The sequence below is a fragment of the Paraneptunicella aestuarii genome (assembly GCF_019900845.1).
In the GTDB taxonomy this organism is placed as follows: domain Bacteria; phylum Pseudomonadota; class Gammaproteobacteria; order Enterobacterales; family Alteromonadaceae; genus Paraneptunicella; species Paraneptunicella aestuarii.
The window spans coordinates 1,095,758-1,557,130 of sequence record NZ_CP074570.1; the positions used below are offsets into that span (position 1 = coordinate 1,095,758).

At 44.1% G+C, this 461,373-nt stretch carries 371 protein-coding genes, 4 tRNA genes, 3 rRNA genes, 2 other RNA genes, 1 CRISPR repeat array and 1 riboswitch (2 of these 382 only partly in view); of the genes, 244 read left to right on the forward strand and 136 right to left on the reverse strand.

All coding sequences use genetic code 11. The features are described from left to right. From KIH87_RS04560 to KIH87_RS04570, 3 genes are all read left to right on the forward strand, one after another. Positions 1–72: the end of a glycosyltransferase family protein gene (locus KIH87_RS04560; RefSeq protein ID WP_232360356.1), read on the forward strand. 1,125 nt of this gene lie to the left of the window's left edge; the window shows 72 of its 1,197 coding nt (coding positions 1,126–1,197); its start codon lies beyond the left edge, outside the window; its stop codon occupies positions 70–72. Between the two features lie 9 nt (positions 73–81). Then, a complete protein-coding gene (locus tag KIH87_RS04565; protein WP_232360357.1) occupies positions 82–1,218 on the forward strand; it encodes a glycosyltransferase in 1,137 nt (378 codons plus the stop codon). Between the two features lie 66 nt (positions 1,219–1,284). Further along, complete coding sequence (locus KIH87_RS04570) at positions 1,285–1,890, forward strand: sugar transferase (RefSeq protein ID WP_232360358.1); 606 nt, start codon at positions 1,285–1,287, stop codon at positions 1,888–1,890. Here the strand turns inward: KIH87_RS04570 and KIH87_RS04575 are convergent. After that, a complete protein-coding gene (locus KIH87_RS04575; protein WP_232360359.1) occupies positions 1,887–3,119 on the reverse strand; it encodes a lipopolysaccharide biosynthesis protein in 1,233 nt (410 codons plus the stop codon). The genes KIH87_RS04570 and KIH87_RS04575 overlap by 4 nt on opposite strands. A 274-nt stretch (positions 3,120–3,393) precedes the next feature. Between KIH87_RS04575 and KIH87_RS04580 the strand changes: the two genes are divergently transcribed. The 3 genes from KIH87_RS04580 to KIH87_RS04590 all read left to right on the forward strand — a co-directional run bounded on the left by KIH87_RS04580 (position 3,394) and on the right by KIH87_RS04590 (position 6,969). Next, on the forward strand, positions 3,394–4,668 hold the full coding sequence (locus tag KIH87_RS04580; RefSeq protein WP_232360360.1) for a hypothetical protein: 1,275 nt from the start codon (positions 3,394–3,396) through the stop codon (positions 4,666–4,668). A 90-nt stretch (positions 4,669–4,758) separates the two neighbouring features. Continuing rightward, on the forward strand, positions 4,759–5,682 hold the full coding sequence (locus KIH87_RS04585) for a Wzz/FepE/Etk N-terminal domain-containing protein (protein WP_232360361.1): 924 nt from the start codon (positions 4,759–4,761) through the stop codon (positions 5,680–5,682). A 30-nt stretch (positions 5,683–5,712) separates the two neighbouring features. Next, positions 5,713–6,969, forward strand: a complete 1,257-nt coding sequence (locus KIH87_RS04590; RefSeq protein ID WP_232360362.1) for an O-antigen ligase family protein — start codon at positions 5,713–5,715, stop codon at positions 6,967–6,969. 33 nt (positions 6,970–7,002) lie between these two features. Here KIH87_RS04590 and KIH87_RS04595 read toward each other — a convergent pair whose 3' ends face one another. The 3 genes from KIH87_RS04595 to KIH87_RS04605 are packed head-to-tail and all read right to left on the reverse strand — an operon-like array spanning position 7,003 to position 10,779. After that, on the reverse strand, positions 7,003–8,352 hold the full coding sequence (locus KIH87_RS04595) for a sialate O-acetylesterase (RefSeq protein ID WP_232360363.1): 1,350 nt from the start codon (positions 8,350–8,352) through the stop codon (positions 7,003–7,005). Continuing rightward, positions 8,349–9,323, reverse strand: a complete 975-nt coding sequence (locus tag KIH87_RS04600; protein ID WP_232360364.1) for a hypothetical protein — start codon at positions 9,321–9,323, stop codon at positions 8,349–8,351. Before KIH87_RS04600 ends, KIH87_RS04595 begins: the two co-directional genes overlap by 4 nt. Next, on the reverse strand, positions 9,298–10,779 hold the full coding sequence (locus tag KIH87_RS04605; RefSeq protein ID WP_232360365.1) for an MBOAT family O-acyltransferase: 1,482 nt from the start codon (positions 10,777–10,779) through the stop codon (positions 9,298–9,300). The genes KIH87_RS04600 and KIH87_RS04605 overlap by 26 nt, the downstream gene beginning before the upstream one ends. Before the next feature lie 309 nt (positions 10,780–11,088). On the opposite strand from KIH87_RS04605, the gene KIH87_RS04610 reads away from it, so the two are divergent. From KIH87_RS04610 to KIH87_RS04785, 36 genes are all read left to right on the forward strand, one after another. Beyond that, positions 11,089–11,667, forward strand: coding sequence for an acyltransferase (locus KIH87_RS04610; protein ID WP_232361428.1), 579 nt, complete (start codon positions 11,089–11,091; stop codon positions 11,665–11,667). Further along, positions 11,667–12,776, forward strand: a complete 1,110-nt coding sequence (locus KIH87_RS04615; RefSeq protein ID WP_232360366.1) for a DegT/DnrJ/EryC1/StrS family aminotransferase — start codon at positions 11,667–11,669, stop codon at positions 12,774–12,776. Before KIH87_RS04610 ends, KIH87_RS04615 begins: the two co-directional genes overlap by 1 nt. A 9-nt stretch (positions 12,777–12,785) precedes the next feature. Continuing rightward, the gene (gene gspG, locus KIH87_RS04620) at positions 12,786–13,181 is read left to right on the forward strand and encodes a type II secretion system major pseudopilin GspG (protein ID WP_232360367.1); all 396 of its coding nucleotides are present in this window, start codon (positions 12,786–12,788) and stop codon (positions 13,179–13,181) included. A gap of 5 nt (positions 13,182–13,186) precedes the next feature. After that, positions 13,187–14,851, forward strand: coding sequence for a GspE/PulE family protein (locus tag KIH87_RS04625; RefSeq protein WP_232360368.1), 1,665 nt, complete (start codon positions 13,187–13,189; stop codon positions 14,849–14,851). Next, entirely contained in the window at positions 14,848–16,047 is a 1,200-nt protein-coding gene (locus KIH87_RS04630; RefSeq protein ID WP_232360369.1) for a type II secretion system F family protein, read from the forward strand. Before KIH87_RS04625 ends, KIH87_RS04630 begins: the two co-directional genes overlap by 4 nt. 2 nt (positions 16,048–16,049) lie before the next feature. Continuing rightward, a complete protein-coding gene (locus KIH87_RS04635) occupies positions 16,050–16,550 on the forward strand; it encodes a type II secretion system protein (RefSeq protein ID WP_232360370.1) in 501 nt (166 codons plus the stop codon). Continuing rightward, positions 16,538–16,954 (forward strand): type IV pilus modification PilV family protein, encoded by a 417-nt coding sequence (locus KIH87_RS04640; RefSeq protein ID WP_232360371.1) that lies wholly within the window; start codon positions 16,538–16,540, stop codon positions 16,952–16,954. The genes KIH87_RS04635 and KIH87_RS04640 overlap by 13 nt, the downstream gene beginning before the upstream one ends. Further along, complete coding sequence (locus KIH87_RS04645; RefSeq protein ID WP_232360372.1) at positions 16,926–17,648, forward strand: prepilin-type N-terminal cleavage/methylation domain-containing protein; 723 nt, start codon at positions 16,926–16,928, stop codon at positions 17,646–17,648. Before KIH87_RS04640 ends, KIH87_RS04645 begins: the two co-directional genes overlap by 29 nt. Then, positions 17,645–18,544, forward strand: coding sequence for a type II secretion system protein GspK (locus tag KIH87_RS04650; RefSeq protein WP_232360373.1), 900 nt, complete (start codon positions 17,645–17,647; stop codon positions 18,542–18,544). Before KIH87_RS04645 ends, KIH87_RS04650 begins: the two co-directional genes overlap by 4 nt. After that, on the forward strand, positions 18,541–19,677 hold the full coding sequence (locus KIH87_RS04655; RefSeq protein ID WP_232360374.1) for a hypothetical protein: 1,137 nt from the start codon (positions 18,541–18,543) through the stop codon (positions 19,675–19,677). The genes KIH87_RS04650 and KIH87_RS04655 overlap by 4 nt, the downstream gene beginning before the upstream one ends. Next, the gene (locus KIH87_RS04660) at positions 19,670–20,218 is read left to right on the forward strand and encodes a hypothetical protein (protein WP_232360375.1); all 549 of its coding nucleotides are present in this window, start codon (positions 19,670–19,672) and stop codon (positions 20,216–20,218) included. Before KIH87_RS04655 ends, KIH87_RS04660 begins: the two co-directional genes overlap by 8 nt. Beyond that, a complete protein-coding gene (locus KIH87_RS04665) occupies positions 20,205–20,759 on the forward strand; it encodes a hypothetical protein (protein ID WP_232360376.1) in 555 nt (184 codons plus the stop codon). The genes KIH87_RS04660 and KIH87_RS04665 overlap by 14 nt, the downstream gene beginning before the upstream one ends. Positions 20,760–20,802: 43 nt before the next feature. Next, positions 20,803–22,833 carry a type II secretion system protein D gene (locus KIH87_RS04670; protein ID WP_232360377.1) on the forward strand — a complete coding sequence of 677 codons (2,031 nt, stop codon included), beginning with the start codon at positions 20,803–20,805 and terminating at the stop codon, positions 22,831–22,833. A gap of 173 nt (positions 22,834–23,006) precedes the next feature. Then, entirely contained in the window at positions 23,007–24,362 is a 1,356-nt protein-coding gene (locus KIH87_RS04675) for a hypothetical protein (RefSeq protein ID WP_232360378.1), read from the forward strand. Positions 24,363–24,616: 254 nt separating this feature from the next. Continuing rightward, positions 24,617–25,645, forward strand: a complete 1,029-nt coding sequence (locus KIH87_RS04680) for an IS630 family transposase (protein WP_232357943.1) — start codon at positions 24,617–24,619, stop codon at positions 25,643–25,645. A gap of 77 nt (positions 25,646–25,722) precedes the next feature. Next, positions 25,723–26,885, forward strand: a protein-coding gene (locus KIH87_RS04685; protein WP_232360379.1) for an IS3 family transposase whose coding sequence is annotated in 2 segments (ribosomal slippage) — positions 25,723–25,978 and positions 25,978–26,885 — 1,164 coding nt in all. Because the reading frame shifts where the segments join, the coding sequence is not laid out codon by codon here. 348 nt (positions 26,886–27,233) lie between these two features. Next, positions 27,234–28,601 carry a hypothetical protein gene (locus KIH87_RS04690; protein WP_232360380.1) on the forward strand — a complete coding sequence of 456 codons (1,368 nt, stop codon included), beginning with the start codon at positions 27,234–27,236 and terminating at the stop codon, positions 28,599–28,601. A 93-nt stretch (positions 28,602–28,694) separates the two neighbouring features. Further along, complete coding sequence (locus KIH87_RS04695) at positions 28,695–29,927, forward strand: glycosyltransferase family 4 protein (RefSeq protein ID WP_232361429.1); 1,233 nt, start codon at positions 28,695–28,697, stop codon at positions 29,925–29,927. Beyond that, entirely contained in the window at positions 29,914–31,731 is a 1,818-nt protein-coding gene (locus KIH87_RS04700) for a PglL family O-oligosaccharyltransferase (RefSeq protein ID WP_232360381.1), read from the forward strand. Before KIH87_RS04695 ends, KIH87_RS04700 begins: the two co-directional genes overlap by 14 nt. A gap of 14 nt (positions 31,732–31,745) precedes the next feature. After that, complete coding sequence (locus KIH87_RS04705) at positions 31,746–32,363, forward strand: acetyltransferase (protein ID WP_232360382.1); 618 nt, start codon at positions 31,746–31,748, stop codon at positions 32,361–32,363. Between the two features lie 66 nt (positions 32,364–32,429). After that, a complete protein-coding gene (locus KIH87_RS04710) occupies positions 32,430–33,605 on the forward strand; it encodes a DegT/DnrJ/EryC1/StrS family aminotransferase (RefSeq protein ID WP_232360383.1) in 1,176 nt (391 codons plus the stop codon). Between the two features lie 15 nt (positions 33,606–33,620). Beyond that, the gene (locus KIH87_RS04715) at positions 33,621–35,540 is read left to right on the forward strand and encodes a polysaccharide biosynthesis protein (RefSeq protein ID WP_232360384.1); all 1,920 of its coding nucleotides are present in this window, start codon (positions 33,621–33,623) and stop codon (positions 35,538–35,540) included. Continuing rightward, a complete protein-coding gene (locus KIH87_RS04720) occupies positions 35,541–36,491 on the forward strand; it encodes an NAD-dependent epimerase/dehydratase family protein (protein ID WP_232360385.1) in 951 nt (316 codons plus the stop codon). An 87-nt stretch (positions 36,492–36,578) separates the two neighbouring features. Further along, positions 36,579–37,526, forward strand: coding sequence for an MraY family glycosyltransferase (locus tag KIH87_RS04725; protein WP_232360386.1), 948 nt, complete (start codon positions 36,579–36,581; stop codon positions 37,524–37,526). 441 nt (positions 37,527–37,967) lie between these two features. After that, a complete protein-coding gene (locus KIH87_RS04730; RefSeq protein ID WP_232360387.1) occupies positions 37,968–39,245 on the forward strand; it encodes a nucleotide sugar dehydrogenase in 1,278 nt (425 codons plus the stop codon). Positions 39,246–39,250: 5 nt separating this feature from the next. Then, complete coding sequence (locus tag KIH87_RS04735; RefSeq protein ID WP_232360388.1) at positions 39,251–40,258, forward strand: NAD-dependent epimerase; 1,008 nt, start codon at positions 39,251–39,253, stop codon at positions 40,256–40,258. Positions 40,259–40,265: 7 nt separating this feature from the next. Continuing rightward, positions 40,266–41,207 carry a Gfo/Idh/MocA family protein gene (locus KIH87_RS04740; protein WP_232360389.1) on the forward strand — a complete coding sequence of 314 codons (942 nt, stop codon included), beginning with the start codon at positions 40,266–40,268 and terminating at the stop codon, positions 41,205–41,207. A gap of 58 nt (positions 41,208–41,265) precedes the next feature. After that, positions 41,266–42,237 carry an NAD-dependent epimerase/dehydratase family protein gene (locus tag KIH87_RS04745; RefSeq protein ID WP_232360390.1) on the forward strand — a complete coding sequence of 324 codons (972 nt, stop codon included), beginning with the start codon at positions 41,266–41,268 and terminating at the stop codon, positions 42,235–42,237. 7 nt (positions 42,238–42,244) lie between these two features. After that, the gene (locus KIH87_RS04750) at positions 42,245–43,390 is read left to right on the forward strand and encodes a DegT/DnrJ/EryC1/StrS family aminotransferase (protein ID WP_232360391.1); all 1,146 of its coding nucleotides are present in this window, start codon (positions 42,245–42,247) and stop codon (positions 43,388–43,390) included. 4 nt (positions 43,391–43,394) lie between these two features. Then, positions 43,395–45,281: an asparagine synthase (glutamine-hydrolyzing) gene (gene asnB, locus KIH87_RS04755; RefSeq protein ID WP_232360392.1), complete on the forward strand. Its 1,887-nt coding sequence runs from the start codon at positions 43,395–43,397 to the stop codon at positions 45,279–45,281. Between the two features lie 49 nt (positions 45,282–45,330). Continuing rightward, positions 45,331–46,452: a methyltransferase domain-containing protein gene (locus tag KIH87_RS04760; protein ID WP_232360393.1), complete on the forward strand. Its 1,122-nt coding sequence runs from the start codon at positions 45,331–45,333 to the stop codon at positions 46,450–46,452. A gap of 68 nt (positions 46,453–46,520) precedes the next feature. Then, positions 46,521–47,168, forward strand: a complete 648-nt coding sequence (locus KIH87_RS04765) for a class I SAM-dependent methyltransferase (protein WP_232360394.1) — start codon at positions 46,521–46,523, stop codon at positions 47,166–47,168. Then, positions 47,158–48,180: a GNAT family N-acetyltransferase gene (locus KIH87_RS04770; RefSeq protein WP_232360395.1), complete on the forward strand. Its 1,023-nt coding sequence runs from the start codon at positions 47,158–47,160 to the stop codon at positions 48,178–48,180. The genes KIH87_RS04765 and KIH87_RS04770 overlap by 11 nt, the downstream gene beginning before the upstream one ends. Then, the gene (locus KIH87_RS04775) at positions 48,180–49,562 is read left to right on the forward strand and encodes an NAD(P)-binding protein (protein WP_232360396.1); all 1,383 of its coding nucleotides are present in this window, start codon (positions 48,180–48,182) and stop codon (positions 49,560–49,562) included. Before KIH87_RS04770 ends, KIH87_RS04775 begins: the two co-directional genes overlap by 1 nt. 78 nt (positions 49,563–49,640) lie before the next feature. Then, complete coding sequence (locus tag KIH87_RS04780) at positions 49,641–51,155, forward strand: hypothetical protein (protein ID WP_232360397.1); 1,515 nt, start codon at positions 49,641–49,643, stop codon at positions 51,153–51,155. After that, entirely contained in the window at positions 51,139–52,482 is a 1,344-nt protein-coding gene (locus KIH87_RS04785; protein WP_232360398.1) for a lipopolysaccharide biosynthesis protein, read from the forward strand. Before KIH87_RS04780 ends, KIH87_RS04785 begins: the two co-directional genes overlap by 17 nt. Here the strand turns inward: KIH87_RS04785 and KIH87_RS04790 are convergent. Then, the gene (locus KIH87_RS04790) at positions 52,433–54,346 is read right to left on the reverse strand and encodes an acyltransferase family protein (protein WP_232360399.1); all 1,914 of its coding nucleotides are present in this window, start codon (positions 54,344–54,346) and stop codon (positions 52,433–52,435) included. The genes KIH87_RS04785 and KIH87_RS04790 overlap by 50 nt on opposite strands. A 273-nt stretch (positions 54,347–54,619) precedes the next feature. Between KIH87_RS04790 and KIH87_RS04795 the strand changes: the two genes are divergently transcribed. The 5 genes from KIH87_RS04795 (at position 54,620) to galU (ending at position 60,024) form a co-directional block, all read left to right on the forward strand. Further along, positions 54,620–55,387, forward strand: coding sequence for a class I SAM-dependent methyltransferase (locus KIH87_RS04795; protein ID WP_232360400.1), 768 nt, complete (start codon positions 54,620–54,622; stop codon positions 55,385–55,387). A 36-nt stretch (positions 55,388–55,423) separates the two neighbouring features. Then, positions 55,424–56,593: a glycosyltransferase gene (locus KIH87_RS04800; RefSeq protein WP_232360401.1), complete on the forward strand. Its 1,170-nt coding sequence runs from the start codon at positions 55,424–55,426 to the stop codon at positions 56,591–56,593. Then, positions 56,590–57,708 carry a glycosyltransferase family 4 protein gene (locus KIH87_RS04805; protein WP_232360402.1) on the forward strand — a complete coding sequence of 373 codons (1,119 nt, stop codon included), beginning with the start codon at positions 56,590–56,592 and terminating at the stop codon, positions 57,706–57,708. Before KIH87_RS04800 ends, KIH87_RS04805 begins: the two co-directional genes overlap by 4 nt. Before the next feature lie 82 nt (positions 57,709–57,790). Continuing rightward, on the forward strand, positions 57,791–59,137 hold the full coding sequence (locus tag KIH87_RS04810) for a UDP-glucose dehydrogenase family protein (RefSeq protein ID WP_232360403.1): 1,347 nt from the start codon (positions 57,791–57,793) through the stop codon (positions 59,135–59,137). Beyond that, positions 59,134–60,024: a UTP--glucose-1-phosphate uridylyltransferase GalU gene (galU, locus tag KIH87_RS04815; protein ID WP_232360404.1), complete on the forward strand. Its 891-nt coding sequence runs from the start codon at positions 59,134–59,136 to the stop codon at positions 60,022–60,024. The genes KIH87_RS04810 and galU overlap by 4 nt, the downstream gene beginning before the upstream one ends. A 127-nt stretch (positions 60,025–60,151) precedes the next feature. Here galU and KIH87_RS04820 read toward each other — a convergent pair whose 3' ends face one another. The 7 genes from KIH87_RS04820 to queF all read right to left on the reverse strand — a co-directional run bounded on the left by KIH87_RS04820 (position 60,152) and on the right by queF (position 68,193). Next, positions 60,152–60,454, reverse strand: coding sequence for a ComEA family DNA-binding protein (locus KIH87_RS04820; RefSeq protein WP_232360405.1), 303 nt, complete (start codon positions 60,452–60,454; stop codon positions 60,152–60,154). Between the two features lie 252 nt (positions 60,455–60,706). Further along, complete coding sequence (locus KIH87_RS04825) at positions 60,707–61,711, reverse strand: isocitrate dehydrogenase (protein WP_232360406.1); 1,005 nt, start codon at positions 61,709–61,711, stop codon at positions 60,707–60,709. Between the two features lie 162 nt (positions 61,712–61,873). Then, a protein-coding gene (locus KIH87_RS04830; protein ID WP_232360407.1) for an IS3 family transposase occupies positions 61,874–63,036 on the reverse strand; the annotation gives its coding sequence in 2 pieces (ribosomal slippage) (positions 61,874–62,781 and positions 62,781–63,036; 1,164 coding nt in all). Between the two features lie 168 nt (positions 63,037–63,204). Continuing rightward, positions 63,205–64,980, reverse strand: a complete 1,776-nt coding sequence (locus tag KIH87_RS04835; RefSeq protein WP_232360408.1) for an HDOD domain-containing protein — start codon at positions 64,978–64,980, stop codon at positions 63,205–63,207. Between the two features lie 62 nt (positions 64,981–65,042). Then, on the reverse strand, positions 65,043–65,414 hold the full coding sequence (locus KIH87_RS04840) for a DUF3192 domain-containing protein (RefSeq protein WP_232360409.1): 372 nt from the start codon (positions 65,412–65,414) through the stop codon (positions 65,043–65,045). Positions 65,415–65,541: 127 nt separating this feature from the next. After that, positions 65,542–66,900: a nucleotide 5'-monophosphate nucleosidase PpnN gene (ppnN, locus tag KIH87_RS04845; protein WP_232360410.1), complete on the reverse strand. Its 1,359-nt coding sequence runs from the start codon at positions 66,898–66,900 to the stop codon at positions 65,542–65,544. A gap of 435 nt (positions 66,901–67,335) precedes the next feature. After that, positions 67,336–68,193 carry an NADPH-dependent 7-cyano-7-deazaguanine reductase QueF gene (queF, locus tag KIH87_RS04850; protein ID WP_232360411.1) on the reverse strand — a complete coding sequence of 286 codons (858 nt, stop codon included), beginning with the start codon at positions 68,191–68,193 and terminating at the stop codon, positions 67,336–67,338. A gap of 83 nt (positions 68,194–68,276) precedes the next feature. On the opposite strand from queF, the gene syd reads away from it, so the two are divergent. Beyond that, a complete protein-coding gene (gene syd / locus KIH87_RS04855; RefSeq protein WP_232360412.1) occupies positions 68,277–68,828 on the forward strand; it encodes a SecY-interacting protein in 552 nt (183 codons plus the stop codon). A gap of 53 nt (positions 68,829–68,881) precedes the next feature. On the opposite strand, the gene KIH87_RS04860 is transcribed toward syd, so the two are convergent. Beyond that, entirely contained in the window at positions 68,882–69,190 is a 309-nt protein-coding gene (locus tag KIH87_RS04860) for a hypothetical protein (RefSeq protein WP_232360413.1), read from the reverse strand. 199 nt (positions 69,191–69,389) lie between these two features. Between KIH87_RS04860 and KIH87_RS04865 the strand changes: the two genes are divergently transcribed. Beyond that, positions 69,390–69,758: a DUF3192 domain-containing protein gene (locus KIH87_RS04865; RefSeq protein ID WP_232360414.1), complete on the forward strand. Its 369-nt coding sequence runs from the start codon at positions 69,390–69,392 to the stop codon at positions 69,756–69,758. Between the two features lie 308 nt (positions 69,759–70,066). Next, entirely contained in the window at positions 70,067–70,765 is a 699-nt protein-coding gene (locus tag KIH87_RS04870) for a GNAT family N-acetyltransferase (protein WP_232360415.1), read from the forward strand. A gap of 40 nt (positions 70,766–70,805) precedes the next feature. Here the strand turns inward: KIH87_RS04870 and KIH87_RS04875 are convergent, their stop codons facing one another. After that, positions 70,806–71,111, reverse strand: a complete 306-nt coding sequence (locus tag KIH87_RS04875; protein ID WP_332460729.1) for a DUF3301 domain-containing protein — start codon at positions 71,109–71,111, stop codon at positions 70,806–70,808. A gap of 196 nt (positions 71,112–71,307) precedes the next feature. Between KIH87_RS04875 and KIH87_RS04880 the strand changes: the two genes are divergently transcribed. From KIH87_RS04880 to KIH87_RS04890, 3 genes are read left to right on the forward strand one after another with little or no spacing between them, the layout of a single operon-like run. Then, on the forward strand, positions 71,308–71,643 hold the full coding sequence (locus tag KIH87_RS04880; RefSeq protein ID WP_232360416.1) for a YqcC family protein: 336 nt from the start codon (positions 71,308–71,310) through the stop codon (positions 71,641–71,643). Between the two features lie 23 nt (positions 71,644–71,666). After that, positions 71,667–72,413 carry a tRNA pseudouridine(65) synthase TruC gene (gene truC / locus KIH87_RS04885; RefSeq protein WP_232360417.1) on the forward strand — a complete coding sequence of 249 codons (747 nt, stop codon included), beginning with the start codon at positions 71,667–71,669 and terminating at the stop codon, positions 72,411–72,413. Positions 72,414–72,416: 3 nt separating this feature from the next. Next, positions 72,417–72,860 (forward strand): flavodoxin domain-containing protein, encoded by a 444-nt coding sequence (locus KIH87_RS04890; RefSeq protein WP_232360418.1) that lies wholly within the window; start codon positions 72,417–72,419, stop codon positions 72,858–72,860. 120 nt (positions 72,861–72,980) lie between these two features. Here KIH87_RS04890 and dapD read toward each other — a convergent pair whose 3' ends face one another. The 3 genes from dapD to map form a co-directional block, all read right to left on the reverse strand. Continuing rightward, complete coding sequence (gene dapD / locus KIH87_RS04895; RefSeq protein WP_232360419.1) at positions 72,981–73,805, reverse strand: 2,3,4,5-tetrahydropyridine-2,6-dicarboxylate N-succinyltransferase; 825 nt, start codon at positions 73,803–73,805, stop codon at positions 72,981–72,983. Between the two features lie 51 nt (positions 73,806–73,856). Further along, a complete protein-coding gene (gene glnD / locus KIH87_RS04900; protein ID WP_232360420.1) occupies positions 73,857–76,505 on the reverse strand; it encodes a [protein-PII] uridylyltransferase in 2,649 nt (882 codons plus the stop codon). Between the two features lie 62 nt (positions 76,506–76,567). Then, on the reverse strand, positions 76,568–77,359 hold the full coding sequence (gene map / locus KIH87_RS04905; RefSeq protein ID WP_232360421.1) for a type I methionyl aminopeptidase: 792 nt from the start codon (positions 77,357–77,359) through the stop codon (positions 76,568–76,570). Between the two features lie 441 nt (positions 77,360–77,800). On the opposite strand from map, the gene rpsB reads away from it, so the two are divergent. From rpsB to tilS, 18 genes are all read left to right on the forward strand, one after another. Further along, on the forward strand, positions 77,801–78,529 hold the full coding sequence (gene rpsB / locus KIH87_RS04910) for a 30S ribosomal protein S2 (protein WP_232360422.1): 729 nt from the start codon (positions 77,801–77,803) through the stop codon (positions 78,527–78,529). Positions 78,530–78,680: 151 nt separating this feature from the next. After that, on the forward strand, positions 78,681–79,553 hold the full coding sequence (gene tsf / locus KIH87_RS04915; protein WP_232360423.1) for a translation elongation factor Ts: 873 nt from the start codon (positions 78,681–78,683) through the stop codon (positions 79,551–79,553). A 203-nt stretch (positions 79,554–79,756) separates the two neighbouring features. Further along, positions 79,757–80,509 (forward strand): UMP kinase, encoded by a 753-nt coding sequence (gene pyrH / locus KIH87_RS04920; protein ID WP_232360424.1) that lies wholly within the window; start codon positions 79,757–79,759, stop codon positions 80,507–80,509. Positions 80,510–80,523: 14 nt separating this feature from the next. Further along, positions 80,524–81,081: a ribosome recycling factor gene (gene frr / locus KIH87_RS04925; RefSeq protein ID WP_232360425.1), complete on the forward strand. Its 558-nt coding sequence runs from the start codon at positions 80,524–80,526 to the stop codon at positions 81,079–81,081. Between the two features lie 32 nt (positions 81,082–81,113). After that, entirely contained in the window at positions 81,114–81,827 is a 714-nt protein-coding gene (uppS, locus tag KIH87_RS04930) for a polyprenyl diphosphate synthase (RefSeq protein WP_232360426.1), read from the forward strand. A gap of 15 nt (positions 81,828–81,842) precedes the next feature. Continuing rightward, positions 81,843–82,706 carry a phosphatidate cytidylyltransferase gene (locus KIH87_RS04935; RefSeq protein WP_232360427.1) on the forward strand — a complete coding sequence of 288 codons (864 nt, stop codon included), beginning with the start codon at positions 81,843–81,845 and terminating at the stop codon, positions 82,704–82,706. Further along, the gene (gene ispC, locus KIH87_RS04940) at positions 82,706–83,887 is read left to right on the forward strand and encodes a 1-deoxy-D-xylulose-5-phosphate reductoisomerase (RefSeq protein WP_232360428.1); all 1,182 of its coding nucleotides are present in this window, start codon (positions 82,706–82,708) and stop codon (positions 83,885–83,887) included. The genes KIH87_RS04935 and ispC overlap by 1 nt, the downstream gene beginning before the upstream one ends. Next, positions 83,888–85,237 carry a sigma E protease regulator RseP gene (rseP, locus tag KIH87_RS04945; protein ID WP_232360429.1) on the forward strand — a complete coding sequence of 450 codons (1,350 nt, stop codon included), beginning with the start codon at positions 83,888–83,890 and terminating at the stop codon, positions 85,235–85,237. Between the two features lie 114 nt (positions 85,238–85,351). Next, positions 85,352–87,826, forward strand: a complete 2,475-nt coding sequence (gene bamA, locus KIH87_RS04950; protein ID WP_232360430.1) for an outer membrane protein assembly factor BamA — start codon at positions 85,352–85,354, stop codon at positions 87,824–87,826. 81 nt (positions 87,827–87,907) lie between these two features. Next, a complete protein-coding gene (locus KIH87_RS04955; protein WP_232360431.1) occupies positions 87,908–88,420 on the forward strand; it encodes an OmpH family outer membrane protein in 513 nt (170 codons plus the stop codon). Between the two features lie 37 nt (positions 88,421–88,457). Beyond that, on the forward strand, positions 88,458–89,489 hold the full coding sequence (lpxD, locus tag KIH87_RS04960; protein WP_232360432.1) for a UDP-3-O-(3-hydroxymyristoyl)glucosamine N-acyltransferase: 1,032 nt from the start codon (positions 88,458–88,460) through the stop codon (positions 89,487–89,489). A 90-nt stretch (positions 89,490–89,579) separates the two neighbouring features. After that, positions 89,580–90,026: a 3-hydroxyacyl-ACP dehydratase FabZ gene (gene fabZ / locus KIH87_RS04965; RefSeq protein ID WP_232360433.1), complete on the forward strand. Its 447-nt coding sequence runs from the start codon at positions 89,580–89,582 to the stop codon at positions 90,024–90,026. A gap of 3 nt (positions 90,027–90,029) precedes the next feature. Beyond that, positions 90,030–90,797, forward strand: a complete 768-nt coding sequence (gene lpxA, locus KIH87_RS04970; protein ID WP_232360434.1) for an acyl-ACP--UDP-N-acetylglucosamine O-acyltransferase — start codon at positions 90,030–90,032, stop codon at positions 90,795–90,797. Positions 90,798–90,820: 23 nt separating this feature from the next. Continuing rightward, positions 90,821–91,969: a lipid-A-disaccharide synthase gene (gene lpxB / locus KIH87_RS04975; protein WP_232360435.1), complete on the forward strand. Its 1,149-nt coding sequence runs from the start codon at positions 90,821–90,823 to the stop codon at positions 91,967–91,969. Between the two features lie 5 nt (positions 91,970–91,974). Then, a complete protein-coding gene (gene rnhB / locus KIH87_RS04980; RefSeq protein ID WP_232360436.1) occupies positions 91,975–92,580 on the forward strand; it encodes a ribonuclease HII in 606 nt (201 codons plus the stop codon). Beyond that, complete coding sequence (gene dnaE, locus KIH87_RS04985; RefSeq protein ID WP_232360437.1) at positions 92,573–96,043, forward strand: DNA polymerase III subunit alpha; 3,471 nt, start codon at positions 92,573–92,575, stop codon at positions 96,041–96,043. The genes rnhB and dnaE overlap by 8 nt, the downstream gene beginning before the upstream one ends. Positions 96,044–96,301: 258 nt before the next feature. After that, positions 96,302–97,258, forward strand: coding sequence for an acetyl-CoA carboxylase carboxyl transferase subunit alpha (gene accA / locus KIH87_RS04990; protein ID WP_232360438.1), 957 nt, complete (start codon positions 96,302–96,304; stop codon positions 97,256–97,258). 118 nt (positions 97,259–97,376) lie between these two features. Continuing rightward, complete coding sequence (gene tilS / locus KIH87_RS04995) at positions 97,377–98,816, forward strand: tRNA lysidine(34) synthetase TilS (protein WP_232360439.1); 1,440 nt, start codon at positions 97,377–97,379, stop codon at positions 98,814–98,816. Positions 98,817–98,884: 68 nt separating this feature from the next. On the opposite strand, the gene KIH87_RS05000 is transcribed toward tilS, so the two are convergent. After that, the gene (locus KIH87_RS05000; protein ID WP_232360440.1) at positions 98,885–99,775 is read right to left on the reverse strand and encodes a GGDEF domain-containing protein; all 891 of its coding nucleotides are present in this window, start codon (positions 99,773–99,775) and stop codon (positions 98,885–98,887) included. A gap of 127 nt (positions 99,776–99,902) precedes the next feature. Between KIH87_RS05000 and KIH87_RS05005 the strand changes: the two genes are divergently transcribed. After that, positions 99,903–101,867: a cation:proton antiporter domain-containing protein gene (locus KIH87_RS05005; RefSeq protein WP_232360441.1), complete on the forward strand. Its 1,965-nt coding sequence runs from the start codon at positions 99,903–99,905 to the stop codon at positions 101,865–101,867. Between the two features lie 43 nt (positions 101,868–101,910). After that, a complete protein-coding gene (locus KIH87_RS05010) occupies positions 101,911–102,486 on the forward strand; it encodes an HD domain-containing protein (protein ID WP_232360442.1) in 576 nt (191 codons plus the stop codon). A 309-nt stretch (positions 102,487–102,795) separates the two neighbouring features. On the opposite strand, the gene KIH87_RS05015 is transcribed toward KIH87_RS05010, so the two are convergent. Next, positions 102,796–103,746: a nucleoside hydrolase gene (locus tag KIH87_RS05015; RefSeq protein ID WP_232360443.1), complete on the reverse strand. Its 951-nt coding sequence runs from the start codon at positions 103,744–103,746 to the stop codon at positions 102,796–102,798. 465 nt (positions 103,747–104,211) lie between these two features. Between KIH87_RS05015 and KIH87_RS05020 the strand changes: the two genes are divergently transcribed. Further along, positions 104,212–106,866: a TonB-dependent receptor plug domain-containing protein gene (locus KIH87_RS05020; protein WP_232360444.1), complete on the forward strand. Its 2,655-nt coding sequence runs from the start codon at positions 104,212–104,214 to the stop codon at positions 106,864–106,866. Between the two features lie 614 nt (positions 106,867–107,480). Here KIH87_RS05020 and KIH87_RS05025 read toward each other — a convergent pair. After that, the gene (locus KIH87_RS05025; protein WP_232360445.1) at positions 107,481–109,811 is read right to left on the reverse strand and encodes a carbohydrate binding family 9 domain-containing protein; all 2,331 of its coding nucleotides are present in this window, start codon (positions 109,809–109,811) and stop codon (positions 107,481–107,483) included. Positions 109,812–110,290: 479 nt separating this feature from the next. Between KIH87_RS05025 and KIH87_RS05030 the strand changes: the two genes are divergently transcribed. From KIH87_RS05030 to KIH87_RS05095, 14 genes are all read left to right on the forward strand, one after another. Further along, positions 110,291–111,190 carry a carbohydrate kinase family protein gene (locus KIH87_RS05030; RefSeq protein ID WP_232360446.1) on the forward strand — a complete coding sequence of 300 codons (900 nt, stop codon included), beginning with the start codon at positions 110,291–110,293 and terminating at the stop codon, positions 111,188–111,190. Positions 111,191–111,239: 49 nt separating this feature from the next. Further along, positions 111,240–113,120: an ATP-binding cassette domain-containing protein gene (locus KIH87_RS05035; protein ID WP_232360447.1), complete on the forward strand. Its 1,881-nt coding sequence runs from the start codon at positions 111,240–111,242 to the stop codon at positions 113,118–113,120. Positions 113,121–113,131: 11 nt separating this feature from the next. Beyond that, complete coding sequence (locus tag KIH87_RS05040) at positions 113,132–114,838, forward strand: ATP-binding cassette domain-containing protein (protein ID WP_232360448.1); 1,707 nt, start codon at positions 113,132–113,134, stop codon at positions 114,836–114,838. Beyond that, positions 114,835–115,323, forward strand: coding sequence for a hypothetical protein (locus KIH87_RS05045; protein ID WP_232360449.1), 489 nt, complete (start codon positions 114,835–114,837; stop codon positions 115,321–115,323). Before KIH87_RS05040 ends, KIH87_RS05045 begins: the two co-directional genes overlap by 4 nt. An 8-nt stretch (positions 115,324–115,331) precedes the next feature. Continuing rightward, complete coding sequence (locus tag KIH87_RS05050; RefSeq protein ID WP_232360450.1) at positions 115,332–115,697, forward strand: cupin domain-containing protein; 366 nt, start codon at positions 115,332–115,334, stop codon at positions 115,695–115,697. After that, positions 115,687–116,970 carry an aspartate aminotransferase family protein gene (locus tag KIH87_RS05055; RefSeq protein ID WP_232360451.1) on the forward strand — a complete coding sequence of 428 codons (1,284 nt, stop codon included), beginning with the start codon at positions 115,687–115,689 and terminating at the stop codon, positions 116,968–116,970. Before KIH87_RS05050 ends, KIH87_RS05055 begins: the two co-directional genes overlap by 11 nt. 30 nt (positions 116,971–117,000) lie before the next feature. Continuing rightward, positions 117,001–118,563 (forward strand): phosphotransferase, encoded by a 1,563-nt coding sequence (locus tag KIH87_RS05060; RefSeq protein ID WP_232360452.1) that lies wholly within the window; start codon positions 117,001–117,003, stop codon positions 118,561–118,563. Beyond that, positions 118,560–120,596: a glycosyltransferase gene (locus KIH87_RS05065; protein WP_232360453.1), complete on the forward strand. Its 2,037-nt coding sequence runs from the start codon at positions 118,560–118,562 to the stop codon at positions 120,594–120,596. Before KIH87_RS05060 ends, KIH87_RS05065 begins: the two co-directional genes overlap by 4 nt. Continuing rightward, entirely contained in the window at positions 120,593–121,732 is a 1,140-nt protein-coding gene (locus KIH87_RS05070) for a sugar phosphate nucleotidyltransferase (RefSeq protein WP_232360454.1), read from the forward strand. The genes KIH87_RS05065 and KIH87_RS05070 overlap by 4 nt, the downstream gene beginning before the upstream one ends. Then, the gene (locus KIH87_RS05075) at positions 121,729–122,787 is read left to right on the forward strand and encodes an ROK family protein (RefSeq protein ID WP_232360455.1); all 1,059 of its coding nucleotides are present in this window, start codon (positions 121,729–121,731) and stop codon (positions 122,785–122,787) included. The genes KIH87_RS05070 and KIH87_RS05075 overlap by 4 nt, the downstream gene beginning before the upstream one ends. Further along, positions 122,780–124,165: a family 4 glycosyl hydrolase gene (locus KIH87_RS05080; protein WP_232360456.1), complete on the forward strand. Its 1,386-nt coding sequence runs from the start codon at positions 122,780–122,782 to the stop codon at positions 124,163–124,165. The genes KIH87_RS05075 and KIH87_RS05080 overlap by 8 nt, the downstream gene beginning before the upstream one ends. Beyond that, on the forward strand, positions 124,162–124,863 hold the full coding sequence (locus KIH87_RS05085; RefSeq protein ID WP_232360457.1) for a phytanoyl-CoA dioxygenase family protein: 702 nt from the start codon (positions 124,162–124,164) through the stop codon (positions 124,861–124,863). The genes KIH87_RS05080 and KIH87_RS05085 overlap by 4 nt, the downstream gene beginning before the upstream one ends. A 41-nt stretch (positions 124,864–124,904) precedes the next feature. Beyond that, positions 124,905–126,101, forward strand: a complete 1,197-nt coding sequence (locus KIH87_RS05090; protein WP_232360458.1) for a sedoheptulose 7-phosphate cyclase — start codon at positions 124,905–124,907, stop codon at positions 126,099–126,101. 204 nt (positions 126,102–126,305) lie between these two features. Then, complete coding sequence (locus KIH87_RS05095) at positions 126,306–126,623, forward strand: hypothetical protein (RefSeq protein ID WP_232360459.1); 318 nt, start codon at positions 126,306–126,308, stop codon at positions 126,621–126,623. 126 nt (positions 126,624–126,749) lie between these two features. On the opposite strand, the gene KIH87_RS05100 is transcribed toward KIH87_RS05095, so the two are convergent. Continuing rightward, entirely contained in the window at positions 126,750–128,465 is a 1,716-nt protein-coding gene (locus KIH87_RS05100) for an alpha-amylase family glycosyl hydrolase (protein ID WP_232360460.1), read from the reverse strand. Positions 128,466–128,740: 275 nt separating this feature from the next. Between KIH87_RS05100 and KIH87_RS05105 the strand changes: the two genes are divergently transcribed. From KIH87_RS05105 to KIH87_RS05120, 4 genes are all read left to right on the forward strand, one after another. Beyond that, on the forward strand, positions 128,741–129,496 hold the full coding sequence (locus tag KIH87_RS05105) for a hypothetical protein (RefSeq protein ID WP_232360461.1): 756 nt from the start codon (positions 128,741–128,743) through the stop codon (positions 129,494–129,496). Positions 129,497–129,949: 453 nt separating this feature from the next. Further along, complete coding sequence (locus tag KIH87_RS05110; protein WP_232360462.1) at positions 129,950–130,216, forward strand: zinc ribbon domain-containing protein; 267 nt, start codon at positions 129,950–129,952, stop codon at positions 130,214–130,216. A gap of 317 nt (positions 130,217–130,533) precedes the next feature. Continuing rightward, positions 130,534–131,190, forward strand: coding sequence for a hypothetical protein (locus KIH87_RS05115; protein WP_232360463.1), 657 nt, complete (start codon positions 130,534–130,536; stop codon positions 131,188–131,190). Positions 131,191–131,800: 610 nt separating this feature from the next. Then, positions 131,801–134,572 (forward strand): methyl-accepting chemotaxis protein, encoded by a 2,772-nt coding sequence (locus KIH87_RS05120; protein ID WP_232361431.1) that lies wholly within the window; start codon positions 131,801–131,803, stop codon positions 134,570–134,572. Between the two features lie 110 nt (positions 134,573–134,682). Here KIH87_RS05120 and KIH87_RS05125 read toward each other — a convergent pair whose 3' ends face one another. Next, positions 134,683–136,647 carry a methyl-accepting chemotaxis protein gene (locus KIH87_RS05125; protein WP_232360464.1) on the reverse strand — a complete coding sequence of 655 codons (1,965 nt, stop codon included), beginning with the start codon at positions 136,645–136,647 and terminating at the stop codon, positions 134,683–134,685. Positions 136,648–137,309: 662 nt separating this feature from the next. Here KIH87_RS05125 and KIH87_RS05130 point away from each other — a divergent pair. Both KIH87_RS05130 and KIH87_RS05135 read left to right on the forward strand, forming a co-directional pair. Next, positions 137,310–138,440 (forward strand): beta-ketoacyl-ACP synthase III, encoded by a 1,131-nt coding sequence (locus tag KIH87_RS05130; RefSeq protein ID WP_232360465.1) that lies wholly within the window; start codon positions 137,310–137,312, stop codon positions 138,438–138,440. 216 nt (positions 138,441–138,656) lie between these two features. Continuing rightward, positions 138,657–139,379 carry a YebC/PmpR family DNA-binding transcriptional regulator gene (locus KIH87_RS05135; protein WP_232360466.1) on the forward strand — a complete coding sequence of 241 codons (723 nt, stop codon included), beginning with the start codon at positions 138,657–138,659 and terminating at the stop codon, positions 139,377–139,379. A 171-nt stretch (positions 139,380–139,550) separates the two neighbouring features. On the opposite strand, the gene KIH87_RS05140 is transcribed toward KIH87_RS05135, so the two are convergent. Then, on the reverse strand, positions 139,551–139,880 hold the full coding sequence (locus KIH87_RS05140; protein WP_232360467.1) for an RNA recognition motif domain-containing protein: 330 nt from the start codon (positions 139,878–139,880) through the stop codon (positions 139,551–139,553). Positions 139,881–140,118: 238 nt separating this feature from the next. Between KIH87_RS05140 and KIH87_RS05145 the strand changes: the two genes are divergently transcribed. Together KIH87_RS05145 and KIH87_RS05150 are read left to right on the forward strand one after the other, a co-directional pair. Next, positions 140,119–140,409 (forward strand): hypothetical protein, encoded by a 291-nt coding sequence (locus KIH87_RS05145; RefSeq protein WP_232360468.1) that lies wholly within the window; start codon positions 140,119–140,121, stop codon positions 140,407–140,409. A 104-nt stretch (positions 140,410–140,513) separates the two neighbouring features. After that, on the forward strand, positions 140,514–141,029 hold the full coding sequence (locus KIH87_RS05150; RefSeq protein WP_232360469.1) for a hypothetical protein: 516 nt from the start codon (positions 140,514–140,516) through the stop codon (positions 141,027–141,029). A gap of 38 nt (positions 141,030–141,067) precedes the next feature. Here KIH87_RS05150 and KIH87_RS05155 read toward each other — a convergent pair whose 3' ends face one another. From KIH87_RS05155 to KIH87_RS05170, 4 genes are all read right to left on the reverse strand, one after another. Beyond that, positions 141,068–141,982: an alpha/beta fold hydrolase gene (locus KIH87_RS05155; protein ID WP_232360470.1), complete on the reverse strand. Its 915-nt coding sequence runs from the start codon at positions 141,980–141,982 to the stop codon at positions 141,068–141,070. Then, a complete protein-coding gene (locus tag KIH87_RS05160) occupies positions 141,969–143,456 on the reverse strand; it encodes a WS/DGAT/MGAT family O-acyltransferase (protein ID WP_232360471.1) in 1,488 nt (495 codons plus the stop codon). Before KIH87_RS05160 ends, KIH87_RS05155 begins: the two co-directional genes overlap by 14 nt. A gap of 120 nt (positions 143,457–143,576) precedes the next feature. Then, positions 143,577–144,356, reverse strand: coding sequence for a hypothetical protein (locus KIH87_RS05165; RefSeq protein WP_232360472.1), 780 nt, complete (start codon positions 144,354–144,356; stop codon positions 143,577–143,579). Positions 144,357–144,550: 194 nt separating this feature from the next. Then, positions 144,551–144,922, reverse strand: coding sequence for a YbaN family protein (locus tag KIH87_RS05170; protein WP_232360473.1), 372 nt, complete (start codon positions 144,920–144,922; stop codon positions 144,551–144,553). Between the two features lie 513 nt (positions 144,923–145,435). Here KIH87_RS05170 and acnB point away from each other — a divergent pair. From acnB to KIH87_RS05185, 3 genes are all read left to right on the forward strand, one after another. Continuing rightward, the gene (gene acnB / locus KIH87_RS05175) at positions 145,436–148,048 is read left to right on the forward strand and encodes a bifunctional aconitate hydratase 2/2-methylisocitrate dehydratase (protein ID WP_232360474.1); all 2,613 of its coding nucleotides are present in this window, start codon (positions 145,436–145,438) and stop codon (positions 148,046–148,048) included. 370 nt (positions 148,049–148,418) lie between these two features. Then, the gene (locus KIH87_RS05180; RefSeq protein WP_232360475.1) at positions 148,419–148,628 is read left to right on the forward strand and encodes a cold-shock protein; all 210 of its coding nucleotides are present in this window, start codon (positions 148,419–148,421) and stop codon (positions 148,626–148,628) included. A gap of 294 nt (positions 148,629–148,922) precedes the next feature. Further along, the gene (locus KIH87_RS05185; protein ID WP_232360476.1) at positions 148,923–150,503 is read left to right on the forward strand and encodes a methyl-accepting chemotaxis protein; all 1,581 of its coding nucleotides are present in this window, start codon (positions 148,923–148,925) and stop codon (positions 150,501–150,503) included. 122 nt (positions 150,504–150,625) lie between these two features. Here KIH87_RS05185 and rsgA read toward each other — a convergent pair whose 3' ends face one another. Next, entirely contained in the window at positions 150,626–151,660 is a 1,035-nt protein-coding gene (gene rsgA / locus KIH87_RS05190; protein WP_232360477.1) for a ribosome small subunit-dependent GTPase A, read from the reverse strand. Between the two features lie 365 nt (positions 151,661–152,025). On the opposite strand from rsgA, the gene KIH87_RS05195 reads away from it, so the two are divergent. The 7 genes from KIH87_RS05195 to KIH87_RS05225 all read left to right on the forward strand — a co-directional run bounded on the left by KIH87_RS05195 (position 152,026) and on the right by KIH87_RS05225 (position 160,529). Further along, positions 152,026–152,265, forward strand: a complete 240-nt coding sequence (locus KIH87_RS05195) for a RebB family R body protein (RefSeq protein WP_232360478.1) — start codon at positions 152,026–152,028, stop codon at positions 152,263–152,265. 17 nt (positions 152,266–152,282) lie between these two features. Then, on the forward strand, positions 152,283–153,293 hold the full coding sequence (locus KIH87_RS05200; protein ID WP_232360479.1) for a 2-dehydropantoate 2-reductase: 1,011 nt from the start codon (positions 152,283–152,285) through the stop codon (positions 153,291–153,293). Between the two features lie 199 nt (positions 153,294–153,492). Continuing rightward, complete coding sequence (locus KIH87_RS05205) at positions 153,493–154,848, forward strand: GGDEF domain-containing protein (RefSeq protein ID WP_232360480.1); 1,356 nt, start codon at positions 153,493–153,495, stop codon at positions 154,846–154,848. Positions 154,849–155,197: 349 nt separating this feature from the next. Continuing rightward, complete coding sequence (locus KIH87_RS05210; RefSeq protein ID WP_232360481.1) at positions 155,198–156,352, forward strand: efflux RND transporter periplasmic adaptor subunit; 1,155 nt, start codon at positions 155,198–155,200, stop codon at positions 156,350–156,352. A gap of 2 nt (positions 156,353–156,354) precedes the next feature. Further along, complete coding sequence (locus KIH87_RS05215; protein WP_232360482.1) at positions 156,355–159,516, forward strand: efflux RND transporter permease subunit; 3,162 nt, start codon at positions 156,355–156,357, stop codon at positions 159,514–159,516. A gap of 24 nt (positions 159,517–159,540) precedes the next feature. After that, entirely contained in the window at positions 159,541–160,002 is a 462-nt protein-coding gene (locus tag KIH87_RS05220; protein ID WP_232360483.1) for a hypothetical protein, read from the forward strand. A gap of 41 nt (positions 160,003–160,043) precedes the next feature. Then, positions 160,044–160,529 carry a DUF192 domain-containing protein gene (locus tag KIH87_RS05225; RefSeq protein WP_232360484.1) on the forward strand — a complete coding sequence of 162 codons (486 nt, stop codon included), beginning with the start codon at positions 160,044–160,046 and terminating at the stop codon, positions 160,527–160,529. A gap of 62 nt (positions 160,530–160,591) precedes the next feature. Here the strand turns inward: KIH87_RS05225 and KIH87_RS05230 are convergent, their stop codons facing one another. Next, entirely contained in the window at positions 160,592–160,843 is a 252-nt protein-coding gene (locus tag KIH87_RS05230; RefSeq protein WP_232360485.1) for a hypothetical protein, read from the reverse strand. A gap of 180 nt (positions 160,844–161,023) precedes the next feature. Here KIH87_RS05230 and ppgK point away from each other — a divergent pair, with 180 nt between their 5' ends. Further along, on the forward strand, positions 161,024–161,779 hold the full coding sequence (ppgK, locus tag KIH87_RS05235) for a polyphosphate--glucose phosphotransferase (protein ID WP_232360486.1): 756 nt from the start codon (positions 161,024–161,026) through the stop codon (positions 161,777–161,779). Positions 161,780–161,819: 40 nt separating this feature from the next. Here the strand turns inward: ppgK and KIH87_RS05240 are convergent, their stop codons facing one another. Further along, the gene (locus KIH87_RS05240) at positions 161,820–162,770 is read right to left on the reverse strand and encodes a 1-aminocyclopropane-1-carboxylate deaminase/D-cysteine desulfhydrase (protein ID WP_232360487.1); all 951 of its coding nucleotides are present in this window, start codon (positions 162,768–162,770) and stop codon (positions 161,820–161,822) included. A 37-nt stretch (positions 162,771–162,807) separates the two neighbouring features. Here KIH87_RS05240 and KIH87_RS05245 point away from each other — a divergent pair, with 37 nt between their 5' ends. Next, positions 162,808–163,212: an MAPEG family protein gene (locus tag KIH87_RS05245; protein ID WP_232360488.1), complete on the forward strand. Its 405-nt coding sequence runs from the start codon at positions 162,808–162,810 to the stop codon at positions 163,210–163,212. A gap of 100 nt (positions 163,213–163,312) precedes the next feature. Here KIH87_RS05245 and aceK read toward each other — a convergent pair whose 3' ends face one another. Further along, positions 163,313–165,031, reverse strand: a complete 1,719-nt coding sequence (gene aceK, locus KIH87_RS05250) for a bifunctional isocitrate dehydrogenase kinase/phosphatase (RefSeq protein ID WP_232360489.1) — start codon at positions 165,029–165,031, stop codon at positions 163,313–163,315. Positions 165,032–165,127: 96 nt separating this feature from the next. On the opposite strand from aceK, the gene KIH87_RS05255 reads away from it, so the two are divergent. The 6 genes from KIH87_RS05255 to ung all read left to right on the forward strand — a co-directional run bounded on the left by KIH87_RS05255 (position 165,128) and on the right by ung (position 171,986). After that, positions 165,128–165,496: a response regulator gene (locus tag KIH87_RS05255; RefSeq protein ID WP_232360490.1), complete on the forward strand. Its 369-nt coding sequence runs from the start codon at positions 165,128–165,130 to the stop codon at positions 165,494–165,496. 27 nt (positions 165,497–165,523) lie between these two features. Continuing rightward, the gene (locus KIH87_RS05260; protein WP_232360491.1) at positions 165,524–166,156 is read left to right on the forward strand and encodes a tRNA-uridine aminocarboxypropyltransferase; all 633 of its coding nucleotides are present in this window, start codon (positions 165,524–165,526) and stop codon (positions 166,154–166,156) included. 312 nt (positions 166,157–166,468) lie between these two features. After that, complete coding sequence (thrA, locus tag KIH87_RS05265; protein WP_232360492.1) at positions 166,469–168,928, forward strand: bifunctional aspartate kinase/homoserine dehydrogenase I; 2,460 nt, start codon at positions 166,469–166,471, stop codon at positions 168,926–168,928. Positions 168,929–169,071: 143 nt separating this feature from the next. Continuing rightward, positions 169,072–170,019, forward strand: coding sequence for a homoserine kinase (gene thrB, locus KIH87_RS05270; protein WP_232360493.1), 948 nt, complete (start codon positions 169,072–169,074; stop codon positions 170,017–170,019). Between the two features lie 3 nt (positions 170,020–170,022). After that, positions 170,023–171,309 (forward strand): threonine synthase, encoded by a 1,287-nt coding sequence (thrC, locus tag KIH87_RS05275; protein ID WP_232360494.1) that lies wholly within the window; start codon positions 170,023–170,025, stop codon positions 171,307–171,309. 17 nt (positions 171,310–171,326) lie between these two features. Continuing rightward, positions 171,327–171,986, forward strand: coding sequence for a uracil-DNA glycosylase (ung, locus tag KIH87_RS05280; RefSeq protein ID WP_232361432.1), 660 nt, complete (start codon positions 171,327–171,329; stop codon positions 171,984–171,986). 223 nt (positions 171,987–172,209) lie between these two features. Here ung and KIH87_RS05285 read toward each other — a convergent pair whose 3' ends face one another. The 3 genes from KIH87_RS05285 to tal all read right to left on the reverse strand — a co-directional run bounded on the left by KIH87_RS05285 (position 172,210) and on the right by tal (position 175,475). After that, positions 172,210–172,386, reverse strand: coding sequence for a DUF3545 family protein (locus KIH87_RS05285; RefSeq protein ID WP_232360495.1), 177 nt, complete (start codon positions 172,384–172,386; stop codon positions 172,210–172,212). A gap of 206 nt (positions 172,387–172,592) precedes the next feature. Then, entirely contained in the window at positions 172,593–174,233 is a 1,641-nt protein-coding gene (gene pgi / locus KIH87_RS05290) for a glucose-6-phosphate isomerase (protein WP_232360496.1), read from the reverse strand. Positions 174,234–174,506: 273 nt separating this feature from the next. Next, a complete protein-coding gene (gene tal / locus KIH87_RS05295; RefSeq protein ID WP_232360497.1) occupies positions 174,507–175,475 on the reverse strand; it encodes a transaldolase in 969 nt (322 codons plus the stop codon). Positions 175,476–175,970: 495 nt separating this feature from the next. Between tal and KIH87_RS05300 the strand changes: the two genes are divergently transcribed. From KIH87_RS05300 to KIH87_RS05315, 4 genes are all read left to right on the forward strand, one after another. Continuing rightward, positions 175,971–176,492: an O-acetyl-ADP-ribose deacetylase gene (locus tag KIH87_RS05300; protein WP_232360498.1), complete on the forward strand. Its 522-nt coding sequence runs from the start codon at positions 175,971–175,973 to the stop codon at positions 176,490–176,492. 100 nt (positions 176,493–176,592) lie between these two features. Further along, positions 176,593–177,366: a peroxide stress protein YaaA gene (yaaA, locus tag KIH87_RS05305; RefSeq protein ID WP_232360499.1), complete on the forward strand. Its 774-nt coding sequence runs from the start codon at positions 176,593–176,595 to the stop codon at positions 177,364–177,366. Between the two features lie 141 nt (positions 177,367–177,507). After that, positions 177,508–177,723 carry a helix-turn-helix domain-containing protein gene (locus KIH87_RS05310; protein WP_232360500.1) on the forward strand — a complete coding sequence of 72 codons (216 nt, stop codon included), beginning with the start codon at positions 177,508–177,510 and terminating at the stop codon, positions 177,721–177,723. Beyond that, complete coding sequence (locus KIH87_RS05315; protein WP_232360501.1) at positions 177,720–178,943, forward strand: type II toxin-antitoxin system HipA family toxin; 1,224 nt, start codon at positions 177,720–177,722, stop codon at positions 178,941–178,943. Before KIH87_RS05310 ends, KIH87_RS05315 begins: the two co-directional genes overlap by 4 nt. A gap of 39 nt (positions 178,944–178,982) precedes the next feature. On the opposite strand, the gene KIH87_RS05320 is transcribed toward KIH87_RS05315, so the two are convergent. The 4 genes from KIH87_RS05320 to KIH87_RS05335 form a co-directional block, all read right to left on the reverse strand. Beyond that, positions 178,983–179,441 carry a DUF4426 domain-containing protein gene (locus KIH87_RS05320; protein ID WP_232360502.1) on the reverse strand — a complete coding sequence of 153 codons (459 nt, stop codon included), beginning with the start codon at positions 179,439–179,441 and terminating at the stop codon, positions 178,983–178,985. Continuing rightward, positions 179,441–179,983 carry a YggT family protein gene (locus KIH87_RS05325; RefSeq protein ID WP_232360503.1) on the reverse strand — a complete coding sequence of 181 codons (543 nt, stop codon included), beginning with the start codon at positions 179,981–179,983 and terminating at the stop codon, positions 179,441–179,443. The genes KIH87_RS05320 and KIH87_RS05325 overlap by 1 nt, the downstream gene beginning before the upstream one ends. 21 nt (positions 179,984–180,004) lie before the next feature. Continuing rightward, a complete protein-coding gene (gene proC, locus KIH87_RS05330) occupies positions 180,005–180,823 on the reverse strand; it encodes a pyrroline-5-carboxylate reductase (protein WP_232360504.1) in 819 nt (272 codons plus the stop codon). Positions 180,824–180,977: 154 nt separating this feature from the next. Beyond that, positions 180,978–181,682 (reverse strand): YggS family pyridoxal phosphate-dependent enzyme, encoded by a 705-nt coding sequence (locus KIH87_RS05335; protein WP_232360505.1) that lies wholly within the window; start codon positions 181,680–181,682, stop codon positions 180,978–180,980. 51 nt (positions 181,683–181,733) lie between these two features. Here KIH87_RS05335 and KIH87_RS05340 point away from each other — a divergent pair, with 51 nt between their 5' ends. From KIH87_RS05340 to KIH87_RS05350, 3 genes are all read left to right on the forward strand, one after another. Further along, positions 181,734–182,780, forward strand: coding sequence for a type IV pilus twitching motility protein PilT (locus tag KIH87_RS05340; protein ID WP_232360506.1), 1,047 nt, complete (start codon positions 181,734–181,736; stop codon positions 182,778–182,780). Between the two features lie 100 nt (positions 182,781–182,880). Continuing rightward, on the forward strand, positions 182,881–183,993 hold the full coding sequence (locus tag KIH87_RS05345) for a PilT/PilU family type 4a pilus ATPase (RefSeq protein WP_232360507.1): 1,113 nt from the start codon (positions 182,881–182,883) through the stop codon (positions 183,991–183,993). A gap of 103 nt (positions 183,994–184,096) precedes the next feature. Beyond that, positions 184,097–184,408 carry a putative signal transducing protein gene (locus tag KIH87_RS05350; RefSeq protein WP_232360508.1) on the forward strand — a complete coding sequence of 104 codons (312 nt, stop codon included), beginning with the start codon at positions 184,097–184,099 and terminating at the stop codon, positions 184,406–184,408. A 5-nt stretch (positions 184,409–184,413) separates the two neighbouring features. On the opposite strand, the gene arsB is transcribed toward KIH87_RS05350, so the two are convergent. The 7 genes from arsB to KIH87_RS05385 all read right to left on the reverse strand — a co-directional run bounded on the left by arsB (position 184,414) and on the right by KIH87_RS05385 (position 189,491). Then, entirely contained in the window at positions 184,414–185,430 is a 1,017-nt protein-coding gene (arsB, locus tag KIH87_RS05355) for an ACR3 family arsenite efflux transporter (RefSeq protein ID WP_232360509.1), read from the reverse strand. Between the two features lie 20 nt (positions 185,431–185,450). After that, positions 185,451–185,924, reverse strand: a complete 474-nt coding sequence (locus KIH87_RS05360; protein ID WP_232360510.1) for an arsenate reductase ArsC — start codon at positions 185,922–185,924, stop codon at positions 185,451–185,453. Positions 185,925–185,975: 51 nt separating this feature from the next. Beyond that, positions 185,976–186,335 (reverse strand): ArsR/SmtB family transcription factor, encoded by a 360-nt coding sequence (locus KIH87_RS05365; RefSeq protein ID WP_232360511.1) that lies wholly within the window; start codon positions 186,333–186,335, stop codon positions 185,976–185,978. A 137-nt stretch (positions 186,336–186,472) separates the two neighbouring features. Further along, complete coding sequence (gene ruvX / locus KIH87_RS05370) at positions 186,473–186,901, reverse strand: Holliday junction resolvase RuvX (protein ID WP_232360512.1); 429 nt, start codon at positions 186,899–186,901, stop codon at positions 186,473–186,475. Positions 186,902–186,930: 29 nt separating this feature from the next. Then, the gene (locus tag KIH87_RS05375; protein WP_232360513.1) at positions 186,931–187,491 is read right to left on the reverse strand and encodes a YqgE/AlgH family protein; all 561 of its coding nucleotides are present in this window, start codon (positions 187,489–187,491) and stop codon (positions 186,931–186,933) included. Between the two features lie 51 nt (positions 187,492–187,542). Then, positions 187,543–188,508 (reverse strand): glutathione synthase, encoded by a 966-nt coding sequence (gene gshB / locus KIH87_RS05380; protein ID WP_232360514.1) that lies wholly within the window; start codon positions 188,506–188,508, stop codon positions 187,543–187,545. A 254-nt stretch (positions 188,509–188,762) separates the two neighbouring features. After that, on the reverse strand, positions 188,763–189,491 hold the full coding sequence (locus KIH87_RS05385) for a 16S rRNA (uracil(1498)-N(3))-methyltransferase (RefSeq protein ID WP_232360515.1): 729 nt from the start codon (positions 189,489–189,491) through the stop codon (positions 188,763–188,765). Positions 189,492–189,682: 191 nt separating this feature from the next. On the opposite strand from KIH87_RS05385, the gene KIH87_RS05390 reads away from it, so the two are divergent. Then, positions 189,683–190,567, forward strand: coding sequence for an ABC transporter ATP-binding protein (locus KIH87_RS05390; RefSeq protein WP_232360516.1), 885 nt, complete (start codon positions 189,683–189,685; stop codon positions 190,565–190,567). Then, a complete protein-coding gene (locus KIH87_RS05395) occupies positions 190,567–191,625 on the forward strand; it encodes an ABC transporter permease (protein ID WP_232360517.1) in 1,059 nt (352 codons plus the stop codon). The genes KIH87_RS05390 and KIH87_RS05395 overlap by 1 nt, the downstream gene beginning before the upstream one ends. A 155-nt stretch (positions 191,626–191,780) precedes the next feature. Here KIH87_RS05395 and KIH87_RS19480 read toward each other — a convergent pair whose 3' ends face one another. Next, a complete protein-coding gene (locus KIH87_RS19480) occupies positions 191,781–191,978 on the reverse strand; it encodes a phage integrase N-terminal SAM-like domain-containing protein (RefSeq protein ID WP_408635792.1) in 198 nt (65 codons plus the stop codon). Between the two features lie 345 nt (positions 191,979–192,323). Here KIH87_RS19480 and KIH87_RS05400 point away from each other — a divergent pair, with 345 nt between their 5' ends. Then, positions 192,324–193,538 carry a DUF4062 domain-containing protein gene (locus tag KIH87_RS05400; protein ID WP_232360518.1) on the forward strand — a complete coding sequence of 405 codons (1,215 nt, stop codon included), beginning with the start codon at positions 192,324–192,326 and terminating at the stop codon, positions 193,536–193,538. Between the two features lie 223 nt (positions 193,539–193,761). On the opposite strand, the gene KIH87_RS05405 is transcribed toward KIH87_RS05400, so the two are convergent. After that, complete coding sequence (locus tag KIH87_RS05405; protein ID WP_232360519.1) at positions 193,762–194,571, reverse strand: M48 family metallopeptidase; 810 nt, start codon at positions 194,569–194,571, stop codon at positions 193,762–193,764. A 147-nt stretch (positions 194,572–194,718) separates the two neighbouring features. Further along, positions 194,719–195,120: an OsmC family protein gene (locus tag KIH87_RS05410; protein WP_232360520.1), complete on the reverse strand. Its 402-nt coding sequence runs from the start codon at positions 195,118–195,120 to the stop codon at positions 194,719–194,721. A 436-nt stretch (positions 195,121–195,556) separates the two neighbouring features. On the opposite strand from KIH87_RS05410, the gene KIH87_RS05415 reads away from it, so the two are divergent. From KIH87_RS05415 to KIH87_RS05445, 7 genes are all read left to right on the forward strand, one after another. Then, entirely contained in the window at positions 195,557–196,336 is a 780-nt protein-coding gene (locus tag KIH87_RS05415) for a hypothetical protein (protein WP_232360521.1), read from the forward strand. Between the two features lie 158 nt (positions 196,337–196,494). Then, positions 196,495–196,571 (forward strand) — tRNA-Arg (locus KIH87_RS05420). 27 nt (positions 196,572–196,598) lie between these two features. Next, positions 196,599–196,675, forward strand: a tRNA-Arg gene (locus KIH87_RS05425). 315 nt (positions 196,676–196,990) lie between these two features. Continuing rightward, a complete protein-coding gene (locus KIH87_RS05430) occupies positions 196,991–197,254 on the forward strand; it encodes a type II toxin-antitoxin system ParD family antitoxin (RefSeq protein ID WP_232360522.1) in 264 nt (87 codons plus the stop codon). Further along, positions 197,255–197,545, forward strand: coding sequence for a type II toxin-antitoxin system RelE/ParE family toxin (locus tag KIH87_RS05435; protein WP_232360523.1), 291 nt, complete (start codon positions 197,255–197,257; stop codon positions 197,543–197,545). Between the two features lie 664 nt (positions 197,546–198,209). After that, complete coding sequence (locus KIH87_RS05440; protein WP_232360524.1) at positions 198,210–198,839, forward strand: hypothetical protein; 630 nt, start codon at positions 198,210–198,212, stop codon at positions 198,837–198,839. A 101-nt stretch (positions 198,840–198,940) separates the two neighbouring features. Then, positions 198,941–199,645 carry a competence protein CoiA gene (locus KIH87_RS05445; protein ID WP_232360525.1) on the forward strand — a complete coding sequence of 235 codons (705 nt, stop codon included), beginning with the start codon at positions 198,941–198,943 and terminating at the stop codon, positions 199,643–199,645. 545 nt (positions 199,646–200,190) lie between these two features. On the opposite strand, the gene KIH87_RS05450 is transcribed toward KIH87_RS05445, so the two are convergent. The 3 genes from KIH87_RS05450 to KIH87_RS05460 all read right to left on the reverse strand — a co-directional run bounded on the left by KIH87_RS05450 (position 200,191) and on the right by KIH87_RS05460 (position 202,312). After that, a complete protein-coding gene (locus KIH87_RS05450; RefSeq protein ID WP_232360526.1) occupies positions 200,191–200,490 on the reverse strand; it encodes a type II toxin-antitoxin system RelE/ParE family toxin in 300 nt (99 codons plus the stop codon). Further along, positions 200,474–200,734 (reverse strand): type II toxin-antitoxin system ParD family antitoxin, encoded by a 261-nt coding sequence (locus tag KIH87_RS05455; RefSeq protein WP_232360527.1) that lies wholly within the window; start codon positions 200,732–200,734, stop codon positions 200,474–200,476. Before KIH87_RS05455 ends, KIH87_RS05450 begins: the two co-directional genes overlap by 17 nt. A gap of 219 nt (positions 200,735–200,953) precedes the next feature. After that, positions 200,954–202,312: a saccharopine dehydrogenase family protein gene (locus KIH87_RS05460; protein ID WP_232360528.1), complete on the reverse strand. Its 1,359-nt coding sequence runs from the start codon at positions 202,310–202,312 to the stop codon at positions 200,954–200,956. A gap of 286 nt (positions 202,313–202,598) precedes the next feature. On the opposite strand from KIH87_RS05460, the gene KIH87_RS05465 reads away from it, so the two are divergent. From KIH87_RS05465 to KIH87_RS05515, 11 genes are all read left to right on the forward strand, one after another. Beyond that, positions 202,599–203,486, forward strand: a complete 888-nt coding sequence (locus KIH87_RS05465; RefSeq protein WP_408635801.1) for a sulfite exporter TauE/SafE family protein — start codon at positions 202,599–202,601, stop codon at positions 203,484–203,486. 10 nt (positions 203,487–203,496) lie between these two features. Next, positions 203,497–205,413, forward strand: coding sequence for an ATP-dependent DNA helicase (locus KIH87_RS05470; RefSeq protein ID WP_232360529.1), 1,917 nt, complete (start codon positions 203,497–203,499; stop codon positions 205,411–205,413). After that, positions 205,413–206,126 (forward strand): tRNA (adenosine(37)-N6)-threonylcarbamoyltransferase complex dimerization subunit type 1 TsaB, encoded by a 714-nt coding sequence (gene tsaB / locus KIH87_RS05475; protein WP_232360530.1) that lies wholly within the window; start codon positions 205,413–205,415, stop codon positions 206,124–206,126. Before KIH87_RS05470 ends, tsaB begins: the two co-directional genes overlap by 1 nt. A 177-nt stretch (positions 206,127–206,303) precedes the next feature. Then, a complete protein-coding gene (locus tag KIH87_RS05480; protein WP_232360531.1) occupies positions 206,304–206,633 on the forward strand; it encodes a hypothetical protein in 330 nt (109 codons plus the stop codon). 226 nt (positions 206,634–206,859) lie between these two features. Continuing rightward, a complete protein-coding gene (locus KIH87_RS05485) occupies positions 206,860–207,561 on the forward strand; it encodes a Slp family lipoprotein (protein WP_232360532.1) in 702 nt (233 codons plus the stop codon). Between the two features lie 133 nt (positions 207,562–207,694). Further along, positions 207,695–208,537: an alpha/beta fold hydrolase gene (locus KIH87_RS05490; RefSeq protein WP_232360533.1), complete on the forward strand. Its 843-nt coding sequence runs from the start codon at positions 207,695–207,697 to the stop codon at positions 208,535–208,537. A 259-nt stretch (positions 208,538–208,796) separates the two neighbouring features. Further along, positions 208,797–210,446, forward strand: a complete 1,650-nt coding sequence (gene fadD / locus KIH87_RS05495) for a long-chain-fatty-acid--CoA ligase FadD (RefSeq protein ID WP_232360534.1) — start codon at positions 208,797–208,799, stop codon at positions 210,444–210,446. 7 nt (positions 210,447–210,453) lie between these two features. Further along, positions 210,454–211,623, forward strand: a complete 1,170-nt coding sequence (rnd, locus tag KIH87_RS05500) for a ribonuclease D (protein WP_232360535.1) — start codon at positions 210,454–210,456, stop codon at positions 211,621–211,623. A 102-nt stretch (positions 211,624–211,725) separates the two neighbouring features. Beyond that, entirely contained in the window at positions 211,726–212,061 is a 336-nt protein-coding gene (locus tag KIH87_RS05505; RefSeq protein ID WP_232360536.1) for a YcgL domain-containing protein, read from the forward strand. Then, the gene (locus KIH87_RS05510; RefSeq protein ID WP_332460731.1) at positions 212,006–212,743 is read left to right on the forward strand and encodes a fumarylacetoacetate hydrolase family protein; all 738 of its coding nucleotides are present in this window, start codon (positions 212,006–212,008) and stop codon (positions 212,741–212,743) included. The genes KIH87_RS05505 and KIH87_RS05510 overlap by 56 nt, the downstream gene beginning before the upstream one ends. 4 nt (positions 212,744–212,747) lie before the next feature. Further along, entirely contained in the window at positions 212,748–213,245 is a 498-nt protein-coding gene (locus KIH87_RS05515; protein ID WP_232360537.1) for a YcgN family cysteine cluster protein, read from the forward strand. A 42-nt stretch (positions 213,246–213,287) separates the two neighbouring features. On the opposite strand, the gene KIH87_RS05520 is transcribed toward KIH87_RS05515, so the two are convergent. The 5 genes from KIH87_RS05520 to metK form a co-directional block, all read right to left on the reverse strand. Continuing rightward, entirely contained in the window at positions 213,288–213,692 is a 405-nt protein-coding gene (locus KIH87_RS05520) for a hypothetical protein (RefSeq protein WP_232360538.1), read from the reverse strand. Between the two features lie 276 nt (positions 213,693–213,968). Next, positions 213,969–214,769: a DUF1338 domain-containing protein gene (locus KIH87_RS05525; RefSeq protein WP_232360539.1), complete on the reverse strand. Its 801-nt coding sequence runs from the start codon at positions 214,767–214,769 to the stop codon at positions 213,969–213,971. Positions 214,770–215,116: 347 nt separating this feature from the next. Beyond that, on the reverse strand, positions 215,117–215,656 hold the full coding sequence (locus KIH87_RS05530) for an NUDIX hydrolase (protein ID WP_232360540.1): 540 nt from the start codon (positions 215,654–215,656) through the stop codon (positions 215,117–215,119). A 93-nt stretch (positions 215,657–215,749) separates the two neighbouring features. After that, on the reverse strand, positions 215,750–216,850 hold the full coding sequence (locus KIH87_RS05535) for a glycosyltransferase family 4 protein (RefSeq protein WP_232360541.1): 1,101 nt from the start codon (positions 216,848–216,850) through the stop codon (positions 215,750–215,752). Positions 216,851–217,125: 275 nt separating this feature from the next. Next, positions 217,126–218,274 carry a methionine adenosyltransferase gene (metK, locus tag KIH87_RS05540; protein ID WP_232360542.1) on the reverse strand — a complete coding sequence of 383 codons (1,149 nt, stop codon included), beginning with the start codon at positions 218,272–218,274 and terminating at the stop codon, positions 217,126–217,128. A 474-nt stretch (positions 218,275–218,748) separates the two neighbouring features. Between metK and tkt the strand changes: the two genes are divergently transcribed. The 4 genes from tkt to KIH87_RS05560 all read left to right on the forward strand — a co-directional run bounded on the left by tkt (position 218,749) and on the right by KIH87_RS05560 (position 224,082). Next, a complete protein-coding gene (gene tkt / locus KIH87_RS05545) occupies positions 218,749–220,746 on the forward strand; it encodes a transketolase (protein ID WP_232360543.1) in 1,998 nt (665 codons plus the stop codon). Between the two features lie 60 nt (positions 220,747–220,806). Next, on the forward strand, positions 220,807–221,811 hold the full coding sequence (gene epd / locus KIH87_RS05550) for an erythrose-4-phosphate dehydrogenase (protein WP_232360544.1): 1,005 nt from the start codon (positions 220,807–220,809) through the stop codon (positions 221,809–221,811). An 84-nt stretch (positions 221,812–221,895) separates the two neighbouring features. Then, complete coding sequence (locus KIH87_RS05555; protein ID WP_232360545.1) at positions 221,896–223,074, forward strand: phosphoglycerate kinase; 1,179 nt, start codon at positions 221,896–221,898, stop codon at positions 223,072–223,074. A gap of 111 nt (positions 223,075–223,185) precedes the next feature. Next, entirely contained in the window at positions 223,186–224,082 is an 897-nt protein-coding gene (locus tag KIH87_RS05560) for a fructose bisphosphate aldolase (RefSeq protein WP_232360546.1), read from the forward strand. 64 nt (positions 224,083–224,146) lie between these two features. Here the strand turns inward: KIH87_RS05560 and KIH87_RS05565 are convergent, their stop codons facing one another. Beyond that, positions 224,147–225,058 (reverse strand): LysR family transcriptional regulator, encoded by a 912-nt coding sequence (locus KIH87_RS05565; RefSeq protein WP_232360547.1) that lies wholly within the window; start codon positions 225,056–225,058, stop codon positions 224,147–224,149. A 137-nt stretch (positions 225,059–225,195) separates the two neighbouring features. Here KIH87_RS05565 and KIH87_RS05570 point away from each other — a divergent pair, with 137 nt between their 5' ends. The 4 genes from KIH87_RS05570 (at position 225,196) to KIH87_RS05585 (ending at position 227,977) form a co-directional block, all read left to right on the forward strand. After that, complete coding sequence (locus tag KIH87_RS05570; protein ID WP_232360548.1) at positions 225,196–225,783, forward strand: NAD(P)H-dependent oxidoreductase; 588 nt, start codon at positions 225,196–225,198, stop codon at positions 225,781–225,783. Positions 225,784–225,905: 122 nt separating this feature from the next. Continuing rightward, positions 225,906–226,652, forward strand: a complete 747-nt coding sequence (locus KIH87_RS05575; RefSeq protein WP_232360549.1) for a DUF481 domain-containing protein — start codon at positions 225,906–225,908, stop codon at positions 226,650–226,652. A gap of 246 nt (positions 226,653–226,898) precedes the next feature. Further along, positions 226,899–227,354 (forward strand): helix-turn-helix domain-containing protein, encoded by a 456-nt coding sequence (locus KIH87_RS05580; protein ID WP_232360550.1) that lies wholly within the window; start codon positions 226,899–226,901, stop codon positions 227,352–227,354. Next, positions 227,351–227,977, forward strand: a complete 627-nt coding sequence (locus tag KIH87_RS05585; RefSeq protein WP_232360551.1) for a helix-turn-helix domain-containing protein — start codon at positions 227,351–227,353, stop codon at positions 227,975–227,977. The genes KIH87_RS05580 and KIH87_RS05585 overlap by 4 nt, the downstream gene beginning before the upstream one ends. A 6-nt stretch (positions 227,978–227,983) precedes the next feature. On the opposite strand, the gene KIH87_RS05590 is transcribed toward KIH87_RS05585, so the two are convergent. The 19 genes from KIH87_RS05590 to KIH87_RS05680 all read right to left on the reverse strand — a co-directional run bounded on the left by KIH87_RS05590 (position 227,984) and on the right by KIH87_RS05680 (position 246,264). Continuing rightward, the gene (locus tag KIH87_RS05590) at positions 227,984–228,178 is read right to left on the reverse strand and encodes a hypothetical protein (protein ID WP_232360552.1); all 195 of its coding nucleotides are present in this window, start codon (positions 228,176–228,178) and stop codon (positions 227,984–227,986) included. Positions 228,179–228,191: 13 nt separating this feature from the next. Beyond that, a complete protein-coding gene (locus tag KIH87_RS05595) occupies positions 228,192–228,707 on the reverse strand; it encodes a hypothetical protein (RefSeq protein ID WP_232360553.1) in 516 nt (171 codons plus the stop codon). A 40-nt stretch (positions 228,708–228,747) separates the two neighbouring features. Next, positions 228,748–229,050 carry a hypothetical protein gene (locus KIH87_RS05600; protein ID WP_232360554.1) on the reverse strand — a complete coding sequence of 101 codons (303 nt, stop codon included), beginning with the start codon at positions 229,048–229,050 and terminating at the stop codon, positions 228,748–228,750. Positions 229,051–229,392: 342 nt separating this feature from the next. Next, positions 229,393–229,872, reverse strand: coding sequence for a putative 4-hydroxy-4-methyl-2-oxoglutarate aldolase (locus tag KIH87_RS05605; protein ID WP_232360555.1), 480 nt, complete (start codon positions 229,870–229,872; stop codon positions 229,393–229,395). A 57-nt stretch (positions 229,873–229,929) separates the two neighbouring features. Then, the gene (locus tag KIH87_RS05610; protein WP_232360556.1) at positions 229,930–230,136 is read right to left on the reverse strand and encodes a hypothetical protein; all 207 of its coding nucleotides are present in this window, start codon (positions 230,134–230,136) and stop codon (positions 229,930–229,932) included. 71 nt (positions 230,137–230,207) lie between these two features. Next, entirely contained in the window at positions 230,208–230,537 is a 330-nt protein-coding gene (locus KIH87_RS05615; RefSeq protein WP_232360557.1) for a type II toxin-antitoxin system HicB family antitoxin, read from the reverse strand. Positions 230,538–230,545: 8 nt separating this feature from the next. Then, positions 230,546–230,800 carry a type II toxin-antitoxin system HicA family toxin gene (locus KIH87_RS05620; RefSeq protein ID WP_232360558.1) on the reverse strand — a complete coding sequence of 85 codons (255 nt, stop codon included), beginning with the start codon at positions 230,798–230,800 and terminating at the stop codon, positions 230,546–230,548. 308 nt (positions 230,801–231,108) lie between these two features. Next, entirely contained in the window at positions 231,109–232,023 is a 915-nt protein-coding gene (locus KIH87_RS05625; RefSeq protein WP_232360559.1) for a hypothetical protein, read from the reverse strand. 81 nt (positions 232,024–232,104) lie between these two features. After that, positions 232,105–234,462: an EAL domain-containing protein gene (locus tag KIH87_RS05630; protein ID WP_232360560.1), complete on the reverse strand. Its 2,358-nt coding sequence runs from the start codon at positions 234,460–234,462 to the stop codon at positions 232,105–232,107. Next, on the reverse strand, positions 234,455–235,099 hold the full coding sequence (locus tag KIH87_RS05635; RefSeq protein ID WP_232360561.1) for a methylamine utilization protein: 645 nt from the start codon (positions 235,097–235,099) through the stop codon (positions 234,455–234,457). Before KIH87_RS05635 ends, KIH87_RS05630 begins: the two co-directional genes overlap by 8 nt. A 473-nt stretch (positions 235,100–235,572) precedes the next feature. Then, complete coding sequence (locus KIH87_RS05640) at positions 235,573–237,210, reverse strand: methyl-accepting chemotaxis protein (protein WP_232360562.1); 1,638 nt, start codon at positions 237,208–237,210, stop codon at positions 235,573–235,575. A gap of 338 nt (positions 237,211–237,548) precedes the next feature. Beyond that, a complete protein-coding gene (gene serA / locus KIH87_RS05645; RefSeq protein ID WP_232360563.1) occupies positions 237,549–238,778 on the reverse strand; it encodes a phosphoglycerate dehydrogenase in 1,230 nt (409 codons plus the stop codon). Between the two features lie 123 nt (positions 238,779–238,901). Continuing rightward, positions 238,902–239,579, reverse strand: coding sequence for a ribose-5-phosphate isomerase RpiA (gene rpiA, locus KIH87_RS05650; RefSeq protein WP_232360564.1), 678 nt, complete (start codon positions 239,577–239,579; stop codon positions 238,902–238,904). Positions 239,580–239,805: 226 nt separating this feature from the next. Continuing rightward, a complete protein-coding gene (locus KIH87_RS05655) occupies positions 239,806–240,426 on the reverse strand; it encodes a 5-formyltetrahydrofolate cyclo-ligase (RefSeq protein ID WP_232360565.1) in 621 nt (206 codons plus the stop codon). Between the two features lie 200 nt (positions 240,427–240,626). Further along, entirely contained in the window at positions 240,627–241,580 is a 954-nt protein-coding gene (locus KIH87_RS05660) for a nucleoside hydrolase (RefSeq protein WP_232360566.1), read from the reverse strand. Between the two features lie 3 nt (positions 241,581–241,583). Next, positions 241,584–242,480 (reverse strand): ribokinase, encoded by an 897-nt coding sequence (locus KIH87_RS05665; RefSeq protein WP_232360567.1) that lies wholly within the window; start codon positions 242,478–242,480, stop codon positions 241,584–241,586. Positions 242,481–242,793: 313 nt separating this feature from the next. After that, the gene (locus KIH87_RS05670; protein ID WP_232360568.1) at positions 242,794–243,894 is read right to left on the reverse strand and encodes a ferritin-like domain-containing protein; all 1,101 of its coding nucleotides are present in this window, start codon (positions 243,892–243,894) and stop codon (positions 242,794–242,796) included. Between the two features lie 13 nt (positions 243,895–243,907). Beyond that, entirely contained in the window at positions 243,908–245,740 is a 1,833-nt protein-coding gene (locus KIH87_RS05675) for a GMC family oxidoreductase (RefSeq protein WP_232360569.1), read from the reverse strand. Between the two features lie 32 nt (positions 245,741–245,772). After that, positions 245,773–246,264 carry a sorbitol dehydrogenase family protein gene (locus KIH87_RS05680; protein WP_232360570.1) on the reverse strand — a complete coding sequence of 164 codons (492 nt, stop codon included), beginning with the start codon at positions 246,262–246,264 and terminating at the stop codon, positions 245,773–245,775. A gap of 480 nt (positions 246,265–246,744) precedes the next feature. Here KIH87_RS05680 and KIH87_RS05685 point away from each other — a divergent pair, with 480 nt between their 5' ends. Next, a complete protein-coding gene (locus tag KIH87_RS05685) occupies positions 246,745–247,434 on the forward strand; it encodes a pirin family protein (RefSeq protein ID WP_232360571.1) in 690 nt (229 codons plus the stop codon). Between the two features lie 31 nt (positions 247,435–247,465). Here KIH87_RS05685 and ssrS read toward each other — a convergent pair. Next, a non-coding RNA gene (ssrS, locus tag KIH87_RS05690) (6S RNA) lies at positions 247,466–247,647 on the reverse strand. Between the two features lie 402 nt (positions 247,648–248,049). Here ssrS and KIH87_RS05695 point away from each other — a divergent pair. The 15 genes from KIH87_RS05695 to KIH87_RS05765 all read left to right on the forward strand — a co-directional run bounded on the left by KIH87_RS05695 (position 248,050) and on the right by KIH87_RS05765 (position 262,519). Then, complete coding sequence (locus KIH87_RS05695) at positions 248,050–248,616, forward strand: UPF0149 family protein (RefSeq protein ID WP_232360572.1); 567 nt, start codon at positions 248,050–248,052, stop codon at positions 248,614–248,616. Between the two features lie 66 nt (positions 248,617–248,682). Beyond that, positions 248,683–250,026, forward strand: coding sequence for a Xaa-Pro aminopeptidase (gene pepP / locus KIH87_RS05700; protein ID WP_232360573.1), 1,344 nt, complete (start codon positions 248,683–248,685; stop codon positions 250,024–250,026). A 10-nt stretch (positions 250,027–250,036) separates the two neighbouring features. Then, entirely contained in the window at positions 250,037–251,308 is a 1,272-nt protein-coding gene (gene ubiH, locus KIH87_RS05705; RefSeq protein WP_232360574.1) for a 2-octaprenyl-6-methoxyphenyl hydroxylase, read from the forward strand. Positions 251,309–251,361: 53 nt separating this feature from the next. Then, the gene (locus KIH87_RS05710) at positions 251,362–252,585 is read left to right on the forward strand and encodes an FAD-dependent oxidoreductase (protein WP_232360575.1); all 1,224 of its coding nucleotides are present in this window, start codon (positions 251,362–251,364) and stop codon (positions 252,583–252,585) included. A gap of 75 nt (positions 252,586–252,660) precedes the next feature. Then, on the forward strand, positions 252,661–252,885 hold the full coding sequence (locus KIH87_RS05715; protein WP_232360576.1) for a hypothetical protein: 225 nt from the start codon (positions 252,661–252,663) through the stop codon (positions 252,883–252,885). Between the two features lie 565 nt (positions 252,886–253,450). Beyond that, positions 253,451–253,780: a helix-turn-helix domain-containing protein gene (locus KIH87_RS05720; protein WP_232360577.1), complete on the forward strand. Its 330-nt coding sequence runs from the start codon at positions 253,451–253,453 to the stop codon at positions 253,778–253,780. 353 nt (positions 253,781–254,133) lie between these two features. Next, on the forward strand, positions 254,134–254,910 hold the full coding sequence (locus KIH87_RS05725) for a fimbrial biogenesis chaperone (protein ID WP_232360578.1): 777 nt from the start codon (positions 254,134–254,136) through the stop codon (positions 254,908–254,910). A gap of 246 nt (positions 254,911–255,156) precedes the next feature. Next, positions 255,157–255,675 carry a hypothetical protein gene (locus KIH87_RS05730; RefSeq protein WP_232360579.1) on the forward strand — a complete coding sequence of 173 codons (519 nt, stop codon included), beginning with the start codon at positions 255,157–255,159 and terminating at the stop codon, positions 255,673–255,675. 106 nt (positions 255,676–255,781) lie between these two features. Continuing rightward, positions 255,782–256,300: a hypothetical protein gene (locus KIH87_RS05735; RefSeq protein WP_232360580.1), complete on the forward strand. Its 519-nt coding sequence runs from the start codon at positions 255,782–255,784 to the stop codon at positions 256,298–256,300. Positions 256,301–256,513: 213 nt separating this feature from the next. After that, positions 256,514–257,050 carry a hypothetical protein gene (locus tag KIH87_RS05740; protein WP_232360581.1) on the forward strand — a complete coding sequence of 179 codons (537 nt, stop codon included), beginning with the start codon at positions 256,514–256,516 and terminating at the stop codon, positions 257,048–257,050. A 68-nt stretch (positions 257,051–257,118) separates the two neighbouring features. Continuing rightward, a complete protein-coding gene (locus KIH87_RS05745; protein ID WP_232360582.1) occupies positions 257,119–257,679 on the forward strand; it encodes a hypothetical protein in 561 nt (186 codons plus the stop codon). Between the two features lie 23 nt (positions 257,680–257,702). Further along, complete coding sequence (locus KIH87_RS05750; protein WP_232360583.1) at positions 257,703–258,218, forward strand: hypothetical protein; 516 nt, start codon at positions 257,703–257,705, stop codon at positions 258,216–258,218. 216 nt (positions 258,219–258,434) lie between these two features. After that, positions 258,435–258,986 (forward strand): hypothetical protein, encoded by a 552-nt coding sequence (locus tag KIH87_RS05755; RefSeq protein WP_232360584.1) that lies wholly within the window; start codon positions 258,435–258,437, stop codon positions 258,984–258,986. A 34-nt stretch (positions 258,987–259,020) separates the two neighbouring features. Beyond that, positions 259,021–261,636 (forward strand): hypothetical protein, encoded by a 2,616-nt coding sequence (locus tag KIH87_RS05760; protein WP_232360585.1) that lies wholly within the window; start codon positions 259,021–259,023, stop codon positions 261,634–261,636. A 484-nt stretch (positions 261,637–262,120) separates the two neighbouring features. Next, a complete protein-coding gene (locus KIH87_RS05765) occupies positions 262,121–262,519 on the forward strand; it encodes a hypothetical protein (RefSeq protein WP_232360586.1) in 399 nt (132 codons plus the stop codon). Between the two features lie 95 nt (positions 262,520–262,614). On the opposite strand, the gene KIH87_RS05770 is transcribed toward KIH87_RS05765, so the two are convergent. Continuing rightward, on the reverse strand, positions 262,615–263,466 hold the full coding sequence (locus KIH87_RS05770; RefSeq protein ID WP_232360587.1) for a LysR family transcriptional regulator: 852 nt from the start codon (positions 263,464–263,466) through the stop codon (positions 262,615–262,617). Between the two features lie 61 nt (positions 263,467–263,527). Between KIH87_RS05770 and KIH87_RS05775 the strand changes: the two genes are divergently transcribed. Further along, a complete protein-coding gene (locus KIH87_RS05775; protein ID WP_232360588.1) occupies positions 263,528–263,722 on the forward strand; it encodes a hypothetical protein in 195 nt (64 codons plus the stop codon). 480 nt (positions 263,723–264,202) lie between these two features. Here the strand turns inward: KIH87_RS05775 and KIH87_RS05780 are convergent, their stop codons facing one another. From KIH87_RS05780 to KIH87_RS05815, 8 genes are all read right to left on the reverse strand, one after another. Beyond that, positions 264,203–265,327, reverse strand: a complete 1,125-nt coding sequence (locus KIH87_RS05780; RefSeq protein WP_232360589.1) for a patatin-like phospholipase family protein — start codon at positions 265,325–265,327, stop codon at positions 264,203–264,205. A gap of 43 nt (positions 265,328–265,370) precedes the next feature. Further along, positions 265,371–266,975 (reverse strand): HD domain-containing phosphohydrolase, encoded by a 1,605-nt coding sequence (locus tag KIH87_RS05785; RefSeq protein ID WP_232360590.1) that lies wholly within the window; start codon positions 266,973–266,975, stop codon positions 265,371–265,373. A gap of 10 nt (positions 266,976–266,985) precedes the next feature. Further along, positions 266,986–269,208: a CHASE2 domain-containing protein gene (locus KIH87_RS05790; protein WP_232360591.1), complete on the reverse strand. Its 2,223-nt coding sequence runs from the start codon at positions 269,206–269,208 to the stop codon at positions 266,986–266,988. Next, positions 269,205–270,053: an MBL fold metallo-hydrolase gene (locus tag KIH87_RS05795; protein ID WP_232360592.1), complete on the reverse strand. Its 849-nt coding sequence runs from the start codon at positions 270,051–270,053 to the stop codon at positions 269,205–269,207. The genes KIH87_RS05790 and KIH87_RS05795 overlap by 4 nt, the downstream gene beginning before the upstream one ends. Positions 270,054–270,340: 287 nt before the next feature. Continuing rightward, positions 270,341–277,381 carry an Ig-like domain-containing protein gene (locus tag KIH87_RS05800; protein ID WP_232360593.1) on the reverse strand — a complete coding sequence of 2,347 codons (7,041 nt, stop codon included), beginning with the start codon at positions 277,379–277,381 and terminating at the stop codon, positions 270,341–270,343. Between the two features lie 103 nt (positions 277,382–277,484). Then, positions 277,485–278,759 carry a FecR family protein gene (locus tag KIH87_RS05805; RefSeq protein WP_232360594.1) on the reverse strand — a complete coding sequence of 425 codons (1,275 nt, stop codon included), beginning with the start codon at positions 278,757–278,759 and terminating at the stop codon, positions 277,485–277,487. Positions 278,760–279,107: 348 nt separating this feature from the next. Then, the gene (locus KIH87_RS05810) at positions 279,108–280,511 is read right to left on the reverse strand and encodes a tetratricopeptide repeat protein (protein ID WP_232360595.1); all 1,404 of its coding nucleotides are present in this window, start codon (positions 280,509–280,511) and stop codon (positions 279,108–279,110) included. Between the two features lie 148 nt (positions 280,512–280,659). After that, positions 280,660–282,372 (reverse strand): proline--tRNA ligase, encoded by a 1,713-nt coding sequence (locus KIH87_RS05815; RefSeq protein WP_232360596.1) that lies wholly within the window; start codon positions 282,370–282,372, stop codon positions 280,660–280,662. A gap of 314 nt (positions 282,373–282,686) precedes the next feature. On the opposite strand from KIH87_RS05815, the gene KIH87_RS05820 reads away from it, so the two are divergent. Next, positions 282,687–282,953 (forward strand): hypothetical protein, encoded by a 267-nt coding sequence (locus tag KIH87_RS05820; protein ID WP_232360597.1) that lies wholly within the window; start codon positions 282,687–282,689, stop codon positions 282,951–282,953. Positions 282,954–283,287: 334 nt separating this feature from the next. Here the strand turns inward: KIH87_RS05820 and KIH87_RS05825 are convergent, their stop codons facing one another. The 3 genes from KIH87_RS05825 to smpB all read right to left on the reverse strand — a co-directional run bounded on the left by KIH87_RS05825 (position 283,288) and on the right by smpB (position 285,350). Continuing rightward, a complete protein-coding gene (locus tag KIH87_RS05825) occupies positions 283,288–284,319 on the reverse strand; it encodes a Fic family protein (RefSeq protein ID WP_232360598.1) in 1,032 nt (343 codons plus the stop codon). A gap of 76 nt (positions 284,320–284,395) precedes the next feature. Further along, positions 284,396–284,753, reverse strand: a transfer-messenger RNA (tmRNA) gene (ssrA, locus tag KIH87_RS05830). A gap of 120 nt (positions 284,754–284,873) precedes the next feature. Next, positions 284,874–285,350: an SsrA-binding protein SmpB gene (smpB, locus tag KIH87_RS05835; protein ID WP_232360599.1), complete on the reverse strand. Its 477-nt coding sequence runs from the start codon at positions 285,348–285,350 to the stop codon at positions 284,874–284,876. Positions 285,351–285,471: 121 nt separating this feature from the next. Between smpB and KIH87_RS05840 the strand changes: the two genes are divergently transcribed. Together KIH87_RS05840 and KIH87_RS05845 are read left to right on the forward strand one after the other, a co-directional pair. Further along, positions 285,472–285,906, forward strand: a complete 435-nt coding sequence (locus KIH87_RS05840; RefSeq protein WP_232360600.1) for a type II toxin-antitoxin system RatA family toxin — start codon at positions 285,472–285,474, stop codon at positions 285,904–285,906. Next, entirely contained in the window at positions 285,899–286,264 is a 366-nt protein-coding gene (locus KIH87_RS05845) for an RnfH family protein (RefSeq protein ID WP_232360601.1), read from the forward strand. Before KIH87_RS05840 ends, KIH87_RS05845 begins: the two co-directional genes overlap by 8 nt. A gap of 149 nt (positions 286,265–286,413) precedes the next feature. On the opposite strand, the gene KIH87_RS05850 is transcribed toward KIH87_RS05845, so the two are convergent. The 3 genes from KIH87_RS05850 to nadK all read right to left on the reverse strand — a co-directional run bounded on the left by KIH87_RS05850 (position 286,414) and on the right by nadK (position 289,589). Beyond that, on the reverse strand, positions 286,414–286,779 hold the full coding sequence (locus KIH87_RS05850) for an outer membrane protein assembly factor BamE (RefSeq protein WP_232360602.1): 366 nt from the start codon (positions 286,777–286,779) through the stop codon (positions 286,414–286,416). Positions 286,780–286,967: 188 nt separating this feature from the next. Next, positions 286,968–288,629, reverse strand: coding sequence for a DNA repair protein RecN (gene recN, locus KIH87_RS05855; RefSeq protein WP_232360603.1), 1,662 nt, complete (start codon positions 288,627–288,629; stop codon positions 286,968–286,970). Between the two features lie 69 nt (positions 288,630–288,698). Beyond that, positions 288,699–289,589 (reverse strand): NAD(+) kinase, encoded by an 891-nt coding sequence (gene nadK, locus KIH87_RS05860; protein WP_232360604.1) that lies wholly within the window; start codon positions 289,587–289,589, stop codon positions 288,699–288,701. A 279-nt stretch (positions 289,590–289,868) separates the two neighbouring features. Here nadK and grpE point away from each other — a divergent pair, with 279 nt between their 5' ends. The 7 genes from grpE (at position 289,869) to greA (ending at position 300,226) form a co-directional block, all read left to right on the forward strand. Further along, positions 289,869–290,489, forward strand: a complete 621-nt coding sequence (gene grpE / locus KIH87_RS05865; RefSeq protein WP_232360605.1) for a nucleotide exchange factor GrpE — start codon at positions 289,869–289,871, stop codon at positions 290,487–290,489. Positions 290,490–290,593: 104 nt separating this feature from the next. Next, on the forward strand, positions 290,594–292,525 hold the full coding sequence (dnaK, locus tag KIH87_RS05870; RefSeq protein WP_232360606.1) for a molecular chaperone DnaK: 1,932 nt from the start codon (positions 290,594–290,596) through the stop codon (positions 292,523–292,525). A gap of 183 nt (positions 292,526–292,708) precedes the next feature. Beyond that, positions 292,709–293,836 (forward strand): molecular chaperone DnaJ, encoded by a 1,128-nt coding sequence (gene dnaJ / locus KIH87_RS05875; RefSeq protein WP_232360607.1) that lies wholly within the window; start codon positions 292,709–292,711, stop codon positions 293,834–293,836. A 260-nt stretch (positions 293,837–294,096) separates the two neighbouring features. Then, positions 294,097–294,903, forward strand: coding sequence for a 4-hydroxy-tetrahydrodipicolinate reductase (gene dapB / locus KIH87_RS05880; protein ID WP_232360608.1), 807 nt, complete (start codon positions 294,097–294,099; stop codon positions 294,901–294,903). Positions 294,904–295,385: 482 nt separating this feature from the next. Further along, the gene (gene carA, locus KIH87_RS05885; protein ID WP_232360609.1) at positions 295,386–296,516 is read left to right on the forward strand and encodes a glutamine-hydrolyzing carbamoyl-phosphate synthase small subunit; all 1,131 of its coding nucleotides are present in this window, start codon (positions 295,386–295,388) and stop codon (positions 296,514–296,516) included. A gap of 15 nt (positions 296,517–296,531) precedes the next feature. Further along, positions 296,532–299,750, forward strand: coding sequence for a carbamoyl-phosphate synthase large subunit (carB, locus tag KIH87_RS05890; RefSeq protein WP_232360610.1), 3,219 nt, complete (start codon positions 296,532–296,534; stop codon positions 299,748–299,750). Then, positions 299,750–300,226, forward strand: coding sequence for a transcription elongation factor GreA (gene greA, locus KIH87_RS05895; protein ID WP_232360611.1), 477 nt, complete (start codon positions 299,750–299,752; stop codon positions 300,224–300,226). The genes carB and greA overlap by 1 nt, the downstream gene beginning before the upstream one ends. Before the next feature lie 56 nt (positions 300,227–300,282). On the opposite strand, the gene yhbY is transcribed toward greA, so the two are convergent. Beyond that, entirely contained in the window at positions 300,283–300,579 is a 297-nt protein-coding gene (gene yhbY, locus KIH87_RS05900; protein WP_232360612.1) for a ribosome assembly RNA-binding protein YhbY, read from the reverse strand. Positions 300,580–300,662: 83 nt separating this feature from the next. Here yhbY and rlmE point away from each other — a divergent pair, with 83 nt between their 5' ends. From rlmE to KIH87_RS05950, 10 genes are all read left to right on the forward strand, one after another. Then, entirely contained in the window at positions 300,663–301,292 is a 630-nt protein-coding gene (gene rlmE, locus KIH87_RS05905) for a 23S rRNA (uridine(2552)-2'-O)-methyltransferase RlmE (protein ID WP_232360613.1), read from the forward strand. Positions 301,293–301,361: 69 nt separating this feature from the next. Further along, complete coding sequence (gene ftsH, locus KIH87_RS05910) at positions 301,362–303,326, forward strand: ATP-dependent zinc metalloprotease FtsH (RefSeq protein WP_232360614.1); 1,965 nt, start codon at positions 301,362–301,364, stop codon at positions 303,324–303,326. 74 nt (positions 303,327–303,400) lie between these two features. Beyond that, on the forward strand, positions 303,401–304,219 hold the full coding sequence (gene folP / locus KIH87_RS05915; RefSeq protein WP_232360615.1) for a dihydropteroate synthase: 819 nt from the start codon (positions 303,401–303,403) through the stop codon (positions 304,217–304,219). A 273-nt stretch (positions 304,220–304,492) separates the two neighbouring features. Further along, positions 304,493–305,830, forward strand: a complete 1,338-nt coding sequence (gene glmM / locus KIH87_RS05920) for a phosphoglucosamine mutase (protein ID WP_232360616.1) — start codon at positions 304,493–304,495, stop codon at positions 305,828–305,830. A gap of 239 nt (positions 305,831–306,069) precedes the next feature. Next, a complete protein-coding gene (tpiA, locus tag KIH87_RS05925) occupies positions 306,070–306,813 on the forward strand; it encodes a triose-phosphate isomerase (protein WP_232360617.1) in 744 nt (247 codons plus the stop codon). Positions 306,814–306,823: 10 nt separating this feature from the next. Beyond that, positions 306,824–307,255, forward strand: a complete 432-nt coding sequence (gene secG / locus KIH87_RS05930) for a preprotein translocase subunit SecG (RefSeq protein ID WP_232361435.1) — start codon at positions 306,824–306,826, stop codon at positions 307,253–307,255. A 72-nt stretch (positions 307,256–307,327) separates the two neighbouring features. Next, positions 307,328–307,412, forward strand: a tRNA-Leu gene (locus KIH87_RS05935). A gap of 323 nt (positions 307,413–307,735) precedes the next feature. Beyond that, positions 307,736–308,164, forward strand: coding sequence for a DUF1353 domain-containing protein (locus KIH87_RS05940; protein WP_232360618.1), 429 nt, complete (start codon positions 307,736–307,738; stop codon positions 308,162–308,164). A 306-nt stretch (positions 308,165–308,470) separates the two neighbouring features. Next, on the forward strand, positions 308,471–308,686 hold the full coding sequence (locus KIH87_RS05945; protein WP_232360619.1) for a hypothetical protein: 216 nt from the start codon (positions 308,471–308,473) through the stop codon (positions 308,684–308,686). Positions 308,687–308,774: 88 nt separating this feature from the next. Next, positions 308,775–309,248: a hypothetical protein gene (locus KIH87_RS05950; RefSeq protein ID WP_232360620.1), complete on the forward strand. Its 474-nt coding sequence runs from the start codon at positions 308,775–308,777 to the stop codon at positions 309,246–309,248. A 3-nt stretch (positions 309,249–309,251) separates the two neighbouring features. On the opposite strand, the gene KIH87_RS05955 is transcribed toward KIH87_RS05950, so the two are convergent. The 3 genes from KIH87_RS05955 to KIH87_RS05965 form a co-directional block, all read right to left on the reverse strand. Further along, positions 309,252–311,912 carry a serine/threonine-protein kinase gene (locus tag KIH87_RS05955; protein ID WP_232360621.1) on the reverse strand — a complete coding sequence of 887 codons (2,661 nt, stop codon included), beginning with the start codon at positions 311,910–311,912 and terminating at the stop codon, positions 309,252–309,254. Next, positions 311,896–312,891, reverse strand: a complete 996-nt coding sequence (locus tag KIH87_RS05960) for an FHA domain-containing protein (protein ID WP_232360622.1) — start codon at positions 312,889–312,891, stop codon at positions 311,896–311,898. Before KIH87_RS05960 ends, KIH87_RS05955 begins: the two co-directional genes overlap by 17 nt. 149 nt (positions 312,892–313,040) lie before the next feature. Further along, entirely contained in the window at positions 313,041–313,223 is a 183-nt protein-coding gene (locus KIH87_RS05965) for a hypothetical protein (RefSeq protein ID WP_232360623.1), read from the reverse strand. A gap of 275 nt (positions 313,224–313,498) precedes the next feature. Between KIH87_RS05965 and KIH87_RS05970 the strand changes: the two genes are divergently transcribed. The 7 genes from KIH87_RS05970 to KIH87_RS06000 all read left to right on the forward strand — a co-directional run bounded on the left by KIH87_RS05970 (position 313,499) and on the right by KIH87_RS06000 (position 319,965). Beyond that, entirely contained in the window at positions 313,499–313,873 is a 375-nt protein-coding gene (locus tag KIH87_RS05970; RefSeq protein ID WP_232360624.1) for an MmcQ/YjbR family DNA-binding protein, read from the forward strand. Between the two features lie 185 nt (positions 313,874–314,058). After that, complete coding sequence (gene pnp, locus KIH87_RS05975; protein WP_232360625.1) at positions 314,059–316,176, forward strand: polyribonucleotide nucleotidyltransferase; 2,118 nt, start codon at positions 314,059–314,061, stop codon at positions 316,174–316,176. An 88-nt stretch (positions 316,177–316,264) separates the two neighbouring features. After that, positions 316,265–316,570, forward strand: a complete 306-nt coding sequence (locus KIH87_RS05980) for a DUF1244 domain-containing protein (protein WP_232360626.1) — start codon at positions 316,265–316,267, stop codon at positions 316,568–316,570. Between the two features lie 158 nt (positions 316,571–316,728). Next, positions 316,729–317,619, forward strand: a complete 891-nt coding sequence (nlpI, locus tag KIH87_RS05985; protein WP_232360627.1) for a lipoprotein NlpI — start codon at positions 316,729–316,731, stop codon at positions 317,617–317,619. Between the two features lie 38 nt (positions 317,620–317,657). Beyond that, positions 317,658–319,223 (forward strand): SEL1-like repeat protein, encoded by a 1,566-nt coding sequence (locus KIH87_RS05990; protein WP_232360628.1) that lies wholly within the window; start codon positions 317,658–317,660, stop codon positions 319,221–319,223. A gap of 206 nt (positions 319,224–319,429) precedes the next feature. Then, a complete protein-coding gene (locus tag KIH87_RS05995) occupies positions 319,430–319,681 on the forward strand; it encodes a CopG family ribbon-helix-helix protein (RefSeq protein ID WP_232360629.1) in 252 nt (83 codons plus the stop codon). Beyond that, positions 319,678–319,965: a type II toxin-antitoxin system RelE/ParE family toxin gene (locus KIH87_RS06000; RefSeq protein ID WP_232360630.1), complete on the forward strand. Its 288-nt coding sequence runs from the start codon at positions 319,678–319,680 to the stop codon at positions 319,963–319,965. The genes KIH87_RS05995 and KIH87_RS06000 overlap by 4 nt, the downstream gene beginning before the upstream one ends. Positions 319,966–320,066: 101 nt before the next feature. On the opposite strand, the gene KIH87_RS06005 is transcribed toward KIH87_RS06000, so the two are convergent. From KIH87_RS06005 to KIH87_RS06020, 4 genes are all read right to left on the reverse strand, one after another. Continuing rightward, positions 320,067–323,171, reverse strand: a complete 3,105-nt coding sequence (locus KIH87_RS06005; RefSeq protein WP_232360631.1) for an efflux RND transporter permease subunit — start codon at positions 323,169–323,171, stop codon at positions 320,067–320,069. After that, entirely contained in the window at positions 323,168–324,361 is a 1,194-nt protein-coding gene (locus KIH87_RS06010) for an efflux RND transporter periplasmic adaptor subunit (protein ID WP_232360632.1), read from the reverse strand. The genes KIH87_RS06005 and KIH87_RS06010 overlap by 4 nt, the downstream gene beginning before the upstream one ends. Positions 324,362–324,476: 115 nt before the next feature. Then, positions 324,477–325,421, reverse strand: a complete 945-nt coding sequence (locus tag KIH87_RS06015; protein WP_232360633.1) for a pseudouridine-5'-phosphate glycosidase — start codon at positions 325,419–325,421, stop codon at positions 324,477–324,479. A gap of 95 nt (positions 325,422–325,516) precedes the next feature. Next, positions 325,517–329,407 carry an amino acid adenylation domain-containing protein gene (locus KIH87_RS06020; protein WP_232360634.1) on the reverse strand — a complete coding sequence of 1,297 codons (3,891 nt, stop codon included), beginning with the start codon at positions 329,405–329,407 and terminating at the stop codon, positions 325,517–325,519. Positions 329,408–329,689: 282 nt separating this feature from the next. Between KIH87_RS06020 and KIH87_RS06025 the strand changes: the two genes are divergently transcribed. After that, positions 329,690–330,178, forward strand: coding sequence for a MarR family winged helix-turn-helix transcriptional regulator (locus tag KIH87_RS06025; protein ID WP_232360635.1), 489 nt, complete (start codon positions 329,690–329,692; stop codon positions 330,176–330,178). Between the two features lie 108 nt (positions 330,179–330,286). Here the strand turns inward: KIH87_RS06025 and KIH87_RS06030 are convergent, their stop codons facing one another. The 4 genes from KIH87_RS06030 to KIH87_RS06045 all read right to left on the reverse strand — a co-directional run bounded on the left by KIH87_RS06030 (position 330,287) and on the right by KIH87_RS06045 (position 333,700). Then, complete coding sequence (locus tag KIH87_RS06030; RefSeq protein ID WP_232360636.1) at positions 330,287–331,363, reverse strand: alkene reductase; 1,077 nt, start codon at positions 331,361–331,363, stop codon at positions 330,287–330,289. After that, entirely contained in the window at positions 331,360–332,268 is a 909-nt protein-coding gene (locus KIH87_RS06035) for an EamA family transporter (RefSeq protein WP_232360637.1), read from the reverse strand. Before KIH87_RS06035 ends, KIH87_RS06030 begins: the two co-directional genes overlap by 4 nt. Next, a complete protein-coding gene (gene upp, locus KIH87_RS06040) occupies positions 332,261–332,929 on the reverse strand; it encodes a uracil phosphoribosyltransferase (RefSeq protein WP_232360638.1) in 669 nt (222 codons plus the stop codon). Before upp ends, KIH87_RS06035 begins: the two co-directional genes overlap by 8 nt. A 93-nt stretch (positions 332,930–333,022) precedes the next feature. Further along, positions 333,023–333,700 carry a phosphoribosylanthranilate isomerase gene (locus tag KIH87_RS06045; RefSeq protein ID WP_232360639.1) on the reverse strand — a complete coding sequence of 226 codons (678 nt, stop codon included), beginning with the start codon at positions 333,698–333,700 and terminating at the stop codon, positions 333,023–333,025. A 561-nt stretch (positions 333,701–334,261) separates the two neighbouring features. Between KIH87_RS06045 and KIH87_RS06050 the strand changes: the two genes are divergently transcribed. Together KIH87_RS06050 and KIH87_RS06055 are read left to right on the forward strand one after the other, a co-directional pair. Further along, the gene (locus tag KIH87_RS06050) at positions 334,262–334,411 is read left to right on the forward strand and encodes a hypothetical protein (protein ID WP_232360640.1); all 150 of its coding nucleotides are present in this window, start codon (positions 334,262–334,264) and stop codon (positions 334,409–334,411) included. A gap of 66 nt (positions 334,412–334,477) precedes the next feature. Then, positions 334,478–334,954, forward strand: a complete 477-nt coding sequence (locus tag KIH87_RS06055; protein WP_232360641.1) for a MarR family winged helix-turn-helix transcriptional regulator — start codon at positions 334,478–334,480, stop codon at positions 334,952–334,954. An 84-nt stretch (positions 334,955–335,038) separates the two neighbouring features. Here KIH87_RS06055 and KIH87_RS06060 read toward each other — a convergent pair whose 3' ends face one another. Continuing rightward, positions 335,039–335,431 (reverse strand): PDDEXK-like family protein, encoded by a 393-nt coding sequence (locus tag KIH87_RS06060; RefSeq protein WP_232360642.1) that lies wholly within the window; start codon positions 335,429–335,431, stop codon positions 335,039–335,041. 382 nt (positions 335,432–335,813) lie between these two features. Here KIH87_RS06060 and KIH87_RS06065 point away from each other — a divergent pair, with 382 nt between their 5' ends. Further along, entirely contained in the window at positions 335,814–337,388 is a 1,575-nt protein-coding gene (locus tag KIH87_RS06065) for an HD domain-containing phosphohydrolase (protein ID WP_232360643.1), read from the forward strand. A 22-nt stretch (positions 337,389–337,410) separates the two neighbouring features. Further along, positions 337,411–339,354 carry an MHYT domain-containing protein gene (locus KIH87_RS06070; RefSeq protein ID WP_232360644.1) on the forward strand — a complete coding sequence of 648 codons (1,944 nt, stop codon included), beginning with the start codon at positions 337,411–337,413 and terminating at the stop codon, positions 339,352–339,354. A gap of 234 nt (positions 339,355–339,588) precedes the next feature. Here the strand turns inward: KIH87_RS06070 and KIH87_RS06075 are convergent, their stop codons facing one another. Further along, positions 339,589–339,984, reverse strand: a complete 396-nt coding sequence (locus tag KIH87_RS06075) for a hypothetical protein (RefSeq protein WP_232360645.1) — start codon at positions 339,982–339,984, stop codon at positions 339,589–339,591. Between the two features lie 359 nt (positions 339,985–340,343). Between KIH87_RS06075 and KIH87_RS06080 the strand changes: the two genes are divergently transcribed. Both KIH87_RS06080 and KIH87_RS06085 read left to right on the forward strand, forming a co-directional pair. Next, on the forward strand, positions 340,344–340,694 hold the full coding sequence (locus KIH87_RS06080; RefSeq protein WP_232360646.1) for a type II toxin-antitoxin system RelE/ParE family toxin: 351 nt from the start codon (positions 340,344–340,346) through the stop codon (positions 340,692–340,694). A gap of 2 nt (positions 340,695–340,696) precedes the next feature. Further along, positions 340,697–341,029, forward strand: a complete 333-nt coding sequence (locus KIH87_RS06085) for a hypothetical protein (protein WP_232360647.1) — start codon at positions 340,697–340,699, stop codon at positions 341,027–341,029. Between the two features lie 19 nt (positions 341,030–341,048). Here KIH87_RS06085 and KIH87_RS06090 read toward each other — a convergent pair whose 3' ends face one another. Continuing rightward, complete coding sequence (locus KIH87_RS06090; RefSeq protein ID WP_232360648.1) at positions 341,049–341,309, reverse strand: GIY-YIG nuclease family protein; 261 nt, start codon at positions 341,307–341,309, stop codon at positions 341,049–341,051. A gap of 326 nt (positions 341,310–341,635) precedes the next feature. Between KIH87_RS06090 and KIH87_RS06095 the strand changes: the two genes are divergently transcribed. Continuing rightward, a complete protein-coding gene (locus KIH87_RS06095; RefSeq protein ID WP_232360649.1) occupies positions 341,636–343,534 on the forward strand; it encodes an MAC/perforin domain-containing protein in 1,899 nt (632 codons plus the stop codon). 186 nt (positions 343,535–343,720) lie between these two features. After that, complete coding sequence (locus KIH87_RS06100; RefSeq protein WP_232360650.1) at positions 343,721–344,227, forward strand: hypothetical protein; 507 nt, start codon at positions 343,721–343,723, stop codon at positions 344,225–344,227. 57 nt (positions 344,228–344,284) lie between these two features. On the opposite strand, the gene KIH87_RS06105 is transcribed toward KIH87_RS06100, so the two are convergent. The 18 genes from KIH87_RS06105 to KIH87_RS06190 all read right to left on the reverse strand — a co-directional run bounded on the left by KIH87_RS06105 (position 344,285) and on the right by KIH87_RS06190 (position 367,062). Continuing rightward, positions 344,285–347,437, reverse strand: a complete 3,153-nt coding sequence (locus KIH87_RS06105) for an nSTAND1 domain-containing NTPase (RefSeq protein ID WP_232360651.1) — start codon at positions 347,435–347,437, stop codon at positions 344,285–344,287. A 269-nt stretch (positions 347,438–347,706) separates the two neighbouring features. Next, positions 347,707–347,961 (reverse strand): GIY-YIG nuclease family protein, encoded by a 255-nt coding sequence (locus tag KIH87_RS06110; RefSeq protein ID WP_232360652.1) that lies wholly within the window; start codon positions 347,959–347,961, stop codon positions 347,707–347,709. 14 nt (positions 347,962–347,975) lie between these two features. Beyond that, positions 347,976–348,218 carry a type II toxin-antitoxin system Phd/YefM family antitoxin gene (locus tag KIH87_RS06115; protein WP_232360653.1) on the reverse strand — a complete coding sequence of 81 codons (243 nt, stop codon included), beginning with the start codon at positions 348,216–348,218 and terminating at the stop codon, positions 347,976–347,978. Between the two features lie 318 nt (positions 348,219–348,536). Next, positions 348,537–349,523, reverse strand: coding sequence for a lipoyl synthase (gene lipA / locus KIH87_RS06120; protein WP_232360654.1), 987 nt, complete (start codon positions 349,521–349,523; stop codon positions 348,537–348,539). Between the two features lie 37 nt (positions 349,524–349,560). Further along, entirely contained in the window at positions 349,561–350,229 is a 669-nt protein-coding gene (gene lipB / locus KIH87_RS06125) for a lipoyl(octanoyl) transferase LipB (protein WP_232360655.1), read from the reverse strand. 29 nt (positions 350,230–350,258) lie between these two features. Beyond that, positions 350,259–350,525, reverse strand: coding sequence for a DUF493 family protein YbeD (gene ybeD / locus KIH87_RS06130; RefSeq protein ID WP_232360656.1), 267 nt, complete (start codon positions 350,523–350,525; stop codon positions 350,259–350,261). A gap of 286 nt (positions 350,526–350,811) precedes the next feature. After that, entirely contained in the window at positions 350,812–351,984 is a 1,173-nt protein-coding gene (locus tag KIH87_RS06135) for a serine hydrolase (RefSeq protein ID WP_232360657.1), read from the reverse strand. A gap of 215 nt (positions 351,985–352,199) precedes the next feature. After that, complete coding sequence (locus KIH87_RS06140) at positions 352,200–353,006, reverse strand: septal ring lytic transglycosylase RlpA family protein (RefSeq protein ID WP_232360658.1); 807 nt, start codon at positions 353,004–353,006, stop codon at positions 352,200–352,202. Continuing rightward, positions 353,003–354,076, reverse strand: coding sequence for a lytic murein transglycosylase B (gene mltB, locus KIH87_RS06145; RefSeq protein ID WP_232360659.1), 1,074 nt, complete (start codon positions 354,074–354,076; stop codon positions 353,003–353,005). The genes KIH87_RS06140 and mltB overlap by 4 nt, the downstream gene beginning before the upstream one ends. 189 nt (positions 354,077–354,265) lie before the next feature. Continuing rightward, positions 354,266–355,384 (reverse strand): rod shape-determining protein RodA, encoded by a 1,119-nt coding sequence (gene rodA / locus KIH87_RS06150; protein ID WP_232360660.1) that lies wholly within the window; start codon positions 355,382–355,384, stop codon positions 354,266–354,268. Beyond that, complete coding sequence (gene mrdA / locus KIH87_RS06155) at positions 355,371–357,314, reverse strand: penicillin-binding protein 2 (RefSeq protein ID WP_232360661.1); 1,944 nt, start codon at positions 357,312–357,314, stop codon at positions 355,371–355,373. Before mrdA ends, rodA begins: the two co-directional genes overlap by 14 nt. A 19-nt stretch (positions 357,315–357,333) precedes the next feature. Then, positions 357,334–357,804 carry a 23S rRNA (pseudouridine(1915)-N(3))-methyltransferase RlmH gene (gene rlmH, locus KIH87_RS06160; protein WP_232360662.1) on the reverse strand — a complete coding sequence of 157 codons (471 nt, stop codon included), beginning with the start codon at positions 357,802–357,804 and terminating at the stop codon, positions 357,334–357,336. A gap of 69 nt (positions 357,805–357,873) precedes the next feature. Then, positions 357,874–358,191 (reverse strand): ribosome silencing factor, encoded by a 318-nt coding sequence (gene rsfS, locus KIH87_RS06165; RefSeq protein WP_232360663.1) that lies wholly within the window; start codon positions 358,189–358,191, stop codon positions 357,874–357,876. A gap of 83 nt (positions 358,192–358,274) precedes the next feature. Then, complete coding sequence (gene nadD / locus KIH87_RS06170; RefSeq protein ID WP_232360664.1) at positions 358,275–358,943, reverse strand: nicotinate-nucleotide adenylyltransferase; 669 nt, start codon at positions 358,941–358,943, stop codon at positions 358,275–358,277. Between the two features lie 4 nt (positions 358,944–358,947). After that, positions 358,948–359,982, reverse strand: coding sequence for a DNA polymerase III subunit delta (holA, locus tag KIH87_RS06175; protein ID WP_232360665.1), 1,035 nt, complete (start codon positions 359,980–359,982; stop codon positions 358,948–358,950). Positions 359,983–359,994: 12 nt separating this feature from the next. Then, on the reverse strand, positions 359,995–360,564 hold the full coding sequence (locus tag KIH87_RS06180) for an LPS-assembly lipoprotein LptE (RefSeq protein ID WP_232360666.1): 570 nt from the start codon (positions 360,562–360,564) through the stop codon (positions 359,995–359,997). A 25-nt stretch (positions 360,565–360,589) separates the two neighbouring features. Then, positions 360,590–363,175, reverse strand: a complete 2,586-nt coding sequence (gene leuS, locus KIH87_RS06185) for a leucine--tRNA ligase (RefSeq protein WP_232360667.1) — start codon at positions 363,173–363,175, stop codon at positions 360,590–360,592. 293 nt (positions 363,176–363,468) lie between these two features. Further along, positions 363,469–367,062: a hypothetical protein gene (locus tag KIH87_RS06190; protein WP_232360668.1), complete on the reverse strand. Its 3,594-nt coding sequence runs from the start codon at positions 367,060–367,062 to the stop codon at positions 363,469–363,471. A 545-nt stretch (positions 367,063–367,607) separates the two neighbouring features. On the opposite strand from KIH87_RS06190, the gene KIH87_RS06195 reads away from it, so the two are divergent. The 3 genes from KIH87_RS06195 to KIH87_RS06205 all read left to right on the forward strand — a co-directional run bounded on the left by KIH87_RS06195 (position 367,608) and on the right by KIH87_RS06205 (position 370,374). After that, positions 367,608–367,796, forward strand: a complete 189-nt coding sequence (locus KIH87_RS06195) for a hypothetical protein (RefSeq protein ID WP_232360669.1) — start codon at positions 367,608–367,610, stop codon at positions 367,794–367,796. A gap of 108 nt (positions 367,797–367,904) precedes the next feature. Next, a complete protein-coding gene (locus tag KIH87_RS06200) occupies positions 367,905–368,426 on the forward strand; it encodes a hypothetical protein (RefSeq protein ID WP_232360670.1) in 522 nt (173 codons plus the stop codon). Between the two features lie 238 nt (positions 368,427–368,664). Continuing rightward, the gene (locus KIH87_RS06205) at positions 368,665–370,374 is read left to right on the forward strand and encodes a SulP family inorganic anion transporter (RefSeq protein WP_232360671.1); all 1,710 of its coding nucleotides are present in this window, start codon (positions 368,665–368,667) and stop codon (positions 370,372–370,374) included. 90 nt (positions 370,375–370,464) lie between these two features. On the opposite strand, the gene KIH87_RS06210 is transcribed toward KIH87_RS06205, so the two are convergent. Beyond that, positions 370,465–370,719, reverse strand: a complete 255-nt coding sequence (locus KIH87_RS06210; protein WP_232360672.1) for a hypothetical protein — start codon at positions 370,717–370,719, stop codon at positions 370,465–370,467. Between the two features lie 177 nt (positions 370,720–370,896). Here KIH87_RS06210 and KIH87_RS06215 point away from each other — a divergent pair, with 177 nt between their 5' ends. Together KIH87_RS06215 and KIH87_RS06220 are read left to right on the forward strand one after the other, a co-directional pair. Beyond that, positions 370,897–371,364: an RNA polymerase sigma factor gene (locus KIH87_RS06215; RefSeq protein ID WP_408635802.1), complete on the forward strand. Its 468-nt coding sequence runs from the start codon at positions 370,897–370,899 to the stop codon at positions 371,362–371,364. Then, on the forward strand, positions 371,357–371,920 hold the full coding sequence (locus KIH87_RS06220) for a hypothetical protein (RefSeq protein WP_232360674.1): 564 nt from the start codon (positions 371,357–371,359) through the stop codon (positions 371,918–371,920). Before KIH87_RS06215 ends, KIH87_RS06220 begins: the two co-directional genes overlap by 8 nt. Positions 371,921–371,935: 15 nt before the next feature. On the opposite strand, the gene KIH87_RS06225 is transcribed toward KIH87_RS06220, so the two are convergent. From KIH87_RS06225 to KIH87_RS06235, 3 genes are all read right to left on the reverse strand, one after another. Beyond that, positions 371,936–372,295 carry a cupin domain-containing protein gene (locus KIH87_RS06225; protein WP_232360675.1) on the reverse strand — a complete coding sequence of 120 codons (360 nt, stop codon included), beginning with the start codon at positions 372,293–372,295 and terminating at the stop codon, positions 371,936–371,938. Between the two features lie 104 nt (positions 372,296–372,399). Continuing rightward, positions 372,400–374,748 (reverse strand): alkaline phosphatase D family protein, encoded by a 2,349-nt coding sequence (locus KIH87_RS06230; protein WP_232360676.1) that lies wholly within the window; start codon positions 374,746–374,748, stop codon positions 372,400–372,402. Between the two features lie 775 nt (positions 374,749–375,523). After that, positions 375,524–376,069 (reverse strand): SRPBCC family protein, encoded by a 546-nt coding sequence (locus KIH87_RS06235; protein ID WP_232360677.1) that lies wholly within the window; start codon positions 376,067–376,069, stop codon positions 375,524–375,526. A 505-nt stretch (positions 376,070–376,574) separates the two neighbouring features. Between KIH87_RS06235 and KIH87_RS06240 the strand changes: the two genes are divergently transcribed. Then, the gene (locus tag KIH87_RS06240) at positions 376,575–378,965 is read left to right on the forward strand and encodes a Lon protease family protein (protein ID WP_232360678.1); all 2,391 of its coding nucleotides are present in this window, start codon (positions 376,575–376,577) and stop codon (positions 378,963–378,965) included. A 153-nt stretch (positions 378,966–379,118) separates the two neighbouring features. Here KIH87_RS06240 and KIH87_RS06245 read toward each other — a convergent pair whose 3' ends face one another. The 3 genes from KIH87_RS06245 to KIH87_RS06255 form a co-directional block, all read right to left on the reverse strand. After that, complete coding sequence (locus tag KIH87_RS06245; protein WP_232360679.1) at positions 379,119–380,363, reverse strand: S8 family peptidase; 1,245 nt, start codon at positions 380,361–380,363, stop codon at positions 379,119–379,121. A gap of 34 nt (positions 380,364–380,397) precedes the next feature. Continuing rightward, positions 380,398–380,910 carry a hypothetical protein gene (locus tag KIH87_RS06250; RefSeq protein WP_232360680.1) on the reverse strand — a complete coding sequence of 171 codons (513 nt, stop codon included), beginning with the start codon at positions 380,908–380,910 and terminating at the stop codon, positions 380,398–380,400. 906 nt (positions 380,911–381,816) lie between these two features. After that, complete coding sequence (locus KIH87_RS06255) at positions 381,817–382,584, reverse strand: outer membrane protein assembly factor BamD (RefSeq protein WP_232360681.1); 768 nt, start codon at positions 382,582–382,584, stop codon at positions 381,817–381,819. A gap of 407 nt (positions 382,585–382,991) precedes the next feature. Between KIH87_RS06255 and rluD the strand changes: the two genes are divergently transcribed. From rluD to KIH87_RS06300, 9 genes are all read left to right on the forward strand, one after another. After that, positions 382,992–383,960, forward strand: a complete 969-nt coding sequence (rluD, locus tag KIH87_RS06260) for a 23S rRNA pseudouridine(1911/1915/1917) synthase RluD (RefSeq protein ID WP_232360682.1) — start codon at positions 382,992–382,994, stop codon at positions 383,958–383,960. Positions 383,961–384,009: 49 nt separating this feature from the next. Beyond that, positions 384,010–384,798 (forward strand): peptidoglycan editing factor PgeF, encoded by a 789-nt coding sequence (gene pgeF, locus KIH87_RS06265; RefSeq protein WP_232360683.1) that lies wholly within the window; start codon positions 384,010–384,012, stop codon positions 384,796–384,798. 266 nt (positions 384,799–385,064) lie between these two features. Continuing rightward, complete coding sequence (gene clpB / locus KIH87_RS06270; RefSeq protein WP_232360684.1) at positions 385,065–387,635, forward strand: ATP-dependent chaperone ClpB; 2,571 nt, start codon at positions 385,065–385,067, stop codon at positions 387,633–387,635. 168 nt (positions 387,636–387,803) lie between these two features. Continuing rightward, positions 387,804–388,625 carry a CDP-diacylglycerol--serine O-phosphatidyltransferase gene (gene pssA, locus KIH87_RS06275; RefSeq protein WP_232360685.1) on the forward strand — a complete coding sequence of 274 codons (822 nt, stop codon included), beginning with the start codon at positions 387,804–387,806 and terminating at the stop codon, positions 388,623–388,625. Positions 388,626–389,074: 449 nt separating this feature from the next. Beyond that, positions 389,075–390,608: ribosomal RNA gene (locus KIH87_RS06280) — 16S ribosomal RNA — on the forward strand. A gap of 278 nt (positions 390,609–390,886) precedes the next feature. Next, positions 390,887–393,761: ribosomal RNA gene (locus KIH87_RS06285) — 23S ribosomal RNA — on the forward strand. Positions 393,762–393,903: 142 nt separating this feature from the next. After that, positions 393,904–394,019: ribosomal RNA gene (gene rrf, locus KIH87_RS06290) — 5S ribosomal RNA — on the forward strand. The 16S, 23S and 5S rRNA genes sit together here, the layout of an rRNA operon. Positions 394,020–394,319: 300 nt before the next feature. After that, a protein-coding gene (locus KIH87_RS06295) for an IS630 family transposase (protein ID WP_232359522.1) occupies positions 394,320–395,349 on the forward strand; the annotation gives its coding sequence in 2 pieces (ribosomal slippage) (positions 394,320–394,772 and positions 394,774–395,349; 1,029 coding nt in all). Between the two features lie 23 nt (positions 395,350–395,372). Then, positions 395,373–396,402, forward strand: a protein-coding gene (locus tag KIH87_RS06300; RefSeq protein WP_232359522.1) for an IS630 family transposase whose coding sequence is annotated in 2 segments (ribosomal slippage) — positions 395,373–395,825 and positions 395,827–396,402 — 1,029 coding nt in all. Because the reading frame shifts where the segments join, the coding sequence is not laid out codon by codon here. Between the two features lie 207 nt (positions 396,403–396,609). Continuing rightward, positions 396,610–397,559: a CRISPR direct-repeat array (repeat unit 32 nt; unit sequence GTCGCACCCTACGCGGGTGCGTGGATTGAAAC). 116 nt (positions 397,560–397,675) lie between these two features. On the opposite strand, the gene KIH87_RS06305 is transcribed toward KIH87_RS06300, so the two are convergent. Further along, positions 397,676–397,879, reverse strand: coding sequence for a hypothetical protein (locus KIH87_RS06305; RefSeq protein ID WP_232360686.1), 204 nt, complete (start codon positions 397,877–397,879; stop codon positions 397,676–397,678). 299 nt (positions 397,880–398,178) lie between these two features. Continuing rightward, complete coding sequence (locus KIH87_RS06310; RefSeq protein WP_232361436.1) at positions 398,179–400,320, reverse strand: tRNA(Met) cytidine acetyltransferase TmcA; 2,142 nt, start codon at positions 400,318–400,320, stop codon at positions 398,179–398,181. A 252-nt stretch (positions 400,321–400,572) separates the two neighbouring features. Between KIH87_RS06310 and KIH87_RS06315 the strand changes: the two genes are divergently transcribed. The 14 genes from KIH87_RS06315 (at position 400,573) to ectB (ending at position 440,435) form a co-directional block, all read left to right on the forward strand. Continuing rightward, complete coding sequence (locus KIH87_RS06315; protein ID WP_232360687.1) at positions 400,573–401,691, forward strand: pyridoxal-phosphate-dependent aminotransferase family protein; 1,119 nt, start codon at positions 400,573–400,575, stop codon at positions 401,689–401,691. A gap of 135 nt (positions 401,692–401,826) precedes the next feature. Then, positions 401,827–401,949, forward strand: a riboswitch (TPP riboswitch). 100 nt (positions 401,950–402,049) lie between these two features. Next, positions 402,050–404,131: a TonB-dependent receptor gene (locus KIH87_RS06320; RefSeq protein WP_232360688.1), complete on the forward strand. Its 2,082-nt coding sequence runs from the start codon at positions 402,050–402,052 to the stop codon at positions 404,129–404,131. Between the two features lie 34 nt (positions 404,132–404,165). Beyond that, positions 404,166–404,789 (forward strand): nicotinamide riboside transporter PnuC, encoded by a 624-nt coding sequence (pnuC, locus tag KIH87_RS06325; protein WP_232360689.1) that lies wholly within the window; start codon positions 404,166–404,168, stop codon positions 404,787–404,789. 70 nt (positions 404,790–404,859) lie between these two features. Beyond that, a complete protein-coding gene (locus KIH87_RS06330; RefSeq protein WP_232360690.1) occupies positions 404,860–405,708 on the forward strand; it encodes a phosphotransferase in 849 nt (282 codons plus the stop codon). 122 nt (positions 405,709–405,830) lie between these two features. Continuing rightward, a tRNA-Trp gene (locus KIH87_RS06335) sits at positions 405,831–405,907 on the forward strand. A 39-nt stretch (positions 405,908–405,946) separates the two neighbouring features. Continuing rightward, positions 405,947–406,483, forward strand: coding sequence for a hypothetical protein (locus KIH87_RS06340; protein ID WP_232360691.1), 537 nt, complete (start codon positions 405,947–405,949; stop codon positions 406,481–406,483). Between the two features lie 13 nt (positions 406,484–406,496). Further along, positions 406,497–406,946 (forward strand): ribosomal protein S18-alanine N-acetyltransferase, encoded by a 450-nt coding sequence (gene rimI / locus KIH87_RS06345; protein WP_232360692.1) that lies wholly within the window; start codon positions 406,497–406,499, stop codon positions 406,944–406,946. A 612-nt stretch (positions 406,947–407,558) separates the two neighbouring features. After that, positions 407,559–410,051, forward strand: coding sequence for a penicillin acylase family protein (locus KIH87_RS06350; protein ID WP_232360693.1), 2,493 nt, complete (start codon positions 407,559–407,561; stop codon positions 410,049–410,051). Beyond that, the gene (locus KIH87_RS06355; protein WP_232360694.1) at positions 410,051–411,952 is read left to right on the forward strand and encodes a cyclic peptide export ABC transporter; all 1,902 of its coding nucleotides are present in this window, start codon (positions 410,051–410,053) and stop codon (positions 411,950–411,952) included. Before KIH87_RS06350 ends, KIH87_RS06355 begins: the two co-directional genes overlap by 1 nt. Continuing rightward, positions 411,949–420,954 carry a non-ribosomal peptide synthetase gene (locus KIH87_RS06360; RefSeq protein ID WP_232360695.1) on the forward strand — a complete coding sequence of 3,002 codons (9,006 nt, stop codon included), beginning with the start codon at positions 411,949–411,951 and terminating at the stop codon, positions 420,952–420,954. Before KIH87_RS06355 ends, KIH87_RS06360 begins: the two co-directional genes overlap by 4 nt. Before the next feature lie 37 nt (positions 420,955–420,991). Further along, positions 420,992–424,660, forward strand: coding sequence for a non-ribosomal peptide synthetase (locus KIH87_RS06365; RefSeq protein WP_232360696.1), 3,669 nt, complete (start codon positions 420,992–420,994; stop codon positions 424,658–424,660). Continuing rightward, positions 424,657–438,060: a non-ribosomal peptide synthetase gene (locus KIH87_RS06370; protein ID WP_232360697.1), complete on the forward strand. Its 13,404-nt coding sequence runs from the start codon at positions 424,657–424,659 to the stop codon at positions 438,058–438,060. The genes KIH87_RS06365 and KIH87_RS06370 overlap by 4 nt, the downstream gene beginning before the upstream one ends. Then, a complete protein-coding gene (locus tag KIH87_RS06375; RefSeq protein ID WP_232360698.1) occupies positions 438,047–438,958 on the forward strand; it encodes a cupin-like domain-containing protein in 912 nt (303 codons plus the stop codon). The genes KIH87_RS06370 and KIH87_RS06375 overlap by 14 nt, the downstream gene beginning before the upstream one ends. Before the next feature lie 97 nt (positions 438,959–439,055). Next, complete coding sequence (gene ectB / locus KIH87_RS06380) at positions 439,056–440,435, forward strand: diaminobutyrate--2-oxoglutarate transaminase (RefSeq protein WP_232360699.1); 1,380 nt, start codon at positions 439,056–439,058, stop codon at positions 440,433–440,435. 103 nt (positions 440,436–440,538) lie between these two features. Here ectB and nhaA read toward each other — a convergent pair whose 3' ends face one another. After that, positions 440,539–441,783: a Na+/H+ antiporter NhaA gene (gene nhaA, locus KIH87_RS06385; RefSeq protein ID WP_232360700.1), complete on the reverse strand. Its 1,245-nt coding sequence runs from the start codon at positions 441,781–441,783 to the stop codon at positions 440,539–440,541. A gap of 227 nt (positions 441,784–442,010) precedes the next feature. Here nhaA and nhaR point away from each other — a divergent pair, with 227 nt between their 5' ends. From nhaR to argS, 8 genes are all read left to right on the forward strand, one after another. Beyond that, positions 442,011–442,904 (forward strand): transcriptional activator NhaR, encoded by an 894-nt coding sequence (gene nhaR, locus KIH87_RS06390; RefSeq protein ID WP_232360701.1) that lies wholly within the window; start codon positions 442,011–442,013, stop codon positions 442,902–442,904. A gap of 123 nt (positions 442,905–443,027) precedes the next feature. Then, positions 443,028–444,428, forward strand: a complete 1,401-nt coding sequence (locus KIH87_RS06395; protein WP_232360702.1) for a sigma-54-dependent transcriptional regulator — start codon at positions 443,028–443,030, stop codon at positions 444,426–444,428. Beyond that, positions 444,406–445,716 carry a sensor histidine kinase gene (locus tag KIH87_RS06400; protein WP_232360703.1) on the forward strand — a complete coding sequence of 437 codons (1,311 nt, stop codon included), beginning with the start codon at positions 444,406–444,408 and terminating at the stop codon, positions 445,714–445,716. Before KIH87_RS06395 ends, KIH87_RS06400 begins: the two co-directional genes overlap by 23 nt. 216 nt (positions 445,717–445,932) lie before the next feature. Next, a complete protein-coding gene (locus KIH87_RS06405; protein ID WP_232360704.1) occupies positions 445,933–447,189 on the forward strand; it encodes an efflux RND transporter periplasmic adaptor subunit in 1,257 nt (418 codons plus the stop codon). Between the two features lie 26 nt (positions 447,190–447,215). After that, positions 447,216–447,968 carry an ABC transporter ATP-binding protein gene (locus tag KIH87_RS06410; protein WP_232360705.1) on the forward strand — a complete coding sequence of 251 codons (753 nt, stop codon included), beginning with the start codon at positions 447,216–447,218 and terminating at the stop codon, positions 447,966–447,968. Next, positions 447,965–450,403 (forward strand): ABC transporter permease, encoded by a 2,439-nt coding sequence (locus KIH87_RS06415; RefSeq protein ID WP_232360706.1) that lies wholly within the window; start codon positions 447,965–447,967, stop codon positions 450,401–450,403. The genes KIH87_RS06410 and KIH87_RS06415 overlap by 4 nt, the downstream gene beginning before the upstream one ends. A 290-nt stretch (positions 450,404–450,693) precedes the next feature. Next, a complete protein-coding gene (gene prfC, locus KIH87_RS06420) occupies positions 450,694–452,280 on the forward strand; it encodes a peptide chain release factor 3 (protein ID WP_232360707.1) in 1,587 nt (528 codons plus the stop codon). A 6-nt stretch (positions 452,281–452,286) separates the two neighbouring features. Continuing rightward, positions 452,287–454,023 carry an arginine--tRNA ligase gene (argS, locus tag KIH87_RS06425; RefSeq protein WP_232360708.1) on the forward strand — a complete coding sequence of 579 codons (1,737 nt, stop codon included), beginning with the start codon at positions 452,287–452,289 and terminating at the stop codon, positions 454,021–454,023. A 154-nt stretch (positions 454,024–454,177) separates the two neighbouring features. Here argS and KIH87_RS06430 read toward each other — a convergent pair whose 3' ends face one another. After that, positions 454,178–454,813, reverse strand: coding sequence for an EF-hand domain-containing protein (locus KIH87_RS06430; RefSeq protein WP_232360709.1), 636 nt, complete (start codon positions 454,811–454,813; stop codon positions 454,178–454,180). A gap of 220 nt (positions 454,814–455,033) precedes the next feature. Between KIH87_RS06430 and murJ the strand changes: the two genes are divergently transcribed. From murJ to ileS, 4 genes are all read left to right on the forward strand, one after another. After that, positions 455,034–456,614 carry a murein biosynthesis integral membrane protein MurJ gene (gene murJ / locus KIH87_RS06435; protein ID WP_232360710.1) on the forward strand — a complete coding sequence of 527 codons (1,581 nt, stop codon included), beginning with the start codon at positions 455,034–455,036 and terminating at the stop codon, positions 456,612–456,614. A gap of 39 nt (positions 456,615–456,653) precedes the next feature. Beyond that, entirely contained in the window at positions 456,654–457,955 is a 1,302-nt protein-coding gene (locus KIH87_RS06440; RefSeq protein WP_232360711.1) for a M24 family metallopeptidase, read from the forward strand. A 175-nt stretch (positions 457,956–458,130) separates the two neighbouring features. Continuing rightward, a complete protein-coding gene (gene ribF, locus KIH87_RS06445; RefSeq protein ID WP_232361437.1) occupies positions 458,131–459,108 on the forward strand; it encodes a bifunctional riboflavin kinase/FAD synthetase in 978 nt (325 codons plus the stop codon). A 94-nt stretch (positions 459,109–459,202) separates the two neighbouring features. After that, a protein-coding gene (ileS, locus tag KIH87_RS06450) for an isoleucine--tRNA ligase (RefSeq protein WP_232360712.1) crosses the window boundary here: on the forward strand, positions 459,203–461,373 show its 5' portion. 658 nt of this gene lie beyond the right edge of the window; 2,171 of the gene's 2,829 nt are visible here — the first part of the coding sequence; its start codon is at positions 459,203–459,205; its stop codon lies beyond the right edge, outside the window.

The following is a 461,373-nucleotide window of genomic DNA, read 5'->3' on the forward strand; positions in this document are numbered from 1 at the left end:
TCAGAAGCGCAAATTGCGAATATTGGTTGGGAATCTCAGGATCCTCATATCGCTGAACTGGTTAGATGCTGAACTATTGCCATGAATGTCTTATTTGTTCCTTTTAACTATCAGAATCCGTTTCAGCCAATTGCTGCTTTGTTTTTTCACGATCAGGTTCAGGCATTGGTGCAGTCTGGCGTTAAAGTGGTTGTGCTAAGTGCTGTGTCAGTTTCGTTGCCCAATGTTGTAAAGTGTAAAGGCAAAGGCTTAGGGTATCGCCATTGGCAAGATAAAGGCGTTGATGTCTATCAGTTTATGTTTCCCGCAGTGCCCAAAGCGCCAAGACTAAATCAATGGATTCGTTTACAGGTGCAAAAATTCCTCTATCAAAAAATTAAGCGTGAGCACAGCGCACCAGATTTGGTTCATGTTCAAATGTTCCCCGGTGGTGACTTTGGGCAATGGATGCAAAAATCATTTTCTATTCCCTATGTTGTTACTGAGCATTTATCTGGCTTTTCTCAAGGTGTTTATAATGGTTGGCAATTGCAAAATGCTCAATCGTGTTATAAACATGCGCAAGTGAGAATTGCTGTAAGTCAGCATTTGGCGACGACTTTAGAGCAATTGACCGAACAACCATTTGAGGTCATACCTAACTGCGTTGATGTTTCTTTATTTGAGCCTGAGTTGGATGTTGGTAAAAAAGCCATTCGGCGTTTTATTCATGTAGGTCGATTAGATCCTATCAAGAATCAGGCAATGTTAATTGAAGCTTTTGCGAAGGCGGACTTGCCTGAAGATTGTAGTCTTACAATCGTTGGGGCTGGAAGTGAAGAAGCTAATTTACGCCGCATAATTGATAGCTTGAATATTGGTGATAAAGTCGAGCTGTACGGTGAGGCGACGAAGGCGGAAGTAATTAAACTATTGTCTTTGCACGATGCTTTTGTTTTGGCTAGTCGCTATGAGACTTTTGGTGTGGTGCTAATTGAAGCAATGAGTATGGGGTTGCCAGTGATCTCAACGGATTGTTTGGGAGCCCGAGAAATTATTACCGATGATAAAGTTGGTGAAATTTGCTCCTGTGATAGAGAGGCGTTATCTCAATTACTCGCGTCTTTTACTTCTCGTTATTATGACTCTCGGTATATTCGGCAGTTTGCAGTTGAACATTTTTCCAATCAATCAGTTGCAAATATGATCAATAAAGTCTATAGCCGAATTGTCCGCTAATCGTTAGAATACCGCGCGTTTTCCTCTAGTTTATTATTCAATTGAACTACCAATTGGGAGCCCTCTTTGTATCAGCACTTCTTTAAAGGCGTCATTGATCGAGTCATTGCTTTAGTCGCTCTTTGTGTTTCCTTACCTGTTTTAGTTCCTGTTACGTTGATATTGGCTGTGGCCTTGAGAGGGAATCCTTTTTTTGTACAGCAACGCCCTGGTTTGAAAGGAGAGCCTTTTTATTTGGTTAAGTTTAAAACCATGACGGATGCGAGGGATGAACATGGTGAGCTACTGCCTGATGATGAGCGATTGGTGCCTATTGGACGCTGGATACGCTCTTTGAGTCTTGATGAGCTACCTCAATTTATTAATGTTCTAAAAGGTGAAATGTCTTTGATTGGGCCGCGTCCTTTGCTTATGGAGTATCTGGATATCTATACGGCGGAAGAGCAGCGTAGGCATAATGTGCTTCCCGGAATAACGGGGTGGGCTCAGGTGAATGGACGTAATTCGATTTCATGGAAAGAGAAATTTGCTCTGGATGTCTGGTACGTTGAGCATTTGAGTTTTGGTCTAGATATTAAGATTGTCTTCTTATCGGTTTTAAAGGTGCTGAAAAAAGAAGGGGTCAATGCTTCAGAAACCGTTACCATGGAGAAATACAACGGTAATAATTAGTTGTTCTCATTTCCTGGATTATTGCGTTGATCATTACGCTTTATCGCAGTTAAGTACCAAATTATTTGCACAAGAACAAAGGCTGTTCCAACGCCTGAAAATAGCTGTATTCCCACAATCGCCTTGTCCATAAGCAACCCGGATAACAGGCTGGTTGCTAACGCCAGGCTATATATAATCTCAAAGTAAAATGCGGGTTTTTGCAGATTCAGGATGAGAGGTACGAAAGCCAACATTCCACCTATCGCACGAGCGTAAATCCATGGTAGTAACAGTGCCCCTATCGTACCAGCGCTTCGCCATTCTTCTCCAAGTAATAAAACGAAAAAAGGCTCTGCGATAAAATAGCCGATAAGGAAAATGGGGATCAAAGCTATGGCATAAAATGAAAAGAATTTCCGAAAGACAGGCAATATAGGTTGTCCAAGTCTTTGTTTTTCCGCTGTTGTTTTATAGAAAATTTTAAATAGTGCATTACCAATGAGTTGCCAAGGCGTGACCAATACTTTGTTGGCTTGTGAATATGCCCCTAATAATGCGGTTTGACTGAATAATGGCAGTAAAAAACTGGGTGTATTGAGGTTAAAGCTGGTTAGTAGAGCGTGAGGGGCGTTAAATAGTGGAAAGTTTTTGTAGTGTTTGGCGATAGCCTTCAGTTTTTTCCAATTACCTTTGTAGGCTTTTCCTGTTTTATACACTTTTTGCAGGTTAATAAGTGCCACAATCCAATAAGACAAGGCAAATGCGAGCATCAGGCCGTTAGGAAGCTGATATGCGATCACACTAATAACGACCCAAAGCGTTGAGCGTAAGGTGAGGTTAGTGGTAATGCGTCCGTAATGTTCTTTGTCGTTAAGCAGATTATTACTCAGGTTAAACAGTGCTACGGCCGGGATACCTGCGACAATGAGATAAGCCCATAATAAATCTATTTTTCCTGACATGAGAGCCGCAATAACAGCAAAGCCGCTGATACATGTTGTGGCAATAATTAGAAGAACTGACAAGCTGGTTAAATATCGCTTGTGGATGAGTTTTGGCGCTGAAATAAGTGCAACATCGTAGCGACCCGCACTTGCTAGCGAGATGATGGAGCAAATTGCCACATACAGAGCAAAGAAGCCGAAATCTTGCGGTGTATATTGCCTCGCCAATATTGGTAGAGCGATAAGCGGAATCGCTTGTGAAAGTATGTTTCCTGATAAAAGTTTGGCAAGTTTGGCTTTCATTGTTATGTGTTTTATTGTGCTTCGCGATGGGTCAACTGATTTATAGCGTCACGAGGTATCATATCAGTTTGCATCAATGCACACCGTATTTTATTGCTGGTATCATGGCGGGATTGTGGAATAATGTCGCCAGCTTTAAAAGCTTAGACAGTTAATGTTAAGTGTTTACCTGATAGGGTGATGTACATCAGGTTTTCCCTCTATGTGTAATATGATGAGTATGAATTCCGTTATATCGAGCATTAAAAGAATTCCTTGGGTAGTATTTGGGATTATGGTTATTTTGGGAGTAGTTGCATGTGGTGGAGGTGATGGTTCTTCGTCTGACCCAATTCCAAATCCACCGCCAACAAAAAATCCAGCTGTTGAAGCAATTGAACAGTTATGGCCGACAACTGTTGGTGACTATTTAGAACAGGATTTATGGTCACCGATTAATATCTATGATGCGGGGGTGGTATTAATGTTACCTCTTGAGTATGCCTTTCACATAGATAACAACGCATCCTTGCAGATTCAATTTCATGATTTCTTTGAACGTTATCTTGCGGAGTTTGATACTGGTTTGGATACCAACGACTTAAGTCGTTTTCAATTTTACTACGTTTTGGCCAGGTATCTAGCATATACACAGGATTCTGGATGGAATTCAGTTCAGCAGGAATTGTACAGCAAATTGCTGGCAGATTTTAATTTTGTCTGGCTTGAGGAAGATACAGCACAAGCCGGTAATGCGGGTACTCGTGTTGAAATTATTCAGCAAAAACTGAATAACATTGGTAATGCTTCTCCTAAATACACAAGAGCCACTATTGATCTGGAGCTTTTTGGATTTGCTATTGCCGGAGAGTTAGCGGCTATGCAGAGAAAAGACGGCCAAACCTTGCATGTTGCTGTACAAGAAATGTTGCAGCTTGCTTATGCCAATTTTCAGCAAGAGGTGGCATATACCAGTAATGGTTGGTTGTATCAGCCTGGACAATGGGATGATTATGTCGATTATCTTTATGCTGGCAATACTGAACTGTCTGAAAATTTAGAGCCTTCGCCTGTTCCGGGTATTGCGACAGATAGCTCTCATAGCCACAGAATGCCACTCTGGTTGTTGAGTTTGGCTAAGGGGTTCCCGGAAGGAAGCGAAGAAAGAGAGTACTTCGAGGGGCTGTCTGAAGGATTTGAAAGCCAATTTATGAGCGTTGTATACGTCCCTTCGTCTGCTGAGTTTAGTGGCCCAAGAATGACTAATTTTATGGATGGTAATAATGGCATATACCGTTATCGTTTTCACAACAATCCAGAGTTGAAGTTAGGATATGAACCCTACAATCTTTCAGGTACCCTGCTAACGGGTTTTTATCCTTTCATGTACAATACCCAGCTTCGTCAAGAGTATGCAGATCTTACCTTTCCTCTGTCTGATACAACACTACAGCTTTATCTTGGGCTTGGGGGAACTCCGGATGTTGAAAGAGCATTTCAGCTACCTGATTATTATGCTGAAGGCTATGCTCAAGTTTACTCGTTAATTGCTTCCTTAATGGTCGATTAGCCTTTCAGACAACAGCTTTGGATACTAATTAAAACTAAATTATTTTCCGGTAAGGAGATATCGTTGAAGAATAGTTCTACGTCAGAATATATGGCACAGATTGGTGAGTCTGTTATTGATTTTAAAGAAATTTGGAGAGCACTTTGGCTTGGTAAATGGATCATTATGGGCGTGGCGTTTGTGTTTGCTGTTGCCTCAATTGTTTTTACTTTGAGTTTGCCCAACCAATATCAATCTCAGGCATTGCTGGAACCGGTATCTTCGACACGATCCCCATTGAGTGGTTTGTCTGGTAATTTGGGTGGATTGGCATCTCTAGCGGGAATTAATTTGGGTGCAGCCGGTGCTGATGACAAATCAGTTCGGGCCATTGAATTAATGAAAACTTGGGATTTCCTGGAAAATTTCATTAAGAAAAACGCATTGGAAGCCAGCGTGTTTGCCGCCATTGGATGGAACAAAGAAAGCAATAAGCTTATTTATGATCCTGATCTGTATGACGAGAATTCTGGTAAATGGGTAAGGGATCCGGCCGAAGCTAAAAGTGGTCAATCTGAGCCTAGTGGTTGGGAGCTGTTTCAAGCAATTAAAGAACGAATTTATGTGAGTAAGGACGACGGCACAGGGTTGATTTCCTTGGCTGTCGAGCACTATTCTCCCTATGTGGCAAAACAATGGGTAGAACTGTTGGTTAAAGAGATAAATTTATATTTTCAGGAAGTCGATCGTACAGAAGCCAAACAGCGAATTGTGTATTTACAAGAGCAGATTAAAGAGACCAATGTTGCTGAGATGAGAAATATCTTTTTTGATATTATTCAAGAGCAAACACAAACGTTAATGCTGACTGAAATTAGTGATGAATATGTGTTGAAAACTTTAAGTCCAGCGAAAATTGCGGAAGAAAAGTCTAAACCGTCTCGCGCTATTATTGTGATATTTGTTACTTTTCTTGGTGGCATTATAGGTATTCTTGTTGTGCTTTTACGTGCTCTTTTTAAAGAAAAGAAATGAGTTTACCGTTAAAAGCATGACTTCATTCTTATGAGTAGCCTGACTTTTTATCGATATAGCTGCTTTACGCTATTATTCTTGGTCTTTTTAACTCCCACAATTTGGATACCGGGTGCTATTGGTGTTCGTCTCGAGGAATTGTTTGTTTTATTGTGGGTAGGGATTTTTGCTTTGCTTTATCGGCAGAAAAAATTGCCTGAAGCCTATCTTCCGTTACGTGGTAGCCTTCTTATCTTTTTTTCCGTTGTGATAATCGTATCAATTACTGCTGGAAGTCTTCTGCAGTTACCTGCATCCATTCTGGATTTACTTAAGTTCATCTGGCTTGTTAAGGCTCTGGTTATTTACTTCATGTTCTTCAACTATATCTATCAAAAAGATGGATATGAAATGGTGAGAAGGGAATATATCTTAAAGTGGTTTGTCCGCTTTGGTACTTTATCTGCAATTCTTTGTTTCCAACAGTATTTTGATTTGTTTGGACTTAATTCCCTATATATTCCGATAATTGCGCCTACTCAATCTTATACTTTGGTTTCAGGGTATTTTGCTCCCCGTGTTGTGGGTATGGTTGGTAATCCTAACTTGCAAGGTTCGGTATTAGCACTTTGTTTAATTTGCCATACATTTCTGTGTTTGAGGGGGCGTGGTGAATTTAAGGTGAGCTTCTTTATTCTATTGTTTATTGCTTTGTTGATGACATTATCCAGAACAGCTTTTATTACGGCAGTATTCGGTATTTTTATGGTTGTGTTTTTGTATCGTAAGAATATCGCTTTTACGATTTTCAAAGTCATTGTGACCGTTTTACTACTAGCGTTGTTGACAATGGCCTACTTGGTTCTCAGGGAATATGAAGCGTTGTATTCTGTCGTGTTTTTCCGGTTTGAGAATTTAAGTCAGGGGATTCAGGAAGGTAGTTTTGCTGCCCGGTTTGATTCTTGGAGGTTGAATATTGAGTACTTTTTAAAAAGCCCTGTTTTTGGTGTTGGACCTCTGCCAAGGGCTGGAATTTTTGAGGCTGCTGATGGTGAGTGGTTTCTCATACTTAGAACTTACGGTATTGTCGGGCTGATTTGGCTTTTGGTTTTCTTCTTTTGGCCGTTCTTACGTGTGGCTTCCAGCACTTTGGAAATGAAAAACCTTAGAGTTTTTTTGTTATCAGTTACAGGTGCTATTTTTGTCTATATGATCCCTGCCGGAATTATAACCAATTCAATAACCATATCTTTCGTACTGATTTTACTGTCTATGTACGATTATCCAATATACAAAGTGGGGCGATAGAGTTGTCTTTTTTGTTTGTTGCATTATTTCAATTTAAGGTTTAATGACTTGGAACATGACTAGATAATTGTCTAGTCGTCTGGTGATACCGTCTTGTCCCAAATATTGGTAAGAATCTCCCTGTGAGTCACGAATATTACCTCTTGGGCCTTCTGTTCGGTTGGCAACAAAAGGATCTTCTGGACGCCCCCGAGCATAAGTTAAACGACTACCTGCAGGTACTTCCTGGCTAAGTTGTATGGTGATATTACTGCCGTTAAGGCTCACTGAGGAGATTACATCAAGTATTTGAGTATTCTCTGCATTCCATATGTCGAAACCATAGTTTGGGGCTTCGGATACTGTTTCCGTATCAATAGTTAACTCGCCTTGAGGTACATGAAGAGCAATTGTAATCGCGTTAGGTGTCCAGCTTATGGTTTCTGGTTGCAGTGGTTCCCATTCGGTTCCGTCTATCAGAACTTTTTTCGCTACTAATCCATAGTATTTTCCTAGCATTAAAGAGCCTTCCGCGGTTAAGTGCAGGTTATCGTCACCATACTCTAAGTGGTACATGGGGGTGGCGAGATAAACCTGTTCTTTTTGAGCTGCTACGTCTTTCTGTGACAAAGCGATCGTAAAATCGTCTTTCTCATATCTACGGTGGGCTGCAATCTGGTAAGTTATGAGAATGGGAGGCTCACTTTGTCCAGTAATGGCTGTGACATCAGAGACAAAATCGTCGCTCATTTGAGAGAATAACTGGGTATAGGTTTCTCTTGGTGTGTTATTGGCGTAGTCCGTTTCGCCTTGTGTCCATGTTATTGCTGCAACGCGGTAGCTGAGTTCCTCCGCTTCGGTTAAGGTTTTGGCTGCTTGAACCTGTTCCATCATAGCAGTCCAGTAAATAGAACCCTTATGTAATAAATCGATCGGGTATCCTCTTCTTCCGGGCGCACTGCCAATATAAGCCGATTCTTGTTGATCCCAAGGAATGTTATCTTCGGTTTCTATCAGTTCTACGAGATAGTTAAGTGTTCCCGAGGTTGGTGTTTCACCTTGATTACCTACTTCTTCTTCAACAAGTGGCATAAATGCATCTAAAGCATATCCTTCTGCACTCGCTCTCGCATGCACGCCTTCGGAAAATGTCATGTTCCCATAGGGTTGGGCATTTGAAATGATGGGAAGAGCTAATGCTCCGCGTGATAAAGATTGCCCGTAAGTAAAAATATGTGAGTATTGAGTTATTTCCTGCACCGGAGGGGGAGGCGGTGGGGGCTGATTTGAAATAGTGTTTCCGCTACCACCACAAGAACTGAGCAATAATGCAATACTGAATGTGAGTAGTGACTTGCTCAATGTTACGTGACAATTTTGCAGCTTAAATAAAGAACTTGTCATGGAGCATTTTCCCCTATTATTAATTTGGCAACCGATTGCCCCACTAAATAATGACCTCTGAAATTCCAATGACCATCGTAGGGAAAGTCGTTGCCACGAAATCCTGATTCAGCAAATAGTGTATCAATCAACGTTGTTGAGTTGACATATTTTAGGGCGTTTTTTCTAAGCAAAGATTCAACATTTTGGGAGTCAGTAATAAAGATGACTCGTTCTTTACTGAAATGGTGTTGTTCTAGCTGTGTGTAAAAGAAATCTAACAGTTTTTGATAGTTGACTACTGTTGTTGAATCCTTATTTGGCGTGGGTGATATGCTGGCTACAAATTGTTTTATTTTTGCCGGTAGTCGCAGGTTTAAAAACAGATAGCGAAGAAGCGCGCTTTGTTTTAGGGCGTTTCTTAATCCACTTTGACTCTTGTTTGAAGGATTAACTTTTAACGATATCTCTTCATTTTCCGTGATGAAATAAGCTCCTTGAGGCAGGTGGTTTTTGTCACTGCTGCTTAAATCACTTTCGAATAGTTTTACTACGAGCCATGTTGGTTTGAACTCGCTCAGCCCATATTGCATATAGTTAATGTAATCAGCAAACTGGCTGTCATTAATGCCAATGGCGTAAGTAGATAACGAGGTTTCCTGTTCAATAACAGCATGTAAAGTCATATTTTGTGGGACTTGTTGAGCTTCGATATAGCTATCTCCCAGTACTAGTACATCTGCGCCACCAGCCGTGTAATCTTTAACGTTAACAAACCCATAATTGTTTACTCGCCCAGACTGCGGGTTTCTAAAATTCCAACCATTAGAATAAACATATGTGGAATCTGGCTTCCAGTGACGAATAGGGAAATCATCATTTTCTCTTTCAAACCCGGTTGCTGTTGGAAGTATCTGTAACAGGCATTCCAGTAAAATGATGCCTATTAGTAATCCGACAAGGGTTTTAAAAATTGAAGTAAATGAAGGCACTGTATTGATTTCCCATAGATACAAGAGTGGTAAAACCGAGAATTGATATCACCAATCCTCTGAGAAGATCACGTTTATCGCTAGCATTAATGATTTCTCCTAATCGATTGCTCCAGATCCCAAAGAAAGCTATTGAACCTGCAATAGCGATCCAGTAAAGACCCAGGATGGATTCAAAAAATGGAGGGGCAGTTAAAATGTTTTGCGCTTGTTGATGAAACTCTATGAAATGGGGATAACTTAGAGAGTCAACATTAATCATGCCACGATAAATGTTTAGAGCAGAGCCTAGTGACTCGGCTCTAAACAGCACCCATGCAAGATTCACAAACATAAAGGTGCTGAACCAAGCCAGCCAACGAGGTAACTGCCATAGTGAGCTTTTTGAATATATGCGATGTATGACCATTGCTAAACCATGAGCGGTTCCCCAAAGCACAAATGTCCAACCGGCACCGTGCCAGATACCACTGACAAATGCAGTTAAAAATACATTTCGCAGGGTAATTATCTCTTTTATTCTGTTACCGCCCAAATTGATATACACATAATCTCTAAACCAGCGAGATAACGTCATGTGCCACCTGCGCCAAAAGTCTTGTATGTTCAATGCCTTGTAAGGAGAGTGAAAGTTTACAGGTAAATGAATATTCAATAATAACGCCGCACCAATCGCCATATCGCAATATCCGGAAAAATCGAAATAGAGCTGAAAGGTATACGCAAAAGATGCCAACCAGGCTGGTATGAAATCAATGTTGTGGGTTAGAGAGGCGGAAAAAACCGGATCGGCGTACTGTGAGAGCGAATCGGCTAGAATTACTTTTTTAAATAGCCCTATTGTAAAAATGATTGTGCCCATAGATATGTTATTGAGATTCAGTTTACTTCTTGTTGGATCACTGAATTGCGGCATCATTTCTTTATGGTGCACTATTGGCCCGGCAATGAGCTGGGGGAAAAAAGATACAAAGAGGCAATAGGAAAGAAAGTCATGTTCTTCACATGTTCCCTTGTAGGTATCAACTAAATATGCGATTTGTTGGAATGTGAAGAAACTAATGGCCAGCGGTAAAACGACATTGAGTTCGGGTATTTGTGTGGAAAGAATCCAGTTTACATTAGCGATAAAAAAATCTGCGTATTTGAAATAGCCTAAAAGACCAAGATTAAAAAATATTCCGAGATACAAGATTTTCTTCTTGTGTTTTGAAGAGCTTCTCAACTGATTCCCAATCGCGAAATTAGCTAAAATTGACACTCCTATAAGCAATAGATAAACAGGATTCCAATAACCGTAGAAAAACAGAGAAGCAAAAACTAACCAAAGTTTTCCTGATGTTGAATATCCCTGTCGATTTAATAGAAAGTAGATAGCGACAGCTATTGGCAGGAAAATCAGAATAAAAACGGGGGAGCTGAATAGCAAACTTAATTTTTCCTTTCGATATTTCAATATGGATATTGGTAAATATGGCCGGGAATTCTACACTGGCAAGCCTTGGTTGTTAATGCTTAATTGTCTGTAATATATGAGCTTGAGGGGCTTCACAGCTGTTCTATACATCAGGTATTAACAACAATTATGGCTATAAAGTTATGTTCTGGTTTGGCAGAATCTGTTAGAGAGGATTGCTGTCGGATAAGGCTATTGCATGAAAGGGACGGATTAGGTTGTTTCGACTTTATCTTTTCTGTAATAGAATTGCGCGGTTTTAGTGCGAAGTTTCCTGCCTTTTTACTATTGGGATTTATTTGGTTTCTTATGTCTATCTATATTCATGAATCGGCCATTGTTGATGATGGGGCTCAGATTGGGGATGGCTCTCGAATCTGGCATTTTAGCCATGTGTGTGCAAATGCAAAAATTGGTCAAGGCTGTTCCTTGGGGCAGAATGTGTTTGTTGGAAATAACGTCAGTATTGGTAACGGTTGCAAGATCCAGAATAACGTGTCGATTTATGACAATGTCTTCTTGGAAGATGATGTTTTCTGTGGCCCCAGTATGGTTTTCACCAATGTCTATAATCCACGTTCAGCGATAGAAAGAAAAACGGAGTATAGAGATACCAAGGTGTCTAAAGGCGCTACTTTGGGGGCTAACTGTACTATCGTTTGCGGTGTGACCATTGGTCAGTTTGCGTTCATTGGCGCAGGGGCTGTGGTTAATAAAGATGTGAAAGACTATGCCTTGGTTGTTGGTGTTCCTGGTAGGCAAATCGGCTGGATGAGCGAATTTGGTGAACAGTTGGATATTGCGCTGCAAGGTGACGGAGACGAAGCGGTTTGCCCTCATAGTGGTGCGGTTTACCGACTGGTGAATAGTAATTTGGAAAAGGTGTAATGCAATTCATCGATCTTAAGGCTCAATATTCTCTGCATAAAGACAGAGTCGATGCCCGTATTCATAAGGTTCTGGAACATGGAAATTTTATCTTGGGGCCAGAAGTAAAAGAACTGGAAGAAAAGCTGGCTCAGTATTGTGGGGTAAAGCATTGTTTGGGCGTGGCTAATGGCACTGACGCATTACAGCTTTCCTTGATGGCTTTGGGGATAAAGCCGGGTGATTATGTATTGACAACGACCTTTAGTTTTTTTGCTACCGCTGAGGTTATCAGCCTTGTCGGTGCTATTCCTGTATTTGTTGATATTTGTCCGCAAACATACAACTTGTCTTCTGAATCTCTAAAAGCGGCCATTTCGCATCTGAATAAAAGTGGCATTCAGGCTAAAGCCATTATTGCCGTCGATCTTTTTGGATTACCTGTTGATTATCGAGAGATTAAGCAAATTGCAGATGAGAATAATCTGTATGTCATTGAAGATGCTGCACAAGGGTTTGGCGGCAGTATTGATGGGCATAGAAGTTGTAGTTTTGGTGATATTTCCACGACCAGTTTTTTTCCTGCAAAGCCATTGGGTTGTTATGGTGATGGTGGTGCTGTTTTTACCAATAACGATGAGCTGGCCAGCTTGATTGGGTCTTTGCGTGTGCATGGTAAGGGCACGGATAAATACGATAACGTTAGAATTGGTTTGAATAGCCGGCTAGACACTATTCAAGCCGCGGTGTTATTAGAGAAATTAGCTATCTTTGATAAGGAATTAGAAGCAAAGCAAAGGTTAGCTCAGCGTTATAGCGATGGGTTGAATAATCGCTTTGTTGTTCCACACATTCCTGAAGGCATGACGAGTAGTTGGGCTCAATATTGCATTATTCCAAAGTCCGGTCATCGTGAGCAGTTCATGGCGCGCTTAAAGGATGCCAGTATACCAACAGCGGTATATTATGAAAAACCCTTGCATTTACAGACTGTTTATAAGGAAATGACGCACGTTGTAAACCTTGAACATTCTGAGCGTGTCGCTCAGCTTATCTTCAGTTTACCTATGCATCCTTATGTCGCTAATGAAGAGTGCGATCAGATTGTATCGATACTGAACGGAGTATAAAAAGTGAAAATGAATAATAAAAGAGCCGGTTTCAGCTTAATAGAGCTCTTGGTCGTAATGGTTATCCTCGGCTTGCTGGCGTCTTTGGTTGGGCCTGCAATGTTTGGTAAGGTCGACTCCTCTCGTGTTAAAACCGCTCAAGCTCAAATTCAAATGTTGGGAACTGCGCTCGACACGTTTCGTCTTGATACAGGTGATTACCCGGATAAGTTAGGTGAATTAAGAACGTCGGATCGCAGAGGTTGGGATGGCCCTTACTTGCCTAAAGATATTCCTCTGGATCCTTGGGGTAATGATTATTCGTATCAAAAACCCGGTGAAAATGGTCAGCCATACACGTTGAAGTCTTTTGGTAAAGACGGTAAACCGGGTGGCGATGAAGATTCTGCAGATATAAGTAACTAATCTGTATGCAATTTACAGACATTCTTGTTAATAAATTTAATGTGCAAGAGTCCGAAATAGAGCGGGCTTTGCAATTTCAGTCTACCTATGGCGGTAAGATTGAAACCATCCTGTCCAATCTGGGCATCGTTAATGGTGAAGCTATATGTGAAGCCTTGGCTGAGTCGCTTCAACTTGAGTACGTTTCTCAAGAGCAAGCTAACGATGTTGTTGAACAGCACTCTGGCGGTAAAGTCACTCAAGATAAATTTCTGAAAGAGCGGAATTGGTATTTGTTGGGTGAAGATGAGCAAGGCAAACAGTTTTTTCTGACCTTTTCTCCTACTAATATCGAAGCGATTGAATATCTGGAGTACATGGACAAACCTTTTGAACTTAAGGTTTGTTCGGAAAGTTCATGGCGAGAAATAACCGGAAGATTGAGCGCAGAAGCTGGACTTGAACTGTCTATTGATGATTTTTCTGATATGGAAGTTGAACGCTTGAAAGAGCTGGCTTCCGAAGCGCCAGTTGTGAACCTGGTTAATGCGTTAATTACTAAGGCATTGCAATTAGGTGCCTCCGACTTACACATTGAACCCAGTGCCAATATTTTCAAAGCCAGAGCGCGGGTTGATGGCGTACTGAGGGATCTTGAATATATCCCCAGTGCCATGTCACTTGCTGTGATTTCTCGTATCAAGATCCTGTCATCAATGGACATCGCGGAAAAACGTCGTCCTCAGGATGGCAAGATTTCCATGAAGATTTCCGGCTTTGATTTGGATATTCGTGTTTCTGCTTTGCCGTTAAATTCCGGCGAAAGTATTGTTATGCGTTTCCTGCTTAAGCAGTCGGTTCGATATGACTTATCGACCTTGGGCATTTCCAGTGACATTCGAAGCTGGATTGATGATGATTTGTCCAAATCATCCGGCGTTATTCTGCTTACCGGGCCGACGGGGAGTGGTAAAACCACCTCTCTGTATTCATTCCTGAATCAGCTAAATAATGACAAAGTTAAGATCATTACCTTGGAAGACCCGGTTGAATACCAGCTTGAAGGTGTTAATCAGATCCAGATTAAGCCTGATATCGGCTTTGATTTTGCCGCAGGCTTGAAGAGTATTCTACGTCAAGATCCTGATATTTTGATGCTGGGTGAGATCCGTGATGCCGTGTCTGCCAAAATCGCGATGCAATCTGCTTTAACCGGCCACTTGGTATTCAGTACCGTGCATACCAATGACGCCGCCAGTGCCTTTACTCGTTTGATAGATTTAGGCGTGGAAGAGTTTTTGCTGAACGCAGCATTGGTTTCGATTGTGGCTCAGCGTTTGGTACGTAAGATTTGTCCTCATTGCAGTCATCCTGCGGACAATATTGATGAATTGAATGCCAAATATGGACTTTCAAAATATGCGCAGAAGTTTGGTTTGGATAAGGTGGATCTGAGAGTTGGTGCTGGCTGTAAATCTTGTGCTCATACTGGTTATCAGGGACGGGTGGCGATCCTTGAGTATTTGCGTATTGACGATACCATCCGAAGCCTTCCAAAAGGGCCTGATTTCTTGCTCAAAGCCAATAAGCATATGGCTGAGAAGGGTGTAAGAAACCTTTATGAAGATGGTATTTATAAAGCTATTCAGGGTGTGACAACCATGAATGAAGTGGTGAGGGTAGCAGGGTGATCCAGTTTGAATGTACCGTGTACGATCAGCATGGTATTCGTCAGGTGGTTACTGTTAACTGCGCTTCGGCTGCCGATGCTAAAAAGAAGCTGCTGGAAGCGGGTTATAGCGTCGCTAAGGTTGTAGAGATTAGCGAGAGTAAAGGATTTGGCCTTTTTTCCAAGAACAAATTATCGTTGGATGATCTGGAGTTTTTCAGTGCTCAAATGTCCTTGTTGCTGGGCAATGGCTTAAAGCTGGATGAAGCCTTGGAGCTTTTGCAAAAAGTGTCTGTGGAGCAAAACATTAAGTTTGTGGTAGGCAAAATGCTTAACTGTGTTCGTGAAGGCCATCCGCTTTCTGATGCATTAGAAGAGCGTTTTGGCTTTGATAAACTTTATGTCAGTTTGGTTCAAATCGGTGAGTCATCGGGCAATATTGCAGAGGTATTTGCAGGTATTGCCGCCGATTTGAAATTCAAAAAAATGTTGGCAAGTAAGGTTAAACAAGCGATTTCTTATCCTATTCTGGTTCTCGTTTTCTGTACCCTCGCGATTCTGTTTGTCTTCAACGTGGTTATTCCTCGTATGTCGGTGTTGTTTGATAATCAGGAGAACCTGCCTTGGTACACTGAGGCTATGTTGTCGGCGGCTGATTTTGTCAGCACTTATCAATGGTTGCTGTTGCCCGTTGTCATTGCGATTCCTGCTTTATTATTGCAGTTAAAACAACGCCCTGAGTTGAAATCTACGCTTGATTCTATCGCGATTAATACACCGATGCTTTCTCAGTTAGTACGTATGTTGGAGCGCATTCGCTATAGCTCGGCCATGTTTTTGACCATCAAAAGCGGTATTTCGGTTGAAAGAGCGATGCAATACAGTGCCAAGGTTATCAAGAACTCCATTTTGCAACGTCAGGCCAGCGCCGCAGAAGTGAAAGTGCGACAAGGTAACACTCTGGCTTCTTCGTTTAAGCAGACTCTTATCTATGATGAAATTCATACTGGCTTGATTGAGGTTGGCGAAAAAAGTGGTGATCTGGAAAGCATCTTCAAGGAGATCACCGAGCGAGAACAATTTAATTTTGATGCTTTGGTAACTCGTTTTACTGCTCTCTTGGAACCCGCGTTAATTCTTTTGATGGCCGGTATTGTCGGTAGTGTGGTTGTTGTCATGCTGATGAGTATTATTGCGGTGCAAGACATCGGGTTCTGATAATGAATGCATCCAGGCTTAATTTAGGGTTTTCGTTGATTGAGCTATTAGTAGTGTTCATGGTGATGTCTTTAGTTCTGTCGATTGTTGGGCCATCAATTAATAAAGTTTACACACAGCATATGGCTCAGCAGGAAATGAGAATGTTGAAGCAATATGTTCGCGATATTTCCGTTTATGCGTATTCCGTGCATGAGGATATTAATATTCGCGTATCAGGGGATCGTATAGAGGCTTTTTTTCTAGCTGATCTAAAACAGGGGGCTGATGAGTTAGTCAAACCCCTTGATGAGACGTTGGAATATTCAGAAGAGGGCGATATAGAACAATCACCTTTGTTTTCACATCGCTTTGAATACCTTCAATTTGATAATACTCGTTTTAGAGCGTTAAAGAGTGGTGTGGTTACATTGGATTTTTTAAGAGCTGCCCCTCATTCTCAAGGGATATTCAAAGATATTGCTATTAAAGGGATTGCCTACAGCGAAACATGGCAAGGATGATGAGTTTTACCAACGGTCAGAAGGGGTTCACTTTACTTGAGGTGCTGGTTGCCAGCTTGCTTCTCTTTATGGCCATTGCGTTGGTTTCTTTAGCCTATCAAACAGGGCTTAAATCTGAACTTAGTGCGGAAAGAAAGGTGTTTAGAAGTATCGTGGTCACATTTATTCAGCAAAGCATTGCTGAAGATTTGAGACTGCGGCCTGATACAAAATCTGGCGAAGGACGATGGGGGCAATTGAGTTTTCAATGGCAGGTAGTAAAAGAATATAGCAAATGGTCAGAAACAGGCTTTGATGTAGAGTCAAATAGCCAAGTGGAGTTGGGAAGAGAGTTGCATTTAAAAAATATTGAGATCAATGTTGAGGGTGATGTTTATGAATACACCTATTTATCCTGGAAGTAAATGTACTAAAGGTTTTACATTGATTGAGTTGTTGTTAGCAATGGTTCTAATGTCCATTGTCATGGGATTGGCAACAATGTCTTTGTCTCAGTTTAATCAATATAGCGTGAAGACTGGGATTGGGTTTGAAGCTCGTTTGAATCGTTATTTTAATATTGAGCGATTAGCTGGGCTACTGAATGCAACATCAGATTATTACGTGGCTGATAATTTGGGGAGAAATGAGCTTTATTTTTGGGGGCGCTCAGATTCTATTCAGTTTGTTTCGGCAAGCTCTTGGGAGGAGGAGAAGCAAGGAAGTCTTAATATTTTAAGTGTGGAACAAGATAAGGATTCACTGCTGGCTTTGGTTTTATATCAAAGGGGAGCGAGAGAACAGATTTTTTTTGAGTCTTCTCATTTTCCTAAAAAGGAAGATCTTAAAGGTATATTGATACTTTCTGGTGCCAGTAAAATTACTTTTGAATATCTTGGGGTTCAGAATATTAGGCAACTTTATCCGTCAGGAGTAACTGAAAATTATCAAGCTAATTTGATGTGGCAAAATAATTACGAAGGGATGAAGACGGGATATTTACCTGAAAAAATAAGAATTAGCATTGAGTGGCCTGATGGTACTGAATGGCCCTGTATTTTCGAGGTTAAAAGTCAAAACTACATGAAGCGAGATTTAATGCTGGATGGTTTGACATGAGCAGTAAGACACCATTAGGGGGGCGAGAGCAGAGAGGGGCAGCCCTCATATTCGCTTTACTTGTGGCTTTGCTATTGGGGGTATTTGCTGCTTTTTTCACTTATAAAGCTCAACAAAATATTCAGTTGGCACAGGATGTGAGTAAACAGTTACATGCCAGGTTAAAAGCAGATAATCAGCTTAAAAAAGCAATATACGCTATTTCCCGACTTGGATTTGTGGGGGTTGAATGGCCTGAAACGGAAATACTTTACCCAAGCATGTTTTGGGGGGAGCCTCTCGAGGTTGGCTCGGGTGTAACTGTTTCATATCAAGATTTGGCATCGAAGTTGAATTTGGTGCCTTTTAAATCTGGAGAATGGTTAAAGGTTTTAATGTTTTATGGTGTGGATGAGAAGAGTGCTAGAGGTATTACTGATCGCATTGAAGATTGGATGGATAGTGATAGCTTTAGGCGTATTCAAGGATTAGAGAAGAAAGGGTATCAGTATAATAACAGTCAGTTTTATCCTCGAGATGCTTTAATGCAGTCATTAGATGAACTGTTTTTTATCCCCGGAATTGATGAGCGTTTAATGGAAATAATAAGTAACGAGGCGAGTTATTGGGGGACATCTGAGCGAGCACCTTTAGCTGGTAGTGAGGCAATGATTAAAGCATATGGTGGTGATGATATTTATGAGCAGGTTTTGGCACAACGAAAAGACCGAGAGAGTTTGAGGCATGTGTATAACAGCCTTCAAGGTGTTGATCCCGGCTCGGTAAGTGATATTCCATCGGGGCTTTTCCGGATTTCGGTTAATATTGAATACGATGGTGCTAAATTTGCACGGTCAGTAGATATTAATCTCCGAGGTACCGATTTAATGCCTTTTTATATATATGGTTGGCAATGAAAGAACTATTATCAGACCCTAAAAATAAATTTATTCCATGGTTGCTTGGGAAAGTCGATTTTCTTGATAAAGATGGTGTTCGCACACTGGATATTGGGCGGAATACATTAGTATCCAAGGGGAGTGATAAAGGTTGGATTGCTGTCTTATCCAGAGATATGTATGTCTCTTTTGAGAAATTATATAAAGTCATTTCTGAAAAAGAGTTAAAGCAAATTATTAAAAATGAACTGGAATATCAATCTCCATTTAAAAATAGCTATGCACTATACAAAATGTCGGAACAGGGAAGTGGAGGCTGGTTAGTCCAATACCATTTTGTAGATCTCGAATTGTACCCAGGCGTTAATCAATATGCGCTAGTGCTGACTTGGGAAGATATCTTGAGATTTATACTTCGAGATTTTACCGGTGGTAGGGTTTGCCTTGATAATGCACTTGGTAAACAGTTCGTTTGGATAGAGAAGAATGTTCTAAAAATTGTTGATGACAAAGGTGATAGTTTAAAGAACCGAATTCTAAAAACGCACGCTAATGTTGATGTTGAAAATGTCTCCATGGGTGCCAGTGAATTGTCGAGGAATATTGCTCACTATTTGTTAACTATTAGCTGGAAGGATTTGCGTGGTGCATTAAACAAATTTTATTTTGTTGAAAAACGCAAACGCTTTGCACTAAACCCAAAGCATGCATTGATGTCAGGAGTTATCTTTGGGGCGGTCATGTTGTTGGAGTCGGTATATCTTTTAGGGATGAATTATTATCTGGAAAATGCAGCTGAAAGTACCGCTGATTTGAGAAATGAGTATTCTGAACTTAAAGGTAATTATCTACAGTTGCTGGATAGTTACAGTAGCTTTGCCAGCGTGTTCGCATCAAAGAGCCATGTCTCTCATATTCCCCAGGTACTTCACCAATTTTCAAACCGCGGTGACTTAAGAATTGATCGTTTGGATTATTTAGAAAATGGTGAAATTCGTATTGGTGGAATCAGTAGTGATATAGAGTCATTTATGACTTTTTTGTCTGGTCGTCCGGATGTAAATGGATTGGAATTTATGTCGCCAATCACACCTGACAACCGTAGTGGTAAAGATAGGTTTCTAATTAGATTTAATTTAACTAATGGCTAATAAGTTTAAAGACGAATTACAGAAGCCCGTGGTGAAATACGGGTTGATTATGATGGCGGCGCTCGTATTTGTTCAATATGTATTTCTGCCTTGGCTTTATTGGCGTAACGATATGTCGAGCGATTTGATTGTAAAGTCTGGCTTTGCGATTAAAAGAAGTGCTCTTGAAATGGCTATTGAAGATATAAAAGCAAAACAAGAAGCACTTAAAGAAGACTTGGCATTGTTAAGACAGTCTTTTTTAAAGACAGAAAACGGTTCTAGCAAGGTTGAATTACCCACCAAGGTTAGACAGATCTGTGAATCTTTTGACGTCAAAGTAAACAGAGTTGCTGTGACTGAATTGGAAGAAGAACACGTAGGCTTGAGTTCTTTTATGATCAGCTTGGAAGCAGAGAGTTCAGTGGATAAATTATTTAAGTTGGTGGAAAAACTCGAGAACGATAAAAGTTTTTTCATTGTTAGCAGAATGACTATATATAGTCGCAGTAACCAAAGTATGAAAGTAAGAATGGAATTGCAGAAATATGTTGAGCGTTAATAAAAAGGAGCAGGGGATATTGCTTTTTTTAGGCATTATTCTGCTGATTGAATTTTGGCACAATGTTTGGGTTGATGATTTTTCCAATAAAAAGAACTTGAATGTTGAAAGTTGGCAAAAGGTTACTCTCTCAATTGGTGCTCAATCGCAATTACACCCCCTAAATGAAATTTTTGGCTTGAAGCCTGAACCTGATCCTGAAGAGCTAAAGAGACTGGCAGAAGCTGAACGGTTGGCTCAAGAAAAAAGAGAGCTTGAAGAGTCTCGAATAGATACATTAACTCTTGGTGAGAAAGATGTTCGATTATTGGGTATATCTCAGTCTCATAACGGTAAAGCTGCAATATTGTCTATTACATCCTCCACTAAGGTGGGTGAAATATTCACCATTTTGCTAAATGACTCGATTGATGTGGTTGAAGGTAAAATGAGTATTTTGTTGAAGGATGTTTATCCTGATTCTGTAAAGTTGATAGTCAGTGATGGCAATGGAACGCAACAATCAGAATTTAATTTGGTGATTTTTAATTATGATATTTAACTTACTTAAATGGTGTGTGTTTTCGGTAAGAAAACCGGTCTACATGACGCTGGTTGTCGGCTTTAGTTTATTGGCGCAAGGGTGTCAGTCGACAGGTAAAGACCCGTTCAACTCAGTATTTCAAAAAAATATTGCCGACTCTAATGCTGCTAGTGGTGAGGATTCTCAAAATAACAGCGGAAAAAGTACATCCGTTCAGCAAAACAACAGAGAGATAGATGCCTTTGAGTACGAAATAAACCGTAGTGTGAAAAGTTCATCTGAAGTGCTGCGTTTAAGTGATGAAGAAAATATTGCGGTAGCATTTGAGCAAATTGGATTGAAAGAGTTTATTAATCACTCTCTGGCTAAGTTATTAAATGTAAGTTTTGTTATCGATCCTCAAGTTAATATTGAAGGTAAAACGGTAACGTTGTCAATTGCTGAAAAAGTAAGTCAAAAACGTTTTCTGGAATTGTTTAAGGATGTATTGGAACAGAATGAAATAGCGTTAAAAATCCAAAATGGTGTAGTTTTTCTTCATGGGGTCCGTCAACGTAGAGGATTACCTGAATATGATTATGGTTTTGGTCGTAGTAAATCTGATGTACCTCAAGGTGCCCAGCCAATTTTCCATGTTGTGCCCATAAATTTTATAGATGCAAAGAGTCTATCAAGCTTCCTTATTCGGTTGTCTAATGCGTCACCAGAAGCACTTCAAGATCCTAATTTGCTGGGAATTCGTGGAAGTCGCCATGATGTTTTGAGGGCGTTGGATATTATTGAAATGCTTGATGTGCCTCATGTAAGAGGTAAACGTATTCAGTTTATTAAGTTGGAATATTTGCCGTCCTACGAGTTTATTGAAAAAGTGAGTGAATTATTGGAGAACGAAGGAGTCAATGTTTCGCAGGCTTTGAGGTTTACCGATTTATCTCGTCAGAATGGTGTAGTTATACATTCCAATAATGAAGATGTTTTAAAAAGAGTCGCGTATTGGCAAAAGCAGTTGGATACACCAGAATCTACGGACGATAAGCAGTACTTTATGTATTATCCAGAAAATATGGAGGCAGCTAAACTGGCTCAGGTACTGCAGAAGTTAATCCAGGTTGGGCAAAGTTCTTTTTCAGGTTCAACCGCTGGGGCTAACCGACAACCTCAAGCCGTCGGTGCTGGTAGCGATACTTCCTCTAACAAATCTACATCTTCAAAGTCTAATGCCACCGTTAATGGGTATAGCGAAGATTTCAGTTTTGTTTCTGATGAGAATAGAAACGTTATAATCATTTATGCTGCTGCAAATAAGTATAAGAGTATATTACCGTTGTTAAAAAAGCTTGATGTTACGCCTCCTCAAGTGTTGATTGAAGCTAAACTGATAGAAGTTACTTTAAAAGATGAACATACTCAGGGGGTTGAATGGAGCTTGTTCGGCGGAAGCGCGAAAAGAGATATCGCTACCTCACAGCTAAGTTCTTTTGCTGGGAGTTTTTCATACACTATCAGTGGTGTTGATTATAATGCGGCTCTTGTACTTTTGGAAAAACAGAATAAACTGAAAGTGTTATCCAGCCCACGAATCGTGGTTGCCAATGGTGAGAGCGCCACATTAAATGTTGGAACTGAAATTCCGGTATTATCAACGCAGGCGGCAGATGTAGATACGGACAGAGTATTACAAAGTATTCAATACCGTTCCACCGGCGTTGACTTGACAGTCTCACCTATTGTTAATTCTAGTAATATTATTGCTATGCAGATATCGCAAAATGTGAGTGAAACATCGGAAAATGGTTCATCGGGCATTGATTCACCCATAATATTGAATCGTTCTTTTCAGACATCGGTAGTTGCTAACTCAGGGCAAACTTTGGTGTTGGGTGGGTTAATCAGAGAAAATAATTCTTTTGAAGACTCGCAGGTTCCTTTGTTGGGGGATATACCGATATTAGGACGCTTGTTTTCAAACGAATCTAAGTCTATATCAAGAACAGAGCTTTTGGTTCTTATAACTCCTCGAATAATTTTTAATTCCAGTGATATTCATGAGATTAATGAATTATTTATTGACGAATTAACGTTATTTGACTAAGGAAGAGTAATAATGATGTAGACTTATACTTATATATTAGTTTTTAACTTTTACGGGTTATTCTTGCCTTGACATATGGTTATTGAGCTTTGATAATCCTCTGCGAGCACATTTTTTATGGAATTGTGCTAATTGCAATTAACACATTCATTTTTGAATTGGAGTTTAAAATAATGAAAAAGCTAAATAAAACTGGTTTGGCTATGGGAGTCGCGCTTGCAGTTGCATCTTCTAGCGCGTTTGCAGGTACATTCTCTATTGCGTCTGAAGCTATTGGTGTAGAAGCTGCAACAACTGGTAAGCTTGTCGTAACTACGACTGCTTCTCCTGAGTTTATCCCTGGCGCAGGCGTTACTGCCGATAACCGTGTTTTTGTAACATTAAACAACGGTGCGACTTTCGCTAACACTACCTATGCTTTGTGGGTTAGTGATGGCACTGACTTGGCAACTGAATTTGTATTGGTTACCCCTCAGCCTAAAGGCGCATCTATCCTTGAGTTTAGAGCTTCAAGTGATGTTGGTCTGGGTGATGACTACGTACTTTCTAGTGATGCTACAGACATTACTGCTGGTATCAAAATCAACGCTCCTGCTCTAGCCGCCGGCTCTAAAATTTCTATCGATGCAAATGCGGATGATAGTTTCGGTACTTTCGATTTCTACACAGCTAAAGAATTGTTCCGTTATGCTAATCAGTTTTCTGCATCTGTTAACTCTGCAAAAGTTGCTAATGCGACTATTGATGTAGATGCTAACCGTTTGACGTTTACTCTCGGCTCTACTTCTGACTCTATTGAGTTGAACTTTGTTGATGCTGGTACTACTAACGGTGTTGATTTGGCTTCTACTGGTAGTGCTGATGCTGTTGATATCGTATTAAGTGGTGATATGTCTGTTATTAAGTCAATTGTGTTGGATGCTGGTGGCAACCAAGGTTCATTCACTATTGACGAGGCAGCTGGTACAGCTACTTTCTCTGCCGAAGCTAGCGATGTTTTCTCCGTTACTTCTACAACATTGGATATTGAAGTATGGGGTTCTGCAGCATTAGCTACTCGTACTTTCACTGTTCAGGCTGATCTAGACTTTGAAAGCGAAACTGACAAAAACCTGATTGCTGAAAACACTGCTGCTGGTGAATGGTCTATTAATGGTTTGCAAGCTAAAGTTTCTCACTTGTCTTTGAATTCAACTGGTTTTGTTAGCTGGTTGAAAGTTGTTAACGAAGGCTCTACTGCTGCTGAAATTTCTGCTGATATTATTTGGACTCTAGCTGATGGAACTGAAGATTCTGTTTCAGGTGTAAGTCTAGGTGCTGTTGATGCTGGTGGCATTGCAACAATCAGTGAAGCTGCTATTTTGGCTGCAATGGGTAGCCCGACTCAGTTGGTTGACGTTTCTATGACAGTAACTGTTGCTGGTCAAACTAACTTGATCCACTTGGTTGCTGAGAAGAAAGCTTCTAACGGACGTGTAGCTGTTCCTGTTTACTATAACTTTGGCGCAGCTCGTGACTGGATCCAATAGTCATTGCTAATTAAGCGTTTGATAAGAGAGCACCTTAGGGTGCTCTTTTTTTTGCGATGTGCTTCGCTTTGAAGCTGTTCTATGCTGTATATTGTATATCGATGTTAGGCGTTCCTTGATGCGCAGTTCAGATTGATGATCTGCATCTATAATTAGAATTTTCCTTCTGATTTTTCTTGGTCTGTAGTGGTCTAATACCAATCCCATTAAAAGTATGATCTAATTAAGTCAGTGAAGACAAAACAGATAATTAGATGCTAAAAAAGATAGATTTCACAGCGCTTTCCAAAAAGGAAACTAACGCAGCTAAAAGGATCAGGTTACTTGCATTGGCTCATTACAGTGAAGGAATGAACAAAGCACAAATAGCTAGAACACTTAAGGTCAGCAGGGCAAGTGTAAATAAATGGGTAGCGGCTTTTCTGGATAAAGGAATTGATGGCCTGGATGCCAAATCTCCTCCCGGTCGTCCTGCATCGCTGTCATCAGAACAGATAAAAAAGCTATCTCGCTATATTGAATATCATAGTCGTTCTGATGTCGGGGGAAGACTGACGGGAGCCGATATCCAAGCCTGGATATCGAGCCATCTGAATGTGGATTATAAAATGTCCAACATTTACCGTCTCTTGCATCAATGGGGTTTTTCATGGATTTCCAGCCGTTCAAAACATCCAAAGCAATCGCAAAATGCTCAGGAAGAGTTTAAAAAACTGGAGATTAATGTGATCAAACTTTGTCCAGGACATCTGCCTCTGAACAATGTTGATATCTGGTTTCAGGATGAAGCTCGCTTTGGTCAGCAAAATACCACCTCTCGTTTATGGGCAAGAACTGGCAGTCGCCCACGCGCAGTCAAACAGCAACAATTTGAATATGCCTATCTTTTCGGTGCTGTCTGTCCCGCAACCGGTGAAACAGAAGCGCTCATAACGCCGTGGGTCAACAAGGATGCAATGACATTGCACTTGAAACAGATTTCTGAACGTACTAAACCGGGGCGAATGGCTGTCGTCATCATGGATGGCGCAGGATGGCATACAGAGGACACGATCCAACAGTTTGATAATATTCGTATGCTAAAGCTTCCTCCCTACTCGCCGGAACTGAATCCGGTTGAACAGGTATGGAGTTGGCTTCGTCAGAACGCACTATCCAATCGCATATTTGAAGGGTATGAAGATATCGTGGATGCATGTAGTGACGCCTGGAATACATTTGTCAAAGATACCCATCGTGTTATCTCTTTATGCACCAGAAAATGGGCACAGTTAAATGGCTAGGTTTTTAATGGGATTGGTATAATAATCCCGGACACCAATTTAGGTGGTATTCTTACCACTCAATAGAAAGGTGTCTAATGTCAAAACAACGTCGAACTTTTACTCAAGAATTTAAATTGGAAGCAGCAAGCCTTGTTCTTGATCAGGGTTATTCAATTCCAGAAGCTTGCCGAGCTCTGGATGTTGGTGAAACGGCGATGCGTCGCTGGGTTGAGCAATTGAAAAAAGAACGAGGTGGGTTTACTCCAGAAAACAAGGCTCTGTCTGCTGAACATAGAAAGATCCAGGAGCTTGAAGCACGAATTAACCGCCTGGAAAGAGAGAAATCCATATTAAAAAAGGCTACGGCTCTCTTAATGTCAGACGAATGGAGCAATACGCGCTGATTGACCAATTAAGAGAGCATGAAAGCATTGAGGTACTTTGCGACGCATTTAGCGTACCGCGCTCAAGTTATTACGATTACCGTGAGCGAGACAAGTCAATTAAACGTGATGAGTTGGTGTTAAGAGCAATGATCCATGAATTTTTCAATCTTAGTCGCCAGTCTGCCGGGAGTCGCACATTAGTCGCCATGCTAAACGGAAATGGCATCGTCATCGGCAGGTTTAAAGTCCGCCGTATTATGCAAGATATGGCGTTGGTCAGTACCCAGCCTGGAAGCCACTCATATAAAGTGGCATTGGTTGAGAGGCCGGATATTCCGAACCTGTTGGCTCGTGAATTTAATGTTGAAGAGCCGGATCAGGTGTGGTGCGGCGATATTACTTACATCTGGTCTGGCAATAAATGGATATATCTTGCCGTCATTCTGGATTTATATGCTCGCAGAGTGGTTGGTTGGGCGTTATCTGAACATCCTGATACCGCATTGGTTATTAAAGCCCTGGACAGAGCTTACGAGCAAAGAGGTAGGCCGAAGAATGTCTTGTTTCATTCAGATCAAGGGAGTCAATATGGTGCACTTAAATTTCGTCAAAGGCTGTGGCGCTATCGTATGAAACAAAGCATGAGCCGTCGAGGGAATTGTTGGGATAACAGCCCAATGGAACGTGTGTTTAGAAGTTTGAAAACGGAATGGATACCATCAACTGGCTATCAGTCATATCTGCAAGCAGAGCGAGACATTAGCTACTACCTGATGGACTACTATAACCATCAGCGACCACATAGTCACAATGGGATGATTGCACCAGCATTAGCTGAAGAAAAACTTAATTTACTGTCCGGGAATAGTTGACCACTACAGTCAGATACTCCCAAGGCGTGAGTTCGCCTATCGAGACATGTCTCCGTTCATTGTTTTATTCGGCTATCGAGTTTTCTGTTAGTTCTTTGACTTCACTCGGTGTTCAAGGCATACATATTAAGAATTTCATCTCGGTAGTTTCTGCTAAATTACTTGATATACGAGTTATCGGGTGGTTTACACGACGACAAAAAATCCGCTTAATCTTATCTTTAAATATTTTTGGAGTTTTAATTGCAGCATCGTAAATTCGCAGCTAATCTAAATCTGAACGCCATTGCAATCACTAATTTGTAGTAAAAATGTAGTGGATGATTGAACATTATTAGGTGTTAGTTGATGAATATAAGAACAAAGCTCGTGTTTTCTATCGGCTGTGGGTTGATCGCTTGTTCACTTCCAAGTGTCGCCGGGTCGTTTCAAGCCGTCACATCCGAATCTGTAGGTGTTGAAGCTGCAACAGGAGGAGGCTTAAAAGCCAATATTGCTGGGGATAGCATAACTATACAGCCAGGTAGTAATTTCTCTCCAGATAATCGTTTGTTTCTTTCTCTGAATAATGGTGCAACATTTGCCGATGCTGCCTATACCTTGGAAACAAGTTTAGGAGGCGCTGGCACAGGTAATTTAACTGAATTTGTTCTTATCACCCAAGCTCCGGCAGGTTCTTCGGTCTTGGAATTCAGAGTTGTAAGTGGTATTACGGCTAGTGATAATTTTCTTCTATCAGGTTCCAGCATTGCTGGTCAGTCCATCAATATCAATATGCCAGCGTTATCCGCTGGGGCTGAAATTGACATTGATGCGAATGCTGATGACTCTTTTGGTACATTTGACTTTTTTAGTTCGTTAGAACTGTTCCAATATTCAAATGAATTTTCTGCAAGGACAGATGTTCTGGCATCAGCAATTATTGATGTTGATGACAGCAGAAACTCATTTGTTGGTGGAATTACTTCGGACACTATCGCTTTGGAATTTGTTGAAGCAAATATTACCAACGGTGTTTCTTTAAATGATGATGATAAAGTGCTTTTGACTCTTAGTGGGGATATGTCAGGTATTCAATCTATCATGATTGAAACAGATGGGGTTAATCGCGGAAATTTTGTTATTGACGAAGATGCTGGAACAGCGACCTTTTCTTTAAGTGCAAGTGATGCTTTTAGAATTCCAACGGTTTCTTCCATTATTACAGCTAACGTTTGGGGGTCATCACCTTTATCTACGAGAAGTTTTACTGTAAAGGCTGATTTAGATTTCCAATCAGAAACAGATAAAAACGTGATAGCTGAAAATACAGATGCAGGTTCTTGGAGCATCAATGGATTACAGGCAAAGGTTTCACATTTGAGTTTGAATGCTAGTGGATTTGTCAGTTGGTTAAAAATTGTAAATGAAGGGACTGTAGAGGCTGCTGTTACAGCAGATATAATTTGGACTCTTGCTGACGGCACAGAAGGCAGTGCAACTAATAAAAGCCTAGGTACAGTGGATGCAGGCGGTATTCTAACTATCAGTGAGGAAACTATACTGAGTGCAATGAACAGTCCTACCCAGCTTGCTGATGCCTCTTTAACTGTAACCGTTGCTGGACAGACCAATTTTGTTCATTTGATTGCTGAGAAAAAAGCGGCTGACGGTCGTCTAACAATTCCTGTATACTACAACACCGGGGGCGCGAACCCTCGAGTGTGGATTAAATAATCTCGAATATTCCTTAAATAAAAAGGAGTGCTCTGCACTCCTTTTTATTTGTCTGCTAGATTCAAAAATATATAAGGACAAGTAAGTTAATTGATGAAAGTTCTATATTTCCATCAGCATTTTTCTACACCATCAGGAGGAACAGGAACTCGTTCTTATGAGTTTTCTAAGGCTCTATTGAGAGATGGGAATGATGTTACCGTCGTCTGCGGGAGTTTTGATGTTGGTAATACTGGTTTGGATACACCATTTGTTAACGGAAGACGAGAAGGTTTCGTTGACGGTATAAAGGTTATCGAGTATCAGTTGCATTATTCAAATAAGCAGTCGTTTTTAATTCGTGCAAAACAGTTTGTATTATTTGCATTACGATGCTGTAGGGAAGTTAATAAAGAAAAAGCGGATTTGGTATTTTGTACCTCTACTCCTCTTACGATAGCTGTTCCTGGTATTTACGCTAAATTGATTCGTAGGCTCCCTTTCGTTTTTGAAGTGAGGGATTTATGGCCAGAGCTACCTGTGGCTATGGGGGTTATAAAGAATCCAGTTATTATCGGGTTGTTAAAGATTCTTGAGGTTTTGAGCTATAAAATAGCGGATCATGTCATTACTCTTTCTGATGGCATGGCTAGTGGCGTTATTCGGTATGTCAGTAGAGAAAAAAATACAACTATTTCAAATGGATGTGACCTGTATTTAACGGGTAGTAATAACTATGAAAACTATCAATTGCCAGTTGAAATTCAGCAAGATGATTTTTTGGCTATATATGCGGGTACACATGGAATTGCCAATGGACTAGATGTATTAGTCGATACTGCTGCTACATTGCAACGTCTGGGTCATAAGAATATAAAGCTGCTCCTTGTTGGTGAAGGAATGCTGAAAAACGAGCTTAAAGAACGAGCTAATGATTTAAAGCTAAAGAATATTGTATTCATAGATAACTTATCAAAGAAACAGTTGTTTGATTTGTACAGTAAATGTGATGTTGGCTTGATGATTCTTAAAAATGTGCCTGCTTTTTACGATGGAACTTCACCGAACAAGTTTTTTGATTACTTAACAGTTGGCTTGCCTGTTATTTGTAATTATGAAGGATGGATTAGTCGTCTTATTGTACAAGAAAATATTGGGGTCAATGTTCCCGCTGAGTCACCTGAGTCACTTGCTGATGCATTAGTCTTTTTACAAAAAGATAAGAACAACTTATCGTCTCTATCTATGAATGCAAGAAAGCTTGCAAAAGAGAGTTTTGATCGTTCAATGCTTGCACAACAATTTGTTAACGTTCTGAAAGAAGTTTCTAGAAATGGAAAAAACTAAAGTAAATAGAATTCTAAAGTTGTACCGATTGAACCATTCGGTATTTAAGGTCTTTATGGCTGCAATATTCCTCGTTGCGATGAATTATATCAATCGTAATATGGGTGGTTCGGGTATTCAGATGCCTTATAACAATGCTACATGGGGCGTTACTGCTTTCTTCGTGGCCTTCTCTATTATCGGGATTGCTTGGTTTTCCCGTATTAAGTTTACTAAACCATTACTGTACCAGTTGTTGAGCGTTTTTCTTCTGCTTTTACCATTAACTTATACATCAAGGCTGTTTCTTGATATCGAAATGCTAATGTTATCTGGGCTGGGTGCTGGAGTTTTATTTCTATTTTGTTTATACCAGTTTTCATCATCGTCTCTTAAGCTTTATTTAATCAATATAATTTTTTATTCCTCTCTAATTCAAACTGTGTGGGGATTCGTCCAGTATTACATTATATTTGAGCCTCACTGGCTGTTTTTTAGGGCTGATTGGGGGCATCCTTACGGTATTTTCCAACAGATTAATGATTTTTCATCTTACCTCTCTATCGGCTCAATGATTGCGATATATAAATTGTTCACATCGGCTACTAGAGAAAAATCAAAGATAGCTTTTACTTTCATTATATTGGTCGCCAATTTTCATTTAACAGTTTTATCTGGTGCCGATTCTGCACAGGTCGTCGCGTTAGTTTCAGTCTTTCTTTATCTTGTTTTCATGTTAATCAGGACTAGAGAGTATCGAGTTGTATCATTGCTATTTTGTGGGGTATTGCTTGCTACAGCTATTCCCAGAGAGGTGTTTGATGTTAGGTCTTCACAGGAGTCATTGGTTGTTGAAGAATCAACACAATCTAAAGAGGAGGACTCTGTAGGCTCTAGTGATGTTAGAAGTGTTGAGAAAGATGTAAAGGTGGCTGATACGCCTGCTCTTAGTTCCAGTTCATTGGGAACAAGGGCGACAATTTATCCTGTTGCAATACAAATGATTTTGGATAAACCCTGGTTTGGACATGGGCTTGGCACTTTTCCAAAGGCCTATTTGCTGTATCAGGGACGTTATTTGCAGGAGCATCCCGGAGCCCCTGCTGAATTTAGAGTGCAACATGCTCATAATGAAGTGTTGCAATGGGTTGTTGAATTGGGATTAGGCTCATTGCTCGGTTTTATTTTGCTGTTGTTCGTTTGGTGGCGAGGATGTTTAAATGGTCAGTTTAATCCCGCTATATTATTCCTAACATTACCATTAATTTTACACTCTTTAGTTGAGCTTCCTTTTTATCATTCTGCTGCTCATTTTCTGGTATTTCTATCATTGCTATTTTGTGCTGACGTGAGTCGAGAGAAGAAATTAAAGTTACCTAAGTTCTCTAAATTTGTAGTCATCCCTGCGGTTTTGTGGGGATTAATACAGGTGCAGGTATTTCTTTTTTCAACAATGTACGCATTAGATATGTTTTTGAAATTTAACCGAAGTAATCGTGAGGAAGTGAAATACTTATTAACGGTTAATAATCCAGCTGCGTTTAAGTTGCGTTTTGAGTATGAGTTGTTTCAATGGAAAATTAGAAAAGGTATGAGAGAAGGCAAAATATCCAGGAAGGACTTGCTGAGTTATATTTATTGGGCGTATTCAGTTACTCAATACTCTCCTATGGCTCCTATTTACCGCAATTTCGTCGATGCGCTTAATCTGTATGGAAATCAGAAAGCTGCTTTGCAGTTTGCTGAGGAAGGAGTGCTTATGTACCCTGATGATGAGAAATTAAGAGAGAAGCGAGATAAGCTTCTTGAATATGTGAATAAATAAGTGCGGAGCTTATTTTGAACAAATTAGCAATTGTTGGTGCTGGCGGACATGGCAAGGTTGTTGCTGATGCCGCTATTACATCATCTTTATATGCACATATTGTGTTTGTCGATGATAGATATCAGGAGATGGTAACTCAATTAGGATATGGTGTTGTTGGTGATGACTCCTGTATTCCTGATTTGATTTCTCAGGGATATGAGTTTGTTGTTGCTATAGGCGACAATCTGATCCGAGCTTCTAAATTTGCATTGTTAAAAAGTGAAGGGGCGAATTTTGCCACTGTTATCCATAAGAGTGCTGTAATTAGTTCATCTGCTGAAATAGGGAAGGGTACAGTTGTCTTTGCCGGTGTTTGTATCAATCCAGACGCTAAAGTTGGGAACAATTCCATTATCAATACTAACGCCACAATAGAACATGATTGTGTTGTTGGTGACCATGTTCATCTTGCCCCGGGCACTATTCTTACTGGTGGATGTCAAATTGGGGACTATAGTTTATTGGGAGCCGGAGCGGTATCTATTCCCTATAAAACAATTGGTAGTCGAACTGTCGTCGGAGCAGGGGCTGTTATAGTCGAAGATATACCTGATTCCGTCATCGCATCAGGGATTCCTGCAAAGTGGTAACTTTTGTATAATCCCGCAAAATGTTCGTTATGCCTGTAATTACTAGAAAGACGGTTAATAAAATTAATGTTAGGTACTAAATTACCGCCTTGGCCAAGTTTTAGCCAAGATGAGATAGAACGAGTTAGTGAGGTTCTTCGAAGCAATAAAGTGAACTACTGGACTGGTGGTGAAGCTCGAGCCTTTGAAAAAGAATTCGCTGAATACTATGGCACCCGTTACGCGATTGCCCTTGCAAACGGATCTGTTGCAATTGAGTTGGCATTATTAAGTCTGGGTATTGGAAGAGGCGATGAGGTTATTGTCACACCTCGAACCTTTATTGCGTCCATATCCAGCATTATTAATGTTGGCGCAAAGCCCGTTTTTGCTGATGTGGAAAAGGATTCGGGAAATATCAGTGCTCGTACTATAGAGGCTGTGTTGTCGCCTGCGACTAAGGCTGTTATTTGTGTTCACCTTGCAGGTTGGCCATGTGATATGGAGGGTATCATGGCACTTGCGGAACAGAATAATTTTTATGTTATTGAAGACTGTGCGCAATCTCATGGTTCAAGCTATAAAGGGCAAAAGCTGGGTAGTATTGGACATATCTCCGCATTTTCTTTTTGTCAGGACAAGATCATGACCACGGGTGGTGAAGGTGGCATGATGTTGTGTAATGACGAGAAGATCTGGAGTAAGGCATGGTCGTATAAAGACCATGGGAAGAGCTGGTCTGCGGTTTATGAGATGAATCATTCTGATGGTTATCGATGGTTGCATGAGTCGTTTGGAACAAACTGGCGACTGACCGAAATGCAGGCGGCTATAGGCAGATATCAACTGAAAAAGCTTGATGAATGGTCATTAAAGCGTAAGCAAAATGCTGAACGATATAATGTGGCAGCGCAAGGTTGCTCAGCCGTTTATATACCAGAGGTGCCGGATTACATCGATTATGTGCCCTACAAGCATTATATTTACGTTCAGCCTGAAGCATTAAAATCTGGCTGGTCTCGTGACCGTATTATTCTGGAATTGAATAACAAGGATGTTCCTTGTTTATCTGGCACTTGCTCTGAGGTGTATTTGGAAAAAGCGTTTGAAGGTACGGGATTGCGACCACAAGAACGTTTACCAATGGCTGCTCAATTGGGCGATACAAGCATGTGCTTATTGGTTCACCCTAATATAACTGATGCTGATATGGATAGAGTTTGCAGTGTATTTCGTTCGGTACTGATTCAAGCTGGCATCTAATTGGAATAACAATTTATGATCCTTAAGCTGCTTAATTTATCCCGTTTAAAAAAGCGAGTAACTGCACAGACCATTGATGCATTTTCCTTGTTGTTTGCTTTTTTATTGGGGTTATCGTTGCGTTTGGGGGAAGTCTATATTCCCAGTTCACCCTACGTTTGGGGATGTTTATTATTCTGTATCGTCTTCACCATTATTTTTGGTGAAAAGATAGGGGTGTATAAAACCGTTGTACGCTTTTTTGGAAACCAAAATGTCGTTTCTATTTGTTCGATGGTCTTTGCCTCGGCTGTAGTGATGTCATTATGTTTGTTTTTTCTTTCCATCCCTTTGCCTCGTTCGACTCCCATTATTTATGCCAGTTTGGGAATAATGTTTATGTTGGGGAGTCGCTTCAGTTTGAGGCTGCTGTTTCAGCATTATGCGAAAGAGCAGTTAGGTGAGCCAGTTATTATTTATGGTGCTGGTTCCGCAGGAAATCAGTTGGCAATATCCCTGAAACAAGACAATAGATATATGCCAATCGCTTTTATTGATGACAATGCAAAGTTACATGGCCGAAGGCTACAAGGGATAGAAGTATCGCCACCTGAGTCGATTGATCGATTGGTGAATGATTACAATGTTAAACGGATATTGCTTGCTATTGCCAATATACCTTCGGAGCGCAGGAAGGAGATTTATGAGCAGTTCGAGCATCTACCAGTAAAGGTTAAAACCATCCCCGCTTATTCACAGATTGTCTCAGGTGAACTAACTATTGAGAATTTGCGAGATGTTAACGTTGAAGATCTTTTAGGCCGAACACCTGTTGCTCCAGTTACAGAATTAATGGATAAGTGTATTAAAAACAAGGTGGTTATGGTGACTGGGGCTGGTGGTTCAATCGGCTCTGAGCTGTGTCGCCAGATCATTAAATTGCAGCCAAAGACTTTGGTGCTATTTGAAAACTCTGAATTCTCTTTGTATTCCATTCATAAAGAACTGGTTTCTCTTGTTGAGTCAGAGATGAAAGCGCCAAACTCTGATTGGATTGTTCCCATCATTGGTAATGTTCTTGATTCTAAATTACTGGATGATGTATTCGCCACCTATAGTGTGAATACCGTATATCATGCTGCTGCTTATAAGCATGTTCCGTTAGTTGAACAAAACATTGTTGAAGGTGTTAAAAATAACGTTTTGGGGACTTATCAGGTTGCACAAAAAGCGTTACAGCATCAGGTAGAAAATATGGTGCTTATTTCTACCGACAAAGCCGTGAGACCAACTAATGTTATGGGGGCATCCAAGCGAGTTGCTGAGTTTGCGTTACAGGCATTGGCAACGCTGAAAAGTAACACTTGTTTTAGTATGGTACGTTTTGGCAATGTCCTGGGTTCTTCAGGGTCGGTTGTTCCGTTGTTCAAAGATCAAATTAGTAATGGTGGGCCGTTAACTGTTACTCATCCGGATATTACTCGCTACTTTATGACAATCCCTGAAGCCGCACAGTTGGTTATTCAAGCAGGAGCCTTGGCAAAGGGGGGGGAAGTGTTTGTATTGGATATGGGCAAGCCCGTGAAGATTTTGGATCTTGCCAAGAAGATGATCCGCTTGACTGGGTACTCTGATGATCCTGCTTCTGAACGTTTTATGGATATCAAATTCACAGGGCTAAGGCCCGGAGAGAAGCTTTATGAAGAACTTCTTGTTGATGACAACGCCTTAGGTACCAAGCATTCACGCATTATGTGTGCCAAGGAAAACTATCTGGAAGTTAAGGAACTTGAGGCTTTGGTGAGCAGTATTGAACTAGCCATTGAAAGGCGTGAAGCATCTGCAGTTCGAGACTTGTTGTTACAAGCGCCTACAGGGTTTAACCCAATGTCAGAGAATGTTGATTTAGTATCAACCGCACCTTCTAAATCATCAAATCAATCACAGCTACATTAAATGAAACCAAAGGTGTTGCTGACAGGTGCCACAGGATTTGTTGGTCGCCAAGTGATGAATGATTTAAAGCAAAGAGATGTTGAGCTGTTTGCTTTGGTTCGCAATACCTCAGATATTAATGAAAATGAGGCTGTTACAGTCATTGGTCATGATTCGATTGAAAATTATGCCGGTGAGGGCTTACCTGAAAAGCTGGACGTTATCATTCATCTCGTTGCAAAAGCTCATGTGACAGAAGATGAGTCAAACCGGGCTGAATATGAGAGGGTAAATGTCGCTGGCACTCAAGCAATGGTTAATTTAGCCAAAGCTAAAGATGTTAAGCATTTCATTTATCTGAGCAGTATTAAGGTTAATGGCGATGAAACTTTTAAGGAGCCTATTACTGAGGCTTCGGAAGTATGCCCGAAGGGCGTTTATGCGGAAACCAAGTATCAGGCTGAAAATCTGGCTAATGAATTAGCGGATAATGGCATTAAAGTTTCAATTGTCCGCCCGCCATTGGTTTATGGGGCTGGTGTAAAGGCTAATATGGCTGCGTTGACCAAGTTGGTTCGGCTACTTCCGGTGCTTCCATTTGGTATGATTAATAATCAACGCAGTTTAATTAGCGTGAGGAATTTGAGTGATTTTTTAATGACTCTGGTTTTCGAATTGCCTGTGCAGTCGTATGAGCGGGAAACCTTTATTGTGTCTGACAGAAACCCTTTGAGTATTAGAGAGTTGTGTTTAGCTATTGCTCAAGGTTTGCATAAGAAAGTGATTATGCTCCCAGTTCCTCAAATGTTGCTTAGCGTTTTGACGAAAGTGTTTGGAATGAGTCGGCAGTGGCAAAAATTAGCTGGCAATATGGTATTGAACGGCTTGAATTCTGAAAAGTATTTTAGTTGGGTAGCTCCCTATCAAACGGCTGACGAAATTAAATTGTTTGCAGTAAAGGAACTGAAATAGATGCGTTTGTGGTTGTTTCTTTTTTCTCTTATTTTTGTTTCAGGGTTCCTTACATGGTTACTAATTCGTGTAACTTGCAAAAGAGCTATGCTGGATGTGCCTAATGAACGTAGTTCTCATCAGGTACCTACTCCAAGAGGGGGCGGCGCAGCTTTGATTGTTACCTATTTTATTGGGCTGGTTGCCATTTATGTAAAAGATGTGATTACCAATCCTATGTTTTTGGCACTCATTCTTGGTGGTGGATTTATTGCATGGATTGGCTGGATTGATGATAAAAGAGGTGTAGCTGCGAAGTGGCGTTTACTGGTTCAGTCTATCGCTGCTGTGTTTGCCTTAATCATGCTGCATGATGTACCTGAATTGCCATTTGTGGATTATTTCCCCTGGTTAGAATACGTTGGCTATGTCGTCGCTGCCGTTGCTATTGTTTGGTCAACCAATTTGTTTAATTTTATGGATGGAATTAATGGACTGGCAGGTTTTGAAGCCCTGTTTGTTTCTTTTGGGGCTGCAATCATTCTATACACGTCAGGGGAAGATTTTCACACGGCTTCATTGTTGGTTCTTAGTTTTTCAACGTTAGGGTTTTTAATTTTCAATTTCCCTAAAGCTCGGATTTTCATGGGGGATGTTGGGAGCAGCTTCCTTGGGTTTACTATGGCGATATACGCTATAGGGGCTTCATCTGAAGATGTAATCAGTCCTTGGAGTTGGGTCATTTTATATGGCTATTTTGTTGTTGATTCAACGATTACATTGATTACTCGTATGCTCACGGGGCAGCGCTGGTTGGCTGCTCATAATTTACATGCTTACCAGAAATGGACTCGAAAGTTGGGATCTCATACCAAGGTCACTCTGTTTATTTTTATAATCAATGTTGTTTGGTTATTTCCAATGGCTTGGTTAGCTACCCGCTTTTACGATTATTCATTTTTTATCGCCATTGCAGCTTTGCTACCGATTGCTATTGGTGTCACAGGTTCAAAAGCGGGTGTGAAAGGAGTTGAATTAGCCGATCTTCGGAGCTAACTATCAAGCTTTTATTCATATTGCATAGGACGTACAGGGCAGATTAGTGTACTATCTGCCCGGTTTAATTTCTATGTAACCTGAGCTGCGCATAAGAAAATGCTCAAAACTGAAAGATAAATATTTATATTTCAATGAATTACAAACTCAATTCTTATCATGAGGCTGTAAAATATTTTGTGATGAACTACTTTTCTGTGAATTCGAGGCAAATTTATGCGCCAATAGCTAGCCTATTGCAAGTAAATTTAACGAAGAAGTCGCTGAAAATAGCCATCTCAAAACGTTTTCTTATGCGCAGCTCAGGTTATGTACTGAATGTTCACAACCTATTCAGTCTATAGCTCCATAATTTGCACCGAATAATCATTTTGTTTTTCAGCAAATTGGGACAGAACAATTGATATAGAGCTAGTTATAAAGCTCGTTATGTGAAAGTAAATGATAAAGAAAAGTGAAATTAAAATTTGTGTCATTGGTATCGGATACGTTGGATTGCCACTGGCAATAGGGTTTTCAAAGCATTACGACGTGATTGGGTTTGATTTATCTTCTAAAAGGATAAAAGACCTGAATAATGGCATTGATGTTACCAATGAAGTTGAGGCAAAAGATTTATCTCAGGCAGACAATTTACTTTTTACTTGCAACGAGCAAGATATCGCTTCCGCCAATATCTACATCGTTACTGTCCCAACGCCAATTGATACATGCAAGGTTCCAGATTTATCCGCGTTAAGAGGCGCGAGTAAAGCTATTTCCAAATATCTTCAAAAAGATAATATTGTCATATATGAATCGACTGTGTACCCAGGTGCTACAGAAGAGGTTTGCGTACCTGTGCTGGAAGAAGGTTCAGGGCTTACGTTTAATCAGGATTTTTATGTGGGCTATAGCCCGGAACGTATTAACCCTGGTGATAAAAAAATGCGTTTGGAGAATATTACCAAGGTTGTTTCCGGTTCAACGGCGGAATCCGCTACCTTTATTAATGATTTATATTCAAGCATCATTTCGGCGGGAACCTACCTTGTTAGTTCTATCAAAGTCGCAGAGGCTGCAAAAGTTATTGAGAACACTCAGCGAGACGTAAACATTGCTCTGATGAACGAACTGGCAATGCTATTCAACAAATTGGGTTTAAATACGCAAGAAGTGCTTGAAGCTGCCGGAACCAAATGGAATTTTTTGAAGTTTAAGCCGGGGTTGGTTGGCGGACACTGCATTGGTGTTGATCCCTATTATCTCACTCATAAAGCCAGAGAAGTTGGTTTTCATTCCGAAATGATTCTTTCGGGACGAAGAGTGAATGATCAAATGGGTGAATATGTTGCGAAAGAATTCATTTATTCCTTGCTACAAAAGGGCATTAACCCTGTAGAAGCGAAAGTCCTAATTTTGGGGATATCCTTCAAAGAAGATTGCCCGGATATTCGAAACACCAGAGTTATTGATATCTATGAGCATCTGAAAAATGTAGGGATAACAGCAGATGTTTATGATCCCGTCGTTGCATCTGATGATGCGGAGCATGAGTTTGGCATCGCTTTGTTAAACGAATTTCCAAAAGAAAAATATGACGGAATGATCCTGGCTGTAGCACATTCAGAGTTTCTTGAGCTAGGTGTCGAATACTTACGAGAGAATTGTAAGTCAGATAGTGTCATATATGACGTGAAAGGCATCTTTCCTAAAGATAAAGTAGATGGTGGATTGTAAGGATTATGAAGGTACTGGTAACCGGAGCCGCCGGATTTATAGGAATGCATGTATCAGCCTTTTTGCTTGCGAGAGGGGATACGGTTGTTGGCATTGATAATATTAATGATTACTACGACCCTAAGCTTAAACAGGATCGCCTAAGCTATTTGCAGAACAATTTTGATAACTTTTCTTTTCATAAAATGGATCTCTGTGAAACGGAAAGTATCAGTGCTTTATTTGCTAAAGAGCAATTCCAGAGAGTGGTCAATTTGGCTGCTCAGGCAGGGGTTCGTTATTCAATTGAAAACCCCAGATCTTATGTGGATTCAAATATCGTTGGTTTTCTTAATATTCTCGAATCCTGTAAAAATCATCAAATAGAGCACCTGGTTTATGCTTCATCAAGCTCTGTTTATGGTGCAAACGAGAGCTCACCATTTTCAGTACAGGAATCTGTAGAACACCCCCTGTCTATGTATGCGGCAACCAAAAAAGCCAACGAATTAATGGCTCACACCTACAGTGCGTTGCATCAATTACCCACCACAGGCTTAAGATTTTTTACTGCTTATGGCCCTTGGGGAAGACCAGATATGGCGTTGTTTAAGTTCACGAAAGCCATTTTATCTGGTGAAACAATGCAAGTTTTCAATTATGGCAAGCACCGCCGTGATTTCACTTATATTGACGATATCGTTAAGGGAATTATTTTAACGTTGGATAATCCTGCGACACCTGATCCTGAATGGAATGGAGAGAGTCCATCTTCAGCCACCAGTAGGTATCCATGGAGAGTTTATAACATCGGGAACTCCAAGCCCGTTGAATTGATGGATTATATCCACGAAATAGAGAAAAAGCTGGGTAAACAAGCCAATATGGAGTTATTGCCCTTGCAGCCGGGAGACGTTCCCAACACTTATTCAGATGTGTCTGAGTTAGCAAAAGATACTGGCTATAAGCCAGAAGTTGATGTGGCTGAAGGGATTTCCAGATTTATCGATTGGTATCTGGAATATTATCAATAGGTTAATAATGAAAAATTTCGCACTGATTGGCGCTGGTGGCTACATAGCCCCCAGACATATGAAAGCAATCCAGGATACAGGGAATAAATTGGTCGCCGCCCTGGATAAACATGATTCCGTTGGGATTATTGATTCGTATTTTCCTGAAGCTGACTTTTTCATCGAATTTGAACGCTTTGACAGGCATCTGGACAAATTACGTCGTTTGAATGGTGGCAAAGCGGTGGATTATGTCTCCATATGCTCTCCGAATTACTTACACGATGCCCATATTCGATACGCATTGCGAGCTGGAGCTCACGCGATTTGTGAGAAGCCTTTAGTTTTAAATCCTCGTAATATCGATGGGCTGCTTGAAATCGAAAAAGAAACAGGCAACAAGATTAATACTATTTTGCAACTGCGATTGCATCCTGAAATAATAAAGCTCAAAGAAAAGGTTCGATTAGCTAATAGCGATAAAAAGCACGATGTAAGGCTGACCTATATCACTGGACGCGGCAATTGGTATATGACGTCCTGGAAAGGCGATGTCCAGCGTTCTGGCGGGATTGCTACCAATATTGGCGTGCATTTTTTCGATATGCTGCATTTCATCTTTGGAGAGCTGCAGGAAAACGTCGTTCATTATGCTTCTGATTCAACATCCGCGGGCTATTTAGAATACGAACATGCAAGAGTCCAATGGTTTTTGTCTATTGATGACAGCTATGTGCCAGAGGAAATGAAAGCCGAAGGTAAACGTACTTACAGAAGCATTACCGTTGATGGTGACGAAATTGAGTTTTCCGGTGGATTCACTGATCTACATACAACGAGTTACCAGGAAATTCTTAAAGGTAATGGTTTTGGCGTTGAAGAGAATCGTGTTGCAATTTCAACTGTAGCAGGGATCCGTGATGCTAACGTGATTGGGCGACAGCCTGATTCACACCCATTCGTTCGCTAGTCTTTTCTATTCGTTATTAATTTATAAAACAAGTCGTTATCTATTTTTGGGGAAAATTATGAAACTGTCGGGCTCAAGAGTATTGGTCATTGGCGGAGCCGGTTTTATTGGTAGCCATGTGGTTGCTGAATTATTAAAAACAGATGTTGCAGAAGTGGTCATTTACGATAACTTTGCCCGTGGAAAGCAGGAATATATTTCCGAGTTTTTGAATGATCCCAGATGTACATTGTATCCGAACGGTGGCGATATCCGCGATATTGATATCCTCAATGCGGCCATGAAAGGTATGGATGGTGTATTCCATTTGGCCGCCATGTGGTTGCTACATTGTAAAGATTTCCCCAGAACAGCGTTTGATGTGAATATTCAAGGAACATTTAATGTACTTGAAGCGTGCGTGAACAATGGTATTAAAAGGCTGGTTTATTCTTCTTCAGCTTCTGTTTACGGTGATGCACTTGAAGTGCCAATGACAGAAGAACACCCGTTTAATAACCGCAATTTTTATGGTGCGACCAAAATATCTGGCGAAGCGATGTGCAGAGCGATGTTCGATAGATATGGTTTGGAATATGTCGGTTTGCGATACATGAATGTGTATGGCCCCCACCAAGATCAAACCGCAGCATATACCGGCGTAATACCTATTATGTTGAACAAGATTGATGCTAACGAAGCGCCAGTGATTAATGGCGATGGCAGTCAGGCGTATGACTTCGTGTCGGTAAAAGATGTGGCTCGTTGCAATGTCTTGGCAATGGAATCTGACGCGAAAGATGAGTTTTATAATGTTGGTACAGGTGTTCAAACCAGTATCAAACAACTCTGTGATCTGATTTTGGAATTAAAAGAGTCATCATTGAAAGTTGAGTATCGCCCTTATTCTGAAGAAGATGCTCGCCGCTTGGTTCAGAACCGTATTGGTTGCCCAGAGAAAGCAAAACGAGAAATCGCTTTTGAATATAAAGACTCTCTGAGAGATGGCCTGTTAGAGTTGATTGCCTGGCGCAGTGAGAACAAAGGTTAATTACGTCATGGAAAAGAGAAATATTGCAATATCGTTACCCTCAACTGGCGAAGACGAATGGTTGGCTGTCAGAGAACCTCTGGAATCTGGATGGTTAACTCAAGGGCCCAAAGTTAATGCGTTTGAAAAGCAATTTGCTGAAATGCATGAAGTGAAGTACGGAATTGCTACAACAAGTTGTACTACTGGTTTGCACTTGATTTTAGCGGCTATGGATATTGGCCCTGGCGATGAAGTGATTGTTCCTGCATTTACTTGGGTTGCTACTGCAAATGTAGTGATGTATTGCGGCGCAACACCTGTGTTTATTGATGTCGATGTTACAACCAACAACATCGATCCTCAGCAGCTAAAACAGAAAGTTTCTGATAAAACCAAAGCCGTTATTGCCGTTCATTTATTTGGTTTATGTGCTGATATTGATGCCATCAGAGCGGCGATTCCTGCTCATGTGAAGATTATTGAGGATGCTGCCTGTGCCGCTGGTGCTAGCCTGAATGGTGTTATGGCTGGCGGTTTGGGTGATGCAGCCGCGTTTTCTTTTCATCCAAGAAAGTCCATTACCACGGGCGAAGGTGGCATGGTAACGACTAATGACGATGCCTTAGCCGATAAAATGATTAAGTTGAGAAATCACGGCGCTGAAATCTCTGAAGAGCAGAGACATCAAGGGCCAAAGCCGTATCTATTACCAGAGTTTAATCTTCTTGGTTTCAACTATCGCATGACCGATTTGCAAGGTGCGGTAGGTTTGGTTCAGCTTAATAAACTAGAACAGTTTCTAACTGAAAGAAGACATTGGGCTGATTATTACAAAGAACAGTTGGCTGACATTGATTGGTTGGAAATGCCGGCGTTACCCGTGAATGGCAAACATGCATGGCAAGCTTTTGTGATGTATGTAAACCCTGAAAAAGCACCAATGAGCAGAAACGACATGATGGAAATTCTGCAAGAGAAAGGCATATCAACCCGACCCGGAACCCATGCTGTCCATATGCTAGGGTATTACGCAGATAAATTCGGCTTGTCAGAAGATGATTTTCCGAACGCCAAGTTGTGCAATAACCATACTATGGCAATTCCTCTACATAATCGTATGACTAAAGAAGATTATGATTATGTTGTCGATGCGATTTTATCTCTGAGATAGTTCAATGTGCGGATTAGCTGGATACATTAATACTGCGGCAGAAGCAGTTTCCCCCGTTATTCTTAAGAAAATGGGGGAGAGCATTTCTCATCGAGGGCCTGATGGGGAAGGTTTGTGGTATGAAGGCGAAATAGGCTTTTGTCATAGACGATTAGCTATTATTGATTTGTCTCCAGCAGGTCATCAACCAATGATCTCCTCAGATCATCGTTACGTCTTGGTATACAACGGGGAAGTTTATAATTTCCTTGAATTAAGAGCTGAATTAGAGTCTCTGGGTTACTGGTTCCGTTCTCAAACCGATTCCGAAGTAGTGCTTAATGCTTTTGCTGAGTGGGGATGTAAAGCATTTTTGAGATTTAACGGAATGTTTGCGTTAAGCATCTGGGATCGCAAAGAACGCCAGTTGACTTTGGCTAGGGATAGGTATGGTATAAAGCCACTATATTACAGCTTTCAAGGAAATAGCCTGGCTTTTGGTTCAGAGCAGAAAGCGATATTGGCTAATCCTGCATTTAAGTCCAAATTAGACAAAAAAGCGCTACTTGAGTATTTTACTTTTCAGAATATTTTCACTGATAAAACACTCGTTGAAGGTATTCATATGCTTCCGCCAGGTTGCTATGCCCAACTGCAAATCAGTAAAGTTAAACCCAGATTAGATATCACCGAATACTGGGACTTTGATTTTAGAGAGCCAGAACATAAAGGTGATATTCAAGCTTACCGAGAAGAATTAAACCGTCTGTTTCAGCAAGCTGTTAACAGGCAGCTAGTATCTGATGTGGAATTGGGCTCCTATTTGAGCGGTGGAATTGATTCAGGCTCAATTACTGCTGTTGCATCACGTTCTTACGATTATTTGAAAACTTTCACCTGTGGCTTTGATCTTCACTCAGCATCTGGGCTTGAGCTTGGATTTGATGAACGTGAACGGGCAGAATTTATGTCTTATGTTTTTAAGACAGAGCATTATGAAATGGTGTTGAAAGCGGGTGATATGGAACGGTGTTTGCCATCGTTGAGCTATCACTTGGAAGAGCCCAGAGTTGGACAAAGTTATCCGAATTATTATGCCTCCAAATTAGCCAGTAAATTTGTCAAAGTCGTGTTGAGTGGCACTGGTGGAGATGAGTTGTTTGCTGGTTACCCGTGGCGTTATTATCGAGCTGTTAACAACGATGATTTTGAGCATTATATCGATAAATACTATCTGTTCTGGCAACGCTTGATACCCAATACAGACATTAAGAAAGTATTTTCTCCGATTTGGGAAGAAGTTAAAGATGTATGGACTAAAGACATTTTTAGGAATGTTTTTAAACATCATTCGGAGTCCCTTCATACACCGGAAGATTACATCAATCATTCTTTATATTTTGAAGCAAAGACTTTTTTGCATGGTCTGCTGGTTGTTGAGGATAAACTCAGCATGGCTCATGGACTGGAGACTCGGGTGCCATTTCTGGATAATGATTTGGTTGATTTTGCAATGAGCTGCCCTGTGTCTTTAAAGCTGAATAATTTATCGAATGTGATTCGTATTAATGAGAATGAGCCTGGCAAGAAGGATTCTATCTACTTCCGCAAGAGCAAAGACGGTAAGCAGATTTTGCGCGATGTTATGGACAGATATATACCAGAAGAGATAGTAAAAGCAGAGAAACAAGGTTTTTCTGCTCCAGATGCGAGTTGGTTTAAGGGGGAGAGCATAGATTTTGTTAAATCTCGTTTAATGGACAAAGATTCCCCTATTTACTCATTTATGGATAAAGCATCTGTGCACAATCTGGTTAAACAACATTTAGATGGCGAGCAGAATCGTAGGTTGCTTATTTGGTCGTTGTTAAATTTTGACGAGTGGTCTCAACAGTATTTAGATCTCCACTAGCCCATTCATGTTATTGATGAAAATTAAAATTTAATTTGGTGAACAAATCATGTCTCATAAAATACATTTTGAGAGCTTAAACTTTTATTGGAGAGAAAAACAAAGTTGCCAAAATAACGACACCGGCATTCCTGAGTTTCTTCCTTTTAGTTTGGAGTGGAATAGTAAAACTAATCTACTGCAACAATCTCATAATGATTATGTAGATGAATGCCTTCATAAAGTGTACCAGCTGAATGAGAACGTAGGTTATTTGCAAGATGGGCATGATCTGGCAGAACTTTATGGTGGAGATTTTATTCGTTTCTTTACAAAGCATGTCCAGAGTAGTGAAGCTGGTGGGAAGTCTTTGTTAGAAATTGGTTGCGGTGGTTGTTACCTGCTTGAGAAATTTCGAAGTGTTGGGCTCCATGTTGAAGGATGTGATCCTAGCCCAATAGCGGAAGATGCGGCTATCAAGAAATCAATACCATTAACAAAAGAGTTTTATTCTTCAGAGAAAATAAATCAAAAGTTTGACTTTATTGTTCACTATGATGTTTTAGAGCATATATACGAACCAGAGCTTTTTTTAAAATCCCATTTGGATAACTTAAATGAGGATGGAGCGATTGTTTTTGCTGTTCCAAATTGTACAAATTCTATCTTGAAGGGTGATATATCCATGTTCTTACACGAGCATGTGAATTACTTTGATGAGGAGTCTTTGAGGTTGGTTGTACAGCTTGCTGGGTTTGATGTTCTTGATATTTCATCTGGTAGCGGTGTTGGCACTCTGTATTGTTATGCAAAGAAAAGCAGTAAAAAAACAGAAGTTGTTCAGGATTTTGATGATACTAAATTTGAGAAATTCAAAGTCAAATTAGAAGAGAATCTAAGCAAGATCAAAGAGTGGATTGGTGAAGGAACCGGAATTTACATACCTTTAAGAGCATTGCCATATTTATGTGTATTGGGAATTAATGAAGGTGTCCGTTTTTTTGATGACAATAGCGACTGGCACGGCAAATATTTTGATGGCTTTGATATTGCTGTTGAATCATTTGATGAGCTGATGAAATTCCCTCCTAAAAAAGTAGTCATTTTTAGCTATGTCTTTGCTGATAAGATTATGAAAAAAATAAATGATTTTGATGCAAGCATCGAGATTGTCTCTTTATTGGATTTATAATTGAATTAATCTTGAACAAGTGATGTCGTTTTAACTGTAATTTGATTTTTTGTGGTGGATAGAGTTCTGTGGAGCACTCAAAAGTTATAGAAATGTATCGTGATGCATTCCAAAAGCACGGGAATAGCGATAGTTCAGTGTTTTTTCCAAAGGGAAGACAGTTTATACGATATAAGCATATGTTGCCGGATTATAACGGTAAAGATTCTATATTGGACTATGGGTGTGGCTTGGCCAAATTGTTCAAATATATTAGTGAGTTTTATCCCGAGTCAAAGCACCTATATCATGGTGTTGATATCACCGATGAATTCATTAAAAGTAATCTGGACACATTTCCTGGAACGGATTTTCGGTTGATTGGTGATACCGGGGATGTTAAGGATGCACAGTACGATATTATTTTGTCATCAGGCACCTTTAATATCATCTCAGGCGGGAGCAGAGATGAATATGCCGAGTATGTTAAATCTTCCATGCAAACTTTGTTTAACCAGTGCATCAAATACCTGTCTATTGACTTTATGCATGACCAGGTGGATTACATGCAGCCAGATGCGTTTCATATCAATATTAGCGAGATGATGTCTTTCATTGAGCAAAACCTTTCTTCCAGGTTCATTATTAATCGTTCATATATGCCTTATGAGATATCTTTCATCATATTTAAGGATTTGGAGTTGTCAGATAAAGGGGTTTATTTAGGTGGTTGTTGAAATTTCTCAGGTCGAAGACAGCCTGATTAAACATTTTATCGATACCCAAGACAATTGCTTGTTATTTCAATCCTATGATTATTATTGTTTTCTAAAAGATTATTTAGGGGCTTTAGATTTTTCTTTGGTCAGCATCGATGAAGGCGGTAACGTTAATGGGTGCATGTTTATCCTGGGCAAAGAAGGACGCTTCGGAACCGTATTAAACTCCCTTCCATTTTATGGCAGTAATGGTGGCATCATTGCTTCAAATGTAAATGCGAAACAAGAGATTGCCGATTACTACAATAAATTGATTCAAGGAAATAATATTGTTTCATCAACGGTTATTACTTCTCCATTAATTGATGATGTTGAGCTTTATCGGAATCATATTAACTACAATTTTGAAGATTATCGTATCGGACAGTTAACTCCTTTAAATTATGATAGCCCATCCGATATTCTTGATTCATTTCATTCCAAAACAAGGAATATGGTTCGAAAAGCGGAAAAAAGTAACGTAGTGATAGATATTGATAATGATGCGATGGATTTCATTGTTGATGTTCATGAAAAAAACATGAACGAAATATCTGGCAAAGCGAAGTCTCCAGAGTTCTTTGATTCTATACAAAAGCATTATTCCAAGGGAGAAGACTACCAAATATATGTAGCATCCCTTGATGGTCAGTATATCGCTGGATTGTTGATCTTAAATTATAAAAACATTGTTGAATATTTTACTCCTGTTGTTTTGTCAGAATATCGCAATACTCAAGCACTGAGTTTAATCATTTATCAGGTTATGAAGGATAAATACGAGACTCATGATTATCTGAACTGGGGCGGAACGTGGGCAACGCAAGAGGGGGTTCACCGTTTCAAAAAACGCTGGAATAGCGTAGATAAGAACTACTTCTATTTTACTCAACTTAATGATTTATCTTTATTACAAGAAGACTTGGGAGCTCTATGTAATGAGTATGAGTACTTCTATTTATTTCCGTTTAGTGCATCGGAGAATGCATAATGGCAAATGATTTTGTGGTTGTCGGAGCTGGTATATCAGGTATTACATCATCTTTGTATTTAAGTAAAAAATACCCGGATTCAAATGTTACATTGGTAGATAGTGCATCCTCAATGGGGGGGTTATTACGTAGTTTTGATTATGGTCCCTGGGGATTGTTTGACTATGGAATGCACAATATTTCGGCAACAGGTAATAAGCTGGTTGATGATATCCTGATATCGTTACTTAAATCTGAAGAATGGGACGTTTTAGAGGGCAACAACAGGGATCTTGCTGGTATATACATTAGCGATAGGTTACAGACTAATACCCCTTACCCCGACGTTCGCGCGTCACCGCAACGTGATAGTTATGTTTCCCAATCAACCTCTCAAATAGGTCTTCATCAAGCTGAAAATATTCATCGTTCTTCCAGAGAATATTTTTTAGAGCGCTTTGGCGTCCAATATTGTCAAGATGTGTTATTTCCCATTCTTAGAAAGACATACAAAAAAGATGAGAGTGATTTGGCTCCATTAGCAGGTAAATTAATACCGTTAGGGAGAATGTGCGCTCATTCAGAAGAAGAGATGGCGCTTATATATAACGATAATGGACTAAGGCAGTTATTTTCATGTCCAGAACAGAGAAATTTACCTGAATATCTGATACCGGATAGAAAGTGCTATTATCCTGCCAAGAGAGGATGTCAGCGAGTTGTTGATTCAGCAGAAGAAATGCTTCGTGATCAGGGTGTGAATATCATCCTTGGTCAGCCAATAGACTCTATTGATATGAATGGCTCCCAAGTTGCAAGTATTTCTGTTGCAGGAAAGACGATTCAATGCAGTCAGTTAATATCAACGTTAGGAGCAGTTGGCACAGTCAGGTTATTAGATAAACAATATATTCCCCAATTTACTGATAAACCGTTCCATGTCTATGTTGTAAATATAGTGTCTAATAGTAAACCTGCTATTGTTGATGATTTGCATTACTTTTTCTGCTATCAACAGGGGTTGAGCACATATCGAGTTACTTTTTACAATAACTTTTGTTCTGATGTAAAAGACAGTGACTTATTTTATTTCAATATGGAGATGCTTCTTAATGATGAAGAGGCGGCAAATTTGGATATCGATTCAAGGGCTCTTAAGGAGTTAATGGAAATGAACGTTATCCAGAATGAAAAAGATGTCACTTTTATTCAACATGAAAAGCTACCATACGGATTCCCAAGACCCACTGTGGGAAATATGGAAGCATTTGATGCCGCAAGAGATACATTGAATTCAATTAAGGCGGATAACATGGTCGTGGGGGGCGTTTTATCAGAGCCTGATTTGTTCTTTCAAGGGGATGTTTTAAGTTCACTTTTCGACAAGTTGGTGAAGCTATGAATGTTGAATTTTCTCTACTAACCATCATGAAGATAGAAAGTCTTTAGTGCTAAAGATATCGAGTGCGCCAGGTCAATAATGCAAGCTGAATACTTACTTTTCTTTTTTTTTGTATTTTCATTTCTTTTTAGAGCGTTCCCCAGAATTTTATTTAAGAAGGTGAATAATACCGATACATATTTCCATTTGTACTTAATTGATTTTCTAAAGGAAAATGGTTCAAGTGAAATGATCGAAAGAGAACGTTTCGCAAGACCATTTGTTATAGGTTATCCCTGGTTATTACACAGAGTTATTTCTTTCTTCCCTCGTGCTTCGTTTAGTTACATTGAGAGGTTTTTCAATCCTCTTTTCGATAGCATTTTTGCTGTTGTTTTTGTTCTTTTTGGCATTCAGTTAGGAGTAGATATACCTACTCTGGTATTGGGTGGGATTATCTATTTATTTACGCCTCTGACATTTAGTAATTTTGGAACAGGCCCGAGAGTAACAACGTTTACCCCCAGGCTGTTTGGCGAAGTTATTGGAGGCTGTTCATTCTTTTGTCTGTACTTATATTATTTTACTGGGCAAGTGTGGTATTTGGTTGCCGCTGTAGCCCTATCGTCAATCCTTTATATGACAAGTAAATTTTCAGTTCAGGCTTTGGTTTTTATAAATGTTTCATTATCTATCGTAACCTTTCGGTTGGAACCTCTGCTGGTTATCTTTTTGTCATTTCTATTATGTATGGCATACACGAAAGGGTTTTATTTGAAACTTCTACATCAGCACCTTGGACACCTAAAGGTATATCTGCAAGAGGTATTGGCCGGTAGAGTGCCAATTTCAGAGAGAAACAATTTCAAGATACTTTGGGATCATATCCGCAGTGGTAACTGGAAAAAGGCTTTCATTCATCTATTAATTTTTAATAGTTACTTTGCTGTTATTTATAAATCTCCAATACTGGTATTAGCCATTTACGCCATGTGGTTTTCATTTGGAAGTATTGGTGACTATATCTTTATAGCCGCAGGCATTGTCTTTTTACTTACTAGTTTGAAGTGGTTCTTATTTATTGGAGAAGCGGAAAGATATTTAAATTACATTTTGTTTTTTCCAATACTGTCTGTTTTGCTCAGCGACCTTTTTAGTTTATGGGTCTATGGTGTGATTATTGCCTATGGTGCGCTGTATTATTTTGTTGATATATATGTTTTATACACAAAATCCAGTAAGTTTGGTGGTGATCAAAACGATAGATTTATTGACTACCTCAAAGGGATTAAAGAGAAAAAAAATATTGCCACAATACCTTATCATTTAGGGTGCTGGCGAGTTGTCTACGAAACACAGCATAATTGGTGGGGACCAAACGTTTTCCCTGGAAATAAGGAAGAGGAAGAGAAAAATAAGCTGTATTGGGTAAAGTACCCTTTTCTTAATATTGAAACTATTGGTCAGTTTATGAGTGATTATAAACTGGATTGTACTTATTTAGATGTATCGCGATATAAAGAAGAGGTAGGAGAGGTAAACTACCCTGAAGGAACCGTAGTAGAGGATATTGGTGACGGTATAGTGATGATCTCAAATGCCCCCAAGAATTAAAAAGCTTTTAAAGGATTCTTTTATCTATGGGTTTAGCGGCGTTCTATCGCGGTTTGCGACGTTAATTACAGTCCCTGTTTATTCTCGAGTTCTAGGTGTTGATGCTTTCGGCATACTGGATCTCTATATTACGATTGGAGCCGTTTTGTTTGTGTTAGCCGAGGTTCAAATCGGCTCAGGCTTCATGCGGGATTACTACGATTGTAAAAAGTCTAACGAGCATCACCAATTGCTTGGGAGCGTATTAGGTTTTTACACCGCCTCTTATCTATTCTATCTTGTTGTTATCGTTTTTCTGTTGTATCTGTTCTCTGAATCTTTTCCTCAACATGCATGGAATCTGGTTCCTATCATCTTGGCTATTTTTCCTCGGCAACTCATTTACATTGCCGGAATATTGCTGCGTTTAGAAGGGCAAGCAACTCAATTTTTATCTTTGAACTTATCGCATTTTTTTCTGGTGGCTGCATTTGGGGTCGTTTACGTATTCCAATTTGATGGTGAAGTGAAAGGTGTTCTTTTTGCGTCGTTATTGGCGCAATGTGTTGTGTCCGTATTTGCCATTAAATTGATTTTGCGCCATGTGTCTATTTCGTTTAACAAGCGTTATTTAAAGCCTCTACTTCATTATAGTGTCCCTATTGTTCCTGCTGTCCTTGGTGGGTGGGCGTTAGATGCGGTTGGACGAATTATCATTGCGAATGAGCTGACCCCATTAGATTTGGGGATTTACGCTCTGCTGGTCAAAGTAGCAATGATTATGATCTTGGCAATCCAGGCCTTTCGTATGACTTGGGAGCCGATCATGGTGAAGAAAATGTCGGAATCGGGGGGGGAAGAAACGTTTGCCAGGATCCTGCCTCATTATTTTGTTGTTTCTTTTGCATTTATCATTTTGATTCTGGCGTTTTCTCCTTTTGTTATGGCGATATTGGGTGGGGAATTAACTCAGTTTGGTTTGTTTACACTGGGATTGCTTCTTTTGGGGTATGCATGGCAAGGAAGTATCAACATCATTGCCGCTGGGAACGCTTATAAAAGAAAAACCTATCTCAATTCAATAGGTAGTTTGTCTGGGGCGTTTATTTGTGTATTGATTACCGTTGCTTTAGTGAATCAATTGGGAATATTGGCTGCTGGTTTAGGCTTCATGATCGGAATGATGTTGAGCTTTTGTATTACCTTCTATTTTGCGCAGTCTATTCATCATATTAATTATAATTACACTGTGATTATTGGGTATGGCGTCCTTACTGTGTTAGCGGCATTACTCGTAGTTACTGCGGTTCTTTCAAATCCAAAAGCCTACTCAGTTGTTGGCTTATAAATTGGGTTGATGATTGGGTCAGGTGTTGTCTATCACCAAAGTAAGACCAAGTATCATCATGGATTTTACAGCGGCTATTACAAAAAATATCTTTAGGGTTAATCACCTGAATGTTTGGATATTTTTGCATTGAGTTAAAAAACTCTTCTGAACTTATCATATCGTTAGTATTTTCGATCTCAAGGTTCTTCAAATTATTAGAGTATTGGCTTTGATCCAGTCTAATTGACGGTTGAATAGATGCGGTTCCTTGTACAAACGGATGCCATCCAATGAGGATTATGTTTTCTGAAATATGAGAAAAATGGCTGATTGTTTGATCAATAAATGGCTGCCATTTTTGTGGGAGTTTTAGTTCTGGATTGAAGTTAAGCACTCTGTCGTCGTAGGAATTCCATGATTGAGAAATGACGACATACTTATAGTGTTTGTTGAGATGATAAAGTTGCTCTCTTAATCCATTACATGAAATATCGCTAAATTTTTCCTTGAAATCCACACCTTGGAGAAGTACGCATCCCCCCTTTGTTACAGTATCAACATTACTCAGGCTAATTCCCAAAGCATTACTCATAGGCACAACATAGTGCTGTAACACGGAGTCACCGATAAATAAGATGTCGCCGTTACCTTCCGTTTTTACGTTAAACCCCCGATTAAAATTAGTGTGAAATGTTGAGGCGTGAGCTTTTGTTATCTCAATTGCAAAAGGATTTAAATATTGGAATCGCTGTTCAAAGCCGTTTGATTTTGCAATAGCGAGTCCGGAAACTGCAAAAACAGGCAGGAAAAAAGCGAGTTTTAAAGCTGTTCTTCCTTGCTTATTAGGCGTAGGTGTCTTTGACTTTTGCCTGATAGGTTTTTCTATGTATTTGTAGGTAACCCAAGACAGAGGCACACATATGCTGATTACCACAAAGAACATTTGTATTGGAGATAAGGCAAGTTCAAAGAAATGAATAAACGACAACACGGGTTGATGATAAAGGTAGAGTGGATAGGAAATGAGCCCCATCATTACCATTGTACGGTTTGATAGTGTTCTGGATATTATTCCATTGTCAGGGAAAGCGATAAGCAAAGCTGTACCCAGACACGGCCAGAGGGCGTTTATACCTGGGAAGTTTGATGATTCATTTAATGTCATCATTGGGATTAGAATCATGGCAATAGCAGTGACACTTATTAAGTGTTGTAACGGTTTCGTCAGCTTTTCTGAAATAGCATTAATTTGGGGTAAACATAATGAAACCAGCACGCCGAAAAGAAGTTCAAATGCTCTAAATTGAGGAAGAAAATAGCTGCTGGGCTTGCCCGATGTAGTCGCTATTTGTGACAAGATTAGAGACAAAATCAGTAAACAAAGTGGGATCAGGGTCGTTAAACGCGTTAGATATTTTACCAAAAATATCAATATGAATGGCCAAACAATATAAAACTGTTCTTCAACACCCAAAGACCAAAGATGAATGAGTGGCTGGTAAGCTTCATTTTTGACGAAATAATCAATTCCTTGTGCAAATAGAATATTTGCAGCACCAATGGCTGAAAAGAATATTTCTTTGCCAAGGATATCCAGAGCTATATTGTCGTAAAAGATAACTCCAAACATTAGAGCGACGAATAATGTGATATTCAAGGCGGGAAGTAGTCTTAAGGCTCTTCGTTTGTAGAAATTGGAAAATGTGAATGTTCCTTGTTTTATCTCATCGTGAATGAGAGATGTAATTAAGTATCCACTAATAACAAAAAAAACGTCGACTCCGATATACCCACCAGAAAAAAGGCTTAATTCTGAGTGAAACAATATAACGGAAAATACTGCTACTGCACGTAAACCATCAATATCGCTTCTGTAATTCAAAATTGTTATTCCTTTTGGGGCTCGCTGATAATGAGCAAATATGTAATTGGAATCAGTATGCTCAAATAGCAACATCCCGTTATAGTAAAAATTCTCGTTTGTTAGTCGAAGGAAAGAACTTATAATACATCGAGCTAAATTGAGAAGAGTGTAATACTGACATAGTAATCACGAGTTTTGAAGGTGAGCAAAACTGGTCTGATTGCTTTTTGCTCTGTCTGTTGCCCCTCTGAAGTCGAAACTACCCATCACTAGTTAATCGTTGAAATGAGCTTGCGTAATATAATTAAACAATTACTGAATGTTAAACGGTTCCCAATACTCTTGGGAAAGATAAAGACAAGATTAGGGGATGCCATTAATCCCAGAGATAATAAGAAAAATTTAAACTGGCTGGCAGAACAGAAGCAAGATTTCGCCGAGTATGCCAAATCTCTGGACGCTGAGCTTTGGGATGAGTCATTGGCCTATGCCAAACAGCTTGAAGAACATGCTAATGACGTATTGAGCAAGCTCGATGTGACTTTAGGTGGGGGCGGTTTTTATCCGCTTATCTATTTTGTAACCCGTTATATGAAGCCAAATACTATTGTTGAAACGGGGGTTGCGGCTGGGTATTCCTCTCACGCATTTTTATCTGCACTGGAAAAAAATCAAAACGGAGAACTGTTTAGCAGTGATTTTCCTTATTTCCGTTTGGAAAACCCGGAGCGCTATATTGGCATTTTAGTGCCTGAGTCTTTGAAGTCTCGTTGGAACTTGTTTATTGATGGTGATGCCAAGAATCTGCCGGAAATAACAAAGCGGATTGAGCAGGTTGATTTGTTCCATTACGACTCCGATAAACGCTATGCTGGGCGTCAACAAGCGATGGATATGCTAAGACCTAAATTGGCTGCCAATGCCGTTGTGATTATGGATGACATTAATGACAACTCGTTTTTTATGGAGCTGTGCCTGTCTTCTCAACAACCATTCCGTATTTTTGAGTTTGGCGGTAAGTACATTGGGATGTTGGGTGATATCCACTCAGCTAACTGATCTCGAATTGTTGAACACTGAGCCAAAATGAAGGTGATGCATATTATAACTGGCCTTGGCACAGGTGGTGCCGAGGCTATGCTCTATAAGTTGCTGACGAAGTCCTGCAAACCTTCAGAGCAAGTGGTTGTTTCTCTTTCTCAAGGTGGAAAGCATCGAGAGTTGCTGCAAAAGCTGGGTGTTCAGGTGCTTGAGTTGAACCTGAAACAAATTTGGATGTTTCCTGTTCGATTCATTCAAGTGTTGCAGCTTATCCGCAAAAAAAACATTCAGGTTATTAACGCCTGGATGTATCACGCCGCTTTGTTTGCCAGCTTGCTGAAACTGCTTTCCTTTGGGATTTCAATTCGATTGCTATGGAATATTCGCCATAGCCTGCACGATTTAAAGCAAGAAAAAACCTCATTGCGCATCGTCATTCGATTACTGAAATACATGGTGCGATTTTCTGATGGCATAATCTTTAACTCCCGAAAAAGTGCTACGGAACATGGCGTGTATTGGGATATGCAGGACAAAGTACATTTTGTTGCCAATGGTTTTGAATTAGAAAAATGGTTGCCGAAGTCTAAGGTGGATAGTAACCACGCCAATTTATTGCGGGATCTGTGTGGCATCAAGTCTTCTGAAACTCGCTTGATTGGTCATGTAGGGCGAGCCCATCCGATGAAAAATCATCAAGGTTTGATAAAGGCTTTTCTAAGTGTGGCTGATAAGCATCCTGATGTTGATTTGGTACTCATTGGTAAAGGTACTCAAGAGTTGGATATTGGATCTGACGCCGCAGCTAATCGTATCCATTTGCTTGGTGAACGAAACGATGTGCAAGCACTGATGCCTTGTCTGGATTATTTCGTGCTTGGTTCAAATTGGGGCGAAGGTTTTCCTAATGTGTTAGGTGAGGCTATGGCGTGTGAGCTGCCTTCAATGACAACAGATGTTGGGGATAGCGCTTATTTGCTGGATAACCATGAGTGGGTGGTTCCTCCTTATGATGAACTGGCTTTAGCAGCGAAACTGGATGAGTTGTTGTCTTTGGATGATGATGCTCAAGGGCGATTAGGGAAGCTGTATCGTGAGCGTATTGAAACTCATTTTTCTATTGCTTCAATCGCTGATATTTACGACGCGTTGTATGTTGGGGCCGATTTAGCTGCTGGCTCACACGTTAACTCAAAATCCGGGGCAGGAGCCGATACTCAGTGAAAAAACTCGTGTATTTTGTTTCTGAGGATTGGTATTTCTGTTCACATCGATTGGAAGTGGCTAAATGTGCGCTTCATAAAGGCTACGATGTGTATCTGGTTTGTAATGTGGATAAGCATCAGAAGCAAATTGAAGATGCCGGCATTAAAGTTATTCCTATCAATATCGATCGTTCCAGCGTTGGCTTACTCGCTAATTTAAAATTGATGCACAATGTCTGGAAAATATTTCGTTCTATTCAACCCGATGTCGTTCACAATGTGGCGCAAAAGCCGGTGTTGTTGGGCACGATTGCTGCTCGATTATGTGGTGTCCCCAGAATAGTGAATGCATTAGGTGGTTTGGGGTTTGTTTTTATTTCCCAACATGCCAAGGCGAGAATATTGAAACGTATTCTTTCTTCGCTCTACCGCCTGTTGTTTAATTTGTCTGGTGTGACGTTGATTCTACAAAATCGTGATGATTACCAGTTTTTTACCGATACACTGAATATTCGGGAATCACATATTAGCTTGATCCGTGGTGCAGGCATTAACATTGATGATTTTAGTTTTCAGGTGTTACCTGATTCGGATATCACAAAGGTGACACTGGTTGCCAGAATGCTTAAAGATAAAGGTGTTGGCGAATTTTTAGCTGCTGCAAAGCTGTTGAACGACAAACAGTTGAATGTGGAATTTGAATTAGTTGGCGATATTGATCCCAAAAATCCTAATTCTTATGCGCAAGATGAGTTAGTTCAGATCGCGAAAGAATCGGGCGTTAGCTGGCATGGGTCTAGAAGTGATATTTTCAATGTATGGAAATCGTCGCATATCTCTGTATTGCCTTCTTATCGTGAAGGATTACCGAAATCGCTTCTTGAATCAGCATCGGTCGGTCGGGCAATTATAACCACTGATGTTCCAGGGTGCAGAGAAGTGGTCAAAGATGGGTATAATGGTTTTCTTGTGCCTTTATATTCAATTCAAGAACTTGCGGATAGAATGGAACGACTTATTAATGATCGCCAGTTGTGTCAACAAATGGGCGAGAATGGTAGAAAAATGGTAGAAGAGCATTTTTCATCATATAAAGTTAACGAAAAAACGTTAGCGTTATATCAGGTAGAATAACTTTTTACGTAGCGGGCATTTGTCGGTGTAGAAATTTGTCTGCGTAAATAAATAAAACGAATTAACACTAAGGACTGACTCAGTGAAAGTGACAGTATTTGGCATCGGTTATGTGGGCTTGGTTCAAGCTGCGGTATTGGCAGATTTGGGCAATAGCGTGACCTGTGTTGATGTAGATTCAAATAAAATTGAATTATTGAAGCAGGGAGTTATCCCTATTCATGAGCCTGGTCTGGATGGATTGGTAAAGTCTAACTATGCGGCTGGACGATTGAATTTCACAACTTCAGCAGTGCAAGGTGTGACGGATGCCGAGATTATATTTATTGCAGTCGGAACGCCGATGGATGAAGACGGCTCTGCAGATTTGAAATATGTTCTGAAAGTGGCAGAAACTATCGGTGAACACCTGCAACGCTATTGTGTGATTGTGACCAAATCTACGGTTCCTGTTGGAACGGGTGATTTGGTTGAGAATGCGATATCTGAAGTGTTGAGCAAGCGTAGCGTAGAGCTGGATTTTGATGTTGTCTCTAATCCTGAATTTTTGAAGGAAGGCGCGGCAGTTGCGGATTGCTCTAAACCTGATCGTATTATTTTGGGCACTGATAGCGAACAAGCGCTGGAGTTGATGAACATTCTCTATGCGCCGTTTAATCGCAATCATCAGCGCACTATCGTTATGGATCGTCGCAGCGCCGAGCTAACCAAGTATGCTGCAAATTGTATGTTGGCGACCAAAATCAGCTTTATGAATGAAATGTCGAATGTGGCTGAGGAAGTTGGTGCTGATATTGAAATGGTGCGTAATGGCATGGGCTCAGATCCCCGCATTGGCTACCACTTTATTTATCCTGGCTGTGGTTACGGTGGTTCCTGTTTTCCGAAAGATGTTAGCGCGTTGATTAATACTGCTTCTCAATATGGCTATGAAGCGAGAATTTTGAAGTCGGTTGAACAAGTGAATCAGGATCAAAAGAACAAATTGTTGGGAATGATCCATAAATGCTACGGTGAACGTTTGGTTGGAAAACGTTTTGCGTTATGGGGCGCTTCTTTTAAACCCAATACCGATGATATCCGTGAAGCCCCCAGTTTAGTGGTTATCCGTGCATTACTTGATGCGGGCGCGACGGTAGTTATGTATGACCCTGTTGCTAATGAGCCTGTATGTCAGTTCTTTGAGAATGACATTAATCTTAAGCCTGTTAATGATGCCTTTGATGCCTTACAAGATGCTGATGGGCTCATTATTTGTACGGAATGGAAGGTCTTTAAAGCGCCTGACTTTGACAAGGTGAAAAAGCGTTTGGCTGCTCCTGTTATTTTTGATGGTCGTAACTTGTATGATCCGGAATATATGGCCTCGCTAGGTATTGAGTATTACGGTATTGGTCGAGGTAAATCGGTTAAAGGGTATCCATCATGACAACTGTTAAAAAGGCTGTTATTCCTGTTGCTGGGCTCGGTACGAGAATGCTTCCGGCAACCAAGGCAATTCCCAAGGAAATGTTGCCTATCGTCGATAAACCACTGATTCAATACGTGGTGAAGGAGTGTGTTCAAGCGGGTATTAAGGATATTGTGTTGGTGACTCATGCCAGTAAAAACAGCATTGAGAACCACTTTGACACCAGCTTTGAATTGGAAGCGACTCTGGAAAAAAGGGTTAAGCGCCAGCTATTGGATGAAGTTCAGGCTATTTGCCCGTCTGATGTAACCATCATGCATGTGCGTCAAGGACATGCTAAAGGGTTGGGGCATGCTGTTCGTTGCGCCCATCCGTTGGTAGGAGATAGTCCTTTTGCAGTGGTTTTGCCCGACGTCATTATTGATGATGCTTCTTGCAATCCAGTTAAAGATAATCTGGCTAAGATGATTGAACGCTATGAGCAAACTAACGCTAACCAGATTATGGTTGAGCAAGTGGATCGCAATGAAGTAAGCAAATTCGGGATTGTTGATGTTGATGGTGCGGAAATCAACGCTGGAGAGTTTGCCAAAATTACTCAAATGATTGAAAAACCGAGTGTTGAAAGTGCTCCTTCTAATCTTGCAATCGTTGGGCGCTATGTTCTGTCTCCTTCTATCTGGGCATTGCTGGAAAAGACGCCTCCGGGCGCTGGCGATGAGATTCAGCTAACAGATGCCATTTCAGCATTGATGAGTTTTCAGGATGTTGATGCTTACGCTATGGTTGGTAAAAGCCATGATTGCGGCAGTAAACTGGGATACATGAAAGCGAATGTGGAATATGCTTTGCGTCATCCCGATATTGGCGCTGAGTTTAAAGAATTTATTAAGTCTTTGATTTAACTTTCTTTAATTTTTTAAGCATACATCAAAAGATGAAAAAAGGTGCTGAACGGGAGAGGGAAAACCGCGAGCACCTTTACTTGTTTCTTCGTTTTATTCCTTCATGTAGCTTTCGCTACCTGCAAAACTAAACCGTTATTTTACCTTTGAGTTTGCCTAGCATACGATCACCGATACCTTTAACATTGGTTAGGGATTGAATGCTGCTAAACTCACCGTTTAATTCACGATATTCAATGATGGCCTTCGCTTTGGATTTGCCGATCCCGGGTAAGGATGAAAGCTGTGATTCACTGGCTGTATTAATGTTGATTAAAGCCGATTGAACAGCAACTGTTTGCTCCGTCCCCGAGGTTTCTGCAAAAGCGAAGTTAGTAAAGGCGCATTGAAGTAATGCAATAGTGAGAAGGCTTGTGAAGAGTTTCTTCATATTCCATTTCCTTTCCGTTAGTTAATAATTTTCCATAACCAGAGCTTGTTCACTCCGGCCTTTATAACAGCAATAAGGTAAAAATTAGTCAAGTATAGGTAAAAATCTAAAGTTATAGATTTTGGTAACTTAAAGATCGGATAGCAAAGTTGAGCCAGAGAAGAGATAGAGAAAAGCCAAGGGAGATAAAAATGGGAATGAGGGATATGGGAAAAGAGAGGTTGGGGGGAACCAACCTCTCTGAAATCTTATTTATAGACGTTCCAGCAATGCTTGAGTGAAGTCTGTGGTTCCATGAGTACCACCCAAATCACGAGTTGTACGGTCACCAGATTCAATTACATCTCTTAATGCAGCAAGAATCTTCTGAGCTTTATCACCCATGTTCAGGTACTCAAGCATTTGAACCGATGCCAGGATCACTGATGATGGGTTAGCCAGGTTTTTACCTGCGATGTCGGGTGCTGAGCCATGAACAGCTTCAAAGATCGCGCAGTCTTTACCGATATTTGCGCCAGGAGCCATACCCAAGCCACCGATTAAGCCTGCACATAAGTCAGACAGAATGTCTCCGAACAGGTTTGTGGTAACGAGCACATCAAATTGATGTGGATTCATTACCAACTGCATGCACGCGTTGTCAACGATCATCTCTGTTGACTCAATATCAGGATATTCCTGACCGATTTCACGAGCGACTTTCAGGAACAAACCAGAAGTGGATTTCAAAATGTTTGCTTTGTGTATTGCTGTAACCTTCTTGCGGCCTTCACGTCTGGCTAGCTCGTAAGCAAAACGGACAATACGTTCGGCGCCATCACGCGTGATTTTGCTCATGGCTTCGGCTTCACGTCCGTCTTCCGATACAACTTGTCCCAAACCTGAGTACATGCCTTCAGTGTTTTCGCGCACAGTGATGATATTGATGTCTTCGTAGCGCGCTTTAGTGCCTTTGAAGGAAATCACTGGACGAACATTTGCGTATAATTGGAATTGCTTACGCAAGCTGACATTGATTGATGTAAAGCCTTCACCAACCGGGGTCGTTAATGGGCCTTTCAGTGTTACACGGTTTTTGGCGATTAAATCCAGTGTAGCCTGAGGTAATAGTTCACCATGATTTTCCAAAGCAACCAAACCCGCATCAGCGAAATCATATTCAAAGCCACATCCAACTTTGTCTAATACTTGCAGAGCCGAATCTACAATATCTGGCCCAATGCCATCGCCTTTAATTACGGTAATACGTTGTGTCATTGATGTTTCCTTTGAATTTAATGGTGGCTACTAGTCAGTTTAGCCTATTTACTGGTGTTTCGGGGTGCGCTTTATATCATTTCCCGAGCGACTTTTCTATATAGATAAATAGGTGTTTTTGGGCATTTCAACGCAATTTGACGATGAAGCTGGTTGTAGTGGTCAACTATTCCCGGACAGTAAATTAAGTTTTTCTTCAGCTAATGCTGGTGCAATCATCCCATTGTGACTATGTGGTCGCTGATGGTTATAGTAGTCCATCAGGTAGTAGCTAATGTCTCGCTCTGCTTGCAGATATGACTGATAGCCAGTTGATGGTATCCATTCCGTTTTCAAACTTCTAAACACACGTTCCATTGGGCTGTTATCCCAACAATTCCCTCGACGGCTCATGCTTTGTTTCATACGATAGCGCCACAGCCTTTGACGAAATTTAAGTGCACCATATTGACTCCCTTGATCTGAATGAAACAAGACATTCTTCGGCCTACCTCTTTGCTCGTAAGCTCTGTCCAGGGCTTTAATAACCAATGCGGTATCAGGATGTTCAGATAACGCCCAACCAACCACTCTGCGAGCATATAAATCCAGAATGACGGCAAGATATATCCATTTATTGCCAGACCAGATGTAAGTAATATCGCCGCACCACACCTGATCCGGCTCTTCAACATTAAATTCACGAGCCAACAGGTTCGGAATATCCGGCCTCTCAACCAATGCTACTTTATATGAGTGGCTTCCAGGCTGGGTACTGACCAACGCCATATCTTGCATAATACGGCGGACTTTAAACCTGCCGACGACGATGCCATTTCCGTTCAACATGGCGACTAATGTGCGACTCCCGGCAGACTGGCGACTAAGATTGAAAAATTCATGGAGCATTGCTCTTAACACCAACTCATCACGTTTAATTGACTTGTCTCGCTCACGGTAATCGTAATAACTTGAGCGCGGTACGCTAAATGCGTCGCAAAGTACCTCAATGCTTTCATGCTCTCTTAATTGGTCAATCAGCGCGTATTGCTCCATTCGTCTGACATTAAGAGAGCCGTAGCCTTTTTTAATATGGATTTCTCTCTTTCCAGGCGGTTAATTCGTGCTTCAAGCTCCTGGATCTTTCTATGTTCAGCAGACAGAGCCTTGTTTTCTGGAGTAAACCCACCTCGTTCTTTTTTCAATTGCTCAACCCAGCGACGCATCGCCGTTTCACCAACATCCAGAGCTCGGCAAGCTTCTGGAATTGAATAACCCTGATCAAGAACAAGGCTTGCTGCTTCCAATTTAAATTCTTGAGTAAAAGTTCGACGTTGTTTTGACATTAGACACCTTTCTATTGAGTGGTAAGAATACCACCTAAATTGGTGTCCGGGATTATTAGACCACTACAGGTAAAAAGAAATTTTTTCCCAACTGATAAGCCCTATTTTTAAGGAGAAAAGGGAGTATTTTTTTTATGTGTTGTGACTATAAAGTTGATGAATGATCTCTTAATACAAAGGCGAATAGGGATGATGCCTTTCCAATGCATGGGTCTTAATTTGTGGTATGTCTTCGAGCTGTATTCCCAGTACATAGACGGCTTTCTGTAAAAACGTTTGTTCTTCGTTACTGAGTGCTCTCTCTGGCGCATAGATCTGTTTGCAAAGTACCATTCCGCAACCTAGCAGAGCTGCGATTTTAAGTTTCTTGTTACTGCGTTTTTCTGTTTCAAAAGCTGCACTTTGTTCCAGATAATCCAGTGCTTGAATCAATTCTCGATCCTGAATCCAGCATTTTGCCAATGTAATGCCATGTTCTGGTAAATGATTAGGAGATTCCACTGGATAAAGATCGCTGGTTTTGTAGCCAGCTGAGGGACTTTTCGTGGTTAATTCTGTTTTTAGTGAGGCGATGGTAAAGAGTCCAGAGCTGGCAAACCCTGCCCAGCACATGGCTTGTTCTGCCGGGAATGATCTCCCTTGTTCAGCAATAATCGCCACAATTTGCTTAAATGTTGCTGTGTATTGCAGCAAGTATTCTTGTAGTGGGAAATAATGCTGATTGAGGCGCACATTGAGTGCATGCTCCATCAATATGGCGTTGGCTCTATCAAGTCCATGCATCAGCAAGGCGTGTTTTACATCGCTAATTTTCAAGTGTTCCCGGGAATATTGGCTTGCAGTGTTTCTTATATGGTTAGCGAACACTGGTTCATCGGAAATTAATTGAGTTAGCTCATTGATTTCAAAGTCATCGTTTTGAAGATGAGCCTGGATCTTCAATAACGTTGGAGGGGGCTTATCCAGGCGGAAGGGGATGTAACTTAATTGACGAACATCTTGATCCGGTTGTCCCTCAACGAACCCTTTCCAGTCCTGGTTCCACCAGTCATCAATTCGTTCCAGATGTTTTAAGTGCTGTGTGCCTAGAGCTTGTTTTATCTGGTTTCCTGTAATGGTTTCGACTTCTGCTGAACAGTTGGATGTTTGGGCGTCGAAGTATTTACCTACAAGTGAGTTTTGTAGCAGCGAAAGAACCAGAAAGTAGCGTTGATCATGAAGTTTTACGATAGAGCCGGGTGGAAAAAGCCCGGGATAAGAAAGTAGAGACTCTATCTTTTGATATTCACTGCTGGGTAATTGCTGAGCAATTCTTTGTAATGCATTGGCAAAACTTGTCGCGGCTTGTTGCTGGTTCCGTGTCATTAAAAAGCCAAAGCAGCTAGTGATGGACAGCAGTTTGTTGAGCGTATGCTGTCCTTTAATATGCTTCAAGGTGGCTAATGGTGATGAATGCCAACGTTGTTCAGCTTTTTGTAATCCTTGATACCAGATTTCCAGAGAGAGCTTTTTCAGTGCTTTTAGCAATGGCAGGTTATGTGTTCTTATTTGAGAGCGAACGCTTTTTGTGTCTGTCTCTTGTGCATCGGTTTCCTGATCTTTCTTCAGGTTAAGATGGCCGGCAAATTGGCTGATAACACAACAAAGCAACTGTTGTAATGCGGTTTCATTCCAGTTTTCTCGCTGAGCAAGCAAGTAGGTGCATACGAGTTGGTTAAAAACCAGATTAATAGAATAGGGCAATGATGGTTTGTTAAAGTGCAGTTGTGCGACTAGTTGCTCTGGATATTGACGCCCTGACAAAATAAATTGATCACTGAAGTCGAAGGTGGCTTGAAGCAGAGAAGTGGATATTTTTTGCTGTTGATAAGCAATAATCAATCGTGCCAAGTCCCTGTACAACTCATGAAGCTGGTGTGCAATCTTGGTATTAGCGTTCGACACGATATCCTGTACTTTAATACTTGTGGTTTAACTTACGGTTGTTTGCCGTGATGCATGCTTGTTTAGCTGTCCTGAAATTGAGTATAGGCATTTTTCCCCAACGCGATTAATACATCGTTTTTAAATAACAGGGGAGTGCATTCATCTTGAGAAGTAAAACCATCAGCGGTTTTGCGTTGAGTTCGGTAGAACATCACTTGTAGCTTGTCTTTGGCGACCATTTTCGCTTCGCTGATATCGGGAGAACCCAGTAATTCAAGAATGGCGCTATGAGTAGCTCCTAATTTTAACGTGGCAATTTTCATGCTGTTATATTCTTCCCTGTCTTCCCATTTCATATTGTCAGGTTTATCTGGGAAATAGAGAATAACTAGTGCCGCAAAGGCCATGTATACGACAATTCCCAGAGAGACACGTTTAACGATTTTATTCATTTTTCCGTACAGTCGTTCGCTTAACTCTTTGGAATTGTAAAACAGTGCCGGAATAAATCTACGGTTTTAATCGTAAATTTTCCGGCATTGGGAGAAGGTTCAGGTCAATAAGGTTGAAACCTAAGGATTAAGAGCGAATTACCTCATAACACGGAATATATTCACTACCGGGTAATTTCATGCGTTTTTGGGCAACAAATGACTTCAATAGTGCGTCCATCATTTCCATGAGTTTAGGATCACCATTAATCTGGAATGGCCCATGTTCACGAATTTGAGCCAAACCTTCCGCTTTGACATTACCCGCAACAATACCCGAAAAGGCTCTGCGCAGAGCGGCAGCCAGCGACGCTTTGGGTTGATCAAAGCTCAGGTTCAGATTGCTCATATTTTCATGACTTGGGAAGAATGGCTTCTGGAACTCCTGTTCAATTTTTAATGACCAATTGAAATGGTAGGAATCGCCGGTTTCTTTACGATACTGTCTTACGTCAGCCTGACGTTGCTTTATCAAACGCGCGGCTTTTACAGGATCATCGACAACGATATCGTAAAGTTTTTGTGCTTCTTCACCTAATGTCGCACCAACGAAAGCATCAATGGAACGGAAGTATTCTTCACATTCTTTAGGGCCTGTGAGCACGATGGGTAATATTTGATCCTTGTTCTTTTCATGCAGCATGATGCCAAGCAAGTACAACAATTCTTCGGCTGTGCCCACACCACCCGGGAAAATGACAATGGCATGAGCGGTACGCACAAAGGCTTCCAAACGTTTCTCGATATCAGGCATGATAACCAGCTTGTCTACGATAGGGTTTGGTGGCTCCGCGGCAATAATACTTGGTTCAGTAATACCTAAATAACGGCCATGTTGATAGCGCTGCTTGGCATGACCAATGGTCGCCCCTTTCATTGGCCCTTTCATGGCGCCAGGCCCACAACCGGTACAAATATTCATTTCACGCAGGCCAAGTTGATAGCCTACTTTTTTGGTGTATTTGTATTCGATATCGTTAATGGAGTGTCCACCCCAGCAAACCACCATATTGGGGTCTTGCTCGGTGCGGATAACCTCTGCGTTACGCAACATATCAAACACTACGTGGGTGATATGTACAGCATCGGTTAAATCAAGTTCATGGGTTTCTAATTTGGCACTCATGTGCAATAGATCGCGCAAAACCGCAAACAAGTGTTCGTGTACACCTTGCATGATCTTGCCATCGACAAAAGAGATTTCCGGAGGATTGACCAACTCGATTTTTACGCCGCGTTCTCTGCGTATGAGGTTAACTTCAAAATCTTCATAAGGAGAGAACATTTCCTCGAAATCGTCTTTTTCGGCGCCACTGTTTAATACGGCCAAACAACAGTTTCGGAAGATTTGATACAGTTCCTTACTGGTTGATTGATCTAATCTGTCAACTTCAAGTTGTGACAGCTGACTCATAACGCCGAGAGCGTTTAGTTGTATTGTGCTCATCGTATAGAGGTTCCTCAGAGGTTGGCGATTTGACTACTGTTGCCAACGGTTAAAGGGAATATAAAGCGAAGTTCAGTTGAATAGACGGTGTTATTTGTATTCAAGGTCGATAAGACTGAGCAACGCTTACCTGCGAATTTATGATTAACTTCAACTCGGGATAAGACTCTGATTTCTGATGGCTATTTTGAGTGCTTCTTTGGTTTTGCTGACTAAAAATGGCTGATCAAAAATAAAATGAGTGATGCCTATTCCTCATAAATGCATCTTCTTATTCCGGGTTGAGGCTAATAACGTAAAATTCAGATCAATTAAGTCTGTCTTTAAGTTTGGTTTTAGTTGACCATTTGGTCAACTAAAAGTCAATTTAAAGAAATAGCTTCATTACCCGATATTTACGTTACTCTATTCTTGAGAGAAAAAAAACTACCAGTTTTACTGGCGTATTAAACGCAGGTTTTCATAAGGTGCTTCGAAATTACTGCGGAATGGGTTGATATCAAGTCCCCCCCTTCGCGTGTACCGGGCAAGTACGGTCAGTGATTCAGGCTCACATGTGTTCAATATATCGTTAAAAATCCGCTCAACACATTGTTCATGAAACTCATTGTGTTGTCTGAACCCTACAAGATATTTCAATAAGCCTTCACGTTGTATTTTCGGGCCTTTGTACTTGATCAATACGCTCGCCCAATCAGGTTGTCCTGTAATCAGGCAGTTTGATTTCAAAAGATGGCTGTGTAATGTCTCTGTGACTATTTCCGAATCTGTTTGTAATAGCTGACTGTCGGGCTGATAACTTGAAATTGTAACGTCCTGATCATCAATACACTCGCCAGGTAACTGTGCTATTTGTTGCTGTGAGCTTAAGCTTGCGACGGGAGCTATCTGAACATTCACGGTTTCCCCTGCACAACCAGACAAATCCTGTTTTAGTTTCTCAACAACCTCTTCAAGTGTGGCAAAACGGGTCTGGTTGAAGCTATTCAGATACATTTTGAATGATTTTGACTCAATCAGATTCGGCGATGTTACCGGAACCCGACACTCCAAAATGGCGACATTGGGCTTACCTTTTTCATTCAACCAGGAAAATTCATAGCCGTTCCACAAATCATCACCCGAAAACGGTAGTAATTTTTGCAAGCCGATAGCATTTCTTCCCAGCTCTCTAGACACCGCCTGTAATAGCTTTGGGTTGTAATTTTCCTCATAGGTGACTTCCTTACCCAGGGTTAGGTGAGCTAATTCACCTGACTGTTCTATTTGTGAGCGAGTAGAAGTCTGTGTCATGATAATTGCATCCTAAACAAAAACGTTTATGTTAACCTAAATCGAACTGATGGAGTTTATCAGAGACTTTAGTAGGATTTTATATGCTGTCGAGGACTAAAGCTGCATTATTGGGTTTTGTGGAAAAATACGTTGAAGTTTATCGCGATGCAGGCAAAGAACTGCGTGTTAACTTCGATTGTAGTTGGGAGTCGCCTTGTGTCACTGAGTGTGATTCAGAAGGCAGTTGTATATGGACTCCCACAGCTCAGAATATTGAGCTGAATTTCAATAAACTTGAAATGGGTATGGATATGCAGATACATCCTGATTATCAGGATTATTTCTGCTGTTTTTGGAGTGATCATCTAAACGCCAGAGCGGCACGAGGTGATTTGCAACTGTTAATGGTATGGAACCAGGATGATTTTGTTCGTTTACAAGAAAACCTGATTGCGCACTTATTGATGAAGCGTCGTCTGGGGCAACGTGACACCTTGTTTTTCGCTCAAACTGAAGACGAAAATTACATTTTGTCTGTGTTGAATGGAACGGGGGAGGTTGTGTTAGAGCCCGTTGGGCAAGAGCCCGGTGAAATATTGGCTTCTGATCTGGCAGAGTTTATCTCTGAATTGAAACCTGTCGTGGTTGATTAGATTTTCTGACAAAATCTTCTGGTTAAATCTTCAGGGCGATTGCATACCAAGCACTATTTAAGCTTGGTATGCAGTACATTCACCAAAGCTTCCAGCCTTTGCAGTTTATCTTCTAATTGCTGTACTTTCTCAATGAGCTCTGCCTTACTCATTTCTGAGTGAGACTTGTTACTACTCTTCGATTCGTTATCTTCTTGCGATTCGGTTAATTCCATATCCGGATTAGCTTTCCAATATTGCACCGCGGCAACCAGATCCGATAAATGATATTGCTTTGGCGCTTTTGCTTTCAATAAGCCGACACTTGGACGTTTTCCTTGCTGAGCAAGTTGTTGGCAAATTTTTATCAGGGTTTGATCCACTGCTGATTCCTGCTACTTCTGTTTAAGGGTGTGAATTTAACTACATAATAGTGAAATTGCTCAATAGATGAGGATGCTAATTAAAGTGGTTTTTTATTAAATTCAATTAAAACAATATGTTATGTTTTGGCATTGATATTGATTAGTCGATACGGAATAACTAACCAAATACACACAGTCATAATAATAGGACAATACAATGCAATTAAGAAAAATAGCCATGATGGCAATGATCCCGTTAGCGTTAACTTTGAGCGGATGTGTTATTAGTGTGGGAGGCGATGATGGATATGGCTCTCATGGCGATTGGGAAAATCGCGAACATCAGAATCGTGATAGTATTTCCAAGCTGCAACTGGATCTTAATCACTCTCAAGTGACCTCAATTCTGGGTGTTCCTGATTTTACCGAATTTCATAAAGCCGATGACAGCAGTTACATGGTGCTGTTTTATCGTACTCACCGTCGTAAAGGTGATGGCATAACCACTAAAGATGAATGTACTCCATTAGTATTTAAAGACGACAAGCTAATCGGCTGGGGCGAAGCGTCTTACAACAAGCTTTAATTCTTCGTTCAGGTTGTTTTCCCAACCTTCTTTTTCTGTCGGGGTATTCCCCGGCAGCTTTTTATTTCCGGCTTTATTTTCTAATTCGTCCATTTAACTGCTTCATTGATCCAGAACACTTCTATACTTAATACGAGTTCTATACTCACAACAAGGCGTTCAGTCATCAAGATTTGAGGTCAAGCAAGAAATTAATTGACCTGTAGGCTTATTTTTGTGACATTTTTATATAAAATTATTAACTCCTTGTTAACAAGTTCGTGTTCCTGGGGTAAGTTTGCAATTAAATTTGTGCAATAAGGATCGCTATGACTAGCTGTGAAGCCATCGAGCAAAACCAAAATGTAAGAGCTGTATACCTTACTGCGGAAGATTTGAAGATAGCCTGCTCCCTTCTGTTTCAGGCATATCGGGATGATCCCGTCTTTTGCGATATTTTTCAGGTTAACCTGGAAGGTTACGAAACCCGTTTACGTTCTGCGATTCGTGAAGAGTTGAATGCGTTCTGGGCTGCCAAGCAACCTATGATTGGTTTGTTTGATGATGAACGCATGGTTGCAGTTGCCTGTTTGAACAGTTCTGAGGCTGCATTTGGCGCTGGTCGTTTTTGGCATTGGCGTTTGAAAATGCTGTTAACCGCGGGCTATTTCTGCACTATGCAAATGCTGGAAAAAGAGCAAAAAGTTCGAGAAAACGTGCCTGCCGAGCATTTTCATATGTTGTCTTTTATTGGCGTGCATCCTGATGCTCAGCATCACGGATTGGGTCATATATTGATGTCTGCGGTTGAGGGCGTCATGCTGGAAGATGACAATAGCTCTGGTATTGCAGTGTATGCGACCCTAGATAAGTACAGACACTTCTTTGAAAATGGCGGATATCGTTTGATCAAAGAGTTGGAAGTAGGAAATATCAAAGGTCATTTGATGTTTCGTGATAGAACCAATTCGGTTGCTAATCCTTCAAATTCATCTGGCTCAAGTTCGCCTGATAGTGCAGCCGCTTGAGTCTTGAACAGTTTGCTTCTTAAAATAAGTGTGAAGTAACTTAACTCACCCGATAAGCAGGTAAATCGGTATTGATAACCTGCTTACCTTTCATTTCCAATGTCCCCGAATAGCTGTCAGTTCCATTTCCTGAAAATTCAAATATAAAAAAGGTATGCCAATCAGGTTTGCCCCTGTGTATGCCTATTCGTGTTTTGAATCTAGCCACTGCGAGCAATTGCAGGTTTCTTTCCTGACAGAAATGGAACAGATGTCGATTTGCCCTTTCCGTGATACCACGGATATGCCAAAACTGGATAGCAATAACGCTGCCTATCATTATGTAGATGATATCCATTAAGGTCATATTCTAACGAGCTCCGAGAGTATGCTTTGTTGCACTGTTTCTAATCAGGAATACCCATGGTAGGGGCAAATTTCATTTTTACAACCAACGAAGTGTTCTAAAGATGAATAAATGGATCTTGTAATTTGATCGATAAACCTTATATACAGCGGTTGTAATAGAAACTGGTCGACAATGTACAATTGAGAGTGTGCCATTGAGCGAGAAAATAATCAGTCACCAACAAGTTGATACGTTGTTGCAGGAATTGGAGTGGGTGCTTAAGTCTGTTTCACTCTGGAGTGAGCAGCCACCAGCTGAACAAGCCTTTGAAAGTAATTTACCTTTTTGCTGTGATACTATGTACTTTCAGGAGTGGTTGCAGTATGTTTTTCTACCCAGAATGAGAGGGATTATTGTCAAGCAATTACCCCTGCCTTCGAAAATGGCATTGTTGCCTATGGCTGAAGAGGCATTCATTAAACATGCTGGTATTGCTCCCTTGTTGGAAGTGATACGACGTATTGATACTTTCTTTAGTGAAAGCGAGTAGTGTTTGATGAAAGTGAGTAGTGCGTGTCTCTAAATATTCTCTATCAGGATGAACATATCGTTGCGGTTGATAAACCCGCAGGATTATTAGTACATCGGAGCATGATTGATCGGAGTGAAACCCGTTTTGCCATGCAGATGGTACGAGATCAAATCGGGCAGCATGTTTATACGGTTCATCGTTTGGATAAACCGACATCCGGTGTGTTGTTGTTTGCATTATCTTCTGATATTGCCAGAGTGCTTGGTGAGCAGTTTGCGAGTAATCAGGTACATAAAGGGTATACCGCAATTGTGAGGGGTTATATCCACGAGCAAGGTGTTATTGACTACCCATTAAAAGAAGAGTTGGACAAAATCGCAGACAAAATGGCGGACCAGGATAAAGAGGCGCAATCGGCTATTAGCCATTATGAGCCTGTTGCTACTTTTGAGCTGCCTTATCCGGTTGGGCGTTATCAAACAGCGCGTTATTCGCTGCTTAAGTTGTACCCTCAAACGGGAAGAAAGCATCAACTTCGTCGTCATATGGCTCATATTCGGCACCCCATTTTGGGTGACACCACGCATGGCGACGGTAAGCACAACGTTTTTGTGCGTGAACAATTTGGTTTTTATGGACTGGCGTTGAATGCGAATAGAATGTCCTTGAGGCATCCGGTCACCAATCAGTTATTGGAGATTGAAACATCTATTGATGATCGCATCTTAACGTTGCTATCCCAGTGGGATTATCCCAAGCAAGAAATTCGAAAAATTTGGAGCAAGTAATTCATGTCTGAAGTTAGTATTTTTGTAGGTACTGTATACGGCAATTCTCAAAGCGTCGCGGAAAGCGTGCAGCAAAAACTCTCGTCATTGGGATATAGCGCAGAAATTTACGATGATCCTAGTGTGGATGATTTCAAAAAAGCGGAAAGTGTTCTGATTATCACTTCTACTACTGGTCAAGGTGAGTATCCGCCCAACGTAGAATTCTTCTTTGCCGATATTAAAGAGCAGATGCCAATGTTGAATGGCAAACCCTTTGCTGTTGTTGGATTAGCCGATAGCAGTTACGGTGATACTTTCGCTGGCGCTGGCAAACAAGCCTATGAATTAATGCTTGAACTTCAGGGTAATCCTCTGGCTGACCTGAAAATTGTTGATGCAATGGAAACCTATGATGCGGAAGAAGATGTTCTGCCGTGGATTGATGAGGTTTATAAGCCGGTTTAAGCTGTTTGTGATAGCTGTTTTTAGCGACTTCTTCGTTAAATAAGTTGAATCACAAGTAAGGCTAAAAAGAAAAGGCTCGCAGATTGCGAGCCTTTCTATTTTAAGTCTATTTCAAACGAATTAGTCAGCGGCGCGAAGTAGTGCGTTAATGCCCACTTTTGAGCGGGTTTGTGCGTCTACTTTCTTTACAATAATGGCAGCGTATAAGCTGTACTTACCGTCGGCTGAAGGCAAATTGCCGGGAACGACAACCGCGCCAGCAGGCACGCGTCCATAGTGAACTTCACCGGTTTCACGATCGTAAATGCGAGTGCTTTGACCAATGTAAACACCCATTGAGATAACCGCGCCTTCTTCTACGATTACGCCTTCAACAATCTCTGAACGAGCGCCAATGAAGCAGTTGTCTTCAATGATGGTTGGGCCGGCTTGAAGTGGCTCAAGTACACCACCGATACCTACACCGCCCGACAAATGCACATTCTTGCCTATTTGAGCGCACGAGCCTACTGTCGCCCAGGTATCGACCATAGTGCCTTCGTCAACATAAGCGCCAATATTGACGTAAGAGGGCATCAGAACCACATTCTTACCGATATAAGAGCCTGTTCTTACTGTAGCTGGGGGTACAACGCGCATACCTTCTGCTCTGAAACGCTCTTCGGTGTAGTCACTGAATTTCAGTGCGACTTTGTCGAAGTAACGGTTTTCTGAAGTTGGGATCATGTGGTTGTCGTTAATACGGAACGACAACAATACGGCTTTCTTAAGCCATTGGTGGACTACCCATTCTCCGGCAATCTTTTCTGCCACTCGGGCGGCACCCGAATTAAGCTGCTCGATGGTGTCATTGACCGCCTTTTTCACTTCTACAGATACCGTTGTTGGGGAAATGTTGTTTCTATCCTCAAAGGCATTTTCAATGATTGATTTTACATCAGACATGGGAATATCCTGTTTCGATTTGTTTGTACTTAAAGGTATCTTTCTGCGTCGTTATTCAGACAATAGCTCAATAATTTTATTCTTCAATTCAACTTGTTCGCTATTGCTTAATGCTTTGCCGTCCTGATTGCTTATAATGAATAAATCTTCTGCGCGTTCACCGATGGTTGTAATTTTAGCCACTTTCAAAGTGAGGTTTTGCTTTACAAACAGGTGTCCGATTTTAGCTAATAAACCGGGCGCGTCCAGTGCTTCCAGCTCTAACATGGTTGCGTCCGGTTGGCTGGAGAAAAAACGTACCTTGGTGGGCACATTCAACTGTTTTAGCTGGCGTGGCATTCTGCGCTGGTTTTTGTGCTCTACACCGGGTTTATTTAGTTGCTCTTGTACCGCCTTGCGCAGGCTTTGCAAACGGCTTTCCGATTGAATTTGACCACCATCATGCTCAAGCACAATAAAGCTATCAAATATGTAGCCGTTGTTAAGGGCGCAAATTTGAGCATCGTGAATAGAGCAATTTTTGCTGTCTAATACGGAAGCTGTTTGAGCAAATAGAGCAGGTCTATCCTTACAGAACAGGATCATTTCCGTTCCGGCTTTCAGGGTACCATTGGCAATATCGACCAATTGTGCGCCTTCCTGTCCGGCAGTCTCTGCCAAATGCTTCAAGATGGATTGAGTATGCCAGGCGATTTGAGCGGGTTTAAAGCGGATGAAATAATCATCGGGAAATTGAGCCCACAGAGACTCGGCATCTTCTAAAGACAGTTGGTTTTCAGTGAGCAACTGTCTGGTTTGTTTGCGGTGTTCATCAATGCGAGATTGCAAATCTACTTTATTTTGCAAACCATTCTCTAATGCTTTACTGGTCAGCAAATAGAGTTCTCTGAGCAAGGATGATTTCCAATCATTCCACAAGGTATCGTTGGTGGCTCGTATGTCTGCCAAGGTTAAGACATACAGATGATCCAGAAAATTCTGATTGCGCATGGCTGTGGCGAATTCCTGAATAACTTCAGGATCATAAATGTCGCGTCGTTGTGCAACCACGGAAAGCACAAGATGGTTTTCAACCAGCCAGGAAATTAGCTTGGTGTCTTCTTCTTCCAAATTGTGCATTTCCGCAAAGGCGGTAACGCATTTGGCTCCAAGCTTGGAGTGATCTCCCCCTCTGCCTTTGGCGATATCATGGAAAATGCCAGCAATAAACAAGAGTTCAGGTTTATCCATGTTGTTGATGATCCTGCCGCAACGCGGGAATGAGTCGTTGCGTGATTCATCGGCAAAATAAGCAAGTTGTTTGATTAAGCGATGGGTATGTTCATCAACTGTATAGGCATGGAATAAGTCGAATTGCATCATGCCAACAATATGATCCCATTGTGGCAAGTACGCCTGCATGATGCCGTGCTTATGCATTAAATCCCAGGGGAGACCAAAGAACCGGATGTCTTTCACCAGCTCTAAAAACAGTTCTCGGCACTCAGGAATTTCACAAAAATACTGAGCTGAGAAAGCACGGCGTCCATTACGTAATAAACGTAGCGTAGCGGAATGAAGTCCTTTGACGTCTGACATATTGGTGAGCAATTTAAAGAACGCCATAATGCGTATAGGACTATCAAACACACGGGAATTCAGCGGATATAACAAGCCATCGCGCAACTCGAAATCGTCGTTAACATGTTCAATAGTGCTCACTTTCAATGGCAAGATGTCTTGCTTGAAATGCTGCAACAACATGCCATTGAGCTCAGCGACACGACGAATAACGCGGAAGAATTCACGCATCATTTTTTCTACCGCAGGTTTGTCGTTACCTTGATCTTGCTCTTCATCGTAGTAACCCAGCTTGCGAGCGATATCGGCCTGATAATCGAACAACAAGCGATTTTCATTACGCTTGGTATGTAAATGCAGCGTGAAACGTATATCCCACAGCTTTTTACGGCAATCGTGTAATTCGGTAAGCTCGTCTTCGGTGAAGTAACCATGCTCAACCAACTCTTTACCGGTAATAACATGGAAGTGCTTCTTGGCAACCCAGCCGATGGTTTGGATGTCGCGTAAACACCCCGGGTTTTCCTTTACATTGGGTTCCAGGTTGTAAGAAGTATCGTTGAACTTGGCATGACGATTTTGTTGTTCTTCGTACTTTGCCAGAAAGAAATCCTGACTACTCCAGAATTTTTTGCTGTGCACTTTATCTTGCAATGCTTCAAAGTTGCTATGGTCGCCAATGAGCAAACGAGACTCGATAAGGTTGGTGGCAATGGTGATATCTTTTCTTGCTAAGTCGAAGGTCTCATTGATAGTACGTACTGACTGACCTATATCCAGCCCGATGTCCCATAACAAGGTGATGAATTCCTGAATCTTCTCTTGCTGATCCTTGCTTAAGGATTTTTTGCTCAGGATTAACAGGTCAATATCGGAGTAGGGTTGTAAATGGCCTCGACCATACCCACCTACAGCAATCAGGCTGATTGGCTGCTGATGCAAATCCATCAAGCGCCAGATGTGACACAGAAGGGCATCGACAAATGCCGCTCTACCTTCAACCAGCGAAACAATGTTTTCTGTGCCATTGTATTCGGAAGTGAGCCAGTCGTAGCAGTTGGCAATACAGGTCTTAAAGGCCTCACGATTTTCAACTGAACTAATCAGTTGAATCTGACTAAGCAAACTATGGCTGCTCATTTACTGCTCCGAAAGGTTAAATAGATAGAGAGTTCCCTGGCGAAGCCTTAAGAAAATAAGTCCTAATGAGAGATAATACGATCGATCGTTTCTTCTTCTCTCAAGGTAAGAATTTCACAACCATTAGCAGTCACTAAAAGCGTATGTTCCCACTGAGCACTTAAGCTACGATCTTTGGTAACCACCGTCCATTCATCACGTAATAGCTTACTGTGACGTTTTCCGGCATTGATCATGGGTTCAATAGTAAAGCACATGCCTTCTTTTAGCACTTCACCAGTGCCAGGTACGCCATAATGCAGGATTTGAGGATCTTCATGGAACGTAGCACCGATACCGTGACCACAGTATTCGCGTACAACTGAGTAATTGTGGCCTTCGGCATGTTTTTGAATAACAGACCCAATATCACCCAAACGGCATCCGGGTTTCACCATTTCAATGCCTTTGTATAAGCATTCTTGAGTCACTGCGATTAAGCGTTCCGCTAGAATCGACGGTTTACCCACAACGAACATTTTAGAGGTATCGCCGTGATAACCATCTTTAATAACAGTGACATCAATATTGAGAATATCGCCGTCTTTCAGCTTTTTATCTGTAGGAATACCATGACAAATCACATGATTCAGTGACGTACAAATGGATTTTGGGAACGGTGGGTGACCATAATTCAACGGTGCAGGAATGGCTTTTTGCTCATTAACAATATAATCATGACAGATGGTGTTAAGTTCGTCTGTCGTGACGCCTTTTTGCACATACTGACCAATCATTTCGAGGACTTCAGCGGCTAAACGACCCGCAACGCGCATTTTTTCGATTTCTTCTGGAGTCTTTATAACAATAGACAAAACGGGATTCTCAGTGTTCGATTTATAGAAATTGCCTGCATTTTAACTAACGGGAGCCCCGCTGTACATGGCTGAGACAGGGGGAAACTAAGGAAAATGACTCATCACTCCCTGTTTTTGCCAATAAAATCAAATTTCTTAATGTTATTGAGAGGGAGTGGAGTAGACACTTCAAGGCATTTTTTGTCAGCAATTCAAGCCTAATCGTAGCCCAACGGTTGTTAAAAATACTAGTTCATGGTATAAAGCGCCGCGCATTTTGGTTGCTGGTTTTTGGCATTAATTTTTGTGCTGACAATCAGGCCATTTATGCGTACATAATTCATTTTTTAACACACACATACATCGACACGACTGTCGGGGTGTTTCGGCGTTGATTTCTATGCCGGGATCGAGAGTTGGGATGTATGGAGGCATAACCCCATATAAGAGGAAAATCTAATGGCTAATGTGTCAATGCGCGACATGCTACAAGCAGGTGTTCACTTCGGTCACCAGACTCGTTACTGGAACCCGAAAATGAAGCCTTTCATCTTTGGTGCTCGTAACCGCGTTCATATCATCAACCTTGAAAAAACCGTTCCAATGTTCAACGACGCAATGAACTTCTTGTCAAGCGTATCTGCCAAGAAAGGTAAAGTATTGTTCGTTGGTACTAAGCGTGCAGCTGGCGAAGCAGTTAAAGAAGCTGCTCAAAAGTGTGACCAATACTACGTTAACAAGCGTTGGTTAGGCGGTATGTTGACTAACTGGAAAACAGTTCGTCAATCAATCAAGCGTTTGAAAGAATTGGAACAGCAATCTCAAGACGGTACTTTCGAGAAAATTACCAAGAAAGAAGCTTTGATGTTGCAAAGAGAGATGGAAAAGCTTGAAAAGAGCTTGGGCGGTATCAAAGACATGGGCGGTCTTCCAGATTGCTTGTTTGTTATCGACGCAAACCATGAGCACATTGCTATTGCAGAAGCGAAAAGCTTGGGCATTCCAGTTGTATCTGTAGTTGATACTAACAGCAACCCGGACAACATCGACTTCCTGATCCCAGGTAACGATGACGCTATCCGTGCTGTACAACTTTACTTGAATGCAGCAGCTGACAGCATCAATGCTGGTCGTAACGATAATATCGAAGTTCAAGCTGAGAGCGACGATTTCGTAGAAGCTGAGTAATAGCTCGCTTGCTCGGATCATCTGCATGGTCTGAAGCAATTAAATAATGAACAGGGGCGTAATGCCCCTGTTTATCAAAGAATTTCTGATGGCAGGTAGTGAGAAGTGCAGCAGCCTGTCGCAATTAAAATTTATCCTGAGGAAAGCAAAAATGGCAGTGACTGCAGCCCTTGTAAAAGAACTTCGTGAGCGTACCGGCGCTGGTATGCTTGACTGTAAAAAGGCACTGGTTGAAACCGATGGTGACATCGAGTTGGCAATTGAAAACATGCGTAAGTCTGGTCAGGCTAAAGCCGCCAAGAAAGCCGGACGTATCGCGGCTGAAGGTGTTATCCTGGCTAAAGTGGCTGACGGTGTTGCCACTATGATGGAATTGAACTGTGAAACTGACTTCGTTGCTCGTGACGAAGGTTTCCTTGCTTTCGGTGACAAGGTATTGAACCTTGCAGCGGCAAACAAAATCAGCGACATCGAAACGTTGAACAGCAGTGAAATCGACGGTACAACTATTTCTGACATGAGAGACACCCTTGTTGCGAAAATTGGTGAAAACATCAATGTTCGTCGTGTTATCTCTGTTGAAGGTGATAACCTGGGTACATACATCCACGGCGGCCGTATCGGTGTTGTTGCTATCCTTAACGGCGGTGATTCTGATTTGGCGAAAGACGTTGCAATGCACGTAGCGGCTAGCAACCCTCAATTCGTTAAGCCTGAAGATGTACCTGCTGAAGTTGTTGAGAAAGAAAAAGAAATCCAGTTGGAAATTGCGATGCAGAGCGGCAAGCCTGCTGAAATCGCAGAGAAGATGGTTCTTGGCCGTATGAAGAAATTCACTGGCGAAATCAGCTTGACTGGTCAACCTTTCGTTAAAGATCCTGGCACAATGGTGGGTGATTTGCTGAAGCAAAACTCTGCTGACGTGATCAACTTCATCCGTTTTGAAGTGGGTGAAGGTATCGAGAAGAAAGAAGAAGACTTCGCCGCAGAAGTTGCAGCTCAAATGGCGGCAGCTAAAAAATAAGTTGTAGTCCGACTTTTGTCTTTAGATGGAGTCGGTTACACTACCAAGAGGCACCTCAGCAGGGGTGCCTTTTCGTAATTGCGGTACTGATTTGGCCTGTTTAGGTTCAATCAGGGTTAAGATGTGGTTATATATAACTAGCGCTTTACTTAACCAAGCTCGTCATTTTAAACGGTAATCTGGTGAAGGGGACATCCGATTCAATGGCCGATTCAGCACAAAACAAAGCAAATGCTAAAGCTAAATACAATCGTATTTTGTTAAAATTGAGCGGTGAAGCGCTTATGGGTCAAGAAGGCTTTGGGATTGATCCTAAAGTTCTAGACCGAATGGCCTCTGAAATTAAGGATATTCTGGCATTAGGGGTTCAAATAGGATTGGTTATCGGGGGCGGTAACTTATTCCGTGGTGAAGGTTTGGCCAAAGCCGGTATGAATCGTGTGGTAGGTGACCACATGGGCATGTTGGCAACCGTAATGAATGGTCTGGCAATGCGAGATGCGTTGCACCGGGCAAATGTTGGAGCCCGGTTGATGTCGGCAATACCTTTGAATGGTGTGTGCGACTCTTATAACTGGGCCGAGGCCATTAGTTTACTACGTGCAGGCAAGGTTGTTATTTTTTCTGCCGGTACAGGTAATCCATTTTTTACTACCGATTCTGCGGCATGTTTGCGCGGTATCGAAATTGAAGCGGACGCAGTATTAAAGGCCACTAAAGTTGATGGCGTTTACGATGATGATCCGGTGAAGAACCCAAATGCAGTGTTACATTCTCGTTTGGGATATCAACAAGTTCTAGAAAAAGAATTAAAGGTAATGGATTTGGCAGCATTTACGCTTGCCAGAGACCACAATTTGCCTATTTGTGTGTTCAATATGAACAAACCTGGCTGTTTGCGTGCAGTAATAGAAGGTGAAGCAGTAGGTACTCTAATTACCAATGAATCAGAATAATTAAGGGGTGAGCAATGATTGATGACATCAAATCTGATGCTGAACAACGCATGGAAAAAACTATCGCGGCATTGAAAAGTAATTTCAGTAAAATTCGTACAGGACGAGCACATCCCAGTCTCCTGGATAGTATTGTCGTGTCTTACTATGGTACTGACACGCCTTTAAGACAGTTGGCTAACGTTATCGCTGAAGATTCCAGAACCCTTGCTTTGACTGTATTCGATAAGAGTGCGACCCAGGCAGTGGAAAAAGCCATCATGATGTCGGATTTGGGCTTGAACCCTATTTCTGCTGGCACCACAATGCGTATCCCTATGCCGCCGCTGACTGAAGAACGCCGTAAAGATCTGATTAAAGTGGTTCGTGGTGAAGCAGAGCAAGGCCGTGTAGGTATTCGTAGTATTCGCCGTGATGCCAACAACGACTTGAAAGAATTGTTGAAGGAAAAAGAGATCTCGGAAGATGAGTCTCGTAAAGGCGAAGAAGTGATTCAGAAGCTAACAGACGCTAATATCAAGCATGTTGATGATCTGTTGGCGATAAAAGAAAAAGAACTAATGGAAATTTAGTCGCTGTATTTTTCTCGATGAGTAATTCTACAATGCCACGTCATGTGGCCATTATCATGGACGGTAATGGACGCTGGGCCAAACAAAAAGGGAAGTTGCGCACTTTCGGGCATAAAGCCGGGGTTGAATCAGTGCGCAGCTCCGTTCGCTATTGTCGTAAGCATAATATTGAATCATTAACTCTATTTGCTTTCAGCAGCGAAAATTGGCTACGTCCTGTTCAGGAAGTGAGTACCTTAATGGAACTATTCAACCTTGTGCTGGGTAGTGAAGTTAAAAAGCTGCATAAAAATGATGTTCGGCTGCGTGTGATAGGTGACATCTCTCGCTTTGACACCAAGTTGGTGAACAAGATCATGGCTGCCGAAGAGCTAACAAAAGATAACACCTCGCTTACCCTGAATATTGCTGCCAATTACGGTGGTAAGTGGGAAATGGTGAATAGTTGCAAGAATCTGATTAAATCCGTGAAGGAAGGATTAATCGACATCGACGCTATTGATGAATCTGTTTTTGAACAACAAACCTCATTAGCTGGGCAACCCGATGTGGATTTGTTGATTAGGACTGGAGGTGATCAGCGTATAAGCAACTTTTTACTTTGGCACATAGCCTATGCAGAATTGTACTTCACGAATACACTGTGGCCTGATTTTGACGAAGATGCATTTCAACTGGCGATTGATGAATTTCAAAGTCGTCAACGTCGCTACGGAATGCTGAACGAGCAGGTCAATAGCAAATAACGTGAGGAATCCAGGTTGCTAAAACAACGTATAATAACAGCGCTGATACTCGCGCCTTTGGCACTAATTGCCATTCTATTTTTACCACTTCAGGGCTTCGAAATGGCGATTGCCCTTGTCGTTGCACTGGGAGCCTGGGAGTGGGCGAATCTAACCGGTTTAACAACCAGCGTATCGAAATTCATTTATGCCGCCATTACCTTCGGAGGCTGCCTTGTTTTAGGTTATGTTGTTCCCATCGAACACATCTGGTCACAAGGACTGCTTAATCCCCTCTTTAACTTAATTTTGCAGATTGCCGCTTGCTGGTGGCTAGTTTCTTTAGGGATGATTATAGCTTACCCCAAGTGCAGTGCTTTTTGGCGTAACAGCGTAATATTGCGTGGTTTGTTTGGCATATTAACCCTCATTCCTACCTGGGTGGCTATCGTTACCTTGCGTACCAGTCTTTATGATGTTGAACCTTTATATGGTGCTTCGTTGATTTTTTATGTGCTGGGTATTGTCTGGGCTGCGGATATTGGCGCTTTCTTTGTGGGCGTGAAATTTGGTCGTCATAAATTAAGGCCGAATGTCTCTCCCGGAAAAACGCTGGAAGGCTTATTTGGCGGCATTATGGCATCTTCTGCCATTATCGGTTTCGCAGCCTTACATTATCAGGTTGATACCAGCCGTATATGGGCGCACTTGCTGGTGGGCGGTTTAACGGTGGCTGTGTCTGCATTGGGTGACTTGAACGAAAGCATGTTTAAACGCTGTGCAGGCTGTAAAGACAGCGGTACTTTATTGCCGGGGCATGGTGGTTTGTTAGACCGAATTGATAGCCTAACCGCAGCCTTTCCTATTTTTGCTCTTTGCTACGTGTCCTGGATGGCTTAATGCAAAATCTTTGTGTTTTAGGTGCAACCGGTTCGATTGGGAAGAGTACGCTGGATGTCGTAAGACGCCATCCTGACAGATTCAATATTGTTGCCTTGACCGCGAATCGTCAAATTGATGAACTGGTCAAACAGGCAGTGGAATTCAAACCTGATTATGTTGTTTGTGCTAATCCCGATGATTATTCACTGTTAGCCTCTGGCTTGGCAGAAGAGGGATTGAGTGCCAAGGTACTCGTGGGGCAAGATGGTTTAATCACGGTTGCCAGTTTACCTGAAGTCGACACTGTTATGGCGGCTATTGTCGGTGCAGCTGGATTGGCTCCAACTTATGCGGCGGCATGTGCAGGTAAGAAGATCCTGCTGGCAAACAAAGAAGCCTTGGTGATGTCTGGTGATTTATTCATGCAGGCAGTGATGAAACATAAGGCATTGCTATTGCCGGTCGATTCAGAACACAACGCTATTTTTCAGTGTCTTCCGGCGAGCTTTTGTGAACATCGAGATTGGTCGCAATTAGGTATCGCCAAAATATTGTTAACCGGTTCCGGTGGGCCTTTTTTAAAAACGCCTATGGCGGAATTGCAACATGTCACGCCAGAGCAAGCTTGTGCCCACCCTAACTGGGATATGGGGCGCAAAATCTCAGTAGACTCAGCCACCATGATGAATAAAGGCTTGGAGTTTATTGAAGCGCATTGGTTGTTTGGCGTACCAAAAGAATTAATTCAGGTTGTGATCCATCCCCAAAGTACAATCCACTCAATGGTTCAGTATCAGGACGGTTCGGTTTTAGCACAAATGGGGCAATCTGATATGAGAATTCCCATTGCGCATGTTATGGCTTTCCCTGAGCGTATTGATTCAGGCGTTGCGCCGTTAGATTTTACCACTTTGGCTTCTCTGGAATTCTTACCGCCAGATTTCGAACGCTTTCCTAATTTGAAGTTGGCAATTGATGCTGTCGAAGCCGGTCAATGGGCAAGTACAGCCTTAAATGCCGCTAACGAAATTTCTGTAGCTGCTTTTTTAGATGGGCGAATTACATTTTTGGATATTGCGCGTATTAACAACGAAGTTCTTGAGAAAAGTGCGTCACATGTACTTTCTAATATTGATGAAGTTGTCGCTTATGATTTGCAAAGCCGTGAGCTGGCGAATCGAGTCTTGGAGGGGCTTTAAATGTTAGCTTTCCTCTGGAATGCCGTCTTTTTCGTTTTGGGGATTGGGATCTTAATTGCCGTCCACGAATGGGGACATTTTTGGGTGGCTCGACGTTGTGGCATCAAGGTTCAGCAATTTAGTATCGGGTTCGGCAAGCCTCTATGGAGTCGTGTCGATCGATTGGGCACTCGCTTTGTGTTAGCCGCCATTCCTCTTGGTGGTTATGTTCGTATGCTCGACGAGCGCGTCGATGATGTCTCCGACTCTGAAAGACATATGACCTTTAATAGCAAAACCGTGGGGCAGAAAATCGCAGTGATGGCGGCTGGCCCTTTGGTGAATCTGATTTTTGCTGTTTTTGCCATGTACCTGGTTTACCTGATTGGCGTTGATACCGTGAAGCCTATTGTGGGCGCTATTAAGCCCGGCTCTATTGCTGCTGCTTCCGGTCTGCCGCGTAATGTTGAAATTGTTGCCATCGATGGTAAGGAAACCAAGGATTGGGAAGCGGTTAACTATGAATTGGTGTCTCATATTGGTGAACCTCAAATTTTAGTCTCAGCTCAGTCACCCGGAACCTTTTCCAGTAGCACTTATTCATTACGAGTATCAGAATGGCAGTTTGATCCCGGTAAAGAATCGGCATTGACCTATTTGGGTATTGAACCTTATCGACCAAAAATTACCACTATGATTGGTCTGGTTGACAAAAATTCGCCTGCAGAACGAGCAGGAATGCAAGTAAATGACAAAATTATCGAAATTGATGGAACTACTATCGAAAATTGGGAACAAATAGTGGAGTATGTTTCCGCTCGCCCGGGGGCGACTATCGGCCTAATGGTGGAGAGAGATAATAAACCTGCTGCATTAATGGTTGCTGTCGGTACTCATCCGCAAGATAATTCCCGCGGTTATCTTGGTGTACTACCTACTGCTGAACCTTGGCCTGAGCAATATCGCTTTACCCATAAATATGGGATTTTTGAAGCATTTGGCGAAGCCTTGGGTAAAACCTGGCGCCTTATTACCTTAAGTTTGGAAATGATTGGTAAGCTACTCAGTGGCGACGTTTCATTGAATAACTTGAGTGGGCCCATTTCTATTGCTCAAGGAGCGGGCGCAAGTGCGGGTTACGGTGTTGTTTATTTTCTGAGCTTTTTGGCATTGATTAGTGTCAATTTGGGCATAATCAACCTGTTACCTTTACCAGTGCTTGATGGTGGACACTTACTCTATTATTTTATAGAGCTTTTGCGGGGCAAGCCTGTGCCGGAACATATTCAGGAAATAGGTTTTCGTATCGGCGGCGTGTTACTATTGGCGCTAATGGCGATTGCCATTGTTAATGATATTATGCGGCTTTAGATGGTCTCTGGTGGGACAGGAGTGATTAGGGGTATTCCAAGCGATTATCCGTCGAGCTCAACGAGTAGATTTACTACGTGATTCAACAACTTTTGATTGGATAAAAATAAATAAATGAAGTTTTTTCGTTTTGCTGCAGCCATGGTGTTGCTGTGTACAGGGATCAGGGCGCAAGCGGCTGGATCCAGCGAGTTTGTGATCCAGGATATCAAGATTGAAGGTTTACAACGTGTTGCACTTGGTGCAGCGTTAACCTATATCCCGGTCAAAGTCGGTGATCCCGTTAACAGTTTCAGGATTTCCCAGTTAATTCGTTCCCTCTATTCGTCCAGTCACTTTGAAAAAATTGAAGTGTTACGCGACGGCGATACCATGATCATCAAGGTAAAAGAGCGTCCAACTATCAGTAATGTCATTTTCGAAGGTAATGATGATATTAAAGATGAACAGTTGCAGGACAGCCTTGACGGCAACAATATTCGTGTTGGTGAACCGTTAGATAAAACCGTATTGACCAATATCGAAAATGGCTTGAAGGATTTCTTCTATAGTGTTGGTAAATATAACGCTGACGTTTCTGCCATTGTTACCCCTCTCCCTCGTAACCGTGTTGACCTTAAATTCCTGTTTGAAGAAGGTGATGCTGCCGAGATCGAGCAAATCAACATTGTGGGTAATGAAACCTTCTCCGATGACGAATTGTTTAAAACCTTTGAGCTGGATTTTGATACGCCGTGGTGGGACTTCTTGTCTGAAACCCGCTATCAGAAGCAAACGCTGGAAGGTGATATCGAAACCCTGCGTAGCTATTACATGGATCGCGGTTATCTTAAATACAACCTGGATTCAACTCAGGTATCCATGACGCCAGACAAAAAAGGCGTTTATATCACCCTGAATATCACCGAAGGTGAACAGTATAATGTGTCCGGTGTGGAGCTGTCTGGTGACTTGCTGGGACACGAGCAAACCATCGCGGCCATTATGCCCATCGTTGAAGGCGAACTGTTTAATCAGGCCAAAATCACTTATACCGAAGAGTTTATCAGCAAGTATTTTGGTCGTTTTGGCTATGCTTATCCAACCGTAACCACTATTCCTGACATTAACGAAGAAGATAAAACGGTAAAACTGACCTTGTCTGTTGATCCTGGAAAACGTATTTATGTGCGCCGTGTTAATTTCTCAGGACACGCCGTTACTTCTGATGAAGTGTTGCGCCGTGAAGTGACTCAGATGGAAGGTGCCTGGTTATCAAATACGGCACTGGAAGGTTCCAAAGCTAACATTACCCGTCGTTTGAACTTTATTGAAGAAGCGGAATTTGAAACGATTCGCCTGCCTAATAGTGACGATCAGGTTGATGTTCAATTCAAGGTTAAAGAACAGCCGTCAGGTTCATTCAACGCAGGTATTGGTTATGGTGACCGTTCTGGTTTGAGTTTGCAGGCCGGTGTTCAGCAAGACAACTTCCTTGGAACCGGTAAGCAGGTTGGATTTAACGTTAACACTAACCGTTATCAAAAGCGCGCAGCAATCACCTATAACGACCCTTATTTCACCATTGATGGTATCAGTTTGGGTGGTAGTTTGTCGTACAGTGAGTTGGATGCAGGTAACGTAAACCTGATTCGATACAACACCAAAACTTACGCGATAGGTGGTAATTTTGGCTTCCCGATTAACGAATTCAACCGTTTAAGTTTTGGTTTGACTTATCGTAATGAAGAATTGTCACAGCGTGACACCTACATTCAAACCAGTCGTTTCTATAATTTGTTTGCTGACCCGAATGACCCGGATGCGCCGATCAAGTATGAAACTTTCCTGGCTTCTGCTGCGTGGAGCCGTTCAACGCTGAACCGTGGTATGTTCCCAACAGCGGGTTCTACACAGCGTGTTAGCTTAAGTGCTTCAACACCTAATTCTGATGCCAATTACTATAAGGCCGAATTGGATACCCGTTTCTACTTCCCGTTATCGGATGATCAACGCTGGTCGTTCCTGACCCGCTTAAGATTAGGTTATGGTAATGGCTATGGTAGCATCAACGGTAAAGATCAGTTCCTGCCATTTACCCAGAACTTCACCGCCGGCGGCAGCGACACTCTGCGTGGATTTGAGAATAACACTGTTGGCCCAAGAGGTATTCAACGTGTTCCACAAACGATTACCGCACCGGATGGGTCTACAGTGGTTTTGAATCCTGAGTCCGATCAACTGTACGTTACTGAGCGTTCAATTGGTGGTAATGCTATGGCTTTGGGGGGATTGGAGTTGATATTCCCAACGCCATTTATCTCAGAAGAGTACGATAATTCTGTGCGTACCAGTTTGTTTGTTGATATTGGTAACGTTTGGGACACAGAATTCAATTACGATGATTTTAAAAACTTAACGACAGATGCCCGTTCGGCTGAGCGTTTAATCGATTTTGGTGACCCTTCCCTGTATCGTTCTTCTTATGGGGTTTCGATTCAATGGATATCACCAATGGGGCCAATGGTATTCAGCTTCTCCAGAGCATTACAAGAACGCTCAGGAGACGAAGTGAAATTCTTCTCGTTCAATATTGGACAAGTATTTTAAGCTGATTTTGATAAACTACGGCGCGGGCTCTTTGAGAGCTCTAGCCAATTATAAAATGATTAAAAATTAAGGAGCGGACTCTTGAACCTTATTAATAAAACTTTTTTTGCTGCTGCATTACTTTTAGTTGGTGCTTCACAGGCTCAAGCTGCTGATCAGAAGATTGGTGTTGTCGATGTGCAAGGGATCTTCCAGGCATTGCCTCAAGCGGTTGCTATTCAGCAAGACATTACGGAAGAATTCAAAGATCAAACTGAAGAATTGAAAACACTGGAAGGTGATTTGAAATTCAACATGGAAAAGCATAAGCGTGATGCGGCTACCATGAGTGAAAAAGAAATGAAAACGTTGGAAGAGAAAATTCTTAAGCAACGTCAGGAATATGCTGAAAAAGGCCAGGCTCTACAACAGAAAATGCAAGGGCGTTTTGGCGAAGAGCGTAATAAGTTGATGGCATTGATTAAGCAAACTATCGATGCGATCGCTGCTGATGAAAAATATGACATCATCTTGAATGCTGGCGCTGTTGTATACATTGACGAAAGTCAGGATTTGTCCAGAAAAGTGGTTGAGCGCGTTAGCAAAATTAAATAATTAAAATGTTAATTTAAAAGCGAACAACGACATTACTATGCCAACATATACCTTGGCTGACCTCGCAGAGCGCGTAGGGGCCAGAGTTGAAGGTGACTCAACGATTGAGGTGAGCACCATTGCAACTCTGGCGAGCGCGACAAGTGGTCAGATTTCATTTTTATCCAATAGCAAATACCGTAGCCAGCTTTCCGAAACGAAGGCTTCCGCTGTTATCATTAAGAGCGGAGATCTGGAGCATTGTCCATGTGCTGCTTTGGTGATGGACAATCCTTATGCTGGATTTGCGCGTATAAGCCAATTGTTGGATACCACGCCTAAAGCTGCCGATTCCATTGCGTCATCAGCATCTATTTCATCGAGTGCTCAATTAGGAAACAATGTTTCCGTAGGACATAACTCAGTGATCGAAGATGGGGCTGTTATCGGTGACAATGTTGAAATTGGCGCTGGGTGTTTTATTGGAAAAAATGCTCGAATTGGCCAAGGGACGAAATTGTGGGCAAACGTGACGGTTTATCATGAATCATTGATTGGTGAACATTGTTTGTTTCAATCAGGCGCAGTAATTGGGTCTGATGGCTTTGGATATGCCAATGACGCGGGTAACTGGTTGAAGATCCCTCAACTGGGGCGAGTTGTCATAGGTAACAATACGGAAATTGGCGCAAATACATGTATTGATCGCGGTGCGCTGGATGATACTGTGGTTGGTAATGGGGTTATTATCGACAACTTATGTCAAATTGCACATAACGTTGTGATAGGTGATCACACAGCTATAGCTGGATGTACTGTTATTGCAGGTAGTTCGAATATCGGAAAATACTGTGTCATTGCTGGCATGGTTGGCATCAATGGACACATAGAAGTCGCTGACAAGGTAACCTTTACTGGATTTGCAATGGTTACCAAAGATATTAAAGAACCGGGAGTTTACTCTTCGGGAATTCCAGTCATGAAGAACAATGAATGGCGTAGAAGCATGGTCGCTTTGCGCAATCTGGATTCCCTTAAGTCCCGGATCAAGGCGCTCGAAGAATCCGGCAACACATCGGCAGGTGAATAAGCCTGCTCTGGTGTCACATCGCCAAATTCCATTCAGCCTATCCATGTTAGCTGTCCTATTATTAGAAGGTATTAAAGAGGAGAGACTCCGTTGTCAGAAGTCATTGAATCAGTGGAGATTGAAGAAATTCTGGAACTATTGCCACATCGCTATCCAATGCTATTGGTCGATAGAGTAACAGAAGTAAAGTTGGGTGAGTCGATAAAGGCGTATAAGAATATTACGTTTAATGAGCCTTGCTTTACTGGCCATTTTCCGGGTAAACCTATTTTCCCTGGCGTGCTTATTTTAGAAGCCTTAGCTCAGGCCGCGGGTATTTTAGGTTTCAAAACCGCTGGAAATAGCGACGATCTATATTTATATGCTGGTATTGATAAGGCTCGTTTCAAACGACCTGTGGTACCTGGTGATAGATTGGACTTCGACGTTCAGTTTATAAAAGAAAAACGTGGCATCTGGAAATTCCAGGGGGTTGCCAGTGTTGACGGTAATGAAGCATGTAGCGCTGAATTTATGTGCGCAATGAGGAAGATGTAAAACGTGATCCATGAAACAGCCATTATTCATCCTGATGCCAAAATAGGCGCTAATGTCAGCATTGGTGCTTACTCTATTGTTGGTGAAGACGTGGTTATCGGTGACGATTGCCAGATCCATTCCCACGTTGTGATTAAAGGGCCAACGACCATTGGCAAAAACAATCGCATTTTCCAGTTTGCCTCCATTGGTGAAGATTGCCAGGACAAAAAGTTCGCTGGCGAAAAAACCAAACTGGAAATTGGAGACAACAATATTTTCCGTGAATCTGTGACGGTTCACCGTGGCACAGTGCAGGATAATGGCATCACTCGTATTGGCAGTGACAACCTGTTTATGGCCTACGCCCATGTCGCTCATGACTGTGTGATTGGCGACGGCTGTATTTTTGCTAATGCTTGTACTCTTGCGGGTCACGTACATGTTGGTGATGGTGCTATTTTGGGCGGATTGTCCGGCGTACATCAATTCTGTCACATTGGTGCTTATAGCTTCGCCGGTGGTGGCAGTATTATCCTCAAAGACCTGCCTCCTTATGTCATGTTGGGTAAAGATGGCAAGCCTCACGGTATTAATTCAGAAGGGTTAAAACGTCGTGGTAAAAGCAGTGATACCATCATGGCAGTGAAACGCGCCTATAAAGCGATTTATCGTAGTGGTAACACCTTGCAGGAAGTGATCCCTGAGTTGCAGAAGGTTGGTGAGGAAGTACCAGAAGTTAAGCTGTTGGCTGACTTCCTGAGCAATACGTCTCGCGGTATTTTACGCTAACCGGCTACAGTCTGCGGAACACCATGTCAGACAAACCTATGCGAATCGGAATAGTAGTCGGTGAAGTGTCGGGAGACATTCTCGGCTCAGGTTTGTTAGCAGAACTCAAAAAACAATATCCCAATGCTGTATTTGAAGGCATTGGTGGTGCCAATATGATCAAACAGGGCTTTAACTCCCTGTTTGATATGGAAGAATTATCGGTAATGGGATTGGTTGAAGTCCTGTCTCGCATTCGTCGTCTGTTTCAAATCCGTGCTCAACTAACCGAGTATTTTACGCAAAACCCGCCAGATGTTTTTATTGGTATTGACGCGCCCGATTTTAATTTGGGCTTGGAAACCAAGCTTAAAAAACGGGGCATTAAAACCGTTCACTATGTTAGCCCGACTATTTGGGCGTGGCGTGAGAATCGGGTACACAAAATCAAAAAAGCGGCTGATTTGGTGTTGTGCTTATTTCCTTTTGAACCTGAGATTTATCACAAGTACCAGATGAAAGCAGAATTCATCGGTCATACCATGGCAGATCAAATTCCATTGCAGGTGGATCGCAATGCTGCCCGCGATGAACTTAATATCGCGCATGATGAGCCTGTACTTGCGCTCTTGCCGGGAAGCCGTGGTGGGGAAGTTGCCAAATTGCTGGATATTTTCATGCAAACGGCAGAAAAGCTCAGCCAATCTGTGCCGGGGTTGCATGTGCTGGTTCCTGTGGTGAATGCACAGCGTAAGCAACAGATCGATGACTATCTTGTAGATAAAGCGTTCTCATTTAAATTAACTCTATTAGACGGGCAAGCCAGAGAAGCGATGATCGCATCTAATGCCGTGTTGCTTGCTTCTGGTACGGCAACGCTGGAAGCTATGTTATGCAAGCGCCCTATGGTGGTGGCTTATAAATTGGCTCCTATGACCCACTGGATGATGGGATATTTATACAAACAGAATTATTTCTCGTTACCGAACATTTTGGCGGGTAGGGAAGTGGTTCCCGAACTTCTGCAAGAAGACGTTAATCCCGATACCTTATGTCAGTATTTACTACCAAAAATGCAATCGGAAAACGTTAATCTAATAGACACTTTTACGCAATTGCACGAGACACTGAAACGAGATGCCGACAAGCAGGCTGCTATTGCCGTGCAATCACTTATTGCAAAAGGAAAATAATCACAATGCTCATTGCTGGAGTTGACGAAGTTGGGCGAGGCCCATTGGTGGGTGACGTTGTCACTGCTGCGGTAATTTTACCCGAAAACCATGGTCTGGAAGGCTTAACCGATTCCAAAAAGCTGTCTGAAAAGAAGCGTGATTTGCTAGAGCCTCAAATTAAAGAAGTGGCTATTGCATGGGCAATTGGAAAAGCAACCCACGAAGAAATCGATCAACTTAATATCCTGCAAGCGACTATGTTGGCAATGACTCGCGCAGTACAAGCATTATCCATTCAACCTGATTTTGTTCGGGTTGATGGTAACCGTTGCCCTAAATGGGATTATAAAAGCGAAGCGATTGTTAAAGGCGACGGTACAGTTGCAGAAATCTCGGCAGCTTCTATTCTTGCCAAGGTTTATCGAGATCGACAAATGGTCGAATTGCATCAGAAATACCCGGATTTTGGGTTCGATAAACACAAAGGCTATCCAACTAAATTTCATATGGAAATGCTGCAATTGCATGGTGTACTGCCTGAACATCGACGCAGCTACAGGCCAGTTCAGAATGCGTTGGATATGATGGCTGCAAACGGTAATCAACCTGAGGACTTGTCCCATGCATAATGTCGAGTTCGTGCATTTACGTGTTCACAGTGATTTTTCCATGTGCGATGGCCTGAATAAGGTCAAGCCGATACTGGCAAAAGCCAAATCATTGAACATGCCCGCCATTGCTATTACTGACCAGATGAATATGTGTGGTCTGGTGAAGTATTACGGTGCCGCACATGGCATGGGATTAAAGCCAATTATTGGCGCGGATTTTTGGGTGCAAGACCCGGCGTTGCCCGATGAAAACCTGACGCGCTTGACGTTATTGGCACAGAATAATGACGGTTACAAAAACATCACCTTGTTGATTTCAAAAGCTTATCAACGCGGCAACATCAATGAACGAGCCGTGATTGATGTTGATTGGCTTATTGAACATAACGACGGTGTTATTGTTCTCTCTGGAGCCAAAGACGGTGATTTGGGCGTCGCCTTACGTAAAGGCAATATGGCGCAATCGGCCACTATTACTCAGTTTTATAAAACTCATTTTCCTGATCGTTATTACGTTGAGTTGCACCGTACTGGTCGTGCGGGTGAAGAAGATTATCTTCATGCCGCAGTAGAGTGGGCTGCTGAAAATGATTTACCTGTGGTTGCGACCAATGAAGTGTGTTTTAACAACCAGGAAGATTTCGAAGCTCATGAAATTCGTGTCTGTATCCACGACGGCTATACCCTGGACGATACTCGACGTCCCAAGTTGTATTCAGAACAGCAATACATGCGCAGCCCGGAAGAAATGGCCGAGCTGTTCTCAGATATTCCTGAAGCCATTGCCAATACGGTTGAAATTGCCAAGCGCTGTAATGTAACGGTATTGCTAGGGGAATACTTCCTGCCTAAATGCCCAACCGGAGATCTGACCGAAGAAGACTTTCTGGTCAAGAAATCTCAGGAAGGTTTGGAAGAGCGATTGGAGTTCTTGTTCCCGAATCCGGAAGTGCGCGCCAAAAAACGACCTGAATATGATGAGCGTTTAGATATTGAGCTTAAAGTAATTAACCAGATGGGATTCCCCGGTTACTTCCTGATCGTTATGGAGTTTATTCAGTGGAGTAAGGATCACGGCATTCCGGTTGGCCCTGGGCGTGGTTCGGGTGCGGGTTCTTTAGTGGCGTATGCATTAAAAATTACTGATTTGGATCCGCTGGAATTCGATCTGCTATTCGAACGATTCTTGAACCCTGAGCGGGTTTCCATGCCCGACTTCGACGTCGATTTTTGTATGGATCGTCGCGATGAAGTTATCGATCACGTTGCCGATTTGTATGGGCGTGATGCGGTATCTCAGATCATTACTTTTGGAACCATGGCTGCCAAGGCGGTAGTGCGAGATGTTGGCCGGGTTTTGGGTCATCCCTATGGTTTCGTTGATAAGATTTCCAAACTGATCCCGGGTGATCCGGGTATGACTCTGGCAAAGGCATTTGAAGTTGAGCCGCGTTTACCCGAAGTGTATGAGCAGGACGAAGAAGTCCGTGACCTGATTGATATGGCACGCACACTCGAAGGTGTGGTACGTAACGCAGGTAAACACGCCGGGGGCGTGGTTATTGCGCCAACCAAGATCACTGACTTCTCGCCTTTGTATTGTGATGATCAGGGTAAAAACCCGGTGACACAATTCGATAAGAACGACGTTGAAACCGCCGGCTTGGTAAAGTTCGACTTCTTGGGATTACGCACATTGACCATTATCCAGTGGGCATTGGACATGATCCTGGAAGGGCGTGGTAAAGAGATCGATATTTCCGCCATTCCATTGGACGACAAAGAAAGCTTTGGCATGTTACAGCGTGCTGAAACAACCGCGGTATTCCAGTTGGAATCTCGCGGTATGAAAGATCTGGTTAAGCGTCTGCGTCCGGATAATTTTGAAGATATTATCGCTTTGGTGGCCTTGTTCCGACCGGGGCCATTGCAGTCGGGCATGGTAGATAACTTCATCGACCGTAAGCATGGTCGTGAGGCGATTTCCTATCCGGATGCCCAGTATCAGCACGAGTGCTTGCAAGAAATTTTGCAGCCCACTTACGGCATCATCCTGTATCAAGAGCAGGTTATGCAGATTGCCCAGGTCATGGCGGGTTACAGCCTCGGCGGCGCCGACTTGCTGCGCCGAGCCATGGGTAAGAAAAAGCCGGAAGAGATGGCAAAACAACGGGCTGTCTTTCAGGAAGGTTCGCAGAATAACAACATCGACCCCGAATTGGCGATGAAGATCTTCGACCTGGTAGAGAAGTTCGCGGGATACGGGTTTAACAAATCTCACTCTGCAGCTTATGCCCTGGTTTCCTATCAAACATTGTGGTTAAAGGCACATTATCCGGCTGAGTTTATGGCTGCGGTAATGTCTGCTGATATGGATAACACTGACAAAATCGTTACTTTGGTTGATGAATGCCAGCGTATGGGACTGGAAGTGTTACCGCCTGATTTGAATACCGGTAAATACAAGTTTTCGGTGAATGATGACGGCCAGATTGTTTATGGAATCGGTGCGATTAAAGGCGTCGGTGAAGGCCCCATTGAAGCCATTATCCATGCGCGTGAAACTCATGGTTTCTTCACTGATTTATTTGATTTCTGTGGCAAGGTCGAATTGAAGCGCGTAAACAAACGCGTGTTGGAAAAATTAGTGTTGGCGGGGGCTATGGATAACCTCGGGCCTCATCGTGCGGCACTGATGGCAACCTTGCCCGATGCGCTGGCTGCAGCAGAACAACACAGAAAAGCCGAATCCTGCGGGCAATCAGACATGTTTGGTTTGATGACCAATGAACCGGAAGATGTGTCTGCTACTTTCGTTGATGTACCTGAATGGCCGGAGAAACAATGGCTGGATGGTGAAAAGGAAACCTTGGGTCTGTATTTGACCGGGCATCCTATCAACCAATATCGCGATGAAATTAAGCATTATTGTTCTGGCCGTTTGGTGGATCTTAAACCCACAGCACGAGACGGTAACATTACTGCGGTAGGCTTGGTGTTGTCGGTTCGTGTGTTAGTGAATAAAAAAGGGCGGCGTTGGGCGATTGTGACATTGGATGATAAGAGTGCCCGGGTTGATGCGCGCTTTTTCCCGGATGATTTTGAAAAATACGAAGAGATTTTACAGACAGATAAAGTGCTGGTGGTCAGCGGCTCTGTCAGTTTTGATGATTTTTCTGGTGGTCATACCATCACAGTGCGCGAAGCAATGGATAATATCAAGGCACGAGAAAAATACTTGAAACGTATTCAACTGACTTTGGACGACGCCTGGATTGAGCCAGGTAATATTCAAAAGCTACAGGCAATTATGCAGAACTATAGAAACGGCGCTTGTCCCGTTTCTATCAAGTACATGCATGAGGATGCCGAGGCGGTTTTGAATGTTGGGGCAATGTGGTATCTGGTTCCTGAAGACCAACTGCTGCATGAGCTTAAGCAACTGTTAAGTCCTGAGCAGGTAAGTTTAAAATTTCATTAGTCGTGGTTGGAATGTTGTAGTCTTCATCGCCGATATGGCAGCCTTATATTGAGTCGATATAAGGGATGAAAAAATGTCAGGGTAAAAAATAATACCTCAAGGATGTACACATTGGACTTTTTGTGAAAAAATTACCCGAATAACCTTATTGGTTCATCAAATCAACAGCGACGTTTTTGATTTGTTTGGATAAACGAGGATGACCTTTACAGGACTGAACATCTAACGACAAACTAACACTAACTAGTAGGAACCGGAATGAGTTTACATTTCCTTGAATTTGAGCAACCTATCGCTGAGTTGGAAGCTAAGATTGACGAACTCCGTTCGGTTAATCAGGGCGGTGAGTTTGATCTGGGGTTAGAAGAGGAAATTACCAAACTGCGTGAAAAAAACGCAGAACTAACCAAGAAAATTTTCGCTAACCTGGGTCCCTGGCAAATCTCGCAATTGGCTCGCCATCCGTTGCGGCCTTATACCCTTGATTACATTCCACGTATCTTTACCGAATTTGATGAGTTGTGCGGTGATCGTGCTTTTGCTGATGATAAAGCTATCGTTGGCGGGTTAGCGAAGATCGATGGAAAACCTGTCATGGTGATTGGTCATCAAAAAGGTCGAGATACCTCAGAAAAGATTAAACGTAATTTCGGCATGCCAAAACCGGAAGGCTATCGTAAAGCTTTGCGTTTAATGGAAATGGCGGAGCGTTTTAACCTTCCTATTATTACTTTCATCGACACTCCTGGAGCTTATCCTGGTGTGGGCGCGGAAGAACGTGGTCAAAGTGAAGCGATTGCCCGTAACCTGAAAGTCATGGCTGAACTGAATGTTCCTGTGATTTGTACTGTTATCGGTGAAGGTGGTTCTGGTGGTGCGTTGGCGATTGGTGTTGGCGACAGAGTTAACATGTTGCAATACAGCACTTACTCGGTAATTTCTCCAGAAGGTTGTGCGTCAATTTTGTGGAAGAGTGCTGAGAAAGCCAACCTGGCTGCGGAAGCCATGGGTGTATCTGCTCCTCAAATTAAAGAGTTGGGCTTGATCAACAACATTATTGATGAACCACTAGGTGGCGCGCATCGAGACCACGACAGCATGGCTGCTAACCTGAAAGCCTGTTTGAAACAGCAACTGTCTCAGTTGTCCAGCTTGTCTAAAGAAGACTTGTTGGCACAACGTTACGAGCGTTTGATGTCTTTCGGGTATTGCTAACAGCAAGTCTTATCCGCTATTGCAAGATTGATTCAAGGCTCTCTTTTATCAGAGAGCCTTGCTAAATCACTTAAACTCCTTTATACCAAGCCAACAGATTTAAAATCCGGGTTTGTTTGTGTCTTTAGTCACCCTGCTAACAAACAAGTTAGCCGAGTATCATCTTCTTACTGGTTCCAAGTGCTTAACTGTCGCCTATAGCGGTGGTGTTGATTCTCATGTTCTGTTGCATCTCTGTAGCGAGCTACGTCACGCTTATCCTCAGCTTGAACTAAAAGCGATTCACGTCAATCACGGTATTAGCGATAACGCCGACGATTGGCAGCAACATTGTGTGTCGGTTTGTGCTGGTTTAAATATTCCGCTGCTAGTGAAAAAAGTTCGTGTCGAAAAAACGTCACGCCAAAGTCTGGAAGCCTTGGCAAGAGAAGAGCGATATCAGGCTTTCCAACAAACACTCACCGAAAAAGAAGTGTTGTTATTGGGGCAGCATCAACAGGATCAGGCGGAAACCCTATTGTTGCAGTTAAAGCGCGGGGCTGGCCCGAAAGGGCTTTCCGCAATGCCTGAGTGGGGCTTATTGCCGTGGAACGCTGCCAGTTCAAACATTCATTGTTTACGTCCTTTATTGCAGGTTGATAAGAGTCAAATTCTGGAATATGCCAAACTGCATGGGTTGCAATGGGTTGAAGACGAATCGAATACTGATACTCAATACGACCGTAACTTCCTGCGACAACAGGTATTGCCATTACTGGAGCAACGTTGGCAAGGCTTTAGTGCGGCGTTAGGGCGCAGCGCTCGACTTTGTGCGGAACAGCAAGCGTTACTGGATGAGCAGGCTGACGAATTTATTGGTGATTTAGGCTCAAAAGCCAATGCATTAAATATCGAAGCCTTGCTGAGCCATTCTTTGGCATGGCAAAAGCAGATTTTGCGAAGGTGGATTTCTGTCTTATCTCAGCAAAACACGGATTTAGCCATGCCATCAGAGAAGCAATTACAGCACATTATAGCGGATGTGTTATCCGCTGCTGATGATGCCAATCCTGTGGTTGTTGCAGGAGAGTGGCAGTATCGACGTTATCAGGGGCATTTGTATTTGCTGCCAGTGTTTCAAGACTTAAAACATATTGAGTTGCATTGGACGTCATCAGAAAACGAGAGTGAGCCATTGCAACTACCAGATGGGCTCGGTCATTACTATTTGTCTACAGCAAGACCCGATATCGAACAGGCTACCTATTTGCCTCTTGTTAACCCGGATGCTCATAAAATTTGTGTACGTTTTTCCGGCTTTGGTATTCGTTTTAAGCTTCGTCATCATTCAATGAGTAAACCATTGAAACAGTGGTTTAAAGAAGAATGGAAGTTGCCACCCTGGGAGCGAGAGCGTTTACCTTTATTGTTTGTGGATGAGCAGTTGGTTGCGGTAGGTAATCGATGGATTGCTCATGACGATGTCTTCGCAAGTTTAAATCACCTTGATGTTTCTGAATCGCAAGTGGCGGATAGAAATAAAGGCGGTATCTGGTTTTACTGGCAGTCCTTTGCCTGAATGAAACCGTTGGAGTGAGGAAGATGGCAATAGCTTGCCAGTTCCCTCTAATCTATTACGTGAATTGCCTATGCGTGAACGATACAGTCTCTGCCTTGGCGTTTGGCGCTATACAACGCTTCATCGGCTCTTAAGAACAATGACTCTGGTGTGTCATTTGCTTCCAATTCCGCTAAACCTACGCTGCAGGTAATGTCATGCTTTTTCAAAATCACATTATTACGAATGGCGTGCAGTAAACGCGGCACAATTTTGTTGTTGGCAACACTTTTGTCACCTTGAATAATGCAGCAGAATTCATCACCACCGAATCTGAAAGCATAGTCAGAGGCGCGCAAGGAGCGTGATAGCTCTTCTGAAAAGGCTACTAATACTTTGTCGCCTTCGTTGTGTCCGTAGAAATCATTAACAGGCTTGAATTTGTCCAAATCTAAGACCAATAAAGTGAGGTCTTCTCCGGTTCTTTGAGACTGGCGACACAACTTGCTTAAGGTGTCGTTATACATGGTTCTGTTGCCCAAAGAGGTTAAAGGATCTTTCATTGCCACCTGTTGAAGCTGGGTAAATGCAATAGCGTTACGCAATGGTATACGCAGAATTTTATGTAATTCCCGTATGATCTGCTGAGCACGAATACTCAGCGTGTTGTTATAAAAATGACGGATTTGAATGGCGGGTTCGTCATCATATTCTGCGATCATGGATTTTTCTGACTGACCAGCATTGGTTTGTCCGGCACGATAATGACCCACAGGCGTGTCGATAGCCAAATGATTGACTGACACTCGCGCTTTCAGTTCTGCATAGTATTTTTGCAATAACTGTTGCAGATCCAGACACGATGAAAAAGACTCCAACAGATGTCGAGACTCTTTGTCTGAAAATGCATTTTCTTGCTGCTTTAAATTGAAAAAGCCTGTTCCTGTTGTACTATCGTAGAATGGTGTCAGATTTTCCAAGGTTTCACTCCTGTCAAAAAAATGACTTTTGGCCATCTTTCGCTTCATTTGTGTGGTATTTGTATAGTGATTGGCAAATACCATGCCATCTAGTCAAATAATCGTAGAATTAAAATAAAGGATCGCTATGCAAGGTGGATTTGTTGATATTTTGCTACTGATGACATTTGCTGTTTTAGCCGTTTGGTGGTTTAAACGCATCAATCTCCCTCCCATCCTTGCTTATCTCTGCTGCGGCATTGTTGCAGGCCCCAATCTGCTAGGTATCTACGCCCATCCTGAAGAAATGCATTTCTTTGCCGAGCTGGGGATTGTCTTTCTGCTGTTTTCACTCGGGCTGGAATTTTCACTGCCAAAAATGGTTGCGATGCGGCATTTAGTGTTTGGTGTCGGTTTGGGGCAGATGGTCAGTACCACTGTGATATTTATGTGGATCGCTTTGGCTTTAGGGGCAGAGCCTATTCCCGCTTTCGTTATTGGCAGTATGCTGGCTTTGTCTTCCACCGCTATCGTTATCAAACAATCCAGTGAAATGGGGATCCTCAATACGAATAGAGCGCAATTGGCTGTCAGTATTTTGTTATTGCAGGACTTGGCCGTTGTGCCATTGCTGATTGTTATCCCATTACTTGCAGAAGGGGATGGTTCCAGCATGGTGTTGGGCATTGCTTTTGCGGTGCTAAAAGGAACGCTGGTTTTCCTGTTATTGCTATCGTTGGGCAAGTGGGCTTTACCCAGAATATTTAACGAAGTCGCTCGTACTCGTACTGATGAACTCTTTGTTCTCACTACTATCCTGGTTGCGCTAATTGCCGCCGGGATTACTTATTCCTTTGGATTGTCGATGGCGTTAGGCGCGTTTCTGGCGGGTATGATGTTGGGTGAAAGCCAGTATCGACACCAGTTAGAGGCGGATATACGTCCATTTCGCGACATATTTATGGGGCTGTTTTTCATTACCATCGGTATGCAGCTGGATCTGACCATATTGTTGACCGAGCTGCATTGGGTAATGCTTGGGCTGGTCGTGTTAATGTCGGTCAAAATTCTATTGATTCTGGCGTCTGCCTGGACATTTAAAGCTTCCGCCAAAGATGCGCTTGCTGCGGGTTTGAAGCTTTGTCAGATGGGGGAGTTTAGTTTCATTCTCGCGTCGTTGGCGGCCAAGCATAATATTATCAATGCCGAACAAGCGTCGTTGTTACTGAGTGTCGGTATTTTAAGTATGGCGGTCACTCCCTGGTTGGTTTCTCATAGTGATGAACTGGCAAAGCGTATTTTCAAGGAAAAATCCCGTTCGGTTGATAACGCCGACATGCAAGAAAAGCAGTATAAAGATCATGTGTTGATTTTTGGTTATGGGCGGGTAGGGCAGTCGGTTAGTCGGTTGTTGAAGTTTGAGCATATTGACTATGTGGCTGTGGATAATGACCCTGTGCGTGTTCATGAAAGCCGAATGGCCGGTGAACGCGTGTATTTTGGTGATGTACGGCAAAAGGATATCTTGCGCGCAGTTGGTATCAATAAGGCAAAACTGGCGATTCTGACCTTTGACCATCATGCTTCGGCCATGAATGTGCTGGAAACTGTTCGCGCGATCAATCCGGATATTCCTATCGTGGTGAGAACACGCAAGGACTATCATCTGGAAGAGCTCTACGGAGCTGGTGCGACTCAGGTTGTGCCTGAAATACTGGAAGGAAGCCTGATGCTGGTATCTCAGGTGATGCATTTGTCGGGAATACCCATGGCAAAAATCCTGAAAAGAGTACGATCTGAGCGTAAAGATCACTATCGTCACATGCATGGTTTTTTCCCGGGCGAAACCACACAAATTAACTATGAAAGTAAAGACAAACTGGCCTTTATGCATGCGGTGATGCTTTCTCCCGGCGCTAACGCCGTAGGAAAGACATTGGATGAAATGAATCTGGATAATATGCGTGTCGGTGTGCAATCGTTACGTCGAGATAATGAAGAAATATCACAACCTGCCGGTGATACACGACTGCAGGCTAATGACGTATTAATTATCACCGGGCGTCCAAGACGGGTTGAACGAGCTGAACGCGTGTTGTTGGAAGGCCGCTAAGATTCTAAAGCTGTAGCCAACGTTACTGTAAAGGTAAAAACGAATGCTAAATGAATTAGACAATATCGTAGAATTTTTACGCCGGGCAGAGCAGTTAAAAAATACCTTACGGCGAGCGTATACATCAGAAGGACGGCACGAAAGCACCGCCGAGCACACTTGGCGTTTATGCTTGATGGTGCTGGTGATGGAGAAGCATTACCCCGATATTGATACGCTTAAATTAATGAAAATGTGTATTGTGCATGATTTGGGCGAAGCGATTAGTGGTGATATTGCCGCAGTTGATCAGGTTCCGGGGCAAAACAAATCAGAGCAAGAACGACAGGATTTATTGCAATTGGTTGAGCCGTTACCTCATGAATTGCAGAATGAGATCATGGCGCTTTGGGATGAGTATGAACAAGCAGAATCCCAGGAAGCAAAGTTAGCAAAAGCATTGGATAAGCTGGAGACTATTTTGCAGCATACCCAAGGCATTAATCCCCCGGATTTTAACTACGCTTTTAACCTTGAATACGGTAAGCGCTACACGCAGTTTGATCCACTGACATCGCAATTAAGAGCAATATTGGACATTGATACCCAGCGTTTGGCAGATGAAAACCCGGTTGATTGAGTGTGTCAATAAAGGCTTCTGGAAAGGCTTTTTTTGAATAAGCCGAGATGCTGATATTCATCAGCATGACGAGGGTAAAGTCCGAAAAGATTTCCCCTAAATAGCCCTCACCCCGAATTGATTTCATGATCGTTGTCATTACCGCGAAGGCGGTAATCCATATGCACCGTTCCTGCAAAGTCCGCATGTTGTTGCAAGCTTTTAAGTTTATGGGTTTCTGCCTTCGTAGAAACGACACATAAGGCAAGGATTTGTTGTTAGTGTGAGACAAATGCTGATACTCATCAGCATCTTTCTCATTTAAAAGAACTAAAACCCACGTCGGAATTTTTTCAGAACATAATCCAGCACTTTTTCCCTGTCGGCAGAGACTGCAACATCAATCCACTGCCCATTGCCCGGTGACTTAATCGTATGTCCCTGATTCGGCTCTTGAATCGACACATCCAATTCCATCTTCTCAAACTGAATGGCGCTGGCGTCAATTTCCAGGCAGCTTGTCGCCATCACATCCCACAAATGATAAGTGTATTCATAAGAAGGAATAGAGGTAATCGTTGCAGCCCAGAATTGCCCGGCGAGTTCTGATAAAGGAAAATCCCGTTGAGCGGCAATGGCTTTTAAAAATGGCATGTCAATCGGCAGGCAGTTGGTGGCATCCAAGGCTACAAGCTTGATGGTTAACCCCATTTTAAACAGGTTGTTGGCGGCGTAAGGATCCCAATAAACATTCCATTCAGCACTGCCGTCATGGTTATGCATGGCGACATTGCCTTTTACGTCAACTGCGCCGCCCATCCAGATTACTTCATCAACCTTATCTTTTAGCTCGGGATGAGTTTCCAGCGCTTTGACTAGATTGCTACAAGGCCCGGTCATTAAGATACTGATTTTGTCTTCGCTTTCCTGTAATTGCTGGATGATAAAGTCGGAGGCGGAGAGTGAAGTTAACGCGCTGGTATCCAGTTCTGTGGCTAGCATTGTTGGCAATGCATTGACCATCTTGGGTTGCGCGCGCCAGTCGTAATGAAAAGGATTTACTCCATATAAATTGCCTTTCGCGACTTTGATATCCTTGCGCTGGAATAAGCTGAGTATTTTTAAGGTGGATTCTGTTGCATCTTCAAGAAAACAGTCCGCAGGAGTAATGGTGACTCCCAATAAATCAATGTCTTCCATGGTAAGGAGTAATACTAGCGATAAAAGGTCATCGATTCCGCCATCGTGATCGAATATGACTTTACGTTTGTTAGTCAGCATATGTACGTCCTGCTGTATATGAGATTGAGAGCATTTTCGCAATTATATGAGTTGAGGTGATCAAATAAACTAGAAATTTTCTGGTAAAAATATTTGCCTCAAAAGTAAAACATGGTATTGTAGCTGCGAGTGTGTTTCGGAAATGATTACATGGATGTATTTTTTTTCATTTCTCTTTTTCGTGTTCCTTTCCCTTCTTAATATTCTCTTCTTATTGCGACTTCTTAGTTATTCCATCTCAAAATTCTCAATTCGTAATAAGAGATTCATCCATATCCCGGTTGTTAAATTTGGCAACACTTTCGGACAGCTTTTTAACCTGTTTCCTTGGTTCGGTTATAGATTTACTCGCTCGAGGTATGTTATAAGGTGCTGCTTTGCCTTTTCCAGGGCAACTAATTGGGCGTAAAGCCCTTCAACACTAAACCCAATTAAGAATAATATTCTAAAAAAGGGAACACTCATATGACACACAAAACTCGCTTTACTGTGGCTGTTGCGGCAGCGGCAGTGAATTTAGCTTTAGCTGCATCTGCAGTTGCTTCTCCAATTAATCCTGCTATTGCCGCGAACATGCAGAAAAAAGAAGAGCAGGTAGAAAAAATTGAAGTTACCGGTTCGCACATTCGCCGTACCGATATGGAAGGCCCTTCTCCGATTGCGAGCCTGGATGAAACCGACATCGCTAACTCTGGTGTAACTGACTTAATCAGCCTGTTTACCAAATTGCCAATTTCTGGTCAGGGAACTTTCTCTACTCAAGGTAACAGCAGTGACGACACCGCTAATGGTGGCTCTTCTGTTTCATTGCGTGGTTTGGGCGCTGACTCTACCTTGATTTTGGTTAATGGTCGCCGTGTATCGGTATCCCCTTTCGCTAAAGGTATTCAAACAGCATTCGTTGATATCAACAATATCCCATTGGCTGCTATCAAACGTGTAGACATCTTGAAAGATGGTGCATCTGCAACTTATGGTTCTGATGCGATTGCCGGGGTAATCAACATTATCCTGAAAGACGACTTTGAAGGTTTCGAAGTTTCTGCCAAATATGGTGATACTGCTGACGGTGGTGGTGAAGAGCAAAACTTCAGCATGATTTGGGGAACCAGCAGCGAAAAAGCCAACCACACTTTCATCATGGATTACTATTCACGTGAAGAAGTGTTGTACGGTGATCGTGATTATTCACGTTCTGCTAACCAGTCTGCATTGCGTCCTAACGACCCTGATGCGGTTGACTTCAGAAGTTCGTCAGGTTTCCCTGGCACGATTGAGCTAGCCAGCTCTCCTGCCACTCGTATCCCTGATACATTTGGTAATGACGTTTGTCCAGCGGATCAAATCGTTGGTAACTTGTGCCGTTATGACTATGCACCAATGATGACCATGTACCCAGATGCAGAGCGTTTTAGCTTTAACTACATGGGTAACTATGAAATTTCTGACAACGTTAAGGCTTTCGCTGAATTAAACGGTCAGAACTCTAAATCAACGGTTCGTGGTGCCGGTAGCCCAAGCTTTGAAGAGTTGTTCATGTCGGGTGACAACGTTAATCATCCATTCGCGAATGACCCAGACCACGAATTCCACGGTCAGGACTTGACTATGCGTCGTCGTACAGTCGACATCGGTAACCGTGAAAAGCGTGTTGATAGTGATTACTACCGTGCCATCGTTGGTTTTGAAGGTGCAATGGGCGACTGGAACTACGAAGTGGCTTACAGCTACATCAAGAGTGAATCCGTAGAGCGCGGTGTTGACGGTTTCGCTAACATTGTTCGTTTACAAGAAGCTATCGACAATGGAACTTTCGACCCATTTGAACCTTCTTCAAACTCTCAGGAAGCATTGGATTACGTTGAAACGACAACGACCCGTGTTGGTAAGTCGACTAACAAGTCATTCGACGCGACCATTAGTGGCCCAATCATGCAAATGGGAACAAACGACGTCATGTTGGCGTTGGGTGCCGAGTATCGTGAAGAAAGCATCAGCGATAACCCGGATGACCAATTCTTGCGCGGCGAAATCTTTGGTACAGAAGCGACTCGTGCTAATGGTCGCCGTGACAGCACGTCTGTTTTCGCAGAAGTGTCATTGCCTGTAATGGATCAATTGGAACTACAATTGGCTGTACGTCACGAAGACTATAGCGATTTCGGTACAACCACTGATCCTAAAATTGCATTCTTGTGGACGCCAATGGACAACTTGTCTGTTCGTGGTTCATGGGGTACAGCATTCCGCGCACCTTCTCTACACCAGTTAGGTTTAGGTCGTACCGACGAGTCTCCAAACCTGGTTGATACAGTACGTTGTGCTGCTGTTGGCCTGGATTGTGTGCCTCGTGAATACACCGCTATCTTTGAAGGTAACCCTGAGTTGGAGCCAGAAGAGTCAACCAGTTACAACTTGGGTGTGATTTATGAAATCACTGAAGACCTGAGCTTCTCATTGGATTACTACAACTACGATATCGAGAACATTATCGACTCTGATACTCAGTTCGTATTTACTCAATTCGGTACAAATTCAGACATCGTAGAACGTTTGCCTGCCACAATCGCTGGCGACCCAGGTGAAGCACGATTCATCCACGATTCTTTCCAAAACATCGGTGATTTGGAAACATCTGGTTTGGATTTGGATGTTAACTATAAGCTGCAAACTTCAATGGGTGACTTCCGTTTTGGTTACGTGTTGAACTACGTATTGGATTTTGCTGAGTACAGACCTCAACTGAACGACGATGGTTCACTGAGCGCTAACAAACGCCTGAAAACCGAAGAAGGTGAATTCGAGCAACCAGAAGTGCGTTGGACTGCTTCAATGGCTTGGTCTCAAGACGACATGGCAGCTTCATTGGCGGCTAACTACATTGGTGAGTTTGACGGCAGCGAAGACGCTGGTTTTGGCGACAAAACCGTTGATTCAATGATGACTGTAGACGCAACATTCAGCTACATGGGCATTGAGAATACAACCTTGACAGTTGGTGCGACTAACTTGTTGAACGAAGAACCTCCGTTCAGCCACCATGACTTCATGGGTTACGTCAACACTGTACATAGTGGTCAAGGTCGCTTCTTGTACGTACAAGGTACTTACAAGTTCTAAAATAGGTTCTAAAAACGGTTAAGAATACAGCATTTTATTCTAAGAAATAGAATGCGGATTTTCTAAACCGCTTTGTCTATTTTAAAGTCAAAGATAATGACAAATTGAAAAAGGCTGGTGCGAACCAGCCTTTTTTGTGCCTGATGGAAATGAATAACAGGCTAGGGAATGTTGAAGTGTGAGTCCTTCACACCTGCAGCGTCATTCTGACGAAGGTCAGAATCTCCTTAAATTGCGCTTTATGTATGATTATGTTCGGATTCTAAAGAGATGCTGATATACATCAGCATGACGGCGGAACATACAGAACTCGTCATTCTGACGAAGGTCAGAATCTCCTTCAATTTCGCGTTATGCATGGTTATGTGTGAATTCTAAAGAGATGCTGATAGTCATCAGCATGACGCCAGTTAAGATTTGCTCTCGATATTTGTCATTACCGCGAAGGCGGTAATCCATAAATAAAACTGCGAAGGCGGTAATCCAGAGATAAAACAACAGAGCTTCACTTGCGCAGAGCTCTGTACTTGCGCAGAGCTCTATATAAATTCATCCGTAGCTAATATGTTGGTACAACGAGGTTAGAACAACCCAGCAGGGCTGCTGCAATCAGCCTAAAACGTCAGGGTTAGCTTGGCGAAGGCGTTGCGTTCGTTTTGGATCAGGCTGCCTAGCTGGTCGTTTTCCACTGCATTAGCTGAGTAACCAACGTACAGGGCTGAGAAGGCGCTGTAGCGGTAGGTGTAAACCAGTTGTCCGCCCAGGTTTTTATAGCGACGGCTGATGGGGAAAACGAAGTTGTCGGCATTGAAGCTGGAGTTTTCGTAAATCAGTGAGAAACGCAATTTGCTGGCGCTGTTAAATTGATAATCGGCGCGTAAATCGGTCAGTCGCACCACATAAAGGTTGTCATCTGCCGAATCCAGGTTCTCATAAGTGTAAGTGGCTTTTAGCTGCAAGCTGCGTGACGCGTCCCAGGAAATAATCGGCTGCCAGTGGAATTGGTCAGCGCGGCGGTTGTTCGCCCAGTCAATGGTGTCCCCTTTACGTAAGAGCGTACTAAAGTAAACATCGCCTGCGGGGCGGAACTCAAAGAACAGGAAGGCGAAGTTCAGGTCGAAGTCTGGCACATTATTGGCGATGTCGGTGGTGGTACCGTCGTAGCGTATTCCCACATGGCTTTGCGTGCCAATGCCGGTGCTGATCTTGGATTGATAGTCACCGAACAGGTTAGCTTGAATTTCCCAGTTATCGCGTAGTTTGTCGTTGTTGATGTTGGTGTCTTGCGACCAGGTGAAGCGCAGTTCTTGCTTGTTCCAGATAAAGCGGGGCTCGTAGGACACTAATGCGCCTTGCAAAATCGAGTATTGCCAATCTACTTTTTCTTCAAAGCCCAAATCGGCACGTACATCTTCGCCATTATGAATATGTTTGGCGTAGAACCACCAGTTACGAGCGTTGTGAGATAAATCTACCTGCCATGCGATGCCTGTTAGCTTTTCATCACCACGAGCTCGAACACTGGCCTCATTGGAGCAGTTGTGGCATAGCTGGTCAGCTAAATAATCAGGATATTGGGTTTCTGAGCCCAGGATATGCCATCTTACGGCGGTGCTGTCGGTAAAACGGTAGTTACCGTCAAAGGCGACCACATAGTTATGATAATTGTCCGATTCTCTCAACGTAGTAGTGACGCCCAAAGAGGAATCATTGCCGTAATCATAGCGATAACGCAAAGCCGCATTCTGGCTACTTTCGTTAAGGCGTGTTACGCGAGAACCCAGGTTGCCCGGGATTAACAGGCTGGTGACATTATCATCGGCGATCAAGGCCGCAATGGTATGTTGATCCTTTCTGCTGGTGAACTTCACGCCGTAATCGGGATCAACAATATTACGAGTGTGCAGCAGGTTGTAAAAGCTGTCGAAATAGTTCTGGTTTTGCAGGAAGAAGCGGCGTTTTTCCGGGAAATACAGAGCAAAATCGTTGTTCACGGATATCTGTGCGTCATCAATCTCAATCTGGGAGAAGTCAGGATTGAAGGTGGCTGACAGCAAATCATCAGAGGTGATATGCCAGTTCACATCAGCACCAAATTCAATATCGGTATCAGACTGCCAATCGCCACCAGAATACACATCTCGCACTTCGGAACGGCTCACTACCAATGAGGGATTGATCTCAATTTTTTGTGATTTTCTGGCTTCTTTAAAGCCGTTTACTGGCTGCAACTGGCATAATGCGCAGCTGTTATTGCGATCCACTTTGATGTGCGATAAACGGTATTTCACTTCGCGTTGATACCAGCGCAACAGCTCAACACCCCAGGTTTTTTCATTGCCGCCATCGTTAAAATGCAAGCTCGTCATAGGAATGGCGAATTCTGCAGTGAATCCGGTTTCTGTTTGGTGAGTTTTAGAATGCCAAATGGTATCCCAATCGTCGGACTCGGTTCCGTTAACCTCGCTTTGTACGGCGTCTATTTGTACGCCAAGGGGATTAACATAAAAATGATAAGCCAGCTTTTGTGTGCCGTAGGTGTCCAGAATAATGCCAACCAAATCATCGTCCCAAACGTTGTCTCTGTCTCGTAAATTGGCACGCATATTTTCGGGAGAGGGTTCTTGCGCTTCAAAGCCTATGTATAGAGTGTCTCCACCGTCAAAAATATAAGCTTTTGTTGCTACTGGTGGGGCGGTGTTTTCATAAGGAAGTGTGACGTAATTCAGCTCAAATGAAAGGGCTTGCTGCCAGACCGTTTCGTCTAATTTTCCATCTATAGAAATTTCACCTTTAAGGCTTGGGATGCTTTGACTATCTAAAATATAGTTTCCGTCTTGTGCCTGAGTTGAAGAAATTGGCACAAATGATAATGCAGATAAAATAACCGATAAAAGTAACGGTTTTGAGTAGTCATTAATCAGTGTTTTAATTTTTAACATCATGCAAATTCTTATTAAAAGTTGGCACGAACAGCATTGTTTAAGCGTTATTTTCTAACGAACAACCTTAACGATAAATTCGTAAAAAGACTATCTCCCTAATCAGAGTGAGAGTGCCCAATTATTTGAATATAAAGGCTAAATTTGAACTTTTTATAGAGAATAATTTCTCAAGTTCACTGCAAATTTACTGCTAAGCAAGAGTAAACGGGTAAATTGGATGTTAAGCGAAAGATATTATTTATGTTCGAAATGAATAATTCTCTTTTAGCTATATTTACTCACAATAGCTGAAAAATATTTGAAGCTTGTGAGATTTACATTACCGTTACTTAAGTGCTTGTTTGCGAAGAAAAACAACCACAATAAAGATTTTATTCAGCCTCTTCATCATGAATACGTATGCAGCTGGTAGTTTTATTTCATGATTTTGTCAATATAATGAGAGTGATGAAAATACTTATCCATATGGGTGGGTTGCAGTGAAGAAAAATCATGTATTAATCGTCGGTGGAACGTCCCTCGACACCATTATTCAGCTCTATTCTCCGTTAAAGCAAGGGCCTCAAACAACATGGGCAAAATCCTGTTATAAGGCTGTGGGCGGAACGGGAGCCGGGAAAGCCTTAAACCTGTCTCGTTTGGGATTTGAGGTTTCGCTGCATACCTGCCTGGGTAATGACGCCGAAGCGCAAGCGGTGATAGACGGCCTGACTCATGGCAACATTCAGTTGTTGATTGAGCGAGGTTCTCAACCTACTGAGCAGCATACCAATTTGATGACACCGGAAGGCGATCGTACTTCTATCTACACCCATCCGCCGGAGAATCCCAAAGAGTTCGATATGTCGGGTGTGGAAGAAGCCATGAAGCGTACCGATATTGCGGCTATCAGCATTCTGGATTACACCCGACCTACATTGGCGCTAGCGAAGCAATACGACAAGCCTTTGTGGATAGACTTACATGATTACGACGGCAAGAATCCCTATCATCAGGAATTTCTGGATGCTGCTGATGTGGTGTTTCTGTCTTCTGATAAGTTGCCGGACTATCGCTCTTTCATGCAGCAACAAATTGATGATGGTAAGTTGCTGGTGGTGTGTACTCATGGCAAACAAGGCGCTACAGCGCTGGACGTGACGGGCAAGTTCTATGAGCAAGCCATTATTGAAGATTACGCACTGCTGGATAGTAATGGCGCGGGTGATGCCTTCTTTAGTGGCTATCTCTATGCCCACATGCAGGAAAAATCCATTTCTGAATGCATGTTAGCCGGTGCGATTGTGGCAGGCATGTGTATTGAGTCGCCACTTCTTTTCAATGAATCTTTGCAAGGCGAGTTTGTTGATAACGCCATGCAAGCTGTGGTTCGTGGCTGATCTGTCATGGAGTTGTTTAATATGATGGTTCGTCCGGGGCACATTGACCATGAATATCGGTCTTGGCAGTAAGCAGACCGTTGCGTACCCGTCGGAATCAACGTCAGCCTCTTTTTCCTCCTCTTTGCTGACGTCGTTACTGACGGATCATGACGACCTGACATCTCAACCCCATACAAACTTACATGCACAACATGTTTGGCGCGTGTGGTTGTTAATTTGGCAACAATGTCGTCAGTTATCTGCCACCAATGCTCGTATGTTGGTGCTCTACAGTGCCTTGGCTGCCGTGCTTTCCATGCCTATTTTGTTGTCGGCGTATTTGGGCGTTGCGGTTGATGCCATGCAATACACGCTGGATTGGTCGGCCTTTATCCCGCTTAGCGTGCTGTGTGCTTTGGCTGTCGTGCTTGGGTTATTTGCTGAATGGCAGGGAAATCGCAGTGCGGCACGTTTGAACAGTCTGGTTTGCCATCATCTGGTGGAGCGGGTTTGGTGGCGATTAATGTCGGTGCGAAGTCTTGCATACGGGCAATTTGCGCAAAGTGAACTGGTCAGCCGCCTCACCGACACCACGGAAACCTTGCAAAAGCATCAGCTTTTTGTCATCCAGCAATTAATTCGTTCCCTGTTTGTGGTGGCTGTGACTATTGTCGTTCTGCTTAGCCATCATCCTGTGTTTATTGTCTTGGTTGCCGCCTTTGTGTTTATCACTTGCTATTGGCCGATTGTCATCGCCAAAACAGCCGACCCAGCCATTGCTGAAGAACCCCGTCAGTTGGCACGAGTCAATGGTTTGATAACGTCAGCGATTGGGCAACAACTGGCGCTGAGATTCACCCGAGGAAACGGCGTTCTGGCACGTTGTTATGAACTGTTGAAATCCTTGGCGCTCAATCAGGCTGACAAATGGTGGCGCTGGAATGTGTCGTTCAACACCAAGGTAACGCTGAATTTACTCAGCCACATCAGTATTCTCGGATGTGGTGGGTTTCTGTATTTGCAGGGGGCGATTGAACTGGCGGATCTGGTGGTGGTGTATGTGCTTAGTTCCATGGTTATTCCGCGTTTGGACAACCTGTACAAAATCTACAATTACTTGCAATCGCTTCGGGTCTGTTACGACAAGTTGGCTCAGTTAGAGGCTGTTAGCGATTCCGTTCCTATTGCGGCTGATGAGAAAGCCGAGTCCAAAGTAGAAAAAACAGAAAAAACAGAAAAAATACAGACTATTGAATCGCTAACCCTACAACATCTTGGGTTTTGTTATCCGGAAAAAACAGAAGCTGTATTTAGCGATTTGAACCTGACATTCCTGCGTGGGCAATCCTATTTTATTCATGGTCGCAGTGGTAGCGGCAAGACGACATTAGGTAATCTGATTGCAGGATTGGTGCAGCGCACATCGGGTGAGATTCTTCTTAATGGGCAAGTGCAACAAGCGTTAAATCACAAGGATTATTGGGCGCGTTTGTCGTTGCATGACCAGTCTAATCTGGTGCTGGAACAACTGTCGGTGATGGACAATATCAAGCTGTTTTTGCGAGATAGCCAAGATCAAAATCTGTCCGCTGAAATTGAATTGAGATTACAACGAGCCATTCGTGTTCTGGATTTTGAGTCGTGCTTGTACAAGCCTGTTCGTGCCTTATCTGGCGGTGAAAAACAGCGTTTATGTTTTATTCGCAGTTATATTAAACCGGCGGATATTTACCTGTTTGACGAAGTGACGGCGGCGATGGATCGCAATACCGAGACTCAGCTAATGCGTTTGATTTTAGGTGATAGCAGTGTGGATTCTGGTGCCAATCCTGAGCAGAGCATCCCGTCGTTATGCGATAACGCCATGGTGATTTTCATTAGCCACAATCTGCATTTGGCTGAGCGCTTTGATCATCAGGTCGACTTGTTGCAGGAGAAAGGGGCATGAGATTCTTTCACATGAAAAAAGCTAGTCTTACATTAGCTCGCCTGATCTTCTTGCAACACAAATGGCACACCGGGCTGTTATTGTCGTTTATCTTTTTGGTGTCGCTATTCTCCTTCATGCTGCCCTTGATGTTTAGCGTGGTTATCGAGCAAGTGTTACCGCAGCAATTACAGACGCATTTCTATTTGCTGCTGCTGATGTCTATTGCCTTGGTTATATTACGTTTCTTCCTCAATGGTGCGCAGGATTATTTGTTTTTAAGCTTGCGAACGACCATCGAGCGCCAGGTTAGTCTGGATTTTCTAACTAAAGCTATCTGGCATTACCCGGCTACAGAATTGCAACGTGTTGGGCATATCAAGCTAGCGAATCGGCTCATGCTTTGGTTGAGCAACTTTCAGTATTTCCTTTCCGAATTTATTTTCTTCTGCGGATACGCGGTTGTTGTGTCGGTGCTGGTTTTCGTTGTGCTGTTTATGGTGCAGCCTGGGTTTGCGCTGTGGGCTTTGGCGTTTCTGGTGTTGCATTGGCTTAATTTCCACTTTCATCATCCCATCGTTAAAGCGCTGTCGGGGCAATATAACCAGGCCAAGGGCGAGCTGGCTCAGCTTTTGGGCAATAGTTTTGCGGCAAAACGCATGATTAATGTGAGCCAGAGTGAAGGGCTGTTATTGCAATCACTGGATCAGGAATTAATGGGTTTGCATAGCCAGCTTAATGGACGGGAGCAAGCGGCAAATGCGCAAGAACTAATTCAAAACCTGCTACGCGCTATTCAATTTATGGGTTTTGTGCTGCTGGGCATGTACGGCATTGAGCAGCAACAGTTGAGCATTGGTGAATTGCTGCTGTGTATCTTGTTGATTGGATTGGCGTATCAGCCTGTGTATCGCTTAAGTGCCGTCACCAAATCCTTGGCAGAAGCACAAAGTCAACTACAACAAATAGCTCAAGTCATTGATTGTAAAAATAATAATTCATCAGAGTCAGCCGAAGCTCTCAAGCATGAGATTGAGCTGGTGTCGGTTGCGAATGTCACGCTTGAAAACGTCACGCTACGCCGAAGCGATAAAACCTTACTAAATGCGCAATCGGCGACCTTTCAGCGCGGCAACATCTACTTGATCGAAGGTGTCAGCGGCGCAGGTAAAAGCACCTTGTTGCAGCTATTGGCGGGTGTCGTCGCACCTGATGGCGGAGCTGTTTTGTGGGATAAGGCTAATCCTCAGCAGTTGTCTATTGCATCACAAAGCGAGCAGGTCACCTGGATGGGGCAATACAGTGGTTTTGTGGAAGGGACGATTATTGAGAACCTGACCGGTTTTGCTTCTGAGGTTGATTGGTCGCGTGTCGAAGAGGTTCTGCAACTGGCTGGGTGTGAGTTCTTGCTTAACGAGAACAGTTCTCTCGACAGAAGCAAATTGGAAACAGCGCTATCGCCAAATGCCGAGCAATTCTCAGGCGGTCAGGCGCAACGCCTAAACCTGGCAAGAGCGTTATATCAACATGCCCAGATTCGATGCTTCGATGAGCCTACTGCCAATCTCGATGTAGCAACCGAAGCCGCCATTTTTGATGCCCTGCAAAAGACCAAACAAGATTGCATCACCTTCATTGTGTCCCACAAGCCAAGCACTCGCCGTATTGCTGATGAGGTTTTGCTACTGAACAGCGGTCAACTTCAGAAAGAGAAAACTCAGGGAGGCGTTGAACAATGAGTCTCATTTTTGCAAAAGTACAGCAATGGTTTGAAGCGGATTATCAACGTTTGCATGAAGGGCAAAACCCCTTGCGAGGCTATGCGGTATTACTTGTTGCGGTGGTTTGCGCCTTAATGGTTAGCTTTTATTGGGTGCAACACCCGGTACAGGAAGTGCTACATCAATCCGGACGTGTTGTGTCCGTTAAACAGAATTCATCTGAAATTACACTCAATATTCCGCCCACTTGGGCATCCCGAATCAACCCCGGTCTGACGGTTCATTTTACCGATAACAAGGGCAATCGGATCACCTCACATATCACAGCCTTAACGCCTGTTCTGGAAGAAAAAACGCAGGAGCCGCAATTACAGGCAACCGTGATATGTGAACCATGCGAACTGACCTTTAGTCAGTCAGTGAGTTTGCATGTGGTGACAGCCAAGCGCTCAATGTTAGACATGCTTGGTCAGACCTTTATCACCAGTAACGCTGGTAAGTGAGACAACGAATGCGTGTGGATTTGTTTAATGACCTGATGACCCGTGAAGACCATTGTCATGACGGTGAGCAATATGTGGAGTCTTATCGTGCCTTTGATCGCATGAAGGATTTGAGAACCCTGGACTTCGTGGATTTTGTGCGTATTCCACCGGGCGCGACTATCGGGCGCCATCAACATGGCGACAACTGTGAGTGGTACGTTATCACTCAGGGCACAGGCACCATGTGGTTTAAAGGTGAAGAGTTACAGGTCAAGCCCGGTGATGTATTGATGAACCCAGCTAATGGTGAACATGGGTTGGTCAACGATTCTCAGGAAGACATTCACCTGGTCGTGATCCAGTTTAGTGGAGAAGGACAAAATGAATACTGAGCAAGTGCTGGATATTGAGCACCGCTTAATGAGCCCCGGCGTTTCGCAGGAAACACAACTTGCCGATGTGGTCTTTGAGCGCGGCGAAGGCAGTTATTTGTTTGATATCGAAGGCCGATCGTATCTGGATTTTGGCGCGGGGATCTTTACCCAGAATGTGGGTCATAACCACCCGCATGTGGTGAATGAAGTTAAACAACAGGTAGACAAGCTTTGGAATGTCCATGATGGTAGTACCGAAGCCCGAGCCAAGGCTTGTGTCGCTTTACATAAACATCTTCCTGACGAGCTTAGTCGAGTGGCGTTTTTTACCACCGGAGCAGAAGCGGTCGAAGCAGCAATTCGTGCTGTGTTTAGCGGTGCTCCGCCACAAAAGCAGAAGCTTGCGGCATTACGTTACGGTTTTCACGGCAAAACCCAGGGCGCACGCAGTCTGGTGCATTGGGATATTGGTTATAGTAACGAGTCTGGCAACAGTGTGCTTGGCTACGCGGCTAACTGTTATCGCTGTCCGTTAGGGCGCACTTATCCTTCTTGCGACATGCAATGTGCGCAACTGGTGAACCGGCATATTAGCTCCAAGCCCAATATCGCTGCATTGTTTTTCGAACCGGTGCAAGGCGCGGCTGGTGTGATTGTTCCACCACAAGAGTATTGGAGCATGATCACTCAGGTATGCAAAGACAATGGCGTTTTGCTGGTGGCGGATGAAGTGGTGTCTGCCGGTGGTCGCACAGGACGGTTTTTAGCCAGCCAGCACTACGGCATCGAACCGGATTTGGTCGTGGGTGCCAAGGGCTTAAGTTCCGGGTTCCCCTTTTCCATGTTAGCCGGTACTGAAGCTTTAATGGGGCAAGGTGAATTTGCTGGTGCGGGTGCGACCTCTTCGACTTTTGGCGGTAACCCCATGAGCTGCACCGCCGCGTATGCCACGCTGGAAGTATTGGATAATGAGCAAGTGCTGGAATCTGTCGAAGCTAAAGGCAAGCGCCTTGGCGGCGGACTGCGGGATTTGATGCATGAACATGAAGTGATTGGCGATGTGCGAGGTATCGGCTTGCTGTGGGCGCTTGAGTTTGTGTCCTGTCGCAAGAATAAAACTCCCGCGCCAGATATCGCCGCTCAGTTTTATCAAGCTTGTATGAAAGCTGGCGTGAGAGTGTGCCTGGGCGGAAACATCGTGCGAATAGGGCCTCCACTGAATGTGAGTGATGCGGATATCGACAAAGCCTTGGCGGTGTTTGATCAGTGTTTACAGACAATTGCATCTTAAGAAAGTAGTAACGGGCAGTATGGAGGTTACGTGAGTCAGACCAAATCAGCGTTGCATGATCAGCTTTTTGACAAGGCAACATTATTGGAAGAGATGAAACGACAGCGTTGGTTCGCCCAGCAGCATATCGACATTGATTCTGTGGAGATTCTGGATTGGGTACAAATACCTCTGGATGGCGAAATACCTATTGATTATAGCTCGGCTATGCCGCCCCGGTCTTTGTACTGGCTAAAAATCAAGGTGGCGGATACCCATGTGTATTCCGTGGTGATTGAGCGTTTGCCTGAACTGAAAGATGCTTCGTTGCACCCGGGATTTTTCCAGCAATTAAAGTTGGCAGGTGATGAAGGCTTTGTGACCCAGCAAGGCGCAGTGATCAAGCTCACCGGTGATGTTCACCAACATATTATTACCGATATGCAGGAGTTTGAGCCGGGCAGCAGTAATACCTTGATGCGTTGTGCAACGCCGCAAGGTGAATATGTGTTGAAACAATATCGCATTGTGAATCCTCGCAGTGATAATGAAGTTCGCGTGATGCAAGCCGTGTCGGAACAAGACATCACGCCCAACGTGTTAGGCGTGATTGAGTATCACAGTCGTTCTCAGTTGGATGAGCAAGGCAAGAGGCAAGGAAAGGCGCAAGTTAAATATTTGGGAATAATGACTGAACTGGTGCATGGTGAACCGATTCATCGCTTGTATAGCCAATCTATTCGACAGCTTATCGCCGACCTGAATCAAGGTGTAAAAACGCCCGATGATATTCTGCCTGAAGCAGCCAAATTACAGCCGCTGTGCTACAAAATCGGTGAGCATACCCGCTTGTTTCATCAGCATTTAAATCAATCCTATTCTCAGCAAATTGCTGCCAGTGAAGGCTTTGATGTGCAAACCTACCTGACTCGCTTTAAAGGCCGTTGGCGTCGTGTCTACCAAGCTGTAAAGCAAGATAACACTTTAACCGAACAGGTTCGAGCTCAGGTGTTATCCCAACTACGAAAATGCGCCAAGCATATGCTGACATTGGCACACCCAGCCTTGGGCAAAACCTTGCCTGTGTCTATCGCGCACAGCGACTTGCATTTGGGGCATGTGTTTGTGGATCTGGAAGACGATTATTACTGCCGCATTATTGACCCTTCACCGATCAGTCTTGACCCCAAAGACGCTATGTTTTCGACTCAGTTGTCCTTGATGGATGTGGTGAGCCTGCATCGTGGATTGGAATATTTCTCATTTGACGAAATTGCCGATGCCATAGGCCATTGGCAAGAGCGTGATACTAGCCTAGTCGCCGATGAATTACTTATGCAACCGGAGACGCTTCGGGCTTCTTGTCCTCATTTGTTTCCTTTGTTGAAAAACTGGAGTGGGGCGGTGGTGCGTTATCTTAACGACGGCTATCGCTTAAACCAAAGTGCCCATTCCTTGTCCATGACAGAACAGGAAGAAATCGTGTTGTATCAGGCCTTTTATTTTCATCGTCTGTTGCAAGAACTGGATTACAACTACGCCTACGGACGGCAGTTTTTCAAAATCTGTGATTTGTATTATTTGCGCACCTTAACCGAGGAATTAAGTCTATGAGAATACTGGAAGTGTATTTGGAATGCGGTGGTTACGACTATCAGCTTATCAAAGGTGGAATTTCCGTATACACATGGAATTTGAGTAATGCTCTTTTACAAGTAGGTAAAGAGCAAGCATCTCCCGAGCCAGTGGAAGAGGTCGCAATTTTAACGGCGATGCATGGTCAGCAAGCCTATTTGCAAGAGAAACATGGCTTGGTAGAACTGGACTATGAACATCAATGGCAAATGCGCATTGATGCCGATCCTGCCATCTGGGGCAGTGAGTATAAAGTGGCGGGGCAACAGATAAAGCTGGATCTCACTACCAAAGCCTATCGTCTGGATAAGGGCGACGTCAGTATTTATATCCTCTCGAATCATATTCTGGATTTGTACCCTGATACTTACTATCCGCCCTATGAAAGCAAAGGCAAAGACATTGGTTTCTTCAAGCCTTTAGTGTTTCAGGCCGAGGTGATCCACTTTATTCGTCACTATTTTGCGGAGCAAAAATGGATTGTTCATGCTCATGAACCTTATTACCAGTATTTGATCCCGCCAGCGTTCCAGCATGACGATAGCAAGCTGGTGATCAGCACAGTACAAAGCAATATGCCAATCAATAAAAAGGTGTATTTGCCAAAAGTGATTTCCTTGTGTGAGCAATTGGATATTGCCATTGAACCTGAGCAGTTTGTCGATGATTTCCCGGCAACGCCGTTTAACCAGTGCTTGCTGGATTACTTGCCATTCACGCACTTGAATTACCCTTATCCGGATGATTACGTGAACCTTTTTGCCTTGTGCGTGGAATACAGCGACAAGGTGGATTTTCTCTCGGAAGGGCATTTGGAATTTTACAGCCAGTTTTACGGTACAGCATTCCGTCCGTTGTTTACTCAGTTACGCATTGGCGAATTAGTGGCGGCGAATCAGCACAAGTTCTTTGTGGGTGGCTGTGCGATTTCCGATAGCTGGCTACAGAAGGACTTTTCGGTTTATTCGCGAGAACAAACCTTGCAGACGTTGGGTTTAAACCCGGCACTTCCTACTTTCTTCCATAACGCTCGTTATGCGCCTAATCATAAAGGGCAAGTGGAGTTGGTGTTGGCAGTAGAGCGCTTTTTGGCAGCGGGTAATCAAGCTAATTTTATTTTGCGCTGTGTCTCGGGCAGCGGCATTCCTGATCAACGTTTCCACGAGTTGGCGACAAACTATAGCGATAAGGTGGTACTGCGCTGGGAAATGCAAGCCGAAGATGAACTGATGGCCATGGCGGCGGCGTCAGATTTTGCCTTGTTTCCCTCCAAGTTTGAGATGGATACCTTTTTGATTGCCATTGGTGAAGCCATGTTGGCGCAATGTGTGCCCATCGCATCAGAACAATTGGGTATGAAGCATTGGTGGCAGTGTGAACAGTTTAGTGAAGGCCATCCAGCAACGGGTTTTAGCGTTATTCGTTCCTTCCGGGAAGAAGATCCTGAATTGATTGAGTCTTTGCTGGTGTCCTTCGAGCAGTCTATGACGCTGTTTTCCGATCCTGTGGCATTACAAAAACAGAAAGCCTATGCCAGAGAGCATGCTCTCACATTCACCTGGCAACAATCGGCTAAACAGCATTTGGCGGTGATGAATGAGCTGGTTGCCGGTAGCACCAATAAACCTGAAAGCCAATTTTCTGAGAGTGCTTCGTTGATTATGAGCCAGGGGGAGCTGGTCAGCACCCGCTTTGGTGTTGGCGAATTGCAAGATGATCAGCTACCTGTTTTGCATGTCTCTGCTAATCCTACCTCTGGAAATCGCATCGAATATCGTTTTGCACAAGCAGTGTCAGTGGTAGTATTTATTCCCATGGAACTTGAGGCAAAGCAACAAAGTGAACGATTCGAACGCTTAGAATTAGAGCAAATCGAGTCGGGAGTATTCGCTGCCGACGTTGCTTTTGAGCAGGTTCAGAACGTGTTTTTACTGGTGACAGTGCAAGGTGGTGATCAATTCTGGGACGGCATGAGTGATGTTTTCCCGGTTAAACACAGGAGTCAGTCATGATGTCTGGAAATGCAAATCCTATCCCGAGGTTAATGGCATTACTGTTGGCTGGTGGTAAGGGCTCTCGCTTAAAAACCCTGACCAAAGACATGCCCAAACCATTGGTTCCTTACGCGGGAACCTGTCGAATGATCGACTTTAGCCTGCGCAATTGTGTGAAATCCGGCGTGCAGGAGTTGTTGCTCATGTCGAAGCACGAAGAGCGACAAATTCACGATTACTTGCTTGAGGAATGGAAAGACAGTCTCAAGCTGCATTTTGGTTGTTACAACGATATTCACGATCAAGTGCCTGAAGAGGTGTATGCTCGTGTCACACGGTTAGAAGAAAAAGGCACAGCCGATGCGCTGATCCGCAATCAGCCTTTTATTGATCGTGACGACATCGACGATGTGTTGATCCTGCATTCCGACCATATTTACAACTTCGATTATCGCCCCATGTTTGAGCAGCACAAACGAACCGGGGCAGCGTTAACCTTGGGATTTCAGCAAATACCCAGACGTTTTGTGTCCTTATTTGGCATGACAGAATTTGATGCTGACAATAACCTCACCGCGTTTGTTGAAAAGCCCGCCAATCCTACATCTGATTACGTTTTTACCGCCGTGTGTATTTTCGATAAAGCCGTTATGTATCGTTATCTCGATCAGATGCATAAAGAACACGGATTGGGGCTGGATATCAGCCATCACCTTATTCCAGCCATGCTTGCCAATGGTGAAGTCATCAAGGGTTTCAAGTTTGATGATTATTGGGAAGACATCGGCACTACCGAGCGTTATTACCTCGGACATATGCGTTTATTGCACGAAACCATTGGCTTAAATCCGCCAGTGACCTTACCGGGCGCAGAGCTGATTACCTTGGCTAATGTCGGTAAATTGCAAAACGTGATTATGTCCAGAGCGCTACCGGCGAATCAATTCACCGCGAAAAACAGCGTGATTTATCCCGGAGCCATTATTGAGCCAAATTGCTATATCAAGGATTCCGTCATTATGCCTGGAGCAACGATTTCGTCCGGGCAAGAAGTGACGGGAGCTTTGGTTGGTATATACGAAACCGAGTATTTCAGCAGTTCAATCACTGATAATCAGAGCCAGGTTGTGAGCTCTGAGGAGGCGTCTGTATGACTTATATCGTAGTTGATGTTGGCGGTACCAATTTGCGAGTTGGTGTCTATGATTCCGAACGTCCGGCTGATTCGGCCTTAACCCAGGTTAAGCGTGTCAAAGTTCAAAGCCTGGAGGTAACTAACGACACAGGTGAAAATCTGTATCGACAGTTTCTGGATCAGTTACAGGAATGTCTCGAGCCTTATTTGCGCCAGTATCCTGATACTCCTGTCGGGATCTCGTTTCCGGGGCCTGTGACACCCGAAGGTATTGTTACCGCAGCGCCCACTTTATGGGGCGATGAACTTCACAATATTCCTTTATTGCAGGATTGCCGCAAGTTACTTGAACGGGATGTGGTGGTACTCAACGATATTACCGCGGCGGTTTGGCGTTATGCCGACATCATGAGTGAAGATTTCTGCCTGTATACCATTTCATCTGGCGTTGGAAATAAAGTCTTCCGACAAGGCGAAGTGCTGTTGAACGAACGAGGTATGGGCGGCGAATTAGGGCATTGCCAAGTGGCTTTTGATGAATATGCGCTACCTTGCGATTGCGGTGGCAGCGGGCACTTGGGGGCTGTGGCTTCGGGTCGCGGCATGGTGCAATTAACCCGCTTTATGGCTTCGTTAGATCCCAAAGGCTTCAAGAAGTGCCGTTTACATGAACTTTGCCTGGGCAAACCCGAATATATCAACACTCACAAATTGGTTGCTGCGCTGTTGCAGGGCGATGAGTTCTGTACCGAAGTGATGAAGAAAAGCCAGCGTTATCTGGTGACCACCATGAGTAATCTTTACCACGCCATTGGTATTAAACGTTTTGTGTTCATTGGTGGTTTTAGTGTGGCTTTGGGGGATGTGTATTTGCGTAGCTTGCAATCCATCGTAGCTGAATTTCAGTGGTTTGGGCTGGATAAAGAAGAACTGCCCAAGCTTTGCCGCATGGGCTATAAGGATGATGACCATAGCCTGATTGGTATGGGACGTTATTTGCAGCAGTATCATAAATCCGAACGTGAATTTATCGATCGTATTGCCTTGGGTGAAGAGGAAAGGGTGCATGAGTAACCCTTCTCAAAACGGCTCAAACGCGCTTCAAAAAAGCAGAACCGGGCTGTTTATCCTCGGAGGCAGTACCTATTACACGCTGTTGCTGATTGATTCACTTCGCAGCAATGGCGTGTTAGAGGGATTGCGTCGTATTACCCTGTTTGGTCGTAATCATCAGCGCTTAAGCCTACTCGCTGAAATGTGCCAGCAGTTGGTGGATGAGTATGTGCGTGATGTCCGTGTAGACATATCCACCGATATTCACGATTGCTTGCACGAGGATTATGGTTTGTTGTTCAACCAGATCCGCTTTGGTGGCATGAGCAGTCGTGATCAGGATGAGAAGATTGCCTTGCAACACGGCTTGGCTGCCGATGAGACCATTGGCATTGTCGGCGTGAGCAATGCCATTCGAGCAATTCATGGCATGACGCCTTATCTGGATGTTATCAAGAACAAGGCTCAGCCTTATACCCTTGTGAATTTCACGAATCCTTGTTCCATTTTGACTCAGTACATGGTCAGTCACTATCAACTGCCAGTGGTGGGGATTTGTGACTACCCACAAATGATGAAAAGCAAAATCGCCACCGCGCTTCAATGTAAGCCTGATGCGCTTGATATGGCGTATTTTGGTTTGAATCATTTTGGTGTGGTGCATTCCGTTAAGGTGGACGGCAAGGAGTATTTGCCTGAGCTATTGCAGAGCGAGTTTGACCAAGCGTTACCTTTCAAACCGCAATGTAATGAATACTTCAACACCTTGTTGAATGTGTCTTGGCGTTATGTGTTTGAACAGCAACAAGTGGTGCAGGAGCAACAATCCAAAATTAATCGCGCTGCGCAATTACTGGAATTTGAATCCACTATGGATGCTTTGTTGCGTGATGGTATTCGCGATCCTAACGCTTATTTCGAGGTATTAGGACAGCGTAATTGTGACTGGTTCAATCTGGTGGTCTCGCCCTTGTTTTCTAATTTGCTGGGCTTGGAACAACATACAGTAATAGCCAATGCGCCTGCGGTAACGGGCGACAATGCTCTTCGCAATCCACTGGGATTAAATGCCGCTAGCTGCATTATGGAAGGCGTGTGTTCGCCTGGTGGTTTGCAGCTTGAAGCCCAAGCTTTGCCTGAAGCGCTGTTGCAGAGCCAGGAATATGCCTTGATCCGACAAATGAAACAGTCGGAATTACAGTTGTTGCAAGCCATTGTGTCGGGTGACGCAAATGGTATCGTCGCTGCGTGCCTGGTTAATCCGATGATCCGTGAATTAGGTAAGGTGCAAGCCTATTTTCAAGAGGTTTGTCTGCAAGACAAGCTGATCCAACGGGTGTTTCAAAATACCCAGTCTTTGTCTCCAACTCAGTTGTTTTTACCGGGAGATACGGTATGAGTGTGACCTTTATTTTTGATAAGAATCAGTTGTTAAACAACGGATTACTGCATATTCCCAGCTTTTTCAAAGGTGAGCATTTATATGCAATTCAAGATGAATTGCTACAAATGCTGGACGATAAAAGCAAGATGATCCCAAGAGAAGGCTCTGAGCATTTTTTCCAGAAATATCAGTCCACAAGCTACTGTTTTGTGAATCAACACGTTCATTATCCAACGCTAAAGGCGTTAGAAAGTAATGTACTGATTGAGTCGATTTTGAACAGCATTTTCCCGGAAGGTTATCAGTTGCAGCAGTCATTGGTGCAGCACAATAAAGCCGGTGAAGGTCAGGCGATTCCGTGGCATCAGGATGTACATTTTGAAAAAGTAGCTCCCAGTAAGATGTTTAATTTCCTGCTTTATCCCTTTGATACCACCATGGAAAGCGGCGCATTGCATTTTGTACTGGGCAGTCATAAGCAAGGCCGTTTGCCGACAGGCAACCCTCATGATCCGTTATCCGGCGAACAGGCCATTGCGCCAAAAGCCGGGGATTTGATCATTGGTGATTGCCGCCTGTTCCACAAAGTAAACCACAACTATTCCAATCAAGATCGAGTGTCGGTCAACATGCGTTTTCATTCTTCCGAAGTGAAACCTGAAGACACCCAAATTGGTGTATATCGTAATGGTCAGGTGAACTACGCTGGCTAGCTCCGTGGTTGAACAGAGAGATAATTGGAAAGAGAAAGACTATGTCACATATTGAAATTGTTGCTGGTGGAACCCGGGCTCGAAAAGACACACTGCACGTTAGTGCCTTGGCTGATTTTGGTTACAACATTATTAACGACGAAGGTATTTTCGAGTTAAGTAATCCCCTTTTGGCTGAGCTACTTGGCGACAAGCGCACCCTGTTTGTGATCAGCCCAACCGTGTATGAAATCTATGGGCAAGCTATTAGTCAGTACATGGAAAAACACCTGCCAGCGCAGCAATATTTGTTGACTGTAACGCCTTCCACCGAAGTGAACAAAACCATGGATAGTGTGTTGGGAATTTGTGCTCAGGCTAAAGCGTTTAATCTGGACAGAGATGGCTGCTTTGTTGCCATTGGTGGCGGCATCATTATGGATATGGTGGGGTTTGCGGCGTCTATGTATCGTCGTGGCACCAAGTTCATCAAGATCGCCACCACTCTGGTGGGGCAGGTTGATGTGTCGGTTGGAGTGAAAACCGGCGTTAACTTCATGCAATCCAAGAATATGCTGGGAACCTATTACCCTGCCTATGCCACTATCAATGATCGCCTGTTTCTACACACACTTCCTGCGCGTGAACTGCGTTGTGGATTAGCCGAAGTCATCAAAATGGGCTTGGTGTGTGATGCCAATATCTTTGAGCAAATTGAAGACTATTACCTTAAGCATCCCAAAGGCAGTATCAAGCACATGGATTACAGCATCTTCGTGGCGGCCATGTTGCGCATGATCGAAGAGTTACAACCGAATTTGCTGGAGCTGGAGTTGGAACGCCTGGTGGATTTTGGTCATACCTTCAGTATGCGCTTTGAAACTCATACTGATCATCGCTTATTACATGGTGAGGCCGTGGCTATTGATATGGCGCTGTCGTGTGCCTTGTCTTACCTGAAAGGCCACATGAGCAAAGAGGATAGCGAGCGCGCCATTCGACTCATACAGCATTCCGACTTACCCATTTATGATGCCGAGTGTTGCCACGTTGACAGTATGCAAGCCTCGGTAGAAGAAGTCAGATTGCATCGCAATGCCGTTAATCTGGTTCTGCCAACGGATATTGGTGAAGGCATTTTCATTAAGGAACCGGAGGAGTTACCTGTTGAATTGCTACAACAGGCTATCGACATTGTGAAGTTGATTGATGCAGAAGGAAAAACTGAGGCAAGGCAAGCTGAGTTGGATATGGCTTAATGGTGTCGAACTGACCCGGAAATAAACCAAGATTCCGATGTGTGAAACATGTTGAAATTGCCATTCAGCACATTAATTTTTAGTAATTGTTAAAATTTTTTTAAAAAGATGACCAAATGGTCAATTCTAAGGGTTTATTTTTTACCGGAAAGTGCATATTATTTGCACTTATAATTGATTACTTTTTATTAATCAGGAGTAAAGATGCGATCATTAACCACCGATTCTTTGAGTAGTGCAATTTACGAATTGATTCAACAAGGTATGAAGATCACTGTCCCCAAGGTCAAAGATAAATTCCGGTCTTGGGCATTAAACGACAGTGCCAGCCACAGTATTCTTAAATTGGTTTCTTCTATTCCGGTGGAGAACAAGCAAAGTGAAGAGGCCATTGAAGCGCACATTAAGTCTTCTGAAGAGTGGAAGCAGTTGTTGGCTGATATTGCGAAAGAAGCGACTAATCGTTCTGCTTCCGCCACATTGAGCATTAGCGTGACAACGGCGGCTGTCACTAAAAGATAGCCTTAAGCGCTAGTTGATATTTTCCTGATTAATACCAATCAATATTGGTTAATATAACAGAGCCCCTTTCGGGGCTCGTTATCTATTCTTTTTTCTACTTCAGCTTTTATAGATCGCTGTTATCGATCAATAGAGCCCCAAAGCGTCTTGTTGCTTTTGTAAGGCTTTTATCAAATCTTTATTGTTGGCCTGATTATTCATTACCCAGACGCTAACGCCATGAGCGGGAACCGTGACTTTGATTTCAGGCGTATTTTGATCCACGATCAAGTGCTTCTTCGAAAACGCATCTAGCCACAAGCCATGACTTAATTTGTCTTTAATCACGAACTCTGCGTCTTTGTCGCCTTTGTTCAGCATGACCAACGCAGTCTGGTTTTGATAACCGTTTTGATAAACGCGATAGAAGCTGGCCTTGTCGCCTGTGAAGTCCAAATTGATTTGCAAGCCACGTTGTAGCGCAATGTTGTTTTTACGTACATGAGCAATACGGGTAAGGTTGTTTTGAACGGGGTGCTTTTTCGCTTGTTCAATACGTTCCTGACCAAAGTAATTACGGTTGCCTTCGTGCTCGTTTTTGCCTGTCATAAAGTTCATTTCTGAACCGTAGTAAATTACCGGAATGCCGCGTGCGGTGAACAACCAGTTGTTGGCATCAATAAAGCCTTCGTCGGTGGCGTTCATGCGCGTCATATCGTGGTTGTCGTAGAAGGTCATCAATTCATAAGGGTTTTGATAGACCTTATCGTCAAGGTGTAGATAGCTCAGAATCTCTGAATAATCGGTGCCTGGATTTTCAAATACCTTGGTAATGGCTTCTTTGCCGGGGAAGTCTAAAACACTAACGCCGCCATTTTCCGGGCGAGTATGTTCTGCAATAAATTCTGCATCGTAGGAAAAGCTTTCGCCGAAGATGAACATGTCAGGGTAATGCTTGCGTAAACGCCCTAACAGGTCTTTCCAGAAAAAGTGTGGAATTTCCTTGATGGTGTCTACACGAATGGCGTGTACGCCTTGCGCCAACCATTTCAAATAGGCTTTTTCAAAGTAGTCTACCACTGCCGGGTTGTTTTCATTTAAATCTGACAATTGCGCCAAACCGGTATGCTTGTTGTAAAAACGATGCAGTGGATTATTGTGATCCAGTTTTTCCGGATGGATATTTTGATGATCCGCAACAAGGTTGCCTTCACCATCATAAAGTTCACCAAACTTGGGTTGATCAACAGGCATGGAGTAAGACGGCGAACCGTGGTTGCCGACGATATCCAGTACAAAATTCAGATCATAATCTTCTTTTAAATGACGTGTGAAATCGGCAAAAGACAAGTCTTTGGAAGGGTAGTGTTCATCGACTTCAAAGAAGTTCACGCCCCAATAGCCGTGATAACCGGTTTTGCCGCCATCTTTGTAATATGCGCCGTAGGTGACTTCTTCACCGCCGCTGAAAGCTTCATCAGGGTTGTCAAAAGGTGGAGTGATCCATACCGAAGTAAAGCCCATATCTTTAATATACTGAGCATTGTTGAGCACGCCTTTAAAATCGCCCCCCATATAACCTACATTAGCTTCCTCACCGTTGGGGCCAATCAGCGGGCGGTTAAAGGTGTGATACTTCTCGCCGCCTTGGTCTTCGTGGTTATTGGATGGGTCGCCGTCGACAAAGCGGTCGGTCAACAAGAAGTAAACTTGCTCTGCGGCATAAGGATTGAGCGTGCCGTAGAATTCATTACTAAAGCTGTTGTTGTGTTTGCTGCTTGATGAGTCGGTGCTGGCACAGCCTGTTAATAGCGCTGTGGTCATACTGATAGAAGCGAGGAGCATGTTTCGGGTAAATGTCATAAATGAGTGCCCTTATTTGAATGATTCCGATGTTTGCGGGTATTAGGTGAATGCTCTTATTTTTATATTGGTGTTTTATCTATATTGAGCCTTTGGGTCGAATTTCCGAATTGTAGCTGCATGGAAATTTTTTCACATGCTATGCGTGCTCGACCTTTCTATTCAATAGACTGCATACGTATTCACATTCACTTTTTTGTTAAGTTTGGTAAACAATTCTATCGACAGAGAAATAATGTTTCCTACTTCAACTTCCCGATATTGTCTGATTGATTATGCAAAAAGTCGAGTTACTACAACAACGTTTACACGCCATTGCGGACTCTGTGCGTCAGCATCCAGATGGGTTAGCGCTTATAGGTTTAGGCTCCGTTGGTAAAGAGCTGGCACGAATGGATGAATATTCCGATCTGGATTTCTACGCCATCGTTAAAGAAGGAGCCAAGCCCGCCTTTGTGGATAATATCCATTGGCTGGAATCCATTGCGCCGGTGGCGTTTAAGTTTCGTAATACCGATGACGGTTACAAACTGCTTTATGAAGACGGTGTATTCTGCGAGTTTGGCGTTTATACCTTAAGCGAACTGAACAGCATTGGTTACAACGAAGGTCGAGTGATCTGGGCGGATGACTCCGTTCCTGTGGATATTGCCATTCCTAAAAATCCCCCCCATGCAACAGAAGAAAGCGTTGAGTTTTTACTGGGGGAATTACTGACGAACCTCTACGTAGGGCTTTGCCGTTATCAACGTGGTGAGAAGTGTTCAGCCATGCGCTTTGTGCAGGTGTATGCTATTGACCGATTGATCGCGCTTTTACCTTATATGCAAGAATCTCAGCCTGCTTTTGTCGATGGCTATTCGCCCGACCGTCGTATAGAACAACGTTTCCCACCATCACAAATCGATTTATCGCCTTTTATGCAAGGCTATGACAAATCCCCTGAATCGGCTAAAGCCTTGCTGGATTTTGTATCTCAGCATTTTGAAGTGAATGCGGCATTGAAGGGAGAGATATTGAGGTTGGTGTAGGAAAATCACTGAAATAAAAGATTTTGTTTTGGTTGATAAACTAACCTTAAGTTTTTGTGTGACATATATATCCTTATATGTGTGTTTAATAAATTTAGAATGTCTTATTTGTATAGGTTTGATAGATAAGTAAGTTAGTTAAAATTGCCTAACTGTGGAACCTGAATATTTATTCGATAGTTAAATATGGTACTCGTTATCGGGGGGCACTTCAGGTTATCGAATGGTAATGGCTGTTTTTAACTGAGTTGAATCAAACTTGGACAATGGTTATCTTGTGAAAAATGTGTCTGTCTAAATTTCGTTCATTTGTTAATGATTTTTTACTCTAATCTTTATGGTTTTATAATTGACCTAATTTTTATTTTGGCTAATATTGATGATGGTCGTTGTCAGGTTAATCTTCTTAATTGATGGTTTGTTAGTTTTTTGCACAATAAGGATAAAATAATAATGATATTTGTGTTTTGGTTGATTTTTGCAATTCTTGTTGGTTTCTATGCTTCTTCAAAGGGACGTTCAGGAATTGGATTTTTTATAATTGCCATTGTTTTATCACCATTGATTGGATTTATAATTGCTTTAATGATATCTCCAGTTAATGCTCAGATGGAAATGAATGCGATTGAATCGGGTGAAATGAAGAAATGCCCTAGTTGTGCTGAACTTGTCAAAGTTGAAGCGAAGTTGTGTAAGCATTGTCGCTCAGAACTCGCATAGCATGGCTAAACTGATCATTTCTCAAGAGTTTCCTCTTTTTCCAATAAAGAATTACCATTGCATTTATTGTTTGCAGGGCGAGATCCCACATATTTAATCAGGTTATTAAGTTTAAATATTGAGCTACTGTAACATCAAAGTAAGGAAAATAATGCTGAATACAGTGTGCGATTGAACAAGTTCTACACGCACTAAGGACTGAAACTTTAGATTATTATCCGTTGGTCAGTTATTGAACAAAGTGGAATCCCGCCCTGTATTGTTTGTCTCTGGATGCAAACCTTGCTCGGTTTGTATTTTTGATATTGGAAACCCTCATGAATCAAACGCATTTTCGCAAGTTGTCCCTTGTATGTGCTTTTCCTCTCTTTTTATCTGCATCTCTTTGGGCTGCTTCACCTGCTAAGCCTGTTGACGAGAAAGACAAGGTGATAAAGCCCGCGCCTTTTGTCAGTATTCCCACTCATGATGCGTTTTTTGATGCCATTAAACAGCATTGTGGTAAGGCTTATGAAGGTAAGGTGACGGTTGATAATCAGCCCAGTAAAACCTTCAGTGAGAACCGTTTGGTGATGCATGTGCGTAAATGCACGGATAAGGAGTTGCAGATCCCGTTTCATGTGGGTCAAGACGCTTCCCGTTCATGGATTATCACTAAAACGGGCTCGGGCTTGAGTTTGAAACATGACCATCGTCAGGCAAATGGTGAGTACGATAAATCAACCATGTATGGCGGTCATACTGTCGATGCCGGATGGGATGAAGTGCAGTCTTTCCCGGCGGATCAGTATTCAAAAGAGCTGTTCGTTGCTTCGGGAATTCCTCAATCTATCGGTAATACCTGGCAGATGTTTATTTATCCAGAAACCTTTAGTTATCGTTTGGTTCGAGAAGGTCGAGAGTTTCGTGTGGATTTTGATTTAACCAAGGCTGTTGCTGTACCCCCTGCGCCTTGGGGATATGCTGATAAGTAATGGTGTCGATGGAGATTGGCAGCGTAACTCGATGCCCCGAATGCAAGCAAAATGGCATTCGAGCTATTGATAAAAGCTTGATGCTGTTTCGCATTCCGGTTCGTTGTAGAGTGTGTGGGGCTCTATTCACTTTAGGTATTGGTGTTGGTTTTACGCTGATGCTAGCTATTAACGTCCTCTTTTGGTCTGCTATCTTCTTTTCGATTCATTTTTTAAGCGTGAAGTTATTATGGCTATTAACGGGAGCTGGATTACTCTTTCTTTGTGTTTTAATCCTGTATTTACCTATGAAGAAAGAATCCGCATTAAGGAAAAAAATGACGAGGAACTAGCACTAAATGAGTGCGAGCCACCCACAAAAATTTATATCAGACTCGCCGCCTCTTTCTGTTGCTGACTGATAGTTTGGAACAGCTATTTATCTTGAGTAAGCCTGTAGTTCTGGCTTTGGCTGATTTATTCCAACAATTTCATTTTTCAACAAAACTCTTTTTTGGCGCACTCGTCACTTTGTCCTACCATTAACTATTAATAAAGCAGAGCATGATCTCGATATTCGAGTTTCGTGAGTAGGAATCTGTCTGAACTACAGCTTGGGTAATAGGTGAATATGAAACTTGGTGCTTTCCGTTTTTTGAATGGTTCGAATAACGTAAAAGATTTAGTTGATTCAAAAGCAAAATTAGAGGCTATGGATAAGTCTTTGGCGATGATCGAGTTTAGTCCAGACGGCACAATTCTGTTAGCAAACGACAATTTTCTCAATGTAATGGGATATAAACTGCGTGAAATACAAGGTCAGCATCATAGTATTTTTGTTCCCGGTGCTCATGCAAGCAGTGAAGAATATAAAGGCTTTTGGGCAAAGCTAAATCGGGGGGAGTTTCATGCGGGGGAATTTCATCGTTTGGCTAAAGGGGGGAAGGATGTGTGGCTCAATGCGTCATACTGCCCAGTTTTTGATCCGGAAGGCAAACTGACAAAGGTGGTGAAGTTTGCCTCTGATGTTACCAAACAGAAGCTTCTAAACGTTGAGTTCGAAGCTCAAATCAAGGCTATTGGTCGCTCTCAATCCGTTATTTCTTTTAATCCTGACGGCACTATCTTGAATGCAAACGATAATTTTTTAAATGCCGTCGGCTATCCGCTCCAAGAAATAATTGGCAAGCATCATCGCTTGTTTGTGGCTGCTGAAGAACAACAGAGTCCAGAGTATAAAAGTTTCTGGCAGCAATTGGCTCAAGGGCAATTTTTGTCAGGTGAATTTAAGCGTATTGCCAAGGATGGACGGGAAATATGGCTTCAGGCTTCATACAATCCTATTTTCGATTTTAATGGCAAAGTCACCAAGGTCGTTAAGTACGCATCGGATATTACGCAACAGAAGGTGGTGGCAGCCGATTACTCTGGTCAAATTGACGCAATTAGTAAATCTCAAGCTGTTATTACATTTGATATGAATGGCAATATTCTTGATGCCAATGAGAACTTTTTGGCAACTATGGGATATTCTCTGGACGAAATTATAGGCAAGCATCACAGCATGTTTGCTATGCCCGGTGTCAAGGAAAGCACAGAATACAAGGATTTCTGGGCTAAATTAAACCGTGGCGAGTATGAATCCAGTGAGTTTAAACGGATGGGTAAAGGTGGCAAGGAAGTGTGGATTCAAGCTTCTTACAATCCTATTTTAGATCTGAGTGGCAAACCTTTTAAAGTGGTGAAATACGCCAGCGATATTACCGAACAAAAACTGAAATCTGCTGATTACGAAGGCCAGATTCACGCGATTGGCAAATCTCAGGCGGTTATCTCTTTTCAGATGGACGGTACAATTATTGATGCCAACCTGAACTTTCTTAACACAATGGGCTATACATTGGGAGAGGTTAAAGGTAAGCATCACAGCATGTTTGCTGAGGAAGCTCTAAAACATTCCCCTGAATATAGCGACTTTTGGCAGAGGCTGAATAACGGGGAATTCTTTTCTGGAGAATTTAAGCGAGTGGGGAAAGGGGGCAAAGAAGTCTGGATTCAGGCTTCCTACAATCCTATTTTAGATGCCAATGGCAAACCATTTAAGGTCGTCAAATATGCAACTGATGTGACTCGACAGAAGCTTCAGAGCGCGGATTATGGAGGCCAAGTTGCAGCAATAAGTAAGTCTCAAGCGGTTATTTCATTCAACCTTGATGGCACTATTTTGGATGCTAACGAAAACTTCTTGCACGCGCTTGGCTACAGGATTGAAGAAATTCGTGGTAAACATCATCGAATGTTTGTTGAACCCGGTTATCGCGAAAGTGCCGAATATAAAAAGTTTTGGGCGAAGTTAAATTGCGGGGAATTTCAGGCAGGAGAGTACAAACGTATTAGCAAGTCGGGGAATTATGTTTGGATACAAGCTTCCTATAACCCCATACTAAACGCTGATGGAAAGCCCTTTAAAGTGGTGAAATATGCAACCGATGTAACGGGGCGTGTTCATGCTGTGAATGCCGCGATGATTTCTCTGGAGAAGTTATCGCAGGGGGATTTGTCAGCGATGATCACAGATGATTTCATTCCTGAATTTCAGGCATTAAAGCAGTCTATTAATGCTACCTTTGAGAAGTTGCAACACATCGTCAGTAGTATTACCAATGCTGCGGCTCAAGTTGCTTCTGGAGCTTCACAAATTAGCCAGGGCAATGCTGATCTTAGCCGTAGAACAGAACAACAGGCGTCTTCGTTGGAAGAAACGGCTGCCAGTATGGAGCAAATGACGGCAAATGTGAAAAACAATGCAGAAAACAGCCGCTTAGCGAGCAAGTATTCAGTAGAAGCGAATCAGAAGGCTGAGGAAGGTGGCAACATTGTTAGAGCTGCCGTGGACAGCATGAATGCCATTAGTGCTTCCAGTAAGAAGATTAACGATATTATTGGCGTTATTGATGAACTGGCATTCCAAACCAACTTGTTGGCGTTAAATGCTGCTGTGGAAGCTGCAAGAGCGGGAGAACATGGACGAGGTTTTGCGGTCGTTGCATCTGAGGTACGAAGTCTGGCACAGCGTTCCGCTACTGCCGCCAAGGAAATTAAAGAGCTTATTAAAGATAGCGTAGGTAAAGTTGAAAGTGGTACCCGGTTGGTTCATCAATCTGGAGAAACGTTGGTTGAGATAGTTGAAGCGATGCGTCAGATAGCTGACATGATTGCCAACATTAATATATCTTCCTCTGAACAAGCGAGTGGCATTGGTGAGATAAATCAGGCTGTTTCGCAAATGGATACGATGACCCAACAAAATGCGGCGTTGGTAGAAGAAGCTACTTCTGCCAGTGAGTCTTTGGCCAATCAGGCTGGGGATATGCACGAACAACTGTCGTTCTTCAAACTATAATTTCAAACATCTTTAGTTGAAGAGCAGCATTAAAAAGAACGTCAATAAAAAACAGAGTGCGCCTGTAAGTATAGGTGCCCTCTGTTTTCCTCTAAAAGCTCAGGTTTGAGTTATCTATCCCGAACTTTAAATTTGCCAACCAATTCATTTAATTCCCTGGACATTGCACTAAGTTCATTAGCGTTAATCTCAAGAGAATCAGACGCTTGCGCGACTTCGCGAACAGATTGAGTGATGCCGTTGATGTTCTTATCAATGTTTTGCGAAGCGGTATGCTGAGCATTGGCTGCTCGGGCGATTTCATCAAGGCTGTGTCGGATCTCAATCACCGACTGGCTGATTTCCTTAAAGGACTGGTTAGCTTGAGCTGATTGTTCGGTCGCTTGCTTGGATTGCTCCATACTGGTGTCCATTTTGCCTGATACAAATCGGGTTTTACTGGTCAGGTTATTGAGCATGGACTCGATTTCTTCCGTTGCATCGTGAGAACGTTGTGCTAACGTTCGTACTTCATCTGCAACCACTGCAAACCCGCGACCTTGTTCACCGGCTCTTGCGGCTTCAATGGCTGCGTTGAGCGCTAGCAGGTTGGTTTGTTCTGCAATGCCACGAATAACGCCAAGAATGTTGGTGATGTTGTTACTTTCGCTTTCCAGTTCTTGCATGGCAAAGGCTGATTCAGTCATGGTGTCAGACAATTTGCTTACTTCCTTCACCATGTTACTGATAACGTTAGAGCCTTCTTGAGCCGAGGTTTCTGTATTCGTGACCATGGCTAAAGTCGCACGGCAGTTCTCTGCGACATCGCTGGCAGTTTGAGCCATTTCTGCGATGCTTTTAACCGAGTCATCAATAACGTCTTCCTGTTGGTGACTGGTGGTTTTGATTTGCTCAACAATACTGCCTATTTGGGCTGACTTGTCGTCCAATAACTGTGAATCGGTTTTGATGTCGAGTACCAGGTCATTAATGGAATTCAGGAATTGATTAAACCAGTTTGCCAGCATGCCGGTTTCGTCTGCACTGTTCACATCCAGACGCTGTGTCAGGTCGCCTTTACCTCGCGCGATATCTTTTAAGCCTGCCGACACCTTGGCGATAGGCGCAACCAAACGCTTACTCATGAAAATGCCTAAACCTACAAACACGCCAACCATGATTAACGCGATGACGGTAATCAAGCCGCTCATTTCATAGGCGGGTTGCATGATCTCGCTTTCGTCGATGACACCAACGAAAAACCATCCTAGCTCCTGTGAACGATAAGTGGTGACTTCAACATCTTTGCTATTATGTGAGGTTGAAAAGCTGGTTGTGCGCTTTGCTGAAATGCTTTGGCTCAACTCTTTAAACAATGGAGAGTTAACTTCGTTTAGTTTTTTGAAGTTATTGGATGGTGTTTTGGGATCCGCAAGAATGGTTCCTGCTTCATCGATAAGAATTAAATAACCAGTTTCGCCAAGCTTAATCGACTGTAACAGGTCGGTGAGTGTGGTTAACGATACGTCCAGACCTTGCACCCCAACAGTAGCACCAGAAAGGTTGGTGATAGGGTACATGACCGATACCATTGGGCCGCCTGTTACACCTTGGTAGGCCTCTGTAATACCGGCTTTCCCTGGGTTTTCCATCGCTTGCTTGTACCAGGGGCGTTTGCGAGGGTCGTAGCCACCAATCTCTTCAATGGGATATTGAATAAAACCGCCAGTTTCTGAACCCAGATAAACATTGAGCAGTTCTTTGTGAGACTGGCTGAATAAACCATAAAATTCAAATATGGCTGCTTCTTTGGGATGGTTATTCACCGGATCCATAATCCGAGCTTCACCCATGTAAGTGCTGGTTTCGGGAGGAACTTGTTTTACTGTGGGGTGCTTTGCCAGATATTCGGCGTTGGCTTTGACCTGATCGAAGAACAGCTTAAACCCGTTATCCACCTGACGAATTTCGTTTTGTGTTTTATAAACAAAGTTTTCCAAAGACTGGGAAGTGCTTTTGGAAATACTCACGCCGGCAATAATGACTGTAGGTATGATTACCGCAACCGCAATAGCGGATATAAGTTTGTGCTGCATTCTCATAGGAGTACTCTTGTTACAACGTTACTCTGGATGGCGATTCTGAACAGTGCAGACTGCATGTTTGACTGTTCCCTGAGAATAAGCCACTACTCATTTCAATGTCTCAAATTGCCATCGCAAGTTCAAAAAGTGAACCGAGATTACAATTTGATACAAATTAATGGATCGCTTTTTCACAGTCAAGTGAGTCAGTATCTGCCTAATTTCTAAAGTATTTTACAGGATATTTTGAGGAAATGAACAAAACGTGGTGAAATCGTTTTACCGCATAGAGAGCCTCTTTTGTCATGCCTTTGTCATACCCGTCAATCTCTTTATATTAAGTGGTACAATGAGTCGTTTGACCTGAGAAGTGTGGCTCAGAAGATTAAATTGGGATAATTCTCGTAGAATCTCCCGGTTTCCCTGTTTAACGAAATTAAGGGGTTGTCTGGTGCGAGGCGAGCCCGGGTAGTTCGTTAGCTCAGATATCTTGCTAACGATAATAAATAGTGAAACCCGGTGAATTGCCGCTTGTTTGTCTCGCTGTTTAAAGGCAGGGCGATGAGCGTAAAGTGATGAACAATTGGCAACCGATTTTATGCTGAAGATTTCCCTTCGGGTTCTCTGCTAGTTAACCCCGTTATCGCTATTTTATTTTTTGTTTGGAATTTAGAATGACCCGAGTTGTGATAAGTGGTTCAGGACTATGGACGCCGGAACACAGCATTAGTAATGAAGAATTAGTTGATTGTTATAATGCCTATGCAGATAAGTTTAACAATGAAAATGCGGCTGCCATTGAAGCGGGAGAGGTAGAAGCCAAACCTCATTCGAGTGCCGAGTTTATTCAGAAAGCATCAGGTATTAAGAGTCGATTTGTGTACACCCGAGAAGGGGTACTGGATATCGATAGAATGTGCCCCATCATCGAAGAACGGGGTGAAGATGAATTGTCTAATCAGGCGGAAATTGCTGTTTACGCAGCGAAGAAAGCCTTGGCTTCCGCTCATTTGGAAGCGTCTGATATTGACGCCATCATTGTGGCTTGTGCCTATACACAGCGCGCTTATCCTGCTATTGCCATTGAAGTGCAACAGGAACTGGGTATTAAAGGCGTTGCTTACGATATGTTGGGGGCGTGCTCTGCGGCAACCTTTGGCTTGCGTAATGCCCATGACATGGTTAAAGCCGGTAGTGCCAAAAGGGTAATGGTTATTAACCCGGAATTGGTCACGCCTCAAATTAATTATCGTAGCCGCGACAGCCATTTTATCTTTGGTGATGTTGCCGTTGCGACCATTGTGGAATCCATTGATACGGTGAAAACCCGTGTGATGTACGAAGTGCTAAGCACGGCTTCTGAAACTTTATTTTCCAGTAATATTCGTAGTAATTTCAGCTACATGAGCCGTGCCAATAGCGTTGATCCTTTTGGTGAAGACAAGCTGTTTCATCAGGAAGGGCGCAAGGTATTTAAAGAGCTATGCCCTATGGTGGTTGATCATATCAGCGACCATATTGGCAAGTTTCAAATGCAACCCACCGATATTAAACGTTGGTGGTTGCATCAGGCCAATAGCAATATGAATTCCTTTGTGGCTAAAAAGCTACTAGGGCGCGATCCTGGCTTGAATGAAGCGCCTGTGATTTTGGATACCTACGCCAATACCGCGTCTGCCGGATCATTGATCGCATTTAATTTGTATCACTATGATTTGGAAGACGGTGACTTGGGGCTGCTTAGCTCATTCGGCGCTGGTTACTCTATTGCCAGTTTGCTATTGAAGAAGATTATTAATGAATAGCTCATTCTATTTTTTGGCAAGGGCTTTTGATAAGAGCTAATGACAAAAACGTTGAAACGGGAACTTAGGTTCTCGTTTTTGTTTATATGACGAAGCCTTGTGTCTAAAAAATGTTCAGTTCTAACACAAAATGTTTGTGTAATTTTGCATCCTCTCAAGCTAGCCGTTAGAATCTCACACAATTTTTTTCAGAACCAATTTTAAAGAGCAAAACCTATGGGTAGAAGTTTTGAAGTGCGCAAGGTTGCGATGGCAAAAACCGCTGCTGTCAAAACCAAAGTGTATTCCAAGTACGGAAAAGAGATTTATGTTTGTGCCAAAAATGGTGGTGCAGACCCTGATACCAACTTGTCCTTACGTCGTTTGATGGATAAAGCCAAGAAAGATCAGGTTCCCAGTCACGTTATCGAAAAAGCCATTGAGAAGGCGGAAGGCGGTGCAGGCGAAGATTTCTCAACAGCTCGTTATGAGGGCTTTGGCCCGGGTAACTGCATGGTGATCGTTGATTGCTTAACTGACAACAACAACCGTACTATTACCGATGTACGTAACTGCTTCACCAAAACCAACTCTAAAATTGGTGCGCCGGGCGCGGTTTCTCACATGTTTGATCATCAAGCCGTATTTGCATTTGCTGGTGATGATGAAGATTCAGTATTGGAAGCATTGATGGAAGCGGATGTTGATGTAACAGACGTGGAAGTGGAAGACGGTCTTGTTACTGTGTTTGCTCCTCATACAGAGTTTTACAAGGTTAAAAACGCATTAACTGATGCGTTTGAAGGCATTAAGTTTGAAGTGGAAGAAATCACTTTCGTACCTCAAACCCACATCGACCTTACCGAAGAAGATATGCCCATGTTCGAGAAGTTCATGACTATGTTGGAAGACTGCGACGACGTACAAAACGTTTATCATAACGCGGTTGTTCCTGAGTAATACCCAAGTCATGCCAGAGTAATATTATTAGGGGCTGTTGCTCACCAAAGAGCAACACGTCCTAATATATTAATGGTGGAATGAGGCTTGATAAATCCGTGAAAATTCTGTGATTAACCAAACACCTCTTGCCTGAGCCAGAATGCTGTTCGTTAAGCATCATGCTTTGGGTTATTCTTCCTCATCCATTTTCTTTATGGTGTTGCCCCACACATTCTGACCGTCAATTGATACTCTGTGCGCCTGTGGCTGATTAAACGACTCTTGGTTAGACCATTTAACCCGGATCTTGTTGCCAGACACAACACTCCCATTTAACGCTTCAATTGCTACATTAACATCATCATTATGTGACATTTCGACAAACCCAAATCCTTTTGACCCTCCTGTTTCCTTATCAAGTACCAATGTGCATGACGCTACGTCACCAAAGGCTTGAAATAGTACCCTCAATTCATTTTCGGTTATCGTTCTGGGTAGATTTCGAATTAATATGCTCATTATTTATCCAATAAATAAAATCTCGCGTCACTATAACACTGGTTTCTTCTAATGCGTAACGTTGAACATATGTGCCTGGCAATTTTTCGATATGTCTAACTGACATTGAATAATCATTCCATGTGTCAAATTGTAACCAAGGCAACTTATTTGGGCTTTAAGTCTAAAATACTATAGGTTAACGCCGAAGTTAGCAGTGAGTGTATGATGAAAAACGTGAAAAACATATGAGGTATTTATGAAAAAGTTAATTACAGTTTTGATATTTACAATCCTTAACCAGACTTCATTTGCTCAAACCTGTCCGTCGATGTGTGGTAATGGTACGGTCGTTGGTGAATTTACACCAAACAGCGCTCTTTCGGGAGGTTCAAATGTTTTTATGGGAGCCTATGCTGGAAGCAGTACCACAACGGGTTCCAGTAATACGTTTGTTGGGCAATTAGCGGGTTATCGTAACCAGGCAGGAAACCGTTATAAGGCTTTGTTTTTTTCGCCCGCTGAACAGGCTTACGACGTTAACTTTTAGCTGACATAACCGTTTGAATATCACCATATGCAATAATTTGTGACGACTTTTCATACCTGTTTTCCCTTGTTTTATGTCCACGGGACAACTAACCTTCATTCCCTTTGGCACTGCAATCATCTCAGGACTTTATGCAAACCTTTACCCGGACATTAATTAATCTAGATATCCTGAATCAGGATTTGCAGGACATTGAGCACCGGGAAGCTAAACAGATTTCTTCCGAATATCAAAAGCTATTAGTTCAATATTTAGAAGAGTGTCAAAGTTTGCTGGCTTTGGCTAATTCAATGAATGAGCATGAGTTTTCAGAAATTGTCGCGGCATCGGGCACCTGTGATCATATCAGTAGCAAGCGTATGTTAGGTGTTCAGATTAAATTGATGCAGTATGTGTTGGACTTTTATTCTGCCAGTGCAAAAATTAAACAGTTGCAGGCTAATGAGTTCGATAGCAAGGCCGACAAGCGCCTGGATTTGCTGCAAACCAAAGCGGTAAAAGCGCGATCTCAATTCAAGACGGTTGCTAAAGCGATGGGTAAAGTGGATTTGCAGGAATTCGCTCGGATTATGGGGTTGCCTAAAGTGGATTGGAGTTGGGAAGCGCTCGCCGTCAGTTAGATAAATAACCCCATATATGGGGTTAAATCGTTAGAGCGTTAGCTGGATTTACGGGCTACTGCGTTAAAACTATCAATCAATTCGTCCCAAATGCTTACGGGAATGGTATGTCCCATGCCTTTAATAATCTTAAGCTCTGAATCCGGGATGGCTTCTGCGGTTTTAATGCCGTTAATCACAGGAACCAGTGGGTCGGCATCACCGTGAACAACAAGGCTGGGAATGTCTAATTGTTGTAATTGAGGTGTTCTGTCGGGAGCTACCATTATCGCGCCAAGTTGACGCATTATTCCCGATGCGCTAACGCCTCGTTGTAGAGCCGTTAAAATCATATTGCGCATGCGCTCTTCTTCGAAGGGAAAGTGCTTGCCATGTAGAACCTTCCACATCGCTAATGCTTGCTTAATGTATTGTTCTTGACTTTTTGACCTAGGCCTCAAAACTGTGAATGCCACTTTTAATTTTGGTTTCATCAGCTTTTTGTCACCGGGAGATGACATGATTGAGGTGAGGGACAACACGCGATCGGGATGCTGAATTGCCATGATTTGCGCAATCATTCCACCCATTGATACTCCAATGATATGAGCCGCCGGAATATTTAGGCTATCTAGCAAAGCAACGGCATCATTTGCCATATCATCCAGTAGATATGGTGCGTTGATTGGTGCTTTAAAGTAATGGTGGGTTGCCATATTCAGTAAACCAGGAGTCGGTTTACTGTGCAGATAATCGCTACGACCAATATCTCTATTGTCGAAGCGGATCACCCAATATCCTTGCGCGGCAAGCTTGCGACAAAAAGCTTCATCCCAATGCACTAATTGAGTCGCCAGCCCCATGATCAGCAATACTGGCGGGTTGCGCTTGTCGCCAAAACTGTCGGCGGCAATGTGCAATCCGTTACATTGAAAACGTTGTTCCGGGTGGTAGATTACATCACTCATCATCATTTATGGGCAGATGTTCTGACAAGTCTTCAGCGATGCTCTTCTGTCGTCCTTTTTCATGTAATTTGCTTAGTGCCGCCGCTTCCAGTTCATTAGCCGATTCCCGAATATAGCGGGTGAATTTATCCATATCGGACATGATATTGGTGGCGGATGTCGGGCTGATAGACAGCGTGCCATTGTAACTCAGTACCGGGATCATCAAGGCCATGCCGTCAATAATGGGCGCTGTACCCATGTTAACGTGTAGCTTATGCCCAGCCATATATAGTGGCACTTGAGGCCCGGGGACATTGGTGATCACCATATTGAAAATTGGCTTATGCTTTTCACTGATATTCGCTCGGCTGTACATGCGTGCTGCCACACCCGCTAAGCCAAAAGGGATGAGCTCGGCATATTCCACCAAGCTTTTGGCATCAATGGCGTCCTGATACAGCTTACCAATAATGCTGTTTAGATGAATTCTGGCGAGGCGTTCCAATGGCGCATCAACATCAGTAGCGAGTTGTACGAACATGGCTGATATTTGATTTCCCATGCTCTGTTTGTCTTCACTGCCGCGAGTTGAAATAGGAACCATCGCAACCAGTGACTCCTTGGGGAGCTCATCTTTTTCTTGCAAGTATTTGCGTACTGCACCAGCAATAATGCTTAAGACCACATCATTAAGCGTTGTGTCGGGCACAGCTTTACGGATGTGTTTGACTCGTTGTAAATCCAGAATGGCGCTGTTCCAGGTGCGTTCAGCACTAACCGCTTGATTAAAACGAGTGCGTGGCGCACTAAATGGTAAGGTTGGCATATCAATGCCATAGACTTTTGATAAATACCCGGTTTTAAGCGTGGCTTTACCCGTATCCCACAATAAGCCTGGCAGTTTGGTACTGCGGCTCATCAGGTTTAGCGCGCTCTTGGTCAGCAGATTCAAGGTGCTGGGCATCTCTTCTTCATATTGCTGTGCTGATGGATTTGGCGCTTTGACTTTTCTTGGTTTTGGCGACAAGTCATACAACATACTCATCATGGCTTCCCCCGATTTGCCATCGAAAGCAGCATGGTGAACACGGCTGATCAGTGCCACTGAACCTTTGGGAACCTGGGTAATATCATCAATGCCTTCAACGAAGGTAAAATGCCATAAAGGACGATCCTGATTCAGGTGCTGGGAAAACATATGTGAGGCTAAATAGCGTAGTTCTTTCCACCCGCCGGGATTAGGCAATGCCGTGCGATGCAGATGAAAGTTAATATCAAAATCCGCATCGTTGACCCAGTAAGGCCGGTCGATATTTAAGGGCGAAAATGCCAGCTTTTGTGTTAGCCGTTCAACCAGATGGATGCGTTCTTCAATAAAGGATTTGAATTCTTCAAACTGCAGGGTGCCTTCGATTATTGCCACACTGCCGATATGCATGGGAACCTTGTTGGTTTCCAGAAATAGAAAAGATGCGTCTAACCCTGATAACGCTTGCATCTACAAATGCCTCTAGTTCAGGTAATAGTGAAGTTCTTTATACTAGGACGCTTGATTCTGATACTCAATAAGGTTGCGCAAATTATTCTGATTTATACGCTCTTGATCTAAGTCCTTGATTTAAAGCCCTGATTTAATACAACCATTGGCCAAATTAAGTATTTGATCTTTAACGAAGTGGTTGATGGGGAGATAACCTTCCAGATAAGTGAGCATCGCGATGGCTGAATCAGGACTGTTTTCATAACCCGCACAGAAGGTTGGGAGCTGTGTCGCCAGATCAGGGTAGCGTGACTCAATATTTTTCAACGACAGCTTTTGTTGGCGAAGTTCTTCTGAACTTGCTTTCTCTTGCTGCCACAACTGAATTAAAGACAGCAAATGTTGCAGCGCATTTTGCTGGATGTTGGTAAAGGCGAGGTACTTCTCACCGCGAGCAAAACGGCGTAAACCAATAATAATATTGGTGAGCAATTCCCCAACTAAAGGCGCTGGCGCTGAGGTTTCGCAGTTCTGGTCGAAAAACGGCATGTTAGTTGAAGAATACTCTTCATTTTGCCAGACCACTGGAAAATGGTTGGGGGCTGGGCCCGGTTGTAGTTGTTCGTCTCCATGCAGATAAAGCTCGCAGAAAATACCATCGGAAAACAATAGCCTATGGCCATTTTGGTTACGGCGGTAAGAATAGGCGATATGTTGAACTTCACTTAACCAGGACAAATTATCAAGCAGCGAATACTTTTTGTCTGCGGCAACGATGCCGTGCAGCACCATAATTTCGTCCTGTTTTGCAGGAGATGAAATCAAGGCTGGGGAATATAGCTTCAAGGCTTGGGGTAATTCGGCAAACCGCTGAACAATTTGAGTAAAACGGTTGTCCTGCAAATTGTGTTGAATCATAGCGTTAACCAACTTCCTGATTGCGAAAAGTAGGGACGAGGGCAGTCAATGCCCCCTGATTGCCTAGCTTTTTATCGCACGGAAGTTGCGCTGACAATGAAACGCATACGTATTCATAATAATTAGTCAAAAGGAAAGAATGGAAAACCCTTGCCAATTAAGGTGTGTATGCATTTAACCGAATGAATTCCTTATTATTCTTGCATACATTCAGAACAGGTTTTTAATCGCGCTACAGAAACCAATCCAATCAGCAGCAATAAAGCGGTTCCGAATTGCGGCCAACCTGCTGGAACGGCAAAGGCCAGAGAGCTACCGCCAAATAACACAATCATGGAGATAGCGGTTATTTTGGTTTTGGGAGAGACACAGCGATTTTGTTCCCAACGCTTTAGCATGGAACCAAAGAGCTGCGTGTTGTGTAACCATTGATGCAAACGTGGTGAAGACTTGGCAAAACAACCCGCAGCTAATAGTACAAATGGTGTAGTAGGCAGTACCGGCAGGAAAATGCCAAGAAATCCAATGGAGAGTAGCAAGAACCCCATAGCACTAAGTAAATACATATAATTTCCTTCTTATAAGCAACTTCATTCACTCTTTTACCCTAAATGACAATCACTTCTGATGATGGGTAAATCGGTTACACGGACAATTTTCAGCAATGTGCTAACTTAATTGTAGCGTAAGTTAAGGAAAGGTGAATCTTCAGGCTGGAATTGATTTTACCCTTGACTCACTGAAGTTTGAAAACCTGCGTTATAAGCAAGTGTAAAAATACAGATACAGTGTTTATTGATGGCTTGCGCAGCGGTCACGATATTGAAATTTGCAGCGAATAGCATCAAACATGTTGAGTTATGTTGATAAAATTTCAGTTATTGACGTTCTTTAGAGCGCGGTATAAAAAAATTGAATGGAATTTCCTATTCCTATAAACACTTTTTATGGTCGCTATAACGAAATGAAAGCCGATGCCAATTTTAATTTGCCTGGGTTTTCCTTATACTTCGCACCCTAAAATTTCTAGATCCGCATAACAGATGGTTATGCACCGATTAACCAAGAGGAACATTGCAGTGTTAGAAGCTTATCGTAAACACGTAGAAGAGCGTGCTGCGGAGGGGATCCCGCCCAAGCCACTCAGCGCAGAACAGGTTGCTGATCTGGTTGAGTTGCTGAAAGCTCCACCAGCAGGCGAAGAAGATTTTCTGTTGGAATTATTGTCTGACCGTGTACCTCCGGGCGTAGACGAAGCCGCTTATGTAAAAGCTGGATTTTTGACTGCAATCACCAAAGGTGAAGCGACGTCTCCAGTTGTTTCTAAAGAAGCTGCGGTTCAGCTTCTGGGTAATATGCACGGTGGCTACAACATCGCCACTTTGATCGAATTGCTTGATGATGCCGATTTGGCTGAATTGGCAGCAGAAGAGTTGAAACACACTCTGTTGATGTTCGATTCTTTCCATGATGTTGAAGATAAAATGAAAGCGGGCAACAGCTACGCGAAAGACGTTATCGAATCATGGGCAGACGGCGAGTGGTTCACTAGCCGTCCTGAAATCCCTGAAAAGATTACTGCCACTGTATTTAAAGTGACAGGCGAAACCAACACTGACGATTTGTCTCCTGCTCCTGATGCATGGTCTCGCCCTGACATCCCGCTACATGCTCGTGCAATGTACAAGATGACTCGTGACGGTTTGACGCCTGAAACTCATGGTGAAGTGGGTCCTCTAGCTCAAATCGAAGAAGTGAAAGCAAAAGGCCATCCTGTTGCATTCGTGGGTGACGTTGTAGGTACGGGTTCTTCTCGTAAATCAGCGACTAACTCTGTGTTGTGGTTCTTCGGCGACGATTTGCCGGGCGTTCCTAACAAGCGTGGTGGCGGTATCTGTATCGGCGGCAAAGTTGCACCTATCTTCTTCAACACAATGGAAGATGCGGGCGCTTTGGTATTTGAAGCCGATGTAGAGCAAATGAACATGGGCGATGTGATTGAGATCTTCCCATTGGAAGGCAAAATCACTAACGCTGACACTGGCGCTGTATTGGCTGAATACAGCTATAAGTCTGACGTTATTCTTGACGAAGTGCGTGCTGGTGGCCGTATTAACCTGATCATCGGTCGTGGTTTGACTGACAAAGCGCGTACCGCTTTGGGTCTTGGAACTTCTGATTTGTTCCGTAAGCCAGTACAACCAGAAGATTCTGGCAAAGGTTTCACCCTTGCTCAGAAAATGGTGGGTAAAGCCTGTGGCGTTGAAGGTATCCGCCCTGGTACTTATTGCGAACCCAAGATGACCACTGTGGGTTCTCAGGATACCACTGGCCCAATGACTCGTGACGAGTTGAAAGATTTGGCGTGTTTGGGCTTCTCTGCGGATTTGACCATGCAGTCATTCTGCCATACAGCCGCTTATCCCAAGCCGGTTGATATTGAGACTCAACACACCTTACCTGATTTTATTATGACTCGTGGTGGAGTGTCGTTGCGTCCTGGTGACGGTATCATTCATAGCTGGTTGAATCGTATGTTGTTGCCAGATACTGTTGGTACAGGTGGTGACTCTCATACACGTTTCCCATTGGGTATTTCATTCCCTGCGGGTTCTGGCTTGGTTGCTTTTGCCGCTGCGACTGGCGTTATGCCATTGGATATGCCTGAATCCATTTTGGTGCGCTTTAAAGGTGAAATGCAGCCTGGTATCACTTTGCGTGATTTGGTACATGCGATTCCTTTGTATGCTATCAAGAAAGGTTTGTTGACGGTTGAGAAGAAAGGCAAGAAGAATGCTTTCTCTGGTCGTATCCTTGAAATTGAAGGTTTGGAAAACCTGACTGTTGAGCAAGCATTTGAATTGTCTGACGCATCTGCGGAGCGTTCTGCTGCTGGCTGTACTATCAAGCTGTCAGAAGAATCTATCTCTGAATATTTGCGTTCTAACATCACCATGTTGCGCTGGATGATCAACGAAGGTTATGGCGACCCACGTACTCTTGAGCGTCGCGCCAAGAAGATGGAAGCATGGTTGGCGAATCCTGAGTTGATGCAAGCTGATGCTGATGCAGAATACGAAGAAGTGATCGAAATCGACCTTAACGAGATTAAAGAGCCAATCGTATGTTGCCCTAATGACCCTGATGATGCGAAAACATTGTCTGACGTTGCTGGTGACAAGGTTGATGAAGTATTCATCGGTTCTTGTATGACTAACATCGGTCACTTCCGTGCTGCGGGTAAGTTGTTGGAAGCAAACAATAAGCCGTTAAACACTCGTTTGTGGATGTCTCCTCCAACCAAAATGGATCAGGCACAGTTGATGGAAGAAGGTTACTTTAACATTTACGGTCGTGCGGGTGTTCGTACTGAAATGCCTGGATGTTCATTGTGTATGGGTAACCAGGCTCGTGTTGCTGCGGGTTCAACGGTACTTTCTACTTCTACTCGTAACTTCCCTAACCGTTTGGGCGATGGTGCCAATGTGTACCTGACTTCTGCGGAACTGGCATCAGTAGGTGCGATTTTGGGTAAATTGCCAACGGCTGCCGAGTACATGGAATATGCCAACAAGATCGATTCCATGAGCGGTGAAGTATTCAAGTACCTGAACTTCGACCAAATGCCTGACTTCAAGAAGGCGGAAGAAGCAGCGAAAGCTAACATTATTCCTACTTTGAACGTAGAGTAATATTTGCTTAATCAGTTGGCTTTGGGCTGGCTGAGCGATTTAAGAAGGGCGTCTTTCTTTATAGAACAGACGCCCTTTTTCTATTTGTTGGTTGGGCTTTTGGGCTGCTTATTTGGGGGGCTTGTTTAGGCGAAATTCATCAGAAAATTATTTTATGGAGAAGAGGAAAATATTTTGAGTGGCCTATGCATAATTCTATGTGTATAATTAGCGTCGCTAGAAAGAAAGTCTTGATTTACACGTAATATTTCACCGTTGTACTACTGTTGTTTTTGTAATACCTCGTCCTGAAGTTTAAGTTTGAGCCTACATTTCCGAGCAAGTCCCGCCTTTATAGGCACATATTTAATGATACATTCAGGAGACATTTATGTCTGAAAGAGTTCAAGGAACCGTTAAGTGGTTCGACGAAACTAAAGGTTTTGGTTTTATTGCACAACAGTCTGGTCCAGACGTATTTGCACATTTCCGTGCAATTTCAAGCGACGGCTTCAAGACTTTAGCTGAAGGCCAAAAAGTTGAGTTTTCTATTACTCAAGGCCAAAAAGGCCCTCAAGCTGACAACATCGTAGTTCTATAATATAACTCGATGCTCACATCTTCGATAAGGCAGGCTTTTTAGCCTGCCTTATTTTTTTCTGAAACCTGACTTTCAGGTATTGAATGTGAAATCCTTCCCCGTCTGATAAGACACGACACTAATCATAATTAACAAAAGTAAAAAATAAACTTCTATACTTACTGTTATTCCTGAGCTGCAATCTTGCCGAATGATGATTTTTTCAATGGCGTTATACAAAAGTTCTATTGATAAGTAGCATGTGAGATGAAAAGCTAATCTTAAACGTTTCTTGAAATAAGTGTTTGATTAATCATGAAGAAAAACTTACCTATTACTAATGTTGAACGCAAATTTTCAGAACGCGCGAACATTCTTTCTACGACTAATTTAAAAGGCCATATCACTTATATTAATAAGGATTTTATTGATGTGAGTGGTTTCACTGAGCAAGAGCTGCTCGGGCAGAATCACCATATAGTACGCCACCCTGAAATGCCTCCACCTGTGTTTAAAATGTTCTGGGAAACATTACGTAGTGATAATTCCTGGATGGGTATCGTTAAAAACAGGTGTAAAAATGGCGATCATTATTGGGTTGACGCTTATGCAACACCAATTAAAACGAAGGGTAAAGTTGAAGAATACCAATCGGTTAGACGTAAAGCGAAAGCTGAGTATGTAGAACGTGCAGAGAAGGTCTACAAGTCAATCAACGAAGGCAAACCGATACGTCAAATCAAAGATTCTGTGTCAGTGAAGACCTTGTTGTTACTTTCGGTGATATTACCTTATTTACTGCCTCTAATTGCGTTCTTTGTTTGGGATAGTGCCTCGACGATTATTGGTGCAGTCATTGTTGCTGCTGTGTCATCTCTGTTTGCCATTAACTATGCGTATCAGCCTTTTGAAAAAGCGATTAGTAAGGCGAAAGAAATTACTAATGATACTGTTGCCCGCTATGTCTACACCGGAAGAGCTGATGATGGCGGTTCTATTTTATTAGCGTTGAAACGGTTGGAATCGGAAAATGCGGCGCTTATTGGACGTATTAATGATATGTCAGTGAAACTGTCTGAAAGTGCTAACAATCTTAGTAAAGCCGTTTCTGAATCAGAATCCGGCATTAATATGCAGTTTAAACAGACTGAAAAAATGTCGCTGGCTGTTGAGGGGATAAATCAAAGTATCTCCAATGTAGCCAACAGCACCCAGGCAACATCTGTGGCAGCAGAAGAGGCCTTGGCGAGAGCTTCTTCAGGTAGGGAAGTTGTTGACGCTAATGCCGTGTCAGTGAGTGAATTGCGTGGGCAAATTAACCGTGCAGCACAGGTTGTCAGTGGGGTTTCAAGAAGTAGTGAAGATATTGCTAAAATACTCGATGTTATTATCGGAATCGCGGATCAAACCAATCTTCTTGCTTTAAATGCGGCTATAGAGGCGGCTAGAGCCGGAGAACTCGGACGTGGTTTTGCTGTTGTTGCTGATGAAGTTCGATCACTTGCCAGCCGTACACAGGAGTCAACGGGCGAAATTCGACAGGTTATTGAAAAGTTACAGATTGGCGTGGCAGAAGCTGTCAATGTTATGGATAAGGGAGAAACCATGGCACAAGAGAGCGTTGAGAAAAGCCAGCAAACGGCCTCTAATCTGGCTGACATTCTGCATTCGATCACAGATATTTCCCATCTGAGTGAGCAGATATCGTCAGAGGTACGTGAGCAATCAACCGTGGCTGGTAACATGAGTCGTTGTGTTGAAGACATCAAGACGCAATCTGAGGTAAACATGCGTGCCGCAAACTTGAGTCGAAAGGTCAGTGAAAACACTGTGACCATTACAGAAAGACTGGATCAGCTAACTTCTCAATTCTGGGATAATCAACAATTGCATTAGAGCTCTTAACCTCAACTGGTTATTTAACCCCATAGATGGGGTTATTTAGAGTTTCCGTTATTTGAGAAACAGGACGTTGTTTGTATTTGATTTAACGAACAACGCCTGCCCCCGAATGGATCTTATTTGTCGTTATTTTTGAATTTCATAACGGTTTTGCATAGTTTTCCAAATTGTCTTTCTTTCTCTCTTTTTTCTGCAATGGAAGCGCTGTTGTATGCCTCTTCCCTTAGCAATTTTTGATAGTTTTCCAACCTTCTTCTATCCAGTTCACCAGCTTCAACGGCACGTAGAACTGCACAGCCCGGTTCATTGCTGTGTCGGCAATCGTTAAATTTGCACTGCTGTGCCAAGGATTCAATATCGGTAAAGGTGTGCTTTATCCCTTCCTCGCAATTTACGATTTGTAGTTCGCGCATTCCAGGGGTATCGATAAGCACTCCGCCATCTTCCAAAGGGATTATATGGCGCTGAGTGGTTGTATGACGGCCTTTGCTGTCAGATTCTCGAATGTTGCCTGTAGCTTGTTCACTCTTGTCAGACAAGCTATTTACCAAGGTGGATTTACCTACGCCTGATGAACCGAGAAAACAAAGTGTATTGCCTTTGCCACAAAAACTTTTCAGTGGCCTTAGCGAACCTGCGTCGAGAGCGTTAACAGCAAACACTGCAAGCTGAGCATCAAGCTGTTGTACTTGCTCTACTTGCGTTTCCCAATCTGCGCATAAGTCCTGTTTGGTGAGCACGACAACAGGAGTAATGTCTGTTTCCTTGCATAGCGCCAGATAACGCTCAATACGATTCAAACTAAAGTCATCATTTAATGAACACACAATAAATGCGGTATCCACGTTCGAGACCATAAGTTGCGTTTCTAACTGGCTTCCAGCGGACTTTCTGGCGATTTGTGAGAATCGTTCCAGACAGCGACTAATATGCTGTTTTTCATCTATCAGGATCCAGTCTCCAGTGGCAAGCCTGGGAGAGGAAGCAAGTAATGGCAGAGTGAAATAGCCCGTTTCGTTCAGGCATTCAATATGCCCTTGATGCACCGAAGACACTCTGGCGATTTGGCAGGACTCAAATTCCTGTAAAGACAGTTGTTGTTGGAAAAAGGGTTTCCAGCCGTAACGAGATAATAATGATGGATTAAACATGATAAGCCCTGACGTTATTACGTCATATGTAAGTCTTACAACATACGGGGCTGTGTGCTTTTATGTTTTTAATAACGTTGTTTCAGTAAAAACAGGCACAATTAGCCCCGGCTAAAAGCCGGGCTGAAAAGCGAAGGTTTCGCTTATTAACGTGTTGTCGCCCGGAAGAAGTTGCTTGCAATCATGTCTATCCTCCGTCAATAAGTAATGTTTAACAGCCAGAAGTGTAAACCCAAATATGGCTATGAGAAAGTCTTTTAAATCAGGTTATAAAACCCATTCAATGATTGGATATAGCTGAAATATCGACAGTCTCTAATAATCCCATTACTCTTACAGATGTTTATATTTGGATGGAGAAGGCGATGACGGGCTCATCTCAACCAACCTCAGTCAATGGTGCGGTTATTGACGCTGTTACTAGCGCTAACGTTAAGGTACTTGGTGACTCGCCAGCTATAGCTATTGGAAGTTTGTATCAGCAAATAGGGAATGCCGTGGCGATGGCGGCAGCGAATACTGTTTATGCTCAGCAACAAGCTAATACATCCTATCAAGCTGCTACCACATTGGGTGTCACCAAGTTGTTTTCGCAGAATAAATAAATGTCGGATATTTTACGTTGAAAGTTGTTATTTATGGCGCCGGTTCAATCGGTTGTTACATTGGGGCAGTGTTATTTAAACAAGGTGTTGATGTGCAGTTGTTGGGGCGTCAACGATTGAGCGATGCGGTTAACCAACAGGGCGGGGTTCACATATCGGATTATGAAGGGCGAGATGAATTTATTTCTTCTGTACCTTATCAAACCAATAGCGCCATTCTTCAGTCGGCGGATATTGTGTTAGTGACACTAAAATGCACAGCAATGAAAGAGGCTGCTGAGGTCTTGGCTGAACATTGCAAGCCAGGATGTATTGTGGTGTGTTTGCAAAACGGCGTTGGTTCAGAACAAGTGGTTATGGAGCAAGCTACTCAGTGCCGAGTGTATTGTGGCATTGTGCCTTTTAATGTTGTACAGGGCGAACATGCCTGTTTTCATCGTGCGACAGAAGGAGCGTTGCATTTTCCTGATATTCCCGAGATGAATCCGATTCAGCAGGCTTATTTGTCGTATGGTTTACCTTGTGAGCTGGAACCGGATATGCCAGCCATTATCTGGGGTAAATTGTTGTTAAACCTTAATAATGCGATTAATGCATTGTCGGATTTACCCTTAAAAACCGAGTTATCACAACGTGGATATCGCTTGGTATTGGCAAGGTGTCAGGAAGAATTACTCGCGGTATGCAAAGCCCGAAATATTAAGCTGGCTCAACTTACGGCGGTGAAGCCTCATATCATCCCTAAAATTTTAAAACTCCCTGATTTTCTATTTCGCATTATTGCGCAAAAAATGTTGGCGATTGACCCCAAAGCGCGTTCTTCCATGTGGGAAGATTTGCAGGCGGGACGCGAGACTGAAATTGATTTCTTAAATGGTGCCGTTGTAACAATGGCGGAATCTGTAGGTATGGATGCGCCAGTCAATCGAAAGATAACAAGCCTCTTAAAGCAAAGCTCATTATGCAGCTCATCACGTAATTCTAGAACAAACTTCAGTGCTCGTGAGTTACAAAAAGCATTAGTTTGATTTCAATCAAGCTCTCATTATTTATGCATATTATTTGATTTATCTGGCTTGCCAAAAGCTTAGTATGGGAGCTACCAATGTGGGGTTTACCAATATGCTTTGCGTTCAAGAGCATAGTGATGAAGTTAGACTATTGAATAATATGCAAAAAGCATTGTGAATCTTATAGTCTATATCAAGACAATTGGACAGATATCCTATGCCAGCCAAATCTATTGAAAAATTGAATGAAGCGTTTGGGGAACATATCGTCAACTACGTTTCTGATATTTTAAAGCCCAAAGCCGAGTCAATCGCTGCTACTTTCTATCGTGAACTAAGTCATGAGGCTGAATCTTCCTTTTTTCTGGATAACGAGAAAGTCGAGAAGCAACTTAAGTTCTCTTTTACCCGATGGGCAGAAACTATCTTTAGCTTAAAGAAGGATTTTGATAAGGAAGGGTTTTATCAACTCCATAATGACATTGGTACTATCCACGCTCGAATCGGTGTGCCAATGGAACTGGTTGATTATGGTATGCAAATTGTGAAGGATTACAGTTTTCAACTATATCTCAATTCTGCGGACAACAAGTACCACGCCGAAGGCGTTGTATACATCAACAAGCTACTTGATGCCTGCCTGTCGGTGATTAATCAAAGCTATGTTAACCGTTCTATGGTTGATGAACGTAATGCCCAAGCACTGCGTTTAAAAATGGCTTCTTCTGATTTGTCTCTTGAGTGTGAGCGTATTCGCTCTGAAATGATTGCCTGGAGTCGTGAGATTATTACCTTTTACGCTTCCGGGAATATCTCTGCTATGAGAGCCATTGCTGATGTTCGACATACCAATTGTGGTTTGTGGTTTGTGCATAAGGCTGGCCTTTACTTCCCCGATTCGCCTGAGCTGGAACAGATAGGCGCGCTATTGGATGATATCAACGGTTATGTGCAAGCCAGATTTGTCATGGAGGAATGTCAGTGTAATGAACAGGCTGGTGTTGTCATCAATGGCCTGAACGTTAAGGTGAACGAGGTATGTTGGTTGTTGGAACAGGTTTCCGACAAAAACAGCAAGGAAACCAATTCGAAAGATCCGCTGACTCAGCTACTTAGTCGTCGATTTGTTGATGGCATATTCAAACGTGAAATTGCGCTATGTGAAAAGCAAAAAGAACGATTTGGCTTGCTGATGATCGACATCGACAATTTTAAACTGGTCAATGATACCTACGGGCATCAGGTAGGTGACAGGGTGTTGCGCGATGTGTCGAGCAATATATTACATAATGTACGACCAACCGATTTTTGCTTCCGTTATGGTGGCGAAGAAATTCTGGTTTTGCTCAGTGCGGTAGACAAGCAAGGTGTGTTGCAAAAAGCAGAACAGATTAGGCAATGTATCGAGTCTCATATTACTTGCATATCGGAACATAAATCGTTGCGAGTGACTGTCAGTATTGGTGTCGCTGTGTATGATGGTCATCCCGATTATCAACATACTATCAACGAAGCTGATATGAATTTGTACCGAGCCAAGAATAACGGTAAAAATATGACGGTTGCGGCCTGAGTCATTCGATAGCTTGAACCCGGTTCGTTTTTCTTTATGACTTTCTATGTTGGTAGAGAGTCATTAATAGGTGGTTATTTGACTTATCCTCTCCTGTATTTATTTTATTTCTCACTTATTTACAATTTTAAAAAGTTCTATACATCCTGCTGATATAATCTTGGATCTTGGTGATTTTGGCCTTATTTTAGTGCCAATTTGACAAGTTCTTGTCACAACTTGGCGCGAATGGGTAGATAAGTCTATAACCAGAAGTGCGATGTGGTTAAGCCAACTTAAATAAACAGATTTCTGGAAAAGGAACGGTTGGCAACGGTAGTAAGTAATTTTTAATGGAATTGAGTCGGGCATGAAAGAAAAATTGATCAAAATTGGGGTGCCATTCGCCATATTGTTCTTGGGTGTGATGGCGGCGGCAGGCATGGTCTCTGCAACTGCTAATAAGGATAGTGAAGAGAAGGCTCCGCCTTCTCCGCCATTGGTGAATGTGGCAACTGTCGTGCCTGAACAATATCAAGTGAATATTGATGCCTGGGGTGAGTTACGTCCCAAGGAAATGACACAACTATCCAGCTTTGTTACCGGAGAAGTGGTAGCCATTCACGAAGCCTTTAAATTGGGTGGGTTAGTCAAACAAGGCGATGTACTGGTCAATATTGACGATGCCGATTATCGCGCCGCATTAAGTGATGCCGAATCCAACCTTGCTGCTGCGCAGTCTAATTTGGAGCAAGAAATTGCCGCAGCAGAAGTGGCCAAAGAAGAATGGTCTACTGTTTCCAAAGATAAAATTACCGCTCTGGCGCTGCGCAAACCGCAAGTGCTAAGCGCTAAAGCGCGTGTCAAATCGGCCGAAGCAGCACTTGCCCGAGCGCAGAGAAATCTTGAACGTTGCAAGGTGAAAGCGCCTTATGATGCTTTGGTTGTGTCTCGTAACATTGGCTTGGGTCAAGTAGTGAATCAGGGCAGTGTGCTTGGTGAAGTCTACAACGTAGAAAGTGCCGAGATTACCTTGCCTATCGCGGGTTTTGATATGCCCTTTTTGCCTCATATTACCGATACCTTCAAGGCCGAGTTGGAAGTTGTTGGTGGAAGCGGGGTGACTCGATCGGTAAATATCGATCGGGATGCAGGATTAATCAATAGCAAAACCCGTATGAGCAGTTTAATCGCTGTGCTGGACGATCCTTATGGCCTGAGAAATCAGGTGACGCCTGTGAAATTTGGTAGCTATGTCAAAGTCACTATCCCTGGTGCGGTATTAGACAATGTGGTGGTTATTGCTCAGGAAGCCGTAACAAATAAACGAGTCTGGCTACTGGACGAGAGCAATCAATTGTTTGAGCGTGATGTCACCATCCTGAGAGAAGAAGGTGAGCGTTTACTAATAGGCGCAGGGTTAAAGGCGGGAGAACGTTTGGTTACTCATGCCCCTGAATTTCCCAGAGAGGGAATGAAAGTGACGCCTTCTGAGGGCAATGACACAGTTGCGCAGGTGAATTAGTCATGTTGGATACAGATCGTGGCTTAATCGCCTATTTTGCACGGAATCCGGTTGCCGCTAATTTATTGATGTTTGTCATTATCGTTATGGGGATGATGACGTACTTCAGTATTCAGCGCCAAATGTTTGCTACCACAGAAATTAACTACATCAATATTCGAGCTATTTATCCGGGCGCAGATCCACAGGAAATGGAAGAAAGCGTCATGATTAAAATGGAAGAATCATTACAGGATGTGACGGGTATCGACAAGATGGTGACTCGTGTGAGTCGTGGTAGCGGCAGCATTAGTTTAGAGATTGATGTCGGTGAAGATCTGAGTGATGTACTGGATCAGGTAAAATTACGAATCGACAGTATAGCGACATTTCCTAATGGCATGGAACCGCCCATTATCTACAAACGAGAATTTACTCAAACCGTGATTGAGCTGGTCTTAACCGGGCCAGATGATCCACTCAAATTGAAAGAGTTTGGTAAGCAGGTTGAAGACGAACTATTGCAGTTAGATAACGTGACGTTAGTGAACTTCGATAGCATGCCAGAGAACGAAATCTCCATTGAGATATTGCCTGAAACCCTGCGTCAATATGGCCTGACGTTGGCACAGGTAACAGAAACTATTCGCAAATATTCTCGCAATCAGTCTGCAGGGACTATCGATACTCAATCCGGGATCATTGCCATTCGTTCCGAGCAGCAAGCTTATACAGGCGCGGAGTTTTACGCCATTCCTATCGTGACCGGAGATAACGGCGAACAGGTGCTATTGGGCGACATCGCCAAGATTAAAGATGGCTTTGAAGAGCGTATTCATTACATGCGTTATAACGGTCGGGAAGCCACTATAGTGAATGTGTTAGCGACCAAAGACCAATCCATGCCGATTGTATCTGACAGTGTGCGCAAGTATATGGAAGCGAAACAGAAAACCTTGCCTGAAGGTTACAACATGGAAATTCTGGTGGATATGACCTACTACCTGAATGGTCGCCTCGACATGATGTTGCGTAATCTTGCTCAAGGGGCTGTACTGGTGTTTGTTATGCTAGCCTTGTTCTTGCGCTTCAAGTTGGCGTTGTGGGTAATGGTTGGTTTACCACTGACCTTTCTGGGGGCGATTTTGATGATGCCTTTGTTGGGCATTAGCATCAACATCACGTCTTTGTTTGCCTTTATCATGGTGCTGGGGATAGTGGTGGATGACGCTATCGTCATAGGGGAAAGTGCCTCTACAGAAATAGAGAAACGAGGGCACAGTGTTGAGAATGTCATTCGTGGTGCTAAGCGTGTTGCCTTGCCGGCGACCTTTGGGGTGCTAACGACTATTGCGGTATTTATGCCTTTCATGTTCTCCAAAGGGGTTGAGTCGGGCGGCTTTATTTCAATTGCTGGCGTGGTTATTTTGTGCCTGTTTTTCAGCTTGGTGGAATCCAAATTGATACTGCCGGCGCATTTGGCCGAGAGCAAATTCCGTAACATCACTGAAAACAGCTGGCGTCATAGCTTTAATCGCGGTTTTCAGCATTTTGTTGAAGATATGTATCAGCCGTTTTTGAAGCGCTGTGTTGAATATCGCTACATTACCTTTGCTTGTTTTGTTGCTTTGCTGATTATCACTGCGACCATGCTAAAAACCGGCATTGTGCGTTTTGTGCCTATGCCCAGTATTCCTCATGATTTCCCATCTATCAGTATCGAGATGAATGAGAATGTGTCTGAGCAGCAGACCATGGATGCCATTCGCACTTTGGAGCAAATGATCCGTGATGTAGATAAAAGTGTTATCGCTGATACTGGTTCGCCCATGGTGGCGCATATCATGGCTTATGCGCGAAGCGCGAATGCAGGGCGAATTGTTGCGCCGCTGGTGGATGAAGAGTCCCGTCCATTCGATACCTTTGAGTTGGCGCGTCGCTGGCGAGAAGCGATTCCCCCTATTCCCGGTTTGAAGAAAATCACTATTCAGGACGAAGTCATTGAAGCGGGTGACGAAGGTGAGTTGAGTTATCGCATTTACGGTAAGGATCTGGATGAGCTAAACGCCGCTGGTCGCATGTTGATGAATCGCTTGAATCAGGTTGAAGGTTTGTCCGATGTCGGTTCAAGTATTGATGCTGCTAATAAGGAAATTCAATTGCAGTTAAAACCAGTGGCTTATCAGTTGGGCTTAACACCCGCCGATGTTGCCAGCCAGGTTGGCTTGAGTTTTTATGGTGGCGAAGTACAGCGTGTATTGCGCGACGGCGATGAAATCAAAGTGATGGTGCGTTACCCGCGTTACACTCGTGAGCAAATCGCATCATTGAAACAAACCCGAGTCGCAACACCTCAAGGTAATGAAGTGATGTTGGGGGATATCGCTGAGCTATACGAGCAGCCGGGTTTAAGCTATATCCGTCGTGATGAAGGCTTCCGCACAGTGCGCGTATACGCTTCTATTGATGAAAAGATCATTACGCCGGGCGAAGCCGTTGAGAAGGTTAAAAATGAGATTTTGCCTGACGTTATTAAGGTCTACCCTACGGTAAAATCCAAGCTGGGTGGGCAAGTACAAGAACAGCAAGAGCAGCAATTGGAAATGGCAAAGTTTGCTGTGGCTGGATTACTTGCGGTGTATTTCTTGCTGGCGATTCCATTGAAAAGCTACGCGCAACCTTTCATTATTATGTCGGTGATCCCCTTTGGACTAACAGGCGCGGTATGGGGGCATTTCTTCCTTGGCTATGATATCAGCATGATGTCTATGTTCGGCATTATTGCCGCCGCCGGGGTGGTGGTTAACGATAGTTTGGTATTAACCGATTACGTGAATCAGCTCAGAGCCGAAGGCCATAGCATTATTGATTCAGTGGTTAATGCAGGAAAAGCCAGATTCCGGGCGATTTTGCTGACTTCGCTAACAACATTCTTCGGCTTGGTTCCCATTATGTTTGAGACCAGTCTACAGGCCAGATTCGTTATTCCTATGGCGATTTCGTTGTCGTTTGCTGTGGCTTTTGCCACCCTGATTACCTTGTTACTCGTTCCTTGTTTATATCTGGTGTTAGAAGATTTAGGTCGCGTTTCTTCGGCAATTTCAGCTCGATTCAAGAAATTAAGAGGAAAGCATGAAGAGCAAGATAAGCCACAGACCACGCCGTTAGAATCTTCTGTGGATTAATATAGGTTTATTGGAGGCAAAGCATTGAACACTGTCGTTTCCATTAAACAGGTCACTGCGGAGTTGATCCCGGGGCATCAGATTGCCTCGGGGCTTGCCTCCAATAGCCCCTATCCTGCGGGGAGTATCGAATTGCAAATCCCTCATTTCAAAGCACTCGGTTTGGATTTAAGCCATTACCGTGCTGCGACACTGAATTTGTCGATTAAACCTTATCGCTTTGAATGGTTAGTACCAGATTATAAATTTGAGCAAGTTCAATGGATTGAAGGTTTTAACCCGGAAACTTTCTGGTTTGCTCAATGTGTTATTCGCTTTCAGGAAAAAGACTATAACGCCTGGATTTACTACCCGCATCCTGAAACTAAAACCCAGCACTTTCATTCTGAGCAGGTGCTGGAAATTATCTGTGAACCTGTTCCTGATATTGCTTACGGCGACAGCCTGATTTTGCAATATGATCCGCAGAAAATACGGTTATACTAACCCCTATATTTCCGCTCTATTTTCGATGTTGAATGAATGCCATGAAAGCTCCAGTTTCTTCCTCCTTTAATACGGTTTTTGTTTATTTATTGGCTACCGTTTTTGCTTTCTTTTTCTCTGTTGCCAATGCCGACATGCTCGGGATGACCAAGCAATTCTCAACGATCACTATTGATTTAAAAAACAAGCAATTACAAGTCGAATACGCCGATACCTGGGAGCTAAGAGCACAAGGCTTGCAAGATCGAAAATCCCTTTGCGAGCAATGTGGCATGTTGTTCAATTTTGGCAATTCAAGACAAGTCTCCATGTGGATGAAAGATACCTACATCCCTCTCGATGTGGCCTTTATCAATCGCGACGGCATTATCGTTAATATCGAATCCATGAAGCCCCTGGACACCACATCCATTCCATCAAAAGGCAAAGTGCTCTACGCACTGGAAATGAACCTTGGATGGTTTAAAGCTAATGGGATCAATGTGGGGGATAAGATGGTATTAAGGGTAAGTAATGCTGCCCAATGATAGAGTTAGCCGCGAATTTATATAGTTTGTTTTTTCGTTGATATTTAGATCTAAATATTGGTTTAGCGCTTGAAACGATAAATCCCGTTAATAGTTTCGACTTCAAGACCACACTTATTCTTAAGAAAACGTATGTGTTCATCTACAGCTCCCCTACATTGCTCAAGTTGTTCTCTTGTCGCTCCGATAAGTAGTAATGCATCAATTTGAGCTGCGCCAGAGTCGGCTTTTCTTCCAAGCCAGTTTTTTCCTGTAATGGAGCCTCCAACTTTTTCCAGTAAATATTGTGTTTCAGCAAGATTATCGTTGCTCATCTGACTCGCTTTTTTTAAGGATCTTTGTATTAACATCAAGTAGTTATACAAGCTTATTACTATAAGCTGCAAACTTTTACTGATCTGCAATTTAATTTAGCTTTATGACACTCCGCAGGTTGCTTTTTCTACCTCCTTGCCATTAGTCTTAGCATCATCAAAAACGGTTATATTAAGACTATGAAAGTATTAGGTGTAGATGTTGGCGGGTCAGGGATAAAAGCCGCTGTAGTGGATACTTTGACTGGGGAAATGGTGACAGAACGTCATCGTATTGATACCCCGCAACCAGCGACTCCACAAGCAGTTGCTGAAACCATTGCTGCACTGGTTAAGCATTTTCAGTGGCAAGGGCCGATTGGATGTGGTTTTCCGGCGGCGATTGTTCACGGTGTTGCCAAGACGGCTGCGAATCTGGACAAGGCATTTATTGGTACGGATATCGAAGCCTTGTTTAAATCAGTGACAGGCTGTGAAGTGTATTGTGTTAACGATGCCGATGCTGCTGGCATGGCGGAATTTACTCAAGGCAGTGGTAAAGGCAAGCAAGGGACGGTGATTTTTATCACTATCGGCACTGGGTTAGGCACGGCGATTTATACCAATGGTACGTTGTTGCCGAATACCGAGTTGGGACATGTCTATCTTCCCAATGGTAAGGAAGGCGAGCATTGGGCGTCGGATGCGACTCGTAAAAGAAAAGAGCTGCCCTGGAAAAAGTGGGCGGGGCGCTTCAATGATTATTTGCAGAACATGGAAGCCTTATTCTGGCCTGATTTGTTTATTTTTGGCGGCGGTGGCAGTAAGAAGCTGGACAAGTTTCAGGAGTTTTTAAACATCAACACGCCTTATGTCGCCGCGAGCCTGTTAAATGAGGCCGGGATTATCGGCGCTGCTATTTATGCTGCCAGTGAACTAGAGCGACGCTCGAATTAGCCGAAGCCATGCTTCGTTCACAATCGTGAATAGCTGGAAATTAAACTCGGGCTCCTTGTAGCCCGCCTGTGTGTAGTATCAGAATACGGCTTTGTGCTGGAAAATAGCCGCTTTCAATAAGCTGTTTTAAAGCATAAAACAGCTTGCCACTGTACACGGGCTCTACGGGAATGCCGTATTGTGCGTTGAATTGTGAGCAGAAGTCTTTCAGATAATCCGGGGCTTTTGCATAACCGCCGCAATGATAGTCATGCAATATTGTCGCTTTCGGAACATTGGGCGATTGCAGCTTTTCGACTAATTCTTCAAGATAGTCTTCTCCTTCTAATACCGCCCCTTTGAGTACCGCAATACCAATAAGCTTGGTACTGAGTTTTGTGTCATAAATTGCCTGATTCAACCCTGCCAGCGTGCCGCCGCTGGCGACGGGGCATAATATGTAGTCGAACTGATAGTTTGGTTCAGAACTCAGTTCAGCAATGATATTCGCAACCCCTTCCAGTGCCTGTTCGTCAGAGCCACCTTCGGGAATGATTAGCGCTTCGGGATATGTTTGTGACAGTTGTTCCAGGTAAACATTGTCATGACGTTGTTGGTATTCCATCTTGGTGACATAGTGAATATTCGCCCCCCAGTTTTCAATATCTTGTAGCATGGGCGTGGGATTGAGTTGATAGTTGCCACGGACAATGGCGTGAAGCTTAATATTCAGTTGCTGACAACAGTACCCTAGTGAATGTAAGTGATTGGAATAACCGCCGCCAAAGCTGACGATTTGCCTGGGAAGTGCTTGTTTGGAAAGCTGGGGTGAGCGTGTCAGGTGTCCTTGCAGCTTGCGCCATTTATTGCCTGAGATTATGGGGTGAATAAGATCATCGCGTTTCACGTAAACCGACAAATTGCCTTCTGGGCACCAATCCACAGGTAACTGTTGAATGGGAGACGGTAATCTTAGAGACAGGCGATTTACAAGGTTATCAATATCTTGCATAGTGTGCGCAATTCATCCATTGGTTTGAGGAAAATGTATGGAAACTTTATTAATTAGCCTGTTTATTGCCACGATTTTACCTATTGTCGCTAAAGCACCACTGGCGTATGCCATGTTCAAAGACAGAGGATACAATAACCGTTATCCCAGATCGCAACAAGCGGGGTTAACCGGCTTTGGAGCCCGAGCTAAAGCCGCTCATGAAAACAGTTTTGAAGCCTTGCTGATGTTTTCGCCGGGCGTGTTGGCGGTGCTGGCGTTGGATGTGGCAACTGAATGGACGCAATACTGTGCTATCGCTTTTATTTTTGCTCGCATCATGTACCTCATCATGTATTGGATTGATGTACATATTGCCCGCAGCTTGTTTTGGGGTGTCGGCTTTTTCGCATCCTTGGCGATACTGTGGGATGCCATGGTTCAAGTTGCGGCGATTTACTAATTCATTTCGTTAACATTCCGTCACCTATAGATGTTGGCTACAGGATAGGGCATTAATTTCTATAGGTGATATTTGAGTCTCATTTTCTATTATTGCTTAATTACCGCTTAAACCTCTGTGATTCCGGGTAAGGCACAACGTGCAGTATTTCCCCTTTTGCCAGTTTGGCTTGCACGTCTTTCCAATATTCAGGGCTGAACAAATCTGAGTGAAGCTCTTTAAATATCTGCTTTAAGTGCTTTTTACCTAAAATGAAATGTTCAAATTGCTCTGGAAATACGTCGTTTGGCGCTACGGATAAAGTGTCCATAGCGTAGGGGTCATCGTTGTGAGGCAGAGCGCGGAAGTTGCGTTCCGACATATAGCAAATTTCGTCATAATCGTAAAAGATCACGCGACCATGTCGGGTAATTCCGAAGTTTTTATGCAACATGTCACCGGGGAAAATGTTGGCTGCGGCAATTTGTTTGATGGCTTTACCTAAATCATAAACTGCACTGCGAATGTCTTCTTCTGTTAGATTTTCCTGTTCCAGATACAGGTTGAGCGGTGTCATCTTACGCTCAATATACATGTGCTTGATGATGATGTGGGTGTCGTTAATTTCGATACTTTTGCTACAGCTCTCCTGTAGCTCTTTCATCAATGCATCTGAAATGCGATCTTTGGGTAAACAGAAGTTGGAAAACTCATGGGTATCCGCCATGCGACCAATACGGTCGTGGTTTTTCACCAGCTTGTAGCGGTCAATCACATCATCTCGAGTGATCTTTTTACTTTCTCCGAACTCGTCTCTGATAATTTTGAAGACCACACCATAAGACGGCAAATGAAACACCTGCATAACCAGGCCTTTGATACCCGGCGCGATTTCAAATTTGTCATCGCTGTTCGCCATGTGTTCCAGATAATTACGGTAAAACACGGTTTTACCATGTTTGTAGAAGCCTAGGGCTGTGTAGAGTTCGAAGTTCTTTTTGTTGGGCAGTAATTCTTGCAGAAATTCTACTACGGCAGCCGGGTGTTGGGTGTCGGCCATAAAGTAGGCGCGGGCGAAACCAAACAAAACACTAAAATCTCTGCGATCAGTGAGTAGCGTATCGACGTAGATTTCCCCTTCGTCACTGAGCTGCAACACGATAACGAAAGGGATGGATTCTTGTGGCATGCAGATTCTGCCAATGAGATAAGCGGCTTTTCCCCGGTAGAAAACCGATTTAAGCAATTCAACCTTTTCAACCATTTTCCGTGTTTTTGCGTCCATTTTGCTTTCAATTTCACTAGAAACATTGTCGAGGTCGCGTTCATAATTTTCAAAAGGAATGCGGAAAGAATATTGTTTGAAAATGTTCTCTATGGTTGAACGTACGCTGTGCTGTGTTTCAAAAGTATTGACTACAATTGGAATATTGTGATGGTTTAAATGGCATCGGCTGGCGTGTACGAACATGATGTCGTCGGTTATCAGTTGGTGTTTGAATACTCTACCGATAACCGAATTGAAAAAGGTTTCTGCCAGCTCAAATTGCGGATGTTGGTCAATGAGTTGAATAAACTCGCGTTTTACATTCTGCCAAAACCGCAGCTTTTGTTTTTGTGGTAAGTAAGCTTCATAAATACCCGTCACGGTTTCATTGAGGCTTTGCTCGTATAGGTCTATGCGTTTTTTGGATGCTTGCTGGCAAGCGTGCCATTGGGCTTTTTCAAAGCGTTGCTTGGCTTCTGCTGTAATGTTGCAGTACAGGCGGAAACTCTTGTCGAAGCCTTTCAAAATGGCATAGGCAACCTGATGGGGAGGGTAATTGTCGCTGTTTGGCACTACTATTTTCTGAATTTTTATCCACGCTTGTCTTGGGTTTTAGCAGAAAATGAATACAATTGGCGAGCGATTATTTCATTTTTTTATTGTTGGGTTATGCAGTATCAAGTTTTAATTTGTGATGATTCCAAGCTGGGAAGACGTACGGTAAACCGTTGTTTACCTGACGGCTTTGCCGGTGAAATACATATGGCTTCTAATGGTCAGGAAGCCTTGGACGTGTTGCGAGCCCATGCAATCGATGTGTTGTTCTTAGACCTTACCATGCCCGTGATGGATGGTGTCGAGGTGTTGGAATATATATTAAAAGAGAAAATTCCGGTGTCGGTGATTGTGGTGAGCGGTGATGTTCAGCCACAAATGCAGCAGCGAGTCATTGAGCTCGGCGCATTGGAGTTTATTCCTAAACCATTACAAGCGCAGCAACTGGTTGACACTCTTCAACGCTGGGAATTGCTCAAGTAAGAGTGAGAGCGAGCCCTGGTAGCTTTAGTGAGTCAGAATGTGCGTAAAGAGTGTCCCAAATGCTTACGTCCTCAAAAAACCTGCCTGTGTTCCTGCATTACTTCAATTGATAATCATATTGAGCTGGGAATTTTGCAGCACCCCAATGAATTGGGTCATAGCAAGGGAACGGCAATCATTGCGCAGTTGTCTTTGAATAAGGTTCGACATTGGATGGCAGAAGATGTGGCGCATTTGGTGGATTTCCATTCATGGATGGCGAGTGGAAGTGTTTACTTGCTTTATCCGCCAACAGAAGATGATACTGGAACATATCAAACGTACACGATTAGGCAATTAGCCGATTTGAGTGATGGCAACTCTCCCGAGAAATCTCATTTTAACCCCATTAAAGTATTAATGCTTGATGCCACATGGCGTAAAAGCTACAAGATGATGCAGGTCAACCCGATATTGCAGCAACTTGATCGTGTTATATTGAACCCTGCTCATCATTCTGGATATCTCATTCGTAAGCAGAAAAACGAGAGGTCGTTATCTTCTATCGAAGCTATCTATGAGTTACTTTCACAATTAGAATCTGATCCCGATAAGTATCAACCTCTGTTGGATGCTTTTGCAAAAATGCAGCAAACCCATTTGTCCTATCGCAGAAAATAAACTGGATAGGATCCAGTTTCGGTAAGTTTTTGGATTTTTTGGTCAAGTTTTTGGAAATTACCGCCTTTTCCTGAAATTGCTCAAATTTAGCCCTTGACATCTAGACGTCTATTAGGCAAATTGCTGTGCATGAAAACGATTCTCCGCACTACCATTATTATGATGATTACCACCTTTTCGGAGGGGGTCGCTGGTTAGTGCAACAAAAGAATTTTTGCAAAAGCCCGTGACCTGACAAGGAAACGGGCTTTTTTTTTGCTTAAATTCTTTAACTGGTTTAATGATTTGGCTTGGTCTTCAACGGAGTAGTGAATGAAAGTTCTAAAATTTGGTGGTTCCTCACTGGCTGATGCAGACAAGTATCTGCGTGTAAAAGAGATAAGCCTTAACGCTCACAACGAAAGTGGTGCAGCGGTTGTGCTGTCAGCCCCTAAAGGTGTTACCAATGCGTTGGCTGCTTTATGCGAGCAGGCTTCGAAAGGTGAAGACTATGGGGAGTTATTGGGGAAATTGAGCAGTACCTTAAATGGTATTGCGAGTGATTTATCAACACAGTTACCCAACTTTGAGTTTGCCAAAATGCAACGCTTTATTGGCGAGCATATGGAGCAACTCGGCAATCACCTGCAAGGTATGAGCTTGTTGCGTTGCAGCCCTGATGCAATCGTGGCACAGATTGTCAGCCTGGGTGAATATGTGAGTGTGAATCTGTTCTCTGAAATTCTCACTGCCACCGGCCAAAAGAATCTAATAGTTGATCCTGTTGACTACGTTGTTTCTGAAGGGGATTATCTCGACAGTATCGCCGATTTGGAAACCAGTAAAGCCAAGTTTTCTGAACTCAATGCCGAAGAAGGTGCAGTGCTTATCATGCCTGGTTTTGTTGCGGCAAACGCTGACGGTGAGAAAGTCACATTAGGTCGCAACGGTTCCGATTATTCTGCTGCTATTCTTGCCGCTTGTATCGACGCCGACTGCTGTGAAATCTGGACTGACGTGGATGGTGTTTATAATGCCGATCCGAATCAGGTTGAAAGTGCGGTATTGCTCGACAAGCTGACGTATCAGGAAGCCATGGAGCTTTCCTATTTTGGTGCCAAAGTGCTGCATCCGAAAACCATCGGGCCTATCGCTCAGTTTTCTATTCCCTGTTTGATCCGTAATACCTTAAATCCGGAAGCGCCGGGCACCTTGATTAGCCATGAAGCCAGCACTCAATGGACTCAGGTGAAAGGTATCTCTCTGCTTGAAAATATGAGCATGTTTAACCTGTCTGGCCCGGGAATGAAAGGCATGGTTGGTATGGCAAGCAGAGTGTTTGAAGTGATTTCCAATGCCAATATCTCGATCAGCTTAATCACTCAGTCTTCCTCTGAATACAGCATCAGTTTTTGTATTCACAGTAAGGATAGCGATCGTGCTTTGAATATGTTGGAAGATTCTTTTGCTCTTGAGCTGAATAACAAATTGTTGGAGCCAATTGAAGTACGTAACCATTTGGCCATTGTGACTTTAGTGGGTGACGGTATGCGCCACACTAAAGGTTTGGCTGCCAAGTTTTTCAGCGCATTGGCGCAAGCTCGCGTGAACAATGTGGCTATTGCTCAGGGCTCGTCTGAACGTTCGATTTCAACCGTAGTTGAACAGCGTAAGGCGAAAAAAGCGGTGAAGGTTATTCATCAGAATTTTTTCTCCAATCTCCACACCATTGACGCTTTTGTGGTGGGGTGTGGCACCGTAGGCGCAGAATTGCTGTCGCAGATGAACAAGCAACAGGCGAGTTTATTGGAGCGAAAGATTAGTTTGCGCGTTTACGGTATCGCCAATAGCAAGCAGGTGTTGCTGGATAGTAATGGAATTGATCTTGCGAGCGATTGGCAGTCCAGTTTGCAGGAATCTTCTGAACAGTTGTCTGTGGCTGGATTGAGAGCATTTGCCCATGACAATAGCTTGGTAAATCCGGTCATGATTGATTGTACAACCAGTGATGATATCGCCAGCTTGTATATTGATTTCATGAAGTCGGGCTTCCATGTGGTAACGCCAAATAAGAAAGCCAATACCAATGATATGGCTTTCTACAAAGAGTTGCGTAAGGTGGCTCAATCCTCTAATCGTCAGTTCTTGTATGAAACGACGGTGGGGGCGGGATTACCTGTTATCGATAACTTGCAAAAGCTGATTTACGCCGGTGACGAACTGATTCAGTTCGAAGGTATTTTGTCGGGTTCATTGTCGTTTATCTTCGGCAAGATGGATGAAGGCATGGCGCTTTCTGAAGCCACTCAACTGGCGTTACAGAAAGGTTATACTGAACCTGATCCTCGTGATGATTTAAGTGGCCTTGATGTTGCTCGCAAGCTGTTGATTATGGCGCGTGAAGGCGGTTTGCAAATGGAATTGAATGAAATTGAAGTGGAGTCTGTATTGCCTGAGGGGTTTGACGCATTGGGCTCCGTTGATGAGTTTATGGCAAAGCTGCCTCAACTGGACGAGCTGTATCAACAACGTATCAATAAGAATCAGCAAGAAGGTAAAGTATTGCGCTATGTCGGCAGTATCAAGGAGGGAAAATGTAAAGTGAGTATCATTGCGGTTGATAGTCAACATCCACTTTATGCTGTTAAAAATGGTGAGAACGCGCTTGCGATTCATAGCCATTATTATCAGCCAATCCCTTATGTTATAAGAGGTTACGGTGCGGGCGCAGCGGTAACAGCCGCAGGTGTTTTTGCCGATGTATTACGTACTATGCCTTGGAAACAGGTATAAAAAGTAAATGATGTGAATTGGGGTATAAACAAGGGGGATAAAAAGGCCGCTTTATTGGGATTTAGCGTGTGCGCTAGCCCAGTGTTCATGGTAGCCTTAAGCCCTTTTCCCGATTCAACACGTGTGACAAATAAGGCTGTAAAATGTATCTGAAAGTATTTGCTCCGGCATCTGTGGGTAATGTGAGCCTGGGTTTTGATATGCTGGGTGCAGCATTACTCCCTATTGACGGTTCTATTTTAGGTGATGAAGTCGAATTGGAATCCAGTTCAGAGTATGTTCTTTCCTATGCCGGAAAGTTTAAAGATCGCCTTCCTCCCGATACTCAGCAAAACATTGTCACTCATTGTTATGAGCATTTTATTCAATGTTTAGATAAGCAAGGTGTTGCTCATTCTCCGGTGCATATGACCTTACACAAGCACTTGCCCATTGGCAGTGGTTTGGGGTCGAGTGCTGCGTCAATTGTGGCAGCTTTGTATGGGTTAAACGAGTTTTACGGTAAACCCTTTGATCAGGAAGCCTTGCTTGCCATGATGGGCGAATTGGAAGGCCAAATCAGCGGCAGCATTCATTACGACAACGTCGCCCCGAGCTATTTGGGCGGCTTGGTATTGATTGCCGAGGTAAATGAGCAAATCGCCATTCAATTGCCTACCATTGAAGAATGGTATTGGGTGGTTTGCTATTCTGGCGTGAATGTTTCCACGTCTGCGGCACGTAAGATATTGCCTAAGGAATTCAGCATGTCGACCACCATTAATTTTGGGCGTCAATTGGCTGTATTTGTGGATGCGTTGCATCGTCAGGATGCTAAGCAGGCATTATCTGTAATGCATGATGTGATTGCAGAACCTTATCGTAAGTCGTTGTTGCCTTATTTTGATGAGTCCAGACAGTTTGCGCTGGAAAATGGTGCTGGCGCTTTTGGTATTTCAGGCTCTGGCCCAACAGTATTTGCGTTGTGTAACGAGCTATCTCAAGCTGAAAAAATAAATGATTGGTTGAACGAAAATTACATTCAGAATGAAGACGGTTTCAGCCATATCTGTAAACTGGATCTGCAAGGATCCCGAGTTGTGAAGGAATAAATTGTGCAATTGTTTAATTTGAAAGTCTCTTCTGATGAAGTCAGTTTTGCCGAAGCGGTGAAAAAAGGACTGGGGAAAGAGCAGGGGCTGTACTTCCCTAAATCCATAACGCCATTTGATGATATCGATGCGCTATTGGCATTGCCGTTTGTTGAGCGTAGCAGCAAGATTTTACAGCAGCTGATTGGTGATGAGATTAAACCAGAGGTGTTGTCTCGCTTGGTTGAACAGGCGTTTACTTTTCCTGCTCCTATCGCCAATGTGGAAGAGGGTGTTTATTGCCTGGAATTGTTTCATGGCCCTACGTTAGCCTTTAAAGATTTTGGCGCTCGTTTCATGGCGCAGTGTTTGTCTGAGTTATCTAAAGGCCAGAAGATCACCATTTTAACTGCGACTTCAGGTGACACAGGAGCGGCTGTGGCTCATGCCTTCCATGGTATTGAGAATATTGAAGTTGTGATTTTGTTCCCGAAAGGCAAAATTTCCCCATTGCAGGAAAAACTGTTTTCAACCTTGGGTGGCAATGTTCACACTGTTGCGATTGAAAGCGATTTTGATGCTTGTCAGCAATTGGTCAAAACGGCCTTTGATGATCCGGATGTGCGTGAAGGCTTGCATTTGAACTCTGCCAATTCAATCAATATTAGTCGTTTGATGGCACAGATTTGCTACTACTTTGAAGCCTTCTCTCAGCTTTCTCCGGAAGAGCGTGCGAATACCGTGGTGTCTGTACCTAGCGGTAACTTTGGTAACTTGACTGCGGGTATGTTTGCCAAGGTGTTAGGTTTGCCAGTGAAGCGCTTTGTCGCTGCGACTAACCTGAATGATACGGTTCCGCGTTATTGGTCTACGGGTGACTGGTTGCCGAATCTGACTCAAGCGACTATGTCTAACGCAATGGATGTAAGCCAACCTAACAACTGGCCTCGCATTGAAGCCTTGTTTGAGCAGGGTTATCTGGATCGCTCCATCTTGTCAGCCGTCTCCATTGATGAAGAGTATACGCAATTGGCAATGAAGTGCCTGGCGAACGTGGGCTATGTGAGTGAACCTCACGCCGCCGTTGCTTATAAGGCATTAAAGCGTGAGTTGCATGAAGGGGAAACCGGTATTTTCCTTGGAACGGCTCACCCTGCGAAATTCCGCGATACGGTAGAAAATGTGCTTGGGCAACCCATTCATTTGCCAGAAGCTTTGGTTGAGGTGGCTGACAAGGAAAGCTTGTCTGTTCCTCTTGCTAATGATTATGAACAACTGAAACAACATTTGTTCTCAATTCTTGAACCGTAGGTGATACTCGGGAAATGATGGAAACCTGGAAAGATGCATTGGCTGAGGAAAAAGCTCAGCCTTATTTTCAACAGATTCTGCAATTTGTTGAACAGGAACGCGCTTCTGGTAAAGCGATATATCCACCGGCAAAGGATGTGTTTAACGCATTCCGTTACACTGAATTTTCAGATGTGAAGGTGGTGATATTAGGGCAGGATCCTTATCATGGTCCGGATCAGGCTCATGGATTATGCTTTTCTGTTTTGCCAGGTATTAAGCCGCCGCCTTCGCTACAGAATATGTACAAGGAACTGGCACGCGATATTCCAGATTTTCAAATTCCCAACCATGGCACCTTGACCCATTGGACAGAACAAGGCGTATTGTTGCTAAATACGGTGTTGACGGTTCAGCAAGGTATGGCACATTCTCACAGTAAGATTGGATGGGAACGTTTTACCGATAAAGTCATTGCGCAATTGAATGAACATCGTCAGGGGATTGTGTTTTTATTGTGGGGCAGTCACGCACAGAAGAAAGGCAGTATCATAGACACAAGTAAGCACTTCGTGTTGAACACCACTCACCCATCTCCCTTATCTGCACATCGAGGCTTTTTGGGTTCGGGTCACTTTTCTCAGACCAACAGAATCTTGCAGCAGCAAGGTTTGTCGCCTATTGATTGGCAGGTTTGACATCTGCCTCTAGTAGCCTGCTCAACTTGACCAGTTTGGGCAGATGATATCTCTGCTAAATCTATGGTAAATAAAATATTTACCTTAAATTCGTGGCGTTTTAATATCGAATAAAATTACACCAATTCGCTTATTTACTCGTGCTAATTTTTAGGCTATTTACATGTTTTTTACAGGCCATAAAACCAAAAAAGCCCCGCATTATGCAGAGCTTTTTATTCAATTAAATGTCCAGTTTTTGTAAGTCGTAATCATTAAGCATGTCGAGATCTTGCAGTTCTCTACGTAATTTATACTTGTCTTTAAGCGCTTCTATTTCTCTCCACAAGCGTTTCTTTCTCTTGGCTTTAACCTGATTGGTATCAGTATCTAGGTGAGATATTAAATCAGACTCTGTCATGACGCTCTCCTTCTGGATTAGGCTAACGGAACTCGAATACGAACTACTGATTTACTGTAAAGCTAATCATTTTTTATCATAGCTTGCGCCAAAGTAAAACCTTTTTGTTAACTTTTTATTAACAAGAATTGAAGCTTTGATGACTTAATCAGTTTTTATTAGCTTATCTCTAAAAGGAGAGATATTTTCACCCGTGTAATGATGATTTATTGAGTGGAATCTCGGAATCGTTGTACCAGGCTATTGGTAGAGGCATCGAAATCCAGATTGCTGTCTGGCATTTCAAGCTTATCCAATATCTGATTTCCCAGAATTTTACCGAGCTCAACACCCCATTGATCAAATGAGTTTACGCCCCAGATCACTCCCTGAACGAATACCTTGTGCTCATATAAAGCGACCAAAGCGCCAAGAGTGTGAGGGTTTAATTCCTCAAATAGTAGCGTGTTGCTCGGTTTGTTGCCGGGCATGACTTTATGCCGAGCCAGGCACTCATGCTCTTGCGCTGACAAGCCTTTACCCTGTAATTCGGCAAAGGCTTCATCAAAGGTTTTACCCTGCATTAAGGCTTGAGACTGGGCAAAGCAATTTGATGCCAACATGGCATGATGCTTCCTGTTTTGATTTGGTACTCGCAACGGCAGCATAAAATCCGCAGGAATAAGTGTATTGCCCTGATGCAATAATTGATGGAATGAGTGTTGACCATTCGTTCCTTCGCTACCCCAAACAATTGGCCCTGTGTCGTAATCGACTTCTTCGTCTCTGGCAATGCGTTTACCGTTACTTTCCATATCGAGTTGTTGAACGTAGGCCGGAAAGCCGCGTAGATAATGGTAGTAGGGTAATAGCACATAGCTTTGTGCCTGAAAGAAATTACGATACCAGAGGCCAATAAGCGCCATGATAACCGGCATGTTGTTTTCCAGTGGTGCTGTCTGGAAATGCTTGTCCATTTCAAATGCGCCTAGCAACATGGCTTTGAAGTTATCGAAACCAATGGTTAGCGCCAGCGGCAAGCCAATAGCCGACCACATGGAATATCGTCCGCCAACCCAATCCCACATTGGGAAAATGTTGTCTTCATCGATTCCAAAGTTGGTTGCAGCGGCAATATTGGATGAAACGGCAACAAAGTGTTTGGCTATATCTTTCTCTGAACCGCCTTGCTGTAAGAACCATGCTCTTGCTGTCAGGGTATTTTGCAGGGTTTCCTGAGTCGAAAAGGATTTCGAGGACATGATGATCAGGGTGCGCTCAATGTCGAGTTCAGCCAATACATCCTGAATATGGCAAGCGTCTACATTGGCAACAAAATGCACTTTTAAACCTTTTTGCCAATAAGGCTTTAAGGCTTCCGACATGATCTTGGGGCCGAGAAATGAACCTCCAATGCCGATAGAAACTACATCGGTAATGCTTTGCCCTGTGAAACCTTTATGCGCACCGGAATAAATAGAGTCGACGAATGATTTGATTTTATCCAGCCCGGCCATGACGTCGGGCATGACATTTTGCCCTGCTACTTCGACAGGTTTACCGGAAAAGTTACGTAGTGCAGTGTGTAGCACGGCTCGTTTTTCTGTGGTGTTGATGGTTTCACCACGAAACATGGCACTGCGTTTTTCTTTTAACTTTGCTTGTGACGCGAGCTCAATAAGGGCTGCTTTAATTTCGTCGTTAAGCAGGTTCTTGGAGTAATCCAGCGTAATACCGCAACCGCTGATTGTGTATCTCTCTGCACGCTGAGGATCGGCTTTAAACCAGTCCCGCATGTGTTGGCCTTGTATATTTTGGGCCAATAAAGTGAGTGATTGCCAAACTGCTGATTGGGTCAGACGACTCATGCATTCTCCTATTCAGGTCAGCGGTAGAGATTACTTTTGATTAACGAATATTGAACTTCATTAGTATCTTAATGCATTAAGATGTTTTGGTTAAACGCTAATTTCTCTAACGCTAAAATAAGTGTGCGTAACTGCAAGTCAGCAACAGAAATTTATCGCAGACTCGCCGTGAATCAATCCATTGAGGCTCCACAGCCGCTTCCCTGCGGCTGAGGGTCTGCTCAAAACTTTCTGTTGCTGACTGATAGTTTGGAACAGCTATTTAGACGATTTTTACATATGGTTTTTCAACATGCTTTCCAACTTGATTTGATCCGCAGTAAAGTTGCGAATACCTTCAGCCAGCTTTTCTGTTGCCATTGCGCTTTCATTCATTTGCCAACGGAACTCTTGCTCAGTCATCTGTTCTGCCATTGGTTTTTCAGATTGCGCTTGTGTTGAATCTACCGGTTGTAACTTAATGGGCAATTCAGCGTTACTGTCCTGTAATTCTTGTAACAGTTGTGGGCTGATTGTCAGGCGGTCACAACCTGCCAATTCAGTAATCTCACCAATATTGCGGAAACTGGCGCCCATGACAACGGTTTTATAACCTTGTTGCTTGTAATAATTGTAAATTCGGGTAACGGATTGTACGCCCGGATCTTCGCTGGGGCTGTATTCTTTCTTATCTGTATTGGCTTTATACCAATCAAGAATACGGCCAACAAAAGGGGATATAAGATAAACACCCGCTTCGGCACAGGCTCGTGCTTGGGCGAAACCGAATAACAGGGTCAGGTTACATTGAATGCCTTCTTTTTCCAGTTGCTCTGCGGCACGAATACCTTCCCAGGTTGATGCAATCTTAATCAGGATGCGATCTTTGCTGATGCCTTGCTCTTCGTATAATGCGATCAGACGATGAGCTTTTGCGATGGTTGCTTCGGTATCAAAAGACAAGCGTGCATCCACTTCTGTGGATACTCGACCCGGTACAATATCCAGGATTTCCTTGCCGATGAGGATGGAAAGTTTGTCATTGGCATCTTGAAGGCGCTGATGCTCGTCGGTTGATTGCTGTTTTGCCCATTCTACAGCTTCACGAATAAGTCCTTCGTATTGAGGAAGTTGGGCGGCTTTTAGCATCAGGGAAGGGTTGGTTGTGGCGTCTACTGGCTGGTATTGGCGAATAGCTTCGATGTCGCCAGTATCGGCAACCACGGTAGTGACTTTACGCAATGCGTCTAATTGACTGGTCATGATTTCCTCTAACTACAAGGGGTAAAAACGGCTAAGACATAGGGACTTTTCAAAGACAATTACCCAAGTTTGCTATTCTGAAATAGCAATGTGACTTATTGATGAATTTGTGAGTCGTATTAGCTGTAAATATATGAACCTGCGCTTTGCAGAGCATGGTTGCTCAAACAGGTTTCTGCATTATAGCGCTACTGCAAGGGAACAACAAAAGTTGCTGCTTATATGAAAGTACTTTTTTGTTATCTGTTTGATTATCTCTAAATAGCTGTGTTTAATTGTCAGTCACCCATAGAGATTTATCGCAAACTCGCCGTGGATACTTCCATGTAGGCTCCACAGCCGCTTCCCTGCGGCTGAGGGTTTGCTCCTAATTCTCTACAGGTGACTGATAGTTTGGAACAGGTATATAGCCTGTTGAGGCTAATAACATTGACCTTTTTCTCTAGTCTTGTATAACCTCCATATTGAATTTAAGGGCTTGTTAACGGTCAATTTATGACGGCAAAAATTACGATTATTCAAGAAGATATAACCACCTTGGGGGTTGATGCCATTGTCAATGCGGCAAACAATAGCTTGCTGGGTGGCGGCGGTGTGGATGGTGCGATCCACCGTGCGGCTGGCGCAGAGCTGCTGGCTGAATGTCGTACCTTGAACGGTTGTCCAACAGGGGAAGCGAAAATAACGGCGGGATATCAACTACCAGCAAAGCACGTTATTCATACTGTGGGTCCTATTTGGCAAGGTGGAACGCATAATGAAGCGGAGTTACTGGCAAACTGTTATCGCAATAGTTTGAAAGTGGCGGCTGAGAATGATGTGCGTAGTATTGCGTTTCCGGCTATTAGTTGTGGTGTGTATGGCTATCCTGTATCTGAAGCTTGTGCCATTGCCATGCATACTGTGGCAGAGGAAAGTGCCGGTTACGATTCGCTCAGAAAAGTCATCTTCTGTGCGTTTAATGACGAGATTTACCAAGCATACCTAACCGCGATGCAGTCCTTGCAACTGCATTAATTATTCTGTTTTGTTAGAATGCTCTTCCTGTTCGCCTGGGGCGTTGGTTTGTCTTGTGCCCCCAATGTTTTGTTCAAATCTCATATAAATAGAGAGCCCTATGCTAATTGTTATTTCCCCAGCTAAAAATCTTGATTACGACACACCAGCTACAACCTCAGTGATGACTCAGCCTGAGTTGCTTGATGAGGCTTCTGTGCTGATTAAACGCTGCCGAGAATTAGCACCACAGGAAATTGGTTCTTTAATGAAAATCAGTGACAAGTTGGCGCAACTTAACGCCGAACGTTATGCAAGCTGGCATCTGCCTTTTACTCCCGAGAACGCTAAACAAGCGGTGCTGGCCTTTAATGGCGATGTTTACACCGGGCTAGAAGCGGGGTCTTTGGATAAAGACGATTTAGTCTTTGCTCAAAGCCATTTACGTATTTTGTCGGGCTTGTATGGATTATTGAAACCTCTTGATTTAATGCAGCCTTATCGTTTGGAAATGGGGACGTCACTTGCTAATGAGCGTGGTAAAAACCTCTATGACTTTTGGGGCGAAACGATCACCAACCATGTTAATGCCGCCATGCAGGCTCAAGGTGACAATGTGTTGATTAACCTGGCGTCGAACGAATATTTCAAGTCAGTAAAGCCTAAATTATTAGATGGCGTTGTGATCACGCCAGTGTTCATGGACAAGAAAAACGGGCAATACAAAGTCATTAGTTTCTTTGCGAAAAAAGCCCGTGGTCTGATGGCGCGCTACATCATTAAAAATCGTTTGCAGGAAGTTGAGCAATTGAAACACTTCGATTACGCCGGTTATCAGTTCTCAGAAGAAATGAGCAAAGGCAATGAATTGGTGTTTACGAGGGAAGAACAGTAAGCCTGATATCTATAGAAAATCCCCAATGAAAATAAACGTTATTTCATCTATAATTCAGTTTTTAAGACAAAATAGATGAAATAACATTTAATTATGCTCAACGAAGATTGGTTTAAAAAACAGGGAAAGTTCATTCAAAAAATGCGGAAGCGCAAGTTCCCTAACGATACACAAACTCGTTTTGCTGCTCGTATAGGTGTCGGTGTCACCACGATACGTAATCTGGAAGCTGGAAAAGGCGGTGTTGCCTGGGAAACTGTTGTTAAAGCGCTTGATATTCTAGGCATGAAAAATCAACTTGATGCTTTGTTTGTGGAACCTCCTGAAATCAAAATCAAAAGCGGTGAAAGCTGGTGAGCGTTTTCAACCTTTATTATCAAACCTCGACTGGCAGTGTTCTTAAGTGTGCCCGAATACAGTTAAATGAAAACGCTCGAGGGCAGTTAGAATCAGTTTATTTTAGCTACCACCCTGACTTTCTTGATTCTGATGAACAACCTATCGATCCAAGATTGTTGCCTAAATCTTCTAATGTTGTTGAGTTAACTTGCGACAGAGAAGCGCCGGGTTTTATTGATGATGTGTTGCCCGATGATTGGGGCAAGAAGGTATTGGCAAGAGTTAATAACCTCACGCATAAGCCCTGTATTTCAGAATTGCTTGAGTTAATGAATCACTCTACGGTGGGAGCACTTTATTTCATTGCTGAAAATGATGAGCAAACTGCTGATTACGGGTTGGGGTGTGAGAAGTCGAACCTTGAGGAATTGCATAGTATTGCCAGTAAGATTGATTCAGGTTTGGTCAAGTCTGAGGAAATTGAGCGTATTAAGTTAAATATGTTTAGCCGAGGCTCCAGTGTTGGCGGGGCTCGCCCTAAGGTGTTGGTGCATGATGAACAGCATGGCTATATTGCAAAATTTTCCAAACAAAGCGATGAATTTAATTATGCGATGGTTGAAAATGCATGTCTGAGTCTAATGCGCCAAGCCGGAATTATGGTCGCTGATACTCATGTGGAAACCATTCAGCATCAGCAAGTTAGTAACGATGTTTTATTTGTTCGGCGCTTTGATGTCTCAGAACAAGGTGGGCGATATCATCAATTAACGGCAAATGCATTGTTAAAGAGTTTAGACAACCAAACAGATCCTCTATTGATGAAATATGATCATATTTCCGATTTAATCTGCCGTTATTCGGCATTTCCTGAAAGAGATAATCAGCAACTATTCGCCCAAATGTTGTTCAACAAGGTGTTGAACAATACTGATGATCATCTAAGAAATTTTAGTTTTACCTGTCGTGAAGATGGGTGGCAACTAAGCTCTGCCTATGATGTTGTTCCCTCGCTTGCTCACGGTCAGTATCATCAACTAAAGGTTGGTTTAAGCGATTATCTTCCTGAGCTTTCAGAGGCCGTTTCTGTTCATAAGAAGTTTAACCTGACCAAGCAAGTTGCGCAGGATGTCATCGAACGAGTGAGTGACGTCAGCCAAAATTGGAAAACTGTTTTTGCTCAATTGGGTGTGAGTGAAGAAGATCTGGCGTTATTACAGAATGTAATTCGTCCTTGATGGGCCTGCTCAGATTGCCCCAGTCCAGATTAGCCCAGCTTAATCCGTCACCAATTCTTGCTTAAACGTCAAGGTTTGCTTTTCGTTGCCATGAACAATATCAATGGAGAATCGGAAGGTTTCCCTGTCTCTAAATGGCAGCTGTGCCAAATAATAGATTGAATCCTGTTCCTGCACTTGCTCGAATGTCAGTTCTTTAATTGTACCTAACAGGTTTGTTGCCGTGCCCGTTATGGCAACGTTTTGTGCTTGCTTGCTGTCATGATCCAATACCGAAATGTTGACGAATGCATTGTATTTACTACGCTGGATTTGGTACTGACGAGCAATTTCCGGCTGCAAAAAAGTGCTGTTCAAAACAATGTAATGTACGTCCCAATTGCCCAGCGTTTTATATTGCTCGGCTTGCGCAGAGCTGGCTATGGTCAGCCAGCTTAGCAGAGAAATAATCAAATACATTGAGCGTTTGGGCGTATCGATCAACTTTCTCAATATCATTAGAAAACACCCAGTAAATCTTGCAGTAATAGTTGAAGAAACTGTAAGGCAATAATGGCAAACAATATGGATAAGTCCAATCCACCAAGTGGCGGGATAACCCGGCGAATAGGCGCCAAAAATGGCTCGGTAAGCTGTTGCATCACCAATTCTATCGGGTTATAGCCTTGGCTTACCCAGCTTAGTATTGCTCTTAGAATAAGCACCCAAAATATCAGTGAGAAAACTTCTTTTAAAACAATCAAGAAGCCCGTGATCACTAACGAAATGGGGTTGATATTGGCTACCCCTTGCATGAGGCCAAGTAAAAACACCTTCAACATGGCAACAGCCAAGGCCAACACCAGGGTAGCAGTATCAAGGCGACTAATGGGCGGAATGATTCTGCGCATTGGGCCAACAATAGGATGCGTCGCCTTCACGACAAATTGGCTGAAAGGATTATAAAAATCCGCTCTGGCCAGTTGTAACCACAACCTGAGTAATACCACCATCAGGTATAAATCTAAGAGAGTTCCAACTAAAAACTGGGTTGCATTCATGGATTGTCCATCATTAATAATTTAAAACTGTTTCGACATTTCTTCTGCACGATCCACCGCCGCCTGCATGGCATCAGCGACTATCTTTTCCAGATTTGACTGCTGGAAATGTGCAATAGCTTGCGCAGTGGTTCCGCCTTTAGACGTAACTTGGGCGCGAAGCTCTGATAATTCAAGTTCTGGATGTTTACAAACCATTTCAGCGGAACCTAACATGGCTTGTTGAACCATTAAACGCGCGGCGTCGTGGTCAAATCCAAGCGCTTCTGCTTTGGCTTGCATTGCTTCCAAAAACAGAAAAAAGTAAGCAGGACTGCTGCCTGCGGCGGCGATGACGCCATTAATTTGCTCTTCCTGCTCAGCCCAAACGGTTTCACCTACCATATTGAACAGGTCTTCTGAATATTGACGTTGTTCATCGCTGGCATTGTCACTAAATAATCCGGTTAAGCCTTTGCCAATCGCACTGGGTGTATTGGGCATGGTGCGAATGAGAGGGCATTCACCTCCCAACATTTCTTTTAAACGCGCGCTGGTTAACCCGGCAGCGATAGAAACAAATAACTTTTGTCGCTTGTTGTGCTCTGGCGAGAATTGAGCACAGACCTCTGCCATTAACTGAGGTTTGACTGACAGCACGACCACTTCTGAGCGCGAGATGGCGTCATTATTGTCTTGAGTGATATTAATGCCGAAGTCTTGTTGTAGCGCCTCTAATTTGGGAAGACTGGGATTACTGGCAGTGATCAAATTAGCTGGGTAGCCGTTGGCAACCATTCCGGTGATGATGGCACGGCTCATATTGCCTGCGCCAATAAACGCGATTGCTAGGTGCTTCATTCGGATTTTACATTCCTCGTTTAGCTCATGAGTGCGCCTATGATAACAATCATGAGCGCACATTATGAGTTATTTGCTGAAATATTTGTTTTAGCCTTATTTTGAAAGTGAATTTCAATCTCGCCGCAATCTCGCACAATATCGCGAAAAAGCCTCAGCCTTGGGATGCCGGATAATCTCTCGCACCAAATATCGCAGTGCCTATTCTTACCATAGTTGAGCCGCAAGCAATTGCCATGTCTACGTCACCCGACATGCCCATTGAAAGGGTATCGACTTGTGGATACTTCTGCTTAAGCTGGTGATACAAATCCTGCATTTGGGTGAAGGCAAAACGTTGTTCCTGCTCTGACTCTGTCGCCGCAGGAATCGCCATCAGGCCGCGTAAATTCAAACGAGGTAATTGGCTAATTGTTTCTGCAAGCGGCATCACTTCTTCCGGCAATAAACCCGATTTGCTGTCTTCATCACTGATATTAACCTGAATACAGACTTGTAATGGTGCAAGGTCTTCGGGGCGCTGTTCGTTTAAACGCTCTGCTATTTTGGCTCTATCGACCGATTGAACCCAGTCAAAATGTTCCGCAACCACCTTGGTTTTATTGGACTGAAGCGGGCCAATCATGTGCCATTGGATGCCTTCGAGGTCTGACAAGTCGGCAATTTTTTGTATGCCTTCCTGTACGTAGTTTTCACCAAACATACGTTGTCCGGCGTTCCACGCTTCCCTAATTGCTTGATTTGGCTTAGTTTTACTAACAGCTAATAATAGTATCTCTTGAGGATTACGGCCTGCTTTTAAGGCGGAATCCTGTATAGTGTCGAGTGCGCTTTTCAGGCGATTTGCTATTGTTAACATGATATATAAAGAGTGTTGTCGCTCATTCAAATTGATACGGGAGTACAGGTTTTGGATATTACCGAACTTTTAGCCTTTAGTGTGAAGAATAATGCCTCGGATTTGCATTTGTCGGCAGGATTGCCCCCCATTATTCGTGTCGATGGTGAAATGCGTAAGCTGAATGTGCCTGAAATGGATCACAAACAGGTACACGCATTGATTTATGAAATCATGAATGATCGACAGCGTAAGGAGTATGAGGAACGATTAGAGACCGACTTTTCCTTCGAAGTAAAAGGGCTTTCTCGCTTCCGTGTTAACGCTTTTGTGCAAAATCGTGGCGCTGCCGCAGTGCTAAGAACCATTCCCAGCAAAGTCTTGTCTCTGGAAGAATTGGGCGCACCGGATATTTTCAAAACTATCATCAATCAGCCTACCGGTATTGTCCTTGTAACGGGGGCAACCGGTTCCGGTAAGAGCACTACCTTGGCGGCGATGATTGATTACGTTAATTCGCAAAAACGTGAACATATTCTAACTATCGAGGATCCGATTGAATTTGTTCATGAGAACAAACTGAGCCTGATTAACCAGCGTGAAGTGCATCGCGACACCCACAGCTTTAACAATGCCTTGCGTTCGGCGTTACGTGAAGACCCGGATGTTATTCTGGTTGGGGAATTACGTGACCTTGAAACCATTCGTTTGGCCATTAGTGCTGCTGAAACCGGGCACTTGGTATTTGGTACGTTGCACACCAACTCAGCGCCGAAAACGATCGACCGTATTATTGACGTGTTCCCGGCTGAAGAAAAAGCCATGGTGCGTTCCATGTTGTCGGAATCTATTCGTGCGGTTGTGTCTCAAACCTTGTTAAAACGTATTGGTGGTGGGCGTGTTGCCGCTCACGAAATCATGATTGGTATTCCAGCGATTCGAAACCTTATTCGTGAAGACAAAGTGGCTCAAATGTATTCGGTGATTCAAACCGGACAACAGCACGGTATGCAGACCATGGATCAATGTTTACAGAAGCTGGTAGCGCAAGGCTTGATCACGCCACAGGATGCCGCTGATAAGAGCATCGACAAGAAGAGCATGTCTCCAGGGTTCTAACCCTGACTAATAAATGGTGGCAAGGAGTGGATATTGCTCGGTCATGAGAATATCCGCTTTTTAAAAGACTCTGTATTAGCAATGTAAAAGAGTGAGCAAGATGGATTTAGAGTTATTTTTGCAAAAGATGGTTGATGAGGGAGCATCCGATTTATTTATTACCTCTGGTTTTCCGGTGAGCGCGAAAATCAGTGGCAAGATGACACCACTGTCGCCGGAAGTGATAAGCGCCGAGCAATCTCTGGAACTGGTGAAAAGCACCATGAGCCCAGAGCAGGTTGAAGAGTTCACCAAGTCTCGTGAATGCAACTTTGCTATTGCTCGGGATGGCGTTGGGCGTTTTCGTTGTAGTGCTTTTTGGCAGCGGGATTGCGCGGGTATGGTGGTGCGCCGTATTGTCACCCAAATCCCCAAAGCGGAAGATTTAGGACTGCCCGAAGTGTTGAAAGACATCATTATGGCAAAGCGCGGTCTTATCCTGTTTGTCGGTGCTACCGGAACGGGTAAATCGACTTCTTTGGCTGCCTTGATTGGACATCGTAATCGCAATTCCTACGGTCACATTCTGACCATTGAAGACCCGATCGAATTTGTGCATGAGCATGAACATTGTGTGGTAACACAGCGCGAAGTCGGGATTGATACCAAGTCTTTCGATGATGCTTTGAAGAGCTCATTGCGTCAGGCGCCTGATGTTATTTTGATTGGTGAGATCCGGTCGATGGAAACCATGGAATATGCCATGTCGTTTGCCGATACCGGACACTTGTGCGTGGCGACATTGCACGCCAACAATGCTAACCAGGCCATTGAGCGTATTATGCACTTGGCTCCGCCAGATCAGCACGCCAAGTTGCGTTATGACTTAAGCTTGAACATGCGCGCTATTATCGCTCAGCAATTGGTGCCTACCGCTGATGGAAAAGGCCGTGTTGCTGCTATTGAGATCCTGCTTAATTCTCCCTTGGTTCAGGATATGATCCAGCGTGGCGAAATTGCCGGCTTGAAAGATGCGATGAAAAAAGGCAAGGAAATGGGCATGCAAAGTTTTGACATGGCGCTTTATGAGCTGTTTAAAGAAGGCAAGATCACCATGGATCAAGCATTGCATCATTCCGATTCGCCAAATGATTTGCGCTTGATGATCAAGTTGGATAGCAATAGTGGCACGAATCTGGGCTCCTTGAGCGACGTCACCATTGATATGGATTAGACTTGTCGGTTGTTAATGTTTCAGGAGGAAGGTCGAGCTTTCCTCCTGAGCTACATGTTTAACATTCTTAAATACGCAATCAAATTCACTAAGGTATCGCCGATTGATTAAAGTCTTCGCCAGTGAAAACCGCCTTCAAGTCCAGCAAATTAAAGACCTGCTGGAATCCCACCATATTCCCTGCTTTATTAAAAACGAATACGCCATCGGTGCGGTTGGCGAATTGTCACCCTTTGATGCCTGGCCAGAAGTCTGGTTGACTGACCCGGAATGGGAACCTAAAGCCAACTCGTTAATTCAGGAATTCAGTTTGCCGCCAGTGACCAATGAAGATTGGTTTTGTCGTCAATGTGGGGAACGCAACGCCTCAACCTTTGAGATATGCTGGAATTGCGGCAAAGCAATGCCAGGCTAACTGGTTTAACTAAACCAATGCTTGGTTCGATTAGCAAAGGCAACCAGAGATAGCATCACAGGCACTTCAACCAGTACACCAACCACTGTTGCCAGTGCTGCACCAGAATGTAAACCAAACAGAGAGATTGCAACGGCGACTGCCAATTCGAAAAAGTTAGACGTGCCTATCATGCACGCCGGGGCGGCGATGTTGTGAGGCAGCTTTAATTGTTTTGCGAGAAAGTATGCAATGGCAAAGATACCGTAGGTTTGAATGAGTAAAGGAATAGCTATCAAAACGATGGTTTGAGGCTTGCTTAAAATGGTTTCAGCCTGAAACCCAAACAGCAGAACCACGGTAGCCAGTAGCCCTATTATCGACCAAGGTTTGAGCTTGCTAACAAACTGATTTAACTGAGAGTGATCATTGTTTTTGTCGAGCAAGGAACGAGTCAATGCACCTGCAATCAGAGGCAATAATACATATAGCACAACAGAAATCAGCAAGGTTTCCCAAGGAACCTGAATATCCGTAACTCCTAATAAAAATGCGGTGATAGGCGCAAAGGCGAAAATCATAATGATGTCGTTAATCGAGACCTGCACCAAGGTGTAGTTAGGGTCGCCTTTGGTTAACTGGCTCCAGACAAACACCATGGCGGTACAGGGCGCAACGCCAAGAAGTATCATGCCTGCGATATATTCTGATGCAGATTGTGGATCGACCCAGTCAGCAAAAATGCCTTTAAAAAACAGCCAGCCTAATAAAGCCATGGTAAAGGGCTTGATGAGCCAGTTAATGACCAGAGTGAGCGCTAAACCTTTGGGTTTTTTGCCTACGTCTTTGATAGCTGAAAAGTCCACTTGAATCATCATGGGGTAGATCATCAGCCAGATAAGAACGGCAACAACCATGTTCACATGGGCATATTCAATGGCTGCAATACTGGCGAATACGCTTGGTATCAAGATGCCAAGCAAAACGCCAATCACAATGGCTACGCCAACCCAAACAGAAAGAAAACGTTCAAATAACCCCATAAAATTCTCCAAAATTTGAGTTAGTTTGCGCTTGCACCCAACGCGGTAAGCGCTTGTTTTAACTGCTCAGGTTGTTGAATATGCGCGATGTTTTTTAGAGCAGAGACTCGCTCACTAATTTCACTCATTACAGCATGGAATGCCTTTTCGATTTCAGCATCTGTCCCTTCTATTTTCGACGGATCGGCTAACCCCCAATGGATTTTTATCGCTTTGCCAAACCAGACGGGGCAGGTTTCATTGGCTGCGCTATCGCATACCGTGATAACAACATCCGGCTCGAAGTTTTCCAGTTCGTCCCATGATTGACTTTGGAGCCCATCAATAGAAATGCCTGCGTCTTGCAGATACTTCAACGTTAGAGGATGTACTTGGCCTGAGGGCTGACTCCCCGCACTTTTTGCTTCAATTTCGCCTTGAGAAAGATGATTGGTAATAGCTTCGGACAAAATACTGCGGCAACGATTATGAGTGCAGATATATAAAATTTTCATGCCTGATTTTCTCTTGATTATCGCCTTCACTTGATTATCGTCTTCACTTGCTTACGCAGGCTGACATCGTGTTTGGCTGGTTTGAGCCTTTTCCATACGCGCGATCACTTGTTCTAAATAGTCCGTTGAATGTTTCGCGGTGTTACGTAACACGTCTTTGCACCAGTTGGGAAGTACAGGATTCAGCTGATAGTAAACCCACTTGCCGCGTCTCTCATCCTGCAACAAGCCGCATTTTCGTAGTTCTGCCAGATGTCTCGATACTTTCGGTTGAGACAGTTCCAGCGCGGATGTCAGGTCACAAACACAAAGCTCTGAATACATGAGTATCAGCAGCAAGCATTTCAGCCGGGTGTCGTCGGCCAGGCATTTGTAAAATGCGACCGGATCCTCAATAGCTGCAATAGGCAAATGGGCATACTCACTTCAAATAACATATGCGGGAAATCATATATATGAAATTTCATATGTAAAGTGATGTTTTTATGACATGGGGATTTGTATCAGGGAATTGCTGCGAACCGGCCTATAAACTGTCTGGTTGATACTCAGGAATATTGGGCTTCCAGCCAACTTTCAATAATCAGGCAAGCGGAGACACTGTCGATTTTTCCCTTTTCCAGCTTTTTATAACCGCCCAGTTCGAACAACCTGGCTTTGGCGTCGGTTGTGGTCAGGCGTTCATCGTAGGTCTCGACAGGGATTTTAAATTTGTTGTGCAGGCGGTTGGCGAACTTCTTTGCGGCAAAGGTCACTTGCTGAGTCGTGCCATCCATATTGAGCGGAAGACCCACTACAACAATATTGGGTTTCCATTCATCATAAATAGCAGCGATGGCATCCCAATCTGGAATACCATCTCTTGCTTTTAATGCGGGAAGAGGCGAGGCGGTTCCTGTTACCTCTTGTCCAATTGCGACACCAATACTTTTGCTACCGAAGTCAAATCCCAAAATACTACGATTGGTTTGTGTCAATTGGACATCCTTTTTGAATGAATCGTTGTTTATGCGTGTCCGGCATAGGGCGACAGTCGCCAAATATCGATACCCAGTTTATCAATTGCCGCTTGCCATTTATTCTCGACGGGCACTTTAAACAGAATATTTTTATCTGCTTCTACCGTTAGCCAGGAATTGTCTTCCAATTCTTTTTCAAGTTGACCGGCAGACCAGCCTGAATAGCCTAGCGCAATGATGGAATCTTCTGGCCCTTGATCATTACCAATCACATCAAGAATATCTTTTGAAGTGGTGATCATAATCTCGGAATCGAGCTTCATGCTTGAACTCCAGCCAATCTGTGTGGAGTGCAAAATAAAACCACGATCTCGGCTAACTGGCCCACCCATCATCACAGGATTATTGGCGTGGAAATGATCCACTGGGCCTGCTGTTTCGGTCATACCCATGAGCTCTTCCAGAGTCATACCAGCCAGTTGATTTACCACAATGCCCATCGCGCCTTCTTCAGTATGTTCAATGATATATGCCACCGATCGAGAGAAGTACGAACCTTCCAAAGATGGGGTAGCAATTAGAAGATGATTCTGTAAGCTTTTGTGCATATTAACGCCTCTAAGTTGAGCCTGCTGATATGAATGCCTTGTTCGACTTAACTATAGTCCTTTCTGGGGGCTTTTGAGACATTTTTCAATGGCGTCAAATAATTTGCCCGTAATGCTGATGTCGTAAGCCGCTTCGATCTCCTGAACACAGGTTGGGCTGGTAACATTGATCTCGGTGATCCTGTCGCCAATCACATCAAGGCCAATAAACAACAAGCCTTGAGCGCGTAAAACCGGGGCAACGGTTTCAGCCAGTTTTCGGTCGCTTTCAGAAATCGGTTGTGGACGCCCAGTACCGCCAGCCGCCAAATTGCCACGAGTTTCTCCAGCCGAAGGCAAGCGCGCCAGGCAATAAGGCATGACTTCGCCATCAACGATCAGAATACGTTTGTCACCGTCTTTAATGGCTGGTAGGTATTCCTGAAACATGGCATAACGAGTGCCATGTTGAGTTAGTGTTTCGATGATAACGCCAAGGTTATTGCCGTCTGCTTTCACGCGAAAAATCGAAGCGCCGCCCATGCCGTCCAAAGGTTTGCAAATCATATCTGTATGCTTGGCATGAAACTCACGAATAAGCTTGGCATTGCGCGTTACCAGCGTATCGGGAATGAGGTCAGGGAAAAACGAGGTGGCGAGCTTTTCATTAATATCACGCAATGCCCGGGTTTTATTCACCACCAATGTGCCAAGGCTTTCCGCCAGTTCCAGCATTTGAGTGGCATACAGGAATTCACCATCAAATGGAGGATCCTTACGCATTAAGATCACATCTAAACTGTCCAGGCCAATATGTTGGGCTTCGCCAAGGGTAAACCAGTTTTCGGGATCGCGTTTAACTGACAGAGAATGAGCGATGGCATTAGGATGACCGTTAATCAGATACAGCCCAGACATTTCAATATAATAGAGTTCATAGCCACGGCTTTGCGCTTGCAATAGCATAGCGAAGCTGGTGTCTTTTTTGATATTGATGGATTGAATAGGATCCATCACGATGCCAAGTTTGATGCTCAAGGTTTAATCCCCGTCAATTGCTTGATTGATAGTTGATGATACAACGAAATGAACTTAAAGATTGGTGCAGGTTGATATTATTCAAGCGCCAAAGTGCCAGAAAAGATGTAACAAGATTCGATCCTGAGACGTCATTTTAGATGTTATTTCCGGTTTGAGATTTTTAACGCTGTGCTTAAATCCAATCGTTAAAATAAGCGTCATGAAGGCTGACGCTTAATCTTAATTTCGGTTTTTTCATTTCATTTCTGATTTTACAAATCGCCAAAATGACTTTGCAGTACGGTGATGGCTGCCAGAGCTGCGGTTTCTGTTCTTAGTACGCGAGGGCCAAGCAACGCTGCATTAAATCCGCTTTCACTACTTTGGTAGATTTCGTTATCCGACAAACCACCTTCTGGGCCTATGAGCAAACGGAAGCCATGCTGATTCGGTTTAAATTCACGTATGGTTTTTTCTGCTTTGGGATCCAGTGTCAGGCGTAATTGCTGGGTCGATTGGCTCAGCCATTCGTGCAGCGTAATCGCTTCGTGCAGTGTAGGAACCACATTCCTGCCACACTGTTCACACGCCGATGTAATCACTTTAAACCAGTGTTGTTGCTTCTTGTCCCAACGCTCTGCATTGAGCTTAATTGGACAACGTTCAGTAATGATGGGCGTGATTTCTGTCACCCCCAATTCCACCGATTTTTGCAATACAAAGTCCATGCGCTCACCTTTGGAAATACCTTGTCCAAGGTGAATCGGTAAGGGAGATTCTACGCTCATAGTGAGCTGAGCTTCTATCAAGGCACTGGCTTGGCGCTTTGATTCCATCTGCAATGTTGCACTGTATTCATTACCGTCCCCATTGAACAAAATAATGGGATGGCCTTCTTTTAGCCTTAATACTGTTAGTAAATGCTTACTTGCTTCTTGTGTTAGGTCAATCGTCTGGTCAACGATAATGCTGTTGGGATGAAAAATTCTGGGAATACGCATAACTGTCTACTTTTCCGTGCTGAACGCTTGCTGTTTAGGGGAACCTCTACTGACCGAAAGTGGTGTAAAAATTGTGTCAAAACGCAACAAGTGTCTATATAACGGCGGGTAAAAATAATAAACTAAAACTCATTTTCGGATTGCTAATACTGTGGCACTCTTGCCCTTCATTGTAAATAGAGACGAGCACAATGGAATACATTATTGAAGTTGACGGTTTGGCCAAGTCCTTTCAAGGAATGACCGCCGTTAACCATATTAGTTTTAAAGTGAAAAAGGGTCAGTGCTTTGGTTTGTTAGGGCCAAATGGTGCTGGCAAGACCACAACCATTGAAATGCTGGAAGGCATTCTCCCCAAAGATGCAGGCACCATTAAATATCATGGTGAAGAGATGACCCGTGAAGCCTTGCATAAAATCGGTATTCAATTTCAGCATACAGCGTTGCAGGATTTTCTGACCACGCGCGATACCTTGAAGCTGTTTGCGGCTTTTTATAATAACCCGGTTCCTGAAGCTGAGCTTATCAAGCTGTGCGACCTTCAAGAGTTTATTGATCGTGACCATCGCAAATTATCGGGTGGTCAGCGTCAGAGATTATTATTGGCTCTAGCCTTGGTGAACGACCCCGATGTACTGTTCCTAGATGAACCAACTACCGGAATGGATCCTCATGCTCGTCGTAAGTTCTGGGACTTGATCAATGGCATTAAGCATCAGGGTAAAACCATTATTTTGACCACTCACTATATGGATGAAGCGGAATATCTGTGTGATGAAATCGTGATTATGGATAAGGGAGCTATTATTGAAAGCGGGCACCCCAATTCTTTATTGGCCAAGCACTTTACAGGTGCATTGATTCGTCTTGATCCTCAAGAATTGCCTGAATCTATTCATACACGTTATCAAGTTACCAGTACCGAAGGTTTCTGCGAATTTGCCACAGACAATGTGCAACGTGCGATTCAAGAACTCACTTCTGAGAATATTTCTTTGGAGGGTATGCATATCAAGTCTGCCAACCTGGATGACTTGTTTTTGAAATTAACTGGCCAGCAGTTGGAGGAAGTCTAATGGGATCATTTCGTAGTGCCTGGAATCGCTTTTATGCCATGTTTAAGGCTCGAAATCTGGAGTTCTTCCGAGACAGAGGCTCACTTGCCTGGTCGATACTGTTTCCTATTGTGATTTTAGCGGGTATCGCTTTCGCTTTTGACGGCGATGGTCAAACCCAGTTTAAGATCGGCGTGATGGACAGTGTTCCTGAACAAGCGAAAGCTGAGGGCGTAAGTAATAACGATGCCAAAACTAACTTCTATGGTTTGAAGTATCTGGAGTTTGTGGTTTATAACGATTTGCAAAACGCACAGGAAAAAGTGCAAAAGCACGCCATAGATATCTTGATTGATCATCAGAGTAAACAATATTGGATTAACCAATCTTCACCGCAGGGTTATTTTGTTGAACAGCTTTTACTTGGGCATGACGACAACTATCAACGTGTGACCTTAGATGGTAAAGAAGTGCGTTATATCGACTGGTTGCTGCCCGGAATATTGGGCATGAACATGATGTTCAGTAGTTTGCTTGGCGTGTCTCATTCCATTGTGCGTTATCGTAAAAACTCGGTCTTAAAACGTTTGAAAGCGACGCCCTTAAGAGCCATTGAGTTTGTGTTTGCTCAGATCATGTCACGCTTGTTCATTGTATTGGTGATGTCGGCTTTTGTTTTCGTAGTCTGCGATTTAATGTTCGATTTCTACATGATTGGAAGCTATTTAGACCTGTTGGTCATTGGTGTTCTGGGTAGCTTATGTATGATTTCTCTTGGACTGCTGGTGGCAAGTCGTAGCCGAAGTGAAGAACTGACAGGCGGTATCATGAACGTGATCACCTGGCCTATGATGATCTTGTCTGGGGTGTGGTTTTCGCTGGAAGGTGCGCCAGAGGCTGTCGTTCAGTTATCACAGGTATTCCCTTTAACTCATGTGTTAAATGGTGCCAGAGCAATCATGACCGACGGCTCTTCGCTATGGGATCTGCAATTTGAAGTGGGATTGCTATTAGTGCTAACCGTTATTTTTATGACGCTATGTTCCTGGCTGTTCCGATGGGAAGGCGACGGGCGGTAGTCTGTAAGTGGTGAAGATGAATTTGCGATAAGGGTAGCGGTTGCTACCCTTTTTTAATTCTGTGCGTAAAGCATAAATTGGCACAAAGTTTAAAGTATAAGATGACCAACGTCGTGCGCAGGGTAAGCGAGCAATTTGTTGATAAAAATGAGAGCTCATAAGGCTTGGTTTTGTGTAGCTGCGCTTATTTTTTTCGACGGTTCAAACTTAGATGTAGCTCGATGGCTAAGGAATTGTTCAAGTTTGGTATTGAAGGTAGCTTTTGGATACTTCAAGTCATAAAGCAGAATAAAGCGCCTGAACCAAGCTAAATATGATTTTTTAGTTTGCAAGCTATAATGCTTTATTAGCAACTATGTACGTACATATTTAATAAAAGGTGATATTTAATATCTTTATTTGTTTTGTGATCTTTATTTTCCTCTTGTGCAAATCTGCTCGCATTCTGAATAAGTGGGGAGTTGTAAGTTTTTGATTTTAATAGAAGTGTAGTTTGAAGTCCAAATTCGCAGAGACCTATATAAATTCCAATTCTCGCTTTCCCCAAACTGTCATATGAATAAGAGGCTAGCAATTCGATTTAACCTACTGCTAATATTGGAAAAAATATCATTTTTTGAATTTTTAGTATGGTGTTAAAAGTGGGCATGCTGGGGATTCGCAGTGATACACTGTTAGCACAATGAGAAGGGAGGGGTATGTCATACTCAGCACAGGTGTTTAGAATTTTGATTGCATCTCCTAGTGATGTAAGTCAAGAACGTGATATCGCAGTAAAAACTATCCAAGAGTGGAATGACTTAAATTCTTCGGAGCGACAAATTGTTTTGTTGCCTCTTAGGTGGGAGACCCACTCCGCACCTGAATATGGAAAAAGGCCCCAAGAAATAATAAATCGTCAGGTGGTGGATCAATGCGATCTTTTAGTTGGGGTATTCTGGACAAGAATAGGAAGTCCAACAGGTGTAGCGGATAGTGGAACGTTAGAGGAAATTGAGCGAGTTGCGAAAGATGGGAAGCCAGTGATGCTCTATTTTTCGAAGGCAAATCAAAACCCTGACGATATTGATTTGGATCAATTGAAAAGGCTAAGAGAATTCAAGTCTAAGACTTTTCCGAAAGCCTTAGTAGAGAATTACTCAAGCCAAGTCGAATTTAGGGATAAATTATCTAAACAACTTGAGATACAAATAAGGGGGCTTCTTGCAGAAAAAGGAATAAAAGAAGAGTCAGACATGACGAGCCCGATAACTGATATACAGTTACATTTCTCAGACCCATCAACTGGGGCAGATCTTGGAGAGGAAATAGATTTAACAGGTACCTACATTGAAGTAACGGATTATGATGATATTCCTGATTATGAGGAGGAGCAGGAAGTTAAGCGATCAAGATCTCGAAGTTCATTGTCACATATGATTATCTCTTCACGCCATAGAGATAAAGACTACTACCGAGATAGGGTTAGGAGATTTGTTGATAATAATTTTAGATCGAGAATAAGATTTTGGCTAAAAAATGTGGGAACGATTGGGGCAAGGGATGTATATATCGACCTTAAGGTGAAATCAAGTGGTTCTGGTCTGACTATATTCTCAGATCGCCAGATTGAGGACGAGAATGGGAACGTTTTTATTTTACCTAGTGGTGATAGTGAGCTAGAAGTGACTAAAGTAGATAGCGGTATATGGTCTAGTGCTATTGAGATGAGAGCTCTTCAGCCAAAAAGAGAAGTTAGCCCAAATAAGAAGATATCCCTAGGGGCTAAGGAAAGTTGCGAAATATCAGTAGAAGCAAACATATATGCAGATACACTACCAGAGCCTATCTCAAAGACACTAAAGATTAACTATGAACTAAAGTTAGTTGAAGCCAGTTATAGAGAGATCTTGGAAGAGTTATCTAAAGAATAACGAAGTAAATTATTGTGCTAACAATTGGCTTTAGAGGGACTTGCTCTCCGCGGTGTTTCGTTTGTGGCGAATGCCACAAGCCTCACACCGCTCCGGCAAGCCCCTCAGCCTGAGCGTTAGCACAATAAAGGAAACATCAGTCGAAGCGGAAAGTGCATCAATAATTAAATGCCCCTTCCTCATCAACGGAATTAACGGACAACTTATTCTTTTATGCACAATCCTATTGGCAGTTAGGTTTCACTGGCGCTGCTTTGTAATAAGAATTTGCTTGCGGCATATGTTGCTGTAATTGCTCCATTCGCGTACCGGGAGATGGGTGAGTAGAAAGCAGCTCAGGAGGGCGATTACCTTCGCTAGCCTTCTCCATATTCTTCCAAAGTTCAACTGACTGCTCGGGTTTAAACCCGGCTTTTGCCATTAGATCCAAACCAATTATGTCAGCTTCTGACTCGTGAGTACGGCTAAAAGGAAGTTGTACGCCCACTTGCACGCCAAGTCCAATGGCCGACATAATCTCCTTGCTGTGACCTACCTGATTCGATTGCAGTATCTGGTTGGTCACTTGCATGCCCACATTAATCAGTGTGCCAGAAGACATGCGCTCATTACCGTGATCAGCAATAACGTGACCGACTTCGTGCCCAATAACCGCAGCTAATTGATGTTGGTTTTTAGCGACTTTTAATAAGCCGGTATAAACGCCTATTTTGCCACCGGGCAGTGCAAAGGCATTCACTTGATCATCTTCAAATACCACCACTTCCCATTCGCCGGAATAAACACTTTTTGGTACTTGAGCGGTAATGTGTTTGGCAACGCAGCTTACATAGGCGTTTTGGGTTTTAACGGCTGACGGTTTGCCTTCGGTTTTCATGGTGTCGAAGGCTTGTTGCCCCATGCCAATCATTTGGCTGCTGGAATAGAGTTTTAACTGGTTTCTGCCGGTTGGTGATTTGGCGCAAGACACAATACCAACAGAACTAACGATAAAAGCGAAACAACAAACTAACTTTAATGTGCGATTGGACATGCTATTCATCCTCTTACTGTGCCCAGGGAAATTCCGTAGATTAATAATAGTCGCTAATGAGTCGAATTCATTTGAAATTGAAAGGTTTATTTAAGGCTTGCTGCATTTCTATCTGGAAAAAAGAGCAAGCCTTGACGGCAGCGCTGTCTATTCTTCGATGATCTCAAAGCTATGAGTTATCTCGACAGATTTACCCAACATGATGGACAAAGAGCAATATTTGTCGGCAGACAAATTGACCGCTCTTTCAACATGTTTTTCAGAAATTCCTTTGCCGCGAACAATAAAGTGCAAGTGCATGGTTTTAAACACCGCCGGAACCGCATCGACACGCTCGGCTTCCAGTTTTACTTCAACGCCGGTGACTTCCTGTTTCGCTTTTTCCAGAATATTAACTACATCGATAGAAGAGCAGCTTCCTGTGGCCATTAACACCATTTCCATGGGGGTAGCAGACACTTTCTTCTGACCGTCCAGAAGCACCTTGTTGCCGTTTTCCGTTGTTCCTTCAAAAAGTAAATCGTGTTGCCATTTCACTGTTGCTTGCATGAGAAAATCCTGCGTTCTAATTTTTTATTGGTTAATGGAAAAATTGGGCTGAATGCATTTACCCAATAGATAAACACCAGAATCATATCCCCAAAAGGCTCATTAAGGGAATGAGTTGAAGCTGTTTTGCTGAGCAATTCCCTGTAAACCTATCAGGTTAAATGTTTACAGCAATGAAAAGTGCAGCTTCACAAATGTGAATATGTTGATTCAGAATATAATTTATGTGCCGATATTTTTGGGTAAGTTAGATGCCAATTGCAGGTAATTTAATGCTGTTTTCCTGATTTTTGCGCATATTTTGTGAGTTAACTTGCCAAGCATATATTCCATGACTATACAGATATAGCAATGGCTTTATGATGGCGCTCAGATGTTGCAGATATGTCAGATGTTGACGTCAGGATCGAATTAATTATGCAAAGGATAAAGGTATATGAAACAGGTTTTCTCATCGCTATTACTTCTAATATTTACTTCCTGGTTTTCGGCTTACGCTGATGAAATAGTCCCCGATTACACGAATCCCGTAGTGGGATTAATCGGCGCTAGTTCAGTCGACCCGGAAACATCTCCTTTTAACACAATCGGCCTTACTGCTTTAAATGGCTCTTCCTTTAGAGGCTTGGCTGACTATATGAAAGCGCGCAGTATTCATCAGGCCAAGGGTATTGTTTATCGCGAAGTAGCGGAAGCTGGGGCGACAACTAACGGCCAGAATGGTTATTTGAGTGTTCTGGAACAAGCTAAACGGTTAGTTGAACACACAACTACATGGAACGATGGTGTTCATCTAAAAGCGGCGGTTATCTTTCACTTTAACGATTGTTTACATTCTATCGCTGGACTGTGTGATGAGCAGGATGTACTGAACATCACGGTTGCGAATGTAAGAGAAGCTATCGAGTATCTACAAGCTGCCAATGTGAAAGTATTCATCACCAGATTGATCGATTATGATCGACTAGACTTGCCTTTGGTCGAAGAAATCTACTCTCAGATCTCACCGGGCTTTAAAGTGGCCTCAGAAGCTAACTACAATTTGTACAAATCCATTTATGAAACTGAAATGGAGCAATTAAACGGCGTTACCGTAATTGATGTTTGGCAGGGAATGGAACATATTGGTGACGGACTGCACGCTGACCACAGTTCCAAGATGCGAGCCTCGAAACGATTGCATCGAGCGTTACGACGCTATCTTCGAGCTCAATAAAAGAGCAAATTGACTATTAATTAATAGTTGAACAAGATTTAGCGAAATTTCACTGAATTAATAGTTGATTTAATTTAATTGAAATGTACAATGCGCACCGCACTTGAGAACTGAATCGTTCACAGATATCATCCAAGTTGCATTAAAGAAAAGACAGCGCGTGTGTAGCTCAGCTGGATAGAGTACCTGGCTACGAACCAGGCGGTCGGAGGTTCGAATCCTTCCACACGCGCCATTTCTTATTCTTTAACTCCTTTTCTGCGCGTGTGTAGCTCAGCTGGATAGAGTACCTGGCTACGAACCAGGCGGTCGGAGGTTCGAATCCTTCCACACGCGCCATTTTCTATTTTCGCTATTATTTCCCTCATATCCCAGCAATGCCTTAGTGGCTCTGCAATTGCCGATTTTGAAAAAGTTCGAAAACCTCTGTTGTTATATTGCTTTTCCTAAACTGCCACATCGCTACGATAGGCTACGGCCGAAATGTTTCTGATAATGATGAAGAGCCGCTTGCAAGAGTACAAAGGCATTGAATCCTTGTCGATTAATCTCATGGCTCGCATCGGATACCGGTGTTCTAAAGCGCATTTACTTTTTGCGCACTTTAACCTATAAGACAATGTAAGAAATATTCATATTTATTGGGGTGAAACCATGTCACAAGCAAAAACACAAACTTTAAGCCTTGGTGAGCACTGGAATGCCTTTATCGCCGCACAAATAGAAGATGGGCGCTATGCCTCAGCCAGTGAAGTAGTAAGGGATGCGCTACGCCTGATGGAAGAAAAACGTTCTGCTTCCAAGCTTGAGCAACTGCGTGCTGCTTTGCGTGAAGGTGAAGAAAGTGGTGATGCCGGTGTGTTTGATCTCGAAGCTATTAAACGTGAGGCGCTCAAGGAAATGGAACTTTCAAAGTAAATGCTGTTAATTCATATTCAGGTCAAGGCCAAGGACGATCTCAAGAAAATCCTGATACATTCGATTGAGCAGTGGGGACTGGAACGAGCAGAGCAGTATTATGATGAGCTTGGTGCAGGAATTACCTCTATTGCCGAAAACCCTCAGTTAGGTTTTGCGCGTGATGATCTGAAAACGGGCTATCGTCAGCTTACGGTTGCAAAACACTGTGTTTTCTATCGTGTCTCAAAATCAAAAATCCATGTAATCCGAATCCTGCATGAAAGAATGCTGAAATCAGGCCATCTCTAATCTGGCGTTATTAATTCCTCTATCCTTTCGCCCTATAATTGTACTGATGAAACGTTGGGCAAGTTGCGTTTCTCTGGGTTGATGACGCGCTCGACGTGCAGCAATCCAGGTGCAACGAATATCGCTCAATCGTGCTCAACGGCGTAACGCTTGAAGCCATTCAAAATTGACTGAGACATCACTCCACTTGCGAATGAACATGCATCGCCTTTGTTCTTATCACAGCGCGGCATAGGCCAAGCCCTCAGCGTTCCTGCGGTTACAAACCTTGCTAATAAATGGAGCAATGGAGCTGGACTACAAGGTAACTATGATTCGCATAGCTTACGCAAAACACGGGGCTTGCATATTTTAACGTGCCAGTTTGTCAACGCATCGCCAACCGCGCCAGCGTCACCTTGCCCATTAAAGCATTCGGTCACGCCACCCAAGTTCAAACCCTCAAATACCTCAGCATCCTGCTACTAGAAGTGCCTGATTTATATTGCGATTTAGAGTTGTGAATAGTTCGCCTTTGAGGTCAAAAAGGATAATAGATAAATCTATTATGCTTTGTGGTTTTCGCCTTTTGGTGGTAACAATCACAATCGTCAGCTTTGTCCCCAGAGGGGACGTTGTTAGTTGAGGTGATTTATAATAAAGGTACATCAAAAAGGAGACTAGGGTGAGCGATGTAGATAACAAATTAGACGATAAGTTTTATGAGTTTTTGCACCTGATAACAGTCCTATGCGAATGCTACGACTCTAAAAATGAGGAGGTTCTTGCTTTACCAATAAGTACGGCAATACGAGTCCTGCTTCATGATACAAAAAATAGCACGTCCCTATTAACTCATCTTAATAAAAGTAAAGAAAATTTCTTTAGCACCAACCTCAAAGATTCAAGAGAATGTGTTCACCTAGGGCTGGTTAGAAGAGTCAATATCGGCGTAAAGGATGGCGTTGGCGGAGAAGCTAAATACCTTCCCTTATGCTATGGGAAATACTTTTCGACAGAAGAGCAAGGTAAATATCTTAGTTTCAATGAATGGTGGGAAAAAGAAGGTATATTTGTCAATGAACAATCGACATTAACTAGAAAAGACCTAGTTCTTAACGTAACAAATAAAGACGGTGGGGCACATTTCGACAAGAAAGTTAAAAAGAATTATGATGCTTTTAGGCATTCATGGTCTGGAGGTTCTTGTTTGTCTGGAATTAATTCAGGTATTAAAAGAGGTTACGATAACATCCCAATCTATCCTGCAATTAGACAAATCGGGTATGAATTACTACGCACGCTAAAAGATTAACGTCCGCTTAGTGCCGAAAATGATTAAGTAGAATTGCTGAAAACAAGACTGATATTCTACCAATATATTGGGGTTTCTTATTTCAATAATATGAGGCTAAAATGACTGGAATAGCAATAAATAATCATGGAGAGTTTTTTGTTGCATCAAACTTCAGTGATCATGAATGGGAGATGCTAAAGGAAGATTATGTGGTTGGTGAGTTTTTAATGCCTTGCTGCCGCTCTCCTGCAATACTGAAGACTAGCCCCAATGGATTGAAGTTTTTTGCACATTATTCTGATGAATGTGCCACAGCACCAGAAACGATATGGCACATTCAAGCAAAAGAATCTCTAGTTAAGGAACTACGTCAAAAATCTATAAATGCGAGGAGCGAGGTGTCAGGCGGAAAAGCCACAGAAAAATGGAAGGCAGATATATATTTCGAGCACTCAAATAGAAAAATTGCTTTTGAAATTCAGCATTCATATCAACACCTGAGGGATTACTTTAAAAGGCAGAAAAGATATGAAAAGTCTAATGTGGAATGCTACTGGATTTTGTATAAGCCTCGTTTCGTAACAGTCTCTAAATCAATTGCAAAATATCGGATTAAAGAAGAGTTTGGCAATATTTTTCCAGAAGAGAAGAAAGTAGCATCTGGGGTTAATCAAATTTCTTCACTCCCAATCGTTTGGTTTGAGTCAGAAGAAAATGAGCAAATTAAAGCCCCTGGTTTCTTTTCAGCTAGCAGTAGTTGGTGGATAGATTGCATTCTTAATGGAAGGTTTTGTTATTCCATTGAAGGTTGGAGAATTCAATAAATCGTAACGTCCGCTTTGTCCCGAAAGCCGATCAATAAATAGGTTACTGTGGCACAAGTGCTCTCCAAATCATCACTCAACAAGTGTAGTGATAACCGGAGAGGCTAAAAAAACAACATTCGCTTCTACAATTCAAGATTGTGCTTGACGGTCTGGCATTCTGTCTTTGGGAATCCGCTCCCAAGAATGAAGCACTTCAAAAATTTCTTTCGAATTTTCTAATTCTTGGTGCGTCATTCTCTTCTTATTTATTCTTAATCCTTTCCTGTTTTTAGCTTTGAGTTTGATGGAACTACTACTTCATTTCTCTACAATACGTCTTATCGCAACAATTATTGTTTCTGAAACTTTTTCTCTTTTAAGATGCTCTTCATAATCGCTGCATACTTGAGGGTTTATCGCAAGAAGCGACTAAGTCAGTGTGTCGAAATATGTTTCCCTTTTAAATGTATTAAAGGTGAGTGAATAACTTGAAGGTTCGTCGAACCCCAAAATTGAAATATGCATTGCCAAATTCAGGGGGAATACGCAGCTGAGGTTAAATATTAATTTTCAAAGTATCGCACGATATCCATTTGCTGGTGCGGTACACCAATAATATCAATGCTTTGTTCACGGATAAGATAGAAAATAAGATGTTCTTGATTAGGGGAGCAATAATAATCATGTGCAATATCTTTGCGATGCTTCCCCAGTAATGGATTTTCGCTCAGAATTTGCAGCTTGTTATAAAGTCTACCAATGTATTTATCGGCTTGGTCTTCACTCCAATGCTGGGCAGTGTAAAGCCAGATATTTTGCATATCAGCTCTAGCTCTTGGTGTGATGTTAATTTTTCTGGGCATTGCGTTCCGCTTTAAATGCCCCAAGCATTTCATCCAATGATTCGTTGACGAATTCGCCTCGTTCCGCTTGGCTTGCTCCTTCTGCTAAGTGTCGACGCAATATTTCAAGCTTTGTGTTGCGCTCTTCTAATGTGCGTAGAGCATCACGTACAAGCTCACTCGCAGAGCCATAACGACCACTGGCAATTTCATTTTTAATAAAGACTTCCCAATGTTCGCCTAAAGATAAACTGGTTGTTGCCATTTCAGTATTCTCTAATTATTCATATTTAATAATATTGAATATAAAACAAGTTGATTAATATTCAATGATAAATATTGCTGAAACGTGGGGACGAATGCCATTACATGGAATTTAGGTATAGAAAAATAAGCTGCGAAGTACGGTTTTACTGATTAAATTGTTTTTGCTATGCCTGAATAGTAGAGAACGATTAATAAAACCGTTCTCTCTCATGACTGCTTAATCCACTTTCTCAAATGTCAGCCCGGCTTTCTCTTGCAAACGTTCTACCAAGGGCATACCGAATAGGCTGGAAGGTGTCCAGAATCCGCCTTGTTTCTCTGCGGTATTATTGTTGCCTTCCATATTGGCAAAGAAAATCGCGGTTTCTGCCAGCATTTTTGCGGTTGAGCCGTAGCCTGGGTCTCTGTCTCCTGTGACTTTGGTGCGCAGGGTTTTGCCACCTGCGGTTTCGCCAAAAAACTGTAAGTTGAAGAAGCCGTTTTCTTGCTCTTCTTTGGAGGGGCCTTCGCCGGGTTTGGGCAAAAAGAACTTTTCTAAAATGGCGCGAGCGGGTTTTATGGCTGCACCTAGCATAAAGGCATTGAGGGCAAAGGATGTCGCCTTGGCTACCCATTTGCTCTTCATTAGCATGGCTTCATCATATTGGAAATTTTTGCCGTATTTGCCATCTAATAATGCGTGGCTGCGATGAACAATGCGAGTGTTGATGGCTGCCATAATAAATGGGGCGATCCAGCGTTTAAAATCGCTATCAAATTTGGCGCTGCCATTACTGGCTTGATGTACGAAAAAGTGATGGCCGTCTGGGCATAATGCATAAGGGTTGGCTAGTTCTCTACGTAAACCAGGGTTTTCCGTTGCTTCCTTAACAACATTAATCAAGCTGGCAACTGTGCCGCCTGAGAATCCGCCATTGGCGGCTTTAACGCGCATTTTTACGCGATAGCAGTATTCGCCATATTGTTCATGAGCTTGTTCTTGTAAAAACAGTAAGCCCAGATCGGAAGGAATGGAGTCAAAACCGCAGCAGTTAACAATGCGAGCCCCGGTTTCTTTCGCTTTTGCTTCATACTTCTTCAGCATGGCGGCTATCCACTGGGTTTCGCCTGTCAGGTCGCAATAGTCGGTGCCAGTTTCTGCACACACTTTCACTAATGGCTCTCCATACAGCGCATAAGGGCCAACGGTGGAGACAACGACTTTGGTACTGTTGCACATGGCCTGCAAGCTGGCTTCGTCAGCAGCGTCGGCAACGATGAGGGGAATGGTACTCGCTTTATCACCCAATTCGCTTTTCAGGGCATCCAGCTTTGCTTGTGAGCGTCCGGCAATGGCCCAATTCACTTCTTGTGAGCTGTACTGGTTGCTCATGTATTCGCACAGGATTTTGCCTACGAAGCTGGTGGCACCGAACAGAACGAAATCATATTGGGATTTTGGCTCTGGTGCTTCTGGTGTATTAACCTCAGTCACTGCGTCTGTAATTTGAGGGTTTACTGTCGTTTCTGCTTCGGTTTCGATGGGTTGGGCTTTTGAAACTTCGTTGCTTTGATTGTCTTTGTTGTTATCCGTCATGATGTATCCCAATATGCTTAGGCGATTTGACCTATTATGAGGTCAGTTTTTAGCTCGTACAAGCATGCTATGTAAGCTATTTAATAACAATCTGTTGCCAATGAATATTATTCATTATTGGTCATGAGCTACACTTTTTCAGAAGATGTGGCACTGTGTTTGTTAAGCGCATATCCTTCGTAGAATCCGTGGTTATCTATGATAGAATCCCGGTCGTAAAATTCGTCCGATAAATAGTAGAGGGTCTTATTTGAAACCTGAACTTCCCCAACACAATGCGTTTAGCCTGTTTTCCAGACTCGCAGTGAACAGACTCACAGTAAATAAATGGCGAGCGTTGTTATTTTTTATTTGGCTGACGGTTTTTCTTTTCTTTGCCGCTGAACCGATTGCTCTATTTTTTGACTATGGAATGTATGCATTCCTTGGTGTTATCGGGGCTATTTTCGCGAACTCTACTGGCGCTGGTGGTGGCGTTGTATTCGTGCCTTTTTTCGCACATTTGGAATTTGCTCCTGAGAATATTTTAGCGACCAGTTTTGCAATTCAATGTTTTGGTATGACAGCCGGTTCAATTACCTGGATGAGCTTTTATCGCACACACAAAGCCACTAACTCGCAGTGGCAGTCTTTGCTCCCCATTTTGCTATTAACCATTCCTTTTTCATTGCTTTCATTAACGACTACCCAGTGGCTGGAATGGGCTGAACCCAAGAGTTTACATCAAACGTTTGCCATGTTTTCTATTGTTCTGGCGTTGGCGATTTTTGCCAGTGTGCCATTACTGAAACGCGATAATAATCGAGAGGTTTTATCCCGTTTGGATATTGTTATGTTGCCCCTGATTTGCTTGATTGGCGGTGTTATCACGGCTTGGTTGTCTGTTGGGGTAGGTGAATTGGTTGCGATTTATCTTATTTTCCGCCGTTTTGATACCTCTTTTTCCATTGCGTGCGCTGTGGTTCTTAGTGGTTTTACCGTTTGGGGCGGAGTGATGTATCACTTGCTTGTAAGCCAGGCTGTTATATGGCCATTGGTAGCTTTTGCCGGCTTGGGGGCTGTTGTGGGGGGCGTGTTGGCAAAACGCGTTGTTTTGTATTTTTCTGCTACCAATTTAAAACTGTTCTTCGCCAGTTGGGTGTTGTTTTCAGGTATCGTTTCTGTGCCGGTTTGATGGATAGTTCATGCAAAAAGTAAAGGACATCTTCGCGGCAGAAGGCGCTTTGGCGCAAGCAATTGAAGGCTTCCAGCCGAGAAAACCGCAAGTTGAAATGGCACAGGCTGTCGAGACGGCTATCAAGAATAATCAGATTTTACTTGCAGAGGCCGGGACTGGTACAGGCAAGACCTTTGCCTATTTAGCGCCATTGTTTTCTTCTCGCAAAAAAGCCATTGTTTCAACTGGAACCAAGACGCTTCAAGAGCAGCTTTACCATCGTGATTTGCCGCTGGTTAAAAAGGCTTTGGGTTCGAACAAACACACCGCTTTATTAAAAGGGCGTTCCAATTATTTGTGCCTGTTTCGTTTGCGTCAGCATAGTCATGGCAATGTTTTCTACGACAAGCAAACGCTATCTGAGTTAACTCAGGTAAAGGAATGGTCAACCAGCACCAAAACCGGTGATGTGGGTGAGTTGCATAGTATTCAGGAAGGCGCGAGTGTATTGCCTTATGTCACCTCAACCGTCGATAACTGCCTTGGACGAGATTGCCCTGATTATGAAGAATGTTATCTGGTTAAGGCTCGTAAGCAGGCGCTGGACGCGGATCTGGTTGTGGTCAACCATCATTTGTTTTTCGCTGATTTAGCCTTGAAAGATACCGGGTTTGGCGAGCTGGTTCCTGAAGCCGACTGTATTGTGTTTGATGAAGCGCATCAGATCCCGGACATTGCCACTGAATATTTTGGTGAAGCGGCTTCCAGCCGTCAGATTCATGAGCTTTGCAAAGATATTGAAATGTTGCAACGTACAGTGCTGAAAGATGCCGACCAGCTTTCTAAAGCGGCGGATAAGCTACTGATGGCAAGTGCTGACCTGCGCATTCTGTTCCCGGATACGCCGGAAAAAGGCAATTGGCGAGTCATGATGAACCGCCCGGAAATTACTTCACAGATTGAGAAAATCGAATCGGCATTTGATATATTGTATGAAGTCATCAAAGTGCATTTGGGGCGTGAAAAAGCACTGGATCAGATGTTTGAACGTGCGGCACAGTTGCGCGCCAGTTTGGGACGCTTAACCGATGTTGAGCGTAATGGCGTGAGTTTTTGGTATGAGACCACACCCAAGCATATTGTGCTGCATTTAACGCCTTTGAGTATTGCTAAAAAATTTAATGAAATGGTGACATCACCACCGCGCACCTGGGTGTTCACGTCTGCCACCATGAGTGTGGACAATGACTTTGAGCATTTAAAGCGTCAGTTGGGCTTGGAAGACTCGGTCGATATGATCTTGCCAAGTCCTTTTGATTACCCCAATCAGGCCGTGCTATGCGTGCCACGCTATTTGCCTGCGCCGAATCATGAGTCAATGGCTCAGGCTTTGTGTGACATCGCCAAGGATGTAGTAAAAGCCAGTGGCGGACGTTGTTTTCTGCTGTTTACCAGCCATTACATGATGCGTAAAGTCTCGGCCTTGTTATCGAAACGAATTAAAAACACTCTTTTAGTACAGGGCGAAACCAGTAAACGCATGTTGTTGGAACGTTATCTAAAAGAAAAAGATGCCGTGTTATGTGCCACGGGTGCTTTCTGGGAAGGTGTTGATGTGCGTGGTGATGATCTTACCTGTGTTCTGATTGATAAACTGCCTTTTGCCACACCGGATGATCCACTTTTACAGGCGCGTATTGAGGATTGCCGCCGCTCGGGGGCGAACCCTTTTGCTCGTTTACAGATCCCACAAGCCGTTATCACGCTTAAGCAAGGGGCTGGCCGATTAATTCGTGACACCAGCGACAAAGGAGTATTGGTGATATGTGATAATCGTTTGGTGTCGAAAGAATATGGCGATATTTTCTTGCGTAGTTTACCCAATATGAAGCGCACGAGAGACCTGAAAGAAACCCTGAAATTTTTAAAGGATATGACCAAGTAATGAATATTCTGGTAATTGATACTGCAACCGAGGCGTGTTCTGCTGCGTTGAGTGCTGATGGCAATGTTACAGCTCAGTTTTCTGTTTCCCCGCAACAACATAGCCAGTTGATTTTGGGGCGAGTGGAAGAGCTATTGTCAGGAGCAAATTTGCAGGTGGCGGATTTGGATTATATCGGGTTTGGACGTGGCCCTGGTTCATTTACGGGTGTGCGTATTGCCACAGGAATGGTGCAAGGTTTAGCCATGTCTGCCGAAGTGCCTGTTGTGGCTATTTCAACGTTGGCTGCCATGGCTCAAGAAGCTTATAACAAGCATAAGGCAAGCACCGTGGTGGCTGCCATTGATGCCCGCATGGGGGAGGTGTATATCGGGGTTTATCAAGCGGATCAAAATGGCATTATGCAATTACAGGGAGACGAGCAGGTTTTATCACCCGGTGAAGCCGTGCAGTTAATACAGGATAATTCATTGAATACCGGTGATTTTTACCCTGTTGGAACTGGGTGGGATGCGTATGAAGAATTACATGGATATGGCGTTCAACATACTGAAATAAATAATAAAACTGATATTCTTTACCCCAATGCAGAGTATATGTTGCCATTGGCTGAGTTATTGATTTCTTCTAAACAAACCTTATCGATAGACGAAATCGAACCTGTTTACTTACGTGATAAAGTGACCTGGAAGAAGCTGCCTGGCAGGGAGTAATTTCGATTGCAATAGGCATAATATGCCGTGTTGGAATGTTTTTTGCTGTGCTTTCCAAATGTTAGTGAGTCCGTTATTGATCGCTTTAAGCAGGTTGTTTTAATTTTTAAATAAACAGGATAGCAGTTGATAAACATAGGCTAGCCTATTAGAAATGCGATTTTTTAAGGTTATTGAGTGGAAATAGAATCCTCATTAGTTGCATCACAAAATGCCATTGTTGTTACTCCCTCGGTCAAAGAGCCGCAAAGGGAGTCGGATGTCCGTCAACAACAAGAGCAGAAACAAAATGCTGAACTTCCCAAGTTTCAGGCAGTGGTGCGTAGTGGTGACACTCAAGTATTTGAACAGGCTGAAAAATTTCGTCAAAAGCAGGGCTTTGATGAACAATATCGAGACCAGCCGGGAGCAAAAGCCCAGCAAGCTATTTCCGCTTATCAGAGCTTATACAAAGAAGCTCGCCGCGAGGAAATTCAGCAACTAATGGGTGTTGATACTTACGTTTAATCTGTGCCTTGTTTTCCTTCTATCATCACAATAAATTCGCACTATTAAGACAGTTTTTTACAAAAAATCGCTAGCATGTCTCCGTTCGGGTAACGCTATAATCTCTCGACGAGAATTCAGGTTACTTTCATTCTAATCGGCAAATACTTAAGAAATTGTACTCTGGTAACGTCGTTTCATTTTCCTGAGTTCAGAATTTTTGCAAGCATCAAAGGAGCTCGCGCTCATGTTTAAAACGCTATTCGCATTATCTTTTTTTCTTCTATTGACCGGGTGTGCTTCATTTCCCGAATCGGTTCAGCTGCCACCTGAAACTCAAACTATTCCTTTTGAACAAGTCATGGCTAACCCTGAGGGTTCCAAAGGTGCTTTGGCGCAATGGGGTGGGGTAGTGGCAGAAGTGCAAAACCTGCAAGATAAAACCTTGCTGGAGATGGTTTACTATCCGCTTCGTGGCTATGGTCGTCCTGTTGTTGGAAATGAAAGTATTGGGCGTTTCCGGGTTTATGTGAAGGGGTTCCTTGATCCTATGGTGTATCAGAAAGGGCGCAGCATGACCTTCTCTGGTGAGGTGATTGGCATGGAAGAGGGCATTGTTGGTGAGCATAAATACATGTACCCAACGTTACAGGCAAAAGGGTATTACCTGTGGGAAGAGATAGACCGCGTTGATGTTACAACTATTTCTGTATGGCCTTACTCTTATTGGGGGGGCTGGTATGGTTGGCGCAGTTGGCCGTACCATCAACGAGTGATTATTAAACACCGTCATCCGAATTATTATCCGGATAATCGTGATAACAATCGTTCAAATGATTCACGCACTTCTCCGCCACCACCTCCTCCGCCATCATCGAAGCCATCAACTATTGATTCGATGAGAAAGGAATTGGAAAAGCCTAAAGGCGGCAAAGTCATTCCGCTGTAAAGCACTTATATAAGAAATCGAACTAATAAAGCGGCAAAAGATTGCCGCTTTTTGCGCTTTGATAGATGTTTCATCACATGTATCGGGGTACACTGCTGCCACTTTTTTGGTTGAGCTAAACATAGATATTTTCATGCAAGAACTTTCTTTTGACCTTGGGCATATCAGACTGACCGGACTGGGATTTGGAGATCCAACTAACCCCATCATTTTTGCAACACATGGTTGGTTAGACAATGCTGCCAGTTTTATCCCTTTGTCGCAGTATCTGGAAGATTATTACATTGTGGCTCTGGACTTCGCCGGGCATGGAAAATCTGAGCATCGAGCGCAAGGTGCGCATTATCATATTTTGGATAATATCTTTGATATGCATTCCTTGATTGAATCCCAAGGCTGGAAGGATATTCTGTTTCTTGGGCATTCTATGGGCGGCATTCTGGCGGGAGCTTATGCGGCATGCTTTCCTGAGTTAGTGAAAGGACTAGTGTTAATGGAAGCTTTTGGTGCCTTGACCAAAGAGCCTGAAAGCAGTCCGCAGCAGTTGAGAGATTCAATTCGCAGCCGTTTGGACGTGAATATTAAACCCACGAGTAAACCCACTTCTATAGAACAAGCCGTACAGGCTCGTTTAATGGCTGGAAGAATGCTGAGAGAATCGGCAGAGCTGTTGATGCGTCGCAATATCAAGCATAGCGATGATGGCTTTGAGTGGCGTACCGATCGCCGCTTGCGCACCCTGTCTTCACTTCGCTTGACTGAACCTCAAGCGGATGCCTTCTTGCGTGGTATCGAATGCCCTACCTTATCCATTTTGGGGAAACAGGGGTTTGATGAGTTAAAACCGATTCAGGCAAACAAGAAATATCTGATTAGAAACTTTCGTAGTACCGAGTGTGTAGGCGGGCATCATTTGCATATGGATAATCCCCAGGAAGTGGCACAAAAAATTAAAGAATTTTTTCAGGAAATTTAACTTGGGGGTTGTTGAATTTTCATGAGCGATCGTCCTGGTTAATGAATTGTTGCATATTTGGTCAATTGAGTTAGCGAAATTTTAGAAAACCGTGACTAAATATGCCCGAATTCCGTATTTTTTGCCGTGTGGGTAGTATTTTCCATTTAACTTTATTAAGCCATTCGCTACTATCCTCTACTTAAAGTTGAAAACCCGATAAAAAATCCTACCAAAGAGCAGGTTGCAGCTATAACAAGAACACTCAGGAGCACAAACTGTGGAAAAAATATGGCTTAAGAATTACGCAGAAGGTATAGCCGAGGAAATCAATGCCGATCGATGTCCTTCCGTTATGCATATCTTTGAAGAAGCGGTGGCGAAGTACGCTGACAAAGTCGCGTTCCTTAATATGGGGAAAAGCCTGACGTTTTCTGAAGTGGATAGACTAAGTAAACAGTTTGCTGCGTATTTGCAAAGTAGTGGTCTGAAAAAAGGCGATGCTGTCGCCATTATGATGCCGAATTTACTGCAATATCCTATTGCCTTATTTGGTGTATTACGAGCTGGTATGGTGGTTGTGAATGTTAACCCCATGTATACCAATCGTGAATTAAAGCATCAATTAAATGACTCCGGTGCCAAAGCCATTGTTATTGTGGAAAACTTCGCTCATACCCTGGCGGAAGTGGTGGCTGATACACCGGTTGAACAAGTCTTGACGACGCAAATTGGTGATATGTTGCCAGTTCCCAAACGCTGGCTCGTGAACTTTGTGATCAAGCGCGTTAAGAAGATGGTGCCTGAGTTTTCGTTGCCGGGAGCGAAAAGCTTCTTGTCTACCTTGTCAGAAGGTGCTCGCGCACAATATCAGCGCCCTGAATTGCACGGCGACGATTTAGCCTTCTTGCAATACACTGGTGGTACAACGGGTGTTTCAAAGGGCGCTATGCTGACTCATCGTAATATGGTGGGTAATCTTGAACAGGTTTCAAGCTTTTTGGAATTACTCATTGATAAAGGTGAGGAGATGATTGTAACGGCGTTGCCGCTTTATCATATCTTTGCCTTGACCGCTAACTGCCTGACTTTTGTTAAATTTGGCTGTGCCAACCTGTTGATCACCAATCCAAGAGATATGCCGGGATTCGTGAAAGAGTTGTCTGAGAACCCATTCACCATGATGACGGGTGTGAACACCTTGTTTAATGGTTTATTGAATACTCCCGGGTTTAAGGAATTGGACTTTTCCAATTTCAAACTGGCATTGGGCGGTGGTGCCGCAGTACAACGACCTGTTGCTGAGCGTTGGCATGAAGTGACGGGCAGAGTGTTATTGGAAGGTTATGGTTTAACTGAATGTAGCCCGGTTGTGACAGTAAACCCGCCGGATCTGGAAAGATATAAAGGTTCTATCGGTGTGCCTCTTCCTTCTACCGACATTCGTTTGATTGATGATGAAGGCAATGAAGTTCCTATGGGTGAAGCGGGCGAAATGTTCGTGAAAGGCCCACAAGTGATGAAGGGCTACTTTAATCGCCCGGAAGCGACGGAAGAAATCCTGAAAGACGGTTGGCTGGCTACGGGTGATATCGCCAAATGTGACGAAGAAGGTTACTTCTACATCGTTGATCGTAAGAAAGATATGATCCTGGTTTCTGGCTTCAACGTGTTCCCTAATGAAATCGAAGAAGTGGCCGCCATGATGGAAGAAGTGGTTGAAGCTGCGGCTGTTGGTGTGCCTCACGAAGTATCGGGGGAAGTGGTTAAGTTATTCGTAGTGAAAAAAGATCCGGGATTAACCGAAGCCATGGTGATTGAGCACTGTCGTAAGCATTTAACCGGCTATAAAGTGCCTAAATTAATTGAATTCAAAGAAGAACTACCCAAGTCTAACGTGGGTAAGATCCTAAGAAGGGAGTTACGTTAAGTTACTCATGGAATATCTGTATATAGACACTCAGAAAGCCTTGGATGAGTGTTGTCAGCAAGCATTAACCTGCGAGTATGTCGCTCTGGATACAGAGTTTGTGCGTACTCGCAGCTACTACCCCAAATTAGGTTTAATTCAGCTATTTGATGGCAAGCAATTGTCTCTCATTGATGCATTGGCTATCTCAAACTGGGATAGCTTTGTTGCATTATTAACGGCTGAAAATGTGGTTAAGGTACTGCATTCCTGTTCCGAAGATTTGGAAGTGTTCTGGCATCACATGAGAGCCATGCCTGCGCCTCTGTTCGATTCTCAGTTTGCGGCAGGCTTAAGTGGCGAAGGTGCGTCGCTGGGCTATGCCAAGCTGGTTTCGGATATGCTTAATGTTGAACTGGATAAAGGTGAGTCTCGCACCGACTGGCTACAGCGTCCATTAAGCCCAAAGCAGTTGGATTATGCTGCCAACGATGTCACGTATCTGTATCAGTTATATCCTATGTTGCGAGAAAAGCTGCAAGCTCAGGATTATACTCAGGAACTTGGGCAGGATCGAGCCTCATGGGTCTTTGCTGAAATGGCTCAGCTTGCTAACAAGAAAAGCCATCCATTACCTGCCGAATATCAATATTTGAATATTAAGAATAATTGGCAACTACAGGGTAAAACGCTGGCTGCATTAAAAGCATTGGCTGCCTGGCGAGTTGAGATGGCTCGTAGCAAAGACCTCGCGTTGAATTTTGTGGTTCGTGAACATGAGTTGCTTGAGGTTGCTCGTCATCTGCCGACGGATAAAAAAGCATTATCGGCATTGCATTGCCTCGGTGGTAAAGAAACACGCTTGTACGGCGATCAGATAATCCAGATTATTCAGGACACACTGAATAGTTCCCCTGAAAGTTATCCGCCTCCGGTTGAACGCTTAAGTGAGCGGGCAAACTACAAAAAAGCCCTTCACGCTGTGCGTCATGTGTGTATTGAGGTTGCGGAAGAAAATGGCATTAAGGCGGAAGTGTTTGCGTCTAAAAATCAGGTAAATCAATTGCTTAAATGGCGCTGGTTTTCTATTAACGAATTTACTGCGAGCGGCATTGTGCCTGATTTAGCTTTGGGCTGGAGAAAAGAGCTGGTTTACGATCAGGTTCTTAAGGTGCTTGCCGAGATACCTCCCAAATAATAGGGCTCTCAAACAGGAAAAATGCCCAAATAAGAGATATCGCCCAATGAGAAACCATCTTGTATAATCCGGCTGTTTTTTATTTGAATCATTGGAATCAAGATGCTCTGTTCAGTTTATAAAAGTCCCAAACGCAGTGAGACCTATTTATATATCGAGAAACGAGATGATTTTTCTCGTGTGCCAGAAGCGTTGATGCAGACTTTTGGTAAACCTGTTCACGTGCTTAGCCTTGCTTTAAAACCTGAGCGTCAGTTGGCGGGAGCCGACGTTGAACTGGTGAAGTCAGACTTACTGGAAAAAGGTTTCTATTTGCAGTTGCCAAAGCAAGAAGAAAATATGCTGGAAATGCATAAGGCGATGCAAAAAGCGGAGCAGGCATTTGAAGAAGCCCAGCAGCAAGCGCAAGAAGCGCAACAGCAAAGCAGAGCAAACTAACATGTACCAGCATTATCATTATGATGGTTCTACTTTGCCTTTTACTCCGGGCAAGGCCGTGTGTGTGGGGCGCAACTATGCCGATCACATTCAGGAACTGAACAACAGTGTGCCAGACGAGCCATTATTGTTTATCAAACCCAGCACAGCCATGTGCAAGATAACCGATGCCTTACGACTCCCTGATAACTCGCTCTGTCATAATGAATTAGAAGTCGCGTTACTCATTGCTGAAACCTTGCCTGTTGGACACTCGAAGAGTGATGACGAGCTTTACAAGGCGATTTGGGGGGTTGGATTAGCGCTTGATTTAACGCTTCGTGACAAGCAATCAGAGCTTAAAGAGAGAGGATATCCTTGGGAAAGAGCCAAGGCGTTTGACAATAGCTGCCCGCTGTCTGCCTTTGTGCCTTTTGCCAATATTCATGATGTGCAAAATCTGGATTTTACTCTCGATGTTAACCAGCAACGCCGTCAGACAGGCAACACAAGCCTGATGTTAACGGATTGCCTGGCGCTGATTCGGGAAATTACAACTGTGTTTACCTTGTGTCCGGGTGATGTCGTGTTAACGGGAACGCCAAAGGGCGTTGGTGCGCTTAATGGCGGCGATAAGCTTCATGCTTGCCTTTATAATTCAAATTCTGATTTATTAATCGACGTTGTCACTCAAGTGGGTTAGTTACATGTCAACGAGTGCTTTTTGGGAAGAGAAAGATTTATACGAGATGACCCGGGAAGAGTGGGAATCTTTGTGTGATGGCTGTGCCAAGTGTTGCCTGCATAAGTTTATTGAAGACGATGATGTCGAAGAGCAGGAAAGTACAGATAAGCTTAAGGATGGTGAACAGCTTATCTTTACCAATATTGTTTGTAGTTTGCTCAACACGAAAACCTGTAGTTGCACCAAATACACAGAGCGTTCACAACTGGTGCCTGATTGTGTCAAGCTGACCAGGGAGAATCTGGACAGTATTTTCTTTATGCCTCCAAGTTGCACTTATCGTCGTCTACATGAAGGGCGAGGATTACCTTCCTGGCATCCTTTATTGCATAAAGGAGCCAAGAGCAAGATGCATAAAGCGGGAATGTCGGTGCGTGGTAAGACCGTATATGAACACGATGTCGATTTACAACAGTTTGAAAATTACATCGTGTCCTGGCCGTTGGCTGATTTGGATTAGTTTATTTTAAGAGCCTCTCAGAAGCCGTTGATGGACTTACTCTTATTGAGTTCTTAACCATTCTTCGGCTTCTTGAACACAGAAAAACAATTTAATGTTAAGTGGCGACTGGGACAGGAACTCTTCACAGAGGACTTTTTGCAGCGAGTTACAGTAAACCAGAGCCATTGCCCGGCAACCGTTCTCAAACCCCCATTGATAATTGCGTCCAATCAGTGAAATGACCTCAGGATCACCGAGAGCATTGTCATCGGTAATATCCAGACGTATCCAGGAATTTAATGCTTGTTTCGCTACTGACTCTCGTATTGATAATCCGGCCAGCTTTATACCTTCAACATTAAATGGCCCTTGGGTGGAGATGATAATTAATTCATCTTGCCATTTTAATTGAACCATTCCATGAGGTTCTGCGGTAAATTCAGGTTGTCTGCGAGGCTGGTACATCTGCTCAACTACATATGAATTAGAAGGTTTGATAAGTATAGCATTTAAATTTCTAAGGCGAGAAATCTTAAAATATTGTTAGTTATCTTATGGTTATAAAGCTTTTATAATTAATGAATGAATCTGTTCAAATGTTTCTTGTTTTTATTCTGGGTAATTAAAAATAATGCATGGGGATTTAATAAAAAAATCCCGACTAAAAGCCGGGATATAAGACACTCAACAATTATATTGAATGTGAAGGGAATCGAGCGTTTTAAATTAAGCTGTTACGTTTTAGGCTGCAACGTTTGTGCTTTCAAAAATTTTATCTGCAGATGCCGCAACAAATCCTGTATATAGCTCGCCGTTTGGTAAAGTATAACGTTGGGCAAACTCATAAAAACAGCTTGGAATTTCTTTCTTGGCGTCTTTAAATTGCACTTCTACTTTGTCTGCCATCGTTGATGATTGAGCCAGAAATACATCTTGTCCGCCTTTAATTTCTCCACCTGAAGTATTTAAAGTGAAACCCGCTACTTTTAATGCTGCATTGACCTGACTTAATTCAGCGTAATGATCTAAATAATTAACGCTTACGGTGAAGTGGTTAGCGCGATAGCCCCATGCAGACATCCAGGCGGCATATTCAGACTCGGCTAATAGCGTTTCGTATTCTTCAGTGGTTACACTCCACAATGCGCCTGAATACAAGAAGTTATCCTGTTCTGTTGCGCCTTCTGGTACTTGAGCGACCATGTTGTGGATAATTTCTTGAACTGATTCGGAAAACGCTTCAACCAACAATTCGCTAATGAACACTTTCGGTTTGGTTGTATCCGGGTGCTCGTAATGTTTCGCTTTTAATTTCTTTTGTTCGAAATCGTATTGGCCTTTTTCTTCATAACCTAATGCCAGGAAATGCGCTGCCAATTTTTCCAGGTTTACTTTTTCAATATTAAAAGTACGAAAAGCTACGTGATCGTTAATTAAGGTATTTCCTTCGCCCAGCAATTTATGCACTTTATTCGCTGAAGGTGTTACTTGAATATAATTATCCCAAAGATGATTAAATAGGGTGTCGAGGTTGTTATGCATACAGCTGCTTATCTATTCCACATAAATTAGACAATGAATAAATGCGATTAATATCGGCCTCTATTCGTGGCGGCGCGCATTATATACAACCTTGATTAAATTAACAGCGAAATTAAATGAAATGATTTTATTCAGGTTAATTAATTATCTTTATGTTTTTAAAATGTTAAATATGTTTTTTGCTTGTAATTAATTGGTGATTTTATCATTAAGTTTTTAATTAAAAGTTAGACGAAAAATGCGAGGAAAAAATGCCAGAAAAAAGGCGCCCGAAAAATGAAAGATTTCGGAGCGAAGAATTAATAATCTTCTGGATGTTGGGATTATTTATCCCGAATTCAGGTTATTCAGATTAGCCCTCTTAATTTAGCCAGCCCAAAAGCATTGCACGTAGTAGCATCAACAATATCGCCTCTTAATATCATTTGTTCAAAATCGGTAATTTTGACTTTCAGTACCGTTAATCCTTCTTCTTCGGCTTCCGGCGCAGCTTCTTCTGCTTTTAGATCTGTCGCTACAAAGATATTGTAATACTGAGTGCAAAAGCCTACGGCCAGGGCTTGTTTGCTGATGTGTTGCATTGATCCTGCAATCAGTCCGGTTTCTTCTTTCAATTCCATTGTGGCGAGGGCTTCAGGAGATATATCGGGGTTGTCTTCGCTGGCTCCTTGTGGGAATTCCAGACTTCTTCTTTGCAAAGGGTAACGATACTGATCGACTAATATCAGGCTGTCTTCAATGATTGGAATGATAATCGCGAAATCCGGCTTGTCTACTATGCCGTATATCCCTTTGGTTCCGCTTTCTCGCTGGATCTGATCTTCGTGAACGGTCATCCATTTGTTCTGATATACAACGCTGCTGCTTAATTGCTTTATTTCAGACATGGAACCCTCCGGTAGTATTCTTGCGGTATATGGGCTTGAACCAGGCATGGATTAAATATGCCTGAACTTGTCTATTGTGAATCAGATTTATGGTTATTCGCGATGTTTTCCTAATGAATCGTATATTGTCTGCAACTGCTTAAACATCACTGATTCACTGAGCTTTTCTGCAAAGTCTCGTTGTGCTGCTTTACAGAGTGCTTGTTTGTTTTTATCGTCAGTTATTAAATTAGACAGGCATTTATGAAGTGAAGCAATATCTCCAGATGTAAATAAAAGACCATTTTTATCAGGGAAAATGATTTCTGGAATATATCCAACTGGAGTTGTAATAATGGCTTTACCTGCCGACATTGCTTTGAGCAGGTTGGTTGAGGAGCTCTCCTTATATACAGGAAGGCAGAAAATATCCGCTTGTGCCAATTCGTAATTTTTTTGTTCTTCAGTGAGTTTCCCAAGTAAAGTGATGCTTTTTTCAACACCTAATTTATTGATTTGTACTTTTAGTTTTTCAGTTTCTTCGTTTTTAGTCATTTCACCAATTTTCAGAGTTGCTTGTGGATGTTCGGGTAGCAATTGAGCGAAAGCGACCAAAAGATCAAAAACAGCTGTGTATTCTGTTTTGTACTCTGTAATAGGGTTAAGGAATAAGATGCTTTGAGGTTTTACCGGTGGAGTCGGCTTTGGGGTGTTGAAATGTGGTACAGAGTTGAACAGAACTTGTATATTGTCTTGCTTGCCTGTAATTACTTCAATCCTGCGAGCTATTTGTCTCGAAGCTGCGATTATCTTGTCCGCCTGATTAAAAAGCCGGCTTATTTTTCTTTGTTTCTTCGGTGATTGTGCATCATAAAAGTCGGCAAATGCATCGTTGTGCAGATGCAATATTATTTGCGCTCCTAATTGCTTCGCAAGAGTGACAATCAGCTTTGTGCGCATAAAACTGAAATTCAAATCCAGATGAAGATGAAGCCAGCCAAGTTGATATCTTATACCTAGCCAGAGTAATTGCGTTAACCCTGAATTAAATCGAAATATTGTTCCAGGTAGGCTGCTGTCGGAGGAATGTGTGGTAATAAACAGAATATTGTTTTTTTCACAAAGTGCAGAGTTTATATAGTGTTGAATCAAGTGTGCGGCATTACCCTGGCTATCTGTTGAAGCGCCAGCAATAATGTTGATGGTTTTATTCAAAAGCTGGATTCCTTCTTGTGGTTATCAGACGGGGTTATGGACACTATAGTTACTAATTTTATCAGCAGATTTTTAAATCAGGATAAAATAGGGAATTGGTCAGCTAGCAAGACAAGTAGAGCTTTATTGCGATAAGAGGAGTAAGGAGCAATGGCTGCTAATATTCATCTGAGTGATTTAGTGTAGCCAGAAAGCCATTCCCTGCAACAGATACAAAAACGCCCGGCATTGCCGGGCGCTTTATCTTCATATTATGCTTTAAGCGGTTGCTAATCTTAGTTAGCCGCTGAAGCCAATGCGTCAGCTTTGTCGGTTCTTTCCCAAGGGAATTCTTCGCGACCGAAGTGACCATAAGCAGCAGTAGGTTGGTAAATGGGGCGTTCCAAATCCAACATTTTGATCAAGCCGTAAGGGCGAAGATCAAAGTGCTCACGAACCAGGTCAGTCAAGGCTTCGTTGCTCAATTTGCTGGTGCCGAAAGTTTCAACGCTGATAGAAGTAGGTTCGGCAACGCCGATAGCGTAAGAAACCTGAATTTCACAGCGGTCTGCCAAGCCAGCAGCTACGATATTTTTCGCTACATAACGGCCAGCGTAAGCGGCTGAGCGGTCAACTTTAGATGGATCTTTACCAGAGAAAGCACCACCACCGTGACGAGCCATACCGCCGTAGGTGTCTACGATGATTTTACGACCAGTCAAACCACAGTCACCCATTGGGCCACCGATTACGAAACGGCCAGTTGGGTTGATGAAGTATTTAGTGCTGGCTGAAAGCATGTCTGCTGGCAATACTGGCTTGATGATTTCTTCCATTACTGCTTCTTGCAGGTCTTTCAGGCTTACTGATTCTTCGTGCTGAGTAGACAATACAACTGCGTCGATACCTACTGGCTTACCGTCTTGATAAACGAAAGTAACCTGGCTTTTTGCGTCTGGACGTAACCAAGGTAAGGTTTTGTCTTTACGCACTTCTGCCTGGCGCTTAACCAAACGGTGAGAATAAGTAATTGGAGCTGGCATAAGTACGTCGGTTTCGTTGCTCGCATATCCGAACATCAAACCTTGGTCGCCTGCGCCTTGCTCTTCTGGACGAGAACGGTCAACACCCTGATTGATGTCAGGAGATTGTTTACCGATAGTGTTTAATACTGCGCAAGAATCAGCGTCGAAACCCATGTCTGAGTGGGTATAGCCAATTTCACGAACAGTTTTACGTGCTAATTCTTCAATGTCTACCCAAGCTGTGGTGGTGACTTCGCCGCCAACCATGACCATGCCGGTTTTGACATAAGTTTCGCACGCAACACGCGCTTTTGGATCTTGTTCAAGAATTGCATCCAATACCGCGTCAGAAATTTGATCCGCAATTTTATCAGGATGACCTTCAGATACTGATTCTGAAGTGAAAAGCTGTTGAGCCATAATCTAGTTCCTATCTGGTTACTGATTGCCAAAAAACTTATGCATCATAACTGAGTTTCAAAGAAATGCCAGTATATGCTTCTAGACGTCTAAAAGTCTATATGCAAATTTTTGTATGGTTTTAAGTACAGTTTGATCGCGTCTATATCGGCAGGAACCTTATGATATATAGCTTTGAGAGGTAAAAAATATGGACGTCAAGGAAAGAATCATCTGACCAGATTCAATATAAGTATTATTAATTCCGTATAAGCATTGCAGATATAACGAGTCTGAGTAAAATTAGGCCGTCAATGAGCCCCGCTTATTTGGTTAACTGAGTTGGTCAATGTATTTGGTCACTCTAACCAGACTGAAAGCTCGTCTGAGAAGTTCACCCTTATTTTTCATTCGTTGTAACCAGTGAGTGCTACGTGAAGGGGTGGTATTTAAATTTAGCTGTTTTAATTGTCCCAATCATATCCAGGAGACCCCATGCCAACACGTAAAGAATTAGCCAATGCCATTCGTGCACTAAGTATGGATGCTGTTCAGAAGGCAAAATCAGGCCATCCAGGTGCCCCTATGGGTATGGCTGATATCGCTCAGGTGCTATGGGGAGACTTTTTAAGACATAGTCCAAGCAACCCTGATTGGGCTAACCGTGACCGCTTCGTGCTTTCCAATGGTCATGGTTCCATGTTGATTTATTCTTTACTGCATTTAACTGGCTACGATTTACCTATTTCTGAGCTGGAAAACTTCCGTCAATTGCATTCTAAAACTCCGGGTCATCCAGAATATGGCTATGCACCGGGTGTTGAGACTACCACCGGGCCATTAGGGCAGGGTATCAGTAACGCTGTGGGTATGGCGATCGCGGAAAAAGCACTGGCTGCACAATTTAACCGTCCGGGACATGAAATCATCGATCACTACACTTATGTGTTCATGGGTGATGGCTGTTTGATGGAAGGGATTTCTCATGAAACCTGTTCCTTGGCGGGTACGTTGGGCTTGGGCAAGCTGATTGCCTTCTGGGACGACAACGGTATTTCTATCGACGGTGAAGTGGAAGGCTGGTTTACCGATGACACACCTGCACGTTTCCGTGCTTATGGCTGGCAGGTTATTACGGGTGTTGATGGTCATAACCCTGATCAAATTAAAGCCGCGATTGAAGAAGCGCGTGCCGACAGCGACCGTCCTACATTAATTTGTTGTAAAACCATCATTGGTTACGGCTCACCGAACAAGCAAGGCAAAGAAGATTGTCACGGCGCGCCTTTAGGTGATGATGAAGTGGCCTTAGCCAGAAAACAATTAGGCTGGAATTATCCTCCATTTGAAATTCCAGAAGATATCTATTCAGTTTGGGATGCCAAAGTGAAAGGTGATGAAGTGGAGTTGGACTGGAACCAACAATTTGCTTCTTACCGTCAGGCGCATCCTGAGTTGGCGAAAGAGTTACAACGTCGCCTAAGTGGCAAGTTGCCAGCCGATTGGAGTGAAAAATCCAACGCCTATATCGCTGATTTGCAAGCTAACCCTGCCAATATTGCCAGCCGTAAAGCCAGCCAGAACAGTTTGGAAGCGTTTGGCCCGATATTGCCTGAATTAATGGGCGGCTCTGCCGATTTGGCCGGTTCTAACCTGACCATCTGGTCGGGCTCTAAAGGCTTAACTAAAGAAGACGCCAACGGTAACTATATTTTCTACGGTGTGCGTGAATTTGGTATGTCGGCGATTATGAATGGTATTGCCTTGCACGGTGGCTTCAAGCCTTACGGCGCGACCTTCCTGATGTTTATGGAATATGCGCGTAATGCTGTTCGCATGGCTGCGCTGATGAAATTGCCAGCCTTGTTTGTTTACACACACGATTCCATTGGATTGGGTGAAGATGGCCCAACTCACCAGCCGGTAGAACAAATTGCGGCATTGCGTATGACACCAAACCTGGATAACTGGCGTCCTTGTGATCAGGTTGAATCTGCGGTGGCGTGGAAATATGCCATTGAGCGTAGCGACGGCCCAAGCACATTAATTTTCAGTCGTCAGAATCTGGCACAGCAAGACCGTAACGCCGAGCAAGTGGCTAATATCGCCAAAGGTGGTTACGTGCTGAAAGATTGTGATGGTCAGCCGGACTTGATTTTGATTGCAACTGGCTCTGAAGTTGAGATTGCGGTTGGCGCATACAACGATTTGACGGCTCAAGGTAAGAAAGTGCGTGTTGTTTCTATGCCAAGCACCGATGTATTTGAGCTGCAAGACAAAGCCTACAAAGATTCCGTATTACCCCCTTCTGTTACCAAGCGTATCGCTATTGAAGCGGGTATTCGCGATTTCTGGTTCAAGTATGTTGGCTTGGATGGCGCTATTGTGGGTATGGACAGCTTTGGTGAGTCTGCTCCTGCGGGCGATTTGTTCAAGCATTTCGGTATTACCAAAGAGACTGTGCTAACGCTGGCAGCAGATTTGTTAGCATAACCTTTCATATATTAAAGGCAGGTACTGAGCCTGCCTTGTTATTTTGCGGATTGCAAAGCAATGATCAAAGTTGCTATTAATGGCTTTGGGCGTATTGGGCGCAGTGTTGTGCGTGCGTTGTATGAGTCAGGCCGACACGAGCAAATCAAAGTAGTAGCCATTAATGAGCTCGCCGCTCCAGAAGGTATTGAACACCTTTTAAAATACGACACCAGCCACGGGCGCTTTATGTTTCCTGTGTCTTTGGATGGGCAAACCCTGAAAGTTGGGAATGACAACATTCGGCTGACCCATCATCGTTCTATCGACGATTTGCCTTGGGCGGAAATGGAAGTGGATGTGGTGTTGGAATGTACCGGTGTTTATTCCAGCCGGGAAGATGGCGAGCGTCATATTCAAAGCGGAGCAAAAAAGGTACTGTTTTCACAGCCTTGTCAGCAAGATATGGATGCCACTGTTATTTATGGCATCAATGATAAAGAGCTGCTGCCTGAACATCGAATCGTGTCTAACGGCTCTTGTACTACTAACTGCATTGTTCCCATTATTCAGGTGTTGGACGATGCGTTTGGTGTGCGTAGCGGTACGATTACTACCATTCATTCATCCATGCACGATCAGCAAGTCATTGACGCTTATCATCCTGATTTGCGTCGAACTCGTGCCGCGAGCCAGTCGATAATTCCGGTTGATACCAAGCTTGCCGTCGGTATTCAGCGCATTTTGCCCAAGTTCGCAGGGCGCTTTGAAGCGATTGCGGTGCGTGTACCGACTATCAACGTGACGGCAATGGATTTAAGTGTGTCGTTGCATCAGGATGTGACCGTGGCTCAGGTGAACAAAGCCTTGCAAGAAGCGCGTGTTGGCGATTTACAGGGGATTTTGGACTACACTGAAGAACCTTTGGTGTCGTGCGATTTTAACCATGATCCTCATTCCTGCATTGTCGATGGTACACAAACTCGTGTAAGCCATGGTCATTTGGTGAAAACCCTTGTGTGGTGTGACAACGAATGGGGCTTTGCCAATCGCATGATCGATACTACGCTTGCGATGGGGCAATAGAGCCGATGAGTCAATAAATAGCCTATGAGAATACATGCGGCGGCAGGTTAACAGAATTTTTCACAATTATTTTTTGGGGTTGATATGCCAATAATCAAAATGACTGATTTGGATTTATCCGGCAAACGAGTGCTGATCCGCGAAGATCTAAACGTGCCGGTGAAAGATGGCAAGGTAACGTCCGATGCACGTATTCGTGCGTCTTTGCCGACCATGAAATTGGCATTGGACGCAGGCGCAAAAGTGATGGTGATGTCACATTTAGGGCGTCCAACCGAAGGCGAATACGCCGATGAATTTTCCATGCAACCCGTCGTTGACCACTTGTCTGGCATGTTAGATTGCCCGGTCAGATTGGTTAAAGACTACCTGGGTGGTGTTGAGGTTCAGCCCGGTGAATTAGTGGTGTTGGAAAATGTTCGTTTTAACAAGGGCGAGAAGAAAGACGACGAAGCCTTGTCGAAACAATATGCAGCCCTTTGTGATGTTTACGTGATGGACGCCTTTGGCACAGCGCATCGTGCTCAAGCTTCTACTCATGGTGCAGGTAAATTTGCACCAGTTGCTTGTGCTGGCCCCTTGTTAGCGGCGGAATTAGAAGCCTTGGGTAAAGCCTTGCAAGAACCTGCCAGACCTCTACTGGCAATTGTTGGTGGTTCCAAGGTTTCCACCAAGTTGACTGTACTGGACAGCCTATCTCAAAAAGTAAACCAACTGATAGTGGGTGGCGGTATTGCGAATACCTTTATTGCCGCAGAAGGACATTCCGTTGGTAAATCTTTGTATGAAGAAGATTTGTTGCCGGAAGCGCGTCGTTTGCTGGATGCCGCAAAATCCAATGGTACTGAAATTCCGGTGCCAGTGGATGTGGTTACAGGCAAAGCGTTTTCAGAATCAGCGACGGCAGAATTGAAAGCGGTTGATGAGGTTGCTGACGACGACATGATTTTTGATATCGGTCCTCAAACCGCTGCGCAATTGGCCGACATGATTAAGTCAGCCGGTACTATTGTGTGGAATGGCCCTGTTGGGGTATTCGAGTTTGACCAGTTTGGTGATGGCACTAAAGCCTTGGCAGAAGCCATTGCTAACAGTAATGCTTTTTCCATCGCCGGTGGTGGCGACACATTAGCCGCCGTAGACAAGTACAATGTAGCCGATAAAATATCCTACATTTCTACCGGTGGTGGCGCTTTCCTGGAATTCCTGGAAGGTAAAGAACTACCTGCGGTTGCCATGCTAAGTGCGCGCGGTGAAGCGTAAGTTTTGCAGCACTTAAAGCACGATTAATAACACGCGACAAAACGATTTTATTTTTAAAACTTTACGTCATAGCAACAAGGTTGTGACGTCATCAAAATAGGAGTGTTGCCAATGGCCGCACCAGCCAATAAAGATATGCTAGCAAAGTTGCAGAATGGGCAAGGTTTCATTGCTGCGTTGGATCAAAGTGGTGGTAGTACCCCAAAAGCACTGAAAATGTACGGTGTTGATGAGAACGAATACAACGGTGAAGAAGAAATGTATGCCACCGTACATAAAATGCGTACTCGTATCGTAACCAGCCCTGCTTTTGGTGGCGACCGCATTTTGGGTGCTATTTTGTTTGAAAATACACTGGATCGTGACATCGCTGGCAAACCCAGTTCCAGATATTTGTGGGAAGAGAAGCAAGTGGTTCCTTTCCTGAAAGTTGACAAAGGCTTGGCTGACGAAGAAAACGGCGTTCAAATGATGAAGCCGATGCCTGAGTTAGATGCGTTGTTAGACAAAGCGGTCGCTCAAGGCGTATTTGGCACTAAAATGCGCTCTGTTATCAAGCAAGCTAATGCAGATGCTATTGCTAAAGTGGTTGAACAACAGTTTGAAATTGGTAAGCAGATTTTGGCGAAGGGCTTAGTGCCTATCATCGAGCCAGAAGTAGACATTAACTCTGTTGATAAAGCGGAATCAGAAGTGATTTTGCGCGACTTGTTGTTGAAGCATTTGTCTGCTTTGGGCGACGAAAAAGTCATGCTTAAGCTGACGTTGCCAGAAGATGCCAACTTCTATGAAGCCTGTGTTAAGCACCCTAATGTATTGAGAGTGGTTGCGTTGTCTGGTGGTTACAGCCGTGAAGAAGCGAACCGTCGCGTGAATGAAAACAATGGCATGATCGCAAGTTTCTCTCGTGCATTAACAGAAGGCTTGTCAGCACAACAGTCTGATGACGAGTTCGACAGCATGTTGGACAGCACTATTGAAAGCATTTATCAGGCTTCTTTGAGCTAATTCTTCGCTATTAGCGCCAAACTTATAACACTGGCTCATAACTGTTTGAGCCAGTGCTGCTTTACTACCAATGCAGCACTTTACGCTGCTCAATAAAATCAATTAACACCCGTACTCGTTTTGCTTTTTGACTATGCTGAGCGAAATATAAAAACAACCCCGGTTGCTCTATCCAGTGTTCCGGCAAAACCGGTAGTAAAGTGCCTTGTTCAAATGCGCTTGCCACGACAGGTTGAACCAACCGTCCAATACCCACACCCTGTTTCGCCGCTTCGACCATAAGATCGGTATCGTTAACGATAAGTGCTGTTGGCATGTTGACTGCCACTGGTTGCCCTTGTTCTTGTAAATTGAGCTGCGCCAGCATGTTCGAGGCAATAAAGCGGTAGTGAATAAGCTTATGGTGCTGCAAGGCTTCGATACTGTTGGGCATACCATGTTGTTCTATGTAGCCCGCAGAGGCAAAGAGCGCATCACTCATATTCGGTGTTAAGCGCTTTGCGACCATTGTCGGCTCAATGCGATCACCAAACCGTATCCCCACATCAATGCCGTCTTTGATGATGTTTACTGTTGCATCTGAAATCGAGATTTCCAGCTCTATTTGGGGATAGAGCTGACAAAACTCAGCAAATATATGGCGGAAAAAAAGCTGATAAACAAAACGAGGCAAGGTGATTTTGACTTTTCCTGACGGGGCATTACCCAAGGAAGTGACCTCATCCAATGCCGATTCCAGGGTTTTAATGGCGGGTAGGGTTTTGTCGTATAGCTGTTGCCCGGCTTGGGTTAATTCCAGATGCCGAGTTGTTCGAGTGAACAGCGACAAGCCAAGATTCTGTTCCAGTAATTTCAATGATTGGCTCACCGAAGGTGCAGCCAAAGACAACTTGCGAGCTGCGCCTCGAATACTGCCTTCCTGAACGATGCAATGAAACAGCATGAGTTGATTGTGGGTTGTGCTTTTGTTCAGCATGTTCGCGTTTGGCTGGTGTTAATTTTTATTGTTAGGTAAAAGCTAACAAATTAAAAGAAACTAGTCATCTTATGCTTTTTATTGGTTGCCGTTATTCTGCTGACATCGAGTAAATGCCAGTGAATGAGAGCGTACCAATGACTAACACCTTAATTATCTCGGGTCATCCCAATTTGCAGAATTCCGTTGCCAACCAGTTGATTTTAAATCGCGTCAAGACGCAGATGGAAGGGGTGACAATACGTTACCTTGACCAACTTTATCCCGATGCCCGTATTGATATTGAGCAAGAGCAAGCGGCACTGTTAGACGCTGATGTGGTGGTATTGCAATATCCATTCTATTGGTACTCTGTTCCTGGCTTATTAAAGACCTGGATTGATCAGGTTTTCTCCTACGGCTTTGCTTACGGTAGCGCGGGCGACAAACTAAAAGGCAAACGCTTTATCCTGTCTTTTACCATTGGTGGGCCTCAGGAAGCTTATGATCCTCTGGGCTATAACCATTTCACTATTGAGCAACTGGTGTTGCCGTTGCAGCAAACTGCGTATCTGGCTGGCATGGTGTTTGAAAAGCCGATTTACACTCATCGAATGATTTACATCCCGAATGTGTACAACACCAGAGAAGAGGTGGAACAAAGAGCCAATGAACATGCCGGGCGCTTAATAGAAGCGATTGCTCATGCAGGCATTCAGATGCAGGCACAAGGTGCGGCGCAGTAACCTTTGATATTTTGTGATGTCTCTTAAAACCTGAGCGATGATTTACAGAAAAACACGCTGTTAAGCTCAACATTTGCGTACGCTTGCTATAGAATTGCCCGCTGAATTTAAGGGGAGGCATCATGCGCAATAAATCAATAATATTATTAGCAGTTTTAACTTCTTTTGGCGTATTGGCAGAAGAGCAAGCAGAACAAAAACCATTTACGCTTGATGGTGAGGTGGGGCTTATATTTACCACGGGTAATACAGAAACCTCCTCATTTAAAGGTCGATTGAGCTCCCAACATGAATTGGAAATGTGGAGCAATGAGTACACGCTGGAAGCTTTGTATAAGCAAGACGAAGTGACTGATGACAGCGACAACACTGAAACCCAAACAACGGCTCAGAAGTTTTTCGTTTCTGGTCAGGGCAACTACAAGTTGAATGATCCTAACAATCGTTTGTTTGCGTTTGCTTCATACGAAGATGACAGGTTTAGCAGCTTTGACTATCAGGCTACTGTCGCAGGCGGTTGGAACAGCAAGGTGTGGGATGATAACGAATCCACTTTCTCTTACAGCTTGGGTCCGGGTTATTCGTTTGCTGAAACCATGGAAGGTGAAGATGCCAGCGGGTTCATCGTCCGTGGAGCGGTTAACTACAAGTGGAAGGTGTCTGACAATGCGACCTTCAAGCAGTTTCTGAGCACGGAAATTGGTAGCGATAACACCAAATCCAAGTCAGAAACCTCCGTTTCTGCCAAAGTAAACGGTTCAATGTCATTGAAGTTCTCTGTCATCCTTAATCACAACACTCAAGTGGATGATGGTATTGAGAATTTGGACACAGAGACCGCTGCGACCTTAGTTTATACTTTCTTCTAAGCCAAAATAATCATCTTGTTAGCTGAGCATCAGATTGCTTCTGATGCTCAGGATTCTTTCTTTCCTTCCTTTTCTTTTCCTTTCATCTCATTCCTTTACGTTTAATCTCAATATGCATTTACCATTTTGGCGTTAATGTTATTACTGGAATTGGTAATTTTTACCAAAATTAATAATTTTTGGTGTACAAAATAACCATAAATCGTTAGTCTTTATCGCCATAATAATTAACCTTGTTGTTGTTCAATGACCAAAGAAGACTTTGATATTCACGCCACATTTGAGCGTATGTATAAAGCTTGTAATGTAAGCAATGATTTTCAATTAGCTCGATATCTGGATGTGACGGCGAGTACCGTGCAAAGCTGGCGCAATGCCAAACAGCCGCCGTTAAAAGCCTGCTATAAAATTTATATGCGTACTGGCAACCCTATCGAGTGGTTAATTCATGGGGAAAAGTCTGGTTTTGGACCTGTGTCAGAAGGCTCGCAACAGGCACAAAAAAACAAGGCGATTTGCGTACCTGAAGTCATGTTTGCAGAAGCATTCTACAACGAACTTATTCTTGGAATGCGCATGGATCTGCTTCGCCCTACCGACCATTCCACCCCCGAAAACCTGCAAATGCTGGCGAAATCCTTATATCGCGAACTTAACGACACACTTGTATTGCCCACTTCCAAAAAGGAAAAAAGTGAATGAAGCAAAGTTTGTTGGGAATATTAAAAAGCACGTTGCAAAAAGTGACACCCGAGCAAATACACAAAGTGCAAGGATATGACATTGACGACATTATTCTTCGCTTGCTGTTTGCTCTCGGCTCCGATTCCGAGCAAGCACTAGCTAAATGGTTGGATATGAGCGTTGACGAAATGCAACAGTGGAAAACCCAGGAAGAATTGCCCTTCGACGCCATTTTCAAGGTGGCAAAACACACCGGGGTGAGTATGGGATGGATGATCACCGGTGAGTGTGCTCGCTTTGAAGCGTCATTAGTCGACGAGAAGAACTACCACGGCGTGTTGCTTCAGTGTAATGGCCATATTCTGGTAAGCCAGTTGGGTGCCATTAGTTATATGCGCAAAGAAATCAGCAACATGGTAAGTGAAGGTAAGTTAGAACTGTTAGAAGTGTTCACGGCTGCGCATTTTGCGTGGCTAGGTAAGAGTTTTTATGAAAGCCTGTTGCATGAACTGAAAAAACACCGGCCTGATATTACAGCGGACAATTCAACAAATAACGCGACAAATAATGAAACCAATAATGCAACGGAATCAGAGTCAGAGCAGCAATCGAAAGTTGTCTCTTTTCCCACAAAGAAATAGCAGCGTTTAACCCTTACTGAGAATGCGCAAGCGTTGTTTTTTGCGGGGCAGGTCGGCGATAAACTTGCTCCAGCGATTCATTTCAATAATGCGTTGTTCCTCCGGCATTTCCTGAATTTCCAGATACCACACCACAGCACGCTCATACACCGACTGCGGCACAAAACCCGGCGAGAACTTTTTACTCACCATTTGGATCATTAAAATAATCACGCTAAAGAGGTAGGCGACGAACACGAGCTTGAATACGAATATCATAAAGATTCCTGATAAGAGCGAAAATAAGATAAATACCCAGGCCAACATTGGATATAGGGATAATGTACTGATAAAAAATAGCGTAATACTCTGATTTAACGGTAATTGCGCTAAGGTATCTAAGAGTAATTAGAATATTTTGAGTGATAAGAAGCCAATTAAATGCATACGCCTCTGTGGATATAGCAATGTTTCTCCACACATGAATTCTATAGACTACCCATACGGTTATAAAATTTATGGACACCCATAATCCTGTCCAAACAATTCTGGCAATATCGGGGTCGAGATAAGGAAGGCTGTCCCATACGGGTGAACGAACCGCATTGTTTGCAAATTCTGCTATACAAATAACCGTGGTTAGCAATGAAAGTGAGGTGGTCATTTGAAAATGCGCCACACTCACCAGGCAAATAATGATATATAAAAAAGGTAAAAAATCATCAATGGCAAAAACCGTTTCTAGAGACACTTCCAAGTTTCCATTTTAAAGATTTTACCTCTCTAATTACTTAATTGTTGCTGGAAAAGCAGTATCCAAGCAAGCAAAGCTTATCTTCGGTTTGGTTAATGGTCGTTTGAGGATCTGGTGGGAAAGCACCGCCACCGCCTCTACTAACCGTATATGCCGTTTTATCAGGCGGGAAAGCACCGTCACCGCTTTTATTAACCGTATATGTCGCTTTTTCAGGTGGGAAAACACCGCCACCGCTTTTAGCGATGGTAAAGCCTTGACTGCCAGAATTAGCCCATACACTCGACGAGGTAAAACCAAAGGTCAAAATAATGGTAAGTATAATAACCGTTCTATTCATATCTTCAACTCCTAAATGGTAATTCTAATTACGTTTTCCTTTGTGTGACGCATTTATCAATAAAGGATAAAAAGATATTACTGGTATTCAGAAGGGGAGGCTATACAAGCGAAAGATATGTCAAAAGCGCGTGGGCGCTGCTTTTGCTGTCATGGCGTACTTGATACGCCATCCAGTCTTTTCTCTTTGATTTGAACCAACTGTTGCTAACAGAACCCGAAGCGCGTTTATGCTGGCATTCCGGGTTTGTATTAAACACTTATATAAACCATATCCGGCTTTTACTTGGGGTTTAATGCGTTGCTTGGGATATCATCGGTTTAAGGAGTGTCCGATAAATTGCTACAACAGCTTCTGGCTTGATACCACAACACCGTTGTTGTCTGCATATACGTATTCGCCCGGGATCAAGTCAATTCCACCGAAATGCAAAGGTACGTTTAGGTCGCCGATGCCGCGTTTTTCGGTTTTTACTGGCACTGTGCCGAGGGCTTGAACGCCTAAATCCAGCGTATTGATGATATCTACATCACGAATACGTCCGTAAATGATGATCCCTTCCCAGCCATTTTCTACAGCCTTTTCGGCAATCATATCGCCCAACAGAGCACGACGAGCAGAGCCTCCGCCATCGACAACCATCACTTTGCCTTTGCCGGGTTGATTGGCTTGATCTTTAACTAATGAATTGTCTTCAAAACACTTGATGGTGACAATTTCACCGCAGAAGGTTTTGCGGCTGCCGTAGTTGTTTAGGTCTATCTCTAGAACTCGAACGGCATCTGGGTGGTCGTCACATAGATCCGGGGTTGAAAATGACATTAGCATTGCTCCTTGGCTGAGTTTATCCAAAGCATAACGGATCTCTGGCATTCCTTCCTATGGCTTCTGGTGAATGTTGAACATTTCAGATGCTTGTGTATTGCTGTTGCTTCGGAGGGATAGGATATACTGACCTTCGTCAGCATGACGGCGTAGGCGGAATTGGCGTTTGAGATGCTGATATTCGTCAGCATGACGACGTAGGCGGAATCGGCGTTTGAGATGCTGATATTCATCAGCATGACGACGTAGGAAAGAATACATTATTGCTTCCTGAAACCTCGTCATTCTGGCGAAGGCCGGAATCTCTTAATGTTTGTTGTGGAATTTATCTTTTACTGTCCATTGGCGATGGTATTTGATATTGAATCAACAACAAGTTGATTAATACTCTTTCCCGAGGCTGCTGCTTTCAAAACCAAACTTTCGTGTAGTTCCGGGCTTATGCGGACGTTAAATTTTCCTGAATATTGTTTTTGAGGAGAAACTCCGTCTTCTAGGCACATCTTGAGAAACATATCCAGAGACAACTTACCTTCTTTATGAAGGCCACTAATATCTGATGCGTAAAAGTCTGCGCCACCATTTAAATTAATGAATTCTCCTCTGAACATATCAATTTCAGGATCATATTGAATGACGGCATCATAACCATCAATTTTCATAACATTTATCATGGCGTTACTCCGTTTGATTCCAACCAGCGCTTAATGCTACTTACCGCACCTTTATCTGTATCCGGCGAGGGATGCGGACGATGAAACACTCGGCGTTCTCCGAATAATCTGACACCAATACGAGATCCTTCCCCTTCCGTTAATTCTGCGCCCAACTCAACGAACAGTTGTTCAATGTCTTTCCATTTCACATTTCCACTCACAGGTCGATTAAAAATGAGCTCGAGGGTTTTTTGATATTTCCTTTTCATTCATGCCATCCATATTAGTACTATAAAATAGTACCGTCAATTTAAGAGTCAATGGGGGGATTCAGATGCATTAGGCAATGGACGTACACGTCATTAGCCTTTTGTTTTGGGGATGTGATGGCGGCACAAATAAAAGTCGCGGTCGATGGGGATTGTGATTTTTGCGTCATATTCATTCCTTGAAAAAGAGAGTCCTAAAAATATAAAAGCCTTTGGCTACGGCTCAGTCGCAATGTATTGACTGGCAGATTGCCAAAAGTGCTATGAGTAAAAGTACAGAAAAAAGAGAACTTATCAAGCTGCCATTTTTAAATGGTTAACTTCAATCCTAACTGAAAACGCGATTGTCCCTGATGAAATTTCAGTTTGGAAAACCAGCTTAGTGACCATTCAGCGATGAGTTCGCTTTCCAGTTCCACGGTGAACGCGTGTCCGAAATCCACGAAGTCTTCGGTGAGTTCTGCTCGTGCGCCAAAGGCTTCATTTACATAGCTGTAGTAGGCAAATAGCTCTATTTCATGGTTATTAATTAATAGATTTCGAGAGTTGCTGAGCACCAGCTTTGAATGCTGCGTATCAAGGTTGTTGAGCAATTCTATCGCGTATTCTGTTTCGCTGTTTTCAGGGTGATAACGTATTTCACCTCGAACGAAATTGTCATCCAGCATGTGGTCTATGCCAAGCTCGTAGCTCCATTGTTCTGAGAAATCTACCGATACTTCCAGTTCAACATAATCCAGATTCTGTGGGCTTCTGATGGTGGGGGAGTCGAGATGAGCAAGTTCCCCTACAACAAATTCGAGTTTGATGTCTTTGGTGGGTGAGTAAACTTGTCTGGCTCCGGTTATCCAGCCATCTTTGGATAATCCCGTCGAGGCGACTTTGCCCTTGTAGGTAGGAATAACGCCAAACTCACTTTTGCCATATTGGCTTTCGTACCGGGCGAAAAAGCGCCTTAAGTAAATATGCTGGGTGTGCTGAGCATTAATGGTGTTGTAGCTGGACGCGAATTCCTCCCCTGTACTGACAAAACCATGCAGGCTCCATGCTGAAGTATCAAATTGATATTGCGGCTGCCAGCGTACTTTATATTGATAACGAGGATCTTTTTCGTGCCTTGCGTCAAAGCGGCTTTCCAACTCTAGTTTGGAATGAAAGCCACTCGCCCAGCCGAGCTGAGCGAATAGGAGTGGGGCTATTAAAAGCAAACGAGTTATTTTCATTTGCTCAGCATAGCCGAGGGTTAAATTAGCTGTCGATGTTTATTTTTATTCTAAATATGACAAACCGATTTAAACGTATCTTTAGGCTTCTGCGTGTGCCTTATGTTTTGTCTGATACTCTTCCAGCCAGGCTCTGAAATCTGGCGCGGGCAGTGGGCGGCTTAAATAAAAACCTTGTGCCTTGGTACAACCCATTTCAGCTAACAAGTTTAAGGATTCTTCATCTTCCACACCTTCGGCAACGGTGTTTAGGCCAAGGTTTTGAGCCAGTGAAATGAGCGTGCGAACCATGATGCGATCATCTTCATTGGAAGCCAGTTCCAATACAAAGGCTTTATCTATCTTTAACTCTTTGACCGGCATCTTCTTCAATTGAGCCATTGATGAATAACCCGTACCGAAGTCATCGATGGATAGAGCAATACCCATGCGTTGTAGCGTGTTTAAGGCTTTTAAGGCGCTTTCGGGCTCAGACATAACGGCGCTTTCAGTGACTTCCAGCGTGAGCGCATCGCTATCTGTATTGTGCTCCGACATCAATTCAGCGACATACGCTGGAAGCGTCATATCGACCAAATCTACCGCCGATATGTTGATGGCGATGCCAATTTGATGCCCGGCTTCTGCCCATTCTTGCTGCTGTTTAAAAGCTTCCTTCAATACCCAATGAGTGACGTCTCGAATCGCGCCAGTTTGTTCTGCTAACGGAATAAATTCGTCAGGTGGTATGAAGCCGTGTGTGGGATGGATCCATCTAACCAGACATTCCACGGTTGATATTCTGCCTTCTGCAATGGCTAGTTTGGGCTGGTAATAAAGCTTTAATTGTCCCTCAGCAACCGCTCCGCGCAGTTCCGACATTAAACTCAGGCGTTGCACGGAGTGTTTGTTCAAGCTGGGTTGATAGATAGCATAAGGGAAATGCTGACCTTTGCATGTGTAGAGCGCAATATCGACACATTGCATTAACTCATGGGCGGTTTTGCCATCTTTCGGGTAGCAGGCAATACCCATACTCACGTCGACATCCAGTGTAAGCTGGCTAACTAAGAAAGGACGTTGAAATAAGGCGGAAAAGTTTTCTGCAATGGTTTTGGGGTTTTGTCCATTGGTGTGATCAATAACGATACCGAATTCATCGCCACCCATGTGGGCGATAAAAACGCCTTGATAAGCTGCGTCACGTAAGCGTTTGGCAATATCTTGCAGGAGTTTGTCACCAATATCATGACCCACCGTGTCGTTGATATCTTTGAAGCGATCCAGATCCATCATCAAGACGGCGAGTTCTGAGTCAGGATTGGCCTCTATCTGCTTGCCTAAATGCTGCAAAAACTGGTTTCGGTTGGGCAACTCTGTGAGTGAGTCAAAATAAGCCAGTTTCTGAATTTCTTCTTCGCGCGATTTAATACCTTCCTGCATCTCGCTGATTGCAGCCGACAGCGTTGAGACTTCATTGGTGCTACATGAAGGAAACTGCGACACGTATTCACCTTGGCGAATTTTGTTGGCAACCGCGACCAGCTTGGTGATAGGGGAAGTGATGCCATTAGATAAAATCATCGCTGCCAGTAATGCCATAACGGCTGCGATTGCCAGAATACCAATGAGCTGCACCAGCAGACTGTTATAGGATAAATAGGCTTTTTCTTCTTTGGTTGCCAGTAAAAGGTAGGTGGGGGTCTCGTTCCATGAACCAAACTCGGAAACCGAATAGATATATTGTGTCATATCGCCTTGAAACTGGTTTAAGCCTGATTCAAGAGCAATCTGTTGTGCGGTGAGTTGTTCTCTTAATTCAGAAGAAAAGGTGCTGCCAATGATCTGGTGATTCGCACCCAGTACCAGTAGCGTGATTTCCATATCTGTTAGCTCGACTAATTCGGGTGTAATGAGTTTACGTGCGTCAATACCCATGATTAACCAGGCGTTGATATTACGTGACGATTCGACAAATTTAACCGGAGCTGCTTTCAATAAGTAAAATTCCCCGGCAATTTTTATAATTTGGGTGGTATTGGGGGAAAGATTGCGAGGCTCAAGCTTCTGAGCAGCAATATCTTTTGTGTTTGATGTGGTCAATACAGAGCCTTGTGCATCAAGTACCCAAGCGATATCGGCATCATTGCGGCGTTGGTAATTCTGCAAGGCCACCAGCAAGCTCATGGGGTCGCTCTCGCCAGTGACAATGAGTTGCTTAAAGCTGAAGTCCTTACTGACGGTATTCAACGCTTCTTGCAGTGCGTTGCCCCGGTTGGTGATCTTGTCTTTGACAACGTTCGTTGAAGTTCGGGCATGATCTTGCAACTGCCCGGTGGAGTGTTTGTAGGTGGCAGATTGAACCGTATACAGGGTAACAATGACGATAACGCCCAACATCAACAGGAAGTTGAGCAGCATCCTGACTTTGAGTGAATTAAGTAGACCTTTCTTATTCATAAGCTGAAAACTCGTCTTGTTCTTCTTCATAGTAAGCCGTGTCTTCGGCTAATGCTTCTGATAACTGTATGTTGGCAGATTGCTTGCCCGCTAACTTGACGGTCATGGCTTTTTCTTTGTCTTGCTCTGCTACACGCGAGTGCCATACTTTAAGCTTGTATTCGCCGTCTGGCGCTTCAATGGTTGCATTACCTTTCTTGTCTGTTTGAGCAAAATAAGGATTATCTGCAACAAAGATATAACCCAACATCCAGTCATGAACATTGCAGCCTAATTCCACAATCCCGCTTTTATCAAATATTACCGATTTCGCGGTTACGCCTTTGTATAGCTGCAATTCAAATACCTTTGCAGGAGAGAAGGAATAGACATGGTGTTTAATGGAATCTGAATTGGGAAAGGCTACCGACTGGCCTTTTTGCACTGGCAGAATGTAAGGGGAAAATTGACGGTTCACCTGATCCATAATGGCGACGTCTTTACCACTGTAAGAGGACGCTGAGCTACTGCTTTCCAGGTAGACTACCGCATTGGCTAAAGGCTTGCCTTCCTTGCTTGAAAGCATGACCGTTAACGAGCCCGCATGGCATAAGAAACTGCTCATTAAAGCGGTTAATACCAGAGATATTTTCAACATTGTCAGTGCTTCCAGAAGAGTTGATTATGCAAAAGGTGTCTGATTTTGCTAAAGAATCAGTATAGTACAGTTATCCATCTCGAAACGCGAAAGTTAGCAGCGGTACAGTCAACAGATCCGATTTCTTCATTAAGTAGTACGAATTGCAGTGAAAAAAGTTTCACTGGGGTGTGAATAAATCTATTTTTACGTGTTTAGTAGGGTCATGAGGGGTCAGTTAACCGTTCGGGCTGATTTCTTTTGGTTACTTTTCTTGTTCAGCAGACTATTTATTAATTTGGGAAAAGTAACTGGCGCGTCCAAAGGACGTGTCATACAAGGAACTAAAAGAAATAACGGCAGTGTAATCGAAATAGGAATTGTCACAGGTGCAACGTTAAAGGATGTTTCTTATCCCGAATTCAGGTTACTTATATATCGAGTGAGGCTGGAGCCCGCTTCCATGTATAAATAGTGATTATATTAACGTTTTGTTAATCCACCTTAAATTGTTTAACCAGCCCGTCCAATTCATCAATCAGCGCATAGACCTTTTCAGCGCTGGCTTCTGCATTTTTGGCGCTATTCATGGATTCATCGGCGATGGACGAAATGCGAGTAATGTTTTTGTTAATCTCTTCCGTGACCACTGCTTGTTCTTCGGCGGCGGTGGCGATTTGGGTGTTCATATCACTGATCACGCTAATGGATTGTGTGATGTCTCCTAACGAGTCGTTGACTTTGGTGGCGTGCGACACGCCTTGTTCTGCTTGGGATTTCCCGCCCGCAATGGCTTTCACTGCGCTTTCCGCTTTGTTTTGCAGGTTAATAATGACGTTCTGAATTTCGCTGGTGGATTCCTTGGTTCGATTTGCCAACGTTCTGACTTCGTCGGCAACTACCGCAAAGCCTCTGCCTTGTTCTCCCGCTCGGGCGGCTTCTATTGCGGCGTTTAGTGCGAGCAGGTTGGTTTGTTCAGTAATGCCTTTAATCACATCCAAAATACCTGCAACGCTTTTACTTTCTTCCTGCAATTGGTCGATAACGACAAAGGCACTGCTGACGCTGTCTGCAAGTGAACCAATGGCGGTCATATTGTCATCGACGACCGACTTGGTCTGCTGTGCCTGTTCATCGGCTTTTAATGCCGATTCTGCGGTATGGCTGGCATTGCGAGAGACTTCATGAACTGTGGACGACATTTCGTTCACGGCAATGGCTACCTGATTGGTTTCAATTTGTTGTTGGCGAAGGCCAGCATTAGCCGTTTCAATTGCCTGGCTCATGGTTTTAACGGAATGAAGCAATTCCTGACTGGTTGAGTTCATCTGCTTGACCATGGTTTGAATGCGGGCGCAGAATTTGTTGAATTCTCTGGCGACGTCCGATATTTCGTCGGCTCCTCGTTCATCCAGTCGTTGAGTCAGGTCGCCTTCGCCTTCTGCGATATTGGCCATGGCTTCTTGCGTCATGATCAAGCGGGCTTGAATGGATTTTGCCAGCATTCCAGACAGCAGGAGCAGAAAGATAACACCGGGGATGAGTCGACCCATTTTAGACAACATCATGGAATAAAAAGCTTCGTCGATATCGTCAATGTAGACACCTGAGCCTACAATCCAGTTCCATTCCGGGAAGCCTTTTACATAGGTGATTTTGGGAACGGGAACATCAGAGCCGCCATGAGGCCAACTGTATTCTACAAATCCTTCCCCGTCTTTTTGGACGTTGTTGACCATTTCCAGCACGAATAGCTTGCCATTCTTGTCTTTTAAATCGGCAACGTCTTTGCCATTCATGGCGGGAACAAAGGGGTGCATGATCATGACGGAGCCCGTTTGTACGAAGAAGTATTCTTTTCCTTCAAAACGGAGATCTTTAACCGTGGCTATGGCGTTCTTCTGGGCACTTTCTGTGTTTAGCTCGGCATTTTTAGCTTGTTGGTAGTAGTGATTAATAACGCTATGAGCGACTTCTACCGCATTGCGCAGTGCGATTTTTCGGTCGGTGAGCATTTGTTGTTTGGAGTCGAACAGTTCAATAGCTGAATTAACGATAAAGCCCGCTACTGCTATTAAAACAATAATCCATATCCGATGATTTATTTTCAGCTGTTGAAAGAAACCTCGCATTACCCCTCCTGCTTAAACGTCGAGCATAACTAATTCTGGTTGACTGCGATGCGAAAAGAAATTGAGTTGTGTACTGACTTTTTATTGCAACTCTTGAGAATCAAACAAGCATTGTTCTTTATCTAGGATAGTCTGATTTCTCTATTTTGCTTTAAATTTATACCAAAAGGTGAATGATTGAACAAATTGATATGATTAGAAATTATTGTGAAATGAGTTAAGAAAACCGGAAACTGTACACTGTAGTGGAGAATTTATTCTGTTGGCTGGAAATAACAAAATGACGCCCTGTTTTTCAGGGCGTCATTTTTTGCAGGATTTGCATTCTTTCGGCTGGTTTAAAACAGCTTGCGAACCTTAATCGTGCCTTCGATATCTTGCAAACTTTCGTGCGCGATATCGACTTGAGCGGTTTCTACATCAATAACCACATAACCGATGTTTTCATTGGTTTGTAGGTACTGAGCAGCAATGTTAATGCTGTTTTTCGCGAACAACTGGTTGATTTCATTAAGGATCCCCGGAGTATTTTTATGAATATGCAATACTCTGGAACAACCTGAATGTTCTGGAAGTGATACTTCCGGGAAGTTAACTGCTGTAACGGTTGACCCATTGTCGCTGTACTTCGCCAGCTTGCTGGCGACTTCTTTACCAATGTTTTCTTGCGCTTCCTGAGTGCTTCCACCCACGTGAGGCGTAAGGATCACGTTGTTGAATTCACGTAGCGGAGAAACAAATTCTTCATTATTGGATTTCGGTTCAACCGGGAATACATCAATCGCCGCGCCGTTCAGTTTTTTGCTGGACAGGGCTTCTGCAAGGGCATCAATATCAACAACTGTGCCTCTGGAGGCATTGATCAAAATTGCACCATGCTTCATTACCGCCAATTCAGCCGCGCCAATCATATTTTTGGTTTGCGGGGTTTCTGGTACATGCAGCGAGATAACGTCTGAGGTTTTGAGCAACTCGGTCAGGCTCTTTACCTGGGTTGCATTACCCAATACCAGTTTGTCTTCGATATCGTAAAATTTTACGTGCATACCCAGATGTTCAGCCAAAATACTGAGCTGAGTACCGATATGACCATAGCCAATAATACCCAAGGTTTTGCCACGGGCTTCGTAGGAACCGGTTGCTGTTTTCATCCAGCCGCCAGCGTGCGAGTCGGCGTTTTTCTCTGGAATACCACGTAATAACAGGATGATTTCACCCAGCACTAACTCGGCTACTGAACGAGTATTTGAAAATGGCGCGTTGAATACGGGAATGCCTCGTAACTGAGCGGCTTTTAAATCAACCTGATTGGTTCCAATACAGAAACACCCGATGCCCACCAGTTTCTTACCCGCTTCTAAAACCTTCTCAGTCAAGTGAGTACGGGATCGAATACCGATAAAATGTACATCCGGGATAATCTTTAATAGTTCTTCTTCACCAAGTGAGGTCTTGAGATACTCAATATTGCTGTAACCATTTGCTTTAAAGGTTTCCAGCGCACTTTGGTGTACACCTTCCAACAACAAGATTTTAATTTTGTCCTTGGGCAATGAAATTTTGCTCATGGGCTTACCTGCGTACTAGATTAACGATAAACGAGTTTGTTTTTAAATTTAGACGTCCAGACATCTAAATTAACATGCACTTTATCAGATACATGAAATAGTGCAATCTATCGACAACTGAATTTATGAATTTAATTCAGCCGCTGGATCTATTATCTGGATCCCTGATTCGGTTCCTATAATCGCCACGTCGGCTGCACGTTTGGCAAAAATGCCATTGGTGACAACGCCGGTGATTTGATTGATGGCGGTTTCCAGTTCGGGTGGATTCAATATTTTCAGGTTATGAACATCCAGAATCACGTTGCCATTGTCTGTGATAACGCCTTGACGGTAGACAGGATCTCCACCCAGTTTCACCAATTCTCGGGCAACATATGAGCGTGCCATTGGGATAACTTCAACAGGCAGTGGAAAGTCACCTAAAATGGGAACTTGTTTGCTGTCGTCGACAATGCAGACGAATTTTCTGGCGACGGCGGCAACGATTTTTTCTCTGGTGAGAGCGGCACCACCACCTTTAATCATGTGCATGTGCTCGGTAATTTCGTCAGCGCCATCCACATAAATATCGAAAGAACCGACACTGTTCAGGTCGAACACTTCAATTCCCAAGGCTTTTAGCCTTTCAGTGCTGGCATCAGAACTGGATACGGCACCTTCAATGTTGTTCTTTAAGTCGCCCAGTGCTTCGATGAAATAGTTAACAGTAGAACCTGTACCAACCCCGATAATACTGCCTGGTTGCACGTACTTAATCGCGGCTTGCGCGGCTGCGCGTTTCTTGTCGTCTTGAGTCATTGTGATGCCGTTGCTAAAACGATTGCGGAAAGAAAACCGGAGTATAACCGAATCGGGGAATTCCGCCTATGCATCAGTATTAAATACCCGGAATAATCTAGCCGAATAGTGCTTATGTTATCGTCATTTTGTTAAGGCCGGAGCTGTTTGACCAGAGAGGCTGATCTTCATCAGCAGGGCGATATTCGGGAGTGATGAATGGCGTAAGAATTTAAAGGCGGAAACACTATCCTTGAATTAATCGAGTTGGGGTCAGAATAGACTTAAGTGGAATGTCCCAATTCGCAATGGGAATCGCTGGGCACTCCTGACAATCATGGGCAACGCCAATAATTTCAGGTCGTTCTGATTCTGGCATTCTTGTCAGGCAGGCCAGTGTGCGATCATAGAATCCGCCACCCATGCCCATGCGGTTGCCTTTTTTATCGAAGGCAACCAGTGGCGTAAATATTGCGTCCAACTCTTCGACCGGGCAGATACGATGGCATTCCAGCACCGGCTCCATAATGTCAAAGCGGTTTGGACGCATTTCACTATCGGAGTGATATTCCACAAAAAGCAATGTGCCTTTGTTGAAAGGGTGCAGTACGGGCAAGTACACCAGGGTTTTCTGTTGCCATGCGTATTGCAAAATCTCAGAGGGACTAATTTCGCCATCATTGGGGAGGTACAGGGCAATTTTGTCGAATTTGTCTAACAAGTCATACGATTGGGCACTTTTTAACAGTTGTATAGCTGCCTGCTGCTGCTGTTCCTGACTTAACGCCTGACGTTTGGCTCTATATGCTTTTCGTAGTTGCTGACGAAGATCCTGACTCACAATGCGCCCAGAGATAATGGTGTTCATTCGACTAATAAGTTGAACAGAAAATTAAACAGGTAATGCACATCAGTATGGCGTGAGTTGATGCAAAAAATCAACACACTCAAGGTCGCCTATATTCAGCTTGGTTTAGGGGGCGAGCAAGAAGAAACCTTTGAAATGAGATAATTGACCATAAAGACAAGCGTTTTTGCTTTATGGTCAATATTAATAAAATGAAATCACTACTTTGCGTAGTAATCCATAAACATTTTTCTGATACGGGACTCATCGACTTTCATGGCAACGGATACCACAGGTTCTTGCCCCCATAGTGGGTTCTTGTTGGGGGAGTTTGCCGCTGCAAAAGATGTTTGCCCGTAACACATTGGGTCGGTTGAAACTTTGATATGCCCGTCGGTATATTCAAACAGGCTTGGATCGACAACTTGCGCAATCGCCATTGCATCGTGGAAATAGCAAATGGGTTTGTCGGCAATCTGGTAAGTTTCCGAGTAAAACTTCACGTAAAACTGTGCTATTGATTCAATTATGCCGCCCAGTTTAGGATTAACCTCTTTTAAACCAGACAGATAGCTTTGGTCGTAATCCACTGCATAGGTGACATCCAGACCAATCATGGTCAAAGGCCATCCGGCATTGAATACAATGGCTGCGGCATAAGGGTCGTTCCAGATATTGGCTTCTGCGACCGGTGACACATTACCCGGCACTAACGCTGCACCGCCCATAATGACAACGCGTTTGAGCAGTTTCGGTAGTTCTGGCTCCAGGCGTAAAGCTAACGCCAGGTTACCCAACGGGCCCACTGCAACCAGCGTGACTTCACCGGGATATTGTTTTGCCGTATCAATAATGAACTGTGCGGCTGGGCGAGGATCGGCTTCGCGACTCGACATGGGAATATCGACATTTCCGAAGCCGTTATCACCATGGACAAAGTGAGCGTATTCTGATTCTTTACCCACCCAAGGCATTGCCATGCCTTTGGCTACAGGGATATTTTTACCTGCGATGTCGCACAATGTCAGGGCATTACGGGTTGCCATGTCGACATGCACGTTACCAAAAATGGTTGTGAGTCCAAGCACCTCAATTTCTGGAGCCTGAAATGCGAAAAATATCGCCATTGCATCGTCGATACCCGGATCGGTATCAATAATAATTTTTTCCGTCATAGGCTATTGCTTCTGTTGTTTTAAAAACGCCTGAACTTCTTCTTGATCGGGGATCGATTGCGCGGCTCCGGGACGTGTTACTGCTATCGCAGAGGCGGCACAGGCGTTAATTAAAGCTTGTTCTGGATCAGTATTCTTAATGTAGGAAGACAAAAAGAAGCCAATAAAAGTGTCGCCAGCCGCTGTGGTATCGACGGCTTCCACTTCGAAAGCGGGAACTGTAATTTTGCCTGATTTAGTCAGCATTACAGCGCCTTGCTTACCGAGCGTAATGATGACTTCTGCATCAGGAAATTTCTCGGAGAAAAAGGCTTCAATATCCGGCATGGATTCTGTTCCTGCAATGCCAGCCGCTTCAATCTCGTTAACGATGAACAGATCCACCAAATGCAGCGGTAACTGCAAAACGCTTGCATTCATGGGGGCGGGGTTGAAGGCGATTTTCAGGCCGTTACGTTTGGCTTCTTCCATGCTTTCCCCAATGCAATTGGTTTCGTTTTGGGTAAGCATCCAGTCGCCTTGTTCTGTATCAGCAAAGGCTTGTCGTGTTAATTGTGGTGTAACGTCGTGGTTGGCACCGGCAAACAGTACGATGGCGTTTTCACCCGATTCGTTGACCTGAATGATGGCATGACCTGTTGGTTCTTCACTCATTTTCAGGTACTTGCAGTCGATGTTTTTGCGGATCAGGTGCTGCTTGATACTGCAATCTTCTTCGTTAACCAGCCCCACATGTTTTACTTGAGCGCCAGCGTGCGCCAAAGCAATAGACTGGTTGGCACCTTTGCCTCCCAATACTTTTATGTAGCTGGTGGAAGCCAGAGTTTCACCGGGATTAACAAAATGCGGTACTTGATATACGTGATCAATATTGATTGAACCTAAATTTATAACCGTCATGGCGTTATCAGTTTGTTAACAATGGCTGCTACTTTAATGCAATTTTTTCAATCCTACTAATCAGAATCATTGAATTTGTGGTTTTTCAGGCGATAAAATTTGCAGAAAAATATTTTAATCATTTGAAAATAAAGAAAATATTGTAATGTGAAAAAAATTAAAAATATTTGACCGATTGGTCAGGTTTTAGGTTTTTAGAGAGAAAATTGGCAACCGGCGGGGGCTTTTTTGAATCTGCTAAATTAAACGGAGAATACATGAAGAGAGAAAGGTCGTCCTTGACCTGTTTCATGTTGGAATATTGGCGAGAGGGTTATTCCGCAATATATTCCCAGGTTGGGCCAGCGTAATAGCCTTCAGGAGAGCCCGGTATCGGGTTTCTAAACATTTCCTGTGCAGCGTATTTCAGCTTGTACATAGTACCAACGGCTTGCAGCAACTTATCGGGTTCGCCATTAAACGCGGTGTTTAATTCGTCAAGCAGACGGCTGAAAATCAGGTTGAATTCCCTGTTGAGCTGCTTCAATTCAGGAATATTTTCGTATAAGGCCGCAGTTGGGTTGGGATGCATGTTGTACACATCTTGCCAGTTAATATTGATAGCCGGGCCTGTTGGGCCACTTTGCGGCGAATCACCACACACATAACGCTTGCCTTGTGCCAACTCATCGAAGCGGAAGTAGTGAGCAATTTCACGATGCTGGTTAAATAGCTCATGATCACCATCCAAAATGCCTGTGGTTTCCTCTAATGGAAACGGCTTGGTGGGATCCCAATCGCCGACGGGTTTACCTTCCCCTTGAGCAATAATGGCGTTAATCGCAAATTGTGCCGATGCCAAATCAGTAACCGGCGTAATTTCACCGCCTCCGCCGTAATAATAATTGGCAGTGACTTGCGGTGCGGTATCGGCTGGGAATAAGGCATCGCCCATTTTTTCATAGAGATGATTTAAACCGTGCTGGATCCTTTCATAGAACTTACCGATGGTTTTAACGGGTTCAGGAACCATATCTCCGGGTATCTCGATATTTTTGAAAATGCCGAGTGCTGCTTGTGAAAACGGGAGTAACTCAACATCAAACCATTTTTCCCCATTGGGTAGTTTGGTTGGGTAAGTGGGAACGAATTGCGAGCAATTCAGCTTTGGCTTGCCGCCAACCGCAATTAACACATTCGCTGCATTCGCCAAATGGAACATCTCTTCCATCACAACACTACGAATAGTGTAGTAAGCACTCGGGTTGGTCGTGTCGCTAATGGTGTATAAAGCACACAGGTATGGCGGTAACGTTGAAAACTCCAACTGTGTCGCAATATGCAAATCGTGGTGCAGTTGTTCTAATGTGTGAATACCGCCGTCGCGATGGCAGGTTTCCAGATATTCATCAAATAGTTTAAATTCTTGTAGCATGAAAAGTCCTCCGTTACCCGTTTAGTGCCTTGTAGACATTTTCCGCTGCCCAAATGGTCAGCGCTGTCATGGTGAGCGTTGGGTTGGATGTGGAGATTGTTGGCATGTTGCCGCAGCCAACCAGATATAAATTCGGGTGATCCCAGCTTCGTTGGTCTTTATTCACAACTGACGTGCGAGGGTCGTCACCCATAATGTGAGTTCCTACCAAGTGGCCCGCGCCATTGTAAGTGTAGCCTTCACCTTCAAAGGTCAGATAGCCCGGCTGAGAATCGTTGTACTCGGTGAACTGCTCAATGCCCATGCGCTGGAATATTTGATCCGAGACGCGCTTGGCTTCAGCCATCCCCGCACGAGTGTAGTCGGTAACGTTGTAATCAATGACAGGACGATAGTTACCAAGCTGATCACGATAGTTAGGGTCAATGGTCACGCGGTTGTTAACGTTGGGAAGCTGTTCAACCAAAAAGCCAAAGCGGAACATGCGTGGGAACATGCTGCCCATATGGTCACGTAGTTGCGTACCGAACATATTGCCTTCGTCAACCAGATTAGGAACCGACGCAATAGGTGCGCCTGTTGGCCAGTTCCAACCCCAGTTACCAATTTCAATACGGAAAGCGGCGTGATCTTTACGGAATTCACCGCCACGTAACGAAGGAATGCCGGAAGTTGAACCTGGGCCTCTAAAAGCACCAATATTTTCTGGCATCAAGCCCCAGGTGAGCATGGTGGGGTGATCCATCAGGTTACGACCAACCATATCGCTGGAGTTACCCACATTCGATGCTAACATCAACTTGGCGTTTTCCACGGCATGGCTTGCCAGTACGACGATATCGCCGCTCACTTCATGCAAGGTGTGATCAGGTGACTCAGTGGTTTCATAGTGTTTGTAATGCACCTTGCTGATTTTGTTGCTGCTTGGGCAAACATCCAGCTTATAGGCAACGCTTTGTGAGCGAATTTCCACCCAGCCGGATTTCTCAGCTTTCACCAGTGTTTTAAGGGCGTTGTATTTGGCTTGAACCGGGCAAATAGGCACGCAGTTTGAGTTACCTTCACAGCGTTGACCGACATCCGGGTTACCTACTGCGCCTTCCGGCTCGAATCCATTGCGTGGCATGCCGTTTCTGCCTTGAGGAGTGCTAACCACATCAATAGGGTAGACCTTGCCCCCCATTTCAACTTTCATACCTTGTAAGCCGTCGGCTAATACGTTGTCGAAATACGACTGAGGGATTTTCTCCATTGGATAGTCATAACCCTTCTCAAAAGGAATATGCACGGCCGGGTTGTCGATGTTGTGGTAGTTCTGTTCATCAGCATTACCGGAAACACCAATTACCATTTCGGCTTTTTGGTAGTAAGGCTCCAGTTCATCGTAGCTGATAGGCCAATCTAAACCGTGGCCAAACTCGGTTTTGATATGAAAATCTTCTGGCAACATGCGTAAGCAGGTGCCTAACCAGTGCAATGTTGTACCGCCCAGGGCTCTTGTATAGGTGCTGCCGAAAGGGAGTGGGCCTCTTTGCACAAAGTAGCCACTGGTAAGTGGTTGGTTGTTTTTAATCGGCGCCAGGTCTGTTACCAGCGGTTGAGGTGCATTGGGGTTTTGCGGAAAAGGAGAGTTGGGAATTTTTGCCAGAGCCGTAAAAAACGTGCTCATGTATTTGTTGTAACCCGCAAAGGTTTTCCCTGTGTCAGTCCCTGCTTCCAGAATTAATATTTTTAATTCTTTGCCATTATTGGCTGCCTGATGCTGTTCGACCAGCTTTTGCGCCATGACTCCGCCAGAAATACCACCACCGACGATGACGACGTCAAAATGTTCACAATTGCTCATGTTTCATCCTCTAAATTTTTTGTCGCGTAGGATTAGCGATGGGTACGGGGGCTGTGCGTGATGTCTTCAGGTTTAAACGACCAGGTGGCAAAACCAGGCTGTTTGGCGCCCATAGGGTGAGAATGCACGGCATCCCAAGCTAAACCCTGGATGTAGGCGTCGTCGGAAATAATAAATTCAACATCCTGATATTGGCCTGGTGTTTGGGTTGGCACAGCATATTTGCTGACCCAGTTGTCGGGCATGGGAAACCAGGTTGAACAGTACCACATCTTGATAATGTTTCTGGCGACTGGCCCTAAGGCCTCATTTGCCATAATTTCCTGTCGGACTAGTGTGTTCAGCGTGTCTGGGCAACTGCCGGGAAGTGAGGTAAAGGTGGTATTGAGGGCGGTGATAATGGATTCTGGAATGATACCGGTGAGCACATCGAAGTAGCTTTGTCCTACACCGGTTCCGATTAGTTTGACTTCGTCGTAACCGGTCAGGACTGCAGAGATTCGATAAAAATCATTAAGCTGCATAAAACAATTCCTTGGTTGTTGGGTAACAAGTTCCGGGCAGTCATCAATCGCACAATTGCTGGCGAACTCCATGATGTTCCCGTTTCGCTTGGCGAAAGTTATTAGCTGTTATTCACTGTCGAGAATGCATACCAACAGAGATAGAACAAAGATGAAAGTGGATGCACACGAATAAAAGAAGCACACGAAAAATATATGAATACTCAATGCTGTGTACATTAGTTATATCTTATGCTCATTTAAGCCAACCCAAGAAGCCTAGCAGAAAAATGCAACCTTACCATTAAGGTAAGTAAAATATTTTGGCTTTATTTTTGGCGTGATGTGTAAGGCGAATTTTCCTTTGATGTTTTTGTGAACAAATAGGGATATCCTATTTTCTATTAAATAGAATGTTATGTGCATAATTTGCTGATTTTCATTCGTTTAGGTGAGTAATAGACTTGAGGCATTCGATTATAGATTTGGCAGGTAAAAACAATGTTGCAATTAAGAGCTGCGAACGAACGAGGAAAAGCTGATTTTGGCTGGTTACAGAGTGCTCATAGTTTCTCATTTGGGCGATATTATGATCCAGAGCATATGGGGCATGGGCAACTGCTTGTTATTAACGACGACACCGTCGCGCCCGGAGCTGGCTTTGGCACACACCCGCATCAGAACATGGAAATTCTGAGCTATGTCACAAAAGGGCAAATCGCACACAAGGATTCTCAAGGCAATGAGTTTATTGTGCCGGAAGGTGAATTTCAGTTGATGTCAGCGGGTAGTGGCATTAGCCACAGTGAGTACAATGCATCGAAGCAGGAGGAATTAAAATTCCTGCAAATATGGGTGAAACCCAATGTCCAAAACACTCAGCCTGGATATCAACAGAAGCATTTCGCTCAAAACCAGGCAGAGCAGCTGATCTTTTCTCCCGATGGTGCAGAAGGCAGTTTGCAAATAAAACAACAAGCATGGCTACATCGAGTGAACCTCAACGCAGGTGAAGATTGGCAGTTCACATTAGAGCGAACACTGAACGCCTATATTCATGTCACAAAAGGCTCATTGGTATTGAATGATAAATTAAACATGCAAGCGGGCGATGGCGTGAAAATTAGCGATGAGAGCGCGCTTTCTGTGCAGCCGGAACAAGCGGTTGAGTTTTTGCTGTTTGAAGTGTGAGTTTACATTGGGTGTTGAATAAATGTGAGGGATGTCTCCCGAAAATGTCGCTGCCGGGCAAAACCCTAGAACCGTGAGTTCAGGGCGGACCTATCATCGCTACCGTAGGCTTCTCGGTACAAGCCGAGCTTGCTCAAAAGCAGTCGAATCAAGTTCCTTAGATGTTAGCATCGGCTCGGGACGTAGCCAGGCTCGCGCGCACCTCAGGAGACAAAAAACGTTAGCAAAGTAACACTACAAACTAATATAAGTTCAATATCACCTATATGGAGTGCCACTTTCTTTAATTCAAGTTTTCTAAAAACAGATAAGCTCGAATTAGGGTAAGTATAACTCAACAATTGAAACTATGCTGTTGAACTAACATTCGATTTAGCTATATTTCAAGCAAACAAACGATAGAAGAAGTCGATTAAGCCAATAAGCTAATGATTTATCTGGTTAATTCTTCGTCTTTATTGCGGTTCTGTATTGTCAGGCTTTGAGTTGGAACAATTTATCAACACATAAGGCTATAACCGGGAAAACGACTTCTATTATTGGTTGGGCAAGGCTTTGACTAAGTGTTAGGATATCCACAGTTAGTTCAAGGTTAAATTGAATTGAGATACTGAATTGAAAAATAGCGAAGTAAATTATGAAGCAGTGTCTGCGCTATTGCACAGACACAATGTACTTAGTGACGCTGCAGAAGTTCATGGCATTTTATGTGGTATGTTGTCGGGGGGAATGGATCCTGACAACACTCAATGGCAAGAAGCACTATGCGACTACATTAATGCTGGCGAACCGCTTCCTGGAGAAATTAACGAAGCTGTAGAAGCTATGTTGAGTCAATTGTTACTGCAGTTACGTAGCGAAGACTTTTCTATGGTGATGTGTTTGCCTGATGAAGAAGCGCCTATTGAAGAGCGCGGGCAAGCGGTAATTGCCTGGGTTCAAGGCTTCCTGCTTGGTTTCGGTGTGCAGAAACAGGAATTGTTGTCTTGTTCTGAAGATGTGAAAGAAGCCTTAAAAGACTTTTCCGACATCATTCAGATGGATGCGGATATGCCCGAAACCGATGAGTCGGAACAAGCTCTGTATGAAGTGATGGAGTACGTTCGAATTTCAGCATTGCTATGTTATAGCGAGTTGGGCAGCAGCGATAAGCCAAAAGGCCCCAGTCGTACATTGCACTAAGTATGAGTGCTGATTTTAGGTTAACCTGACCATTCTGATTATTCGTTTAACCACAAAAGCAAGATAATGATCCCACAATCTGAATATCTACAACGTAGACAGCGTTTAATGGCGCAGTTGCCTCAAGGCAGCGCTGTATTGGTAGCATCTGGAGTGAATCAATCCAGAGGTAATGATACTGAATTTCCCTTTTCTCAAGACAGCGATTTTTATTATCTGACAGGTTTTAATGAGCCGAATGCCTGGCTGTATATGAGTAATTTTGCCTTAAATGCAGATGGCTCAGATCCATCTTCTTCGCAAAACCATCATTCAGTCTTGTTTTGCCAGCCTAAAGATAAAGCGATGGAAATCTGGCATGGCCTTCGCCTTGGTGTCGAGCAAGCTTGCGACGCTTTGCTGGTTGATGAAGCTATGGAAATTGACGATTTGGAAGAAGCCCTTCCTGAATTGTTAAATAATCATGCTCAGGTTTATTTTCTTTTAGGCTCAAATGGTGACGATGAAGCTTTGATATTTAGTGCATTGCAAGTGCTACGCAGTGCGCCAAAACAGAGTAAAAGTGCGCCTTCCTGTATCGTTGATCTCGCCCCTGTTTTACATGAAATGCGCTTGATTAAATCGGCTGCTGAAATTCAGGTAATGCAAAAGGCGGCGGACATTTCCTGCGAAGCTCATAAACGCGCTATGTTGTATGCAAAACCCGGTGTTTATGAATATCAACTGGAAGGCGAAATTCTGCATGAATTTGTCATGTCTGGTGCTCGAACGCCGGCTTACAACACTATTGTGGGCTCTGGTGTTAACGCTTGTATTTTGCATTACACCAACAACCATTCTGCGTTAAAGGATGGTGATTTGGTCTTGATTGACGCGGGCGCTAATTATCAAGGTTACGCTGCTGATATCACACGTACTTTCCCGGCCAATGGTAAATTCACCGAGGAACAGGCGACGCTTTACAATCTGGTATTGCAGTCTCAGCTGCAAGCGATGGAAATATTGGTTCCGGGTGGCACATTCAAGCAAGCGACAGATAAAGCGGTTGAGATCATTTGCACGGGTTTGATTGAGTTAGGTATTTTGTCTGGCTCGCTGGAAGACAATGTGAAAAACATGACCTGGCGAGCGTTCTTTATGCACGGCTTGGGGCATTGGCTTGGGTTGAATGTGCATGATGTGGGTATGTACAAAATCAACGGTGAAGATCGTCCTTTGCAACCGGGAATGGTGCTAACGGTTGAACCTGGTATTTATATTGATCACGACGCCGATGTTGAAGACAAATGGAAAGGTATTGGTATTCGTATTGAAGACAATATCCTGATCACGGAACAGGGGAATGTGGTTCTGACCGCCGCTGTACCTAAAACCATTGCAGATATAGAAGCGCTGATGGCGCAACGTTAGTGTTTTAGTGATGAGCAATACGCTTAGTAGTGAAAATCAAAGCTTTGATTATGATGTCGTGATTGTCGGTGGTGGCACGGTCGGTTGTTGCATGGCGTTGGCGATTGCTCGTCTTATCAATAAAGAACAAACCCCAAAATTACGTGTCGCCATTATCGAAGCCAAAGCTTACGATTCAAATCTGCCTCACCCTGGCTTTGACGGTAGAGCTATTGCTTTGGCACGTCAGTCTTTGGATTTCCTTTCTCAGTTGGGGCTAAGCTCTCAAATTGTGGGCTCGCAAATCAACTATGTCACTGAAGCCATTCGGTATATTCATGTGTCGGATCAGGGCTTCCTTGGGCAATGTGATTTAGATGCCAAGTCATTGAAGGTTCCAGAATTAGGACGGGTTATAGAGCTTCATGAGTTTGGGCGCATTCTGCATCAGGCTTTGTCTGGTAATGCTCACGAGCAAAACTCGCTAGATTGGTATTGCCCCGATTCGGTTGCTGAAATCAAAAACCATAGTGATTACGTTCACATTGTTACAGATTCAGGAAAACAGCTTAAGGCCAAGTTATTATTAGTGACAGACGGTGGAGAATCCGGCACACGTGAATTATTGAGCGTGCCGGCCGAAGTTCATGATTATCAACAAGTTGCGTTGATCACCAACGTACAAACAGACAAGCCTCACCAGCAACAAGCCTTTGAACGTTTTACTGAAAACGGGCCTTTAGCCTTTTTACCCATGACAGATAACCGTTGTTCAGTTGTCTGGACGTTGCCTAAAGATGATTATCAAACCTTGCTCAATGTGGACGATAGCGAGTTTTGTCGCCGTCTGCAAAACGCCTTTGGTTATCGCTTGGGGGCGATTACCAAGGTTGGGGAACGTGTTGTTTATCCTCTAAGATTGGTGAAAGCTGAGAGTCTCTACCTGCATCGAACGGCCTTGTTGGGCAATGCTGCACAAACCTTACACCCTATTGCAGGTCAAGGCTTTAATCTCGGTTTGCGTGATGTTCAAGACATGGTGTTGTGCCTGCTTAAAGCAATTAAGTCTGCTCAATCGCAACAAGAAAAAGTGGATATTGGCAGCTATCAGATTCTGTCTGAATTTAGACGTTTACGACAGCAGGATGCAGATACCACCATTGGTGCCACGCATGGCTTGGTGAACCTGTTTTCCAATCGTGCGTTACCTTTGGTGATGGCGAGAAATCTTGGTTTACTGTCGATGCAGTTGGCTCCTATCGTTAAGAGCGCCTTTGCTCAAAGAGCAATGGGACGACGATAGCTTTAGCCAATTTAGATAAAAAATACGGATAGCATTCAGGAGAAGAAAACAACATGCAGTCATACGATATCGCAATTATTGGTGGCGGAATGATCGGTTTGACCCTGGCTGTGAGCTTGTCGGGTCATGGTTTTTCCATTGCGGTATTAGACACTTCCGAGCCAGCTTCTGAATGGCAACAATGTAATGAAGATTCTCCTGAACCCGCACTGCGAGTGAGCGCCATAAGCCTGGCGACCGAGCAGGTTTTTCGTCATTGTCAGGTATGGGATGAACTTGTGAAGACGCGAGTGTGCTCTTATACCGAGATGGATGTGCGAGAGCAAGACAGCTTTGCGCAGATCCAGTTTTCACATCATCAGGTTCAGCAACCTTATCTAGGCCATATCATTGAAAATGATCGTATTCGTGCTGCGCTGTGGCACAAGGCTCAACAGTGTGAAGATATTGCTTTAATCGCCCCTTGCTCGGTGAAAACTCTGCAAATGGGAGGCAATACTAACGTTATTCAACTTGAAAGTGAGCAGTTACTTACAGCTAGATTGCTAGTGGGAGCTGATGGTGCTCAGTCCCGAGTAAGGCAGCAAGCGGGATTTCCTGCTGCGTTTTGGGACTATGAACAAAAGGCGATTGTTGCCACCATTAAAACGGAATTACCTCATGGGCAAGTTGCCAGGCAGGTATTCACACCAACAGGGCCTTTGGCTTTTCTGCCGCTATGGAACGAGTATTTGTGCTCTATTGTCTGGTCTCAAGACACCGACACAGCCAATGAGTTATTGGTACTCGATGAAGCCGAATTTAATCAGCGATTAGCTGTTGCCTTTGATTTGCAGTTGGGAGTTTGTGAATTACAAAGCGAGAGGCAAGCTTTTCCACTACGTATGCAATATGCGCGTCAGTGGATCAGTGAAGGTGTTGCTGTTATTGGTGATGCGGCGCATACCATCCATCCTTTGGCGGGTCAGGGAGCGAACCTGGGGATTCTTGACGCGGCAGCATTGGCGGAGACGCTGATTTCGTTGAAGCAAGAAAATAAGGACATCGGTGCGGTTAAACATCTACGTGCTTTTGAACGCTGGCGCAAAGCTGAAGCCAGTCAAATGGTTGCGACGATGGAAGCGTTCAAGCAGTTGTTTGCGGGTTCTAATCCGATGCTGAAACTTATTCGTGGAGTCGGTATGAGCCTGACCAATCAGCTGCCTGTAGCCAAGCATTTGATTATTCAACGGGCGATGGGAATTAATGGAGAGCTGCCAGAGATGGCGAAGTTGTAAGCCTGACTTATCCATATAAGGGTTTTTAGCGAGAAGCTGAATCAAGTTCAGCTTGGCGAGTGGTCTGGCATGTAAATGCAAATGATTTATCATGGAATGCTTGTCATCCCGGCCTACGAGCCGGGATCCAGAGAAACATCAGCTGATATCGAATATATCAATCGTACTGTTTTAGATAAACAATTGATTTGCTACCAAGCATTCTGGATGGCGTATCAAGTACGCCATGACTTTCTGAACAGCATAGTTTTAAACGACTTGGTCATCCCGGCCTCCGAGCCGGGATCCATGATGTGGTAGTGGCAAGTGCGCTGGGATGTGAAAGCCCACGTTGTGAGTTGATGCACCTATTAACTCGGCGGATAAATACACAAACCGCAAGACTTTGCTAACAGTCTATAAAGCCTGCTGCTTTATGAGAAAAGCTATACTCATCCGCCGGTTTTTAACGGACTTTAGTAAACCCGGAAGCTTCTTCAACGAATACCGGCGCAATTTAACCTCTGATGTTGAACTCAATATTCATGGAAAAACGCCAACCGTCCAATGGTTAACCTCCCTTCCGAGTGGCAGAAAAAAGCATGTGCTGTTTTTGTATCACCCATTAAATCATTCTGTATAAAGTATGGTCGAGCGATTTAAGAAAGTGCCTAAAATAAGTCTCAAAAAGAAATAAATGATACGATGAAGCTAATTTAATGTTGATTGTGGCAATAATATTTCATCTAACAAAGTTAATACTATTAAGGTAAAATAACATACCGTAAAGCTGTTTGTATTGGCTTGGATTCACTCTCCATTTTCAAAATGTTGGGTAGATCTTAACTAAAAGACGTACTTGTAGCCATGTGGAGTGATGAATGACATGTTGAACAATGAACCTCATTGGGGGGCTCGTTTAAGGCACTTGCTGCAAAACCAGCAGAACTTAAAACAGCTCGTATTAGCCAGCGCGGTTGGCGTAGAAGAAAGTACTATTTCGCGGTGGTTAGCGGGAGGAAACATTAAAATAAGCCACCTGATTGCCTTATGTGAATACCTGGATGTATCTGTTGATTGGCTACTTCTGGGACGAGGCACTCCGGTGTTGCACAAATATGTCGGAGAAAACCACGACGCCTTGAAGAAGCTTCCCCAAGACATAAAAAGCGATTTGTATCAGCTAATCGAAAAACTCTCCATACAGCCTGATTAATTTTATTTAACCTGAGTTCAGATTATTTAAACAGGCTTTTTATTCCCTCCCCCTAAAAAAATAAGGCATTTGGTTGTTATAATTACCTTATTGGTTTGTGTTTTGTTTTTTCTTTTAATCTCTCTTTCAACTTTTTAATTCCCGCCGTCCTTAAATTGAACAAAGATTCGAGCTAAAAGACGATGTATTTAAATTATCTTGCGTGGCATGCAAGTAAATTGCGTGATGCGCAAGGTAAAACGCTTTACCGGATAAAAAGTTTGCCGTTAAATGGCTCTGGTATTTTTAAATATACCTTTTATGTATTTTCATACATCGGGTTTGGCTAAAGCACTAACTTATACGGATTGACTATGCGTTTATTAACACTTTTTTCTTTAAAACAATGGCTGCTATTGCTGGTGGCAACGTCGCTTATTTTGGTCGCAGTACCCAAAGCAAATGCGGCCAATTTTAAACTGGATAAAACACGGGTTGTGTTAGATGAAACCACCAGCAGAGATGAGATTCGTATTTATAACGATTCCGATGTTTTACAAAGTTTTAAAGTATCGCTCATTGAAATGGAAATGAACGAAGAAGGCAGTTTGATTGAGGTCGAATCGTATGCCAAATCCGCGAAGCCTTACTTGCGCATAGGGCCGCGTATTTCCCGCGACGTTAAACCTCACACTTTCCAGAAGGTGCGCATTATTAAAAAGGAAAGCCCCAAAGCCGGGGAATACCGCTCTCATTTAGTGGTGGAAGCGCTCAACCAAGAGCCTGTTAAACAAGTGAGCGGCATTTTTATTCGCCCCAACCTGAAATACGTGATCCCTGTGTTTGTAGTGCAAGGACAAGAAGGCGGTGAGTTGCAATTTGGTGAACCTGTGGTGACGGACGAAGGAAAATTGGATTTGGTCATGACACGCACAGGGGAAGGTTCAGTGAGCGGCAATATTGTTGTCACCGACAAAAACAGCGAAGAAATCTACCGAGCTAACCAAGTCAGCATTTATCCAGAGCTATCGCGCCGCATGCTTAAAACGGAATTAAATATTGCCGACTTCAAGGGGCAGTCCCTGACCTTTATGTTGGAAGATCCCAAACAAGATAACGAGATTGTGGTGCAACGGGTACTGACCTTGTAGCCCACACCCCGTTTAAGTGTTGATGCAGGCGATGGCTCGCTATGCATGGGCACTTAACGCTTCGCGATAAGCATAATAAAAGAACATAACAAAAGACATTTATGTTATCGCAAAGCAAAAAAGAGCAGTGAGAAAGCAGTAAGTAAAAAAGCAGTAAAACGAGAAACCAAACCAGGCATCAATAATAAAAACAACGGCCTGAAAAACATAAACACAGACATAAATAAAATCAATTGGAGAGCAAAAATGAAAAAATCCGTTACTTTACTCGGCGCTTTAACCTTAATGAGCTCCGCAGCGATGGCTGACACCTTTACTGTCGATGTGGATGTGGATGTGACACTGGGGGAAACTCCGCTATCGTTGGTGCAAACCGCCGCTATGAGCTTTCCGCAAGTGAAAGTGGACGAAGCTACAGTAGTGGGCGCTGATTGCCATTCTTCATCTAGCAATGGAACCGGGTTTGATAACAGAACGGCGACTAACGCCAATAGTCTGTGTCCCGGATTAAATGGTTCGGAATCTCAAGTTACTTTTACAGGAGTGCCTAATGCGGTGATTTCAGTTACTCAAGGGTCAACTGCACAAACAACCAATGGTATGCGTTTTACTACTAACTATAACTCTGCTTTTACGCGCACTTTGTCCGGAACAGATGGAACGACAAATGTTTCGATGCAAGGAACCATCACTATGGTAGACAAGGCTGCGGTTTCTGATGGCTTGTTAACCTTTACTTATGACGTGAGCGCCGCGTATCAATAAGAACGCCTTTAATCCTAAAACATAGCTTGATAACTAGGCTATTTTTCCTCCTTGCTCCTTTTAGCAGTTGGGAGCTGAAGAAATACATACTGTAGAGAACAGAACAATGAACAACGTGAACAAAATCTTTTTTACCACCCTAGCCCTGCTTTTTTCTAGTATTAGCCAGGCCGATACCTTTGACGTGGAAGTTGAAATCAACAATGTGTTGAATACACAGCCATTAACTATTGTGCAAACTCAGGCTATGAGCTTCCCTGTGATCACCATTGACGAAGCTTCCACAGAAGGCACCTTTTGCTATGCATCTAATCGTAGCTATGAAAATGGCGGGAAGACGACAGCGACTAGCCTTTGTCCAAATATAGCAGTACCGGAGTCTCAGTTGACAATTTCAGGCACCAAGAATGCGTCAGTTTCAATATCTACAACATCGTCAGCCGAGATAAAAAACGGATTTCGATTTGATGCGCTTAACAGTACAAGTGGCACCACCGTCGTTCTTTCCAATACTGATGGCACTTACGTAGATAATGTATGGGGAAAAGTAACGCTGGTTGATAAATCAGCAGTTGTCAGCGGTCTTATTACTTTCTCTTTTGATGAAACAGTGGCTTACCAATAAAGCGCAATGCTAGCCAAAGGATCGTCATGACCGTTCACCTTTGTTTCGTTTTAAGCAGCCTTCAGCCGCAGGGAGCGGTTGCGGAGCCTCCATGGATGGCGTTTTGGCGAGTCCGCGTAAACGATGCTTAGGTGACATAGCTCTGACTGATAGCCTGGAATAATAGCCAAAAACAGTGATTAAAGCGTCAGCGGAAAGAAAGGGGGGAGTGCGATGATATTGGGTAAATTACGTTCTGTTGTATTGGCTGTTTTGCTGGCAGGCTTGTTTCTAAGCCTTCCCTTTGCGGTCTTTGGCAATAACGGTGGCAATAATAGCAATGAAACGGGAAGTGAAAATGAGAGCGAAAGCGAGGGGCAGACGGAAAATATCCCGCTAGAAATGCACCTATCTCGCCCCATGCGCTTTCCCAAAATCACCATTAATGAGGCATCAAAAGACGGCAGCGTGTGCGTCGCAAACGACGGTAAAAATCCGCAAGACAGTTTGTGCGCTAACGCAAAAGGTAATAGCGCTAAATTAACAATACGCGGCAATGCCAGCGCCCAAGTGTTTGTTCAGTCCGAATGGCAGGATGCACCGCAGCAAGGTTTTGCCTTTCGCTCCGCGGTTTCGCCCCAGCATTTAACCCTGGATAAAAACGGTAAGGCGGATGCTTATGTGCAAGGGCACCTGACCCTGGTCGATAAACACGCCGTCCGGGACGGTAGCTTGCCCTTTACCTATACCCTGCTGCTGAGCTATCAGTAGCGGTTGTGAATAGCGGCTATGAGTAGAAGCAGCTAATAGCAGCAAGCAATAGCTAAACAGGAATCAATATGAAAAGCAAAAAATACACACAAAGTTGGCCTGTGCGATTGGCATTGGCTTTAACCCTGACCTTGGCTTTTATCACCAATAAAGCCTTGGCAGAACAGTACTCTGTGGATGTGACCGTCAGCGCGTCACTAGACGAAGTGCCTGTTGTGGTCACGCAAACCCAGGCCATGACCTTTCCGACTATTAGTGTGTTGTCTGATACGTTGGAAGGGGCGGATTGTCATTCCATTGATATCTCACATCCTAATGGAAATAGTAAAGGGTTTGATGGCACTGCAGCAACGACACGTAACAGTCTATGCCCAAATAGATCAGGAACGCCAGCCTCTTTTGAGATCACTGGCACGCCCAATGCTCTTATTCGAATATCAATCGTGATGCCGGTGCAAACGCAGTCGGGTGTCCGTTTTTCGGGGACTGGGTATGAATATGATACAGTCGTTCCCAGCTCAGGCATGTATAAAACCAATCTTTCTGGCACTGTTGCCTTGGTGGACAAAAGCTTAGCCACGACAGCAGCGTTAAGCTTTACCTACGACTTTTCCGCTATTTATCAATAATGCGCCCGAAATTGGAGTCAACAATGAATATTAAAAACACGTTTCGTGCACTCTTGCACATTCTGCTGATTTGTCCTGTGTATGCCTTTGCGACCCAATACACAGTGGAAGTGAATATGGTGTCATCAATAAATAATGATGTCACACTCACTGAAACTCAAGCCATGTATTTCCCTAATCTCGCCGTTAATCATTTTACCCAAATTGGGGCGACATGCGATACAGGCACAAATCAAAAGGGGGTGGATGGATTAACGGCTAATGAAAAAAACAGTCTATGCCCCAACAGTGCAGGTAAAGCTTCCATTGTTAGAGTGCGCGGTAATGCGGACGCCCTTGTGCGAGTATACAGGGGGGCGGCTATTCAGGAGCAGGGTGGATTTAGGTATGCCGCCACACAGATTGAACAAGATTACAATTTGGGTAGTCAGGGTATTCAAGACCTTAGAACAGAAGGCTTCATATCTCTGATCGATAAGTCTTTAGTTACCAGTGGCGTCTTAACTTTTAACTACGAAGTCAGGATTGTGGCTCAGTAAGGTTTGATTTAGTAGGGCTTGGCTGAGCAGAGTGCAGTAAAGCGAAGCGCCGTAGGCGGAAGTGTGCGCCGTCATTTTCAGTGACGGAACAACACACAATTTTATACCCCTGCGACGCTTCTGGCACTCGCTGAGGCTTTCACCTATCTACTTAAACGCTCTCACACGAACTCATATAAGGGCATTCACACAAAACCACTAAACAAACAGGAATGCATGATGAAACATAGAATCGCCAATTTTATGCTTACTTTGTTGGGATTGGTTACTGTGCAGGCGCAGTCAGAAACCTACAATGTGGATGTCGAAGTGGCTTCATCGGTGGGGCAGAACTTACTGACTCTTGCTGAAACCCGACCTACTAGTTATCCCATTATTGCGGTAAATGATGCAACGCCGAACGATGCCCGTTGTGGAGCCAATAATAAACCCAACGACATTGCTTTTGATGGTAATCCAGTGAACAACGTGAACAGCCTGTGCCCTCAGCTTACGGGTGAAACATCAATTATCCAATTTACAGGGGTGCCAAATGCAACAATTAATATAACGTATAGTGCGCCCATTCAAGACAAAGCCGGGATACGTTTTTCACTCGCTCACACAAATTTAACCACGCTAACGTCATTTACCTACAGCACTGCATTTCCGAGCACGGAGGGCATCTTGTATCGTAATATTTTTTCAAAAGTCGAACTCTACGACAAATCTCTAGTTATTGATGGCGTGCTTGATTTCACCTATGAAGTCACCGCCGCGTACCAATAGCGCATTATCTTAGGGCTGAAAGAGTTGTTAAGGAATGTCTCGTCTCTTTTGGATTAGTTTCTTTCTGATTGGTCACTTTCTGTTTTGGCCTGTTATTACACAGGCCGAGGAAGAGGAGGTTGAAACGGATTTTGTGTTTGCCGACTTTCAGCTCGATAACCGTAAAACGGGTGTCGAGCTGGATTTAGCCACGCGGGACTACGAACAGTTTTATCTGCTGTTGGACACTTTTAACGAGCAGTTTGTCAGCGAATTTGTGTGTGATGTTGCAGAAGGCGCATCAAGTGGCGAGTTAAACGGACTGTTCTGGGATGGCGCAGTATCTGTTCCTTTAGAGGCTGAAAAGTACGACTATTTTATTCAGGAGGGCGACTGCTACATTAATATTCACCTGCTGGACGCCCTTGAAGTACGTTATCGCTTCGATGAACATCGTCAAATCTTTGCCATACTCACCGAAGGTCGCCATCCCAAAACCAAGGCCATCAAGTTAGCCGCCCGCAAAGAAATGCTCGCCAAGCTTAAAGAGAAAAAATCTGCCAGCCTGGAGGTGCCCGATCACTATTATTTGGGTACCCCCCCTGTACTGGATATTTCAGCCAATGACCGTTGGCAAAATAATCAGCATCGTTTAGGCACCTATGTTCAAAGTGTGTTCGACTTGTTGTATCACCAAACCGAAGCCCAGCTCAATTGGAACAAAGGGGATGCGCTGCGAGGCCGGGCGAAAATGTCGCGTAAAATCCCCTGGGGGGGTGATCGCTTGCATTACCAAATGGGGGATATTCAAAGTGGACGGCAAAGCTTGTTCAACTTGCCCAGTCGTGGGTTGGGTTTTAGTTTGGGGGAGCGACAAAATGTCGGACAACGTGACAGTATGGACTTGTCGGGTTACACCCAGCCTTTTAGTGAGGTGGAATTGTATAAAGATGACTTGTTGGTGGATTTTATCGCGTTAGGTGAGGCGGGCTTTTACGAGTTCAAAAATGTGGATTTTAAGGAGCAGAGTACCCAGTACAAGATAAGGATCACCTCGCCAGAAGGGGATGTGACCGAAGAGTGGGTGCAAAGCCCGGGTGAACATGGTTTAACGGCGGGGGAATGGTCGCCGGGGCTAATTTATCTGGACAGCAGCCAAGCACTGTTTGAAGAAGTGGGAGGGAATAGGAGTGGACGATTGATGGCGGCAGATGTGCGTTACGCTTTGTCGGCGGAGCGGCTTGTGACACTCGGTGTAGAGTACAAAGATAATCCTTTTGGTCAATCTTTGGTGTATGGCACGGCGGGTGACCGCGACTTGTGGGGGTGGCACGCTGACGTGAAGCTGGGCTATGCCGATACTTGGTTATACCATGTGAATGTGGGCACACAACTGGATTTTTTGTTCGGTAAGCACAATGTGACCTTTTCCAGTAACAAGCTCCAAAACGACGACAATCTGAGTCAAAGTCATAGCGTTAATTGGGGCTTTCAATGGCAAGATGTGAACCTGAATTGGTCAGCGTCAAAATCCATATTGTCGGACAATCAGTCCTTGTTTCAAACCTTGGAATTGGGTTATAAAACCCAGCAATGGTCTTTGTCACTGCAAGGGCAACAGACCGATAACGAACGTTTTGTCAATCAGGAAGACACTCAAGCGAATGGCGAGGACGGGACTTTGGCGCAAGGTGCGCAGGTTTCGGACAAAACACAGCACCGATCCTTCTCTGTTGTGGGATCGGCAAACGGCGACTTTGGCAATCTGAACGTGAGTTTTCGTCGAGACTTGGGCGCGTTCGGACAGCGCGCATTTGATTTAAGCTACAGCAAACGATTTCACGGCATCAATGCCGGATTATCCTTTCGTTGGGATCTCGCACAGAATACACGCAATACATCATTAAAATTGTCTCATCGCTTCGACGCGTTTCGTTTAAATGGCAGTGTGGGTTATAACGATACATCGGGTTGGTCTGTGGGGTTGGGCATTTCCTTTGGTTTGCTGTCTCACTCGCCCTTTTCCAGCTTGTCGAGCGTGTCGGCGCTGCGTACCTCAGAAGTGGAAATGACGCCTTTTTTGGACTTGAACGGCAATGCTCAATGGGATAGCGACGAGGATTTTCTACCACAAGTGTCACTGAAAGAGCGCAACAAAACCTTCCGTAAGCAAGTAGCAGAAAACAAGATCAAACTCTATGGTGTGGACGCCTACAATCCTAAACTTTTTACGGTGGATGACAGTGAGCTGGAAAACCCTTTTATCATGCCTACCTATAGCGATATTCGTTTGGAGTCGCATCCCGGCGGCAAGGTGAATATCGCGATCCCTTTTCAGGTGCACTACGAACTGGAAGGCGAAATTCAATTGTTCGACGCAGCGGGCGAGCAGAAAGACCGCGTAGGACAGGTGCCTTTGCATTTATACAAATTGAATGAGGCAGACCCACTTTTTATTAAAACTTATTACTCCGAACCCGATGGCTTTTATGTGTTGGATAAAATTAAAGCAGGGCGTTATCGATTGGTGGTGGACAGCGAATTTATGCAAAACAAGTCGGTGGCTTGCACCCTCTGTGAATGGCATTTTGATACTCAGAACGCGGTGGATTATATTCTCTATGCTGACGTGATTGCGCTTACGTCCTTGCCAGAGAGGAAGGGTAGGTAAATTAAACTTGGAACCGGGGCTTACAAATGCCGCCACACCAACGACCACCGCATCATGGATCCCGGATGACTTACGCCTCCGGTGTGACGGTATAGGTGAAGCCGTGAGATTGCTCATATCTTGCCTTTCTCAACATCCCGTTAAGGAACGCGGTTTTCATCGCAATGACACCAGTATTAGAACAGCATCGCCACTCAACTTGCGTGGCACACAAGTCATTTGCATGCCACGCAAGTTAAAGTGCTCCAGAATTCGGTTTTTCATGCCGTTACCTTGTTTACAGCAGATGTCTGCGTGCCTTCAAAAAGAAGGTCTTTAACAAAACATAAAACAAGGTAACACAATGAAAAAACACATTATCAATGCCATTCTTTTAGGAGCACTTATTACTGCACTTCCTCTTTCTGCTACGACATACACATTATCGGTAGAAATTAACTCTCGATTGGGGGAGTAACCTCTGACAGTCACCGAAACTCAAGCAATGTCATACCCTGTATTGGATGTGAATGATGCGACATTGGTGGGATCGTACTGCATGGCTAACGATCAACCTAACACGCTGGCATTTAATGGCGAAGCGGCTAACGAAGCGAACAGCTTGTGCCCTAATTTGACAGGGGATGGTGCCATAATACAGCTTTCTGGCGTAAAAGGAGCCACGGTCACAGTCAACAAAGTCATAACAAAACAGGAAAAAGGCGGAGTGGCATTTGCTCATTACACTGGAAATCCATGGAGTGATGTACGTAATTACCAATTATCGGCGACTAGTGGCACCGTTGGAGTCGGTTTATGGTCGCGCGTGACGTTAGTCGATAAATCCTTGGTAACGGATGGTATCTTGGATTTTACTTACGACATTTCTGCTGCCTACCAGTAACCTCCTTTTCTCTGCCTATACACCCACTGTCATGCCGGGCGGCGCAACCGACCCGGGATCCAGAGGGGCTTCAACGGTAATAACCAGTTCCACAATTACCTGGTCAGCAACGACAGGCGGTTAAACATAAATTCCGCCAGTTTTCCTGCAATGTTATTGCTGCTATCCTGAAACGCCTTCAAGTGAATACTTACTTCGCCTAAGTCTGGTAATTTATCTGATTCTATTTCTTTTAATTCCGAAGGGATCGTACTGCGAGCCAATGCGGTAATGCCCAAGCCTTCTTTAATCGCGGCGGTGATCCCGGTTAGGTCAGAATTGGTAAAACTGATGCGCCAGCCTTTTTGCTGTCGCTCCAATTCCTGCAATATTTTTCTGCGGTATACGCAACCATCGGGAGCGAGTACAAGAGACAATTGCTCTTCGATGGGGCGATTATCGGCGGGCCCGACCCATACCAGCCTGTCGGTAATGGTTTGTTCATCGGGATGGATTTGATGTCCAAGTACCAATAACAAATCGAAAGCTTGTTGACTGTGTTGTTTCAGCAAATCAGCGCTTAAGGCTGACGTGACTTCCAGCGTAACATCGGGGTGAGCATTATTAAATGCGCCAATAATATTGGGTAGCAGCGTGGTAGCGAATTCACTTGGAATACCAAGGCGAATTTGTCCTGAAAGCGGTGCGATTTCAAAGTGCTGAAATATATGATCATTCTGCTTAAGCAGCTCAACCGCCATTCCATACAGCTCTTTGCCATTTTGGTTTGGCACCTGACGCTGGCCTTCGCGCTTGAATAATTTACAGTCGAGCTGTTGCTCAAGACGCTTTATTTGCAGACTGATAGCAGGTTGTGAACGGCTCAGGTATTCCCCGGCCTTGGCAAACCCACCTAATTCCACTACCGCGACAAACGCCCTAAGGTTGTCAATGGATAATTGTTTCATTTACGACTTTAATGAGTGTTGGTAGGATGATTAATTTAATTAATGAGTATGGGAAAGGCAAGTGTTAACTGGAAAAAGGGGACACATACAATTAAACAGTTTGGTCATCCCGGCCTACGAGCCGGGATCCAGAGAAACATCAGCTGATATCGAATATGTAAAGTACACAGTTTCGATAAGCAATGAATCTGCTATCAGGTTTTCTGGATGGCGTATCAAGTACGCCATGACCGCTTTTAAAGAGCTTGGATTGTAAAAGCAATTTGGAGAACCTGAAACAAGTTCAGGTTGACGAGCAATATTCCATTAAAATGCAAGGCCATAATACTAAACCATTTTGTCATCCCGGCCTCCGAGCCGGGATCCAGAGAAACATCAGCTGATATCGAATATGTAAAGTACACAGTTTCGATAAGCAATGAATCTGCTATCAGGCTTTCCGGATGGCGTATCAAGTACGCCATGACCGCTTTTAAAGAACTTGGATTGTAAAAGCAATTTGGAGAACCTGAAACAAGTTCAGGTTGACGAGCAATATTCCATTAAAATGCAAGGCCATAATATTAAACCATTTTGTCATCCCGGCCTACGAGCCGGGATCCAGAGAAACATCAGCTGATATCGAATATGTAAAGTACACAGTTTCGATAAGCAATGAATCTGCTATCAGGTTTTCTGGATGGCGTATCAAGTACGCTATGGCTTCCTTTTTAAGCACCAATAATAGGAAAAGTGCTCAAATCTCCAAAAAGGCTTTTAGCTGTTCTTTGCGTTCCATGCCGTCTTTGTAGCCTAGTTGGATCAGTTCCTGGCAGAATGAGCCTTCGAACATCAGGTAGCTGGGTAAGCTGGATTCTGAGTGTTCCGATACGCCGATTAATTTCAACAAGGTACGAATGCCTGATGGTAGGTTTTTATAGTGCTTACGAGCGATGGCGGTCAGGTCTTGTGAAGGTTTGATCACCATGCAGTCGATAGGTTTGAGCTCGGTACTTTTTAATTGTTCCGGGGTCATAATCGACAGGGTTTTATTAATTCTTTCCAATCGCTCAATGTCTGCGTCGAGCGTATCGGCAAACAAGGTGTCCAGTAAGTGGCCTGCCACTGTGGCACTTCTTGGGAATATATGCGGTTGCATGCGCAGGTTTTTATCACGTTGCCCCACACCGACCACCAAGACTTTTTCTGCCCCTAAATGAATAGGGGTGCTAAGTGGTGACAATTGGTGAATGGAACCGTCACCTACATAATCGTCGCCCAGTTGTACGACAGGGAAGACAATCGGGATTGCCGCTGAGCCGAGTAGGTGATCCACTTCCAGTTTGCAAGGTTCGCCCCGACGTTTTTGACGTTGCCAGCGGCTTTGGTCGGGTTGTCCTTGAAAATAGCTCACGGAATCGTGAGAGCTATAGCTGGACACGGTAACACTGATAGCGCGTAGATATTGAGTATGTATGTTGCGGTCAATGCGTTTAAAGTCGAGCATTGCGCGTAGTAATCTGCGCAGAGGCCGGTTGTCGAGCAGGCTGCCTTTTGAATTGCGCACGTCGTCTGACTGGTATTTGGAAAAGTAATTTCCAGCCATGTGGCGCAAGGTGCCTGACATGCTGGCGACGTATACCTGTTCGGTGCTGAAGTTCTTCCATACCCATTCCAGTTTGCGAACGCCTAAATGGTAGCACGAGGCATAACAGGCTAAGGCTGTTGCATTGATGGCTCCGGCGGACGTGCCGCACAGTACGGGAAATGGAATATGGTGATTGCGAGGAAACAGGCTGGTAATAGCTTTTAAAACACCTACCTGATAGGCCGCTCTTGCGCCGCCTCCAGTAAGCATTAATGCAACATTGCTATTTTGCATAGTTGTTTACCAGCCTCCTTTTTAATGAAAGTCAAAGGAATATTTAGTGAATATCAAGGTAGCCGGGTATTTCGTTTACGTTGATTTCATCCAGTTGTTCTTCGCTCAGGAATTTTTCTGCATATTCCCGATAAACCTCCTGCTCGATAAAGACTTTGAACAGGTCTGCGTCGATATGCATATCCTTACACATAAATCCCATAATGCGAAGACATTCGCTAATTTTTTTACCCGGTTTGTAGGGGCGATCTGATGCTGTGAGAGCTTCAAATATATCGGCAATGGCCATCATTCGAGCGGGAACCGACATTTCTTCTTTAGTGAGCCCTTTCGGATACCCTGTGCCATCCATTCTTTCATGGTGTCCACCTGCAAATTCAGGAACCCGTTTCAGGTGTTTAGGGAAGGGCAGTGACTCCAGCATTTCAATGGTGATTTCCATGTGTCGGTTGATGATGGCTCGTTCTTCATTATTGAGAGTGCCACGCACAATTTGCAGGTTGTAGATTTCTTCTTCGGTTAACAGTGGATGGGCTTCGCCGTTTATCATCACATGATACATTTGGCCTATGTCGGCAATACGTTGTTGGGCTTCCGGGCTCATGAACTCTCCGCCCACATTGGCTTTTTCAACAAAATCCCGTGCTTCCTCCAGCTCTTGCAGCTTTTCTGCGGTGTCGTTGTTGATATGTTCCTGTAAGGCGGGTTCCTGACATTCCAGAAGCTGTTCCAGTTGCTCTACTTTTACTTGCTGAATGGCAAGTTCAAAGCGGGCTTGTATGAGTTCGATGCGGTCAAAAACCGCTTCCAGCTTGGTTGACTTGTCCATGACATATTCTGGTGTGGCGATTTTGCCGCAATCATGCAACCAGCCGGCGATGCTTAACTCGTGTCGATCTGCGTCGTCCATGGTGAAGTCGGCAAATGGCCCAACATTATGACGATGCACTGCATCGGCAATCATCATGGTTAGCTCTGGTACTCGGCGACAATGCCCGCCTGTATAGGGGGATTTTTCGTCGATGGCTTTGGCGATCAGGCGAGTGAATGACTGAAATAGTTCTTCCATGTTATCAATTAGTTGGCGGTTGGTCAGGGCCACGGCTGCCAGCGATGCTAACGCTCGAATAGATTCTTCGATGGTTTCACTGAAAGGAACGACGTTGCCATTTTCCTCTTGCGCGTTAACCAACTGCAAAACCCCATTGAGTTCACCTTCGTGATTGGTCATGGGAATGGTGAGTACCGATTGGGTTTTATAGCCTGTTTGGGCATCCATATTGCGAGGGCCTGATAAATCATATTCGGTGACATTGTAGACGTCCTCAATGTCGATGACTTTGCCAGTAGCAGCTGCATGAGCCACTAAAGCGCCAGTATTGGGTTTACCATCAATGAAGATTGGAATGGGATCAAAGGAAATTGGTTTGCCTGATGAGCCACCTATGTACATATTAAGGGTGTCATTCAGCAGTGTGTCAAAACGGAGTTCCTGATTTTCAGTGATCCCGTAAATGGTGCCGCCATCGGCATTAGAAAGGCGCTTGGCTGCCAGCAGAATTTTTTCCAGCAATAGCGTGGTGTCTTTTTCCGATGACAATTCGATGCTGATATTGACCAGTTCCGCCAGGACTTTATCGACTTCCATAGATGCGCTCCTATTTACTTGTATGGGTATAACTACCATCCCAATCTTGGGGTAATACCATGTTTCTCAGTTCGGTAATGCGTTCCAGATAAATCTGATACAACTTTACCTCGGGTGAATTGTGCAACAGTTGTGTGAACTTTTGCTCTGCTTCATCCCATTTTTGTTTGAGATAACTGTCATAAGCTTGGTGATATTGGGGAATTTGATCGAATTCCCGGGCAGACATTGTAGTTTTGTCTACTGGCTCATAAATACTCACCGCTTTGCTTTTTCCTTTTACTTTTACTTTATCAATGGCACGAAATTCAATATTCGGACATTGATGCTTTGTAAATTCACTGACCAGACATTCAACACCATAGAACTTGGTGAGTCCTTCCAGGCGCGAACCTAAATTGACGGCATCGCCAATAACCGTATAGGCTCTACGGAATGTAGAACCCATGTCACCCACGTTCATATCGCCAGTATTAATACCTACACCTACATGGATTTCAGGTAATCCATCGGCTTTAAAATCGGCGCGTAATTTAGCTGTAATTCGCAGCATTTCCAGTGCGGTTTTAACGGCATTCTCGGCGTGATTGTCATCATCCAGTGGTGCTCCCCAAAATGCCATCACCATATCGCCAACATATTTGTCAATCGTGCCTTGGTGTACAAAAATGCATTCGGTAATCGGGTCAAAATATCGGTTTAATAGCTGCTTTAACTGGTTCGCTGAAAGCTGCTCAGAGATTGTAGTGAAACTACGAATATCGGAGAACAATACGGTGAGCTCTTTCTTTTCGCCTTCCATTGATATGTCTTCGGGGGTTTCCAGCATTTTGTCGATATGAGCGGGGGGGACGTATTGATTGAAGATAGATTTAATCTGTTGTCGTTGCCGAGATTCTTTAAAGAAGCCAATGGCAATGTTATAAGCCACTAAAAATACAATTAGCAAGATGGACGATACCAAAGGGAGGGCGATATTGGCTTGATGCCAAAGCCAAATATTTCCACCTACGGAAATGGTTAATGCCAGCATACCGGCAAAGGCCATTTGAGTCGGCCCAAGTTTGGGTAATATGATCGCCAGGATCATCCCCATTATAGCGAGATAAATGGCGATAGCCGCTTCCCACCAGTCGGGACGATATTTGAGTAGTTCTGGCTGCAATAAGCCTTCCAGCACATTGGCGTGAACTTCAACGCCGGGGTATTGCACCCCCATGGGAGTAGCACGTAAATCTGCCAGACCTATAGCCGAAGTGCCAACAAACACCACTGAACCTTCGAACAGGCTTGGGTCGAACTGGTTGTTAACGATATCAATGGCTGAGATATAAGGAAAGCTTTTGGCTTGACCGCGATATGGGATCAACACTCGGCCTTCTGCATCGGTAGGGATGAGCTCTTTTCCGATCACAACCCCTTCAATATTGTTAAATCGCCCTGCTGGTTGGGTTTTAACCGAAATGTTATCCGCAAGAGCATATAAGCGAGCGGCTTCCAGCGCTAACGAGGGGTAGAGTGTATTTTCGTAGCGATATATCAATGCGCTTTTTCGTAAGAAACCATCTGGGTCGGGAGAGGAATTGATAAACCCTTCGCCTGATGACGCATTATGAAAACGCGGTAGGCTGGTGACATATCCCGAGTATTTTCCCACTACCATTTGATGATCCACGGGACTATCACTGGTGACGACGCGTTCAGGCAATCTGCCTCTACGCATATCGTCGTTTTGCAGTATGTAACCTAATACGACATCGGTGCTGGAAAAGCTTTCAACGAAAGCTAAATCACCATCCATTTCTGTTACTAGCTGGGCAATGAGTTGATTGGTGGAGTCGCTACTTTGGTCGGGGTGAGAGCGTAGCTTTTGTTGTACTTGCTCAGCGGGATTACGCTCGGCTTCGGAAAAGATAACGTCGAAGGCAATAACAACAGTACCCGCATCGCTAAGATTTTTGATTAGGGTTGCCAGTTTGTCTCTTGGCCACGGCCAGCCGATTTCCGACATGGTTTTTTCATCAAGATCGATAATGATGATCTCGGCTAAACCTGAGTCGCGACTTTCCAGTGTGCCTTTTAAACGCAGGTCGTAAACTAATCCTTGAGCACGCTCCATAACCTGTCTAAGCCAGTCAATTTGAGCGAACTGTAACAGGATCACCAAGACACTGATGGCAAAACCGACTGTGATGGATCGGTAGGTTTTACGTAGCGCCTTAAGCAGTTTCATTCCTGATCAAAATCGATGGTCAAGCCTTCGGCGGCTGCAAACATTTCCATATCGACCTCGGCAATTTCGACGACTTCCTGACAATGTTGTTCAACGGCTTCGATTTCATCGTCAGTTCGAATATGGTCATGGCTGTATAAGGCCAGGCGTTTGGCTCGACTAGCCATGGCAAGCTTAACCGCTTCTTCGGCGACAGAATGTCCCCAGCCTGATTTGGCTGGCATGTCCGACATCATGTATTGGGCGTCATGAATAATCAGGTCGGCTTCCTCTGCAAAATACACCCACTGTAAAAAGTCGGTTTCTTTTTGATAGGGAGGATAGAGTTCGTTGTCTGTGATATAGGCTATTTTGACGCCATCAGCCTCTATGAGATAAGAACTTCCACTGCCGGGGTGATTCATCGATCGACGAGTAATGGTGGCGCTATTGAGCGTCCAGGTGTCGGTGTCGGAGGGAATTGGGCAAATCTCGATATTGGATTGCAGAGAATGATAGTTCACCGGGAAATAGGTTCCGGTCATTTGACGCAATATGGCGTCATGATCTTCCTGACTGGTTTTCCCCGGCGTAATAAAGATATTACGTCCAGGTTGGTAAATGGGAATAAAGAAAGGAAAACCCTGAATATGATCCCAATGGTTGTGGCTTAGCAACAAATGAATATCGGTATCTTTGCCTGCCAGTTTTTGGCCTACCGATTTTATTCCTGTTCCTGCATCCAGGATGATATCCGTACCGTCGTTTAATTCGATATGAATACAGGCTGTGTTGCCACCGTATCGAATAAATTGCTCGCCTGGTGAGGGGATTGAGCCCCTGACTCCATGGAAGGTCAGTTTCATATATGCTGTATAGTCGTTTCGTTCTGTTTTACCAAGCTTGAGAGTTAATCTGTGCCTTCGACAGTATTAGCTACGATGGAATGGTAATAATTGTTTATTTTGCCTCTGGTAAACAGTATACCGTTAGCCGTTCATTTATGTGCTTTTCAATTTTATGCGTTTTTCAATTGAGCTTTAAGAATAGCCCTCGATTGCATTTGTGCATGGATTATCATGCTTTTCAAGGGCTAATTTGAGTGCTTTTTCGAATACAGCTTAAAGCACGACTTCGAGCATTAAAAAACGCGCTAGTAGAATCCTACTGCACTTGCGTACTTAAGTACAAAAATATCCCATTCCTGATCAATTTGTGCGCTACCTGTCATGTAAAGATTGCCTATCGAATCAATCGCAATATCTCTGACTTTGTAACTCTCAGCCAGGTCATAACTTGGGAAATGGTTTAGCTGAGTCCAGTCTGATTTAAAGCGATAGAGCTCAAACCCCTTGTCTGATTGTCCTGCAATAAATATCGCTCCGAAGCTATCCACTTGCACCGCTGTAGCAGAACTATAGTTGGTGGATGAGAAGCTGGCTGCATTGATATAAGTGCCATTTATGTCATAGCGTTTCGCAATCATCTGATTATTGCTTTCACCAACGACAATAATGTTGCCTTCGGCATCAAGAGCGACATCATAAAATCCGTTATCGATACTGTCTCCCTGACCGTAGTACAGAATGCCATCGCTATCAAAGCTGGTGTCCAGCACACCTGTTGGGTCGAACTTCACCATGAATGCATCGTACTGAGTTCCACCAAATATTTCACCGACGGCAAGGAGCTTGCCATCAGGCAATCTGGTGATGCTCATCAGTTTGGAGTCGTTCAGGAATGCCAGTTCGTAGTTCACTTCTCCGGGGGAGCTGGCGAATGAGCCTGCCAGGGTACCTGATCGATCTATTACGGCTACGTTGCCCTTGTTATTTTCAGAACCAACCAGCCAGATATTACCCATATCATCTACGAATTGTCCGCTTACATTGTTGGTGTTTGCTGTGGCATTGACAACATAGCTGGAGGAGTTAAACGAGCCGTCCAGAGTTGTGCTATTGGGCTGTAATCGGCCTGCACTGATATCATCGTCGACTATACCTGCAACAATGGTTTTGGATTGAACGTTGATATCCAATGTTGTAAAGCGCGAAACGATAGCGTCATCAATGATGTGAATACCTTCCCCGCCATCATAGCTGGTATCGGCAGAACCATCATGGGTGAAACGGGCGATAGCCTGATCAACATCATTATTAACGGAGTCAAAACTGTTACCCGAGACAAGTATGCGTGAATAGTGATCCAGTTCGATATCGTAGCCGTGATCACCGAAACCAAAATCGAAGCGTAAGTTGGACTCACCATTAATGATGGTGCCGTTGCTATCCATATGTGCCAGGGCGAAGTCGTTATTGCTTTCTCCAAATACAACCAGCTTGCCACCTTCTTCAAAGGTGAAACCTTTCATATTCGTCCAGTTAATCACATCGTTTGATAAGCGCCCCTGGCCTGCATTCAGGTAGTCTTTCTTAAGTATGCCTGTGCTATCCATTTTGATGATGTAAGGAATAGTGCTGGCATCTTGCAAATGTACCCAGATATTGTTGCTGGCATCTGATTTGATTTTCGCTGATGTTGGCACTGTATAAGTGGTGAGATTATAGGTGCCGCCGTTAGCGAAGTTAGTATCCAGAGCACCTGTGCTGGTGAATTTCTGAATCCATCCACCAGAGTTATCCATCAGCACGACAATGCTGTTGTCACTGAGTGCCGTAACGGATTTTAGGGTGATATTGGCCAGAGTCATTACTCCGCTTGTCGCGAAACTTGAATCCAGAGTTCCGGCTGCGGTGAACTTCAAGATAAGTTGGTCAGTCGAGCCATAATCTTGAGCCAATACATAGATAGAACCGTCGGCACTCATTGTCATATCAATGCCCGTAGCACCGACATAATCAGTGATGCCTGAAGTGCCAAAGCCTGTAACCATTGCCCCTGAGTCATCAATTTTAATCAATCTGACAACGGGTGTGGCATCTGCTGTGGTGGTGGCAATCAATAGATTGTTACTGTTGTCGATGGATGTTGCGAAGGCGGTAGCCGTTTGTACCCCGTTGAAATCATCCTGAATACCATCGCTGCTGAAAGGCGAGTGGAGATTACCGGAAATATTAAACTTCAGAACTCGTAAGTCGGAATCGTTATACAGTCCCGTTACTAATAAATCCTGGGCACTGGTGGTATTAACCGCTTTAACAACAAAGGACGCGCCAGCGTTGTGCCTTAAATAACCTGTATCGGCAAATTCACTTATTGAGCCAGTGTTACTGGATAGTTTGAAGATGAGGACATCTTCGTATGACACTCCGTTCGGCACACCATAACCTACGGCATAGAATTCGCTGGGGGCGCCTTCAACCACGTCAACAATGGTGTCGTTTGTTATACTCGCTGTGTTATTTCGAACCACTCGGGCATCGCCACAAGACGTGAAACCGGGATCAGCAATATTTATTTTTTGGAAAATATTTACTTCGGTGTTGCTGGTATCGGTGTCGGCGTACATCAGCTGACCATTGCCATTTAACATCGCGCTTACTTTGGTATCACTTGCGCCATTGACTGTGACAATGAGTTCTCCACTTCCGGCAAAACTGGAATCAAGAGTTCCATTGCTCAAGATTTTGATAATACCGATATCGTTGTCGGCTTTACCAAAGGCGTAAAGGTTGCCTTGCTCGTCGCGAATAATGTCGGTGACTTTTTCATTACTGGTGGAGGTGATGTCATGTACCAGATAGCCCTGAGCGCTGTTAAAGCCAGAGGTGTTTAAGGCTGGTGTCGTGGTGAAGCTGTATGTGCCAAACTGGTTGGCATGATCGCCCGCGACAACCAGATTACCATTGGAATCGAAGTTGATGGCATAAGCGATTTCAGTGCTGCCGCCATCGTAGGTATAAATACCGTCACTATCAAAGCCAGTATCCCATGTGCCGATTTCGCTACCATCATTGTTGGAGTCTAAATCAATACGTCCAAGTAACAGGTCATTGTCTGTTCCATTGTGGTGACTTCCTGCAATGTATAGGCGGTTTTCGTCGTCTTTGACAATGGCATGGGCAAACTGGTCATTTGCTGAGGAATAAATCAATTTTCCACCAGAGCCAAAGTTGCTATCCAATGTGCCATCTGCCAGAGTTTGCAGCAGCACAACGTCGTGGTCTGTACCGTTATGATAGTAGCCAAGCACAGTGATATCTGTGTTGTCGTGAATAACCAGTTCCGAGACATAGTCTGCGGAATTGATACCTGGATTCACATCAATTTCAACCAAGCCGTCACCGCCGCCGAAGCTGGTGTCGAGCGAACCTGAACTTAAGAGTTTTGCAATGCCGATTTCAGTATCACCGTTAACAGAATCAGTTGTTTGTGCGGCGATCAAAATATTATTTTCTTTGTCGATGGCAACGGCATAGCCGTGGTCGGTACTACCGAAATCAATGAAGTTTTTGCCTGAGCCGTTAAATGATGTGTCGAAATCACCGTTTGGCAGTAAGCGAATAACAAACACGTCATTGTTGGATTGTCCAACAGCAACGATTCGTCCGTAGTTGTCCAGAGCCATATCTTCAATACGGTCGTTACCACCAAGATCAAGTTGCAGGGCGTTGGATATGCCAAATTCATCCTGCAGCTGCACGGCGAAATTGATGGAATCACTGTCTTTACCATCGCTAACCGTTACCTGAATATTGCTGGCGCTGCTGTCTGATGTGCCAGGAGTACCGGATATCAGCCCAGAAGAAGAGTTGATCGTTAACCAACTGGGGAGTCCTGTGGCTGAATAGGTGAGCGTGTCTTCATTCCAGTCTGTTGCGTAAACCGGGTAGCTATATTGGACTCCGACAGTTGCATGGGTGACAGGCGGAATACATAATTCTGGAGGCGTGTTAGACATATGAATATTGATGCTAACCGAGCCTGTTGCGGTTTTGGCTCCATCGCTAACTGTGTAGGTAAAGCTATCGGTCAGGTTATTTGTTCCATCATGCAGGTAATCGAATGAACCATCGGTATTTAAGGTAAATGCTGAGGCATGGCTTGGTGATGTGGCGATGGTTGCCGTAAGTGTATTACCTTCCGGATCACTGTCGTTTTCTAACACGCCTTGTTTAGCCGCAATGCTAACCTGAACGCCGTCGGAAAGTAATATATATGAATCGTTGGTGGCCGTTGGGTTTTGATCTCCTGCGGTGACAATAACCTGAGCGGTTGCACTACCACCTTTATTGTCTCTGATACTGTAACTAATCGTCGCTGTGCCGCTAAAACCAGCAGGTGGTGTGTAATTAAGTGATGTACCGGCATTGATCGATACACTACCGGTATTTGTGCTGGCACTAAATACTTCCAGTGTATCGCCGTCTGGATCTGAATCATTGTCTAGAACCAGGATGGTGACTGTCGTTCCCGCCGGTGTGGTTGCGGTATCGTCTTGGGCGATAGGGAAGTCATTAACCGGTGTGACTGTGATGGTGACGATAGCGTCGTCCAAGCCACCGTTGTTATCGGATACCGTATATTTGACCGTTGCATCACCATTAAAATTATTAGCCGGTGTAAAGATAATGGTTTCATTATCACCTTTAATTGCATCACCATTATTAGCCAATATTGAAATGATGGTTAGCGTATCTTCATCAGCGTCGCTGTCGTTTGCCAAAGCATCAATGGTGATTTGAATATCTTCGGGGGTAGTGACCTTATCATCTTCCGCTATAGGTGCGTCATTAACTGCTACTACAGTAACAGTAACAATGGCAGAAGCCGATTGTTGGCGAGAGTCTTCGATGGTGTACTTAATAATTGCTTCGCCAAAGAAGTCCGGGGCTGGTGTGTATTGCAGCACTTGCTCACTGGGAATGATGATGACTGTTCCTGTGTCTGCTGTTGCTTCAATGATCGTCAGCTGATCATTATCCGGATCGGAATCATTTTGCAAAACAGGAATTGTTGCTTTTTTATCTTCATCAATGGTGATGTTGTCATCATTGGCGATAGGTGGATCATTAGGCGATAACACCGTGATAGTGACTTTACCTGTGCTGGTTAATCCTGAATCGGATAAACCATCTTTAATGGCATAGGTAACGGTGTCAGTTCCTTCAAAGTTTTCTTGCGCAGTATAGGTAAGAGTTCTGCCTTCATTTATAGAGACAGTGCCATGCAGGGCAGTAGCACTGACAATAACAAGTGCGCTATTGTCATTATCGAGATTATTGTCATTTTCCAGTACGTTAATTTCAGTCGCTTCTCCAAAAATGGCTTCGGCAACATCATCTTCCACTTCGGGAGCATCTGGAATCGGATTAATGCTTAGAGAAACCTGCCCATTACTGCTATTTCCCTGGTTGTCTTCCACCTGATAGGTAAATTCGTCGCTACCATTTTGGTTGCTTTCAGGGGTGTAAGTGAAAGAACCATCCTGATTAAATTCAACCGTACCGTGTTCCGGTAATGTAATGAGTTTACTGACTTTGAGTGTTGAACCGGGATCCGGGTCGGAGTCGTTGGCAAGCAGGCCATTTTCGGCTGTTACTTGTAGCACTGAATCTTCATCCAATGTGTAACTATCCGGTTCGGCTTTTGGTGCGTCTGCTACGGCATTAATGGTAATACTGACATTGGCGTCTGCGGTTTCTCCTGCTGAGTCGGTAATGCGATAACTGAATGCATCTGAACCGACAAAATCCAGATTTGGGGTGTATGTGAATTCTCCATTACTGGATAAATTTACTTCGCCATTGGATGTTGAAGATAACAACGCTACAGTCAATTCTGCTGCTTTGTCACCATTCACAACGTCGGCATCCGAATCATTATTTAGCACGTTGCTCTGGAGCTGAGTATCTTCGTCAATTTCAAATACATCATTGTTGGCGACAGGCAAGTCGTTGATAGGACTAACCGTTAGAGAAACCGTCGCGGATGGTTGTTGTTGGGAAACTCCGTCAGAAATGGCATACATAAAGGAGTCTGTGCCTGAGAAGTTGGCATTGGGTGTATAGGTGAAGCTGCCATCAGTGCCTAATTGCAGTGTGCCTGATTGCGGGGCGACTTTAGCAACCGGATTGACGCTGAGTGTATTGCCATCGACATCGCTATCGTTGCTTAATAATCCGCTGGCATTGACTGTTAGGGAACTATCTTCATTCAGTGAAAAACTGTCGTTTTGTGCGACAGGAAGGTCATTAACAGGGCGAATAATCAAGGTGACGGTAGCGGAATCAATGCCGTTTAGAGGGTCGGCTATCTCATAGACGAAGCTGTCAGTTCCGTTGAAATTACTATTGGGCACATAGGTAAACTGACCTGTATCCGATAATGTCACTTGCCCATGTTTGGCATTTTCAACCAGAGTTGCGACCAGTTCTTGTGCTGATGGATTATCGCCCTGATTATCTGGATCAAAGTCATTATTCATGACATTACCGGATAATGTTGAATCTTCATTGCCAGTAAATTGATCATTTTCTGCAACAGGTAAGGCATTGCTGAATGCCGGAATGGCAATTTCAGCACTAAATGCACTTTCTCCTGAATAGTCGACGCCAGTGATGCGGGCAAAAACAGCAGTTTCGTCTGCATAACCCGTGACTACTTGAGATGTTCCACTAATGGAACGAAAGGCTTGCCCGTTTGCTATGGAATTCACATTTTCCGGGGAAACGCCACGTTCAGTCGAAGCATAAAGGTTATAACGTTGGATGCCTGTGGTGGGGGACCAGTTTAAGGTGAATTCTCCGAGCGTGTTTCGTATTACCTGAATGCCGGTAATTTGTTTGGGTTGCCAGTTAAAGCTTGCTGAATCAATGACATTATCTGGATTATTCGCCCACAAATGAATGACGTTTGTTCCCGGATTTAAGCCAAAGTTAACCGGGTTTACACCATTTTTTACACCTCGGTAATTTGTGCCGCAATTGCCGTTACAAAAGATTAGGCTGTTACCTGTGTCACCAAAAGAGACGCCAACGGAATTTAACGCGACGGTGTCACTGACCTTGAAGAATAAAAACAGGTTGGAGTTATAAGAACTGTTTTCTATAGGATGAACCAATGTCCCCGTTGGAGCCGCATGGGATGGCAGTGCGTAAAAGACAGTTTGAGCGAGCATGACTGCAAATAATCGCTTTCGCCAATGAGAATGCTTGGCTTTTAAACGAGGCGGTTTACCGCAAGTAATGAGCTCGCGATAACGTCTGATTAATGTTGCAATACGCCTTTCCACACTGATTCTCCATCAAAATCGTTACATTGCTTTCCTTGTTGTGGCAATTTCAATGTAATTTGATGTTGATACTTGATGTTCGCCACAGCTTATTTGTTTTGCTTTAGTTGATAATAAAGCTTCCGGTGGTACTCGTGGTTGGGGTGTTCACCTCAAATAAATTGAAGTTACCGATAATGCGATTACCGTTATCACCAAAGAAACCATTAATTGTACCGTCCGCTATTTCGTTACCATGGTAGGCAGTGCCAATATCAATAATCAGATCACTGCCGTCTACCGCTCCTGCAAACAGGGCTAACCATTCACCTCCATTGTCGGTGAGTGATAAATCACCGGTCATGAAGTTAATATCAAAATCAACGGTCATATTGACTTGCAGATTACTCGCGCCACCTGCTGTACTGCTGAATGACGATTCAACCAGACCGCTGTAGGTGAATTCTCCAACTTTGTTTTCTATGACGACAGGATCGGCCGGGCTGTTGATATCAAGCACGCCTTCAAGTCGTTCTTGATTAGCGCTGTCTTGTTCAGAGTCGTTGCTAGCGAAATCGCCTTCGTCGCCATCATCGCCACCTTCGTTATCATCATCAAAGTCACCAAAATCAACGCCTTCGTCAGAATCATCACCGAAGTCGTCACCACCTTCGTTATCTCCATCGTCATCGCCATCGTTGTTGGCAAAACCACCTTCAGATGAGTCTCCGTCTCTGTCATTACCGTCATCGTCGCCATCATTATCGCTACCGTGACCCTGGTTGAAGTTCTCCGGGGCTTCCAGTAAGGAAGTCACTTCGCCATTTTCACTAATAACGCCGAATGAGAAATCTTCACCTTCTCCAAACGAAACCGTATCAGACCCGCTTCCTGAATTAACCGTAACATCAATCGCGCCGTCCCAAACAGCCAGGAACATATCGCCGTTGATTAGTTCGATTTCAAAGTGAGTACCCCTGATACCAATAGAACCAACAGGTGTTTTTAATTGATAGCTACCATTATTTGATTTGATAGCGCCAGTCACGGAACGTAATCCGCCTTCCACTAATTCAATGACGGCTGAATTTCCTTCATTTCCGGGCTCGTATTGATATTCAGAAATAAGGATCTGGGAGGACTCTTTTAATGCGAGCAGTGTGCCGTCAGTCATTCTGAACTGAGCTTTGCTATTAGCTTTTGTGGTGACAGTGTCGATATCGTAAATGGGGGAACGGCGTTGTAATTGGCGGGAATCAGCTTCGGTTTCAAAGGCTTGTACATCGCCTTTGACTACCATGGTTTTACCTGCGGTGGTAGCCGCTTGGGCTGCATAGCCAGATATTAAGCTGCTTGATACCAATATTGAAAGTGCAAGAGCGTTATATTGCCGCGTCATGTTGATTCTCCCCCGAGCTCTTCTTTACCGAGTATATAACCGAGTACATGCCTGACCAACTACCTGATACTTAGTATGTACTATTCTTCCCATAACCGTTATGACAAGCCCTAAATTTTACGCCGTCTGTTTAGAGTCTGTTGTGTAAAACACAATAAACAGAGCTGTTAGAGCCATGTTTCTATTGAATGCTTAACTAAACGAAAAGCGCTTCAATTCGTCGGGTTAGTGTGACGTCGTCTTAGTGTTAACTTGTCTATCGGTTAAGACTAAATCAAGTTCATAATTTGCTCAATCTGCAATGCTGTGAACTGGTTCACAGGCGCAGAGTTAAGCTGTTCGTTGAGTCTAAAATTTATAAGCCACCGAAATGTTCACTTCACTTCGGACAAAAGCGTAAATCTCTATATTACTGTTCTTATTGGCGTGTCTCAGCTGCGCCGATAAATTCCACTGGTCATCCAATTGATAACTTGCGGCCAACATACCTGTAACCGAACTATCGTCCCGAGTGACCAAGTAGATGGGATGAATGGCATCATATTTGGATTTGTCGGCATACACTTTCAGGGTGAAATTCAAATCTCGTGAATAGGGGTAAAGATAAGTATAAGCTGCTGTGAAGTAGTCTCTGCCAAAGTGTTCACCACCCGAATTGGATGCATCATCGTCGTAGTAGGCCAATTCGAACATTTGGATATGGTTATTGATGTAGGTGATTTTTGTGTTGATGCCTATTTGATCCAGACTTTGAACATCATATTTATTGTTGTCAATTTTGGCTGCATTGGTTCCTACACTCCATAGCCAGGTATCGGTTAGTCTCCATGAGCCATCTAACATTACACCGTAGGCTGTACGATAGTATTGATCATCAAGCATCATGGGTTGGATATAGCCTGTAACCGTGTACTTGGTGCTGTTCCAATAGTTACTGTAATTGGCAACGAGATTCAGGTAACTGCGATCCAGATTGCTTTTGGTGTCGTGAGTAATATTGGTGAAATTGGCTTGCAGGGAATAAGCGCTTTTCTGAGAGAGTTTTTCGTTCAGTTTATAAGAAAGCGCAACATCGGCGACGATATCTTCAACCTGTGCGCCTTCCACTAAGGGGATTTCCCTGTTTAGCGCTGGCAGGAAGACATGGTCGTCATCGGTGCCGCTATTCACGTTAGAGTCGTAGCCAATACCTGCTTTCACCTCCAAAGCGGTATTACGAATTGCCTTGCGTTCTTGCTCTTCGATTCTTTTCAGATAATCGCGAATTTTTTGCTGTTCTTCCGGGGTTAGCGTGTCTGCCTTTTTAAGCAATTGGTTTAGTTCAAGCTTGGCTGCACCATAGTTATCTACCTTGAAGTAACTAAAGGCGAGCAGCAGTCTGGCTTTCTGATGCTGTGGGCGGTTAAACATAACGCGTTCAAAAGCAAATACGGCTTCTTGAAAATGGCCTGTTTGAAACGCGGCTTGTCCAGCCAGAAAATCAAATTCCGCTTCGCCCCCGTATTCTTCAAGTAACGCATTGGACATTGTATAGGCTTCGGAATATTGCTTCTGTTTAATGAGTGTATAAAGGTTTAAAAGTTCTTTTGATGAGGGTGAGGCGGCTTGCACCGAAAAGCTAAGTGAGAAAAAGCTAAATGAAAAAATCAGGGACGAAATAACAGTAGTTGCAAACGTTGCGAGAGTGGTTTTTTGAGTGCGGGTAACACGGTTTAAAATGGGTGTTACTGCCACGGTCTTATTATTATTCACACCTTATTCCTTCAAATATAGACCTTTTATTACATACCAAATGTAAATGTCGATATTCCCACATTTTAGTCGCGAATTTTATTTCAATACTAAGTGTAAGGATATTCTGCTGTAAATTTGTGCAGAACATCCTTACCCTACTGAGGTTTTACAGTCTTTGCAAGAATTCTACCGCTTCATCGATAGATAGCAGCTGTTTCTCGCCAGTTCGACGGTTTTTATACTCGACTTTTGCGTCATCCAGATTACGTTCTCCGATAATGATGGAATGAGGCACGCCTAACAGTTCCATATCCGCAAACATCACGCCCGGGCGCTCTTTACGGTCATCGAAAAGCACTTCCATATTGGCTTCCTGCATTTCAGCGTAGAGTTTTTCGGCTACTTCATTAACCCTGTGAGACTTGTGCATGTTCATAGGGATAAGCGCAATTTTGAACGGCGCAATGGCTTCAGGCCACTTAATGCCGTATTGGTCATGGTTTTGCTCAATCGCTGCTGCCACAACACGAGACACACCTATACCATAACAGCCCATTTGCAGAATTTCGTTCTTGCCGTTTTCATTTAGAACGCCGCACTGCATGGCTTCACTGTATTTCTTACCGAGTTGGAAAATGTGGCCTACTTCGATACCACGTTTAATATCCAGCACGCCTTTGCCATCTGGAGAAGGATCACCCGCGATAACGTTACGAATATCAACCACTTCGTAAGCGGTACAATCTGACCAGTTTACGCCAGTTAAATGATGGTCTTTTTCGTTGGCACCGCAAACAAAGTTTTTCAGTTCCGCAGCGCTGCGATCAACAAACACTGGAATATTTGCATTCACTGGGCCAATTGAGCCTGGAACCAAGCCTTGAGCTTCCAATTGAGCGTCATTTGCCATGGTTAGCGGAGAGAATACACCTGGAATTTTCTCTGCCTTAATATCGTTTAATTCATGATCGCCACGAAGAACCAAGGCAACCAATTTAACGCCATTAGAATCTTCTTCCTGCTCACCCAAAACCACGATGGTTTTGGCAACCACATCAGCTTGAACACCAAAATGCTCGCACACCTCAGCGATAGTCGCGACGTTAGGTGTGGCCACTTTTTCCATGCTGGTAAAAGGAGACGTTGAAACAGGAGCTACTGCTAATGCTTCCGCCATTTCTACGTTGGCGGCGTAATCAGACTCAGAGCTAAATGCGATAGCGTCTTCACCGGAGTCAGCCAATACGTGGAATTCGTGAGATGTGCTACCACCGATAGAGCCCGTGTCGGCGATAACCGGGCGATATTCCAAACCAATGCGCTCAAATACACGGCAGTAAGCGTCGTACATATCCTGATAGGTTTTTTCCAGACACTGCTCGTCCATGTGGAAGGAATAAGCGTCTTTCATGGTGAACTCACGACCACGCATAATGCCGAAACGAGGACGGATTTCGTCACGGAATTTGGTCTGGATCTGGAACAGGTTCATCGGCAACTGTTTGTAGCTGGTGACTTCACGCTTAACCAAATCGGTGATGACTTCTTCATGGGTTGGACCCAAAGCAAAGTCGCGCTGGTGGCGGTCTTTAAAGCGTAGCAGTTCAGGGCCATATTCAACCCAGCGACCCGATTCTTCCCACAAATCCGCAGGTTGAACAACCGGCATTAATACTTCGATAGAGCCCGCTTTGGTCATTTCTTCACGAACGATTTGCGCGACTTTATTCAGTACGCGTAAACCAGAAGGCAACCATGTGTACAAACCAGAGGCTAATTTACGAACCAAACCAGCACGTAACATAAGCTGGTGGCTGATCACTTCTGCATCGGCAGGGGTTTCTTTCAGTGTTGCAAGCAAGTATTGACTAGTGCGCATGTATCCAATTCTTTTATTACAGTCAAAATTGCTGCGTATTCTAGCAGGTTTCTGGTGGGAAACTAGTTTCTAGAGCAACAGACTGGCAGGGAACTAGCGATAAAGATAACAAGAGTCTTAATCATCTTATTTTGGGGTGGAAAGGGGTTATAGAATAGCCCAAGGCTGGTTTTTATCCGGGGGATGTAAGATCTGGGTAGAGCCTATCATTACCTTGTCGCCAATAAGTACGCATGGTAAATTTAAAACTCTAAAGTTAATGCAGCATTGGTTGCTGACTCGATACTAACCTAAATCTAAAAGAGTAATTAAATATGAATCGTACTGTTGTTGAAGCAAATATTATTTTGGGAACCAGCGCAGGAGTTACCATTGCAACATACATGGAGAATATAGACCGCCCTTTACAGATTACTCCTGAAGATGACCTGGTGAACCATGTTGATATTTTCTTTAATGGTAAGCGTGCCACCCTTCAAGGCGATGACCCCGATTTTAAAGTAGTAGAAGCAGGTGCAATCGTCTATAAATACGATTGTGGCCCAGGCGATAAACTCACCGTCATTGTTTATAGAGATTAATGCAAATACAAGTAATCATTGCATTCTGAATAATAGACAGGGGCTATTGAACCTCTGTCTTGGTTTCGACCAAAGATATTTATTTCGCATCCTCTTATTTCGTTGCCATCACAGTCATATGGTTAACAACTCACTCCAATACTGTCCTCCGTTGCATTGGCAATCCAATCTGTTCTGCTCAACTTAATCATCACACTTTTCTTAAGGAACTTGGCTCGGTTATCAATGCTGCAGTTTCCCGCTTAAACTCAGTCGTATAACTTCTGTTGGTTCTTTTTGTCATTTAACACCTCAATAATTGGATTCTATTCCATTATCAAAGTGTCTGGTTTGATTAAAGCAGATCAGTTTCTAAATATGCTTGTTGCTTGCCTAGTTCTGTGAGTCTGTATTGTTGCAACCTGCTGTTAGGTTTGTCTGGGATCGTCATTTCAATTAATCCGCTTTCTAAGGCTGGTTTTAAATAGAGTTCTCTAAATGATTTCCGATCTTTCAGTTGTAATGCCCGTTGTAATTCTTCCCGATTTAAAGGGGCTTTTGTCTTTAGCATCAAAGTAAGTAGTGATTTGACTTGGGGGGTGACTTGGGGGTTGACTTGGGGGGTAAGGTTTGGGTTAGTGCTTTTGATTGTTTCTAAAATCGTATTGAGCATGAACTCAATAAAGGGACTTGAATCCGTTCTTTGAGTGCTTAAGTTAATCGCTTGGTAATACTCGCTTTGGTACTCATGAATCATGCTTTCAACGGGTAATTGAGAGAACAAGGGATTCCATTGACTAAGTATTAAGGTCTGCCATAAGCGCCCCATACGACCGTTACCGTCAGCGAAGGGGTGAATAAACTCAAACTCATAATGAAACACAGAACTGGCAATAAGTGGGTGTTGATCTGTGGAATCTAGCCAGTTAAACAGGTCGCCCATTAGCATTTTGACTCGTTCGGCTTGGGGAACCATATGAACCACCTTATCGCCATTCATGACGCCCACGTTACCGCTACGGTAGTGACCAGCATCGTCTATAAGGCCAGCCATTAATATCCTATGAGCATTTAACAAATCCCTTTCGTTAGCGGGTTGCCAGCGTTCAAATTCTTCATAGGCTTTGATTGCGTTTCGCGCTTCCAGAATGTCTTTAGGCGGCGCTATGACCCTTTTTCCTTCAAGTATGGCGGTTATTTGCTCTTGGCTCAGGGTATTACCTTCAATCGCTAACGAGCCTTGTATGGTACGAATACGATTCAAGCGGCGAAGACGAAGATCCTTTTCTTCCTGCAATACAGATAAACGCCCCAAGCTTTCACTAATGTTTGAAATCAGCGTTATGATTGCTGGTGTTATTGTGAAAGGCGGTGTTTGTTTGCTCATCTTTGCATTTTTACTTGAGATATAAATGTCTATCAAGAAATAAAAAAGCCGCTCAGAAAGAGCGGCCTTTTTGAATTGGTGGAGCAGGCGGGATTTGAACCCGCGTCCGTAATACCTACATCCTCGGTCCTACATGTTTAGTTTGCCTTTTATTTAACTATTACGAACTCCGACAAACAGGATTTCTCATAGCTGGCCTGATACTATTTCGCGGTTCAACCTCAGACAAGTTTCCCTCGCTAGTCTATTAGTATGACCTCCCGAACCTTCACGAACAGACAACGGCTGAAGTGGGAGGGCCTATGCCGGGTATTAAGCGGCTAGTGCGTAGTTTTCGTCGTTTGCGACTATTTTTTTGCGGCTTTTTACGAGGCCAACCGCCCCTCGACATGCACCTTGGGTTTCGTGTATCCCGTCGAATCCTAATCTGCCCCAAGTACTAGTACTAAATGAATCTGTACCTTGATTAGGTATATGGTGCCATTCTAGCACAATGCAAGTGTTGCAAAAGGAAGATTTTCCTAAATCTCACTTGCTTGCTGCTTTTTTGGCTATTAGCCGTGTTTCATTACCCTGGCTTTTTGTCTTTCCCAATCTCTGTCTTTAATAGTATCGCGCTTATCGTGCGATTGTTTACCCTTGGCGAGGTAAATCTCTAATTTTACCCAACATTTTTTCCAATACATGGCGGTGGCGACTATGGTGTAGCCTTGTCGCTCAACACTGCCAATGAGTGTACTTAGCTCACGTCTTTTGAGCAGTAACTTTTTGGTTCTGTTTGGGTCGCAGATGACGTGGCTTGATGCTGATTCCAACGGTTGAATTTTGCAGTTGGTAACGAAGGCTTCGCCATCTTTTATATATACGTGACTGTCAGACAAATTGACTTTGCCTGCCCGAATGCTTTTGATTTCCCAGCCTTGTAATGAGATACCTGCTTCGAACTTTTCTTCAAGAAAAAAGTCGTGGCGCGCCTTTTTGTTTAGCGCGATGGTATTGCTGGTTGATTTGTTTTGCTTTTTCTTACTCATGGCGGCGTATTATAACGAGTATGGCGTATTTGTCTTTAAGATAATTGCACTTTGTTTGTAGCACGCTTTTTTCAATGTTGTGGTAATATGCCGCGTCAATGTAGGGCGGACAGGAGCAAGAATGCCAACTGTAAATCGAAGTGCCCTGGTTCCATTTAGTGCCGAAACCATGTTTGATCTGGTTAATGATGTGCTGAGCTATCCGAAATTCCTTCCTGGGTGTGTTAATGCGGATGTTCATGAAGAATCAGACTCGCACATGAGGGCTTCGCTGTTAATTAAAAAGGCGGGCGTGAATCAGTGGTTTACAACCAGCAATGAGTTATCACGGGGTAAGCATATTCTTATGTCGTTGGTAGATGGGCCTTTTACTTCTTTGCAAGGTGGATGGAAGTTCACCGCATTAGCTGAAGATGCATGCAAAATAGAACTTAGTCTGGAGTTTGAATTTTCCAGTAAGCTGGTGGAATTGGCCTTTGGCAAGGTATTTAGCAGTATCGCTAATAATATGGTGAAGGCTTTTACTGACCGGGCAAAGGATGTGAGTCGTGGCTGAGCAAGAAAAGCAAACCCCGGAAGCACAAGAGCAGATTCATGTTGAGGTTGCTTATGCGCTACCGGAGAAACAAGCGTTACTTGAGGTGACTGTTGCACAAGGCTTGACGGTTCAGCAAGTCATTGAAGCATCTGGAATTCTTGAGCAATTTGACGGTATCGACCTGACTGTGAATAAGGTCGGGATATGGAATCGTACTTGTAAATTGCAGGATATTCCTCGTGATGGTGACAGGATTGAAATTTATCGTCCTTTGATCGCAGACCCCAAAGAAGCTCGCCGTGCCAGAGCTGAAAAAGCCGTTCAAGAGGGACGTGCCAGCAAAGTCACGGGTGGACGCCCTCGTTCGAAGAGCTAACTTGTTGCTATTTTCGGGTTTAAGGCTGGAATGCTAAGAAGCTGATAAAATAAGTTAATCAATTGCAGATAAAAAGCACAGATAAAACAAGAGGGCTGTAATTAGCCCTCTGTTGTAGTATTTAGTCGACTAGTTAGCGCCGCGAGGGATTATTCTAAAGGTGTATTAAAGTCTTCGGATAATTCAAAATCACCAGTGACTTTGGCAACTTTGTCGTTTTCAAATTCAATCACCAAATCTTTACGAAAATCTTCACCACGGCTTTTCATTCCGCGCTTCATTTCATAAATGTAGTAATAAATATCTTTTTCGAAGCTGTCTTTTAATACTGGATTTCCCAATACGAAAACGACTTGTTCTTTGGTCATGCCAATGCGCAGCTTCTCTACGTCTTTGGCTTCAAGATAATTTCCTTGTGGGATATCAATTCGAAATACCCAAGAAGAACAGGCGGATAAAGAAGTGGTGCCTGCAATAACACTCAGGGTAAAAAGAAAAGCTTTAATGTTACTCATATAATTGCTGTCTCCATTGGAAGGCGCATCCTAACCCACTCGGACAGTCGCAATCAATGATTAGTTCCTATTTCCAATAATCGAATTATTCAGCCCGTTGCTACGTTGTTCGAAATTGCCGCGCCCGAAATTGCCTCATTCTTTGTTCAAGTGTTCACGTAATACTCATACGTCATATGTTCCACCCTTTAACTATGCAACAGTCCTTTGGCGTTTTGCAGTGCTGATTCTGTTATTTCATCGCCAGCCAGCAGGCGTGCGAGTTCTTCAACACGTTTATCTTCTGACAGCCGCTGCATATGAGTCTCAGTGATGTCTTTGTCGGTAAACTTGGTGACTAACATTTGTTGATGAGCTTTGGCTGCAACCTGCGGTAGGTGAGTAACACACAGTACCTGATTATTTTCTCCTAATTCTCGAAGTAATTTGCCGACAACTGATGCTGTTGCGCCGCTAATACCCGTGTCGACTTCATCGAAAATCATAGTGGCACTGGTTCTGTTAGCGAGTACCTGGATAGCGAGGCTAATACGTGATAACTCACCACCGGAAGCGACTTTCTCAATGCTGTCGGCTTCCATTCCTTTGTTGCTGGTTAGCATAAAACGAATGTCGTCAGTACCAATTGCTGAGATTTTAGGGTTTTCTATTGCAGTGACCTTAATCTCGAACTGGGCATGAGGCATATTCATTTTATGCAGCTTTTCTGTTACTTGTTGAGCAAGCAGGCCGCCTGATTTTTGGCGCGATGTGTGCAGTTGTTTTGCTAACGTAAAGTAACCTGATTTCAGAGTTTCCAGTTCATGAATAATGCTTTCAAGGTCATTGTCTTGCTGTTGCAGGGTAGCTAATTCGTCATGTAGCCCTTGATGATGCGATGCCAGGAATTCAGGTAACACTGAGTGTTTACGTGCTAACTCCATGGCTTTGGAGTATCGTTCATCGGTCTGCTGCATCTTCATTGGGTCGATTTCCAGATGTTCGACATAATGCCGTAATTCATTTGATGCTTCTTGTACCTGAATTTGCGCTTCTGTGAGCATTTGCACGATGGGCGATAATTGAGGGTCGTGCTCTACTAAAGAACTCAGTTTATCCAAGGCTTCATCTACGATAGAAAGCGCGCTGCCATGATCGGATTCATACAGTTTATGCAAGCATATTTGCGTATCTTCCAATAAGGTTTGACTGTGGCTTAGCTTTTTAAACTCGGCTTCCAATTCAGGAAATTCGTTTTCAGCCAAGGCAAAATCATCAAGCTCTTGCAGTTGATATTGAAGCAGGCTTTTGCGATCGGCTCGCTGCTGTTGTTCGTCTTGCAGTCCTTTTAACTTGCGTGACAAGGCGTGAAACTGGGTACTCTTTTCCTGTACCTGTTCTAAGAGCGAAGAATGTTGAGCGCTGTTATCCAGTGTGATGCGCTGCATATCTGGCTTTAATAGTTCCTGATGAGCATGTTGCCCATGAATATTAACCAGCAATAGCCCCAATTCTTTCATTTGTTGTAGCGTGACCGGGCTACCGTTTACCCAGGCTCTTGAGCGGCCTTCACTGGAAATAACACGACGTAATATGCACTGTTCTTCTCCGTCGTCTAACTCATTGTTGCTTAGCCAGCTTGTTGCGCCTTCATTTTTTTGCAGGGAAAAGGTGGCAGTGACTTCTGCCTTGTCTGCATTTTTTCTGACCATTCCCGCTTCTGCTCGACCACCAAGGCATAAGCTCAAGGCATCAATAGCAATGGATTTCCCAGCTCCAGTTTCCCCGGTAATAGCGGTGGTATTGTTGCTGAACTCGATATCCAGATGACGAACGATGGCGAAATTTTTAATTGATAAATGAGTAAGCATAAAAATTCATGTATATATGAACAGTATGTGTAAATATATACAGTTTTTTATGCTTGTCCAGATCGGACGTTAATAAAGTTTGCTACCCCAATTGAGTTTGGTGCGTAACACATTGAAATAACTGTAATCTTTGGGGTGGATCAAACTGAGTTTGTCTGGATTTTTGCGAATGTGGATTTCGTCACCAGGCATCACTGACAGCACTATGTGACCGTCACAACTGACTTGTTGATTCTCGGTGTTGTCGGCGGATACTTTGAGTTTCACTTCGCTATTGGCATCTACCACTATTGGGCGATTGCTCAATGTGTGCGGGAACATTGGCACTATGGCAAGTGCATCCAGATTCGGTGTCAGAATTGGGCCGCCGCCAGAAAGAGAGTAGGCTGTTGAACCTGTCGGCGTAGCCACAATTAAACCATCAGAACGTTGGGTGAAAACAAAGTCGTCATCGACATAGAGTTCAAACTCCATCATATGAGCCACTTTGGTATGGTGCAGAACCGCTTCGTTAATAGCTGCATTGCTGCTTTTCAGTACGCCGTGGCGATGGACTTCTACTTCCAGTAAAAAGCGCTGTTCAACGGTGTATTCACCATTAAATATGTAGTCCAGTTGCGTTTCGATTTCATCAGGGTGGATGTCGGTAAGAAAACCAAGGTTGCCTCTGTTAACGCCGACAACGCCAACATTGAAACGAGACAGTACCCGGGCTGCGCCCAGCATATTGCCATCACCACCCACAACAATAGCAAGTTCCACCTGTTTGCCAATTGACACCATGTCATGAACTTCCACCGAAGGGCAGTTCAGTTCATTAGCTACTCGTTCTTCAACGAGTACCTTGCATCCCCTTTTTTTCAAATAGTGCATGAGGGCGTTTAAGCTCTCGTTTGCGCCGTGATGATTGGGTTTGCCTATTAGACCGACGGTTTCAAAATTGCGTTTTGGGGTGCCCATACTGACTTTAAAAGTACGACCTGAAAATAAACTGTCCCTAGACTAGAGCAAAATAAGCGGGAAATCCAAGCTTTAAATCTTTCATGTCAGAGATATTCGTTCTAATTAGAGAAGTATTTCTTATTCTTACATTGCTTAAAAAGGACGCTGTAAGCTAACGAATTCAAGCTTAATGGTAAAAAAGTGAATTTGTCTTAAAAAAACGCCTTGAATCAACTCAAAGTAACCCCATTAATAGCCGCAATTCAATTTTTGCTTACAAATTTGGGAAGTGTATACATGAGTAATGAAGCACAAAACGAAGAGATGGTTCAAGAAGTCGACGCTCAGACTCAAGGTGAGCAAGCGTCTGAGACTGATTCAACAGCAGGTATGACCGTTGATGAAGCTCGTATTCAGGAATTAGAGGCTGCTCTGGCGAAGGCCGAGGCAACGATTGCTGAACAGAAAGATTCAGTATTGCGGGCTGCTGCTGAAGCTGAAAATGCTCGTCGTCGTGCAAGCGCTGAAGTGGAAAAGGCGCATAAGTTTGCACTGGAACGCTTCGCGGGTGAGTTGTTACCTGTTGCGGATAATTTGGAGCGAGCTTTACTGTCTGCTGATCCTGCCAATGAAGCATTAAAGGCTGTGATGGAAGGCGTAGAGATTACTCATAAATCCTTTATTAGTACGATTGAAAAATTTGGATTGGAAGTTGTTGACCCACAAGGTCAGGCATTTAATCCAGAACAGCATCAAGCCATGGCTATGCAGGAATCGGCAGATTTCGCACCAAACACGGTAATGGCTGTGATGCAAAAAGGGTATCTCATTAACGGCAGATTGCTACGTCCAGCGATGGTTGTTGTATCTCGTGCAGTAGCCGGAAATGACGAAAATAATGTGGATGTAGAAGTTTAGCATTTGGGATTTTTTGTGGTTTTTTTTCATGTTAAACATTGAAAAAAAATCAAATAACCCCACTAAAAATACAGTTTTAAAGAATTTGTAGTTGGAGAAATCTGATGGGTAGAATCATTGGTATCGACTTGGGAACCACTAACTCCTGTGTTGCTGTATTAGATGGCGATAAGCCTAAAGTAATTGAAAATGCCGAAGGCGATCGTACAACGCCTTCTATTATTGCTTACACTGACGACGGTGAGACCTTGGTAGGTCAGCCTGCGAAGCGTCAAGCGGTCACAAACCCTAAAAATACACTTTACGCAATCAAGCGTTTAATTGGTCGTCGTTGGGAAGATAAAGAAGTTCAACGCGACATCGACATTATGCCTTTCAAACTGGTTAAAGCCGACAATGGTGATGCCTGGGTTGAAGCGAAAGGCGAGAAAATGGCTCCGCCACAGATTTCTGCTGAAGTCTTGAAAAAGATGAAAAAGACAGCAGAAGACTATCTTGGTGAGCCGGTTACTCAAGCCGTTATTACTGTACCTGCGTACTTTAACGACTCTCAACGTCAAGCCACTAAAGACGCGGGTCGTATTGCTGGTCTTGAAGTTAAACGTATCATCAACGAACCGACTGCTGCTGCGTTAGCATACGGTATGGACAAGAAGAAAGGTGACAATGTTGTTGCTGTTTACGACTTGGGTGGTGGTACATTCGATATTTCAATCATTGAAATTGATGAAGTTGAAGGTGAGCACACGTTTGAAGTATTGGCCACTAATGGTGACACTCACTTGGGTGGTGAAGACTTCGATAACCGTGTTATCAACTACCTGGTTGATGAATTCAAGAAAGATCAAGGCGTTGATTTACGCAAAGATCCTTTGGCCATGCAGCGTTTGAAAGAAGCGGCTGAAAAAGCCAAGATCGAATTGTCTTCTGCGCAACAAACAGAAGTGAACTTGCCGTACATCACTGCTGATGCGTCAGGTCCTAAGCATTTAACTATTAAAGTGACTCGTGCCAAGTTGGAATCACTGGTCGAAGATATGGTTAAGGATTCTTTGAATCCGGTTAAACAAGCGCTTTCTGATGCAGGTTTGTCGGTAAACGACATTCACGACATCATTCTGGTTGGCGGTCAAACACGTATGCCTTTGGTTCAGAAGTATGTAACTGAATTCTTTGGTAAAGAGCCTCGTAAAGATGTTAACCCTGACGAAGCCGTTGCTATGGGCGCGTGTATTCAGGGCGGTGTATTGGCGGGTGACGTTAAAGACGTATTGTTGTTGGACGTAACGCCTCTGTCTTTGGGTATCGAAACCATGGGCGGTGTAATGACTGCGTTGATTGAGAAGAACACAACGATTCCTACCAAGAAATCGCAAACCTTCTCAACAGCGGAAGATAACCAGGCTGCGGTAACGGTTCACGTATTGCAAGGTGAGCGTAAGCAAGCTTCAGGTAACAAGTCTCTGGGGCAATTTAACCTGGAAGGTATCCGTCCTGCACAGCGCGGTGCGCCTCAAATCGAAGTGACCTTTGATATTGATGCTGACGGTATCTTGCACGTATCTGCCAAAGATAAAGACACGGGTAAAGAGCAGAAGATCACGATTCAAGCCTCTTCTGGTCTGAGTGAAGAAGAAATCCAGGCAATGGTGCGCGACGCGGAAGCGAATGCTGCGGAAGACAAGAAGTTTGAAGAACTTGTTCAAGCTCGTAACCAGGGTGATGCCATGGTTCATAGCACTCGTAAGCAAGTTGAAGAAGCTGGTGATGCATTGCCTGCATCAGATAAAGAATCCATTGAATCTGCCATTTCTGCTTTGGAAGTTGCTATAAAAGGCGACAGCAAAGAAGAAATTGAAGCCAAGACTCAAGAGTTGATTCAAGCGTCTGCCAAGTTGATGGAAATCGCACAGGCTAAAGCGGCTGAACAAGGTGCTGCTGGTGCAGGTACTAATGCTGGTGCTTCTGGTAAAGCTGGTAAAGATGACGATGTTGTTGATGCCGAGTTTGAAGAAGTAAAAGACGACAACAAATAATTGCTGGAATCGACCATAGGTAGTGACATGGGCTGTTAGCCCATGTTCGATTAAGCATTCGGGCGCTTGGTTGATTCATGCGCCCTTATTTGTATCTGGGAAGCTTTAATAGTGACCCGATAGTTATGAAGAATTATAGTGACTGCTGATAGAGGCAAGTAATAACCGGAACGTATCATCTCTATGTCGAAACGTGATTATTATGAAGTATTAGGTGTAGCCAAAGACGCGAGTGAGCGAGATATCAAGAAAGCTTACAAGCGTTTGGCAATGAAGTATCACCCGGACAGAACTTCTGGTGACAAGGAACTGGAAGAGAAGTTTAAAGAGATCCAGGAAGCCCATGAGATTTTGACGGACGAAAATAAACGTGCCGCTTATGATCGCTATGGTCATGCTGGTGTCGATCCTAACCGCTCTGCTGGTGCTGGTGCTGGTGCAGCTGATTTCGGCGACATATTTGGTGACGTTTTTGGTGATATCTTTGGTGGTGGTCGAGGTGGCAGACAGCGTGCCCGCCAAGGTGCAGATCTGCGCTACAACCTTGAATTAACATTGGAAGAAGCCGTTCGCGGTAAAGCCGTGGAAATTCGAGTGCCTACTTTGGTGGCCTGTGAACCTTGTGATGGTTCTGGCGCCAAAAAAGGTACTTCGCCGACAACGTGCCCTACCTGTCATGGTAGTGGCCAAGTACAAATGCGTCAGGGGTTCTTTGCTGTACAACAAACCTGTCCAACCTGTTCGGGTAAAGGCAAGATCATTGCAGATCCTTGTACTAGCTGTCATGGTCATGGGCGTGTTGAAAAGAGCAAGACCCTTTCAGTTAAAGTGCCTGCTGGCGTTGATACTGGCGATCGTATTCGTTTGGCTGGTGAAGGCGAAGCGGGTGAGAACGGCGCTCCGTCCGGCGATTTATATGTACAGGTGCATGTGCGTGAGCATGACATCTTTGTTCGTGACGGCAATAACCTGTACTGTGAAGTGCCATTAAGCTTTACCAAGGCGGCCTTGGGTGGCGAGTTGGACGTGCCGACTTTGGATGGACAAGTCAAACTCAAGATCCCGGCTGAAACGCAAACGGGCAAAATGTTCCGTTTACGTGGTAAGGGTGTGAAATCTGTGCGCAGTGGTGCTGTAGGTGACTTGATGTGTAAGGTTGCGGTTGAAACGCCGGTTAACCTGAATGCGCGTCAGAAAGAGTTATTGGCAGAGTTGGAAACGTCTATGGGTGGCGAAGAAAGTAAACATCGTCCGAAGGAGAAAGGTTTCTTCGATAACGTTAAGAAGTTCTTTGACGATCTAACTAGCTAATTGTTGGTTTCGTTGTCATATCGTCCGATTTCGTCGTTGGAAGTGCTCAAGTATTAAATATACATTCCGCGCTTCCGCCTGGAACTCGAACGATATGACTTAGAAATAAAACATTATGTGTCGATATCTTTGTTGGAAGCAGTAAAGTAAAACAAAGAATAAAGACTATACTGATAAAGCCCTGTTAATTTGTTTAATTAACAGGGCTTTTTTTGTATGGTTGTGGCTCTTTTTGTGATTTATCTGATTAGTGGTGAGAAATGACAATCAAGCTGGGTATTTTTGGTGCCAATGGTCGTATGGGAAGGGTACTGGTAGAAGCGATTAACCTTGACGAAGCAGTTGAGCTGCAAGTCGCTCTGGTAAGAGATGGTTCAAGCTGGCTTGGTGTTGATGTTGGTGAATTGGCGGGGATTGGTAAATGTGGCATTGTTGCCACTGACATGTCTTCAGTCGCAAGCAATATGCCGGATGTGATGGTTGATTTTACTTTACCAAGCGCACTGCCTGAGCATCTTGATTGGTGCATGGAAAAGCAAATTCCGGTTGTGATTGGTACAACCGGCCTTAATGAGCAGCAAAAACAATTGATTCATGACGCCTCAAAGCAACTACCTGTGGTTTTCGCTGCCAATATGAGTATTGGCGTAAACCTGCTGTTTAATCTGGCTCGACAAGCGGCTCGCGTGATGGGACATAGTGCCGACATCGAAATTTGGGAAGCGCATCACCGTTTTAAAAAAGACGCTCCTTCCGGCACTGCTGTTGCTATTGGTGAAGTGATTGCCGATGAGCTGAACCGGGATTTGAGCAAGTGTGCTGTGTATGGACGTGAAGGCGATACCGGCGAGCGCAAACACGAAACCATAGGGTTTGCTACAATTAGAGCGGGCGATGTAGTCGGTGAGCACACGGTATTGTTTGCTGATATTGGCGAGCGTTTGGAATTGACTCATAAAGCGTCAAGTCGTCTGACCTTTGCTAATGGCGCGGTAAAAGCGGCTAAATGGTTAGCAGGAAAGCCAAATGGGCTGTACGATATGCAGGATGTTTTGGAGCTGAAATAAGCCCTTGGTTTAGACAATTTTATCGTTCAGCATCAAATAATCAGCAAAGAAGTAGACCTTGGTAAGGCATTATCTTTTAGATGATTAGTTAGTAGTAATTGTTTGATTTCGGAAGGGCTTTATAGGGTTTTTGGCGCTTTCGGATAATTTATAGCTCTAATGGCTTAAAATTACAATTTTTCTGATTTTTCTCTGGCATGAAGTGAAGCCTTTCGTTAGAATGCGCGGAATTTGCCAAAAATTTAGGTTGAACCTGAATTGCGAGAAATAAATTGCACAATTTTTTAAGACGGGCTGCCGGTTAAGACTGGCATCCCGTTTTTTATAGAAGCACTGTACATTTTGGTTTTGGGGATTGGGTAAGAGAGCGTTGTTTTTCATATTTATTGTTGTGTCGGGTTAGTTGCCTGGTACAGCAGTCAATATGAAAGATAAACACACTCTACATTGATAGCCAGATGTAGCACTTTTAGGAGGCTAAGTTGACTCACCCAGCGATACTCGTGCTTGCCGATGGAACGACATTTAAGGGCACTGCAATAGGCGCGTTAGGTGAATCGGTTGGCGAAGTGGTTTTTAACACTTCCATGACCGGTTACCAGGAAATTTTAACTGATCCATCATATGCTGAACAAATCGTCACCTTGACGTATCCTCATATTGGAAATACCGGCACTAATGACGAAGACGAAGAGTCTGAGCACATTTGGGCTAAAGGGCTTGTTATTCGTGATCTTCCACTGTTAGCAAGTAGTTTCCGAAATCAACAAAGCCTCTCTGATTATCTCAAAGCCCGTAATATTATCGGTATCGCCGATATTGATACTCGTCGTTTAACTCGTGTGTTGCGTGACAAAGGTGCGCAAAACGGTTGTTTAATGGCGGGTGATAATATTGATGAAGCGGCTGCGCTTGAGAAAGCAAAGCAGTTTCCGGGATTGAAGGGTATGGACTTGGCAAAAGAAGTCACGACCAAGTCAGTATTTGAATGGGATTCAAGCACATGGCAACTTGGCGTTGGTCATACCAAGTTACAGGAAAACCCTCAGTTTCATGTCGTTGCTTACGATTTTGGGGTGAAACGTAATATTTTACGTATGTTGGTAGAGCGTGGTTGTAAAGTCACGGTTGTGCCAGCCAAGACACCTGCCAGTGAAGTGAAAGCAATGAATCCTGATGGCGTGTTTTTATCTAATGGGCCGGGTGACCCAGAACCCTGTGACTACGCAATAGCGGCTATCAAAGAATTATTAGAAACCAATGTGCCTATATTTGGTATCTGTTTGGGACACCAGTTGTTGGGATTAGCCAGTGGTGCCAAGACTGAGAAAATGAAGTTTGGTCATCATGGTGCGAACCATCCGGTTAAAGACCTGCAACGCGGCACAGTGATGATTACCAGCCAAAACCATGGGTTTGCATTGGATGAGTCCAGCTTGCCAGCTAACCTGGAAGCGACTCACGTTTCCCTGTTCGATGGTTCACTGCAAGGTGTACGTCGAACTGACAAACCTGCGTTCAGCTTTCAGGGACACCCCGAAGCTAGCCCGGGGCCACATGATGTTGCTCCGCTCTTTGACCAGTTTATCGAATTAATGCAAGCACGCACTTAAGGTTGGAAGTCTATCATGCCAAAACGTACAGATATTAAAAGCATACTGATTTTGGGTGCAGGCCCAATCGTTATCGGACAAGCCTGTGAATTCGATTATTCCGGTGCGCAAGCATGTAAGGCGTTAAGAGAAGAAGGCTATCGCGTTATTCTGGTGAACTCTAATCCGGCGACCATTATGACAGACCCGGAAATGGCTGATGCAACTTACATTGAGCCAATTCATTGGGAAGTTGTACGTAAGATCATTGAGAAAGAACGTCCGGATGCCATTTTGCCAACCATGGGTGGGCAAACGGCCTTGAACTGCGCACTGGACTTGAATCGCCATGGCGTGTTGAAAGAATTCGGTGTGGAGATGATTGGCGCGACGGCGGATGCCATTGATAAGGCGGAAGATCGTGAACGTTTCGACAAAGCCATGAAAAACATCGGCTTGGAATGTCCGCGAGCCGAAATTGCTCATAATATGGAGCAAGCACTAGACGTTGTAAGCCGCATTGGTTTCCCTTGTATTATTCGTCCTTCTTTCACAATGGGTGGAACCGGTGGTGGTATCGCTTATAACATCGAAGAGTTTGAAGAAATCTGTCGCCGTGGCCTGGATTTATCTCCAACCAATGAATTATTGATCGATGAATCACTGATTGGCTGGAAAGAATATGAAATGGAAGTGGTACGCGATAAAAATGACAACTGCATTATTGTCTGTGCCATTGAAAACTTCGATGCGATGGGAGTTCACACCGGTGACTCCATTACCGTTGCGCCTGCGCAAACCTTAACGGATAAAGAATATCAAATTATGCGTAATGCCTCGCTTGCTGTATTGCGAGAGATTGGCGTGGAAACCGGGGGCTCAAACGTTCAGTTTGGTATTTGCCCGGAGACCGGACGCATGGTTGTTATTGAAATGAACCCGCGTGTATCGCGCTCTTCGGCGCTTGCGTCAAAAGCCACTGGCTTTCCTATTGCGAAAGTGGCTGCAAAGTTGGCTGTGGGTTATACGCTGGATGAGTTGGCAAACGACATCACTGGTGGTTTAACGCCAGCTTCGTTTGAACCGTCTATCGACTATGTTGTGACTAAAATCCCTCGTTTTAACTTCGAGAAATTCCCCGGTTCTAATGATCGCCTGACAACCCAGATGAAGTCTGTGGGTGAAGTCATGGCGATTGGACGTAACTTTCAAGAGTCAATGCAGAAAGCGTTACGTGGTCTTGAAACTGGGGTTTATGGCTTGGAGCCTATCGTTGATACCAGCGATGAAGAGAACCGTTCCAAAATTGTTCGTGAACTGCAGGAGCCTGGCTCAGACCGGATTTTCTATATTGCTGATGCATTCCGCATGGGCATGTCGTTAGACGAGATCTTTACGTTAAGCCATGTAGATCCCTGGTTCCTGGTACAAATTCAGGATTTGGTGCTGCTGGAAGAAAAAGTACAGGAAGTCGGCGCTCCAGGCCTGGCTGGTGATTTTCTTCGAGTCCTTAAGCGTAAAGGCTTCTCAGACAAGCGTTTGGCTGAACTGACAAAAGTTTCTGAAGACGATATTCGCAATATGCGCTGGGAGCGTGGTATTTACCCTGTATACAAGCGAGTCGATACTTGTGCTGCAGAGTTTTCAACCAGCACGGCTTACATGTATTCTTCATATGATGAAGAATGTGAAGCGCAGCCCTCTGATAAAAATAAAATTATGGTATTGGGCGGTGGCCCAAACCGTATTGGTCAGGGTATCGAGTTCGATTATTGCTGTGTTCATGCTGCCTTGGCTTTACGTGAAGATGGTTACGAAACCATTATGGTTAACTGTAACCCGGAAACTGTTTCTACCGATTATGACACCTCAGATCGCTTGTACTTTGAGCCTGTCACATTAGAAGATGTGTTGGAAATTGTACGAGTTGAGAAGCCTAAAGGCGTTATCGTTCAATACGGCGGTCAAACCCCTCTTAAGTTAGCACGAGCATTGGAAGAAAATGGTGTGCCAATTATTGGTACGTCGCCAGATGCTATCGATCGTGCTGAAGACAGAAAACGTTTCCAGCAAATGGTGCATAAGCTGGGCCTAAAACAGCCTGCAAATGCGACTGTTAGTAGTTGGGATGAGGCGTTGCAGGAAGCGGAACAGATTGGTTTCCCTCTGGTTGTTCGCCCGTCCTATGTTTTAGGTGGTCGTGCCATGGAAATTGTGTACGACATGAAAGACCTGAAACGCTACCTGACCGAAGCCGTAAGTGTGTCTAATGAAGCGCCAGTATTGCTGGATCGCTTCCTTGATGATGCTATTGAAGTTGACGTTGATGCAGTTTGTGACGGTGAAAATGTTGTTATTGGCGGCATTATGGAGCATATCGAGCAGGCGGGCGTTCACTCAGGTGACTCAGCGTGTTCTCTACCCACTCATAGCTTACCAGAAGATATCCTCAATACTATGCGTGAGCAGGTGAAGGATATGGCACTGGAATTGGGTGTTATCGGTTTGATGAATACTCAGTTTGCGGTTAAAGATGGTGAAGTGTATTTAATCGAGGTTAATCCTCGCGCCGCCCGTACTGTGCCTTTTGTATCAAAAGCTACTGGTCGTCCGTTAGCTAAAGTCGCTGCTAGAGCGATGGTGGGACAGACGTTACCTGAACAAAATGTTGATAAGGAAATTATCCCACCATATTACTCTGTGAAAGAGGTTGTGATACCCTTTGCCAAATTCCACGGTGTTGATCCATTAGTTGGGCCAGAAATGCGTTCAACGGGTGAGGTTATGGGGGTTGGTGAAACGTTTGTTGAAGCTTATGCAAAAGCCAGCCTGGGCATTGGTGAACCTGTACCTTCAAAAGGTAAGGTACTATTGTCACTCCGTGAAAAAGACAAAGCGCGCGCTGTTGAACTTGGCCGCTCCATGTTGCAAAAAGGCTTTAAACTGGAAGCGACAAAAGGTACAGCAAAAGTATTGAATGATTCAAATGTTGCATGTGGTGTGGTCAACAAGGTGTCGGAAGGTCGTCCGAATATTGTTGATGCCATTAAAAATGGTGAATACTGCTACATCATTAATACTACCGAAGGGCGAAAGGCTATCACGGATTCGGTGTATATCCGTCGCGAAGCATTGCTTGGAAAAGTGTCTTATTCAACCACAATGAATGGTGCTTTTGCGGCTGTAAATGCTCATGCAACAGACGATCGTAAATCAGTCAATTCTGTGCAGGAATTACATAAGAGATTGAATTAATGAATAAAATACCAATGACGGCAGAGGGAGCTGAAAAGCTCCGTGCCGAGTTGAATGAGTTAAAATCGGTAAAAAGGCCCGCGATTATCAAAGCTATCGCGGAAGCTCGTGAACATGGTGATTTAAAAGAGAATGCTGAATACCATGCAGCTCGAGAACAGCAGGGCTTTTGTGAAGGACGCATTCAGGATATCGAAGCGAAGTTGAGTAATGCTCAGATCATCGATGTGACTAAAATGCAAAACACCGGAAAAGTGATTTTTGGTGTGACGGTCACATTGTTGAATGTTGATACCGACGAAGAAACAACCTACAAAATTGTGGGTGATGATGAAGCTGATATCAAAAACAACCGGATTTCAGTGAATTCTCCCATTGCCAGAGGATTAATTGGGAAAGAAGTGGACGACGTAGTGACCATTCAAACCCCTTCTGGTGCAGTAGAGTTTGAAATCACGCAAGTGGAATATATTTAATTTATTGAAGCAATAATGAAAACGGCGTCTTGTGACAAGACGCCGTTTTTTATGAGTTACTTTTTCGGTAACTCGATTTTGGGCTCATCGCTTTGGCGATAGATCACCAGCATATGTCCAATAACCTGTAGCTTTTCAGCGCCAGATTGCTGGACAATTGCATCCATCAAGGCCTTTTTCTCTTCTCTGTCTTCAGAGGGAACTTTCACCTTGATGAGTTCGTGATGTGATAATGCGTTGTCGATTTCGGTCAACACGTTTTCAGTCAGACCATTGCCGCCCACGAGTACTACGGGTTTCAGCGCATGCGCCAGCCCTTTTAAATATTGCTTTTGTTTGTTAGTTAATTTCATTTACAAAGAAATCATGTTTGAATAGCTTGAAAAGCGTTATTCTAGCGCCATCTCTGTGCTATTCCCATTGTAATTGCAGTAATATGACCAAGAAAAAACATTCTGGTAGTAGTAAACGGTGGTTGAAGGAGCACTTTGACGACAAATATGTGCAAATGGCTCAGAAGCAAGGGCTTCGTTCCCGAGCCGTTTTCAAGTTGGATGAGATCCAACAAAAAGATAAGTTGATTAAGCCGGGCATGTGCGTGGTTGACCTTGGCGCAGCGCCGGGTGGATGGTCACAATATGCTGTGGATGTGGTGGGTGACAAGGGGCAAGTGATTGCTTGCGACATATTACCCATGGATTCCATCGCAGGTGTTGACTTTCTTGAAGGTGATTTTAGAGAGGAAGCAGTATTGGATGCTTTGCTGGATAGAATCGGTGGTCGGAATGTTGATGTTGTGATGTCCGATATGGCACCCAATATGAGTGGTAACGATTCCGTTGACCAGTCCCGTGCAATGTATTTGGTTGAGTTGGCTTTGGATATGTGTAACGAAGTATTGAAGCCGAATGGCAGTTTTGTTGCTAAAGTTTTTCAAGGAGCTGGATTCGAGGAGTATTTCAAAGCATTAAAACAAAGGTTTCAGGTGGTGAAAACCCGTAAACCTGACTCATCCAGAGCTCGTTCGCGAGAAGTCTATTTGGTGGCGACTGGCTGGAAACTGTAGTAGGCTTGACCAAAAGCAAGAATAGCTACTACTGATTGCTAAATTTTAGATAGATTGAGGTTTTGTAAATTGAGTGACATGGCAAAAAATTTGATTCTCTGGCTCGTCATTGCTGTTGTTTTGATGTCAGTATTTCAGAGTTTCGCGCCTAATGACGGCTCTAGAAAACAGACTGATTATACCCAGTTTATTCAGGACGTTCGTCAGGATCTTGTGCGCGAAGTACACATTGAAGGCCGAGAAATCAAAGGGCTTAAACGGACTGGTGAAAGCTTCACTACTTATTTGCCGACGTCTTACGATGAGTATTTGTTGAATGACTTGATTCAACATAACGTAAGAGTGTTTGGTGAACCGCCTGAAGAAACATCTCTGATTACTTCTATTTTCATTTCCTGGTTCCCAATGCTGTTATTGATTGGCGTATGGATTTTCTTCATGCGACAAATGCAGGGCGGCGGCGGCCGAGGAGCGATGTCTTTTGGTAAAAGTAAAGCTCGTTTGTTAGGTGAAGACCAAATTAAGACCACGTTTGCTGACGTTGCAGGTTGTGATGAAGCAAAAGAAGAAGTGACTGAACTGGTAGACTTCCTGCGTGATCCAACCAAGTTCCAGAAACTGGGCGGTAAAATTCCAACAGGTGTTTTGATGGTTGGCCCTCCAGGTACAGGTAAAACCTTATTGGCAAAAGCCATTGCTGGTGAAGCCAAAGTACCTTTCTTTACTATTTCTGGTTCTGATTTCGTTGAGATGTTCGTGGGTGTTGGTGCATCTCGTGTCCGTGACATGTTTGAACAAGCCAAGAAATCGGCACCTTGTATTATCTTTATCGACGAGATTGACGCTGTAGGTCGCCAACGCGGTGCTGGCTTAGGTGGTGGACATGACGAGCGTGAGCAAACCTTGAACCAGATGTTGGTTGAGATGGATGGTTTTGAAGGGCATGAAGGTATCATCGTTATTGCCGCCACTAACCGTCCTGATGTACTGGATCCTGCATTGTTGCGTCCGGGTCGTTTTGACCGTCAGGTTGTCGTTGGCTTACCTGATATTCGTGGTCGTGAACAAATCTTAAAAGTACATATGCGTAAAGTGCCTATTGCTGACAATGTTGAAGCATCGGTTATTGCACGTGGTACTCCTGGTTTCTCAGGCGCTGATTTGGCTAACCTGGTGAACGAAGCGGCATTGTTTGCTGCCAGAGCCAATAAGCGTCTGGTTGCAATGGAAGAATTTGATAAAGCCAAAGACAAGATCCTGATGGGTACTGAACGACGTTCCATGGTGATGTCTGAAGAAGAAAAGACCATGACGGCGTATCACGAAGCGGGTCACGCTATTGTGGGACGATTGGTGCCTGAACATGATCCTGTCTATAAGGTTTCGATTATTCCTCGTGGACGCGCTTTAGGTGTGACTATGTATTTGCCTGAACAGGATCGTGTCAGTCACAGTAAACGACATTTAGAGAGTATGATTTCCAGCTTGTTTGGTGGTCGTATCGCTGAACAGATCATTTATGGTGATGACAAGGTTACAACAGGGGCATCTAACGATATTGAGCGCGCTACTGATATCGCTCGTAAAATGGTAACTCAGTGGGGCTTGTCGAGCAAAATGGGGCCTATGCTGTACGCGGAAGAAGAGGGCGAAGTGTTCCTTGGTCGTAGCGTTGCCAAAGCGAAGCATATGTCTGACGATACTGCCCGTGCTATTGATGCCGAGATTAAGTCAGTGATTGATCGCAACTATGAGCGTGCCGTTGGCATTCTGAAAGAGAATATGGATATTTTGCATGCCATGAAAGATGCGTTGATGAAATATGAAACCATTGATGCGAAGCAGATTGATGACTTGATGGAGCGCAGAGACGTCCGTCCTCCTGCTGACTGGCAAGAGTCAAATAGCGATGATAGCAAGCCGACTGGTGGCGCGACCGCATCTGATGTTAAATCAGAAGAAAAAGTCGATGAGGAAGAAAAATCACGAGGCAAGGATCCTGACCTTGGTAAACCAGGCGATCTGCCACACTAGTTCGTTGAAATAATGTTTATGCTAAAAACGCCTCTATTGAGAGGCGTTTTTTTCGTTTTTATCTGTTGTGAGAAATGAAATTTAGAAATAAAACCCTGTCATTAAATTCGCCACAGGTTATGGGGATTTTAAATGTTACCCCTGACTCTTTTTCTGATGGTGGCAAGTTTAATCATATGGATGCTGCATTAGCGCAAGCAGAACAAATGGTAAAGGATGGCGCTACCATTCTTGATATTGGTGGTGAGTCAACTCGTCCCGGCGCAGAGGATGTCCCGGAAGCGCTTGAGTTACAACGAGTCATCCCCATAATTGAAGCCCTTAGCACACGGTTTGATGTTGTTCTTTCAATTGACACCAGTAAAGCTGTTGTTATGCGTGAAGCCGTAGTTGCGGGAGCTGACCTGATTAATGATGTTTGTGCTCTGCAATTAGAAGGAGCATTACAAGTGGCGGCTGAAACTGATGCTGCAATTTGCCTGATGCACATGCAGGGTCAGCCTCGAACAATGCAGTTGTCTCCTGAGTATGAAAATGTGATTCAGGATGTAAAGGCCTTCTTGCAACAGCGAATGCAGGCATGTATTGATTCCGGGATCAGTAAAGATCGTTTAATCATCGATCCAGGGTTTGGTTTTGGCAAAACCTTACAGCATAACTGTGATTTGCTGGCTGGCATCTCCAGGTTTCATGATCTGAGAGCTCCTGTTTTGGTTGGCGTTTCAAGAAAATCCATGTTTGGAGCTTTATTAGGGCGAGACGTTAATGAGCGCCTAGTACCCAGCGTAGTTGCTGCGGTTTTAGCGGCACAACAGGGCGCGGCGATTTTGAGAGTTCATGATGTGAAAGAAACCGTGGACGCGTTAAAACTATTGAGTATTACACAACGCTAAATAGCTGTTCCAAACTATCAGTCAGCAACAGAAAGTTTTGAGCAGACCCTCAGCCCTGCTTTTCACTTAATGAATCGGCGAAGCGGCTGTGGAGCCTCAATGGATTGATTCACGGCGAGTCTGCGATAAATTTCTGTGGCTGACTTGCAGTTAAGCACACTTATTTAGGTCAACACGTCCTAAGTAGCGTTAACTATTTGTTCTGCGATTGGACTTAACATTGATGATGTAAGAAGTCTATCGCAAAAAGACAATTGGGAATGAACAAGAATAATGACTAAAAGACAGTATTTTGGAACAGATGGTATTCGTGGCAAAGTTGGCGAAAACCTGATTAATCCTGAATTTGTGACCAAACTCGGTTGGGCTGCAGGTAAAGTGCTAGCCGGGCGAGGAACGAATAAGGTGCTGGTGGGGAAAGACACTCGTATCTCTGGGTATATGTTGGAATCGGCTCTGGAAGCTGGACTTTCAGCTGCCGGAATTGATATTGGCTTATTGGGGCCAATGCCGACACCTGCTATTGCTTATCTAACCAAAACCTTTCGCTCCGAAGCTGGTATTGTGATTAGTGCTTCACACAATCCTTATTACGATAACGGTATTAAATTCTTCTCTTCTGACGGCTTTAAACTGGACGATGATATTGAGCTGGCGATAGAAGCTCAAATGGCGAAGCCAATGGTGTGCGTTGACTCAAACAAACTGGGTAAAGCTTCTCGTGTGCAGGATGCTGCTGGTCGTTATATTGAATTCTGTAAAGGTAATTTTCCGTCTGAATTATCGCTAACCGGGTTAAAGATTGTGGTTGATTGTGCGCATGGCGCAACTTACCACATTGCTCCTAATGTTTTGCGGGAACTGGGCGCTGATGTCATTGAAATTGGAACAAAACCTGATGGTTTGAATATCAATGACAAAGTGGGTGCTACCGCGATGGAAGCGGTAACGCAACGTGTTCTTGATGAAAAAGCCGACCTTGGTTTTGCGTTGGATGGTGATGGTGATCGCATCATGATGGTCGATCATCTGGGTAATGTTGTCGATGGTGACGAAATTGTTTATATCATTGCCCGCGATGCGCTGAAATCCGGTCGTTTACAAGGCGGGGTTGTTGGCACTCAAATGAGTAATATGGGGCTGGAAAAAGCGCTGAAAAAACTCAGTGTTCCTTTTGCTCGCAGTAAAGTTGGCGACCGTTACGTGATGGAACTACTACAGCAGAAAGGCTGGAGTATTGGTGGAGAAAGCTCTGGTCATATTTTGAATTTGGCTCAGTCCTCTACGGGCGATGGTATTGTTTCAGGGTTGCAGGTGATTGCTGCCATGTTGCATTCAGGCTTGACTCTCGCTGAATTACGCATGGGTATGGAGAAGTTCCCACAACGATTAATCAATGTGCGCTTTGCATCAGGTTTAGACCCATTAGCGAACGATAAGGTAAAAGCCTCTGTCGCTGATGCCGAAAAAGGTTTGGCAAATAATGGACGAGTATTATTGAGAAAGAGTGGAACAGAACCCGTCATTCGAGTCATGGTGGAAGCGCAACATGAAAATGATGCGAATCATTGGGCGGAGCACATTGCACAGGCCGTTGAAGCTGCTGTGTAATGTTGCGTTCAAATAGTGTTTGTTTGAACGCTTTTTATACGTTTTGGATGAGTGTCATACTCAGTTGCAAATAAGTTTCCAGTTTGACATAAATTACGGGCTGATTTATGTCAAAAAACTTGTAACTTTTGTCGGCGTCCGTTAATATCTCGCCCGCTTTTTTGAAGGGTGTTTACGGCTGGCAAAGACGGTTAAATATACAGTTATTGCTAATAGCTTGAATAAACTCAGGTGGATAAATGAATACAATGCGACAAAAAATGGTTGCCGGAAACTGGAAACAGAATGGTGATCAGGCGCTTGTCAAAACCATGCAGGACGGTTTGTCAAAGCTGGCTTTCAATGGTGTTGAAGTAGTTGTATGTCCTCCTTTTCCTTATCTTGGCGCATTTGAAGCAAAGGGTTTCAAACTGGGCGCCCAGAATTTGAGTTTGCACGACTCTGGAGCTCACACAGGTGAAGTGTCGGGTTCTATGCTTAAGGAAGTGGGTTGCCAATATGTTATTGTTGGTCATTCTGAAAGACGTGCAGACAATAGCGAAGACAACGATGTTGTCGCGCAGAAAGTACAACAGGCACTTGCTGCAGGTTTGACCCCTGTACTGTGTTTTGGCGAATCAGAACAGGTTCGCGATTCAGGTCAGTTGTTCGATTTTATTCAATCGCAACTGGAGCCTGTTATTGCTTTGATAGGTGTTGCAAGATTAGCCGAGACAGTTTTAGCTTACGAGCCAATTTGGGCTATAGGTACAGGTAGAACAGCGACACCAGAACAAGCGCAAGAGGTACATCAATTTGTGCGGTCTTATATCGCTGAAAAAGATGCCTCGGTTGCTGCCAACTTAACCATTTTGTATGGTGGCAGTGTTAAGGCTGATAATGCCGAGCTATTATTTGCCCAGCCAGATATTGATGGTGGCTTGATTGGCGGAGCGAGCTTGAAATTGGATGACTTTGTCGCCATATGCCAAGCGGCAGAATAAGTAGAGATAAATAATGTACGAAATTCTTTTAGTGATCGATTTGATTGTTGCTTTGATGTTGATCGGCTTGGTGTTGATCCAGCAAGGTAAAGGTGCTGACATGGGCGCTTCTTTCGGGGCTGGTGGCTCAAATACTGTATTTGGTTCAACCGGTTCAGGAAACTTCCTGACACGCTCCACTGCTATTTTGGCAACGTTATTCTTCATTATTAACCTGGCATTGGGTAGCATGTCTGGTAATGTTGAAAAGAACGTTGACGAGTGGCAAAACCTAAGTGATCCAGCTGTGAAAATGACTCCGGCTGATGCAGATGTTCCATCTGTAACTATTGCTCCAGGTAGCAACGATGTTCCTGTTGAAACAGTTGAACCTAAGGCACCTGAAGCGTCTCAGGAAGTAGCTCAAGAAGAGAAACCTGCCGACGATAACGGTAGCAACTAAGCTCCTCAAAGCTTATTAGTAGAATTTAAACAAGTGTGAGCTACTTGTTATCAACAAGCTCAAATAGTCTACGCGGAAGTGGTGGAATTGGTAGACACGCCATCTTGAGGGGGTGGTGGCTTAGGCCGTGCGGGTTCAAGTCCCGCTTTCCGCACCAAATTATTCTATTCAAATCAGTTCATTTTTTCTTTCTCGGATCAGTCTTGGATCGTTACTTTCTTCTGAAAAATCAATCTTCAACTTTCTTTGATTCAGCGCACTAAATTCATTGTGCTATTCTTTTACCATTTTAACTTCTCAGGCTTGATGGTCTCTCCCGGTTTTGAGCATTAGTACAATTGCCAATGGAACATTATCGTTTCTAACTGTCTTTGTACGCTAATCGATAAACGGTTATGCGCTTCTGAAATGCTTGTAGTGTGACTTTTCTGACGTGCTGTCTATCGCTCTGGGTTTCACGTTAATAAATGGAAAATCATTATGTCAGAAGCATTTATAGAATATATGTCAGGGTATAAGTATCAGTTGGCGAAAGATTATAAGATCGCAACGTCAATTAAGCCCAAAGAGAATATTGATACGCAATTTATTGCGTTGGATAAGCAAGGTAATTTGACCGTAAAAAGTGGCTATGCCTGGGATGGCACTTCTGGCCCTGTAGTTGATACAGAACACAATCTTAGGGCATCTCTGGTTCATGATGCGTTTTATCAGTTAATGCGAAGAAAGCATCTTGAAGCTTCAAAACATAAAGACAAAGCGGATAAGCTATTCCGAAAAATGTGTAAGGAAGATGGTGTGCCGTCAACGGTCGCTCAGGTTTATTATGAGGCTCTTAAGTTACTTGGTAAGCCTGCATCAGCCCCGTCTCATGCCAAGAAAATCAAACGAGCTCCCGAAGCCGAATAAAGGCGGATAGAAAAAACTGTCTCGGCTGTGCGTATTCGAGTCGGTAATGCTATTTGAGTGATTTTCTCACTGATAGCCACTTCAGCATAATCTATCACCATACCTGATGTTTTTAAATTTAAGCTTTCTCGAGAAAAATAACGATTTCAATACGCGCTTTATCTGGGTATTGAGGAAATGACGAGTGATATTCTGGCAATCTGCTTTAGCTTGATTATTTTGCATTGATTCGACTTATTTGCAGTATGAGTAGGTCAAGGCTCTATCTTTGTGTTGCAGTTCTGGAGTTGGTACGTGAGAAAGTTTATGAATCAGTATCCTTTAAATATTGAAGCGTTTGCGCTGGAAGCGATTATTGGGGTTATTAGTGCTATTTTTGCGGTTGGAGGATTCCATGCACAGATACCACAAATCGCTATTCCATGTGCAGTTGTTGCTATTGCATGTTGGGGATTAGTCATTCATTCGATTTATATGGTCTTCCGCTCTCGCAGGGCGAGAAAAAAACAGTACAAAAGCTAGTCTTGAGTCAATATATCTTCCCTGATTGTTTACATAGCGTCATTAATGGGTCATTTTTATGTACTTCAAATAGAATGAGGCTGACACCATGAACACTGAAGAGATGAATAGTAATGTGGATGATGGGAATTCAGGCGATCCTGAGGCTTCCAAGCATTATAACGAAGCAAGAACCTACGTGACCCCAAGTATTGATGATCCCTGGATATTTACACCGTCCAGTGAGGTTACGTTTACCAGTAAGCAAGGTGTGCAGTCCATTTATGTAATGGCGAAGGGATCTGATTTTACGTTTTGTGATGAGCTGATCCCAATCGGTAGCAAGAAAGACCAATTACTATTCAAAGAATTGGTTCACAGTTCGGTCGGTGAACATGGTAAAAAGCTCACCGTTATTATTGATCAGGGGAATGAAGATAAGTTGCGTCGTTTCCAGTTTGTGCAATTAAATTTTGAAATGGTTGCTGAAGCGAAAGACGCAGATGGAAAGACAATAAAAGTGAGATCACAGGATCCTTCGATCATCATTCCAGAACCTGAGCCCCCTAAACATACGCCCTAGCATCTAGCTTTTAAAACAGGTCAGGGGACGAGAGAATAACTGCTGATAGCCCTGGTTTTGGCATAAGTTGTCAAACCAGGGCAGCTCAAACCATATTTCTCCAATGCCGCCAGTGAGCGCTTCTTCGGCTTTGGGGATTGCAAAATCCGGCTCATTCAACAGCACGAAAACCAAAGCTGAAACAAACGCTACTTCGGTGTTTCCCGGGGCAAGTTTGTTTGCTTGGTTGAGGGATTTAATGGCGGCTTGTGGGTCATTCAGGTGGGCATAGGCTTGAGCCTTTTCCAAATAGGATTTCAGGCTTTCTTTCCCTTCGTAACGCTGTATAACTTCCTGATACAAGGATTGTGCTTTGTCATTGAGTTGCAATAGATGCAGCACATCTGCAAGATTTAAATATAGCGAGGTGTTATTCGGACTTTCCTGAATGGCTTTCTCTGCAAGCTCTTTTGCGCGTTGATATTTTCTTTGTAGCATATAGGCGATTGCCAGATTGTTCATGTCGCTGCTATGTCCCCCTTGTTCGAGGATCTTTTCATAGGCAGCAATAGAGCGTTCTAGTTCACCCTGAGTCAGATACAGTGACGCGATTAATTGGTTAGCAGCATAGTCATTGGGAAATAAAGCCAATAACTGTTCAAGACGGTTTTGAGTTTCACCAATGTTGCCAAGATACCAATGACAAAGTGCCAGATTAAACAGGTGGGAACGATCGAATCGCAGAGAGACGAGTTGTTCAAATAATTCCCGGGCTTGTTGGTATTTTCCCTGTTTTAAGTTCAATGTTGCTCGTAAATCTTTGATCTGATAAATGCTGGCTTGTCTGGCCTCTGATAGTGCAATGGCACTTTCTGCTGCGGTAAAATCTTGCTGATAAATGGCAATCCAGAACAAATCCAACGCATAAAACACGCTGTTCTTATACTCTGGCGGTGCGTTGTCCAACAATGTTCGGTAATTTTCCAGATACCGTGCGTCTCTTTTGTCGTCATAGAGTGTTAGCACCAACCAGCGATAGTTCTCATAGGCTTGAAAGAGCGGAGTATCACGCGTGATAAACTGTTCAAGGCGTTTTAAGTTTGCGTCGTTGCTATTGCCTTTTATGTGGATATCGACGATCAACTCTATAAACTCCTGATAGGATTGTTCCGTGATATAAATCGGAGCCAATTGGGTCTCTGCTAATTGTGCATTGGCCTCGGGAAATATGGGAAGAAAGAAGGATTTGGCTTCTTCATACATGGCATGAGCCGAACCAAAATGGGTAAACCATTGCTTTTGTTGCACCACGCTCCAGTGCTCGGAGGTGACTCTGTCAAAGGTAATTTCACATCGGTAATCGGTGCAATTAATGGCGGTGGTAATAATATCGGTTGCAGCAACCTGTTGACCGATTTGTTTTAAGCTTCCCGAAAGCCCATCGGTTTCATGCCTTGATATCAGGTGAATGTTCTTTATACCAAGCAGGGTTTGTCGAATGGCGTCATCAATGGTGGCGATCATAATGTCGCGTTGTTGCGGTGCTATTGTTTCTTGCTCTGTAATTTTTGGTCGTAATACCGCCACATACCTCGGATTTTCATTTGAATGAATGAACGAAGAGGCGCGGCCTTCTTGCCATAATTGATATGAAACAAAGGCAATAAATAACAGGGCTGAGAAAATCGCCAATGCCACAAATACCTGTGTTCGAGATAATCCCTTTGTTGGAGTATGCCCTCTCCCTTTTTTACTGTTTTTGGAACTATCTTCTGGCGATGCAGAAGGCGAATAAAGGTTTCTGTCCAGTAACTCGGTTACCTGCTCTAAAGCCTGAGCATTCATCATGTCTTGCTCTATGGTTCTGAGCTGATTAGCCACCGCCACAAAATTTACAGGGCGCTTGTTCGGCTCCGTTTTTAGACAGCTATTTAATAGGTTAATTAACGCTTTTGGCAATAGAGGAAGTATGTGTGCGGCATCGTCTGGTTTTTCATTCAAAAGATAATGAATGAAGGTTTCTCGGGTGTGTTGAGGGTAGGGGAATCGTCCCGCAAACAGATAAAATGCCAGTAGTCCAAAGGTGAAGATATCGCTTTTTACATTAAGCGGTTCCCCTTTAACCTGCTCAGGAGAAAGAGCCGTAGGGGTAGCAAAACTGGGCGAAGATTTATTTGTGCCGTTTTCTGTATCGTTATTTTTCAGAGACCGGGAAATGCCCAAGTCGAGCACTTTGACTGTACCTTGACCTGTCACCCATATGTTTTCGGCTTTCAGATCTGCGTGCAAAATTCCTGCATCATGTATGGCTTGTACACCATCACAAATTTGAGTCAGAAGTCCCAGTTTCTGTTCAATGGACATCACTTGCTGGCGTTGCAGTTTTGCCAGGGTAGTCCCTTGCAGGTACTCCATTACCAACATGACCAGATCTTTTTGATGAATAATATCGTAGATGTGGATGACGTTCGGATGGTTGATTTGAGCTAATGCTCTGGCTTCCTTAAGTGCTCTGTCTGTGTCCGACTGATTTTTCGGCTTAAGTACCTTGATGGCAACTTTCCGTTGCAATCTTTCGTCCAGAGCAAGGTATACCTTGCTGCTTCCACCTTCACCGATAACCTTCTGAATTTGGTAACCAGCAATTGACGGAGAGGAGTGAAATGGTTCAGCCGTGTTTAACATTCATCTGATTACTCAATGCATCAAGAGCACATTCCAAGGTGCTACCCTTGTATATTTTGAAAGAAGTGCATCCCAAGCGAATTTTTCCAGGACGACGTTGAATAAAATCAGCGGGATCCTGAGAACTACCAAAGGTGTCGTAAAATTGCTTTCTGGCGCGATGGATCTGAATGTTCAGGTGATTCTCATCCAGCCCCAGAATATTGGCTAATTGCTCGGTATACACCCAACCCTGTTCGCTTAAGTCTATACCATTGAGGGCATCTTGTGCTCGAATTCGTGCCAAATTTAAAGTCATATAATGATGACTTAACGAGCGTAAGTTATGTTGTTCACTATGGCAATCAATGAGTAATTTGGTGCTCTCCTCGTCCTGACTAAGGTAAAAGGTGAGTGACAACTCATCCAGTGAACACGGGCTGTAATCCAGTTCAACTGTGGGGGCGTCACCTGTCGCCAGACGTAGTTGCCATTGTTGCCCATTCAGTATGACAAATTCCTTATTCTGCAATTCTCGAGAGGAATGATGTGATGAATGAAGTTCATCGATATACCACAACCCCTGTTTTTTAAAGATGGCAATTTCTGGAGATTGTTCACTGGGCAACAGATGATAGGAATGCAAAAAGATAACATGACTTTCTGCTTTGTGAATAATCGACTCTGGAAATAGGGCATCCATCGGGGGTTGTACATCCTTAACCAGAAATATTTCGTTTTGAGGATGTCCAAACTGCAATTGATCACCTTTTTTCAATGGGTAGGGTTGATCTTTATTGACTCGAATATGGTTTAGCCAGGTGCCATTTAAACTCAGATCTCGCAAATGCCAGCGACCGTCATTCCATTCTATAGCGGCATGGTATCGAGATACTTCGGGGCTCTCTATCAATGTGTCGACAGATCTTGGAATACGACCAATGGTATGAAGGCTGGACAGGTAAATCAGGCTGTCGTTTTTGTCCGATAAAAAAGCCATTCGTTCTCAATTTCTTATATGCAAAAATCTCGACAAAGATATTAGGGGAAGCCTCTTTACTTGTCTATGCCGGCAAGGATTTGCTGGTGGATTGAAGGGATGTAAATTATTTCTCAAAAGTGAAAGTTAATACTCGAATGAGTGCCGCTTTACTTCTGCTCGCTACGAATCGCTTCTAAAGCCTCACGCATGGAAACAACAGACTCTTTTAATTCCTCTTTCGCTTTTACATATTCTTCCGCAAGCTCTTTAGAATGCGGGTTGTCGCGCCACTTTCTGGAAGCTTTATCGGTTTTCTCAACAAGTTTTTGAATAGGTTTCTTGGGAGTCATGGGTAATATAATTGCTCTTTAGACCCCGGTATTATCTTGTAACTTCATAGGTTTTGGCAAATCTAAAATGAGTATTTGTTATGCTTTTTTTGTGAGTAAAACCATTCATTTCCCCGATTTGAAATTGCTCAATTACGATAACGATTTTTATGTTGTCTGTTTTTTAGGCTGATTTTGTGAAACTCTTTTTTATTAAGCGATCCTTTGCAACCGCTAAGAGAGTAACCTAAATTACATAACCTAAGCGTTGAGTTAGAGCAATAAATGGAAGAGCAATGCAGTTTGAACAATTAAAAGAATATTTGTTGGCAAAGCCGGAAACTACGATGGATTTCCCCTTTGGGCCTGACGTTAATGTATTCAAAGTGAAAGGCAAAATGTACGCCTTAGTGGGCTGGACTGAAGGAAAGATGAATATCAATTTGAAATGTGAGCCTGATGAGGGCGCAGCATTGCGTGATATCTTCTTTTCGATCAAGCCTGGCTACCATATGAACAAAAAACACTGGATCACCATCTACTTCGACGAAGACAAGTACGGCCCAGTCCCTCCATTGGGGGAATTGCATCGCTTAATTGATAACTCGTTTCGTTTGGTTGTGTCGAAAATGTCCAAAAGCGAACAACGCTCAATTCGAGTACATGAATAACGGTTAACAAGTCCGGATTTCGTCACAAAAAATTCACACTTGGATTTATTGTGCATAGCGCTAATGATTCCTGTTAGAAAATCTCCGGATTCCACAAATTTAGCTGTCGTTACTACTAAACAGTGGCTATACTATGCGCCGCAAATTGTAAGTAAAAAAGATTGAATTAAAGGATACTGAAAAAAGTGACTCCTATTACTAAGACTTTCCAGTATGGTAAGCATACTGTCACCCTGGAAACAGGCGTAATCGCTCGTCAGGCTACTGCCGCTGTAATGGCAAGCATGGACGATACTGCTGTACTTGTTAGTGTTGTTGGCAAAAAAGAAGCAAAAGCCGATCAGGACTTCTTCCCGTTAACAGTTAACTATCAGGAAAAAGCATACGCAGCAGGTAAAATTCCAGGTGGTTTCTTTAAGAGAGAAGGAAGACCATCAGAGGGTGAAACCCTTATTGCTCGTTTGATTGACCGTCCGATTCGTCCACTTTTCCCGGATGGCTTTAAAAACGAAGTACAAATTATTATTACGGTTGTTTCAGCTAACCCTGAAATCCCGACAGATATCATTTCAATGATCGGCACTTCTGCCGCTCTTGCTATCTCTGGTATTCCATTTAACGGCCCACTCGGTGCGGCGCGTGTTGGTTATATGGACGGCCAGTATGTATTGAATACCTTGAACTCTGAGCAAGAAAAGAGTCAATTGGATTTGGTTGTTGCCGGTACTGAAAATGCAGTATTGATGGTTGAATCAGAAGCCGACGTATTATCTGAAGAGGTAATGTTGGGTGCTGTGATGTTCGGTCATCAGGAAATGCAAACTGTAATCAACGCAGTGACTGAATTTGCTCAGCAAGTCGGTACGCCTACATGGGACTGGCAGCCAGAAGCTGAAAACGTTGATTTAAAAACCAAGATCAAAGACTTGATCGAAGCAGACATGGTTGCTGCATATCAAATCTCTGACAAGATGGCTCGTAAAGACGCGGTTGAAGCGGCGACTGAAAAAGCAGTAGCAGCCATTCTTGAGCAAGACGCAGAACAGGACGAAAAAGAAGTGCGTACATTGGCGCATGACCTGGAAAGTGACGTTGTTCGTTCTCGCATTTTGGCGGGTGAACCTCGTATCGACGGTCGTGACCCTCAAATGATTCGTGCTTTGGATGTTGGCACTGGCATTTTGCCAAGAACTCACGGTTCTGCATTGTTCACTCGTGGTGAAACTCAGGCGTTGGTTGCGGTTACTTTGGGTAACGAGCGTGACGCACAGATGATCGACGAACTGGGCGGTGTAAGTAGCAGCCGTTTCATGTTGCACTACAACTTCCCTCCGTACTGTGTAGGTGAAACTGGCATGGTGGGTTCACCAAAACGTCGTGAAATTGGTCACGGTCGTTTGGCCAAGCGTGGTATTCAAGCGGTAATGCCTGCGCACTCTGATTTCCCATACGTAGTTCGTGTTGTATCTGAAATTACAGAATCAAATGGTTCGTCTTCAATGGCATCTGTTTGTGGTACTTCATTGGCATTGATGGATGCGGGTGTACCGATTAAAGCGTCTGTTGCGGGTATTGCGATGGGCTTGGTGAAAGGCGAAGATAACTTTGTGGTTCTTTCTGACATTCTGGGTGATGAAGATCACTTGGGTGACATGGACTTTAAAGTAGCAGGTACGACTAACGGTATTACTGCACTGCAAATGGACATCAAGATCGAAGGTATCACCAAAGAGATCATGCAGATCGCTCTGAAACAAGCTAAAGAAGCACGTTTGCACATTCTGGGTGTCATGGATCAAGCGATTCAGGGGCACCGTGAAGAGTTGTCTGAATTTGCTCCTCGTATCTATACTTTGAAAATCGATCAAGACAAGATCCGTGAAGTTATCGGTAAAGGCGGTGCAACTATCCGTTCAATTACTGAAGAGTCTGAGTGTAATATCGAGATCGAAGACGACGGTACAGTTAAAGTGTACGCCACTGACTTGTCTCGTGCAGAAAAAGCGATTGGCATGATCGAAGCCATTACTGCGGATCTGGAAGTAGGCAAAACTTACCATGGTAAAGTGACGCGTATCGTTGATTTCGGTGCATTTGTTGAAGTATTGCCGGGCAAAGAAGGCTTGGTTCACATTTCACAAATCGCTCATGAGCGCGTAAACAAGGTTTCTGACTACTTGCAAGAAGGCCAAATGGTTGACGTGAAAGTAATGGAAATCGACCGTCAAAACCGTGTTCGCTTGAGCATGAAAGAATTGCTTGAAAAACCACAGTCTGAAAAACCTGCGGGTGACGCTGAATAAGCGCAATTAAATAAAAATAGAGAAAAGGGGAGCATGATGCTCCCTTTTTTGTCGTATTTGCCCTGCTTTTTAATAAGGAGAATATCCAATGACTCCAGAACAAATCCAACAAATCGAAGCCGGCGCTTTTCGCCGCTTGCTAAAGCATTTAGACAACAATAAAGACGTACAGAACATCGACCTGATGATCGTCGCTGATTTTTGCCGTAACTGCTTATCTAAATGGTATATGGCGGAAGCGAAAGAAATTGGTGTTGATATCGACTATGACGCAGCCCGTGAAGCTGTGTATGGTATGCCTTATAGCGAGTGGAAAGCCAACCACCAAGCTGAAGCAACACCAGAACAAATGGCTGCCTTTGAAGCTCGCCAAGCGGCTGGAAAATCGTCATAATATCGAACAGGATTGCAAGCCAGACATAGCTTGTTACATCCTGTGACAGGGAAATAACGGTTTTCCTGTTTGGCGACAATACAAAGCTTTGTATCATGTTGCGCTGCAAAAGGGGAGTGATTGTAGGCTCCCATCTGTTTTATTTGAAAGGAAATACAATGTCTCGAGTTATTAAGTTATTCGCATTAATCACCGTACTGGCTCTGTCAGGGTGTAGTTCAATGTCGAATTCCAGTAATTACGAGAGACAAATGGGCAACTTGTTACTGCCTGAGCCCAGCCCGATCAGTGCTCGTGAGCAAATGAAACTGATGCGCTTAAATCAGATCCTGAACATGCAGGAAATGAGCGCAGAACAACGTGCTGAGTTACTCTATATTCGTGGTGAGGTATACGATAGTTTTGGGTTGTGGGGGCTGGCAATGAATGATTTCAATACCGCCTTGGAACATAAACCGGATTTGGCGGAAGTCTATAACTATCTGGGTATTCATTACACTCAGGAACAAAATTTCATTCAGGCTTTTGATGCCTTCGATTCAACACTGGATATCGACCCTGAGCATAGCTTTGCTTATTTAAACCGTGGTATTGCTCTTTATTATGCCGGGCGTCAAAAGCTGGCGGTTGAGGATCTGGAAACCTTTTTAAAACACCGCGAAGACGATCCTTACCGTGTTATCTGGTTGTTCCTCGCTGAGCGTGAAGTCGATGAAAAAGCGGCCTTGGTGCATTTGGCTGAAAACCGCAAGCATATTCAAGAATCCGAGTGGGCGAAGCATCTGGTTGATTTATATCTGGGTGAAATTGATGAGATTGGCGTGCTCAACCTGCTGATGGAAAGCGTTACTAATCAGGAAATGTTGACTGAACGTTTGTGTGAGGCTTATTTCTATCTGGGTAAATATCACATGTACAACAATCGCCCCAATGTTGCCTCTAACTATTTCCGTTTGGCGTTAACCACCAATGTATACAATTTCGTCGAACACCGTTATGCGCGTTTAGAACTGGATTTGATGCGCAAGAAAACCTATGAAGGCCATTAGTGATATATTCACTTCAGGCTAACTGAAAAATCGACTTTATGGGTCTACTCCTCCAGCATCTTAAACAATATCGCAAACTACTGCTGTATTTCATTATTATGCTTTTTGCGCTGGGCAAAGTTCCGGCGAGTACAATCCTCTATCTGCCATACCTCAATCATCTTGCCCAAGCTGGCATTGAGGTTGAGCAAAATTGGTTTAAAGCCGCCGCATTAGGCGACACTCAGGCAACAGAATCCCTAATAAAACACGCTACTCAGCATCGCCAATTGTACTGGTTAACCTTGCTTGCTGAACGCGATAATGCGGAAGCTCAATACCAGCTGGCAATGATGACAGATGACAAACACCTGCGTCGTACCATGTTGCATAGCGCTGCGGAAAAAAATCATCTGGAAGCCTTGTTTGAAATTGGCCAAAGTAGTCGAGACTCTGCTTCTAAAATTCAAGCTTTTAGTCGTGCAGCGGGTTTGGAACATAAGCCTTCGCAATATGCCTTGTATCAATGGTACTGGTTACAGGGAGAATACGAGCAGGCTCTGCCCTGGTTGGCTTTATATGCAGAACAGCATGGTGAAAGTGCCCTTATTCTGGCGCGTTATTTATGGAAGATGAAGCGTTACGATGAATCCAAACAGTGGTTTTTGCGCGCTGAGCATTTAGGAGAACAAAATGCCAAACAATATCAACGGTTGATTCGGGATTACTGGCGTAAACCTTTGAAGGTTGTTCAACCTCCCGTTCCTGCCAGCCTGGAATATTGTGCGGTTCGCTTACAGTTTTTGGCGACAGGATTGGAATCCATGCGCCAAGCGGAACATTTTAAACATCGTTTTCATCAAGATAAGCGACTGGCGTCGTTACCGATTTGTATCAATCAGCCTCTCTGGATGAACAATAAACAGCTGCCTTGTCAACATCACGCTATCAATCGTAATCGTATTACCTGCGAAGTGGGGCAACTGGCTAACTACTTTAAACCGCAGGACTTCTCACATATCGTGATCTTTACCGAACAAGGGAAAGCCAATGTCAATAACGGCATTATGTACCTTGATCTGGCTGATCAATACTCGGTGTTTGTTCATGAGCTGGCACATTTTGCCGGATTTGTGGATGAATATCCTTTATCTGAAAAGTTAGCCGAACATATTTGTGTGCCCGATGCCGACCATCCAAATATCCTGGTGCAAGTGCCTGATAATGATAGTGCTCAATCTAAACCTGTGTCTGATGAGATGACGGAGAACGGTGTTCCTCAAGATGTTGAAACTCAGGAGCAAGATTCAGGTTCGAAAACGCCAAATCTGGCTTATTGGCAACAATTTGGTGAAGACCTGTCACTGACACGAGCCCGCACTTGTAATAACCACGTCAATAAAGCCTACAAGTTGTCTGGTCGTTTAACCTTTATGGAATTCCATGATCAGGAATACATCCCTCCCTTGTACCTAAAAGTCTGGCGACAGCGCTTACAATCACCGGGATACCTGGTTCCCGCTTCACTCAATATTGCCCATGCATTGGAAGACCAAGGCGACTTCAGCCGCGCTGAAATTTGGCGTCAGCACTTTATTCAATTCAGGCAGCAAGGGTTGCAGTAAGTCTATCCTGTCTTCCTTTCTATACATGAATAACGACGGAAGAAAATGCAGTGAAATAGCCAACTCCCATGCATACCCCAAGTGCGTAGCGCTATCCGGCATCCAGTTTCTATGTATAAAAAATTCACTATTGGCTGAATAAACTACAATGTAGTACAGTGTATTACATTGTAGTTGCATAGAGAAAACCGATGGGTGTAACAAGTGTGAGAATTTCAAAGGACATTGAAACACCGCTAAATGAATTAGCTGAAAAGCTGGATAGAAGTAAAAGCTATTTAATTAACCAAGCGATTAAAGATTATTTAGCAAGACAGGCTATGGCTGATTCTCGTTGGCAAGATACGTTGGCTGCGTTGAAGTCTGTCGAAGATAATCGTCTGGTTGAAGGGGATAAGGCTTTTCAATGGATGGAAAGCTGGGGAAGTGAAAACGAGGGAAGCCCGCCGAAAGTATGAATATTCGATTTACACAGGATACCGTAGACGATTTGATCAGGTTAAGGGAATTTATCGGAGTCAAGAATCCATTGGCTGCGAACAGAATCGCAAACGAACTAAAAACCGGAATCAATAAGCTGGTTACTTTTCCTGAGCTGGGTTTAAAGGTGGAACAAGCTCTGGAGCCTGAAAAAATTCGTGACTTATTTATTGGTGAGTACACGATTCGCTATCTGATTAGCAAAGCCGAAATCGTGATTTTGCGTTTATGGCATGATAAAGAAAATGCTCGCAATGGGTGAGTCTAAACTGTCGGCATGATCATTCCCGGAGCCGAACGTTAAAACTCCTTCCTACGCAAGCGCAGGAAGGAGCCACACAGGGGATTACAATTCGAGTACGGTTAAGGTACAACAAATTGCGGTGCAGGTTTGGAAGGAGCCTGCACGGGTTCTGCTTCTTCAGCCATAACCTCAGGTTTGGCTTCGCGAGTTTCAGCAAATTTCATATAGAACACAGGCAACACAAACAGAGTAAATAGTGTTCCAATGATGATACCAGCCACAAGGATGATACCAATGCTGTTACGCGCCATTGCGCCTGCTCCCGTTACCATCACCAATGGCAAGTGACCGAACACTGTCGCCGCCGTAGTCATGAGGATAGGGCGCAAACGAGTCGCAGCTGCTTCCTGAACCGCTTCAAGTTTGCTCTTACCTGCTTCTTGCAGATGATTGGCAAACTCCACGATCAGAATTCCGTTTTTGGCGACCAGGCCGACGAGCGTGATCAAACCAATTTGTGAGTAGATGTTCATGGTTGTCAGTTCAATGAAAGACAACAACAGTGCGCCAGACATAGCCAGTGGCACGCTGCCCAGTAACACCACTAATGGGTCTCTAAAGCTATTGAATTGAACTGCTAGCAGCAAGTACATAATCAATAGTGAAATTACCAACACGCCTAACAAGCTATTACCGTCTTTGCGCAAGTCGCGAGACTCACCGGCATAGTCGATGTTGTAGTATTCCGGCAAGATGTCATGCGCCGCTTTTTCCAGTGCTGCCAAAGCGCGTTCTTTGGTTGAACCGGGTAACACACCACCGAAAATACGGAAAGCATTTTGCTGACCAAAGGTGGCAAGTTGGCGAGGAACGGTGATCCAGTCAATCGAAGCCACGGCTGATAATGGCAACAAGGTGCCATTCGGTGCTTTGATGTTGAGCGACAAGATCTTTTCCGGATGATTGCGAATGGAATTGTCGGCAATTGGAATAACGCGATAGGCTTTACCATCTGAGTCAAAGCGATTGACGTAGTTGCTCGACAGGTAGATACCAAGCTGGCTACTCACGTCGGTAATGGTCATGCCAAGGTCGGCGATTTTGCCGCGATCCAGATTAATCTCAATTTGCGGCAAGTCGATTTTCAGGTCGGTATCGGCATACAGGAATTCGCCACTTTGGAAGGCTGCTCCTACCAACTGGTCGGCGTATTTCTTCATGTCGGCGTGAGTATCAGAAGATTTCACAATGAATTCCACGTCGAAGTTACCTGCGGTCGGCAGCGGAGAAGGCAACAAGGGTAACAAGTTCAATTCAGGAGTTTGAACCAATTTGCCATACACCTCCGGCAGCTTGTCCATGACACTATGATCCCGGTTGTAGGGTTTAACAAATTCCAAGCCACCGAATCCACCGTTAACATAAATGTTTTGCCACATCTGGAAAGTGCCGTCGGTTTTTAGCAACTCTTCCACGATGGGATACATGTATTTTTCGTTATACGCCAAAGACGATTCAGGCGGAGATTGAACTAACACGTTAATGAAGTTTTGGTCTTCAACCGGCGCTAATTCCTTGTCTGACTGCAAGTAGAAAGGAACAGTTAACAAACTGAATGCCAGCGCCATAAACATGATCTGCCAGCTCCAGCCAAAGGAACGCTGTAAGCCATTGGTGTAGCGGACTTGAATGGCATAAAACACATTGTTAACCCATTTGGTTAAGCGACCTTCTCGCCCACCTTCAGGAGACACATAGGCACTCATAACCGGAGAGAGAGTAATGGCTACAACACCGGAAATAAATACGGCTAGTGCCAGAGTAAAGGCGAATTCTTTCAGTAGAGCACCGGTCAAACCTGCCAGGAAGCCAATTGGGGTGTATACCATCGACAAGGTCAATGTCATGGAAATAATAGGCACGAGTAACTGGCGACTACTTCTGAGCGCAGCTTCAATCGGTTTTGCGCCTTCACGCATGTGGCGAGACACGTTTTCAACCACGACGATGGCATCATCAACCACCAAACCTACCGACAATACAATAGCGAGAACCGTTAACAGGTTGAGCGAGAAGCCCATTACATAAATACCTGCTACCGCACCCAGAATGGAAATAGGAATAGTGACCAACGGCACTAATGCGGATTTAAATGACCCCATCATAAAGAGTACAACGACACCTACTAACAAGATGGTCTCGAACAGGGTTTTGAAGATCTCTTTTAGTGCGTCACGCATATACTGGGTGCCGTCGTAGGCGAAGTTCAGTTTTATGCCATGCTTAAGGGTTGGATTGATTTTACCGACTACGTCATACAGTGCGTCACCGATAGCAATTTCGTTCGCCCCCGGAAGCGGCCAAACCGAAATATAAACCGTGTTATCCAAGCTGTGGCGAGCGGTCAGTGTAGGCTCTTCAAAGGCACGTTCAACGCGCGCAATATCGCGTAAATAGATGTTGTGATCATCCACGCTTTTTACGATCAGTTCTTTAAAATCGGTCGCGGTAGAAAGTTGAGTGTTGGAGACCAAATCAATACGCTGTTGCCCGGTTTCTGTGTAACCCAAGGTAGAAATCACGTTGTTGGTTTCCAGCGCTTTATACACTTCCTGAGCGCTGACATTAAAGATATTCATACGCTCAGAATCGAGCCAAACGCGCATGGCCGGAACACGACTACCTTCAATCAATGCCTTTTGAACGCCGGGAATATTGTTCAATAGTGGCGTGACCTGACGAGACAGGTAATCCGTGATATTGGGCAGTGGAATGTCCTGAGTAATCACGTTCAGATAGAAAACCGCATGAGGGCGGTCAGCACGGCTAACCGAAATGACCGGATCTTCGGCTTCTTTCGGTAATTCAAAGCCCACTTCACTGAGCCGTGCATTTAGCTCTGCAACGGCGCGCGTGCTGTCTTCATTCAGCTTTAACCATGCTGTAACTGTGCTTAAACCCGCCTGGCTGCTGGAATCAACAAACTCAACACCCGGAACGGTAACAGCAACGCGCTCAATAGGCTCGCTGATATAGCCCTTAATGACTTCTGCCGATGCGCCGGTATAAACCGTCGTGATCACCAAAGACGAGCTTTCAATTTTAGGAAATTGCAGAATGGGGATGCCACGAATAGCTTGTAATCCTGAAAAGCACAGAACAATACAAATAACGATCGACAGAACTGGACGCGTAACAAAGATGTCCATTACATTCTTTTTCATCGTGACGCTCCGTGATTCGTGTCGTTTGACACCATGCTGGCCGTGACTTCTTCCTTGGCTTCAGCTTCGTTGTCTTTAACGTCGATACCGTCAAGTAACGTGCGATTGGCGATTTTCACCGTCTCTTCTTTCGGAGGGGCGACAAAGGTTTTAATGCCCGGCCAAAGCTTGAAAGAACCTTTGTTGGCAATATAGTCGCCCGGTTGCAAACCACTTAAAACAATGACGTTATCGCCAATACGCTCACCCAATTCCACAGGAACACGTTGGGCTCTAAAGTATTCACCTTCTGGCTCCAGTTTGTAGACGAAATTGCCTAAGCGATCCTTGATAATCGCCAAATTAGGAATCGCAATACGCTCTTGTGGCTCAGAAATCGGGAAGGTGACTTTCACCAGAAAGTTAGGTTTTAACGGCAACTTGTTGTTGGCGATTTTAGCGCGATAACGCAAGTGACGAGATTCACCGCGTAGCATAGGCTCCATTGATACAATGGTTGCCATCGCTGAATGACCATCATTGCCCTGGATCTCGACTCGTACTTGTGAACCAATGGGTAATTCGTCGTAAATTTGAGGAATATCGAAGTCAATCCAGATGTAGTCACTTAAACCAATCAACTGGGTTAGCACAGTGTTGGCGGGCAAGAACTGACCTTCCTGTAAGTTATGAATGCCTACCTGAGCGTCAAAGGGCGCGACGAAAGTACGACGTTGAACATAGGATTGGATCAATGCCGCATTCGACTCAGAATTGAGCAAATCCGCTTGTGCCTGATCAACCAATTCCTCGCTGATCTTGTCTTCTTTTAAAAGACGACGATAGCGGTTCAAGGTCTTCTTCTGCAATTCAATATTGGCTTTGGCGGCGATTAAGCGGGCATCTTCTTCGCTGTGATCTTGCTCCAACAGCACTTGACCTTTTTTCACAATGTCGCCTGAGCGCATGTTTAACGTGTCAATTCTGCCCGGCAGTTCATTACTCAGCGTGATGGTTTTGACCGCTTGACTTTCACCATTAACAAATGAGGTTTCCTGGTATTGGATGGTCTCAACGTGAATGGCTTCAATCGTTGCAGCAGGCTCACCTGATTGAGACTGTTCGGCGTTTAACTTATTCTTGTAAGAAAAAAGCCCGGTGATGATAACTGCGATCATGGTGACGGTGATCAACCAACGTAAATATTGCACTTGTAATTCCTGTTATTCGCTGGATGGATGACTAAATTTGATTGGATAGATTAGCCATCCGGTTAACACTTCATTTCCCGACATTCCTTACCGCTGACGTCGGGGACTTCTCCCTCTATTTATTGGCGGCGACAATTTCCATATGTGCTTTGGCTAACTGAGCCCCCACTTCTGCGGTGTTGATCAGTACAGCCATATTGGCTTTTGCTGAGCGACCTGATGTGACTTTGTCGATGGCTCGCATGATGTACTTGGTCACAGCATTACCTGCTACGCCGTCTTTCTCAGCGTTACGAATGGCTTCGTTAATGGCGTCATCCACTTCTTCACTGTTGATGGCGTCTTCTTCTTTGGTTGGGGTTGAGATTAAAAAAGAGCTGTGATTGCCCAGTTTCCAATGGTTCTCAATCGCTTGTGCGATAACGAAAGGATTGTCCTCACGATGCGGCGCTTTAAAGCCACTGGTACGGCAATAAAACGCAGGAAAATCGTCGTATTGATAAGAAACAACCGGAACACAGTGGGTTTCCAGAAACTCCAACGTTAATCCCAAATCAAGAATGTTCTTGGCTCCGGCACAGACCACAGCCACTTTAGAGCGCGTGAATTGCACTAAATCAGAAGAAATATCCATGGTTTGCTGCGCACCACGATGTACGCCGCCAATACCTGCCGATGAGAAAAAAGGAATGCCCGCCAGTTCGGCAGCCACAATAGAAGAGGCAACGCTGGTGGCACCTAAACCGCCACGAGCCAGAATAATAGGTAAGTCGCGGCTGCTGGTTTTCGGTACTTTTGCGGTTGTGGCGAAGCGTTCAATCATGTCATCGTCCATGCCGATGAGGAATTGTCCGTCACAAATGCCAATCGTGGCGGGGATCGCCCCGCCTCGGCGCACGGCTAATTCAACATTACGTGCGGTATTGGCGTTATCCGGGTAATCCAGCCCGTGGGAGATAACGTTCGATTCTAACGCGACGACTGCTTGCCCAGTTGCCAACGCATCGGCGACTTCTTCTGTAAACACCAGTGGAATGCCACTTTCTGTTACGCGTTTCATTTAATTCTCCGTTTTACTCAAGCTCATTTTTTCTGCGAATATGTGCTTGGGTGTGACTCTTTTAATGACTATTTGATTAATGACTATTTGTGACGCTATTCGCTTTCACCAATCAAGTTGTATTCGAGTAGCTTTTGCGTCAGCTCTTCAATGCCTTCGGGCTTAAGTAGCGAGTAGTGATCGCATTCCAGATCCACAATAGTGGGTGGTCTGGCTGAGAACTCCATGCCTGATTCAAGGAAGGAATAATCATCGCCTTGCGCTTTGAAAATGGTAATAGGCGCTTTCAACTGACGTTCCTGTAGCTCCCGGAATGTGTACTCAAACTCGTAAGTCTGGCGCACAATATTGGTGATACGGCTCACCAGATCGGAATCCAGATGCTTGAAGCGCTTGCAAATGAAATTGATAAAATCATCTTCTTTGTAAACTTCTTCCAGGCAGGCTTCCAGAATCGGCCCTTTTATGGTTTGAGCAAACACCGAGAACAAAATGGTGACAAATGCCTTGTTAGTGAACGCGGGTATCTTCGACGACATACCTTCCAGTTCGGCATGTAGCTTGGGCGAACCGGGGGCGATCAGGAACAGGCTTTCGATTTGTTCACCGGCTTGTTCCATCTGATAAGCCGTTTCAAATGCAACACGGGCTCCAAATGAATAGCCCCACAAGGTGTAAGGCCCTGAGCCTTGTTTTTCCTTGATGGCTTTGATGTCTTGCGCGGCCATTTCACTAATGGTGGCGTAAGGTTCTTCGCCGGCATTAATACCAAAAGCCTGAATGCCATAGAACGGGCGGTACATTTCCACTTCTGCTGCCAAAAAGCGCAGGTTCATTGGGTAACCACCCAAGCCAGGCCAGGCAAAAACCGGGTTCTTTTCAACCGGTGATAAGCGCAACAAACGAGAGGCTTTTTCGCTGGTTTTACCTTCCAGACGTTGTGCCAGTTTTTCAATGGTTGGTGCTTCAAACAATATCTGCATCGGCAGAGTGACATTGAACGCTGCGTTGATTTTGTTGATCAGCGACACCGCAATTAACGAGTTACCGCCAGATTCAAAGAAGTCATCGTTAGTGGATACGCTTTCCCATTTCATAGCGGTTTTCCAGATATCAGCGATGCGTTTTTCGACATCATTTCTGGGCGATACGAAAGGGCGATCGTTTTTGGTGCTGGTGACTTCTGGCGATTCTGCCAATGCCTTGTAATCAATCTTGCCGTTTGGCGTAAGCGGTAAACGGTTCATGATCAGCACCTTGTTTGGCACCATGTAATTGGGCAACTGTTCATGCAAATCATCTTTAATGATTTCTGTTGGCCCTTTCATATGAATTGAGTCTTCTTTCATACCCAGGCTGGTGCGCTGATCATTGGTAATTCTGCCACCGATACAGAAATAAAACTGGCGCATGTCCATGTCGTGTTCAGCCAGAATGCTGCGCATACGAACAGCCGAAGGCAGATCGTTGCCTGTTTTAGAGCTGTATCCTGACGACATCGTACCGATATTGATATGGTTAGCCTGGATGTAATGCAGTTGGCGACCCAGAGAAATAAAGTCTTTCCATTCCTCGTCTTCGCGGCTCACTATGGAAATACCGAAGCTGGCTCTTTCGTAAACCTGTTGGTTAATGGCAATGACATGCTTTTTCAAAATAAGCTCGTCGCCAAGAGGGAGCAATTTGCCGTCTTTCCAGTGGTATTGACCACCTGGCAGGTTCTCAATTTTGCCCGGATGGGATTGCACAAACAGGTCAACCTTAACCGGAAGTGCCTTGCGGCTTTGCTCACGTAGAGCAAAGCTGCCAAGGTAATAGTCTTCGTAAGCGACTTTCAGATATTGTTTTACGTTCTCATCAAAACTACCGTCGTCGATTTCGAGACCATATTTCGGCAATAGTTCGTCAAACAAGCCCAGCATGTGGCCTGTTTCCATTTCCAATACTTCAATGATGTTATTTTTATAAACGGGTTCGATGGCACTCTTCTTACCAATAAAGTGAATCTGCAATCGAGTAATGCCCTTGGATTTGCCAGGATGAATTAACATCAACTGGTGCTCTACCGGGTGGTAATAGTAAATACCCGCTTCGAAGCCGAACATATTGTCGAGTTCTACATACATCTGCGTGGCGTATAGGGCACCGGGTGAGGCGTATGCATATTTGGGCAACAAACGCTCGCTACTGGTGAATTGACCGAACATGCGCATCAATTCGCCAAACTCTTCCAGCGTCAGGCTGGCAAGTGGGCGAGAGTGATTGGTATAAGGATTAAAATTCAGGACATCAATAATATCTTGCCTGGTCACATCCCCCCCATCGTAGAAACGATAGGATTTGCGTCCAAAGGATTTCAGAATTTGAGCATCGCTGGGTTGCTTGTTAGGTAAAGAGATCGCTTTTAGCGACTCCAGTTCCGACTCACTTCTCAAACCCGGGTTCGATAGCTGAGCTTTTACCTGAAGCTTGCTGGATTTCGATTGATGGTGAGAGCCATGATTGCCCTGATCCATCAATGCCGCTTCTTTCGGGTTTAGTTCAATACAAGCTATGAGGTTTTGAAAGCCTGTACGTGAGTCTTCCTTGATGAGCATGGCGGCGTGTTTTACCCAATCGTGATCTTCAATGGCCAGACGAATTTCATCCAGCTCAACACGGAAGCCGCGCAATTTCACCTGGTTATCAACGCGTCCGGCAAAGTGATAGTTGCCGTAACCGTCTACGTAGGTTAAATCGCCGGTTTTATAAAGTTTCGGGCTACCATCCTGCTCTTGAAATGGATTATCAATGAAGCGTTCCGCAGTGAGATCGTCCCGGTGCAAGTAACCACGTGCAAGCTGCACACCGCCGATATAGAGCTCACCAATTTTGCCTTCAGTAACCGGGTTTAGGTCTGTATCCAGAATGTAGTATTGGGTGTCTCCAACAGGTTTACCAATTGATATCGCGGTAGGGCCTTTGCCGACAGTGTCAGGGTCAACCACGAATGTGGATGAATTGATGGTACATTCAGTCGGCCCATACAGGTTAATGAGCTGACAACCGGGAAGGGTTTCAAACAATAAGGATGACAAATGCTTGGTGAGTGTTTCGCCGCCGCTGAATACCTGGTTCAAACTGGTGCAATCGTGGATCCCCATGGTATCGAGCATGGCTTGAATTAATGTCGGAACGCCTTGGAAGGTCGTAACATTATTGCGAATAATGGTTTCAACCAGGGCTTCCGGATCTCGATAATCACCGGGCTTGCTGACCGTTGTTGTACCACCGAATACCGGCGACAGGATTTCCCATTGCGCGGCATCAAAACTCATTGGGGTTTTTTGTAGCACGTTGGTTTTTTCATTAAAACCAAACTCTTGTTGCATCCAGCAAAGTTGGCTGACAATGCTGTGATGTTCGATCATAACCCCTTTGGGTTTGCCTGTACTGCCAGAGGTGTAGATGACGTAGGCCAAATGATGCGGTTGAGCAATGCTTTCAACATCAATTTGGGGTTTCTTGGAAACCGCTGCGTTAAAGGAGGCAATGTCGTCCGGAGTGATGATTTTAATGCCTTCAGGAGCCAGCTTTTCAACCACTGGAGCTTGATGGTTTTCACAGAAAATAATGCTAACGCGAGAGTTTTCCAGCATGTAGCGTAAACGCTCTTCTGGGTACTCGGGTGAAAGCGGTAAATAGGCCGCGCCCGCCGTAAGAATACCCCAGGCACCGATCATCAGTGTCATGGATGGGTCGGCAAATAATCCGACACAGTCGTCATTTTGACTTCCCAGATGGCGCAAGTATTGCGCTAACAGGATGCTTTGATCGGCAAGTTGCTGAAACGTGATCGCTTGATGATCAAACACAACAGCTGTTTTATCAGGGGTTTCTTTAACTCGTTGCCACAACAGGGCAGGCAATCCCGCAATTTGAATGACAGGTTCTGCTTGCTGCGCAGGGTCGTTTTCGAAGCCCATAACAGGGGCACTAGTATTCACGTTAATCACCATGTTTCTCAGTACTTATCTGTGTTGATTCTTGAATGCCATCGTGTGCGGCATTCTGCTCCCTGAGAGCGAGCGCGTAGGCTGACTCTCGAACAAGTTCCAAATTCCTCAGTGACTTAGAACAGCGACAGTAATACTTCTAAACATCGTCTTAACATAAAAAATATCCAAACAAACAATCTTTATGTGAAGATAAGTGGCGCATGTTACACTAAGCCAAGTCACTGTCAACGCTCTTTACCGCTACATAAGCCGGTGTTAGTATCCCCGCCCATGAATAAAGATCACGTAGACATCGTATTAGCGCAGTGGCGTAAAGAAAGACCTGACATCAACCCGTCACCAATGGGGATTTCGGGTAGGCTTATTCGTGCGCAAAACTTCTTTTCTGGCGAAATGCAGAAAGTATTCTCCCGTTTTGGTTTAAACCCTGGAGAATTCGATGTTCTCGCTACGTTGCTACGTTCAGGTCAGCCATACACACTGACACCTAATCAACTACTAAAAGCTTTGATGCTCTCTTCGGGTGCGATGACTAACCGTATCGATCGCTTGGAGGTTAAGGATTTGGTTGAACGTTTAGCCGATCCCAATGACCGACGTGGTGTTCGAGTCGCCTTAACCACCAAGGGTTACAAGCTGATTAGCGAAGTCATTACTCATCATGTTGAGAAATGTCGCCAAATGGCTTCCCCCTTGACCGATACAGAGCAAGAAACACTTGCTGAGTTACTTAAAAAGCTACTCAATCAATTCGAGTAAGCTTCTTCACACCCATTCCATTTCATATTTACTGATAAAGTTAACGGTCGAATAGCGCATCAAGCACTATCCGACCGCTTCCTGGGCCGCGTTTACCTTTGCACTACGCTATTTTCTGCTCAGCGTTGGGTAATCGGTATAACCCTGATGATCACCACCATAGAGTGTGGCTTCATCCATTGAGTTATAGGGACCACCTTGCTTAATTCGTTCAATTAAATCCGGGTTTGCCAGGAAGAGTGCGCCCAACGCCACTGCGTCAGCCTCGTTATTTTCCAAAACTGCTTCGGCAATATCCGGTTTAACAAATCCATCATCCGGCGATTTATGTGGATTTAGAATAAAGGTTCCTCGCCATGCATCACGCACCGCTAATGATTGCCCGCGATTACCCGCTTCCATAATGTGGACATAAGCCAGATTTGTCGGCAGTTGATCAATCAAGGTGCGATACAAGGTTTTCGCTTCTGTTTCGACCATGTCGTTGTATGGGTTTTCAGGCGAAATACGGATAGCGGTTTTCTCTGCGCCAATCGCTGCAACAACGGCGTTAACGACTTCCACCACGAAACGAACGCGATTTTCAAATGAACCGCCATATTCGTCGCTACGCTTGTTGGTGTTGTCAGCCATAAACTGATGCAATAAGAAGCCGTTACCTGCGTGTAATTCAACTCCATCAAAGCCTGCGGCAATGGCGTTTTTACAGGCAGAGACAAAGTCCTGCACGGTGTCTTTGATGTCTTCCAGTGTCATTTCGCGTGGTACTGGATAGTCAGCCAGACCATTTGGCGTAAAGGTTTGACCTTTAGCTGCAATCGCAGATGGTGCGATTGACTGGTGAGCGCTAGGGTAAAGGCTTGGATGACCAATACGGCCACTGTGCATGACCTGAGCGAAAATGTGTCCACCTGCGTTATGTACGGCTTCTGTGACCTGTTTCCAGGATTCGGTTTGCTCTGCTGTGTGCAAACCTGGGGTATTCATGAAGCCCTGACCGACAACACTAGGTTGAATGCCTTCAGATATAATCAGACCCGCACTGGCGCGTTGAGCATAATACTCGGCCATTAATGCCGTGGCGCAGCCTTCTGTGGTTGCACGGTTACGAGTCATTGGAGCCATAACCAGCTTGTTTGACAACTGAATGTTGCCAAGTTTTAGTGGCTCGAAAATCTTCTTCATCTTGTGTTTCCTTTTAATGGAGTCAATTGAGGACTTTGAGGTGTTGCTTTAGCGGCTCTGGGCTGAGCCAGAAAAATCGCAGCAAGAATGGCAACCGCGCCAACCAGCTGCATCCCGGTCAGGCTTTGATTCAGGATCAGGTAACCCAAAATCGTGGCTGACAACGGACTGGAAAATGAGATAAGCGACACGCTGACGGCTGGAATACGCTCAACGCCTCTGAACCAGATCACATAGGCAAACAACGAGCCCACCAAACACAGGAAAGTAAAACCGATGATGTTGTTGCTGGTGATGGTTTCCGGTAAGCCTTCTGTCATTAGGGCGATAGGTAATAACACCGCGCCACCCACAGTCAGTTGCCATCCGGTAAAGGTCAGCAGATTAACACCCTGAGGGCGTCCCCAGCGTTTGGTCATAACAATACCGGATGCCATACAGGAAGCGCCTGCAAGCCCAGCGAAAACACCAATGGCATCAAGTTGCGCGCTGGGTTTTAACACCAGTAAGGCAACGCCGATAGCGCCGACAAAACAGGCAATAACTTGGTATTGGGTGACTTTTTCTTTGAGCAGGAATGAACCCAGTAACATAACAATAAGAGGCTGACTCGACATAATGAGCGCAGCGACGCCGCCAGGAAGATGATAGGCGGCAAGGAAAACGAAATAGAAGAATGCTCCGATGTTCAATACACCGAGCACAAAGGCTTTCCACCACCAGGCTCCCTGTGGTAGACGTTGGCCGATAAGCATAAGAATAATCCCGGCTGGCAAAGCGCGCACAACCGACGCGAGCACAGGTGAGTCGGGGGGCAGCAATTCGGTTGTCACCAAATAGGTGCTTCCCCAAATTGCTGGTGCAAGCGCTGCCAGTAAATAATCGAACAAAGACCGATTAGTCATTATTGGCTCCTGCATCGGCCGTACCGAAATAACGGTCTCCGAAGTCGCCAATACCCGGGATCATGAAAGCGTGTTCATTGAGTTTTTTCTCGACGGAAGAGGTGACAATTTGTACGCCGGGGAATTTACCCAGCACTCTTTCAATGCCTTCTGGAGCCGCGAGAAAGTTAATGAATATGATGTTCTTTTCTTTTACGCCTTTATCAAGTAGCACTTGAATGGCTGTTTCAGCAGAGCCGCCGGTTGCCAACATAGGTTCAAATACCAGCACATGGCGTGATGCAATATCTTCCGGTAAATGCGAGTAGTACAACTTGGGCAACTTGGTTTGCTTGTTGCGCTGGATCAGAATTTTGCCTACTGGCGCTTCTGGGTACATAGAGCGGAACTCAGGTTCCATACTCTCGCCTGCACGAATGATAGATACCGGACAAATTTTGGTGGTCAATCGAGCGCCTTCATAATAAGCGCCAACAGGTGTTGTCACCACTTGAGGCTCATAAGGTAGCCGCTCCAATCCAGCGTCAAGTAACATGCGAATGACTTGATCTGAATAGAAAACGAAATCTTCTCGTGATGCATTTTTGTCACGAATGATAGTATGTAAAGCACGTAGCCTATTGGTCTGGGGCAGTACATGAACGGACGCTTCAATGGTCATATGGGCTACCTTATTCTGTTATTGATTTGCAATTAATCGTGTTATTGGACTGATAGGGCAGGAGAGCTGAACTCCCGCCCTGTCTGTGAAGGCTTAGGCTGAAATTTCAGCGAAAGCTTTACGTGCCTCAGACACGAATTTTTGGATTTTCGCTCTGTCTTTACGACCGTCAGGGCCTTCCAGACCGGTATGAGCGTCAACTGCCGCAGGGCGAACATAACGGATTGCGTCACCAACGTTTTCTGGGTTCAAGCCGCCAGCCATCATCAATGGCTTAGGTGAACGACGCACTAATTCAGCGCTAACGTCCCAGTTGTGAGTCAAACCAGTCGCGCCTTTTGCACCGGTTTTTGGATCGAAAGTGTCGGTAATAAACATGTCAACGTAGTCGGCACACTCATCAACCAATTGCAACAATTCATCAGCGTTGTCTTCTTTAACAACCAGGCTTTTCAATACGTACAAGTCAGGACGCATTTCTTTCAATTTGCGTAGTTGCTCTACTTCAACGTCACCGTGAAGTTGCACAGCTTTAACACCTAGCTCGTCGCAGAACTGGCTGACTTCGTCAGCTTGAGTCATATAGCTGATTAATACGCCGGCATGAGGATCTTTCAGATCACGAATGATAGAGATGGCGTTTTCTTCAGTGATATCGTCTTTGCCGGATGGCAAACGGAGAGGGAAGCCTAGCCATTCAACGCCCTCTTCAACAATAAGAGCTGCTTCTAATGCGTCGATGATGCCTGCTACCTGAACGAGATTTTCCATTTGAGTACCTTATATAGTGTTTGAAGCTTAAATATCAAAGTTAAAGCATCAAGATTCTTAATGTGAAGATTCTTGATATGAATTCTTTATCGCTAATTACTCTCATCACATTTTATTCATGCTGCTGATGCCTGATATTGGCATTCAAATCATGAGATTAAATTAAAGAGACTAAAGTAAGTCCGGAATAATGCTGTACTTGTGAATGGCTATAGTGGAGCCGATTTACATTAATGCACAGGCCGGGTAAATATTTAAACCAATCATACCTAGATGTATTTTTTATTCGATTGAAAAAAATAGAGGGGTAATATGAGAAAAATGAAAAGGAGCTAGCGTAAGTCCGATGTTGTGTGAGTTTCGAGCAATTTAAAAATAACGAAAAGAGCATTCTAATGTCTGCGATTCTGGTTATAAATTTGTTAAATGCCCTATATATCGATGAGTTAGGGGCTGTTTTGTTGCATTTTTATGACATTTCAAGTGCCTTTCTCAACTTGAACTAACCAGATAAATGGCTTGCTGAATTCGCCTCGAACTCGACTATAAGCCGCGCTATAAATGCCGGTAATTTTCATCAATCCAGCACTTGGCATTACACCTACAAATACCGCTACAAATGAGGAAGCATTGGACTATGGCAATGAAGATACTTATCATCTCCCTCTGGTGCATTTGAGTGAAAGTGGCTGCTATTCATGGCGTTCTTGATCAATTCCACAAGCTTTGACATTTCTTGCACAGATTAGGTTAGTTGTCCTGTATATGGAGATGAATATGCAGAAAGATGAGGAATTATTGATAGCACTAAGGAAGGTGATTAGAGCCATTGATATGCGATCCAAGCAGTTGAGCCGTGATGTAGGCGTGACTGGCCCGCAATTATTGGTGATGCAGAATATCGGTAAAGAGCCCGGTATTATGGTGCGCCAAATCGCTGATAATATAAATTTAAGCTCGGCAACCGTGACTAATATTCTGGATCGTCTGGAAGCCAAAGAGCTTGTACAACGTATTCGTAGTACCGAAGATAAACGCCGTGTAGGCGTGTTTCTGACTGAAATTGGGCAAGCGACCTTGTCTGAGGCACCTTTGCCTTTTCAGGAGCACTTCGTTAATCGCTTTTCACAATTGCAAGAGTGGGAACAAAGCCAGATGGTTGCCACCATGCAACGTATCGCCAGTATGATGGATGCGGATAATATTGATGCTTCGCCTTTATTGGAGGTTGGCAGCCTGGCAGAGAAGGCATAGTTCTGTTGTTTTTGATTTCGTGAGGTGAATGGCGAAACAGGTTTGGTTCGCCATTTGTGAGAACACAGATCTTTTCCAAAGGGGTCAGAGTGAGTTAAATGCCTGTGCAAAGTGCTCTGGTGTTTGTTGAAATTTAATATGTGCTTTGTGATTCAGCTTTCTTTTTCCTGTGAAAGAATGAGTCATATATCCCCATTTTTCCTTTCTGGAAAAGTAGATAATGTAGTCGATGTTAACCTTGTTCCATTGGCATTCTACCATCGAATGTTCATTACTGGTTTCGACCGATTTTACCTGTATTCGATAGAACTTTACTCCATCAGAAATCACAACGTCGGTTTTCATCCCATGATCAACCAAAGGCAGGAAGACGTTCCAGCCATCGTTGAGTAGCCAGCTGGCAACAAGGTGTTCGTAGGCGATTGACTTATAAAAACATTCTGATTGGGAAGGTAGCGATTGGTGTTTTTTAGGCATAGCTATTCCAAATATCTAAGCCACTAATGATTCATCCAATCGAACAGTGGTAAATGACTGCAGTTGGCAGCCATTCATATTTGGAACCACTATGTTTGCGTTTGCCAAATAACATCGAGTAACGAAGCGGGAGATGAAACCTTACATAAACGCCTTGCGTTGTGTATGTATTAACGTTACTCACCGTTTATCGGTGTGGAACCCTGTTAATTTGAAAAGGTAAATCCAATTTTTCATGCTTTCAACTCGAAAAGTGTTCTTATTTGTAATTGTTCTTAATTCCCCAAAAACGCTTTCGATGACATAAAAACATTCACCCTCTTTTTATCTGTTTTTTGATTTGTTTGCTATCTTTTGAAGAAGACATTGCTTGGGAGGTATTATGTTTTCCAAGTCGAAAGACACTGCTAGAAATTCCGAGACTCTAGTTGATTCAACATCTTCTTCAATTAATACCAATTCGGTTTGGCGGATGATGATTGTTGATGATGAACCTGACATTCATACCGTGACAGAGATGGCGCTGCAAAATGTGGAATTTGAAGGGCGCAAGCTAGAGTTTATCCATGCCTATTCAGGCGAAGAGGCTAAAGCGTTAATCGTTAAAGAGCCGAATATAGCGCTTATTTTGCTCGACGTTGTGATGGAAACGCGTCACGCCGGGCTCGATGTGGCTCGCTTCGTAAGGGAAGACGCTAAAAACTCACTGGTTCGCATAGTGCTACGCACTGGTCAGCCGGGTGATGCGCCTGAAGAGTCTTGTTTTATTAATTACGATATCAATGACTACAAGGAAAAAACTGAGCTGGATCGAAAGCGCCTGTTCACTACTGTGCTTGCTTCCGTGCGAGCCTATCGGGATTTGATGAAGATAGAGCAGGATCGAAAATATCTGGAACAAAACAAGTTGGGTTTGGAGCGGGTGATTTCGGCTTCCAGTTCGCTGTTCGAGACTCGTTCGTTGGAAAAGTTTGCCAGCGGCATCCTGCAACAAATTACCTCTGTTCTTTTTATTGATAGCGAATCGTATTTAATGCAGAGCAACATGGCGACTGCATTAGCTGATGATCCTGAACATTGGAAGATTGTTGCCTCTTCTTCCCCAAGCAATGCTTCAGGCAAAGTCTCTCCTGAAAATATTTCCTATTACATTGAACAGGCCTGTAAAACCAAAAAATCCTCATTTATTGATCAGCATTTTGTTGGCTATTTTGAAGCCAGGAATGGCAAAAGCACCATCATTTTTGTGGAAAACTGTGGCGACCTGGATCCGCTAAGTAAACAGTTGCTGGACTTATTCTCAATGAATGCCTCAATTGCTTTTGAAAATATTAATCTGGAAAAGGAAATCACAGATGGTCAACAAGAGCTGATATTGCGACTCGGGGAAGTGCTGGAAGGGCGATCCAAAGAAACCGGAAATCACGTTCGCCGTTTGGCTCATTTAAGCTATTTATTAGCGAAAACCATAGGGTTGAGTGAGGATGAAGCCACGCATATCAAGCTGGCTTCACCCATGCACGACATGGGAAAAATCGCAATTCCGGATGCCATTTTGATGAAACCTGGCAAGTTAAGCGAAGAAGAATTTGAACAAATGAAGTTTCATGCAGAAGCGGGCGAGCAAATTCTATCCACTTCCAAACGTCCTCTTTTGATGTCGGCAGCGGTTATTGCCGGGCAGCATCATGAGCGTTTCGACGGTACTGGATACCCTAAACAATTGAAAGGCGATGAGATCCACCTTTATGCGCGTATTGTTGCCATTGCTGATGTGTTCGACGCACTAATGCACAAACGATGCTACAAGGAGCCATGGGAACTCGACGACGCACTGGAAGTCATTAAACAGGGAAGGGGAACACATTTTGATCCTGAATTAGTCGATGCATTTTTAGGTGTAATACCGGAAGCAGTAAATATATTACACAGATATGAAGATCGGCCTAATAGATGAGCCACTTTTTGAGTAACGCATAATGCTGGAACACTTACTGCATCATTTCCATTTTACCTGGTCAATTCCAGAGTCATCTCAACTGCTTCCAGTCACCTACAATTTTTGGCTGGTTGTTGTTTCCTACGTAATTGCTTTGTTAGCGGGTTATACCGGATTTAGCGTTTCTCAGCTTGCCAAGGCACAGAGCGATAATCAACAGTCGTCACACAAGTTGATACTGGCAGGAAGTATTGTCATGGGGGTGGGAATATGGGCTATGCATTTTATTGCCATGCTGGCTTATTCCATAGGGGAGCCCATTCACTACAATGCAGCGATAACGCTGGTTTCCGTCTTCCCCGCCTGTATCGCCTCTTATGCAACCTTAAAGGCGATCAGTAAATTAACATTCAATGGTAAACAAAAGGTTTTGTATGGGTTGATCATCGGCCTGGGAATAGGAGTGATGCATTACATCGGCATGGCTGCTATGTATCATGACGCCCGCTCTGTCTATCATGTTGGCTATTTTGTTGCATCGGTGGTGGTGGCATGGGTTTTGGGAGTTGTTACGCTGAACCTGAGAACATCTGCTTATCTTGAGTCTATTCTACCTACTCGATGGTTAATGCTGGTTTCGGCGGCATTATGGGCACTGGCCGTGTGTGCCATGCACTATACCGGCATGTATGCCATTTTCTACATGCCCGGCGCTGGAGTTGAAGTGACTGAAGGGATTTCGTCTCAATCGCTTATCTGGCCCGTTTCTATTGCCAGCTTTTTACTTATTATCGTCACACTGGGTTTCCTTTCTATCCAAAAACGATTACTCATCGCCTCTGCCGAAGCGACATACAACAAAGAGCGTTTACTTGAGGCAATAGAGGAAATGAGTGACGGTTTTTTACTGTCCAGTGAAAGCGGTGACACCATTATGGTTAACCAAAACCTGTCTCGTGTGTTACCGGGAGCGGAAAATTTCACTAATAGAAAAGTTCAGGAATTTATTCACTGGTTATTGGATACCCAAAGCCTTTCATCCCTTAAAGATGATAAGAGGAACGAATTTAAACAAGTCTTGTTATTGCACAGCTCATTGCCATCGCCATTGGAATTTCAATTACAGGACGAACGCTGGATACAGGTAAAGCAAAGCCAGACCCGCTCAGGCGCAACCATGCGCATGTTTTCCGACATTACAGAGCGCAAGAAAACTCAGGATGCCATGTTTGAAGAAGACAAAATGGGCTCACTTAGCCGCATGGTTGCGGGTGTGGCTCACGAAGTGAATACGCCATTAGGGATCTGTTTAACGCTCTCTTCACAATTTGAAGCCGAAACTCAAAATATCACCCATACCTACGAAAACGCCGAAGTCAGCCAGGAACAGTTTGAAGGTTATTTACATAATATGGCGCGAATATCGGATCTGTTACTCACGAATATACGCAGAGCGGCAAACCTGATCAGCAGCTTTAAACAAGTAGCCGTAGACCAATCAATATTAGAAGTTGAAACTATTCAGCTAAAACCCTACACAGAAAAGATTTTTACGGCACTGAAATCAGAGTACAAGCGGTTTAATCCCGTGATTGAAATTAATTGTGACGAGGAGTTTAAGTTTGAAACTCTGCCCGGAGCCTATTCCCAGGTTATTATGAATTTGGTTAAAAATTCAGCTCTTCATGCGTTTGAAGGGATCGATGAGCCTAAAATGACTATTGACGTTAAGCCCGATAAAGAAAACGTACACATTGTTTATCGCGATAATGGCGTGGGAATGACAGAAGAAACCTTACAAAAAGTGTTTGAACCCTTCTACACCACCAAACGGCAAAAAGGCGGAACCGGGCTGGGAATGCATATCGTTTTCAACCTGATCACCCAAAAGCTCAAGGGTAAAATTCGTGTTGAAAGCCACCAGGGGCAGGGCAGCGCGTTTTACTTCACCTTGCCTTTGTCGTTGCAATCGGTTAGCGCTTGAGGTTTTTTATTTATTGAACATGTTATGTAACCAATGTGCCCGGTTTGTACATGTCAGGGAAAGCATGGAATAAATGTTCCTTGCTTGTCATGCCACACGTTGATGTAGCATCCAGAGGATCATCATGAGATTTCCCAAGTCCCCATTTCTTGAAAATAGAAGAAATGGGGCTGAGACGAGCAGCGTAGAGCAGGGCTGAGCAGCGCAGAGCAAAGCAGCCGAGTACGGAAGACGTTACAGAGCGTTATCTACCTCACGCTTTTCCTTATCATCATCAGGCTCATCTGAAGAGCGATTTTGCAGCTCTTGAAACACGACTGTCGCAGAAGCCGATAAAAAAGCGAGCAAGGCTCCCAAAATAATGTTGAACGACTGCGACGCAAGCTCCTGTAAATCGTTGGACGAGTTCGCAGATTCTTCCATCAGAGAATTGATAAGTGAATCGGTATCCGCATCTTTTTCGGGCTCGACAGCGTATTTTTTCTTAATTTCCAGAAATTCACCCACCATACTGTCGGCTTCATTAAAATATTGCTTGGTAAACGCCACCTGACCAATACCGACCAGCACCAGCAAATAAATACTTAAAATAAAGAACCAGACAAAAATGGAACGACTCGTTAGTTTCATGTTGCAAAATCCAATGTGATATTGAAACCGCAAAACTTACTTTGAGAGCGATTTGTAGACTCTGGCGAATGGATTAAAAATGCGGTGGTTCTCCTTCATTCTTGGGTACGGGGGATCTGTGAATGATTATGAGTCAGGGGCAAAACGCACTGATTTTTTAGGGCGAGCTTGAGCTCGGCTTCGATTTTCTTCCGTAATTGGTAGTTTAAGAATGCTACCGATGGGTATAGATGGAGAAAGACGGACTGAGCTGGAAAGGGATGAACGAGATCAAGAGCATTGCTGATTTATTAATAATAATAAGTTGAATATATCAATAATAACGTTTATGTTATTTTCAACAGGGAGGTTGAGTTGAAATGATGCCAGTTGTGAAAAGAGTGGCTAAAGAATATCAAACAGAAAAGGGGAAAGCGCCCTTTAGGGATTGGTTAAAAGGATTACGTGATGTTCGAGCCCAGGCAAAAATTACCAAGGCGATTAAGCAAATGGAAGCCGGGAATTTTGGTGATCACAAGGCATTGTCTAATGCTAATGGTTTGTATGAAAGACGCATTCACTACGGGCCGGGTTACCGGATCTATTTCATCGTCGAAGGGGACTCGGTGATTTTACTTTTTTCCGGAAGTGATAAATCCGATCAAAAAACCATGATTGCACAAGCAAAATCTTATTTGCACGATTACCAATCTCGTAAAGAGAGCGATTAAATATGGCACTGACACGTGAATTTAAACAAACCGTAATGGAACTTTGTAAAGATCCTGACTATCGCAAAGCCTTACTTTTAGAAGCGCTGGAGGCTTATCTGGAAGGGGATATAGTGGTGGGTAACAGCCTGTTAAAAGATTACCTTAATGGCACTCAATCATTCGAGGAAATGGCTGAAAAAATGCAAATGCAAGAAGCGGGTTTACGCAGAATGGTTAGCCCTAAAGGAAACGCCACAGCTAAAAAGCTATTCACCTTGTTCAAACTGTGCCAGCACAGGGAGGGGATAGAATCCGCAGAGCAGCTACTCAAAGTGCAATTAAAAGCAGCTTGATAGAACTAGCCAAACCTCATCAATTTTCCGCTATCAACACCAATTTTTCCTTGCGGGAGAGCGCCTTAATCTGCATTTCCCGTTTGCTTGCTTCTGAACGGCTGGCTGCTTCCTCTCGATAAACGTCCACTACTGGCCTTCTGGTTCGGGTGTATTTCGCACCTGTTCCGGCGTTGTGCTTATCAATACGCGCAGCCACATCTTTTGCTATGCCTGTGTACAGAGTGCTATCGGCACATTGGACTATGTAGACGAACCATTTATCTGTTGCAGAGTTCACTTTTTAGACTTGTTAATTTGTGGATGCTAGCTGCCATTATGCATTTTATGTTTGCAAAAATCATACTCAAGTCATGGGGGCTGTTAGAGCTGGAGCTTAAATTTTAGTCAACTGAAATTGGATAAATGCAGACCAGAGAAAATCATGAAGTGCTCTATAGCCCTTATTGGATAAGGGGGTAAAGATTAAGGGAGGAACTTGGTAAGAATTAGCAGGGAAACGGTAAGGTGTTTTGTGACCGTATCTTTCAAATTAAAAGCGTCTCCAGGATTTACCGGAGATACAAATGACTTGTAATCAGTTATTAATTTGAAAGGAAATTAATCATGAATAAAGTAACTACCAGTGCACCTAAATGGCTTCCAGGTTTTACCAATCCAGTTGCAAATGCGTTTAACATGAAAGACTGTGATTTTATGGGTAAGCCGGTCTTTCAACTTACTGCCAGTGGTAACAAAATCGAATACGGCGAGCCTGGAAAGCTGCAGGAATATGATGTGCCAACGGGTGTCGCTATTGGTACCTCTACTCAGAGTTATTCTCAGAATGAAACTACGATAATGGGAACTAAAACAGAATATGATGATCTGTTTCAGGCTAATATCAGTGGCGAGTATACCGGGGTTAATTTTTCTGGTTCTTTTAATTCAAGTTTAATGCTGCATAGCAACCTTTTTATGGATGCCAACACCCAGTATTCGTTGAACTGGAAGGTATTAAAAACCTATAGCATTGAGCGCCATATCAGCGATATAGCCGTTACTCAAGATTTCTGTTCGGCAGTTCAGGAGCTGGAAGCAAACCTGACGAAAGAAAGTTGCACTATGTTCTTCGAGAACTATGGTACCCATTTTCTGGTTAAAGCCGGATTTGGCGGGTATTTTGTGATGGAAACCTCTATTGCTGATTCATTAATACGTACCCAGGGCAATCAAAAAATTACTGCGGCGCTCGAAGCCGGATATAACGGTATTCTTAATTCAGGTACCTTAACGGCTTCAATGGCATATGAGTCTTCTCAATTCTTGCAAGACAATAAGGAGAGTATCGATATCTCCATTAAATTTTTGGGAGGGCTTAAGAATACTGATGAGAATGCCTATAATTCTTCTATTTTCTCTCTTCCTATTCCACTGATGTCAGATCCCAGATCGAAAATGACATTAAGCTTGATCACCTCTCTTTTTGATTTAGTGCCTGGATTAGCTAACCCAACTGCTTTGGTTGATGCTGTTAACGGGTATATTCGTGATTATGTTGGCAATGCCGAACTCGCTGACGGTACTATTGGATTCCCGCATCCAATAAAAGATGATGTTATGTATGCAAAAACCAATGATGGTTTTGTTATGTCAACCCTTATGATTGCGCAGAATGGTAACCGTGGATATGCTGAAACCTATGCCGGAGATTTACCAAGCCCCACGACAATTCCTGGTTGCTCATCTGTGCATTTTTTTACGGGTAGTGATACCTGGGTTCCCTATGCGAGTGATTTGGTTCCTGTTAAGGCGGAGGATCATTTCCGCACTGATTTGGTGAATACGTGTGGGCAACCCAATGCCATCTTCAATTTTTCAAGCATTGAAGGGTTTAATCTGGGCGAGATGACAGAAATTGACTTATCTCATCCTAATTCATCAGGCGTTACCACATATTCGGCTGCATCATCAGGTTTTGTGCTTTTGACAGTGCAAACTGTCAATAATGGTGACAGAGGTTGGGCAACAGTTGAACAGGGTGATAATAAAGTGGGATCCTCGGTACACTTTTTTACAGGTGGTGATACCTGGGTGCCTAAAAACAGTAGTTGTTTGCCAGTGAACAGCGGAGATGTCAAGATTACTTGTACCAGTACCTCAGGTGCACCTGCTATGCAGGCTTTCTTTATACCCATGAATGGCGCATTGACGTTTGGAAATGGGTTTGCTGTTCCTAACAATGTAGATTACACCACTGATACTCCAGGGTTTGTGATTGGATATCTGGATGCGGCAAATAATGGTGATCGCTCTACGCTTAAGTTATTGAGTGGTCCGACTATTGGGCATGTGGATACTGTCAGAGCGGCTACATCGATGCACCTTTATGGCTCTAACGACACATGGGTACCTAAAAATTCTCTGACAGGGCCTTTTGATCAAGGTGAAGTCTTTAATGCCAATTATCAAGCAACGTCTGGTAATCCAAATTTGACTTTGCGTTTTATTCCTATTGTTGCCTAATCAGCATCTCAGCGCCCTTGATTGGGCGCTTTTCCACATTGGTTGTCAATAAACGCTTGGCCTCAACTGCAATATTCATCGTAAAGAACAGCTCTAGGTTTAAATAATCTATTTTAGGCCGATACCCATTTAAGCGGTACGTTTTTACCGAGTATCTAAGACAAAGAAAAATAAGAAGGAAATAAAATGATTGCTTATCAACTTGAAGTTAAAAAGGTAGCAAATTCATCTGAGCCTAAAGCTGGTGACTACGAGTACAAATATTCCATTTATACGCGAGAAGGGATCCAAGGTTTAGGTGATGATCCCAAGATAGACCTGAAAACGACAGAACTTGTGGGATTTTCGTTAGCCAATATTGAGAGCGATAAACCGGAGATGAATCTGAATTGTGTAATGGTTAAATTACTCTATTTAGAGACAGATAGTGGTTACAAACCTCTACCTGATAGCAAATGGCAGGAAGAATTTCCAATAGTAGGAACTAATGTTGATCCTAAAAAGGATTTTAATGTATTTAAGCCAAACGATTACTCTTTGATTATCGTTTGTAAAACGCCTCCTCCGGGAACCGAGAAATTTTTTATAACAAAATTGGTGATAAAAGATACTTTGCATCAACCGAAGACGGGGGAATTTTATCTGGATTGCGATCCACAAATAAAGAATGACCCATCGCAGACCCAACCCTAATCTCAACGAAGGTTATGAAATGGATGGAGATTATGACAAGAAGAAACTTATAAATTCTTAATGTATATCTTCATCCTTCCAACGCATTGTCAATTCAGGGTAGATATTGGCATAAACCGGGTTTGAAAGTAATGATTCAGCATTAGGTAGTTTGCCAATCAATCTGCCTAATGCCCACTCTAGAATAGTGCCTGAACGTTTATGGGTATTAGAAGTTGACCAGCGTAGCATGTCTTCATAAGCCAATGTGATTAAGTTATCAATATCCACCAGAGCCAGTTTGTTATCGGATGGATATAGCTTTTTAATTAACAGCAGATAAGCAAATTGGCGTTGTCGGTTTATGTCGTCAAGATCATAGGTTTTGGCTAAAGCAATGCCTTGATCCAGAAGCGAATGTCCCGACTGTATTTGCCCCATCGCCAACAATATTTGGCCATGTTCAGTAAGAATATCAATTTCCTTCTCAACGATTAGGGAAGCATGACTATCGGAGGCTTTCAGGATACTTTGCTGATTAATTGCCTGTTGTAATACCAGCAAGGCTTGATCATAGTTCCCTTCAAGCCGATGGATTCGAGTGGTTAGCACTTGTGCATAGATTAGGCGTCGTTTGGTTATTGCATTTTCCGGGTCGTGTTTTACCAGCACATCAAGTCGAAGAATTGCGCTGGTAAGGTGTCTTAAAGCCTGTTCTCTGTTGCCAGAATCAAATAACGCTTGCGATAAACGCAATTCAATAATCACCAGATTTGACATTAGTCCGTAGTTATCAGGAGCTTGCCTTGCTACAACAATCATCATGGCTAGTGACTCTTTATAAATCGTCAGAGCTTCCTCATAGTGCCCTTTGGCTTCTGCCACAGAAGCAAGCCAGCTCAAGGTATCGGTATATTCATCTCGATACACCAGATTGTCTGGGGCTAAATCAATCAGGTCGGTTTTAATCTTTTTCGATTCCGTAAAGTAGGATTCAGCAGCATCCAGTTTGCCTTGCTTTAATGCGATGGAGCCCAGGTTATTCAATGCGTAAGACTTTTCCAGCATCCAATTGGTGTTTGTTCCATTAATGTGAAGTAAACGGTCGGCCATGTCGCGGTAATCACTGAAATAATTGGTGGCGCGATCAAAGTTCTCTTGCTCATAATCCATATAGCCAAGCCAAAAGTTGGCATAGATGGCTTTTTCAAGAGACAAACTGTAGTGCGGGCTCGTTTCGGTAATATAGGAAATGGCGTGTAAGCTTTGCTCGAAGTATTTTCGGGCATCGACGAAGGTGTTTTTCTTAACAGCCACTTCACCCAGAATATTCAATGCGTCGGCTAATTGAACCAGTGATTTACCGGATAAGTTATCGATACCGGCCTCATTAAAATAATCAACAGTTTGGCTGCCCACAATATGCAGTAAATCAAGTTGACCCAGAGGTTCCAATTTGCCTTTGAGGTCAGACAGGATAAATGAGATTAATTGTTGAGCATTGTTGCGTGACTGACTTATTTCCGTGTTTTTCCACTGCAAAGATAGCGTCAAAAATACTAATGCAATAACACTGGCAGACAAGGTCGCCCATAATCCTGTGCGTTGCGCCCGCATTCTGTTGGCTCTATTTTGGCTTTGCTGCAAAAAGACTTTTTCATCTGTAGAGAGGGGGATTTCTTTAAGCGAATCTAATTGCAGAGCCTGTTGCAACGGGCGCTTAGAGGTGAACAGGAAATCGGGATTGCGCTCGTGAGCTAGCCAGCGCTGTGTTGCCACTGAAAGATCTTGTCGAATATAGAGAATAGGAGAATAAACCTCGAACCACTTTACGGCGTTAGGCCAGCACTGTAGTAAATCTGGCGAGGACAAACTGAGCTTTACAGGCTCTGTGGCTGAGCAGCTTAGTAAACCTGATTTGAGCAATTGCCTTGCCAGATTCTGCATGTCTTTTGATAAAGACTGGAATTCAACTTGCTTTAATTTAGGTTTAGGGGATATGTAGGACTCTGTCCCAATGAGATGAAATAGCAGAGGATCTAAATATTGAAGGGCATCCTTCGATAATGATTTTATGGCTTGGTCAGCAATACGACTCCAACAGCCAGCTATTCCACCCATATCCTCAAACGCCTGACAAGTAAGCATAGATTCCGAGCGGTTGGAGTACAGTTGTTCAAGCGTAGATTGGGTAATCAGCAGGGCATTGTTTGACTGTTTACACCCTTCCACAATAAGAGCGCTTAAACTTTTCTGTCGCTTGCCACAATTGTCTATTTGTAGACCCGCTGCGCGACTCGACTTCTCAATGATTTGGTAAAGTTCAGTATTATCGACGCTGGGAATAGCGACATGGCGAATATCAACATGAGCCTTTTCATGTCCCAGAGTGTGGTTTAGAACTGATGTAAGTTGTGTTTGATTCAGTATGTCTGTGCAGCTTAGTACGATACTGCCTTGAAGCTTTATTAGAGTCAGCAATGAATGTATCAGTGATACATGAAGAGTTGAGTCGACGACATTTTCAACGTTGTCGATAAATATTATCGCCGGAGCCTGACGATTGACATTTGCCGACGCTATTGCTGTTAGTTCGGCATCTGCTTTAGCGATATCAGTACAATCAATTTCATGAACAGTGCAGTCTTGTTGGTTTTTCGCAGTAACATGACGCTTAATTGCGGGTAAAAATCTGGCATTCAACAAAGAGCTTTTGCCACTATTAGATGGCCCATATAGGTTAAACCACCCTCCGCCTTGGAGACTAAATAGCCAACCCAATTGCTGTTCTGCAAAATGCTCTCTCCCAAAATAAACCGCTTCGTACATCTCCGTGTAGGCCGATAAGCCAGGATAAGGGCACCCCTCATTCCAACTCACTACCTCAACGGGGGCAGATGTTGATAAACCCTTTACCTCAGCCACCACCATATACCCTTTGCGAGAGACGGTTTTGATATAGCGACAGTCTTTAACTGAATCCTGAAGAGCCTTGCGCAGTTGCGCAATCGTCTTTGATACGGGGGAATCACTGATAAACTGACCAGGCCAGCATTCAGCTACTAATTCATCATTACTGACCAAACGCCCCGCATTTTGTGCGAGATACACAAGTACCGACATTTGCTTGGGTTGCAAAGGGACACTCTCGCCATGAAGAGTGATGGTCGCTTTTTGGGGCTCGACAAGTACGCCACCCAGAAAAAAGGATTTGAGGAACGTATCTGTCATAACTGAGAGTAGCCTTAACTGCGGTTGTTTTCGTTGGCATTATGAATGAACCCTCATAGCGGTTCAATGGCCTGAGAGTGTTATGGCGGCAACACCCTAAACCGACTTTATTTGGCTTTTATTGGTGCCAAATTGCTATTGCCTGGAACTGACTTGATATAAAGGCTAGAAAGATTGGCAACTGTATTGCTAAACCGTATACACGTTCCAGTTTGAGTTTTGCGATTCATAGACGTTTTTATACGCTTAGTATCAATTAGCGCTGTAAGTCACATTATCAGTGTCAATTTTTCCTTGCTGGAAAGCGTCTTAATCTGCATTTCCCGTTTGCTTGTTTCTGAGCGGCTGTCTGCTTCCTCTCGATAAACGTCCACTACAGGCCCTCTGGCTCGTGTGTATTTCGTGCCTGTTCTGGCGTTGTGCTTATCAATACGAGCAGCCACATCTTTTGCAATGCCTGTGTATAAGGTGCTATCGGCGCATTGGACTATGTAGACGAACCAGGGTTCTGAAGTAGAGATCATTGGGTAATATGAAATTAAAGAGCGTTGAGAAAGGTTTCACCATCGACAGCGGCTCCACTATGCAAATCTTTTTTAGCAGATTCACAACAGTGTTTCAGGTATTCAAGCTTCATTGCTTCGAGTTCTTCAAAGTCTTTCATAGACATGACAACAACGGTGTTTTTACTATTTTTGCTAACGTTCACAGGCTCATATTGAGCACTTAAAAGCAGCTCTCCAAAATATCTCTTGGCATCATTTGCGGTGAGTGTTTGCATGATCAAGCTCCGAAATCAGAAATTACGCACGAATATAGTGTATGAAACGATTTGTTCAAAATGATTAAATTGTGCGATTTTTCTGAGTTGTTAATTTACAGGAGCTTCAATCGGCATCATTTGGAGAGGGGCGTCTTTGGTGCTCTTAGTACCAAATAGCGTTAGAAAATGAGTCAGCAGTACCATTTAGCGTTGTGCAGTACCAAATAGCAATGTGCAGTACCAAATAACCTTGTAATTCACATGATATTCTGACATCGTTTTGAAGTCTCTCAGTACCATTTAGCGTTGTGCAGTACCAAATAGCGATGTTCAGTATCATTTAGCGTTGTAATTCACAACCTCTTCTCCTGCGGCTTGCTTATCTGCATGGTAGCTCGATCGCACCATAGGGCCGCAGGCTGCGTGGATAAAGCCCATTTCACGGGCATCAGCGTCTAGCTGGTTAAATTCGTCGGGGTGGACGTAACGCTTGACCGGGTAGTGGTGCTTGCTGGGTTGCAGGTATTGACCCAGTGTTAGCATGTCTACGTCGTGCGCGCGCAGGTCTTTTAATACTTCGCGAATTTCGTCGTTTTCTTCACCCATACCCATCATTAAGCCGGATTTGGTTGGAATGCCGGGGTAGAGGGCTTTGAATTTCTGTAGTAGTTCCAGTGACCACTTGTAGTTAGCGCCTGGGCGGCATTCACGGTATAGGCGTGGAATGGTTTCCAGGTTGTGGTTGAATACGTCGGGCAGGCCGTCTTTGAATATTTCAAGGGCTCTGTCCATGCGTCCACGGAAGTCGGGAACCAATACTTCAATTTTGGTTTGTGGGCTGTGCTCACGGATGGCGTTAATGCAGTCTACAAAGTGCTGTGCGCCGCCGTCACGCAGGTCGTCGCGGTCTACCGAGGTGATAACCACATATTTCAGTTTCATCTGTGCGATGGTTTTACCCAGTTTTTCTGGTTCTTCTGCGCTTGGCGGCAGCGGTTTACCGTGGGCGACATCACAGAATGGACAACGGCGAGTACAGATTTCGCCCAGTATCATGAAGGTGGCTGTGCCGTGGTTAAAGCATTCGGCTAAATTGGGGCAACTGGCTTCTTCACACACGGAAAACAGCTTGTTCTCACGTAAGGTGCGTTTGATTTCGTCAATGCGGTCTGTGGAGCGAGGCAGCTTGATTTTGATCCACTCAGGCTTGCGCAGCATTTCTTCTTTTTCAGTGGGAATAATGGTGACTGGGATGTGGCGCACTTTGTCTGCGTCACGAAGTTTCTCACCTGCTTTTCTGCGATTGCCTGTTGCTTCAGTCATGTATTCGTTCTCTGTTTTTAAATGAGTTCTGATGAGCTCAGATGAATTCTGACAATTCAGACTGTTCAGAATTGACGTTTTCTATGTGTTCGATCTTTAAGTGGGAACAGAAAGCTTTCACTAACTGTTCACCTGCATCTGTAAGCGTGTTTACTCCGCCTAATCGGGCGCTATCTGTCATTTGCATGCCAGCGTAACCGCAAGGGTTAATGCGCTGAAACGGCGACAAATCCATGTTGACGTTAAACGCCAAGCCGTGGAATGAACAGCCTTTTCGAATTCTCAGCCCGACCGAACAGATCTTTTCTTCGTTTACGTATACGCCCGGTGCGTCTGCTTTGGGGTAAGCTTCTATGCCGGATTTTGCCAGCGTTTCCACCACACATTGTTCTAATGCGGTAACGGCTTCTCGCACACCGATTTTCAAGCGACGCAAATCCAGCAGTACGTAAAGCATTTGCTGACCGGGGCCGTGATAAGTCACCTGACCGCCTCTGTCTACCTGAACGACAGGGATATCGCCTGTTGCCAGAATATGCTCTTCTTTACCAGCTTGCCCTTGCGTAAAGACGGGGTCATGCTCAACCAACCAGATTTCATCTGATGTGTTTTCGTCGCGTTGATCGGTAAAGGTCTGCATCGCCTTCCAAATAGGAATGTAGGAGCGGCGACCCAGTTGGCGAACAATGATGTGGTTAGTTGGCATTGTAAAATCTTGCTCGTAATGCTTGGCAATTACAGTACGTAACGTACCAATTCCAGTTTTGCGAGCTCTGTATAAATGAGCTCCATATGTTCTTTACTGGTGACTTTCACTCGGATGGAAACCGAATGGTAGTTACCTTTGCTGCTTGGCCTTATCGTTGGTGCATAGTCGTCGCTGGGAGCGTGTTGCTGCAAACAGCTGACGACTTGATCCGGTAAGGTTTCGTGGGCAATGCCCATGACTTTAAATGTTTGATGGCACGGAAAGTCCAACAATTCATCAAATCTGGTGTCCATGCGATATCTCTACTCTCAAATTACTCAGGTGACTTCAAAAAAATCTTTCGGATTATACAAATATAGTTTCAAGCTGTCACATGCGTAGATGCGACTGGCTCTGTGTTTATGCTGTGTGTATTGACTGTTGCCGAGTGTGTGGAGAAGGCGGATATCTATGAATTCGCAGTGATTTTGGCTTATTTGCCGCATTTCACTGCGAATTATGTGTTTATTGTTGTTTACGCGTTTCTGTTACAGGGACTTCAACGAAGTGGCTATGAGTTATTACTCTTGTTGGATTTCCTTATTCTTCCATGCCAAATTTCAGTTTGAAGTAGTCAGTAACGCGATTAATAAAGCCGCCTTCTGCAACGCCATTTAGAGTAACCAATGGGTATTCAGCAATGTCTTCACCGTCTAGTTGCAGATACAGCTTGCCTACCACCGTGCCTTTTTCAATGGGCGCTTCCAGTTTTTTATCTAACTGAAAATTGGCTTCCAGATTTTTGCGTTGTCCACGAGGAATAGTTATGGGGGTGTCTTCCATAATTCCCAAGTCCACGGTTTCCTGTTCACCCATATAAATGCGGTGAGAAACAAAACTTTCTCCGGCTTTATATGGCGTGATGGTTTCGTAGAAGCGGAAACCATATTTCAGCAGTTTTTTGTTTTCTACTTTACGAGAACGTTCGCTTTCAGTGCCCATTACCACGCTCACCAAACGCATACCAGCTTGGGTTGCTGACGTAATCAGGCTATAACCGGCTGCGTCGGTGTGGCCTGTTTTAATGCCATCAACATTCAGGCTTTTATCCCACAATAAGCTGTTGCGGTTGTACTGTTTAATGCCGTTATAAGTGTATTCTTTCTCGTGATAAATCGCGTAGATTTCTGGTAAATCGCGGATTAAGGCCGCTGACAGAATCGACATATCACGAGGCGTTGTATAGTGCTCTGGGTCGTGCAGGCCGTGGCTATTCATGTAGTTGGTGGAGGTCATACCGAGCGTTTGCGCGTAAGAGTTCATCATGGCAGCAAAGGCTTCTTCACTACCGGCAATGTACTCCGCCATAGCAACACAGGCGTCATTACCGGATTGCACGATAATACCGCGCAATAATTCGGATACTTTTACTTGTTTACCGACTTCGATAAACATTTTGGATGATTCAGGAAAATTCTTCGACCAGGCATTTTCCGAAATGGTTACCATGTCATCCAGTGTGATAGTGCCATTTTTGATTTCCTGGCCAATCACATAGCTGGTCATGATCTTGGTGAGACTGGAAGGGTGAAGTTGAATATCGGCATTTTCACTAGCGATAACATGACCGGTGTCGTAGTCCATTAGCACGTAGCCTTTAGCTGCGACGGGCGGTGCTGGTGGCACGATAACCGCAGCGTTAGCGGTCAGGGTTGAGGTGAATAGGCAAATGCCTGCGAGTGCGGAAAAAAAGCGTTTATTGATGAATCCCATTCTAAGTCCGTTGTTACTTTATTGGTTTTCGTATTCGAATTTCGTTTTATAAGAGTCTTTATTCTTAAAAGCCGCGCTACTATAACATACACAAATCGCGTTTTAACATGATGTCATGCCTGATTCAGATTCGGTTACATTTCAGTGGCTGTTGTTGGGGGTATGAGCCCAATCTCAGAGTACGACCACAATTATCAGCAATAGTTCGCTAAGCCTTATTCTGCCGCCACGTACAACTTGTATGCGCTGTCATAGCCATTGGCTTTAAGTTCGGTTAGCAACTTGTTGGCTTCGTGATCATTTTCCAGTGGCCCCAATCTTAATCGGTAAATACCGTTTTCTGCCGGTACATGGGTGGGCACTTGATAAAGAGTGGTTAAGCCTTTGGCGAGAGCGTCTATTTTTTCCTGATCCTGTAATGCTGCCACTTGAATAAACACGGCTTGTTCTTTTTCTGTGATTGCTGGAGAAAGAATCGGTTGATTGCCTACAGTGATGAGCCCTTCTTCATCCACATGAACGACCTCCAGTTTCACATGTGCTGTTCCGGTTTTTAACATATCCAGTTTTCGGGCGGCGGCATAGGATAAGTCTATGAGTCGATGACCATGAAACGGGCCTCTGTCATTCACTCTTACAATGACTGAATTGTCGTTTTCGGTATTGGTCACTTTTACATAGGATGGAATGGGCAGCGTTTTGTGAGCTGCGCTCATTTCATACATGTCGTAGGTTTCGCCGTTGGCAGTAAGATGACCATGAAACTTTTGCCCGTACCAGGACGCTTCACCTTCTGCAACATAGCCTTTGCCTGTTTCTAAAGGATGATAGCGCCTTCCTAGCACTTCATAACTTCGGCTGTTGGCCTTGTTGTATTCTTCGTAAATTGGGACGGCATCTTCACTGGTGATATGGTGAGGAGTGCGGTCGGGAGCCGAGTCGTTGCGTTGTGAATAACGCCCTGTACTCATACAACCTGACAAAATAACTACACTACAGATCGCAACGACGGCTAGTTTCATGATTCATACTTCCGGCTTTTAATTTCCTGACTCAACTGGTACACCGCCATGGCATAAAGCGGGCTGTGATTATAGCGAGTGATAACGTAGAAATTATGCAATCCGAGCCAATACTCTTTGCCATTTTCCTGTTCAAATTCCAGCAATTTGGCATCGGCATCTGCTGGGACTTTATCCATATGAGGTGTGAACAAACGAACCCCTTTGCTTTGGATGTCTTGCCAGGAATGGTTGAACTTTAAGTCCTTGTTAATCAGGGAGGTGTATTGTTGACCATCAACCTGGGCTGGAAAGGCGACCGATTCACCCGTTTTCCAGCCGTGGCGTTTAAAATAGTTGGCAACGCTGCCTATGGCATCAACCGGGTTGTTGAGCAGGTCTCGAATACCATCACCATCGAAGTCGATAGCGTAATCGCGGTAGCTGGAAGAGATAAACTGCCCCCAACCCATGGCTCCGGCATAAGAGCCTTTTAATTCGGTAATATCCAGCTTTTCATCTCGGGTGAGTACAAAGAATTCTTCCAATTCTTTACGGAAGAACTTGGCGCGAGGAGGATGATAAAAGCCGAGCGTGTATAGGGCATCTAAAACCGAGTATTTGCCTTTGTATGTACCGTAAAAGGTTTCAACACCAATAATGGAAACAATGATTTCTGCCGGAATACCAAGTTCCTGTTCGGCTCTTTGTAATGTTTCCTGATGAGTATTCCAGAATTCCAGCCCTTTACTGATCCGTTTTTCTGTCAGGAAAATAGGATAATACTGATACCAAGGCTTGGCTTCCCAAGGGCGACTAATGGCTTCGAGAATACTGGGGTTAGGCTGGGCATCTTTAATATAGCTTTCGATATATTCAGGAGAAAACTGATGCTCTTGCACCATTTTCTGTACGAATTGATCGATTTTTTCTTTGATGTCGGGAGATGTTGCTGTGGCTGATTGGCTGCTCTTTTTTGCAGCATCAGCAATGTTACCAGCATCATCTGCGTACAGATTGAATGCTGTTACACCAAAACACAGCGCCATTCCCGCAATGGCTTTGCGTTTCAATAAACTTGTTTTGCGCATTTTATTCCACCATTCACTTTCGTATGTTACTAACTGTCGTCGAAGTGAGTGTTTTTATTATGGGTTTTTAATTTTGTAATTATAGCCTTGAGCTAACCTTAATTATTGATTCTTTTGTTGGTTTCTCAAGTTGATCCAGCACATAAAAAGGGATGTTACCTGCGTTTCTGCCTTTCGTTTTTATACCTATTATTCACGAGACATGAAACGTTTTTGCGTTGCGATCGCCATAAGAATGCCAAAACCTGTGAGTATTGTCACCATCGAGGTTCCACCATAACTCACAAGAGGCAGCGGTACGCCCACGACGGGAAGTATTCCAGAAACCATGCCCATGTTGACGAAGACATACACAAAAAAGGTGAGGGTGATGCTGCCAGCCAGCAGTTTACTGTAGGCTTCCTGCGCACGGATGGCGATGATCATGCCGCGTATCACGATGAAACCATATAAGGCCATTAGTGCGCTAACGCCAACAAAACCAAACTCTTCACTGAATACCGAGAAAATAAAATCAGTGTGGCGTTCCGGCAGGAATTCCAATTGTGATTGAGTACCTTGCAGCCAGCCTTTACCTTCCATGCCGCCAGAGCCGATGGCAATTTTGGATTGAATAATATGGTAACCCGAGCCCAGAGGATCGCTTTCCGGATTTAGAAAAGTGAGTACGCGCTGTTTTTGATAATCCTTCATTAAAAACATCCATAATATCGGCGCGAATATCAGCCCGGCAGCCGCGAGAAAGCTCATGAGTTTCCAACGCAAGCCTGCTAAAAAGATGGCAAATATCCCTGAACTGGCAATAAGCAACGACGTACCCAAGTCGGGCTGCTTGGCGATCAGCAAGGTTGGCGTGATTACGATAAGAAATGCAATGGCAACCTGGCTGGTACGTGGCGGCAGGTTAGCTCGGCTGATATACCAAGCCACCATCATGGGAACCGCAAGCTTCATGATTTCAGAGGGCTGAAAGCGGAAGAAGCCTAAATCCAGCCAGCGTTGGGCGCCTTTTCCCGATACGCCAATGGCAAGCACCGCTACCAACATGAGTACGCCGATAACATAGAAATAAATGGATAATCGTCGATAGGCTAACGGTGGGATTTGAGCAACCAGTACCATTGCCGAGAAGGCCACGCCTAAACGTACAACCTGTTTTTTCACTAAAACCAGATCCTGCCCGCCTGCTGAATAAATGGTAAACAGGCCAACCGCCATCAAGGTTAATAGTGCCAGCAATAAGGGCGCATCAAGATGGATCTTGGCAAGAAATGTGGTTTTGTTCGGATCGAGTTTATTCCGCACCATGTGAGTCTCTATCTTGCTGAGTATGATTGGCTAATGTGTCACTGTTTTCTGAATTAGGTTCTTCAGAGATAAGCGGAGGTAGATCTCTAAACTGATAATCCATAATTTTACGGGCAATAGGCGCAGCTTGTGAGCCACCGTGTCCGGCATTTTCCAGCGCGACAACTACCACGATTTCAGGGTTTTCATAAGGCGCATAGCCTACGTACATGGCGTTATCGCGCAAATGCTCTGCCAGCTTTTCGGCATCGTATTCTTCATCTTGCCCGATACTGATAACCTGAGCTGTACCAGTCTTGCCGGCTGATATGTAGTTGGCATCTTTAAATGCTTTCTTGGCAGTGCCGTGTTCGCGATTCACTACGCCGTACATGGCATCAAGAACAACATCCCAGTTTTCCGAGTTTTTGACTTCAAGCGGCTGCAATGATTTTGGCTCGGCCAATTGCACTTGTCCTTCGTAGTAAAAGCCTCGCAATAGCTGTGGAACGTAGCGCTCGCCACGATTTACCAGAGTCGCCACTGACACCGCTAGCTGAATTGGCGTGGCTGTCCAGTAGCCTTGCCCGATACCGACCGAGATAGTGTCGCCCATATACCAGGGCTGATTATATCGGGCACGCTTCCAGCCTCGTGATGGCATGTTGGCGTCGGATTCTTCGTACAGGTCGATACCGGAATATTCGCCAAAGCCAAAGGCATGCATTTCGTCACTGATGCTGTCGATACCCAGTTTGTACGATAAGTCATAAAAGAAGGTGTCGCAGGATTGTTCTATAGCACTGGTGACATCCATCCAGCCGTGTCCCCAGGGTTTCCAGTCGCGCCATTCATGTTCAACGTTTTTCAGCTTGTACTTGCCTCGGTCAAACATCTTGGTGTCTGGGCGAATCACATTTTCTTCCAACCCTAATAATGCCAAATGGGGTTTAATCGTTGAAGCGGGCGGGTATTGTCCCTGAGTCGCACGGTTAATGAGCGGGCGATCTTTGGAATTGAGAAGCTTGCTGTAACTTTTGCTGCTAATACCATGCACAAACAGGTTGGGGTCGTAGCTGGGGTTGCTATACAAAGCGAGAATGCCGCCATCTCTAGGGTCAAGAGCGATAATCGCCCCTCGTTTGTCTTCCAGAGCTCCTTGCGCCACTTTCTGTAACTTGATGTCAATATTCAGCGCGATGTCCTGACCGGGAGTGGGGGGCTCGAACTTCAAGGTACGAATAACGCGCCCTTTGTTGTTAACCTCTACTTCCTGATATCCCACTTTGCCGTGCAGCAATTGTTCGTGGAATTTTTCGATACCTTGCTTGCCGATATCATAGGTGGCGGCGTAGTTGGCTTCTTGCCCTGCTTCTTTCAGTTTGTTCAGGTCTTTTTTGTTGATTTTCGCCACATAACCCAGCATGTGGGTGAGTGTGTTGGCATAGGGGTAATAGCGCGTTAAGCGAGCATCTACCACGACGCCTGGGTAACGATGCTGGTTGGCTGAGACGAGCGCTACTTCTTCCTGTGTTAACTGGTTACGCAAGGTCACGGGTTTAAAGCGACGCTGGCGTCTAAATTCTTTATAGAAGTCGTCGATCTCGGATTGTTCGAGATTGAGCAGGGTTTTCAAATATTCCAGTGTTTCTTTGAGGTCATCGACCTGTTCTGGAATGATGCGAAGACTGAAAATAGGGCGGTTTTCTGCGAGTAAAACGCCATTTCTATCGTAGATTAAGCCTCTGTTTGGCGTGACCGGCAGTACCTTGATGCGGTTACCGTTAGAGCGAGTCTGGTAATCCTCGTAACTGGTGATTTGCAGGTAATAGAGGTTGCTCAATACCGCAAACATCATGAGTGCAACCACCATTAATGCAATGATAGAGCGACGGGCAAAGAGATTTGCTTCGGCGGTATGGTCTCGTATCGTTATGCGTTTTGGCGGCAAAAGATGAATTCCGGTTTACTTATTCCCTATGATAGGGGTGATTATTATTTAAAGACCATGCTCTATACAAGCTTTCAGCCAAGACAATTCTTACCAAGGGATGCGGCAGGGTCAAGGACGACAGTGACCATTTTTGTTCGGCAGCAGCAACGCATTCAGGTGAAAGCCCTTCTGGTCCGCCAACCATCAGGCTAACATTACGTCCATCGTGTTGCCAGCGTGTTAGCTGTTCAGCAAGCTGGTGAGTGTCCCAAGGCTTGCCGTTTACTTCCAGGGCGACGATGCGATTTCCTTGCGGAATCGCTTCTAAAATTTGCTGCCCTTCTTTTTGTAAGATTCTTTTAATGTCGGCGTTTTTTCCCCGTTTACCCGGCGTTATCTCCTTGAGTACCAGGCTGGTATCAGGGGGGAATCGGTTCGCGTATTCTAAAAAGCCTTGCGTTACCCAAGATGGCATTTTGTTGCCTACCGCAACAAGCTGTATTTGCATAGGTTATGTATCCTTGTTTAAAACCTGGCTGCGAGTAGGGCGGCTATGGATTGGTTTCAAAACCGTGCATTAGCCCCAAAGCTTTTCTAACTGGTAAAAGTCGCGGGTTTCATCTTGCATTACATGCACGACGATATCACCAAAATCAACCAGCACCCATTCACCTATGTCTTCGCCTTCAATGCTAAGAGGTGGGTTACCTGCCTGTTTGCTTTCTTGTACGACATTTTGTGCGATAGAGACGACATGGCGTTTTGAGTTGCCAGAACAAACCAACATGGTGTCGGTGACGGTGGATTTGCCTTTAACGTCAAGGTCTACGATGTCTCTGCCTTTTAGATCTTCAATTTTGTCGATGACAAATTGCTTTAATTCTTCGTGTTCCAATGGTTCTCCCCATAACTGGATAGGTATTGTCTGTATTTAGAGCTGGCTCTATGTTTAATGTTCAAGTTTGCAAAAATTTGCGATTAACCTGCTAAGTATAAATGATGCTGGCGAATGTAGGAAAGTATGTATGGAGGTAAAAGTTCATCTACAGGTAAGCCAACACGTAAATTTTCCCGGATCATGGTGGATGAAATGTCGATTTCATCAGTTTGAGCGTAAAACACATGACCATTTAACTTGTCATGTAAATCCTGGGGTTTAGCCGTTTCACGCTGTTGCAGAAAATCTGCAATATCAGTTTGCTGTTCTTGATGATAGCCGGGACGACAACACACTACTAAATGACAATAGTCGAGAATATCTTGCCAGCGATGCCATTGATGAAAGCTGGTTAAGGAATCCATGCCAATAAAAAAGCAGATTGGGCTATTGGGATTTTCGCTGCGCATTTCTTCCAGAGTATCAATAGTATAGCTAGCTTTATGGCGGCGTAGCTCTCGGTCATCTGCGCTGAAAATAGTCACATGTTCACTGACCAGTTTCACCATTGCCAGACGATCGCTGGGCTTGGTGTTGGGCTGATTCTTATGTGGTGGAATATGACAAGGCATAAGTTTGACTTGTTCAATACCAACTTGTTGCGCCGCCTGTTGCACCGGGAATATATGGGCATAATGAATAGGATCGAATGTACCGCCATAAATACCAATAACGGGCTGCATTGTCGCTAACTCCGGGTGAGCAGACATAGTGCTAACTGAAATCCATGGGCAGATTAGAGAGTTGCATCGGCATGAACATCAGGCATAAATGGCACAATTCAACGTAAGGGCGCGTAATTTGTGACTGCTTTAGTCCCATATCCAGTTGTTGTAGTTTGTGCTGTAGTTCATCCAGCTGAGGCTTGCCGAGTCGATTCAGGGCATTCATGTAGAGGCTTTTACGATTCTGCCAAATGCGCAGTTGTGCCCAGAGTTTATCCAGGGGCTGACGTTGCGATTGTGCAAACTGTAAGGTGGATAGCGTTTGCCATTCCCGCACCAAAGCCCACAGGACGATATTGGGTTCAATACCTTCTGATTCCAAGCGGTTAAGCAATTTCACGGCTTTTGACGCGTCACCAGCCAGCAGTACATCGGCTAGCTGAAATACGTTAAATCGGGATTGCTCAACCAGAATTTTCTCTATCTGTTTAATGTCAATATTGCCGTCGGGGTAGAGCAGAGCCAGCTTTTGCAGTTCTTGTTTGGCGGCGAGCAGATTACCTTCAAAGTAATCAATAAAGAAGTTCACTACGGCGGGATTGGTTTGTAACGACAGTTGCCGCATTTCATCCATTATCCAGCTTCTTAAGCGGTCGCCTTCCAAGGGATAACAAGGGATGTAAATGCCTTGCTGATCTAGCTGTTTGAACCATTTACTGTTCGTGACTTCTTTACCTATTTTGGCTCCATGAATGAGAACCATGACGTCAGGGTTGTCTTGTGCTGCCAAGTCCAGCAGGGTTTTGCTGCCTTCTGTTCCGGGCTTTCCGGTGGGTATTTCCAGTTCAATATATTGACGAGAAGAGAACAGTGACATGTTTTGACTGGCTTCAATCAGCGAATACCATTCAAACTGAGTGTCGGCAACCAGCGATTGGCGCTCGTCAAAACCTTGTTGCTTTGCTTGAGCTCGAACTTGTTCGATGGCATCCAGCTTTTGCTGTGGCTCATCGCCAAACACCATAATAAAACGCGGTAGCGCATTTTGTAGTGTTTGGGCAAGACGATTGGGGTAAACCTGCATGTTCTTTAGTGATTACCGTTTAGTGATTGCTGTTTGGTGAGTATCAGACTGCAAACTGAGCGTGCGGATAATACGGTTAGCCGCTTGTTGTCTCAGTTCGTCCAGAATCAAATCCAACTCGCGTGACTTAGCGAGTACCTGATCCGGGTCGTCCTGATATTCACGAGACAATACAAATTCATACTCGATAGATTCTGGTTTTGCATTTTCTTGCTTAGAACCTTTGATGTATTGGTATTTCACCTGATACAACAATTCGTATTCTGCCACCTGACCACTGGGAAACAACGACAATAATTTGCGCTCCAGCTTTTCGCGTTGCAGATAGAGCGTGGCGTTTTTCTCGTTGAACTGTTCACGTGCTTCGATCACTTCCACATCCAGAAACTTCAGGCGTTGAGCGAGAGTTTTCTGCAATTGCGAATGGCGCTCTGTACTGGTGAGCTGGATATGGCTGACACTTTTGGCAAGCTGATAATCGTTGCGCAATTTAAAGCCGCAGCCATGCAGCAAGCTGGTAATAAGCAAGGTGCTTACTACCAGTTTTAAGGTTGAAAAACGGCGCATGGCTGTCGTTTTCATTATGAGTCCTGATCCTGCGTTGGAATTAGTTCGCAACGATATTTAGCAGCTTGCCCGGTACGTAAATAACTTTGCGAACGGTGTTACCCTCAACAAATGCCTTCACGTTTTCTTCCTGCATAGCTAATGTTTGAACATCGTCTTGCTTGGCGTCGGCAGCTACTGTCATTTTAGCGCGTACTTTGCCGTTCACCTGAACGACAATCAGTTTTTCGTCTTCAACCAATGCGCTTTCATCCAGTTCAGGCCAGCCAGCTTCAACGTTCTCTTCCTGCTGTAATATTTCCCACAAGGCATGGCTTGCATGAGGCGTAATCGGGTTAAGCATACGCACCATTGCGACCAAGGCTTCACGTACCAATGCGCGTTGTTGAGCCGTTTCCTGAGGCGCTTTTTGTACCTTGTTCAATAACTCCATAATCGCAGCAATGGCGGTATTGAAGGTTTGACGGCGACCCATGTCATCAGTGACTTTAGCAATGGTTTTGTGAATGTCACGACGCAAGGCTTTGTCATCAGCAGATAAATTTGCAACGTTTAATGCTTCAATGTCACCTGCTTCCATATGCTCTTGTACGGTTCTCCACAAGCGGCGAAGGAAGCGATTTGAGCCTTCTACGCCCGAATCAATCCATTCCAGCGTTTGCTCTGGTGGCGCGGTGAACATGGTGAATAAGCGAATAGTATCGGCGCCGTATTGCTCAATAACTTCTTGTGGGTCGATACCATTGTTCTTGGACTTTGACATCTTGGTCATGCCGCCATGAATAACCGGTTGGCCATCACTGCGTAAGACTGCGTTGATGATACGGCCTTTGTCATCGCGATGGATGTCAACTTCCGTTGGGTTAAACCAGGTTTTCGCCCCTTTCTCGTCTTCACGGTAATAGCTGTCGGCTAACACCATACCTTGGCACAACAAGCGTTTGAACGGTTCATCAGAGCTAACCAGGCCCTCGTCACGTAATAGTTTGTGGAAGAAGCGAGCGTACAATAAGTGCAAGATAGCGTGTTCGATACCACCGATATATTGATCAACTGGCAACCAGTAATTAGCTTGCGTTGGATCCAGCATGGCATCGGGGTTTCCAGCAGAACAGTAACGGGCATAGTACCAGGACGACTCCATAAAGGTGTCGAAGGTGTCGGTTTCGCGCTCAGCAGGTTGACCGTTATAGGTGGTTTTGCGCCACTCTGGATCGGCTTTAATCGGCGATATCACCCCGTCCATTTCCACATCTTCTGGCAATACCACTGGCAGTTGATCGGCTGGAACCGGCACAGACTCACCATTTTCCAGATTCAACATCGGAATAGGCGCGCCCCAATAACGTTGACGGGAGACACCCCAATCGCGCAGGCGATAATTGACGGTACGTTTACCTTTGCCTTCGGCTGACAATTTGTCGGAAATGGCGTTAAATGCGTCTTGCGAAGTCAGGCCGTCAAACTCACCAGAGTTAACCAGAATGCCTTTTTCAGTGTAGGCCGCTTTGCTCAGGTCGCACTCGTCTTCATCGTTAACGGGTTTGATAACCTGCTTGATGTCCAAACCGTATTTAGTGGCGAATTCCCAGTCACGTTCGTCGTGCCCTGGAACGGCCATAACGGCACCGGAACCGTAATCCATCAATACGAAGTTAGCTGTCCATACAGGCACTTCTTCGCCGGTGATAGGGTGGATGGCGAATAAGCCTGTCGCGCAGCCTTTTTTCTCCATGGTTGCCATATCGGCTTCGGCAACCTTGGTGTTTTTGCATTCGTCGATGAAGGCGGCAAGTTCCGGGTTGGTTTCTGCTGCTTTCAATGCCAAAGGATGTTGTGCTGCAAGTGCTACGTAAGTCACGCCCATCAAGGTGTCTGGACGAGTGGTGTAAACGTCGAACGCTTCGTTCTGGCCTTTAACCTGAAACGTTAACTCTACACCTTCTGAACGACCAATCCAGTTGCGCTGCATGGTTTTAACCTGATCAGGCCAATCTGGAAGTTGCTCTAAATCATCCAGCAACTCTTGCGCGTAGTCAGTGATCTTGATAAACCACTGTGGAATTTCTTTTTGCTCAACCAAGGCACCAGAACGCCAGCCGCGACCATCAATAACCTGCTCATTGGCCAATACGGTTTGGTCAATAGGATCCCAGTTCACGGTTGCATTCTTTTTGTATACCAGTTTCTTTTCGTATAGACGGGTGAAGAACCATTGTTCCCAGCGATAGTAGTCTTGCTGGCAGGTCGCTGCCTCACGATCCCAGTCGTAGCCAAAACCCAAAGATTTTAGCTGGGTTTTCATGTATTCGATGTTGGAGTAAGTCCATTTGGCGGGAGCTGTTTTATTTTGAATGGCGGCGTTTTCTGCTGGCAATCCGAACGCATCCCAACCCATAGGTTGCATGACGTTTTTGCCTTGCATGCGTTGAAAACGACTAACGACATCACCAATGGTGTAGTTACGAACGTGCCCCATGTGCAGCTTGCCACTGGGGTAAGGAAACATGGAGAGACAGTAAAATTTTTCTTTATTTGGATCTTCCGTTACGTTGTGGGCTTTATCTTGCTCCCACTTCTGCTGGTACTTTTTTTCTATTTCTCGTGGTGAATATTCTACTGCCATTAAAGGTTCCGTTCTTGAATACTGGTTTGCACTTGCGTTTGACGCCATGCTTTGGGTTACACGGGACGGTCTTTTTATGCCGCATTATGACCGTTTCGCAAGTGGCAAAAATCGGGTTAATTTCAAAGCGCCATAGAATACCGCAGGCGGCAGGTTTATCACAATAGCCAAGGGAAATTTGTGGGGACGTTCCTAATTGAAATTGAACCCCCTGCACTTACAGAATCTTCAATGCTGAAGTTGTAAAATGTGAGTGAATTTGAGCAGAGTACTATTGGTCTTAGAGATCAAGCTTAGAGCAACATCCAAAGGGCAGGATCCCCTACCGTATAGGCTCTATTTTCGATGTTTTCTAGATTACATGCCTCTCTTAACCATTGTAGTTCAAAAAGCCTGTTCATATATCTGTGCTTGGAAATGATATCTTCAATTACTTGTAGAGTATCTTGAAGTTCATTTCTTACTTCCTTCGATGGTGTGTGGATTAATAATTGTCTCAAATACTCAGCATGTAAAATTTGTAGTTGGCAGTAAAATAAAGGGTAGTGATCCTTGATATTGAATAATAGATTGGTCAGCTTCTTGCCTAGGTTTTTTGAAGGAGGGGTATTTTCAACCAACGATTTATACAGATTGAAGCGTAAGAATCCTATATCGTAGGTCATTTTATAAAATGGAGAAATTGAAAATAAAGTTGCATCTATAATGTCATTCAGAATGTTCTCAATTTTTTTGAGTATTGTTTTTCTTTTTGAAATTCTACTGCTTTTTTCTTTGGTCGCCTCTGTTTCATAAAGCATTCCAGAGCAAAGTAGAACATTTAAATGGATATATTCTGGGATCAATAGTGTCTTGACTAAATATGAATTGGAACTTTGACCCTTCAATGTTTCATTGTACGTGTTTATATGTTCCTTTAGCTTATTAGATATAGTACTTAGTCGGGATTCTAATTCTCTCCATTTATCCTCAAATTTTTTGTCAACTAAAATTAACGGGTGTTGAAGAATTTTAATCCTTAACATAGAGGAATATCTTTCAATCATAGCAGACATCGGAAAATCCCTGTTAATAAATTTCTCTAAGCTGTTCTCTGAATAGATGAAGTCGTTTTTGTTATCGTTTATTATCTCCAAACTCTCCTTATGGTTTCCAAGAGCCGTATAGGTTCTTAGTAAAAATGCATCTAACTTCATACTGATGTTCTGTTCTTTTTGAGATGGAAAATCTTGAGATTTAAGATGTAATGCGAAGTCTCTTGCTATATCAAGTTGTCCCATTAATATTCTTACTGCTAGTGTTAGCAGCGAAATATTAATAGAAATATTTGGGCCACCAATAAAGCTCTCGAAGGACGACAAGCCACTATTTTCACTTGGCGATTTGGCGGAAATTTTAATTAGATTTTCTACAGACTGAAGTTGGAATAATAGAGAAAAGAAAATTTCCACATGTCCCACCTGAACGGCTGAAAAAAGTAAATTTTGCAGAAATTTTGTCGTAATTTCTTTGTTTGATTTTTGAAAAGCCTTGAGAACGCTTGGAGGTAATACTGAATATGTGTTTGATTCCCTGGAATGTGTAATTTGAATGTTTCCACCAGACTTTAATTGAAAAAAACGCTTTAGCAATGAGTACCTTATTTTATTTCCATTGAACAGGACTCTTGTGGATGCATAAGTTTCTCTTAGGTCGAGACACCAATGAATAATAATGTAACTGTAGGTAATAATTTTGTGGTTCCAATCATCAAGTGTCTGTGAATCATTATCCATTTTTCCAGCACAGAGATCGGCAACCATATTGTTGAATATTTCTCCTTCATCATGCTCGTGATTGGTTTCGCTGTATACATTTCCACTTACGTCATCTTTTGTAAATGGTTCGGCGGCGTGAAGAAGGCAATCCACTATTTGGCTAATTCTAAGAATTTGATCAGATCTTGGTGTGAAGTCACAAGTGCGCATTTTATCGGTTGCGGCAAGTAATATATCCAGTCCTTTTTTTTGTTCTTTGCTTGTTTTTTCGTCTTCTCTCGGTGTGTTTTTTAAGTGATCTGAAAGTAGAGAATACAAACCTAAATTTTTGTCATCATATATGGATATTAAGGATGCATTTTCTTCGTCATCTATATAAGAGTTTAACAAGGTTCTGAACGAGAGTTTCGCCAATGAAAACCTAATTCTTGGTATAAAGTTATTAGATAAATGAAAAGTTTCTATTCCTTCTTGGGAGTTCATTTCCTGAATAAATGTTTGGGAGTATATTTCCTTAATAGACGGATCTTTGAATTGATAACAAGGCTCATTTGTTCCTGCACGATCTTCTTGTTCGACAAGTACTGTTAGCAGCAAGTTGTTTAATGTGTTTGCGCTAAGAGGTTTATTTCCTGAGTTGTTTAATTCACTTAACTCTGACATTACATGTTTAGCTGATTCTTTTTTTATTCCGTCCATTGTAACGCAGCATAGGAAAAGAAATAACATAGCGGACAGATTTGGCCTTGGTTTGGCTTCATTGTTCTCGTAATACTCATCCCAGTTGACAGTTGACAGAAATATCCATTCATAAATGACGGTTTCAAATTTACCATTAATTATTAAGTCGATATATCTTTTGCTATTATCCTCAATATACTTTCTATAACCGAGGGCTATGACCATTTCCTCAATTTGGCTTAATAGCCTGAGCTGTCGGATATTAATCATATATGATGGGATTTTTGATAAGATTTGGGGAGTTAAGTGATAACTCTGGTTTCGCTTGGCTTCTTCAAAAAGCGTAATGGATGGTGCGTGGACATTTATTATTTCTGATTTTATGGGGAGTGTATGTATGAATTTTTCTGGAGATTCTTTTGAGGTAAGTAACATTTGAATCTTATCTTTATTTCTTATTGATAACTCATGTATTAACTCTATTAAATAAGTCCATTCTTTTCCGCTAACTGAGTGTGAGATTGATAGATCCGTTCTTGATAAGTCCAGTTTCGTTTCAAATCCGTAAAGTATTAAGATGTATCTTTTATGCACAAATAAATCCATTAAATCAGAAAATAAATTTGATGGATGCAGTTTGTTAATTTTTCGTTTCTCTTCTGTGGTGTACACCTTTTGAGTGTTCTCAGTTCCATCTCTTCTTGATTGCAATTCTTCTCTTATGCAAAAAAGAACCTCTGAAATTTGAGCATAAAACGTAAGATCTAGTGAAATAAAACTTACGTCATTGTTTTTTCGTTCAAATACTTCCCTCTGCCATTGTTTTATTATTTCTCTTTTTTGAGTGCTTGGGCTTCCATAGATAGTGCATATAGGAGAGTTGTTTTCAATTATGTGAAGTGTCAATTCTTGTCTAATTCTTCTGGATGCATTTTCTCTATTTGTAAAAGCTATGATTGAATTTTGAGAAAACATGTCCTCATGTATATTGAGCTGCATGAAAGGGATAGGGTGACTGTCTCGTTCGTTCTTTTCTTGATCCGACATGGATCCTATCAGTTCTTCTATTTCAGTCTGCTTTTGATCGAAATATGTATCTATTGGCGGAGAAAGGTCTTTTTCCTTCGCGTGCTCTGATACAAACTCAATTATCAGTTGTTTGATTTCTGTCGGTATCACTTGTCCTTGACCCTTAGATATCTGGCTTGCGGGTATTTCTGAGTTCTCCCCTTTTCCTCTTAGCCAGGAATTTAGAGTTGATAACTTAAGGTTGTAGTACTCAAGTAATACTCTGAGTTTAAAGCCGAAAGTAAATGACATGTCTGCATCTGCTTCGTATAAACCATTTTCCGAAGGTTTACTGTGACGGAACTTATACTGGTTTTTAGGTAAAAGCCCACGATCATACTTTTTTATTTGGGAAATACTTTTATTCAGATTATGAGACATGTTTTATAAGATCTAGATTTTGAGTTGAATTTTAAATTAATTGGTGTGTAGAATAGCCCGCAATTTTTGCGATGGAAATAAAAACATCCAAAAATAGGGGTTAAAAGTTATTTGTTGATAGGGTATGGGGGCGTTTTCGCTCGAGTGTGAAGGAAATTTCTGTGTAACTTAACAAGCGGTCAATATCTGTTGATTTAATTTATTGAAAAATAACAAGAAAAAATGCTTTCCCGCTTGGTTTGTAGTGTGGCTTGATCTTTGCATGGTAATTATCGGTAACATAACAAAAAAATATTATTAGGATAACTTATTTAGGTTATTCTATATTTCAGTTACGGTAAGAGGTATCCCAATTTTGTGGTTGAAGCAGATTCAGCTCATTTGGCTCGAACAAACTACGTGGTTTACGTGTCACAACGTAGATTACTCTGAGTATAGGGCGTTTAGAGGGGATATCTTGGTAACTGAACTTAAATTTGAACTACTTTTACTTGTTACTGGATCGTACGTATCTGATCCCGGTCGAGAAGTAGTGGGAGATTGGTATGCCAAATAGAAAGCGTAATCCTAAAAAAGCATTGGAAATAGGAGTTCAATATTTTTCAACGGAAAGGAGTGAGTTTAGTTTGCGTAATGAGACATGGCAGGAACCGTCAGATGCAGATATCGAGTTGTGTATAAGTAATTACTCCAAGCTTGTTTCGCAGCGTTTAAAAAAAACGGAACATAGCTAAAAGGAAATAAAAAATTCCATAAATTGATTTACGCTTTGAGTTTGTTGTCAGATATGTGTGCGCTTATGGAGAATTAATTATGTGAATAATAGGGTTTGAAGGTTATTGATGAATATTTCGTCCGTAGATTTTGAAGAGCTTAGTAGCATCGAAGAATTTGTTAAGTTTTGGATGAAAAAGGTCTGTAAGCACATCCACTTGCGAGGTTTGATTGAATCTGGAGTGTTTCCTTTTTATGGTGAAATTACTGGGCTTGTATGGTCTGATGACAGATTATGTGATTTAGAAGAGTGGTTCGGATATGGAAATATTGACGTTTATGGATTAGAAGTGAAAAGATGCTTGCTTATGTTGGTGACTGAAGTTCTTCTAAAAAAATTTAAGCATAGGTCGACTTCTGGTTTTAGTGTGGGCAGCGATGGGAAATACTTAGGTGATGTGGAAGAGATTATTGGCCCTCCGAACTATCTGGTCGAGACTGTTCCTTGCGGTGGTCAAGGGTGGTTTAGTTTAAACATTCGTTTTGTTAGTACTGGGAAGATGAAACCAAGATATGCATGTGTCGGGCTACAGCTTTTGGCTTATTGTGACGATGGGGAAAAGAAGACAGGAATAGAGTTTTCACTTTAGTCAGTTTATCTTGTTCTTTTTCACTTGAATGTATTCTGTCTGTTTATTTTTCTTTTTTTATCTCAGTAATTTAAAATATATCTTTATACTCTCTTTGTGTATTTTCTATATGTTACAAGGAGGCAGTTTTACATTTATTAATAAGCTTCCTACATTCCCTTTGCAAGCGTGATTTCAGCTCTTACACTAAAGAGGTGTGAGCTTTATGCATCACCTTCCAAAAATAAGTAGTGAATCAATGAATAAACACCCGTCTTTCCTTCCGGTTGCTTCAGCCTTACGAGGTTCAATGAAGCAATACAATGCTTCTATGTTCCGCCACGATTTGTTAGCTGCCTTTGTGGTTTCTCTGGTTGCTTTGCCGCTTTCAATGGCGCTTTCCATTGCCGTTGGGCTGCCGCCGCAACATGGTTTGTACACTGCGATTGTGGCAGGGATTATTGTTCCTTTGTTGGGCGGTTCTATTTGGCAGGTAAGTGGCCCAACGGCAGCGTTTGTGGTGATTTTGGCGCCAATTGTGAGCCAGCACGGGCTAAGAGGCATTGTCTGGTCGGGGCTTATTGCCGGTGTCATATTGATAGGTATGGGAATCTCTCGATTGGGGAGATTAATCAATTATGTGCCTTATCCTGTTACAACGGGCTTTACCGCCGGAATTGCTGTGGTGCTGGCGGTGTTGTCGTTGAATGATTTTATGGGCTTGGGCATTGCCAGTTTCGATGGTTCTTTTATACAGAAACTGTCGCTGATTGGGGCTCACTTTTCTTCATTACAACCCGCTACATTGGTCGTGGGGGTTGTTACCCTGGCGCTACTGTTTTGGGGTGAGCGCATTGTTCCTTTTATGCCCGCTGCGATGACGGCCATTCTGGTCGGTACTGGGTTGGCTCTGGCGTTTACGTCGATGGGTTATGAGGTTGCCACCATCGGTAGCAAGTTTAGCTATACCGGCGCAGAAGGAGAGGTGGTATCGGGAATTCCGCCTTATCCTCCAGTATTCAGTTGGCCTACCTTTTCTCCCGGTGAATTGTTTACAATTCCTACTTTTACCGAGTTTCATGATCTGCTATTCCCCGCCGTTGCTATTGCAATATTGGCGGCTATCGAGTCTTTGTTGTCGGCGACGGTGGCAGACAGCATGGCGGGAACCAAACATGACCCCAATGCGGAACTGACAGGCATTGGCGTTGGCAATGTTTTCTCAGCGTTGGCGGCAGGTATTCCGGCAACCGGAGCCATTGCTCGTACCGCGACCGTGATCAACAACGGCGCTCGGTCTCCACTCGCGTCCAGTATTCATGCTGTCTTGATCATGTTGTACGTGCTTATTCTGGCTCCCTATATCAGTTATGTGCCTATGGCTGCGTTGGCGGCTTTATTGATCCATACGGCTTATCGCATGTCTCACTACAAGCAATTCATTCGTACCATGCAGATTGCGCCCGGCAGTGATGTGGTGGTGTTGCTGGTGTGTTTTGTTTTAACCGTGTTTATCGACATGGTGGCGGGCGTGGGTATCGGGATGATTTGCGCGTCATTGTTGTTGATAAAACGTGTGATGGAAATGACGCAGGTGGAAGTTGAAGGTGATACCAACGAGCTTGTTGTTGGTGTGCCGACTAATGCGCCGCAATTTCCTAAAGGTACGGTTGTGTACCGGGTTCGAGGCCCCTTGTTTTTCGGCACCATTGAAAAAGCTTTCGAGCGCTATCAATTCACGCATGACTACGTAAAACGCTTTATTCTGGATATTCGAGGCGTGCCTTTTATTGATATGACAGGGTTGGTTGCTGTGAAAACCATGTTGTCATCCATCGCCAGAGAAGAGCGTCCGGTGCATATCATCTGCAATTCCCCGGAGATTCAGAAAAAGATCCAGCAAAAGATTTCTGATCACCATGTTAAGCAGTTTGTGCATTTTCATCAGAGTTTGGATGAGTTGCAGTGAAAGTCAGGGGGCGTGTAGTGCCCCCATTCGCTTTGCTTTCGTGCTCGACAATATTGCCCCAATTATTTGGGGAGCATAGGGCTAATGTTCTTATAATGATTTTTTCATATCAAAAGCCTGATCGGTGATCAGTTTTTCCAGCACCTGAATGCGTTCTTTTAATGCTGTGATTTCGTGATGTTCAATATTTTCAGGGGCTGTGTCTCTATGTGTATGCATCATTCCTTCCGGATCATTGAGCAATCTGTTAGCGAACTGCCAACCTTTGGTCTTACCCAGTGTTTCAAGGACAAATTGCAAAACAAATGCAATTGCGAAGAGGCTAATAAATATTACTGTTTCCATAGTGTTCTCCAGTTTAAATAAGGTGTTCAATGTCTATAGTCTGATTGTTTGTAAAAAAATTACATTGGCTTGTAATTTTTTCTGACGGATAGCGACTATTGGACAACAGTAGATAGGAGAGATGTGTGCAGTTTAATTCCCGGGTGAATAATATTGGAACTGAAATTTGAAACAATAATGGCTGAGTATGGTGCTATTTTGGGGCGTGTAGCAGCTAGCTATGAAGCTAATTTCTCTCTACAACAAGAGTTGTTTCAGGAGATGTGCTTGTCAGTATGGCAGGCTTTGCAGCGTTATCAGGGTAATAGCAGTTTAAAAACTTATGTGCTTCGGGTCGCTCACAACAGAGGCGTTGATCATGTGGCTTACCAGACACGTCAGATCAAACCTGATCCTTTTAATGACGAACAAGGAAACGAGAATGTGTCTCCTCACAGAAAACTTCAGCAGGAAGATCAAGTGGCGAGACTATTACGAGCCGTCCGCGAGCTTCCAGTGACCCAAAGACAAGTGGTGACTCTATCTATGGAAGGGTTGGATTATCATGATATAGCGGAAGTCTGTGGATTAACAAAAAGTAATGTTGGCGTGATATTGAATCGTGCTAAAACCGTGCTGATGCAGAGAGTAAAAAGTGATGAATGAGCGTGAATCTTTGTCTGGATTGTGGCAACAACAGGAAGTTAAATTGCCTGATACTGAAGAGTTAAAGAAGTTATGGAATAAAGAGAGGAATAAACAAAAGGCTTATTTATCACTGGATTTAGTTGGAATAACTGTTGCTCCGTTATTGCTTTTGTTTTTGTACGAGCAACTACATTGGTTTGAGGTTCTATGGCTGGTCGTGGTTGGAGTCATAGCGATACTGTTTACCGGATATTTGATTTGGTTGAGAAGGGGGGCAGTAATGCAACGTTATGCCAGTACAGGAAGTTATCTAGAGCTCATGAAACAGCAATATATGCGTAATATTTTACTGGCCAAATGTACTCAATGGTTAGTGTATGGTATGGCAACTATGTTTATTTTGATGTTTTGTGGGCTTTCATACTTTGAGGTGTTGGGAGCTTCAATTTTATACAGTCGTATCGTTATATCCAGTCTGATACTCGCGGCAGTATTGATTCCTGTCTGGATATGGGCACGTCGGCGAGCCGACGTGTTTGCAACAAGGTTAGTTCACTTGCAACAACTAAGGTGATGGCAAGCAAGTGAGTTATACAAGGATTTTATCACCATGACTGGGCGGCGTGGATGTTACGGTAAATATCAAGTCTTGTTCTTGATCATTACGCAATAAATGGGCTTTTCCTGCCGGAACATGCAAGCCCTGGAGAGGCGAGAGTTCATACAATTGGTTTTCCAGCTCTATTGTTGCTATCCCTTCCAGCACGAAGAAAAACTGCTCAGCATGTTGGTGATAATGCTTAACTTCGGCGCAGCCTTGAGGTACTCGCTCCTGAATAATATTCAAGGTTGGCGTTTTCACCAGATGCCAGCCATCACATCTTTGTCCTTTGGCGTTGGGTTCTCCCCATTGGTAATGTTCGGTGTTGTGGATTGAGACTGTGCTCATATATCTTCCTGCATGTACGGATTTTGGTCTTAACGAAAAAAGCTCCCATGCCTAAGCACAGGAGCTTTGATATTGTATGAATTATGAGACAGCTTGAAAGGCTGTTAATCGAGTTTTTCCAGCTGATTACCCGCTACACGGAATTTGTGTACGTCTACCATCGCCAGGAATTCATCGGCTGCATCGTAGTAGCTGTTGGTGATGGTCGATTCACCATTAATTTCGCTGTTAACGTTATGGAATTCCACTTGTACGTTGTCAGCCGACACGGTGACGATACCAACGCCGTGTTGCCACATTTCCGCAAAGGCTAAGTCGTCAGCGATATCAGAGCGCTTGGTAGCGGTTTCCATCAAAATGTTGAAGAAGAACGGTAACTGGCTTACCGCATCGGGTACATCGCCCAATTGGGATAATACCGAGTTCATACCGCGTTGCAGGAAGCTCCCAAATGTGCCGGATGAAACCGATGACGTCGTAAAGTTAAACGACTTATTACCCGTTGCTGGATGTGCCGCATGTTCCGTGACATAGGTTGAATGGATGTCGCCGCCTAGTGTGATTACACCGTTGCTGGCAAGTACATCTTTGATAAAGCCTGATTTGAATTGCGGTGCGCCATCCCAGTGATCAACGTTAATATAGAAGCGTTGTTGCAATGCTGCTGGCAATAAGCCTGAGCCCAGAGCGGATTCCAGCGCAACCGAGCCAGAATATGGACGGCTTGCTGACAAGTCGAACATCAATGGGGAGAAGGAGACTGAACTACCTAGCATCTTCCATGTGGCATCGGATGTTGCGAAGGTTTGCGCCATCCAGTTGGTTTGTTCGGTTGCCCAGGCATTCTGAGCCGTGCCACCTTGCAGGTTAGCCACATATTCTTTGTATGCAGCGTACAGATCGTAAGTGTCTTTAATAACCAGATAACGGCTGCCCAGATTGTCGAATAATGCGGTTTTCGCCAAGGTGTAGAAAGCGATACCTTGTTCAACGCCGGCTTCTGGTAACGCTGGAAGCTGTTGAAGTGGGTGCTCTGCGGGTAATTGCGCTTTGGCGCCAGACAATACAAGGTTCAGATAACTGGTCGCTAATTTGCCTTGTACATTGGCGACGGCATAGCCTTGTGCTTTTGCCAGTAATTCTTCCTGACTCAGCGGCAGTTTTGCTGCCAGAGCTTGCATATATAAGCCGGTGAATACTTCTAAAAATGCTGCTTTATATGGCGCGAAAGGCGCGTCATCAATATTCACGTACGGAGACAATTGCGCCACGGTTGCATCAACCTGTGCTTGCGGCATGCCGGTAGCCAGCAAGAATCCACTGGTTGTTGCCTGATCCATCGCCACCGTTCCGGGGAACGCATCTTCTGGAATAATATGGTCAGGGCGATAAGTACGATAATCACTCATGACCAGATGCAAGTGCTTACCAAAGCGGAAGTCACGGTAAATACGCGTGTTTGGATACAAGTGTTCTTCGGAAACGGTCAAGCTGTCGCTTGAAGAACCATCTTCGCCACGAATGGCAACATGATCCATTGGGATATATTCAAAGAAAGCCTGCTCGGAATTGCGTTTACGTTCCAGGTTTTGCTCACCCATTGCGCCATCGGTATAGGTGGCGTTGTCTTGCCATGAATCGTCAGAGAATTCATGGTCGTCCCAAATTACGATCATCGGGAAACGCTCGTGAACTTGCTGTAGCAACGCATCAGAGCGGTATTCTTTATAAAGCTGACGATAGTTGCTTAAGCTGGCGGCTGCATAAAATGCCGAGTCGCCTACACCAATGGTTAAAGCGCCTTCCTGATCATCAAACACGATATTACGAACTTCATTACCACTCTGGAATGAGTCGTCACCCGTGGTTTCATAAATGTAGTCACCCAAATGCACAACAAAGTCCAGGTCGTCTTGCTGCAATACTGAAAGATAGGTGTTGTAGTAGCGACCGATATAGTCCTGACAAGAAACAAAGGCAAATTTAACATTGCGTTCATTGTCTTCTGCCGGTGCGGTCTTGGTGCGACCGATACGGCTGCTGATGATTTCATCTGCGCCGTTGATCAGGAAGCGGTAGTAGTAATGTGTATCAGGGCTTAAACCTGCGACACGGATCTTGATGCAGTTATCGGCACTGGCTTGTGCTGTGGCTTCAAATTCAACAACGACTGTGCCGAAGCTGTCGTCGGTGGAAACTTGCAATACAAGAGGAACGTCTGCGGAGTCTTTAATGGCACGAGTCCAAATGATAACAGAGTCGGATTTTGGATCGCCGGAAGCGACCGATTGCGGGAAGTATTGGCCGTTATTATCAATGTTCACCGGAGTGGGTGTGAATACGGTAACTGTGCCAGATTTGCTGTCTCCACAGCCCACCAATGTTGATGTGAATGCGGCGCTGGAGGCTGTGACAGCCAAGGTTTGCAGGAATTTTCTTCTTGTAAATTGCATGATAGTTTCCTTGGTTCTTGTATTTTTTAGTGCCTACTTGTTTTTGGGATCCTATAGGAACAAATTTTTGTAACTGAAATATGACAAAGATGTAAATACTGTCATATAAACACCAAAATGGGTAATAAATAATGTTCGCTGGTCTGATTAGTTTAATAACTCATTGTTATCCATGTATGCAGGGTCGTAGCCCTGCATGAGAAGGGAAATAAAGAGAGGAGATGCTGATAGACATCAGCATGACGGCTTGTTTGGGGGGCGTGACTGTTTTATTTTTTCTTGTGATTGAGGCATAGCGGCCTTGAGCCTGTCTCTTGGTTACATCTTTTTATGTCGGATAGATTCTATTCATCAATGATAATTAGCTTTTGTTATTTCTTTGGGTTTCTTGTATGACACGTCCTTCGGACGCGCCAGTTACTTTTCCCAAATTAATAAATAGTCAGCTGAACAAGAAAAGTAACCAAAAGAAATCAGCCCCAACGGTTAACCTATTCCTGTGCTTCTCGAATATTGAAAGCCGGTCTCACGGTGCATCCATGCACCGAGCAGCCCTAATTCATCATCCCTGATGAATTGCTTTTAATATTCTTCCGTTTTGCTAATTTAGTCAGGGGGTTAACCGAGGGGAACAGGCCATTCTTCAAACGTCATACCACATCAAGGATAATAAGGTGACATATAACCACTTGTATAAAACGCAAACGATTAAAAGAGCATTCATTGGGCTTGTGACTAAGATACTGGCTTTGAACCGCCATCCCTGCTATTTGGTTTATTGTTGCATCACTTGCTTATTCGCATATTCAACCAACGCGCCAAGTTGCATCGCTTGAACTTTATCAACAATAGGTATGAGTTCTTTAAAGCTTTCTGGATTATAGCCATTAGCCTGATAACGCAGAGTGACTTTGGTATCGCCTTGTTCTGTCTGTTCAAAGCGCCAGTCAAGCGCGCCATAAATTCCCATCCCTTGTAGAGGGCCTAGCCCACCTGTCATACGCAATAACTTGTGTTTATCGACAAAGTTGACTCTCATATGTTCAGCAGAGTTACCTGTTTTGGCATCAGTTTTTTCACAAAAGCAGCCGCCAGCGTAGTCATCCAGAGTGAATGTGCCTTTTTCACCCCACCAGCTATGACTTTTTGGCCACCACTGGTCGATATCTGAAATAAACCACTGCCATGCTTTTTCTGGAGAATGTTTGATGATGCTTTCATTTTCGATAGTAAATCCATACTCGGTATTACTGATCACTTTGGCTTGAGCGAAATGAGAGACAAGAAGTGAAAAGCAGGCAAACAATAATTTATTTTTCATGGTGTTATTGGTTTTGGTTAAGCATTTTGGTGAGTATAACCGGATTTGAAAGTGGGTGAAAACTAAGCGCTTGCCAACTTGTGTGAATTTCGCATTTGACTCTCAACGGGATAAAGGTTTCACTGGTGTTTAATCAGGTCAACATGGCTGAATGTTAATGCTGGTGTTTCGAACCTTAACAATTAGCAGCGGTAAAGCATCATTAAGTCATGCATAATGATAAACCTAAATACCTGTTCCAAACTATCAGTCACCTGTAGAGAATTAGGAGCAAACCCTCAGCCCTGCTTTTCACTTGATGAATCGACGAAGCGGCTGTGGAGCCTGGATGGAAGTATCCACGGCGAGTTTGCGATAAATCTCTATGGGTGACTGACAATTAAACACAGCTATTTAGAATAAACATAGAATTGATCGTCGGTATATATGATAAATACCTGACTTATTCGGCACCGTTTTCCGGCATGTGCCAACATTCAATTATCTGAGGAATGGAATAATACAAATGACAAAAGCCCAACCTCTTGAGTACCAACAATTATACGCCAAGCCAAATAATCGCCTGATTGACGCGGCATTGAAAGATGACTCTGTTATGCAGACAACATTTATTGGTCAGGAGCGCGCCAGAGAAGCATTGAGTTTTGGTTTGGGGATTAATGCCTCTGGCTACAATTTATATGTTATGGGTGAGCCTGCCACCGGGCGATACACACTTGTGCATGAGTATGTTGAAAAGCAAGCTGCCGGCAGAGTAGATTCTCCCGATGACTGGTGTTACATCAATAATTTTGACGATGAGCGAGAGCCTTACGCTTTGCGCCTTGCCCCGGGTGAAGGCAAGCGTTTCCAAAAAGAAATGAGCTTGCTGATTGATGAACTGCTGGATACTTTCCCGGCGGTGTTTGATAACCCTGGCTATCAGCGTAAAAAAGCGGCGATTAATCGCGAATATGACCAGTTATATAACGGCGTTATTGATGAATTGGAGCTCTATGCTCAGAAGAAAGAATTAGCGCTGTATGAAGACAATGGTTCTATCAGCTTTTCCCCTATTATTGATGGCAAACCCATTGATGATGAAGAATTTGCCAAGCTATCAGATGAAAAGCGCCAATACTATTACAACTTGATTGACGAGCTGGAGGGGGTTTTAAGTGAGCGCCTGATCGAAATGCCGCAATGGAAGCGAGCGGTATCGGAAAAATTGCGTAACTTGAAGCGCGAAACCGCAGAAGAAGGCATTCGTCCTCTATTAAAAGAACTGGAACACAAGTATTCCTCTGAGTTGGGAATTTTAAAGTTTTTGCGTCAATTGAAGGGGCATCTGGCACAAACTGTGGTTGAAGTGCTGTCTTCCGACACCAAAGATGAAAAACACGATGAGTTTGATAAGCGTAGTATTCTGGAAGAGCAGTACCTGCCTAATATCTTAACAACGCATGACCTGGATAGCGGTGCGCCTGTTGTTTACGAGCCAAACCCGACCTACCAGAATATTTTTGGACGCATTGAATACAGTAATATTCATGGTTCTTTGTATACCAACTATCGCATGATCCGTCCAGGAGCGTTACACCGTGCGAATGGCGGTTACTTGCTGCTGGATGCCGATAAGATGATCCAGCAGCCCTTCGTTTGGGAATCGCTGAAACTGGCGTTGAAATTCGGCACGATCAAGATCGATATTTCCCAGCATGACTATGGCATGGTGAACTCTATCACCTTGAATCCTCAGCCTATTCCTATTGATGTTAAGGTGATATTGATGGGAACCCGTGATTTGTATTACGGCATGCAGGAGTATGATGATGAGTTCGACGAACTGTTCAGAGTGCTGGTGGATTTTGATCATGAAATCAACCTGGATAGAACCACGCTGTTTGACTTTGTTGGACGAGTTCGTAATCACATTAACCGTTTGCAACTAAATGGTATTTCCAAGTCGGCCATGAGTCGGTTGGTGGAGTACAGCTTACGTTTGGCTGAGCATCAGCAGCGTTTGTCGGCTCGTTTTGCTAACGTTATCGAATTGCTGGAAGAAGCGACCTATTTTTGCCGTCAGGATGAATCCACAGAAATGGATGTGACGCATATTGAGAAAGCGCTGGATGCCAAGCAGCGTCGTAGTGGGCGCATCAGCCAATCTTTGCTGGATGATATCAAGGAAGGGCAGATCCTGATTGCCACTGAAGGCACTGCCGTTGGTAAAGTGAACGGCTTAACGGTACTTGAAATTGGGGATAGCGTATTTGGTACGCCAACGAGGATCACTTCTACGGTATACCCGGGTTCGAATGGCGTTGTGGATATTGAACGGGAAGTTGAACTTGGGCGTTCAATTCACTCAAAAGGTGTCATGTTGTTAACGGGATATTTAGGGCATAAGTACGCGCTCGATTTTCCGCTTACTTTATGTGCCAATATCGCGATTGAACAATCCTATGGTCACATTGATGGTGACAGCGCTTCTTTGGCGGAGCTTATAGTGTTGATCTCAGCGTTAACAGGCGTACCGATTAATCAGGAAATTGCGGTTACGGGCTCTATTAACCAGTACGGGCAAGTGCAACCGGTTGGTGGGGTTAATGAGAAGATTGAAGGCTTCTTCCATGTTTGTCAGGAACGTGGTTTAACAGGGACTCAAGGAGTGATTATTCCCAAGCCGAATCAGGTTAATTTGATGCTGAACAATAATGTCATCAATGCCGTGAAGAAAGGCCAGTTCCATATTTATACTGCGGAAACTGTGGATGATGCCTTGTCGTTGTTAACCGGGAAAAAAGCCGGGGAGTTATCCAGCAAAAACCGTTATCCCAAAGGTTCAATGAATCACCTGGCAGTGGAACGACTGAAAAAGCTGTCGGATATCGTTAACGGACATGATGGGGATTAGCTTTTAAAGAAAGTTCTTAAAGCTTGGAACGAAAGAAGGAAAGAAATAAATAAAAAGGGCGAATTTTCATTCGCCCTTTTGCTTGTCTAAATTGTTCTTTCAATGACTCTGGCTTAACTTTAGAAGAGCAGGCTCTAAACAAGTAAAACCAGATTATTTACATGCATTGTCAGCCAGATAATTATAGGCACCTTGTACCTGAACCAAACCATAACCTGTTTGGTAGTCATAACCTGGAGCGCCCAAGTCTTTTGCAGATGCTTTTAATGCTTGCAAAACTTCTTGTGAAGAACAGTTAGGGAAGTGAGACCATACCAATGCAGCTACCGCAGATACGTGCGGCGTCGCCATTGAAGTACCGCTATATAGCGCATATCCGCCAGGTACTGTTGAAGCAACAGAAACACCTGGTCCAGAAAGCTGTACTTGAGCAGTATATTGGCTGAAGTAAGCTTGCTCGTTGTTTACGTCAACCGCAGCGATAGACACTACATCATCGTATGATGCCGGGTAGCTGTGGGTCGCGTCACCATCGTTACCCGCCGCAGCAATCATCAATACGCCTTTGTCAGCCAGTTTGCGAATAGATTTCTCTTCTGCTTTAGTATTGATGATGCCGCCAAGGCTCATACTGACTACTGTCGCACCTGCATCAGCACAATCTTCGATTGCACCAGCAAGATCTGAAGAGTAAACAAAGCTGCCAGAGCTGTTGAATACACGAGTGATGTAAAGGTTTGCAGATTCAGAGATAACACCGACAACACCTTGGTCATTACCGCCAAGAGCTGCGATAGTTCCTGCTACGTGAGTACCGTGACCGTGACCATCAGAATTCCATGCACCAGCACCTTCACTTGTACCATCAACGTTAGTAGAAGGTAGATCAGGATGGCCCAGGTTGTAACCAGTATCAACGATACAGACTTTAGGCATGTTCGCGCCTGGAGCGAAGCCATAAGCTTGTACTGCATCAATACCGTAAGGAACCGCTTCATTACCTACCCAGCGATAAAGGTCGCCGTCAGCTAGAGCTGCGAATTGCTCAGGAGTCAGGTTCTGAACATCCATTGGAATAGATGATCTTTTCTGATCGATTTCAACAAAATCAACAGAAGCAATGCTTTCTAACTCGGTGTAGTTTTGTGCGTTAACGTTAAGGCTTACAGAAACCCAGTCGTCTTTTTGGGCATGGAAAGTCGCGCCATGAGCAACCAAAGCGCTTTTCATCGCTTCCAATTGCCCTGCTTTGGCGTGAGCTATAACACGGACATCCATAGAACTTCCGTCAGCCCCTACTTGACCCAAGCGAGGAGCGGCAGATTGGAATTCAACAGCTACTGTACTGAAAGCTAAACCAGCAGCGGCAATGGCAGTAAATATTTTTTGGAATTTCATTGTATATTTTTCCTTCTCTATATTGCTGACTGGATTAATCACAGGCTTTTTGGGTAACGCGCGCTGCGCCTACGTTGTGATAACCATCATATGGGCCTGACAAGATCAGGATTTCCACGATACCGTTGTAACCTTGGTCTTCACCTGTGCCAATGTCGGCCAAGCAAGCAACGCCTGTACCGTCGCCCGGGGCTGCGTTGTTTTTAGACGAGTAGGAAAAACTCACTTCCTGATACCCTTCACCACAGTTACAAGGGATCCCGGTAGAACCATCCAGTGAACAATAGAAGGTTTCATCAACAGAGCCTTGTAAATCGACACCATTGACAGTTTGCCATTCGATGGCATCAAGGTCGGTCAGTTTTACGTGACCCGTGCTGTTCTCAATGCCGTTGCACGAGTCAGCTTTGAAATTAATCGTTGCGGCTTTTAATCCACCCAGTGAATGCATGTGGCCTTCACTTTTTACGTAACCTGGGCCGGCACAAGCGGACAGCAAGAATGCTGCACTGATACCTGCTGCTAATGTTTTTATATTTCTTAACATTTTCTTTCCTTCTCGTTGTTGATAGCAATTTAATTGCTTGAGGATTGAGTTAACGTTCAAGTCAACTACGAAGACAGGCTCGAATCTGAAACACTGTGTATTCTTTACATCCTGTCTGCGGAAATGGGAGTTGAATTCTCTTAATTATTTCTAGCGGATACTAGCTACTCCCGGAAATCAATGTAGCAAACGGAAAGAAAATTTAAATATTTGAATGTATAATTAATTTACCGTGATAATAATTTTAAATTATAACGAAGATAAAAAATTCACTTAAGCGAATGTTGGGTGTTTTTTTATTTCTCATGTGTAAATTTGCTATATAACTTATTGATAAATATTGATTATTTTATATTTGTTTTCTATTTGTGTAGCTTTTTGGTAATGATTTTATTTCTTTATGTAAATTTTTTATTTCTCAATTGCGCCAATTTAATTTTTAGTTTTAATATTTGTGATTGTTGTTTTTGATGAGTTAAATTTCATCTTTAGAGAAGCATTTACGCGTAATTGTATTGATTTTAATCATTGTGAGTGAAATTAATGGAGATATTTTTATCTTTATGGCGTAAGAGAACGTTTTTTTACAAGCAATGCTTTATAGCTGGCGGCTTGCTAAACAGAAGTGAGAAAGCGTGAGCTATGAAAAGTGAAAAGCTAAATAGCCTCAGCTGCGGTTAAATAGGTGTATATAACGGCAGATCACCTACAGAAATTGATCGCAGACGCGCCGTAAATCAATCCCTTGAGGCTGAGGGGCTGCTTCCCACTTTCTGTAGGTGACTGATTACTTGGAACAGTTATGTAGGATATTGGAGAACGTTCTTGTATAGAGCATTCGAACGATTGGCTCACACCCGTCATGTGTAGATGGATCGGGTGTGGGCTAATAGGTACTAAGAGTGATTAGTTAACGTAGCTGCTCTCAGGGAAGTTTAAGCGTAATGTCTGCAAAGCATTATTCTTTAAATCTTGCAGCCCCATTTGCTCATAACATTCAACCATGATCTCCAAGGCTTCTTGTACATGGCCTGTGTCGGAGAATTGCTCAACGACATATTGGCCGCGATTCGCTGCTGCTACATAAGCATCGCGCTTCATATAGTAACGAGCCACTGCTAACTCATATTTCGCTAAACGATTTTTGATATGCCCCATACGCTTGCGTGAATCTGCTGCGTAACGACTGTTCGGGTACTTTTCAATAAGCCCTTTGAAGTCGTTGAAGGCTTGGCGAGCCTGAGTGGCATCGCGGTCTGAACGGTCAATGCCAACAATATCCTGAAAGAAATTGGAGTCAGAGCCCATATTGACCAACCCGCGCATATAAATGGCGTAATCCACATCGGAATGGTTCGGGTTTAAGCGAATAAAGCGGTCGATAGTCGCCAAACATTCATCGGTTTTGTTGGATTTATAATAGGCGTAGATCAAATCTAACTGGACTTGATGCGACAAAGGCCCAAACGGGTAACGAGAATCCAGAGCACTTAAGGTTGCTGCTGCCTGACTGAAATTACCCACTTCCATGCTGCGTTTGGCATCTTCATATAATGCTTCAGCACCTTTATTGGCTATGACAATGTCTTCGTCATCAGGAGAAGATGAACACGCCGTCAAAATTGGCAGGATGATTAAAATGGGTAAAAGACGTAATAAACTTATTGTATTCATTATGAAATTGTTCTTTCCAAAAAACGGTTTCCGTGTCGCGAACTTTGTCATCATCGAATCAGCTTGATTAGATTGATGAGGTAAATCCACAGGATGACGGATTCTACCCCGCAGTGTGGCGATATGCCAATGCCTGGATAATGATATTTCTTATTTGTGGGCAGTGAGACCTGTTTTCCTCATATAAGTTCATAAAAGTCTTTCTTCTGTTTCCTAAATAAATGTAGGCAACGGCAATAGTAAAAATGTCAGTTTAAGTGCTATTCACAGGAAATCAGATATAATCGCTCGCATTATATGTAGCGTAACGACATTGAGTTGATGGTTGAGCTTATATTGCGGATAAAAAAGCGAATGAAAGCCCCATTTATAGCAACGTCGTATTATCTGGATTGATATTTGAGTTTATGAGTTCATCACGAGAAACGGTTGAGTTGTCGGCACAACTAGAAGATCAACATATTGGACAACGAATGGATCAGGTCTTGGCGGAGTTATTCCCGGACTATTCCCGTTCCCGTATAAAAGACTGGATATTGGCTGGTGGAGTGAAAATCGACGGGCAGGTTGTAGATAAGCCTCGCACCAAGATGCTGGGTAATGAAAGCATTGAAGTGACTGGTTTTATTGAAGTTCACTCTGCACATCAGGCACAGGACATCGAGCTACCTATCATTTATGAAGACGACGATATTCTGATTTTAAATAAGCCTGTTGGCATGGTGGTGCATCCTGGTGCGGGTAATCATGACAACACTTTATTGAATGCCATGTTAAATCATTGCCCTGGTATTGATATTGTGCCAAGAGCTGGCATTGTGCATCGCCTGGACAAAGACACCACGGGGTTGATGGTGGTAGCTAAAACCATTCCAGCTCACACGCATTTAGTTGCAGAATTGCAAGCTCGTGAGATTACCCGTGAATATGAAGCGATTGTAAATGGTGTCATGGTGGCTGGCGGTACTGTTGATGCGGCCATTGGTCGACATCAAACCAAGCGCACCAGTATGGCGGTACGGCACGACGGTAAGCCATCGGTAACCCACTATCGTATTATCGAAAAGTTCGCTGATTTTACTCATTTAAGATTGAAGCTGGAGTCGGGGCGTACCCATCAGATCCGTGTGCATATGTCGCATATTCGTCATCCGTTGGTAGGTGATCCGATGTATGGTGGTCGTATGCGATTGCCTAAAGGCGCGTCTCCTGAATTAGTTGAAACATTGCGAGGCTTTAACCGCCAGGCATTGCATGCCGTGAAACTGGGATTATTTCATCCCACATCTGGCGAATGGATGACTTGGGAAGCGCCGTTGCCAGAGGATTTTGTTAAGCTGCGAAATACACTGCGAAAACAATCGCCTCTTATTTAGTCTGTTTAACCCGAACAGTGGAGCCATGATGTCAGAAGAGAAAATGCCTATGGCAGATTCGTCACTTGAACTGTCTTTTGATCTGGCCTCGGACTTGGCTCCCGAATGGATTCTGCCTGATTGGGATGCGCCTGCAAATATTCAGGCGTTTTGCTCAACTCGTCATAGTGCGGGCGAGAGTCTGCCTCCGTATGACTCTTTCAATATTGCCATGCATGTAGGCGATGAACCTGAGCATGTTGAGTCCAATCGTCAACGTTTACCTATGCCAGACATTCAATGGTTAGAACAGGTTCACAGTACCAGAGCGTTGCAACTTCCCTACACCGGCGATGATTTAAAAGCAGACGCCTGTTTTACCTTCCAACCTGAAATCGCCTGTGCGGTTATGACTGCTGACTGCTTGCCGATTCTTTTGTGCGGCGGTGATTCTCAAGGGCAAGCTAAATGGATCGCTGCTATTCATGCTGGCTGGAGAGGGTTAGCTAACGGCATTATTGAGCAGACTATTAGTGATATTCGGTCTGCATCAGCAGAGCCTATACAGCTAACTAATGTTCAGGCATGGCTTGGGCCAGCGATTAGCGTTAACGCGTTTGAAGTTGGAGAAGATGTTAAAGCCGCCTTTCTTGAATTTGATGATGATTTCTATTGGGCTTCTTCGACTGGTAAGTTCTTCGCTGACTTATATTCTATTGCCAGAAAAAAGCTTAATGCTTTGGGTATTGTGAGTGTGAGTGGCGGCGATTTATGCACTTACTCTGATCCTGAGCGCTTTTATTCCTACCGCCGAGATGGCAAAACCGGGCGTATGGTTTCGCTCATCTGGATTAAATAACCTGAATTCGGGATAAGAAACACCTTCCAGCGCAGCTAAATCCAGTGAAACTTCAAGAGTAACGATATTTCTTATCCCGAGTTCAGGTTAAATAACCTAATCATTAACCGCCATTAAATAAAAAACAGAACAATCTAAAAAGCATGATTAAGCTGCTATCAGGATTGATCTGGCACAATTAATAGAATTTCTTACACTTGAAGTTATTGAATGCACACCCATTAATTGGGTAATGAAGCCGAAACTTTTCTAAATTGGGTGTATTTATGCGGTTAGACAGATTAACAAGCAAATTTCAAATCGCCATTTCTGATGCTCAATCATTAGCATTAGGGCGAGATCATCAATATATCGAGCCTGTCCATATCATGATGTCATTGTTGAATCAGGAAGGGGGCTCAGTCAGACCATTAATGGATGCCGCCGGAGTTAATACTAACAGCTTGCGTTCAGCTCTTTCTCAGGCTATAGAGCGTTTGCCCCGTGTCGATGGCATTGGTGGTGATGTTCAGCTGTCAAAAGATACTGTGGTCTTAATTAATCTGTGCGACAAAATCGCACAAAAGCGTAAAGACGATTACATCACCTCAGAAGTCTTCGTATTGTCTGCAATGGATGACAAAGGGCGTTTGGGAGAAATTCTGACGCAACTAGGCGCAACCAAAGAGAAAATCGAAAATGCCATTGAGAAAATGCGTGGTGGTCAGAAAGTGACTGATCCGAATGCCGAAGATGTGCGTCAGGCATTGGAAAAATATACCACTGACCTGACCGAGCGCGCTGAGCAAGGCAAGCTTGATCCCGTGATTGGACGTGATGATGAAATCCGTCGCACGCTACAGGTGTTACAACGTCGTACTAAAAACAACCCTGTTTTGATTGGTGAACCCGGGGTGGGTAAAACCGCAATCGTGGAAGGGTTGGCGCAGCGGATCGTTAACGGTGAAGTACCAGACAGTTTGAAGAACAAGAAGGTCTTGTCTTTAGACATGGGCGCTTTGGTCGCGGGTGCCAAGTATCGCGGTGAGTTTGAAGAACGTTTAAAAGCGGTACTGAATGAACTGGCGAAAGAAGAAGGTAGCGTCATTCTGTTTATTGACGAATTGCACACTATGGTTGGTGCTGGCAAAGGCGACGGTGCAATGGATGCGGGGAACATGCTTAAACCTGCGTTGGCGCGCGGTGAATTACACTGCGTTGGCGCGACTACGTTGGATGAATATCGTCAATATATCGAGAAAGATGCGGCTTTAGAGCGTCGCTTCCAGAAGGTGTTGGTTGATGAACCAACGGTTGAAGATACCATCGCTATTTTACGTGGGTTAAAAGAGCGTTATGAGCTTCACCATTCGGTTGATATTACTGACCCGGCTATTGTTGCTGCTGCAACCTTGTCACATCGTTATATCAGTGACCGTCAATTACCTGATAAAGCCATCGATTTAATTGATGAAGCCGCAGCAAGCCTGCGTTTGCAAATCGATTCCAAGCCGGAAGAAATGGATCGCATGGAGCGTAAGATCATCCAGTTCAAATTGGAAGAGCAGGCGTTGTCTAAAGAAACCGATGAAGCCAGTTATAAGCGTTTAGCAGCCATTGAGTTAGAACGTGAAAAGCTGGAGCAGAAGTTCAAGGACATGGAAAAGGTGTGGGAAACCGAGAAGATGGCCGTGCAAGGCACGCAACATATCAAGGCTGAACTGGAACAGGCTAAGCTGGATTTGGAGATCGCTCGTCGTGCTCAAGATTTAAACCGTATGTCGGAACTGCAATATGGCCGTATTCCTGAATTGGAACAAAAGTTGGAATATGCCGCAGTAGGTGAGTCTAAAGAAATGACCTTGTTGAAGAACAAAGTCACTGACAATGAAATAGCGGATGTACTGTCTCGCTGGACGGGAATTCCTGTTTCCAAAATGTTAGAAGGTGAAAAGTCGAAGCTGTTGCGTATGGAAGAGGAACTTCACCAACGTGTTATCGGACAAAGTGAAGCTGTTGACGCCGTATCAAATGCGATTCGTCGTTCTCGTGCTGGCTTGTCGGATCCTAACCGTCCAATTGGTTCGTTCTTGTTTCTTGGCCCAACCGGTGTGGGTAAAACAGAACTTTGTAAAGCATTAGCCGCGTTCTTGTTTGATACCTCAGAGTCGATGGTCAGGATCGATATGTCTGAGTTCATGGAAAAACATTCGGTTGCTCGCTTGGTGGGTGCGCCTCCTGGCTATGTTGGTTACGAAGAAGGTGGCTACTTGACCGAAGCAGTGCGCCGAAAGCCTTATTCAGTAATTTTGCTGGATGAAGTTGAGAAAGCTCACCCGGATGTCTTCAATATATTGCTGCAAGTATTGGATGATGGTCGTCTAACCGATGGTCAAGGCCGTACGGTCGACTTCAAAAATACGGTTGTGATTATGACTTCGAACCTGGGTTCTGACTTGATTCAGGAACTGCATACCGAAGCTGATTACGAGCAAATGAAGTCTGCGGTTATGGGGGTTGTTTCCGAGAACTTTAGACCTGAGTTTATCAACCGTATTGATGATACGGTGGTATTCCATCCGTTGGCGAAAACTCAGATCAAGGAAATCGCTCGTATTCAATTGGCACTTTTGACTGACAGATTAAAAGATAAGGGTATTGAGTTGCATTTGTCGGACGCAGCATTGGATAAGTTGGCTGATGCTGGCTATGATCCGGTGTTCGGTGCAAGACCTCTAAAACGTACTGTTCAGCGTCAAATTGAGAATCCATTGGCGCAGAAATTATTGGCCGGAACCTTAGAGAATCAAAATGAAGTGACTATTGATGTTGTTGATGGTGATTTCATCATTAAATAAATAGTAGGAACGGAATGTGATAGCAAACCACCGCATAATGCCTATGTGGTGGTTTGTTTGCATCTGGAGCGGTGACATTTAGGCAAGCTTGATGGCGGAGGAAAAGTAAATTCGCTTCACCTGCAATCCCCTAATATGTTATTTTTCCGCACCCAATTGGAGCATTACATGACAGAATCAAAACGTAAGGGCATTTATTTATTGCCCAATCTACTTACTACCGCTGGTATTTTTTCAGGCTTTTATGCCGTTGTTGCCTCGATGAAAGGGCAATTTGAAGCGGCTGCTATCGCTGTTTTCGTAGCGATGATTTTCGATGGCTTAGATGGCCGCGTTGCAAGAATGACACAAACTCAAAGTGCATTCGGCGCGGAATATGACTCAATGGCCGATATGGTGTCCTTTGGCATGGCTCCGGCTTTGGTGGCTTATAACTGGGCACTGTCGGGCTTAAGCAAATTGGGCTGGTTGGCTGCATTTGTTTATGTCGCCGGCGCAGCTTTGCGATTAGCACGCTTTAATACTCAAATTGAAACCGCGGATAAGCGTTTCTTTCAGGGATTGCCAAGCCCAAGTGCTGCGGCATTGGTTGCTGGACTGATATGGGTTGGTGAGGAATATCAGATCAAAGAAGTGTTTAATATCTATTTTATTGAAGGCTTTGTCGCCCTTATTACCGCGCTGGCGGGTATCTTGATGGTAAGCAACTTTAAATATAATTCATTTAAGGAAGTAAATTGGCAGGGCAAAGTGCCATTTGTTGCTATCCTTATTGTAATGTTGGTTTTCATCGTTGTTGCAACAGAACCTTCATTAGTATTGTTTTTGGTATTTGCCTTATATACCTTCGCGGGTCCAATCAATACATTCCGCAGTGTTGAGACCATTACACTGGAACATGTTGTGGGAGATACAGAAGAAGGTGACGCGGATTTTGAAAATAAAAAAGCAGAACCTTTAGATTCTGAAACGGATACCAATAATAAATAACCAGGATCTTATTTAACGACTTTATGTTCTAAATTTAGTCGTTTTAATAAGATTTAACGATAAATAGCTTGTTTTCTAATCTTTTTATCGAGTGAAAAACTATAAGGCTATGTTTTTTAAGGTTTATTTTGTGTTTTTGTGTTTTTTTAAAAGACATAAAAAATAAATCGAAAAAAGCCTTGCTTAATTAATTCGGCTCTATATAATGCGCCTCACTTTCCGAGAGGGAAGCCAAACAGGGAAAAACAAACAAACGGATTTAAGCTTTTATAAAATTTTTAAAAATAAAAGCTTGACAATGTGAGTCGATTATATAGAATTCACATCCCGCTTTTGAAGTGCGCCTCTAGGGTTCCTTCGAATGCAACTGTTCTTTAACAATTCAATAAGACAATCTGTGTGGGCACTCGTTAGAAGAGTGCTAACCAAAAATTTATTATTTCGATATTTAATTGAAGAGTTTGATCATGGCTCAGATTGAACGCTGGCGGCAGGCCTAACACATGCAAGTCGAACGGTAGCAGGAAGAGCTTGCTCTTTGCTGACGAGTGGCGGACGGGTGAGTAATGCTTAGGAATTTGCCTTTTGGAGGGGGACAACAGTTGGAAACGACTGCTAATACCGCATAATACCTGAGGGTCAAAGGGGGCTTTTAGCTCTCGCCAAAAGAGAAGCCTAAGTGAGATTAGCTAGTTGGTAGGGTAAAGGCCTACCAAGGCGACGATCTCTAGCTGTTCTGAGAGGAAGATCAGCCACACTGGGACTGAGACACGGCCCAGACTCCTACGGGAGGCAGCAGTGGGGAATATTGCACAATGGGGGAAACCCTGATGCAGCCATGCCGCGTGTGTGAAGAAGGCCTTCGGGTTGTAAAGCACTTTCAGTGGTGAGGAAAGGTTGGTAGTTAATACCTGCCAGCTGTGACGTTAACCACAGAAGAAGCACCGGCTAACTCCGTGCCAGCAGCCGCGGTAATACGGAGGGTGCGAGCGTTAATCGGAATTACTGGGCGTAAAGCGCACGCAGGCGGTTTGTTAAGCTAGATGTGAAAGCCCCGGGCTCAACCTGGGAGAGTCATTTAGAACTGGCAAACTAGAGTCGTTTAGAGGGGGGTGGAATTCCAGGTGTAGCGGTGAAATGCGTAGAGATCTGGAGGAACATCAGTGGCGAAGGCGGCCCCCTGGAGATAGACTGACGCTCATGTGCGAAAGCGTGGGTAGCGAACAGGATTAGATACCCTGGTAGTCCACGCCGTAAACGCTGTCTACTAGCTGTGTGTTGTTTTATAACGATGCGTGGCGAAGCTAACGCGCTAAGTAGACCGCCTGGGGAGTACGGCCGCAAGGTTAAAACTCAAATGAATTGACGGGGCCCGCACAAGCGGTGGAGCATGTGGTTTAATTCGATGCAACGCGAAGAACCTTACCATCCCTTGACATCCAGAGAATTTGGCAGAGATGCCTCAGTGCCTTCGGGAGCTCTGAGACAGGTGCTGCATGGCTGTCGTCAGCTCGTGTCGTGAGATGTTGGGTTAAGTCCCGCAACGAGCGCAACCCTTGTCCTTAGTTGCCAGCATTAAGTTGGGCACTCTAAGGAGACTGCCGGTGACAAACCGGAGGAAGGTGGGGACGACGTCAAGTCATCATGGCCCTTACGGGATGGGCTACACACGTGCTACAATGGTAGGTACAGAGGGAAGCCAAGCAGTGATGTGGAGCGGAACCCTTAAAGCCTATCGTAGTCCGGATTGGAGTCTGCAACTCGACTCCATGAAGTCGGAATCGCTAGTAATCGCAGGTCAGAATACTGCGGTGAATACGTTCCCGGGCCTTGTACACACCGCCCGTCACACCATGGGAGTGGGATGCAAAAGAAGTAGTTAGTCTAACCTTCGGGAGGGCGATTACCACTTTGTGTTTCATGACTGGGGTGAAGTCGTAACAAGGTAACCCTAGGGGAACCTGGGGTTGGATCACCTCCTTACGAAAAGTTAGTCTTTTTTGACTGAGTGTCCATACAGATTGTTTTATTGTGATTGTGAGACAAGGGTTAAGAGTCTTAACCTGATGAGTGCTTGTGCGCAAGTGCTGATTGGTTAAGGTTTTGCCTTAAATGTTCTTTAACAATGTGGAAAAGCTGAAAAATCATCAAGTAAGTATTAAAGAATTAGGGTTCTAGCAAATTAGATATCCTATCTGACAAGAAAGCGGCGAAGTCACAGCTTTATGACTCTGAATTACTTAGGTAATTTGGGGTTGTATGGTTAAGTGACAAAGCGTATACGGTGGATGCCTTGGCAGTTAGAGGCGATGAAGGACGTGTTAGTCTGCGATAAGCGTTGGTAAGTTGACAAAAAACGTTATAGCCAACGATCTCCGAATGGGGCAACCCAATCCTTAGGGATTATCTGCACCTGAATACATAGGGTGTAGAAGCAAACGAGGGGAACTGAAACATCTAAGTACCCTTAGGAAAAGAAATCAACCGAGATCCCCTTAGTAGCGGCGAGCGAACGGGGGTTAGCCGATGATTATGATGTTAGTGGAAGGAGTTGGAAAGCTCAGCGATACAGGGTGATAGCCCCGTACACGAAGACATCATATTCACATATTAAGTAGGTCGGGACACGTGTTATCTTGACTGAAGATGGGGGGACCATCCTCCAAGGCTAAATACTCCTAACTGACCGATAGTGAACAAGTACCGTGAGGGAAAGGCGAAAAGAACCCCGGCGAGGGGAGTGAAATAGAACCTGAAACCGTATACGTACAAGCAGTGGGAGCAGACTTGTTCTGTGACTGCGTACCTTTTGTATAATGGGTCAGCGACTTATATTCTGTAGCAAGGTTAACCGATAGGGGAGCCGTAGCGAAAGCGAGTCTTAACTGGGCGCTTAGTTGCAGGGTATAGACCCGAAACCCGGTGATCTAGCCATGGGCAGGTTGAAGGTTGAGTAACATCAACTGGAGGACCGAACCCACTAATGTTGAAAAATTAGGGGATGACTTGTGGCTGGGGGTGAAAGGCCAATCAAACCGGGAGATAGCTGGTTCTCCCCGAAAGCTATTTAGGTAGCGCCTCGGACGAATACCACAGGGGGTAGAGCACTGTTTGGGCTAGGGGGTCATCCCGACTTACCAACCCCATGCAAACTCCGAATACCTGTGAGTACTATCCGGGAGACACACGGCGGGTGCTAACGTCCGTCGTGAAGAGGGAAACAACCCAGACCGCCAGCTAAGGTCCCAAAGTTATAGCTAAGTGGGAAACGATGTGGGAAGGCTAAGACAGCTAGGAGGTTGGCTTAGAAGCAGCCACCCTTTAAAGAAAGCGTAATAGCTCACTAGTCGAGTCGGCCTGCGCGGAAGATGTAACGGGGCTAAGCTATACACCGAAGCTGCGGCAGCATACTTGTATGCTGGGTAGGGGAGCGTTGTGTAAGCCGTTGAAGGTGAACTGAAAGGTTTGCTGGAGGTATCACAAGTGCGAATGCTGACATGAGTAACGACAATGGGGGTGAAAAACCCCCACGCCGGAAGACCAAGGTTTCCTGTCCCATGCTAATCAGGGCAGGGTGAGTCGGCCCCTAAGGCGAGGCAGAAATGCGTAGTCGATGGGAAACGGGTTAATATTCCCGTACTTGTATGTACAGTGAAGGGGGGACGGAGAAGGCTATGCAGGCATGGCGTTGGTTGTCCATGTGAAAGTGTGTAGGAAGAGAGTTTAGGCAAATCCGGACTCTTAATTCTGAGGCACGAGACGAGCTGCTACGGCAGTGAAGTTGCAGATGCCCTGCTTCCAGGAAAAGCCTCTAAACTTATGTGCATACAAACCGTACCCCAAACCGACACAGGTGGTCAGGTAGAGAATACTAAGGCGCTTGAGAGAACTCGGGTGAAGGAACTCGGCAAAATAGTACCGTAACTTCGGGAGAAGGTACGCCTTTGATTGTGATGAGACTTGCTCTCTAAGCGATTGGAGGTCGCAGTGACCAGGTGGCTGGGACTGTTTATTAAAAACACAGCACTGTGCTAACTCGAAAGAGGACGTATACGGTGTGACACCTGCCCGGTGCCGGAAGGTTAATTGATGGGGTTAGCGTAAGCGAAGCTCTTGATCGAAGCCCCGGTAAACGGCGGCCGTAACTATAACGGTCCTAAGGTAGCGAAATTCCTTGTCGGGTAAGTTCCGACCTGCACGAATGGTGTAACCATGGCCACGCTGTCTCCACCCGAGACTCAGTGAAATTGAAATCGCAGTGAAGATGCTGTGTACCCGCACCTAGACGGAAAGACCCCGTGAACCTTTACTACAGCTTGGCACTGGACATTGACCCTACATGTGTAGGATAGGTGGGAGGCTTTGAAGCACGTACGCCAGTATGTGTGGAGCCATCCTTGAAATACCACCCTTGTATGTTTGATGTCCTAACTTTGCCCCATTATCTGGGGTGAGGACAGTGCCTGGTGGGTAGTTTGACTGGGGCGGTCTCCTCCCAAAGCGTAACGGAGGAGCACGAAGGTTGGCTAATCACGGTTGGACATCGTGAGGTTAGTGCAATGGCATAAGCCAGCTTAACTGCGAGACAGACACGTCGAGCAGGTACGAAAGTAGGTCATAGTGATCCGGTGGCTCTGTATGGAAGGGCCATCGCTCAACGGATAAAAGGTACTCCGGGGATAACAGGCTGATACCGCCCAAGAGTTCATATCGACGGCGGTGTTTGGCACCTCGATGTCGGCTCATCACATCCTGGGGCTGAAGTCGGTCCCAAGGGTATGGCTGTTCGCCATTTAAAGTGGTACGCGAGCTGGGTTTAGAACGTCGTGAGACAGTTCGGTCCCTATCTGGTGTGGGCGTTGGATGATTGAGGGGGGCTGCTCCTAGTACGAGAGGACCGGAGTGGACGAACCGCTGGTGTTCGGGTTGTCATGCCAATGGCATTGCCCGGTAGCTATGTTCGGAATCGATAACCGCTGAAAGCATCTAAGCGGGAAGCGAGCCTCGAGATGAATCATCCCTGACGGTTTAACCGTCCTGAAGGGTTGTTGTAGACGACGACGTTGATAGGCAGGGTGTGGAAGCGTTGTAAGGCGTTAAGCTAACCTGTACTAATTGCCCGAGAGGCTTAACCATACAACCCCAAGTTGACTTAAGTAACGAATGTGAACGAGTAGCGCTTGGCGTTGAATGATGACTTCGCAAGTCTGATAGGATACTGATACTAGCGTCCTGATTCGAATTTGATGACAGCTTTTTTACATTGTGACAGTTTATGCCTGGCGGCAATAGCGGTACGGTACCACCTGAATCCATCTCGAACTCAGAAGTGAAACGTACTAGCGGCGATGGTAGTGTGGGGTTTCCCCATGTGAGAGTAGCACACTGCCAGGCTCTTAATTAAAAGACAAAGCCCACTCAACGAGTGGGCTTTGTTGTATCTGGAACCACCTCATTTTTATCTCTTCTTCATTCCAACCCTTTGTTTGCATGCACACGGTTTGTCATGTCCAAACGCGTAGCGTTATCCGGTATCCAGAATACACAATGGTTGAATTTCACTGGATGGCGTATCAAGTACGCCATGACATTGGTGTTATACCAATCCCATTAAAAATATGATCTAATTAAGTCATACCAATCCCATTAAAAGTATGATCTAATTAAGTCAGTGAAGACAAAACAGATAATTAGATGCTAAAAAAGATAGATTTCACAGCGCTTTCCAAAAAGGAAACTAACGCAGCTAAAAGGATCAGGTTACTTGCATTGGCTCATTACAGTGAAGGAATGAACAAAGCACAAATAGCTAGAACACTTAAGGTCAGCAGGGCAAGTGTAAATAAATGGGTAGCGGCTTTTCTGGATAAAGGAATTGATGGCCTGGATGCCAAATCTCCTCCCGGTCGTCCTGCATCGCTGTCATCAGAACAGATAAAAAAGCTATCTCGCTATATTGAATATCATAGTCGTTCTGATGTCGGGGGAAGACTGACGGGAGCCGATATCCAAGCCTGGATATCGAGCCATCTGAATGTGGATTATAAAATGTCCAACATTTACCGTCTCTTGCATCAATGGGGTTTTTCATGGATTTCCAGCCGTTCAAAACACCCTAAGCAATCGCAAAACGCTCAGGAAGAGTTTAAAAAAACTGGAGATTAATGTGATCAAACTTTGTCCAGGACATCTGTCTCTGAACAATGTTGATATCTGGTTTCAGGATGAAGCTCGCTTTGGTCAGCAAAATACCACCTCTCGTTTATGGGCGAGAACTGGCAGTCGCCCACGCGCAGTCAAACAGCAACAATTTGAATATGCCTATCTTTTCGGTGCTGTCTGTCCCGCAACCGGCGAAACAGAGGCGCTCATAACGCCTTGGGTCAACAAGGATGCAATGACATTGCACTTGAAACAGATTTCTGAACGTACGAAACCGGGGCGAATGGCTGTCGTCATCATGGATGGCGCAGGATGGCATACAGAGGACACGATCCAACAGTTTGATAATATTCGTATGCTAAAGCTTCCTCCCTACTCGCCGGAACTGAATCCGGTTGAACAGGTATGGAGTTGGCTTCGTCAGAACGCACTATCCAATCGCATATTTGAAGGGTATGAAGATATCGTGGATGCATGTAGTGACGCCTGGAATACATTTGTCAAAGATACCCATCGCGTTATCTCTTTATGCACCAGAAAATGGGCACAGTTAAATGGCTAGGTTTTTAATGGGATTGGTATTAGATGCTAAAAAAGATAGATTTCACAGCGCTTTCCAAAAAGGAAACTAACGCAGCTAAAAGGATCAGGTTACTTGCATTGGCTCATTACAGTGAAGGAATGAACAAAGCACAAATAGCTAGAACACTTAAGGTCAGCAGGGCAAGTGTAAATAAATGGGTAGCGGCTTTTCTGGATAAAGGAATTGATGGCCTGGATGCCAAATCTCCTCCCGGTCGTCCTGCATCGCTGTCATCAGAACAGATAAAAAAGCTATCTCGCTATATTGAATATCATAGTCGTTCTGATGTCGGGGGAAGACTGACGGGAGCCGATATCCAAGCCTGGATATCGAGCCATCTGAATGTGGATTATAAAATGTCCAACATTTACCGTCTCTTGCATCAATGGGGTTTTTCATGGATTTCCAGCCGTTCAAAACATCCAAAGCAATCGCAAAATGCTCAGGAAGAGTTTAAAAAAACTGGAGATTAATGTGATCAAACTTTGTCCAGGACATCTGTCTCTGAACAATGTTGATATCTGGTTTCAGGATGAAGCTCGCTTTGGTCAGCAAAATACCACCTCTCGTTTATGGGCGAGAACTGGCAGTCGCCCACGCGCAGTCAAACAGCAACAATTTGAATATGCCTATCTTTTCGGTGCTGTCTGTCCCGCAACCGGTGAAACAGAAGCGCTCATAACGCCGTGGGTCAACAAGGATGCAATGACATTGCACTTGAAACAGATTTCTGAACGTACTAAACCGGGGCGAATGGCTGTCGTCATCATGGATGGCGCAGGATGGCATACAGAGGACACGATCCAACAGTTTGATAATATTCGTATGCTAAAGCTTCCTCCCTACTCGCCGGAACTGAATCCGGTTGAACAGGTATGGAGTTGGCTTCGTCAGAACGCACTATCCAATCGCATATTTGAAGGGTATGAAGATATCGTGGATGCATGTAGTGACGCCTGGAATACATTTGTCAAAGATACCCATCGTGTTATCTCTTTATGCACCAGAAAATGGGCACAGTTAAATGGCTAGGTTTTTAATGGGATTGGTATTAGTCAATTACCGCTAACCTGCGGTGCTCATTAAAAACCCGGTAGATTAGCGGAAGGCTGCAAGCCTTTAACCACAAGACATTGAAGAAATCTCAGGACTGTTTTATTGTTTGCGTGTGGTGTTTTTGCAGAGGTTAGCGGAAATGCCACATTCAGCCCTTCTGTAATCAGTATCACAGAGGACGCTGTCGCACCCTACGCGGGTGCGTGGATTGAAACCAAATCCACGAAGAACTCCATCCATCGTTGTCTGTCGCACCCTACGCGGGTGCGTGGATTGAAACCTGCGCGGGATGCCAATATAAAAAGGTGATTAAAGTCGCACCCTACGCGGGTGCGTGGATTGAAACAAATAATCCATCAATGAACCGCTACAACGTGGCTGTCGCACCCTACGCGGGTGCGTGGATTGAAACATTGGTTTTACCATCTTTTAACCCTTTGCCAAAAGTCGCACCCTACGCGGGTGCGTGGATTGAAACTGAAAGTGTTGATTTTAAAGGGATTTTTAAGGCTGTCGCACCCTACGCGGGTGCGTGGATTGAAACTGCGCTAATTTGGTATAGCGCGAACGCCCCCAAGTCGCACCCTACGCGGGTGCGTGGATTGAAACAACTTGTGGTTAAAAATCCTATTTAGCTAATTACGTCGCACCCTACGCGGGTGCGTGGATTGAAACCATTATTGACATTGCATAAAGCAATGGCGCGTAGTCGCACCCTACGCGGGTGCGTGGATTGAAACTAACACTGAGCCTCCTATACATGCATTCCAATGTGTCGCACCCTACGCGGGTGCGTGGATTGAAACAAGGCTTTGACAAGCTGACAGTGCTAAAGCCAGGGTCGCACCCTACGCGGGTGCGTGGATTGAAACTGGTATGTGCTCGCTGATGGGATATGGAATAAAGTCGCACCCTACGCGGGTGCGTGGATTGAAACAAGATGCTTGCAACAGAGGCTCTATTGGATTTATGTCGCACCCTACGCGGGTGCGTGGATTGAAACTCGTTCAATTTATTGAGAGTGGTAGGTTAGTAAGTCGCACCCTACGCGGGTGCGTGGATTGAAACATTTTGAGCAATAGCGGTTACAACGTTGATAAAGTCGCACCCTACGCGGGTGCGTGGATTGAAACTGGTCGTTGGAATATTACTGTAAAATTGGAAGAGTGGAATCTTCCACGAGGCTTGGATTTATATGACATGAATACCGGCAAAGGCTGTTGCCTTACCGGTATTATGGCAATGATGATTAGCTAATGCTGAAAAGATTTGTCCAGGTTGAGTTCATCACCGGCGGATCGACTGGAGGTTTGGTTCGAGTTCCGCGCGCAATGAGCATCTTAGATGTTTTTGCTTGCGAGTCTTTGGATAATTCAAGGGTATCAGAAGATTGGGTGTTTACTGAAGATAAGAGAACAGTTGAAGCGACAACTGCAATTTTTACTATTTCCATAATTATTACCTATTAATCAACTATTAAGTTTAAGGCGAGTAATCATTTACTCGGTGATTATTATGCATTGCTTTAGGTAAAAAGCTAATTTTTAATGTATTAACTATATAGTTAACCTGATGTGACGATCTTCTCTCGTCTTGATTGTTCTACAAACTCAATCATGGCACTTTGATGCCGCAAGCGGGTGGGAACCATCACATCAGCTTAGTTAGATATATGCTTTCGACATAAGCGAGGAATAATTTAGTCGTGTTGTGCATGTGAGTTAAGGTGAAATGTTTCACTTGAATGAGGGGTTAGTATTTCAGTATTTTTCTCACAATTTCCTGTATTTTCGTTGTTAGCTCTTTCTTCCCTTTTATAAGGCTTGCGCTTGCTAGCTTGTTGATGGCTTGCTGTTGTAATGCATATTTAACTAACAATTCTTTTTCACTTTCATTGAGGTTTGCATAGCTGTTTTTTTGTAACGCTAATACAAAAAGAGCTTCTCTGCTCAAAGATAATGGTCGTTTCCCTGACGCGAAATATTCCAGTTCTGCTTTACGAGTTTCATCCAGATCATCAATTTGAAGTAGCGACTGTAAAATGCTTAACACCATTGGGTAGCTTAAATGACGGTAGGTATTGGATAAGTGGAATTTGATATTGCGTTGAAGTGCGTTTTCCAAGCTTGCGATAATAGATTCGTTTTCAGAATGCAGCGAACGCAATACCAAGGCATTGTATTCGCCTGTTGCGGTTTCTTTTTTTAATCCCAAAAATACCAATTGAAAATGATTTTTTTGCCAAAATTGTAATAACTCCGGTTCTGCCCCGAAAGATGCACCAACGAAATCCAGTTCTTTTTTCTCAGCCCACTGAACAATCTCTGTGAGCAATTCAGTTCCTAGTCCTTGATGTTGTTGAGCTGGTTGAACGGCAATTCTGACTATGCGAGCAAATCTCTTGGTTGCAACTTCCGACATATTTAGGGTGCTTGAAAGTTTCTGTGCCAGCAAGTGTCCATTAGGGCGACGTTCTCCGAATGCGATATGTTCAGCAATATCACTCAGACGACTACCGCCTTCCAATGCCACAATCGCTGTTGCTAATACATTCCCTTGTTTAACAGAAATAAACACATGTTGATCAGGGGAGTCCAGTAACGATGCTATTGTGTCGGGACTTGTTTGATAGTGAGCATTTACTAATAGAGAAAAGCTTTGATATAGCAATGGTGGATTATTGATAAGCTCCTGAGCCGTCACCATGCCAATATAGTCATTTAAATCGGACGATGAATTATCTGGTTGTGTGTAAGCCAAAACCTGAAACCAGAATTGCTCCAAGGGATCGTTTTCAGACCAGCGTATCGGCGCTTGTAATGCGATTTCGCGATACTCAGGGAATTGCTGTTTTAGGTGCTGCTTAAAGCGAATTTCAAACCCTCGGCCACTGCCTTCATAACCGTGTATTGTGCTGCTGAAAACCACTCTTTTATAGAGCGCACAAATTTGTTTAAGCTGTTCTACGGGAATTGCCGCTGCTTCATCAATGATTACTAAATCGGCAGAAGGTTGCTGTTCTATAAGCGCGTCAACCGCCCAGAAGTTTAACGCATTTGTATTTGCTCCGAGCGTTTCAAACCAGTGAAAGCTTTGCTCACAACAAGATTTTGTTGGTGCGGTCAGAATAATGTTTTTATTGTTTTCGCTTGCCAGTTTGGCGCTAGCGATACCGATAGCGCTGGATTTTCCTCGTCCCCGGTCGGCTTGCATAATTAACGGACGATTACGATGTCCGGTTGCGACCTTGATAATGGCGTCGACAGCTTGTTGCTGATCGTTGGTAATACAAGGAGGTTGAGGAGCATTTTTCTGCGTTGATAATATATTTTGTAGTGGCGCTGGTTGCCCTTGCCCGCCGCTTATACCTATGGGCGTTATAACCAGGCAGTGTGGATCCTGTTCGATATGTTGTACTAACCATTGCACAAAATAACTGTGTTGGAAATTGTCTTCAAAACCGTAGGATATGCGTTGTTTTAATTCGGGATCTTTATAATTGCCCCAGCTTTGAAAATCCGGGCACAGGAGTATCATCAAACCCGATTGTTTTATTGTTCCAGACAGTGCTGACAGAGCATTGGCACGGGTTCCCGCCCAGGCATTGTAGATAACGCATTGCGTTTCCTGCCCCAGATATTGGCGATATTGCTTGTTGCTAATGTGTACTGCGTTGCTTCTATCTTCGTCTGAATCTGGATGAGAAATACCCACACTCACTATTGAGCCTGTGTTTTCCTTGTTCCAACCTAACTGTTCAATTAAGAGGTAAGCCGTTTCAATAGCCCATGATTGTTCACCCGATATAACCACAAGTTGTCGATGGCAGGGATGAGCCAGGCGTCGATTCACCCAGTTTTGAATCTGCTGTGTCAGCATGGTTGTTACAGGCATGGTTTTCAAGTTATCGCAATTTGGCGTTAGTTTAAGAAATTTGTCAGCAAATTACGATGCTGAGGCATGAAATCACGACAATATATTAATTTCTTGAATGATGGGAATATTCCTTGTTGGACTATCCGCACATAGCTTGCGCATGATACTCTGCCAAATCTTCATTTCTTAAAGGTCGAGAAGCCTTTTTCACAAGGCTTGCCAACGACTTTTTACTAACGAATTTACTTACTAACAGGAGCAAGCAGGAATATGTCTTTTTCGCATTTTTTTCCACCGCAACGCACCCTTATGGGGCCGGGTCCATCAGATGTAAGTCCTCAAGTGCTGGCTGCTCTTTCCAAGCCTACTATAGGCCATCTTGATCCGCTGTTTGTTGGCTTAATGGATGAAATCAAAGCACTATTACAATATGCATTTCAAACTGAAAACAAATTAACAATGGCGGTGTCTGCTCCCGGTTCTGCGGGCATGGAAACCTGTTTTGTGAATCTGGTTGAACCGGGCGACAAAGTGATCGTTTGTATCAACGGCGTATTTGGTCAGCGTATGCTGGAAAATGTCAAACGCTGTGGCGGTGAAGCGGTTGTGGTTGAGCAAGCGTGGGGGCGTGCGGTTGATCCCCAACACGTGGAAGAAGCACTAAAAGCGAATGCTGATGCCAAGTTTCTGGCTTTTGTTCATGCTGAGACTTCTACCGGTGCTCGCTCTGATGCCAAAACCTTGTGCGCGCTGGCGAAGCAACATGGTTGTTTGACCATTGTTGACGCCGTTACTTCTCTTGGTGGCGTAGAACTACGTGTCGATGAATGGGGTATCGATGCCATTTATTCGGGTAGTCAGAAGTGTTTGTCCTGCGTTCCTGGTTTGTCTCCGGTTAGTTTCAGTGATGCTGCGGTAGAAAAGATTAAAGCGCGTAAAACACCGGTTCAAAGCTGGTTCCTGGATCAGTCTTTGGTGATGGCTTATTGGTCGGGTGATGGCAAGCGTAGCTACCATCACACTGCACCTGTCAATTCGTTGTATGCACTACATGAATCCCTCTTGTTGTTAAAGAATGAAACGCTGGAAAAAGCCTGGGCGCGTCATCAGAAACAGCATGAGAAATTGGCTGAAGGGCTTAAAGAACTTGGCTTGGACTTTGTTGTTCCAGAAGATGAGCGTTTGCCGCAATTGAATAACGTTTACATTCCAGAAGGCGTTGACGATGCGGCTGTGCGTAAACAACTTCTGGAAGAATATAATCTGGAAATTGGAGCTGGCCTTGGCGCGTTCGCGGGTAAAACATGGCGTATCGGATTGATGGGCTATGCTGCTCGTAGCGAAAACGTTGCGCTTTGCTTGGCAGCTTTGAAATCAGTCTTGAAATAAATGATGTAGAGATAAGGATATTGGCTCAAGCTTAAAAGTAAGGTCAATATCCTGTCCGATTGGGATTGGGTGCTTGCAAGTCATCAATAGCCTGCTACAATCCCTCCGCGTTGTCGTAGCGATCGTCTACGGCGACATATAACCAAGGGGTGTCCAGTCAGTAATATGTTACTGGCAAATGGGCTGAGATTGACGCAAGTCGGAACCCTGTAACCTGATCCGGATAATGCCGGCGTAGGGATGGTGATTCCAGCATAACCTGCTTCAATTCCAGAAAATGGTTCTTGCTGGATACTACATCGAACATCCAGCCGTAAAAACCGGATCTTTTCATGTAAAAATACAAGAAGAGATCCAAATGAAAAAACGCTTTTTAACTCTCTCTATCCTGACAACCTTTTCCGTTGTTACTGCGACTCATTCAGTTGCAGAAGACGCTGAATCTATTGAAACCATTACCGTTACATCCGATTTTCGCGATAAGCCTATCGACGAGATCTCAAGCAGTGTATCGGTTTTATCTGAAAATGTGTTGAATCAGCGTCAGGCCAAGCACTTGGAAGAGCTACTGAATGTCGCGCCCAATCTGAATTTTAACAGTGGTGCAGGGCGCGGACGATTTATCCAAATTCGTGGTATTGGTGAACGTAGCCAATATGCTGAACCCATTAATCCATCGGTTGGCTTTATCATCGACGACATGGATTTTTCCGGTATGGCGGGTATTGGTACTTTGTTCGATGTTGAACAGGTCGAAGTCTTGCGTGGGCCACATGGTACTGAATTTGGTGCGTCAGCGATGGCTGGCGTAGTGAAGCTGAAAACCGTTGACCCCAGTGCTCTTGCCAGCGGTCATTTTCGTTTAAGCGTAGCACAGCAGGATACCTGGGAACTTGCCGCAGCTTACGGCGATAGCCTGAGTGACAAATGGCAATATCGAGTGGCTGTGCAACAGTACGCCAGCGATGGTTTTATTAAAAACATCTATCTCGATCGTGAAGATACCGACAATATCGACGAGCTGACGTCACGTATCAAACTGCGCTATTTAGCCACTGAAAATCTAACGCTGGATTTTTCTTATCAGTATTTCGATATCGACAATGGCTACGATGCGTTTTCATTGGATAACGATGGTAAAACACGTTCAGATGAACCCGGTTTTGATCGTCAAGAAACCCATGCTTTTGGCTTGAATGCGCAGTGGCGTCAGCCTTGGGGAACCGTCAAAGCCATCTATACCAACAATCAGTCCGACTTAGAGTATGGCTACGATGAAGACTGGACCTATGTGGGGTTTCATCCTTGGGAATACAGCTCAACGGATCACTACTTCCGTAATCGTGACAATAACAGTCTGGATGTGCGCGTTGTTTCCAATGACAGCAGTAAGCTGCTCGCTGGCTCAACGTCGTGGGTTATTGGTGCTTATCTAAAGAATGTTGATGAAGACGTTGTTCGGGAGTACACCTATGCGGAAGGGCGTCCTGCTAACGATTATCAGGTGGATACACTTGCGCTTTATGGCCAGTTGGATAGCCAATTGAGTGAGCAGTTAACCTTGATCACTGGCCTGCGTGTTGAGTCCACGGAAACGGACTACCAAGACAGTGCTGGTTTTGCGGAAACGTCTGACGATACCATCGTGGGTGGTAAGTTAGTGCTTGAGTATCAATCTGAGCAATCAGGTTTGCTTTATGGTGGTGTGTATCGAGGTTACAAGCTGGGGGGCTTTAATACCGATTTACGCATTGCACCTGAATATCGTTTGTTTGAACCCGAGTACAATTGGAACTACGAAATCGGCATGAAGAATCGATTCCTGAACGACAAGTTGTACATGGGCATTTCTGCTTTTTATATGGAACGTAAGAACAATCAAATTGACGATTATTTCATTTTGGAAATCCCCGGAACGGGCGCGTTAAGTTTTGTGGATGTGAAGCTGAATGCCGATGTGGGAACTAATAAGGGCGTTGAAATTGAGTCTCGCTATGAACTGAATAACAGTGCCACTTTCTTTGCCAACATTGGTTTACTGGATGCGACGTTTGGGGATTTATACAACGCCAAAGGTGAATACGTGCCAGAACGGGAACAGGCACAAGCGCCAAGTTATACCTTCAATGTGGGCATGGTAATCGACGTTACAGAGCATTTGCGTATGAGTTTGGAAGCTGACGGCAAGGACGAACATTATTTTTCTGATGGTCATAACGAACGCTCTAGCGCTTATGTGCTGTGGCATACCCGCTTTGTTTACCAAATGAATGACTGGGAATGGTCAATTTGGGGTAAAAACATCTTTGATAAAAGGTATTATGTGCGAGGCTTTGGCGGATTTAATAATGATCCGAGAGAGTATTATGAAGGCGAAAAGCCTTATTATCAGCTAGGCGATGGTCGTCAGTTTGGATTGTCTGTGGACTATCACTTCTAATTCAGACTTTACCAAGCTAAACAAGAGAAAGCACATGGACAACATTTTAAATGAGCTAAGCGCAATGACCAGTTTGGAATTCATTGCTGCTATTTTAGCTCTACTTTATGTTTGGTTTGCAGCCAGACAAAACATTTGGTGTTGGCTGTGTGCTTTTATTAGCTCATCCATATATACCTGGATTTTCTGGCAAGTCGCCTTGCCCTTTCAATCTGCGCTGAATCTTTACTACGTCATCATGGCGGTATTTGGGTGGTGGAGTTGGCGCGGGATCCAGAACCAGAAACAACAATCGGTGATCCGACATTTCCCTATAACCTGGCATTTGGCAGCAATCGCTGGGCTTATTTTGTTGTCTATTGGCTTGTCACATTATGTGAATGATACTCACGATATTGGTTATTTTGGCTATCTGGATGCCGGGGTTGCGTTATTTAGTGTGTTTACTACATTTCTGGTCACCCAGAAGGTATTGGAGAACTGGATATACTGGATTTTTATTAACTCTGCCGCTTGTTATTTGTATGCCAGCCAAGGATTATTGTTCACAACCGGGTTGTTCATCATTTATGTGGTAATGTCGTTGTATGGTTTGTATGCTTGGCGTTGTAGTCAGAATGCCGCCGATGATATTAGCAGTACGCATTTTGCGCCGTGAGCTGATATGACATTCAGTAGTAAATAGCCTTAGCAGTCCATAGTGGCTCTTAGTAGTAATAGGTGAAGTAATGGAAGTCGTGGAAGTAAAAAGAGAAAACGCAACTGAGGATGTGACAGACACAGTTAAGGAATATGTCTCGTCGTTATCTATTACTGATTCCAGATATCAGCTGACTCCCTTGCAGCATCAAACCAGTAATCTTCATTTTCGCTTGGAAACTGAAAAGGCCAATCCTGGTACTGAGTATTTTGTGAAGCATTTTCAGCGAACGCATTTTATTCCGGTAAACCGACAAGCGAATTTTACCTTACAACGACAGGTGGCTGACGCTGGTTATGCGCCTATGCCTGTGAGCTTGTCTGAGGATCACCAAATTCAGGTGGAACACTGGGTTGAGCAAGAGCCCATGAACCAGTGTAGCCGCCAGCAAAAAGTGTGTAAGGCGGCAGAAGTGCTGGCGCATATTCATCAGTTGCCTATTTGTGTCACTGAAATGAACCTGTTAGCAAATTGGCAGCGCTATCTGGATTTTATTCCTGCGCATTATCATGACGATTTATGTCAGCGTATGGATGCTTGTACATCCATATGGGAAACCTCGAATGCCTTATGCTTATGCCACCATGATATGTCTTTCGGGCATATTGCTGGCTTGGGCTCAAATGTTATCTTTGATTGGGAATATGCGGCACTTGGCGATCCTCATTTCGATTTGGCCTGCTGCATTTTAATTAATCAGCTAACACAACCTGAAATTCAATGCTTGCTGGAAGTTTACTGTGCCTATTTTCCTTCGGCTGTGGAGTCTTTCGTGACAGAGAATGTCACGAAAATGCTACCCGTTGCATTGCTGACAAATGACCTTTGGCAACTGGCATATGACAATAATCAAGCAGTTGATTCTAATCGAGGCTAAAACCTCTTTACCTTTTAATGTGTATGGGTATAATGCCGCAGCTTGTCCAGTGAAAGGGCAAGCGGATAGCAACAATTCAAGTAATAAAGATCATCTTAAGGACTTTATTGTTGCAGCAGGATAGGGGTGTAGTTCCAATTGGTAGAACAGCGGTCTCCAAAACCGATGGTTGGGGGTTCGAGTCCCTCCACCCCTGCCATGTTCCTTTCTTAACATCTTCCACAGCGAGTGTTGATTGATGATAAACCAGGAGCAATACCGTAAAGCAATACTCAGTGAGTTAGGTATTACTCAATGGCGTTTGTCCGAGGCCAATCTACTCGATAAATCCTATGCAGACTCTAATCCAGAGATGCGAGATATGTTAGAAACGAGTGTTTCTAGCGAAGATACTTCTAATCAGAGTCAGCCCTTAGAGAGCAAATCTCAAGAATCAGTGCTGGCAGAACCCACTAAAGAAGTCATTGACGTTACCGGGAAACTGGTGATTGAAGCCGGTCTTAAATCCAACTATCCCATATGGTTTTGGCAGGATTTGTCTCTTGCGTTGAATCATCCACTGGAAGAAATTATCTGGTTGTCTGATTCACAAGAGCCTCAAGGCGAGGCATTGTGTTTCATTCGGGTTCAGAATGATGGTAATTACTCAGGCCAATATACATCCGATATCCAATTACCGCTTCCTGCCGATTCAAATGTGAATTCGCTTCTCAATGCTGGCAGCAAGAAAACCTTATGGGATAAACTGCAAGCTGTACTTAAATCTAGTGAATAAATAGAGGTAGAGCTTGGAACCGCAATTTCAATTCATTTCTCCGGATGATTATGAAGCTGCTTTTAAGTTACAAACCGGATGCCATTCATATCCTTGGTCACGCAGCCAATTTGCCGATTGTTTAACTGAACCTTACTTTGCTGTTCAAATGCTACTGGATGATGAAGTTGTCGGTTATTACGTGGGCTTAAAGGTTTCGGTTGAATGCACTCTCATGGATATTGGTATTGCCAAGGACGCACGAGGCAAGAGCCTGGGTAAGGAATTGCTGAAGCACTTTTTGCGTGAATGCAACAAACGCCAAGCGGAAGAAGCCTGGCTGGAAGTGCGCATATCGAATACTCCAGCGATTAATCTTTATACTCAAATGCAGTTTGAAGAAATTGAAGTTCGCAAGGATTATTATCCTACCGCCGATGGGCGTGAAGACGCGATTATTATGAAGCTGACGCTTGGGCAGTAGGTCTTGGTTTTGCAGTGCTAATTGTGTTGGATATTGCATCAAGCCAAGTAAAAATAACCGCAGATGAGCTAATAAAATAAGAAGAGCTAATAGAACCACATCGTCAAGCTGAACTCGTTTCAGCTTCTCCTTCCTTTTCCACAAAATCGTAATAGTATTAAACCTTCTTTTTTATTATTTCTTAGATTTAATTAATTGAGTTTCTCTAATTTGATATAGCTAAATATTATTAATTTTTGATAAGAAAATTACTATCCAAAACATCCGTTTTTTTCATCAATTATTTTCAAATAATCCATCCTGAATCATTTAAGAAATGCAAATATTTAACCCATTTGGTGTGTTTGTTTTTTATCCTGAAATCAGTTTACAACAAGTGAGTGGCTGGTTATTATTTTTGGCGAAATGTGGTGTAAGTAATTGTAAAATAACAAAAAAGTAAAAAATATTCATCGTTTTGGTATTAAATTTTTACTACCTCAAGTCTGATTCAATTTCACATTTCAATATTTTTACTTCTAAAACAGCTTTTTAAATAACGAGCTTTTTAAAAGAAGTAACCGAATTAACTGCCATTAATAGTGGCTGAAATTTTATAACGGGCTGCTTGTGATGTTGAATAATTCATTTCCAATATTAAGTCGTTTTATGGCATGGATTATTGCCCCTGTTTTAGTCGGGTTAATTTGGGGCTATCAACATTTTAATCAAAGTTTGCCGCAAATATCGGGTGAGGTGAAATTAAATGGGTTGTCGGCACAAGTTGAAATTGTGCGTGATAGCAATGCTGTGCCTCACATTTATGCGAAGCAGGATCCGGACGCCTTTTTCGCTTTGGGCTATGTGCATGCACAGGATCGCTTATGGCAAATGATGTATCAGCGTCGTTTTGGGCAAGGGCGGCTAAGTGAAGTCTTAGGGTTTGATGCGCTGAATATTGATAAGTTGATGCGCACACTGGGGTTGCATCATTTGTCCAGCCAAACCATTGCTCATCTGGATAAGCAAACACAAGTTAGCCTGCAAGCCTACGCTGACGGCATCAATGCCTGGTTAAGTGAAGGCCATGTATTGCCGCCGGAGTTTAGCATTCTGGATCTCACGCCTGAGAAATGGCAGCCATCAGACTCTGTACTGTTGTTAAAGTTAATGGCATTGGATTTGGGTCAGAACTTCGGCGACGAATTAACCTTTGATTCTTTGGTCAAGGAACTTGGGCTGCAAAAAGCGGCGCAACTAACGCCAAATTATCCAGAAGAAGGAGTCACTGTCACGGAAGCGAATGACCTCACTTCTCCTCAATTGAATCGTGAATTACTGTCTTTAAGCGACACCATCCAACGGCCTTCCGGTGTTAGCAATGCTGCGATTGGGAGCAATGCCTGGGTTGTTTCTGGCCGTCATACCGTGTCGGGTTTACCGCTGTTATCAGCCGACCCGCATTTGGCGAATCAAATCCCGGCTTTGTGGTATCTGGCTGAGATTCAGGGTGACAAGCTGCACGCCATTGGTGCTACCTACCCGGGAGTACCTTTTGTTATTTATGGTCACAATGGCTTGATTAGCTGGGCAAGCACCAATTTAACTGCCGATGTTCAAGACCTCTATGTCGAACGCGTTCATCCCGTGCATGAGGATATGTATGAGGTTGATGGTCAGTGGCAGGCTATGACGGTTCGCGAGGAATGGATCAAGGTGAAGTCTGATTTGCCGGAAATGCTGGATGATCCGGTTCCTCCGCTAAAATGGCTGGCTCGCAGCACTCGCCATGGGCCGTTAATCAGTGATGCCATGGGAAAAGTGGAAAACCCATTGGCCATGCGTTGGACTGCATTAATCGCTAGCGATACCTCAATGGATAGCTTGCGTGATATCAATTATGCCCGGGATTGGCATGAGTTTACTGAAGCGATCCAGGATTACGTCGCCCCTGCCTTAAATTACCTGTATGCCGATATTCACGGCAATATCGCTTACACAGCGGCTGGTCATATTCCGGTCAGGCAACAAGGTGACGGACGTTTACCTGTTCCCGGCTGGCGTTCAGATTATGAATGGCTTGGCATGATCCCCTTTAATGAGTTGCCCAATGGCATTAATCCTGCTCAGGGATTCTTTGTCAGTGCCAACAATAAGATTCATAGCGACGATTACCCTTACCTGATATCCAGCAGTTGGTCGCCACCTTATCGCGCAGAAAGAATTACAGAACTTCTTCAAGCTCAAATTACCGCAGGTATTAAGTTTCAGGTTGAGGATTTCTCACAGATGCAAGGGGATGTGGTGAGTTTGCAGGCGAAAAAGCTGGTCAACTTTTTGGCGAGCTTAACACCTGAAACTCAAGTGCAGAGCCAGGTATTGGCGCGTTTGTCGGATTGGCAGGGGAATTTAACCGCAGACAGTGAAAGCGCTGCTATTTTTCAGTCCTGGCTACGTAATTTTAATGCGCTCTTGGTGAAGGACGATCTGCGCGGCGACTTATTACATGTCGCTCGCGGTGATGAATTACAAGGTCTGGTCAATCGCATCCAGCCCGTATTTATTGAACATCTTCTTAATGCGCCTGATTCTGATGAGTCTCGCATGTGGTGCGACCAAGCCCATACGCCAGAAATGGAAACCTGTCAGCAATTAGCACTACTGGCCTTGGATGATGCCATTGCCGAACTGAATAAACATGCTGGCACAGACGGAACCTGGGGCGATGTGCATCACAGCGTTTATCCGCACCCGGTATTTACTCATGTACAACTGCTTGATTATCTCTTTGATCGTGAAGTCCCCGGTTCTGGTGATGCTTTCACCATTAATGTTGCCGACTGGCAGTATTCTGAAGATAAAGGCTATCAACAGCGAATTGGCCCGAACTATCGTCAGGTTGTTGATATGAGCAACGTGCAAGCGAGCGGCTTTATTACCAGTACAGGGCAAAGTGGCAATATCCTCAGCCCGCATTACGACGACTACATTCTGGCTCATAAACATAATCAGTTATTTCCCATGTACTTTGGGAAAGCGCACTTGCCTCAAGGTGCTTCGGTGTTGCGCCTTGTGCCCGCAACATCCTCTAAAGAATCAAATCGAGCATTGGGAGAGGCAGAATAATGACAACATTAAGAAGCGTTTTTGGGGCATTACTGAAGAAAACTCGATCCTTTACGGCTCATTTTTCCAATAAATCATCTTTTTCCAATGAATCATCGTTTGCCAACCAGAGCAAGGATCAGAGCCCGCCACCGGGACAAGAGGATGTTTTAAATGCTATCAAATTATCAAAACTGTTTGGGCAAGCTGCGCCAAATCGCGTGTTTCTCGCTATTGTGCTCGGTAGTTTGGCGGGGTTTGCCTATTCCATCATGATCCCCTTGGTGTTGATGTCACTTCGTCCGCCGCCAAGTCGTTTGTTGCAAGTGGAGGGCTACGAACCTTTTATGCTGTTTGGGACGTTTGAGGTTTCCACGCCTAAATTAGCCTTGGCCTTTTTCCTGTTATGCATGTTTATTTTGCTATGTCAGGCCTCGTCGCAAACCTTGTTGTCCCGGGTTGCGATTGAAATGACCAAACGCTTGCGCATGGATATGTACCGACGTATTTCTCGCTTACCCATTCAGGATTTGGAACGTATTGGCCCCTCACGATTAATGGCAGGGATCACCGCCGATATTCCCGGTGTTATCAGTGGCGCGGCTGTATTTCCCGAGCTGGTGGTGAACATCGCTACTTTGCTTGGCTTGTTGGGATTTCTGATTTACCTCAACTTGCCGGTGTTTGTGTTCATCATTCTCACCATTTTGGCGGGGGCGATGACCTATCAACTGCCGATTTATATTGGCAGCAAATACATAGAACGAGCGCGGCATCGTTTCGATCTGATCCACGAGTCTATTCGCGGCCTGATATACGGCGCTAAAGAGCTGAAGATCAACCAACAGCGCCAGCAATCCTATTTAAATCAGGATTTATTCAAGCTGGAGCAGGATCAAGCACAAGACGACAAGCGAGGGCAGACCTTTATTGTCTTCGGTACAACCTATGGCAACCTGATTAGCTTCTTCGCCATTGGCTGTGTGACTTATGTGATGGCGAATTACTACGCGCTGTCTCAGGAGCATTTGACCGGGGTCGTGATGGTCATGCTGTACATTACCGGGCCAATTGCAGCGTTGATTAATGCGGTTGGGCCCATTGCACGCGCCTCGGTTTCTGCCCGAAAATTGCAGGGCTTAAAACAGGACATGCCGGTTGAAGCCGGGTGGGGCAAAGACGGCGTGATCGATTGTGAACGCTTGGCTCTCAAAGGGCTAACCTTCGCCTATCAAAACAAAAATCTGGATGAGTCCTTTCATGTTGGGCCAATCGATCTCACGTTGAATCGGGGCGAAATTACCTTTTTAGTTGGCGGCAATGGCTCGGGTAAGACTACGCTGGCGAAAATGCTGTCGCTGCATTACCTGCCAGAAAGCGGCAGCCTGCTGTTTGATGACATCGAAGTAACGCCCGAGAACCGGGAAGCCTGCCGTCAGAGCGTGTCTGCTATCTACACCGACTTCTATCTGTTTACCCGTTTGTTTGGCATCGACAACCCTCAAATTCAGGCGCTGGCGAATCGTTATATTCAGGATTTGCACTTGTCTGGCAAGGTGGAAGTGCGCGACGGTCAGTTTTCAGGAACCGCGCTTTCAGATGGGCAAAAAAAGCGTTTGGCCTTGCTGGTGACCTATCTGGAAAATCGCTCTATTTACGTGTTTGACGAATGGGCAGCGGATCAGGATCCGGTATTTAGAGAAATCTTCTATCGACAAATACTGCCCAGTTTAAAAGCCATGAACAAGCTGGTGATTGTCATAAGCCATGATGATCGCTATTTCGATGTGGCGGACAAAGTGGTGCGTATGGAAAACGGCAAAGTGCATAGTGTTCAGCTTAATCATCCTGATCAGAATCAGTCAGATCTGACTCGCTCCAGCGATTCCAGTAAAGATATTACTATGGAGGAGAACTCATGATGTCACAGGGGTATCAGCAAACGCTGGTGGGGCGATTGGCGCAATACGCACAGCCGGAAGGCGAGTTGGCAAGACCTGACGCAACCGCTTTTGAATTTCTTCATGGGGATGATGTAAACGAACCTCTGGCTCGGGTGGATACTCTGACTTTTCAGCAACTGGATGCACAGGCGAAGATCTTGGCTGTTCGTCTGTTACGCCAAATTGCTGCTGGGGCTGCTGTGGAAAGAACGGCGGGACAAAAAACGGCGGGACAAACAGCCGTGGGACAAAGAGCCGCAGGACAAAGAGTCATCCTGTGCTATCCGCCCGGGCTGGACTACATCAAGGCTTTTTACGCTTGCCTGTACGCCGGCATTGTTGCGGTTCCTTTGTACCCGCCCCAAGGCAAGGCCAATACTCGCCGTTTTCGCCATGTTATCAATACCTGTGGTGTGAACTACATCCTCACTACGCAAGAGATGCAAAGCAAGTTTGTTGCGAGACTCTTGCAAACCTCTGATCACGAACACTCAGCTCAAGCCTTGCCTGATCTGAACGCCGAACAATTTATCTATACCGATGCGTTGTTAGCTGAGCCGCATAGCGACCTGGATTCATTCGTTTGGCCAGACATCAGCCCTGACTCACTGGCATTTTTGCAGTATACCTCGGGCTCAACGGGCGACCCCAAGGGCGTGATGATAACTCACGGCAACATCATGGCGAATCTGCGCTTGTTAGAGCAAACCACAGGTTGTCATCAGGGTGATACCTTTGTGAATTGGTTGCCCTTGTTCCACGATCTCGGGTTAGTGAATGCCATGCTGTTACCCGTTTATTTGGGCACGCGTTCGGTATTAATGGCACCGCTGACCTTTGTCGCCAATCCTGTGTATTGGTTACAGGCCATTAGTCATTATCGCGGTAGCATTTGTGGTGCGCCGAACTTTGCTTATGAACTCTGTTTGAAAAAGGTGCCAGAAGAGGCGATAGCGGGACTGAATCTGGATTCCTGGCGCATTGCTTTTAACGCCGCCGAGCCGATTTTTCCTGAAACCTTATCTGAATTTGCTCGCAAATATGAGTCTGCGGGCTTCAAGCAAGGCAGTTTCTTTCCCAGTTATGGCATGGCGGAAGCCACGGTGTTTCTGTGTGGTTGTATGCATGAGCCGGAGCATATTGTTCGTCTCGCGCTTGATGGCAAATCCATTGCTATTGAGTCAAATCCACCCACAGAAGGCAAGTCTGCCGTTGCCTGTGGTGATATTTCCCGAATGCAGCAATGCGGGCACGATATTCGTATTGTTGATCCTGAAACCTTCTGCGAATTGCCTGATGGGCAAGTGGGTGAGATCTGGGCAAGAGGAAATAGCATTGGCGTTGGCTATTGGCAACGCCCAGAACAAACTCATGACACTTTTTATGCGCTCTTACAACAAGAAGAGCAAAATGCCAGAGCTGATGATGCTGGCTGGCTGCGCACGGGTGACTTGGGCCTGGTTCACAACCATCGCTTGTATGTCACCGGGCGCATTAAAGAACTCATTATCATTGCGGGGCAGAACTATTATCCCACGGATATTGAACGCACGGTTCAAGAAGCTCATTCGGCGTTAACGGTTGGCGCTGGCGCAGCGTTTGCGGTGGAGCAAGACGGCGAAGAGCGTTTGGTCGTGGTTCAGGAAGTGGCGCGCACCGCCTTAAAAGAATTGAATTCTCAAGCGGTATTTCAATCGGTATTAACCGCAATTGCTCAAGAGTATCAGCTCGATCCTTACGCCATTTTGCTGGTGAAACCCGCCAGAGTGGAAAAGACCACCAGTGGTAAAATTCAGCGAAAACTGGCACAGCACAAGTACCTGACGGGCGAGATTGATAGCATTGCTGCTTACGTTAAGGGGCAGTCTGCTGTTGAACCCGAGTCTCAAGAACAAGCTCTGAACGAAGTTGAACAGCATACAACTCAAACAAGAGCACCGAATGAGCTTGAAGCTTTTTTGATACAGGCATTACAGGATGAGTTGTTTGATGGCTCACGCCAAGAGCCAGAGGAAATATCACCGGACGACAGTATTTTCTCACTCGGTGCTAATTCTATCGTGTTGACGCGATTACTGTATCGAGTGAACAAGCATTGGCAGGGAAAATTAGCAGAAGAATTGTCTATTGCCTGCATTTTTGAATACCCCACCATTGCGCAATTGGCGGCTTATATTCGTTCGCAAATGGCTCAATTGCAAATGCAAGTGGCTGATGTTTCAAATGTTCTCACTGACGTTTCTCTTTCCTCCTCTATTGAGAAAGTCAAAGCTGACTCGTTAATCCCCATGACACCCGCGCAACAAGGGTTATGGTTTCAATGGCAAATGGAACCTCAAAGCGCTGCCTACAACGAGTATCGGTTTTTTTCCTTGCAGGGCGAAGTGAACACATCGGCATTAGAGAGCAGTTTCAGGCATTTGATTGAACGACACGAAATCCTGCGCACTTGCATGATCCGTGATGATTCAGGCTTTTACTTACAGCCGTTAGCCATTGATGCGGCTGACCAGTTTGTGATGCCTGTGCTTGCGGTTTCAACCCGAGCCGAATTAGATCAGTCTTTGACCGAGGCTGTTATTGCGCCTTTTGATCTCATTACTGGTCAGGTGATCCGTGCCAAACTAATCCGTTTTGCCGATGACGCCTATTTATCTGTGTCTATGCATCATATTGCGACAGATGGTTGGTCGGTGGCGTTATTGATTCAGGAATTATCGACCCTGTATCAATACTATGCCGATGCTGGCAATGCTGAGTTGTCGCTGGAGCAGCAATTACCATCGCTTCCTATTCAGTTTTCAGATTATGCGGCATGGACTCATCAAGCGCTAAACCCGTCTCAAGAGCAAATTCAGTCTGGGTTGCTGTATTGGAAGGAACGTTTAAAAGGTGCGCCTGAACTGCACAATCTGCCGTTGGATAAACGCCGTCCGATGTATCAGACAATGTCTGGCGGGTTGGTGCAGCATCAACTTTCTGCTGAACAGCTAAAGCAAATAAATCAGTTCTGTGATGCTCACAATGTCACCTTGCATATTTTCCTGCAGTCAGCCTTAGCGGTGCTTTTAGCTCGCTATAGCGGAGAACATGGAGAAACTGGCGAGCAGGATATTGTGATTGGCTCACCTTATGCCGGACGTTCACAACCCGAATTGCAGCACTTGGTCGGTTATTTTGTGAATATGTTGGTTTACCGACATCAATTCACCGCTGACACGAATTTCACCACTCTGTTACAGCAAACCCGAGAACAGGCGGTTGCGGCCTATACGCATCAGTTAGTGCCTTTTGAAATGCTGGTCAATGAATTACAGCCACAACGCAGTTCCGCCTATAACCCCTTGGTGCAAATTGCCCTGGTCGTTCAGAACAATGAAAGTGCCGATTTGACCTTGGGTAAGGTATCTATTCAGGAATATGCATTGGCTAATGCGCCGGTGTTTGCCAAATACGATTTGGAACTGTGCGTGAGTGAGTCAGGATCACAACGTGGACTGTTGCTGCAATGGCGATATCGGGATGACCTGTTTCTATCCTCTTCTATTCAAGGATTAGCCGATTGTTTCGATGAGTTGCTGACGAATTTGGTGCAATCACCTGATACACCTGTGAGTCAGGTTGCATTGTTATCTGCTGCTCAATTACAGCAGTTAGCTGAGTGGTCAATGCCTGTTGCTTCTGTTCAGAATGAAGGTGAACAGTCCCAGATCGAAAATACGTTTGAATCTATCTCACAGCGATTTGAATCGTTCGCCAGTCACTATCCGAATAACATTGCCGTTCAGTGTGATGATGAGTCACTCACTTATGACGCTCTCAATAATAAGGCCAACCAGCTTGCGCGTTATTTGCTGAAACAGGGCGTGAAGTCGAGCTCTTTAGTCGCTTTATACTTTGAGCGTTCTGTAGACATGCTGGTGGCGATCTTGGGCGTGCTTAAAAGCGGCGCGGCTTATTTGCCCATTGATACCAATAATCCGGAATCACGTACCCAATGGATTTTGCAGGATGCCAATGTCGATATCTTGCTCACGCATTTGGAAGCCAGTGAAACCGCCAGTTGGGATTTTCAGTCTATCGTCAATAGTACAGTCAAGACATGCATTACCATTGACAGTGCGCATACCTCTTTGGAATTACAGTGTTTTTCCACCGCGAATATCAGTGTCGATGACGCACATTTTGTTCCAGCCAAAAACCATAGGGCTTATGTTATTTATACCTCGGGCTCCACCGGACAACCCAAAGGTGTAGAGGTTAGCCACCATAACGTATTGCGTTTGTTTTCCAGTAGCGATGCCTTGTTTGATTTTAGTGAGCAAGACGTTTGGACGCTGTTTCATAACTATGCTTTTGATTTCTCGGTTTGGGAAATCTGGGGCGCGCTGTTGTATGGCGGTCGTTTGGTGGTAGTGCCTTATTGGGTGGCACGAGAGCCGCAGCAGTTTTTACGCTTGTTGCAAGAGAAAAAGGTATCGGTGCTCAATCAAACCCCTTCTGCTTTTGAACAGGTTTTGGCTGCCGATGTTGAGGACAGTTCAAGTCAAGCTCTCGCCAGCTTGCGTTACGTCATCTTTGGCGGTGAAGCGTTGGATTATCAAGCCTTGTCTCCCTGGTTTGAACGCTATAGTCAAAGTGATTGCAAGCTGGTGAACATGTACGGCATTACTGAAACCACCGTGCATGTGACTTTCTATGAAGTCACTCAGAACGAAGACCAAATGCAGATAGGGAGCGTCATTGGGCGACCTTTGCCAGATTTGAGCGTGTGTATTCTGGATGAGCAACTGCAACCTGTTATGCCGGGCGCTTATGGCGAAATTTGCGTCATGGGCGAGGGTGTCACGTTGGGATATTTGAATCGACAAACGCTTACGGCGGAACGATTTATCGAGCACTCCCTGCCTTTTTCAAACCTGTCGAATAAGGTTCGACTCTATCGCTCTGGCGATATTGGGCGCTTCTTGCCTGATGGCAATATCGAATATCTCGGACGACGTGATCATCAGGTGAAAATCCGTGGTTTTCGTATTGAGCTGGGGGAAATTGAAAACGCACTTCTGAACTGTAAAGTGAGTGTTGAGGACAAATCGCCGATTGCCATTCAACAGGCTGCGGTATTGGCTTGTTCTCTCACCAAATCGAATGGTGATGTGAGTGGAAAGGATAATCACAAGCAACTTGTGGCTTTTGTGGTTAGCGCAGGATTGAGCGAATGCGATCATTGCCATTTCAAAAGCGAACTGCATCACCAATTACGTGATTCTCTCAGCGGCGCTCTTCCCGGTCATATGATCCCGTCGGCTTTTATTGTCATAGACGCGATTCCACTGACCCACAACGGCAAGCAGGATAACAAGGCCTTGTTGGCCTTGTTGGCCTTGGCGGCCTTGGCGGATGCTTATTTTCAAAACAATGCCCAAAGTTCAGATAGAGAGCTGGTTACGGCGAGTAATGAGCTGGAACAAAAGCTATGTGGCATTTGGCAGCAAGTGTTGGGCATCGACAAGGTCGGTATCAGAGACAACTTCTTTGTGTTAGGCGGCGATTCCATTCTTGCCATTCAGGTAGTGGCTCGCGCGAAAACCCAAGGCATTTTGTTTACGGTTAAAGAACTGTTTCAACATCAAACCATTGTGGAATTGTCGTCCGTGGTTCGTGTTAGTCCGGATATTCTGGTGGCAAGTGAACAAGACGATATCGTCGGTGCTGTTCCTCTTTTACCTATTCAGCATTGGTTTTTCGAACGGGATTTACCTGTTCCAGAACATTACAACCAGTCATTGGTGTTAGATGTGCCAGTGTCATTTTCTGCAAGACATTTGCACAATATTGTTGCGGCTTTGTATCAGCGCCACGATGTGTTACGAGCGCGATTTGAACCTGTACAGGGTGTGCTTGAATCAGAGCAGCAGAAGCCTCAGTGGCAGTGTGTATTTGCTCCTTTTAATCAGAGTATGGTGGATGACTCCATTATTGTTGACGATGGGCAAAATGCTCTGGATGGAATGAGCTCTAACGCAAAAGAAAACAGTCGTTCCGAGCGGATACGTGCACGTACTGAGCAAGTGCAGGCAAGTTTTAATATTGAGCTGGGGGGCTTATTTAAAGCCGTGCTTTTTACCGAATCTACGCATTCTGAAAGTGCTCAATCCAACTCTTTGTTGCAACCCAATCCCAAACTATTGTTGGTGATGCATCACCTGATTTGTGATGGTGTTTCCTGGCGTATTCTGTTGGCGGATATTTTCGATTATTGGCAGCAGTTACAAGATGGTAAGGCAATTCAAATTGCTGCGAAAAGTGCTTCATTAACGCAATGGAGCAACACATTGCGGGGCTATTCTCAGTCTCGGGATGTGCAACAACAGCGCGATTTTTGGTTAAGCCAATTGCCTGCAAACCAATTATCTGCAAACCAATTATCTGCAAGCTTCTCGCCAGTAAAGGAACCGACACGCCTGATCAAAATAGAATTGCAGTTAAGTAAAAACGATTCTCTGCGTTTACTTGGCAATATTCATCTGGCTTATCACACACAAGTGCAAGATATCTTGCTAGGCGCGCTGTTAAACGCCTTTGGGCGATGGACTGGAAAATCGGCAATACGTGTGGATATGGAAAGCCATGGACGACAGCTTGCTGGCGAATATGAAATGGATTTGGGCGCAACCCTTGGTTGGTTTACGGCGTTGTATCCGGTGTTTTTACCCTGTGGTGTTGCTGAGCAAACAGGCACTTATGGTGAGCATCTCGCGTTACTGAAAGAGTGTTTGCGCCGTGTTCCACAACAAGGCGTTGGCTTTGGTGTTTTAAATTATATTGCTCGAGACCCCGAGATACAGCAGGCGTGGCAAAACTCTCCTGCCGAGTTGTTGTTTAACTACCTGGGACAGGTTGACAACTTACTGCAAAATGGCGATGGCGATGGCGATGCTGATTCAGGAGGCAGAAAGCACTGGCATTTGCATCGCTTGAGTGGATTGTCTTCCTCGTTGAAAAATCCACCAGCCTATCCGGTTGAAGTGAATGCCATGTTGCAAGCTGAACACTTCAATATTCAGTTCCAGTTTGACGCCATGTGGGCAAGTGCTATTGAGAGCCATAATACCTCTGGTCATCTTCACCAGTTTGTTGCCTTATTCCGAGAATCGTTAGAACAATGTCTGCTGCATTGTGAAAGCATGGTTAAGGCTGGCAAACAGCAGGCAACAGCCTCTGATTTTCCGTTGTTATTGTCTTGCTATCGCCAGTCTCAAGCCTCTTACTCTGATACTGATGCAGACGTTACAAGCGCATTTTTGGAGCCAAGCCACAGGCAATTGCAAAATACCTTGAACAAAGTCGTTCCCAAGATTAATCAAGGAGTTCACCATTCGGTTTCTGATATTTTCCCACTGTGCAGCACTCAGGAAGAAATACTGTTTCAGGGCTTGTTAACGCCTGATTCAACAGCGTATTTCGAGCAGGTGAGCTTTGCCTTACACAATGGATTAAATCGCGATGCTTGGTATGCCGCCTGGAATGACGTATTTCAACGTTATCAGGTGCTTCGTACCGGGTTTGACCATAACCACTTTATTCAACCTATGCAGATTGTGTTTACCCAACTCTCGCTACCTTGGCAGGAGCATGATTGGAGCGAGTTTAATCAGGATCAGCAACAAGCACGGTTGGAAACTGAAAAACGGTTACAACGCGAAGCGGGTTTTCAGTTCGATAAAGCGCCGTTAACGCAATTTCATTTGTACCAGCTTTCTAAACAGGAATGGCATTTCGTTTGGAATTTCCACCATATCCTGTTGGATGGATGGTCGATGTCCTTGATTATTGCCGATGTGCTCGCCTTGTATGAAAAAACGGTTTCCAGCACTTCTGATGACAAATCGTCTATTTCCTTATCAGCTGTACCCGCCTATCAAGGCTACATCGGCTGGTTGCAGGAACATTCCCATGAAGCCGCCTTGCTGTATTGGCGAGATTATCTTGCGGGCTTGAATCAGCCTCCGCAAATGGCATTTGATGCTGAGGCTAATGTGAAAAATTTAGCAGCCTCAAATGATCCCGGTGAAAATGCTTCCGAACAAAAGGAGACAGCCGTTCAGCGTGACAAATACGCTTTGAACTTACCGGAAACCTTGCAACAAGCCATTCAGAATCTGCAAACTCAACAAGGCGTGACGTTAAACACTTTGGTTCACAGCGCGATGGCCTTGTTATTGAGCCATTACAGTGAAAGTAACGATGTGGTGTTTGGTGAAACCGTGTCGGGACGACCTGCCGATTTAAATGACGTAGAGAACATGGCGGGCTTGTTTATTCATACCATTCCGGTGCGTTATCAGTTTGAGCCCATCGCTGCATTGAGCTTGCAACAGTGGTGGCAACGTATTCATCAAGACAATGTGCAACGTGAGCAATATGCCTATTTATCGTTGGCAGAGATCCGCGCTCAATCGGAATTGGCCGCAAAATCTGTAGAGCAGAAAGCCGGTAGTCAGCCCCTGTTTGACTACTTGCTGAATGTTGAAAGTTACCCCATCGACGCCGAGCGTTTGGCTCAGTCGAGCATTTTGGCGCGTGATGATATTAGCCACTATGCCCAAAACAGCTTTCCTTTCACGCTGGTTTTTGTACCAGGAACTGACTTGCATTTGTATCTGAGTTACGACATGGCTCGTTTCAAGTCGTCAGACATACAGCAGTTCGTTGCAGATTTATTGAGCTTGCTGACATTGATGAGCCATAAGCCGGAACTTTCCATTGCTCAAGTGCTTGCCGAATTGCAGCAACAGAAGCAAGACACAGTGAAACAAGCCATGCAAAACCTGCGTTCTCGACGTGGCAACAGAGCGAGCGCACAAACGCTTCCTGAAACCTCGGAAACACAAAGCGACACGGATGCCGACCAGAGTGAGAACCGACATTCCGTAAGAGAAAAACGACGATCACGACAAGCGATTTCCTTTAAGTCTTAGCTTTTTCATCAGAATAACCAGAATAAAAAGAGCATTTATGAGCATTGCAGAACTGATTAACCGATTGTTGCAACGAGATATCAAGCTCTCCCTGCAAACCCTTCCTTTGCAGGAGGTTGGAAGTGCCGGGGGAAATGTACAGCTTCGTTACGACGCCCCTAAAGGTGCAATGACAGAAGACTTGTTGAATGAAATTCGAACCCATAAAAATGAGTTAATCGATTTTCTAAGCAAGGCGGTTGCTCAATCTTCCAGTGTTGAGCTGCCATTGGAAAAAACGGTCAGTTTGTCTGCTGAACCTGTGCCATTGTCTTACGCCCAGCAGCGCATCTGGTTCATTGATACGTTGACTGGTAGCAAGAGCGGCAGTAAGAGCGGCAGCAGTCAGCAATTCAATATGTTCTATGCTTTTCGCATCACTGGCACTCTGGCATTAACGGCGTTTCGTCGGGCGCTGCATCGTATTATTGAACGTCATCAGGTCTTGCATTCCCATATTCGTACCGAGCAAGGCGAGGGCGTGCAGCAGATTGCCGGGAAGTGGTCATTGCCGTTAACCGAATTGGATTGGCAGTCGTTCGATGATGCTACCAAACAGAAAGAGCTAAACTCATTAGCTAATAAGGAAGCACAAAAGCCTTTTCATCTGGAAGCTGAGTTGCCCATTCGTTTGCACCTTATTGCCTTGGCAAGCGAAGACTATGTGGCCTTTTTGAACCTGCACCATATTGCCGGTGATGTTTGGTCAATTGGCGTGTTCCTCAAAGAATTGGAACAACTTTATGCAGCGTATTCCCATGAACAGGCCGATCCCTTGCCTGAGTTGGCAATTCAATATGCTGATTATGCTCACTGGCAGCGGGAAAGTTTTTCAGGTGAGAAGCAAGCGTCTCTACAACCGCATCTGGACTATTGGCAAACGCTATTGGCCGATGCGCCGCCGGTTCATAGTTTACCTTTAGATAAAAATCGCCCAGAAAAAGCCGATTTTATTGGTAGTAAGCACTTGCATGATTTTTCGCCAGAGTTGTCAGCCCGTATTCGCGATTACTGCGTGGCACAGGACGTAACGCCCTACATGTTGTTCCAAACTGCGTTTGCCTTGGTGCTAGGTCGTTATGGCAATACTAATGATGTTGTTCTGGGAACCCTGGGTTCGGGTCGTCACCACGCCAAATTAGAGCCCTTGATTGGCTTCTTTATCAACACGCAGGTGAGCCGAATTCGATTTGGCGAAAACTCAAATTTTGAGACGTTATTAGCGGAAGTGAAACAACAGTCATTACAAGGGCATAAACATCAGGTTGTGCCTTTTGACATGCTGGTGGACAAGTTACAGCCACAGCGTAGTCAATCTCATACGCCTATCTTCCAGATATTGTTTGATCTGGTTAAAGGCGAGCGCTCGGGCGCTAACGAAAAAGAGAAAGAGCTGGGCGGATTTTCACTCAGTGGCTTACAAGTAGAGCCTCTGCGTTTTGATACTGTTAATGCCGCCGCCAAGTTCGATTTGGAATTGACGGTCATCGACCATCAAGATCATTTCCAATTGCAATGGATTTATGCCCAAAGCTTATTTGTTGAAGCGTCTATTCGACGCTTGAATGCCAGTTTGGAATGGCTTCTGACTCAGGTTTTAGAGAATACCGAGCAAGGTAAATTGGTCGCCGTAAACCAGCTATCTGTGGTTACAGAACAACAACAGGAATGGCTGCTTGCTCAGAATGATACCAAGCATCCTTACCCCGCCGATTTGACCATTCATCAATGGTTTGAACAGCAGGTGCAAAGCAGCCCCGAACAGATTGCGTTGAAATTTGAGCAGCAGGTTTTTACCTATGAGCAACTCAATCAACAGGCCAATCAATTCGCGCATTACTTATCTTCTCGCGTGCGTTCTCATGCCGATGAAACAGCAATTAGCCAGGAAAACTTGATCGGAATTTGCTTACCTCGCTGCCCGGAAATGGTGGTGAGTATGATGGCGACCCTAAAGGCCGGGGGCGCGTATGTGCCAATGGAACCTGAGTATCCCGATGCTCGCCTGCTCGCCATTGCCGAAGAGGCTCAACCTCAATGTATAGTCACAACTCGTGAATTGGCGACACGATTACAAGCTGCGGGTATTGATTGCAGGTATTTATGCGTGGACGATGTTGCGTTTCAAGCCGAGTTACAGGCTTGCTCAACAAGTAATTTGTCTGCTGACTTTTCTAACGCTGAAAACCTTGCTTACGTCATCTTTACTTCCGGTTCTACCGGAAAGCCCAAAGGCGTGATGATTGAGCATCAAGCCCTGGTGAACCGCATTCATTGGATGGATTGCCAATACGGTTGTGATGCCAACGACGTTATTTTGCAGAAAACGCCTTTTAGTTTTGATGTGTCGGTGTGGGAATTCTTCTGGCCTCTGGTGAAAGGCGCGTGTTTGCTATTGGCGAAGCCAGAAGGTCATAAAGAGCCGGATTATTTGTGCCAGCTTATTCAGCAGGAACAGGTCAGCAAGATGCACTTTGTGCCGTCGATGTTGGCTGCCATGTTGGTTTTTGATGGGTTTGAACAATGCACTTCGTTACGTCAGGTGTTCTGTAGTGGCGAAGCCTTGTTGGCGCAGCAGGTGATGGATTTCCAACACCTAATGCCAGCCTGTGAACTGCACAATTTATATGGCCCAACAGAGGCTGCTATTGATGTCAGCTATTGGGATTGTGCTCAATACCGACCGCTTGAACACATATCCATTCCTATTGGAAAGCCTATCCACAATATAGGCTTATACGTGCTGGATGATGCGTTGCAGCTCGTGCCTCAAGGCGCTGTGGGGCAGTTGTATATTGCCGGTGTGGGGTTGGCGCGAGGCTATTTAAACCGACCGGATTTAACTCATCAGTCTTTTATCAATCACAGCTTGCCATCTACGAATACCCCGATTCGACTCTATAAAACCGGCGACTTAGCCCGTTGGTCAAATGAGGGCGAATTGCAGTATCTGGGGCGTATTGACCAACAAGTAAAAATTCGCGGTTTTCGTATTGAGCTGGGCGACATCGAGCAAGCGCTAAAAACCTGCGATGGCATTCAGGATGCGGTGGTGCTGGCGGTCGAGCCAGTCGAATCGTCTGTCCAGCTTTCGCAAGAAAAACGCTTGCTCGCTTGTGTTGTTGTGGATGTTGCCAGTATGGGTTCCAACGTGAATGACGAACAGCAAAAAGCCCTGAAATTAGCTTGGGACATGGCGCTGTCGAAGCTCTTACCTGAATACATGATGCCTGACGCGTGGGCTTTTGTAGATGGCATCCCACTCAGTACCAATGGCAAGCTGGATAGAAAAGCATTGCTCGGTACTTCGGCTGTTCTTGAAGCTTTGCAGCAAGGGGTTCAACCCGACGAATTTAACGCACCTGAAACCGAGTCAGAAATGTTGATGACCCAACTGTGGGCTTCTCTACTCGGAAAACCTGAATCACAAATCAGTGTGACCACCGACTTCTTTCATTTGGGCGGCCATTCCATATTGGCTGTGCGCCTTGTGAACGACATCAAACAACATTTCCAGCTCACTATCACGGTGAAAGATGTGCTTGAGCGACAAAGCATTCGCAAGCTTTGTCATTGGCTCGATGAATTGGCTGACAGCGAACGCTTGAAAGCCGATTTGAAGCTGGAATCGCATGAATCAGATAACGAGGATGTACTGGAAATATGAAGCTGATTGAGTTGATGAGCCAATGCCGTGATTTAGGCATAAAGCTGGGCGTTAAAGATGACAAGGTGTTGGTGAAAGGCGATAAGAGCTTGCTTACGCCTGAACTTATTGCCGCCATTAAAAACAATAAAGCTGAGATTCTGGCCTGGTTTTCAGATCAGCAATTTACCTCGGTGGCGGATATTGAGCCGATATCGCGCGATAAGGACTTGCCGCTGTCTTATGCTCAGCAGCGTTTGTGGTTTATCGATCGCATGGACGGTGCCAGTACGCAATTTAATATGCCTTCGGAATTCATCGTTGAAGGCGCCTTTAACACCCAAATTGCCAGTGACGTTATTCGCCAGATCATTGCGCGTCATGAAACCTTGCGCACCGTGTTTGTGGAACAGGATGGCGAGCCCAAGCAGGTTATTCGTGAATCTTTTGATTTTCACTTAAAAACGCTGGATTTGAGTCATCTTACGCCGCAGCAGCAACAGGCTAAATTGCACCATATTGTGTTGCAGGAAAGGGCTCAGTCCTTTGCTCTGGATAAGGATTTAATGCTGCGTGCTACCTGGGTGATTTTGCAATCGGGCAGAGGTGTTGCCAATGTGCAGAACAAAGGCTTGTTGGCTTTTAATATGCATCATATCGCCTCTGATGGCTGGTCAATGGGATTGTTGGTGCGTGAATTTATTGAAGGCTATCAGCGGCTTATTCATAAAGGGGATCTCTCAGAGCATTGTGATTTAGCGATTCAATATGCCGATTTCGCTTATTGGCAGAATCAGTTTCTGGCTAAAGACAATCCTAATGGTGCTAAACGACAGCTGGAATATTGGCGCAAGCAGTTGAGTGAAGCGCCAACCGTGCATTCACTGGCATTGGATTATCCGCGTCCGGAACAAAAATCCCATCAAGGAGGCGTAGTCCGTTCTCAATTGAGCGCATCGGCAACCCATCGGTTATTGGAATTTGCCAAGGCTCGTCAATTGTCGCCCTTTATGTTGCTACACAGTATGTTGGCCTTGTTGATTTCCCGTCACAGCCACAGTCACGACATCATGTTAGGCACGCCGGTTGCTAACCGAATGCGCCCTGAACTAGAGCCGATTATTGGCTTTTTTGTGAATTCATTGGTGTTACGCATCAATACTGATTTTGCAGAGATTGACGATTATCTACAACATATTCGACAAGTGAATCTGGATGCCCAGGCCAATCAGGACGTGCCTTTTGAGCATTTGCTGGATGAGTGTCAGGTGGAACGGGTCATGGCGCATACGCCGTTGTTCCAGATCATGCTTAGCATGAATACCAATCAACGTGCCGATTTGCAGCTACCGGAATTACGCTTTCAGGAATATCAGTTTGACGACCAATCGCAAGCCTGGACGGCAAATTTTGATTTGGAATTAAAAGTTGAGCTGAATGGCATCAATGACAGGGAGGCCAGAGATGACAGAGACCCGGCAGAACAAGAGCTGCATTTCTCATGGGTATACGACAAGTCTCTGTTTAAAGAGGAGCGAATTCAAAGCTTCGATGCGCAGTTTCATCGCTTATTAAAAGCGCTTACGGGCAATCAGAGCCGTTCGAGCGGGAAGTTATACGATTTGCAGATGCTGGGCGATGAGGACATTCACCAATTACTGCATACGTTCAACAGCCCGCGCAGGGATTACCCGCTGGATACTCGCGTTCATCAATGGTTTGAACAGCAGGTTGAGAGAACGCCTGAAGCCATTGCACTGGTTTATGATGATGTGCGCCTGACTTACGCGCAGCTCAACGAGAGAGCCAACCGTGTCGCTCACTTCTTGATAGAGCAGGGCATTGGTAATAACGATCTGGTGGGGATTTACGCCTATCGGAGCGATGATTTTCTGGTGGGCATGCTAGCCGCCATGAAAGCGGGTGGGGCATACGTACCACTCGACCCAACCAATCCGATGGAACGTTTAGCCTATATGATTGAGGATGCCCAGGCGAAGGTGGTGCTGACTCAAACTCGCTTGCTTTCTGCTTCTGACCCTCTTCTTGATTCATCTGTTTTATTTGAAAAACTGCCCAAACAGTGTGTGCGAGCCTGTCTGGATGATGCCGCTTTCTGGCAACGTTATGCACAACACAACCCTGATGTGCCGGGAACGGGGGCAGATTACGCCTATATGATTTATACCTCGGGCTCCACCGGGCGACCCAAAGGGGCGTTGGTACATCATGCCGGCGCGGTAAATCATATCGTCGCCGAGTTTGAATTGCTTGGGTTTATGTTGCAGGAGCAACAGGAGCAAAAGGCGCAACAGGAGCAAAAGGAGAAATACGACCAGCTAGCTCCTCATCATTTCTTGCAAAGTGCAGCTTCCTCTTCGGATGTGTCTGTGTGGCAGTTTCTCGCTCCAGTCATAAGCGGTGGTAAAACCGTGGTATTGGATGACATGACGGATCTACCCAAGCTGGTTCGTTTGCTACAGCAAGAGCAAGTTCATCTTATTCAAACCGCTCCGGCGGTATTGCAAGTGTTGGTGGAGTATTTGCAAGCACAAAGCCAGAAACACGTCTCTCAGCTTCCCGACTTAAAGTGGCTGATGATTATCGCTGAACCTTGCCCTGTGCCCTTGATCAACCAGTGGTTTGAGCTAGAGCCGAATATTCCGGTTATGAATGGCTTTGGCCCTTCGGAAGCGTCGGACGATATCACCGCTTTTGTCATGCGCAAGTCCTTGGATGAGCGATTAACCAGTATTCCCATCGGCAAACCTATTCCCAATATGACCCTGTATGTCATGGACGAGCATCAACGTTTGCTACCGCCGGGCGCGATTGGTGAATTGTGTGTCTCGGGTGTTGGTGTTGGCCCCGGATATTGGCAAAACCCGGAGCGTACTGCCAGCAGTTTCGTGGCGAATCCCTATCAGGATTATCCGGGCATTAAAGCCCCGGGCGCAGATAGCCGGAAGCTGTATCGCACCGGAGATTTAGGGCGCTGGATCACAACAGGTGAATTCGCCGGGGAACTGGAGTTTGTTGGACGCATTGATCATCAGGTGAAGATCCGAGGATTCCGTATCGAAATTGGTGAAATTGAACATCAGCTTTCCTTATGTGATGGCGTGGCGAACCAAGTGGTTCTGGTGCGTCAGGACAATGTGAATGAGAGGGCTGGCAATGAGGCCGGGGATAAGTATTTAACGGCCTATTTGATCCCGGAAAATGCATCTTTTGTCACAGATTTACAGCGCCAAGCGAATTGGTTACAGCAGGTTCAAACCCGATTACAGGCGCAACTACCGGGCTACATGGTGCCCACCGCTTATGTGGTCATGGCGCGTTTTCCGCTAACGCCAGCCGACAAGATTGATAAAAAAGCCTTGCCTGCGCCGGAACAGAAAATAGCGAGCGCGCAACGAGCTCCATTGAAAACCGCCACCGAGCTATGGCTGGCGGCGACCTGGCAAGCGCTGTTAAAGCTAAAAGCCGACGAAAATGAAGGGCAATTGCCAGGTGCCTTAGTCGGCGCTAATGATAATTTCTTCCAACTGGGAGGGCATTCTATTTTAGTGGTCAGGCTGGTGGCGCGAGTCAGAGACAAGTTTGCCATCGAATTGCCGGTTAAAGCGGTATTTCAGCATCCTCAACTGAATGAATTGGCGGCGTATATTGATAGTTTGTTAGGCGATGACACTACTGCTGGCGCGGCAGGCGAGCAATTTATGCAAAACGCCGTGCAAAACGCCATGCAAAAATCTATTCAGGCTATGCCCGCCACTATCAAGCGCTTGCCCTTGTCTTACGCGCAACAGCGATTATGGGTGATCGACAAAGTAGACGGCAACAGTGTGCAATACAACATGCCGAAAGCCTTAAAGGTCAATGGTGAGTTTAATGTGGCTGTGGCAGCAAAGGCCATTAGTCGGATTATTGAACGGCATGAACCATTACGGACTGTGTTTGCTGAGATTGACGGTGAAGCTGTGCAAATCATTCGTGATGCGGTGCCTTTTTCGCTGCAACAGATTGACCTTACCAGCTGTGTTAATCCTGAACCGCTGATAAAAGCGCATATCAATAACGAAGCTTATACGCCGTTTAATTTGGCGTCCGATGTGATGTTGCGAGCCCGCTGGTTGCAAACATCGGCACAACAAGGCGTGCTGTTATTCAACATGCATCACATTGCGTCAGATGGCTGGTCGTTGGGTGTGTTGGTGAACGAGTTTGTTGCCTGGTATCGCTATTTCCTGTTGGCGGAGGAAGCGGAATCAACGCCATCCTTTGAATTCAATGAACCATTACCTGAATTGGCGATTCGCTATGCCGATTATGCTTATTGGCAGCGTGAGTTTCTTTCTTCTCTTGGTAGAGCTCTGAATAAACCACAGGATAAAGAGTCGAATCTTGGAGAACAGTTGAGCTATTGGTGCAAGCAGTTGCAAGATTTGCCTGTGGTGCATAGCTTGCCTTTGGATTTTGCTCGCCCTACGCAAAAGCAACATGAAGGTGGTGTGTTGCATAGTCAACTGTCGGTGCAGTTTGCCAATGAGTTGCAATCGGTGGCTGTTGAGCAGTCAGTCACGCCCTTTATGTTAATTCATGCCGCTTTGGCGATGGTGCTGTCGCGCCATAGTAATACTCAGGATATTGTTATCGGAACGCCGGTGGCGAACCGGATGCAGCAGGAACTTGAGCCGCTAATCGGGTTTTTCGTGAATACCTTGGTACTGCGTGCCAATACCCAGTTTGAGGTATTGGCTGACTATTTGGCGCATATTCGCCAAGTGAATCTGGATGCCCAGGCTAATCAGGATATTCCGTTTGAATTGCTGGTTGAGCAGGTTCAGGCTCCCAGAAGTTTACAACATACTCCTTTGTTCCAAATCTTGCTGATGATGGATAACACCGAGAAGCAGGAACAAAGTCTGCCGGGGTTGCATTTCTCTGCGATTCCTGAAGAGGAAAAAGCGGCAAAATTCGATTTAAGTTTAAGCGTTGATGTCAATGTGTCGGGTTCTGATGCAGGTGTGAAGTTTAGCTGGGTTTACGATAAATCCTTGTTCACGGGCGGGCGTATCGAGACCTTGAATGATCATCTGCAACGTTTGCTGCAATCTATGGTGCAGCTGCTTTCTAAAGCGAGTTCAAGCGCTAATGTTAATGCTAAGTCTGTGCGCCTGACAGAATTGTCCATGTTGTCAGCATCAGAGCTGAACTTCCTGCAATACGAATTGAATGCTTCACAGCGCGAATTCCCGCAAGACACCCTGGTTCATGAGTTGTTTGAGCAACAGGTTCAACGGGTTCCTGACAACATTGCCGTGCGATTCAGACCCAGTGAAGAGCCGTTAGATCGTGAACAGCGCATGACCTACGACGAGCTGAACTGTGCGGCTAACAGAGTGGCTTGGTATCTGCGCTCTCAGGGCGTATCAGTAGGTTCATTGGTGGGCATTCGATTAAACCGTTCCTGCGATATGTTAATTGCCGTGCTTGCCGTGCTCAAAGCGGGTGCGGCTTATGTGCCTTTTGATCCTGAGCATCCTGTTGCACGACTGAACTGGGTGGTTGAGGATACTGGCTTGGCGCATATGCTCACTGATTCGGAATTAGCTAAAGGGTTTGATATCCCTGATTCAATTCAGGTGATTAATCTGGATTGCCCGACCTTTATTAGCGCCTTGCTACAAAGCTCGCAGGATGATCCGGATGCCAATCCGGGGCGCCTGGTGGATGTTGATCTCGACCAAGAGAAAGATAAAGAGCACAAGCTCACACCCGATTCTCTGGCTTATGTTATCTACACCTCGGGCTCTACGGGCAAACCCAAAGGTGTGCAGGTGTCTCATCGCAATGCGGTGAACTTCCTGTCTTTTGCCACTCGCGAGTTTATGCCTGAGCATATTGAAGGGGCTGTGGTCAGCTCTTCGCTGGCTTTTGATGCCACAGTGGGCTCTTTGTATCCGCCTTTGTGCTGTGGTCAATATGTGGAAATTCTGCCTGACGATGCCAGCATACTGGAGCGCCTGGAAGATGTGCTGCTGCACGATACCCGTTCCTTAATGTACAAGATCACCCCCGCGCATTTGGAAGCCATCGCCAGTAAAGATCTGCTTCCGGTGAATACCAGTTCAAGGCATTTGTTAGTCATTGCGGGTGAACAGTTGTTATCGCGCAATATGTACCGCTGGATGCACGAATTACTGCCTAATGGTATTTATGTGAACGAATATGGCCCAACGGAAACCACGGTTGGCGCGACCACCTATTGGGGCTTAACGCCAAGTAAAGTGGCGCCTGATTCGCCTCATGCCGTGCCCATTGGCAAACCTCTGGACAACACGCGCTTATATATTCTGGATGCGCAGCAAAATGTCGTGCCTTTTGGTGCCATTGGTGAACTCTATATTGGTGGCGCAGGTTTAAGCCGTGGTTATATCAATCGACCGGAATTGAATCGCGACAAGTTTGTGCACAAGACTTTTGCCGACGGGCTGCAAGAAGCGTTATATCGTACTGGTGATCTGGTGCGTTATCAGGAAAGCGGCAATGTCGAGTTTATTGGTCGGGTTGACCATCAGGTGAAAATTCGCGGGTTGCGCATTGAACTGGGCGAGATCGATTATTTGCTCACACAGCAGGAAAGCGTGCGTCAGGCTGTGGTGATTGCCGTTGATGAAGTTCAAAATGAGCAAGCCCAAACCCAAACACAAGCACGTAAGCAAACTCACCTTGTCGCCTATATCGTCCCTGAGCATGGCAATGCGTCAAAGATGCTGTCTGACGAAGCCTTATGGTCGAACTGGATTGATACCACCCGGCAATATTTGCAATCGCAGTTACCTCCATACATGGTTCCCAACTTCTTTATTGCGCTAAAAGAATTGCCTTTGAATGTGAATGGCAAGGTGGATCGTCATGCCTTGCCGAAGCCGAATTTTGAGGCTTACTGGCAGCAAATGGAAACCCGCTTTGTGGCTCCGGTCTCCGAGATTGAAAGCCAGTTACAAGGCATTTGGGCGAGCGTATTAAAAACCTCTGCTGGCAAATTGAGTGTGAGTGCCAATTTCTTTGAATTGGGTGGCGATTCCATTTTATCTATTCAGGTGGTGTCGCGCGCTGCTAAGCAGGGTTTGTATTTCACGGTTAAAGATTTGTTTAAGGCGCAAACCATACGCCAACTTGCGCCGGTGGTGCGCACCGAACAAGCGGTTAATGCGCCGCAGGATGCGGTCACAGGTGAACAAATCTTGTTGCCTGTACAAAAGCGTTTCTTCCAGAACGAAGCGGATTTGCATCATTACAATCAGGCCATGTTGCTTAATACGCCCATTGATTTTGATGAGCGTTCGTTGTTGTCGTTGGTGCGTAAACTGATCGATCGTCATGATGCCTTACGCCTGAAATTCCGTCGTTTGGATATCGACAAAGGCACTCGATGGCAGGGGCATTATGCGCCGATGAGCAGCACCATGCTGGAAAATGCCATCGCTATTTCCGACTGGCCAATCGCGTCGTTCGAAGGCATTGAAGAAAAAGCGACTCAGTATCAGCAAGCGCTCGACCCTGAACAGGGCAAAATGTTGAAAGTGGTGTACTTCCGACCCGAAGGACAATGTTCCACGACTCGCGGAGAAAGCCGCATTAAATGCATGGGACGTTTGCTGATCGTTATTCATCACTTGGCGGTGGATGGTGTGTCGTGGCGTATCTTGCTGGATGATTTGGATACTCTGTATCAACAGTGGCGTGAAGGCACACAGCTTACCCTTTCAGCGAAAACCTCGTCCTATCAACAGTGGGGCGAGTGGTTACAGGCTTATCGTAATGGCGAAGTGATCGATAAAGAGCAGGAATATTGGGCCATTGAAGCGCGCAAGCAAGTGCCGCAATTGTCTTCTTTGCCATGCGTGAGTTCGTGTGTGCACGAGCCAGATTCTTTAGAGTTGGGGGAGATTGAGGAAGCACAAACACCGGTATCCGTCGCCAGCTTTTCACTGGATGCAGCTTTAACTCAGGAGTTATTAAGCACCAGTCATCAGGCTTATCGTACCCGGGTGAATGAGTTGCTACTGAGCGGTTTGTTGTTGGGTATTCAGCAGTGGAGTGGTGAGCAAACCATTCGTATCGATCTGGAAAGCCACGGGCGTGAGGAAATCAATCCGGCATTGGATGTCAGCCAAACGGTGGGTTGGTTTACTTCCGTGTATCCTTTGGTACTGCAATCATTGTTAAGTGTTGATTCTGGTAAGCAGGATAGAACGGCGCGATTGGAAAACCTGATCTGTGATGTAAAAGAGCAATATCGCGCTGTGCCAAACCAGGGTATTGGTTTTGGTGTGCTTAAGTATTTGAGCTCTATCGATCCTTTTGTGGAATTGCCCGAAAGCGAAATTCTGTTTAATTATCTGGGTCAGTTTGATCAAGTCGTAAGCGACACGAGTGAAGAGCAAGTAAAAAGAGCCTTTACCCTTGCCAAAGAATCATCAGGGCAAGCCATTGGTTTAGGGCGTTTGCCTCATTATCCATTAGTGTTTAACGGCATGGTGGTTAACGAGCAACTTACGTTCCATCTCACCTACGACAATGAGCGCTTTTCAGCATCCGCAATGCACAACTTGCTCAATTGTTTTGAACAAGCCTTATCCGAGCTGGTTGCCTATTGTAGGACGGTACAACAAGGACGTTATACCCCTTCGGATTTCCCTTTGGCGAAAATCAGCCCGTCGGAACTGAACGACTGGCAGGTAAAATACCCACAGATTGAACAGTTATTGCCTGCAACGGGGATGCAGCAGGGAATGTTGTTCCAAGGCTTGTTGCATTCAGGCACTTATGTCACTCAAACCCTGCTACGTGCTCAAGGCTTGCAGTTGGATGTTTTGCAGTATGCCTGGCAATGGCTGGCAAAACGTCACGCGCTATTTCGCACCGCTTTTGTTGGGTTAGAGACGGGTAATGCTCATCAGTTGGTGTTACCTGAAGTTGACCTGCCTTGGCATGTTGAAGACCTGTCTAGCTTGTCGGACTCAGAACAGCAAGAGCGTATCGAAGCCATTCGCGCCGCAGATAAAGCACAAGGGTTTAATGTTGAGCAAGCGCCTTTGATGCGTTTTAGTTTGCTAAATCTGGAGCAGGGAAAAGCTCAGAGACAAGTGTTCATCTGGTCGCATCATCATGCGTTATTGGATGGTTGGAGTAAGCCCATTGTTTTTGGTGAACTCACGCAAATTTATGGTTTCTTGTCGCAGTGGCAAGAAGATGGAAAGGCGCTGAATGAGGCCACCCTTGCCGATATTGAGCAAGTGTTAAAACCGCATCGTCCTTTCAGTGATTATGTCGACTGGCTGGATAAACGTTCGGTTAAACAAGGCAGAGCTTTTTGGAAAGACCAACTTGCCAGTGTCGAAGCGGCAACGCCATTACCTTTGGTGACGGAATCGGCTCGAAATGCGCGTGTTGCTGGTGAATACCTGAAACACAGTGTGCTGTTAAGCGAGTCTGAAACCGAGCAATTACAGCAGCTCGCACGGAAAACCCATACCACGGTGAATGTGATTGTTCAGGCCTGTTGGTCGTTATTGCTGTCGGCTTACAGTGGACAGCAACAGGTGGTATTTGGCGCGACCACCTCGGGTCGTCCGGCTGAGCTGGTGGGTGTTGAGGAAATGGTGGGGCTGTTTATCAACACTATACCTGTCGTCATTGATGTCGATGCCCAGCAAACCGTGGGCGAATGGCTACAGCAAATCCACGCTTTAATGACCGAGCGAGAAGCGCACAGCGATGTGCCACTGGTGGAGATTCTGCGTCAGTCTCCGGTGAAACAAGGGCTGTTTGACAGTTTACTGGTGTTTGAAAACTACCCCATTGATGAAGCGATTGGGCAACGGGTCAATGAAGCGTCAATCGGCATTGAAACCGTGAACTCTTTTGAGGGAACCAACTACGGTATTAGCCTGTTGGTGAACATGGCTGCGCAATTGGCGGTGAACTTTGAAGTGCAAGCTGGCTTGCTGACGCAGCAAAGCATTGAGCAAATCGCACGCCATATGAAGCAGCTATTGTTGGATATGGTAAACCGTGCTCAAGAGCCTGTTTCAAAGGTGGTGATGTTATCCAGTGATGATTTCCGCCATTTGGCGGCTGGCATACATTCCGAGCCTGTACAGTTTGACCGGGATGCCACCATTTATCAGCAGTTTGAAGCGCAAGCTGCCAAAACACCGCAAGCCATTGCGCTGGTTTATGAAAGCCAGTCGCTGACCTATAAAGAGCTAAACGCTCGTGCTAACCAGTTAGCACATTATTTGATTGCTCAAGGTGTGCAAGCTGACGAGCGAGTAGCCTTGTTTATGGAACGCTCTTTGGAAATGGTCATTGCGATGTTGGCGGTGGTCAAAGCGGGAGGGGCTTACTTGCCCATCGATCCAGATTTCCCCGATGCGCGCATTGCCTACATGCTGGAAGATTCTGGCGCTCGTATTTTGCTGACACAAAGCCACTTGCAGGCGAAGGTTGCCAAGATCATTGATGAAAGTATTGATTCCAGTAAAGCCGATATACAAATGCTGGCATTGGATGAGCAATCCCGCATTTGGAGCGATCTGCAAACCCATAACCCGCAGCGTGAAGGCATTACTTCGCAGAATCTGGCTTATGTGATTTATACCTCCGGCTCCACAGGAAACCCCAAAGGCGTGATGTTGTCGCATCAGGCATTGGTGAACCGTATTGACTGGATGCATCGCGAATATGGATGCTCTGCACAAGACATTATTTTGCAGAAAACGCCTTATAGCTTTGACGTGTCGGTGTGGGAGTTCTTCTGGCCGTTAATTAAAGGTGCGAAGTTGGTGATGGCGAAGCCGGGCGGGCATAAGCAACCGGATTATTTGGCTGAAATCATTAAAGCCCACGGCGTGACTAAATTGCACTTTGTGCCTTCCATGTTGTCGAGTGTGTTAGCGACTAATGCTCTGGCTGAATGTAGCAGTATTCAGCAAGTGTTTTGTAGTGGCGAGGCGTTATTGCCGAGTCAGGTGCAAGGTTTCTATCAGATGTTACCTCATGCGCAATTGCATAACTTATACGGGCCAACGGAAGCGGCAATTGATGTCAGCTATTTTGATTGTTCGGCACTGGTACAGGATGCTACAGCGACGGTTCCTATCGGCAAACCCATCCAGAATATTCAGCTTTATGTGTTTGATGCCGCGATGCGTCTGGTTCCGCCGGGCGCCGTTGGTGAGTTGCACATTGGTGGTGTGGGTTTGGCGCGAGGTTATTTAAATCGTGAACAACTCACCGCTGAAAAATTCATTCAGAATCCTTTAGTGGCAATGTCTGAATTGCCTGAGCGATTATATAAAACCGGCGATTTAGTACGCCAGCTAGAGGACGGCAATCTGGAATATCTGGGGCGCATGGATGATCAGGTGAAAATCCGGGGTTTCCGAATTGAGTTAGGCGAGATTGAAGCTCTGCTTAATGACTATGTGGGTTTACAGCAGGCTGTTGTTATTGCCAGGGAAAGCCGCATCGGCTCAGAGCAGAAGCAAAGCAACAAATATCTGGTCGCCTATTTTGTTTCTGCTCAACCTAATGTGGTTGAAGCTGAATTGGTGGCGGAATTAAAAGAGTGGTTATCGGGACGTTTACCGGATTACATGATCCCGACTGCGTTTGTGCGCATGGACAGCATTCCGCTAACCTCCAATGGCAAGGTGAATCGACGTAGCTTGCCGGAGCCGCAATTTGCAGTGGCTGAGTCTGAATATATTGCACCCAGAACCAGTACCGAAAAAGCCATTTGCGCAGTGTGGCAACAGGTGTTGGGCGTTGAACGTGTTGGTGTTACCGATAACTTCTTCCAGTTGGGTGGTGACTCACTGCAAATGATTGTGCTTAAGTCCTCATTGAAACATGCCGGTTTCGATCTGGATTTGGCTGAGTTCACTAAACATCCTTATATTGCTTCGGTTTATGCTTCTGGGGAGAGCCTGCCTCGTGAAGAAAATCAGGAAAGAGATGATTTATCATTAACTGTCTCCAAGCCTGAAATAAACCCGGGATCGGGGCGTCGATATCTGTTCCTGCCGCCGAATCAACGTCGTTCTTTTGCTACCAAAGACGATAATCGTAATCAGTTTACGGCGTCGATTATGGATCGCATTTATCTGGAGTATCCAGAAGAAACCATTGAAAAAGCGGTGCGCAAAATTGGTCAGATCCACGATGCGTTACGAGTGCGATCTGAGTGTGTTGATGGGGTTTGGGCGCAGTATATCGAAGACGAGTTTAGATACGGCTTACACATTCATGATTTATCGGAGTTGGACGAACAGAGTCAAATAGATTTTATCGTGAAAACCTGTAAGGCCAGCAATGAAGGCATGGATATTCTGAGTGGCTTGCTGTTCCATCTCGCGCTGTTTAAGAAGGACGATTCCAATTGGTATACCGGGTTCTTTGTTCTGCATCACACCATGGCTGATGGCGTGTGTTTCAACATCATTATGGAAGATCTTAAACGCGCGATTGTTGATGAATCTTATGGCGTGGATGCTGAATCAAAAGACAGCAGCGCCAGCCTTGCTGATGCCAGAGCCAAGTATTCTGATTACTGTGAAATGTGGCGTGAATTTTCGTCGTCAGAACAGTTTTTACAGAATATAGACGCTTTTGCCCAAGACCCGGAGAAAACTGCATCGACCGATTTCTACATTGATAATCGAGTTGATTTTATCGGTGCTGACCAGCAGGAGCAGAAGTTTAAGGTGGATGTGGGCGAGGAAATACTGCGCTTACATACCCGGGATGTTCATGCCATTGCACTCGCTGCGGTGTCGAAGGCGGTCGCGGCTGGAACCGATGTGCAGCATGTGTCTTATCGTGTGTTGAATCATGGTCGTGATTATTCCTTCTTCAGTGATTTGGACTTCAGTGAAACCGTTGGGTGGTTTGCTACGGAACTGCCTTTATGGGTGGCGATAAAAGACATCTACGATAAGGATGCGATCAAAACGATTATTCACGACATCGACAATGTAAAAGAAAGCGGCCTGGCTTATACCATGGGGATTTTCCATGATGACCCGGTGGTACAGGCTAAAGCACGGCAAGTACCTATTCCTCAAATTATCTTCAATTACATCAATATTGAATCGCAAGAAGATCATATGACTCAGGACGAGGATTTTCCTGAACGCAAAGCGGTGCATAAAGCGTTGACTTACGCCAGCAATGATTCGGTGAAGGATTTTAGATTCTTTATTGAAGTGAATTACGACAAGAAATACCGTCGCTTGTATATCAAGTGGCAATACAGCAAAGCGCAATATCATAGCGAGACGATTAAGCGCTTCCAGCGGTTGTTTGAGAAAACACTCATGGAGGCGGCCAATGCTCAAGGATAATAAAAACTGTCGAAAGATTCGGGTGCTTCAGGGGCATATTGATGCGCAAGAATTCCATCATCAACACTTGGCGCTGAATCTTCCCTTGTTGGTGAAAGGTTACGCCAATCAATGGCGAGCCACTCAGTGTTGGGGAACGGAATATTTCAGGCAGAAGATGGGGCAGTCTCAAGTTGTCACCAAGGAGTTTAAACCTGGTGGTGAAATCGTCATGGGAAAAATGCCACTCAATGAGTACATGGATAGTGTGGATGATTTTGAATACCGAACCGCTAATGGTGACTCGCGCCGAATCCGTCCGGCCTATTGGCATGATGTGCCAATATTCGAGCTTTTTCCTGAGCTTATCGCTGACGCCGAGCCTTTTCAGGCAGACTTGCTGCCCCGGTTCTATCAGCGTGACTGGCATCGTTATGTGCAGTTTTTTATGAGTTCTGCCGAGAGCGTGACCAAGCTGCATTTCGATACGTTGCGTACACATAACGTGTTCTTCCAGATCAAAGGCACTAAAGAATGGGTGCTCTATCCGCCGGAAGATATGTATCGCTGTGGTCGTAATAGTTGGCGTTGGTTTGATATCGACCCCGATAACCCTGACGTTGATTCTTACCCTGAATATGCATTAGCGCAGCCGATACGTGTTCGCGTTGAGCCCGGCGATATGCTCTATATTCCCCCGGGAACTCTGCATCATGTAAAAAGCCTGGATACCTGCATTTCCTTCAATATTGATTTTCACACGCCTGAGAGTGTGATGGACAGCTTTCGTTATATCCGCAAAGGGATGCCGAAAAAGGTGGTGTATTACAACCTGGTTTCTGCCTTGGGAGTGATCGCGGGACTGCCTTCGCGATGGGTATTTCCTTTTTATAAGTCGTATCTGAATTTTGTTAGTTAGCAGATTGTCAGTTAGCAGAGTCTTAGCTAGCAGAGTGAAGTGACGAATGAGCGCCTTTTATCAAAATATAAAAATAAGTGTGTAGGATGGTGTGACAATGATTTTTGAACAATATGAATCCAATGTACAAAGCTATGCCAGAAGTTTTCCCGCCGTATTTTCCAAGGCGCAAGGCGCTATTTTAACGGACGAGGAAGGTAGGGAATATATTGATTTTCTGGCTGGGGCGGGCTCGCTCAACTATGGACACAACCACCCGGAAATAAAGCACCATCTGGTTGAGTATCTGCAGAACGATAATATTTGCCACAGTCTGGATTTGCACACAGTGGCAAAGCGTGAATTTCTGGATACCTTTGCCCGTTTGATTTTGCAACCTCGGGGGTTGAACTACAAGTTTCAGTTTACCGGGCCTACCGGTACCAATGCTGTGGAAGCAGCAATGAAACTGGCGCGTAAGGTAACTGGGCGAACTAACATCGTTTCGTTTACCAATGGCTTTCATGGTGTCACGTTAGGCTCGTTGGCAGCCGCAGGGAATAGTTTCTATCGTAATTCTGCCGGAGTTTCGACAAACAACATCACGTTTATGCCTTACGATGGTTATTTGGGGGAGGATGTCGATACCATTGAGGTGTTGCAAAAGTCCCTACGCGATAGCAGTAGTGGTTTGGATTTACCGGCTGCGGTGATTGTTGAAACGGTACAGGGTGAGGGCGGCGTTAATGTCGCCAGCGACTTTTGGCTCCAGCGTTTGGCGCAAGTATGTAAGCAATATCAGATTTTGTTGATCGTGGATGATATTCAATCTGGTTGTGGCCGCACCGGGCGTTTTTTCAGCTTTGAACAAGCCGGGATCGAACCGGATATCATTGTGTTATCCAAATCCCTCAGTGGCTATGGTTTACCGATGTCACTGGTGTTATTCAAACCAGAATTAGATGCCTGGAAACCCGGTGAGCACAACGGCACGTTTCGAGGCAATAACCCTGCTTTTGTTACAGCAACAGCAGCATTGAATCTGTTTTGGCAAGACGAACAATTTAGTCAAAGCCTTAAGCATAAAGCTAATATTTTAGAGCAGAGCTTATCTGAATTAGCGAACGAGCTGAGTCAATATCTGAATGAATCCCGACTGCAACAAGTGGCGTTGGAGCCGGTTTTATCAAAACCTGTGATTTTTAGACGACGAGGTCGGGGGTTAATGCAAGCGTTATGTTGTCCAAATGGTGACATTGCTGATGCCATTTCGGAAGCGGCATTTCAGCAAGGGCTTATCATTGAAACCTGTGGCGCAGGGGGCAACATTTTGAAGCTGTTAATGCCACTGACCATTGAAGAAAACGTGATGCTTAAAGGTTTGGCGATATTGCGGCAGGCTGGTTTGCATGTTTTGGGTACTGAGGGTATGGCAAAAGACATTCCGGAAAGAGATTTGGATACAGATAGTACATCTTGTGACAGGGAAATTGCTTGAACGCGCTGTTTAGAGCCGCAGAAAAAGATAAAAAAATGCCGCCCGATGGAGGTCAAGGCGGCAAACAACTGCTTGGGATAGCGAGTTATAGTGCTAAATATGCTTAATTATTATTAGGCAAAAGCTTTTCCGGTGGTTGGCGCTTTAAAGCCCCTTTAAACTGATTTTTTGTTGGTTCAGGCTCTGAGTCTTTCAAGGCAAACTTCAGAACCAGGAAGCCCACAACTGATGACAATAGGGATGCGATCAAAATACCTAACCTTTCGTCCACCAACATATTATTTCCGGTTTCCTCAAAGGCGAGCGAACCAATGAATAAACTCATGGTAAAGCCCACACCGCACAAGATAGATATTCCATACAAGTGCAGTAAATTCATATCTTTGGGCAGTTTCGCCAGACCGGTTTTAATGGTCAGATAACACAGACCAAATACGCCCAACTGTTTACCCACAAACAAACCTAGAGCAATGCCCAGAGTAACAGGGTGCATGAGCGAGTTAATGCTGATGTTGCCTAAATCCAGCCCAGCGTTTGCCAAAGCAAAGATAGGCAATATTAAAAAGGCCACTGATGGATGCAGGCTGTGCTCAAGGTGTTTAACCGGTGAATGTTCAGGGTCGTCCTTGTCACGCATTGGGATAAAGAAGGCTAATACCACGCCCGCCAAGGTTGCATGTACGCCTGACTTTAGCAAAGCAAGCCACAATACACCGCCTACCATGATGTACGCAGGTACATCGCTAATATGTAAGCGATTCATTAATGTTAGCAGCGAAATACATATTGCAACGATGATCAATGGCGTTGTGGCAATTTCACTGGTGTAGAACAGGGCAATAATCAAAATTGCGCCAATGTCATCAATGATCGCCAAAGTGACTAAAAACAGTTTCAAGGAAGAAGGTACCGCTTTACCCAGTAAGGCTAAAATGCCCAGAGCAAAAGCGATATCAGTTGCAGCGGGGATCGCCCAGCCAGCAGCAAAATTCGGGTTGTCTGCGGTAAAAAACAAATAAATTAATGCCGGTACCGCCATGCCTCCAACTGCGCCAACAATGGGAAGGACGACGTTGGATGGATTGGTAAGTTGGCCTTCCATGAGTTCTCTTTTCAGCTCTAAACCCACAAGGAAGAAAAAGGCGGCCATAAGACCATCATTGATCCACAGTAATAGTGGTTTGCTCAGAGAAAAATCCCCGATGTGAGCACCGGCGGAAGTTGAAATCAACATATTGTAATAGTCCGAAAGGGGACTATTGGCAACGATTAGCGCTATGGCTGTAGCAACCATTAACAGAATGCCGCTAGCGGATTCCAGTTGAAAAAAATGACGTATCGTATTCATTTTGGTTAGTGTCTAACCTCGGTAAACATTGTTAAACGAAAATCCTCTTATAGTTAAGTTTTGTCGGAAAGGCTAGTTTTCCAAGTTAAAGTTCCTTATCTAACGTCTCTCATTCTAAAGATGTATAAGAGAGATTGAATAGACGCTAGATAATGAGGAGCTAATCTACTAACCTTTATCGTCTGAATAAATCTGATTATTTCTTATAAAAGCATCGTAAATTTCGAATGATTACTCACATTAACTATAACCATTTCTATTACTTTTGGGTGGTGAGCACTGAAGGAAGCATTGCCAACGCCAGTAAATTACTGCATCTGACGCCACAAACTATCAGTGCTCAAATAGCCATGTTGGAGCAAAGGCTGGACAAAAAGCTCTTTCATAGAGAAGGGCGAAAACTGGTGCTTACCGACTATGGCAGATTAACCAAGCGTTATGCCGATGACATGTTCGCTATTGCCGAAGAATGGCTGGAAACATCAAAAGGCAACGATCTGGATTATGTGCGTACTATCAAGGTCGGGATTTCCGATGCCTTGCCCAAATCGCTGGTGTCTCGGTGGTTGGCTCCTATCGTATCGGGTGAAAGGGCGGTGAATTTGATTTGCATTGATGGAATGCAGCCAGATTTATTAGCGCAACTCGCGGTGCATAAGCTGGATATCGTTCTGGCGGATATTCCCGCAGACAACAACTATTACCTGAAAGTGTATTGTCACGAAATTGGCAAGAGTGAAATCGGATTATTTGCCATTAATGACTGGGTTGATAGTTTCAAAAAGGATTTTCCGGCCTGTATCAGAGAGAAAAAGTTGCTATTACCAGCTAAAAACAGCCCGATGAATCGAGCCATTGAATATTGGTTGCATGAAAGGAAACTGGAAGTGTCTATTGCTGGACATGTTGATGACAGTGCCTTGATGAAAGCACTGGGCATGCAAGGTTTTGGGATTTTTCCAGCGCCAATTGCCGTGCAGGATGAAGTGGAGCATCAAAACAATGTGACCATGATCGGTAAGCTGGATAATGTCTTTCAGTCTTATTACCTGTTTACTCCGGAGCGTTTGGTCAGCGATTCTATCATAGATGAGTTGGTGCAACAGATACGTCAAGAGTGAGAGACATTTATACCTGATTATTGAGATGCTCAGAAATAATTTGGTCGACTTAGGCTGGTTTTATTGCGAGATGAGGTTAGAATTCGACTCATATCGCTAATCTTGGACAAGCAGAAAGGTTTTATGAGTCAGCCTCACATTCTCGTTGTTGATGATCGTCAGGAAATTCGGGTGAGTGCCCGATTTGTGCTGGAAGATAATGGATATCAAGTATCAGAAGCTGAGAATCCCGAAGTCGCTAAAGCATTCCTGAAACAGGATAAACCCGCTCTCATGTTGTTAGACATGAACTTTACGCGTGATACCACTTCTGGTGAAGAAGGGCTGGCCTTTTTGTCTTGGTTGGAAAAAGAAGGTTATGACATTCCTACCGTGGTGATGACAGCTTGGTCCAACGTGTCTTTAGCTGTTGAAGCCATGCAGCGCGGAGCAGGGGATTTTTTGGAAAAACCCTGGAAGAACCAACGTTTGCTGCACATTATCCAGCAACAGCTCACTCTTAATGGGCTGAAGCGTCAAAATGAACAACTAAAACAACGTTTGGAACCTGTAACTGAATCGGATTTCGAATGGCGCTCTGAGTGCATGACCAGACTATATCAACAGGTTGAACGTATTGCCGCATCCGACGTCCCCATTCTTCTAACTGGGGAAAATGGCACGGGCAAAACCCGTATGGCGCAGTATATTCATAAACTCTCTGCTCGCAGTGACAATCCTTTTATTTCCGTGAATATGGGCGGGATCACCGAAACCCTGTTTGAAAGTGAAATGTTTGGTCATATGAAAGGCGCTTTCACCGACGCCAAAAACAATCGTATTGGACGTTTTGAATTAGCCAAACAAGGCACCTTGTTTTTGGATGAAATTGCCAATATTCCTCTTTCTCAGCAGATGAAGTTACTTCGAGTATTGGAATCTGGGGAATATGAAGTATTGGGTTCCAGTGCGACTCAATATGCTGATGTGCGTATTATCAGTGCAACTAACGCAGACATTCAAAGCATGATCGCACAGAGGGAATTTCGCGAAGATTTATTTTTCCGCCTAAATACTATGGAATTCAGAATGCCTTCCTTGCGAGAAAGACAGGAAGATATTGTTCCTCTAGCTAACTTTTTTATTGCGCAATTTTCCAGTAAGTACCAAATGGATACAGTGAAGTTGGGGTTAACGGCGCAACATGCGCTACGCACCTATCATTGGCCGGGTAACATTCGTGAATTGAGTCATATTATGGAGCGTGCTTTGTTACTCAATGCGGGGGAAGAAGTGGATGCAGCGGATTTGCATATTGCCAATACTTCCTTAAGCGGAGTTGCTACAGGCGGTGCGGCTATGTCGGATGAGAATGGCGTTCCTGTCTTACCCATGATGACATTGGAAGATGCTGAGAAACAGCTGATCCGTCAGGCATTGGATATAACAGAACAGAATATACCCAAAGCGGCTGAATTATTGGGATTAACCAAATCTTCCTTATATCGAAGATTGGAGAAGTATGCAGATCTTCAAGTTCAATAGTCTGAAGTCCTATCTCATAACCTATTTGATTGTACCCAGTGTTGCAATTGCCATTTTGGGTGGTTTTCTGTTATTGAGCTTTGGCTGGTCAGTACAGAGTGTGTTTATTTCAGCAGTGTGTTGGGGACTGGTTGCCTATTTTTTCAGCATCCGTTTTTATCGAAATATCAATACTACATTTGAACGTGCTTTAACCCATATTGATGCACTACGGGCAGAAGACTACAACCAGTTTTCAAAACCCATTTTTCCTCAAGGCATCGTGGGCACCTTTCATCGAGAAACCAAAGCATTGAGTTTGTATTTGCAAGCGATGAAATCGCAATATGATCAACATGCCTTTTTGGTATACCAGTTGATCGATCAACTGGATATTCCGGTATTGGTGTTTAATCAGGACAACAAGCTCAGCTATGCCAATAGTGCTTTTAGCTACCTGTATCACGAGCCTTGGCAACTGTATCGGCTTGCTTCTCCCAAGCTGCTAAATTTGAAGAAAACCGAAGAAGGCTGGCAGTTTAGTCAGAAAGGGAGAAAGTGGCAGATTAATCACAGTGAATTCATTGATGCCGGCGAGAACCATCAGTTGCTGGTGTTTACCAATGTGGAATCCGTGATGCAGGAAACCCAATCTAATGCTTGGCAGCAGATGATCCGTGTGATTGGTCATGAAGTTAATAACTCGTTGACTCCAGTCGCATCTCTGGCTGAAAGTTTGTCTGAACGTATGGATTCTGAGCGTAATAAGCAGGCATTGGCTTTGATATCGGAACGCTGTTATCACTTGCAGGATTTTATTCAGCGATATGCCTCGGTATCGAAGTTGCCTAATTTGAATCTCAAAGCATTTCATACTCAGCCTTTGGTGAGCCGCTTACAGGGGATATTTGGTGATACCCAATTAACAACCGACATTCGAGCAGAAACCTTGCTAGCGGACGAGTCAGCACTGGAACAAGTGCTCATTAACCTGATTAAAAACGCCGTTGAAGCTGATGCCAGTGAAATTACACTCAGTATTGAAGAACTGAATACTCAATTTCAGATTAAAGTTGTGGATAATGGTCACGGTGTGGCGAATCTGGATAATCTGTTTGTGCCATTATTTACCACCAAGCCTGATGGGCAAGGTATTGGGTTGAGTTTTTGCAGTAAGATCATTAAGCAACATAATGGCGAAATTCATCTGACCAATAACGCTACAGAGGGTGCCACAGTCACTATAAGCCTGCCTAAAAACATATCAGAAGTAAAAAGCAGTTCGGTTTTGGAATCAATATCGGACTAATGGTTTCAAAATCGAACCTTAATTGAATTGGAAAACCTTTTTCACCTCCTACGATTTTAATCAACTTATTGAAATTAAAGAAAATATTAAAGTTGGCAAGAAACTTGTATTCCTAGCGCAGAGAAGGTGAAAACGGCTCTGAAATTCGAGTTCTAAAATGAACTTTTCATTCTCAGGCCTAATATTAACATTCGCGTTTAAGGTGCAAGAGTTCAGATGGACGTCATCAAAACCCCACAGCAAAACAAATATAAATTAAGTAAAAGGTACTTGCTTGTCAGCGCAGCTTCTATTGTTGTACTTGCTTTGTTTATTTGGGCTAAAGGTATCGCGAGTACGGCTTCCATTCAGCGTAGCGATATTTTGATTGAGAAAGTCATGAAGGGTGATCTGAACGTTATCATCAATGGCTATGGCACTTTGCGTTCTGATAAGCAGCAGCTTATTACTTCATCTTCCCGTGCGACAGTGAAAGAAATTGTGTTAAAGCCCGGTGCTCCCGTAACTGCCGACAGCGTTATTGTACGCATGGAAAATCCTGAATTAACTCAGGAAGTCGAAAGTGCTCGTATGCAATTAACCCAAATTCAGGCGAATTTGCGTCAACTTAAGCTAAGCAACAAACGTGAAATGTTGTCAGAAACCATGCATTTGGCTGAGATTAAAGCCAACTGGGAAAAGGCCAAGCTGAATCGTGCAGCTAAATCCAAGTTAAATGAAAAAGGCATCGTTTCAGACATTAATTTACAAGAAGCGATTCTGGAAGAGCAGCAGCTTCAAGAGCAATTGAACATTTTGAAAGAAGGTATCGAGCAGTTGACTCTGGTTCATGAGGAGTCTGTCAATATTGAGCTGGAAAAAGTGAAGCAGCAAGAAGGCTTATTGGAAACCAAACAAACTCGATTGAATGATTTGGTGGTTCGCGCTGGTATTGATGGTGTTTTGCAAAGCTTGTCTGTAGAGCAGGGGCAAAGTCTGGATATAGGTCAGGAAATCGCGTTAATTGGCAGCACCACTGATTTGGTTGCGCTGATCCGTGTTCCACAAAGTCAGGCTCAAGATGTCAGTATTGGACAAAAAGTGGTGATCAGCACTCGTCGTGACAACATTGATGGCATGGTGTCTCGTATTGACCCTATTGTTGAAGATAATACCGTGATTATCGAAGTTTCATTGCCTGATGACTTACCTTCAAGTGTTCGTCCCCAGTTAAATGTTGATGCCACTATTATTGCCGATACCTTGGCGAATGTGACCTATATCAAGCGTCCTGCAAAGGTTCAGCCTCATTCCAGTGTTGATTTGTATCGCATTGATCCAGAGGATAGAACGGCTGATATTCAAAATATTCGCTTCGGTCGCCGTGCGGGTGATTATATGGAAATCGTCGCAGGAGCCAAAGCCAATGAACAGTTTATTGTCTCGGATTTGTCCAATTTGAAAGGTACAACATCCCTGGATATCAAATTTTAAGAAAGACTAAGTACAGGTAGCACCTCATGAGCAGCATCAAACTAGAAATGAATTCCATCCAAAAAGTTTTTGAAACTGAAGAGGTGGAGACCTACGCACTGAAAGATATTAACCTGAGCATTAAAGCCGGTGATTATGTTTCTATTTCTGGGCCTTCTGGTTGCGGTAAGTCGACGCTGTTATCCATTATGGGTTTGTTGGACACGCCAAGCGGCGGTCAGTATTTGATTGAAGGTACTGATGTCACGAATCTGACCCTGGATCAAGCTGCTGAAATCAGAAATAAGAAAATTGGCTTTATCTTTCAATCTTTCAATCTGATTGATGAATTAAGCGTGTTGGATAATGTTGCTTTACCATTGAGATATAGCGATGAAAATCTCAGTGAGCAGACTATTTATGATCGTGCTGTGGAGTGTTTAAAGCTGGTGGATATGGGGCATCGCTTGAAGCATAAACCCAACCAGTTGTCAGGTGGACAACAACAGCGTGTTGCCATTGCTCGTGCGCTTGTTGCCAACCCCGCTATTTTGCTTGTGGACGAGCCAACCGGAAACCTGGATTCCAAAAGTGGTGATCAGGTTATGGCGATTCTGGACAAGTTGAATCAAAACGGCACGACGATATGTATGGTAACTCACGATCCACGCTATGCAGATATGGCTCGTAATCAATTAAAGCTTTTGGATGGCACGATTCTGACTGCCCCTGAAACGTCAGCAACATTAAAGGGAAAAGATGCGAGTGAATCTGCCATTCCCGTCGGAGTGAATCCATGACCCGATTGATGTACTGGATAAAGCAGGCATGTTTCAGCTTACAAAAAAAGCCGGGATTTGTCTCAATGGTTGTCTCTACCATGAGTATTACTATTGGTGCTTTGCTGTGTGCTCTGACTTTAGCTTACGTGTTGATTGTAAGCCCTTTGCCTTATCCTGAGCAGGATCGTTTATATCAATTAGAACATTTGTACATTGATGGCGATGGTGAGTTGCTGGGTAGCCATTTTACCTATCCCAGTGTTATGGAATTGTACAAAGACAAAAGCATCTTTAGCGACGTAGCACTGAGCTTTTATTCGGAACAGAAACTTAATCAACATCCTTTACAACCTATTATTCGCACGACTCACGTCAATCCTGAATGGTTCCAGTTATTAGGTGCGACAATGGCGTTGGGACGTACCTTTGAACAAACAGAAGAGTTGGGTTCTAATAATCCTGTGGCAGTGTTGAGTTACCAAGCTTGGGTGGAACTGTTTTCTTCTGACCCGGATATTCTTGAAAAAACGGTACGTTTCTGGGATACCAACTATCGTGTTATCGGGGTACTTTCTCCGTCATTCATTGAACCTCAAATAGACGCCATTGGGCAAAAAACACATATTTTCATGCCTTGGGATTTTAATCCTGTGGCGCAGGATCGTCGCAATACCTATTTAGGTGCACATCCAGGATTGTTCTTCTTTGGTAAGCTTGCGTCTGATAAAACCATTAGTCAGATAGAGCAAGCGCTAACTCAAAACATTGATGAAACCTTTCAGCGTGAAGTGGTCGGTGCTGGCTTTTTGGAAGGCTTTCATATTGTCATGAAACTCAACACGCTTAAGTCAGCCATTCTTAAGGATGTTGAACAGACTGTATGGCTGTTGTTAGCAAGTGTTACCGGATTGCTGGTGATTGCCATTGCCAATATTGCTAATCAGTTTATTTCCCGTACCGCGGAAAAGCTGCGCCATTTGGCTATTCATGCTGTTCTTGGAGCGAAAAAACGTCATATATATAAACTTTTGTTCGCAGAAGCTGGGTTATTAATGGCGGCTTCTGTGATGATTGCGCTTGTCATTGCTGATAATGGTTTTTACGTGATGCAGGAATTCCTTGCGAAAAAGCTGCCTCGTGTCGATGAACTCTCTATCAATTTATTTACGATGACCTCAGCCATTTTGATTGCGTTATCGACAGCTTTATTATTTGCCTGGTTTAGTGCCAACATGATCAACTATCGTAAGTTGAATGCCAGCTTGCAAACCAGTGGTAAAGGCACCAGTGCTCAGGTGTCACGTAACATTCGCCAGATCTTGATTGTGAGTCAGGTAACAGTGGTTACTGTGTTGATTTTCGTCAGCTTTAGCATTTTCAATCAGGCCTCACGAGTAATTAATCAATCGATTGGGTTCGACACGGAACGCATGACAACGGTGTATCTCAATGGCTGGGCTGATTCTGCTCAGGCATTGGTTCCTACCATTGATGAAGTAAAGCATCGTCTGGCTGAACTGCCACAAATTGAAGGTGTCAGTAATGCTTACTCACCCATGGATATGTTTGATACACCATCACAAACTATTGTTGATACTAATGAGACTTTGCTGGTTGAGTCACTACCTGTGGATGAAAATTATTTTGACTTAGTCGGACAAACTCTGATGGATGGTTATATTTTCTCTGCGGCTAATGTTAGAGACGGCGACAACGTCATTATCATTAATCATGTATATGCCAGTAAATTAGCGCCTTACACCAGTGCACTAGGTATGCGCATTCGAGTTAATAATGATGAGCCGAAACGTGTCATTGGTATTGTCAAAGGCATTAAAATTCCAGGTGAAGAAGATGTTCCCATGCGTAGTTATTACCCTTGGCCACAAGATAAATATCGACTGAAATTGCTGGTTAAACATGCCGAAGGGCAAGAGTTTCCGGCGGAAGAAGTGATTCGTATCATCAATGAAGTGGGCAGTGGTAATCAGATGAACTATAACGCTATGAGTTCATGGGAAGAAAAGCGAGATTCACTGCTGTTTACTCAATATACAACTGCAGTTACCAGTGCAGCCCTGGTTGTGCTGAGCTTCTTCCTCGCGGCTATTGGCCTATACGGTATTTTGAGTTACAGCACTCAACTACGTCAGTTTGAATTGGGCACACGTATGGCAATTGGTGCCAAGCGTAAGGATCTGGTCAAGTTGATCGTTAAGGATAATTTCGCAGCGTTTATTTACGGTGCAGTGTTGAGTGTTATCGCATTATTGGGCTTGTATATCGGGTTTGCTTCAGAGCTTAGTGAAATTGATATTTCTGAAACCCAGACAAGCATTATTTTCCTCATCACCTTAACACTGGTCGCAGGCATTATGTTGCTGGCTTGCTACTGGCCCTTGCGTCGATATATCAATCAGCCTGCCATATACGCATTGCGAGGTAATAACTAGAAGAAAATTAATGTAAAGAATCCCGTTGTGTTATTTGCGAGGACTTAGTGCCTCGCCTTTTTTTATCAGCCTTTGAAAAAGGTTAAATCCACTGAATATTGCCTTGTATACCTGAAAATTATACTTTTCTCTCAAACAGAGAGTAATTTGCTCACTTTTCTATTAAAATCCGCACTTTCATTTTGATCAGTTGAACACTCACCGCTTTTGGAATGCCAAAATGTTTAGAATTTGCTTGTTCGACTTTGATATTTTTTGTTAATTAACAAATAGTTAGAAGATTTTATTTGATGTCAAATTCCTCAATAGAGAAAGAAGTCTCAAAGAGAAGAACATTCGCGATTATTTCTCACCCCGATGCTGGTAAAACCACCATTACTGAAAAAGTGCTGTTGTTCGGAAATGCTTTGCAAAAAGCAGGTACGGTCAAAGGCAAAAAGTCTGGTCAGCACGCCAAGTCTGACTGGATGGAAATGGAAAAAGAGCGTGGGATCTCGGTGACAACCTCGGTAATGCAGTTTCCTTATGCCAACAAGCTGGTTAACCTGTTGGATACCCCGGGGCACGAAGATTTCTCGGAAGATACTTATCGTACCTTAACCGCCGTTGATTCCTGCTTGATGGTTATCGACTCCGCCAAAGGTGTAGAAGCACGTACCATTAAATTAATGGAAGTTACGCGCTTGCGTACCACGCCGATTATCACTTTCATGAACAAGCTCGACCGCGATATTCGCGATCCCATCGAGTTGCTGGATGAAGTGGAAGATGTTTTGAACATCAAATGTGCGCCTATTACCTGGCCCATTGGCATGGGTAAAGAGTTTAAAGGCGTGTATCACTTGTTGCGTGACGAAACCACTCTGTACCAAACCGGGCAAGGTCATACCATTCAAAAAAGCCGCATTATTAAAGGTTTAAACAACCCAGAGTTGGATGAAGCCATTGGTACTTACGCACAAGAATTGCGCGACATGTTGGAACTGGTGCTTGGTGCTTCTCACGAGTTTAACCTGGAAGAGTTCTTAAATGGTGAGCTAACGCCAGTATTCTTTGGTACAGCATTGGGTAACTTCGGTGTAGATCACATGTTGGATGGCTTAACCGAATGGGCACCTGCGCCTCAAGGCCGTGAAACCGATGAACGCTTTATTGAGCCGACCGAGCCCAAGTTCAGTGGGTTCATTTTCAAAATTCAGGCGAACATGGATCCCAAGCACCGTGACCGCGTGGCGTTTTGCCGTATTGTGTCGGGTAAATACGAAAAAGGCATGAAGATGCATCAACCGCGTATTGGTAAAGATGTGCGTATTGCCGATGCCTTGACCTTTTTGGCGGGTGATCGCTCCTTGCTGGAAGAAGCTTATGCCGGTGACATTATTGGTTTGCATAACCATGGCACGATTCAGATTGGTGACACCTTTACTTCCGGTGAAAAATTCCGCTTTAGCGGTATTCCTAACTTTGCGCCAGAATTGTTCAAGCGTATTCGCTTAAAAGATCCATTGAAGCAAAAGCAACTGTTGAAAGGCTTGATCCAACTTTCTGAAGAAGGTGCGGTTCAGGTATTTCGCCCCATGATGAACAACGATTTGATCGTTGGTGCGGTGGGTGTGTTGCAGTTTGATGTGGTCGTGTCGCGTTTGAAGTCGGAATACAATGTTGATGCGATTTATGAGCATATCAATGTTGCCACTGCCCGTTGGGTGTACTGTGATGACCAACAGAAACTGGCTGAATTTAAGCGTAAAAATGAATCTAATTTGGCGTTGGACGGCGGTGACAACCTTACCTATATTGCGCCAACCATGGTGAATTTGTCTTTGGCTCAGGAACGTTATCCTGACGTGAATTTCCATACAACCAGGGAACACTAAGCAGCAATGAATATTCAGGAATTATTATTAGCAAGATTTAAAACTGCACTGGCGGCTATTGATGCGCCAGAAAATGCGCCAGCGCCTTTGACTCGCAGTACCCGACCTGAATTTGGTGAATATCAGTTTAACGGTGCTATGGCGCTTGCCAAAATGCTTAAGCAAAAGCCGCGTGATATCGCCGAGAAAATTGTTGCTGCGGTTGAATTGGACGACGTCGCTGACAAGTTGGAAATCGCAGGGCCTGGGTTTATCAATATCCATTTGTCGAATGGTTTCCTGGCCAAGCAAATACCTGCAATGGTGTCTGACGCTCATTTGGGAATGGAAAAAGAAGCGCAGCAAACTGTAGTGGTTGATTATTCTTCGCCTAATTTAGCGAAAGAAATGCACGTTGGGCATTTGCGCTCGACCATTATCGGCGACGCTGTGGTACGTGTTTTGGAATTTCTAGGCCATAAGGTCATTCGCCAAAACCATATGGGTGACTGGGGTACGCAGTTTGGCATGTTGCTGGCGCATTTGAGCGACAAATTGGCTGCGCAGGAAGTCGCGGAAACGGCACTGGAAGATTTGGAGCATTTTTATCGTGAAGCCAAAGTGCGTTTTGATGAAGAAGATGGTTTCGCGGATCGTGCCCGTGAATATGTTGTTAAACTGCAAAGCGGCGAAGAACAATGCATGACCCTTTGGCAGCAGTTTATTGATGTATCTATTGCTCATAGCGAAGAAGTGTACAACAAGCTCAATGTGACCCTGAAACGTGAACATGTGATGGGCGAAAGTGCTTACAACCCTGAACTGGCGGGCGTTATCACGTCGTTGAAAGAGCAGGGCATTGCAGTGGAAGACCAAGGCGCGCAAGTGGTGTTCATTGACGAAATGAAAGACAAAGAAGGCAAGCCCGCAGCGTATATCGTACAAAAATCCGGTGGTGGCTATTTGTATGCCACAACCGATTTGGCTGCGATGAAATACCGTTCTTTCGATCTGCAAGCTGACCGTAACCTGATTTTTACTGATGCGCGTCAGGCTTTGCACTTTAAACAGACTGAAATAGTAGGCCGTAAGGCTGGTTTCTCCCGTCCTGAAACCACTTACGAGCATTGCCCCTTTGGTATGATGTTGGGCAGTGATGGCAAGCCATTTAAAACCCGTACCGGTGGCACAATCAAGTTAGCTGATTTGTTGGATGAAGCCGTTGAGCGTGCGGAAAAACTGATTGCTGAGCGTTCTACGGATCTATCTGAAGAAGAGCGCAAACAAGTGGCTCGTATCGTTGGTATCGGTGCGGTGAAATATGCCGATTTAAGTAAAAACCGTACCACTGACTATGTGTTTAATTGGGACACCATGTTGAGCTTTGAGGGTAATACCGCGCCTTACTTGCAGTACGCCTACACGCGTGTTGTCAGTATTTTTAGAAAAGCAGGCGTAGATGCAGCCAGCCTGAATGCTGAGATTAGCTTACAGGAAGCACAGGAACATGCTTTGGCGGTTAAGTTAACGCAGTTGGTGGAAGCCATTAACACTGTGTCAGCGGAAGCGACGCCTCATGTGTTGTGTACTTACTTGTATGAACTTGCCAGCTTGTTTATGAGCTTCTACGAAGCCTGCCCGATCTTGAAACCGGGGATTGACGAGTCGTTGAAGCAAAGTCGCTTAATGTTGGCGGCGGCAACGGCGAATACCTTGAAAGTGGGATTGGGCTTGTTGGGTATTGAGACGTTAGAGAAAATGTAAGTTTCTGATTGTCTTGCTGTCTAATATAAACAAAGCCTCCAATAGTGAGGCTTTGTTTATACACGGTATGATTGCATGAAAGGTTGGTAGAGCTAAAAAATCTCGTCCTTGAGATTTTGCGGGAATGTTCCAGTTAGTTTCGTACCCGAAATCGTTAGATCACATTCTCTGCACTGGTTAGTTCGTGAATGCAATGTCTCACAGCATTATGTGTTTCATGCATCACTTCACGGTGAGCAGTGAACTCTTCCAGCGTAACCAAACCATCGCTATCAGCATCCATCAGAGCAAATCCTTCTGTGGCCTTTTCAGTGGCTTTGGCCTGTACTTCAGTCAGGTCTAATACACCATCACCAGAGGTATCTGCGGCACTGAATCTGTCTTCGGGAGACTGAAACAGATCAGCATCCGGGATGATAATATTGTCGTTTCCTGTTTCTGCTTTCAGGTCGGTCACACACTGGATAATGTCGGCTGCAATATCTGAATGGTCAGGGGCTTCACCTCTGCGGCCTGTGGTGGCTTCTTCAAGGCTTAAAAAGCCGTCATCATTAGCATCTTTGCGGTTGAACATGTTTTCTGCACGCGCTAAAGCCTGAGCTGTTAATTCGCTGCTATCGACATTGCCGTCACCACTGGTGTCTAAACGGCTAAAAGCGAATTCTGTGTTAGCGCCATGATGGCCTCCATGACCACGTCCTTTGGCATGTACAATGGGAGCTGCAATCAAGGTGGTAACGGTCAGTGCTGCTAACAAAGCTGAAATGGCATTTTTGTTCATTGTTTTCATAATCTTTCTCCGAGAGTCGGTTTTAATGGTCTTCACTGGTTAAAACGGGTCAGCTTGCATTGCGTTGACAAACAATTTAAAAAACTTTCAAATTTTTTCAGGTGAATTGAATATGAAAGGCTGGGAAGCCTTTATTTTAATTGGTTTACAGCGGGATCTTGTGTCGACATACTTGTGTCGACATAATAGGCGCAGATTTTTCTTCAGATTGAATGTTACCTTGTCTAAAAAACTTCTAAAGTCAGGCCTGATTGTTAGCTTTATGACATTAATTTCCCGTGTTCTTGGTTTGGTTCGGGATGTGGTTGTCGCTAATTTATTGGGAGCTAATGCTGCTGCTGACGTATTTTTCTTCGCTAATAAAATTCCTAATTTCTTACGTCGCTTATTTGCTGAAGGGGCTTTTGCTCAAGCATTTATTCCGGTACTGACCGAAGTTGAAGAGCAGGGTGACAGAGACAGATTACGTCTGTTTATTGCTCGTGTGTCCGGCACATTAGGTACAATTGTGACGGTTGTGACCTTGATCGGCGTTATCGCTTCTCCTGTTTTGGCTGCGCTTTTTGGTACGGGTTGGTTCCTTGATTATCTGCAAGGGGGAGAGGATGGAGCCAAGTTTGAATTAGCGGCCAGTATGCTCAGGATCACTTTCCCTTATTTGTGGTTTATTACCTTGGTTGGGCTGTCCGGGGCGATTCTTAATACCCTGAACCAATTCGCTGTCGCGGCGTTTACGCCTGTATTGTTGAATGTCGCTATTATTGCGTGTGCAATTTATCTGTCGCCAATGTTCGCTGAACCTGCTTATGCCCTGGCATGGGGCGTGTTCTTTGGTGGCTGTATTCAATTTCTATTTCAAATTCCTTATTTAAAACGTGCGGGTGTGTTGGTTAAGCCGCAATGGGGCTGGAATGATCCTGCTGTGACTAAAGTAAGAAAGCTCATGATCCCGGCTTTGTTTGGGGTGTCGGTCAGCCAAATTAATTTGTTGTTTGATACTTTGATTGCGAGTTTTTTGGTAACGGGATCAATTAGCTGGTTGTATTACTCGGATCGTTTACTGGAATTTCCTCTTGGTTTGTTTGGTATTGCGATTGCCACCGTTATCTTGCCCACCTTGTCTCGAGATTTTGTGTCCGACAATAGTAAACAGTTTGCTGCCAATATGGATTGGGGCGTGCGTATGGTTAGCATATTGGGGATTCCCGCTGCCGCAGGTTTATTTGTGCTGGCTGAACCTATGCTGCTGGTGTTATTCCAGCGCGGGGCTTTTACCGTTGAAACTGCGACCTTTGCTTCTTACAGCTTGATGGCGTATTCCACAGGCTTATTGAGTTTTATGCTGGTGAAAGTGCTGGCGCCTGGTTTTTTCTCTCGTCAGGATACGAAAACGCCTGTGAAATATGGGATTTGGAGCATGATGGCCAACATGGGGTTTAATCTGATTTTGGCGATACCCTTTGGTTATGTGGGTTTGGCAATGGCTACGGCGTTATCGGGCACGGTGAATGCGGCGTTGTTGTATCAAAAACTGCATCGGAATGGGGTGTATCAGGTGTCTTCTGAAACCTTGATGTTTTTGTTTAGAGTGGCGCTGGCCTGTGTCAGCATGGTGGCTGCTGTTATGTATTTTCTGCCGGATATGACGCAATGGTATGAGTGGCATTGGCGTCAGCAGGTATGGCAGTTAGGCTTATTGATTTTAATTGGTGCTACGGTGTTTATTTCTGTGTTATTGCTTCTTGGTGTTCGTTTGAGGCATTTGCAGGCTGTTCAGGCTAATGTACAAGCTGATACGTAGAATTAAATACAGTGAACTTCGAAAAAAGGCTTTTTAAGCATGAATAAACGTGATTTTCTGAAACTGTCCGGGTTGAGCCTTGCTTCGTCTGTGCTTCCGGCAACTGCACTTGCGGCTTCGAATCATTCGAGTGAAAACGCACTAAAGCCATCGTCTTTGTCTTCCTTGGAATCGATCACTACGGGTATTGAACCGATTAGCTCAGATGAAAGAGTTCGGCGTATTAAAAAAGCGCAGGAAATCATGAAAAGCTTGAATATTGCTGCCTTGGTATTAGAACCGGGGGCGGCGATGGATTACTTCTCTGGTATTCAGTGGTGGCGAAGCGAGCGCTTAACTGCGCTGATCATTCCACAGCAAAGTGAAGTGGCTGTAGTTTGTCCATTCTTTGAAGAACCCAGCATTCGCGAAACTTTGCAAGTGGGCAAAGATGTGCGTGTTTGGCAAGAACACGAAAGCCCGTTTAAACAGGTTAAAGCCATTCTTAAAGATCGCGGTATCAACAAAGGCAAAATCGCTTTTGAAGAGAGCGTGCGTTATTTTGTATTGCAAGGCGTGATGGCGGAGTTGTCCGACATGGAGCATGTCAGTGCAGAGCCTGTCACTCGCGGTTGCAGAATGTACAAGAGCTTGCATGAATTACAACTGATGCATAAAGCCAATGAAGTCACATTAAAGGCTTATGAGCATGTGTGGCAGCAATTGCAGGTGGGTATGAGCCAAAGCCAGGTAGTTGGCTTAATGAAGCAAGCTCAGTCGCAGTTGGGAGGCTCAGGCGCTTGGGCGTTGGCATTGTTTAATGAAGCCAGTGCTTATCCGCATGGCACAAGAGAGGAGCAGACAATTCGTGAAGGTTCTGTGGTACTGATGGATTCCGGCTGTACTGTGCATGGTTATCGCTCTGATATTAGTCGTACCTTTGTTTTTGGTGAGGCAAATAGCAAGCAGCGTAAAATCTGGAATACAGTGCATAAGGGGCAAATGATCGCGTTTGAAAAAGCGCAAATTGGCACTGCCGCCGGTAAGGTCGATGATAGCGTTCGCGCGTTTTATCAGTCACAAGGATTTGGCCCCGAATACAAACTGCCGGGGTTATCACATCGAACTGGTCATGGCATTGGCATGGAAACTCACGAAAGCGTAAATTTTGTTCATGGCGAAACAACGCCTTTGCAATTAGGTATGTGTTTCTCCAATGAACCGGGAATTTATATACCGGGCGAATTTGGTGTGCGCTTGGAAGATTGTCTATATATGGGTGAGAAAGGAGCTCAGTGGTTTACCGAACCGCCAGCATCGTTAGAGCAACCCTTGGGTAAATTAGCGCCAATGCCTGTTTAATCGTAATTTCTTTGGGTTCAAATTCAATTTTCCCTGTGTGCAGGCTGTATCTATTTTGAAGGTTAGTTATAATCCGTCGGATTTTTTGCATGAAAGTATCAATCGTTGATGGCTTTATGAGCAATCTTGTTTGATGGCGGCAAATTTTCCCGGGTTAAATATTAAGAGGTCTGGCTTGGAGCTGATTCGAGGGTTACACAATCTAAATAGCAGCCACAATGGTTGTGTTCTGACCATCGGTAAGTTCGACGGTGTTCATCTGGGACATCGCGCTGTTTTAAAACAGGTCATAGAGAAAGCACGAGAATTGGGCGTGCCTTCTACTGTGATGGTGTTTGAGCCTCAACCTGAAGAATTGTTTTCTCCGTCTACGGCTCCGGCTCGATTGAGCAAGCTACGTGAAAAATACACCTTATTGCAGGAACTGGGCATCGACCGACTGATTTGCGTAAAGTTCGATCGCAAATTTGCCGCTCAGGAAGCGGGTTTCTTTGTGGAACAGTTGTTGGTTAAACAACTGGGTGTGAAATATCTGGTAGTGGGTGACGATTTTCGTTTTGGGCGTGGCAGAACCGGTGATTTTGCTATGCTATTAGAAGCTGGCAAAAAATTTGGTTTTGACGTTGTTGATACTGCCAGTTTGAAGCACAAAGACAATCGAATCAGTTCATCGGCTATTCGAGACGCATTGCTGAATGCCGATTTGGAAAAGGTTGCTGCTTTTCTCGGGCGTCCTTTTAGTATTAGTGGCAAAGTGGTACACGGCGATAAGCGGGGGCGTAGTATTGGTTTTCCCACCGCCAATGTGCTTCTGCACCGATGCAATTCTCCGGTAACGGGAGTGTTTGCAGTGGTCGTGCGATTAGTGCGAGACCGTGTAACTCGCAACACCTTTGTTTCTGATGAAACGCGTTATTTTGGTGTTGCAAACGTGGGCAATAGACCCACTGTAAATGGTGTACGTTCCCAGTTGGAAGTACATATCTTTGATTTTAATGATCAGCTATATGGCAAAAATGTAGTGGTAGAACTACACCATAAAATCAGAGATGAACAAAAATTTGATTCCTTTGAGTTGCTCAAGGAACAAATCGTAAAAGATGCAGAGACTGCGAAAAACTGGTTACAAGCGCATTTGACGCTAGAAAATTAAAAACCGTTTTTCTGTCAGTACATTAATTTCATTCAAGCTAATTTGGCAAGGCACTGAATTAGCACACATTCATCAGTTGTGGATTTGAGGATACATGAGCGATTACAAACACACCTTAAACTTACCGGAAACTGAGTTTCCAATGCGAGGCAACTTGTCTCAGCGCGAGCCTGAAATGCTCAAACAATGGACTGAGAAAGGTTTGTACGAAAAAATTCGCGCAGCTAAAAAAGGCAAGACGCCTTTTGTTTTGCACGATGGCCCTCCTTATGCGAATGGTGTGATCCATATTGGTCACGCTCTGAACAAGATCCTCAAAGATATAATTATCAAATCTAAAACACTGTCTGATTTTGACTCACCCTATGTGCCAGGTTGGGATTGCCACGGTCTGCCTATTGAATTGATGGTAGAAAAGAAAGTAGGTAAGCCGGGCAACAAGGTTAGTACAGCTGAATTCCGTGAAAAGTGCCGTGAATATGCCAATCAGCAAATTGAATTGCAGAAAGCTGATTTTATCCGCTTGGGTGTGCTTGGTACGTGGGATAAACCCTACAAAACCATGGATTTTAAATCGGAAGCCGACATTATCCGTATGCTGGGTAAAATCACCGAATCCGGGCATCTGGAAAAAGGTTTCAAACCTGTTCACTGGTGTACTGACTGTGGTTCCGCGTTAGCAGAAGCGGAAGTGGAATATAAAGACAAAACTTCACCTGCTATTGATGTGGCATTCCCTGCGGTTGATGAATATGAGCTGGTACAAAGCTTTAAGCATCCTGAAGGTCATACTGGTGAAGGTCATGTTTCAGTTGTTATCTGGACAACCACGCCTTGGACACTTCCTGCCAACCGTGCGGTAGCCGTTAGCCCTGATTTGGAATATGCCTTGGTTCAAGTCGAAATCGAAGGCAAGAAACGCCGTTTGATTGTGGCTTCCGAGCTAGTGAAATCCTGTATGGATCGTTTTGGCGTTGAGCACTATCACAATCTGGGGTTTGCCAAAGGTTCCGATTTGGAAAATGTGCGCGTTAAGCACCCATTCTATGATTTTGATGTGCCTATTATCCTGGGCGATCACGTTACCACTGATTCCGGTACGGGCTTGGTTCATACAGCTCCTGGGCACGGTGTAGACGACTTTAATGTCGGCAAACATTATGGATTGGAAGTGGCTAACCCGGTGGGTGCCAACGGCGTATATATGGAAAACACCGAGCTGTTTGCGGGTGAGCACGTATTTAAAGCCAATGACCACGTTGTTGAAGTGCTGAAAGAAAAAGGCAACTTGTTGCATCATCATGCTTATCAGCATAGTTATCCGCATTGCTGGCGTCACAAAACCCCGATTATTTTCCGTGCTACGCCTCAGTGGTTTATCAGCATGGACAAAAAAGGTTTACGTAAGCAGTCTTTGGCTGCGATCAAAGAAACCAAGTGGATCCCTGATTGGGGTCAAGGTCGTATCGAAAGCATGGTTGAAGGCCGCCCTGACTGGTGTATCTCTCGTCAGCGTACATGGGGTGTGCCGATTGCCTTGTTCATTGACAAGAACACAGGTGACTTGCATCCAAACACCGCCGAGCTGATTGAAAAAGTGGCTTTGCAGGTGGAACAGAAAGGCATTCAGGCATGGTGGGATTTAGACACCGCCGAATTACTGGGTGATGACGCCGAGCAGTACACCAAAGTAACCGATACGTTAGACGTATGGTTTGACTCAGGTGTGACTCATTACTTTGTTGTGGATCGTCGCGATGATATTCCGGCATCTGCCAATTTATATCTGGAAGGTTCAGATCAACACCGTGGCTGGTTTATGTCGTCCTTGATGACGTCTATCGCAGCTAAAGGTGAAGCGCCATACAAAGAAGTGCTGACGCACGGTTTTACTGTTGACTCTCAAGGGCGCAAGATGTCCAAGTCATTGGGCAACACGGTTTCGCCACAAGAAGTGGTCAACAAGATGGGCGCAGATATTTTGCGTTTGTGGGTGGCTTCAACCGATTATCGTGGTGAAATTGCCGTTTCTGATGAAATCCTGAAACGTGCTGCGGATACTTATCGTCGTGTGCGTAATACCGCTCGTTTCTTGCTGGCTAACCTGAGTGGTTTCAATCCTGCTACGGATTTGTTGGATAGCAAAGACATGGTGGCGTTGGATTGCTGGGCGGTAGAACGTGCCAAAAATACCCAGAAAGAGATTATCAAAGCCTACAACGATTATGACCTGATCAATGTTACCCAAAAGCTGATGCAGTTCTG

Excerpts from the sequence above, each read along its gene's own strand:
- KIH87_RS04565 (WP_232360357.1), top strand. The coding sequence starts at position 82 with ATGAATGTCTTATTTGTTCCTTTTAACTATCAGAATCCGTTTCAGCCA.
- KIH87_RS04575 (WP_232360359.1), bottom strand. The coding sequence starts at position 3,119 with ATGAAAGCCAAACTTGCCAAACTTTTATCAGGAAACATACTTTCACAA.
- KIH87_RS04580 (WP_232360360.1), top strand. The coding sequence starts at position 3,394 with ATGGTTATTTTGGGAGTAGTTGCATGTGGTGGAGGTGATGGTTCTTCG.
- KIH87_RS04585 (WP_232360361.1), top strand. The coding sequence starts at position 4,759 with ATGGCACAGATTGGTGAGTCTGTTATTGATTTTAAAGAAATTTGGAGA.
- KIH87_RS04590 (WP_232360362.1), top strand. The coding sequence starts at position 5,713 with ATGAGTAGCCTGACTTTTTATCGATATAGCTGCTTTACGCTATTATTC.
- KIH87_RS04595 (WP_232360363.1), bottom strand. The coding sequence starts at position 8,352 with ATGACAAGTTCTTTATTTAAGCTGCAAAATTGTCACGTAACATTGAGC.
- KIH87_RS04610 (WP_232361428.1), top strand. The coding sequence starts at position 11,089 with ATGTCTATCTATATTCATGAATCGGCCATTGTTGATGATGGGGCTCAG.
- KIH87_RS04615 (WP_232360366.1), top strand. The coding sequence starts at position 11,667 with ATGCAATTCATCGATCTTAAGGCTCAATATTCTCTGCATAAAGACAGA.
- gspG (WP_232360367.1), top strand. The coding sequence starts at position 12,786 with ATGAATAATAAAAGAGCCGGTTTCAGCTTAATAGAGCTCTTGGTCGTA.
- KIH87_RS04625 (WP_232360368.1), top strand. The coding sequence starts at position 13,187 with ATGCAATTTACAGACATTCTTGTTAATAAATTTAATGTGCAAGAGTCC.
- KIH87_RS04635 (WP_232360370.1), top strand. The coding sequence starts at position 16,050 with ATGAATGCATCCAGGCTTAATTTAGGGTTTTCGTTGATTGAGCTATTA.
- KIH87_RS04640 (WP_232360371.1), top strand. The coding sequence starts at position 16,538 with ATGGCAAGGATGATGAGTTTTACCAACGGTCAGAAGGGGTTCACTTTA.
- KIH87_RS04645 (WP_232360372.1), top strand. The coding sequence starts at position 16,926 with ATGAATACACCTATTTATCCTGGAAGTAAATGTACTAAAGGTTTTACA.
- KIH87_RS04650 (WP_232360373.1), top strand. The coding sequence starts at position 17,645 with ATGAGCAGTAAGACACCATTAGGGGGGCGAGAGCAGAGAGGGGCAGCC.
- KIH87_RS04655 (WP_232360374.1), top strand. The coding sequence starts at position 18,541 with ATGAAAGAACTATTATCAGACCCTAAAAATAAATTTATTCCATGGTTG.
- KIH87_RS04660 (WP_232360375.1), top strand. The coding sequence starts at position 19,670 with ATGGCTAATAAGTTTAAAGACGAATTACAGAAGCCCGTGGTGAAATAC.
- KIH87_RS04665 (WP_232360376.1), top strand. The coding sequence starts at position 20,205 with ATGTTGAGCGTTAATAAAAAGGAGCAGGGGATATTGCTTTTTTTAGGC.
- KIH87_RS04670 (WP_232360377.1), top strand. The coding sequence starts at position 20,803 with ATGACGCTGGTTGTCGGCTTTAGTTTATTGGCGCAAGGGTGTCAGTCG.
- KIH87_RS04675 (WP_232360378.1), top strand. The coding sequence starts at position 23,007 with ATGAAAAAGCTAAATAAAACTGGTTTGGCTATGGGAGTCGCGCTTGCA.
- KIH87_RS04680 (WP_232357943.1), top strand. The coding sequence starts at position 24,617 with ATGCTAAAAAAGATAGATTTCACAGCGCTTTCCAAAAAGGAAACTAAC.
- KIH87_RS04690 (WP_232360380.1), top strand. The coding sequence starts at position 27,234 with ATGAATATAAGAACAAAGCTCGTGTTTTCTATCGGCTGTGGGTTGATC.
- KIH87_RS04695 (WP_232361429.1), top strand. The coding sequence starts at position 28,695 with ATGAAAGTTCTATATTTCCATCAGCATTTTTCTACACCATCAGGAGGA.
- KIH87_RS04700 (WP_232360381.1), top strand. The coding sequence starts at position 29,914 with ATGGAAAAAACTAAAGTAAATAGAATTCTAAAGTTGTACCGATTGAAC.
- KIH87_RS04710 (WP_232360383.1), top strand. The coding sequence starts at position 32,430 with ATGTTAGGTACTAAATTACCGCCTTGGCCAAGTTTTAGCCAAGATGAG.
- KIH87_RS04715 (WP_232360384.1), top strand. The coding sequence starts at position 33,621 with ATGATCCTTAAGCTGCTTAATTTATCCCGTTTAAAAAAGCGAGTAACT.
- KIH87_RS04720 (WP_232360385.1), top strand. The coding sequence starts at position 35,541 with ATGAAACCAAAGGTGTTGCTGACAGGTGCCACAGGATTTGTTGGTCGC.
- KIH87_RS04725 (WP_232360386.1), top strand. The coding sequence starts at position 36,579 with ATGCTGGATGTGCCTAATGAACGTAGTTCTCATCAGGTACCTACTCCA.
- KIH87_RS04730 (WP_232360387.1), top strand. The coding sequence starts at position 37,968 with ATGATAAAGAAAAGTGAAATTAAAATTTGTGTCATTGGTATCGGATAC.
- KIH87_RS04735 (WP_232360388.1), top strand. The coding sequence starts at position 39,251 with ATGAAGGTACTGGTAACCGGAGCCGCCGGATTTATAGGAATGCATGTA.
- KIH87_RS04740 (WP_232360389.1), top strand. The coding sequence starts at position 40,266 with ATGAAAAATTTCGCACTGATTGGCGCTGGTGGCTACATAGCCCCCAGA.
- KIH87_RS04745 (WP_232360390.1), top strand. The coding sequence starts at position 41,266 with ATGAAACTGTCGGGCTCAAGAGTATTGGTCATTGGCGGAGCCGGTTTT.
- KIH87_RS04750 (WP_232360391.1), top strand. The coding sequence starts at position 42,245 with ATGGAAAAGAGAAATATTGCAATATCGTTACCCTCAACTGGCGAAGAC.
- asnB (WP_232360392.1), top strand. The coding sequence starts at position 43,395 with ATGTGCGGATTAGCTGGATACATTAATACTGCGGCAGAAGCAGTTTCC.
- KIH87_RS04760 (WP_232360393.1), top strand. The coding sequence starts at position 45,331 with ATGTCTCATAAAATACATTTTGAGAGCTTAAACTTTTATTGGAGAGAA.
- KIH87_RS04775 (WP_232360396.1), top strand. The coding sequence starts at position 48,180 with ATGGCAAATGATTTTGTGGTTGTCGGAGCTGGTATATCAGGTATTACA.
- KIH87_RS04780 (WP_232360397.1), top strand. The coding sequence starts at position 49,641 with ATGCAAGCTGAATACTTACTTTTCTTTTTTTTTGTATTTTCATTTCTT.
- KIH87_RS04785 (WP_232360398.1), top strand. The coding sequence starts at position 51,139 with ATGCCCCCAAGAATTAAAAAGCTTTTAAAGGATTCTTTTATCTATGGG.
- KIH87_RS04800 (WP_232360401.1), top strand. The coding sequence starts at position 55,424 with ATGCATATTATAACTGGCCTTGGCACAGGTGGTGCCGAGGCTATGCTC.
- galU (WP_232360404.1), top strand. The coding sequence starts at position 59,134 with ATGACAACTGTTAAAAAGGCTGTTATTCCTGTTGCTGGGCTCGGTACG.
- KIH87_RS04820 (WP_232360405.1), bottom strand. The coding sequence starts at position 60,454 with ATGAAGAAACTCTTCACAAGCCTTCTCACTATTGCATTACTTCAATGC.
- KIH87_RS04825 (WP_232360406.1), bottom strand. The coding sequence starts at position 61,711 with ATGACACAACGTATTACCGTAATTAAAGGCGATGGCATTGGGCCAGAT.
- KIH87_RS04840 (WP_232360409.1), bottom strand. The coding sequence starts at position 65,414 with ATGAATAAAATCGTTAAACGTGTCTCTCTGGGAATTGTCGTATACATG.
- ppnN (WP_232360410.1), bottom strand. The coding sequence starts at position 66,900 with ATGAGCACAATACAACTAAACGCTCTCGGCGTTATGAGTCAGCTGTCA.
- queF (WP_232360411.1), bottom strand. The coding sequence starts at position 68,193 with ATGACACAGACTTCTACTCGCTCACAAATAGAACAGTCAGGTGAATTA.
- syd (WP_232360412.1), top strand. The coding sequence starts at position 68,277 with ATGCTGTCGAGGACTAAAGCTGCATTATTGGGTTTTGTGGAAAAATAC.
- KIH87_RS04865 (WP_232360414.1), top strand. The coding sequence starts at position 69,390 with ATGCAATTAAGAAAAATAGCCATGATGGCAATGATCCCGTTAGCGTTA.
- KIH87_RS04870 (WP_232360415.1), top strand. The coding sequence starts at position 70,067 with ATGACTAGCTGTGAAGCCATCGAGCAAAACCAAAATGTAAGAGCTGTA.
- KIH87_RS04875 (WP_332460729.1), bottom strand. The coding sequence starts at position 71,111 with ATGACCTTAATGGATATCATCTACATAATGATAGGCAGCGTTATTGCT.
- KIH87_RS04890 (WP_232360418.1), top strand. The coding sequence starts at position 72,417 with ATGTCTGAAGTTAGTATTTTTGTAGGTACTGTATACGGCAATTCTCAA.
- dapD (WP_232360419.1), bottom strand. The coding sequence starts at position 73,805 with ATGTCTGATGTAAAATCAATCATTGAAAATGCCTTTGAGGATAGAAAC.
- glnD (WP_232360420.1), bottom strand. The coding sequence starts at position 76,505 with ATGAGCAGCCATAGTTTGCTTAGTCAGATTCAACTGATTAGTTCAGTT.
- rpsB (WP_232360422.1), top strand. The coding sequence starts at position 77,801 with ATGGCTAATGTGTCAATGCGCGACATGCTACAAGCAGGTGTTCACTTC.
- tsf (WP_232360423.1), top strand. The coding sequence starts at position 78,681 with ATGGCAGTGACTGCAGCCCTTGTAAAAGAACTTCGTGAGCGTACCGGC.
- pyrH (WP_232360424.1), top strand. The coding sequence starts at position 79,757 with ATGGCCGATTCAGCACAAAACAAAGCAAATGCTAAAGCTAAATACAAT.
- frr (WP_232360425.1), top strand. The coding sequence starts at position 80,524 with ATGATTGATGACATCAAATCTGATGCTGAACAACGCATGGAAAAAACT.
- uppS (WP_232360426.1), top strand. The coding sequence starts at position 81,114 with ATGCCACGTCATGTGGCCATTATCATGGACGGTAATGGACGCTGGGCC.
- ispC (WP_232360428.1), top strand. The coding sequence starts at position 82,706 with ATGCAAAATCTTTGTGTTTTAGGTGCAACCGGTTCGATTGGGAAGAGT.
- rseP (WP_232360429.1), top strand. The coding sequence starts at position 83,888 with ATGTTAGCTTTCCTCTGGAATGCCGTCTTTTTCGTTTTGGGGATTGGG.
- bamA (WP_232360430.1), top strand. The coding sequence starts at position 85,352 with ATGAAGTTTTTTCGTTTTGCTGCAGCCATGGTGTTGCTGTGTACAGGG.
- lpxD (WP_232360432.1), top strand. The coding sequence starts at position 88,458 with ATGCCAACATATACCTTGGCTGACCTCGCAGAGCGCGTAGGGGCCAGA.
- lpxB (WP_232360435.1), top strand. The coding sequence starts at position 90,821 with ATGTCAGACAAACCTATGCGAATCGGAATAGTAGTCGGTGAAGTGTCG.
- rnhB (WP_232360436.1), top strand. The coding sequence starts at position 91,975 with ATGCTCATTGCTGGAGTTGACGAAGTTGGGCGAGGCCCATTGGTGGGT.
- dnaE (WP_232360437.1), top strand. The coding sequence starts at position 92,573 with ATGCATAATGTCGAGTTCGTGCATTTACGTGTTCACAGTGATTTTTCC.
- accA (WP_232360438.1), top strand. The coding sequence starts at position 96,302 with ATGAGTTTACATTTCCTTGAATTTGAGCAACCTATCGCTGAGTTGGAA.
- KIH87_RS05005 (WP_232360441.1), top strand. The coding sequence starts at position 99,903 with ATGCAAGGTGGATTTGTTGATATTTTGCTACTGATGACATTTGCTGTT.
- KIH87_RS05010 (WP_232360442.1), top strand. The coding sequence starts at position 101,911 with ATGCTAAATGAATTAGACAATATCGTAGAATTTTTACGCCGGGCAGAG.
- KIH87_RS05015 (WP_232360443.1), bottom strand. The coding sequence starts at position 103,746 with ATGCTGACTAACAAACGTAAAGTCATATTCGATCACGATGGCGGAATC.
- KIH87_RS05020 (WP_232360444.1), top strand. The coding sequence starts at position 104,212 with ATGACACACAAAACTCGCTTTACTGTGGCTGTTGCGGCAGCGGCAGTG.
- KIH87_RS05025 (WP_232360445.1), bottom strand. The coding sequence starts at position 109,811 with ATGATGTTAAAAATTAAAACACTGATTAATGACTACTCAAAACCGTTA.
- KIH87_RS05035 (WP_232360447.1), top strand. The coding sequence starts at position 111,240 with ATGAATATCGGTCTTGGCAGTAAGCAGACCGTTGCGTACCCGTCGGAA.
- KIH87_RS05040 (WP_232360448.1), top strand. The coding sequence starts at position 113,132 with ATGAAAAAAGCTAGTCTTACATTAGCTCGCCTGATCTTCTTGCAACAC.
- KIH87_RS05045 (WP_232360449.1), top strand. The coding sequence starts at position 114,835 with ATGAGTCTCATTTTTGCAAAAGTACAGCAATGGTTTGAAGCGGATTAT.
- KIH87_RS05050 (WP_232360450.1), top strand. The coding sequence starts at position 115,332 with ATGCGTGTGGATTTGTTTAATGACCTGATGACCCGTGAAGACCATTGT.
- KIH87_RS05055 (WP_232360451.1), top strand. The coding sequence starts at position 115,687 with ATGAATACTGAGCAAGTGCTGGATATTGAGCACCGCTTAATGAGCCCC.
- KIH87_RS05065 (WP_232360453.1), top strand. The coding sequence starts at position 118,560 with ATGAGAATACTGGAAGTGTATTTGGAATGCGGTGGTTACGACTATCAG.
- KIH87_RS05070 (WP_232360454.1), top strand. The coding sequence starts at position 120,593 with ATGATGTCTGGAAATGCAAATCCTATCCCGAGGTTAATGGCATTACTG.
- KIH87_RS05075 (WP_232360455.1), top strand. The coding sequence starts at position 121,729 with ATGACTTATATCGTAGTTGATGTTGGCGGTACCAATTTGCGAGTTGGT.
- KIH87_RS05080 (WP_232360456.1), top strand. The coding sequence starts at position 122,780 with ATGAGTAACCCTTCTCAAAACGGCTCAAACGCGCTTCAAAAAAGCAGA.
- KIH87_RS05085 (WP_232360457.1), top strand. The coding sequence starts at position 124,162 with ATGAGTGTGACCTTTATTTTTGATAAGAATCAGTTGTTAAACAACGGA.
- KIH87_RS05090 (WP_232360458.1), top strand. The coding sequence starts at position 124,905 with ATGTCACATATTGAAATTGTTGCTGGTGGAACCCGGGCTCGAAAAGAC.
- KIH87_RS05095 (WP_232360459.1), top strand. The coding sequence starts at position 126,306 with ATGCGATCATTAACCACCGATTCTTTGAGTAGTGCAATTTACGAATTG.
- KIH87_RS05100 (WP_232360460.1), bottom strand. The coding sequence starts at position 128,465 with ATGACATTTACCCGAAACATGCTCCTCGCTTCTATCAGTATGACCACA.
- KIH87_RS05105 (WP_232360461.1), top strand. The coding sequence starts at position 128,741 with ATGCAAAAAGTCGAGTTACTACAACAACGTTTACACGCCATTGCGGAC.
- KIH87_RS05110 (WP_232360462.1), top strand. The coding sequence starts at position 129,950 with ATGATATTTGTGTTTTGGTTGATTTTTGCAATTCTTGTTGGTTTCTAT.
- KIH87_RS05115 (WP_232360463.1), top strand. The coding sequence starts at position 130,534 with ATGAATCAAACGCATTTTCGCAAGTTGTCCCTTGTATGTGCTTTTCCT.
- KIH87_RS05120 (WP_232361431.1), top strand. The coding sequence starts at position 131,801 with ATGAAACTTGGTGCTTTCCGTTTTTTGAATGGTTCGAATAACGTAAAA.
- KIH87_RS05125 (WP_232360464.1), bottom strand. The coding sequence starts at position 136,647 with ATGCAGCACAAACTTATATCCGCTATTGCGGTTGCGGTAATCATACCT.
- KIH87_RS05130 (WP_232360465.1), top strand. The coding sequence starts at position 137,310 with ATGACCCGAGTTGTGATAAGTGGTTCAGGACTATGGACGCCGGAACAC.
- KIH87_RS05135 (WP_232360466.1), top strand. The coding sequence starts at position 138,657 with ATGGGTAGAAGTTTTGAAGTGCGCAAGGTTGCGATGGCAAAAACCGCT.
- KIH87_RS05140 (WP_232360467.1), bottom strand. The coding sequence starts at position 139,880 with ATGAGCATATTAATTCGAAATCTACCCAGAACGATAACCGAAAATGAA.
- KIH87_RS05145 (WP_232360468.1), top strand. The coding sequence starts at position 140,119 with ATGAAAAAGTTAATTACAGTTTTGATATTTACAATCCTTAACCAGACT.
- KIH87_RS05155 (WP_232360470.1), bottom strand. The coding sequence starts at position 141,982 with ATGATGATGAGTGATGTAATCTACCACCCGGAACAACGTTTTCAATGT.
- KIH87_RS05160 (WP_232360471.1), bottom strand. The coding sequence starts at position 143,456 with ATGCAAGCGTTATCAGGGTTAGACGCATCTTTTCTATTTCTGGAAACC.
- KIH87_RS05165 (WP_232360472.1), bottom strand. The coding sequence starts at position 144,356 with ATGATTCAACACAATTTGCAGGACAACCGTTTTACTCAAATTGTTCAG.
- KIH87_RS05170 (WP_232360473.1), bottom strand. The coding sequence starts at position 144,922 with ATGTATTTACTTAGTGCTATGGGGTTCTTGCTACTCTCCATTGGATTT.
- KIH87_RS05180 (WP_232360475.1), top strand. The coding sequence starts at position 148,419 with ATGTCTGAAAGAGTTCAAGGAACCGTTAAGTGGTTCGACGAAACTAAA.
- KIH87_RS05185 (WP_232360476.1), top strand. The coding sequence starts at position 148,923 with ATGAAGAAAAACTTACCTATTACTAATGTTGAACGCAAATTTTCAGAA.
- rsgA (WP_232360477.1), bottom strand. The coding sequence starts at position 151,660 with ATGTTTAATCCATCATTATTATCTCGTTACGGCTGGAAACCCTTTTTC.
- KIH87_RS05195 (WP_232360478.1), top strand. The coding sequence starts at position 152,026 with ATGACGGGCTCATCTCAACCAACCTCAGTCAATGGTGCGGTTATTGAC.
- KIH87_RS05205 (WP_232360480.1), top strand. The coding sequence starts at position 153,493 with ATGCCAGCCAAATCTATTGAAAAATTGAATGAAGCGTTTGGGGAACAT.
- KIH87_RS05210 (WP_232360481.1), top strand. The coding sequence starts at position 155,198 with ATGAAAGAAAAATTGATCAAAATTGGGGTGCCATTCGCCATATTGTTC.
- KIH87_RS05215 (WP_232360482.1), top strand. The coding sequence starts at position 156,355 with ATGTTGGATACAGATCGTGGCTTAATCGCCTATTTTGCACGGAATCCG.
- KIH87_RS05225 (WP_232360484.1), top strand. The coding sequence starts at position 160,044 with ATGAAAGCTCCAGTTTCTTCCTCCTTTAATACGGTTTTTGTTTATTTA.
- KIH87_RS05230 (WP_232360485.1), bottom strand. The coding sequence starts at position 160,843 with ATGAGCAACGATAATCTTGCTGAAACACAATATTTACTGGAAAAAGTT.
- ppgK (WP_232360486.1), top strand. The coding sequence starts at position 161,024 with ATGAAAGTATTAGGTGTAGATGTTGGCGGGTCAGGGATAAAAGCCGCT.
- KIH87_RS05240 (WP_232360487.1), bottom strand. The coding sequence starts at position 162,770 with ATGCAAGATATTGATAACCTTGTAAATCGCCTGTCTCTAAGATTACCG.
- KIH87_RS05245 (WP_232360488.1), top strand. The coding sequence starts at position 162,808 with ATGGAAACTTTATTAATTAGCCTGTTTATTGCCACGATTTTACCTATT.
- KIH87_RS05255 (WP_232360490.1), top strand. The coding sequence starts at position 165,128 with ATGCAGTATCAAGTTTTAATTTGTGATGATTCCAAGCTGGGAAGACGT.
- thrA (WP_232360492.1), top strand. The coding sequence starts at position 166,469 with ATGAAAGTTCTAAAATTTGGTGGTTCCTCACTGGCTGATGCAGACAAG.
- thrB (WP_232360493.1), top strand. The coding sequence starts at position 169,072 with ATGTATCTGAAAGTATTTGCTCCGGCATCTGTGGGTAATGTGAGCCTG.
- ung (WP_232361432.1), top strand. The coding sequence starts at position 171,327 with ATGGAAACCTGGAAAGATGCATTGGCTGAGGAAAAAGCTCAGCCTTAT.
- KIH87_RS05285 (WP_232360495.1), bottom strand. The coding sequence starts at position 172,386 with ATGACAGAGTCTGATTTAATATCTCACCTAGATACTGATACCAATCAG.
- pgi (WP_232360496.1), bottom strand. The coding sequence starts at position 174,233 with ATGAGTCGTCTGACCCAATCAGCAGTTTGGCAATCACTCACTTTATTG.
- tal (WP_232360497.1), bottom strand. The coding sequence starts at position 175,475 with ATGACCAGTCAATTAGACGCATTGCGTAAAGTCACTACCGTGGTTGCC.
- KIH87_RS05300 (WP_232360498.1), top strand. The coding sequence starts at position 175,971 with ATGACGGCAAAAATTACGATTATTCAAGAAGATATAACCACCTTGGGG.
- yaaA (WP_232360499.1), top strand. The coding sequence starts at position 176,593 with ATGCTAATTGTTATTTCCCCAGCTAAAAATCTTGATTACGACACACCA.
- KIH87_RS05310 (WP_232360500.1), top strand. The coding sequence starts at position 177,508 with ATGCGGAAGCGCAAGTTCCCTAACGATACACAAACTCGTTTTGCTGCT.
- KIH87_RS05320 (WP_232360502.1), bottom strand. The coding sequence starts at position 179,441 with ATGATATTGAGAAAGTTGATCGATACGCCCAAACGCTCAATGTATTTG.
- KIH87_RS05325 (WP_232360503.1), bottom strand. The coding sequence starts at position 179,983 with ATGAATGCAACCCAGTTTTTAGTTGGAACTCTCTTAGATTTATACCTG.
- proC (WP_232360504.1), bottom strand. The coding sequence starts at position 180,823 with ATGAAGCACCTAGCAATCGCGTTTATTGGCGCAGGCAATATGAGCCGT.
- KIH87_RS05335 (WP_232360505.1), bottom strand. The coding sequence starts at position 181,682 with ATGTTAACAATAGCAAATCGCCTGAAAAGCGCACTCGACACTATACAG.
- KIH87_RS05345 (WP_232360507.1), top strand. The coding sequence starts at position 182,881 with ATGGATTTAGAGTTATTTTTGCAAAAGATGGTTGATGAGGGAGCATCC.
- arsB (WP_232360509.1), bottom strand. The coding sequence starts at position 185,430 with ATGGGGTTATTTGAACGTTTTCTTTCTGTTTGGGTTGGCGTAGCCATT.
- KIH87_RS05360 (WP_232360510.1), bottom strand. The coding sequence starts at position 185,924 with ATGAAAATTTTATATATCTGCACTCATAATCGTTGCCGCAGTATTTTG.
- KIH87_RS05375 (WP_232360513.1), bottom strand. The coding sequence starts at position 187,491 with ATGCACAAAAGCTTACAGAATCATCTTCTAATTGCTACCCCATCTTTG.
- KIH87_RS05385 (WP_232360515.1), bottom strand. The coding sequence starts at position 189,491 with ATGCGTATTCCCAGAATTTTTCATCCCAACAGCATTATCGTTGACCAG.
- KIH87_RS05390 (WP_232360516.1), top strand. The coding sequence starts at position 189,683 with ATGGAATACATTATTGAAGTTGACGGTTTGGCCAAGTCCTTTCAAGGA.
- KIH87_RS05395 (WP_232360517.1), top strand. The coding sequence starts at position 190,567 with ATGGGATCATTTCGTAGTGCCTGGAATCGCTTTTATGCCATGTTTAAG.
- KIH87_RS05400 (WP_232360518.1), top strand. The coding sequence starts at position 192,324 with ATGTCATACTCAGCACAGGTGTTTAGAATTTTGATTGCATCTCCTAGT.
- KIH87_RS05405 (WP_232360519.1), bottom strand. The coding sequence starts at position 194,571 with ATGTCCAATCGCACATTAAAGTTAGTTTGTTGTTTCGCTTTTATCGTT.
- KIH87_RS05410 (WP_232360520.1), bottom strand. The coding sequence starts at position 195,120 with ATGCAAGCAACAGTGAAATGGCAACACGATTTACTTTTTGAAGGAACA.
- KIH87_RS05415 (WP_232360521.1), top strand. The coding sequence starts at position 195,557 with ATGAAACAGGTTTTCTCATCGCTATTACTTCTAATATTTACTTCCTGG.
- KIH87_RS05430 (WP_232360522.1), top strand. The coding sequence starts at position 196,991 with ATGTCACAAGCAAAAACACAAACTTTAAGCCTTGGTGAGCACTGGAAT.
- KIH87_RS05435 (WP_232360523.1), top strand. The coding sequence starts at position 197,255 with ATGCTGTTAATTCATATTCAGGTCAAGGCCAAGGACGATCTCAAGAAA.
- KIH87_RS05445 (WP_232360525.1), top strand. The coding sequence starts at position 198,941 with ATGACTGGAATAGCAATAAATAATCATGGAGAGTTTTTTGTTGCATCA.
- KIH87_RS05450 (WP_232360526.1), bottom strand. The coding sequence starts at position 200,490 with ATGCCCAGAAAAATTAACATCACACCAAGAGCTAGAGCTGATATGCAA.
- KIH87_RS05455 (WP_232360527.1), bottom strand. The coding sequence starts at position 200,734 with ATGGCAACAACCAGTTTATCTTTAGGCGAACATTGGGAAGTCTTTATT.
- KIH87_RS05460 (WP_232360528.1), bottom strand. The coding sequence starts at position 202,312 with ATGACGGATAACAACAAAGACAATCAAAGCAACGAAGTTTCAAAAGCC.
- KIH87_RS05470 (WP_232360529.1), top strand. The coding sequence starts at position 203,497 with ATGCAAAAAGTAAAGGACATCTTCGCGGCAGAAGGCGCTTTGGCGCAA.
- tsaB (WP_232360530.1), top strand. The coding sequence starts at position 205,413 with ATGAATATTCTGGTAATTGATACTGCAACCGAGGCGTGTTCTGCTGCG.
- KIH87_RS05485 (WP_232360532.1), top strand. The coding sequence starts at position 206,860 with ATGTTTAAAACGCTATTCGCATTATCTTTTTTTCTTCTATTGACCGGG.
- KIH87_RS05490 (WP_232360533.1), top strand. The coding sequence starts at position 207,695 with ATGCAAGAACTTTCTTTTGACCTTGGGCATATCAGACTGACCGGACTG.
- rnd (WP_232360535.1), top strand. The coding sequence starts at position 210,454 with ATGGAATATCTGTATATAGACACTCAGAAAGCCTTGGATGAGTGTTGT.
- KIH87_RS05505 (WP_232360536.1), top strand. The coding sequence starts at position 211,726 with ATGCTCTGTTCAGTTTATAAAAGTCCCAAACGCAGTGAGACCTATTTA.
- KIH87_RS05515 (WP_232360537.1), top strand. The coding sequence starts at position 212,748 with ATGTCAACGAGTGCTTTTTGGGAAGAGAAAGATTTATACGAGATGACC.
- KIH87_RS05520 (WP_232360538.1), bottom strand. The coding sequence starts at position 213,692 with ATGTACCAGCCTCGCAGACAACCTGAATTTACCGCAGAACCTCATGGA.
- KIH87_RS05525 (WP_232360539.1), bottom strand. The coding sequence starts at position 214,769 with ATGCATAACAACCTCGACACCCTATTTAATCATCTTTGGGATAATTAT.
- KIH87_RS05530 (WP_232360540.1), bottom strand. The coding sequence starts at position 215,656 with ATGTCTGAAATAAAGCAATTAAGCAGCAGCGTTGTATATCAGAACAAA.
- metK (WP_232360542.1), bottom strand. The coding sequence starts at position 218,274 with ATGGCTCAACAGCTTTTCACTTCAGAATCAGTATCTGAAGGTCATCCT.
- tkt (WP_232360543.1), top strand. The coding sequence starts at position 218,749 with ATGCCAACACGTAAAGAATTAGCCAATGCCATTCGTGCACTAAGTATG.
- epd (WP_232360544.1), top strand. The coding sequence starts at position 220,807 with ATGATCAAAGTTGCTATTAATGGCTTTGGGCGTATTGGGCGCAGTGTT.
- KIH87_RS05555 (WP_232360545.1), top strand. The coding sequence starts at position 221,896 with ATGCCAATAATCAAAATGACTGATTTGGATTTATCCGGCAAACGAGTG.
- KIH87_RS05560 (WP_232360546.1), top strand. The coding sequence starts at position 223,186 with ATGGCCGCACCAGCCAATAAAGATATGCTAGCAAAGTTGCAGAATGGG.
- KIH87_RS05565 (WP_232360547.1), bottom strand. The coding sequence starts at position 225,058 with ATGCTGAACAAAAGCACAACCCACAATCAACTCATGCTGTTTCATTGC.
- KIH87_RS05570 (WP_232360548.1), top strand. The coding sequence starts at position 225,196 with ATGACTAACACCTTAATTATCTCGGGTCATCCCAATTTGCAGAATTCC.
- KIH87_RS05575 (WP_232360549.1), top strand. The coding sequence starts at position 225,906 with ATGCGCAATAAATCAATAATATTATTAGCAGTTTTAACTTCTTTTGGC.
- KIH87_RS05580 (WP_232360550.1), top strand. The coding sequence starts at position 226,899 with ATGACCAAAGAAGACTTTGATATTCACGCCACATTTGAGCGTATGTAT.
- KIH87_RS05585 (WP_232360551.1), top strand. The coding sequence starts at position 227,351 with ATGAAGCAAAGTTTGTTGGGAATATTAAAAAGCACGTTGCAAAAAGTG.
- KIH87_RS05590 (WP_232360552.1), bottom strand. The coding sequence starts at position 228,178 with ATGATCCAAATGGTGAGTAAAAAGTTCTCGCCGGGTTTTGTGCCGCAG.
- KIH87_RS05600 (WP_232360554.1), bottom strand. The coding sequence starts at position 229,050 with ATGAATAGAACGGTTATTATACTTACCATTATTTTGACCTTTGGTTTT.
- KIH87_RS05605 (WP_232360555.1), bottom strand. The coding sequence starts at position 229,872 with ATGTCATTTTCAACCCCGGATCTATGTGACGACCACCCAGATGCCGTT.
- KIH87_RS05610 (WP_232360556.1), bottom strand. The coding sequence starts at position 230,136 with ATGTATTCTTTCCTACGTCGTCATGCTGATGAATATCAGCATCTCAAA.
- KIH87_RS05615 (WP_232360557.1), bottom strand. The coding sequence starts at position 230,537 with ATGAAAATTGATGGTTATGATGCCGTCATTCAATATGATCCTGAAATT.
- KIH87_RS05620 (WP_232360558.1), bottom strand. The coding sequence starts at position 230,800 with ATGAAAAGGAAATATCAAAAAACCCTCGAGCTCATTTTTAATCGACCT.
- KIH87_RS05625 (WP_232360559.1), bottom strand. The coding sequence starts at position 232,023 with ATGAAAATAACTCGTTTGCTTTTAATAGCCCCACTCCTATTCGCTCAG.
- KIH87_RS05630 (WP_232360560.1), bottom strand. The coding sequence starts at position 234,462 with ATGAATAAGAAAGGTCTACTTAATTCACTCAAAGTCAGGATGCTGCTC.
- KIH87_RS05635 (WP_232360561.1), bottom strand. The coding sequence starts at position 235,099 with ATGTTGAAAATATCTCTGGTATTAACCGCTTTAATGAGCAGTTTCTTA.
- KIH87_RS05640 (WP_232360562.1), bottom strand. The coding sequence starts at position 237,210 with ATGCGAGGTTTCTTTCAACAGCTGAAAATAAATCATCGGATATGGATT.
- serA (WP_232360563.1), bottom strand. The coding sequence starts at position 238,778 with ATGAGCAAAATTTCATTGCCCAAGGACAAAATTAAAATCTTGTTGTTG.
- rpiA (WP_232360564.1), bottom strand. The coding sequence starts at position 239,579 with ATGACTCAAGACGACAAGAAACGCGCAGCCGCGCAAGCCGCGATTAAG.
- KIH87_RS05655 (WP_232360565.1), bottom strand. The coding sequence starts at position 240,426 with ATGAACACCATTATCTCTGGGCGCATTGTGAGTCAGGATCTTCGTCAG.
- KIH87_RS05660 (WP_232360566.1), bottom strand. The coding sequence starts at position 241,580 with ATGACGGAAAAAATTATTATTGATACCGATCCGGGTATCGACGATGCA.
- KIH87_RS05665 (WP_232360567.1), bottom strand. The coding sequence starts at position 242,480 with ATGACGGTTATAAATTTAGGTTCAATCAATATTGATCACGTATATCAA.
- KIH87_RS05670 (WP_232360568.1), bottom strand. The coding sequence starts at position 243,894 with ATGCTACAAGAATTTAAACTATTTGATGAATATCTGGAAACCTGCCAT.
- KIH87_RS05675 (WP_232360569.1), bottom strand. The coding sequence starts at position 245,740 with ATGAGCAATTGTGAACATTTTGACGTCGTCATCGTCGGTGGTGGTATT.
- KIH87_RS05680 (WP_232360570.1), bottom strand. The coding sequence starts at position 246,264 with ATGCAGCTTAATGATTTTTATCGAATCTCTGCAGTCCTGACCGGTTAC.
- KIH87_RS05685 (WP_232360571.1), top strand. The coding sequence starts at position 246,745 with ATGTTGCAATTAAGAGCTGCGAACGAACGAGGAAAAGCTGATTTTGGC.
- pepP (WP_232360573.1), top strand. The coding sequence starts at position 248,683 with ATGATCCCACAATCTGAATATCTACAACGTAGACAGCGTTTAATGGCG.
- ubiH (WP_232360574.1), top strand. The coding sequence starts at position 250,037 with ATGAGCAATACGCTTAGTAGTGAAAATCAAAGCTTTGATTATGATGTC.
- KIH87_RS05710 (WP_232360575.1), top strand. The coding sequence starts at position 251,362 with ATGCAGTCATACGATATCGCAATTATTGGTGGCGGAATGATCGGTTTG.
- KIH87_RS05715 (WP_232360576.1), top strand. The coding sequence starts at position 252,661 with ATGCAAATGATTTATCATGGAATGCTTGTCATCCCGGCCTACGAGCCG.
- KIH87_RS05720 (WP_232360577.1), top strand. The coding sequence starts at position 253,451 with ATGTTGAACAATGAACCTCATTGGGGGGCTCGTTTAAGGCACTTGCTG.
- KIH87_RS05725 (WP_232360578.1), top strand. The coding sequence starts at position 254,134 with ATGCGTTTATTAACACTTTTTTCTTTAAAACAATGGCTGCTATTGCTG.
- KIH87_RS05730 (WP_232360579.1), top strand. The coding sequence starts at position 255,157 with ATGAAAAAATCCGTTACTTTACTCGGCGCTTTAACCTTAATGAGCTCC.
- KIH87_RS05735 (WP_232360580.1), top strand. The coding sequence starts at position 255,782 with ATGAACAACGTGAACAAAATCTTTTTTACCACCCTAGCCCTGCTTTTT.
- KIH87_RS05740 (WP_232360581.1), top strand. The coding sequence starts at position 256,514 with ATGATATTGGGTAAATTACGTTCTGTTGTATTGGCTGTTTTGCTGGCA.
- KIH87_RS05745 (WP_232360582.1), top strand. The coding sequence starts at position 257,119 with ATGAAAAGCAAAAAATACACACAAAGTTGGCCTGTGCGATTGGCATTG.
- KIH87_RS05750 (WP_232360583.1), top strand. The coding sequence starts at position 257,703 with ATGAATATTAAAAACACGTTTCGTGCACTCTTGCACATTCTGCTGATT.
- KIH87_RS05755 (WP_232360584.1), top strand. The coding sequence starts at position 258,435 with ATGATGAAACATAGAATCGCCAATTTTATGCTTACTTTGTTGGGATTG.
- KIH87_RS05760 (WP_232360585.1), top strand. The coding sequence starts at position 259,021 with ATGTCTCGTCTCTTTTGGATTAGTTTCTTTCTGATTGGTCACTTTCTG.
- KIH87_RS05765 (WP_232360586.1), top strand. The coding sequence starts at position 262,121 with ATGTCATACCCTGTATTGGATGTGAATGATGCGACATTGGTGGGATCG.
- KIH87_RS05770 (WP_232360587.1), bottom strand. The coding sequence starts at position 263,466 with ATGAAACAATTATCCATTGACAACCTTAGGGCGTTTGTCGCGGTAGTG.
- KIH87_RS05780 (WP_232360589.1), bottom strand. The coding sequence starts at position 265,327 with ATGCAAAATAGCAATGTTGCATTAATGCTTACTGGAGGCGGCGCAAGA.
- KIH87_RS05785 (WP_232360590.1), bottom strand. The coding sequence starts at position 266,975 with ATGGAAGTCGATAAAGTCCTGGCGGAACTGGTCAATATCAGCATCGAA.
- KIH87_RS05790 (WP_232360591.1), bottom strand. The coding sequence starts at position 269,208 with ATGAAACTGCTTAAGGCGCTACGTAAAACCTACCGATCCATCACAGTC.
- KIH87_RS05795 (WP_232360592.1), bottom strand. The coding sequence starts at position 270,053 with ATGAAACTGACCTTCCATGGAGTCAGGGGCTCAATCCCCTCACCAGGC.
- KIH87_RS05805 (WP_232360594.1), bottom strand. The coding sequence starts at position 278,759 with ATGACGCGGCAATATAACGCTCTTGCACTTTCAATATTGGTATCAAGC.
- KIH87_RS05815 (WP_232360596.1), bottom strand. The coding sequence starts at position 282,372 with ATGCGCACTAGTCAATACTTGCTTGCAACACTGAAAGAAACCCCTGCC.
- KIH87_RS05820 (WP_232360597.1), top strand. The coding sequence starts at position 282,687 with ATGAATCGTACTGTTGTTGAAGCAAATATTATTTTGGGAACCAGCGCA.
- KIH87_RS05825 (WP_232360598.1), bottom strand. The coding sequence starts at position 284,319 with ATGAGCAAACAAACACCGCCTTTCACAATAACACCAGCAATCATAACG.
- smpB (WP_232360599.1), bottom strand. The coding sequence starts at position 285,350 with ATGAGTAAGAAAAAGCAAAACAAATCAACCAGCAATACCATCGCGCTA.
- KIH87_RS05840 (WP_232360600.1), top strand. The coding sequence starts at position 285,472 with ATGCCAACTGTAAATCGAAGTGCCCTGGTTCCATTTAGTGCCGAAACC.
- KIH87_RS05850 (WP_232360602.1), bottom strand. The coding sequence starts at position 286,779 with ATGAGTAACATTAAAGCTTTTCTTTTTACCCTGAGTGTTATTGCAGGC.
- recN (WP_232360603.1), bottom strand. The coding sequence starts at position 288,629 with ATGCTTACTCATTTATCAATTAAAAATTTCGCCATCGTTCGTCATCTG.
- nadK (WP_232360604.1), bottom strand. The coding sequence starts at position 289,589 with ATGGGCACCCCAAAACGCAATTTTGAAACCGTCGGTCTAATAGGCAAA.
- grpE (WP_232360605.1), top strand. The coding sequence starts at position 289,869 with ATGAGTAATGAAGCACAAAACGAAGAGATGGTTCAAGAAGTCGACGCT.
- dnaK (WP_232360606.1), top strand. The coding sequence starts at position 290,594 with ATGGGTAGAATCATTGGTATCGACTTGGGAACCACTAACTCCTGTGTT.
- dnaJ (WP_232360607.1), top strand. The coding sequence starts at position 292,709 with ATGTCGAAACGTGATTATTATGAAGTATTAGGTGTAGCCAAAGACGCG.
- dapB (WP_232360608.1), top strand. The coding sequence starts at position 294,097 with ATGACAATCAAGCTGGGTATTTTTGGTGCCAATGGTCGTATGGGAAGG.
- carB (WP_232360610.1), top strand. The coding sequence starts at position 296,532 with ATGCCAAAACGTACAGATATTAAAAGCATACTGATTTTGGGTGCAGGC.
- greA (WP_232360611.1), top strand. The coding sequence starts at position 299,750 with ATGAATAAAATACCAATGACGGCAGAGGGAGCTGAAAAGCTCCGTGCC.
- yhbY (WP_232360612.1), bottom strand. The coding sequence starts at position 300,579 with ATGAAATTAACTAACAAACAAAAGCAATATTTAAAAGGGCTGGCGCAT.
- rlmE (WP_232360613.1), top strand. The coding sequence starts at position 300,663 with ATGACCAAGAAAAAACATTCTGGTAGTAGTAAACGGTGGTTGAAGGAG.
- folP (WP_232360615.1), top strand. The coding sequence starts at position 303,401 with ATGAAATTTAGAAATAAAACCCTGTCATTAAATTCGCCACAGGTTATG.
- glmM (WP_232360616.1), top strand. The coding sequence starts at position 304,493 with ATGACTAAAAGACAGTATTTTGGAACAGATGGTATTCGTGGCAAAGTT.
- tpiA (WP_232360617.1), top strand. The coding sequence starts at position 306,070 with ATGAATACAATGCGACAAAAAATGGTTGCCGGAAACTGGAAACAGAAT.
- KIH87_RS05940 (WP_232360618.1), top strand. The coding sequence starts at position 307,736 with ATGTCAGAAGCATTTATAGAATATATGTCAGGGTATAAGTATCAGTTG.
- KIH87_RS05945 (WP_232360619.1), top strand. The coding sequence starts at position 308,471 with ATGAATCAGTATCCTTTAAATATTGAAGCGTTTGCGCTGGAAGCGATT.
- KIH87_RS05950 (WP_232360620.1), top strand. The coding sequence starts at position 308,775 with ATGAACACTGAAGAGATGAATAGTAATGTGGATGATGGGAATTCAGGC.
- KIH87_RS05955 (WP_232360621.1), bottom strand. The coding sequence starts at position 311,912 with ATGTTAAACACGGCTGAACCATTTCACTCCTCTCCGTCAATTGCTGGT.
- KIH87_RS05960 (WP_232360622.1), bottom strand. The coding sequence starts at position 312,891 with ATGGCTTTTTTATCGGACAAAAACGACAGCCTGATTTACCTGTCCAGC.
- KIH87_RS05965 (WP_232360623.1), bottom strand. The coding sequence starts at position 313,223 with ATGACTCCCAAGAAACCTATTCAAAAACTTGTTGAGAAAACCGATAAA.
- KIH87_RS05970 (WP_232360624.1), top strand. The coding sequence starts at position 313,499 with ATGCAGTTTGAACAATTAAAAGAATATTTGTTGGCAAAGCCGGAAACT.
- KIH87_RS05980 (WP_232360626.1), top strand. The coding sequence starts at position 316,265 with ATGACTCCAGAACAAATCCAACAAATCGAAGCCGGCGCTTTTCGCCGC.
- nlpI (WP_232360627.1), top strand. The coding sequence starts at position 316,729 with ATGTCTCGAGTTATTAAGTTATTCGCATTAATCACCGTACTGGCTCTG.
- KIH87_RS05990 (WP_232360628.1), top strand. The coding sequence starts at position 317,658 with ATGGGTCTACTCCTCCAGCATCTTAAACAATATCGCAAACTACTGCTG.
- KIH87_RS06000 (WP_232360630.1), top strand. The coding sequence starts at position 319,678 with ATGAATATTCGATTTACACAGGATACCGTAGACGATTTGATCAGGTTA.
- KIH87_RS06005 (WP_232360631.1), bottom strand. The coding sequence starts at position 323,171 with ATGAAAAAGAATGTAATGGACATCTTTGTTACGCGTCCAGTTCTGTCG.
- KIH87_RS06015 (WP_232360633.1), bottom strand. The coding sequence starts at position 325,421 with ATGAAACGCGTAACAGAAAGTGGCATTCCACTGGTGTTTACAGAAGAA.
- KIH87_RS06025 (WP_232360635.1), top strand. The coding sequence starts at position 329,690 with ATGAATAAAGATCACGTAGACATCGTATTAGCGCAGTGGCGTAAAGAA.
- KIH87_RS06030 (WP_232360636.1), bottom strand. The coding sequence starts at position 331,363 with ATGAAGAAGATTTTCGAGCCACTAAAACTTGGCAACATTCAGTTGTCA.
- KIH87_RS06035 (WP_232360637.1), bottom strand. The coding sequence starts at position 332,268 with ATGACTAATCGGTCTTTGTTCGATTATTTACTGGCAGCGCTTGCACCA.
- upp (WP_232360638.1), bottom strand. The coding sequence starts at position 332,929 with ATGACCATTGAAGCGTCCGTTCATGTACTGCCCCAGACCAATAGGCTA.
- KIH87_RS06045 (WP_232360639.1), bottom strand. The coding sequence starts at position 333,700 with ATGGAAAATCTCGTTCAGGTAGCAGGCATCATCGACGCATTAGAAGCA.
- KIH87_RS06050 (WP_232360640.1), top strand. The coding sequence starts at position 334,262 with ATGCCGGTAATTTTCATCAATCCAGCACTTGGCATTACACCTACAAAT.
- KIH87_RS06055 (WP_232360641.1), top strand. The coding sequence starts at position 334,478 with ATGCAGAAAGATGAGGAATTATTGATAGCACTAAGGAAGGTGATTAGA.
- KIH87_RS06060 (WP_232360642.1), bottom strand. The coding sequence starts at position 335,431 with ATGCCTAAAAAACACCAATCGCTACCTTCCCAATCAGAATGTTTTTAT.
- KIH87_RS06065 (WP_232360643.1), top strand. The coding sequence starts at position 335,814 with ATGTTTTCCAAGTCGAAAGACACTGCTAGAAATTCCGAGACTCTAGTT.
- KIH87_RS06070 (WP_232360644.1), top strand. The coding sequence starts at position 337,411 with ATGCTGGAACACTTACTGCATCATTTCCATTTTACCTGGTCAATTCCA.
- KIH87_RS06075 (WP_232360645.1), bottom strand. The coding sequence starts at position 339,984 with ATGAAACTAACGAGTCGTTCCATTTTTGTCTGGTTCTTTATTTTAAGT.
- KIH87_RS06080 (WP_232360646.1), top strand. The coding sequence starts at position 340,344 with ATGATGCCAGTTGTGAAAAGAGTGGCTAAAGAATATCAAACAGAAAAG.
- KIH87_RS06085 (WP_232360647.1), top strand. The coding sequence starts at position 340,697 with ATGGCACTGACACGTGAATTTAAACAAACCGTAATGGAACTTTGTAAA.
- KIH87_RS06095 (WP_232360649.1), top strand. The coding sequence starts at position 341,636 with ATGAATAAAGTAACTACCAGTGCACCTAAATGGCTTCCAGGTTTTACC.
- KIH87_RS06100 (WP_232360650.1), top strand. The coding sequence starts at position 343,721 with ATGATTGCTTATCAACTTGAAGTTAAAAAGGTAGCAAATTCATCTGAG.
- KIH87_RS06105 (WP_232360651.1), bottom strand. The coding sequence starts at position 347,437 with ATGACAGATACGTTCCTCAAATCCTTTTTTCTGGGTGGCGTACTTGTC.
- KIH87_RS06110 (WP_232360652.1), bottom strand. The coding sequence starts at position 347,961 with ATGATCTCTACTTCAGAACCCTGGTTCGTCTACATAGTCCAATGCGCC.
- KIH87_RS06115 (WP_232360653.1), bottom strand. The coding sequence starts at position 348,218 with ATGCAAACACTCACCGCAAATGATGCCAAGAGATATTTTGGAGAGCTG.
- lipA (WP_232360654.1), bottom strand. The coding sequence starts at position 349,523 with ATGACTGAAGCAACAGGCAATCGCAGAAAAGCAGGTGAGAAACTTCGT.
- lipB (WP_232360655.1), bottom strand. The coding sequence starts at position 350,229 with ATGCCAACTAACCACATCATTGTTCGCCAACTGGGTCGCCGCTCCTAC.
- ybeD (WP_232360656.1), bottom strand. The coding sequence starts at position 350,525 with ATGGACACCAGATTTGATGAATTGTTGGACTTTCCGTGCCATCAAACA.
- KIH87_RS06135 (WP_232360657.1), bottom strand. The coding sequence starts at position 351,984 with ATGGGATTCATCAATAAACGCTTTTTTTCCGCACTCGCAGGCATTTGC.
- KIH87_RS06140 (WP_232360658.1), bottom strand. The coding sequence starts at position 353,006 with ATGAAACTAGCCGTCGTTGCGATCTGTAGTGTAGTTATTTTGTCAGGT.
- mltB (WP_232360659.1), bottom strand. The coding sequence starts at position 354,076 with ATGCGCAAAACAAGTTTATTGAAACGCAAAGCCATTGCGGGAATGGCG.
- rodA (WP_232360660.1), bottom strand. The coding sequence starts at position 355,384 with ATGGTGCGGAATAAACTCGATCCGAACAAAACCACATTTCTTGCCAAG.
- rlmH (WP_232360662.1), bottom strand. The coding sequence starts at position 357,804 with ATGCAAATACAGCTTGTTGCGGTAGGCAACAAAATGCCATCTTGGGTA.
- nadD (WP_232360664.1), bottom strand. The coding sequence starts at position 358,943 with ATGTCTGCTCACCCGGAGTTAGCGACAATGCAGCCCGTTATTGGTATT.
- holA (WP_232360665.1), bottom strand. The coding sequence starts at position 359,982 with ATGCAGGTTTACCCCAATCGTCTTGCCCAAACACTACAAAATGCGCTA.
- KIH87_RS06180 (WP_232360666.1), bottom strand. The coding sequence starts at position 360,564 with ATGAAAACGACAGCCATGCGCCGTTTTTCAACCTTAAAACTGGTAGTA.
- leuS (WP_232360667.1), bottom strand. The coding sequence starts at position 363,175 with ATGGCAGTAGAATATTCACCACGAGAAATAGAAAAAAAGTACCAGCAG.
- KIH87_RS06190 (WP_232360668.1), bottom strand. The coding sequence starts at position 367,062 with ATGTCTCATAATCTGAATAAAAGTATTTCCCAAATAAAAAAGTATGAT.
- KIH87_RS06195 (WP_232360669.1), top strand. The coding sequence starts at position 367,608 with ATGCCAAATAGAAAGCGTAATCCTAAAAAAGCATTGGAAATAGGAGTT.
- KIH87_RS06200 (WP_232360670.1), top strand. The coding sequence starts at position 367,905 with ATGAATATTTCGTCCGTAGATTTTGAAGAGCTTAGTAGCATCGAAGAA.
- KIH87_RS06205 (WP_232360671.1), top strand. The coding sequence starts at position 368,665 with ATGAATAAACACCCGTCTTTCCTTCCGGTTGCTTCAGCCTTACGAGGT.
- KIH87_RS06210 (WP_232360672.1), bottom strand. The coding sequence starts at position 370,719 with ATGGAAACAGTAATATTTATTAGCCTCTTCGCAATTGCATTTGTTTTG.
- KIH87_RS06215 (WP_408635802.1), top strand. The coding sequence starts at position 370,897 with ATGGCTGAGTATGGTGCTATTTTGGGGCGTGTAGCAGCTAGCTATGAA.
- KIH87_RS06220 (WP_232360674.1), top strand. The coding sequence starts at position 371,357 with ATGAATGAGCGTGAATCTTTGTCTGGATTGTGGCAACAACAGGAAGTT.
- KIH87_RS06225 (WP_232360675.1), bottom strand. The coding sequence starts at position 372,295 with ATGAGCACAGTCTCAATCCACAACACCGAACATTACCAATGGGGAGAA.
- KIH87_RS06230 (WP_232360676.1), bottom strand. The coding sequence starts at position 374,748 with ATGCAATTTACAAGAAGAAAATTCCTGCAAACCTTGGCTGTCACAGCC.
- KIH87_RS06235 (WP_232360677.1), bottom strand. The coding sequence starts at position 376,069 with ATGAAAAATAAATTATTGTTTGCCTGCTTTTCACTTCTTGTCTCTCAT.
- KIH87_RS06240 (WP_232360678.1), top strand. The coding sequence starts at position 376,575 with ATGACAAAAGCCCAACCTCTTGAGTACCAACAATTATACGCCAAGCCA.
- KIH87_RS06245 (WP_232360679.1), bottom strand. The coding sequence starts at position 380,363 with ATGAAATTCCAAAAAATATTTACTGCCATTGCCGCTGCTGGTTTAGCT.
- KIH87_RS06250 (WP_232360680.1), bottom strand. The coding sequence starts at position 380,910 with ATGTTAAGAAATATAAAAACATTAGCAGCAGGTATCAGTGCAGCATTC.
- KIH87_RS06255 (WP_232360681.1), bottom strand. The coding sequence starts at position 382,584 with ATGAATACAATAAGTTTATTACGTCTTTTACCCATTTTAATCATCCTG.
- rluD (WP_232360682.1), top strand. The coding sequence starts at position 382,992 with ATGAGTTCATCACGAGAAACGGTTGAGTTGTCGGCACAACTAGAAGAT.
- pgeF (WP_232360683.1), top strand. The coding sequence starts at position 384,010 with ATGGCAGATTCGTCACTTGAACTGTCTTTTGATCTGGCCTCGGACTTG.
- clpB (WP_232360684.1), top strand. The coding sequence starts at position 385,065 with ATGCGGTTAGACAGATTAACAAGCAAATTTCAAATCGCCATTTCTGAT.
- pssA (WP_232360685.1), top strand. The coding sequence starts at position 387,804 with ATGACAGAATCAAAACGTAAGGGCATTTATTTATTGCCCAATCTACTT.
- KIH87_RS06305 (WP_232360686.1), bottom strand. The coding sequence starts at position 397,879 with ATGGAAATAGTAAAAATTGCAGTTGTCGCTTCAACTGTTCTCTTATCT.
- KIH87_RS06310 (WP_232361436.1), bottom strand. The coding sequence starts at position 400,320 with ATGCCTGTAACAACCATGCTGACACAGCAGATTCAAAACTGGGTGAAT.
- KIH87_RS06315 (WP_232360687.1), top strand. The coding sequence starts at position 400,573 with ATGTCTTTTTCGCATTTTTTTCCACCGCAACGCACCCTTATGGGGCCG.
- KIH87_RS06320 (WP_232360688.1), top strand. The coding sequence starts at position 402,050 with ATGAAAAAACGCTTTTTAACTCTCTCTATCCTGACAACCTTTTCCGTT.
- pnuC (WP_232360689.1), top strand. The coding sequence starts at position 404,166 with ATGGACAACATTTTAAATGAGCTAAGCGCAATGACCAGTTTGGAATTC.
- KIH87_RS06330 (WP_232360690.1), top strand. The coding sequence starts at position 404,860 with ATGGAAGTCGTGGAAGTAAAAAGAGAAAACGCAACTGAGGATGTGACA.
- KIH87_RS06340 (WP_232360691.1), top strand. The coding sequence starts at position 405,947 with ATGATAAACCAGGAGCAATACCGTAAAGCAATACTCAGTGAGTTAGGT.
- KIH87_RS06350 (WP_232360693.1), top strand. The coding sequence starts at position 407,559 with ATGTTGAATAATTCATTTCCAATATTAAGTCGTTTTATGGCATGGATT.
- KIH87_RS06355 (WP_232360694.1), top strand. The coding sequence starts at position 410,051 with ATGACAACATTAAGAAGCGTTTTTGGGGCATTACTGAAGAAAACTCGA.
- KIH87_RS06360 (WP_232360695.1), top strand. The coding sequence starts at position 411,949 with ATGATGTCACAGGGGTATCAGCAAACGCTGGTGGGGCGATTGGCGCAA.
- KIH87_RS06365 (WP_232360696.1), top strand. The coding sequence starts at position 420,992 with ATGAGCATTGCAGAACTGATTAACCGATTGTTGCAACGAGATATCAAG.
- KIH87_RS06370 (WP_232360697.1), top strand. The coding sequence starts at position 424,657 with ATGAAGCTGATTGAGTTGATGAGCCAATGCCGTGATTTAGGCATAAAG.
- KIH87_RS06375 (WP_232360698.1), top strand. The coding sequence starts at position 438,047 with ATGCTCAAGGATAATAAAAACTGTCGAAAGATTCGGGTGCTTCAGGGG.
- ectB (WP_232360699.1), top strand. The coding sequence starts at position 439,056 with ATGATTTTTGAACAATATGAATCCAATGTACAAAGCTATGCCAGAAGT.
- nhaA (WP_232360700.1), bottom strand. The coding sequence starts at position 441,783 with ATGAATACGATACGTCATTTTTTTCAACTGGAATCCGCTAGCGGCATT.
- nhaR (WP_232360701.1), top strand. The coding sequence starts at position 442,011 with ATGATTACTCACATTAACTATAACCATTTCTATTACTTTTGGGTGGTG.
- KIH87_RS06395 (WP_232360702.1), top strand. The coding sequence starts at position 443,028 with ATGAGTCAGCCTCACATTCTCGTTGTTGATGATCGTCAGGAAATTCGG.
- KIH87_RS06400 (WP_232360703.1), top strand. The coding sequence starts at position 444,406 with ATGCAGATCTTCAAGTTCAATAGTCTGAAGTCCTATCTCATAACCTAT.
- KIH87_RS06405 (WP_232360704.1), top strand. The coding sequence starts at position 445,933 with ATGGACGTCATCAAAACCCCACAGCAAAACAAATATAAATTAAGTAAA.
- KIH87_RS06410 (WP_232360705.1), top strand. The coding sequence starts at position 447,216 with ATGAGCAGCATCAAACTAGAAATGAATTCCATCCAAAAAGTTTTTGAA.
- KIH87_RS06415 (WP_232360706.1), top strand. The coding sequence starts at position 447,965 with ATGACCCGATTGATGTACTGGATAAAGCAGGCATGTTTCAGCTTACAA.
- prfC (WP_232360707.1), top strand. The coding sequence starts at position 450,694 with ATGTCAAATTCCTCAATAGAGAAAGAAGTCTCAAAGAGAAGAACATTC.
- argS (WP_232360708.1), top strand. The coding sequence starts at position 452,287 with ATGAATATTCAGGAATTATTATTAGCAAGATTTAAAACTGCACTGGCG.
- KIH87_RS06430 (WP_232360709.1), bottom strand. The coding sequence starts at position 454,813 with ATGAAAACAATGAACAAAAATGCCATTTCAGCTTTGTTAGCAGCACTG.
- KIH87_RS06440 (WP_232360711.1), top strand. The coding sequence starts at position 456,654 with ATGAATAAACGTGATTTTCTGAAACTGTCCGGGTTGAGCCTTGCTTCG.